The 452,851-nt window shown below is 67.5% G+C and carries 377 protein-coding genes, 7 tRNA genes, 1 other RNA gene, 60 pseudogenes and 2 other annotated features (2 of these 447 running past the window's edge); of the genes and pseudogenes, 224 read left to right on the top strand and 221 right to left on the bottom strand.

The annotated features are described in order from the left end of the window. The 3 genes from G4Q83_RS11030 to G4Q83_RS11020 all read right to left on the bottom strand — a co-directional run. Positions 1-310, bottom strand: the 5' end (the start) of a protein-coding gene (locus tag G4Q83_RS11030) for a hypothetical protein (RefSeq protein WP_128421451.1). The gene continues 362 nt to the left of window position 1, outside the view; only the first 310 of its 672 coding nucleotides appear in the window; the start codon lies at positions 308-310; its stop codon lies beyond the left edge, outside the window. 83 nt (positions 311-393) lie between these two features. Then, the gene (locus tag G4Q83_RS11025; RefSeq protein WP_128421450.1) at positions 394-741 is read right to left on the bottom strand and encodes a hypothetical protein; all 348 of its coding nucleotides are present in this window, start codon (positions 739-741) and stop codon (positions 394-396) included. A 134-nt stretch (positions 742-875) separates the two neighbouring features. Beyond that, complete coding sequence (locus G4Q83_RS11020) at positions 876-1,160, bottom strand: XRE family transcriptional regulator (RefSeq protein ID WP_128421449.1); 285 nt, start codon at positions 1,158-1,160, stop codon at positions 876-878. A gap of 261 nt (positions 1,161-1,421) precedes the next feature. Here G4Q83_RS11020 and G4Q83_RS11015 point away from each other — a divergent pair, with 261 nt between their 5' ends. The 14 genes and pseudogenes from G4Q83_RS11015 (at position 1,422) to G4Q83_RS10950 (ending at position 12,758) form a co-directional block, all read left to right on the top strand. Beyond that, positions 1,422-1,931 (top strand): YceD family protein, encoded by a 510-nt coding sequence (locus G4Q83_RS11015; protein WP_128421448.1) that lies wholly within the window; start codon positions 1,422-1,424, stop codon positions 1,929-1,931. 102 nt (positions 1,932-2,033) lie between these two features. After that, on the top strand, positions 2,034-2,228 hold the full coding sequence (gene rpmF, locus G4Q83_RS11010; protein ID WP_128421447.1) for a 50S ribosomal protein L32: 195 nt from the start codon (positions 2,034-2,036) through the stop codon (positions 2,226-2,228). Positions 2,229-2,325: 97 nt separating this feature from the next. Next, positions 2,326-3,309 (top strand): beta-ketoacyl-ACP synthase III, encoded by a 984-nt coding sequence (locus G4Q83_RS11005; protein WP_128421446.1) that lies wholly within the window; start codon positions 2,326-2,328, stop codon positions 3,307-3,309. 234 nt (positions 3,310-3,543) lie between these two features. Next, entirely contained in the window at positions 3,544-4,488 is a 945-nt protein-coding gene (fabD, locus tag G4Q83_RS11000) for an ACP S-malonyltransferase (protein WP_128421445.1), read from the top strand. A gap of 88 nt (positions 4,489-4,576) precedes the next feature. Then, positions 4,577-5,320, top strand: coding sequence for a 3-oxoacyl-ACP reductase FabG (fabG, locus tag G4Q83_RS10995; RefSeq protein WP_128421444.1), 744 nt, complete (start codon positions 4,577-4,579; stop codon positions 5,318-5,320). A 153-nt stretch (positions 5,321-5,473) separates the two neighbouring features. Continuing rightward, a complete protein-coding gene (gene acpP / locus G4Q83_RS10990) occupies positions 5,474-5,713 on the top strand; it encodes an acyl carrier protein (RefSeq protein ID WP_046981398.1) in 240 nt (79 codons plus the stop codon). Between the two features lie 129 nt (positions 5,714-5,842). Further along, positions 5,843-7,078: a beta-ketoacyl-ACP synthase II gene (gene fabF, locus G4Q83_RS10985; RefSeq protein WP_185817399.1), complete on the top strand. Its 1,236-nt coding sequence runs from the start codon at positions 5,843-5,845 to the stop codon at positions 7,076-7,078. Between the two features lie 182 nt (positions 7,079-7,260). Further along, positions 7,261-8,610 (top strand): aminodeoxychorismate synthase component I, encoded by a 1,350-nt coding sequence (locus G4Q83_RS10980; RefSeq protein WP_128421443.1) that lies wholly within the window; start codon positions 7,261-7,263, stop codon positions 8,608-8,610. Positions 8,611-8,712: 102 nt separating this feature from the next. Continuing rightward, positions 8,713-9,747, top strand: coding sequence for an endolytic transglycosylase MltG (gene mltG / locus G4Q83_RS10975; RefSeq protein WP_185817398.1), 1,035 nt, complete (start codon positions 8,713-8,715; stop codon positions 9,745-9,747). Further along, positions 9,744-10,412, top strand: coding sequence for a dTMP kinase (tmk, locus tag G4Q83_RS10970; RefSeq protein WP_128421441.1), 669 nt, complete (start codon positions 9,744-9,746; stop codon positions 10,410-10,412). The genes mltG and tmk overlap by 4 nt, the downstream gene beginning before the upstream one ends. Beyond that, positions 10,409-11,368 carry a DNA polymerase III subunit delta' gene (locus G4Q83_RS10965; RefSeq protein ID WP_128421440.1) on the top strand — a complete coding sequence of 320 codons (960 nt, stop codon included), beginning with the start codon at positions 10,409-10,411 and terminating at the stop codon, positions 11,366-11,368. Before tmk ends, G4Q83_RS10965 begins: the two co-directional genes overlap by 4 nt. After that, positions 11,368-11,721, top strand: coding sequence for a PilZ domain-containing protein (locus tag G4Q83_RS10960; protein WP_128421452.1), 354 nt, complete (start codon positions 11,368-11,370; stop codon positions 11,719-11,721). Before G4Q83_RS10965 ends, G4Q83_RS10960 begins: the two co-directional genes overlap by 1 nt. A gap of 74 nt (positions 11,722-11,795) precedes the next feature. Next, positions 11,796-11,870 (top strand) — tRNA-Val (locus tag G4Q83_RS10955). A 137-nt stretch (positions 11,871-12,007) separates the two neighbouring features. Beyond that, positions 12,008-12,758, top strand: a pseudogene (locus tag G4Q83_RS10950) (IS5 family transposase). A 9-nt stretch (positions 12,759-12,767) separates the two neighbouring features. Here the strand turns inward: G4Q83_RS10950 and G4Q83_RS10945 are convergent. Then, the gene (locus tag G4Q83_RS10945) at positions 12,768-13,064 is read right to left on the bottom strand and encodes a DUF1244 domain-containing protein (protein ID WP_128421612.1); all 297 of its coding nucleotides are present in this window, start codon (positions 13,062-13,064) and stop codon (positions 12,768-12,770) included. A 50-nt stretch (positions 13,065-13,114) separates the two neighbouring features. Here G4Q83_RS10945 and folD point away from each other — a divergent pair, with 50 nt between their 5' ends. The 3 genes from folD to guaA all read left to right on the top strand — a co-directional run bounded on the left by folD (position 13,115) and on the right by guaA (position 17,364). Continuing rightward, complete coding sequence (gene folD, locus G4Q83_RS10940; RefSeq protein ID WP_128421611.1) at positions 13,115-14,026, top strand: bifunctional methylenetetrahydrofolate dehydrogenase/methenyltetrahydrofolate cyclohydrolase FolD; 912 nt, start codon at positions 13,115-13,117, stop codon at positions 14,024-14,026. Between the two features lie 161 nt (positions 14,027-14,187). After that, positions 14,188-15,645: an IMP dehydrogenase gene (gene guaB / locus G4Q83_RS10935; protein ID WP_128421610.1), complete on the top strand. Its 1,458-nt coding sequence runs from the start codon at positions 14,188-14,190 to the stop codon at positions 15,643-15,645. A 153-nt stretch (positions 15,646-15,798) separates the two neighbouring features. After that, positions 15,799-17,364, top strand: coding sequence for a glutamine-hydrolyzing GMP synthase (guaA, locus tag G4Q83_RS10930; protein WP_128421609.1), 1,566 nt, complete (start codon positions 15,799-15,801; stop codon positions 17,362-17,364). An 81-nt stretch (positions 17,365-17,445) separates the two neighbouring features. On the opposite strand, the gene G4Q83_RS10925 is transcribed toward guaA, so the two are convergent. Continuing rightward, the gene (locus tag G4Q83_RS10925) at positions 17,446-17,679 is read right to left on the bottom strand and encodes a hypothetical protein (RefSeq protein WP_128421608.1); all 234 of its coding nucleotides are present in this window, start codon (positions 17,677-17,679) and stop codon (positions 17,446-17,448) included. On the opposite strand from G4Q83_RS10925, the pseudogene G4Q83_RS10920 reads away from it, so the two are divergent. After that, positions 17,666-18,088, top strand: a pseudogene (locus G4Q83_RS10920) (tyrosine-type recombinase/integrase); the annotation flags it as partial. The gene G4Q83_RS10925 and the pseudogene G4Q83_RS10920 sit on opposite strands and share 14 nt — an antisense overlap. On the opposite strand, the pseudogene G4Q83_RS24615 reads toward G4Q83_RS10920, so the two are convergent. Together G4Q83_RS24615 and G4Q83_RS10905 are read right to left on the bottom strand one after the other, a co-directional pair. Next, positions 18,084-19,246, bottom strand: a pseudogene (locus G4Q83_RS24615) (IS630 family transposase). The pseudogenes G4Q83_RS10920 and G4Q83_RS24615 overlap by 5 nt on opposite strands. Before the next feature lie 76 nt (positions 19,247-19,322). After that, entirely contained in the window at positions 19,323-20,117 is a 795-nt protein-coding gene (locus tag G4Q83_RS10905) for a hypothetical protein (protein WP_128421607.1), read from the bottom strand. Between the two features lie 318 nt (positions 20,118-20,435). On the opposite strand from G4Q83_RS10905, the pseudogene G4Q83_RS10900 reads away from it, so the two are divergent. The 3 genes and pseudogenes from G4Q83_RS10900 to G4Q83_RS10890 all read left to right on the top strand — a co-directional run. Continuing rightward, a pseudogene (locus G4Q83_RS10900) lies at positions 20,436-21,035 on the top strand (TraB/TrbI/VirB10 family type IV secretion system protein); the annotation flags it as partial. Beyond that, positions 21,032-21,112: pseudogene (locus G4Q83_RS24610) on the top strand (DUF2274 domain-containing protein); the annotation flags it as partial. The pseudogenes G4Q83_RS10900 and G4Q83_RS24610, both read left to right, overlap by 4 nt. Positions 21,113-21,293: 181 nt before the next feature. Next, entirely contained in the window at positions 21,294-21,866 is a 573-nt protein-coding gene (locus G4Q83_RS10890; RefSeq protein WP_128421613.1) for a Maf family protein, read from the top strand. A gap of 57 nt (positions 21,867-21,923) precedes the next feature. On the opposite strand, the pseudogene G4Q83_RS23320 reads toward G4Q83_RS10890, so the two are convergent. Beyond that, positions 21,924-22,310: pseudogene (locus G4Q83_RS23320) on the bottom strand (glycosyltransferase); the annotation flags it as partial. A 55-nt stretch (positions 22,311-22,365) separates the two neighbouring features. Here G4Q83_RS23320 and G4Q83_RS24605 point away from each other — a divergent pair. From G4Q83_RS24605 to tkt, 6 genes and pseudogenes are all read left to right on the top strand, one after another. Beyond that, positions 22,366-22,635, top strand: a pseudogene (locus tag G4Q83_RS24605) (transposase); the annotation flags it as partial. Between the two features lie 47 nt (positions 22,636-22,682). After that, positions 22,683-23,360, top strand: coding sequence for an IS5 family transposase (locus G4Q83_RS10885; RefSeq protein WP_211288376.1), 678 nt, complete (start codon positions 22,683-22,685; stop codon positions 23,358-23,360). A 138-nt stretch (positions 23,361-23,498) separates the two neighbouring features. After that, the gene (locus G4Q83_RS23315; RefSeq protein WP_246432354.1) at positions 23,499-24,791 is read left to right on the top strand and encodes a DUF2235 domain-containing protein; all 1,293 of its coding nucleotides are present in this window, start codon (positions 23,499-23,501) and stop codon (positions 24,789-24,791) included. A 15-nt stretch (positions 24,792-24,806) separates the two neighbouring features. Next, entirely contained in the window at positions 24,807-25,424 is a 618-nt protein-coding gene (locus G4Q83_RS10875; RefSeq protein ID WP_128419280.1) for a hypothetical protein, read from the top strand. A 236-nt stretch (positions 25,425-25,660) separates the two neighbouring features. Further along, complete coding sequence (locus G4Q83_RS10870) at positions 25,661-27,019, top strand: dicarboxylate/amino acid:cation symporter (protein ID WP_128419279.1); 1,359 nt, start codon at positions 25,661-25,663, stop codon at positions 27,017-27,019. A 97-nt stretch (positions 27,020-27,116) separates the two neighbouring features. Next, the gene (gene tkt / locus G4Q83_RS10865; protein ID WP_128419278.1) at positions 27,117-29,117 is read left to right on the top strand and encodes a transketolase; all 2,001 of its coding nucleotides are present in this window, start codon (positions 27,117-27,119) and stop codon (positions 29,115-29,117) included. A gap of 166 nt (positions 29,118-29,283) precedes the next feature. Here the strand turns inward: tkt and G4Q83_RS10860 are convergent, their stop codons facing one another. From G4Q83_RS10860 to G4Q83_RS10850, 4 genes and pseudogenes are all read right to left on the bottom strand, one after another. Continuing rightward, positions 29,284-30,885, bottom strand: coding sequence for a DUF2894 domain-containing protein (locus G4Q83_RS10860; protein WP_211288262.1), 1,602 nt, complete (start codon positions 30,883-30,885; stop codon positions 29,284-29,286). Between the two features lie 10 nt (positions 30,886-30,895). Beyond that, the gene (locus tag G4Q83_RS10855; protein ID WP_128419277.1) at positions 30,896-31,645 is read right to left on the bottom strand and encodes a DUF3348 domain-containing protein; all 750 of its coding nucleotides are present in this window, start codon (positions 31,643-31,645) and stop codon (positions 30,896-30,898) included. Between the two features lie 177 nt (positions 31,646-31,822). Then, positions 31,823-32,020: pseudogene (locus tag G4Q83_RS23310) on the bottom strand (hypothetical protein); the annotation flags it as partial. Between the two features lie 15 nt (positions 32,021-32,035). Further along, positions 32,036-33,988, bottom strand: a complete 1,953-nt coding sequence (locus G4Q83_RS10850) for an acetyl-CoA hydrolase/transferase C-terminal domain-containing protein (protein WP_128419276.1) — start codon at positions 33,986-33,988, stop codon at positions 32,036-32,038. A gap of 82 nt (positions 33,989-34,070) precedes the next feature. On the opposite strand from G4Q83_RS10850, the gene G4Q83_RS10845 reads away from it, so the two are divergent. From G4Q83_RS10845 to G4Q83_RS10835, 3 genes and pseudogenes are all read left to right on the top strand, one after another. Further along, positions 34,071-34,451 (top strand): BlaI/MecI/CopY family transcriptional regulator, encoded by a 381-nt coding sequence (locus tag G4Q83_RS10845; RefSeq protein ID WP_128419275.1) that lies wholly within the window; start codon positions 34,071-34,073, stop codon positions 34,449-34,451. Continuing rightward, positions 34,448-35,968, top strand: coding sequence for a TonB family protein (locus G4Q83_RS10840; protein ID WP_128419274.1), 1,521 nt, complete (start codon positions 34,448-34,450; stop codon positions 35,966-35,968). The genes G4Q83_RS10845 and G4Q83_RS10840 overlap by 4 nt, the downstream gene beginning before the upstream one ends. Beyond that, positions 35,965-36,554 (top strand): annotated as a pseudogene (locus G4Q83_RS10835) (hypothetical protein). Before G4Q83_RS10840 ends, G4Q83_RS10835 begins: the two are co-directional and overlap by 4 nt. A gap of 79 nt (positions 36,555-36,633) precedes the next feature. Here G4Q83_RS10835 and G4Q83_RS10830 read toward each other — a convergent pair. The 4 genes from G4Q83_RS10830 to modA form a co-directional block, all read right to left on the bottom strand. Continuing rightward, on the bottom strand, positions 36,634-37,191 hold the full coding sequence (locus tag G4Q83_RS10830; protein WP_128419273.1) for a flavin reductase family protein: 558 nt from the start codon (positions 37,189-37,191) through the stop codon (positions 36,634-36,636). A 100-nt stretch (positions 37,192-37,291) separates the two neighbouring features. Continuing rightward, entirely contained in the window at positions 37,292-37,909 is a 618-nt protein-coding gene (locus G4Q83_RS10825; protein WP_128419272.1) for an ATP-binding cassette domain-containing protein, read from the bottom strand. A gap of 82 nt (positions 37,910-37,991) precedes the next feature. Beyond that, positions 37,992-38,687 (bottom strand): molybdate ABC transporter permease subunit, encoded by a 696-nt coding sequence (modB, locus tag G4Q83_RS10820; RefSeq protein WP_128419271.1) that lies wholly within the window; start codon positions 38,685-38,687, stop codon positions 37,992-37,994. Positions 38,688-38,697: 10 nt separating this feature from the next. Continuing rightward, the gene (modA, locus tag G4Q83_RS10815; RefSeq protein WP_246432383.1) at positions 38,698-39,438 is read right to left on the bottom strand and encodes a molybdate ABC transporter substrate-binding protein; all 741 of its coding nucleotides are present in this window, start codon (positions 39,436-39,438) and stop codon (positions 38,698-38,700) included. A gap of 70 nt (positions 39,439-39,508) precedes the next feature. Between modA and G4Q83_RS10810 the strand changes: the two genes are divergently transcribed. Continuing rightward, entirely contained in the window at positions 39,509-39,760 is a 252-nt protein-coding gene (locus G4Q83_RS10810; RefSeq protein WP_128419269.1) for a hypothetical protein, read from the top strand. A gap of 204 nt (positions 39,761-39,964) precedes the next feature. Continuing rightward, positions 39,965-41,479, top strand: a pseudogene (locus tag G4Q83_RS10805) (MASE1 domain-containing protein). Here the strand turns inward: G4Q83_RS10805 and G4Q83_RS10800 are convergent. Further along, a complete protein-coding gene (locus tag G4Q83_RS10800) occupies positions 41,463-41,897 on the bottom strand; it encodes a hypothetical protein (RefSeq protein ID WP_128419268.1) in 435 nt (144 codons plus the stop codon). The pseudogene G4Q83_RS10805 and the gene G4Q83_RS10800 overlap by 17 nt on opposite strands. 178 nt (positions 41,898-42,075) lie before the next feature. Here G4Q83_RS10800 and G4Q83_RS10795 point away from each other — a divergent pair, with 178 nt between their 5' ends. Together G4Q83_RS10795 and G4Q83_RS10790 are read left to right on the top strand one after the other, a co-directional pair. Beyond that, positions 42,076-42,669, top strand: a complete 594-nt coding sequence (locus G4Q83_RS10795) for a hypothetical protein (RefSeq protein WP_185817397.1) — start codon at positions 42,076-42,078, stop codon at positions 42,667-42,669. A gap of 59 nt (positions 42,670-42,728) precedes the next feature. Then, positions 42,729-43,733, top strand: a complete 1,005-nt coding sequence (locus G4Q83_RS10790) for a class I fructose-bisphosphate aldolase (RefSeq protein WP_128419267.1) — start codon at positions 42,729-42,731, stop codon at positions 43,731-43,733. Between the two features lie 126 nt (positions 43,734-43,859). Here the strand turns inward: G4Q83_RS10790 and G4Q83_RS10785 are convergent. From G4Q83_RS10785 to cobA, 3 genes and pseudogenes are all read right to left on the bottom strand, one after another. After that, positions 43,860-44,455: pseudogene (locus tag G4Q83_RS10785) on the bottom strand (O-acetyl-ADP-ribose deacetylase). Positions 44,456-44,675: 220 nt separating this feature from the next. Next, positions 44,676-45,635: a cysteine synthase A gene (cysK, locus tag G4Q83_RS10780; RefSeq protein WP_128419266.1), complete on the bottom strand. Its 960-nt coding sequence runs from the start codon at positions 45,633-45,635 to the stop codon at positions 44,676-44,678. A 30-nt stretch (positions 45,636-45,665) separates the two neighbouring features. Beyond that, positions 45,666-46,844: a uroporphyrinogen-III C-methyltransferase gene (cobA, locus tag G4Q83_RS10775; RefSeq protein ID WP_128419265.1), complete on the bottom strand. Its 1,179-nt coding sequence runs from the start codon at positions 46,842-46,844 to the stop codon at positions 45,666-45,668. Positions 46,845-47,012: 168 nt separating this feature from the next. On the opposite strand from cobA, the gene G4Q83_RS10770 reads away from it, so the two are divergent. From G4Q83_RS10770 to G4Q83_RS24595, 4 genes and pseudogenes are all read left to right on the top strand, one after another. Then, entirely contained in the window at positions 47,013-47,996 is a 984-nt protein-coding gene (locus tag G4Q83_RS10770) for a LysR family transcriptional regulator (protein WP_128419264.1), read from the top strand. Between the two features lie 350 nt (positions 47,997-48,346). Then, positions 48,347-49,342: a hypothetical protein gene (locus tag G4Q83_RS10765; protein WP_128419263.1), complete on the top strand. Its 996-nt coding sequence runs from the start codon at positions 48,347-48,349 to the stop codon at positions 49,340-49,342. Then, a pseudogene (locus G4Q83_RS24600) lies at positions 49,339-49,566 on the top strand (HAMP domain-containing protein); the annotation flags it as partial. The gene G4Q83_RS10765 and the pseudogene G4Q83_RS24600, both read left to right, overlap by 4 nt. Before the next feature lie 316 nt (positions 49,567-49,882). After that, positions 49,883-50,512: a methyl-accepting chemotaxis protein gene (locus G4Q83_RS24595; protein ID WP_425480283.1), complete on the top strand. Its 630-nt coding sequence runs from the start codon at positions 49,883-49,885 to the stop codon at positions 50,510-50,512. 50 nt (positions 50,513-50,562) lie between these two features. Here the strand turns inward: G4Q83_RS24595 and G4Q83_RS24095 are convergent, their stop codons facing one another. Further along, positions 50,563-50,694: a hypothetical protein gene (locus G4Q83_RS24095; RefSeq protein WP_281402001.1), complete on the bottom strand. Its 132-nt coding sequence runs from the start codon at positions 50,692-50,694 to the stop codon at positions 50,563-50,565. A 207-nt stretch (positions 50,695-50,901) separates the two neighbouring features. Here G4Q83_RS24095 and G4Q83_RS10750 point away from each other — a divergent pair, with 207 nt between their 5' ends. The 3 genes from G4Q83_RS10750 to G4Q83_RS10740 all read left to right on the top strand — a co-directional run bounded on the left by G4Q83_RS10750 (position 50,902) and on the right by G4Q83_RS10740 (position 54,894). After that, positions 50,902-51,309 carry a DUF2946 family protein gene (locus G4Q83_RS10750; RefSeq protein WP_185817396.1) on the top strand — a complete coding sequence of 136 codons (408 nt, stop codon included), beginning with the start codon at positions 50,902-50,904 and terminating at the stop codon, positions 51,307-51,309. A 94-nt stretch (positions 51,310-51,403) separates the two neighbouring features. Beyond that, positions 51,404-53,437 carry a TonB-dependent receptor gene (locus G4Q83_RS10745; RefSeq protein ID WP_425480284.1) on the top strand — a complete coding sequence of 678 codons (2,034 nt, stop codon included), beginning with the start codon at positions 51,404-51,406 and terminating at the stop codon, positions 53,435-53,437. Next, on the top strand, positions 53,437-54,894 hold the full coding sequence (locus tag G4Q83_RS10740) for a PepSY-associated TM helix domain-containing protein (RefSeq protein WP_128419261.1): 1,458 nt from the start codon (positions 53,437-53,439) through the stop codon (positions 54,892-54,894). The genes G4Q83_RS10745 and G4Q83_RS10740 overlap by 1 nt, the downstream gene beginning before the upstream one ends. 462 nt (positions 54,895-55,356) lie before the next feature. Here the strand turns inward: G4Q83_RS10740 and G4Q83_RS10735 are convergent, their stop codons facing one another. From G4Q83_RS10735 to G4Q83_RS10725, 3 genes are all read right to left on the bottom strand, one after another. Beyond that, positions 55,357-56,097: a phosphoadenylyl-sulfate reductase gene (locus G4Q83_RS10735; RefSeq protein WP_128419260.1), complete on the bottom strand. Its 741-nt coding sequence runs from the start codon at positions 56,095-56,097 to the stop codon at positions 55,357-55,359. Beyond that, on the bottom strand, positions 56,094-57,818 hold the full coding sequence (cysI, locus tag G4Q83_RS10730; RefSeq protein ID WP_128419259.1) for an assimilatory sulfite reductase (NADPH) hemoprotein subunit: 1,725 nt from the start codon (positions 57,816-57,818) through the stop codon (positions 56,094-56,096). Before cysI ends, G4Q83_RS10735 begins: the two co-directional genes overlap by 4 nt. Positions 57,819-57,932: 114 nt before the next feature. Next, a complete protein-coding gene (locus G4Q83_RS10725; RefSeq protein ID WP_128419258.1) occupies positions 57,933-59,804 on the bottom strand; it encodes an assimilatory sulfite reductase (NADPH) flavoprotein subunit in 1,872 nt (623 codons plus the stop codon). A gap of 202 nt (positions 59,805-60,006) precedes the next feature. Here G4Q83_RS10725 and cysD point away from each other — a divergent pair, with 202 nt between their 5' ends. From cysD to G4Q83_RS10710, 3 genes are all read left to right on the top strand, one after another. Beyond that, on the top strand, positions 60,007-60,921 hold the full coding sequence (gene cysD / locus G4Q83_RS10720) for a sulfate adenylyltransferase subunit CysD (RefSeq protein ID WP_128419257.1): 915 nt from the start codon (positions 60,007-60,009) through the stop codon (positions 60,919-60,921). Continuing rightward, entirely contained in the window at positions 60,921-62,948 is a 2,028-nt protein-coding gene (gene cysN / locus G4Q83_RS10715; RefSeq protein ID WP_128419256.1) for a sulfate adenylyltransferase subunit CysN, read from the top strand. Before cysD ends, cysN begins: the two co-directional genes overlap by 1 nt. Before the next feature lie 934 nt (positions 62,949-63,882). Further along, on the top strand, positions 63,883-64,728 hold the full coding sequence (locus tag G4Q83_RS10710) for a C1 family peptidase (RefSeq protein ID WP_128419255.1): 846 nt from the start codon (positions 63,883-63,885) through the stop codon (positions 64,726-64,728). 142 nt (positions 64,729-64,870) lie between these two features. Here the strand turns inward: G4Q83_RS10710 and G4Q83_RS10705 are convergent, their stop codons facing one another. Both G4Q83_RS10705 and G4Q83_RS10700 read right to left on the bottom strand, forming a co-directional pair. After that, positions 64,871-65,989, bottom strand: a complete 1,119-nt coding sequence (locus tag G4Q83_RS10705) for a glycosyltransferase family 4 protein (RefSeq protein ID WP_128419254.1) — start codon at positions 65,987-65,989, stop codon at positions 64,871-64,873. Next, positions 65,986-66,732 carry a polysaccharide deacetylase family protein gene (locus G4Q83_RS10700; protein WP_128419253.1) on the bottom strand — a complete coding sequence of 249 codons (747 nt, stop codon included), beginning with the start codon at positions 66,730-66,732 and terminating at the stop codon, positions 65,986-65,988. The genes G4Q83_RS10705 and G4Q83_RS10700 overlap by 4 nt, the downstream gene beginning before the upstream one ends. 167 nt (positions 66,733-66,899) lie before the next feature. On the opposite strand from G4Q83_RS10700, the gene G4Q83_RS10695 reads away from it, so the two are divergent. Further along, positions 66,900-67,457: a GNAT family N-acetyltransferase gene (locus tag G4Q83_RS10695; RefSeq protein WP_128419252.1), complete on the top strand. Its 558-nt coding sequence runs from the start codon at positions 66,900-66,902 to the stop codon at positions 67,455-67,457. Positions 67,458-67,507: 50 nt separating this feature from the next. Here the strand turns inward: G4Q83_RS10695 and G4Q83_RS10690 are convergent, their stop codons facing one another. Beyond that, on the bottom strand, positions 67,508-68,512 hold the full coding sequence (locus G4Q83_RS10690; RefSeq protein WP_246432353.1) for a hypothetical protein: 1,005 nt from the start codon (positions 68,510-68,512) through the stop codon (positions 67,508-67,510). 605 nt (positions 68,513-69,117) lie between these two features. Between G4Q83_RS10690 and G4Q83_RS10685 the strand changes: the two genes are divergently transcribed. Further along, positions 69,118-69,954, top strand: a complete 837-nt coding sequence (locus G4Q83_RS10685) for a TrmH family RNA methyltransferase (protein ID WP_128419250.1) — start codon at positions 69,118-69,120, stop codon at positions 69,952-69,954. 133 nt (positions 69,955-70,087) lie between these two features. On the opposite strand, the pseudogene G4Q83_RS10680 reads toward G4Q83_RS10685, so the two are convergent. From G4Q83_RS10680 to G4Q83_RS10660, 5 genes and pseudogenes are all read right to left on the bottom strand, one after another. Then, positions 70,088-71,126: pseudogene (locus G4Q83_RS10680) on the bottom strand (LacI family DNA-binding transcriptional regulator). A 66-nt stretch (positions 71,127-71,192) separates the two neighbouring features. Continuing rightward, positions 71,193-72,605: a M28 family peptidase gene (locus tag G4Q83_RS10675; protein ID WP_128419249.1), complete on the bottom strand. Its 1,413-nt coding sequence runs from the start codon at positions 72,603-72,605 to the stop codon at positions 71,193-71,195. Positions 72,606-72,769: 164 nt separating this feature from the next. After that, on the bottom strand, positions 72,770-73,174 hold the full coding sequence (gene mscL / locus G4Q83_RS10670; protein ID WP_128419248.1) for a large-conductance mechanosensitive channel protein MscL: 405 nt from the start codon (positions 73,172-73,174) through the stop codon (positions 72,770-72,772). Between the two features lie 158 nt (positions 73,175-73,332). Then, complete coding sequence (locus G4Q83_RS10665) at positions 73,333-74,043, bottom strand: fumarylacetoacetate hydrolase family protein (RefSeq protein WP_128419247.1); 711 nt, start codon at positions 74,041-74,043, stop codon at positions 73,333-73,335. 106 nt (positions 74,044-74,149) lie between these two features. Next, positions 74,150-74,425, bottom strand: coding sequence for a hypothetical protein (locus tag G4Q83_RS10660; RefSeq protein ID WP_128419246.1), 276 nt, complete (start codon positions 74,423-74,425; stop codon positions 74,150-74,152). A gap of 176 nt (positions 74,426-74,601) precedes the next feature. Between G4Q83_RS10660 and G4Q83_RS10655 the strand changes: the two genes are divergently transcribed. Then, positions 74,602-74,940, top strand: coding sequence for a Rieske (2Fe-2S) protein (locus G4Q83_RS10655; protein WP_128419245.1), 339 nt, complete (start codon positions 74,602-74,604; stop codon positions 74,938-74,940). Between the two features lie 172 nt (positions 74,941-75,112). On the opposite strand, the gene G4Q83_RS10650 is transcribed toward G4Q83_RS10655, so the two are convergent. From G4Q83_RS10650 to thiS, 4 genes are all read right to left on the bottom strand, one after another. Continuing rightward, positions 75,113-76,981 carry an SLC13 family permease gene (locus G4Q83_RS10650; protein WP_128419244.1) on the bottom strand — a complete coding sequence of 623 codons (1,869 nt, stop codon included), beginning with the start codon at positions 76,979-76,981 and terminating at the stop codon, positions 75,113-75,115. A gap of 66 nt (positions 76,982-77,047) precedes the next feature. Next, the gene (gene trmB, locus G4Q83_RS10645) at positions 77,048-77,833 is read right to left on the bottom strand and encodes a tRNA (guanosine(46)-N7)-methyltransferase TrmB (protein WP_128419243.1); all 786 of its coding nucleotides are present in this window, start codon (positions 77,831-77,833) and stop codon (positions 77,048-77,050) included. A 10-nt stretch (positions 77,834-77,843) separates the two neighbouring features. Next, complete coding sequence (locus G4Q83_RS10640) at positions 77,844-78,638, bottom strand: thiazole synthase (protein WP_128419242.1); 795 nt, start codon at positions 78,636-78,638, stop codon at positions 77,844-77,846. A 66-nt stretch (positions 78,639-78,704) separates the two neighbouring features. Continuing rightward, the gene (gene thiS, locus G4Q83_RS10635; protein ID WP_128419241.1) at positions 78,705-78,905 is read right to left on the bottom strand and encodes a sulfur carrier protein ThiS; all 201 of its coding nucleotides are present in this window, start codon (positions 78,903-78,905) and stop codon (positions 78,705-78,707) included. Positions 78,906-79,070: 165 nt separating this feature from the next. Here thiS and G4Q83_RS10630 point away from each other — a divergent pair, with 165 nt between their 5' ends. Further along, positions 79,071-80,891 (top strand): autotransporter outer membrane beta-barrel domain-containing protein, encoded by a 1,821-nt coding sequence (locus G4Q83_RS10630; protein WP_128419240.1) that lies wholly within the window; start codon positions 79,071-79,073, stop codon positions 80,889-80,891. A 137-nt stretch (positions 80,892-81,028) separates the two neighbouring features. On the opposite strand, the gene G4Q83_RS24090 is transcribed toward G4Q83_RS10630, so the two are convergent. Further along, positions 81,029-81,157 carry a hypothetical protein gene (locus tag G4Q83_RS24090; protein ID WP_281402000.1) on the bottom strand — a complete coding sequence of 43 codons (129 nt, stop codon included), beginning with the start codon at positions 81,155-81,157 and terminating at the stop codon, positions 81,029-81,031. Here G4Q83_RS24090 and G4Q83_RS10625 point away from each other — a divergent pair. The 4 genes and pseudogenes from G4Q83_RS10625 to G4Q83_RS10610 all read left to right on the top strand — a co-directional run bounded on the left by G4Q83_RS10625 (position 81,143) and on the right by G4Q83_RS10610 (position 82,967). Continuing rightward, positions 81,143-81,216, top strand: a tRNA-Gly gene (locus tag G4Q83_RS10625). The two genes, G4Q83_RS24090 and G4Q83_RS10625, sit on opposite strands and share 15 nt — an antisense overlap. 139 nt (positions 81,217-81,355) lie before the next feature. Continuing rightward, a pseudogene (locus G4Q83_RS10620) lies at positions 81,356-81,605 on the top strand (helix-turn-helix domain-containing protein); the annotation flags it as partial. A gap of 80 nt (positions 81,606-81,685) precedes the next feature. Further along, positions 81,686-82,444, top strand: coding sequence for a hypothetical protein (locus G4Q83_RS10615; RefSeq protein ID WP_246432352.1), 759 nt, complete (start codon positions 81,686-81,688; stop codon positions 82,442-82,444). Between the two features lie 31 nt (positions 82,445-82,475). Next, entirely contained in the window at positions 82,476-82,967 is a 492-nt protein-coding gene (locus G4Q83_RS10610) for a hypothetical protein (protein WP_128419239.1), read from the top strand. Between the two features lie 98 nt (positions 82,968-83,065). Here G4Q83_RS10610 and G4Q83_RS10605 read toward each other — a convergent pair whose 3' ends face one another. The 4 genes from G4Q83_RS10605 to G4Q83_RS23300 form a co-directional block, all read right to left on the bottom strand. Beyond that, positions 83,066-83,305, bottom strand: a complete 240-nt coding sequence (locus G4Q83_RS10605) for a hypothetical protein (RefSeq protein WP_128419238.1) — start codon at positions 83,303-83,305, stop codon at positions 83,066-83,068. A gap of 58 nt (positions 83,306-83,363) precedes the next feature. Continuing rightward, positions 83,364-83,783, bottom strand: coding sequence for a type II toxin-antitoxin system VapC family toxin (locus G4Q83_RS10600; RefSeq protein WP_128419237.1), 420 nt, complete (start codon positions 83,781-83,783; stop codon positions 83,364-83,366). Beyond that, positions 83,780-84,031, bottom strand: coding sequence for a type II toxin-antitoxin system Phd/YefM family antitoxin (locus G4Q83_RS10595; RefSeq protein ID WP_128419236.1), 252 nt, complete (start codon positions 84,029-84,031; stop codon positions 83,780-83,782). The genes G4Q83_RS10600 and G4Q83_RS10595 overlap by 4 nt, the downstream gene beginning before the upstream one ends. A gap of 161 nt (positions 84,032-84,192) precedes the next feature. Then, a complete protein-coding gene (locus G4Q83_RS23300) occupies positions 84,193-84,702 on the bottom strand; it encodes a site-specific integrase (protein ID WP_246432351.1) in 510 nt (169 codons plus the stop codon). Positions 84,703-84,818: 116 nt separating this feature from the next. On the opposite strand from G4Q83_RS23300, the pseudogene G4Q83_RS24590 reads away from it, so the two are divergent. Next, positions 84,819-85,088: pseudogene (locus tag G4Q83_RS24590) on the top strand (transposase); the annotation flags it as partial. Positions 85,089-85,135: 47 nt separating this feature from the next. Then, positions 85,136-85,813 (top strand): IS5 family transposase, encoded by a 678-nt coding sequence (locus G4Q83_RS10585; RefSeq protein ID WP_211288376.1) that lies wholly within the window; start codon positions 85,136-85,138, stop codon positions 85,811-85,813. Positions 85,814-85,990: 177 nt separating this feature from the next. On the opposite strand, the pseudogene G4Q83_RS10580 reads toward G4Q83_RS10585, so the two are convergent. From G4Q83_RS10580 to uvrB, 3 genes and pseudogenes are all read right to left on the bottom strand, one after another. Beyond that, positions 85,991-86,233 (bottom strand): annotated as a pseudogene (locus G4Q83_RS10580) (DDE-type integrase/transposase/recombinase); the annotation flags it as partial. Positions 86,234-86,740: 507 nt separating this feature from the next. Next, positions 86,741-86,815 (bottom strand) — tRNA-Val (locus tag G4Q83_RS10575). 85 nt (positions 86,816-86,900) lie between these two features. After that, positions 86,901-88,922: an excinuclease ABC subunit UvrB gene (uvrB, locus tag G4Q83_RS10570; protein WP_128421863.1), complete on the bottom strand. Its 2,022-nt coding sequence runs from the start codon at positions 88,920-88,922 to the stop codon at positions 86,901-86,903. A gap of 147 nt (positions 88,923-89,069) precedes the next feature. Here uvrB and G4Q83_RS10565 point away from each other — a divergent pair, with 147 nt between their 5' ends. Both G4Q83_RS10565 and G4Q83_RS10560 read left to right on the top strand, forming a co-directional pair. Next, positions 89,070-89,606 carry a GspH/FimT family pseudopilin gene (locus tag G4Q83_RS10565; protein WP_128421864.1) on the top strand — a complete coding sequence of 179 codons (537 nt, stop codon included), beginning with the start codon at positions 89,070-89,072 and terminating at the stop codon, positions 89,604-89,606. A gap of 197 nt (positions 89,607-89,803) precedes the next feature. After that, positions 89,804-90,840, top strand: a pseudogene (locus G4Q83_RS10560) (IS5 family transposase). Here G4Q83_RS10560 and G4Q83_RS10555 read toward each other — a convergent pair. Continuing rightward, a pseudogene (locus G4Q83_RS10555) lies at positions 90,796-91,946 on the bottom strand (IS3 family transposase). The pseudogenes G4Q83_RS10560 and G4Q83_RS10555 sit on opposite strands and share 45 nt — an antisense overlap. Before the next feature lie 37 nt (positions 91,947-91,983). On the opposite strand from G4Q83_RS10555, the gene G4Q83_RS10550 reads away from it, so the two are divergent. Next, positions 91,984-92,268, top strand: coding sequence for a transposase (locus G4Q83_RS10550; RefSeq protein WP_185817395.1), 285 nt, complete (start codon positions 91,984-91,986; stop codon positions 92,266-92,268). A gap of 51 nt (positions 92,269-92,319) precedes the next feature. Here the strand turns inward: G4Q83_RS10550 and G4Q83_RS10545 are convergent, their stop codons facing one another. The 7 genes from G4Q83_RS10545 to G4Q83_RS23295 form a co-directional block, all read right to left on the bottom strand. Beyond that, entirely contained in the window at positions 92,320-92,715 is a 396-nt protein-coding gene (locus G4Q83_RS10545) for a hypothetical protein (RefSeq protein WP_128421683.1), read from the bottom strand. Between the two features lie 581 nt (positions 92,716-93,296). Continuing rightward, entirely contained in the window at positions 93,297-93,620 is a 324-nt protein-coding gene (fdxA, locus tag G4Q83_RS10540; RefSeq protein WP_128421682.1) for a ferredoxin FdxA, read from the bottom strand. Positions 93,621-93,736: 116 nt separating this feature from the next. Beyond that, positions 93,737-94,636 (bottom strand): 2-dehydro-3-deoxygalactonokinase, encoded by a 900-nt coding sequence (locus G4Q83_RS10535; protein ID WP_128421681.1) that lies wholly within the window; start codon positions 94,634-94,636, stop codon positions 93,737-93,739. Further along, positions 94,633-95,556, bottom strand: coding sequence for an SMP-30/gluconolactonase/LRE family protein (locus G4Q83_RS10530; protein ID WP_128421680.1), 924 nt, complete (start codon positions 95,554-95,556; stop codon positions 94,633-94,635). The genes G4Q83_RS10535 and G4Q83_RS10530 overlap by 4 nt, the downstream gene beginning before the upstream one ends. 4 nt (positions 95,557-95,560) lie before the next feature. Beyond that, complete coding sequence (dgoD, locus tag G4Q83_RS10525) at positions 95,561-96,712, bottom strand: galactonate dehydratase (RefSeq protein ID WP_128421679.1); 1,152 nt, start codon at positions 96,710-96,712, stop codon at positions 95,561-95,563. Beyond that, positions 96,709-97,329, bottom strand: a complete 621-nt coding sequence (locus G4Q83_RS10520; RefSeq protein ID WP_128421678.1) for a 2-dehydro-3-deoxy-6-phosphogalactonate aldolase — start codon at positions 97,327-97,329, stop codon at positions 96,709-96,711. The genes dgoD and G4Q83_RS10520 overlap by 4 nt, the downstream gene beginning before the upstream one ends. A 107-nt stretch (positions 97,330-97,436) precedes the next feature. Beyond that, positions 97,437-98,027: a hypothetical protein gene (locus G4Q83_RS23295; RefSeq protein ID WP_246432350.1), complete on the bottom strand. Its 591-nt coding sequence runs from the start codon at positions 98,025-98,027 to the stop codon at positions 97,437-97,439. A 44-nt stretch (positions 98,028-98,071) separates the two neighbouring features. Here G4Q83_RS23295 and G4Q83_RS23290 point away from each other — a divergent pair, with 44 nt between their 5' ends. Further along, positions 98,072-98,509 carry a LysR substrate-binding domain-containing protein gene (locus tag G4Q83_RS23290; protein WP_246432349.1) on the top strand — a complete coding sequence of 146 codons (438 nt, stop codon included), beginning with the start codon at positions 98,072-98,074 and terminating at the stop codon, positions 98,507-98,509. Positions 98,510-98,821: 312 nt separating this feature from the next. After that, positions 98,822-99,077 (top strand): annotated as a pseudogene (locus G4Q83_RS10510) (hypothetical protein); the annotation flags it as partial. Positions 99,078-99,332: 255 nt separating this feature from the next. Here the strand turns inward: G4Q83_RS10510 and G4Q83_RS10505 are convergent. Together G4Q83_RS10505 and G4Q83_RS24585 are read right to left on the bottom strand one after the other, a co-directional pair. Next, complete coding sequence (locus tag G4Q83_RS10505; protein WP_128421684.1) at positions 99,333-99,503, bottom strand: CsbD family protein; 171 nt, start codon at positions 99,501-99,503, stop codon at positions 99,333-99,335. Between the two features lie 180 nt (positions 99,504-99,683). Continuing rightward, a pseudogene (locus G4Q83_RS24585) lies at positions 99,684-100,303 on the bottom strand (transposase family protein); the annotation flags it as partial. Further along, positions 99,918-100,034 (bottom strand) — a sequence feature (AL1L pseudoknot). (Overlaps the previous pseudogene by 117 nt.) 555 nt (positions 100,304-100,858) lie before the next feature. On the opposite strand from G4Q83_RS24585, the gene G4Q83_RS10495 reads away from it, so the two are divergent. Continuing rightward, positions 100,859-101,470, top strand: a complete 612-nt coding sequence (locus tag G4Q83_RS10495) for a superoxide dismutase (RefSeq protein WP_128419765.1) — start codon at positions 100,859-100,861, stop codon at positions 101,468-101,470. Between the two features lie 61 nt (positions 101,471-101,531). Here the strand turns inward: G4Q83_RS10495 and G4Q83_RS10490 are convergent. The 9 genes and pseudogenes from G4Q83_RS10490 to purB form a co-directional block, all read right to left on the bottom strand. Beyond that, a pseudogene (locus G4Q83_RS10490) lies at positions 101,532-102,145 on the bottom strand (IS3 family transposase); the annotation flags it as partial. A gap of 47 nt (positions 102,146-102,192) precedes the next feature. Continuing rightward, positions 102,193-102,465 (bottom strand): annotated as a pseudogene (locus G4Q83_RS24580) (class I SAM-dependent methyltransferase); the annotation flags it as partial. A gap of 215 nt (positions 102,466-102,680) precedes the next feature. Continuing rightward, on the bottom strand, positions 102,681-103,274 hold the full coding sequence (locus G4Q83_RS10480) for an LOG family protein (protein ID WP_128419766.1): 594 nt from the start codon (positions 103,272-103,274) through the stop codon (positions 102,681-102,683). Positions 103,275-103,439: 165 nt separating this feature from the next. Continuing rightward, positions 103,440-104,879, bottom strand: a complete 1,440-nt coding sequence (gene lpdA, locus G4Q83_RS10475; protein ID WP_128419767.1) for a dihydrolipoyl dehydrogenase — start codon at positions 104,877-104,879, stop codon at positions 103,440-103,442. Positions 104,880-105,015: 136 nt separating this feature from the next. Next, positions 105,016-106,215: a dihydrolipoyllysine-residue succinyltransferase gene (gene sucB, locus G4Q83_RS10470; protein WP_128419768.1), complete on the bottom strand. Its 1,200-nt coding sequence runs from the start codon at positions 106,213-106,215 to the stop codon at positions 105,016-105,018. A 46-nt stretch (positions 106,216-106,261) separates the two neighbouring features. Continuing rightward, positions 106,262-109,087 carry a 2-oxoglutarate dehydrogenase E1 component gene (locus tag G4Q83_RS10465; protein WP_128419769.1) on the bottom strand — a complete coding sequence of 942 codons (2,826 nt, stop codon included), beginning with the start codon at positions 109,085-109,087 and terminating at the stop codon, positions 106,262-106,264. Between the two features lie 179 nt (positions 109,088-109,266). Then, positions 109,267-110,160, bottom strand: a complete 894-nt coding sequence (locus G4Q83_RS10460; protein ID WP_128419770.1) for a GNAT family N-acetyltransferase — start codon at positions 110,158-110,160, stop codon at positions 109,267-109,269. A 10-nt stretch (positions 110,161-110,170) separates the two neighbouring features. After that, positions 110,171-111,427 (bottom strand): ribosomal protein uL16 3-hydroxylase, encoded by a 1,257-nt coding sequence (locus tag G4Q83_RS10455; protein WP_128419771.1) that lies wholly within the window; start codon positions 111,425-111,427, stop codon positions 110,171-110,173. Between the two features lie 101 nt (positions 111,428-111,528). Further along, positions 111,529-112,896: an adenylosuccinate lyase gene (purB, locus tag G4Q83_RS10450; protein WP_128419772.1), complete on the bottom strand. Its 1,368-nt coding sequence runs from the start codon at positions 112,894-112,896 to the stop codon at positions 111,529-111,531. Between the two features lie 328 nt (positions 112,897-113,224). Between purB and G4Q83_RS10445 the strand changes: the two genes are divergently transcribed. Next, the gene (locus G4Q83_RS10445) at positions 113,225-114,628 is read left to right on the top strand and encodes a class II fumarate hydratase (protein ID WP_128419773.1); all 1,404 of its coding nucleotides are present in this window, start codon (positions 113,225-113,227) and stop codon (positions 114,626-114,628) included. 136 nt (positions 114,629-114,764) lie between these two features. On the opposite strand, the gene G4Q83_RS10440 is transcribed toward G4Q83_RS10445, so the two are convergent. The 7 genes from G4Q83_RS10440 to G4Q83_RS10410 are packed head-to-tail and all read right to left on the bottom strand — an operon-like array spanning position 114,765 to position 119,173. Next, complete coding sequence (locus G4Q83_RS10440) at positions 114,765-115,205, bottom strand: hypothetical protein (protein WP_128419774.1); 441 nt, start codon at positions 115,203-115,205, stop codon at positions 114,765-114,767. A gap of 53 nt (positions 115,206-115,258) precedes the next feature. Then, positions 115,259-115,822, bottom strand: coding sequence for a DUF2884 family protein (locus G4Q83_RS10435; RefSeq protein ID WP_128419775.1), 564 nt, complete (start codon positions 115,820-115,822; stop codon positions 115,259-115,261). A gap of 40 nt (positions 115,823-115,862) precedes the next feature. Further along, complete coding sequence (locus G4Q83_RS10430) at positions 115,863-116,693, bottom strand: GIN domain-containing protein (RefSeq protein ID WP_185817427.1); 831 nt, start codon at positions 116,691-116,693, stop codon at positions 115,863-115,865. A 53-nt stretch (positions 116,694-116,746) separates the two neighbouring features. Beyond that, positions 116,747-117,733, bottom strand: a complete 987-nt coding sequence (locus G4Q83_RS10425; RefSeq protein WP_128419777.1) for an ABC transporter permease — start codon at positions 117,731-117,733, stop codon at positions 116,747-116,749. Further along, complete coding sequence (locus G4Q83_RS10420) at positions 117,730-118,611, bottom strand: ABC transporter ATP-binding protein (RefSeq protein ID WP_128419778.1); 882 nt, start codon at positions 118,609-118,611, stop codon at positions 117,730-117,732. Before G4Q83_RS10420 ends, G4Q83_RS10425 begins: the two co-directional genes overlap by 4 nt. Further along, positions 118,608-118,970: a GntR family transcriptional regulator gene (locus G4Q83_RS10415; protein WP_128419779.1), complete on the bottom strand. Its 363-nt coding sequence runs from the start codon at positions 118,968-118,970 to the stop codon at positions 118,608-118,610. Before G4Q83_RS10415 ends, G4Q83_RS10420 begins: the two co-directional genes overlap by 4 nt. A 2-nt stretch (positions 118,971-118,972) precedes the next feature. After that, positions 118,973-119,173 (bottom strand): hypothetical protein, encoded by a 201-nt coding sequence (locus G4Q83_RS10410; protein WP_128419780.1) that lies wholly within the window; start codon positions 119,171-119,173, stop codon positions 118,973-118,975. 130 nt (positions 119,174-119,303) lie between these two features. Here G4Q83_RS10410 and G4Q83_RS10405 point away from each other — a divergent pair, with 130 nt between their 5' ends. The 7 genes from G4Q83_RS10405 to G4Q83_RS10375 all read left to right on the top strand — a co-directional run bounded on the left by G4Q83_RS10405 (position 119,304) and on the right by G4Q83_RS10375 (position 126,315). Next, positions 119,304-119,870 carry a glutathione peroxidase gene (locus tag G4Q83_RS10405; RefSeq protein ID WP_128419781.1) on the top strand — a complete coding sequence of 189 codons (567 nt, stop codon included), beginning with the start codon at positions 119,304-119,306 and terminating at the stop codon, positions 119,868-119,870. A gap of 90 nt (positions 119,871-119,960) precedes the next feature. Next, on the top strand, positions 119,961-120,917 hold the full coding sequence (locus G4Q83_RS10400; RefSeq protein ID WP_128419782.1) for an FKBP-type peptidyl-prolyl cis-trans isomerase: 957 nt from the start codon (positions 119,961-119,963) through the stop codon (positions 120,915-120,917). An 18-nt stretch (positions 120,918-120,935) separates the two neighbouring features. Beyond that, positions 120,936-122,282 carry a UDP-glucose dehydrogenase family protein gene (locus tag G4Q83_RS10395; RefSeq protein ID WP_128419783.1) on the top strand — a complete coding sequence of 449 codons (1,347 nt, stop codon included), beginning with the start codon at positions 120,936-120,938 and terminating at the stop codon, positions 122,280-122,282. Continuing rightward, positions 122,272-122,508 (top strand): SlyX family protein, encoded by a 237-nt coding sequence (locus tag G4Q83_RS10390; RefSeq protein ID WP_246432348.1) that lies wholly within the window; start codon positions 122,272-122,274, stop codon positions 122,506-122,508. Before G4Q83_RS10395 ends, G4Q83_RS10390 begins: the two co-directional genes overlap by 11 nt. 27 nt (positions 122,509-122,535) lie before the next feature. Continuing rightward, complete coding sequence (locus G4Q83_RS10385) at positions 122,536-123,312, top strand: DUF2058 domain-containing protein (RefSeq protein WP_128419785.1); 777 nt, start codon at positions 122,536-122,538, stop codon at positions 123,310-123,312. A 2-nt stretch (positions 123,313-123,314) separates the two neighbouring features. Further along, entirely contained in the window at positions 123,315-125,471 is a 2,157-nt protein-coding gene (locus G4Q83_RS10380; RefSeq protein ID WP_128419786.1) for an acyltransferase family protein, read from the top strand. Positions 125,472-125,505: 34 nt separating this feature from the next. Continuing rightward, positions 125,506-126,315 carry a transporter gene (locus G4Q83_RS10375; protein WP_128419787.1) on the top strand — a complete coding sequence of 270 codons (810 nt, stop codon included), beginning with the start codon at positions 125,506-125,508 and terminating at the stop codon, positions 126,313-126,315. Positions 126,316-126,592: 277 nt separating this feature from the next. On the opposite strand, the gene G4Q83_RS10370 is transcribed toward G4Q83_RS10375, so the two are convergent. The 4 genes from G4Q83_RS10370 to G4Q83_RS10355 form a co-directional block, all read right to left on the bottom strand. Beyond that, entirely contained in the window at positions 126,593-127,486 is an 894-nt protein-coding gene (locus G4Q83_RS10370) for an NAD-dependent epimerase/dehydratase family protein (protein ID WP_128419788.1), read from the bottom strand. 100 nt (positions 127,487-127,586) lie between these two features. Beyond that, a complete protein-coding gene (metH, locus tag G4Q83_RS10365; protein WP_128419789.1) occupies positions 127,587-130,364 on the bottom strand; it encodes a methionine synthase in 2,778 nt (925 codons plus the stop codon). 110 nt (positions 130,365-130,474) lie between these two features. Beyond that, positions 130,475-131,623 (bottom strand): homocysteine S-methyltransferase family protein, encoded by a 1,149-nt coding sequence (locus tag G4Q83_RS10360; protein WP_128419790.1) that lies wholly within the window; start codon positions 131,621-131,623, stop codon positions 130,475-130,477. Next, entirely contained in the window at positions 131,620-132,618 is a 999-nt protein-coding gene (locus tag G4Q83_RS10355) for an ArsR/SmtB family transcription factor (protein ID WP_128419791.1), read from the bottom strand. The genes G4Q83_RS10360 and G4Q83_RS10355 overlap by 4 nt, the downstream gene beginning before the upstream one ends. 94 nt (positions 132,619-132,712) lie before the next feature. Here G4Q83_RS10355 and G4Q83_RS10350 point away from each other — a divergent pair, with 94 nt between their 5' ends. Next, on the top strand, positions 132,713-133,894 hold the full coding sequence (locus G4Q83_RS10350) for an acyl-CoA dehydrogenase family protein (protein WP_185817394.1): 1,182 nt from the start codon (positions 132,713-132,715) through the stop codon (positions 133,892-133,894). Positions 133,895-134,041: 147 nt separating this feature from the next. On the opposite strand, the gene G4Q83_RS10345 is transcribed toward G4Q83_RS10350, so the two are convergent. The 3 genes and pseudogenes from G4Q83_RS10345 to G4Q83_RS10335 all read right to left on the bottom strand — a co-directional run. Then, positions 134,042-137,215, bottom strand: a complete 3,174-nt coding sequence (locus G4Q83_RS10345; RefSeq protein ID WP_128419792.1) for a multidrug efflux RND transporter permease subunit — start codon at positions 137,213-137,215, stop codon at positions 134,042-134,044. Between the two features lie 12 nt (positions 137,216-137,227). After that, positions 137,228-138,517 (bottom strand): efflux RND transporter periplasmic adaptor subunit, encoded by a 1,290-nt coding sequence (locus G4Q83_RS10340; RefSeq protein ID WP_128419793.1) that lies wholly within the window; start codon positions 138,515-138,517, stop codon positions 137,228-137,230. Beyond that, a pseudogene (locus G4Q83_RS10335) lies at positions 138,514-138,792 on the bottom strand (TetR/AcrR family transcriptional regulator C-terminal domain-containing protein); the annotation flags it as partial. The gene G4Q83_RS10340 and the pseudogene G4Q83_RS10335, both read right to left, overlap by 4 nt. Before the next feature lie 348 nt (positions 138,793-139,140). Here G4Q83_RS10335 and G4Q83_RS10330 point away from each other — a divergent pair. Next, on the top strand, positions 139,141-144,246 hold the full coding sequence (locus G4Q83_RS10330) for an NAD-glutamate dehydrogenase (RefSeq protein ID WP_128419795.1): 5,106 nt from the start codon (positions 139,141-139,143) through the stop codon (positions 144,244-144,246). Between the two features lie 119 nt (positions 144,247-144,365). Here the strand turns inward: G4Q83_RS10330 and G4Q83_RS10325 are convergent, their stop codons facing one another. Beyond that, a complete protein-coding gene (locus G4Q83_RS10325) occupies positions 144,366-144,539 on the bottom strand; it encodes a hypothetical protein (RefSeq protein WP_158254994.1) in 174 nt (57 codons plus the stop codon). A 39-nt stretch (positions 144,540-144,578) separates the two neighbouring features. Here G4Q83_RS10325 and G4Q83_RS10320 point away from each other — a divergent pair, with 39 nt between their 5' ends. Next, positions 144,579-145,943: an aspartate aminotransferase family protein gene (locus G4Q83_RS10320; protein ID WP_128419796.1), complete on the top strand. Its 1,365-nt coding sequence runs from the start codon at positions 144,579-144,581 to the stop codon at positions 145,941-145,943. Positions 145,944-145,964: 21 nt separating this feature from the next. Here the strand turns inward: G4Q83_RS10320 and G4Q83_RS10315 are convergent. Continuing rightward, a protein-coding gene (locus G4Q83_RS10315; RefSeq protein WP_246432165.1) for an IS5 family transposase occupies positions 145,965-146,728 on the bottom strand; the annotation gives its coding sequence in 2 pieces (ribosomal slippage) (positions 145,965-146,413 and positions 146,413-146,728; 765 coding nt in all). Positions 146,729-146,857: 129 nt separating this feature from the next. Here G4Q83_RS10315 and G4Q83_RS10310 point away from each other — a divergent pair. From G4Q83_RS10310 to G4Q83_RS10275, 8 genes are all read left to right on the top strand, one after another. Further along, entirely contained in the window at positions 146,858-147,982 is a 1,125-nt protein-coding gene (locus G4Q83_RS10310; protein WP_128421011.1) for a polyamine ABC transporter substrate-binding protein, read from the top strand. A 560-nt stretch (positions 147,983-148,542) separates the two neighbouring features. Then, complete coding sequence (locus G4Q83_RS10305) at positions 148,543-149,745, top strand: HlyD family secretion protein (protein WP_128421010.1); 1,203 nt, start codon at positions 148,543-148,545, stop codon at positions 149,743-149,745. Beyond that, a complete protein-coding gene (locus tag G4Q83_RS10300) occupies positions 149,742-151,325 on the top strand; it encodes a DHA2 family efflux MFS transporter permease subunit (protein WP_128421009.1) in 1,584 nt (527 codons plus the stop codon). The genes G4Q83_RS10305 and G4Q83_RS10300 overlap by 4 nt, the downstream gene beginning before the upstream one ends. Positions 151,326-151,332: 7 nt before the next feature. Then, the gene (locus tag G4Q83_RS10295; protein ID WP_128421008.1) at positions 151,333-152,817 is read left to right on the top strand and encodes an efflux transporter outer membrane subunit; all 1,485 of its coding nucleotides are present in this window, start codon (positions 151,333-151,335) and stop codon (positions 152,815-152,817) included. A 151-nt stretch (positions 152,818-152,968) separates the two neighbouring features. After that, on the top strand, positions 152,969-154,093 hold the full coding sequence (locus G4Q83_RS10290; protein WP_185817425.1) for an ABC transporter ATP-binding protein: 1,125 nt from the start codon (positions 152,969-152,971) through the stop codon (positions 154,091-154,093). Continuing rightward, positions 154,090-155,052 carry an ABC transporter permease subunit gene (locus G4Q83_RS10285; RefSeq protein WP_128421006.1) on the top strand — a complete coding sequence of 321 codons (963 nt, stop codon included), beginning with the start codon at positions 154,090-154,092 and terminating at the stop codon, positions 155,050-155,052. Before G4Q83_RS10290 ends, G4Q83_RS10285 begins: the two co-directional genes overlap by 4 nt. Then, entirely contained in the window at positions 155,049-155,903 is an 855-nt protein-coding gene (locus tag G4Q83_RS10280; protein ID WP_128421005.1) for an ABC transporter permease subunit, read from the top strand. Before G4Q83_RS10285 ends, G4Q83_RS10280 begins: the two co-directional genes overlap by 4 nt. 156 nt (positions 155,904-156,059) lie before the next feature. Then, the gene (locus tag G4Q83_RS10275) at positions 156,060-157,424 is read left to right on the top strand and encodes an NAD-dependent succinate-semialdehyde dehydrogenase (RefSeq protein ID WP_128421004.1); all 1,365 of its coding nucleotides are present in this window, start codon (positions 156,060-156,062) and stop codon (positions 157,422-157,424) included. Positions 157,425-157,561: 137 nt separating this feature from the next. Here the strand turns inward: G4Q83_RS10275 and G4Q83_RS10270 are convergent, their stop codons facing one another. The 8 genes from G4Q83_RS10270 to G4Q83_RS10235 all read right to left on the bottom strand — a co-directional run bounded on the left by G4Q83_RS10270 (position 157,562) and on the right by G4Q83_RS10235 (position 163,743). Next, positions 157,562-158,554: a magnesium and cobalt transport protein CorA gene (locus tag G4Q83_RS10270; protein WP_128421003.1), complete on the bottom strand. Its 993-nt coding sequence runs from the start codon at positions 158,552-158,554 to the stop codon at positions 157,562-157,564. A 25-nt stretch (positions 158,555-158,579) separates the two neighbouring features. Then, on the bottom strand, positions 158,580-159,860 hold the full coding sequence (locus tag G4Q83_RS10265) for a lipoprotein N-acyltransferase Lnb domain-containing protein (protein ID WP_246432380.1): 1,281 nt from the start codon (positions 159,858-159,860) through the stop codon (positions 158,580-158,582). Positions 159,861-159,880: 20 nt separating this feature from the next. Then, entirely contained in the window at positions 159,881-160,762 is an 882-nt protein-coding gene (locus G4Q83_RS10260; RefSeq protein ID WP_128421002.1) for a CorC family transporter, read from the bottom strand. A gap of 100 nt (positions 160,763-160,862) precedes the next feature. Continuing rightward, positions 160,863-161,435: a hypothetical protein gene (locus G4Q83_RS10255; RefSeq protein WP_128421001.1), complete on the bottom strand. Its 573-nt coding sequence runs from the start codon at positions 161,433-161,435 to the stop codon at positions 160,863-160,865. A 147-nt stretch (positions 161,436-161,582) separates the two neighbouring features. Further along, the gene (gene ybeY, locus G4Q83_RS10250; RefSeq protein WP_128421000.1) at positions 161,583-162,068 is read right to left on the bottom strand and encodes an rRNA maturation RNase YbeY; all 486 of its coding nucleotides are present in this window, start codon (positions 162,066-162,068) and stop codon (positions 161,583-161,585) included. After that, positions 162,065-162,337 (bottom strand): hypothetical protein, encoded by a 273-nt coding sequence (locus tag G4Q83_RS10245; protein WP_128420999.1) that lies wholly within the window; start codon positions 162,335-162,337, stop codon positions 162,065-162,067. Before G4Q83_RS10245 ends, ybeY begins: the two co-directional genes overlap by 4 nt. Before the next feature lie 76 nt (positions 162,338-162,413). Beyond that, positions 162,414-162,641, bottom strand: a complete 228-nt coding sequence (locus G4Q83_RS10240; RefSeq protein WP_128420998.1) for a hypothetical protein — start codon at positions 162,639-162,641, stop codon at positions 162,414-162,416. Between the two features lie 115 nt (positions 162,642-162,756). Further along, positions 162,757-163,743, bottom strand: a complete 987-nt coding sequence (locus tag G4Q83_RS10235) for a PhoH family protein (RefSeq protein WP_128420997.1) — start codon at positions 163,741-163,743, stop codon at positions 162,757-162,759. Positions 163,744-164,201: 458 nt separating this feature from the next. Here G4Q83_RS10235 and G4Q83_RS10230 point away from each other — a divergent pair, with 458 nt between their 5' ends. Then, the gene (locus G4Q83_RS10230) at positions 164,202-164,663 is read left to right on the top strand and encodes a helix-turn-helix domain-containing protein (RefSeq protein WP_246432347.1); all 462 of its coding nucleotides are present in this window, start codon (positions 164,202-164,204) and stop codon (positions 164,661-164,663) included. Here G4Q83_RS10230 and miaB read toward each other — a convergent pair. Both miaB and G4Q83_RS24575 read right to left on the bottom strand, forming a co-directional pair. Continuing rightward, positions 164,584-166,029: a tRNA (N6-isopentenyl adenosine(37)-C2)-methylthiotransferase MiaB gene (miaB, locus tag G4Q83_RS10225; protein WP_128420996.1), complete on the bottom strand. Its 1,446-nt coding sequence runs from the start codon at positions 166,027-166,029 to the stop codon at positions 164,584-164,586. The genes G4Q83_RS10230 and miaB overlap by 80 nt on opposite strands. Positions 166,030-166,100: 71 nt before the next feature. Next, a complete protein-coding gene (locus G4Q83_RS24575; RefSeq protein WP_386273354.1) occupies positions 166,101-166,481 on the bottom strand; it encodes a glutathione S-transferase family protein in 381 nt (126 codons plus the stop codon). A gap of 28 nt (positions 166,482-166,509) precedes the next feature. Between G4Q83_RS24575 and G4Q83_RS10215 the strand changes: the two genes are divergently transcribed. After that, positions 166,510-167,373, top strand: coding sequence for a hypothetical protein (locus G4Q83_RS10215; RefSeq protein WP_128420995.1), 864 nt, complete (start codon positions 166,510-166,512; stop codon positions 167,371-167,373). Positions 167,374-167,379: 6 nt separating this feature from the next. On the opposite strand, the gene G4Q83_RS10210 is transcribed toward G4Q83_RS10215, so the two are convergent. Both G4Q83_RS10210 and G4Q83_RS10205 read right to left on the bottom strand, forming a co-directional pair. Continuing rightward, positions 167,380-168,143, bottom strand: a protein-coding gene (locus tag G4Q83_RS10210; RefSeq protein ID WP_246432346.1) for an IS5 family transposase whose coding sequence is annotated in 2 segments (ribosomal slippage) — positions 167,380-167,828 and positions 167,828-168,143 — 765 coding nt in all. Because the reading frame shifts where the segments join, the coding sequence is not laid out codon by codon here. A 104-nt stretch (positions 168,144-168,247) separates the two neighbouring features. After that, positions 168,248-168,869: pseudogene (locus G4Q83_RS10205) on the bottom strand (glutathione S-transferase family protein). A 76-nt stretch (positions 168,870-168,945) separates the two neighbouring features. Between G4Q83_RS10205 and G4Q83_RS24570 the strand changes: the two are divergent. The 7 genes and pseudogenes from G4Q83_RS24570 to G4Q83_RS10170 all read left to right on the top strand — a co-directional run bounded on the left by G4Q83_RS24570 (position 168,946) and on the right by G4Q83_RS10170 (position 175,046). After that, positions 168,946-169,914, top strand: a pseudogene (locus G4Q83_RS24570) (helix-turn-helix transcriptional regulator). Between the two features lie 103 nt (positions 169,915-170,017). Further along, on the top strand, positions 170,018-170,971 hold the full coding sequence (locus G4Q83_RS10195) for a lytic transglycosylase domain-containing protein (RefSeq protein ID WP_128420839.1): 954 nt from the start codon (positions 170,018-170,020) through the stop codon (positions 170,969-170,971). 138 nt (positions 170,972-171,109) lie between these two features. Continuing rightward, complete coding sequence (petA, locus tag G4Q83_RS10190; RefSeq protein ID WP_128420838.1) at positions 171,110-171,733, top strand: ubiquinol-cytochrome c reductase iron-sulfur subunit; 624 nt, start codon at positions 171,110-171,112, stop codon at positions 171,731-171,733. Positions 171,734-171,736: 3 nt separating this feature from the next. After that, a complete protein-coding gene (locus G4Q83_RS10185; RefSeq protein ID WP_128420837.1) occupies positions 171,737-172,999 on the top strand; it encodes a cytochrome b in 1,263 nt (420 codons plus the stop codon). After that, on the top strand, positions 172,992-173,738 hold the full coding sequence (locus G4Q83_RS10180) for a cytochrome c1 (protein ID WP_170069177.1): 747 nt from the start codon (positions 172,992-172,994) through the stop codon (positions 173,736-173,738). Before G4Q83_RS10185 ends, G4Q83_RS10180 begins: the two co-directional genes overlap by 8 nt. 170 nt (positions 173,739-173,908) lie before the next feature. Then, a complete protein-coding gene (locus tag G4Q83_RS10175) occupies positions 173,909-174,544 on the top strand; it encodes a glutathione S-transferase N-terminal domain-containing protein (protein ID WP_128420836.1) in 636 nt (211 codons plus the stop codon). Positions 174,545-174,614: 70 nt separating this feature from the next. Then, positions 174,615-175,046 carry a ClpXP protease specificity-enhancing factor gene (locus G4Q83_RS10170; protein WP_128420835.1) on the top strand — a complete coding sequence of 144 codons (432 nt, stop codon included), beginning with the start codon at positions 174,615-174,617 and terminating at the stop codon, positions 175,044-175,046. Positions 175,047-175,182: 136 nt separating this feature from the next. On the opposite strand, the gene G4Q83_RS10165 is transcribed toward G4Q83_RS10170, so the two are convergent. From G4Q83_RS10165 to G4Q83_RS10150, 4 genes are all read right to left on the bottom strand, one after another. Next, positions 175,183-175,527 (bottom strand): DUF3301 domain-containing protein, encoded by a 345-nt coding sequence (locus G4Q83_RS10165; protein WP_128420834.1) that lies wholly within the window; start codon positions 175,525-175,527, stop codon positions 175,183-175,185. 196 nt (positions 175,528-175,723) lie between these two features. Beyond that, positions 175,724-176,779, bottom strand: a complete 1,056-nt coding sequence (locus tag G4Q83_RS10160) for a DUF2272 domain-containing protein (protein WP_128420833.1) — start codon at positions 176,777-176,779, stop codon at positions 175,724-175,726. A 63-nt stretch (positions 176,780-176,842) separates the two neighbouring features. Further along, positions 176,843-177,721 carry a carboxylating nicotinate-nucleotide diphosphorylase gene (nadC, locus tag G4Q83_RS10155; protein ID WP_128420832.1) on the bottom strand — a complete coding sequence of 293 codons (879 nt, stop codon included), beginning with the start codon at positions 177,719-177,721 and terminating at the stop codon, positions 176,843-176,845. After that, positions 177,718-177,987, bottom strand: a complete 270-nt coding sequence (locus tag G4Q83_RS10150) for a Trm112 family protein (protein WP_128420831.1) — start codon at positions 177,985-177,987, stop codon at positions 177,718-177,720. The genes nadC and G4Q83_RS10150 overlap by 4 nt, the downstream gene beginning before the upstream one ends. Positions 177,988-178,045: 58 nt before the next feature. On the opposite strand from G4Q83_RS10150, the gene purE reads away from it, so the two are divergent. Together purE and G4Q83_RS10140 are read left to right on the top strand one after the other, a co-directional pair. After that, the gene (purE, locus tag G4Q83_RS10145; RefSeq protein WP_128420830.1) at positions 178,046-178,549 is read left to right on the top strand and encodes a 5-(carboxyamino)imidazole ribonucleotide mutase; all 504 of its coding nucleotides are present in this window, start codon (positions 178,046-178,048) and stop codon (positions 178,547-178,549) included. Beyond that, positions 178,546-179,697 carry a 5-(carboxyamino)imidazole ribonucleotide synthase gene (locus G4Q83_RS10140; RefSeq protein ID WP_128420829.1) on the top strand — a complete coding sequence of 384 codons (1,152 nt, stop codon included), beginning with the start codon at positions 178,546-178,548 and terminating at the stop codon, positions 179,695-179,697. Before purE ends, G4Q83_RS10140 begins: the two co-directional genes overlap by 4 nt. Positions 179,698-179,787: 90 nt before the next feature. On the opposite strand, the gene G4Q83_RS10135 is transcribed toward G4Q83_RS10140, so the two are convergent. Next, positions 179,788-180,366, bottom strand: a complete 579-nt coding sequence (locus G4Q83_RS10135; RefSeq protein WP_128420828.1) for a Fe-Mn family superoxide dismutase — start codon at positions 180,364-180,366, stop codon at positions 179,788-179,790. 129 nt (positions 180,367-180,495) lie between these two features. On the opposite strand from G4Q83_RS10135, the gene grxD reads away from it, so the two are divergent. The 5 genes from grxD to ppnN all read left to right on the top strand — a co-directional run bounded on the left by grxD (position 180,496) and on the right by ppnN (position 187,142). Continuing rightward, positions 180,496-180,816, top strand: a complete 321-nt coding sequence (gene grxD, locus G4Q83_RS10130) for a Grx4 family monothiol glutaredoxin (protein ID WP_128420827.1) — start codon at positions 180,496-180,498, stop codon at positions 180,814-180,816. Further along, complete coding sequence (locus G4Q83_RS10125) at positions 180,813-181,553, top strand: SDR family NAD(P)-dependent oxidoreductase (RefSeq protein WP_128420826.1); 741 nt, start codon at positions 180,813-180,815, stop codon at positions 181,551-181,553. Before grxD ends, G4Q83_RS10125 begins: the two co-directional genes overlap by 4 nt. Then, positions 181,550-182,149, top strand: coding sequence for a YhgN family NAAT transporter (locus tag G4Q83_RS10120; protein WP_128420825.1), 600 nt, complete (start codon positions 181,550-181,552; stop codon positions 182,147-182,149). The genes G4Q83_RS10125 and G4Q83_RS10120 overlap by 4 nt, the downstream gene beginning before the upstream one ends. A gap of 319 nt (positions 182,150-182,468) precedes the next feature. Further along, a complete protein-coding gene (locus G4Q83_RS10115) occupies positions 182,469-185,642 on the top strand; it encodes a TonB-dependent receptor (RefSeq protein ID WP_128420824.1) in 3,174 nt (1,057 codons plus the stop codon). Between the two features lie 111 nt (positions 185,643-185,753). Then, the gene (gene ppnN, locus G4Q83_RS10110) at positions 185,754-187,142 is read left to right on the top strand and encodes a nucleotide 5'-monophosphate nucleosidase PpnN (protein ID WP_128420823.1); all 1,389 of its coding nucleotides are present in this window, start codon (positions 185,754-185,756) and stop codon (positions 187,140-187,142) included. On the opposite strand, the gene G4Q83_RS10105 is transcribed toward ppnN, so the two are convergent. Continuing rightward, positions 187,132-188,163, bottom strand: coding sequence for a sensor histidine kinase (locus G4Q83_RS10105; protein WP_128420822.1), 1,032 nt, complete (start codon positions 188,161-188,163; stop codon positions 187,132-187,134). The genes ppnN and G4Q83_RS10105 overlap by 11 nt on opposite strands. A 222-nt stretch (positions 188,164-188,385) precedes the next feature. Here G4Q83_RS10105 and G4Q83_RS10100 point away from each other — a divergent pair, with 222 nt between their 5' ends. From G4Q83_RS10100 to G4Q83_RS10060, 9 genes and pseudogenes are all read left to right on the top strand, one after another. After that, positions 188,386-188,886, top strand: coding sequence for a GspH/FimT family pseudopilin (locus G4Q83_RS10100; RefSeq protein ID WP_246432379.1), 501 nt, complete (start codon positions 188,386-188,388; stop codon positions 188,884-188,886). 14 nt (positions 188,887-188,900) lie between these two features. Further along, the gene (gene pilV, locus G4Q83_RS10095; protein ID WP_128420820.1) at positions 188,901-189,362 is read left to right on the top strand and encodes a type IV pilus modification protein PilV; all 462 of its coding nucleotides are present in this window, start codon (positions 188,901-188,903) and stop codon (positions 189,360-189,362) included. Further along, positions 189,359-190,312: a PilW family protein gene (locus G4Q83_RS10090; protein ID WP_484621042.1), complete on the top strand. Its 954-nt coding sequence runs from the start codon at positions 189,359-189,361 to the stop codon at positions 190,310-190,312. Before pilV ends, G4Q83_RS10090 begins: the two co-directional genes overlap by 4 nt. Positions 190,313-190,314: 2 nt before the next feature. Continuing rightward, positions 190,315-190,884: a pilus assembly PilX family protein gene (locus G4Q83_RS10085; RefSeq protein WP_128420819.1), complete on the top strand. Its 570-nt coding sequence runs from the start codon at positions 190,315-190,317 to the stop codon at positions 190,882-190,884. A gap of 9 nt (positions 190,885-190,893) precedes the next feature. Then, positions 190,894-191,514, top strand: a pseudogene (locus G4Q83_RS10080) (hypothetical protein); the annotation flags it as partial. A gap of 69 nt (positions 191,515-191,583) precedes the next feature. Further along, on the top strand, positions 191,584-192,567 hold the full coding sequence (locus G4Q83_RS10075; RefSeq protein WP_185817191.1) for an IS5 family transposase: 984 nt from the start codon (positions 191,584-191,586) through the stop codon (positions 192,565-192,567). A 155-nt stretch (positions 192,568-192,722) separates the two neighbouring features. After that, a complete protein-coding gene (locus tag G4Q83_RS10070; protein WP_246432343.1) occupies positions 192,723-195,824 on the top strand; it encodes a pilus assembly protein in 3,102 nt (1,033 codons plus the stop codon). Further along, on the top strand, positions 195,824-196,249 hold the full coding sequence (locus G4Q83_RS10065; protein ID WP_128421869.1) for a type IV pilin protein: 426 nt from the start codon (positions 195,824-195,826) through the stop codon (positions 196,247-196,249). The genes G4Q83_RS10070 and G4Q83_RS10065 overlap by 1 nt, the downstream gene beginning before the upstream one ends. Before the next feature lie 97 nt (positions 196,250-196,346). Next, positions 196,347-196,423, top strand: a tRNA-Asn gene (locus G4Q83_RS10060). A 48-nt stretch (positions 196,424-196,471) separates the two neighbouring features. Here G4Q83_RS10060 and G4Q83_RS10055 read toward each other — a convergent pair. From G4Q83_RS10055 to G4Q83_RS10035, 5 genes and pseudogenes are all read right to left on the bottom strand, one after another. Continuing rightward, positions 196,472-196,822: a site-specific integrase gene (locus G4Q83_RS10055; protein WP_185817393.1), complete on the bottom strand. Its 351-nt coding sequence runs from the start codon at positions 196,820-196,822 to the stop codon at positions 196,472-196,474. A gap of 16 nt (positions 196,823-196,838) precedes the next feature. Next, a pseudogene (locus tag G4Q83_RS10050) lies at positions 196,839-197,308 on the bottom strand (IS3 family transposase); the annotation flags it as partial. After that, positions 196,912-197,027: a sequence feature (AL1L pseudoknot), on the bottom strand. (Overlaps the previous pseudogene by 116 nt.) 47 nt (positions 197,309-197,355) lie before the next feature. Then, positions 197,356-198,026: pseudogene (locus G4Q83_RS10045) on the bottom strand (IS5 family transposase). A gap of 61 nt (positions 198,027-198,087) precedes the next feature. Then, positions 198,088-198,570, bottom strand: a complete 483-nt coding sequence (locus tag G4Q83_RS10040) for a hypothetical protein (protein ID WP_246432342.1) — start codon at positions 198,568-198,570, stop codon at positions 198,088-198,090. 658 nt (positions 198,571-199,228) lie between these two features. Continuing rightward, positions 199,229-199,760: pseudogene (locus G4Q83_RS10035) on the bottom strand (IS5 family transposase); the annotation flags it as partial. Between the two features lie 211 nt (positions 199,761-199,971). Between G4Q83_RS10035 and G4Q83_RS10030 the strand changes: the two are divergent. Both G4Q83_RS10030 and G4Q83_RS10025 read left to right on the top strand, forming a co-directional pair. Further along, positions 199,972-201,122, top strand: a pseudogene (locus G4Q83_RS10030) (IS3 family transposase). A 26-nt stretch (positions 201,123-201,148) separates the two neighbouring features. Further along, a pseudogene (locus tag G4Q83_RS10025) lies at positions 201,149-201,349 on the top strand (transposase); the annotation flags it as partial. A gap of 674 nt (positions 201,350-202,023) precedes the next feature. Here G4Q83_RS10025 and G4Q83_RS10020 read toward each other — a convergent pair. Continuing rightward, a complete protein-coding gene (locus tag G4Q83_RS10020) occupies positions 202,024-202,554 on the bottom strand; it encodes a hypothetical protein (protein ID WP_128418662.1) in 531 nt (176 codons plus the stop codon). A 17-nt stretch (positions 202,555-202,571) separates the two neighbouring features. Beyond that, the gene (dapA, locus tag G4Q83_RS10015) at positions 202,572-203,480 is read right to left on the bottom strand and encodes a 4-hydroxy-tetrahydrodipicolinate synthase (RefSeq protein ID WP_128418663.1); all 909 of its coding nucleotides are present in this window, start codon (positions 203,478-203,480) and stop codon (positions 202,572-202,574) included. 149 nt (positions 203,481-203,629) lie between these two features. Here dapA and G4Q83_RS10010 point away from each other — a divergent pair, with 149 nt between their 5' ends. The 13 genes and pseudogenes from G4Q83_RS10010 (at position 203,630) to G4Q83_RS09950 (ending at position 213,275) form a co-directional block, all read left to right on the top strand. Then, on the top strand, positions 203,630-204,205 hold the full coding sequence (locus tag G4Q83_RS10010) for a glycine cleavage system transcriptional repressor (RefSeq protein WP_128418731.1): 576 nt from the start codon (positions 203,630-203,632) through the stop codon (positions 204,203-204,205). A gap of 62 nt (positions 204,206-204,267) precedes the next feature. Beyond that, entirely contained in the window at positions 204,268-204,747 is a 480-nt protein-coding gene (locus G4Q83_RS10005) for a peroxiredoxin (protein WP_128418664.1), read from the top strand. 84 nt (positions 204,748-204,831) lie between these two features. Then, positions 204,832-206,232 (top strand): PhoH family protein, encoded by a 1,401-nt coding sequence (locus G4Q83_RS10000; protein ID WP_128418665.1) that lies wholly within the window; start codon positions 204,832-204,834, stop codon positions 206,230-206,232. Then, positions 206,229-206,720 (top strand): hypothetical protein, encoded by a 492-nt coding sequence (locus G4Q83_RS09995; protein WP_128418666.1) that lies wholly within the window; start codon positions 206,229-206,231, stop codon positions 206,718-206,720. Before G4Q83_RS10000 ends, G4Q83_RS09995 begins: the two co-directional genes overlap by 4 nt. Before the next feature lie 69 nt (positions 206,721-206,789). Further along, positions 206,790-207,458 carry a YoaK family protein gene (locus G4Q83_RS09990; protein ID WP_128418667.1) on the top strand — a complete coding sequence of 223 codons (669 nt, stop codon included), beginning with the start codon at positions 206,790-206,792 and terminating at the stop codon, positions 207,456-207,458. Between the two features lie 43 nt (positions 207,459-207,501). Then, entirely contained in the window at positions 207,502-208,311 is an 810-nt protein-coding gene (gene thiD / locus G4Q83_RS09985; RefSeq protein WP_128418668.1) for a bifunctional hydroxymethylpyrimidine kinase/phosphomethylpyrimidine kinase, read from the top strand. Next, positions 208,308-209,145, top strand: a pseudogene (locus tag G4Q83_RS09980) (alpha/beta hydrolase family protein). Before thiD ends, G4Q83_RS09980 begins: the two are co-directional and overlap by 4 nt. A gap of 62 nt (positions 209,146-209,207) precedes the next feature. After that, positions 209,208-209,284: transfer RNA gene (locus G4Q83_RS09975), tRNA-Arg, on the top strand. Positions 209,285-209,448: 164 nt separating this feature from the next. Beyond that, positions 209,449-209,525: transfer RNA gene (locus G4Q83_RS09970), tRNA-Arg, on the top strand. A gap of 310 nt (positions 209,526-209,835) precedes the next feature. Further along, positions 209,836-211,974, top strand: a complete 2,139-nt coding sequence (glgX, locus tag G4Q83_RS09965; RefSeq protein ID WP_128418669.1) for a glycogen debranching protein GlgX — start codon at positions 209,836-209,838, stop codon at positions 211,972-211,974. A 170-nt stretch (positions 211,975-212,144) separates the two neighbouring features. Then, positions 212,145-212,387: pseudogene (locus tag G4Q83_RS09960) on the top strand (transposase); the annotation flags it as partial. 59 nt (positions 212,388-212,446) lie between these two features. Beyond that, a pseudogene (locus G4Q83_RS09955) lies at positions 212,447-212,808 on the top strand (transposase); the annotation flags it as partial. Between the two features lie 323 nt (positions 212,809-213,131). After that, complete coding sequence (locus G4Q83_RS09950) at positions 213,132-213,275, top strand: DUF2274 domain-containing protein (protein WP_221893117.1); 144 nt, start codon at positions 213,132-213,134, stop codon at positions 213,273-213,275. Here G4Q83_RS09950 and G4Q83_RS09945 read toward each other — a convergent pair. Beyond that, positions 213,250-214,149 (bottom strand): LysR substrate-binding domain-containing protein, encoded by a 900-nt coding sequence (locus tag G4Q83_RS09945; RefSeq protein WP_128418670.1) that lies wholly within the window; start codon positions 214,147-214,149, stop codon positions 213,250-213,252. The genes G4Q83_RS09950 and G4Q83_RS09945 overlap by 26 nt on opposite strands. 103 nt (positions 214,150-214,252) lie before the next feature. On the opposite strand from G4Q83_RS09945, the gene G4Q83_RS09940 reads away from it, so the two are divergent. From G4Q83_RS09940 to hflX, 6 genes are all read left to right on the top strand, one after another. Next, positions 214,253-215,140: an alpha/beta fold hydrolase gene (locus G4Q83_RS09940; protein WP_128418671.1), complete on the top strand. Its 888-nt coding sequence runs from the start codon at positions 214,253-214,255 to the stop codon at positions 215,138-215,140. Positions 215,141-215,472: 332 nt separating this feature from the next. Continuing rightward, positions 215,473-216,015, top strand: a complete 543-nt coding sequence (locus G4Q83_RS09935; RefSeq protein WP_158254953.1) for a transposase — start codon at positions 215,473-215,475, stop codon at positions 216,013-216,015. Positions 216,016-216,310: 295 nt separating this feature from the next. Further along, on the top strand, positions 216,311-217,210 hold the full coding sequence (gene folP, locus G4Q83_RS09930; RefSeq protein ID WP_128418673.1) for a dihydropteroate synthase: 900 nt from the start codon (positions 216,311-216,313) through the stop codon (positions 217,208-217,210). After that, entirely contained in the window at positions 217,210-218,160 is a 951-nt protein-coding gene (gene miaA, locus G4Q83_RS09925; RefSeq protein ID WP_128418674.1) for a tRNA (adenosine(37)-N6)-dimethylallyltransferase MiaA, read from the top strand. The genes folP and miaA overlap by 1 nt, the downstream gene beginning before the upstream one ends. A gap of 119 nt (positions 218,161-218,279) precedes the next feature. Continuing rightward, entirely contained in the window at positions 218,280-218,555 is a 276-nt protein-coding gene (gene hfq / locus G4Q83_RS09920) for an RNA chaperone Hfq (RefSeq protein WP_128418675.1), read from the top strand. A 26-nt stretch (positions 218,556-218,581) separates the two neighbouring features. Then, complete coding sequence (gene hflX / locus G4Q83_RS09915) at positions 218,582-219,907, top strand: ribosome rescue GTPase HflX (RefSeq protein WP_128418676.1); 1,326 nt, start codon at positions 218,582-218,584, stop codon at positions 219,905-219,907. A gap of 80 nt (positions 219,908-219,987) precedes the next feature. Here the strand turns inward: hflX and G4Q83_RS09910 are convergent, their stop codons facing one another. Beyond that, positions 219,988-220,281 carry a hypothetical protein gene (locus G4Q83_RS09910; protein WP_128418677.1) on the bottom strand — a complete coding sequence of 98 codons (294 nt, stop codon included), beginning with the start codon at positions 220,279-220,281 and terminating at the stop codon, positions 219,988-219,990. A 285-nt stretch (positions 220,282-220,566) separates the two neighbouring features. On the opposite strand from G4Q83_RS09910, the gene prpF reads away from it, so the two are divergent. After that, on the top strand, positions 220,567-221,775 hold the full coding sequence (gene prpF / locus G4Q83_RS09905) for a 2-methylaconitate cis-trans isomerase PrpF (RefSeq protein ID WP_185817392.1): 1,209 nt from the start codon (positions 220,567-220,569) through the stop codon (positions 221,773-221,775). A gap of 36 nt (positions 221,776-221,811) precedes the next feature. Here the strand turns inward: prpF and G4Q83_RS24565 are convergent. Further along, a pseudogene (locus tag G4Q83_RS24565) lies at positions 221,812-222,822 on the bottom strand (IS30 family transposase). A gap of 91 nt (positions 222,823-222,913) precedes the next feature. Between G4Q83_RS24565 and G4Q83_RS09895 the strand changes: the two are divergent. The 7 genes and pseudogenes from G4Q83_RS09895 (at position 222,914) to rplS (ending at position 228,148) form a co-directional block, all read left to right on the top strand. After that, a pseudogene (locus tag G4Q83_RS09895) lies at positions 222,914-223,712 on the top strand (IS5 family transposase). Between the two features lie 230 nt (positions 223,713-223,942). Continuing rightward, positions 223,943-225,013, top strand: a complete 1,071-nt coding sequence (locus G4Q83_RS09890; RefSeq protein ID WP_128421717.1) for an NAD(P)H-dependent flavin oxidoreductase — start codon at positions 223,943-223,945, stop codon at positions 225,011-225,013. Next, entirely contained in the window at positions 225,010-225,810 is an 801-nt protein-coding gene (locus G4Q83_RS09885; protein WP_128421716.1) for an aminotransferase class IV family protein, read from the top strand. Before G4Q83_RS09890 ends, G4Q83_RS09885 begins: the two co-directional genes overlap by 4 nt. A 96-nt stretch (positions 225,811-225,906) precedes the next feature. Next, positions 225,907-226,167, top strand: a complete 261-nt coding sequence (rpsP, locus tag G4Q83_RS09880; protein ID WP_128421715.1) for a 30S ribosomal protein S16 — start codon at positions 225,907-225,909, stop codon at positions 226,165-226,167. Between the two features lie 46 nt (positions 226,168-226,213). Then, positions 226,214-226,726: a ribosome maturation factor RimM gene (gene rimM, locus G4Q83_RS09875; protein ID WP_128421714.1), complete on the top strand. Its 513-nt coding sequence runs from the start codon at positions 226,214-226,216 to the stop codon at positions 226,724-226,726. Between the two features lie 76 nt (positions 226,727-226,802). Beyond that, on the top strand, positions 226,803-227,585 hold the full coding sequence (trmD, locus tag G4Q83_RS09870) for a tRNA (guanosine(37)-N1)-methyltransferase TrmD (RefSeq protein WP_128421713.1): 783 nt from the start codon (positions 226,803-226,805) through the stop codon (positions 227,583-227,585). A 146-nt stretch (positions 227,586-227,731) separates the two neighbouring features. Continuing rightward, the gene (rplS, locus tag G4Q83_RS09865) at positions 227,732-228,148 is read left to right on the top strand and encodes a 50S ribosomal protein L19 (protein WP_128421712.1); all 417 of its coding nucleotides are present in this window, start codon (positions 227,732-227,734) and stop codon (positions 228,146-228,148) included. Positions 228,149-228,426: 278 nt separating this feature from the next. On the opposite strand, the gene G4Q83_RS09860 is transcribed toward rplS, so the two are convergent. After that, the gene (locus G4Q83_RS09860) at positions 228,427-229,887 is read right to left on the bottom strand and encodes an MATE family efflux transporter (protein WP_128421711.1); all 1,461 of its coding nucleotides are present in this window, start codon (positions 229,885-229,887) and stop codon (positions 228,427-228,429) included. Positions 229,888-230,206: 319 nt separating this feature from the next. Here G4Q83_RS09860 and G4Q83_RS09855 point away from each other — a divergent pair, with 319 nt between their 5' ends. Next, a complete protein-coding gene (locus G4Q83_RS09855) occupies positions 230,207-230,614 on the top strand; it encodes an RNA-binding S4 domain-containing protein (protein ID WP_128421710.1) in 408 nt (135 codons plus the stop codon). A 163-nt stretch (positions 230,615-230,777) separates the two neighbouring features. Next, positions 230,778-231,575, top strand: a complete 798-nt coding sequence (locus G4Q83_RS09850; RefSeq protein ID WP_185817391.1) for an IS30 family transposase — start codon at positions 230,778-230,780, stop codon at positions 231,573-231,575. 183 nt (positions 231,576-231,758) lie between these two features. Here G4Q83_RS09850 and katG read toward each other — a convergent pair whose 3' ends face one another. Further along, a complete protein-coding gene (gene katG, locus G4Q83_RS09845; RefSeq protein ID WP_128421698.1) occupies positions 231,759-234,005 on the bottom strand; it encodes a catalase/peroxidase HPI in 2,247 nt (748 codons plus the stop codon). A 431-nt stretch (positions 234,006-234,436) separates the two neighbouring features. On the opposite strand from katG, the pseudogene G4Q83_RS09840 reads away from it, so the two are divergent. Both G4Q83_RS09840 and G4Q83_RS09835 read left to right on the top strand, forming a co-directional pair. Then, a pseudogene (locus G4Q83_RS09840) lies at positions 234,437-235,142 on the top strand (helix-turn-helix transcriptional regulator). Between the two features lie 57 nt (positions 235,143-235,199). Further along, positions 235,200-235,853: pseudogene (locus G4Q83_RS09835) on the top strand (glutathione S-transferase family protein). A gap of 52 nt (positions 235,854-235,905) precedes the next feature. Here the strand turns inward: G4Q83_RS09835 and mutS are convergent. From mutS to G4Q83_RS09805, 6 genes and pseudogenes are all read right to left on the bottom strand, one after another. Then, entirely contained in the window at positions 235,906-238,503 is a 2,598-nt protein-coding gene (gene mutS / locus G4Q83_RS09830) for a DNA mismatch repair protein MutS (protein WP_386273373.1), read from the bottom strand. Positions 238,504-239,274: 771 nt separating this feature from the next. Further along, positions 239,275-240,029, bottom strand: a protein-coding gene (locus tag G4Q83_RS09825) for an IS5 family transposase (protein WP_425509766.1) whose coding sequence is annotated in 2 segments (ribosomal slippage) — positions 239,275-239,723 and positions 239,723-240,029 — 756 coding nt in all. Because the reading frame shifts where the segments join, the coding sequence is not laid out codon by codon here. Continuing rightward, positions 239,998-241,148, bottom strand: a pseudogene (locus G4Q83_RS09820) (IS3 family transposase). Before G4Q83_RS09820 ends, G4Q83_RS09825 begins: the two are co-directional and overlap by 32 nt. Then, a complete protein-coding gene (locus G4Q83_RS09815) occupies positions 241,120-242,730 on the bottom strand; it encodes a hypothetical protein (RefSeq protein ID WP_246432340.1) in 1,611 nt (536 codons plus the stop codon). Before G4Q83_RS09815 ends, G4Q83_RS09820 begins: the two are co-directional and overlap by 29 nt. A gap of 63 nt (positions 242,731-242,793) precedes the next feature. After that, the gene (locus G4Q83_RS23265) at positions 242,794-243,474 is read right to left on the bottom strand and encodes a hypothetical protein (RefSeq protein ID WP_246432339.1); all 681 of its coding nucleotides are present in this window, start codon (positions 243,472-243,474) and stop codon (positions 242,794-242,796) included. A 545-nt stretch (positions 243,475-244,019) separates the two neighbouring features. Beyond that, positions 244,020-244,433, bottom strand: coding sequence for a hypothetical protein (locus tag G4Q83_RS09805; protein WP_128421904.1), 414 nt, complete (start codon positions 244,431-244,433; stop codon positions 244,020-244,022). A gap of 308 nt (positions 244,434-244,741) precedes the next feature. On the opposite strand from G4Q83_RS09805, the gene G4Q83_RS09800 reads away from it, so the two are divergent. Continuing rightward, on the top strand, positions 244,742-245,725 hold the full coding sequence (locus G4Q83_RS09800; RefSeq protein ID WP_185817191.1) for an IS5 family transposase: 984 nt from the start codon (positions 244,742-244,744) through the stop codon (positions 245,723-245,725). A 1,116-nt stretch (positions 245,726-246,841) separates the two neighbouring features. Here G4Q83_RS09800 and G4Q83_RS09795 read toward each other — a convergent pair. Next, a complete protein-coding gene (locus G4Q83_RS09795) occupies positions 246,842-247,630 on the bottom strand; it encodes a TIR domain-containing protein (RefSeq protein ID WP_128421963.1) in 789 nt (262 codons plus the stop codon). A 200-nt stretch (positions 247,631-247,830) separates the two neighbouring features. Between G4Q83_RS09795 and G4Q83_RS09790 the strand changes: the two genes are divergently transcribed. Further along, positions 247,831-248,814, top strand: coding sequence for an IS5 family transposase (locus tag G4Q83_RS09790; RefSeq protein ID WP_185817191.1), 984 nt, complete (start codon positions 247,831-247,833; stop codon positions 248,812-248,814). Between the two features lie 114 nt (positions 248,815-248,928). On the opposite strand, the gene G4Q83_RS09785 is transcribed toward G4Q83_RS09790, so the two are convergent. The 10 genes and pseudogenes from G4Q83_RS09785 to aptA all read right to left on the bottom strand — a co-directional run bounded on the left by G4Q83_RS09785 (position 248,929) and on the right by aptA (position 261,833). After that, a complete protein-coding gene (locus tag G4Q83_RS09785; RefSeq protein ID WP_128422005.1) occupies positions 248,929-249,624 on the bottom strand; it encodes an AbiTii domain-containing protein in 696 nt (231 codons plus the stop codon). Positions 249,625-249,753: 129 nt separating this feature from the next. Then, positions 249,754-250,737 carry an IS5 family transposase gene (locus tag G4Q83_RS09780; RefSeq protein ID WP_185817191.1) on the bottom strand — a complete coding sequence of 328 codons (984 nt, stop codon included), beginning with the start codon at positions 250,735-250,737 and terminating at the stop codon, positions 249,754-249,756. Between the two features lie 53 nt (positions 250,738-250,790). Continuing rightward, positions 250,791-250,982: an AbiTii domain-containing protein gene (locus tag G4Q83_RS24560; RefSeq protein ID WP_425509771.1), complete on the bottom strand. Its 192-nt coding sequence runs from the start codon at positions 250,980-250,982 to the stop codon at positions 250,791-250,793. 105 nt (positions 250,983-251,087) lie between these two features. Then, positions 251,088-252,329, bottom strand: coding sequence for a tyrosine-type recombinase/integrase (locus G4Q83_RS09770; RefSeq protein WP_128419542.1), 1,242 nt, complete (start codon positions 252,327-252,329; stop codon positions 251,088-251,090). Positions 252,330-252,491: 162 nt separating this feature from the next. Next, positions 252,492-252,843, bottom strand: a transfer-messenger RNA (tmRNA) gene (gene ssrA, locus G4Q83_RS09765). Positions 252,844-252,922: 79 nt separating this feature from the next. Further along, on the bottom strand, positions 252,923-253,306 hold the full coding sequence (locus G4Q83_RS09760) for a site-specific integrase (RefSeq protein WP_246432338.1): 384 nt from the start codon (positions 253,304-253,306) through the stop codon (positions 252,923-252,925). Positions 253,307-253,465: 159 nt separating this feature from the next. Beyond that, positions 253,466-257,563: pseudogene (locus G4Q83_RS09755) on the bottom strand (CHASE domain-containing hybrid sensor histidine kinase/response regulator). Positions 257,564-257,736: 173 nt separating this feature from the next. Then, complete coding sequence (locus G4Q83_RS09750; RefSeq protein ID WP_386273382.1) at positions 257,737-259,038, bottom strand: DUF445 domain-containing protein; 1,302 nt, start codon at positions 259,036-259,038, stop codon at positions 257,737-257,739. Positions 259,039-259,063: 25 nt separating this feature from the next. Further along, positions 259,064-260,368 (bottom strand): alanine dehydrogenase, encoded by a 1,305-nt coding sequence (gene ald / locus G4Q83_RS09745; RefSeq protein WP_246432337.1) that lies wholly within the window; start codon positions 260,366-260,368, stop codon positions 259,064-259,066. Positions 260,369-260,444: 76 nt separating this feature from the next. Next, entirely contained in the window at positions 260,445-261,833 is a 1,389-nt protein-coding gene (gene aptA / locus G4Q83_RS09740) for an omega-aminotransferase AptA (protein WP_425480291.1), read from the bottom strand. 246 nt (positions 261,834-262,079) lie between these two features. Here aptA and G4Q83_RS09735 point away from each other — a divergent pair, with 246 nt between their 5' ends. Then, positions 262,080-262,628 carry a cupin domain-containing protein gene (locus G4Q83_RS09735; protein ID WP_128419544.1) on the top strand — a complete coding sequence of 183 codons (549 nt, stop codon included), beginning with the start codon at positions 262,080-262,082 and terminating at the stop codon, positions 262,626-262,628. A gap of 100 nt (positions 262,629-262,728) precedes the next feature. Further along, on the top strand, positions 262,729-264,228 hold the full coding sequence (locus G4Q83_RS09730) for an aldehyde dehydrogenase (RefSeq protein ID WP_128419545.1): 1,500 nt from the start codon (positions 262,729-262,731) through the stop codon (positions 264,226-264,228). On the opposite strand, the gene G4Q83_RS23260 is transcribed toward G4Q83_RS09730, so the two are convergent. The 4 genes from G4Q83_RS23260 to G4Q83_RS09715 all read right to left on the bottom strand — a co-directional run bounded on the left by G4Q83_RS23260 (position 264,225) and on the right by G4Q83_RS09715 (position 266,275). Then, the gene (locus tag G4Q83_RS23260; protein ID WP_246432336.1) at positions 264,225-265,064 is read right to left on the bottom strand and encodes a DUF1203 domain-containing protein; all 840 of its coding nucleotides are present in this window, start codon (positions 265,062-265,064) and stop codon (positions 264,225-264,227) included. The genes G4Q83_RS09730 and G4Q83_RS23260 overlap by 4 nt on opposite strands. A gap of 222 nt (positions 265,065-265,286) precedes the next feature. Beyond that, complete coding sequence (locus G4Q83_RS24085; RefSeq protein WP_281401999.1) at positions 265,287-265,415, bottom strand: hypothetical protein; 129 nt, start codon at positions 265,413-265,415, stop codon at positions 265,287-265,289. Further along, positions 265,394-265,876 carry a hypothetical protein gene (locus G4Q83_RS09720; RefSeq protein ID WP_246432335.1) on the bottom strand — a complete coding sequence of 161 codons (483 nt, stop codon included), beginning with the start codon at positions 265,874-265,876 and terminating at the stop codon, positions 265,394-265,396. Before G4Q83_RS09720 ends, G4Q83_RS24085 begins: the two co-directional genes overlap by 22 nt. A gap of 174 nt (positions 265,877-266,050) precedes the next feature. Further along, positions 266,051-266,275 (bottom strand): hypothetical protein, encoded by a 225-nt coding sequence (locus G4Q83_RS09715; RefSeq protein ID WP_185817389.1) that lies wholly within the window; start codon positions 266,273-266,275, stop codon positions 266,051-266,053. 258 nt (positions 266,276-266,533) lie between these two features. Between G4Q83_RS09715 and G4Q83_RS09710 the strand changes: the two genes are divergently transcribed. The 5 genes from G4Q83_RS09710 to G4Q83_RS09690 all read left to right on the top strand — a co-directional run bounded on the left by G4Q83_RS09710 (position 266,534) and on the right by G4Q83_RS09690 (position 273,005). Next, entirely contained in the window at positions 266,534-268,210 is a 1,677-nt protein-coding gene (locus G4Q83_RS09710) for an OFA family MFS transporter (RefSeq protein WP_128419547.1), read from the top strand. 17 nt (positions 268,211-268,227) lie between these two features. Continuing rightward, entirely contained in the window at positions 268,228-269,067 is an 840-nt protein-coding gene (fdhD, locus tag G4Q83_RS09705) for a formate dehydrogenase accessory sulfurtransferase FdhD (RefSeq protein ID WP_128419548.1), read from the top strand. Further along, positions 269,064-271,412 (top strand): FdhF/YdeP family oxidoreductase, encoded by a 2,349-nt coding sequence (locus G4Q83_RS09700; RefSeq protein WP_128419549.1) that lies wholly within the window; start codon positions 269,064-269,066, stop codon positions 271,410-271,412. Before fdhD ends, G4Q83_RS09700 begins: the two co-directional genes overlap by 4 nt. After that, positions 271,402-271,650, top strand: coding sequence for a hypothetical protein (locus G4Q83_RS09695; protein WP_128419550.1), 249 nt, complete (start codon positions 271,402-271,404; stop codon positions 271,648-271,650). Before G4Q83_RS09700 ends, G4Q83_RS09695 begins: the two co-directional genes overlap by 11 nt. 74 nt (positions 271,651-271,724) lie before the next feature. Further along, positions 271,725-273,005 (top strand): MFS transporter, encoded by a 1,281-nt coding sequence (locus G4Q83_RS09690; protein ID WP_128419551.1) that lies wholly within the window; start codon positions 271,725-271,727, stop codon positions 273,003-273,005. Positions 273,006-273,351: 346 nt separating this feature from the next. Here the strand turns inward: G4Q83_RS09690 and G4Q83_RS09680 are convergent, their stop codons facing one another. Together G4Q83_RS09680 and G4Q83_RS09675 are read right to left on the bottom strand one after the other, a co-directional pair. After that, positions 273,352-274,659: an NAD(P)/FAD-dependent oxidoreductase gene (locus tag G4Q83_RS09680; protein WP_128419552.1), complete on the bottom strand. Its 1,308-nt coding sequence runs from the start codon at positions 274,657-274,659 to the stop codon at positions 273,352-273,354. 91 nt (positions 274,660-274,750) lie between these two features. Beyond that, positions 274,751-276,130, bottom strand: coding sequence for a glutamine synthetase family protein (locus G4Q83_RS09675; protein WP_128419553.1), 1,380 nt, complete (start codon positions 276,128-276,130; stop codon positions 274,751-274,753). Positions 276,131-276,397: 267 nt separating this feature from the next. On the opposite strand from G4Q83_RS09675, the gene G4Q83_RS09670 reads away from it, so the two are divergent. After that, entirely contained in the window at positions 276,398-277,153 is a 756-nt protein-coding gene (locus G4Q83_RS09670) for a gamma-glutamyl-gamma-aminobutyrate hydrolase family protein (RefSeq protein ID WP_128419554.1), read from the top strand. A 13-nt stretch (positions 277,154-277,166) separates the two neighbouring features. After that, the gene (locus tag G4Q83_RS09665; protein ID WP_128419555.1) at positions 277,167-278,549 is read left to right on the top strand and encodes a glutamine synthetase family protein; all 1,383 of its coding nucleotides are present in this window, start codon (positions 277,167-277,169) and stop codon (positions 278,547-278,549) included. Positions 278,550-279,080: 531 nt separating this feature from the next. On the opposite strand, the gene G4Q83_RS09660 is transcribed toward G4Q83_RS09665, so the two are convergent. Beyond that, a complete protein-coding gene (locus G4Q83_RS09660) occupies positions 279,081-281,234 on the bottom strand; it encodes a TonB-dependent receptor (RefSeq protein ID WP_128419556.1) in 2,154 nt (717 codons plus the stop codon). Positions 281,235-281,373: 139 nt separating this feature from the next. On the opposite strand from G4Q83_RS09660, the gene G4Q83_RS09655 reads away from it, so the two are divergent. Further along, positions 281,374-282,057, top strand: coding sequence for a response regulator transcription factor (locus G4Q83_RS09655; RefSeq protein ID WP_246432334.1), 684 nt, complete (start codon positions 281,374-281,376; stop codon positions 282,055-282,057). Further along, entirely contained in the window at positions 282,044-283,336 is a 1,293-nt protein-coding gene (locus tag G4Q83_RS09650) for a sensor histidine kinase (protein WP_146095429.1), read from the top strand. Before G4Q83_RS09655 ends, G4Q83_RS09650 begins: the two co-directional genes overlap by 14 nt. Here G4Q83_RS09650 and G4Q83_RS09645 read toward each other — a convergent pair. From G4Q83_RS09645 to G4Q83_RS09630, 4 genes are all read right to left on the bottom strand, one after another. Continuing rightward, positions 283,269-284,864 (bottom strand): ArnT family glycosyltransferase, encoded by a 1,596-nt coding sequence (locus tag G4Q83_RS09645; RefSeq protein ID WP_128419559.1) that lies wholly within the window; start codon positions 284,862-284,864, stop codon positions 283,269-283,271. The genes G4Q83_RS09650 and G4Q83_RS09645 overlap by 68 nt on opposite strands. Positions 284,865-285,716: 852 nt before the next feature. Further along, positions 285,717-288,785 (bottom strand): efflux RND transporter permease subunit, encoded by a 3,069-nt coding sequence (locus G4Q83_RS09640; RefSeq protein ID WP_128419560.1) that lies wholly within the window; start codon positions 288,783-288,785, stop codon positions 285,717-285,719. Beyond that, a complete protein-coding gene (locus G4Q83_RS09635) occupies positions 288,782-289,843 on the bottom strand; it encodes an efflux RND transporter periplasmic adaptor subunit (protein ID WP_128419561.1) in 1,062 nt (353 codons plus the stop codon). Before G4Q83_RS09635 ends, G4Q83_RS09640 begins: the two co-directional genes overlap by 4 nt. Beyond that, a complete protein-coding gene (locus G4Q83_RS09630; RefSeq protein WP_128419562.1) occupies positions 289,840-291,213 on the bottom strand; it encodes a TolC family protein in 1,374 nt (457 codons plus the stop codon). Before G4Q83_RS09630 ends, G4Q83_RS09635 begins: the two co-directional genes overlap by 4 nt. A 113-nt stretch (positions 291,214-291,326) precedes the next feature. Between G4Q83_RS09630 and G4Q83_RS09625 the strand changes: the two genes are divergently transcribed. Genes G4Q83_RS09625 through G4Q83_RS09615 form a run of 3 tightly spaced genes read left to right on the top strand, consistent with a single transcriptional unit; the run spans position 291,327 to position 293,836 of the window. Next, positions 291,327-292,007: a winged helix-turn-helix domain-containing protein gene (locus G4Q83_RS09625; protein WP_128419563.1), complete on the top strand. Its 681-nt coding sequence runs from the start codon at positions 291,327-291,329 to the stop codon at positions 292,005-292,007. Continuing rightward, complete coding sequence (locus G4Q83_RS09620; protein ID WP_128419564.1) at positions 292,004-293,374, top strand: sensor histidine kinase; 1,371 nt, start codon at positions 292,004-292,006, stop codon at positions 293,372-293,374. The genes G4Q83_RS09625 and G4Q83_RS09620 overlap by 4 nt, the downstream gene beginning before the upstream one ends. Positions 293,375-293,401: 27 nt before the next feature. Continuing rightward, the gene (locus tag G4Q83_RS09615) at positions 293,402-293,836 is read left to right on the top strand and encodes an EamA family transporter (protein WP_128419565.1); all 435 of its coding nucleotides are present in this window, start codon (positions 293,402-293,404) and stop codon (positions 293,834-293,836) included. 620 nt (positions 293,837-294,456) lie between these two features. On the opposite strand, the pseudogene G4Q83_RS09610 reads toward G4Q83_RS09615, so the two are convergent. The 7 genes and pseudogenes from G4Q83_RS09610 to amaB all read right to left on the bottom strand — a co-directional run. Beyond that, positions 294,457-294,803: pseudogene (locus G4Q83_RS09610) on the bottom strand (EamA family transporter); the annotation flags it as partial. After that, entirely contained in the window at positions 294,800-295,840 is a 1,041-nt protein-coding gene (murB, locus tag G4Q83_RS09605) for a UDP-N-acetylmuramate dehydrogenase (protein WP_128419567.1), read from the bottom strand. The gene murB and the pseudogene G4Q83_RS09610, both read right to left, overlap by 4 nt. Further along, the gene (locus G4Q83_RS09600; RefSeq protein ID WP_128419568.1) at positions 295,837-296,892 is read right to left on the bottom strand and encodes a quinone-dependent dihydroorotate dehydrogenase; all 1,056 of its coding nucleotides are present in this window, start codon (positions 296,890-296,892) and stop codon (positions 295,837-295,839) included. Before G4Q83_RS09600 ends, murB begins: the two co-directional genes overlap by 4 nt. A gap of 9 nt (positions 296,893-296,901) precedes the next feature. Then, positions 296,902-297,669: a class I SAM-dependent methyltransferase gene (locus tag G4Q83_RS09595; protein WP_128419569.1), complete on the bottom strand. Its 768-nt coding sequence runs from the start codon at positions 297,667-297,669 to the stop codon at positions 296,902-296,904. A gap of 4 nt (positions 297,670-297,673) precedes the next feature. Then, positions 297,674-297,955, bottom strand: a complete 282-nt coding sequence (locus G4Q83_RS09590) for a DUF4190 domain-containing protein (RefSeq protein WP_128419570.1) — start codon at positions 297,953-297,955, stop codon at positions 297,674-297,676. Between the two features lie 97 nt (positions 297,956-298,052). Beyond that, a complete protein-coding gene (locus G4Q83_RS09585; RefSeq protein ID WP_128419571.1) occupies positions 298,053-298,793 on the bottom strand; it encodes a metallophosphoesterase family protein in 741 nt (246 codons plus the stop codon). A gap of 3 nt (positions 298,794-298,796) precedes the next feature. After that, positions 298,797-300,329 carry an L-piperidine-6-carboxylate dehydrogenase gene (amaB, locus tag G4Q83_RS09580; RefSeq protein WP_128419572.1) on the bottom strand — a complete coding sequence of 511 codons (1,533 nt, stop codon included), beginning with the start codon at positions 300,327-300,329 and terminating at the stop codon, positions 298,797-298,799. A 211-nt stretch (positions 300,330-300,540) separates the two neighbouring features. Here amaB and G4Q83_RS09575 point away from each other — a divergent pair. Further along, positions 300,541-301,561, top strand: a pseudogene (locus G4Q83_RS09575) (IS3 family transposase); the annotation flags it as partial. 114 nt (positions 301,562-301,675) lie between these two features. On the opposite strand, the gene G4Q83_RS09570 reads toward G4Q83_RS09575, so the two are convergent. Further along, on the bottom strand, positions 301,676-302,659 hold the full coding sequence (locus G4Q83_RS09570) for an IS5 family transposase (RefSeq protein ID WP_185817191.1): 984 nt from the start codon (positions 302,657-302,659) through the stop codon (positions 301,676-301,678). Positions 302,660-302,724: 65 nt separating this feature from the next. On the opposite strand from G4Q83_RS09570, the pseudogene G4Q83_RS09565 reads away from it, so the two are divergent. Then, positions 302,725-302,862: pseudogene (locus G4Q83_RS09565) on the top strand (IS3 family transposase); the annotation flags it as partial. A gap of 6 nt (positions 302,863-302,868) precedes the next feature. Here G4Q83_RS09565 and G4Q83_RS09560 read toward each other — a convergent pair. Continuing rightward, positions 302,869-302,973 (bottom strand): annotated as a pseudogene (locus G4Q83_RS09560) (IS5/IS1182 family transposase); the annotation flags it as partial. A gap of 186 nt (positions 302,974-303,159) precedes the next feature. On the opposite strand from G4Q83_RS09560, the gene G4Q83_RS09555 reads away from it, so the two are divergent. Further along, positions 303,160-303,236: transfer RNA gene (locus G4Q83_RS09555), tRNA-Arg, on the top strand. Between the two features lie 211 nt (positions 303,237-303,447). Here G4Q83_RS09555 and G4Q83_RS09550 read toward each other — a convergent pair. Further along, the gene (locus tag G4Q83_RS09550; protein WP_185817191.1) at positions 303,448-304,431 is read right to left on the bottom strand and encodes an IS5 family transposase; all 984 of its coding nucleotides are present in this window, start codon (positions 304,429-304,431) and stop codon (positions 303,448-303,450) included. Positions 304,432-304,564: 133 nt separating this feature from the next. Between G4Q83_RS09550 and G4Q83_RS09545 the strand changes: the two genes are divergently transcribed. After that, positions 304,565-305,363 (top strand): IS5 family transposase gene (locus tag G4Q83_RS09545; protein WP_185817388.1). Its coding sequence is split into 2 segments (ribosomal slippage): positions 304,565-304,836 and positions 304,835-305,363, totalling 801 coding nucleotides; the frame shifts between segments, so codons are not numbered across the junction. Between the two features lie 75 nt (positions 305,364-305,438). Further along, positions 305,439-306,422, top strand: coding sequence for an IS5 family transposase (locus G4Q83_RS09540; protein ID WP_185817191.1), 984 nt, complete (start codon positions 305,439-305,441; stop codon positions 306,420-306,422). 352 nt (positions 306,423-306,774) lie between these two features. Here G4Q83_RS09540 and G4Q83_RS22560 read toward each other — a convergent pair whose 3' ends face one another. Further along, the gene (locus G4Q83_RS22560; RefSeq protein WP_128421307.1) at positions 306,775-307,053 is read right to left on the bottom strand and encodes a hypothetical protein; all 279 of its coding nucleotides are present in this window, start codon (positions 307,051-307,053) and stop codon (positions 306,775-306,777) included. 65 nt (positions 307,054-307,118) lie between these two features. On the opposite strand from G4Q83_RS22560, the gene G4Q83_RS09535 reads away from it, so the two are divergent. From G4Q83_RS09535 to G4Q83_RS09520, 5 genes are all read left to right on the top strand, one after another. Beyond that, complete coding sequence (locus G4Q83_RS09535) at positions 307,119-307,361, top strand: DcrB/PsbP domain-containing protein (protein ID WP_128421306.1); 243 nt, start codon at positions 307,119-307,121, stop codon at positions 307,359-307,361. 261 nt (positions 307,362-307,622) lie between these two features. Then, a complete protein-coding gene (locus tag G4Q83_RS09530) occupies positions 307,623-307,802 on the top strand; it encodes a hypothetical protein (RefSeq protein WP_128421305.1) in 180 nt (59 codons plus the stop codon). A gap of 149 nt (positions 307,803-307,951) precedes the next feature. Further along, positions 307,952-308,086, top strand: coding sequence for a hypothetical protein (locus tag G4Q83_RS24080; RefSeq protein WP_281401998.1), 135 nt, complete (start codon positions 307,952-307,954; stop codon positions 308,084-308,086). 89 nt (positions 308,087-308,175) lie between these two features. Next, positions 308,176-310,683 (top strand): bifunctional aspartate kinase/homoserine dehydrogenase I, encoded by a 2,508-nt coding sequence (gene thrA / locus G4Q83_RS09525; protein ID WP_128421304.1) that lies wholly within the window; start codon positions 308,176-308,178, stop codon positions 310,681-310,683. After that, positions 310,680-311,648 carry a homoserine kinase gene (locus G4Q83_RS09520; RefSeq protein WP_425480318.1) on the top strand — a complete coding sequence of 323 codons (969 nt, stop codon included), beginning with the start codon at positions 310,680-310,682 and terminating at the stop codon, positions 311,646-311,648. The genes thrA and G4Q83_RS09520 overlap by 4 nt, the downstream gene beginning before the upstream one ends. A gap of 87 nt (positions 311,649-311,735) precedes the next feature. Here G4Q83_RS09520 and G4Q83_RS09515 read toward each other — a convergent pair. Continuing rightward, a pseudogene (locus G4Q83_RS09515) lies at positions 311,736-311,918 on the bottom strand (IS5/IS1182 family transposase); the annotation flags it as partial. A 437-nt stretch (positions 311,919-312,355) separates the two neighbouring features. Here G4Q83_RS09515 and ligA point away from each other — a divergent pair. The 7 genes from ligA to G4Q83_RS09480 all read left to right on the top strand — a co-directional run bounded on the left by ligA (position 312,356) and on the right by G4Q83_RS09480 (position 322,687). Beyond that, complete coding sequence (ligA, locus tag G4Q83_RS09510; RefSeq protein ID WP_128421303.1) at positions 312,356-314,872, top strand: NAD-dependent DNA ligase LigA; 2,517 nt, start codon at positions 312,356-312,358, stop codon at positions 314,870-314,872. Between the two features lie 43 nt (positions 314,873-314,915). Then, the gene (epmA, locus tag G4Q83_RS09505; protein WP_128421302.1) at positions 314,916-315,872 is read left to right on the top strand and encodes an EF-P lysine aminoacylase EpmA; all 957 of its coding nucleotides are present in this window, start codon (positions 314,916-314,918) and stop codon (positions 315,870-315,872) included. Positions 315,873-316,004: 132 nt separating this feature from the next. Continuing rightward, positions 316,005-316,712, top strand: a complete 708-nt coding sequence (locus tag G4Q83_RS09500; protein ID WP_128421301.1) for a DUF3011 domain-containing protein — start codon at positions 316,005-316,007, stop codon at positions 316,710-316,712. An 89-nt stretch (positions 316,713-316,801) separates the two neighbouring features. Then, positions 316,802-317,866: an S-methyl-5-thioribose-1-phosphate isomerase gene (mtnA, locus tag G4Q83_RS09495; protein WP_128421300.1), complete on the top strand. Its 1,065-nt coding sequence runs from the start codon at positions 316,802-316,804 to the stop codon at positions 317,864-317,866. Positions 317,867-318,077: 211 nt separating this feature from the next. Continuing rightward, entirely contained in the window at positions 318,078-320,894 is a 2,817-nt protein-coding gene (gene gyrA, locus G4Q83_RS09490) for a DNA gyrase subunit A (protein ID WP_128421299.1), read from the top strand. A 202-nt stretch (positions 320,895-321,096) separates the two neighbouring features. Beyond that, a complete protein-coding gene (locus tag G4Q83_RS09485) occupies positions 321,097-321,537 on the top strand; it encodes a helix-turn-helix domain-containing protein (protein WP_221893116.1) in 441 nt (146 codons plus the stop codon). Positions 321,538-321,581: 44 nt separating this feature from the next. Next, positions 321,582-322,687, top strand: a protein-coding gene (locus tag G4Q83_RS09480) for an IS3 family transposase (RefSeq protein ID WP_185817403.1) whose coding sequence is annotated in 2 segments (ribosomal slippage) — positions 321,582-321,840 and positions 321,840-322,687 — 1,107 coding nt in all. Because the reading frame shifts where the segments join, the coding sequence is not laid out codon by codon here. A gap of 32 nt (positions 322,688-322,719) precedes the next feature. On the opposite strand, the pseudogene G4Q83_RS09475 reads toward G4Q83_RS09480, so the two are convergent. Beyond that, a pseudogene (locus G4Q83_RS09475) lies at positions 322,720-322,887 on the bottom strand (transposase); the annotation flags it as partial. A gap of 242 nt (positions 322,888-323,129) precedes the next feature. Here G4Q83_RS09475 and G4Q83_RS09470 point away from each other — a divergent pair. Next, a complete protein-coding gene (locus tag G4Q83_RS09470; protein WP_128421926.1) occupies positions 323,130-325,382 on the top strand; it encodes an alpha-amylase family glycosyl hydrolase in 2,253 nt (750 codons plus the stop codon). On the opposite strand, the gene G4Q83_RS09465 is transcribed toward G4Q83_RS09470, so the two are convergent. Then, on the bottom strand, positions 325,360-326,166 hold the full coding sequence (locus tag G4Q83_RS09465) for an IS5 family transposase (RefSeq protein WP_185817193.1): 807 nt from the start codon (positions 326,164-326,166) through the stop codon (positions 325,360-325,362). The genes G4Q83_RS09470 and G4Q83_RS09465 overlap by 23 nt on opposite strands. A 105-nt stretch (positions 326,167-326,271) precedes the next feature. Between G4Q83_RS09465 and G4Q83_RS24555 the strand changes: the two are divergent. Next, a pseudogene (locus tag G4Q83_RS24555) lies at positions 326,272-326,370 on the top strand (hypothetical protein); the annotation flags it as partial. A 584-nt stretch (positions 326,371-326,954) separates the two neighbouring features. Here the strand turns inward: G4Q83_RS24555 and G4Q83_RS09455 are convergent. The 24 genes and pseudogenes from G4Q83_RS09455 to G4Q83_RS09340 all read right to left on the bottom strand — a co-directional run bounded on the left by G4Q83_RS09455 (position 326,955) and on the right by G4Q83_RS09340 (position 352,551). Beyond that, positions 326,955-327,753: pseudogene (locus G4Q83_RS09455) on the bottom strand (IS5 family transposase). 1,008 nt (positions 327,754-328,761) lie between these two features. Further along, positions 328,762-329,085 carry a hypothetical protein gene (locus G4Q83_RS09450; RefSeq protein WP_128421978.1) on the bottom strand — a complete coding sequence of 108 codons (324 nt, stop codon included), beginning with the start codon at positions 329,083-329,085 and terminating at the stop codon, positions 328,762-328,764. A gap of 321 nt (positions 329,086-329,406) precedes the next feature. Continuing rightward, positions 329,407-330,557 (bottom strand): annotated as a pseudogene (locus tag G4Q83_RS09445) (IS3 family transposase). A 114-nt stretch (positions 330,558-330,671) separates the two neighbouring features. Continuing rightward, positions 330,672-331,766, bottom strand: a complete 1,095-nt coding sequence (locus G4Q83_RS09440; RefSeq protein WP_185817387.1) for an IS30 family transposase — start codon at positions 331,764-331,766, stop codon at positions 330,672-330,674. A gap of 135 nt (positions 331,767-331,901) precedes the next feature. Then, on the bottom strand, positions 331,902-334,850 hold the full coding sequence (locus tag G4Q83_RS09435) for a ligand-binding sensor domain-containing diguanylate cyclase (RefSeq protein WP_425509765.1): 2,949 nt from the start codon (positions 334,848-334,850) through the stop codon (positions 331,902-331,904). A 70-nt stretch (positions 334,851-334,920) separates the two neighbouring features. Continuing rightward, positions 334,921-335,205: a hypothetical protein gene (locus G4Q83_RS09430; RefSeq protein WP_128420483.1), complete on the bottom strand. Its 285-nt coding sequence runs from the start codon at positions 335,203-335,205 to the stop codon at positions 334,921-334,923. A gap of 40 nt (positions 335,206-335,245) precedes the next feature. Continuing rightward, entirely contained in the window at positions 335,246-336,037 is a 792-nt protein-coding gene (gene fliR, locus G4Q83_RS09425) for a flagellar biosynthetic protein FliR (protein WP_128420484.1), read from the bottom strand. 508 nt (positions 336,038-336,545) lie between these two features. Beyond that, on the bottom strand, positions 336,546-336,815 hold the full coding sequence (locus G4Q83_RS09420) for a flagellar biosynthetic protein FliQ (RefSeq protein WP_128420485.1): 270 nt from the start codon (positions 336,813-336,815) through the stop codon (positions 336,546-336,548). Positions 336,816-336,819: 4 nt separating this feature from the next. Then, on the bottom strand, positions 336,820-337,641 hold the full coding sequence (gene fliP / locus G4Q83_RS09415; protein WP_128420486.1) for a flagellar type III secretion system pore protein FliP: 822 nt from the start codon (positions 337,639-337,641) through the stop codon (positions 336,820-336,822). A 2-nt stretch (positions 337,642-337,643) separates the two neighbouring features. After that, a complete protein-coding gene (gene fliO / locus G4Q83_RS09410; protein WP_128420487.1) occupies positions 337,644-338,060 on the bottom strand; it encodes a flagellar biosynthetic protein FliO in 417 nt (138 codons plus the stop codon). Further along, entirely contained in the window at positions 338,057-338,398 is a 342-nt protein-coding gene (gene fliN / locus G4Q83_RS09405; RefSeq protein ID WP_128420488.1) for a flagellar motor switch protein FliN, read from the bottom strand. The genes fliO and fliN overlap by 4 nt, the downstream gene beginning before the upstream one ends. Then, entirely contained in the window at positions 338,395-339,402 is a 1,008-nt protein-coding gene (fliM, locus tag G4Q83_RS09400) for a flagellar motor switch protein FliM (RefSeq protein ID WP_128420489.1), read from the bottom strand. Before fliM ends, fliN begins: the two co-directional genes overlap by 4 nt. A gap of 12 nt (positions 339,403-339,414) precedes the next feature. Continuing rightward, a pseudogene (locus G4Q83_RS09395) lies at positions 339,415-339,946 on the bottom strand (flagellar basal body-associated FliL family protein). Positions 339,947-340,168: 222 nt separating this feature from the next. Then, a complete protein-coding gene (locus tag G4Q83_RS09390) occupies positions 340,169-341,449 on the bottom strand; it encodes a flagellar hook-length control protein FliK (protein WP_128420491.1) in 1,281 nt (426 codons plus the stop codon). Beyond that, positions 341,446-341,913 (bottom strand): flagellar export protein FliJ, encoded by a 468-nt coding sequence (fliJ, locus tag G4Q83_RS09385; RefSeq protein WP_128420492.1) that lies wholly within the window; start codon positions 341,911-341,913, stop codon positions 341,446-341,448. Before fliJ ends, G4Q83_RS09390 begins: the two co-directional genes overlap by 4 nt. Before the next feature lie 3 nt (positions 341,914-341,916). Continuing rightward, complete coding sequence (locus G4Q83_RS09380; protein WP_128420493.1) at positions 341,917-343,293, bottom strand: FliI/YscN family ATPase; 1,377 nt, start codon at positions 343,291-343,293, stop codon at positions 341,917-341,919. Then, complete coding sequence (locus G4Q83_RS09375; RefSeq protein WP_128420494.1) at positions 343,290-343,907, bottom strand: FliH/SctL family protein; 618 nt, start codon at positions 343,905-343,907, stop codon at positions 343,290-343,292. Before G4Q83_RS09375 ends, G4Q83_RS09380 begins: the two co-directional genes overlap by 4 nt. Further along, complete coding sequence (fliG, locus tag G4Q83_RS09370; RefSeq protein WP_128420495.1) at positions 343,904-344,893, bottom strand: flagellar motor switch protein FliG; 990 nt, start codon at positions 344,891-344,893, stop codon at positions 343,904-343,906. The genes G4Q83_RS09375 and fliG overlap by 4 nt, the downstream gene beginning before the upstream one ends. A 10-nt stretch (positions 344,894-344,903) precedes the next feature. Then, positions 344,904-346,613, bottom strand: a complete 1,710-nt coding sequence (gene fliF / locus G4Q83_RS09365; protein ID WP_128420496.1) for a flagellar basal-body MS-ring/collar protein FliF — start codon at positions 346,611-346,613, stop codon at positions 344,904-344,906. 11 nt (positions 346,614-346,624) lie between these two features. After that, positions 346,625-346,987 carry a flagellar hook-basal body complex protein FliE gene (gene fliE / locus G4Q83_RS09360; RefSeq protein ID WP_128420497.1) on the bottom strand — a complete coding sequence of 121 codons (363 nt, stop codon included), beginning with the start codon at positions 346,985-346,987 and terminating at the stop codon, positions 346,625-346,627. Between the two features lie 237 nt (positions 346,988-347,224). Then, positions 347,225-350,746 carry a glycosyltransferase gene (locus G4Q83_RS09355; RefSeq protein WP_170069168.1) on the bottom strand — a complete coding sequence of 1,174 codons (3,522 nt, stop codon included), beginning with the start codon at positions 350,744-350,746 and terminating at the stop codon, positions 347,225-347,227. 254 nt (positions 350,747-351,000) lie between these two features. Beyond that, positions 351,001-351,630, bottom strand: a complete 630-nt coding sequence (locus G4Q83_RS09350; protein WP_146095443.1) for a DUF1028 domain-containing protein — start codon at positions 351,628-351,630, stop codon at positions 351,001-351,003. Then, a complete protein-coding gene (locus G4Q83_RS24550) occupies positions 351,528-351,851 on the bottom strand; it encodes a DUF1028 domain-containing protein (RefSeq protein WP_425509770.1) in 324 nt (107 codons plus the stop codon). The genes G4Q83_RS09350 and G4Q83_RS24550 overlap by 103 nt, the downstream gene beginning before the upstream one ends. 484 nt (positions 351,852-352,335) lie before the next feature. Next, positions 352,336-352,551, bottom strand: coding sequence for a hypothetical protein (locus G4Q83_RS09340; RefSeq protein ID WP_128420499.1), 216 nt, complete (start codon positions 352,549-352,551; stop codon positions 352,336-352,338). A 374-nt stretch (positions 352,552-352,925) separates the two neighbouring features. On the opposite strand from G4Q83_RS09340, the gene G4Q83_RS09335 reads away from it, so the two are divergent. Continuing rightward, positions 352,926-353,366 (top strand): hypothetical protein, encoded by a 441-nt coding sequence (locus tag G4Q83_RS09335; RefSeq protein WP_128420500.1) that lies wholly within the window; start codon positions 352,926-352,928, stop codon positions 353,364-353,366. Between the two features lie 328 nt (positions 353,367-353,694). Here G4Q83_RS09335 and G4Q83_RS09330 read toward each other — a convergent pair whose 3' ends face one another. The 19 genes and pseudogenes from G4Q83_RS09330 to fliD all read right to left on the bottom strand — a co-directional run bounded on the left by G4Q83_RS09330 (position 353,695) and on the right by fliD (position 370,186). After that, positions 353,695-355,104, bottom strand: a complete 1,410-nt coding sequence (locus tag G4Q83_RS09330) for an FkbM family methyltransferase (RefSeq protein ID WP_128420501.1) — start codon at positions 355,102-355,104, stop codon at positions 353,695-353,697. A gap of 105 nt (positions 355,105-355,209) precedes the next feature. Further along, positions 355,210-355,815, bottom strand: a pseudogene (locus tag G4Q83_RS09325) (UDP-3-O-(3-hydroxymyristoyl)glucosamine N-acyltransferase); the annotation flags it as partial. After that, positions 355,770-356,487 (bottom strand): annotated as a pseudogene (locus G4Q83_RS09320) (FkbM family methyltransferase); the annotation flags it as partial. The pseudogenes G4Q83_RS09325 and G4Q83_RS09320, both read right to left, overlap by 46 nt. After that, on the bottom strand, positions 356,484-357,107 hold the full coding sequence (locus G4Q83_RS09315) for an LbetaH domain-containing protein (RefSeq protein ID WP_128420502.1): 624 nt from the start codon (positions 357,105-357,107) through the stop codon (positions 356,484-356,486). The gene G4Q83_RS09315 and the pseudogene G4Q83_RS09320, both read right to left, overlap by 4 nt. Then, complete coding sequence (locus G4Q83_RS09310) at positions 357,097-358,242, bottom strand: aromatic ring-hydroxylating oxygenase subunit alpha (RefSeq protein ID WP_128420503.1); 1,146 nt, start codon at positions 358,240-358,242, stop codon at positions 357,097-357,099. Before G4Q83_RS09310 ends, G4Q83_RS09315 begins: the two co-directional genes overlap by 11 nt. Before the next feature lie 3 nt (positions 358,243-358,245). Beyond that, positions 358,246-358,899, bottom strand: a complete 654-nt coding sequence (locus G4Q83_RS09305; RefSeq protein WP_128420504.1) for a NeuD/PglB/VioB family sugar acetyltransferase — start codon at positions 358,897-358,899, stop codon at positions 358,246-358,248. After that, positions 358,896-359,630: an SDR family NAD(P)-dependent oxidoreductase gene (locus tag G4Q83_RS09300; RefSeq protein WP_128420505.1), complete on the bottom strand. Its 735-nt coding sequence runs from the start codon at positions 359,628-359,630 to the stop codon at positions 358,896-358,898. The genes G4Q83_RS09305 and G4Q83_RS09300 overlap by 4 nt, the downstream gene beginning before the upstream one ends. Further along, positions 359,627-360,391, bottom strand: coding sequence for an SDR family NAD(P)-dependent oxidoreductase (locus G4Q83_RS09295; RefSeq protein WP_128420506.1), 765 nt, complete (start codon positions 360,389-360,391; stop codon positions 359,627-359,629). Before G4Q83_RS09295 ends, G4Q83_RS09300 begins: the two co-directional genes overlap by 4 nt. Then, positions 360,388-361,428 (bottom strand): ketoacyl-ACP synthase III, encoded by a 1,041-nt coding sequence (locus G4Q83_RS09290; protein ID WP_128420507.1) that lies wholly within the window; start codon positions 361,426-361,428, stop codon positions 360,388-360,390. Before G4Q83_RS09290 ends, G4Q83_RS09295 begins: the two co-directional genes overlap by 4 nt. A 1-nt stretch (position 361,429) precedes the next feature. After that, on the bottom strand, positions 361,430-361,654 hold the full coding sequence (locus G4Q83_RS09285; protein WP_128420508.1) for an acyl carrier protein: 225 nt from the start codon (positions 361,652-361,654) through the stop codon (positions 361,430-361,432). Next, positions 361,651-362,829: a DegT/DnrJ/EryC1/StrS family aminotransferase gene (locus G4Q83_RS09280; protein WP_185817386.1), complete on the bottom strand. Its 1,179-nt coding sequence runs from the start codon at positions 362,827-362,829 to the stop codon at positions 361,651-361,653. The genes G4Q83_RS09285 and G4Q83_RS09280 overlap by 4 nt, the downstream gene beginning before the upstream one ends. A 289-nt stretch (positions 362,830-363,118) precedes the next feature. Further along, a complete protein-coding gene (locus tag G4Q83_RS09275) occupies positions 363,119-364,609 on the bottom strand; it encodes a sigma-54 dependent transcriptional regulator (protein WP_128421496.1) in 1,491 nt (496 codons plus the stop codon). Beyond that, positions 364,606-364,989: a response regulator gene (locus tag G4Q83_RS09270; RefSeq protein ID WP_010341669.1), complete on the bottom strand. Its 384-nt coding sequence runs from the start codon at positions 364,987-364,989 to the stop codon at positions 364,606-364,608. The genes G4Q83_RS09275 and G4Q83_RS09270 overlap by 4 nt, the downstream gene beginning before the upstream one ends. 13 nt (positions 364,990-365,002) lie before the next feature. Next, positions 365,003-366,400 (bottom strand): RNA polymerase factor sigma-54, encoded by a 1,398-nt coding sequence (gene rpoN / locus G4Q83_RS09265; protein WP_128421495.1) that lies wholly within the window; start codon positions 366,398-366,400, stop codon positions 365,003-365,005. 272 nt (positions 366,401-366,672) lie between these two features. Further along, the gene (locus G4Q83_RS09260; RefSeq protein WP_128421494.1) at positions 366,673-367,305 is read right to left on the bottom strand and encodes a response regulator; all 633 of its coding nucleotides are present in this window, start codon (positions 367,303-367,305) and stop codon (positions 366,673-366,675) included. Between the two features lie 69 nt (positions 367,306-367,374). Continuing rightward, positions 367,375-367,974, bottom strand: a complete 600-nt coding sequence (locus G4Q83_RS09255; protein ID WP_128421493.1) for a PilZ domain-containing protein — start codon at positions 367,972-367,974, stop codon at positions 367,375-367,377. Then, the gene (locus tag G4Q83_RS09250) at positions 367,971-368,267 is read right to left on the bottom strand and encodes a hypothetical protein (protein WP_128421492.1); all 297 of its coding nucleotides are present in this window, start codon (positions 368,265-368,267) and stop codon (positions 367,971-367,973) included. Before G4Q83_RS09250 ends, G4Q83_RS09255 begins: the two co-directional genes overlap by 4 nt. Then, complete coding sequence (fliS, locus tag G4Q83_RS09245) at positions 368,264-368,683, bottom strand: flagellar export chaperone FliS (RefSeq protein ID WP_128421491.1); 420 nt, start codon at positions 368,681-368,683, stop codon at positions 368,264-368,266. Before fliS ends, G4Q83_RS09250 begins: the two co-directional genes overlap by 4 nt. A 168-nt stretch (positions 368,684-368,851) precedes the next feature. Beyond that, on the bottom strand, positions 368,852-370,186 hold the full coding sequence (gene fliD, locus G4Q83_RS09240; protein ID WP_128421490.1) for a flagellar filament capping protein FliD: 1,335 nt from the start codon (positions 370,184-370,186) through the stop codon (positions 368,852-368,854). A gap of 336 nt (positions 370,187-370,522) precedes the next feature. Between fliD and G4Q83_RS09235 the strand changes: the two are divergent. The 3 genes and pseudogenes from G4Q83_RS09235 to G4Q83_RS09230 form a co-directional block, all read left to right on the top strand. After that, positions 370,523-370,687, top strand: a pseudogene (locus G4Q83_RS09235) (integrase core domain-containing protein); the annotation flags it as partial. A 45-nt stretch (positions 370,688-370,732) separates the two neighbouring features. Further along, positions 370,733-370,978: a hypothetical protein gene (locus G4Q83_RS24545; protein ID WP_425480332.1), complete on the top strand. Its 246-nt coding sequence runs from the start codon at positions 370,733-370,735 to the stop codon at positions 370,976-370,978. Next, positions 370,906-371,472 carry a DUF3363 domain-containing protein gene (locus G4Q83_RS09230; RefSeq protein ID WP_425480331.1) on the top strand — a complete coding sequence of 189 codons (567 nt, stop codon included), beginning with the start codon at positions 370,906-370,908 and terminating at the stop codon, positions 371,470-371,472. Before G4Q83_RS24545 ends, G4Q83_RS09230 begins: the two co-directional genes overlap by 73 nt. A gap of 13 nt (positions 371,473-371,485) precedes the next feature. Here the strand turns inward: G4Q83_RS09230 and G4Q83_RS09225 are convergent, their stop codons facing one another. The 4 genes from G4Q83_RS09225 to G4Q83_RS09210 all read right to left on the bottom strand — a co-directional run bounded on the left by G4Q83_RS09225 (position 371,486) and on the right by G4Q83_RS09210 (position 375,235). Beyond that, the gene (locus G4Q83_RS09225; protein WP_128421489.1) at positions 371,486-372,406 is read right to left on the bottom strand and encodes a LysR family transcriptional regulator; all 921 of its coding nucleotides are present in this window, start codon (positions 372,404-372,406) and stop codon (positions 371,486-371,488) included. A gap of 54 nt (positions 372,407-372,460) precedes the next feature. Beyond that, positions 372,461-372,676: an aldo/keto reductase gene (locus G4Q83_RS09220; RefSeq protein ID WP_211288341.1), complete on the bottom strand. Its 216-nt coding sequence runs from the start codon at positions 372,674-372,676 to the stop codon at positions 372,461-372,463. 212 nt (positions 372,677-372,888) lie between these two features. After that, a complete protein-coding gene (locus G4Q83_RS09215) occupies positions 372,889-373,872 on the bottom strand; it encodes an IS5 family transposase (RefSeq protein WP_185817191.1) in 984 nt (327 codons plus the stop codon). Between the two features lie 379 nt (positions 373,873-374,251). Then, a complete protein-coding gene (locus G4Q83_RS09210) occupies positions 374,252-375,235 on the bottom strand; it encodes an IS5 family transposase (RefSeq protein ID WP_185817191.1) in 984 nt (327 codons plus the stop codon). A 364-nt stretch (positions 375,236-375,599) separates the two neighbouring features. Between G4Q83_RS09210 and G4Q83_RS09205 the strand changes: the two genes are divergently transcribed. The 7 genes and pseudogenes from G4Q83_RS09205 to G4Q83_RS09175 form a co-directional block, all read left to right on the top strand. Continuing rightward, positions 375,600-376,070 carry a Cif family virulence factor gene (locus G4Q83_RS09205; protein ID WP_158255092.1) on the top strand — a complete coding sequence of 157 codons (471 nt, stop codon included), beginning with the start codon at positions 375,600-375,602 and terminating at the stop codon, positions 376,068-376,070. A 64-nt stretch (positions 376,071-376,134) separates the two neighbouring features. Then, on the top strand, positions 376,135-377,340 hold the full coding sequence (locus G4Q83_RS09200; RefSeq protein ID WP_128421946.1) for an aldehyde dehydrogenase family protein: 1,206 nt from the start codon (positions 376,135-376,137) through the stop codon (positions 377,338-377,340). A 39-nt stretch (positions 377,341-377,379) separates the two neighbouring features. Further along, on the top strand, positions 377,380-378,363 hold the full coding sequence (locus tag G4Q83_RS09195; protein ID WP_185817191.1) for an IS5 family transposase: 984 nt from the start codon (positions 377,380-377,382) through the stop codon (positions 378,361-378,363). A gap of 146 nt (positions 378,364-378,509) precedes the next feature. Next, positions 378,510-378,707 carry an aldehyde dehydrogenase family protein gene (locus G4Q83_RS09190; protein WP_211288369.1) on the top strand — a complete coding sequence of 66 codons (198 nt, stop codon included), beginning with the start codon at positions 378,510-378,512 and terminating at the stop codon, positions 378,705-378,707. A gap of 63 nt (positions 378,708-378,770) precedes the next feature. Beyond that, a complete protein-coding gene (locus G4Q83_RS09185) occupies positions 378,771-379,697 on the top strand; it encodes an aromatic alcohol reductase (protein WP_246432333.1) in 927 nt (308 codons plus the stop codon). A gap of 282 nt (positions 379,698-379,979) precedes the next feature. Beyond that, positions 379,980-380,411, top strand: a pseudogene (gene tnpA, locus G4Q83_RS09180) (IS200/IS605 family transposase). 128 nt (positions 380,412-380,539) lie between these two features. Then, positions 380,540-380,725 (top strand): annotated as a pseudogene (locus tag G4Q83_RS09175) (LysR family transcriptional regulator); the annotation flags it as partial. On the opposite strand, the gene G4Q83_RS09170 reads toward G4Q83_RS09175, so the two are convergent. From G4Q83_RS09170 to G4Q83_RS09155, 4 genes are all read right to left on the bottom strand, one after another. Further along, complete coding sequence (locus G4Q83_RS09170; protein WP_185817461.1) at positions 380,646-380,879, bottom strand: transposase family protein; 234 nt, start codon at positions 380,877-380,879, stop codon at positions 380,646-380,648. The pseudogene G4Q83_RS09175 and the gene G4Q83_RS09170 sit on opposite strands and share 80 nt — an antisense overlap. 285 nt (positions 380,880-381,164) lie before the next feature. Then, positions 381,165-381,536 carry a phasin family protein gene (locus G4Q83_RS09165; protein ID WP_128418625.1) on the bottom strand — a complete coding sequence of 124 codons (372 nt, stop codon included), beginning with the start codon at positions 381,534-381,536 and terminating at the stop codon, positions 381,165-381,167. Between the two features lie 206 nt (positions 381,537-381,742). Next, on the bottom strand, positions 381,743-382,105 hold the full coding sequence (gene queD / locus G4Q83_RS09160; RefSeq protein WP_128418626.1) for a 6-carboxytetrahydropterin synthase QueD: 363 nt from the start codon (positions 382,103-382,105) through the stop codon (positions 381,743-381,745). A gap of 264 nt (positions 382,106-382,369) precedes the next feature. Then, entirely contained in the window at positions 382,370-383,737 is a 1,368-nt protein-coding gene (locus G4Q83_RS09155) for a DEAD/DEAH box helicase (protein ID WP_128418627.1), read from the bottom strand. Positions 383,738-384,110: 373 nt separating this feature from the next. Between G4Q83_RS09155 and G4Q83_RS09150 the strand changes: the two genes are divergently transcribed. Both G4Q83_RS09150 and maiA read left to right on the top strand, forming a co-directional pair. After that, the gene (locus G4Q83_RS09150) at positions 384,111-385,100 is read left to right on the top strand and encodes a fumarylacetoacetate hydrolase family protein (protein WP_128418629.1); all 990 of its coding nucleotides are present in this window, start codon (positions 384,111-384,113) and stop codon (positions 385,098-385,100) included. Positions 385,101-385,192: 92 nt separating this feature from the next. Further along, entirely contained in the window at positions 385,193-385,852 is a 660-nt protein-coding gene (maiA, locus tag G4Q83_RS09145; protein WP_128418630.1) for a maleylacetoacetate isomerase, read from the top strand. Positions 385,853-385,960: 108 nt separating this feature from the next. Here the strand turns inward: maiA and G4Q83_RS09140 are convergent, their stop codons facing one another. Next, on the bottom strand, positions 385,961-387,109 hold the full coding sequence (locus G4Q83_RS09140) for a PilT/PilU family type 4a pilus ATPase (protein WP_128418631.1): 1,149 nt from the start codon (positions 387,107-387,109) through the stop codon (positions 385,961-385,963). A 98-nt stretch (positions 387,110-387,207) separates the two neighbouring features. Between G4Q83_RS09140 and G4Q83_RS09135 the strand changes: the two genes are divergently transcribed. The 13 genes from G4Q83_RS09135 (at position 387,208) to G4Q83_RS23245 (ending at position 399,858) form a co-directional block, all read left to right on the top strand. Next, on the top strand, positions 387,208-387,600 hold the full coding sequence (locus G4Q83_RS09135) for a DUF4398 domain-containing protein (protein WP_128418632.1): 393 nt from the start codon (positions 387,208-387,210) through the stop codon (positions 387,598-387,600). After that, positions 387,597-388,493 (top strand): OmpA family protein, encoded by an 897-nt coding sequence (locus G4Q83_RS09130; RefSeq protein ID WP_128418633.1) that lies wholly within the window; start codon positions 387,597-387,599, stop codon positions 388,491-388,493. Before G4Q83_RS09135 ends, G4Q83_RS09130 begins: the two co-directional genes overlap by 4 nt. 336 nt (positions 388,494-388,829) lie before the next feature. Continuing rightward, positions 388,830-389,054: an HP1242/YdcH family protein gene (locus G4Q83_RS09125; RefSeq protein WP_128418634.1), complete on the top strand. Its 225-nt coding sequence runs from the start codon at positions 388,830-388,832 to the stop codon at positions 389,052-389,054. Between the two features lie 200 nt (positions 389,055-389,254). Continuing rightward, entirely contained in the window at positions 389,255-390,625 is a 1,371-nt protein-coding gene (locus tag G4Q83_RS09120) for a pyridoxal-phosphate dependent enzyme (protein ID WP_128418730.1), read from the top strand. A gap of 81 nt (positions 390,626-390,706) precedes the next feature. After that, positions 390,707-391,903, top strand: a complete 1,197-nt coding sequence (locus G4Q83_RS09115; RefSeq protein ID WP_128418635.1) for a cystathionine gamma-synthase — start codon at positions 390,707-390,709, stop codon at positions 391,901-391,903. Continuing rightward, on the top strand, positions 391,900-392,739 hold the full coding sequence (locus G4Q83_RS09110) for an ABC transporter permease (protein ID WP_128418636.1): 840 nt from the start codon (positions 391,900-391,902) through the stop codon (positions 392,737-392,739). Before G4Q83_RS09115 ends, G4Q83_RS09110 begins: the two co-directional genes overlap by 4 nt. Beyond that, entirely contained in the window at positions 392,729-394,093 is a 1,365-nt protein-coding gene (locus G4Q83_RS09105) for an ABC transporter ATP-binding protein (protein WP_128418637.1), read from the top strand. The genes G4Q83_RS09110 and G4Q83_RS09105 overlap by 11 nt, the downstream gene beginning before the upstream one ends. Beyond that, positions 394,090-394,719 carry a CatB-related O-acetyltransferase gene (locus tag G4Q83_RS09100; RefSeq protein WP_128418638.1) on the top strand — a complete coding sequence of 210 codons (630 nt, stop codon included), beginning with the start codon at positions 394,090-394,092 and terminating at the stop codon, positions 394,717-394,719. The genes G4Q83_RS09105 and G4Q83_RS09100 overlap by 4 nt, the downstream gene beginning before the upstream one ends. After that, complete coding sequence (locus G4Q83_RS09095) at positions 394,716-395,807, top strand: class I SAM-dependent methyltransferase (RefSeq protein WP_128418639.1); 1,092 nt, start codon at positions 394,716-394,718, stop codon at positions 395,805-395,807. The genes G4Q83_RS09100 and G4Q83_RS09095 overlap by 4 nt, the downstream gene beginning before the upstream one ends. A gap of 169 nt (positions 395,808-395,976) precedes the next feature. Then, positions 395,977-397,290 (top strand): glycosyltransferase WbsX family protein, encoded by a 1,314-nt coding sequence (locus G4Q83_RS09090; protein WP_128418640.1) that lies wholly within the window; start codon positions 395,977-395,979, stop codon positions 397,288-397,290. Beyond that, positions 397,278-398,987, top strand: a complete 1,710-nt coding sequence (locus G4Q83_RS09085) for a rhamnan synthesis F family protein (protein WP_246432332.1) — start codon at positions 397,278-397,280, stop codon at positions 398,985-398,987. Before G4Q83_RS09090 ends, G4Q83_RS09085 begins: the two co-directional genes overlap by 13 nt. Positions 398,988-399,024: 37 nt before the next feature. Next, positions 399,025-399,567: a methyltransferase domain-containing protein gene (locus G4Q83_RS23250; RefSeq protein ID WP_246432331.1), complete on the top strand. Its 543-nt coding sequence runs from the start codon at positions 399,025-399,027 to the stop codon at positions 399,565-399,567. Between the two features lie 129 nt (positions 399,568-399,696). After that, on the top strand, positions 399,697-399,858 hold the full coding sequence (locus G4Q83_RS23245; protein WP_246432330.1) for a hypothetical protein: 162 nt from the start codon (positions 399,697-399,699) through the stop codon (positions 399,856-399,858). Between the two features lie 82 nt (positions 399,859-399,940). On the opposite strand, the gene G4Q83_RS09075 is transcribed toward G4Q83_RS23245, so the two are convergent. The 11 genes from G4Q83_RS09075 to G4Q83_RS09025 all read right to left on the bottom strand — a co-directional run bounded on the left by G4Q83_RS09075 (position 399,941) and on the right by G4Q83_RS09025 (position 413,324). Then, positions 399,941-401,668 (bottom strand): hypothetical protein, encoded by a 1,728-nt coding sequence (locus tag G4Q83_RS09075; protein WP_128418642.1) that lies wholly within the window; start codon positions 401,666-401,668, stop codon positions 399,941-399,943. A 184-nt stretch (positions 401,669-401,852) separates the two neighbouring features. Continuing rightward, a complete protein-coding gene (locus tag G4Q83_RS09070; protein WP_128418643.1) occupies positions 401,853-402,224 on the bottom strand; it encodes a GtrA family protein in 372 nt (123 codons plus the stop codon). Between the two features lie 29 nt (positions 402,225-402,253). Further along, entirely contained in the window at positions 402,254-403,561 is a 1,308-nt protein-coding gene (locus G4Q83_RS09065; RefSeq protein ID WP_128418644.1) for an NAD(P)/FAD-dependent oxidoreductase, read from the bottom strand. A 28-nt stretch (positions 403,562-403,589) separates the two neighbouring features. Continuing rightward, on the bottom strand, positions 403,590-404,534 hold the full coding sequence (locus tag G4Q83_RS09060) for an NAD-dependent epimerase/dehydratase family protein (RefSeq protein WP_128418645.1): 945 nt from the start codon (positions 404,532-404,534) through the stop codon (positions 403,590-403,592). A 332-nt stretch (positions 404,535-404,866) separates the two neighbouring features. Then, on the bottom strand, positions 404,867-407,059 hold the full coding sequence (locus G4Q83_RS09055) for a hypothetical protein (protein WP_343125121.1): 2,193 nt from the start codon (positions 407,057-407,059) through the stop codon (positions 404,867-404,869). 40 nt (positions 407,060-407,099) lie between these two features. Beyond that, positions 407,100-407,828: an SDR family oxidoreductase gene (locus G4Q83_RS09050; protein WP_128418646.1), complete on the bottom strand. Its 729-nt coding sequence runs from the start codon at positions 407,826-407,828 to the stop codon at positions 407,100-407,102. A 2-nt stretch (positions 407,829-407,830) separates the two neighbouring features. After that, complete coding sequence (locus G4Q83_RS09045) at positions 407,831-409,138, bottom strand: FAD-binding oxidoreductase (protein WP_128418647.1); 1,308 nt, start codon at positions 409,136-409,138, stop codon at positions 407,831-407,833. Then, positions 409,138-410,526, bottom strand: coding sequence for a UbiA family prenyltransferase (locus G4Q83_RS09040; RefSeq protein WP_128418648.1), 1,389 nt, complete (start codon positions 410,524-410,526; stop codon positions 409,138-409,140). Before G4Q83_RS09040 ends, G4Q83_RS09045 begins: the two co-directional genes overlap by 1 nt. Before the next feature lie 108 nt (positions 410,527-410,634). Then, entirely contained in the window at positions 410,635-411,621 is a 987-nt protein-coding gene (locus G4Q83_RS09035; RefSeq protein WP_128418649.1) for a lysylphosphatidylglycerol synthase transmembrane domain-containing protein, read from the bottom strand. 15 nt (positions 411,622-411,636) lie between these two features. Further along, positions 411,637-412,578: an electron transfer flavoprotein subunit alpha/FixB family protein gene (locus tag G4Q83_RS09030; RefSeq protein WP_128418650.1), complete on the bottom strand. Its 942-nt coding sequence runs from the start codon at positions 412,576-412,578 to the stop codon at positions 411,637-411,639. Further along, positions 412,578-413,324 (bottom strand): electron transfer flavoprotein subunit beta/FixA family protein, encoded by a 747-nt coding sequence (locus G4Q83_RS09025; RefSeq protein ID WP_128418651.1) that lies wholly within the window; start codon positions 413,322-413,324, stop codon positions 412,578-412,580. Before G4Q83_RS09025 ends, G4Q83_RS09030 begins: the two co-directional genes overlap by 1 nt. A gap of 236 nt (positions 413,325-413,560) precedes the next feature. On the opposite strand from G4Q83_RS09025, the gene rfbB reads away from it, so the two are divergent. The 5 genes and pseudogenes from rfbB to G4Q83_RS09000 form a co-directional block, all read left to right on the top strand. Then, positions 413,561-414,616, top strand: coding sequence for a dTDP-glucose 4,6-dehydratase (rfbB, locus tag G4Q83_RS09020; RefSeq protein WP_128418652.1), 1,056 nt, complete (start codon positions 413,561-413,563; stop codon positions 414,614-414,616). A gap of 72 nt (positions 414,617-414,688) precedes the next feature. Then, positions 414,689-415,576, top strand: coding sequence for a glucose-1-phosphate thymidylyltransferase RfbA (gene rfbA, locus G4Q83_RS09015; protein WP_128418653.1), 888 nt, complete (start codon positions 414,689-414,691; stop codon positions 415,574-415,576). Continuing rightward, positions 415,573-416,130, top strand: a complete 558-nt coding sequence (gene rfbC / locus G4Q83_RS09010; RefSeq protein WP_128418654.1) for a dTDP-4-dehydrorhamnose 3,5-epimerase — start codon at positions 415,573-415,575, stop codon at positions 416,128-416,130. Before rfbA ends, rfbC begins: the two co-directional genes overlap by 4 nt. Then, positions 416,127-417,023, top strand: coding sequence for a dTDP-4-dehydrorhamnose reductase (gene rfbD / locus G4Q83_RS09005; protein WP_128418655.1), 897 nt, complete (start codon positions 416,127-416,129; stop codon positions 417,021-417,023). Before rfbC ends, rfbD begins: the two co-directional genes overlap by 4 nt. Further along, positions 417,023-417,252 (top strand): annotated as a pseudogene (locus tag G4Q83_RS09000) (transposase); the annotation flags it as partial. The gene rfbD and the pseudogene G4Q83_RS09000, both read left to right, overlap by 1 nt. A 28-nt stretch (positions 417,253-417,280) precedes the next feature. Here the strand turns inward: G4Q83_RS09000 and G4Q83_RS08995 are convergent. Beyond that, positions 417,281-417,484 (bottom strand): annotated as a pseudogene (locus G4Q83_RS08995) (IS30 family transposase); the annotation flags it as partial. A gap of 450 nt (positions 417,485-417,934) precedes the next feature. Continuing rightward, entirely contained in the window at positions 417,935-419,170 is a 1,236-nt protein-coding gene (locus G4Q83_RS08985; protein WP_128418657.1) for a citrate synthase family protein, read from the bottom strand. Positions 419,171-419,287: 117 nt separating this feature from the next. On the opposite strand from G4Q83_RS08985, the gene prpB reads away from it, so the two are divergent. The 7 genes and pseudogenes from prpB to G4Q83_RS23240 all read left to right on the top strand — a co-directional run bounded on the left by prpB (position 419,288) and on the right by G4Q83_RS23240 (position 425,708). Next, positions 419,288-420,175, top strand: coding sequence for a methylisocitrate lyase (gene prpB / locus G4Q83_RS08980; RefSeq protein ID WP_128418658.1), 888 nt, complete (start codon positions 419,288-419,290; stop codon positions 420,173-420,175). 31 nt (positions 420,176-420,206) lie between these two features. Continuing rightward, the gene (locus G4Q83_RS08975) at positions 420,207-420,821 is read left to right on the top strand and encodes a DUF1003 domain-containing protein (protein WP_128418659.1); all 615 of its coding nucleotides are present in this window, start codon (positions 420,207-420,209) and stop codon (positions 420,819-420,821) included. 43 nt (positions 420,822-420,864) lie between these two features. Further along, the gene (prpC, locus tag G4Q83_RS08970; protein ID WP_128418660.1) at positions 420,865-422,031 is read left to right on the top strand and encodes a bifunctional 2-methylcitrate synthase/citrate synthase; all 1,167 of its coding nucleotides are present in this window, start codon (positions 420,865-420,867) and stop codon (positions 422,029-422,031) included. A 176-nt stretch (positions 422,032-422,207) separates the two neighbouring features. Beyond that, on the top strand, positions 422,208-424,823 hold the full coding sequence (acnD, locus tag G4Q83_RS08965) for a Fe/S-dependent 2-methylisocitrate dehydratase AcnD (RefSeq protein WP_128418661.1): 2,616 nt from the start codon (positions 422,208-422,210) through the stop codon (positions 424,821-424,823). Positions 424,824-424,888: 65 nt separating this feature from the next. Further along, a pseudogene (locus G4Q83_RS08960) lies at positions 424,889-425,067 on the top strand (SRPBCC domain-containing protein); the annotation flags it as partial. A 141-nt stretch (positions 425,068-425,208) separates the two neighbouring features. Continuing rightward, a pseudogene (locus G4Q83_RS08955) lies at positions 425,209-425,403 on the top strand (PrpF domain-containing protein); the annotation flags it as partial. Between the two features lie 2 nt (positions 425,404-425,405). Beyond that, entirely contained in the window at positions 425,406-425,708 is a 303-nt protein-coding gene (locus G4Q83_RS23240; protein WP_246432329.1) for a hypothetical protein, read from the top strand. Here G4Q83_RS23240 and G4Q83_RS08945 read toward each other — a convergent pair. Together G4Q83_RS08945 and G4Q83_RS08940 are read right to left on the bottom strand one after the other, a co-directional pair. Continuing rightward, positions 425,692-428,076, bottom strand: a complete 2,385-nt coding sequence (locus G4Q83_RS08945; protein WP_128418678.1) for a TonB-dependent receptor plug domain-containing protein — start codon at positions 428,074-428,076, stop codon at positions 425,692-425,694. The two genes, G4Q83_RS23240 and G4Q83_RS08945, sit on opposite strands and share 17 nt — an antisense overlap. Positions 428,077-428,301: 225 nt before the next feature. Then, a complete protein-coding gene (locus G4Q83_RS08940) occupies positions 428,302-430,692 on the bottom strand; it encodes a TonB-dependent receptor plug domain-containing protein (protein ID WP_128418679.1) in 2,391 nt (796 codons plus the stop codon). Positions 430,693-430,947: 255 nt separating this feature from the next. On the opposite strand from G4Q83_RS08940, the gene G4Q83_RS08935 reads away from it, so the two are divergent. The 3 genes and pseudogenes from G4Q83_RS08935 to G4Q83_RS08925 all read left to right on the top strand — a co-directional run. Continuing rightward, positions 430,948-432,804, top strand: coding sequence for an ABC-F family ATP-binding cassette domain-containing protein (locus G4Q83_RS08935; RefSeq protein WP_185817385.1), 1,857 nt, complete (start codon positions 430,948-430,950; stop codon positions 432,802-432,804). A gap of 120 nt (positions 432,805-432,924) precedes the next feature. Continuing rightward, positions 432,925-433,425: a YcxB family protein gene (locus G4Q83_RS08930; RefSeq protein ID WP_128418681.1), complete on the top strand. Its 501-nt coding sequence runs from the start codon at positions 432,925-432,927 to the stop codon at positions 433,423-433,425. 97 nt (positions 433,426-433,522) lie between these two features. Then, positions 433,523-434,240: pseudogene (locus tag G4Q83_RS08925) on the top strand (alpha/beta hydrolase); the annotation flags it as partial. Positions 434,241-434,280: 40 nt separating this feature from the next. Here the strand turns inward: G4Q83_RS08925 and G4Q83_RS08920 are convergent. Both G4Q83_RS08920 and G4Q83_RS08915 read right to left on the bottom strand, forming a co-directional pair. After that, positions 434,281-436,437: a phosphocholine-specific phospholipase C gene (locus G4Q83_RS08920; protein ID WP_128418682.1), complete on the bottom strand. Its 2,157-nt coding sequence runs from the start codon at positions 436,435-436,437 to the stop codon at positions 434,281-434,283. A gap of 84 nt (positions 436,438-436,521) precedes the next feature. Continuing rightward, the gene (locus G4Q83_RS08915; protein ID WP_128418683.1) at positions 436,522-438,903 is read right to left on the bottom strand and encodes a TonB-dependent receptor domain-containing protein; all 2,382 of its coding nucleotides are present in this window, start codon (positions 438,901-438,903) and stop codon (positions 436,522-436,524) included. Positions 438,904-439,237: 334 nt separating this feature from the next. Between G4Q83_RS08915 and G4Q83_RS08910 the strand changes: the two genes are divergently transcribed. After that, positions 439,238-439,579 (top strand): FmdB family zinc ribbon protein, encoded by a 342-nt coding sequence (locus G4Q83_RS08910; protein ID WP_128418684.1) that lies wholly within the window; start codon positions 439,238-439,240, stop codon positions 439,577-439,579. A gap of 68 nt (positions 439,580-439,647) precedes the next feature. Here the strand turns inward: G4Q83_RS08910 and G4Q83_RS08905 are convergent, their stop codons facing one another. Then, entirely contained in the window at positions 439,648-440,595 is a 948-nt protein-coding gene (locus G4Q83_RS08905; protein WP_128418685.1) for a DUF3011 domain-containing protein, read from the bottom strand. Positions 440,596-440,752: 157 nt separating this feature from the next. On the opposite strand from G4Q83_RS08905, the gene aspS reads away from it, so the two are divergent. The 10 genes from aspS to G4Q83_RS08855 all read left to right on the top strand — a co-directional run. After that, positions 440,753-442,510 carry an aspartate--tRNA ligase gene (gene aspS / locus G4Q83_RS08900; RefSeq protein ID WP_128418686.1) on the top strand — a complete coding sequence of 586 codons (1,758 nt, stop codon included), beginning with the start codon at positions 440,753-440,755 and terminating at the stop codon, positions 442,508-442,510. Between the two features lie 3 nt (positions 442,511-442,513). Beyond that, positions 442,514-443,032 carry a GNAT family N-acetyltransferase gene (locus G4Q83_RS08895; RefSeq protein WP_128418687.1) on the top strand — a complete coding sequence of 173 codons (519 nt, stop codon included), beginning with the start codon at positions 442,514-442,516 and terminating at the stop codon, positions 443,030-443,032. Positions 443,033-443,251: 219 nt separating this feature from the next. Then, the gene (locus G4Q83_RS08890) at positions 443,252-446,443 is read left to right on the top strand and encodes an efflux RND transporter permease subunit (protein ID WP_128418688.1); all 3,192 of its coding nucleotides are present in this window, start codon (positions 443,252-443,254) and stop codon (positions 446,441-446,443) included. Further along, positions 446,440-447,564 carry an efflux RND transporter periplasmic adaptor subunit gene (locus tag G4Q83_RS08885; protein ID WP_128418689.1) on the top strand — a complete coding sequence of 375 codons (1,125 nt, stop codon included), beginning with the start codon at positions 446,440-446,442 and terminating at the stop codon, positions 447,562-447,564. The genes G4Q83_RS08890 and G4Q83_RS08885 overlap by 4 nt, the downstream gene beginning before the upstream one ends. Before the next feature lie 223 nt (positions 447,565-447,787). Continuing rightward, positions 447,788-448,075, top strand: a complete 288-nt coding sequence (locus G4Q83_RS08880; protein ID WP_128418690.1) for an I78 family peptidase inhibitor — start codon at positions 447,788-447,790, stop codon at positions 448,073-448,075. 10 nt (positions 448,076-448,085) lie between these two features. Then, positions 448,086-448,733: an esterase/lipase family protein gene (locus tag G4Q83_RS08875; RefSeq protein WP_128418691.1), complete on the top strand. Its 648-nt coding sequence runs from the start codon at positions 448,086-448,088 to the stop codon at positions 448,731-448,733. Between the two features lie 81 nt (positions 448,734-448,814). Beyond that, positions 448,815-449,546, top strand: coding sequence for a YebC/PmpR family DNA-binding transcriptional regulator (locus G4Q83_RS08870; RefSeq protein WP_128418692.1), 732 nt, complete (start codon positions 448,815-448,817; stop codon positions 449,544-449,546). 163 nt (positions 449,547-449,709) lie between these two features. Next, complete coding sequence (ruvC, locus tag G4Q83_RS08865) at positions 449,710-450,222, top strand: crossover junction endodeoxyribonuclease RuvC (protein ID WP_128418732.1); 513 nt, start codon at positions 449,710-449,712, stop codon at positions 450,220-450,222. 163 nt (positions 450,223-450,385) lie between these two features. Continuing rightward, on the top strand, positions 450,386-450,970 hold the full coding sequence (ruvA, locus tag G4Q83_RS08860) for a Holliday junction branch migration protein RuvA (protein ID WP_128418693.1): 585 nt from the start codon (positions 450,386-450,388) through the stop codon (positions 450,968-450,970). Between the two features lie 52 nt (positions 450,971-451,022). After that, positions 451,023-452,851: the 5' portion of a potassium transporter Kup gene (locus tag G4Q83_RS08855; protein ID WP_128418694.1), read on the top strand. The gene runs 94 nt beyond the window's last position; only the first 1,829 of its 1,923 coding nucleotides appear in the window; its start codon is at positions 451,023-451,025; the stop codon falls past the right edge of the window.

The raw sequence follows: 452,851 nt of genomic DNA, 5'->3' as shown, positions 1-452,851 counted from the left end.
GGATGGGAACACGATCCAGGGTCGCCTTCTCGATGACTTCGCGCTCGAAGCCAAATTTTCCGCTGGTGACGAGTGCCAACCAGACCGCCAGCCGGCTGCCGATAACCAAGGCGAGATAACGCACGAACCCGTGGGCATCGTCATGTCCTGCCAGGCTGTAACCGTAAAAGGTTTCGTTGAAGACCACATCGGTCTCGGAGATCGCTACCCCGATTCTCCCATTAGCTGCAGGTGGGGACTGATGCACGATGACCAGCGGGCCAGCAAAAAATGTCAAATGCCCTGACACGATGCACCCGTTCTTGTGCAAAAGCCGGAAGTCCTTTCCCAGCTATGAGCACCGGCGTAAACGTCTCCGCATCGATTTCCGGCACTCCGATCAAGCGACGAGCATCAACCTCGCCGGCCACTGGCCACCTCCGGACGCCCATTGCCGAGCCTAGCCAATGTGGTGACCGGGGCGTGGTCGCCCATGTCCATCATGGCCTGCTGCGGGGAGTGCCGGTCCAGTGCAATGCGATAGACGTCCAGACGTCCGGGAGCGACCACGCCGAGATAGGGAGCGTCACCCCGCATGGCGAGTAAACGACGAATCTGGTGCAAGTGCTGTGCGTCTTGCAGGGCATCCTCAGCTACCAGGAACAGCAGTGGCGCACCTTGCCACTCATAGAACGCATCCACGGCGCCCAGCACGGAACCTTGAGGGCGTCGTGCCATCAGCAGCGTCGCGTAGGGCAGCAATGTGGGCGATCCCCATCTAACCGATGGAGCGCGGCCGGATCAGCACCGTAGCGCATCAACGACGCGACCATGTCAATCATGGGGCACCTTCAGGGGGATCTGATAAATTTTCTGGCAGGGGCGCTTCATGCGTGTCAAAAATCCATTGGCTGCTGTGGATCTCCCCCAAACCGCCCACTCTTGCCGTTGCCACGCGGCCTCTTGGGCGTGATCGCCACCTTTGACATGATCTGTCGGTAATCCCCGCCTCTTTCTGCCAGCCCTACAACCAATACAGCGATCAACGCGATATGCGTGGGCAGTTCGCCAAGACGGGCGTAATTGGAGAGTGAGTTGGGATTCATGCCCACCAGTCCGGCGAACGCTCTCACGCTCAAACCGATTTTTTGAAGTTCCACCAGGAAATCCGAGTAAGACATGCCATCCAAGCTGGGAACACATGACTGCATGTAGGGTAGCACATAAATATATGTATATTTGTACAATCGAAGGAAGGTCTACGCCTGTCGATGGTGCTCGGGCTCCAGCCTGGCGCTAGCGAGGATGCAGGAATGAATCAAACGATCGAAAAACGTCTCAGAAGGCCTTCCGGCCCGGCTACTTCGAAGCCCGTCTGAAGCTGCGGTCCCCACGGGAGCGGTTTGACAGCGTCCGCCACAGTCCTTAACATTCTGCAGCTTATGTCCGCGAACGTGCCCGAACTGTTGGATGCTTGGCGGATGGTTGCAGCGCGCAGGGTCTTCGAAGACCGCCTGCCGCTCTCGGCGATGACCCGTCTGCAAGGCAGCCTGGCCGATACCGAAGGCGAATGCCGCTACACGCTGGAATTCGGCCGCGACGCTGTACTGCAAGTGTCCTACGTCGAACTGAGGCTCGACACCGCGCTGCCGCTGATCTGCCAGCGCAGCCTGCAGCGCTTCCTGCTGCCGGTGTCGAGCGTGCAGCGGCTGGGGCTGATCCGCAGCGAGGCCGAGGAGGCCGCGCTGCCGCCGGACTACGAGGCCTTGCTGGTGCCGGACGACGGCCTGCTGCGGCCCGCCGATCTGGTCGAGGACGAGTTGGTGCTGGCGGTCCCGCTGGTGCCGGTGGCGCCCGGAAGCGAGGCGGTCGAACAGGACTGGCCGGCGACCGCGGAAGAGGTGAGCAAGGCCAGCCCGTTCGCGGCGTTGGCGGCGCTGAAGAAACAGTAGCGGGCGGCCCGCCGGCCCGCTGCCTGAGGTTGTTGCCGGACGTGCGCGTCCTGTGCGACGTAATGACGACAGATGTAAACGAACCGAGTTTGGAGCAATCCCATGGCTGTGCAGAAATCCCGTGTCACCCCGTCCCGCCGCGGCCAGCGCCGTTCGCACGACGCCCTCAGCGCCAAGCAGCTGTCGACCGATCCGACCAGCGGCGAGGTCCACCTGCGCCACCACATCACCGCCGACGGCTACTACCGCGGCAAGAAGGTGATCGCGACCAAGACCGCGCAGGTCGAAGAAGATTGATCCGTGCCCGTCCACCGCGCGGCGGCGGACGGAATCACCCATCTTCACAAGGCCGCACCGCACCGGGCGGCCTGCGTAACAGGCAACAGGAACCAGCATGAGCAAGCGGATCTATTCCAGGATCGCGGGCACCGGCAGCTATTTGCCTGAAAAAGTGTTGACCAACGACGATCTGTCGCACATGGTCGATACCAGCGACGAATGGATCCGCAGCCGCACCGGCATCCGCGAGCGGCACATCGCCGCCGCCGGCCAGACCGCCGGCGACCTGGGGTACGAAGCCGCGCTGAAGGCGATCGAGGCCGCCGGCATCGATGTCGCCGCGCTGGACATGATCGTGGTCGGCACCACCACCCCGGACCTGATCTTCCCGTCCACCGCCTGCCTGATCCAGGCGCGGCTGGGCGCGGTCGGCTGCGCCGCGCTGGACGTCAACGCGGCCTGTTCGGGCTTCGTCTACGCGCTCAGCGTGGCCGACAAGTTCATCCGCTGCGGCGATGCCAAGACCGTGCTGGTGATCGGCACCGAGACCCTCAGCCGCATCGTCGACTGGACCGAGCGCACTACCTGCGTGCTGTTCGGCGACGGCGCCGGCGCGGTGGTCCTGCGCGCCGACGAGGACACCGGCATCCTCAGCACCCACCTGCACGCCGACGGCAGCAAGAAGGAACTGCTGTGGAACCCGGTCGGCATTTCCACCGGGCTCGGCGATGGGACCGGCGACGCGTCCGACGGCGGCATCCAGATGAAGGGCAGCGAGGTGTTCAAGTACGCGGTCAGGGCGCTGGATGCGGTGGTCGACCAGACCCTGGACGCCAACGGCCTGGGCAAGCATGACCTGGACTGGCTGATCCCGCACCAGGCCAACCTGCGCATCATCGAAGCCACCGCCAAGCGCCTGGATCTGTCGATGGACCAGGTGGTGGTCACAGTGGACGTGCATGGCAACACCTCGTCGGCATCGGTGCCGATGGCGCTGGACGTGGCGGTGCGTTCCGGCCGCGTGCAGCGCGGCCAACTGCTGCTGCTGGAAGCCTTCGGCGGCGGCTTCACCTGGGGATCGGCGCTGCTGCGCTACTGAGCCCGGGAGTCCCGCGGCATGGCGCGCGCGGCGCGCGGCGCTGCACATCACCGAACGTTATACGCACCTGCCCGCAGCCGCTGGCGCGGATGGCCGCGGCCCGGTACGGCGGGCTGGACCGGTTGCGGCGGTTGCTGCAGCCGCCGTCGCTCGGCGCCGCACATACGCCCGGGTACAGACGCACGGACGGTTTCGCCCGTATCATCGCCGCTCGATTTTTGCAGGCGGATCCGCGTGACCAATCCCATACTCGCCTTCGTTTTCCCCGGCCAGGGTTCGCAATCGCTGGGCATGCTGGCCGAACTGTCCGAACTGCACCCGCAGCTGCGCGACAGCTTCGCCGAGGCCTCCGACGGTGCCGGCGTCGACCTGTGGGCGCTGAGCCAGGGCGGTCCCGAGGAGATGCTCAACCGTACCGAGTACACCCAGCCGGCGCTGCTGGCGGCGAGCGTGGCGCTGTGGCGGCTGTGGCTGGCGCAGGGCGGCGCGCGGCCGGCGCAGCTGGCCGGGCACAGCCTGGGCGAATACAGCGCGCTGGTCGCGGCCGGTGCGCTGTCGTTGCACGACGGTGCGCACCTGGTGCGCCTGCGCGGCCAGTTGATGCAGGGCACGGCCCCGGCCGGCGTCGGCGCGATGGCCGCGGTGATCGGCGCCGAGGACGCGCTGGTCGAGGAGGTCTGCGCACAGGCCGCCGGCAGCCAGGTGGTGGTCCCGGCCAACTACAACGCCCCCGGCCAGGTGGTGATCGGCGGCGACGCGGCCGCGGTCGACCGCGCACTGGCGCTGCTGGTCGAGCGCGGCGTGCGCAAGACGGTGAAGCTGGCGGTCAGCGTGCCCTCGCATACGCCGCTGATGCGCGAGGCGGCCAACCGCCTGGCCGAGGCGATGCATGGCCTGGCTTGGCATGCGCCGCAGCTGCCGGTGGTGCAGAACGTCGACGCCAAGGTGCACGACGGCGTCGAGGCGATCCGCCAGGCGCTGGTCGAGCAGCTGTACCTGCCGGTGCGCTGGACCGGCTGCGTGCAGGCGCTGGCCGCGCGCGGCGCCACCGGCGTGGTCGAATGCGGCCCGGGCAAGGTGCTGACCGGACTGGTCAAGCGCATCGACAAGTCGCTGGACGGGCACGCGCTGGCCACCCCGGCCGACTTCGCCGCCGCACTCGAAGCCTGGGCCGCCTGATCCCGCCGCCGCGCGCGGGCGGGTACGCCCGCGGCGGTCTTCTTTCCCCCGGCGCCTCGCGCGCCGTCCGTCCCCCAAGGAACAGCAGATGAGCAAGCCATTGCAGGGCGACGTCGCCCTCGTCACCGGCGCCAGCCGCGGCATCGGTGCGGCCATCGCCGACCAACTGGCCGCGCAGGGCGCCACCGTCATTGGCACCGCGACCTCCGCCTCCGGCGCGCAGGCGATCGGCGAGCGCCTGGCCGCCCACGGCGGCCACGGCCGCGCCCTGGACGTCACCGACGCGGCCGCGGTCGAGGCGCTGGTCGAGGCGATCGGCAAGGACTTCGGCGCGGTCTCGGTCCTGGTCAACAACGCCGGCATCACCCGCGACAACCTGCTGATGCGGATGAAGGAAGACGACTGGCAGGCGATCATCGACACCAACCTGACCAGCGTGTTCCGCACCTCCAAGGCGGTGCTGCGCGGCATGATGAAGGCGCGCAAGGGCCGCATCGTCAACATCGCCTCGGTGGTCGGGGTGACCGGCAATCCGGGCCAGGCCAACTATGCGGCCGCCAAGGCCGGCATCATCGCCTTCTCCAAGTCGATGGCCAAGGAAATCGGCTCGCGCGGCATCACCGTCAACGTGGTCGCGCCAGGCTTCATCGACACCGACATGACCAGGGCATTGCCCGAGGCGCAACGCGCCGCGCTGCTGGAGCAGATCGCGCTCGGCCAGCTCGGCCAGCCGGCCGACATCGCCAACGCGGTGGCGTTCCTGGCCGGTCCCGGGGCCGGCTACATCACCGGCGAGACCCTGCATGTGAACGGTGGGATGTACATGCCGTAAGCCTGTGGCGCAAGGATCGCGCCTAAGTGACTGATCGGCAGGCGGTTGTGCAGCGATGCAAGGGCCGAGCGGTTTCCACTACACTATCCAACGCGGCCATCGCAGTCCGATGGCGTTTCGAACCACCACTACTCCATCTGGAGCGATATCCCAATGAGCACCATCGAAGAACGCGTCAAGAAAATCGTCGTCGAACAACTCGGCGTCAAGGAAGAAGAAGTCACCAACAGCGCATCGTTCGTCGATGACCTCGGTGCCGACTCGCTGGACACCGTCGAGCTGGTGATGGCGCTGGAAGAAGAGTTCGAGTGCGAGATTCCGGACGAAGAAGCCGAGAAGATCACCTCGGTGCAGCAGGCCATCGACTACGTCAAGGCGCACGTCAAGAGCTGATGCTCCGTTCTCGATCGCGATCGGCGCCTGCGTGGGTCCGGTCCGCGTGACAATCCCATGGGGCCGCGCATGCGGCCCTGTGTTTTTACAGCGTCAACGCCGCGCGCACCGCGGCGAGGAGATTTCGCAATGAGCCGTCGCGTCGTCGTAACCGGCATGGGCCTGGTGTCGCCGTTGGGCAATGACCTGGCCAGCAGTTGGGAAGGAATCGTCAACGGACGTTCCGGCATCGGCCCGATCACCCAGATCGATGCGTCGCAGTTCACCACCAGGATCGCCGGCGAGATCAAGGATTTCGACCCGACCAAGTTCGTGTCCAGCAAGGACGCCAGGAAGATGGACTCGTTCATCCACTACGGCGTCGGCGCCTCGTTCATGGCGCTGGACGATTGCGGCCTGGAGATCGACGAGCGCAACGCCGACCGCATCGGCGCGATCCTCGGCTCCGGCATCGGCGGCCTGCTCGGCATCGAGGAGCAGACCATCAAGTTCCACGAGGGCGGCGCACGCAAGATCTCGCCGTTCTACGTTCCCTGCACCATCATCAACATGCTGCCGGGGCAGGTGAGCCTGCTGAAGGGCCTGAAGGGTCCGACCTTCTCGGCGGTCTCGGCCTGCGCCACCTCCAACCATTCGATCGGCACCGCGCTGCGCATGATCCAGCACGGCGATGCCAACGTGATGCTGGCCGGCGGCGCCGAGCGCGGCTCCTCGCCGACCTCGGTCGGCGGCTTCTGCTCGATGAAGGCGATGTCCACCCGCAACGACGATCCCGCCGCCGCCTCGCGGCCGTGGGACAAGGGCCGCGACGGCTTCGTGCTCGGCGACGGCGCCGGCGTGCTGGTGCTGGAAGAGTACGAACACGCCAAGGCGCGCGGCGCGCGTATCTATGCCGAACTGGTCGGCTTCGGCGCCAGCTCCGACGCGTTCCACATGACCGCTCCGAGCGAGGACGGCGAAGGCGCCGCGCGCAGCATGCTGGCGGCGATCAAGGACGCCAAGCTCAATCCCGAGCAGATCGACTACCTCAACGCGCACGGCACCTCCACGCCGCTGGGCGACCTGGCCGAGACCCTGGCGATGAAGCGCGCGCTGGGCGACCACGCCTACAAGACCATGGTCAGCTCGACCAAGTCGATGACCGGGCACCTGCTCGGCGCGGCCGGCGGCGCCGAGGCGATCTTCTCGGTGATGGCGCTGCACACCGGCATCATCCCGCCGACCATCAACCTGGAAGAGCCGAGCGAAGGCTGCGACCTGGACTACGTGCCGAACGTGGCGCGCGAAAAGAAGATCGACGTGGCGATGTCCAATGGGTTCGGCTTCGGCGGGACCAACGGCACGTTGGTGTTCAAGCGGCTTTGATAGTGCGGGACCGGGGGCGCCGGTCGGGACTCGGGGCTCGGGACTCGGGACGCGTAGAGCCTGGCCACCCTCTTCAATCTCGATCCGTTGTTTCTCCCGCACGGCGGCGCTGACGTTTCCGACGTTGCGCCGCTGCTGGCATGCGGCGCCGTATCACTTCCCATCCTCCCGCCGGATTCCCGATGCTGCGTACCGTTCCCCTGCCGGCCAATACCGATCTGCTGGCGCTGCACCGCCTGGCGCCGCAGCGCTATCCGTTGCTGCTGGAATCGGCTGCGTCGGGCACCGCACAGGGTCGTTGGGACCTGCTGCTGATCGCCGGCGGCGAGGGTCTGCGCCTGGACCACGATGGCGTCACCCGCGATTTGCGGGGTGCCACGGTCGCCGGCGATTTCCTGGCCGCGCTGGACGCGCAATGGCAGGCCGAACGCTGTGCGCGCGCCGGGCCGCGCTGGCCGTTCCGCGGCGGTTGGGCGCTGCTGCTGGATTACGAACTGGCGGCGCAGGTGGAACCGGTGCTGCAGTTGCCGCAGGGGCCGGCGGCGGCACCGACGGCGCTGGCGCTGCGTTGCCCGGCCGCGGTGCTGCGCGACCACGTCAGCGGCGAGTGCGTGGCGCTGGCCGAAACCGCGCATGCGGCGCTGCTGGACGCGTTGCGCGCCGACTTGCAGGCGGTGCCCGCCGCCGCGCCGCTGCCGGCCTGGACCGCGCCGCTGGCCATCGAGGAAGACCCGCCGCCGCGCTTCGTCGACGGCGTGCGCCGCATCCTCGACTATCTGCGCGCCGGCGACGTGTTCCAGGTCAACCTGTCGCGGCGCTGGTCGGCGCGCTTCGCCGCGGCCCTGGACCCGGCCGCGCTGTACGCGCAGCTGCGCCGGGCCAATCCGGCGCCGTTCGCCGGCCTGTTCGCCGGCCATGGTCGCGCCGTGGTCAGTTCCTCGCCGGAACGGCTGGTGTCGGTGCGCGGCGACGTGGTCCAGACCCGGCCGATCGCCGGCACCCGCCCGCGCGCGCCCGGCGACGACGAGGCCGCGCGCATCCGCGAGCTGGTCGGGCATCCGAAGGAGCGCGCCGAGCACGTGATGCTGATCGACCTGGAGCGCAACGACCTGGGCCGGGTGTGTGCGCCGGGCAGCGTCGAGGTCGATGAGCTGATGACGGTGGAGAGCTACGCCCACGTGCACCACATCGTCAGCAACGTGCGCGGACGGCTGCGCGCGGGCGTCAGCCCCGGCGAGGTGATCCGCGCCACCTTTCCTGGCGGCACCATCACCGGCTGTCCCAAGGTGCGCTGCATGCAGATCATCGCCGAGCTGGAGCAGGTGCCGCGCGGCGCCTACACCGGCGCGTTCGGCTGGCTCAACCGCGACGGCGACATGGACCTGAACATCCTGATCCGCACCGCCGAGGTGGAGGGCGCACAGGCGCATTTCCGCACCGGCGCCGGCATCGTGGCCGATTCGCAGCCTGAGCGCGAACTCGACGAGACCCAGGCCAAGGCGCGCGGCCTGCTGCGCGCGCTGGAACCGTGAGCGGCACGCTCGCGATACCGGCCGGTGCCGGCCGCGCGGTATCCTGCATCCCGTTGAATTCGCTTCGAGGTGGTCGTGGCTTGGGCTAAACGCGGGTGTCTGATGCTGGTGGCGGCGCTGCTGGCGCTTGCGCTGCTGGTCGCCGCCGCCGGCGCGTGGTGGTGGCAGGGCTACCAGGCCTTCGCCGACCAGCCGCTGCAGCCGTCCCAGCCCAGCGTGGAGGTGGCGCGCGGCGATTCGTTCACCGGCCTGCTGCACAAGCTGCGCGTGGCCGGGGTGGCGCAGGGCAGCGAGCTGCAATGGCAACTGCTGGCGCGCCAGCTCGACGCTGCCGGCAAGCTCAAGGTCGGCGAATACGCGCTGCAGCCGGCGCTGAGTCCGCGCGAGCTGCTGATCCGCATGCGCAAGGGCCAGGTGATCCACTACCGGTTCACCATCGTCGAGGGCTGGAACATCCGCCAGTTGCGTTCGGCGCTGAACGCGGCCACGCCGCTGCGCCACGTCACCACCGACCTTAGCGACAGTGAACTGATGGCCAGGCTTGGCCGGCCCGGGCAGCACCCGGAAGGCCGTTTCCTGCCGGAGACCTATCTGTACCAGCGCCAGGACAGCGACTTGGATCTGTTGCAGCGTGCGCATGCGGCGATGGACAAGGCGCTGGCCGAGGCCTGGGCCGCGCGTGCCACAGACCTGCCGCTGCAATCGCCGGAGCAGGCGCTGGTCCTGGCCTCGATCGTGGAGAAGGAAACCGGCCTGGCCGCCGAGCGGCCGCAGATCGCCGGCGTGTTCGTGCGCCGCCTGCAACAGGGCATGAAGCTGCAGACCGATCCGACCGTGATCTACGGCATCGGCAGCGCCTACGACGGCAACATCCGCAAGCGCGACCTGGAGACCGATACGCCGTACAACACCTACACCCGCAGCGGCCTGCCGCCGACCCCGATCGCCATGCCCGGCCGCGACGCGCTGCGCGCGGCGACCACCCCGGCGCCTGGCGACAGCCTGTACTTCGTCGCGGTTGGCGACGGCAGCGGCGCGCACGTGTTTTCCGCCAGCTACGCCGAGCACAGCGCGGCGGTGGCGCGCTACCTGCAGCGGCTGCGCCAGGCGCGCAACGGCGCGGCGGTGACGCCATGAGCGAGGCCGTGTTGCGCCACCATCGCTTCGTCAGCCTGGAAGGCGGCGAAGGCGTCGGCAAGACCACCGCGATCAACGCGATCGGCGACTGGCTGCAGGCGCAGGGCCACGACGTGCTGCTGACCCGCGAACCCGGCGGCACGCCGCTGGCCGAACGCATCCGCGAACTGCTGCTCAACAACGCGCCGTCGCTGCAGCCGGCCGAGCCGCTGGCCGCCGAGACCGAACTGCTGCTGGTGTTCGCCGCGCGCGCCCAGCACGTGCGCGAGGTGATCCGCCCGGCGCTGCAGCGCGGCGCCTACGTGGTCAGCGACCGCTTCACCGATTCCAGCTATGCCTACCAGGGCGAGGGCCGCGGCCTGGACCGCGCCTGGATCGCCGACCTGGAGCGGCGCGCGGTCGGCCTGCAGCCGGGCCTGACCCTGCTGCTGGACCTGGACGTGCGCATCGGCCGCGCCCGCACCAGCGGCCGCGACCTGTGGCCGGACCGGATCGAGAGCGAACAGGACGATTTCTTCCAGCGCGTGCGTGCCGGCTTCCGCCAGCGCGCCGCGCAGGATCCGCAGCGCTTTCGCACCATCGACGCCAGCCAGCCGCCGCAGGCGGTGGCCCACGACGTCGCCGCGGCGCTGGCGGCGTGGGTGCAGCAGGAGTGCACGCCATGAGCGAGCTGCCTTTCGCACCCTGGCAGCAGCGCGCCTACGCGCAGACCGTGGCCGCGCTCGACGCCGGCCGGCTCGGCCACGGCCTGCTGATCTGCGGCCCGGACGGCCTGGGCAAGCGCGCGGTGGCGCTGAAGCTGGCCGCGCACGTGCTCGGCCGGGGCGAGCCGGCCGCGAACCTGCGCAGCGCGCAGCTGATCGCCGCCGGCACCCATCCCGATCTGCAGTTGGTCTCGTTCATTCCCAACCGCACCGGCGACAAACTGCGCACCGAGATCGTCATCGAACAGGTGCGCGAGATCTCGCAGAAGCTGTCGTTGACCCCGCAGTACGGCATTGCCCAGGTGGTGGTGGTGGACCCGGCCGACGCGATCAACCGCGCCGCCTGCAACGCCTTGCTCAAGACCCTGGAGGAGCCGCAGCCCGGCCGCTACCTGTGGCTGATCAGCACGCAGCCGGCGCGGCTGCCGGCGACCATCCGCAGCCGCTGCCAGCGCCTGGAGTTCAAGCTGCCGCCCGCCGACGAGGCGATCGCCTGGCTGCTGGCACAGGACTTCCCGGAAAAGACCGCGCGCCAGGCGCTGGCCGCTGCGCGCGGCCACCCGGGGTTGGCCGCGCACTGGCTGCGCGAGGACGGCCTGAAGTTGCGCCGGCAGGTGGCCGCGGACCTGGAGCAGGTGGCTGCGGGCAAGCTGGGCACACTCGAGGCGGCGCAGCGCTGGAGCGGCGACGGCTTCGCCGAGCAGCGCCTGGGCCATGCCGCCGACCTGGCGCTGGCGCAGGCCTCGCAGGCCGGCTTGACCGACCCGGCGCGATTGCACAAGCTGGCCGCTTGGTTCGACACAGCCAACCGCACCCGCGACCTGCTGCGTACCACCGTCCGTGGCGACCTGGCCATCGCGGAACTGTTGCTGGCCTGGCGTGATGGCGGTCGTCCGGCCCGGAGAGAGGGACAATGATGAGTGCGATGAGCGGACGTCAGGGCATCCTGTCGCTGGTGGTGAAGGACAAGGCGGCGCTGTACAACGCGTACATGCCGTTCGTGAAGAACGGCGGCATCTTCGTGCCCACGCCCAAGCGCTATTTCCTGGGCGACGAAGTGTTCCTGCTGCTGACCCTGCCCGATTCCAGCGAGCGCCTGCCGGTGGCCGGCAAGGTGATCTGGGTCACCCCAATGGGCGCCCAGGGCAACCGCAGCGCCGGCATCGGCGTGCAACTGCCGGACAACAGCGAAGGCGAGACCATCCGCAACAAGATCGAGACCCAACTGGCCGGCACCCTCAATGCCGACAAGCCCACGCAGACAATGTAGTCAGGCGCGCGGAGGCGTCGCCGACGGGCGTTGACGGCAGCAGCAGCGCCCCTATAATGTCCGGCTCGCGACACGGGCGGTTAGCTCAGCGGTAGAGCATTGCCTTCACACGGCAAGGGTCGCAGGTTCGAACCCTGCACCGCCCACCATCTAAATAACCATTTAATTTCAATTGGTTATGATCGAAAAAAGCCACCTCATCCGGGTGGATTTTTTCGTTCCAGGTCGTGTCATCAATTGCGCTGAAGGGGGGATACCTGTCGCCCCCTTCCTGCCTCGCCCCGTCATGGCACGCCGCTACGCCCTGCGAGATGATCGATGGGATCGCATCCGCGATCTGCTCCCCGGCCGAGCCGGCCATCTCGGTGTGACCGCCAAGGACAACCGGCTGTTGGTCGAGGCCGTCCTCTACCGCTACCGGGCCGCTACTCCCTGGCCAGATCTGCCTGAGCGCGTTGGCGATTTGCGCGTGATCCACCTGCGCCATAGCCGCTGGAGCCGATCTGGCCTCTGGCAACGGGTGTTCCAGGTCTTGTCAGAGGATGCGGACAACGAGTACGCGATGATCGACAGCACCATTGTCCGGGCGCATCAGCACAGCGCCGGGGCAAAAGGGGGGCGCCGCAGGCCAGCGGACGCAGCCGCGGCGGACCGAGCAGCCAGATCCACGCCGTGGTCGATGCACTGGGCAATCCGCTGGCCTTTCATCTCACCGCGGGCCAGGCTTCGGATCTGGAAGGTGCAGATGCTTTGCCAGGATGGTCGGTCGGGGCCTTGCTCGCCGACCGAGCCTACGACGCCAGGGCTCGGATCATTGAGCCCATGCAGCGGCAGGGGACGCAGATCGCGATCCCCTCCCATCCCACGCGCAAAGTGCAGCGCGGCTGCGACCGGGCGATGTACAAGGATCGACTCCGAACGGGAACTTCTTTGCCAAACTCAAGCAGTACCGGGCCATTGCCACCCGCTACGACAAGACCGCCTGCAACTTCCTCGGAGCGATCTATTGGATCGCCTCAGCCATCCTGCTCAATTGACGACGGACCCTAGCCGTGCTGTCGCTGCACCTTGGCGAAGGCGGCCCGTTGCGCGGGCGTGGCCTCGGCCTGGAACTGCGCCTTCCAGTTGGCGAACGGCATGCCGTAGATCCGCTCGCGCGCCTGTTCCTTGCTCAGGGTCTGGCCTTCGCCGGCGGCGGCCTCACGGTACCAGTCGGCCAGGCAGTTGCGGCAGAAGCCGGCCAGGATCATCAGATCGATGTTCTGCACGTCGCTGCGCTCCTGGTTGAGATGCTGCAGCAGGCGACGGAACGCGGCCGCTTCGATGCGGGTGGTGTCGGTCATGGCGGAATCGGGGGACAATGGGGTCCCCAGACTCTACACCCGCTCGCCTGATGATCGCTTCCGCGCCCGTGTCCTCCGTTCCGGCCCGCATCCTCGACGGACGGCGCATCGCCGACGCGCTGCTCGACCAGCTGAAGGTGCGGGTCGATGCGCGGCTGGCGGCCGCGCAGCCGCGCCCGGGCCTGGCGGTGGTGCTGGTCGGCGCCGAGCCGGCGTCCACGGTGTACGTGCGCAACAAGCGCCGCGCGGCGGAAAAGGTCGGCATCGAAGCCTTCGATCACGACCTGCCGACCGGCACCGGCGAAGCGGAACTGCTGGCGCTGATCGACCGTCTCAATGCCGATCCCAAGGTCCACGGCATCCTGGTGCAGCTGCCGCTGCCAGGCATCCCCGATGCCAGCCGGCTGATCCACCGCATCGACCCGCGCAAGGACGTGGACGGCTTCCATCCGGAGAACGTCGGCCACCTGGCGCTGCGCGAATTCGGCCTGCGCCCGTGCACCCCGCGCGGCATCGTCACCCTGCTCGGGCATACAGACCAGCCGGTGCGCGGCCGCAACGCCACCATCGTGGGGGTCAGCAACCACGTCGGCCGGCCGATGGCGCTGGAACTGCTGATCGCCGGCTGCACGGTGAGCTGCTGCCACAAGTTCACCCCGGCCGAGGTGCTGCAGGCGCGGGTGCGCGACGCCGACATCCTGGTGGTGGCGGTGGGCCGGCCAGGGCTGATCCCCGGCGAATGGGTCAAGCCGGGCGCGGTGGTGATCGACGTCGGCATCAACCGCCTGGACGATGGCCGCCTGGTCGGCGACGTCGGCTTCGACGCGGCCGCGCAGCGCGCCAGCTGGATCACCCCGGTCCCGGGCGGGGTCGGGCCGATGACCGTGGCCACGCTGATGCAGAACACGATCGAGGCGGCTGATGGGGTCGGGACTCGGGACCAGGGACTCGGGACCCGGTAAAAGCGGAGCCTGAGTTGATGCATCGTCGGCCGACATTCATGGAGCTTCACCGATAGCGGCCCTTCGAGTCCCCGGTCCCGATTCCCGAGTCCCGGCTTCGCATAGCCTACGCACCCCGTTTCCGGTTAAAATGCCGCGCTTCCCCACATTCGGGTTCGCCGATGCTGCGCATCCAGGCTGAAGCTCTTACCTACGACGACGTTTCCCTCGTCCCCGCCCATTCGATCGTCCTGCCGAAGGACGTCAGCCTGGAAACCTGGCTGACCCGCGACCTGCGCCTGAAACTGCCGATCCTGTCGGCGGCGATGGACACGGTGACCGAGCACCGCCTCGCGGTGGCCATGGCCCAGCTCGGCGGCATCGGCATCATCCACAAGAACCTGACCCCGGCGCAGCAGGCGGCCGAAGTGGTCAAGGTCAAGAAGTTCGAAGCCGGCGTGATCACCGAGCCGTTCACCGTCGGCCCGGAAACCACCATCGGCGAAGTGCTGAAACTGACCCGCGCACGCAACATCTCCGGCGTGCCGGTGGTCGATGGCAGCGAGCTGGTCGGCATCGTCACCAGCCGCGACATGCGCTTCGAGAAGAAGCTCGACGATCCGGTCCGCCACATCATGACCAAGAAGGATCGGCTGATCACCGTGCGCGAAGGCGCCAGCGACGAGGAAGTGCTGCAACTGCTGCATCGCAACCGCATCGAGAAGATCCTGGTGGTCAACGACAGCTTCGAGCTGCGCGGGCTGATCACGGTCAAGGATATCCAGAAGAAGACCGACAACCCCAACGCCGCCAAGGACGCCTCCACGCGCCTGCTGGTCGGCGCGGCGGTCGGCGTCGGCGGCGACACTGAACAGCGCATCGAGTTGCTCGCCGCCGCGGGCGTGGACGTGGTCATCGTCGATACCGCGCACGGCCACTCGCAGGGCGTGATCGACCGCGTGGCCTGGGTCAAGAAGACCTATCCGCAGCTGCAGGTGATCGGCGGCAACATCGTCACCGGCGATGCCGCGCTGGCGCTGATGGATGCCGGCGCCGACGCGGTCAAGGTCGGCGTGGGCCCCGGCTCGATCTGCACCACGCGCGTGGTCGCCGGCGTCGGCGTGCCGCAGATCACCGCGGTGGACATGGTCGCCGAGGCGCTGCAGGACCGCATCCCCCTGATCGCCGATGGCGGCATCCGCTATTCCGGCGACATCGGCAAGGCGCTGGTCGCCGGTGCCTCCACGGTGATGGTCGGCGGCCTGTTCGCCGGCACCGAGGAAGCGCCGGGCGAGGTGGAACTGTTCCAGGGCCGCAGCTACAAGAGCTACCGCGGCATGGGCAGCCTGGGCGCGATGGAGAAGGGCAGCAAGGACCGTTACTTCCAGGACGCCTCCGACGCCGACAAGCTGGTGCCCGAAGGCATCGAAGGCCGCGTGCCGTACCGCGGCCCGCTCAGCGGCATCCTCCACCAGTTGATCGGCGGCCTGCGCGCCACGATGGGCTACGTGGGCTGCGCGACCATCGAGGACATGCGCACCAAGCCGAAGTTCGTCACCATCACCGGCGCCGGCCAGCGCGAGAGTCACGTCCACGACGTGCAGATCACCAAGGAACCGCCGAACTACCGGATGGGGTAAGTGCCGGGACTCGGGACTCGGGACTCGGGACTCGGCACAGCAGTTGGACGGCGACGGAGGAAGCGATTCCTCCTCGCCGTTTCTTCATCGTCAATCGCCACCGGATCGCGGGAGCCCGAGTCCCGAGTCCCGAGTCCCGAGTCCCGAGTCCCGATGTCAGACATCCACAGCGACAAGATCCTCATCCTCGATTTCGGCGCGCAGTACACGCAGCTGATCGCGCGCCGTATCCGCGAACTGGGGGTGTACTGCGAGATCTGGGCCTGGGACCACGACCCGGCCCAGATCGTCGGCTTCGGCGCCAAGGGCATCATCCTGTCCGGCGGTCCCGAGTCGACCACGCTGGCGGGCGCGCCGGCCGCGCCGCAGCAAGTGTTCGACAGCGGCCTGCCGGTGTTCGGCATCTGCTACGGCATGCAGACCCTGGCGGCGCAGTTGGGGGGCGCCACCGAAGCCGCCGACCAGCGCGAGTTCGGCCATGCCGAAGTGGACGTGGTCGCGCCCGACGCGCTGTTCTCCGGGCTCAGCGACCATCCCGGCGCAGCGCGCCTGAACGTGTGGATGAGCCATGGCGATCACGTCTCCAAGGTGCCGCCCGGCTTCACCGTCACCGCGGTGACCGACCGCATCCCGGTCGCGGCGATGGCCAACGAGGCCAAGCGCTGGTATGGCGTGCAGTTCCATCCGGAAGTCACCCACACGCTGCAAGGGCAGACCTTGCTGCGCCGCTTCGTGGTGGATGTCTGCGGCTGCCGGACGCTGTGGACCGCGGCCAACATCATCGACGATCAGATCGCGCGCGTGCGCGCGCAGGTGGGCGACGACGAAGTGGTCCTGGGCCTGTCCGGCGGCGTCGATTCGTCGGTGGTCGCCGCGCTGCTGCACAAGGCGATCGGCGACCGGCTGACCTGCGTGTTCGTCGATACCGGCCTGCTGCGCTGGCAGGAAGGCGACCAGGTGATGGCGATGTTCGCCGAGCACATGGGCGTCAGGGTGATCCGGGTCAACGCCGCCGATCGGTATTTCAGCGCGCTAGCCGGCGTGAGCGACCCGGAAGCCAAGCGCAAGATCATCGGCAACCTGTTCGTGGAGATCTTCGACGAGGAATCCACCAAGCTGGCCAACGCCAAGTGGCTGGCGCAGGGCACCATCTATCCCGACGTGATCGAGTCGGCCGGCAGCAAGACCGGCAAGGCGCATGTGATCAAGAGCCACCACAACGTCGGCGGCCTGCCTGAGCACATGAAGCTGGGCCTGGTCGAGCCGCTGCGCGAGCTGTTCAAGGACGAAGTGCGGCGCCTGGGCGTGGAGCTCGGCCTGCCGCGCAGCATGGTCTACCGCCACCCGTTCCCCGGTCCCGGCCTGGGCGTGCGCATCCTGGGCGAGGTGAAGCGCGACTACGCCGAACTGCTGGCCAGGGCCGATGCGATCTTCATCGACGAGTTGCGCAAGGCCGATCTGTACGACAGGACCAGCCAGGCGTTCGCGGTGTTCCTGCCGGTCAAGTCGGTGGGGGTGGTCGGCGATGCGCGCGCCTACGAGTGGGTGATTGCGTTGCGTGCGGTGGAGACCATCGACTTCATGACCGCGCACTGGGCGCACCTGCCTTACGATTTCCTCGGCACGGTGTCCAACCGCATCATCAACGAACTGCGCGGCGTCTCGCGCGTGGTCTACGACATCTCCGGCAAGCCGCCGGCGACGATCGAGTGGGAGTGAAATCAGGTCCTTCGGGGACTATCGCCAGGTATCGAAAAACTGACGTAACGCGTTGATTTAAAATGAAATACGTCACGACAGCTATCGGTAGCTATCGCCGGCCAGCAGAACGGGTTGACGGTAGAGCTGACGGTAAGAACCGGAGGTCTGATTAAGACCCTCCCGTTTACTATTGAGACCAAAGCGGTCTTTGACGGTAAAACGCTCCCCTGGAAAGCTTGTTTCATGCGGCTTTCCGGGCATCGACAGATCTCCTGGCCCCTGACGGTAAAAGCCGTCACGAACAGGAGGAAAAACCTCGATGCTGACCGACACGGCACTGCGCAACCTCAAACCTAAGTCCAAGATCTATAAGGCTTCTGACCGGGATGGAATGTACGTGACGGTATCGCCTGCCGGTACCGTCACCTTCCGCTACGACTACCGTCTCAACGGCCGCCGCGAGACGCTGACCATCGGCCGCTACGGGCCGGTCGGCATTTCGCTGGCCTTGGCGCGCGAAAAGCTGATCGACGCCAAGAAGGCCGTCGCTCAAGGCAAGTCCCCCGCACTGGAGAAGCAGCGTGACAAGCGCCGGCTGACGGCCGCCAAGACCTTCGGCGACGTAACCGAGAAGTGGTTGACGGGTGCCCGTATGGCCGACAGTACCAAGGCGATGCGCAAACACATCGTCGACCGGGACATCCTTCCGGTCTTCCAAAATCGCCAACTCAACGAAATCACTTGCGCACCAGCGTCAGCAGGATCATGCGCAGCGCCAACCGGATGGTCGGATAGGTGGCCACCGATTCCATCTGCCGAGAAACCAACCGGATCTCCAGCGGCGACAACGCGCGGTCCAGCGAACGCGCCAGTGCTCGGGTGTCGGCTGCGATGTAGGCCCGGCCGTTGTCGCTGACGAACTCCAGCTCCTGGCCTGCCGGCACTGCCTCCACCGTGCCGAAGCGACGCTCGACAGCTTCGATGAGCATCTGGCGCACCGGCTCGCCAGGCAGCCCCTTGCCTTCCCAGGCCCGCCAGGCCATGACTTCGCGGTCGCAGCAGTCCTTCGTGAAGGTGGCCGTCACGGTCTGGCCGGAGTCGCACTTGATTTCCAAGCCGTCGGAGCACCACCGCAAGTCACTGCGCGAGACCGCCACACGGCCCTCATGGGGGCGTGCGCACTGGCGTCGGCGTGGTGCCTTGGGCAGCAGCAGGCCGGCTCCTGCCATCACGCGATAGACGCGCTTGGCATTGACCCTGGGGCCACCGTGCGCAGCGCGCTGGCGATTGCGCGTGGCAGGCTGCCAAAGGTCAGCGGCAAGCCGGGCTGGGTGCGGTTGAGCGCCTGGATCTGGCTCTTCTCATCGACGCACAGCACCAGTGCACGGTCCGGCGGGGCCAGGTACAGCCCCGCCACATCACGCACCTTGTCCAGGAAATGCGGATCTGTGGAAAGCTTGAAGGTCTCTTGCAAATGCGGCTTGAGACCGAAGGCATGCCAGATGCGCTGCACCGTCGCTGGGGAAACACCGGTCTGCCGGCTCATCTGGCGCACGCTCCAATGCGTGGCGTTTGCTGGAGTGCTCTGGCGGACCTTGTCCACAATTTGCTGGACCTGCTCATCGTCCACGCTACGCGGACGTCCTGCGCGCGGGGCATCGGTCAGTCCGGCCAGTCGGTAAGCCTCGTAGCTCCGCCTCCACTTGGAGGCAGTCTGGATTGTGGTCTGCAAACGCTCGGCGATGACCCTGCCCGATTGGCCTTCGGCACACCCAAGCACGATCCGCATGCGGAGCTTCTCATCTTCCGGCACCTTGCGTACTCGCAGGCGCCCCTTCAGTTCCGCGCGCTCGGCATCGGTGATCTGCAGCTTCGTAACCGGGCGTCCTGTGCGAGCCATCGATATCGTCTCCTATACGGAAAACACTTCGACAGCCAAGTCGCTACATAGCTCATGTTATTTGTGAGACACCACACTAGGCAGGCAACTGCTCCTTTGCCGGGGGCGCCGTCGAACAGACCTCCTTGCTAACAGCCTGGGGCGGCTGGATTTGATTGGGCGCTGATGCCTGACTCTCGGATCGAGTGGGCTCGGCGTTGGCGATGGCGTGCTCAAGCAGTTCGATGACCTGGGCACGTCGCTCGCCGGTTGCACCCACGAAGAACGCGAGGAACTGGAAGGCCCCAACCATGGCTGCGACTTGCCAGATCCATGGCAAGGACGCGTTCTCGAGCAGCTTGCTGATACCCACGATGATCGCGAGTAGTCCTGGGAACAGCCCTAGTTTCCTGATGTCGCCAGATAGCAGCATCGCCCTGCCGTCGACTCTGCTCCAGCGATGCCGGTACTGAAGCAGGGCGTACTCCAGCATTGGTTTCGGAAAGCTTTTCAGCTCCTGAAGGTACGGTGCATCATGGAGCATGTCGGTCTGGAACTGCTTGAAGATCGTGCCCCAAGGGTTGCGTTTTTCCTCGATGAACATTCGCCCCATGTCATAGAAGAACATCGCGAAAAACCCGGCTGCGGGAATCACCGGCAGCAGTACCCAGCCGTATGAAAGTTGCACAGGCAGGATCCCGGGATAGCGCCGATCAATGGCGATGGCAACTACGGCCAGCGCCGTGTTGACGACGACGGCGATGATGAATCCGAGTTCTGTCCACTTCTTGGCACGACTGCCTTTGGGGACGTGACGAGGCCGGTCATCCGGACGGGTCATGCGTTCCAGGAGTTGGGATAGTTGCTTGAGCGATTCTTCGGGGAAAGCCATGGCTTGTGATCGAGTCGAAACGGCGTGCGAAGTCTAGACAGCCTCATGCCGATGGAGGATTGGCGACCTCCGTGTTTCTGGATGCAGTGCCGATTCTGTTTGCTTGGGAGCATCGCTTTCCACGAAAGTGCATGATGCCATCGCGCGCCCAAACGCTGCGTATCGCTGAAATGCACTTCCTTTGTGGTGAGCGTGTTGCTGGGCGTCCCCGGCCACCTGGAAGATGGCCGGTCGCGCTGTCGTGCTGCGCATCGAGCCCCGCTGCGCGGGTCTCGCCCCTGACGGGCTTCCATCGTTCCCTCGCTCCGCTCGGCTGTCTCGCAGTACCAGGTGATGGCCGGCACGGTGATCCCGGCGGCGCTGGTGACCGGCATCCAGTCCGATCTGCCGGGCGACGTGATTGCCACGGTGACCGAGCCGGTCTACGACACGGCCACGGGCAAGTACATGCTGATCCCGCAGGGCGCGCGCATCCTGGGCAAGTACAACAGCCAGGTGAGCTATGGCCAGAGCCGGGTGCAGATGGTGTGGCACCGGATCATCCTGCCGGATACGTCCTCGCTGACGCTGGACAACCTGGTGGGCACCCACCCCGCCGGCAATGCCGGGCTGGAGGACGGCGTCGACCGGCACTGGGGCCGCCTGCTGGCCGGCGCGGCGCTGACCACGTTGCTGGGCGTGGGCGCCGAGCTGGCCGCGCCCGAGAACCGCACCGACGGCAACCGCCTCGTGATCGCCGGGCGCGACAGCGCACAGGACAGCATCAACCAGATCGGTCAGGAGTTGACGCGCAGGAACATGAACGTGCAGCCGACGCTGACGGCGCGGCCTGGCCTGCCAGTGCGGGTGATCGTGAACCGCGATCTGGTGCTGATGCCCTACCAGCCGATGTTCTTCCACCGCGGAGCCATGCCATGAGCACGACCAAGAAACTGCGTCTGGGGCCGCAGCCCAGGACTGAGAGCGTCAAGTTGACGTTCACGTGCCCGGCCAGCCTGAAGGCCGACCTGGACCGTTACGCCGCGCTGCACGCGCAGACGTACGGCGAGGCCGTCGGATGCTGTGACGTTGATGCCGCACATGCTGGAGGCGTTCGTGGCTGGCCATGCTTGCCGGCCCGGCGGCGCGGCCGCAGACTGCCGGCCCCGGCCTGCGCGCCGCCCCGTCCGACCGCCGATGCCGCGCCTGATCCTGGCCTCCACCTCCGTCTATCGCCGCCAGCTGCTGCAGCGCCTGCGCCTGCCCTTCGACAGCGTCCGCCCGCAGGTCGAGGAGACGCCGCTGCCCAGCGAGGCGCCGTCGGCGCTGGCGCGGCGCCTGGCACTGGCCAAGGCCGCCGCGGTGGCGGCCAGCGCCGTGGACGCCTGGGTGATCGGCGCAGACCAGGTCGCCGAACTCCACGGCCGGCCGCTGGGCAAGCCCGGCCACGCCGAGGCCGCACAGGCGCAGCTGGCGGCGATGTCCGGGCGCAGCGTGCGCTTCCATACTGCGGCCTGCCTGCTGCGCGGCGAACGGGTACTGCAGACCTGCGACCTGACCGAGGTGCGCTTGCGCGACCTGCGCGCGGACGAGATCGCCCGCTACGTCGCCGCCGAGCAACCGCTGGACTGCGCCGGCAGCTTCAAGTGCGAGGGCCTGGGCATCAGCCTGTTCCGCGCGATCCACAGCCAGGATCCGACCGCCTTGGTCGGGCTGCCGTTGATCGCCCTGGCGGGCCTGCTGCGCGAGGCGGGGTTCCAGCTGCCCTGACCCCCCAACGCACCGGCCCACGTCATCGACAGCGACAGCCTCATCGAGATGCGCCTGCACCAGATACAACGGGCGTTGCTTGGCCTCGTCGTACAAGCGGCCCGGATATTCGCCGATCATGCCCAGCGCGGTCAGCTGCCCCCCTCCGAGCAGCAGGATGACCGCCATCATGGTCGGCCAGCCGGCCACTGAGTCGCCCCAGACGCAGACCTTGATCATGATCCAGCAAGCGAACAGCAGCGAACGCGCTGCAGTCATCAGCCCCACGTAGGTCGCCATCTGCAACGGCGCGGTGGAGAAGCCGGTGATGCCATCCAGCGCCAGATTCCACAGCTTCCAGAAAGTGAATTCGGTTCGCCCGGATCGCCGCAGGCCGCGATCGCAGGTCACCGCCACTTGCCGATATCCTATCCACCCGAACAGTCCCTTCATGAGGGCACCTCTAAAAACCCCCGATTCTTGGCATCATGATTTTATTGCCATCGAGGGGTAAGTGCCGATGATCAGTCTGTTTGCCGGAGCCGAGCGCGAAGCCAAGCGCGAGCAATTGAGCGATCCACTGGAGTTGCTGTGGCGGCACATCGACTTCGCCGCGATCGCAGCGGTGATCGATGGCCGACTTCGCCTGGGCACCGGCCGCAAGGGCGGCCGCCCGGCGTGGCCGACGGAGTTGATGATCCGGCTGCTGTTGCTGCAACAGTTGTACAACCTGTGCGAGGAGGCGCTGGAGTACCAGGTACTGGACCGTCGCAGCTTCCAGCGCTTCCTGGGACTGGAGCACAGTGGCAAGGTGCCCGATGCCAAGACGATCTGGGTGTGGCGCGATCGGCTCAAGAAGCAGGATCTGATCGGCGAGATCAGCGGGGCGGGTTCATTGCCCGGGGCGGACAGATCGTCGATGCGAGCATCGTCAGTGCGCCGATCCAGCGCAACACGCCGGAGGAGAACGCCCAGATCAAGCAGGGCCAGAAGCCGCAAGGCTGGAGCGATGCCAAGCGAGGGCAGAAAGATGTACAGGCGCGCTGGACGCGCAAGCATGGCAAGGCCCATTACGGCTACAAGCTGCACGCCAACACGGATCGGCGCAGGGGCTTCATCGGCCGGCACGAGGTGAGCGCGGCCAACGTGCACGACAGCCGGCACTTTGAGACGCTGCTCGATCCGGCCAACACCGGGCGTACGGTAGGGGCCGACAGCGCCTATGCCAACCGGGCCCGGGAAGCCGAGCTCAGGCGACAAGGCTACCGAGCGGACATCCAGCACAAGGGCCAGGCGGACCAGCCGCTCAGTCCGGTCCAGCAGCGTCGGAACCATCGCATCGCCAAGGACCGGGCGTTGGGCGAACACCCGTTTGCCCGGCTCACCCAGCAGGGCGGCAAATGCCGACGGACGATTGGCCTGGCGCGTGCCCAGGTGGTGATCGGCCTGAAGGTCGCCGCGCACAACCTGATGCGGCTGGCGCGGCTGCAGAGCCAGGGGATCGTGCCCGCGTGAGCGGAAACGGCGGCTGGCAGGCCGCAATCAGAGTTTGAAATGACAAGGGGGGGGCTTCGGGCGCCACCAGCCAGAGGATGCGGCGGTGCCCGTCGCCTCACCAAGCATCTCAAACGGCAAAAATCCAGGTTGTTCGAGGTGCCCTTCATTCGTCAAGCCAGGAAGTGGCATGACGAAAATCCCCACGCCGAAATCAGCCTCCTGTCCACCGGTTTCAGCCGCGGCGCGGTGACCGCGGCGATGTTCACCCGGATGGTCGATGAGCGCGGCATCCAGGATCCGGAAGGGATGCAGATCGACTACGGCCCGGCCGGCGAGGTGCGCCAGCTCACCGCGACCCGGCCGCCGCTGGCGCCGCCGGGGCGCACCGCGCAGGCGGTGGCGCTGCTGGACCCGGTCGCCACCGGCGACATGAACCTGCGCGACGTGCGCCTGCCGCCGTCGGTGGTGTCGGGCCTGCAGATCAGCGCGCGCGACGAGCGCCGCGACGCGTTCCCGGTCAAGGACATCCTGGACCCCGGCCGCTCGCGCGACGGGCGCTTCCTCAATCTGGTCAATCCAGGGGCGCATTCGGACATCGGCGGCTCCTACCGGCTCGACGGGCTGGCGGTGCGCAATGGCAATCTGCTGTCCGCCTATGTCAACAGCCTCGGCGACACCCCGTTCGCACAGGCGCGCACGGTGCCGGGCGCGCCGGAGATGAACGTGATCCACCGCTCCGAGCAGCACCAGGCGTTCTACACCACGGCGCTGGCCAGCGTGCTCGGCCAGCGCGTGCACGTGAAGGAACTGGCCGGCACGGCATGGAGCCTGAACCGTACCGATGCCGAGGCCTTGGACGGGGGGCTGCGCGCGCGCTACGAGGTGCGTCCGGTGGCGCTGCCGGCCGAGCGCATCGATCCGTCGCCACCGGCGTTCCTGCGGCAGCGCCCGCAGGCGCCGGAGCAGGCGCCGTCCATCGACAGCTGGACGCCGTTGTTCCTCAATGCCCCCGCGGCCTCGTTGCAGCGCCATTCCGATGCGCCGGATGCAGCGCCGGTGGCGCCGGCCCGGGATGGGGACATGCAGCCGGCGCAGTGGAACGCCGCGTCGCTGGCGGCCGCCGACGCGGCCATGCGCAGTGGGGGCGATGCCGGGCTGGCCGTGCGACGGCCGGCCGCGGAGGCGATCACGCCCGCCAGCCCGGCGCAACGGCCCAACCCCTACGAACAGGACGACCTGGGGCAGCGGCTCGATGCGTTCTTCGCGGCGGCCGAGCGCGGCGACGAGGCGGCGTTGGATCGCTTGGCCGAGCAACACGCGCAGACCGCCGGATTCCAGGAGTGGGACCAATGGGGGCAGGAGAGTTTCCGCCAGTGGGAGCTGGACCAGGAGCGCCAGCTGGCGCAGCAGACGCAGCAGACGCAGCACAGTCGCGGATTCAGCATCTGATCGCCGGGGCAGACCATGCACGATCTCCATCCCGACGCGGTGCGCGAGTTGCAAGACGCCATCGCCTACCTGAAAAAGACCACGGGCCAGATCCTCACCTACCAGCAATACCAACGAAAGCAGTTCGAGTCGCAGTGGCAGCGGCTCGATCAGCACATCGCGGCGCTCGACCAGTCGGCGCGATCGATGGCGGGCAGCGCCGGCCGGATCGTCAGCGATGCGTCGCAAGGCATCAGGGAGCAGGCGAAGGCGTCGATCTCCCAAGGGGCCGGTGAAGCGTTCGGGCATCTGCGCGGTGCGATGGATGCGGCCACGCACGCGTTGAGGGCGTCGGTCGCGGCGGTTGCGGATGAACGCACCCAACTGGCGCGCGACAGGAAGACGTTCGTCTGGAGTGGACTTGCCTGCCTTGGAATCGGCGCCGTTCTGGCGGCGTTCGGCGTGGGCGCCTACAGCTGGGCCAGTCTGAAGGAGGTGGGGCAGGCCGAACGCAGGCTTGCGCATCTGCGAGCGCTCGACGGCGTGGAGGCGGCGCCTTGCGGCGATGGCTACTGCGCCAGCGTCGATCTGAAAGCCAAGGTCAGTCAGGGTGGGAAGACCTATTACAGGATCAAGCCGCGGCACGCCGACTAGGGCATTTTCGACTCTGGCATTTTCAGCCAGCGGAGCGTCGTGGGAGCGCCTTCAGTCGCGAATGGCTCTACCTGTAAAGCTCGTCGCGACTGAAGTCGCTCCCACAAGTGGCATCACTTGGATCGAAAGTGCTCTAGCGTCGTGGAGGATGCAACGGCGTGGACGTGGCGTGCCGGGGGGCTGGCGGTCCAGCCAGGCTTTGTTAAGCTCGTGCGACATTCCCCACGGCGCACACCATGACCGACACCCCCGTGAAGGCCAAGTCCGGCATGCCCCTGCACTGGAAGATGGCGATCGGCTTCGTCCTGGGGCTGGTGCTGGGCCTGGTCGTGCACCTGGGCGTGGGCGGCGACGCGGCCTGGGTGCAGGCGCTGACCAAGTACCTGACCACGCCGTTCTCCAAGCTGTTCCTCAACCTGATCTTCATGCTGATCGTGCCGCTGCTGTTCTCGGCGCTGGTGATGGGCGTTTCCGAGATGGGCGACATCCGCACGCTGGGCCGGATCGGCTGGAAGACGCTGGGCTACACGGTGGCGCTGTCCGGCATCGCGGTGCTGCTCGGCCTGGTGCTGGTCAACGTGCTCGAGCCGGGCGTCGGCGTGGACCGCGCGCTGGCGCAGCAGCTGTTGCAGCAGAACGTGGAGCGCACCGCCGAGATCGTCGACCAGAGCAGGAACCAGCCGCGCGGCATCGACATGCTGCTGTCGATCGTGCCCGACAACGTGATCGCCGCCGCTTCCAGCAACGGCGCGATCCTGTCGCTGATGTTCTTCGCGGTGATGTTCGGCGTGGGCATGGTGCTCAGCGACGACGCCAAGGTGGCGACGCTGCGGCGCGGTATCGAGGGCGTCTTCGAGATCTCGATGACCCTGATCGGGCTGGTGATCCGCCTGGCGCCGTACGCGGTGGCCTGCTTCATGTTCAACCTGGCGGCGCTGTTCGGCTTCGACCTGCTGGTCCGGCTGGGCGCCTACGTGGGCGTGGTGGTACTGGCGCTGGGGCTGCACATGGTGGTGAGCTACGGGTTGGCGGTGCGCCTGACCGGGCGCTCGCCGCTGGCGTTCTTCCGCGCCGCCCGCGAAGCGACGGTGATGGCGTTCTCCACCGCCTCCAGCAATGCGACTCTGCCCACCGCGCTGCGCGTGGCCGACGAAATGGGCCTGCCGAACCGGGTCTCGCGCTTCGTGCTGACCGTCGGCGCCACCGCCAACCAGAACGGCACCGCGCTGTTCGAGGGCGTCACCGTGATCTTCCTCGCCCAGTTCTTCGGCGTGGAGCTGAGCATCGCACAGCAATGCATGGTGATGCTGGTGTGCATCCTCGGCGGAATCGGCACCGCCGGCGTGCCGTCCGGCTCGCTGCCGGTGGTGGCGCTGATCTGCGCGATGGTGGGGGTGGACCCGGTCGGCATCGGCATGATCCTGGGCGTCAACCATTTCCTGGACATGTGCCGCACCGCGCTGAACGTGACCGGCGACCTGGTGTTGGCCACGCTGGTGGCGAAGGGAGAGGACGGTGTTCGGGACTCGGGACTCGGGACACGTGAAGCGCTGCCCGTGACCGTTGAGGTATCTGCGCAACGCGATAGGCGATAGGGATGCGTGACCACTAGCCTCGCGCGCGTCCCGTGCTCCCCACGCTGTGGGACAATGGCGGACCCGACGCCCCGCGCCCGCTTCCAACAGAATCCTCATGACGACGCCTACCCGCCGCCAGCTCGCCAACGCGATCCGTTTCCTCGCCGCCGATGCGGTCGAGGTCGCCAATTCCGGCCATCCCGGCATGCCGATGGGCATGGCCGATATCGCCGAAGTGCTGTGGAACGATTTCCTCCGCCACAATCCGAACGATCCGAAGTGGTTCAACCGCGACCGCTTCGTGCTCTCCAACGGCCACGGCTCGATGCTGCAGTACGCGCTGCTGCACCTGTCCGGCTACGACCTGCCGCTGGAGGAGCTTAAGCGTTTCCGCCAGCTGCACAGCAAGACCGCCGGCCATCCCGAGCGCAGCGAGACCCCGGGCGTGGAGACCACTACCGGCCCGCTCGGCCAGGGCTTCGCCAATGCGGTCGGCTTCGCGCTGGCCGAGAAGCTGCTGGCGCAGCGCTACAACCGGCCCGAGCACCAGATCGTCGACCACCGCACCTGGGTGTTCATGGGCGACGGCTGCATGATGGAAGGCATCTCGCACGAGGCGGCCTCGCTGGCCGGCACCTGGGGCCTGGACAAGCTGGTCGCGTTCTGGGACAACAACCATATCTCCATCGATGGCAACACCGCCGGCTGGTTCAGCGACGATACCCCGGCGCGCTTCGAGGCCTACGGCTGGCACGTGATCCGCGATGTCGACGGGCAGGATGCCGATGCCATCAAGGCGGCGATCGAGGCGGCGATCGGCCAGAGCGCCAAGCCGACCCTGATCTGTTGCCGCACCACGATCGGCTTCGGCGCGCCAACCAAGGCCGGCAAGGAATCCGCGCATGGCGCGGCGCTGGGCAAGGAAGAATTGGCCGGCGCGCGCAAGGCGCTGGACTGGCCGTACGCTGCGTTCGAGATCCCGCAGGCGATCTACGACGGCTGGCGCGCCGGTGGCGCCGGCACGCTGCGCCAGGCCGAGTGGGAACAGGCGTTCGACAAGTACGCCAGGCAGTACCCGGCCGAGGCCGCCGAGCTGACCCGCCGCTCGCACGGCGAACTGCCGGAAGACTTCATCGCCCAGGCCGATGCCTACATCGCCAAGCAGGCAGGCCAGGCGCAGACCATCGCCTCGCGCAAGGCCTCGCAGATGGCGATCGAGGCGTTCGCGCCGCTGCTGCCGGAACTGGTCGGCGGGTCGGCCGACCTGGCGCATTCCAATCTGACCCTGTGGAAGGCCAGCAAGTCGGTCGCCAGCGACGACCCGAACGCCAACTACGTGTACTACGGCGTGCGCGAGTTCGGCATGACCGCGATCGCCAACGGCCTGGCGCTGCACGGCGGCTTCATCCCGTTCGACGCCACCTTCCTGGTGTTCAGCGACTACGCGCGCAACGGCGTGCGCATGAGCGCGCTGAACCCGGCGCACGCGATCCACGTCTACACCCACGATTCGATCGGCCTGGGCGAGGACGGCCCGACCCACCAGCCGGTGGAGCACCTGGCCTCGCTGCGCTACATCCCCAACAACGACGTCTGGCGCCCATGCGACACGGTGGAGACGGCGGTGAGCTGGAAGGCCGCGATCACCCGCCAGGACGGCCCGAGCTGCCTGGTGTTCAGCCGCCAGAACCTGCCGTTCCAGGCGCGCAGCGACGCGCAGATCAAGCAGATCGAACGCGGCGGCTACGTGCTGGCCGATGCCCAGGGCGGTGCGCCGGACCTGATCCTGATCGGCACCGGTTCGGAGGTCGGCCTGGCGGTGGAGGCAAAGAAGGCGCTGGACGCCGCCGGCCTGAAGACCCGCGTGGTGTCGATGCCGTCGACCACGGTGTTCGACCGCCAGGACGCGGCCTACCGCGAGTCGGTGCTGCCGAACGCGGTGCGCAGGCGCGTGGCGGTGGAGGCCGGCGTCACCGGCTTCTGGCGCAAGTACGTGGGCCTGGACGGTGCCGTGGTCGGCATCGACACGTTCGGCGCCTCGGCGCCGGCCGACGCGCTGTACAAGTACTTCCAGATCACCGCCGAGCACGTGGTCGCGGCGGCCAAGGCGCTGTAACCTGCGGTATCCCGCGGGAACGGAAAAGGCCGGCGCAAGCCGGCCTTTTCTTGTGCGTGCTCGTTCTATTGCGCAGGAGCGTTTCGATCAACGATGCCAGGTGCGTTGTCGCCCGGATTAAGCCATGCGCCAGGCACGCGTTGCGGCCAGCGGCGTGACCGCGCGCTCAACCGCGCTTGCGCGGCTTGCGGCGCGTCGGCTTCTTGCCGATGCTGGCGCTGGGGGTGTGCTGTGCCGCCAGCACGCCGTCGTCGTGCATCTGCTGCAGCCACGACAACGTGTCCACGTAGGCAAGGAACTGTTGCAGATAGCCTGGCGACAATCCGCGCATCAGCGCGAGCGAGCGATGCACCAGCACGCCGGAGTTCAGCGGCCCGGCGCCGGCCGGGGCCTGCTGCAGCGATTGCCGCAGCCGGCTTTCGCCGTGCAACTCGGCCCAGAGCCTGCGCGCCTCATCGAGCGCGGGCAGCTGCGGAAACGGCGGCGCGGCGGCATCCGTGCTGGCATCCAGGCGCATCGCGATCGCGTCCAGGGCCTGCGCGTTGCGCGCCGCCAACCGGTCGTTGATCGCTTCCTGGCGCGACAGCGCATCGTGCCAGGCTTGTTTGGCGCCATCGGCGGTGGCGTCCAGGCGCGCCGACACGGCGTCCAGCAGGCCGCCCGAGCGCGTCTCGAAGCGGTCTCCGAAGCCTTGCAGCGCGCTGCGCAGGTCCTGGACCAGCGTCTGGTTGGTAGTTCGCTGCCCGGTCAGCGCAACGTCCCAGGCTTGCGTGACGCGCGCAGTGGCGGTCTCGAAGCCGCTGTTCAGCCCGTCCAGCTGCTGTTGCACGGCCTGGCCGACGCGCTCGTGCAGCGTGGCGGTGTCACGCGCCAGGCCGTCCAGCGTGGCCTGCACCAGCGGCTGCAGCGCGGCGCCGAGTGCACGCGCGTTTTCGGCCACGCCGGCCTGCAGCGATTGCTCCACCGCGCCGGCCAGGCGCGTGTAGGCGGTCTCGGTCCTGGCGTGGAAGGCGTCCTGGTTGCTTGTCAGGCGTTCGCCGCTGGCGGCGCCTTGCTGTTCGATGCTCGCCGCCAGCGTCTGGAGCCGGTCGATCAGTGCCGGCATCCATTCGGTTTGCCGTTGCAGCAGCTTGAACGCTTCGCTGCGCTGGAATGCCTGTGAATGGATGTGCAGCGTGGTCGCGATGGCCAGGTCGAGCAATTGCACCGCCTGCAGCCGCTCGTGCCGGCACAACGCGGCGAGCAGGCCGAGCATCGCCGAGCTGGCCACGCCGGCGATCGAGGTGCCGAACGCGAAGCCCAGGCCCTTGACCGGTGCGGCCAGCGAGTCGCGGATGGCCTGCAGGTCGGTCGCACTCTCCAGCGCCAGGCCGGTGCCGCGCAGGGTCGCCATCATGCCCAGAAAGGTACCCAGCATGCCAAGCAGGACCAGCAGGCCGACCAGGGACGGGGTCAGTCCCGGCGCCGGCAGGGCGACGCGCTCGCCCTCGATGCGCAGGCGCACCGCGTTGCGCAGGCTCGGATCCAGGCGTTCGAGCCAGCGGCCCAGCTGCGACTGCGCCGTGCCGGCGTCGGTCACGGCGTGCGCCAGGGTGGCGGTGGCCTGCCGGTAGCGGTATAGCTCCAACGCGCCGGCCACGTAGCAGGCGCCGATCAGCGACGCGAAGCCGGCTCCGAGCGGATTGGAGCCGAGGTAGCCCGCGCCGATCCAGCACACGGCGGCGAGGCCAGCCAGGAAGATGGCGGAATGGAAGATGGTCTTGGACATGATGTCCCAGTCAGCGGGTGCGAAGCGCTGCGAGCAGCCCTTCGATGGGGTGAAAGCGGACATCCAGTTCGGCGCGCAGGACGTTCTGCATGTCCTGGCGGAACACGTCCAGCCATGCGCCGGCGGGCGTCGCCTGGGGCGGTTGCGCCGGGTGCGCGTCGGCGGGCGGGCGCTGCGCGGCCTCGCGCAGCCGTTCGAAATGCTGCCCCAGCAGCGCCGGCACGGCGGCCAGTAGGGTCTGCTCGCGCGGGCTCAGGGTCAACTCCATGACCGCGTCCACCTCCGCCAGCCGTGCCATGTCGGCCGAGCAGTGCGTCAGCAGATCGCGCAGCTGGCCGCGCAAGCGGCCAGTGGCGGTCAGCATCGCCCGCTGCAGCGCCAGATAGCGTTCGCGCAACGGCGCGTAGTCGATCGCAGCGCTGCTGTCGGCATCGCGATCGGCGCGGCACAGCGTGGCCTGGCGCTGGCTGCCGGCATCGGCGGCGTCGGAGATGGCTTGCTCCAGCGCGTCGCGCGCCCGCGCGCAGGCGTCCGCGCCCGCATCGGCGCCCGTGTCCGCGCCGGGCGTCGCGGCATCGATGGCGGGCAGCCCGCCGTCCAGCGCCCTGGACAGGGCGACGGCGCGCGTCCAGTCGATCCATTGGCCGAGCCGGTCGGCCAGCGCAGCGCCGGACGCTGCGACGTCGGCCTCGCTCAGGCGTGCGAGGAGGCGAATGAACGCCGGGCCCGGGACAGGCGGCCGTGGAGGAGCGTTGGCCATGCTTCTGGTCAAAGCGCGCGATTTTACACGTCAATGGCCGGCGCGGCCGGGGCCGGCCCGCTGCCGTGCCGAAAACCGCCGCGCCGCCGCGGCGCGCTGCCGGTGCCGGCAATCGGCGCGGGGTCCTGCGCGCCGACCGGGACCCGGTGGTGCCACAGCCGGGGTCATGGCCCAGGGTCATGGCCGGGCCTGTGGTCTGGCTCGGCGCCCGCCCGCGCCGCAACGGCTGTTCGCCGCGCAGGATCGGGCGCGCAGGATCGGGTACGGATCGAGCGATCCGCCCTTCCACCACTGCCGTTCCGGACCCAGCCGGTGGATCTCGAAGTGCAGGTGCGGCGCGCCCGGATCGGCGTTGCCGGCGCTGCCGACATCGCCGTGTGCGCAGCCGGGTCAATCTGCCGCGGTCTGGCGCAGCGCATAGGCGAGCAGGCACGCTTGCACCCGTTCGCCGAGGCCGCGCGGCGCCTGCAATGCCATGCGCTGCAGGCACGCCGGGTCGGCGGCGGCACGCCACAGCAGCGCTCGCGCCACGGTCGCCAGTCTGGCGCCGGCGCCGGTGGTGTTGCGCTTCAACCAGGCCAGCGCGCGCAGCAGGCGCTGTTCGACCTCGGTGAAGTCGCTGCCCAGCGGATAGTCGGGCAGGGTGCCGTCGGCGCGGAACGGCGCCAGCGCCGCGCGCACCCGCTCCAGACGGTTGCGCTGCCATTGCGGCGGCGCGACGAAACCGGCGCCGAGCTTGCGCGCCTGCCTGGCCTGTTGCAGCAGCGCCGGCTGGAAGGCCGCGTCGGCCAGGCCGGCCATCGCCACCACGCAGTCCTCGTCGGTCATGCCGCGCAGGTCGGCGATGCCGTACTCGTCGAGGTAGATGTCGCGCAGATGGCGTGGGATCGTGGTGTGGCCGTAGTTCCAGCGCACGTTGGACTGCAGCGCGGCCGCCTCGCCGCGGGTGGCGCGGAACATCAGCACGCTGCGCGCATCGTCCAGCGCGTGCGCCATCGCCACGAAGTTGTACTGGCCGCCGACCCCGGACACCACGCGGCCGTCGTCCAGCGCATCGGACACCGCCGCGCCCAGCGCGGTGGCCATCATGCACGAGTTGAAGAAGCGCGCCTGGCGCCGCTGCCGCCGGCGCAAGGTCTCCGCGCCATAGAGCTGGTTGATCTCGCTGATGCGGCGCATGCCGATGGCGGCGCGCGCGTCCGCGTCCATGTCGCGCAGCCAGGCATAGAACTCGGGCGAGCCGAGGTAGAACGCGCCGTGCAGGTACTCGCCGTCGCGCTGCAGCCGCGCGTGGTCGCCAGCGTCGGCGGTCCCGTCGGCCACGCGCTGCATCAGGTCGGCGTCGTCGAGCACCTTGCGCCGGATCACGCCGCACTGGACCAACTGGCGGAAGCCTTCGTTGAGCATCTCGCTGCAGCCGAACAGGCCGATCGAGAACGGTGCGAGCCCGCCGCAGTCGCGCACCGCCGGGTGTGTTTCCAGCGCCGGATCCAGCGCCGCCAGCAGTTGCCGGTAGCGCGCGTTGTCGGTATGCCGCAGCACCAGCGCGTGGCACAGCGCATCGGCCAGCGCGCCGATGCCGATCTGCAGCGTGCCGCCGTCGCGCACCAGCGCGCTCGCGTACAGGCCGATCGCGTAGTCGGCGTCGGCCACCGGTTGCCGCGGCAGCCCGAACAGGCGCGGATACGGTCCCGGCGGGCTCACCACCACGTCGAAGAACGCCGGCGCCACCGCCGCGCAGCCGCCGATCCACGGCAACTGCGGATCGACCTCGGCGACCAGCAGCGGCCGCGGCAGGCCGCGCCGGCGCACCGCGTCCAGCGTGTCCTGGGTGATGTCGTTGTTGCACGAGAACGACAGCCGGGTGCCGCCGGGCTCGCGCGCCACCTTCTGCACGATCAGGTTCGGCGCGCGCTGCGCCACCGCGTCGGCGGCATGGGTGTAGTTGAGGCTGGTGTAGCCGCGCTGTGCCTGCGCCGATTGCAGCAGCGCGCCGGACTGCATGTAGAACTCCTCGACCTGGATGTGCGCCGGCAGCGCATCGCGCTGCAGCGCGTGGATGTACTTGAGTTTCGGGAAATCCTCGCCGAAGTGGCGCTGCACGAACGGGCGCAGGAAGCGGCCTTGCAGCCCGCCGCCGGGCGCCGGCGGGTTCAGCGACAGCGCGGTGTAGATCTGCATCGGCCGCGCCGGGTCGGCGGCGACCCGGTCGTACAGCGCATTGAGTAGCCGGTGCGGCTTGCCGATGCCGAGCGGGGCGCCCACGCGCAACGGGCCGGGAATGCGGTGCAGGATCAGGTCGGCAGCAGCGTCGAGGTCGTCGAGGTGTTCGGTCATCGGCATAGCTTAGGCGAGCCGCCGCGGTTGCATGCTTCACAGAGATTCCATTTACTCGTGCAATCGAAAAATTACAGGCGTAAACGTCATGCCGATCAGCGATGCCGAAGCCGTGGTGATGGACGTGCTGTGGAACCGGCACCCGCTCAGTGCCGAGGAGGTGTTCGCCGCCCTGTCCGGGCATGGCGGCTGGGCCGAGCCCACGGTCAAGACCTTGCTCAACCGGCTGCTCAACAAGGGCGCGATCCGTGCCGACAGGCAGGGGCGGCGCTATCTGTACGCGCCGCTGCTCGAGCGCGGGCAGTGGGTGCGGCAACAGAGCGAAGGCCTGCTCGAACGCCTGTTCGGCGGCCGCGTCGCGCCGCTGGTGGCGCACTTCAGCGAACGCGGCAGGCTCAGCGATGCCGATATCGCCGAACTCAAACGACTGATCCAGAAACTGGACGATGAGCCAGGAACTGGGCGATGAGCGTTGAACCTTTCGCAGCGGGGGTGTGGGCCACGGCGCTGTCCGGCAGCGCGGCGATCGCGGCGGTGTTGCCGTTGCGCGCGCCGTTGCGGCGGCTGTTCGGGGCCGGCATCGCCTATGCGCTGTGGAGCGCGGTGCCCTTGGCGATGCTGGCCTGGCGATGTGCGCCCGGCGCGGTTGGCGCTGGCGATGCCGCAGGTCTGGTGGGTGTAGCGCAGGGGATGGATGGCGCAGCTGCTGCGATGTCGATGGCGGACGACCCTGTCGCGCTGTGGATGGCCGCGCTGTGGATGCTGGGCGCGGCGGCGATGGCCGCCACGTTGTGGCGGCAGCAGCGGCGCTACCGGCGCAGCCTGGGGCGGCTGTCGCAGGGCGCCGATGACGTGCTGTACGCGCAACATGCGCTGCACGGTCCGTTGGTGCTGGGCGCCTGGCGCCCGCGCGTGGTGGTGCCGATGGATTTCGCGCCGCGCTATCGGGCGGCGCAGTCGGAACTGGTGCTGGCCCGCGAGTGCATGCATATCGCTCGCGGCGACACCCGCTGCAACCTGCTGCTGGCGGCGTTGCGCTGCGTGCACTGGTTCGACCCGTTGCTGCACTGGGCCGCGGCGCGGTTTCGCTTCGACCAGGAACTGGCCTGCGATGCGGCGGTGCTGGCGCGGCATCCGGGTTCGCGTCGCAGCTACGCCGAGGCGATGCTGCAGACCCAGCTGGATGCGATCGCATTGCCGGTCGGCTGCCATTGGCAGGCCGGGCGGACCTTGCGGCACCGGATCGGCATGCTGCAGCGGCCGGCGGTGCGCGGTCGGCGGCGGCGTGCCGGCATCGTCCTGGCGACGACGACGGCCGTGTGCGGCGGGGTTGCGGCATGGCCGCTGCAGCCGTTGCAGGCGTCCGCGTTGGCGGGAAGCGACATCGCGCCTGCGTTGTCGACGGCGCAAGCGCGGAACACGGGTCCGCTTGCGGGGACTGCATCCGCGTTGGGCGTGGCGCCGGCCGGCGGCCAGAAGCGCCTGCCGATGGCGATCGCTGCGGCAGCCGGCGCTGCGTCCGCGTCCGCCAAGCGCGCAACCACGTCCGCCACATCGTTGTTCATGCCGCCGCCGGCCTATCCGCCCGATGCGTTGCGCGAGGGCGTCTCGGGAAAGCTGGCGCTGTTGGTCAGCGTGGACGAGGCCGGTACCGCCAGCGATGTGCAGTTGCTCGGGCATGGCAGCGGCAATGCGGCATTGGACCAGTCAGCGATCACGACCGCCAGGCAGTGGCGCTTCGTTCCGGCACGCGAGCATGGGCGGGCGGTTGCGTCGCGGCTGAAAATACCGGTCACCTTCGAATCCGGGATTGAGCCTGTGGACGCGCCGCCGGGGGGAGCCAAGGCATCGGACCATATCTGGTATCTGCTGGATGCGGAAACAGGCGATGCGCGCGAGCACACCTGCGATATCGTCCAGTCCAATGGCCAAGGCCCGTCCCGGAGCCTGTACTGCGGCATGCTCGTAAAGACGGCCGAGCGATGAGCATGGGGCGGCTCGGCCTTGCCTATCTGTGCCTGTGCTTGGCCAGTTGCACCAGCCAGCCGCTGCGCGAGCAGGCGCAGCGGCTGGACTCCGTAGACCAGCGCTTGCTCGCGCTGCGCGCCAGCGCGGCGCCCGGCGGAGCGATCGCGGCCTACACGATGCAGCCGCAGCAGGTGTTCCGCATGCCGCAGCCGCTGGACGCGGCCACCGGCAACTGCCGGCCGATTCGCCGCGGCGCACGCTGCCGCCGACTACCGTGTGCGTACGCGTGATCCTGTCGGTGCAAGGCGCCGTGCAGCGTAGCGAGCCATTGAACGATCGCCAGGAATGCAGCGCCGGCGCGCTGGCGGACAACGCCGATCTGTTGCAGGCGGTGCAGCGCGACATCGCGCGTTGGCGCTTCGTGCCTGCGGCGATCTGCACCTGCGCCGATCCGGCGCAGCGGCCGACGGCGGAGGGACGCTGCGACGATGCAGTGCCGGTGGAGGAAGTGCCAGTGACGCTGGCCCACGCGTTCACCTTCGAGGTCCGCGAGGGCAAGGCCAGCGCGCAGGCCGGGCGGATGGGCGGCCGCGGCGCGTGCTGAGCGCTGGGACGCTTTCCTCCCGGCTGTTGCACCGTTGTGGGAGAGGCTCGGGCTCTCCACCGCCGCACTGTCATGGCCGCTACAGCATCTCCGGCTCGAACAGGCGTCGCCGCGAGATTTCCGTGCCGGACAGCATGAACTTGCCGTCGCCGCGGTAGTGCAGGGTCCTGGGCAGTTTCGGCGAGGTGGCGACGTGCGCCTTGACCACTTCCCAGACGAACAGGTTATGCCTGGCGATCCGGCTGCCGTCGTGCAGGCGGCATTCGAAGCTCGCGTAGCACTCTGCGATCAGCGGCGCATCGACCTGCGTGCCGGCTGCCGCGGTCAGGCCGAAGTGGGCGAACTTGTCGAGCTGCGCGCCGCTGCTGTTGCCGATGCCCACCACTGTATCGACCAGGTCCGCGGTCGGCAGGTTGATCGTGCATTGCTTGCTGCGCCGGACCAGCTCGAAGCTGCGGTTGGCGCTGGAAATGCAGCAGGCGATCAGCGATGGCGAGAATTCCAGCACCATGTGCCAGCCCATGGTCATGATGTCGCGCTGGCCCTTCCACGCCGAACCGACCAACACCACCGGGCCCGGTTCCAGGAACCGGCGCACCTGGTCGAGCGGGAAATCGTGCTTGCGGTAGCGGCGCATGGGCGCATCCTCGCGGCGGTGGCGATGGCACAGTCTGGCCATCGGCGGTGAATGCGGCGTCGGCCTGCGCCACCGCCTCTTCCGATCGCGGCAACCGACCCTAGTCCAGCCGATGGATCGCATCGGCGATGCGTTCCACTTCCTCGGCCTGGTGGCTGACGTAGAGCATCGGCAGGCGCACTTCGTCGCGCACGCGCTGCAGGTACGGGATTAGTTCGCCGCGGCGCTGCGCGTCCAGCGCCGACAGCGGTTCGTCGAACAGCAGGATCGCCGGCTGCGCCAGCAATGCGCGGCCGATCGCCACGCGCTGCGCTTCGCCGCCGGACAGGTTGCCCGGGCGCCGCGGCAGCAGCGCGGCGATGCCGAGCAGCTCCACCACCGCATCGAAGCCGAAGCGCTGGATCTGCCCGCGGCCGTGGCGGCCGTAGCCGAGGTTGCGGCGCACGTCCATATGCGGGAACAGCCGCGCGTCCTGGAACACGTAGCCGATGCGGCGGCGGTGGGTCGGCACGTCGATGCCGGCATCGCTGTCGTAGAGCACGCGCTCATCGATGACGATGTGCCCGCCGCGCGGCCGCAGCACGCCGGCGATGGCGTTGAGCATGCTGGTCTTGCCGACCCCGGAGGGACCGACCAGCGCGACCACGCGTGCCTGTTCCTCGATCCGCAGGCGGCGCTGGAAGCGGCCGCGCTGCACCTCGATGTCGATGCTCAGCATCGGCGCGCGCCCCCGTGCGGCGAACGCGGCACGACGCGGGTTGGCGCCGCGGACCGCCGGTGCGCAGCGGCGAGCAGCCGGCTCATGCGTCCGCCTCCGGCCCGCGCTGGCGCCGCACCAGCCATTCGGACAGCAGCAGCGCGCCTAGCGAGATCGCCAAGGCCACCGCCGCCAGCCGCCAGATGCCCGATTCACCGCCGGGGACCTGCAGCAGGCCGTAGATCGCGGCCGACAGGGTCTGGGTTTCTCCCGGGATGTTCGACACGAAGGTGATGGTGGCGCCGAATTCGCCCAGCGCCTTGGCGAAGGCGAGCGCGGCGCCGGCGACCAGCCCCGGCCAGGCCAGCGGCAGGGTGATGGTGAAGAACACGCGCCACGGCGCGGCGCCGAGCGTGGCCGCGGCCGCCTCCAGGCGCCGGTCGGTGGATTCCAGGGCCAGGCGGATCGCGCGCACCATCAGCGGGAAGCCCATCACCGCGCTGGCCAGCGCCGCGCCGGTCCAGCGGAACGCGAACTGCACGCCCAGGTGCTCGCGCAGCCAGGCGCCGACCGCTCCCTGCGTGCCGAGCACGATCAGCAGCGCATAGCCGGTGACCACCGGCGGCATCACCAGCGGAAGATGCAGCAACGCATCCAGCAGCGACTTGCCGGGAAAGCGGCGCCGCGCCAGCAGCCAGCCGCAGGCCACGCCGAACGGCAGGCTGCCCAGCGCCGCGACCAGCGCGACCTTGACGCTGAGCGCGATCGCGGTGAGTTCCTGCGGGGTGAATGCGAACAACGCGACCGGCTCAGGGTGCCAGCGAAAAGCCGCGGCGCTGGAAGATCGCCTGTGCCGGCGCGGTGCGCAGCCAGCGCACGAAGTCGGCCGCGGCCGGGTGCTTGCTCGCGCGCAGCGTCGCCACCGGATACACGATCGGCGCATGGCTGTCGGTGGGGAACACCGCCACGACCCGCACCTTGGAGTCGGCCTTGGCGTCGGAGCCGTAGACGATGCCCAGCGGCGCTTCGCCGCGTGCGACCAGCATCAGCGCGGCGCGCACGCTTTCCGATTCGGCCAGCCGCGCCTGCACGCCGTCCCATTGCCCGAGCTTGCGCAACGCGGCGCGCGCGTACTTGCCGGCCGGCACGCTGTCGGTCTGGCCGACCGCGAGGCGGCCCTGCGCACCGAGCGCGGCGGCGATCGCGCCCGGCTTGCGCAGGTCCAGCTTGGCCGCGCTGGCCGCCGGCGCGACCAGCACCAGGGTGTTGCCGAGCAGGTTGCGGCGCTGCGCCGGATCGACCAGCCGGCGCTGTTGCAGGTAGTTCATCCATTCCAGGTCGGCGGAGAGGAACACGTCCGCCGGCGCGCCCTGTTCCACCTGTCGCGCCAGCGCCGAGCTGGCCGCGTACGACACCTGCACCGGGGTGCCGCTGGACTGCCGGTAGGCGGCGGCCGCCTCGTCCAGCGATTCCTTGAGGCTGGCGGCGGCGAACACGGTCAGCGGCGCGGAGGTGGATTGCGCCCACGCCGGCGGCATGGCCACGGCCATGGCGAGCGAACACAGGCACAGCATGCTGCGTAGCAGGCGGGACGACATGGCGAGGCTCCTGGAGCGTGTTATGAACTTCAAGCCGGTCCGGCTAGTGTATGCGATGGGATCTCGCCGCCCGTCCCCGACCGACGTTTCCGAGATGGCGATCGCCAGTGCGGATGGTGTCCTGGCGCTGGTGCGCGCAGATGCGAACTCACTGGTTCATGATGCACTGGCGCCGCTCGCAGAGTGGGGCTGGATGCTGGCCGTTCTGTTGCTCGTGGGCACTGGCGCATTCCTGCGCTTGACGTGGTTTGCCCCCGATTTCCCCATGCTGTAGTTCTACCCGCCGCTGGACAGAGAGTTGCGGGAGCGGGAGCGCAAGCTTTGCGATGGACTGTGACGCCACGCGCGATTTTTCTGGGTGCGGTTTGCAGGCGATTTTTGGAAAGGAGCATGGGCCGGACAGGCGGCCAAATGTCTACTCCCGTCGCGCACACGACTCGTAGAGTCGGTGGTTCTGACATGAGCCGCGGATGGTCGAATGGCCGCTGCAAAGCACATCGCCAAGGGAGCCTTGCTGAGCGCGGCCTACTGCGCCGCATTCCTCGTGGCTTGGCGCTGCTCCGTGGATCAATGGTACCTGCCGGCGGGACTGCGGGTGGCGGCGCTGTTGTTCCTGCCGTACCGGTTGTGGCCGTACCTGCTGCTAGGCGATGCAGCGGCCTTGTTGATGATCCGCGTGCCGATGGCGCAAGAACAAGGCGCCAGCCCGTTGTGGTCCTATCTGAGTTCATTGCTGCTGATGCCCTGCGTCGCGCTGATGGTGCATACCGCGCGACGCTACATGCCGCGGCTGCTGGACCAGTAGTACCTGCTGCTGCCTGTCTCGCTGGTGCTGGCGCTGTGGAGCACGCTGTGCAACCTGACGTTGAACGCCCTGTTCGAGGGCTACACCGCCCTGACGCCATTGGAGGCGTTGACGCGCTACTGGCTTGGCGATTACCTCGGCATGCTGATGTTCATCCTGCCGGCCGTCCTGTGGCTTCGGCGCGAGGATCGTGAGGCGGCGCCTCCCTGCCTGCTCCGGGACGGGATCCTGGGCATGAGCGCGGTCGCGGCCCTGTTCCTGGTGGCGGGCCTGAGCCACGACCGCCTCTCGCACCAACTGCTGATGTTCTTGATGATCCTTCCCTCGATCGCGCTGACGTTGCTGCACGGGTGGCGCGGCGCGGCGATCGGGATCGTCCTGGCCAACGTCGCCACCGGGATCATGCTGCCCGACGCGATGACGCTGGCCGCGCAACACGCCGATGCATTCCGGGTGCAGGTGCTGCTCGCCGCCGCTGCCGCGGGACTCTTCGTGTTCGGCTCGCGTCTGTCCACCGCCTTCGAGCGCGCGCGTCGCTTTGGCGATGCGCGCGAGGAGGCCCTGCAATTCGCGCAGGCGAGCTATCTGCAGGCCGAGCGCGTCCTGCGGCGGCGCGTGGTCGAGTACACCGACATCAATGTGCACGTCAACAAGTTGCGCAAGGACATCGTGGCCTACCTGCGATCCAAGGGCCAGCATGCCGCGGCGATGGAAATGACGCGCACCGGGCTGATCCAGGCGCAGCTGCTCGACGAACACGTGACTGCGCTGTATCCCTTGGGCATCGAGACACAGGGCCTCTACGACATCCTGCAGTCGCCTGCGTGCGGCAATCTGTGCAATACCGAATTCCGGTGTCGCCTCCACGGCGATCCCAAGCGCCTGTCGCTCGGCTTGCAGCTGGTGGCCTACCGCTGCGTGCTCAACGTGGTCGAGACGCTGCCGTCGGCGTGCAGGCACATGCTCGGTGCCAGGGTGTGGCGGGTGGGAGGCAAGCAGGGCATCGCCATCAAGGTGATCGCGGATGCATTCCTGCCGGATCCCGTGCGTCGTGGCAATCCCGATGCAGACTGGGAGCTGGCGGCCAGGCTCAAGACGCATGGCGGCACCTGCCGGCGCCGCCATGCATACAGCTTGAGTTTCCTCGTGTCCGAATCGGTCGGCGAAGGGATCAATGTGTCGCAGTGACGACCCAGGCGTCGCCGGCGGTGTTGGGCACAGCGCGTACCGTGAAGCGCGATGTCCGATACGCGACGGTGCCGTGTAGGCCGGCGTTCTTCGCCGGCAACACGACCCGCGCAACATCCTTGCCCATCGGCAGGACCCACAGAGTGTCCTTGATCTGGCCGACCCCGGCGCGAACCGTGCCCGTCAGGTCGTTGATCTGCAGATAGGTCACGCCATCGCGCTCGAACTCGTAGATGCGCCATGTGGGATCCAGCGCCAGGTTTTCGGCCTTGGGCGCACGCTCGCCCAGTCCGGTGACCGCCACCGCAGCGCCATGCCCACCATCCGGACAGCATGCCTGTGCGACATTGACGCCAGCCAGGAGAGCGCCGGCCGTCATGCCGGCGAACGTCAGCCGAGTTTTTGCCTTGATTTCCATGACGCGTCCTTTCCACTGGATGGGGAGTCTGTGCCTGCATTCCAGGCGCGACCAAGGTACGCGGTTTTGGCCGGGGAGTCGGTTGACAAACGCTCCCGGTTTCGCAGGCGCGACGCCGCGCAATCGCGGCACCAGGGGTTCTGCGCGCAGGGGATTGGCGCAGGGTGATGACCCGATATTGGCCGTGGTCGCGGTAGCGCTGCCCCTTCTTCTCGAAGTCGGCGCAGAGCCTGTCTTCGCCGCAGGGAACCAGATCGGCCCGTGCAACGCGGTCCAGGGACGCGATTCCGGCCCGGCGCTGTTCGGCCTGGGCCAGCGTCGCCCTGGCGCTGTAGTGCACGTTCCCCACGCCGCACAATCCCGTGACGGCCGCCGCCCGCATGGCAACGGATCCCATCCACATGCCGCGCATGGCCGTGGCTTCCAGGGAGTGCTGCGCTTGAGTACCTGCAGTGGCTGGGAGATCACGGCCATCACCGGGCCATGGCGGGTCTTTACCTTGGCCGATGTGTCCGATCCCAGCGACTGCATCGCCGTCGCCTGTTCCTTCGCTTCCTGCATGGCCTTCCTCCAAGTGCTCACTGATTGGCACGCTATTTCGGCCGAGAAGATCGTCACATCCTGCAGCCCGAAGGCCGGTCGCGAACGTCCGGGTTGGAACTGGACGCGATTCATTGCCATGATCCGACCTGTGCACGGGAACTTGCCGCCAAGGTGCAGCCTTGCCGCCGTTGCGCCGGCCGGATGGAAACGGTTGCAGGCATTCCCGTGAAGCAATGGCCGGCATTTGCCGCGATATACTGTCCGCTTTCCCCGTGCCATAGGAATTCCATGAGCATCGAACGGCTTGCCGAAACCGCCCAGGCGATGGTCGCCCCGGGCAAGGGCATCATCGCGATCGACGAATCCACCAGTACGATCGCCAAGCGCTTCGCCGGCGTCGGCATCGAGAATGTCGAGGAGAACCGGCGCGCCTATCGCGAACTGCTGCTGACCGCGCCGAAGCTGGGCGATCACATCTCCGGCGCGATCCTGTTCGACGAGACCATCCGCCAGAAGACCAAGGACGGTGTGCCGTTCCCGAAGTACATGGCCGAGCACGGCATCATTCCCGGGATCAAGGTCGACAAGGGCGCGCATGCGCTGGCCGGCATGCCCGGCGAGCTGATCACCGAAGGCCTGGACGGCCTGCGCGCGCGGCTGGAGGAGTACTACAAGCTCGGCGCGCGTTTCGCCAAGTGGCGTGCGGTGATCACCATTGGGGAGGACACCCCGTCGGGCGTGTGCATCGAGACCAACGCGCATGCGCTGGCGCGCTATGCGGCGCTGTGCCAGGAGCAGGGCCTGGTGCCGATGGTGGAGCCGGAAGTGCTGATGGACGGCGACCACGACATCGAGACCTGCTACGAGGTCACCGAGGCCACGCTGCGTTCGCTGTTCGGCGCGCTGTACGAGCAGAACGTGGTGCTGGAAGGCACCATCCTGAAGGCGTCGATGGTCATCGCCGGCAAGGACTGCGACGAGCAGGCCAGCGTCGAGGAAGTGGCCGAGTCCACCGTGATGTGCCTGAAGAGCACCGTGCCGGCGATCCTGCCTGGCATCGTGTTCCTGTCCGGCGGGCAGACCGACGAGCAGTCCACCGCGCATCTGAACGCGATGAACCGGCTGGGCAACCTGCCGTGGCCGTTGAGCTTCAGCTACGGCCGTGCGATGCAGCAGGCCGCGCTGAAGCTGTGGTCGCAGGACATGAAGGGCAATTTCGCCAAGGCGCAGCAGGTGGTCTTCGAGCGTGCCAGGGAAAATGGCCTGGCCGCGCTGGGCAAGTGGCAGGACTGAGTCCGGCCGCGCCGCAGCGAAGAACGCCGGCACCGCCGGCGTTCTTTCGTTGGGCCGTCGCGTTTCCCTGCGGGGAAGGTGGCGGACGCGACGGACGCGCACCGGTGCGGTAGGCGCGGCCGGTTGCTACGCTCGCCCGCTGCCGACAGCGGCGGGGCGGGTGCCCACCCCACCTGGGCCTGCGTCGCCTGCATCCACCAGACCTGCCGCAGCGCCTGCGTAGGCCTTGTACGCCGCGTCGCCGTACGCGACCAGAATCACCCGCTTGGGCACCGCATGCGCGCGCTGCCAGGCGGTGGTTTCGGCGACCGCGATGCGTGCCCCCCTGGTGCAGCGGGTAGCCGTAGACGCCGCAGCTGATTGCCGGGAACGCCACCGAGTGCAGGCCCATCTGTTCGGCCAGGCGCAGCGAGCGCCAGTAGCAATTGGCCAGCAGCGCCGGCTCGTCGTGGGCGCCGTCGCGCCATACCGGGCCGACCGCATGCAGCACATGGCGTGCCTTGAGCCGGTAGCCGGCGGTGGCGCGGACCTCGCCCACCGGGCAGCGCACGCCGGGCTTGGCCTCCGGCAACAGGCGGCATGCCTCGAGCAGCTGCGGGCCGGCGGCGCGATGGGATCGCCCCGTCCACGCCACCGCCGCCCAACAGCGATTCGTTGGCGGCGTTGACGATGGCGTCCACGTCCAGTTCGGTGATGTCGCCCTGCCAGATCTCGATCTTCATGAGGCGATCTTATGGCGTTCCAATGACGGAAACCCAGGCCGGCGTGGGGGGCATGTCGTTCAAAGTCCTCGTTGGGGATGATCATCCCCTGATCGAGGCGTCCACGGGAATTGGACCAGGACAGAAGCCCCCCGCGGTCGCCGCCGGCCATCCGAAAGGGATGGCAGCAGGCGGCTCCGGGTGGCCTGGGGCCATCCGCCGCGACGGGCGGCCTGCGCGGTTACGGCAGGCCGGCCAGCCAGTCGTCGTCGGAGCCTTCGTTGAGGTCGGCGAACAGCGGCGTGGAGAAGTAGCGCTCGCCGGTGTCCGGCAGCATCGCCAGGATCACCGCGCCGGGCGCGGCGGTCTGGGCCACGCGCAGCGCGGTGGCCACGGTGCCGCCGCCGGAGATGCCGGTGAAGATGCCTTCCTCGGCGGCGAGGCGGCGCGAGACGGCGATGGCGTCGGTGTCCTCCACGCTCAGCACGTCGTCGTAGACCTCGCGGTTGAGCACCTCGGGCACGAAGTCCGGGGTCCAGCCCTGGATCTTGTGCGGTTTCCACTCCTGGCCTTGCAGCAGCGCCGCGCCGGCCGGCTCGGTGGCGGTGATGCGCACGTCCGGGCGCGCCACGCGCAGCACGTCGCCGACGCCGGTGAGGGTGCCGCCGGTGCCCCAGCCGCTGACGAAATGGTCCAGCCGGCGGCCGGCGAAGTCGCGCAGGATCTCGGCGGCGGTGGTGCTGCGGTGGTAGGCCGGGTTGGCCGGGTTGGCGAACTGGCGGGCCAGGAACCAGCCATGCTGCCGGGCCAGTTCCTCGGCCTTGCGCACCATGCCGCTGCCGCGCTCGGCGGCCGGGGTCAGGATCACCTTGGCGCCGAACGCGCGCATCAGCTTGCGGCGCTCGATCGAGAACGTCTCCACCATCGTCGCCACGAACTTGTAGCCGCGCGCGGCGGCGACCATCGCCAGGGCCACGCCGGTGTTGCCGGAGGTCGCCTCGACGATGGTGTCGCCGGGCTTGAGCAGGCCCTTGGCCTCGGCGTCGAGCACGATCGCCAGCGCCAGGCGGTCCTTGACCGAGCCGCCGGGGTTGAACGCCTCGACCTTGACGTACAGGCTCACGTGCTCCGGCGGCAGGCGCTGCAGCTTGACGATCGGGGTGTGGCCGATGGTGTCGAGGATGGTGTCGTAGAGGGCCATGCGCAGGGTCTCCGGAAAGGGATGAGGGGGTCAGGCGGCGTTGGCCAGGGTAGGTGCCGCCGGCGTCGGGGAAGGTGAGGGCGGCGCGGCCAGCGGGGCGGCGCCGAACCAGTGCAGCGCGGTCGCCAGTGCGGCCACCTCGCCCAGGATCAGCAGCGCCGGCGAACGCACCTGGTGCGCGCGGGCAGTGTCGGGCAGGTCGGCCAGGGTGCCGACCACCACGCGCTGTTGCGGACGCGAGCCGTTCTCCACCAGCGCGAACGGGGTGCCGGCGGCGCGGCCGGCGTGCAGCAGGCGCTCGCGCACCGTGTCCAGCCCGGCCACGCCCATGTACACCGCCAGGGTCTGTCGCTCCTGTGCCAGCGCGGCCCAGTCCAGGGTGTCGCACGATTCCTTGCAGTGCGCGGTGGCCAGGCGCAGCGACTGCGCGTGGTCGCGATGGGTCAGCGGAATGCCGGCATAGGCCGCGCAGGCCAGCGCCGCGGTGATGCCGGGCACCACCGCGTAGGGCACGCCGTGCGTGCGCAGGCATTCCAGTTCCTCGCCACCGCGGCCGAACACGAACGGATCGCCGCCCTTCAGCCGCACCACGCGGCGGCCGCGACGCGCATGCTCGAGCATCAGCGCGTGGATCTGCTCCTGGCGCATGCTGTGGCCGCCGGCCGACTTGCCGACTGCGATCACCTCGGCGCCCTGCGGCAACAGACGCAGGATCGCCGCGCTGACCAGGCGGTCGTGCAGGACCACGTCGGCGCTGTGCAGCGCGCGCAGCGCATTGAGCGTCAGCAGCCCGGGATCGCCGGGACCGGCGCCGACCAGGGTCACCGTGCCGGGGCGCACCGCATGCGCCGCCGCCGCGGCGGGCTCGGCGATGCCGGCGCCGGCGTCGCCCGGCGCCGACTGCGCCAGCACCCGCCGCGCGGCGGCCGCCTGCAGCGCCTGCCGGTTCAGCGCCGGCTCGTCGCTGGCGGCGATCAGGTACCAGGCCGCATCCAGCCAGGCGGGCTGGAAGCGGCCGCGCAGCCACTGGACGCGGCCGGCGTCGGCCCAGGCCTGCAGCGCCGGGGTCAGCGTCGCCGCGCCCAGCTGCGGCGTGGCGCCGGCGGCGAGCAGCGCCTGCACCTGGTGCTCGGCGGCGGTACCGCCGCCGAGCACCAGCACGGGCCGGCCGCGCAGATCCGGGTACAACGCAATCGGGGCAGGACTCACGGCGGTGGCAACGCAGGAAGGCAGGGGAAGGGATGACGGTAGCGCCGGCTTATAGCCACCGGAAATGACTTCATGCGTCTGCCAGATAGCGTTCGATTATAAGGTGGAGGGCCCATTTCCACTAAAGTCGTGGCTGCTTCCGCCAGGCGGCGCCTCGCCCTCGCTCCGATGACGCTGACCCAACTCCGCTATCTCGTCGCCATCGCCGATGCCGATCTCAACATCACCCTGGCGGCGGCGCGCGTGCACGCCACCCAGCCGGGGCTGTCCAAGCAGATCAAGCAACTGGAGGACGAACTCGGCTTCCTGCTGTTCGTGCGCAAGGGCCGCAGCCTGGAGGCGGTGACCCCGGCCGGCCGCGAAGTGATCGAGCACGCCCGCACGGTGCTGGTCGAGGCCAACAACATCCGCACCTACGCCGCCAACCAGCGCCGCGAGAGCCAGGGCCAGCTGACCCTGACCACCACGCACACGCAGGCGCGCTTCGTGCTGCCGCCGGCGGTGGCGCAGATCAAACAGGCGTATCCGCAGGTCAGCGTGCACCTGCAGCAGGCGGCCGAGAGCACCGCGTTGGACCTGCTCAGCCAGGGCGATGCCGACATCGCCATCGTCAGCACTGCCGGCAGCGAGCCGGGCGCCGGCATCGCGGTGCCGCTGTATCGCTGGCGGCGGCTGGTGCTGGTGCCGCGTGGGCATGCGCTGGACCTGCCGAAGCGGGTGCCGGACATGGCCGCGCTGGCGGTGCAGCCGCTGATCAGCTACGAATCCTCGACCCGCTCCGGCTCCTCGCTGCAGCGCGCCTTCGGCCGGCTCGGGCTGGAGCCGAGCATCGCACTGACCGCGCTCGACGCCGACCTGATCAAGACCTACGTCCGCACCGGCCTCGGCGTCGGCCTGCTGGCGGAGATGGCGGTACACGCGGGCGATACCGACCTGCGCGCCTGGCCGGCGCCGCCGGACATCCCCGAATGCATCGCCTGGGCGGTGCTGCCGCGCGACCGCGTACTGCGCGACTACGCGCTGGAACTGGTGCACGTGCTGGCGCCGCAGATCGATACCCGCGACCTGCGCCGGGTCGTGGAAGGCAACCAGGAACCGGACTGGCCCACCCCGCCGAGCTGGGAAGAACTGACCCAGACCATCACCAGCTGAGTGGGCGGGTGTCGCCTGAGCAGTGCCTCGGCGCCACCGCGCGCACCGGATTGGATACCCGGGACACGCAGAGGCCGGCAGACCAGGGACAGGGCGCCGTACCGTCGCCGCCCGATCCGAGCGCGCTCCCACGCACGCCGCAGACCCGGCCGGTTCGGGACGGGCCGGCGGCGAGCGCGTGTCCACGGCCGAGTGCCGGACACCCGCCCGCCGGCAGCCGCCAGTGTCTTGCGGCGTGGACGATCGCGCGCGATACCGCCTGCACGCATTGGCGTGGCGCGCTGAGAGGGCCAGGCGCTGTCCGGGGATGGAGCGGCATGCGGTGATCGGCTAAAGGCGGTTTCGGAGCCTTGGCGGCGCTGCGTACCGATACCGACGATGCCCGCTACTTTCGCCAAGCGCAGTCCACCGGCGCCAAGGACACGTTCGATTTCGGCACCGATTCCAACCTCGGCTTGCAACTCAATGCCAAGGCCAACGACCGGTTGTCGGCGACGCTGCAGATCGTGAGCAAACGTCGCTCCAAGGTCGACGATTCGACCCGGGTCGAATGGGCGGAGGTGTATGGCATCGCCGGGGTCGATCTGTTCACCGGCGTGGATGTCAGCTATGCGCACGACCCGGGCGACGGCACGCTCAAGTTCTCGGCGCTGGCCAGTCGTACGGACTTCGCGCTCGATCTGAATGTCACAATTCCCGGCTTTATCTCCAAGGTCGACATGAAGCGCACGCGCGGTGCAAACCTGAGCTGGGAAAACGACTGGCTGAACCTGCGCGCGACGCGCATCGAGGGACATTCGGTGCTGCCGGCGATTGTCGGTGGCCAACAGATCAAGTACCCGTTCCAAGGTGTCAGCGCGATCGTCAACCGCAACAACCTGCTGCTGCAGGCCGAATACGCGACGCGTCGGGCGACAGGAGTGAACAATGCGACAGATAACGATGGCTGGTACGTGTTGGGCGGCTACCGCCTTGGCCAGTTCCAGCCGTTTGTCGGTTATTCGAAGCAGGATCCAACCCGCGCCGCGTCGCTCGTCAACGACCAGCGCCAGAGCACCAAGTCGCTGGGCGTTCGCTGGGATTTCCATCGCTCGTTGGCGCTGAAGGCGCAGTGGGACATCGGCGAGAGCAACCGCGTGCTGTCGGCGGTGGGGCGCGGCGATTTCACTCAGCGCGTCGAAGCCGACCTGCCAGGCGACCTGGCCGACCTCAAGCGCGGCGTCAACGACAGCGCCGCCAGCGTGCAGCGCACGATGGATGCGCTGGATGCAGTCATGGACGCGGCTGTCGGCGGGCGATTTCGCCGCACGCATGAGCCCGGACGTGCAAGGCGAATCGCGCGATGAGCCTGCTGCAGTGCTCGCTGGACGAACTCGAGCTCAGCCTGTCGGCCACCGCCGAGGGCGACTTCAGCCATCGCATCGATATGGCGTTGCCGGGCGACCTGGGCGCGCTCAAGCAGGCGGTCTACCAATCGCTGGATGCGCTCGAGCAGGCGTTCGGCGACATCAGCGCCACCACCGGCGCGCTGGCTCAGGGCGATCTCACCCGGCGTATGCGCGGCAACGACGCGGGCACGTTGCGCGAGCTGGCGCAGAGCCTCAACGCCTCGCTCGACAGCCTGTCGCGGGTGATCGCCGAGGTGGCCGAGACCGCCGCCGACGTCGGCCTGGGGGGTCAACGAGATCGCGGCCGGCAACGCCGATCTCTCGGTACGCACCGAACGCCAGGCAGCGGCGCTGGAGCAGCGTACGGCGAGCATCACCGGCCTGCTCGAATCGTCCCGGCAATCGGCCGAGAACAGTCGGCAGACCAGCGAGCTCACCCACAGCGCCTTGCTCAGTTGGCGCGATGGTGCCGAGGTGGTGGGCAAGGCCGGCCAGTCGATGACGCAGATCAACAGCTCGAGCAAGCAGATCGGCGACATCATCGGGCTGATCGACTCGGTGGCCTTCCAGACCAACCTGCTGGCCCTGAACGCGGCGGTGGAGGCGGCGCGTGCCGGAGACTACGGCCGCGGATTTGCGGTGGTTGCCGGAGAGGTGCGCAATTTGGCGCACCGCGACCTCGGCCAAGGACATTCGCAACCTGATCGGCGAATCCAACCAGCGCGTTGCCGAAGGCACCGGCCTGGTGGGTGCGACCGGCGACTGGCTCGATGCCATCAACAGGTTCAACGAGCGCGTCGCCGCGCTGTCGCAGGAAGCGGCGGCGGCGCAGGTCCAATCGGCGGGGTTGCAGGAGTTGAGCCGCGCGGTCACCGACCTGGAGGCGGTGAACCGGCAAAACAGCGCGTTGGTGGAATTCCAGCGATACCTTGCGCGAGCGCGCGCAGGTGCTGCAGAAGACGGTCTCGCGGTTTCGCTTGCAGGCCCCGCCGACGCTGCGCGCGGTGCTTGCGTAAGCCACGCCGCCCGGCGCCGGCGCGCGGCATCGCGCCGGGCCACAGCGTGGCGCCGCCGCGCGGCGTGTCCAGCCCTCTGTGTATCCGCCGGATCTGGCGCGACAGCGCGTGATCCACCTCGCCAGTACAGCGGCCGGGTGTTGCTGGACATGGCTACGCGGGCTACGGGCCGCTGGCCAAGGCGCGCGTGGCGTGTCCAGCCGCATAGCTGCGCAGTGCGTCCAGGCGCAGCGCTTCGTTGCGGGGCTTGGCGGCGCAGTGGTCGCGGCCGGCGGCGGGTTCGACAGGAGGCATGCGGCACGGCTCGGCGGCAACGAGCCGACCATCCTGAGGCAAGTTCGCGCCGTTTTGGGGCGCTGCGTTCGCGCTGGCGGCGGGCGGCAGGTAGGGCGCAGCCGCGGCCATGCGCGCGGTCGGTGCGCCGCCGCCGCCGGCTCCGCCGCTCACCGACATGGCACGCACCGCGTTGGCGGTGCGCAGGCGCTCGACTAGACTGCCGCGATGATCCGTCGCCGCCAGCCAATGCCGCTGTGGGAAGCGCTCGCCGTCCTGGCGATGGCGCTGATGCTGGCTGCGCCGCTGCTGAGCCGCTGGCAACAGGCACGCTCCGGCGATCGGGCCGCGGCGGCGGGTCCGCTGTGCAGCAGCCGCGGGTTGCAATCGCTCCCGCCGTTGCCGGTGGTACCGGTTCCGGTCCACCCGGGCACCCACGACGGCGCCGGCCTGCCACACGCGCCGGCCTGCGACTACTGCCTGCTGGCCGCGCGCCTGCTGCCCGTGCTGGCGCTGGTGCTGGTCGTGCTGCGCTGGTTGCGGCATCCCGCGCCGCGCGCTGCGCCGCGTCCGCCGGCGGCGCAGCGCGGAATGTGGCGTGCCCATGCGGCGCGCGGTCCGCCGTTGCGCTCCTGAAACACGAGTGGCTGTTCTTCGTGCCGTGGCGCTGCCGCGGCGCGTCTTCGTGTCGATGGAGCCTGCGATGACCCGTGCTTCCCTCATGCCGCGTATGGCGGCATGCTGCTGCGCCTGCCTGGCGCCCGCCGCCGCCGTGTCGGCGTATGCCGCCGCCGCCGCGCCGCCGCCGCCGGCCGGCGATCCCGCGCTGACCCTGGGCAAGGTCCAGGTCAGCGCCGATGCCCTGGCTGCGCCCACCGCGCGCAGCGTCTTGAGTTCCGTGGACGTCCTGGGCAGCGACCTGCTGCACGACCAGCACGTCGACCACAGCTGGGAGCTGCTGCTGCGCGCGCCCGGCGTGCAGGTCACCCAGTTCAAGATGGGCACCGATGCCGGTCGCTTCTCGTTCCGCGGCTTCAACGGCGAAGGCCGGGTCAATGCGGTCAAGCTGCTGATCGACGGCATTCCCAGCAACGACAACGCCGGCGGCATGCCGTACCTGGATGCGGTGTTTCCGCTGGACATCGCCGCCATCGAGATCGTGCGCGGCACCAATGATCCGCGCTACGGGTTGAATGCCATCGCCGGCAGCGTCGACGTACTGACCCGCAGCGGCGGCAACGACGGCCGCGTCAGCGTCGCCGCCGGCAGCTTCGGCACCCGCGAGGTGCAGGCCAGCCAGGGCATCGAACGCGGCGGCTGGAGCCAGAACTGGTTCGCCGCCTGGCGTGCCAGCGACGGCTACCGCGACCATGCCGACGCGTGCCAGCACGCCTTTGCCGGCAAGTGGTTCTATACCGCGCCGGACGCGCGCTGGCGCGCAGGGCTCAGCGCGCGCGACTACCGCAACGCGGCGCTGGAAGCGGGCTACCTGGATGGGGTCGGCGCGCAACGCGCGCCGCGCAGTTCGCCGGAGCATGCGCGCGACGATCGCAGCGTGCGTCGGACCGGACAGGTGGGCCTGCATCTGGACGCGCAGTTGGCGGACACCGTGCAGGGCAGCGTCAAGCTGTACTGGAATCGCTACCGGAACCAGCGTTGGGTGCGCTTCACCGCCGCCGGCGCGCAGCAGGAGCGCGACACCGACGAGACCCAGCGCGGCTTCCTGGCCAAGGCCAGCTGGCGTCCCGAGGTGGACTGGGCGAGGTCGTTCGCGCTGGAAGGCGGGGCCGACGCGCAATGGCAGGACAACGCTTGGCAACGCTATCGCACCGTGGCGCGCACGCGCACGGCCACCTTGCGCGATTGGGATTTCGACCTGGCCACGCGCGGCGCCTACGTGCAGGCGGTGATCCGTCCATTCGAGCGCTTGCAGCTGGTGCCGGCCTACCGCGTGGACTGGGTCGACGGCAGTTTCCGCGACCGGCTCGGCGGCGCGCGCTACCCGGTCTACGCCTACGGCGCGATCGAGCAGCCCAAGCTCAGCGCGCTGTTCGCGCTGACCGTGCAGACCAGCGCCTACGCCAACCTCGGCCGCACGTTCCAGATCGGCAGCGGCAACGACGCCTACCGCAGCCGGCCCGGCAACCTTGCCCCGTCGTACAACGACGGTTGGGAAGCCGGACTGAAGTTCGCCGACGGCAAGCGGCTGGAGGCGCGCATCGCCTATTGGGAACAGCGCGCCTCCGATGAGGTGGCGACTATTCTCGGGGTCGATGGCAGCGTCGGCGGCAGCGAGGTCGGCAACGTCGGCAAGACCTTGCGCCGCGGCTGGGACGCGCAGCTGAACCTGCGTGCGGACGAACGCTGGACGCTGTGGCTGGCGTATTCGCGGCAGCGTGCGGTCATCCTCACCCCCGACCCGGGCGCGCCTGCCACGCGCGGCAAGGAGATCGAGAACGTGCCGCACTCCCTGGCCACCGCCGGCATCGACTGGCAGGCCACGCCGCGGCTGAAGCTGTCGGCCTGGGGCAATGCGCAGGGCGACTACTACGTGGAGCGCAGCAACACGCTGGGCCGCTACGGCGGGTATGCGCTGGCCAACGTCGGCGCGACCTGGGCGTGGCGCGCGCAGCGCGAGCTGTCGCTGCAGCTGAAGAACCTGAGCGACCGCCACTACGTCTACGCCTGGTACGACAGCGGTTCGTCCGGCGACTCGCCGGGCGACGGCCGCGCGCTGTACGCCAGCCTCAGCTGGTGCTGGTGATGGCTACGCCGAACCCGAACGCGGCGGCGCCGGCGCGGTTCCACCGCGCGGTGTGGCGCTGGCATTTCTACGCCGGTCTGCTGGTATTGCCGCTGCTGGCCTGGCTGGCGCTGACCGGCGCGGCCTTCGTCTATCAGCAGCCGATCGACGGCTACTTCCATCGCGCGCTGAAAACGGTCGCGGTGCCGGCGCAGGCGCAGGCGGTCGCGCCGCAGCGGCTGGTCGCCGCGGCGCTGGCGGCGCAGCCGGGGCAGGCGCTGCGCTATGTCACGCCGGCGCGACGCGACGCATCGGTGGAGGTGACCGTGGGCACGGCCGGGGGCCGCCGCGTGTTGGTGTACGTGGATCCGTACCGGGCGCGGGTGCTGGGCAGCCTGCCCGAGCACGGCACGGTGGCGTGGACGATCCGCCGCCTGCACAGTCTGGCCCTGGTCGGGCCGTGGGCCAGCGCGCTGATCGAAGTGGCCGCCGGCTGGGCGATCCTGCTGGTGTTGACCGGGGTCTACCTGTGGTGGCCGCGCGGCCGCCGCGGTGGTGTCACCGCCGTGCGCGGACGGCCGCCGCAGCGCGTGTTCTGGCGCGACATGCATGCGCTGACCGGCAGCGTGGTCGGGGCGATGCTGCTGTTCCTGGCGCTGACCGGGATGCCGTGGTCGTGGTTCTGGGGCGAGCAGGTCAACCGCCTGGCCAACGGCCATCACTACGGCTATCCGGCCGGCCTGCGCGTGGACGTGCCGATGTCCACGCAGCGCTTGCGCGACGAAGAAGTGCCGGCCTGGTCGCTGCGCCAGGCGCGGCTGCCGCAGTCGCAGCTGCCGCAGGCTGCGTCGATGCCGATGCCGATGCCGATGCCGACTGTTGCGCCTTCCGCGGCAGGCGTGGCGGACAACGGCAACGACGTGCATGCCGCGCATGGCATGGCGATGGAGACGCCGCCGCCTTGGGGACCCGGCGCGATCGGCCTGGACGCGGCGGTGGCGCGGTTGCAGGCGCGCGGCATCGCCGCCGGCTACAGCGTGGCGCTGCCGCGCGGCGTGCGCGGCGTGTATACCGCGTCGGTGTATCCGCCGGACCTGGCGCAGCAGCGGGTGATCCACCTCGACCAGTACAGCGGCAAGGTGTTGCTGGACATGCGCTACGCCGACTACGGACCCATGGCGAAGGCATTGGAATGGGGCATCAACGTGCACCTGGGGCAGCAGTACGGCACGTTCAACCAGCTGCTGCTGATCGCCTCGTGCCTGTGTATCCTGCTGCTGTGCGTCAGCGCCGCGCTGATGTGGTGGAAGCGCCGGCCGGCCGGCGGATTGGGCGTGCCGCCGCTGCCCGCGGACCGGCGCACGCTGCGCGGCGTGCTGGCGCTGCTGGCGCTCGGCGGCATGCTGTTCCCGCTGGTCGGGGTGTCACTGCTGCTGATGCTGGCGCTGGACTGGTGGTGGGTGCTGCGGCGCGAGTGAGGTGGTGCGGCTGGCAGGCTTGGTTGGGCTTGCCGAGTGCGCTGCAGGAGCGGTGCGAGATGCTTGTTGGTGCACTGTGGGAGGGGCTTCAGCCCCGACGGGGTCCGAAGTCGGAAGGTTCATCGCTTCGTTCGTCGCGACTGAAGTCGCTCCCACAGTGGCTTGCGGCTAACTTGCTGGTTGCACTGTGGGAGGAACCTCAGCCCCGACGGTGTCCGAAGCCGGAAGGTTCATTGCTTCGCTCGTCGCGACTGAAGTCGTTCCTACAGAGGCTTGTGGCTAACTTGCTGCGTGCACTGTGGGAGGGACTTCAGTCCCGACGGTGTCCGAAGCCGGAAGGTTCATCGCTTCGTTCGTCGCGACTGAAGTCGCTCCTACAGGGGGGCGGTGCGAGGTGTCTGCTGGGGTGCAGTGTAGGAGGGGCTTCAGCCCCGACGCGGTCCGACGGTGGGGCGCCCCGCCTCAGACGTCCTCGTGGATCCCGCACTCGCGCTTGAGCCCGAAGAAGCGGGTGTCTTCCTCGCGCATGCCCGGCTCCCAGCGGCGGGTGGTGTGGAAGTCGCCGATCGACACGTAGCCTTCCTCCCACAACGGGTGGTAGGGCAGGCCGTGCTGCTGCATGTACTGCCACAGGTCGCGGTCGCTCCAGTCGGCGATCGGGTTGACCTTGTAGCGCTCGCCGCGCTTCTGCACGAACGGGGTCTGCGCGCGGCTGTCGGACTGGCTGCGGCGCAGGCCGGTGAACCAGGTGCCGACCTTCAGTTCGTCCAGCGCGCGGCGCATCGGCTCGACCTTGCGCAGGTTGTTGTACTGCTCGATGCCGACCATGCCCTGTTCCCACAGGCGGCCGTGGCGCGCTTCCATCCAGGCGCGGCTGACCAGCGGCCGGTACACCTTGAGGTTGAGCTTGAGCTTGTCGGTGAGCGCGTCGGCGAAGCGGTAGGTCTCGGCGAACAGGTAGCCGGTGTCGATCAGGATCACCGGGATGCCCGGCAGCGGCTGGGTCAGCAGATGCAGCGTCGCCGCCGATTGCGCGCCGAAGCTCGACGACAGCGCGGCTTCGGCCGGCCCGTGTTCCAGCGCCCAGGCCACGCGCTGCGGCGCGGTCATCGGCGCCAGCAACGCGTTGGCCGCGTCGAGGTCCAGCGCGGCGACCGGCGCGTTGGCGGAGTCGTGGTGGGCGGAGGCGGGCAGGGCGCTCATGCGTGCAGTTCCGAAGGAATGAGGTGGCGGTGGGTGGGATAGGCGGGCAGGTCGACCAGGCCGCTGCGGTGCAGGAAATCGCCGAAGCCTTCGTCGGCCCGGCGTTCGCCGGCGTAGCGCGCGAACAGCGGCTCCAGCGCGGCGAGGATGTCCGGCTCGGTGATGTTTTCCCGGTACAGCGTGTTCAGGCGTTGGCCGCGGTGATCGGCGCCGAGCATCAGGTTGTAGCGGCCGGGCGCCTTGCCGACCAGGGCGATCTCGGCCAGGTACGGCCGCGAGCAGCCGTTCGGGCAGCCGGAGATGCGCAGCAGGATCGGCGCCTCGCGCAGTCCGTGCCGGTCCAGCAGCGGCTCCAGTTTGCCGGCCAAGTCGGGCAGGTAGCGTTCGGCCTCGGCCATCGCCAGGCCGCAGGTCGGCAGCGCCACGCAGGCCATCGCCGCGCGCGCCAGCGCGGTGCGCGCCTGGTTGCCGGTGTCCAGCGCATGCGCGCGCACCAGGGTGTCGACGGCATCGCGCTGCGCGGCGGGAATGCCGGCGATGACCAGGTTCTGGTTCGAGGTCATGCGGAAGTGCGCGCCGTCGCCGTCGCGCTGCAGCAGCGCGGCGATCTCGCGCAGACCGCTGAGGTGGCGCGCGCCGGCGTCGTGGTCGGCGATGCGCCCGGCCGGCAGCGACAGGGTCAGGTGCGCGCGGCCGTCCTCGCCTTCGCTCCAGCCGTAGCGGTCGCCGTTGTGCTCGAACGCGAACGCGCGGGTCGGCTGCAGCGCGACGCCGGCGCGGCGCTGGATCTCGGCGACGACGGTGTCCAGGCCATGGTCGTCGATGGTGTACTTGAAGCGCGCGCGCTTGCGCACGCGGCGGTTGCCGAGATCGCGCTGGGTGGTGACCACCGCGGTGGCGACGTCGAGCAACTGGCTGCGTTCGATGAAGCCGATCACGTTGGCCACGCGCGGATAGGTCTCGGCGTCGCCGTGGCTGGCGCCCATGCCGCCGCCGATGCCGACGTTGTAGCCGGCCAGTGCGCCGTCGGCGCCGAGCACGCCGATGAAGCCCAGGTCGTTGGCGAACACGTCCACGTCGTTGACCGGCGGCAGCGCGAAACCGATCTTGAACTTGCGCGGCAGGTAGGTGTCGCCGTAGATCGGTTCCTGCTCCTGGCCGCTGCCGACCACCTGCTCCTCGTCCAGCCAGATCTCGTAGTAGGCCCGGGTATTGGGCAACAGGTGCTCGGACACGCGCGCGGCATCGGCGTACAGCGTGGCATGCGCGCGCGAGGCCAGCGGGTTGGCCGCGACCTGCACGTTGCGGTTGACGTCGCCGCAGGCGGCCAGGGTGTCGATCAGCGCGGCGTTGATCGCCTGCATCGTCGCCTTCAGCTCGCGCTTGATCACGCCATGGAACTGGAACGCCTGGCGCGTGGTGACGCGCAGCGAGTGGTTGCCGTAGGTGGTGGCGATGGCGTCGAGCTTGCGCCACTGCTCGGGCGTGATCACCCCGCCCGGGGTGCGCGTGCGGATCATGAACTGGTAGGCCGGCTCCAGTTTCTGCCGGCGGCGCTCGTCGCGCAGGTCGCGATCGTCCTGCTGATAGCTGCCGTGGTACTTGATCAGCGTCTGGTCGTCCTCGCGCAGCGCGCCGGTGACCGGATCGGCCAGGCTCTGCAGCAGCGACCCGCGCAGGCGGCGGCTTTCGGCCTTGATGTCTTCGACGGAATGGCTCATGGGCGGGACTGGGGACCGGGGACCGGGGACTCGAAGAACGGAAGTCGGTAACGCCTCAGCGCGCGATCCTGCGCTTTTCCGAGTCCCCGGTCCCCGGTCCCCAGTCCCGCCAGATCAATACACATCGCGCGCATAGCGCCCCTCCCGCTGCAGCGAGGCAAGGTAGGCGGCCGCGTCCTCGGCGCTGCGCCCGCCGTGCTCGGCCACGATCCGCTGCAGCGTGGCGTGCACGTCCTTGCCCATGCCGATCGCGCCGCACACGTACAGGTGCGCGCCATTGCGCAGCCAGTCGTAGACCTCGCGGCCGTGCTCGCGCAGGCGCTGCTGCACGTACACCTTGTCCGGCGCGTTGCCGTCGCGCAGCGGCCGCATGTCGCGTGAGAACGCCAGCTCCAGCCGCTGTAGTTCGCCGCTGCGCAACGCCTGCTGCCACTCGGCCTGGTACAGGAAATCCTGGTTGAAGTGGCGCGCGCCGAAGAACAGCCAGTTGCGGCCGCCGGCGCCGCTTTCGGCGCGTTCCTGGACGAAGCCGCGGAACGGCGCCACGCCGGTGCCGGGTCCGATCATGATGATGTCGCGGCTGGCGTCGGCCGGCACCCGGAAACGTTCGTTGGGTTCGATGTAGACCGGGACGCTGTCGCCTTCGGCCAGAGCCGCCAGATAGCCGCTGGCGGCGCCGCCATGGGCATGGCCGTGCGCCTGGTAGGCCAGCACGTCGACGCTGAGGTGGACTTCGTCGCCGACCCGCTTGCGGCTGGAGGCGATCGAGTACAGGCGCGGGGCCAGGGGCCGCAGCGCGTCCAGCAGCGCGCGGTGGTCCCAATCCGCCGGCCAGCGTCGCAGCACGTCGATCACCTGGTGATCGGCCAGCAACGCCGCCAGACCGGCGGTCTGGGTGGGATCGAGCAGCTGTTCCAGCGCCGGGGCGGCTGCGCGGCGGGCGACCGCGGCCAGGAACGGCCGCGCTGCCCGGGTCAGTTCGCGATGCGCGGCGAGCCACTCGTACAAGGGGAAAGTTTCCGCGCCGACGGTGACGACTGCGTGACCGTCCAGGTGCGTCGCCGCCAGCACCGCCTCGACCAGCACCGGCGGATTGCGGTGGCGGATGCCCAGCGCGTCGCCCGGTTCGTAGTGCAGGCCGCTGCCGGCCAGCGACAGCTCCAGGTGGCGTACGTCCTTGTCGGCGCTGCCGTATGCGGCATAGCGCGGACCCTTGAAGTCGCGGCCGCTGATGCGCTGGTTGGCCAGCACCTCGGCGGCGAACGGGCGCTCGTGGCTCCAGCTGGCGGTGGCGGCGCCGCGCAGCGGGGTCACTGTGGCGGACGGCGCGGCCGGACCCTTCAGCAACGCGCGCGCCAGCGCCAGCGCCTGCGTGCGCCACGGCGCCGCCACCGTGTCGATGTCCAGGTCGGCCTCGCCCAGCGCCAGCACCCGCTGCGCGCCGAGGTCGGCCAGGCGCGCATCGATGCGCTTGCCGATGCCGCAGAAGTCGGCGTAGCTGGAATCGCCCAGGCCGAGCACCGCGTACTTCAGCTCGGGCAGCCTGGGCGCGCGCCGGCCTTGCAGGAACTCGACCAGGCCGATCGCATCGTCCGGCGGATCGCCTTCGCCCTGGGTGCTGATGACCACGTACAGCAGGCGCTCGCTGGCCAGTTCGCGGGTCGGGTAGGCATCGGCGCGCAGCAGGCGCACGCCCAGCCCGGCGGCCTCGGCCGCGGCGGCCACCTGTTCGGCGGCGCGGCAGGCGTTGCCAGTCTGGCTGCCGTAGACCACGCTCAGCCGCGGCGGGCTGTGCTTGGCCGTGACGCCGCCCGGCAGCACTGCCAGCGACGGCGGCGCATGCCCTTGGCCCTGCGCCAGGCCGGCGGCATAGCCGGACAGCCACCACAGGCTGGCCGCATCCAGCCCCTCCACCGCCTTCGCCAGCAGCGCCTTGCGCTCGTCGGGCAAGGGGCTGGGCGGCAACACGGGCGAGGCGGCGGTCATGACCGGTCCAGGTGGGAGGAAGGGATGACCGATGTTAGGGATTGGTTGCGCGGTACAGAAAGGAGCAGGGGTTATCGGCTTATGCCCCCCACTTATTTCTGCGTCTGGCGGGTGCATCACACACTGCCGGCCCCACCGCCCCGAGCGCCGCAGTCGCTGCTACCCTCGGCACGGCCCCCAATCGAGTCTCGCGTTGTCCCCGATGCATTCTTCCGTCCTGTCCCACCTCGACCGGCTCGAGACCGAAAGCATCCACATCCTGCGCGAAGTGGCCGCCGAGTTCCGCAATCCGGTGCTGCTGTATTCGGTCGGCAAGGACAGCTCGGTGCTGCTGCACCTGCTGTTGAAGGCGTTCGCGCCGGCGCCGCCGCCGATCCCGCTGCTGCACGTGGACACGCGCTGGAAGTTCCGCGAGATGATCGCGTTTCGCGACCGCCGTGCCGCCGAGACCGGAGTGGACCTGCGCGTGCACATCAATCCCGACGGCATCGCCCAGGACATCGGCCCGTTCAGCCACGGCGCCACCGTGCACACCGACGTGATGAAGACCCAGGGCCTGAAGCAGGCGCTGGACCAGGGCAGGTTCGACGCGGCGATCGGCGGGGCGCGCCGCGACGAGGAGAAGGCGCGGGCCAAGGAGCGGGTGTTCTCGTTCCGCAACGACAAGCATCGCTGGGATCCGAAGAACCAGCGCCCGGAGCTGTGGAACCTCTACAACGCCCGCGTCCATGCCGGCGAGAGCGTGCGCGTGTTCCCGCTGTCCAACTGGACCGAACTGGACATCTGGCTGTACATCTACCGCGAATCGATTCCGGTGGTGCCGCTGTATTTCGCCGCCGCGCGGCCGGTGGTGGAGCGCGACGGCGCGCTGATCCTGGTCGACGACGCGCGGCTGCCGCTGCGCGAGGGCGAGGGCGAGGTGCCGCAGCTGCGGCAGGTACGCTTCCGCACCCTGGGCTGCTATCCGCTGACCGGGGCGGTCGAATCGCAGGCCGACACGCTGGAGAAGATCATCGCCGAAATGCTGCTGGCCACCTCCTCGGAGCGGCAGGGGCGGGTGATCGACCGGGATCCGGGGGCGTCGATGGAACAGAAGAAATTGGAGGGGTATTTCTGATGGGGATGAAAACGGGACCCGGGACCCGGGACTCGGGACTCGAAAAAGCACCGGAACTCGAGACCCCAGATTCGGCCGTTGGGCGACCGTCTGCGTCAGACGCGGCCCCGCAGTTCGCTGCCTCCTCCGGGTCCCGGGTCCCGGGTTCCGGGTCCCGCAGCGGCAGCGTCGCCGCCTACCTGCAGCAGCACGAACGAAAGCCGTTGCTGCGCTTCATCACCTGCGGCAGCGTCGACGACGGCAAGAGCACCCTGATCGGGCGCCTGCTGTACGACAGCAAGCGCCTGTTCGACGACCAGCTCGCCGCGCTCAGCGCCGACAGCCGGCGCCACGGCACCCGCGGCGCCGAGATCGACTACGCGCTGCTGCTCGACGGCCTGGCCGCCGAGCGCGAGCAGGGCATCACCATCGACGTGGCCTACCGCTACTTCGATACCGACCAGCGCAAGTTCATCGTCGCCGACTGCCCGGGCCACGAGCAGTACACCCGCAACATGGCCACCGGCGCCTCCACCGCCGACGTGGCGGTGGTGCTGGTCGATGCGCGCAAGGGCCTGTTGACCCAGACCCGCCGCCACAGCTACATCGTCTCGCTGCTCGGCATCCGCCACGTGGTGCTGGCGGTCAACAAGATGGATCTGGTCGGGTTCGACCAGGCCGCCTTCGATGCGATCGCCGCCAGCTACCGGACGCTGGCCGCGCAACTGGGCATCGCGCAGGTGCAGTGCATCCCGCTGTCGGCGCTGGACGGCGACAACCTGTCGCAGCGTTCGGCACGCACGCCCTGGTATGGCGGCCTGCCCCTGCTCGAATACCTGGAGCGCCTGGACCTGGCCGCGCGCGATGCCGACAGCGGCCTGCGCCTGCCGGTGCAATGGGTCAATCGCCCGCACCAGCAGTTCCGCGGCTACGCCGGCACGCTCGCGGCCGGCCAGGTGCGCCCGGGCGACGCGGTGGTGGTGCTGCCGTCGGCGCGCCGCTCCACCGTGGCGCGGGTGCTCGACGGCACTGGCGACGTGGCGCAGGCCGTGGCCGGGCAGGCGGTGACGCTGACCCTGGCCGACGAGATCGACATCAGCCGCGGCGACGTGATCGCCGCCGCCGGCGACCCGCCGGAAGTGGCCGACCAGTTCGCCGCGCACCTACTGTGGATGGACGCCGCCGCGCTGCTGCCGGGGCGCCCGTACTGGCTGAAGATCGGCACCCGCACGGTGTCGGCCAGCGTCAGCGAGATCAAGCACCGGGTCGACGTGAACACGCAGGAGCGGCTGGCCGCCAAGCGCCTGGAACTGAACGAGGTCGGCTACTGCAACCTGGCGCTGGACGAGGCGATCGCGTTCGCGCCGTACGCGCGCAACCGCGCGCTCGGCGGCTTCATCCTGATCGACCGGCAGAGCAACGCCACCGTCGCCGCCGGCACCCTCGATTTCGCGCTGCGCCGCGCCGGCAACGTGCACTGGCAGCGCCTGGACGTGGACCGCGCCGCGCGCGCGCGGATCAAGGGCCAGGCGCCGAAGGTACTGTGGTTCACCGGCCTGTCCGGCGCCGGCAAGTCCACCGTGGCCAACCTGGTGGAGAAGCGCCTGCATGCGCTGGGTTACCACACCTTCATCCTCGACGGCGACAACGTGCGCCACGGGCTCAACCGCGATCTCGGCTTCACCGACGAGGACCGGGTCGAGAACATCCGTCGCGTCGCCGAGGTGGCGCGCTTGATGACCGATGCCGGGCTGATCGTGCTGGTCAGCTTCATCTCGCCGTTCCGCGCCGAGCGGCGCATGGCGCGCGAGCGCTTCGCCGAGAGCGATTTCGTCGAGGTGTTCGTCGACGTGCCGCTGCACGTGGCCGAAGCGCGCGACGTCAAGGGGCTGTACGCCAAGGCGCGTGCCGGGCAGATCCCCAACTTCACCGGCATCGATTCGCCGTACGAGGCGCCGGAGCGGCCGGAGCTGCACCTGCGCGCCGACGGCGACAACGCCGAGACGCTGGCGGCGCAGGTGTTGGCCTTGCTTGGATTGCAGCACTGAGCGACGGCGCCGCGCCGGCCTTCGTCGCGCTGCCGCGCAGCGTGTCCATGCCGCCGATGGCGCAGTCCGAATGCGTCGGGTCGGGGGCGGGCGTGGGTTGAGCGCGCTGCTCGGCTTCATCCCGTCGCGCGTCGGTTGCGCGATGGCGCGTATGCGCCGCGCTGGAGCGGGGCAAGCCGGCAGGCATTGGTCGATGAAGGTGCTGCCCGGTCGTGGAGTGCGCGCTGTTGCGCTATCTCGGCGATCTCCCTGGCGTCGTTCGAATCACTCCTGGACGCTGGCGGCCGGCATCGTGCCGGCGGCGTCCGACGGGCGATGGCGCGCTTGACGCCTCGTGCAGACCCAAGCCGAAGAGCACGTTGGCGCTGGGCCATGGCGCGGCGCACGGCTGCGCCTGGCGCGACTTGCCGTCCTCGCGCCGGCGTGTCGCTTCAGGTGCGGCAATGGCGTGTTCGGGCTGGGCGTGGCGACAGGCGTGCGACATGGGGCGCGTCCGATGCAGGCGACGGGATCGCTCTGTCCTGCTCCCATCAAAAGACAGTTCGAAAACGTGTGTGACGGCGACTGCACATTCGCAATTTGTGCCGAATTGTTTCGTTTTTGATTGAATCAATACAATATAGAACATTCAGCTTGCTTCTACCCTATGCCGCATCGGTCATCCGAGCGCGGCACGCTCGAGCACGCACGCCTACGTCACGGCCGGCACTTCGTTCTTAACGTTTTATTGGCACTCCGCTTTGTTGTCGCACGCGCTACGCAATCCCCCACGCTGGACTCCATTGCGTCGTTTATTGGCGTTCCTGTCCGAATGTGCGAAAACGAAAGCCTGCAAACATTTCGGCCGGTGCCGGAAACCGCGTCGCGGTGGCCCGGATATGGCCGGGGGCACTGCGCATCCCTGCAAAAACCCCACAACACCAGGAGAGACGCCATGACCAAAAAGCTTCTGATCCTATCGGGCCTCATCGGCATCGCCGGCTTATCGGCCATGTCCCAGGCGCTGGCCGAGAGCATGGAACACGGCACTGGTGCGCTGCCGCCGAAGACGCGACAGGCGGTGGTCATGCCGCAGGCCACCACCCAGAGCAGTTCCCAGTCCACGCCGCCGGCCAGTTTCGATCTGAGCCAATGGGCCGTGGCGCCCGGCAATCAAGGCAACGTCAACTCGTGCGTGGGTTGGACCATTGGCCACGACATGGCCGGCTGGTATGCCAACTGGAGGAAAAAAAGCGTCGTGCTGTTCGCCCCGATGTATGTCTATTCGCAGATCAATCCGGGCAGGGACCAGGGCGTCGATGCGGGCGCCTATGCGGTGGACGCACTCAACCTCGCGATCGATCAAGGCATCGACACCGCGCAGGATTACAGCCAGGGCGACTTCGACTATATGGATCTGCCCACCAAGGCCGAGCGCAGCAACGCCGCACGCTACAAGTGGCAGTTGTTCAAGGAATACGAGGTGCTGTTCGCCAACGAGAATGGCGGCGGCGGCCCGGATCTGACCGCAGCGTTGAAGCTGGCGATATCGCAATACCGGCCGGTCGCCATTGGAATGGTGTTGCGCCCCGGCTTCAGGAACCTCTCCAGAAGCAACACGATCGATCGCGATACCACCGGCGCGCTCAGTGGCGGGCACGAGGTTCTCGCCGTCGGCTACAACAGCGACGGCCTGATCGTCGAGAATCATTGGGGCCCCAAATGGGGCAGCAACGGCTATGGCGTCGTCGCCTGGAATGTTGTCGAACACGACGTCCTGGAAGCGGTGATCGCCGACTGACGCAAGCCCCGACTGACGCAAGCCGCTGCCGGCGCACCGATGCAAGCGACGGCCGGCATGCAGCGCCGGCCGGTCCCTCAGGTCGCGCCGGGGCGGGCCGCCGGCGCTGGGCGGCCGCGCCTGGGCGGCGGGCCGACCCGGCTCAATGCGCGCCGGGTTGCGCCGGCGTCGGTCGCTGCGGCGCGCAGCGGGCTTGGAGCAACTGCACGAACTGCGCGGCGATCACCGCGCCGGCGAAGTGGCGCTGCACGAACTGGCGACCGGCCTGGCCCATGCGCTGGCGCCGCGGCGCATCGCACATGCGCAGGATCGCATCGCGCCAGGCGGCCACGTCGCCCGGCGGCAGCAGTTCGCCGCTGACGTCCGCATCCAGCGTCTCCACCGCACCGCCGATGCGGCTGGCCAGCACCGGCACTTCGCTGGCCTGCGCTTCCACCGAGACCCGGCCGAAGGTTTCCGGCGCCAGCGAGGGAAACGCCAGCATCGACATCGCATTGTAGTAAGGGGCGGTGTCGTTGACCCAGCCGACGAAGCGATGCCGATCGGCGTTGGCCCCGGCGGCGGCCTGCACCTGCAAGCGCGCCGCATCCGGTCCGTCGCCCAGCCACAGGCAATGCAGGGCCGGCTCGATCGCCATCGCCGCGGACACCGCTTCCAGCAGCGGGAAGATGCCCTTGCCGGCATGCAGGCGGCCGCTGTAGCCGAGCACGATCGCGTCCTCGGGCAGGCCCAGCTCGCTGCGGATCTCGCGGCCGCGCTGCGGGTCCGGGCGCAGGCTGTCCATGTTCACCGGGTTGTACAGCACCTGCACCAGCGCCTCGGGGGTGCCGCGTTGCAGGTAGGCCTGCCGCGCATAGCGCGACACGGCGAAGAAGCGCGATGCCAGGCGCGGGATCGCGTAGCCGGACAGCGCGCGCATCGCCGGCGTGCGGTGGCGGAACAGCGCCACGCGGATGCCGAGCGCGCGCCCGACCAGCAGCAGCGGCCAGTACTCCTTGCCGAAATTGCCGACCAGCCAATCCGGTTTGCGGCGGCGCGCCAGGCGCAGCAGCGGCGCATAGCCGGCCGGATCCAGCGCATTGCGGAAATGCCCGAAATGCACGTCGATGCCGCTGCGGCTCAGCGCGCCGGCGATCAGCCCGCCGCGGCAGGCGATCACCTCCACGCCGTGGCCGGCGCCGCTGAGGGCCTGCGCCAGTGCCACGAAGTGCGTGGCCGCGCCGGTGTTCTCGGGATTGGTGCCGACGAACAGGAAGTTCACGCGCGCCGATCCTCGTAGCCGGTCAGCGCGCGCAGCGCGAACTGCGGCAGCACATGGTGCCGCGCCACATGGATCCGCGGATAGCGCCAGGGATCGGAACCGACCACGGCGCGGCCGCGGCGGGTGCTGGTCGCGGCGACGTAGCCGGCGCCGCGCGTCGCCGCGGCGACGCGCTCGTCCATATCGCCGTACGGATAACAGAACTGGGTGACCGGCTCGCCGAGCAGGTCCTCCAGTTCGCGCTTGCAGCCGCCGGTCTCCTCGTCCAGCGCGGTGTCGCTGCAACTGGTCAGGCGCGGATGCGAGCGGGTATGCGCGCCGATCTCCATGCCGCCGGCGCGCCACTGGCGCAGCTCGGCCAGGGTCATCAGCGGCTTTTCGATGCCGAGTTTCTGCGCGTCCCAGGCGTTGTGGCGGCCGATGCAGCCGCTGACCACGTACACCGTGGCGGTGAACCCCAGCCGTTGCAGCACCGGCAGCGCCGCATGCAGGTTGTCGGCGTAGCCGTCGTCCAGCGTCACCACCGCGATCCGGCCCTGGCGCTCGCCGCGCAGGTAGGGCATGGCGTCGGACATGGAGACGCCGCGGTAACCCAGCCGGCGCAGCAGCCGCATCTGCCGCGCGAAGCGCGCCGGCGCGACGTACAGGCTGCGGTACACCTGCAACTGGCGCGGCGCCGGCGCGATGTTGTGGTACATGAAGATCGGGATGCGTGCCGCGGCGGTGGAACTCTCGGGGGACATCGTGACGGTTCGCTGGTAAGGGCTTCCATACTATCGCACCCGCCCCTTTCGGCTGCCTGTCGCGTCGCCCTCTCCGCCACCGCGCCCGCCTGTCGCCATGGCCGGTGCGGCGGCGGCCTGCGCGCTGCGCCGGTGATGCTGGGCACCCGCCTGCACGAGGGCGGGCGATGTCCGATGCCGCCGGCGCCACGGTGTGGCGCGACCTGCAACTGCACGCCGGCAGCATGCGACTGCGCCGCTGGCGTGATGGCGATCTCGATGCGTTGCTGCGTCATGCCGGCGACGCCCAGGCGGCGCGTGGGTTCAGCACCCGCTTCCCGCATCCCTGTCCCCGCGCCGACGGCGAGGCGTTCCTGGACGGGTGCGCGGTCGACCTACGCCACCCGGTGCTGGCGATCGAGATCGATGGCGAGGCCTGTGGCGGCATCGCGCTGCGCCCGGTGCCGGCCCCGGCGCGCCGCAGCGCCGAGCTCGGCGACTGCTTGGGGCGCGCGCACTGGGTCAAGGGCCATATGCCCCGCATTGTCGCCGCTTACCAGGACTGGGCGGTGCCGGTCCTGGGCCTGCGCCGGGTCGAAACATCGGTGCTGGACAGCAACCTGGCGTCGGCGCGGGTACTGCAGAAGAACGGTTTCGTGGAAGAGGGCATGCGCTGCAGCATGCCGGTACGGCCAGGACAGGTGTACGATCTGTGCCTGTTCGGCCGCCACTGGCCGGTGCCATGAACGCCGTGCCGCCGCCAGTGGTGTGGCGGCGGCACGGCAGGCAGGATCGCTCAGTAGGTGATGGTGGCCGAGGTGGCGGTGGTGTTCACCGAGTAGTTGCATTGCACGTCGAGCCTGGAACTGTCGGCGATCGACTGCCACGGCGGCGACTGCACCCGATTGAAATTGTAGTCGTACACCCCGATCCGGGCGAAGCTGATGCTGCCGTTGGGCGGGTACTGGTCGCAATTGGTCACCGAATACACCTCCAGCGCGCCTCCCACCACCAGGTTCAGATTGCCGGAGGAGGTGGTGCTGAGCCTGACGCTGCGGCCGCTGGTGAGGTTGCGGGTGTCGATGTTCCAGCTCGAGCAGGTGCGGCCGGGCGTGGAGCAGGTGGCGTAGGTGTCGCCCACGATCTGATCGCCGGCCTTGGCCGGGATGAAGTCGCTGTACCACACGGTGTCGTCCTTGCAGCAGTTCCAGCTGCTCAGATCCCAGGTGTTGTTGTTGCCGCGGTAGCCGAGCACCGGTTGCAGGATCACCGGGGTATCGCTCTGCAGCCCCGGGAAGAAGTACACCGTCTGTCCCGAGGCGCTGATCGGGTTCGGCGGTACCGTCCAGCTGGCCACGATGCGGCCGATCGGCGTGCCGGTGTTGTAGCCGGCGGCCTGCACCCAGTCGTGGGTGATCGGCGGCGGCAGCGCGCGCCGGGACTCGGTCGCTGCCAGCGCGGCGCCGCCGCGAACCTGGCGGCCAGCGAGGTCGCGGCCATCCGGCCGTGCCCGCGTGCCGTCGGGGGTGAAGTTGTCCTGCGTGCACACCTGCGCGCGTTCGCGCACGCCGTCGGCGCGCTGCAGGCTGCCGTCGTCGAGCACGCGCGCGCCGCGGCCGAGGTGCTGCACGCAGGCCGGCGGGAAGTAGCCGAACGGGGTCTGTACGTAGTCGCCGGGGACGCCCGCGGGCTTGTGCTCGGTGCGCAGGCTGGCGACCCGGGCGAGGCGGGCATCGGGGGAGTGCTCCTGCGCCAGCGCGGTGTCGGCGCCACCCAGGCCCAGCAGGGAGAGCAGCCACATCAGGGCAACGCGGGCATGGCGGGGTGCTGCCGATGGAGTGGTACGGGAGTCGGAGTTCATGGGAATCGTCTTGTCGTGAGAATGCGAGAGCGTTCTCGGGAAACCGCGTGGCCGCACCGCACCGCACCGCAGCGCGATGCAGGTGCAGGCCGGATCGTGGACGCCGGCTTCCCGTGTGCGAAGTGAGGTGGTGCGGCGGTCGGGCTGTCTCGATAGGAGCCTGTGTGGTGGCCGAAGGAGCGACGACGATGAATCATGTGCAGGCGTCGCGCTTGTAGGATTTCCGCATCGATCGGCGCGAATACGGCATGGTCCGCGGCGATGGTTGAACTGGTTGACGGTCACCATCGGAGCGGCGTTGGGTGTTGCGGGGTGCGCGGTAGACAAGTGCCGGCGTCGGCGCCGCGCGGGCGCGCGTATGCGGTGGCGCGGCACGCCGCTGCCACCTGCTGGCCCCGGATGAGCGAAAATCGGCGCACCGTGCCGACCCGGCATGCGGCCCAAGCGCTTTCAGGAGACCCCATGCGCGATGTCCTTCCTTTTCCGAGCGCTGCCGGCAGGCGGTGCGGTTGCGCCGCGCTCAGGCCGTTGCCGGGCGCGCCGCGATGACCTCGCCCTGGGACAACCGCCCGCGCGGCCCGCGGCCGCCGGTGCAGCCGGCCCGCGCCGCCGCGCCCCGCGCGGCCGACGCCAATCGCGGCGAGCTGCGCCTGTACGGCCTCAACGCGGTGCGCGCCATGCATGCGCGGCGGCCCGAGGCGCTGCGCAAGCTGTACCTGAGCGAGGCGCGGATTCCGGCGCTGCAGCCGCTGCTCAAGTGGTGCGTGGCGCATCGCGTCGGTTACCGGGTGGTGGACGAGGCCGATCTGAACAAGCTGGCCGCCAGCGCGCATCACGAGGGCGTGGTCGCCGACGTGCTGCGCGAGGAACCGCTGTCGCTGGCGGCATGGCGGCAGACGCTGGCGCCCGGTCCGGCGCTGGCGCTATGGCTGGACGGCGTCGGCAATCCGCACAATTTCGGCGCGATCCTGCGCTCCGCCGCGCATTTCGGCGCGGCCGCGGTGCTGCTGCCGGACAGCGCGACGCTGACCCTGTCCGGCGCGGCGGCGCGGGTGGCCGAGGGCGGTGCCGAGGCGCTGCCGCTGGTGCGGCTGCCGGCGACGGCGCAGGCGCTGGTGCAGTTGCGCGGCGCCGGTTTCGCGGTGGCGGCGACGCTGGTGGAGGGGGGCGAGGACGTGTTCGCCGCGGCGTTGCCGCCGCGCCTGGTCTACGTCATGGGCGCCGAGAGCCAAGGCATGGACCGGGCGTTCGCGCAGGCCTGCGAACTGCGGCTGTCGATTCCCGGCAGTGGCGCGGTGGAGAGCCTCAACGTCGCCGCGGCCACCGCGGTGCTGCTGGGCAGCTGGCGCAGCCGCCACCCGGCGCCGGGCGCGTCGCGATGAGGGCGCTGCGGTGCTGCCGACCGGTCGCGGCATCGCTCGCCGGCGGCATGCCGGCGCGTGCGGCCGTCCCGCCGGCGCATCCGACGGTGACCGGGGCCGCGCGCGCGCCCCGGTGCCGCGCCAGTCTGCGCGGCTAGGGCGGGGCCACGTTCCGCGCCGGCGGCGCGCTGGAGACGCGGCTGACCAGGGTGTAGCGCATGACCTGGTGGATGCCGCGGCTGGGCAGGCCGTCGCGGCGCTGGCCGATCTCGGCCAGCAGCAGGGTCGCTGCGGCGCGGCCCATCGCGGTGACCGGCTGGTGGATGGTGGTCAGTTCCGGCCAGATCGTGGTCGCCACCGGCGTGTCGTCGAAGCCGGTGATCGACAGATCCTCGGGCAGGCGCAGGCCGTGGGCGATGGCCATCGCCGCGGCGGCCATGTCGTCGTTGCTGCACAGGATCGCGGTCGGCCGTGGCGCGGCATGCAGCAGCGCGGTCGCGGCGAGCAGGCCGGAGCGGTAGGTGAACAGGCTTTCGGCCACGCGCGCGTGGGCGACCGCCAGGCCGGCCGCGGCCATGGTGTCGAAAAACGCGCGGCTGCGCAGCGCGCTCGGGGTGTGCTTGGGATCGCCGCGGATGAAGCCGATGTCGCGATGGCCGAGTTCGATCAGGTGCCGGGTGATCGCGCAGGCGGCCTGGTAGTCGTCGATGCGCACCGAGCTGACCCCTGTGCATCAGCGTGCCGGTGGCCACGGCGACGACCGGGATGCCGCGCGCGTCCAGTTCCTCGATGGTCTGCCGCCAGTCGCACAGCGGCGGCGGCAGAATCACCCCGTCCACGCCGGCGTCCAGCAGGCGTTGGGCGGCGGTGCGCCTGGCTGCCGATGTCGTCGCTCTTTTCCACCAGCACCTGGCTGCCGTCCAGGCTGCTCTGCTCGAGGATGTCGAGCATGAACTGGTTGAGATAGGCCGCGCTGGGATCGCTGTACAGCACGCCGATCGGTGCGCAGCGAGCGCCGGGCGGGGTTGGGGCGGTAGCCGAGCGCCTTGATCGAGGCCTCGACGCGCCCGCGCCGCGCCCACCCGCGGATGGCGGTTGATCACGCGCGAGGCAGTCATCGGCGACACGCCCGCATGCCGGGCCACATCCAGCAGCGTCACCGCGCTGCCTGCGCGACCTTGCCATTTTGCCATCGTGGGTTCTGGCGCTGCTGCGAAGAAGGAACGCCTGCACGCATCCCCGCGGCGCGCGCCCTCAGCCTACTCCCTGGGCGGTGGCACTGCCTTGGCCTGGCTGCCGAAGCCGCCGTCGGCCTCCGCGGCCAGGTAGGCGAACACCGCGTAGGCGGCGACGTTCTGTGCCAGCGCCTCGGGATCGATCTTGTCCAGGGTATCGTCGGCGGTGTGGTGCAGGTCGAAATAGTCGCTGCCGTCCTGCGCCAGCCAGCCCCAGGCGCCGCCCTTGGCCGCCAGTGGGCCCAGGTCCGGGCCGGGGCCGCCGCGGTCCGGCGCGTAGGCGATGCCGAGCGGCGCCAGCGCCGCGGCGATCTGTGCGGTCGCCTGGCGCGACGCGGCGGCGTCGCCGGAGCCGGTATTGAACGCATAGATGCGGCCGGCGCCGAAGTCGCTCTCGGCGGCGATCTGGTGCAGCGCCACGTCCTCGGCATGCGCCTGCGCGTAGGCCTTGCCGCCGTACAGGCCCTGCTCCTCGTTGGCGAAGGCGATCACGCGGATCGTGCGCTTGGGAGCGCGCTTGAGCTGGCCGATCAGGTGCCCGGCGGCCATGCCGATGCCGACGCCGGCAGCGTCGTCGATCGCGCCGGTGCCCAGGTCCCATGAATCCAGGTGGGCGCCGATCACCACCACTTCCCGGGGCTTTTCGCGCCCGGTGATCTCGCCGATCACGTTGTACGAGGCGGCCTGCCCATCCCAGCCGCAATCCAGCGCCAGGCGCAGGCGTACCGGGCCGCGTGCGACCAGACGCGCCAACTGGTTGGCATCGGGTACCGACAGTGCCGCCGCGGGCACCGGCGTCAGGCCGTCCTCGAAGCGGGTGATGCCGGTATGCGGCACCCGATGCGAATCGGTGCCGGCCGAGCGCATCACGAAGCCGGCCGCGCCCTTGCGGATCGCCTCCGACGGCCCCTTGCTGCGCACCGCACCGGCGTTGCCGTAGTCCTTGCCGTCGCGCGTCCTGGCCATCTGGTAGTCGACGAAGGCGATCTTGTCGCGCAGCGATCCGGCCGGCGCGGCCTGCAGCGCGGCCAGATCGGCGAAGCGCACCACCTCGGCCTCGACCGTGCCGGCCGGACTGCCGCCCAGCGCGGTGACGACCAGCGGCTGCGCGTTCGCGCCAAGCACCTGGGCATGCTCGCTGCGGCGTTCCCATTTCGGGAACGTCACCGGTTCGGTCCACACCTTGTCGAAGCCCAGCGCCTCGAACTTCGCCTTGGCCCAGGCGACCGCGCGCGCATCGGCCTCGCCGCCGGCGATGCGCGGGCCGATCTCGGTGGTCAGCGATTCGACCACCTTCCAGCCGGTGTCGTCGGCCAGGGCCTGCTCGCGCAGCGTGGCGGCGGTGGGCAACGCCGCCTGCGGGATGCGGGTGGCCTCGACCGCGCTGGCGGGCGAGGTGGCGAGCACGGCGGCGATGACGGCGGCAAGACGGCGCATGGAAGACTCCGCGACAGGGGACGCCCAGCATATTGGCGGGGCCCGCAAATGTCTGCGCTTTCCGCGGGACGCGGTCCGCAGGCGCGGCGGCGTCTGGCCGCTGCTGCCTGGTCGCGGCCGATGGCCCCAGGCCAGGCGGCTTTGCGCCCGCGAGCCGGTGCGGATCAGCGCTTCAGCGAATCGCGGATCTCGCGCAGCAGCACCACTTCCTCGCTCGGGGCCTTGGGCGCCGGCGGTTGCCTGCGCGCGATGCGGTTGATCGCCTTGACCAGCATGAAGATGGCGAAGGCCACGATCACGAACTGGATGATGGTATTGAGGAAATCGCCGATGCCGATCGCCACCGCCGGCACCTCCTTGCCCGCCGCGTCCACCGTCGCCGCCTTCAGCGTCCACGCCCAACGCGAGAAATCCACGCCGCCGGCGAGCACGCCGATCGGCGGCATCATGATCTTTTCCACCAGTGCGGTGACGATCTTGCCGAACGCAGCGCCGAGCACCACGCCCACCGCCAAGTCCAGCACATTGCCGCGCATGGCGAATTCCTTGAACTCGCGAACCATGCCCATCAGGAACTCCTCAATCGTTCGCGGACCTATCGCCGCCGCGCAAGAATAGCGCAGACGTATCGGCAGCGGATCGAGCCGCTGCAACCGGTGCGCGCCGCACAGCGGCATCGCCGTTGTCGGCCTGCGGTCCGCGCAACCTGCGGCCGCGCCGGCATCGCTCAGGCGCCGACGATCACGCCATGGCGCTCGGCGACGTTCTCCAGGCGCGCGCTGAAACGATCCCCGGGCCGCAGCGCGGCCACGCCGGCCGGCGTGCCCATGAACACCAAGTCGCCGGCACGCAGCGCGAACAGCTTGGACAGCGCGTGCAGGATCTCCGGCACGTTCCAGATCATCTGGTCGAGCAGCGATTGCTGGCGCACCTGCCCATTGACCTCCAGCGACAGGTTCAACGCCTCCAGCGCGCCGACTTCGCCGGCCGGGATCAGTTCGCTGATCGGCGCGGAATGGTCGAAGCCCTTGGCGATGTCCCACGGCAGGCCCTTGGCCTTGGCCGCGGCCTGCAGATCGCGGCGGGTCAGGTCCAGGCCGACGCCGTAGGCGAGCACCAGCGTGGTGGCCTCCGCGACGCGCAGCACGCCGGCCGGCGCATCCTGGCCGAGCGCCACCACCAGTTCCACTTCGTGGTGCAGGTCCTGGGTCGCGGGCGGGTAGGGGATGGCCTCGTTGCCGATCACCAGCGCATCGGCCGGCTTCATGAAGAACGTCGGCTGGCCGCGTTCGGCTTTCGAGGCGGGGGCGTTGGCGCCCATCTCGCGCGCATGGTCGGCGAAGTTGCGGCCCACGCAGTAGATGCGGCGTACCGGGAACAGGCCCTGCCCGCACACGGGCACGCGCGGAGCTTCGGTAGCGGCGAACAGGTCTTTCATGGCGCACGCATCCAAGAAGAGCAGGATGCAGGACTCCAACGCGTCGGGTTCAACCCAATTCCAGCAGGCGCGCGGGTATCGCTTTGGCCAATCCCCACTCCCGGCCCTACAGCGGCAACGCCGGCTTGCGCACCACGCGGTACTCGCCGTCGACCACATGCTGGCGCGAACTGGGCGGACGCTTGTTGCCACGCTGGCTCAGCAGCTTCACCGCGATGCCGCCGAGGATCATCGCCGCGCCGACGAAGACGCTGACGAACACCAGCCCGGCCAGGATCGCCAGGCCGAGCAGGCCGAACGCCAGCTTCACCAGCGGGTGACGCGGCTTGCGCGGCGCGAAGACGTGGCGAAAATGCTCGAAATTGAAGACGCGTGCATGCATGGCAAAAGTCTGTGTCAGTTGGAACCGGTGCCGCGCAGTATCGGCGCTGTTCCAACCGACAGAGTGAAAATTTCATTAATATTTGAATCGACGCTTTTCCGATCAATGCCTTGCATGTCGCCGCCGGCGCGGTACGGACATGCGACAATGACGGTCCTTTCCGCCTGCCGCCCTCCATGTCCGAGGTTTCCACCGTGTTGGCGCAGTTGGACCAGATCGAGCCCGGCGCGCTCGTCGAAGTCGAGGCGCAGGTGGGCGGCGTCGGCGAATCGCTGCTGCTGTACCGCGACGGCGACGCGGTGCGCGCCTGGTTGAACATATGCCCGCATGCCGGGCGCCGGCTCGACTGGGCGCCTGGGCAATTTCTGAAGAGCCGCGAAGGCCATGTAGTGTGCGCCGCGCATGGCGCCGCCTTCGAACTGCAGCAGGGCGGCTGTGTGTCCGGGCCGTGCCGCGGCGACACGCTGCGCGCAGTGCAGGTGATGGTGCGCGAGGGGCAGGTGCTGCTGGCCTGAGACCGCCTCTTCCAACGCGATGCGCTTCGTGCGCCGCCACCGGCGATGGTGCCTGGAGGGGGCAACGGCCGCGGTTGCATCCGAAGCCGGAAAAGTCCATCGCTGCGTTCGTCGCGACCGTTGGCCCGAGGCCACCTGGAGCCGCTCCGTACGACCGCCGGGAAAACCGGCGTCAGAACGCGCGCCACCAGTCCAGCGACATCAGGTTGACCATCAGCACCACCACCGCGGTATAGATCAGCGACAGCGGCGCGCCGACGCGCCACAGTTCGCGCGGCTGGTAGTTGGCCGGGCCGGTGATCATCGAGATCACCGGATTGGACGCGGTCATCAGGTTGTTCGACGCCGACAGCGCCACGATCAACGCGAACGCGGTGGGATTGCCGCCGGCGGCCAGCGCCAGGTTGACCGCGATCGGCACCATCACGATGGTCGCGCCGACGTGGCTGATCACCAGCGAGAACGCGGTGGTCAACAGCGCCAGCGCGATCTCCAGCGCCCAGACCGGCATGCCTTCGGGCAACCGCGCGATGGTGTGGCCGGCGACCCAGGCCGCTGCGCCGCTGCTGTCCATCGCCCAGCCCAGCGGGATCAGCCCGGCCATCATGAAGATGGTCTTCCAGTTGATCGAGGCGTAGGCCTCGTCCATGCGCAGTACGCCGGTCAGCAGCATGCCGGCCACGCCGGTCATCAGGGTCAGCGCCACCGGCAGCTTGGAGGTCAGCGCGATCAGGATGGTCAGGGCGAAGATGGTCATCGCGATCTTGAACTTGTGCGGGCGGTGCTCGCCCTTCGGATAGTCGGTGACCACCACGAAGTCGCGGCTTTCCGAGGCCTGGGCCAGGTCCTGCCAGATGCTGTGGAACACCAGCATGTCGCCGGCACGCAGGTGCACCTTGCGCACGTCCTCGCGGATCACCTGCTTGTCGCGGTTGATCGCCAGCAGGCTGATCCCGGCCTGCTTGCGCAGGCGCAGCTCGGCCGCGCTCTTGCCGATGAAGCGCGAGGTCGGCGGGATCACCGCCTCGGAGATGCCGGCGCGGCTGGGGTTGAACAGGTCGCCGAGGTTGCGCAGCCGCGAGGACAAGCGCAGGAACTGGTTCTGCGCAAAATCGGCCACCTGCTGCCGCGCGCCCATCACCCCGAGCACGCTGCCGACCCAGATGCGCATGTCCGCCGGCGGCGCCAGGCGGGTGTCGTTGCCGGTCTTCAGCGCCAGCAGCAGCGGCGCGTCGTGCACCGTCTCCGCTTCGCCCAGGGTCATGCCGACCAGCGGGCTGTCCGCGCTGACGATCAGTTCGAACACGTCGCCTTCGATGCCGTAGGTGCGCGCGAAATAGCTCTCGGTGCGTGCCGGGGTGACCCCGTCGTTGATCAGCTGCTCCTCTTCCATCAGCGTCCTGTCGCCACGCACGCGGAAGTAGACCAGCGACGCCAGCAGCAGCGCCACGCCGATCGGCAGCGGCGCGAACATGCGCAGCGGCTCGATCGTGGCCATGCCCGAGGGCAGGTTGTTGTTGGCCGACTGCAGCAGGTCGTTGAGCAGGATCAGCGGCGAGTTGCCGACCATGGTCAGCGCGCCGCCCATCACGATCGCCGCGGCGATCGGCAGCAGCAGGCGCTGCAGAGTCAGTCCGGTGCGCGCGGCCAGGCGCGAGGCCACCGGCAGGTACAGCGCCATCACCGACGGGTTCTGCATGAACGAGGAATTGAGCCCGGCGATGCCGGTGGTCAACAGCATCAGCCGCTCCTCCACGCCGTGCGCGCGGCGCAGCAGCCACGACGCCAGCCGGTTCAGCGCGCCGGTGCGCTCCAGCCCGGCGCCGAGGATGGTGGTGGCGATGATGCTCATCACCGCGTTGCCGGAGAAGCCGCTGAACAGTTCCTCCGGCGCGATCAGGCCGGTCACGCCGAGCACCACCAGCACCACCAGCGCGACCACGTCGGCGCGGATGCGCTCGAACACGAACATCGCCATCGTGAAGCCGACCAGCCCGAGGACCAGCTTCATGTCGGTGGTCAGCGTCAGCGCGATGTCCATGCGGGGCCGGGAATGGGGAATCGGGAATGGAGAATGGCAGAAGCGACGGTCTGACGCAGGCTGGCGCTATGCGGATGCTGGGGGCGGTTGCTGCTCCGATTCCCCATTCCCCACTCCCGATTCCCGGTCGTACAGCAAATCCCAAACGCCATGGCCCAGATTCTGGCCGCGGGTCTCGAAATGGGTCTGCGGGCGCCAGTCCGGGCGCGGCACGTGGCCGCGCGGGCCGGCGCGGTTGACCAGGCCTTCGGCGGCATCGAGCACGTCCCACATCTGCTCGGCGTAGTCGGCCCAGTCGGTGGCGGCATGCAGGCGGCCGCCGGCGCGCAGCTTGCGCACCAGCAGCGCGGCGAACGCCGGCTGCAGCAGGCGGCGCTTGTTGTGGCGCTTCTTGTGCCACGGGTCGGGGAAGTAGATGCGGACCTCGTCGAGCGCGCCGTCGGCGATCTCGTGTTCCAGCACTTCCACAGCGTCGTGGTGGTACAGGCGCACGTGCGCGCTGCCATCGGCGGCCAGCGCGTTCAACACGCGGCCCACGCCGGGCGCGTGCACCTCGATGCCGAGGTAGTCGCGCGCCGGGTCGTGGCGCGCGGCATGGCGCAGCGCCTCGCCGTTGCCGAAGCCGATCTCCAGCACCTTGGGCGCGGCACGGCCGAAGGCAGCGTCGAGATCGCGCGGCTGGCCGGCGTAGTCCAGGCCGAAGCGCGGCCACAGGTCGTCGAACGCGCGCTGCTGGGCGGGTGTGAAGCGGCCCTGGCGCAGCACGAAGCTGCGCACCTGGCGGCGACCGTCCTCGACGGTGAAGGGCTTGGCCGGGGTCTTGGCGCCGGCGCTGGAGAACGGATCGGTCATGCCTGCGGCCTTAGCCGATCAGCCCGTCGACCGGCGAAGAGGCGCTGGCGTAGCGCTTGCGCGGGATGCGCCCGGCCAGGAACGCTTCGCGCCCGGCCTCGACCGCCTTGCGCATCGCGCCGGCCATCAGCACCGGATCGCGCGCGCCGGCGATGGCGGTGTTCATCAGCACGCCGTCGCAGCCCAGTTCCATCGCGATCGCCGCGTCCGAGGCGGTGCCCACGCCGGCGTCGACGAGGATCGGCACCTTGGCGTTGTCGATGATCTCCAGCAGGTTGTAGCGGTTCTGGATGCCCAGGCCCGAGCCGATCGGCGCGGCCAGCGGCATCACCGCCACGCAGCCGATCTGTTCCAGGCGCTTGGCCAGGATCGGGTCGTCGCTGGTATAGACCATCACCTCGAAGCCGTCGGCGACCAGGATCTCGGCGGCCTTCAGGGTCTGCACCACGTCCGGGAACAGGGTGCGCTGGTCGCCCAGCACTTCCAGCTTGGTCAGGTTGTGGCCGTCGAGCAGTTCGCGCGCCAGACGGCATGTGCGCACCGCGTCCTCGGCGCTGTAGCAGCCGGCGGTATTGGGCAGGATGGTGTAGCGCTGCGGCGGCAGCACGTCGAGCAGGTTGGGCTCGCCCGGAGTCTGGCCGATGTTGGAGCGGCGGATGGCGACGGTGACGATCTGCGCGCCGGCGGCCTCGGTGGCCTGCCGGGTCTGTTCCAGATCCTGGAACTTGCCGGTGCCGGTGAGCAGGCGGGAACGGTAGGGCTTGCCGGCGATCACCAGCGCGTCGTGAGGGGAGGGAGCGTTCATCGCCGGATTATCGCCCATCGCCCCCTGCGTTGCCGAGACGGCGCCGCGTCGTGCGGCGCATGGGATTCAGCCGCCGCCCAGCGCATGCACGATCTCGACCCGGTCGCCGTCGTGCAGCGCGTGCGTGGCATGCATGCCGCGTGGCACGATCGCGCCGTTGACCTCGACCGCGACGCGGCGCTGTGCAAGCCCTTCCTCGAGCAACAGGCTGGCGACGGTGGTGTGGGGAGGCAGGGGACGGACCTGGCCGTTCAATTCGATGTTCATGGCATCATTATCGTGCAGTGCGTGCCGGCAGGCGCGCGGTTGATTGCGGCAGTGCAACGTGGGCGTGAAGGGCAGGGGTGGAATCATGTCTGCCATGCGGCCGCGTATGTTCTGGTCGTGCCCTGAGTCACTTTTCATTTCATTACATTGCCCGGGAGGGCTTCCATGACTTCGTCCATCCGTCCATTCCGTTCGTTCCTGGCCGCTGCGATCGTGCTCGCTGCCGCACCCGCGTTCGCGCAGCAAACCTATAGCCGCACCGTGTTCTTCGGCGACAGCCTGACCGACGCCGGCTACTACCGGCCGCTGCTGCCGGCCTCGGTGCGTGCGGTGACCGGCCAGTTCACGACCAATCCAGACTGGGTCTGGGCGCAGTACCTCGCCGACTACTACGGCACCAACGCCAGCGCCAACGGCAACGGCCAGATCGGCGACGACTACGCCGCCGGCAATGCCCGCGTCGGCGTGGCCAACGCCAGCGTGCTGGGCGTGGCGCCGTCGCTGGCGACGCAGGCCAGCAACTACCTGGCCGCCAACGGCGGCAAGGCCGACCCGAACGCGCTGTACAGCGTGTGGGGCGGCGCCAACGATCTGCTCGCCATCGCGGGCGGCGCGCCGGCGCAGAGCACCATCGCCAGTGCGGTGGCCTCGGAAGCGGGCATCGTCGCCAGCTTGCAGGGCGCCGGCGCGCGCTACGTCATGGTTACCACCATTCCCGATGTCGGCCTCACCCCGCGCTTCCGCGCCGGCGGCGCGGCGGCGATGGCGCAGGGCACCGCGCTGGCCAGCAGCTACAACAGCGCGCTGTTCTCCGGCCTCAAGAGCGCCGGGCTGCGGGTCATCCCGGTGGACAGCTTCCACCTGCTGCAGGAAGTGATTGCCAGCCCGTCCACCTACGGCTTCGGCAACGTCGCCGGCACCGCCTGTCAGCCGCAGATCACTGCGCAGTCGCTGACCTGCAACCCGACCAGCTACGTCAGCGCCAACGCCGCCGACACCTACGTGTTCGCCGATGGCATCCACCCCACCGGCCGCACCCACGAACTGCTGGCGCAGTACGCGCTGTCGATTCTGGAAGGCCCGCGTCTGCAGCAGGTGCTGGCACACTCGGCCGAGGTCACCGGCCGCTCCCGCGCCGATCAGGTTGCCTGGCACGTCGACGGCCGCCCGGACGCGGATGGCATGCGCTGGTGGGGCAACCTGCGCGGCGACATGCAGCGCTACCAGCACGGCGACCTGTACGACGGCCTGGCTCCGGCCGGCCTGTTTGGCGTGGACTGGTTGCGCGGCGAGTGGGTGTTCGGCGGCTTCGGCGGCTTCGGCCGGGTCGATGCCGATTTCGGCAACCGCGGCGGCGACTACACCCAGGACGACAGCACCCTGGGCGGCTTCGCCGGCTGGTACGGCGAACACGTCTGGGTCAACGCCCAGGTCAGCTATAGCTGGCTGAGCTACGACGTGAAGCGCAAGGTCAACCTGGGCCTGGCCACCATCGAGCACAACGGCTCGCCGGACGGCAGCAACCTGACCGCGGCGCTGCAGGGCGGCTACGAGTTCGGCGAGGGCGCGTTCAAGCACGGCCCGGTGGCCGCGGCGATCTGGCAGAAGGTCAAGCTCGACGGCTACACCGAGAGCAACCCGAACTCCAGCGCGCTGGGTTATTACGATCGTGACGTCGAGTCGCTGGTCGGCCGGGTCGGCTGGAAGGCCAGCCTCGACGCCGGCGCGGTGAAGCCGTACCTGCAGGCGACCTACGACCACGAGTTCAAGAAGGGCGAGGAAGCCACCGCGTGGCTGCAGACCATGTCCGAACTAGGCGCCTACGCGGTGCCGGGCCTGGCCATCGACCGCAACTATGCCTCAGTGGTGCTGGGTGCGCGGACCAAGCTGTGGGGCCTGGAGAGCAACGTCGGCATCGCCGCCGCCACCGGCCAGGATCGCGCGCACGACACCTCGCTGTTCGTGAACGTCGGCGGCAGCTTCTGAGTTTCTGAAGCGCATGTCCTGCCTGGCGCCCGGCCTGCGGCAAGGAGGGCGCCAGGCAGGGCGCCAGGCTTGCCGTGGGCCGCGCGTCCCCGTCGTCACAGCGAGGCGTTGCGGCGCCGGGAACGGACGTCGTGCGGTCAGGCAGCAGCGGCTGGCGCGGCGTACGCGCGCCCAAGCGGCACGCTGCGGTCGCGGATGTACGCGGCTTTCTTGCGCAACCGCCGGCCCACCGCATAGACTGCGTTGGCGACGCGGGTGTAGCTCAATGGTAGAGCTGTAGCTTCCCAAGCTACTGACGAGGGTTCGATTCCCTTCACCCGCTCCAATTGCCACAATAGGTTTTGCGCAGAATGGACCGCTCCGCAAAATCCAGTGCGCTCCGCAATTATCGCGGAGGCGTGGTCTTGGAGAAGGAAATCCTGGCATTCAAATCACGTGTTGCACTTGATTCTTGAGACCGCCCTGGGATCGCAACTGAGGTGGCTCGCACGCGCATCAACCGCTACGAACATGGGTCAACGAGTGCACCTGCGCACCGCCAAGCGCTTGGCCGATGCCTTGGGGGTGCCATTGGCGGCGTTTTGTGCTGAGATCGATGAGGTGGCCGAAGCCATCATGGCCCTGGCCAAGCTTCCCGTAGACGAACAACGCAGTGTGGCGGAAGAACTGGTAAGACGAGCCTGGTCGCAGGCGAAGCTTCTATTCCAATATTGACATTGAGTTAAGCGTGTCAAAAAATTTACGCTTGGGAAAGTTGCGCGCTATGTTGCAATGGATTTACCTAGAAGGTTGATATGAACAAGAAAGTATTGGGGTTTATTGTTTTAGTATTTGCGCTTGCTGCTATTGGTATTGTGTGGGCGCATCAGTCTCGTGATGGCAAAGTCGCTGCGCGAGTAACTTCGTCCGAAGAAAAACATTCTCAGGTTGATACGTCTGACCAGGGGGAAGTTGCATCTGAATCTGCTGCGAATCCTGCGTCCCAGACTCAATCTCTTTCTGTTAGGCATCCTTTTCCTGAGGTGCCCCGAACAAGAGACGGCATGAGCTTTGAAAATGATCCTGGATACGCTGAGAGTAAGGCAGAGCAGCGATGGCTTGATCGTCATGGCTTTCCAAATGAGAAGCAACTTGAAGCCTATATGGTTGCACCGGAAGCGCTCTTGAAGCAGGCGTCTGCAGCAGGTGACAAAGTAGCACAGACTATTTTGGATGCAAGATTGCTCCCCACGGATCCTCTGGCTCAGCAACGTTTGGTAGAAGCAGGTGCTGAAGGGGATCTCTTCGCGCTCAATATGCTTGCTTCTTATCAGGGCGGAAGCCCCAATGGTGATCCGGTTGCTGCTTATGCCGTTTCGCGTGTTGCTGAGATGCGAGGTGATGCGCGAGCTGCAATCACTAGGGATTTGATGATTTCTATGCCTCTCACCACCGATCAAAGAATGCTCGCTGAAGCTGAGGCATTGCGTCTCAACGAGACAATTAATCAAATGTATCGAGCCAAGCACGGCACGGCACCAGTGTTGGACAAACGGCCTATTGTCGGACAGTGATTGATTATTTTTTTAAGGGAGTGTCATTTAGATGATAATTGCAAGAAAGTTCGGAATTACAGCGTTTGCATTGGTAAGCCTTGCGGGCATTGCGTATGCCTGTTCTGAACTTCCAATGCCTCCAATTCCGCCAATCAAAGTAAGTTTGGGCGAGATTCCGAAATTTAAGAATTATGCCAATCCTGCGAATGCGGCATTCATGAAAAAACTTGATGGCGCTGCCTCAAAGCTACTTGGTGAAAGTAATTGGGTTAATAACTCTTACAAGGGCTATGTTTCCTACACCGTCAGTATGCTTATGTATACCGGCCGGGCTATGGTTTACATCGAAAAACCATGCGGTAAGAAGGCCGAGGAAATGGCGGAACAGATTCGCGAGCAAGCTTCACAGGGCGGCGGTGGTGGCGGTGGTGGCGTGAACAACGGCTCGGGTGGAGGCGTTCTGATTGGCGGTGGTTGCTACGGAAGTTGTGGTGGAAAAATTCCGGTTGTTGACGTAGGTCCGCCGGACCAAATCAGCTAGATCTGCAATTTAATTTGATTCTTTGCGCACCCCGCACTTGCTGCGGGGTGTTTTTTTTAAGGTTCTTCACCCAAATCCGGGGAAGGCAGCCTTGATCTTCAGGAAGAAGTAGGCGTCATCTCCTCGCGCAGACGGTTGGCTTCGTCCACCCGCACCCGATCGATCACCTTCCGGCCGTACTTGGCCACCACGTGGAACAGGTCATAGACCAGATCGGCGTTGAGTCTGCCCTGCTGAAATACCAAAGTCCACCTACCGCTGGCCGTAGCGTTGCCCATTCCTGCGACCGCTGCTGATCGGGCAGGTTGGCCCAAAAAGGCGAATTTTCCCTCGGCCATAGGGCATGCAAGCGACCCGAATACCCCAATTAATAATGGTTCGTATTTCAGCAGCCTGTTAGGGCACGGGCGGAATGTAAAGGATCGGATATCCGCTGTATTGCGCAATGGTCCCGTCGCATGTGAGCAAGATCAGCCCCTGATGTTGGGCTTGTGCGATTAATGCCCGGTCGAAAGGATCGTTATGGAGGGGAGGTAGCGTGCCAATTTCTAGAGCGTCATCGCAGTCGAGGCTGATCTCCTCATACCCGTGCGCGTTGAGCTGTTGACGCAACTGATGCGGGTCATGATCGAACAGCGGCGACTTCTTGGCAAATTTGATCACCAACTCCCAGATGGACATCGAGCTGAAATAGAGCGCGTTGATTTCGTCCTCAATGATTTGCCTTGCTTGAGGTGGCAGTTTCGAGTCCTTCTGGGGCGGGGTCTCTTCAGCGGCCGCCCAGATGAGCAGATGTGTGTCGAGGAGGTATTTCATTCTTCGTTGAACATTTTTTCGATGTCGTCATGGGCGATGGAATTGAACTCATCAAGGTTAGGAACGTGCTGATGCCCAATCATGAACCCGAGCCGCTTCTTCTTAGGAGAGATAGGGAGTTCTCCAAGCGGGACCACTTTGACCAACGGCTTGCCCGATTTGGCAATCACAAACGCTTCTCCCTTCGCGGCTTTGTCGACCAACTTAGACAGGTGCGTCTTGGCTTTGTGGATGTTGATAAACTCCATGATGGTTCCAATTGAACTTAGTTCAAATAAACTTAGTTCAAGTAGGGCGGTATGTCCAGTGCTTGAGCTGCCTGTAGCCCATGCGATAAATTAGCCGTTCATCAAGGTATCGTTTGAGGTATCGTTTTTTGATCCCCTGGGCTATCCGAAGACTATGCGGATCAATGAGTTAGGGTGGTTTGGATTCTGTCTCCTTCGCCCGCTCCAATTCCCACAATGGTTTGCGCAGAATGGACCGCTCCGCAAAATCCAGTGCGCTCCGCAATTATCGCGTCGGCGTGGTCTTGGCACCCTTGCGCTTGCGTATGTAAATCTCCGTCGTGGTCACGGATGCGTGCCCCAGCTGCGCTTGCGCTTGCCGGATGTCGCCGGCCGAATCGGGCCTTGTCTGTGCCCGCCTTGGCGCGCAGGTCTCGGAACTGGAAGTCGTCCTTTGCGATCCCAGCCGCCTTGCGGGCCTGGTCGAACCTGTAGCGCAGCGCCGCACGCCCGATCGCTAGCCCGTCCGCGTCCACGATCATGCGCTTACTTCGCAGAGTCAGTCCCCGCTTTCTCGCCGCGATCCGGTCCAGCAAATCCGCCAATTCGCCAGTGACTGACATCGCGAGTTCGGCGCCTGTCTTGGCCTGCCGCACCACCAATTCGTCCGCGCTCAGCTGCCGCTCGTCCATGACCTTCGGCGCACCGTGGGCAGCGCGCTGGCGGTTGGCCCTACGACAATAGGGCACCTCTAAAAACCCCCGATTCTTGGCATCATGATTTTATTGCCATCGAGGGGTAAGTGCCGATGATCAGTCTGTTTGCCGGAGCCGAGCGCGAAGCCAAGCGCGAGCAATTGAGCGATCCACTGGAGTTGCTGTGGCGGCACATCGACTTCGCCGCGATCGCAGCGGTGATCGATGGCCGACTTCGCCTGGGCACCGGCCGCAAGGGCGGCCGCCCGGCGTGGCCGACGGAGTTGATGATCCGGCTGCTGTTGCTGCAACAGTTGTACAACCTGTGCGAGGAGGCGCTGGAGTACCAGGTACTGGACCGTCGCAGCTTCCAGCGCTTCCTGGGACTGGAGCACAGTGGCAAGGTGCCCGATGCCAAGACGATCTGGGTGTGGCGCGATCGGCTCAAGAAGCAGGATCTGATCGGCGAGATCAGCGGGGCGGGTTCATTGCCCGGGGCGGACAGATCGTCGATGCGAGCATCGTCAGTGCGCCGATCCAGCGCAACACGCCGGAGGAGAACGCCCAGATCAAGCAGGGCCAGAAGCCGCAAGGCTGGAGCGATGCCAAGCGAGGGCAGAAAGATGTACAGGCGCGCTGGACGCGCAAGCATGGCAAGGCCCATTACGGCTACAAGCTGCACGCCAACACGGATCGGCGCAGGGGCTTCATCGGCCGGCACGAGGTGAGCGCGGCCAACGTGCACGACAGCCGGCACTTTGAGACGCTGCTCGATCCGGCCAACACCGGGCGTACGGTAGGGGCCGACAGCGCCTATGCCAACCGGGCCCGGGAAGCCGAGCTCAGGCGACAAGGCTACCGAGCGGACATCCAGCACAAGGGCCAGGCGGACCAGCCGCTCAGTCCGGTCCAGCAGCGTCGGAACCATCGCATCGCCAAGGACCGGGCGTTGGGCGAACACCCGTTTGCCCGGCTCACCCAGCAGGGCGGCAAATGCCGACGGACGATTGGCCTGGCGCGTGCCCAGGTGGTGATCGGCCTGAAGGTCGCCGCGCACAACCTGATGCGGCTGGCGCGGCTGCAGAGCCAGGGGATCGTGCCCGCGTGAGCGGAAACGGCGGCTGGCAGGCCGCAATCAGAGTTTGAAATGACAAGGGGGGGGCTTCGGGCGCCACCAGCCAGAGGATGCGGCGGTGCCCGTCGCCTCACCAAGCATCTCAAACGGCAAAAATCCAGGTTGTTCGAGGTGCCCTTAAAGGTGTTGCAACGACCAGTTGAATCTGCCCTGGCTGCCGCGGTCGGTATGCACGATCAGTCCGGCCTTGGGCTGGCGCAGAGCGATGGCCATCTGCAGCGCAGTGCACATCAGCTCGGCGGGCATGTTTGGCGCCATCGCCCAGCCCACGATCTTGCGCGAGTACAGGTCCAGCACGGCGGCCAGGTACAGCCAGCCACGGTCGGTACGGATGTAGGTGATGTCCGCCGTCCAGGCCCGATCCGGGGCGCTGGGGTTAAAGCGCCGGAGGAGACCCGCAAGACGTTGAACGCCGCCGAGGCGCAGCACAAGCGCTGCTGTCGAAACACCGCATCGACTCAGGAATCAGGGAGGGGGGGCGTGATGCTCACCCCAACACAAGGAAGGCCCGAGCGCGCCAACGCCCGAGCCTTCGAAGCCGAAACCACCCAATCCATCAAGACAACATGGCGGAAGCTGCGCACGCGGGCGAAGCTGCCAGCCTGGTTCGCGCCGAAGGTGTTGCGCCACACGGTCGCGTCGGAACTGGCAAGCGCGGCGTGCCGGGCTGGGAAGTGTCGGGGCTGGTCGGTCACACGCGAGGCGAGGCAGCGGCCACCACAGGCGGTTACGCGAAGTTCGATCCAGCCTACATGGGAAAGGCCCGCAAGGCGTTGGATGCCTGGATCGCCGACCTGGCGACAGACGTTCCGAAGCTGCGCGGGGTCAGTTCGGGGTCAGTCGCAAAACGCGCGGGGAAGTCGGAGTCACCAAAAACCAATACAAATCATAGGTTTAAGGTGGTGGGCGGTACAGGGTTCGAACCTGTGACCCCTACCATGTCAAGGTAGTGCTCTACCGCTGAGCTAACCGCCCGTCGCTGCTGCGGCGAATACCGCTGCAGGGGCGCGAATCCTAGCCCATCTTGCGGCCAAGGACAATACCTGCGGCAGCGGCGTTCCTAGCTGACCAGGCTGGCGTCGCGCAGCTTCTTGATCTGGTCGCGCACGCGCGCCGCGTCCTCGAACTCCAGGTCGCGCGCATGCTGGAACATCTTCTGCTCCAGCGCCTTGAGCCGGGCCGCGACCTGCGCCGGCTCCAGCATGCGGTAGTCGGCCGGCTCCTCCGCCACTCGGCGGCCCTTGCCCTTGCCGGACTTGGCCTCCGCGGCGCCGTCGGCGCGCGCGCCTTCCAGGATGTCGACGATCGGCCGCGCCACCGACTTCGGAGTGATGCCATGCTCGAGGTTGTATTCCACCTGTTTCTCGCGGCGACGCCCGGTCTCGTCGATCGCCGCCTGCATCGAGCGGGTCATCCTGTCCGCGTACAGGATCGCCTTGCCGCGCAGGTTGCGCGCGGCGCGGCCGATGGTCTGGATCAACGAGCCGGTCGAGCGCAGGAAGCCCTCCTTGTCCGCGTCCAGGATCGCCACCAGCGACACCTCGGGCATGTCGAGGCCTTCGCGCAACAGGTTGATGCCGACCAGCACATCGAACTTGCCCAGGCGCAGGTCGCGGATGATCTCCACGCGCTCGACCGTGTCGATGTCCGAGTGCAGGTAGCGCACCTTGACCCCGTGTTCACCCAGGTACTCGGTGAGGTTCTCGGCCATGCGCTTGGTGAGCGTGGTGACCAGCACGCGATCGCCGGCGGCCACGCGCAGGTTGATCTCCGACAGCAGGTCGTCGACCTGGGTACCGACCGGGCGGATCTCCACCTGCGGATCGATCAGCCCGGTCGGGCGCACCACCAGTTCGGTGATCTCGCCGGCCGATTCGCGCAACTCGTACGCGCCAGGCGTGGCCGACACGTAGATGCTGCGCGGCGATCGCGCCTCCCACTCCTCGAAGCGCAGCGGGCGATTGTCCAGCGCCGACGGCAGCCGGAAGCCAAACTCGACCAGGGTCTCCTTGCGCGATCGGTCGCCCTTGTACATGGCGCCGATCTGCGGGATGGTCACGTGCGACTCGTCGATGACCAGCAGCGCATCGGCCGGAAGGTAGTCGAACAGGGTCGGCGGCGGCTCGCCCGGCCCCTTGCCGGTGAGATGGCGCGAGTAGTTCTCGATGCCGTTGCAGAAGCCGACCTCGGCCATCATCTCCAGGTCGAACTGGGTGCGCTGCGCCAGCCGCTGCGCCTCCACCAGCTTGTTCTGCGCGTACAGCTGCTCCAGCCGCTCCTTGAGCTCGATCTTGATGGTGTCCACGGCGCTGAGCGTGCGCTCGCGGGTGGTCGCGTAGTGGGTCTTCGGGTAGACCGTGTAGCGCTGCAGCTTGCGCAGGGTCTCGCCGGTCAGCGGATCGAACAGGGTCAGGTGCTCGACGTCGCCGTCGAACAGCTCGATGCGCAATGCCTCGCTGTCCGACTCGGCGGGAAACACGTCGATGATCTCGCCGCGCACGCGGAACGTGCCGCGGTGCAATTCGTACTCGTTGCGGGTGTACTGCAGGTCGGTCAGATGGCGGATCAACTGGCGCTGCTCGACGTGCTCGCCGATCGACAGGATCAGGCGCAACGACAGGTAGTCCTCCGGCGCGCCCAGGCCGTAGATCGCCGACACCGTGGCCACCACCAGCGCGTCGCGGCGCGACAGCAGCGTCTTGGTCGCGGCCAGGCGCATCTGTTCGATGTGCTCGTTGATCGAACTGTCCTTCTCGATGAAGGTGTCCGACGATGGCACATAGGCCTCGGGCTGGTAGTAGTCGTAATAGCTGACGAAGTACTCGACCGCGTTGTTCGGGAAGAACGCCTTGAACTCGCCGTACAGCTGCGCCGCCAGGGTCTTGTTGGGCGCCATCACCAGGGTCGGCTTCTGAATCGCCTCGACCACATTGGCGATGGTGTAGGTCTTGCCCGAGCCGGTCACCCCGAGCAGGGTCTGCTTGGCCAACCCAGCCTCGAAACCGGCCACCAGCTTCTCGATCGCCTGCGGCTGGTCGCCGGCCGGCGAGTACGGCGAGACGAGTTGGAAACGGTCGGACATGGACATGCCTCGGGAGAGATTTGAGGATAACGAACGCCGGCTGACCCAACGCCGGGGAGATTCCTTACATGGGAACGGAGAACCCCCTCATTCAAGCCCTTGCTGTCGGAAACGAGACTGGAGATCTCTCATCCGGAGACGGCGCACATGCGGAACGCCGCAACGCAAGGCTACACGCTGCTGCAGGTAACGATCGTGATGGTGGTGATCTGTGTAACCACCGCGATCGGCCTGCCCGCCTTCCGCGAACTGCTGGTGAACCAACGCCTGGCGACCACCGCGCACCGGCTCAGCAGCCAGTTCGCCCTGGCCCGCAGCAGTGCGATCAGCTCCGGCGTTCCGGTCAGCGCCTGCCCGTCGCGCGGCGATGGCAACTGCCGCAGCGACAGCGACTGGAGCCAGGGCTGGATCGTCTTTCGCGACCCGCAGCGACGTGGCGAACCAAGTGAGGCGGCCAGCATCCTGACCCAGGAAACCGCCCCGGCCGCCAACTCGGTCGTGCTGCTGTCCAACCAGGGCAGGCGCGCCATCCGCTTTCTGCCCGACGGGCGCAGTTCCGGCAGCAACCTCACCGTGCGGATCTGCGAACGTGGCCGGCTGCGCGCGACCGTGGTGGTGAACAATGCCGGACGCGTGCGCTCGGCCAAGGTGAAGGGACAAGCCCTCTGCCGAAGGCCGGAGTGAACGACAAAGGCCGCCGGAACCGCAGGACGCAGCAAATTTTCCCGGCAATTTTCCCGGTGCAAGGAAAAACCTGATTCCCCATCATGTGGTGACCCATCGGCTTCTGCACAGGTCGTGCGATTAATGTAGCGGCCTATCAGGCTGCTGAAATACCAAGCTCTGCCGTAAACTCTTCAAATTCCCAATGGCCCACACCGATGCGCGGAAGTGATGTGTTCATGGAGCAGTTGTTCACGGTCAGGCGGCTGGAGTCGTTCGTGCCGGCCGACCATCCGTTGCGCTCGATCCGGGTGATGGTCGATGAAGCGTTGGTGCGGCTGGACGGACTGTTTGCCGGGATGTATGCCGACAGCTCACGGGGCGGCCGGCCGCGCATCGCTCCGGAGAAGCTGCTGCGTGCGATGCTGTTGCAGGTGTTCTACAGCATCCGCTCGGAGCGGCAGCTGATGGAGCAAGTGCAGTACAACCTGTTGTTGCGCTGGTCCATCGGGTTGTCGATGGACGATGCAGTGTGGGTGCCGACGGTATTCAGCAAGAACCGCGATCGGTTGATCGCCCATGATGCGGTGATTGCGCTGTTCAACGAGGTGGTGGAGCTTGCCGATGGCCGGGGCTGGCTGTCGGGTGAGCACTTCAGCGTGGACGGGACGTTGATCCAGGCCTGGGTCGGGCATAAGAGCTTCAGGCGCAAGGATGGCGATGATGGGGATGGCGACGATTTTCGAGGACAGTCTCGCAGCAATGACACGCACGTCTCCACGAGCGATCCCAATGCGCGCCTGTATCGCAAGAGCAACACGGCCAGTGAACTGCGTTACATCGGGCGCACCTTGAGCGACAACCGGCCTGGACTGATCACCAATGCGCGAGTGACGCGGGCCGATGGCTATGCCGAACGCGAAGCGGCCAAGACGATGATCGCCGATGCCCGGCAGGCGGCCGACCCGGGAGCGGTCGTGACCGTCGGTGGGGACAAGGGCTACGACGCGGCGGAGTTGATCGACGCTCTGCAAGCCTCCAGGTGCTGGCGCACGTGGCGCAGAACACCTCGGGACGGCGTTCTGCGGTGCCTGATACGGTGGCGGCCAGTGAGGGCTATGCGGTCTCCCAGCGCAAGCGCAAGTTGATTGAGCAGGGCTTTGGCTGGGCCAAGGTGTTGGGACTGGACCGGCCAGATTTCCGTAGACACTCAGTCGCCGCTCTGCGCGTAGCGCCTTTCAAACTCTACCGGTGACACGCCGCCAGCGGAACCATGCCGGCGGATCGGGTTGTAGAACATCTCGATATAGTCGAACACGTCCGATGCCGCCATGGCGCGTGTCGGGTAGATCCGACGCTTGATACGTTCCTTCTTCAAGACGCTGAAGAAGCTCTCGGCCACGGCGTTGTCATGGCAGTTCCCGCGTCGGCTCATGCTCGGCACCATCCGGTGCGCCTTCAGGAACGACTGCCAATCGCTGCTGGTGGACTGGCAGCCCTGGTCGGAGTGCACCATCACGCCAGGACCGGGCTTGCGCCGCCACGCCGCTGCCACCAGTGCCTGCAGCACCAGATCGCTGGTCATTGTCGAAGCGGTTGCCCAACCCACGATCTGGCGCCAATACAGCTCCATTACCGCTGCCAAGAACAGCCAGCCCTCGTAGGTGCGGAGATAGGTGATGTCCGTGACCCAGACCTTGTTCGGGGCCTGCGGAATGAAGTCCCGGTTGAGCACATTCGCCACCACGCCGACCGGACCTCCCCGCTAACGCGGCTTGCTGCCGTAGCCAACCTGCGCTCGCAAGCCTTCGGCCTTCATCAAGCGCCGCACCCGGTGACGGCTGCAACGCTCGCCGGCCTCACGCAGATCCAGGGTGAGCTTGCGATAGCCGTACACCGCGCCGCTGGCCAGCCAGTGGTGCTTGATCAGGCCCAGCAAGCGCTGGTCCTCGCGTTCGCGGACGCTGGTGCCGTTGCGCAGCCAGGCCTAGTAACCACTGCGATGCACGCCCAGCACCCGGCACATCGTCGCCAGACGAAACTCCCGGACGTGCGCACGCATGAACGCGTACTTCGCCCTTACCCCTTGGCAAAGTACGCGGCGGCTTTTTCTAGGATGTCGCGCTCCTCGGTTACCCGCCTCAGTTCGGCCTTGAGCCGGCGAATCTCCGCTGAGTCGGTCGACGCCGCTGCAGCGCCGGCTGCCAGCGCCATCTTCCTGGCGGCCTGCACCCACCCGTATAGCGTGTGCTTGGGAATCCCGATTCGGGAGGCCACATCCACCACCGTGAAGCCGCGTTCGATCACCTGCTTCACCGCCTCGGCCCGGAACTCATCCGTGTACTGCTTGCTGTTGCCCATAAACACCTCGGTCATTGCCATCAATTATGGCGTCCGGATGTCTACGAAAGGCTGGCCGGTCCAGTTGTGCGATAGCGGCTATACCGGAGAACCGTTCGCCGAAGGCGTACGAGAGATCCTGGGCAAGCAAGTCACGGTGCAGATCGCCAAACGCAGCGAACTGCACACCTTCAAGGTCATGCCCAAGCGCTGGATCGTCGAACGCAGCTTTGCGTGGCTGGGAAAGAACCGAAGGCTATGGAAGAACTGCGAGCGTAAGCTCAACACCAGCTTGCAGTTCATCCACCTGGCATGCCTGACACTACTACTCAAAAGATCGTGAACAGGTTCTTAGGAACGTCCGCTGCACTTGCGGATTCAATCCGCGTCAAGATTAGATGAGGTTCTGGCGTGCGGCAGTGACACGGATGATTTCAGCGCGGTTGTTGTACGGAAGGAAGTACTCATGTCCATTCGGGTTCTCTTTTTGCACTTTGAGCCTGGGCAGCTTGCCGTCGTAGCGCAAAATGGCTGCGCTGGATTTCGGTATCGCGCCTGGCCGCACGGTTGACAGCGTATTCAAGAAGATCTCATATTTGCTGATATTGCTCCCGATCGAATCTCTCTCTTTTTCTGAACGCGCCGTTCTGAGTGCAACGTGCGCAGCTTCGTTCTTGGCGGAAATGAGGCGTTCTGCAAATTGGTGGTATTTTTTTTCCTGCATCGCGAGATTGAAGGCCGCCCCGCTGCTGTGGGAAATTTCTGCTCTTATACGTGTTAATAGTTGCATGATTGGATTGTAGGCTTCCTTGGTGTTTGGTTACAACCTGATGCTCGCGCCGCTGCCAAGTATGTATTCCAGACTTGGGGTATTTTTTTGGTCGGACGAGGATGGGTCACGGCGTAGATCTGTCGCTGCATTACGCCGGTGGGTCTTCTTGAATCCATCGGTCGATGAATGAATATTTCCAATGTTCCGGGCGAGTGAAGATGGTGGCCGGCGTTGGTTGCTTCCATTCATTGATGCGCTGCTTATGGTGCCAAAGCTTCCAACGCTACCAATAGGCATCACAAACTCCTTCAACTGCGTGGGAAGTTGAGCAATATAAGTGAAGAGCGAGACGATCATCTATAAAAAAACGATCAAACGGCAGATGCCGCCATCTGTGCTTGCGCTGCCAGGTTCGTGTGGCGAGTTCGGTTTGGATACGCAACGCGCCCTGGTCTGCGCGTGCGATGGCGCGTCCCGCCGTCCCGGCGATGTCATACCGATGTTGGCCCCGGAGCCGGCCAGCCCCCACGCTGCGGGGTCGATCGGAAGCGGCGCGCCGAGATGCGAGAGGAAGTACAGCGCGCGGATCGCTGCCGCTGCTATTTCAGCAGCAGCGGCAGCTTGTCCGGCTTGCCGTCCCAGTCGGCGGCGTCGGGCAGCGGTTCCTGGCGGGTGGTCAGCACTGGCCAGGCCTTGGCCAGTTTCGCATTGAGCGCGACGAAGCCTTCCTGGCCGGCGGGCACATCGTCTTCGGGATAGATCGCATTGGCCGGGCACTCCGGTTCGCACAGGGTGCAGTCGATGCACTCGTCCGGATCGATCACCAGGAAATTGGGCCCGGCGTGGAAACAGTCCACGGGGCATACTTCCACGCAGTCGGTATATTTGCACTTGATGCAGTTTTCGGTGACGACAAAAGGCATGGCTCGATCCGGCGAGTAACCGTGCAATTCTAAAGCAGTCGGCGCCGGCGCGTGGCACCGCGCGCGGGGCGGGGCCTGGTCCGCTGCGCCGCTGTCGGCGGCCGGGCCACGGCTGGTCAGTCGCCGATGCCGCCGTGGCGCTGCGCGAGGCGGTACAGCCCGTGCGCGGCGAGATCCTCCGGGTGCGTGCGCACTGCGCTGCCCAGCGTGCGCAGTGCATGCGCGTAGCGATTCAGCAGTCCGCTGCCGCCGACCAGGTGTACGGTCGGCGACAGCGGCAGGCGCGCGCGCAGTTCGTGGCCGATCAACAGGCCGGACAGGTAGGACGGCGCGGCCGCCGCGCTCAGTCGCTCGAACAGACCGAGGCTGCGCACGCCGAACAGATGGTGCAGCAGGCCGCCGGGGTCGCCGCTGCGCTGCACCCCGGCATCGAAGCCGGCGGCATCGAAATCCGCGTCGCCGGCGACCATCAGCCGCGCCAGCAGGCTGTGCCGGCGCAGCAACGCGTACAACTCGCCGGTCAGCATCGTCGCCAGGGCGGCGATGCGGCCGTGCTCCAGCGCGACCCATTTGCTGTGGGTGCCGGGCAGGCAGACGCTGTGCCGGCCTGCGCCGTGCGGCTCCTGCGACAAGGTGTCGAGCAGGCCGATCAGCTGGGTCTCCTCGCCGCGCATCACGTCCGGCACCGCCTCGGCGCTACTGGCCACGCCGGGCACGAACCACAGCGTGCGGCCGGGCAGCGCCGGGTCCTGCAGCGGCTGCATGGCCGCGGCGAGCGCCCCGGCATCGGCCGGGCACGGCGCGTACGCCAGTTCGATCCAGCCGTTGCGGCTGCCGATCATGCCGCACAGCACCACATCGCCAGGCCAGCCCTCGACCAGCGCCGCCAGGGTCGCGGCGAAACGGCCCTGGCAGGCGCCGATGCCCTGGTCGCTGCGGCGTTGCTCGAGCACGCGGCCATCGGCAGTGAGCCGGTAGCCGCGCAGGCTGCTGGTCCCCCAGTCGACGGCGATCATGCGCTGGCGATGCGCCCTTCGGGCAGGCCGGCGATGCCGACCGCAGCGACGAACAGGCCGCCGGCCTGCGGGGTGCGCGCGAGTTCGGCGTCGGTGTGGTCCTGCCGCGACGTGCTCAGGTACAGCGTGCTGCCGTCGGTGCCGCCCAGCGCGGGGCAGGTGGGATGCTTGACCGGCAGCGCGACGCTGCGCTCGACGCTGCCGTCGGGCCGGTAGCGCACCACTCGCCAGGCGCGCCATTGCGCGTTCCACAGGTGGCCTTCGGCGTCGACGATGGCGCCGTCGGGCTCGGCGTCGGGGTGGTCCAGTTCCACGAACACGCGGCTGTTGCCAGTGTGCGCGCTGGCGGCGTCGTAGTCGCAGCACAGGATGCGCGGGCGCACCGAGTCGCAGTAGTACATGGTGCGGCCGTCGGCGCTGAAGCAGATCGCATTGGGGATCGCCACGCCGGGCAGCGGCAGGCGGCGCAGGCCGTGGCGTGCGGACCACTGGTAGAAGCTGCCGACCGGCGCCCGGTCGTCGCGCTCGCTCATGGTGCCGAACACGAAGTTGCCGTGGCGGTCGCTGCGGCCATCGTTGCTGCGAGTGTCGTCGCGCTCGGGCTCGAGGTCGGCCAGCTTGTGCAGCGCCAGGTCGCGCGCGTCGGCGGCGCCGGCGTCTGGATCGGCCGCGTACACGCCCTTGGCCAGGGCCAGCAGCAGGCGGCCGTCGTCGAACAGGCCCACGCAGCCGGGGCGGTCGGGCAGGCTCCAGTGGCGGCTGGCGCCGCTGGCCGGGTCGTGGCGCCACAGCCGGCGCGCACTGATGTCGACCCAGAACAGCACTTGGCGGCGTTCGCACCACACCAGGCCTTCGCCGTGGCTGCAGCGGCTGTCCACCGCCAGCGTGGCGGTGTGGGCGGGTGGCTGTGCAGCGGTCATGGGCTCACCATTCGGCGATGCTGCCGTCGGCATGGCGCCAGACCGGATTGTGCCAGTCGGGCGGGTTCTCGTTGGCACGGCGCAGGCGCTCCTCGTCGATCTCCACGCCGAGGCCGGGCCTGGGCAGCGCGGCGATGCTGCCGCCATCGTCGCAGGCGAAGTCTTCCTTGTTCAGCACGTAGTCGAGCAGGTCGGCGCCTTCGTTGTAGTGGATGCCGATGCTCTGTTCCTGCAGCACCGCGTTGTGCGAGACGAAATCCACCTGCAGGCAGGCCGCCAGCGCGACCGGGCCGAGCGGGCAGTGCGGTGCCAGGCCGACGTCGTAGGCGTCGGCCATGCTGGCGATCTTCAGGCACTCGGTGATGCCGCCGGCGTGCGACAGGTCCGGCTGCAGCAGCGACAGGCCGCCGGCCTGCAGCACCGGCTTGAAGTCAAAGCGCGAGAACATGCGCTCGCCGGCGGCCAGCGGGATCGGCGTGGAGGCGGCCAGGCGTGGATAGTATTCGGCCAGTTCCGGCAGCACCGGTTCCTCGACGAACAACGGCTTGAACGGCTCCAGCTCGCGCAGCAGCACGCGCGCCATCGGCGCGGCGACGCGGCCGTGGAAATCGATGCCGAAGTCGATGCTGGTGCCGAACGCCTCGCGGATCTGCGCGACCTTGGCCACCGCCGCGTCCACCGCGCGCGGCCCGTCGACCAGCTTCATCTCCTCGGTACCGTTGAACTTGAAGGTGTCGAAGCCGAGTTCGCGGTAGCCCCGCACCTGCGCGATGATGTCGGCAGGGCGGTCGCCGCCGACCCAGCGGTAGGTCTTCATGCGTTCGCGCACCAGCCCGCCGAGCAGTTCGTACACCGGCACGCCCAGCGCCTTGCCCTTGATGTCCCACAGCGCCTGATCGATGCCGGCGATGGCGCTCATCAGGATCGGCCCGCCGCGGTAGAAGCCGCTGCGGTACAGCAGCTGCCAGATGTCGTTGATCCGCGACGGGTCCTTGCCGATCAGATGGCCGCCCAGCTCGTGCACCGCGGCGTCGACGCTGCGCGCGCGGCCTTCGATGACCGGTTCGCCCCAGCCGGTGATGCCCTCGTCGGTTTCGACCTTCAGGAACAGCCAGCGCGGCGCGGCGTGGTAGGTGGTGAGGCGAACGATCTTCATGCGTGGTCCAAGTAGGCTTGGCGGAAGGCGGCGGCCTGTGCCTGGGTCTGCGCGAGCGCCTGGCCGGGCCGGTACAGTTCGCCGCCGATGCCGGCGCCGATCGCGCCGGCGGCCAGGTAGTCGCGCAGGGTGTCAGTACTGACGCCGCCGACCACGAACAGCGGCGTGGTCGCCGGCAGCACCGCGCGCAGCGCGCGCAGGTGGCCGGGGCCGTAGGTGGCGGCGGGGAACAGCTTGAGCATCTGCGCGCCGGCGTCGAGCGCGTCGAAGGCCTCGGTGGCGGTGGCGAAGCCGGCCGCCACCTGCAGGCCGCGCGCGACCGCGTGGCGGATCACCGGCGGACGCGTGTTGGGGGTGACGATGAAGCGCGCGCCGAGGTCGGCGAGGGTGTCGACCTCGGCGATCTTCAGCACCGTGCCGCCGCCGATCCAGCAGCGCTGGCCGAACGCCTGCGCGGCCGCGCCGATGCTCTCCGCCCAGCGCGGCGAGTTGAGCGGGATCTCGATCGCGTCGTAGCCGGCGTCGGCCAGCGCGCCGACATGCGCCAGCGCATGCTCGGGGGTGAGGCCGCGCAGGATCGCGATCAGGGGGAACTGGAACGGTGAGGCGGCGGACATCGGCGTACCTGGCAGCGAGGGCATGGAGCGGGGGCGTTCACCACCAGATCGCCGGCGCGGCCGTGCACCGGCGACCGGCCATTGCGTTGGCGACGAACCGGCGGGCGTCACCGGCCGTTACGTTGGCGGATCGTCCTGCGCATCTGCGCCGGCACGACACGCCGACGCCTCCACAAGGCGGGTGTGGCGGTGGGACGGCGTCGCGGCCGGAGCCGCGACTGGTCGATAGTCTGCGCGCGTGAGATTTGTTCGGCAAATGAAATTTTACCTAATATGCTATTCGGGTGGTGAACACGCATCTGCCTTCCAGGAGCCTGCCCGCCCATGACCGCTTCCGCCAATCCCTGATTCAACGCCTCGCGCCTGAAGACCCGGCATCTGCTGCTGGCGCAGCTGCACGAGCGCCGCTCGGTGCTGCGCGCGGCCGAGGCGGCCAGCATGACCCAGCCGGCGGCCTCCAAGCTGCTGGCGGAGATGGAGGATCTGCTCGGGGCAGGCTGTTCGACACGCACGCGCGTGGGGTGGAGCCGACCTGGTACGGACAGGAGCTGATCCGCCGCGCGCGATCGGCGATGTCGGAGATTGGTCGCGCGCAGGAAGGGATCGCGGCGCTGCGCGAGGGGCATGGGCCAGATCTCGATCGGCACCGTGGTCAACCCCGGCACCAACCTGTCGCCGCAGGCGATCGCCGAGGTCAAGCGCGCGTTCCCCGGCATTCCGGTGCGACTACAGCCGGCCGCTGGTGGCCAAGCTGCTGGATGGTCAGCTGAACATCGTGATTGGCCGCATCCTCGGCCTGCACGGCGGCGGCGAACTGGAGTTCGAACCGCTGGCCGACGAGCCGCATTCGGCGGTGGTGCGCGCTGGGCATCGGCTGTCGGCACGCGCCGACCTGCACCACGCCGACCTGCGCGCTACGGCTGGGCGCCGCCGCCGGTGGACAGTGTGCTGCGCGCGCCTGGACGCAATGTTCATGGAGCACGGCGCGCCGGCGGCCCTGCAGAGCATCATCGAGACCTTGTCGCTGCCGCTCATGACCAGCCTGCTGCGCGGCAGCGACCTGCTGGCGGCGCTGCCCGGTCGACGCGGTGGCGTCATACGTGCAGGCAAAGCTGCTGATCGTCCTGCCGATCGCGCTGGGGGTGCGGATGGAGTCGTTCGGCATCATCCGTCGCCGTGACTACCTGCTGCCGCCGAGCGCCGAACGCATCCTGCTGGCGCTGCGCAACGCGGCCAAGCGATTGTATCCGGAGCGTGCGCAGGGCTGAGGACGCGCTGCGCACGCCGGCGGCGAGTCGTGTGCGGTGGCCGCGCCAGCATCACGGCAACCGGCCTTGCTCCGCGCCGTCACAACCAGCAGGATGGCTCGCCCCGCGCGCGGCCGTAGCCCGTTTGTACATGCATGTCTCCTGGGGGAAGCCTCCTGCGCTACCGTGGCCCGGCCTCGCCGGCCGCAGCGCTTCGTGCTACCTGCGTTTTGCGCCGCTCGGCGATGGTGCTGAGCATCGGCCTGTTGCTGAGCGCGCAGGCGCTGGCGCAGGAGGCCGATGACGCCAGCAACGACCGGCACCGCGTTTGACACGATCCAGTCAAGGGCGTGTGCGGCAGCCTGATGGAGTCGCAGACGATCAAGCGTGACTCGGAGCAGATCGGTGGATTCGGTGAGTGCCGAGGACATCGGTGCGCTGCCCGATCGCAGTGTCGCCGACACCCAGCAGCGGGTCGGCGGCGTCACCATCGACCACTTCTCGGTCAGCCAGCGACGCACGGCGAGGCGGTATCGAGTTTCTACGGATACGGGGGCATGTTGTTCAAGGTCCTCATTGGGAATGAGCATTCCCTATCGAGGTGTCCACAAGAATCAGAGCAGGACAATAGCCCGCGAAAAGTCTCTGGCCGCCGCCAAGGCGACTGCGCCCAGTCGCCACATTCATGACCGGTACCGTTGCACCGACCAGATGCTCCCCAGCCCCTTGCGAGGTCAGGGAGCCGGGGATCGTTGCTCAGCTGCGGGCGTTGTCCCGCGCCTTGCCGACTTCGCTCTGTACCTTGCCGGCGCCCTTCTGTAATTTGCCTTCGGCTTGCTTCACCTTGTCGCCGGTGACTTTGCCGACGGCTTCCTTGACGGCGCCCTTGACCTGATTCTTGGCGCCTTCAGTGCGATTCTTATCCATCGTCGATTCCATAGAGTAAGTGACAGCCCTTGAGCGGGCACCGACACGCTGCGCGCGCAGCGGTATAGTTCGAGTGAAGATTCGGCGCGTTGGGTATTGAACCGCCCCGACTTTCTTGGAGGCCGTTTGGTTTGAGTCAGGCCGCCTTGGCCTGGCCGGCTTGCTGCCGAGGGTAAGCGCTTGGGCTTCCGCTGGCCGGACGTGCCCGATCGGCCCCAGCCGTGGTTTGCGGTTGAACCCGTGCACCCAGTCCAGCGTGGCCAGTTCCACCTGTTCGCGCTTGCGCCACGATCGGCGGTGGATCACCTCGGCCCAGACACGGCGGATCTGCGCCACCAGCGCCCAGCCGCGCCAGCAGCGATCCGGGCGAGCGCCGGGATCGGCCTCCCGGGCCGCATGGCTGTAGACCCTCGACCGAGCCATCTCCAACACCCGGCAGATCGGCTCGACTCAGTAGACGTTCCGGTGTTCGCCCACGAACCCGGTCATGGCGTGAAGCGGCGGTCCAGCTCCGCCTGGGCGAAAGACGCCGAGGCCGTGCGCAGGATCTCCTTGGCCCGGCGCCGCTCCCGATTCTCCCGCTCCAACGCCTTCATCCGCGCTCGCTCCTCCATCGTCAGGCCTGGGCGCAACCCTTGGTCGCGCTCGGCCCGACGCACCCACCAGCGCAACGTCTCGGCCGCGCACCCGATCTTCCCGGCAATCGACGCGAGCGCCGCCCACGGCGAACTGTGCTCGCCTTGATGCTCCAGCGCCAGCCCAACTGCGTCCGGGCAATACGTCACCGGCTGCTTGCTCATGACGCCATCCTCTCAACAGTTGGAGCCTCCTGGAATCCAGGGGTGGTTCATACTGCTGTTTAAGCGCTGGAAAGTTTGAGTGCCGATGTCATGCTGCGGTCAATACAGCCATGGCATATCAATCCTCTTCGCGCTGGGTATCGGTTCCCCGGGGGGGGGGGGGGGGGGGGGGACTACGCGATAGCGCTCGGCCTGAGTTGGACGGCAATCACGTGGCCAAGCGGATGAACGGGCGGCCTCGCCAGAGACTGGGGCGAGGTCACGCCAGCGGCGGCGAGGGAAGAAAGTCCTCGCCTTCAAATCACGTGTTGCACTTGATTCTTGAGACCGCCCCCCTCCCCGGGCGGGGCTTGCGCAGGCCGGTACGGCACGATTCACATTCGACTAACCGGGTGCGGGCGCATCGTAGCCGCCGATCTACTGGCGGCGGCCGGCACCGCCACCGCACGATGGGACGATGTTTCCCCCGCGACGGCTTGGTAAGGCGGCCGGTCGTCCCTACCATTCATCACGCAACGTCCGTCCTTCCGGCGGGCGAAAGTCCAGGAGAACCGCATGGCCTACACCCTCCCCAAGCTGCCCTACGCCTACGACGCGCTGGAACCGCACATCGATGCGCAGACGATGGAAATCCATCACACCAAGCATCACCAGACCTACATCAACAACGTCAACGCCGCGCTGGAAGGCAGCGAGTACGCCGATCTGCCGATCGAGGCGCTGCTGTCCAAGCTGAAGTCGCTGCCGGAGAACCTGCAGGGTCCGGTGCGCAACAACGGCGGCGGCCACGCCAACCACTCGCTGTTCTGGACGGTGATGGCGCCTAATGCCGACGGCGCCGCGGTCGGCGACGTCGCCAAGGCGATCGACAGCGAACTGGGCGGCTTCGACAAGTTCAAGGACGCCTTCACCAAGGCGGCGCTGACCCGCTTCGGCAGCGGCTGGGCGTGGCTGAGCGTCACCCCGGACAAGAAGATCCTGGTCGAGAGCACCGCCAACCAGGACAGTCCGCTGTTCGAGGGCAACACGCCGATCCTGGGCCTGGACGTGTGGGAGCACGCCTACTACCTCAAGTACCAGAACCGCCGTCCGGACTACATCGGCGCGTTCTTCAACGTGGTCGACTGGAACGAGGTCGAGCGCCGCTACCACGTCGCGATCGGCTGATCGCGGCGCATATCGCCATGATGGAAAGGCTGGGCTTGCCCGGCCTTTTTCTTGAAGGGTTCTACCCCGAAATCACGGCCGGTTGTGAAAGGGAGGAAAACGTTAGATCCTGCTGGATGCTCCTTCGCCGCCTCCTTGGGCTGTGGAATCGCTCGATGTATTCGAACACATCGGCCCTGGCTGCATCGAGTGTTTGGTACTTCATGCGATAGACGCGCTCGCGCTTGAGCTGGCCGAAGAAGCCCTCGCAGGCCGCGTTGTCACCGCCGTGGCCCACCGCACTCACCGAGCACACTAGCGCATTGGCCACCAAGTAATCCTGGTCGTGGCCGCTGCGGAACTGACTGCCACGATCCGAGCGCAGGATCACCGGCTCGCTGCCCTGGCGTTGCCAGACGGCCATCTGCACCGCGCCGATCATCCTTTGCCGATCCTGGCGATGAGGCATCGACCAGCCCACGACCAGATGGCTGAGCAAGTCGAGCACACTGCACAGGTACAACTTTCCTTCATCGGTCTTGATCTCGGGGATGTCGGTCACCCATTCGGTCTGTGGCTCCCGTGCGGTGAAATCCCGTTCCAGCCAGTTGCGCACACCCGCGCGGGGGGAAGCCCTGGTTGGCCTCGTCGGCCTCGTCGGCCTCGTCGCTTCGGACGCGGGCAGCCCTGTCGGCCAGTGCCATTGCATTCCCTTGCTGGAGCTGTGTAGCGCAAAGCGCAGGTCGCATGCGCGCGTAGGCAAGCTGCTCCTCGGAAGGGTCTACGCCATGCACCGAAGCCGGATGACGGCGCCCGATGAGCATTTCGGTGAAGGCGCCATTGCCACAGCCAACGTCCAGCCATCGCTGGCCTAACTGCGGGGCCAGCCAGTCAAGAAAAGTTTCATCAGCGCCGCGAAGGCGATGCCAGTTGCGAATCGCCCAGCCCAGCGGCCGCTCGCCCGATATCGGCGCAGTTTTACCAATACCGGCGTGCACGAACGTGCCCCGGCGCATGTGTCCCACCCAGCGCCCGATCAATGCGCAGACGGAACATCATCGGTGCCTGTCATCCCTCCCCGCCGCAACAAGCAGGCGGCACCGGCAATGCCTGGCGTGTCGCGACGTGCCGGACAGGCCGCCCACGACCCCCTTCACAAGCGGCCCTTCATCTGGACGGCTACCGCTCGATCCATCCTCGACAGCGTGGCGCTGGCCGATCGTGGAGCGCTTCAGCGCAGGGCGTTGCAGCGCTTCTCGTCGATCCACTTCGACGCTTGCGCCGGCGTGTAGGCGTGCATCCACGCCAGCATCGTGTCGGTGTCGTCGCCGTACCACAGGTCGGCGCGCTGGTCCGGGTGCAGGAAGCGCTCGGCGACCATGCGGTCGATCATGCCGATCAGCGGCGCGTAGAACTCTTCCACGTCCAGGAACGCGCACGGCTTGTTGCCGATGCCGAGCTGGCGCCAGGTCAGCATCTCGAAGATCTCTTCCATGGTGCCGAAACCGCCGGGCAAGGCGACGAAGCCGTCGGACAGGTCGAACATGCGCGACTTGCGCTCGTGCATCGAGCCGACGATCTCCAGCTCGGTGAGGCCGCGGTGCGCCACTTCCCAGTCGGCCAGTTGCTTGGGGATCACCCCGGTGACCTGGCCGCCGGCGGCGAGCACCGCATTGGCGACCGTGCCCATCAGCCCGACGTTGCCGCCGCCGTAGACCAGTCGCAGGCCCTGCCGGGCGATGCGCGTGCCCAGCGCGGTGGCGCGCTCGGCGTAGGCGGGTTTGTTGCCGGCATTGGAGCCGCAGTAGACGCAGATGCTTTTCATGGACATTGGGGAGTCAGAGAGGGGGATGCTTTGGGGACTCGGGACCAGGGACCAGGGACCAGGCTGCGATCAGGGTCTCGAAAAGAGAACGCCGGGCGATGCCCGGCGTTCGTCAGTGGGCAGGGCGCTGCACGAGTCCCAGGTCCTCGGTCCCGATTCCCGGCTTCAATTGGCTTTGTGGATCGCGCGCTTGCCGACCGCCATCGCGGCGTCGTGGATCGCCTCGGACAGGGTCGGGTGGGCGTGGCAGATGCGCGCCAGGTCGTCGGCCGAGCCGTTGAACTCCATCGCCAGCACACCTTCGTGGACCAGCTCGGAGACGCCGACGCCGACCAGATGCAGGCCGAGCACGCGGTCGGTCTCGGCATCGGCGATGACCTTGACGAAGCCGGCCGGCTCGCCCATCGCCACCGCACGGCCGATCGCCGCGAACGGGAACGAACCCGCCTTGTAGGCGACGCCCTCGGCCTTGAGCTGCTGCTCGGTCTTGCCGACCCAGGCGATCTCCGGCTCGGTGTAGATCACCCACGGGATGGTGTCGAAGTTGACGTGGCCCGGCAGGCCGGCGATCAGCTCGGCGACCGCGATGCCTTCCTCGAAGCCCTTGTGCGCCAGCATCGGCCCGCGTACGCAGTCGCCGATCGCCCAGACGCCGTCGACGCCGGTGTGGCAGTGCGCGTCGACCTCGATCTGGCCGCGCTCGGTGAGCCTGACGCCGGTGCCCTCGGCCAGCAGGTTACCGGTCGCGGCCTTGCGGCCCACGGCCACCAGCAGCTTGTCCACGGTCAGCGACTGCTCGCCGGACGCGTCGGCGTAGCTGACCACCACTTCCTGCTTCTTGCCCTTGCCGGTGACCTCGGTCCTGGAGACCTTGGCGCCCAGCCGGATGTCCAGGCCCTGCTTCTTGAATTCCTTGGCGGCGGTCTTGGCCACTTCGGCGTCGGCCAGGGCCAGGAAGTCCGGCAGCGCCTCGAGGATGGTGACCTCGGCGCCGAGGCGCTTCCACACGCTGCCCAGTTCCAGGCCGATGACACCGGCGCCGATCACCGCCAGGCGCTTGGGCACTTCGGTGAAGTCCAGCCCGCCGACGTTGTCGACGATGGTCTGGCCATCGAACTTGGCGAACGGCAGCTCGATCGAATCCGAGCCGGCGGCCAGGATCACGTTGCGGCCCTTGAGCTCGATCTCGCCGCCTTCGTGCTGGGCGACCTTGACCACGTTGCCCGGCTGCAGCTGCGCGAAGCCGTAGTACGCGGCGATCTTGTTCGCCTTGAACAGCATCGCGATGCCGCCGGTGAACTGCTTGACGATCTTGTCCTTGCGCCCGACCATCGCCGCGACGTCGATCTTGGCGTCCTTGAAGGTGATGCCGTGCTCGCCGAACAGGTGGCCCATGTTCCAGAACTGGCGCGAGGAATCCAGCAGCGCCTTGGACGGGATGCAGCCCACGCGCAGGCAAGTGCCGCCCAGGGCCGGCTTGCCGTCCTTGCCCAGCGCCGCATCGACGCAGGCGACCTTCATGCCCAGCTGGGCCGCGCGGATGGCGGCGTGGTAGCCGGCCGGGCCGGCGCCGATGACGACGACGTCGAAATGTTGTTCTGACATGTTGCGGGAGTCCTGTGCTTTTGCGGGACTCGGGACTCGGGACTCGGGACTCGCAAAGCCATCGCCTGCATGTCCCGAGTCCTGCTTGATCTGCATTGCCGGGCGCGGGTCCCGAGTCCCGCGTCCCGGCGCCGGATTACAGGCCGAACAGCATCCGGCCCGGGTTTTCCAGCTGGTTCTTGATGTCGACCAGGAACTGCACCGAGTCCTTGCCGTCGATGATGCGATGGTCGTAGGACAGCGCCAGGTACATCATCGGCGCGATCACGACCTGGCCGTTCTCGGCGATCGGACGCTCCTTGATCGCGTGCATGCCCAGGATCGCGCTCTGCGGCGGATTGATGATCGGGGTCGACAGCAGCGAACCGAAGGTGCCGCCGTTGGTCACGGTGAAGGTGCCGCCCTGCAGTTCCTCCAGGCTCAGCTTGCCGTCGCGCGCTTTCTTGGCGTAGTCGGCGATGCCCCGCTCGATGTCGGCGAACGAGTGCCGCTCGACGTTGCGCAGCACCGGCGTGACCAGGCCCTTCTCGGTCGAGACCGCAATCGAGATGTCGCTGTAGCCGTGATAGATGACGTCGTCGCCGTCGATCGAGGCGTTGACCAGCGGGAAGCGCTGCAGCGCGTTGGCCGCGGCCTTGACGAAGAAGCTCATGAAGCCGAGTTTGATGCCGTGGGCCTTCTGGAACTCGTCCTGCAGTTCCTTGCGCGCGGCCGAGACCTTGGCCAGGTTGACCTCGTTGAAGGTGGTCAGCATCGCGGTGGAGTTCTTCGACTGCATCAGGCGCTCGGCGATGCGCTTGCGCACGCGGGTCATCGGCACGCGCTCTTCCGGGCGCGCGCCCGCGGCCTTGCCGGCGCCGCCGTTCTTGGCGTAGTTGAGGAGGTCTTCCTTGGTCACCGCGCCGCGGCGGCCGGTGCCGTCGACCTGGGCCGGATCCACGCCTTCGGTGATGGCCGAGAAGCGCGCCCCCGGCGGCAGGCTGGAGAGGTTGCCGGCGGCCTTGGCCGCCTTGGGGGCTTCGGCGGCCAAGGCCTTCGGCGCCTCCGCCTTCGGCGCGGCGGCGACCTTGGTCTCGGCCGGGGCCGCGGCGGCCACCGCGCCTTCCTCGATGATCGCCAGCAGCTGCGAGCTGGTCACGGTGGCGCCGGCCTCGAACTTGATCTCCTTCAGCACGCCGTCGACCGGGGAGGGCACTTCCAGCACGACCTTGTCGGTCTCCAGGTCCACCAGGTTCTCGTCGCGCTTGACCGCGTCGCCGGCTTTCTTGTGCCAGCTGGCGATGGTGGCATCGGATACGGATTCGGGCAGTATCGGAACTTTGACTTCGGTGGCCATTGTAGGGGGCGTCCTAAGTGGTGTCTTTTTGGAATGTGAAGGATGTTTATTCAGCGACTTGGTCGTTGAACGGATTCAAGAGCGCGTCGGCGACCAGCTTCAACTGCTCTTCCACGTGCTCGGCGAAATGGCCGGCGGCGGGCGACGGCGAGCGCGGGCGGCCGGCGTAGTGCAGGCTCTGCGCGTCGGCCAGGCAGGCCTGCAGGTGGTGCTTGATCTGGTACCAGGCGCCCTGGTTCTGCGGTTCTTCCTGGCACCAGACCAGGTCGGTGGCGTTGCCGTAGCGCTTCAGTTCGGCGGCCAGCAGCTCGCGCGGGAACGGGTACAGCTGTTCCACGCGCAGGATGGCGACGTCGTCCTGGCCGCGCTTGGTCTGGTCCTCGAGCAGGTCGTAGTAGACCTTGCCCGAACAGGCCACCACGCGCTTGATCTGCTTCGGATCGGCCTTCGCATCCGGGATCAGGTGCTGGAACCCGCCGTCGGCCAGCTCTTCCAGGCTCGACACCGCCAGCTTGTGGCGCAGCAGCGACTTGGGCGTCATCACCACCAGCGGCTTGCGCGTGGTCATGCGCATCTGCCGGCGGATCATGTGGAAGCACTGCGCCGGGGTGGTCGGCACGCACACCAGCATGTTCTCCAGCGCGCACAGCTGCAGGAAACGCTCCAGACGCGCGGAGCTGTGCTCCGGGCCTTGGCCTTCATAGCCGTGCGGCAGGAACAGCGACAGGCCGCTGATGCGTCCCCACTTGGCTTCGCCGGCGGCGATGAACTGGTCGATCACCACCTGCGCGCCGTTGGCGAAGTCGCCGAACTGCGCTTCCCAGATGCACAGGGCATTGGGATCGGTGGTGGAGTAGCCGTATTCGAAGCCCATCACCGCTTCCTCGCTGAGCAGCGAGTCGATCACGGTGGCGTCTTCGGGGTTTTCGACCAGTTGGCGCAGCGGCAGGTAGTAGCTGTCGGTCTTCTGGTCGTGCAGGATCGCGTGGCGGTGGAAGAAGGTGCCGCGGCCGGCGTCCTGGCCGACCAGGCGCAGCTTGTGGCCCTCGCCGAGCACGGTGGCGTAGGCCAGGTTCTCGGCGAAGCCCCAGTCGCCCGGCAGGTCGCCGGCGGCCATCTTCACCCGGTCCTCGTAGATCTTGGCCACGCGCGGGTGCAGTTCCACGCCGGCGGGGATCGTGGTGATGATCTTGGCCAGCTGGTCCAGGGTCTTGCGCTTGACCGTGGTGTCGACCTTGTCGGCGAGCTTGCCGGACAGGTAGTTGCTCCAGTCGATGGCGAACTCGTCCGGCTTGCGGGTCGCCAGCTCGGTGGTGTATTCGCCCGAATCGAGCTTGTTGCGGTAGCTGTCGACCAGCGCCTGTGCCTGCCCGGACTGGATTACGCCCTCGCTTTCCAGCTGCGCGGCGTACAGTTCGCGGGTGGTCTTGTGCTTGCGGATGGTCTGGTACATCACCGGCTGCGTGGCCGCCGGCTCGTCGGCCTCGTTGTGGCCCCAGCGGCGGTAGCAGACCAGGTCGATGACCACGTCCTTCTTGAACTGCTGGCGGAAGTCGTAGGCCAGGTTGGCCACGAACGCCACCGCGTCCGGATCGTCGCCGTTCACGTGGAACACCGGCGCGCCGATCATCTTGGCCACGTCGGTGCAGTACAGCGTGGAGCGGGCGTCGTCGCGGGCGCTGGTGGTGAAGCCGATCTGGTTGTTGATGACGATGTGCACGGTGCCGCCGACCGCGAAGCCGCGCGCCTGCGACATCTGGAACAGTTCCATCACCACGCCCTGGCCGGCGAACGCGGCGTCGCCGTGGATCACCACCGGCAGCACCGTCTTGCGCGCGGCGTCGCCGTAGCGCTCCTGGCGCGAACGCACGCTGCCGACCACGACCGGGTCGACGATTTCCAGGTGCGAGGGGTTGAACGCCAGCGCCAGATGCACCGACTTGCCGTCGGCCACCGCCACGTCGGCGGAGAAGCCCATGTGGTACTTGACGTCGCCGGTGTGGGCGCGGTCGTCGTGGGCATGCTCGAACTTGCCTTCGAACTCGTCGAACAGCTTGCGCGGGTTCTTGCCCAGGGTGTTGACCAGCACGTTGAGGCGGCCGCGGTGGGCCATGCCGACCACGATGTCCTTGACCGCATCGGCGCCGGCGCGGCGCACCAGCACGTCCATCATTGGGATCAGCGCATCGCCGCCTTCCAGCGAGAAGCGCTTCTGGCCGACGTACTTGGTGTGCAGGTAGCGTTCCAGGCCTTCGGCGGCGGTGATCCGCTCCAGCGTGCGGCGGCGCCCGTCGCTGTCCTCGGCGATGTTCCCGCCCGCGTTCTCCAGCCGCTGGTAGATCCATTGGCGCTGTTCGAATTCGGAGATGTGCATGAACTCGCTGCCGATCGACCCGGTGTAGGTCGCCTTCAGGCGCGCCAGCAGGTCGCGCAGCTTCATCCGCGGCTGGCCGCCGAGGCCGCCGGTGCTGAACTCGCTGCCCAGGTCGCTTTCCGACAGGCTGTGGAAGGGCAGGCCCAGGTCCGGCGGGTTCACCGGCGGGGTCAGGCCCAGCGGGTCCAGGCGCGCGCCGAGGTGGCCGCGCGAGCGGTAGGCGGTGATCAGGCGCCCGACATGGCGCTCGCGCTCGTCGCCGCCGGGGCTGGTGCCGCTGTTGGCGGCCTGGCGCGCCGCGCCGGCGATGTGGGCGATGACCGCCGAGTGGGGAACATCACCGGCATCGCGGCCCTGGAAGCCGTCGAAGTAGGCTTTCCACTTGGGGTCGATGCTGTCGGGAGAGACCAGGTACTGCTCGTACAGGTCTTCGATATAGGCGGCATTGCCGCCGGCGAGTTGCGATGACTGCGCAAACTGCTTCAGGAGATTGTCCACGATGGTGGGGTCGGGTCGCTTTGTGGGTTGGCTTGCGGTGGGAACCGGTGGGCGCGTGGCCTGCGCGGGCGTAATCAAGCGAAAAAATTATACCCCCATGCGCCAGCCGGGGTGTGCATTTCGGATACGCAGGGGGCTACGACGGGTTCATTCGCTGCGCCGCCGCCCGCCGCGCGGCGTCACCGGCCCAGTGCGCGCAGCTCGGTGCAGTCGCGCGAGCGCTCCCAGACCCGCGCGAACGCGTCGCGCAGCTGGCGCGCGCGGCCGCCGCCGAGCAAGTCGGTCTCGCCGTCGTAACGGTGACCCAGCGCACGGAAATAGTAGCCGCCGGCGTCGTTGACCAGATAGGCGGCGGCATAGCCCTGGTCGACCGGATCGACCACCTGCCGGAACCGGACCACGCTGGGCAGGCGCTGCGCCAGCCCCAGCAGCGGCGCAGCGGCGCGCTGCGGGGCGGCCGCGTCATGCAGCAGCACGCGCAGCTGCTTGTCGTGCGCGGCCACCGCGAAGCGGCGCAACTGCGCGAGCAGCGGCGCACGGTCCAGTAGGCCCGGATCCAGCGCGCGGCTGTAGATCAGCAATTCGCGCCGCGCCTGCGACACCACCACGGCACCGGCGGCGATCGCCGCCGCCGCATCCTCCACTGCCGCGGCGGCGCCGAGCAGGCGCTGCATCGGTTGCGGAGCGCCGTCGGCGACGCGCGCGCCGACCGGCAGGAAGCCGTGCCGCGCGTAGAAATCGAGCGCGGCCGGCGGCGCATCCAGGCCCAGCCGCAGCCAACGCCGGCGCCGTGCCTCTTCCAGCAGCGCGGCCAGCAGCGCGCTGCCGACACCGCGGCCGCGCCAGGCCGGCAGCACCGCCATGCAGCCGATCCGCTGCGCGGGGCTCAACCGCGCGCTGCCGAGCGGCTGGCCGTCCTCGGCAAGCGCCAGCACGTGGTAGCTCAGCGCATCCAATGCGGCCTCGGCAGGCGCTTGCGGCGCCGGCATGCCGGCCCGCTCGCGCAGCGCCCGCAACTGGGCCGCCTGGCGGGCCGGGTCGAGCGGTTCGATGTGGAAACCGGGGGCCTGCATGGCGGGCGGCTCAATCCTGTGCGTCGGCATCCTCGTCGCGGTCGTCGGCGGCGTCCAGCGGCTGGTAGAAACCGGCCTCGACCAGTTGCAGCAAGGTCTCGCGGCCGGCCGCCGACAGCGCCGCGTAGCCCCTGCCGTCGATGCTGTCGGCCGCGGCCAGGCGTCGCGCGTCCTTGCGTGGCAGGGCGAACTCCAGGCCGCTGCAGAACAGGGTGGCGCCGCGCGTGGCTTGGCGCCAGGCCGGCCGCGCCCAGGGATGGCGTTGCAGCACCAGGCCCTGCTCGAGCGCCGCGGCCACGTCCGCGGCGGCCGGCGGGTCGGCCGGCGGCAGGATCTCGCCGGCGGCGCGATAAGTGGTGATGAAGCGGCCGAACCAGGCGCCGAGGCGGTCGGGGTCGTTCATGCGCAGCGCGTTCAGCGCCTCGACCACGCGGCCCATCGCCGCCGCGTCGATCTCGTACGGATCGGCCGGGACCTGCAGGTCCTCGTCGTGGTAGCGCAGCGCCTGGTCGGCGCCGTCGATCAAGCTGTCCAGATAGTCGCCGATCAGCTCGGCCGAGGACGGCGCGCGCGTGCCCACCGAGAAGGTCAGGCAGGCGTCCTCGGCGATGCCGTGGTGCGGCACCAGCGGCGGCAGGTACAGCATGTCGCCCGGGCCGAGGACCCAGTCGTGGGTCGGGGTGAAGCGGCGCAGCAGCTTCAGCTCGACGTCGTCGCGGAAGTCGGTCGATGGCGCCTCGCGCTCCAGCGCCACACTAGCGTCGATCTGCCAGCGGCGGTGGCCGTGCGCCTGCAGCAGGAACACGTCGTAGTGGTCCACGTGCGCGCCGACCGAGCCGCCGGGCGCGGCGAAGCTGACCATCACGTCGTCGACCCGCCAGCGCGGCAGGAAGCGGAACTGTTCGAGCAGGGTGCGGATGTCCGGATCCCACTTGTCCACGTCCTGCACCAGCAGGGTCCAGTCGTGGTCGGGCATGCCGGGGAATTCGCTTTCCTCGAACGGCCCGCTGCGCACGCTCCAGCGGTCGCCGGCGCGGTCGTGCACGATCAGCCGCGACAGCGCGGCCTCCTCGCAGGCCAGTCCGGCCAGGTCGCCCGGTTCGATCGGCGAGACGAAGCCGGGGAAGGCGCCGCGGATCAGCAGCGGCCGCTTGTGCCAGTAGTCGCGCAGGAAAATGGCGGCCGGCATGCCCAGCAGATGCCGGCGCGTAGCGGTGATCTCGAAGGGCGGCGCGGCGGCGCGGGAGCGAGGGGTCTTGTCGATCATTGTGCGAAGCGGCACCGCAGGCCGCGCTTGCAGGAGTGGGGTTGGGGGAGCATCGTCCGCGCAGGGGGCGCTGCCGGGCATCGGCACAGATCAAGCATGGCTCAGATGGCGTGCGCCAGGCGCTCGGCCAGGCCGGTGTAGCCGCCCGGGGTCAGCGCGCGCAGGCGCTGCTTGGCGTCCTCGGGCAGCGCGAGGGTCTCCAGGAACGCCTGCATCGAGGCGGCGGTGATGCCCTGGCCGCGGGTCAGCGCCTTCAACTGCTCGTACGGGTTGGGCAGGCCATGGCGGCGCATCACCGTCTGCACCGCCTCGGCCAGCACTTCCCAGGCTGCGTCGAGGTCGGCGTCCAGGCGCTCGGGGTTGACGGTGAGCTTGCCCAGGCCCTTGGCCAGCGAGTCCAGCGCCACCTGGGTGTGGCCGAACGCGGTGCCGAGCGCGCGCAGCACGGTCGAGTCGGTCAGGTCGCGCTGCCAGCGGCTGATCGGCAGCTTGGCGCTGAAGTGCTCGAACAGGGCATTGGCGATGCCGAGGTTGCCTTCGGCGTTCTCGAAGTCGATCGGATTGACCTTGTGCGGCATGGTCGAGGAGCCGACTTCGCCTTCCTTGAGTTTCTGCTTGAAGTAGCCCAGTGCGATGTAGCCCCAGATGTCGCGGGACAGGTCGATCAGGACGGTGTTGGCGCGGCGCGCGGCGTCGCCGAGCTCGGCGATGTTGTCGTGCGGTTCGATCTGGGTGGTGTAGGAGTTGAACGCCAGGCCCAGCCCCTCGACGAAGCGCTGTGCGAACGCCGGCCAGTCCACGTCCGGGTAGCTGGCGACGTGGGCGTTGTAGTTGCCGACCGCGCCGTTGATCTTGCCGGTCAGCTCCACCGCAGCGAGCTGGCGGCGCTGGCGCTCCAGGCGCGCGACCACGTTGGCGATCTCCTTGCCCAGGGTGGTCGGCGAGGCGGTCTGGCCGTGGGTGCGCGAGAGCATCGGCTGCGCGGCCTGGGCGTGGGCGAGGACGCGCAGGCTGGCGGCGACCCCGTCCAGGGCCGGCAGCAGCACCTCGCGGCGCGCCTGCTCCAGCAGCAAGCCGTAGCTGAGGTTGTTGATGTCCTCGCTGGTGCAGGCGAAGTGCACGAACTCCAGCGCAGGGCCGAGGTCGGCATCGTCCTTGAGCCGTTCCTTGATGAAATACTCCACCGCCTTGACGTCGTGGTTGGTGGTGCGCTCGATCGCCTTGACCCGGGCCGCGTGCTCGACCGAGAACCCGTCGGCGAGCTCGCGCAGCCTGGCCGCGGCCGTGGCCGAGAACGCCGGCAGCTCGACGATGCCCGGCTCGGCCGCCAGCGCCAGCAGCCACTCGATCTCGACCCTGACGCGGGCCCTGATCAGGCCGTATTCGGAGAAGATCGGGCGCAGCGCATCCACCTTGGAGGCGTAGCGGCCGTCGAGCGGGGACAGGGCGAGCAGGGCGGAATCCGACATGGGCGACAGGGCGGGAGGGGCGAAGGGGCGGCCATTCTACGCCCGCGTCCCGCCCGGCGCCCGCGGCGGGCGCGTCCGCGTCGTCGCCAGGGCCGGTGCCGTGTGCCGATCGAGCTCGGTACGCCAATCGAGCTCGCCCGCGGCCGCGCGCCACCGTCGGCGCGCAGGGCGTGGAGCCGTCGCTAACACCCGTCAGTCCACACTGGGCGCGTCACGGCTGCGGCTGGCCGATAATTGGCCGCGCCAGCCGTCGTCGCCAGCCTGCCGCTCCCCGATCCGCCCCATGGGCGGTGGAGAGCTCCTTTCAATCCAGTTGTGGAGATTGCGTATGAGCGACACCTTTCGGACCGAGCACGACAGCATGGGCGAACTGCAGGTCCCCGCCGATGCATTGTGGGGTGCACAGACCCAGCGTGCGGTGCAGAACTTCCCGATCTCGGGGCAGCCGATGCCGCGTGGCTTCATCCGCGCGCTGGGCCTGATCAAGGCCGCGGCCGCCGGCGTCAACGCCGAGCTGGATCTGCTGCCCAAGGCCATCGCCAAGGCGGTGCATGCCGCAGCGCTGGAGGTGGCCGGCGGCACGCACGATGCGCAGTTCCCGATCGACGTGTACCAGACCGGATCGGGCACCTCGTCCAACATGAACGCCAACGAGGTGATCGCCACGCTGGCCTCGCGTGCCGGCAAGGGCGCAGCGGTGCATCCGAACGACCACGTCAACCTCGGCCAGAGCTCCAACGACGTGGTGCCGACCGCGATCCGCGTCTCTGCCCAACTGGCCGCGCAGGAACAGCTGCTGCCGGCGCTGAAGCATCTGCGCAAGGTCATCGACAAGCGCGCCAAGCGCCTGGACAAGGTGGTCAAGACCGGGCGCACGCACCTGATGGACGCGATGCCGCTGACCTTCGGCCAGGAGTTCGGCGCATGGTCGGCGCAACTGTTCTCGGCGCAGGAGCGCTTGCGCGACACTCTCAAGCGCCTGCGCCGACTGCCGCTGGGCGGCACCGCGATCGGCACCGGAATCAATGCCGATCCGCGCTTCGGCGGCAAGGTGGCCAAGGCCCTGTCCACGCTGACCGGCTGCACGTTCGACAGCGCGGACAACAAGTTCGAAGGACTGGCGGCGCAGGATGATGCGGTGGAACTGTCCGGACAGCTCAATACGCTGGCGGTGGCGCTGATCAAGATCGCCAACGACCTGCGCTGGATGAACGCCGGACCGCTGGCGGGCCTGGGCGAGATCGAGCTGCCGGCGTTGCAGCCGGGCAGCTCGATCATGCCGGGCAAGGTCAACCCGGTCATACCCGAGGCCACGGTGATGGTATGCGCGCAGGTCATCGGCCACCACACCGCGATCACCGTGGCCGGGCAGACCGGCAACTTCCAGTTGAACGTGACCCTGCCGCTGATCGCGGCCAATCTGCTGGATTCGATCAACCTGCTGGCCAACGTGTCGCGCTTGCTGGCCGATTCGGCGATCGCCGGGTTGAAGGTGTGCCAGGAGCGGGTGCGCGAGGCGCTGGACCGCAATCCGATCCTGGTCACCGCGCTGAACCCGATCATCGGCTACGAGAAGGCGGCGGCGATCGCCAAGCGCGCCTACAAGGAGAATCGCCCGGTGCTGGAGATCGCGCTGGAGGACAGCGGCCTTGGCGAGGCCGAGCTGCGGAAGCTGCTCGACCCGGCGGCGCTGACCAAGGGCGGGATCCACGCCGGCGTGGGCGGCGGCTGAAACGCCAGGCCGTCCGGCACGGCGCAGGCCGCGCCCTGCAGGGCGAGCGGAGCGCAAGTGCGTGTAGCGGCTGCAGCCGCTCCTGCAGGGAGCGCGGCCGGGTGCGCTGCTGCGACTGGATCGGAGATCGCCGCGTTCAGCGCCGCTCCGCCTGCAGGTTGCCGAAGCTCTCCTGGTACGGCCGCAGCGGCGCGATGTCGCGCAGTACCGCGCGCTGCAGGGCGCTGATCTCCGGTGTGCTCGCAAAGCCCACCGAACGCATGGTCGGGTCTGGCGGCGCGGTTTCCAGCGTGCGCTGGCGCTGCATCTGCAGGTGCATGAACAACTGTTGCAGTTGGGTGCGCTGCGCCTGCGGCAGCGGCAGTTCGATGTCGTCGATGCGCAGGCGGCCGTCGGGGCCGATCGCGGCGTTGGCGGCCGGCGCGCGGCGCAGCATCACGGCCATGCTGTCCACCGAGATGCGCGGCTTGCCGCGCTCGGCGTGCGAAGACGTGGCCGTGCCGTCGCGCGCGCCGCACGCCGCCAGCAGCAGGCACAGTGCTATCACGGAAAACCAGGCGGCTAGCGTCTTCTTCATCGGTCGATTCGGAGCAGGAAAGTTCCGGCCATTTTAGGCCGGGTCCGGCGCAATTACTTGACCGATGTGTCGCAGTCGCTGATGTCGCTGGCGTCGAGGCTGGCATAGGGACGGAACGTCGGCAGCTGCTGCGCCAGCGTGTCCTGCGCCTGGCGCAACGCCGCCACCTGCTCGCAGATCTTCAGCGCTTCCTGCTTGAGCTTCTCGGCCTGCGCTTCGATGTTCTCGCCGACGTGGTCGGTGTTGCCGCTGATGACCCCGGCCAGCGCGTCGCCGGCCGCTTTCACCCCGAGCGCGGCGCCTTGCTTGCCGACCTCCTGGCCCTGCGTACCGATCGCGCCGAGTTGCTCGCGGTAGGCCACCAGCAGGGCGTGCTGCTCGGCGCTGACCGCGATCTGCTTGCCGTCGATCAGCAGGTCGCCGGTGCGGGTGATGGTCGCCGGCGGCTGGCCGGAGACCGTCAGGGTGATGTCGCCGTTGTCCAAGCTCAGGCTGTGCTTGCCGCCACTGTCCGCGCTGCCGGTCTTGTCGGCCTGCGGGGTGGAGGGCTGGCAGGCGGCCAGGGCCGACAGCGCAGTCAGGGCGATGCCGGCCAGCGCCAGGGAACGATGTTGCATGGGTGTGTCCTCGGTCGAAGCGAGAAGGGAGGGCCGTGGGTCAGCGCGGCTTGGGCACATCGACGCTGCCGCGCACGCCGCTGTGGTGGACGTCGCCGCTGCCGGCCCGTTGCACGGTGAGTTTGCCGCCGACGTCGCTGACGTCCAGATCGCCGGAGCCGATCGATTGCACGGCCACGCTGCCGCTCACGTCGCGTAGCTGCGCATCGCCGGAGCCGATGCTGTCGATCTGCACCCCGCCGCGCACGCCGTGTACGGTCAGGTCGCCGGAGCCGACGGTGCCGATCTTGACCTCGCCGCCGATCTGGCTCGCCTTGAGGTCGCCCGAACCCAGGGTCGGCAGGTTGAGACCGCCGATGTCGCGCAGTTGGATGTCGCCCGAGCCCAGCGTGGCGCTGACCAAGCCGCGCACGCCATGCGCATGCAGGTCGCCGGAACCGACCGCGGCGTCGAGCGAGGCCACGCCGCCGATGTCGGCGTCGCCGGAGCCCAGCCGCAGTTGCAGCGGCAGGGAGCTGGGCACGCTGCCGGCGATGTCCAGGTAGGCGTAGCGGTTGCCCAGGCTGATGCCGCGCAGCGTGCCTTCGTGCTGCAGGGTCACGGTCAGCGTGTCGCCGTCGCGGCGCTGGCGCAGGGTCAGCTGCTTCGGCGTGTCCGCGTCCGAGGCGCAGGCGCGGCCGCGCAGTTCGAACGCACCGCCGCTGGCGCCGGCGCCGGCGAGTTTGAGAGTGTTCTGCTGCGCGTCGAACACCACTTTCTTGACGCCTGCCAGGTCCAGTTTCAGGTTGCGCGGCTCGGAAAACTTGCAATCGTCGGCCAGGGCCAGGGCCGGTACCAGCAGCAGCGCACACAGCGCGAAGGTCTTGCGCATCATCGGAAACTCCTTGCGGGAAAGAGGGAATCGGGACGGGGTGGCGGTACGGGTCAGGCGTCGTCGCGCCAGCGGCGCAGGCAGATCGCCGCGACGATGAAGGCCACGCCGACCGCCGCACCGATCCAGATGTCGGCGCTCTGGAAGATGCGCCAGGCGTCGCTGAGCTGGATCGCGTTGGCCAGATCCTGCGGGCCGTTGATCTGCACCGGCGGCGCGCTTTCGCTGAGCACCGGCAGCCAGGTGCCTGGCAGCACGCTCAGCAGGCCGCGGTAGACCACCGTGTACCAGATCAGATTGTGGTTCACGTGCAGCATCGGCAGGATGCCCATCATGCTCGCCATCACGCAGCCCAGGATCGGGATCAGCACCGCCCACAGGAACGGCTTGGTGCGCGCCCAGGCCGAGCAGAACATCAGCCAGCCGATGGTCGGCAGCGACCACATCACGTAGATCGGCAGGTTGGACAGCACGCCGCCGATGATGCGCAGCGGATGCGAGTGGGTGAACACCGCGCTGCTCTGGGTGATGCCGTTGACCGACATGGTCAGTGCGGTGACCACCCACAGGGCGATGCCGATCAGCAGGCCGATGCCGACCGCCACGATCGGCGCCAGCAGCAGCGCCCAGGCCGCCTTGGACAGCACCGTGCTCAGGTCCGACAGCGGCAGCGACTTCCAGAACAGCACGCTGCGGTCGCGGCGGTCGTCGTACAGCGAACCCAGGGCGTAGAAGAACACCACGAAGCCGAGCACGATGCAGGCCAGGACCACGCCGGCCAGCATGGCGCCGTCGCCCACGGCGCCGATGATCTCGTTCACCTTTTGCGGGCCGCCGTCCCAGTTGATGTCGATGCTGTTGGTATCGTTGCCGCGACCGGCCACGGTGCCGATCAGCGCCAGCAGCGCGTACAGCACGGTGATCACGCCGCCGGCGATGACCGGCGCCCACAGGAAGCCACCGCGGTGTTCCCAGAACTCGCGCTTGAGCAGCCACTTGAAGGTGGACAGCGAAGCGATGGACTTGGCGGGCGCGTTCATGCGTAGGTCCCCTTCATGACGGCGACGAACAGATCGGCCAGGCCGGGGGTGCGGGTTTCGCCGAGGGCCGCCAGTTGCGCCTGCGGCGCACCGTCGTACAGGAACACGGTCTTGCCGAACGGCAGGGCGCGCGCGTCGATCGGTTGCAGCGCGCGCGCCGCGTCGACGCGCTCGGCCGGCACCAGCAGTTCGGTGTAGCGCGTGGCCATGTGCTCCATGTCGGCGCTGAGCACGATGCGGCCGTCGCGGATGAACAGCACGTCGGTGAGGATGTGCTCGATCTCCTCGACTTGGTGGGTGGTGATGACGATGGTCTTCTGTTCGTCGAAGTAGTCTTCCAGCAGGCGCTGGTAGAACTCCTTGCGGTACAGGATGTCCAGGCCCAGGGTGGGTTCGTCGAGCACCAGCAGGCGCGCGTCGATGGCCATCACCAGGGCCAGGTGCAACTGCACGATCATGCCCTTGGACATTTCGCGCACGCGCAGCCTGGGGGTGAGCTTGGTGTTGGCCAGGAAGCGCTCGCACTTGGCGCGGTCGAAGCGCGGATGCACGCCGGCGACGAAGTCGATCGCCTCGCGCACCCGCATCCAGCGCGGCAGCACCGCCACGTCGGCGATGAAGCACACCTCGTTCATCAGTGCGTCGCGCTGCTTGCGCGGGTCCATGCCGAGCACGCGCAGTTGGCCCTCGACCGCGGTCAGGCCGACCACCGCTTTCAGCGCGGTGGTCTTGCCGGCGCCGTTGGGGCCGATCAGGCCGACGATGCGGCCCGGCGCGATCGCGAACGAGGCGTCGGCCAATGCCGGCTTGTTGGAGTAGGTCTTGCGCAACGCATGCGCGGAGACGACGGATTCGGATGCAGCGGCAACGGCAGTCATGGTGTTTTCCCCGGTGGCAACAAGTCTTCCAGTGTCAGGCCCAGGCGCTGGATCCGTTCCAGCACCAGCGGCCACTCTTCGTTGAGGAAGCGCTCGCGCTCGCTGCCGCGCAGCTTCTTGGCCGCTTCCTCGGTCATGAACATGCCCAGCCCGCGGCGCTTCTCGACCAGGGCCTCGTCGGCCAGTTCCTGGTAGGCGCGCGAGACGGTGATCGGGTTGAGTTGGTATTCGGCGGCGACCTGGCGCACCGAGGGCAGCGCGTCGCCGGGCTTGATGATCCCGTCCAGCATCATCGCGATCACGCGCTCCTTCAGCTGGCGGTAGATCGGAGCGCCATCGCTCCATTGGATATCGCTCATGGTCAGCTCCGTGGGCGCAGCGTGTGCGCGAAGGAGAAATAGGGCATCGACAGCGATGCGCGCATCCGCCGCACCGGCGCGGGCGCGGCACGACTGTCTTCCTGCGGCTGGCTGGCGCCATAATCGGGCGACCGTCCCGGGCTGCGCTGGGCGCCGACGATGACCAGGGCCGGAAAGCTGCGCTGCATGCGTTGGAGGTTCATCGTGTCCCTGCTCTGGGTGAATGGTGTTGTATATAACTATAACACCGTCACACGTCATGTCAACACGACGACCGACCCAACGCATGGCTTATGCGCCGCTGCTCTCCATTCCTTCCTTCCGGGACCCCCGATGAAACTCCCTAAACGTTTGTTACTGCTGACACTTTTGGCCGCCGCGGGCACCGTCGGCAGCGCCTTGGCGGCCTCGTTGCTGGATCTGGACTACCGCCCGCTGGCCGGCAAGGACAAGGTGAACCTGAACAAGACCTACGGCGGCAAGGTGCTGCTGGTGGTCAACACCGCCAGCAAGTGCGGCTACACCCCGCAGTACGACGGGCTGGAGCAGCTGCAGCAGCGCTACGCCGCGCAAGGGTTCAGCGTGCTCGGTTTCCCGTCCAACGACTTCAAGGGACAGGAGCCCGGATCGGAGAAGCAGATCCAGGAATTCTGCACGTTGACCTACGGGGTCAAGTTCCCGATGTTCGAGAAGGTGCATGTGCTCGGCGCCGAGGCGACGCCGCTGTATCGGCAGCTGACCCAAGCCACGGGCGTGGCGCCGGGCTGGAATTTCCACAAGTATCTGGTCGCGCGCGACGGGCGCGTGGTCGCGCAGTTCCCCAGCAAGGTCGCGCCCGACGATCCGATCCTGCGCGCGGCCATCGAACGCGAACTGAAAGCGCAGCCCGCATCACATTGAATCCGGGTCAACATCTCCGCCGCGCATGCGACAATGCAACTTCTGCGCCATCGCGGCGCCTCCAGTTCACTATCAGGGAAAGTCAAGCGAATGAAGATCGGAATGCGCGGCGCCGCAGCGTCGCTGTTGATGGGGATGGCCATGGTGGCCGGCAGTGCGTTCGCGCAGGCACCGGCGGCACCGGCCACGGCCAAGCCGGCGGCGCTGGGCACCGAGAAGCAGAAGGTCAGCTACGCGATCGGCATGGACGTGGCGCGTTCGTTCGAGCCCATCGCCCAGGACATCGATCTGGACGCCATGCAGCGCGCGATCGAGAACGCGTTCAAGGGCGGCAAGCCGCTGCTGTCCGACGAGCAGGCGCAGGCCACCGACACCGCATTGCGCACCCAGTTGGCCGCGCGCAGCGGCCAGCCGCCGCCGGGCGCGGCGCCGGGCAGCCGGCCGCCGGCGGTGTCCAAGCAGAACGTGGGCCTGATGCTCGGCGATCGCGCGGTCGGTCCGTCGCTGGCGCGGATCCAGAACGACATCGACCTGCCCACGCTGCTGGGTGCGGTGCGGACCGTGTTCGCCAAGGGCGAGACCGCGATGACCCAGGAGCAGGCGACCGCCACGCTGCAGGCCTTCAGCGCGTCCAAGCAGGCCGCCGCGGCCACCGACAACCGCGAGAAGGGCAACGCCTTCCTGGCCCAGAACAAGACCCAGAAGGGCGTGGTCACCACGCCGTCGGGCCTGCAGTACCTGGTGCTGCGCCAGGGCAGCGGCGAGCGCCCGATGCCGACCAGCAAGGTGCGGGTGAATTACGAGGGCAAGCTGCTCAGCGGCGAAGTGTTCGACAGCTCGTACAAGACCGGCCAGCCAGCCGAGTTCTCGCTCAACCAGGTGGTCCCGGGCTGGAGCGAGGGCGTGGCGCTGATGCCGGTCGGCTCCAAGTACCGTTTCTGGATTCCGTCGAACCTGGGCTACGGCCCGCAGGGGACGCCGGGCGGCCCGATCGGCCCGGATGCCATGCTGACCTTCGACGTGGAACTGTTGGGCATCCTCCAATAACCGAAAGAAAGAGGTTACATGCGCGTCGCGATATTCGGTACCGGCTATGTCGGGCTCGTCACCGGAACCTGTCTGGCCGAGGTAGGCCATCACGTGGTGTGCGTGGACATCGACCAAGCCAAAGTGGATGCGCTCAACAACGGCGTGGTGCCGATCTACGAGCCTGGCCTCTCGCCGATGGTCAAGGCCAATCACGCCGCACGCAGGCTGTTCTTCACCACCGATGCGGCCAGCGCCATCGCGCAGGGAGACATCGTGTTCATCGCCGTCGGCACGCCGCCGGACGAGGACGGTAGCGCCGATCTGCAATACGTGCTGGCGGTGGCCCGCACCATCGGCCGGCACATCCACGGCCCGACCGTGGTGGTCAACAAGTCGACGGTGCCGGTCGGCACCGCCGACAAGGTGCGCGCGGCGATCGCCGCCGAACTGGAGGCGCGCGGCGAAACGATCGAGTTCGACGTAGTGTCCAATCCGGAGTTCCTGAAGGAAGGCGACGCGGTCGCCGACTGCATGCGTCCGGACCGCATCGTGATCGGCAGCAGCAAGCCGGGCACCGCCGCGCGCCTGCGCCGCCTGTACGCGCCGTTCAACCGCAACCATGACCGCATCGTGGAGATGGACGTGCGTTCGGCCGAGTTGACCAAGTACGCCGCCAACGCGATGCTGGCGACCAAGATCAGTTTCATGAACGAGATCGCCAACATCGCCGAGCGGGTCGGCGCCGACGTGGAGAAGGTGCGCCAGGGCATCGGCTCGGATCCGCGCATCGGCTGGCACTTCATCTATCCGGGCGCCGGGTACGGCGGCTCATGCTTTTCCAAGGACGTGCAGGCGCTGGCGCGCACCGCGCAGCAGTACGGCCACGCGCCGAAGCTGCTGGATGCGGTGGAAGTGGTCAACGAGGCGCAGAAGGGCCACCTGTACGAACTGATCCAGCGCCACTACGGACAGGAGCAGAGCCTGGCCGGCAAGACCTTCGCGGTGTGGGGCCTGGCGTTCAAGCCCAATACCGACGACATGCGCGCGGCCTCCAGTCGCCGCCTGCTGGCGCAGCTGTGGGACGCCGGGGCCAAGGTGCGCGCCTACGATCCAGAGGCGACCGAGGAAGCCAAGCGCATCTTCGGCGAACGCGAGGACCTGAGTTTCTGCGAGGACGCCTTCGCCGCGCTGGAAGGCGCCGACGCACTGGTCGTGGTCACCGAGTGGAAGCAGTTCCGCAGCCCCGATTTCACCCGGATGAAGGAACTGCTCGGCGACGCGGTGGTGTTCGACGGCCGCAATCTCTACGATCCGCCGGACATCGAGACCTTCGGCCTGGCTTACTATGGCATCGGCCGCGGGCGTTCGATCAGTGAAGCATGACGGCTCCACCCAGGATCGATTGCTGGAGAACCGGTTGATCGAGCTGGAGACGCGCCTGTCCTTCCAGGAACAGGCGCTGTCCGAGGTGAGCGATGCGTTGGCCGAGGCGCGTGCCGAAAGCCGACGCAACGCGGTGCTGCTGCGCCACCTGCTCGAAGACCTGGGCAAGGTGCGCAGCACGCTGTATGCCGATGCCGCCGACGAACCACCCCCTCCGCATTATTGATATAGAACCGATTCCGATCCTGCCACGATGAGCGATACCCTCCGCGACCAGCTGCTGGGCCTGGGCTTCAAGCCCGTGCCGAAACCCGAACGCCCAGAGCGCAACGCCACGCCCGCGCAGCCGTCGCGAGGGCGGCCCGGCCAGCATCCGGCGCATGGCCACAAGCCGTCAGGCGCGCGTGGCGAACGTCCGCACGTCGCCGGCAAGCCCGGCGGCGCGCGCGCGCATGACGGCGCCGGCCGTCCGCGTGGCGACGGCGCCGCGCGTCCGCATGCGGCGGGTGACGGCCGCGGCCGTCCGCAGGGTGCGGGCCGGCCGCAGGGCGCGCCTGGCCAGCCGCCGGCACGGCCGCATTCTGCACGGCCGCCGCGTTCGCGCGAGGACATCGATCTGGCCAAGGCCTATGCGATCCGTGCGCAGCGCGAGAAGGACGAGCGCATCGAGGCCGAGCGGCTGAAGCAGGAGCAGGCGCGGCTGCGCCGCGAAGCGCGGGCCAAGCTCGACGAACTGCTCAAGGACCAGGCGCTGAACCACGCCGAGTCCGACATCGCCCGGCATTTCCCGTATGGCGGCAAGATCAAGCGCATCTACGTGACCGCCGGCCAGCTCAAGGCGCTCAACGCCGGCGAGCTGGGCGTGCTGCAGCAGAACGGCCGCTACCTGCTGGTCACGGCGGCCCTGCTGGATCAGGCCGAGGCGATCTTCCCGGCATCGGTGGCGTTGCGGGTGGACCCCAACGCCACGGCCGAAGAAGATCCCTACGCCGATCCGAAGTACCAGATCCCCGACGACCTGGTCTGGTAGGCATGGCTGTCCCAGGGACGGGGAACGCAGGGACCGATCGCCTGCACACGCCGCCGCACGCGCATGCGCGCGGCTATCTGCCGCATGTCGATGGGCTGCGCGCGCTCGCGGTGCTGGCGGTCATCGCCTATCACCTGGATCCGGCCTGGCTGCCGGGCGGCTTCACCGGCGTCGACGTGTTCTTCGTGATCTCCGGCTTCGTGGTCAGCGCCTCGCTGCAGCGCTTGCCGGCCGCCGGCAGCTGGGGCGTGTTCGCGCAGTTCTACGCGCGGCGCCTGCGCCGTATCGCGCCGGCGCTGGTGGCGTGCCTGCTGGCGACCGCACTGGCCAGCGGCCTGTTCATTCCCGACTCCTGGCTGAGCGAGACCAGCGCCAAGACCGGGCGCATGGCCTTCGTCGGCCTCAGCAACTGGGTGCTGGCCGCCAGCGACAACGATTACTTCTCGCCGAAGGCCGAGTTCAATCCGTACACGCATACCTGGTCGCTGGGCGTGGAGGAGCAGTTCTACCTGCTGTTCCCGCTACTGTTCCTGGCCTGGAACCGCGGCGGCCGTGGCCGCATCTGGTCCACGCTGCTGGTGGCGCTCGCCTCGGCCGCATCGCTGGCCTACGCGCTGCTGCGCAGCCGCGGCGGCGGCGAGGCCGGCGATGCGTTCTACCTGACCAGCGCGCGCTTCTGGCAGCTGGGCAGCGGCGTGCTGCTGTACCAGGGCCTGGCGCTGAGCGGCCGCTTCGAGCGCGGCGCGGTGGCGTCGCGCGCGACCTGGCACTGGCGCTCGCCGCTGCTGGCGTTGGCGTTGGCCGCGGTCGGCTACGGGCTGTGGCGCGCGCGGCCGGGCCAGTCGCCGTGGCCCGACGGCCTGTGGCCGGTGCTGGGCACGCTGGGCCTGCTGGCGCTGTTGCACGGCGCGCCCGCCGGCTGGATCAAGCGGGCGTTGTCGCAGCGCGCGGTGGTGGCGATCGGCCGCGTCTCCTATTCGCTGTACCTGTGGCATTGGCCGGTGTTCGTGCTGTTCCGTTGGACCGTGGGCCTGGAGTCGGCGCTGGCCAAGGCGCTGGCGCTGCTGCTGGTGGCGGCGCTGGCGATCGCCTCGTACCGCTGGGTGGAACTGCCATGGCGCAGCGGCCGCATCGGCAAGACGCGCACGCCGGCGCGGACCATCGCCGCCGGGCTGGGCCTGATCCTGCTTGCCGCCGGGGTGCATGCGGTGCTGCTGGACACGCAGCGCTACTACTCGCTGAGCACGGTGAGCCGGCATCCGCTGGAGTGGTACGCCTATGCCAAGGGCATGCGCAAGGAGTTCCCGCGCTGCACGCTGAAGACCGGACGGGCGGACCTGCAGGTCGGCAGCGCCAAGCTGTTCGAGCGCGGCGACTGCGACCTGCGCGACGGCGGCCTGGAGACGCCGCGCACGCCGACCCAACTGTTCGTCGCCGGCGATTCGCATGCGCTGGCCTACAACGAATTGCTGCGCCGGTTCGCGCTGCAGAGCGGTGTCGCGGTGCGCCTGTACGGCGTCGGCGGCTGCCCCATCGTCGGCCTGCAGGCCTGGCAGGCGACGCACGCCGGGTGCCAGGCCTACGAGCGCAGCACCCTGGCCGATGTCGCCGCGCATGCGCGCGACGGCGATGTGCTGTTCCTGCCGGCGCTGCGCTTGCTGCGCCTGGCCGAGCAGACGCAGCTGTTCGACGAGGCGGCGGTGATGGCCGAGCAGGACGGTGCGCAGGCGCAGGCGGTGCGCGCTGCCGGCGAGGAGGCGGCGGTCGCGCTGCTGCAGCCGCTGGCGCAGCGCGGCGTGCGCATCGTGTTCGAAGCGCCGAAGCCGTTGCTGCGCGCGCCGCCGTATCGCTGTTCCGATTGGTTCAATCGCGGCAATGCGATCTGCGCGCGCGGCACGCAGATCCCGCGCGACACGATGCAGCGCTACCGCGCGCCGGTGCTGCAGCGCCTGCAGCGCATCGCCGCGCGGCTGCCGCACGCATCGGTGTGGGATCCGTTGCCGGCGCTGTGCGAGCCCACGCGTTGCGCTGGCCTGCGCGACGGGCGTCCGCTGTTCTTCGATGCCGATCACCTCAGCGGCTACGGCAACCGGGTGCTGTTGCCGAGCTTCACTGCGCACGTCAAGGCGGTGCAGGCAGAATCGAGCGCGACGCCGTGACCTGCGGCGTCGCCCAATCTCCCGGAGGCGGCCCATGACCACCCGTATTCCCGCTGGCGCGCTGCGCGCGAACGTCCGCCTTCATCGCGCGCCCCTGCGTTGCGCGCTGCTCTTGCTCGGCGGCCTGGGTCCGGCCGGAGCCGCCTGCGCCGACGACGCGCCGACGTTCGACCGCCCCGGCATCGGCTTCGCGTCGCAGACCCTGCCGGCCGGCGGCGTCGCCTGGGAGCAGGCGCTGTCGGACGTGACCTACGACCGCAGCGGCGGCGTGCGCAGCACCGAATACGTGGCCGACAGCCGCCTGCGGATCGGCCTGAGCGCGCAGGCGGAACTGCAATTGGCCATCGACAGCCAGGTCTGGCAGCGCGTGCGCGGCACCGGTGAGGATTTCCGCGGGCATGGCGGCGGCGATGCCCGCGTCGGCCTGAAATGGGCGCTGCCGAGCAACAGCGACGCGTTTTCCTGGGCCGTGCTCGGCACCGCCGCGGTGCCGGTGGGACGTGCGCCGTACGGCGACGACGGGCACCGCTACGATCTCGGCGTCAGCGCCGGCTGGGACCTGGAGGGCGGGCGCAACGTCGCGCTGTACGCCAACCTCAGCGACAGCGACGACGGCCACGGCTGGACCGTGTCGCCGAGCTATACCTTCTATGCGCAGGGCGACCTCAGCGCCTATGCCGAAGCCGGCATCGGCGGCGGCGAGGACGAGATGTGCGCGCTCGGCACCGGGCTGACCTGGTTGATCGCCGAGCGCGTGCAGCTGGACCTGTCGGTGCTGCGCGGCTTGTCCGCGCCGAGCTCGGACTGGCAGGGCGGCCTCGGCGTGTCGGTGCTGTTGCGCTGAGCGGCCGTAAGCCCCTCTCCCCCGGGAGAGGGGTTGGGGTGAGGGTCCGGCGCGCAGCGACTCGCGGAATTTGGATGCACGGGGCTGCGCCCGTACCCTCATCCGCCCTGCGGGGCACCTTTCCCCCAAAAGGGGGCCATGGTCCTGACGGGAGAAGGAACAGCCGCGAGCCCCTCTCCCCTCGGGAGAAGGGTTGGGGTTGGGGTTGGGGTGAGGGTCCGGCGCGAAGCGCCTCGCGGAGTTTGGAGCACCAGACTACGCCCGTGCCGCCGCGCGCTCACTCGCGCGCAGGCTCGCCGTCGCCGGGCGGCAGGACCTCCGGGACGTGCCGGTCGTACTGCGCCAGCACCTCCTCGAAGCCGTGGCGTGGTCGCCAGTCCAGTGCCTGCAGTGCCTGCTGCGCCGAGTAGACGCGGTCGATTCGCGTCGGCAGCGGCCAGCCGCGCTGCCGGAACGCGTCGACCAGCCGCGGCGCGCGCTGCCGCAGCAGCGCCTGCGGGTCGAGGTGCAGCGCCTGGCAATCCTCGCGCAGGAACGGCGTGGCGCCGGAGACGACGAAGGTCGCCGCGGCCGGGCCGGCATGGAGCAGCGCCGCGGCGTGCGCGTCGGCGACGTCGCGCGCGTCGATGCCGCGGTGCAGGCGGAACACCGCCATCAGATTGGCCGGCTCGGGGAAGCAGCGCGACATGCGCAGGATGCGCACGCTCGGCCCGCCCTGGGCGGCCGCCTCGCGCAGCAGCGCCTCGGCTTCCAGCTTGGTGTGGTGGTAGATGGTCTGCGGCTGCGGCGGCAGGTCTTCGTCGACCCAGGCCGCGGTGTCGGCGGGGCTGGCGGCGCTGCCGTACAGCGCGGTGGTGCTGGTGAAGACGATGCGGCCGACGCCGGCCGCGCTCGCCGCATCGAGCACGCGGCGGGTGCCGTCGACGTTGACCTGGCGGAATCTGGCCGCGCCGACGTGCGGCACGTGCGGCGCATGCAGCGCCGCGGTGTGCACCACCGCGTCCGCGCCCTGCAGCGCGCGCGCCAGCAGCGCGCCGTCGGCCAGGTCGCCGACCCAGGCGGCGGTGGAGGAGGGCGCGCTGTCGAAGCCGTCGACGCGGTGCTGCCGCGACAGGCGGATGTGGATCGCGCGGCCGATGCGGCCGCTGCTGCCGGTGACCACGATCTTCATGGGGACCGTTCCGATGGCCTGGAGGCGTTGTGCATGGACTGCATTGCGCTGGCTGCGCGCGGGCGGCCGGAACCGATGCGTTGCGCGGGCCGGCCGCGGCTCACTCCGGGTCGTAGTCCAGGTTCGAGGCCAGCCAGCGCTCGGCCTGCAGCAGCGGCACGCCCTTGCGCCGCGCGTAGTCGGCGACCTGTTCCTTGCTCAGGCGCCCGACCACGAAGTACTGGCTCTGCGGATGGCTGAAGTAGTAGCCGGACACCGCCGCGGTCGGCAGCATCGCGAAGCTCTCGGTCAGCGCCATGCCGGCGTTGCGCTCGGCCTCGAGCAGCGCGAACAGGGTCTTCTTCTCGCTGTGCTCGGGGCAGGCCGGATAGCCGGGGGCAGGGCGGATGCCGCGGTACTTCTCGGCGATCAGGGCGTCGTTGTCCAGCGCCTCGTCGTCGGCGTAGCCCCAGAATTGGCGGCGCACGCGCTGGTGCAGGCGTTCGGCCAGAGCCTCGGCCAGGCGATCGGCCAGTGCCTTGAGCAGGATCGCGTTGTAGTCGTCGTGCGCCGCTTCGAATCGCGCCACGTGCGGCTCGATGCCGATGCCGGCGGTGACCGCGAACGCGCCGATCCAGTCCTGCCTGCCGCTGTCCTTGGGCGCGATGAAATCGGCCAGGCAGAAATCGGGACGCTCGATGGGTTTGTCGACCTGCTGGCGCAGGAAGTGCAGGAGGTGCCGGGACTCGGGACTCGGGACTCGGGACTCGGCAGAGCTATCCGTTGAAGTGCTGCCGGTCGAAATAGGTGTTTCCGGGTCCCGTGTCCCGAGTCCCGTGTCCCGCCCCAACACCACCTCCACGTCGTCTCCGACCGCATTCGCCGGCCATAACCCGAACACGGCCTTGGCGGTCAGCCACTTCTCGCCGACGATGCGCTTGAGCATCGCCCGCGCGTCGCGGTACAGGTCGCTGGCCTGCTGCCCGACCACCACGTCGCTGAGGATCGCCGGGAACTTGCCGGCCAGTTCCCAGGCCTGGAAGAACGGGGTCCAGTCGATCAGGTCGATCAGTTCCGGCAGCGGGTAGTCGTCGAACACGTGCAGGCCCGGCTGGCGCGGCGCCGGTGGGGTGTAGGCGTCCCAGCCGCCGTCGAAGCGCTGCGCGCGCGCCTTCTCCAGCGACACCAGGCGCTTGGCGTCGCCGCGGTTCTTGTGGCGCTGGCGGATCTCGGCGTAGTCGGTGTCGTTGGCGGCGACGAAGGCGGCGCGCAGGTCCTTGGAGATCAGCGACTGCGCCACGCCGACCGCGCGCGAGGCGTCCTTGACCCACACCGTCGGCGCCGCGTAGTGCGGGTCGATCTTCAGCGCGGTGTGTGCGCGCGAGGTGGTGGCGCCGCCGATCAGCAGCGGCATCGAGAACCCCTGCCGCTGCATCTCGCGGGCGACGTGGCTCATCTCCTCCAGCGACGGGGTGATCAGCCCGGACAGGCCGATGATGTCGGCGTTCTCGGCGCGCGCGCGGTCGAGGATGGTCTGGGTCGGCACCATCACCCCCAGGTCGATCACCTCGAAGTTGTTGCAGGCCAGGACCACGCCGACGATGTTCTTGCCGATGTCGTGCACGTCGCCCTTGACCGTGGCCATGACGATCTTGCCGTTGGACTTGCCGGTGTCGCCGCTGCGCAGCTTCTCCGCCTCGATGTACGGCAGCAGGTAGGCCACCGCCTTCTTCATCACCCGCGCCGACTTGACCACCTGCGGCAGGAACATCTTGCCGGCGCCGAACAGGTCGCCGACCACGTTCATGCCGTCCATCAGCGGGCCTTCGATCACGTCCAGCGGGCGCGTGGACTGCTGCCGCGCTTCCTCGGTATCGAGTTCCACGTAGGCGTCCACGCCGTGCACCAGCGCATGCGCCAGCCGCGCGCGCACCGGCTTGTCGCGCCAGCTCAGGTCCTCGACGCTGCTCTGGCCTTTCTTGCCCTTGTAGCGCTCGGCGATCTCCAGCAGGCGCTCGGTGCCGTCGCGGCGGCGGTTGAGGATCACGTCCTCCACGCGCTCGCGCAGGTCCGGGTCCAGGTCGTCGTAGATCGGCATGCCGCCGGCGTTGACGATGCCCATGTCCATGCCCGCGGCGATGGCGTGGTACAGGAACACCGAGTGGATCGCCTGGCGCACGGTCTCGTTGCCGCGGAACGAGAACGACACGTTGGACACGCCGCCGGACACGTGGCAGTGCGGCAGGGTCTGGCGGATGATGCGGGTGGCCTCGATGAAGTCCACCGCGTAGTTGTCGTGCTCCTCGATGCCGGTGGCCACGGCGAAGATGTTGGGGTCGAAGAGGATGTCTTCCGGCGGGAAGCCGACCTGCTCGGTCAGGATCCGGTAGGCGCGGCCGCAGATCTCCACCTTGCGCGCGCAGGTGTCGGCCTGGCCCTGCTCGTCGAACGCCATCACCACCGCGGCGGCGCCGTAGCGCAGCACCTTGCGCGCGTGCTCGACGAACACCGCTTCGCCTTCCTTCAGCGAGATCGAGTTGACCACGCTCTTGCCCTGTAGGCACTTCAGCCCGGCCTCGATCACGCTCCACTTGGAGGAGTCGACCATGATCGGGATGCGCGCGATGTCCGGCTCGGACATGATCAGGTTGAGAAAGCGGGTCATCGCCTTCTCCGAATCGATCAGGCCCTCGTCCATGTTGACGTCGAGGATCTGCGCGCCGCTGGCGACCTGCTGGCGCGCCACGTCCACCGCTTCCTCGTAGCGCTCCTCCTTGACCAGCTTGCGGAACTGCGCGCTGCCGGTGACGTTGGTGCGCTCGCCGACGTTGACGAACAGCAGGTCCGGGGTCAGCAGCAACGGCTCCAGGCCGGACAGGCGGGTAATGCGGGCGGACATGGGCTCAGCCTTGCAGGATCGTGGCGGTGGACGCGCGTGCGCCGGCGGCCGGTGCGGCGCAGGCGGCGCGCCCCGCGAATGCGTGAAGCGGCAGCGGATGCAGCCTCATCTCAGGCCGCCTGTGCCTGCGCTGCCAGCGGCGTGCGCGGACGCAGCCCGCGCACCGCCTCGGCGATCGCCTGGATGTGCGCCGGGGTGGTGCCGCAACAGCCGCCGACCAGGTTCAGCAGTCCGGATTCGGCGAATTCCTTCAGCGTCGCCGCCATTTCCTCGGGGGTTTCGTCGTACTCGCCGAAGGCGTTGGGCAGGCCGGCATTGGGATGCGCGCTGACGTAGCCGTCGGCGATCCGCGCCAGCGTCTCCACGTGCGGGCGCAGGTCGTTGGCGCCGAGCGCGCAGTTCAGCCCCACCGACAGCGGCCGGCCGTGCGCCACCGAGGCGTAGAACGCTTCGGCGGTCTGTCCGGACAGGGTGCGCCCGGAAGCGTCGGTGATGGTGCCGGAGATCATCACCGGCAGCCGCCCGCCGCGCGCGTCGAACACTTCCTCGATCGCGTACAGCGCCGCCTTGGCGTTGAGCGTGTCGAAGATGGTCTCCACCATCAGCGTGTCGGCGCCGCCATCGATCAGGCCCTCGACCGCTTCGCGGTAGGTGCCGCGCAGTTCGTCGAAGCTGGTGTTGCGGAAGCCGGGATCGTTGACGTCGGGGCTGATCGAGGCGGTGCGGCTGGTCGGGCCGAGCACGCCGATGACGAAGCGCGGCTTGTCCGGGGTGAGCGTCTCGACCGCATCGCAGCAATCGCGCGCCACGCGTGCGCCGGCTTTGTTGAGCTCGTAGACCAGGTGCTCCAGGTGGTAGTCGGCCTGGCTGATCGAGGTGGCGTTGAAGGTGTTGGTCTCGAGCAGGTCGGCGCCGGCATCGAGGTAGGCGCGGTGGATGCCGGCGATCACTTCCGGCCGCGACAGCAGCAGCAGGTCGTTGTTGCCCTTCAGGTCGTGGCCCTGCGGCGCGTGGTCGCAGCCCGGGCCGTGCACGTGCCCGGCCTGCGCGCCGTCGTAGCCGGCGGCGAAGCGCTCGCCGCGGTAGTCGGCCTCCTGCAGATCGTGGCGCTGGATCATGGTGCCCATCGCGCCATCGATGATCAGGATGCGCTCGGTCAAGGCCTGCAGGAGTTGCTGCGTGCGCTGGGGGTGCAGCCAGGGTGGGCCCGGGACTCGGGACTCGGGACTGGGGACTCGGTCGAGAGCGGATGTACTCATGGCCTTGCTCCCGCTTCGGCTCTGGCGTTTCCGGGTCCCGGGTCCCGCGTCCCGCGTCCCGACGCCTCCGGCTTGGCCGCGATCAACGACACCACCTCGAAATGCGGCGGGCGCTTCTCGCGGGTCACGGTCTCCAGGCTGGACACCTCCAGCCCGGCCTTGTGCACGAACTTGCGCAGTTCCTTGGACGCGAAGCCCAGGTTGACGTGGCCGTAGGCGTGCACCGCGGCCTTGTGTTCATGGCGGGCGAGGCTGCACAGCAGCAGGCGCCCGCCGGGGCGCAGCACTCGCGCCGATTCGGCCACCGCCTGCGCCGGCTTGGCCGCGTAGGTCAGCGCATGCATCATCACCACCAGGTCGAAGCTGGCCGCGGCGAACGGCAGCGCGTGCATGTCGCCCTCGCGCACTTCCACGTTGCCCAGCCGGCGCAGGCGCTCGCTGGCCGCGGCCACCACCCGCGCGCTGGTGTCGATGCACACGTAGCGGCGCGCATGCGGGGCGACCAGTTCGGCCAGCACGCCGTCGCCGGAGGCGATGTCGAGCACGTCGCCGGTCTCCAGCAGCGGCAGCGCGGTGCGCGCCAGCGCTTCCCAGGTGCGCCCGGGCGAGTAGTGGCGCTCCATGTCGCCGGCCACCGAGTCGGCCCAGTTCTGGTCGGCGGCGCGGTTGGCCAGCACCGCGGCCACGCGCTCGGCGTCCTGGCGCAGCAGCGGGTCGTCGCTGCCGGTGCTCAGCGCCAGCCACAACGCGCGCTGCGCCGGGTCCAGCTGCGCCTCGTCGAAGCGGTAGTAGGCCGACACGCCGGCGCGGCGGTCGCGCACCAGCCCGGCCTCCTTCAGCTTGGCCAGGTGGGTGGAGACGCGCGGTTGCGCCAGCCGGGTGATCGCCGACAGCTCGGCCACGGTCAGCTCTTCCTGCTCCAGCAGCGCCAGCAGGCGCACGCGGGTCGCATCGGCGAACACCTTGAGCCGGGTCGACCAGTCTTCCAGATCCATAATATCTTCCTATCGCGATATAGAGATATTCTGGTGCCGCGGACGGACCGCGGTCAAGTCGTGCGCACGCCTGCGTATGGTTTGGGCCGCTACAATGGCGCACCAGATAGCCCGGGAGGGGTTCTACGTGGATTTCAGCTTTACTGAAGAGCAATTGATGATCCAGGACGTGGCGCGACGCATCGCCCAGGAACGGATCGCGCCGAGCGCCGAGCACCACGACCGCACCGGCGAGTTCCCGCTGGAGAACATCCGCCTGCTCGGCGAGAACGGGCTGATGGGCATCGAGGTGCCGGAGGAATACGGCGGGGCGGGCATGGACCCGATCGCCTACGTGCTGGCGATGGTCGAGATCGCCGCCGGCGACGCCGCCCATTCCACCATCGTCTCGGTCAACAACTCGCTGTTCTGCGTCGGCATCCTGAAGCACGGCAACGAGGCGCAGAAGCAGACCTACGTGCGCGCGATCGCCGGCGGCAGCCATATCGGCGCGTTCGCGCTGACCGAGCCGCAGTCCGGCTCCGACGCCACCGCGATGCGTTGCCGGGCGGTGCGCCAGGACGACGGCAGCTTCGTGATCAACGGCAAGAAGAGCTGGATCACCTCCGGCCCGGTCGCCAAGTACATCGTGCTGTTCGCGGTCACCGATCCGGAGCAGGGCGCGCGCGGCATCACCGCGTTCGTCGTCGACACCGACAAGCCCGGCTTCCACCGCGGCAAGACCGAGCCCAAGCTCGGCATCCGCGCCTCGGCCACCTGCGAGATCGAGTTCCAGGACTACGTGGCGACCCCGGACCAGGTCCTGGGCAAGCCGGGCGAGGGCTTCAAGATCGCGATGAGCGTGCTCGATGCCGGCCGCATCGGCATCGCCTCGCAATCCATCGGCATCGCCCGCGCCGCCTACCAGGCCACCTTGGACTACGTGAAGGAGCGCAAGGCATTCGATTCGCCGATCGGCGCGTTCCAGATGACCCAGGCCAAGATCGCCGACATGAAGTGCAAGCTCGACGCGTCGCTGCTGCTGACGCTGCGCGCGGCGTGGGTCAAGGGGCAGGGCCAGCGCTTCACCACCGAAGCCTCGGTGGCCAAGCTGACCGCCTCCGAGGCGGCGATGTGGATCACCCACCAGGCGGTGCAGATCCACGGCGGCATGGGCTATTCGAAGGAAATGCCGCTGGAGCGCTACTTCCGCGATGCCAAGATCACCGAGATCTACGAGGGCACGTCTGAAATCCAGCGTCTGGTGATCGCCCGCAACGAGACTGGGTTGCGTTGAGGCGCGGGACTCGGGACCTGAGTCATAACGCTGAGCTGCAACGAGCGGTTCTAGACTTGAGAGAAGCGAAAAAGCGGCCTTCCCGGCCGCTTTTTCGCTTTATAGCTCTTAGGCTTTTCGAGTCCCAGGTCCCGAGTCCCGAACTCCTCACCGATCCGGCTGGTTCCGGTTCTGTCCTTCCTGCTGCAGCGCCGCGTATTCCTTCGACGGCTCGTCCAGCTTGTCGCCGAGCATGCGCCGCACCACCACGAAGAACAGCGGGATGAACAGCACGCCGAGCACGGTGGCGAACACCATGCCGCCGATCACGCCGGTGCCGATCGAGTGGCGCGCGTTGGCGCCGGCGCCGGTGGAGATCGCCATTGGCAGCACGCCGAGGATGAACGCGAACGAGGTCATCAGGATCGGGCGGAAGCGCAGGTGCGCCGCCTCGGTGGCGGCCTCGCGCAGGGTCTTGCCCGCCGCGCGCTGCTCCACCGCGAACTCCACGATCAGGATCGCGTTCTTCGCCGCCAGGCCGATCACCGTGATCAGGCCGATCTTGAAGTAGATGTCGTTGGGCAGGCCGCGCAGCAGCGAGAAGGCGATCGCGCCGAGCACGCCGATCGGCACCACCAGCAGCACCGAGACCGGGATCGACCAGCTCTCGTACAGCGCCGCCAGGCACAGGAACACGACCACGATCGACAGCGCCAGCAGCAGCGTGGCGGTGTTGCCGGCGATGATCTCCTGGTAGGACATGCCGCTCCAGTCGAAGCCGAAGCCCGGCGGCAGGTCGTTGTTGACGATGTCCTCCATCGCGCTCATCGCCTGGCCGGAACTGCCGCCTGCGGCCGGGTTGCCGACCACGTTGACCGCCGAGTAGCCGTTGTAGCGGCTCAGCGACGGCGAGCTGTAGACCCAGTCCGACTTCACCACCGTGCTCAGCGGGATCATCTGCGGCAGGCCGTTGCTGTCGGTGGCGCTGCTGCTGGCCACGTAGAAGTTGCGCAGCGACTCCGGGCCGGTACGGTACGGTGCGTCGGCCTGCAGGTTGACGCGCTTGATGCGGCCCTCGTAGAAGAAGTCGTTGACGTACACCGGCGCCAGCATCATCTGGATCGATTGGTAGATGTCGCTGACCGACAGGCCCATCGATTGCGCCTGCACGCGGTCCACGCTCAGCTGCAACTGCGGCGCGTTCTCCAGGTCGTTGGGGCGAACCCCGGCCAGCGCGTCCTGGCGCGCGGCGGCTTTGCCCAGCAGGATGTTGCGCGCCTGCAACAGCGCTTCCTCGCCGGCGCCGGTACGGTCCTGCAGCCACATGTCGAAGCCGCCGAACTGGCCCAGGCCCTGCACCGTGGGCAGGTTGACCACGAAGATCTGCGCGCCCTTGATGCCGTAGAACATTCCGTTCAGTTGCTGGATCAGGTCCCCGGCGGTGATGTCGCGATCGGCCCATGGCTTGAGGCGGATGAAGCCCATGCCCACGTTCTCGCCGCGGCCCAGGAAGCTGAAGCCGGCCACCTGCAGCATGCCTTCCACGGCCTTCTGTTGCTCGAGCACGCCGCGCATCTGCGTGAACACCTCGTTGGTGCGGCCCACCGTGGCGCCCGGCGGCAGCTGCACGATCGCCAGCGCGAAGCCCTGGTCCTCCTCCGGCAGGAAGCTGCCCGGCATGCGCATGAACAGGAAGCCGCATAGCACCACCAGCAACGCGAACACCGCCATCCAGCGCGGCGCGCGGCCGATGGTGCCGCCGACCGCGCCGACGTAGCGGTGCGCGAGCCTGTCGTAGTACTTGTTGAAGGTGCGGTAGACCCAGTTCGGGTTGTCGTTGTGGGTGGCCTTCAGGAACGCCGCGCACAGCGCCGGGGTGAAGCTCAGCGCCAGGAACGCCGAGAACGCCATCGCCATGGCGATGGTGATCGCGAACTGCTTGTAGATCGCGCCGGCCGCGCCGGGCTGCATCGCCGAGGGGATGAACACCGCCGCCAGCACCACGGTGATCGCCACCACCGCGCCGGTGATCTGGGTCATCGCCTTCTGCGTGGCCGGCTTCGGCGCCAGGTGCTCCTCGGACATGATGCGTTCGACGTTCTCGATCACCACGATCGCGTCGTCGACCACGATGCCGATCGCCAGCACCATCGCGAACAGGGTCAGCTGGTTGATGGAGAAGCCGATCACCCACATGCCCAGGAAGGTGCCCAGCAGCGCCACCGGGATCACCAGGGTGGGGATGATGGTGGCGCGGAAGTTCTGCAGGAACACCAGCATCACCAGGAACACCAGCACGATCGCCTCGACCAGGGTCTTGACCACTTCCTCGATCGAGATCCTGACGAAGGTGGTGCTCTCGTACGGGGTGAACCAGCTCACGCCCTGCGGGAAGCTGGGCTGGAGTTCGTCCATCTTGGCCTTGACCGCCTCGGACACGCTGAGCGCGTTGGCGCCCGGCAGCAGCTGGATCGCGAACGCGCCGGTGGGCTTGCCGTTGTATTGGGTGTCGAAGCCGAAGCTGGTCGGACCGAACGCCACCCGCGCCACGTCCTTCAGGCGCACCACGGTGCCGTTGCCGTCCGCGCGCAGGATGATGTTCTCGAACTGCTCGGGCGAGCTGAAGCGGCCTTCGGCCGAGACCGTGGCGGTGAACGATTGCCCGGTCGGGGCCGGATCCGAACCGATCGAGCCGGCCGCGAACTGCACATTCTGCGCGCCGATGGCGTTGTACACGTCCGCCGCGGACATGTGGTAGCCCTGCAGCTTCTCCGGGTTGAGCCAGATGTCCATCGCGTATTCGGCGCCGAACTGCTGGGTGCTGCCGACGCCGGGCACGCGCGAGATCTGCTCCAGCACGCGCGAGCCGACGATGTCGTTGAGCGCGTCGCGGTCGACCGAGGGGTTCTCCGAGCGCAGCGCGAGCACGGCCAGGAAGCCGGCGTTGGCCTTGGCCACCACCACGCCCTGCGCGGTCACTTCCGAGGGCAGGCGCGGCGTCGCCAGCGACACCTTGTTCTGCACCTGCACCTGCGCGATGTCGGCGTTGGTGCCGGTCTCGAAGGTCAGGGTGATGGTCGCGGTGCCGCTGGAGGACGACGACGAGCTGAAGTACAGCAGGTGGTCGATGCCGGTCAATTGCTGCTCGATCACCTGGGTGACCGCGCGCTCGGTGGTGCTGGCGCTGGCGCCGGGGTAGGTCGCGGTGACGGTGACCTGCGGCGGCGCGATCGAGGGATAGGACTCGACGCCGAGGTTGAGGATGGCGATCACGCCGCTGAGCGAGATCAGGATCGCCACCACCCAGGCGAAGACCGGGTGTTCGATGAAGAACTTAGGCATGGCGGGGGTCCGTTACTGCTGCTTGGGCTTGGAATCGGCCGCGGCGGCCGGCGTGGCGCCGTCCGCTGCGGCCTGTGCTTGGCCGGTGGCCTGCTGGGCCTGCGGCGCGGCGGCCTGGCCCTGGCCCTGCGCTACGGCGCCGCCCTGGGGCTGGTTCGGGTCCTGGCCGGGGGCGTCCGGCGTCCACGGGGTGGCCTTGGCCGGGGCGCCTTCCTTGGCCTTCTGCAGGCCGCTGACAATGACCTGGTCGCCGGCCTGCAGGCCGGAGCCGACGATCCACTGGTTCGCCTGCTGGCCGACCGTCGCCACGTCCTTGCGCGCCACCTTGCCGTCCTTGCCGACCACCAGCGCATAAGCGCCCTTGGCGTCGCGCTGGATCGCCTGCTGCGGAATCAGGTAGGCGTTGTTGCGCTGGCCGAGATTGGCGGCGAAGCTGACGAAGGCGCCCGGCAGCAGCACGCGGTCCGGGTTCGGCAGCAGCGCGCGCAGGGTCACCGAGCCGGTGGCCGGGTCGACCGCGGTGTCGGAGAAGTCCAGGGTGCCGGACTGGGCGTAGGTGCTGCCGTCGCCGAGCTTGACCTGGACGGTCGATTTGCCTTCGGCGTTCAGCGCTACGCTGCCCTGTGCCTGCGCCTGGCGCAGCTGCGCCAGTTCGTCCGAACTCATCGAGAAGTTCACGTACAGCGGGTCGAGCTGGTCGATCGTGGTCAGCAGGGTGGTGTCGCCCTGGCCGACCAGCGCGCCTTCGGTGACCTGCTGCTTGCCGGCGCGGCCGGCGATCGGCGCGGCGACGGCGGCGTAGCCCAGGTTGATGCGCGCGGTCTCCACCGCGGCGCGCGCCTGCTGCATCGCCGCCGCCGAGGTGCGCTCGGTGGCCTCGGCGGTGTCCAGGTCCGACTTGGACACGTAGGCCTGCGGCGCCAGGCTGCGCGCGCGGCCGGCGGCGATCTTGGCGTTGGCATAGGTCGCTTCGGCCGAGGCTAGCTGGCCCTGCGCCGAGGCCAGCGCGGCGCGCAGTGGCGCCGGATCGATCCGGAACAGCGGTTGGCCTTCCTTGACGTCGGTGCCCTCGGTGTACAGCCGCTTCTCCAGCACCCCGGCCACGCGTGCGCGCACGTCGGCGCTGCGGTACGCGGACAGGCGCCCGACCAGTTCGCGCTGCAGCGGCAGCGACTGCGGCTTGGCGTCCAGCACGCCCACTTCCGGTGGCGGCATGGCCTGCTGTTCCTCTTTTTTCTTGCAGGACGCGAGCGCCACCACGACGGCGCAGGCCAGGGCGAGAGAACGCAACGGGGAGGTCATCGGGCGGTGCTCCGGTCTGGTTTTGAAAACGAAAGGGAAGGGCGCGCGGCAAACGCGCGCAGGAAACCGACGACGGCGAATTCGGCCCAGGCGCGCTGCGCGGCGGCGCCGCTGCGGTGGGCGGTATGCAAGCGCTGGCGCTCGAAATCCATCCCGACGATCATGCTCAACAGCAGTTCGCCCATGAAGTGCGGATCGTCATGGCGCAGTCGGCCGGCGGCCACGGCCAGCTGCAGGCGTTCGCCCAGGCGCTGCATCGGCGTCTGCGCGCTGTCCATGCCGTCCTCGGCCAGCAGTTCGCGCACGGCGGCGTACACCACGCGCTGATCGCGCGCCTGGCGCAGGCAGGCGGGGGCCGGAGAGGTGCTCATGAATGTGGACTATACCGTCCAGTTTAGAATTGGAACAGCCTTGACAGCAGCGCGCCGATCGCGACACACGTGCCGCCGGCGACGCTCTGCCGGGAATGGTGAAGGCGTCGTGACGATGGCGCCCGCGCGATGTCGCCCGTTGTGGTGCGTCGTGCCACTCCCCATCCCGGTTTGCGCCATGCAGCAAGGGAGTTGAACGCGCCACCGGTACAATTCCGGCTTTCCCAACGAGCATCGTTGTTGCTTCCCGTTATGAAACCCAAACAAGGCGCTTCCCGTTCCAGCACGTCCTCGGCCGGATCCTCCCGCAAGTCCGCGTCCAAGCCCGCCGCCAAGGCTGCTCCCGCCTCGTGCCGGCCGTCCGCGACCCCTGCGCTCAAGCAGGTCGCGGGCAAGCGCGGCGCGGCGCGCACGGCCGCCAATGCGCGGGTGATCGACGCCGAGCCGGCCGCCGCCGCTGGCGGCTTCAGCCTGGAGCCGGTGTACGCGGCGCTGCGCAAGCACTACCCGGCCGCGCGGCAGGCCCAGGCGCAGGCGTTCGTCGAGGCGTTCTACAAGCGCATGGAGGAGGACGAGTTCCCCCACCACAGCGCGCAGGAGTGGGCGGTGCTGGCGGCGTCGATGCTGGAGTTCGCGCGCAAGCGCAAGCCGGGCACGGTCAACGTGCGGGTATTCAATCCGAGCCTGAAGCAGGACGGCTGGGAGTCCTCGCGCACGGTGCTGCAGATCGTCAACGACGACATGCCGTTCCTGGTGGATTCGGTGAGCATGGCGCTGTCGGAGCTGGGCATCGGCGTGCACGTGCTCGGCCATCCGGTGCTGCGCATGGGCCGCGACAAGAGCGGCACGCTGGAGACGGTCGGCGAAGGCAAGCCGGAGTCGCTGATGTTGCTGGAGATCGATCGGCAGCCGCCGGAGGACATGCCGCGCGTGGATGCGGCGATCCAGCGCATCCTCGGCGAGGTGCGCAACATCGTGCGCGACTGGAGCGGCATGCGCGAGAAGATGCTGACCCTGGCCGACGACCTGACCACGCGGCGCCTGCCGGTGGACGACAAGGGCCGGCGCGAGGCACAGGAGTTCGTGCGCTGGGCCGCGGCCGATCACTTCACCTTCTTCGGCTACCGCGAGTACCGGGTGGAGAAGCACGGCGGCGAAGACGTGCTGGCGCCGCTGGAGGACACCGGCCTGGGCCTGCTGCGCGGCCGCGACAAGTCCCCGGCGCGCCCGGTGCGCACGCTGGCCGCGCACGGCCTCAGCGAGTCCGGCATCAAGGAAGCGCTGATCCTGACCAAGACCAATGCGCGCTCGCGGGTGCACCGCAGCGGCTACATGGACTACATCGGCGTGCTGGAGTTCGACGCCAGGGGCCGCATCGTCGCCGAGCAGCGCTTCCTCGGCCTGTTCACCTCCAGCGCCTACAACCGTCGGCCGTGGGAGATCCCGCTGGTGCGCGAGCGCCACGACTACGTGATGCGCAAGTCCGGGCTGACCCCGAGCAGCCACAGCGGCAAGGCGCTGCGCCACATCCTGGAGACGCTGCCGCGCGAGGAGCTGTTCCAGTCCAACGAGGAAGAGCTGTACCGCACCGCGATGGGCATCCTCGGCCTGCAGGAGCGGGTGCGCAGCCGCCTGTTCCTGCGCCGCGACAAATACGGCCGCTTCATCTCCGCGCTGGTCTATCTGCCGCGCGAGCGCTTCAACACCGACGTGCGCCTGCGCATCGAGGCGCTGCTGAAGGAGGCGCTGCACGGCGAATATATCGACTCCAGCGTGGTGCTGGGCGAATCGCCGCTGGCGCAACTGCACCTGATCGTGCGGCCCAAGCCCGGCGAGGCGCTGGAATTGGACACCACCGAACTGGAATCGCGCCTGGCGCACCTGCTGCGCAACTGGCAGGACGACCTGCGCGAGGCGCTGGTGGCCAGCCGCGGCGAGCGCGACGGCCTGCGCCTGGCGGCCAGCTACGGCCGCGCGCTGCCGGCCGGCTACCTCGAGGAATCGACCGCGCAGATCGCCGCGCGCGACGTCGAGCGCCTGGCCGCGTTGCGCGGTCCCGAGGACTTGCACCTGAGCCTGCAGTCGCTGCGCCGCGACGGCGCCGACAGCCTGCGCCTGAAGCTGTACCGCCAGCGCGACGACCTGCCGCTGTCGGACGTGCTGCCGATGATGGAGAACCTGGGCCTGCGGGTGATCTCCGAGCGCCCGTACCGGCTTACCGTGGACGGCACGCTGCTGTACATCCAGGACTTCGAAGTGGAGCCGCTGGCCGGCAGCATCGACGTCGCCCGCGCCGACGCGCCGCTGTGCGAGGCGTTCGTGCGCATCTGGCGCGGCGATGCCGAGAACGACGGCTTCAACCGCCTGATCGTCGGCGCCGGGCTGGGCTGGCGCCAGGTGGCGATCCTGCGCGGCTACTGCAAGTACCTGCTGCAGACCGGCGTGCCGTTCTCGCAGGCCTACGTGGAAGAGACCTGCAGCCGCTATCCGCTGCTGGCGCGGCTGCTGGTGGAACTGTTCGAGGCGCGCTTCGATCCGGCCACCGGCAGCGAGAGCAAGGCGCAGATCGCCGACGGCCAGGCCGCCTTGTCGGCGCAGCTGACCCTGCTGGCGGCCGGCGACGAGGGCGCGCTGAAGGCGCTGCAGCCGGTGATCGACGCGCGCCGCGGCGACCGCGCCGCACAGCTGGAGGCGGCCGGCGCCGCGCTGCTGAAGCTGTTCGACCAGGTCGCCAGCCTCGACGAGGACCGCATCCTGCGCAGCTTCAAGGGCGTGATCCAGGCGACCCTGCGCACCAGCTACTACCAGACCGGCAAGGACGGCCAGCCGGGCCACTGCATCGGCTTCAAGCTCGACTCGGCCAAGGTGCCGGAGCTGCCCAAGCCGCGCCCCTACCGCGAGATCTTCGTGTACGGCCCGCGCGTGGAAGGCGTGCACCTGCGCTTCGGCGCGGTGGCGCGCGGCGGCCTGCGCTGGTCCGACCGGCGCGAGGATTTCCGCACCGAAGTGCTGGGCCTGGTCAAGGCGCAGATGGTCAAGAACACGGTGATCGTGCCGGTCGGCGCCAAGGGCGGCTTCTTCTGCAAGCGCGCGCCGGTCGGCGGCGACCGCGACGCGGTGCTGGCCGAAGGCATCGCCTGCTACAAGCTGTTCATCCAGGGCCTGCTCGACATCACCGACAACATCGTCGGCGGCAGGATCGTGGCGCCGCCGCAGGTGGTGCGCCACGACCAGGACGATCCGTACCTGGTGGTCGCCGCCGACAAGGGCACCGCCACGTTCTCCGACATCGCCAACGGGCTGGCGCTCGACCACGGCTTCTGGCTCGGCGACGCGTTCGCCTCCGGCGGCTCGGTCGGCTACGACCACAAGGGCATGGGCATCACCGCGCGCGGCGCCTGGGAATCGGTCAAGCGCCACTTCCGCGCGCTGGGCCGCGACTGCCAGCGCGAGGACTTCAGCGTGGTCGGCATCGGCGACATGTCCGGCGACGTGTTCGGCAACGGCATGCTGCTGTCCAGGCACATCCGCCTGCTGGCCGCGTTCGACCACCGCCACATCTTCCTGGATCCGAGTCCGGACGCGGCCGCCTCGTTCGCCGAGCGCGAGCGCCTGTTCAAGCTGCCGCGCTCCAGCTGGGCCGACTACGACGCCAAGCTGATCAGCGCCGGCGGCGGCATCTATCCGCGCACGTTGAAGTCGATCGAGATCAGCGCGCCGGTGCGCGAGGCGCTGGGCCTGGAGGCGGGGGTCAAGCAGCTCTCGCCGAACGCGCTGATGAACGCGATCCTCAAGGCGCCGGTGGACCTGTTCTGGAACGGCGGCATCGGCACCTACGTCAAGGCGGCGAGCGAGAGCCATGGCGACGTCGGCGACCGCGCCAACAACGGCCTGCGCGTCAACGGCGGCGAGCTGCGCTGCAGGATCGTCGGCGAAGGCGGCAACCTGGGCCTGACCCAGCTCGGCCGCATCGAGGCCGCGCAGGCCGGGCTGCTGCTCAACACCGACTTCATCGACAACTCGGCCGGCGTGGACACCTCCGACCACGAGGTCAACATCAAGATCCTGCTCAACGACGTGGTGCAGGCCAAGAAGCTGACCGTGGCTGCACGCAACACGCTGCTGGCGTCGATGACCGACGAGGTCGCCGAACTGGTGCTGTGGGACAACATCCGCCAGAACCAGGCGCTGAGCCTGATGGAGCGGATGAGCGTCAAGCGCCTGGGCTCCAAGCAGCACTTCATCCGCACCCTGGAAGCGCAGGGACTGCTCGATCGGCAGATCGAATACCTGCCCTCGGACGCGGAGATCTCCGCGCGCAAGGCGCGCGGCCAGGGCCTGACCCGGCCGGAACTGGCGGTGCTGCTGTCCTACGCCAAGCTGGTCGCGTTCCAGCAGTTGCTGGAATCGGACATCCCCGAAGACCCGTACCTGTCCAAGGAACTGCAGCGCTACTTCCCGCAGCCGCTGCAGAAGAAGTACGCCGATGCGATGGAGCGGCACCGGCTCAAGCGCGAGATCATCGCCACCGCGGTGACCAACACCACCGTCAACCGCATGGGCGCGACCTTCCTGATGCGTATGCAGGAAGACACCGGGCGCAGCATCGGCGAGGTCGCCAAGGCGTACACCATCGGCCGCGAGACGCTGGACGCACGCGCGCTGTGGACGCAGATCGACGCGCTGGACGGGCAGGTGCCCGAGTCGGTGCAGATCGATGCGCTGGAAGTGATATGGAAACTGCAGCGCGCGTTCGTGCGCTGGCTGCTGTTCCGTCCCGGCCCGATGCCGGGCATCACCGCGGCGGTGGAACGCTACCACGAACCGTTCAACGACATCCGCGTCGCTTCCGGCGTGCTGCCGGACGTGCAGCGCCCGCTGTATGAGGCGCTGGTGCAGGAATGGCAGGACAAGGGCCTGCCGGCGGCGCTGGCGCAGCAGCTGTCGGAGCTGCGCTTCCTGGAGCCGGCGTTCGACATCATCGAGATGGCGCGCACCCGCAAGCTCAAGCCGGTGGAGGTGTCGAAGGTGCACTTCCGCCTCGGCGAGGCCTTGCAGCTGCCGTGGATCTTCGAGCAGATCGATGCGCTGGAGGTCAACGGCCGCTGGCATGCGGTGGCTCGCGGCGTGCTGCGCGACGAGCTGGCCAAGCACCACAGCGCGTTGGCCGGGCAGGCCCTGGCGCTGCCGGGCGCCAATGCCGAGGCCAAGGTGCAGCAGTGGTTGCAGCGCGACGACGGCAGCCTGCGCTTCACCTTGAACATGCTCCAGGAACTGTCGGTGCAGAATTCGCTGGACTACCCGACGGTGTCGGTGGCGGTGCAGCGGCTTGGGCAGCTTGCGGCGCACGGCTTGTGACCCAAAAGTTGGCTGCGCGCATTTTTGGCGCCGCCCGGCCGGCTGGCCTATCTGCCTTCCCGACCTTAACAAAGGTGGGGACAGGCGCCGATGATATTGGGTAGCAAGTTCCCAGGCTGCTATTCGGCATACGCGTGGTCAATGCAGCAATGGCCGAAGGGATCGCCGCCATGCAGCCATGCCATTCTTGTTCTTGACTTCGGTAAGTCAAAAGCAATTGCAACAGCCAAAGCCAAAGCCAAAGCCAAAGCCAAAGCCAAAGCGACAGCAAGAGCAGCGATGACAACGGCCATAGCGACAGCGATAGGCACAGCAACGCGCATGGAGTGGACATGGATCGGAGACAGACGCGGGCACTGCAGGACCTGGATGCGGCGCATCACCTGCACCCGTTCAACGACAACGCCGCACTGGCCCAGAAAGGTACGCGCATCCTCACCCGCGGCGACGGCGCCTACGTCTGGGATGCCGACGGCAACCAGCTGCTCGACGCCTTCGCCGGGCTGTGGTGCGTCAACGTCGGCTACGGGCGCAAGGAACTCGGCCAGGCCGCCGCGCGGCAGATGGAACGGCTGGCGTACTACAACAGTTTCTTCCAGTGCACCACCGAACCCACCATCCGCCTGGCCGCCAAACTCGCCGAACTGACCCCCGGCGACCTCGACCATGCCTTCTTCACCAACTCCGGCTCCGAGGCCAACGACACCATCCTGCGCCTGGTGCGGCACTTCTGGGCGGTGCAGGACCAGCCGCAGAAAACCATCTTCATCGGCCGCCACGACGGCTACCACGGCACCACCATGGCCGGCGCCAGCCTCGGCGGCATGCAGGGCATGCACCGCCAGGGCGGGCTGCCGATCCCCGACATCCACCATATCGCTCCGCCCTACGGCTTCGGCGACGGCGGCGACCTGGACCCGGAGGAGTACGGCCTGCTGGCCGCGCGCCGGCTCGAGGACAAGATCCTGGAATTGGGGCCGCAGCGCGTGGCCGCGTTCATCGGCGAGCCGATCATGGGCGCGATCGGCGTCTATATCCCGCCGCGCAGCTACTGGCCGGAGATCGAGCGCATCTGCCGCCGCTACGACGTGCTGCTGGTCGCCGACGAGGTGATCTGCGGCTTCGGCCGCACCGGCCAATGGTTCGGCGCGCAGCACTTCGGCTTCCAGCCGGACGTGATGACCATCGCCAAGGGCGTCACCTCCGGCTACATCCCGCTCGGCGCGGCCATGTTCGGCAAGCGCGTGGCCGCGGTGCTGAAGGAGCAGGGCGGGGAGCTGGCGCACGGTTGCACCTATTCGGGGCATCCGGTGTGCGCGGCGGTGGCGCTGGAGAACCTGCGCCTGCTGCAGGACGGGGGCATCGTCGAACGCGCGCGCGGCGAGATCGCGCCGTACCTGGCGCAGCGCTGGACCGAACTGGGCGAGCACCGGCTGGTCGGGCAGGCGCGGATCGTCGGCATGATCGGCGCGCTGGAACTGGTGCCGGACAAGCCGCGCCGGCAGTATTTCCCCGACCGCGGCAAGGTCGGCGCGCTGTGCCGCGACCATGCGCTGCGCCGCGGCCTGATCCTGCGCGCGACCAACGATGCGATGCTGCTGTCGCCGCCGCTGATCCTCAGCCGCGCCCAGGTCGACGAGCTGTTCGACAAGGCCTGGCGGGCGCTGGAGGACACCGCGCAGGCGCTGGGCAAATAGGCCGGCGCTGGTTAGGGCCTGTTAACACATCCGAAGCCCATCAACGACCAGGACGAAGCTGAGGAATCCAAGGAACATGGCATCCAGCTTCTCGAAGCGCGAGAAAATCCGGCGGTAGCCTTTCAGGCGACGGAACAGTCTCTCCACTTCGTTGCGCCGCTTGTACATCTCCCGGTTGTATTCCCAAGGCTCGACCCGATTGGATTTCGGCGGGACCACCGGCACGAAGCCAAGATCGAGCGCCAACTGGCGGGTTTGGTTGCCTTCGTAGGCACGGTCCATCAACAAATGAATCGGCCGCTCCACTGGCCCCAGGTGTTCAAGCAACGTGCGGCCTGCAGGTGCGTCATGCACGTTACCAGGCGTCAATCCAAAGGTGATGGCTGTTCGAGCATCTGCGGCAACCATATGAATCTTGGTGTTCCATCCACCGCGGGACTTGCCGACGGCCTGCGGACCGTTTTTTTTAATGCGCCCGTGCCATCGGGATGCACCTTGATGCTGGTGGAGTCCAGCGAGATTGCTTCGATTTTGATGCGCACGATCTGGGACTTCTGCAATTGGGCCAACATCCGGTCCAGCACACCCGCCTTGGCCCAGCGGTTCATGCGTGTGTACACCGTGTGCCAGTTGCCAAAGCGCTTGGGCAGGCCGCGCCATTTGCAGCCATGCTCGGCAACGTAAAGGATGGCGTTGACCACTTGCAGGTTGGTCATGCTGACATTGCCGCGCTGTGCCGGCAGGCAGTGTTCGATTAGGGAAAATTGTGCTGGCGTGATCTCCATGCCCGATAGTTTAAACGCTCGGGCCATTAGTGTTAACAGGCCATAGTCTGAATGGGTCGTCTCGAGTCGGCCGCGCGATGCCGCGGCGTGTATCTTCCGATCTTCCCCATGGACCTGCGGAGACCTGCAATGAAGCTGCGACTGCTCCCCCTTTCCCTTTCCGCGGTGTTGCTCGCCTCCTGTGGCGGCTCCGGCGGCGGCGAGGGCGGCAAGCCCGCGGCGGGCGAGGACCAGGTCCTCAACGTCTACAACTATTCGGACTACATCGCCGAGAACACCGTGCCCGCGTTCGAGAAGGCCAGCGGGGTCAAGGTCACCTACGACGTGTTCGACAGCGACGAGATGGTCGAGACCAAGTTGCTGGCCGGCGGCAGCGGCTACGACGTGGTGGTGCCGACGCTGAACTTCTTCGGCCGGCAGATCCAGGCCGGCGTGTTCCTGCCGCTGGACAAGCGCAAGATCCCGAACCTGGCCAACCTGGATCCGGAGATCATGCAGCGCATCGCGCAGCAGGATCCGGGCAACAAGTACGGCGTGCCGTACATGGTCGGCACCACCGGCATCGGCTACAACGTGGACAAGGTCAAGGCCGCGTTCGGCAGCACCGACATCGCCAACAGCTGGGACCTGGTGTTCAAGCCGGAGAACATCGCCAAGCTCAAGGACTGCGGCGTCACCATCCTCGACACGCCATCGGACCTGATCCCGATCGCGCTGCACTACCAGGGCGAAGATCCGCACACCACCGACAGCGCCAAGATCGAGAAGGCTGCGGCGCTGATCAAGAGCATCCGCCCGTACGTGCAGAACTTCCACTCCTCGCAGTACGTGACCTCGCTGGCCAACGGCAGCACCTGCCTGGCGGTGGGCTGGTCCGGCGACATCATCCAGGCGCGCGACCGCGCCGAGGAGGCCAAGAACGGCGTAAAAGTGGCTTATTCGATCCCCAAGGAGGGCGCGCCGCAGTGGTTCGACATGCTGGCGATCCCGAAGGACGCCAAGCATCCGGAGAACGCCTACACGTTCATCAACTACCTGTTGACCCCGGACGTGGCCGCGGCCAATTCCAACTTCATCCACTACGCCAATCCGGTGCCGAAGGCCACGCCGCTGGTGGATGCGGCGATCCGCAACGATCCGACCCTCTATCCACCGCCGGAGGTGGCGGCGAAGATGTTCACCTATTCGATCAACCCGCCCGAGGTGGACAAGCTGTACACCCGCCTGTGGACGGAGATCAAGACCGGCCGCTGAGCCGGTCGCGTCCGTGGTCCATTGTGCGGCGCGGCGGCGCGGCGCCTGCACGCAGTACGACCGCGCCGCGCGCGGTCGCCAAGGGGGAGGACCACCGGCGCGCGCGCCTGGCCCGGCGTCGGCAGGTGCAAGTCAGGTTGTGCGCGCTGGCGGTGATGCCGCCGCAGGTGGACCGCCAGTACACGCGGTTGTGGGCCGTACTGAAGAGCGGGCGCTGAGCGGCGTGCAGCAGCTGATTTCCTCTGCCCGCGGAGAGAGGGGGGAAGGATACGGCGGCGCGGGAGGCTTGGACCGCACGCGGCGCCTGATGCGCCGTGGCGCACGCCGTCGGCGGCCGCCGTGAAGGCGGAAGAGAGGGGCGCCGCCTGCGACGCGCCGCCGCGCAGGCGCCTGAACGTTCCGGCACGCCGCGCTCGCATAATCTGGACCCGCCAGTACAAATACTTATAGAGTCGCCGTACGCTTCCGTCTGGTGAATGCGCGCCAGGCAGCGCGTTCCTGTCCCTGCACCGTCAGGCGCACAGGCGACGATGGTCCTCCACCCCCCAGGAACCTGCGACTTGAGCATCCACGACCCAGATCCCGCGCAGACGCAACGGCAGGCGACTTCGGACGATGCGCGGGCCGCGCCGGCCCAGGACGACGGCAAGCAAGCCGACAAGCCGTCGCCGCTGAAGAATCCCAAGGTGAAATGGACGTTGCTGCTGATCGGCCTGGTCGTGCTGATCGCCCTGGCGGCGTGGCTGATCCATTACCTGACCACCGGCCGCTACCTGCAGGAAACCAACAACGCCTATCTGCAGGCCGATTCGGTGGCGGTGGCGCCGCGGGTCAACGGCTACGTGACCGCGGTGTACGTCGGCGACAACCAGACGGTCAAGGCCGGGCAGCCGCTGCTGCAGATCGACGAGCGCACCTACCGCGCCACCCAGCAGCAGGCGCAGGCGGTGGTCGCCGTGCGCCAGGCCGACATCGCCGCCGCCGAGGCCGGGCTGCAGGCGCAGCGCGCCACGCTGCTGCAGGCGCGCACCCAGGTCACCGCGGCCGCGGCCAGCCTGCGCTTCGCCCAGGGCGAGGCCAAGCGCTTCGCGCCGCTGGCCGCGTCCGGCGCCGACACCCACGAGCACTACGAGAGCATCGTCCACGACCGCGACCGCGCGCAGGCCCAGTCCGACGCGGCCAAGGCCCAGGTCGTGGCCGCCGAAAGCCAGGTGCAGGGCGCCAGCGCGCAGCTGGACCAGGCCCTTGCCGGGCTGCAGCAGGCGCAGGCCGACGCCGACCAGGCCGCGGTGGCGATGGAGGACACGCGGCTGACCGCGCGCATCGGCGGCCGCATCGGCGACAAGACCGTGCAGGTCGGCCAGTTCGTCGCCGCCGGCACGCGGCTGATGAGCGTGGTGCCGGTGGATGCGCTGTACCTGAGCGCCAACTTCAAGGAAACCCAGGTCGGGCTGATGCGGCCCGGGCAGCCGGCGCGGATCGAGGTCGATGCGCTGTCGGGTGTCGAGCTGGACGGCGTGGTCGAGAGCATCGCGCCGGGCACCGGCTCGCAGTTCGCGCTGCTGCCGCCGGAGAACGCCACCGGCAACTTCACCAAGGTGGTGCAGCGGGTGCCGGTGCGGATCCGCCTGCAGGCCGGCGCGGAGGCGCGCAAGGTGCTGGTGCCGGGCATGTCGGTGACGGTCACGGTGGACACGCGCGCGGCCAAGGACCTCAAGGACCGCGTGCAGCAGGAAAGCAAGCAGGGCGAGGGCCGGCCGTGAGCGAGGCCGCCGCTGCCCCGGCGGCGGGCGCCGGCGCACAGCGCAAGGCCGACGCCGGCGCGTGGCTGGCGGTCGCCGCCGGCACCATCGGCTCGTTCATGGCGACGCTGGACATCTCCATCGTCAACGCGGCCTTGCCGACGATCCAGGGCGAGGTCGGCGCCAGCGGCACCGAGGGCACCTGGATATCCACCGCCTACCTGGTGGCCGAGATCGTGATGATCCCGCTGACCGGTTGGTTCGTGCGCACCCTGGGGCTGCGCAATTTCCTGCTGATCTGCGCGCTGCTGTTCACCTTCTTTTCGGTGGTGTGCGGGCTGTCCAACAGCCTGCCCATGATGATCCTCGGCCGCGTCGGCCAGGGTTTCGCCGGCGGCGCGCTGATTCCCACCGCGCTGACCATCGTCGCCACGCGGCTGCCGCCGGCGCAGCAGACCATGGGCACCGCGCTGTTCGGCATGACCGTGATCCTGGGGCCGGTGATCGGGCCGCTGCTCGGCGGCTGGCTCACCGAGAACGTCAGCTGGCACTACGCGTTCTTCATCAACGTGCCGATCTGCGCCGGGCTGGTGGCGCTGCTGCTGCTCGGCCTGCCGCACGAGCGGATGAACCTGCGCGGGCTGCTCGACGCCGACTGGCTCGGCATCTTCGGCCTGGCCGCCGGGCTCGGCGCGCTGACCGTGGTGCTGGAGGAAGGACAGCGCGAGCGCTGGTTCGAGTCCTCGGAGATCGTGCTGCTGAGCCTGCTCTCGGCGCTGGGCTTCGTCGCCCTGGTCGCCTCGCAGTTCGTCAGCCGGCAACCGGTGATCCGCCTGTCGATCCTGCTGCGGCGCAGTTTCGGCGCGGTGTTCGTGATGGTGATGGCGGTGGGCATGATCCTGTTCGGGGTCATGTACATGATCCCGCAGTTCCTGGCCACCATCGCCGGCTACAACACCGAGCAGTCCGGCTACGTGGTGCTGCTGGCCGGCGTGCCGACGGTGCTGCTGATGCCGCTGATGCCGAAGCTGCTGGCGAGCGTGGACGTGCGCATCCTGGTGATCGTCGGGCTCAGCTGTTTCGCCGTCGCCTGCTTCGTCAACATGGACCTCAGCGCCGATTCGGTCGGCATGCATTTCGTCATCGGCCAGTTGCTGCAGGGCTGTGGCCTGGCGCTGGCGATGATGTCGCTGAACCAGGCGGCGATCTCCTCGGTGCCGCCGGATCTGGCCGGCGACGCGTCCGGGCTGTTCAACGCCGCGCGCAACATGGGCGGCTCGATCGGGCTGGCGCTGATCTCCACCTTCCAGGAGCGGCGCATGGTGTTCCACACGCAGATGATCGGCAGCGGCACCAGCGCCAATTCGGCGCTGGCGCAAGACTACCTGCACGGCCTGGCCGCGCAACTGCAGTCGGCGACCGGCGCCGGCGCGGCGCTGCAGTCGGTGGCGCAGCTGGCGCGGATGGTGCAGCAGCAGGCGCTGGTGATGACCTACAACGACTTGTTCTGGGTCTTCGGGATGATCGTGGTGTGCACGATCCCGTTGGCGTTCCTGCTCAAACCGCTGCCCAAGGGCGGCGCTCCGCTCGCGATGCATTGAGGATTCCATGGCCCAGCGCTTTTCCCGTGTGCTCGTCCCCGTCGCGCTGCCGCTGCTGCTGTCGGCCTGCGTGCTCGGCCCGAACTACGTGAAGCCGCCGCCGGTGGCCGAGGCGGCGCAGGCGCAGCCGCAGCTGCATCGCGCCGACGCGGTCGCCGCGGCGGCCGGGGTGGTGCCGGCCGCGCCGCCGCAGCGCTGGTGGGAGGCGTTGCAGGACCCGCAGTTGAACACGTTGGTCGAACAGGCGCTGCAGAACAGCCCGAACCTGCGCGCGGCACAGGCCAGGCTGCGCGCCTCGCGCGCGCTGGTGCAGCAGCGCCATGCCGAGCAGCTGCCCAGCGTCGGCGCCAATGCCGCCTATCTCAACGCCAGGGCGCCGGATGCGCTGGTCGACGGCCTGGGCAGCGTCGCCGCCGGCAGCGGCCAGCCGTTGTCCATCGACCCGCATGCGCAGCTGTACAGCGTCGGCTTCGATGCCAGCTGGGAGCTGGATTTCTTCGGCCGCCGCCGCCGCGCCAGCGAAGGCGCGCTGGCCGATGCGCAGGCCGACGAGGCTGAACTGGCCGATACTCAGGTCCAGCTCGCCGCCGAAGTGGGTCAGGCCTACCTGGGCTATCGCGCTACCCGCGCGCGCATCGTCATCGCCCAGCGCAACCTGGAGGCGGCGCGGCAGACCCTGCAATTGACCCGGCAGCGCCGCGAGCGCGGCGCCGATGCCGACCTGCAGGTGGAGCGCGCCCAGGCGCAGCTGCAGCAGCAGGAGGCGGTGTTGCCGGACCTGCAGGCGCAGGCGAAGGAGGCGCTGGACCAGCTGGCGCTGATGATCGGCCGCGAGCCGGGCGCGCTCGACGCCGCGCTGGCCGCGGACCGGCCGCTGCCGACGCTGCCGGCGGTGGTGCCGGTGGACGATGCGGGGGCGCTGATCCGCCGCCGCCCCGACGTGCGCCGCGCCGAGCGCCAGCTGGCGTCCTCGTCGGCGCAGATCGGGCAGGCGCTGAGCGCGTATTTCCCGCAGGTCGCCTTGCTCGGCAACATCGGCATGGCCGCGACCTCGCCGGGCGCCCTCGGCCGCGATGCGATCAACAGCGTGGTGGCGCCGTTCCTGCGCTGGTCGATCTTCGATTTCGGCGCGACCCGGGCCAAGGTCGCGCAGGCCCGCGCCGGCAACCAGACGCGCCTGGCCGCCTACGAAGGCACCGTGCTGGCGGCGCTGCAGGACGCCAACAACGCGCTGGCGCGGTTCGGCGCGGCCCGCCAGCAGGCGCTGGCCGCGGCCAAGGCCGAAACCTCGGCGGACCGGTCCGTGGCGTTGCTGCAGCAGCGCTACGCGGCCGGCGCGGCGTCGCTGATCGATGCGCTGGACGTGCAGCGCCAGCAGGCCTCGGCGCAGGACAGCGCGGTGCAGGCGCGGACCCAGGTGCTGCTGCGTTACGTGGCGCTGCAGAAGAGCCTGGGCCTGGGCTGGGCGCCGCCGCAAACGCCGCCGCGATGAACGCCCGCGCCGCGGTATCGCCGATCCGGCGGCCGCGGCTACACTGGGGTCGGCCGCGCACGTCCCGTCAGCATCGGCGAACCTGCGCGACGGCGTCTTCCACGGGGAGCACCAGATGGCGTTGAGCGAAGCCAGACCCGATCTTCCGCCGATGGCGATCGCGGCCGCGGCCGCGGCGCCGGCCAAGGGCAGCGGCTACTTGTCCATCGCCGGCCTGCGCAAGGAGTTCGACGGTTTCGTCGCACTCGACGACGTCGACCTGGACATCCGCAAGGGCGAGATCTTCGCGCTGCTCGGCGGCTCGGGCAGCGGCAAGTCCACGCTGCTGCGCTGCCTGGGCGGGTTCGAGCAATCCAGCCGCGGCCGCATCGTGCTCGACGGCCAGCCGCTGGACGGCCTGCCGCCGTACGAGCGCCCGCTCAACATGATGTTCCAGTCCTACGCGCTGTTCCCGCACATGTCGGTGGAGCAGAACATCGCCTTCGGGCTGAAGCAGGACGGCCTGTCGCGCGCGGCCATCGCCACGCGCGTGGGCGAGATGCTGGCGCTGGTGCAACTGGGCAGGCTCGGCAAGCGCAAGCCGCACCAGCTCTCCGGCGGCCAGCAGCAGCGCGTGGCGCTGGCGCGTTCGCTGGCCAAGGGGCCGAAGCTGTTGTTGCTGGACGAGCCGATGGGCGCGCTGGACAAGAAGCTGCGTTCGCAGATGCAGCTGGAGCTGGTCAACATCATCGAGACCTCGGGGGTGACCTGCGTGATGGTCACCCACGACCAGGAGGAGGCGATGACCATGGCCACCCGCATCGCGCTGATGGATGGCGGCCGGATCCAGCAGGTCGGCACCCCGGACGAGATCTACGAGCAGCCGGCCAACCGTTTCGCCGCCGAGTTCATCGGCTCGGTCAACCTGATCGATGCGGTCATCGACGAGGATCTGCCGGACTACGTGACCCTGCGCGCCGGCGCCTTCGCCGACAGCATCTACGTCGGCCACGGCATCACCGGCATCACCGGGCAGCCGGTGTCGTTCGCGTTGCGCCCGGAGAAGCTCGGCATCGGCAAGGACGCGCCGGCGCAGGCGCACAACAAGGCGCAGGGCACGATCGAGGACATCGCCTACTTCGGCAGCCATTCGGTCTACCACGTGCGCCTGCCCAGCGGCTTCAAGCTGATGGCCAACTTCGCCAACCAGCAGCGCTGGGCCAGCGACAACCTGACCTGGGGCGACGCGGTGTGGGTGTGGTGGGGCGAGAACGACGGCGTGGTGCTGACCGCATGAGCGCGCCCAACGCTGCCAGCGTGCCCGCCGCGCAGGCGCTGCCGCCGCGGCGCACGCTGCTGCAGCGCCTGCGGCGCCTGCCCGGCGCGCGCTGGGCGGTGATCGCCGCGCCGTACCTGTGGCTGCTGCTGTTCTTCGCGATCCCGTTCCTGATCGTGCTGCGCATCTCCTTCGCCGAGCAGGCGATCAGCAGCCCGCCGTACAGCGCGCTGGTGAACTACCGGGACGGCGTGCTGACGCTGACGTTCACCCTGCAGAACTACCTGGCGCTGGTGCGCGACAACCAGTACATCGAGGCCTACTGGGGTTCGATCAAGATCGCCGGGATCTCCACCCTGCTGACCCTGCTGATCGGCTATCCGATGGCCTACGTGATCGCGCGGCTGTCGCCGTCGGCGCGCAACATCGCGATGATGCTGGTGGTGCTGCCGTCGTGGACCTCGTTCCTGATCCGCGTCTACGCCTGGATCGGCATCCTCGACAGCAACGGCGTGCTCAACCGCGCGCTGCTGGCGCTGGGCCTGATCGAGCAGCCGCTGCGCATCCTGTACACGCCCATCGCCGCCTACATCGGCATCGTCTACTGCTACCTGCCGTTCATGGTGCTGCCGCTGTACGCGACCCTGGTCAAGGACCACCGCCTGCTCGAGGCCGCCTACGACCTCGGCGCGCGGCCGTGGAAGGCGTTCGCGACCATCACCTTGCCGATGTCGCGCCCGGGCATCGTCGCCGGCTGCATGCTGGTGATGATCCCGGCGGTGGGCGAGTTCGTGATCCCGGAAATGCTCGGCGGGCCGGACACGCTGATGATCGGCCGGGTGCTGTGGGGCGAGTTCTTCAACAACCGCGACTGGCCGGCGGCCTCGGCGGTGGCGATCGCGATGCTGGCGCTGCTGATGCTGCCGATCCTGTTCTTCAACCGCTACCAACAGCGCCAGCTGGAAGGCGGCCGGGCGTGAGCGGCGCGGGCGCGCTGCGCGGCGGGCGGGTGCTGCGCTGGACGGTGCTGGGCGGCGGCTTCGCCTTCCTGTACCTGCCGATCCTGCTGCTGATGGTGTATTCGTTCAATGCGTCGAAGCTGGCCACGGTGTGGGCCGGGTTCTCGACCAAGTGGTACGGCGAACTGCTGCGCGACCGGCAGATCCTGCAGGCGGCCTGGATCAGCCTGAAGGTGGCGTTCTGGACCGCCACCGCGTCGATGGTGATCGGCACGCTGGCCGCGCTGGTGATGACCCGCTTGCGCCGCTTCCCCAGCAAGAACCTGTTCGGCGCGCTGGTGACCGCGCCGCTGGTGATGCCGGAGGTGATCATCGGCCTGTCGATCATGATGATGCTGGTGTCGATGGGCGGGCTGATCGGCATCCCGCCCAAGGGCGTCGCCGCGATCTGGGCCGCGCACGTCACCTTCACCCTGTCCTTCGTCACCGTGGTGGTGTCCTCGCGCCTGCAGGAGCTGGACCGCTCGCTGGAGGAGGCGGCGATGGACCTGGGCGCGAACCGGCTCAAGGTGTTCTTCCTGATCACCTTGCCGATCATCGTCCCGGCGCTGGTGTCCGGCTGGCTGCTGGCCTTCACCCTGTCGCTGGACGACGTGGTGATCGCCAACTTCGTGGCCGGGCCCGATTCGACCACGCTGCCGATGACCGTGTTCTCCTCGGTGCGGATGGGCTTGAAGCCGAAGATCAACGCGCTGGCCACGCTGATGGTGCTGGCGGTGTCGATCGCCGCCTTCGTCGGCTGGTGGCTGATGGCGCGCAGCGAGAAGCGGCGCCAGCGCGATATCCAGTTGGCGCTGCAGCAGGGTGGCTGACGGCTCTTCGCCTCAGGTATTTTGAGGCCACCCGGAGTCGCTGCCACAACAAGTCGCTCCGCAGAATGCTGCGGTCCATCGCGACCGCCGCGTCCCGACGCCGCCGCAACCTTCGCGGCGCTAGGCTGAGCGGACTTTTTCCAGGAATCCGCCGCGATGCCTTACGACACCGTCAATCCCGCCACCGGCCAGGTCGAATACCGTCTCGCACTGATGGATGCCGCCGTCGTCGAGCAGCGCCTGGCCGCGTCCGCGCAGGCGTTTCCCGCCTGGGCGGCGACGCCGCTGGAGCAGCGCGGCGCGTTGCTGCGCCAGGTCGGCGCGCAGTTGCGCGCGCGCCGCGGGGACATCCAGCGGGTGATGACCGCGGAGATGGGCAAGCTGCGCAAGGAGGCGCTGGCCGAGATCGACAAGTGCGCCGATGCCTGCGACTACTACGCCGAACACGCCGCCGACTACCTGCGCGAACTGCCGATCGCCACCGACGCGCAGCGCAGCTACGTGCGCTACGAGCCGCTGGGCTGCGTGCTGGCGGTGATGCCGTGGAACTTCCCGATCTGGCAGGTGTTCCGGTTCCTGGCGCCGGCGCTGATGGCCGGCAACGTGACCCTGCTCAAGCACGCCAGCAACGTGCCGCGCTGCGCCGACGCGATCCACGCCGCGCTCGCCGCCGCCGGCGTACCTACCGGCGTGTTCGACGTGCTGCACATCGACAACGACCAGGCCGCCGAGGTGCTGCGCGATGCGCGTATCGCCGCGGTGACCCTGACCGGCAGCGAGCGCGCCGGCCGCTCGATCGCCGCCAACGCCGGCGGTCAGCTGAAGAAGTGCGTGATGGAGCTGGGCGGCAGCGACGCCTTCGTGGTGCTGGACGACGCCGACCTGGAGCTGACCGTGGCCGCGGCGGTGAAGTCGCGCTTCGACAACGCCGGGCAGACCTGCATCGCGGCCAAGCGCTTCGTGGTGGTGGAGGCGATCGCCGACGACTTCGTGCGCCGATTCGTCGCCGCCGCGGCCGAGCGCCGGCTCGGCGATCCGCAGGACGAAGCGACCACGCTGGCGCCGCTGGCGCGGCAGGACCTGCGCGACGAACTGCACAAGCAGGTGCAGGCCAGCCTCGCCAAGGGCGCGGTGGCCTTGCTCGGCGGCGCACCCGACACCGAGACCCATGCCGGCTATCCGGCCTCGATCCTGGACAAGGTGGTGCCGGGCATGCCGGCCTACGACGAGGAACTGTTCGGCCCGGTCGCCGCGATCCTGCGCGTGGCCGACGAGGCGGAGGCGGTCCGCGTGGCCAACGACACCAGCTTCGGCCTGGGCGGCAGCGTGTGGAGCGCCGACCGCGCCCGCGGCGAGCGCGTCGCCCGCCAGCTGCAGTGCGGCGCGGCCTTCGTCAACGCCATCGTCAAGAGCGACGTGCGCCTGCCGTTCGGCGGCATCAAGCGCTCAGGCTTCGGCCGCGAACTGGCCGAGCATGGGATTCATGAGTTCATGAACATCAAGTCGGTGTATGTGGGGTGAGGCCGGGACTCGGGACCCTGGACCCTGGACCCGGAACGGCAGAGTCGAAGGCACACCAGGCTTCAGCAGAACGTTGCCGTCGCGCGCGCAGGTTTTGTTACCGGCGATGCGCCTTTTCCGGGTCCCGGGTCGCGGCCTCACAACCACCGCGCCCGCTTGAACGCCACATACAGCCCCAGGCACACCGCGGCCACGCCGCCGACCATCAGCGGGTAGGCCCAGGGCCATTCCAGTTCCGGCATCTGCTTGAAGTTCATGCCGTACCAGCTGGTGATCAGGGTCGGGGCGGCCAGCAGCGCGGCCCAGGCGCCCAGGCGCTTGACCGTCTCGCCCTGGGCCAGGGTCACCAGCGACAGGTTCACGCTCAGCGCGGTGCCCAGCATCTCGCGCAAGGTGTCGATCGCCTCGTTGGTGCGCACCGCGTGGTCGAGCACGTCGCGCACGTACAGCCGCACTTCGTCGGGGATCAGCGGGCCGGGGGTGCGCTTGAGGTGGGCCAGCACGTCCTGCAGCGGCGCCACGCCCAGGCGCATCTGGTTGAGCTCGCGCTTGAGTTCGTACAGGCGGATCGCGGTGTCGCGGCGGTAGGCCTCGGCGAAGATGTCCTTCTCCAGGCGCTCCAGGCTGTGCCGGAATTCGTCCAGGATCGGCTGGTAGTTGTCGACGATGTAGTCCAGCACCGCGTACAGCGCGTAGGACGGGCCGAGCTGCATCAGCGCCGCCTCGCGCTCCAGGCGTTCGCGCACCGGCGCGTACGGCAGCGAGGCGCCGTGGCGCACGGTCAGCAGGAAACGCGCGCCGAGGAAGGCGTGGGTCTCGCCGTAGACGATGCGCTCGTCGATCACCTGCGCGGTGTGCACCGCCAGGAACAGTGAATTACCGTAGGCCTCGACCTTGGGCCGCTGGTGCGCCTTGCGCGTGTCCTCGATCGCCAGGTCGTGCAGCTGGAACTCTTCCTGCAGCTGCTGCAGCACGTCGTCGGCCGGTTCGTACATGCCGACCCAGACGAAGCCGTCGTCGCCGGCCAGCACGTCGCTGATCTGCGCCAGGGCGATGTCGCGGCGGCGGCCGTGGCCGTCGTAGTGCACGCAGTTGATGACGCAGGCGGGATTTTCGGGAACGCAGGCCATGGGCGGGAATCGTGCGCGGGCGGGATCAGCGCTGCAAGCGGCGCCGCGTGAACGCCCAGGCCAGCGCCGCATGCACCGGCAGCAGCAGGGCGATCCATTGCAGGTTGAACTGCGGCTGCAGCATCGACAGCCAATGGATCAGCAATGCCGCGCCGGCCAGGGCCACCACCGACCACAGCAGCACGCCGAACCAGCGTCCGGGCCGGCGCCCGCACAGTTCGGCGATGGCGCCGCCGACCAGCAGCAGGCACAGCGGGTCGAGCAGCAGCAGGTTGCGGTTGGCCCAGGCCGCGCGGTGGTCGCTGAAGCCCCACAGGTACAGCAGCACGCCGCCGCCGAGTGCGCACAGCAGCCAGAACGGCAGTGCCAGCGCGGCCAGCGCGCGTGGCCGTCGCGTCAGCGCGAGCACGGCGGCGGCGACCAGCAGCCCGGCCAGCAGCCACGGCCACCAGTGCCGCGCCTGCTCCGTCGGCTCCGGCGGCAGCCGCTGCGGCAGCAACGGCTGGCGTGCCTGTACCAGCGGGCGTCCGGCGCGGTTGCGCACCTCGCCCAGGCTCTCGGCCAGGCGCATCGGCACGAACGCCTCTTCCCAGCGCGACAACGGTTTGTCGGCGAACGGGCCCAGGCCCAGGTCGAAGCCCAGCCACATCCACGGCGCCGGCGAGGCCAGGCGCACCGATTCGCTGCGGTAGGTGTTGCCGCGCGAGCGCCCGGACAGTTGCGCGTGCAGCGCGCCGTCCAGCGCCCGGTCCAGCGCGTCGCGGACCATGGTGGCGCAGTTGGCGGTGTAGTAGTCGTAGCGGTAGCGCGCGTTCTCCGGCCGCGCGCGCCAGGCCAGCGCCTGTTGCAGCGCGCGCGCCTGCGCCGGTTCCATGTCCAGCCACTGGATGTCCACGCCGCGGCCGGCGTCGCGGTACTGCGCCAGGTCGTCCTGCAAGGACAGGGCGACCAGGTAGTACATCATGTCGCCGGCGGCGAAGCGGCTGACGAAGTCCGGCTCGCTGGGGTCGAAGAAGCCGAAGTTGTACGAGGTGGCCTGGCCGCTGCGCGGATCCACCACCACGATCGCATCGTGGCCGAAGCGCTCGAAGAACACCTCGCCCGGCTGCATCGTGGCCACGCCGATCCGCGGCGCCGGCGCCGACGCGTCGTCGCTGGACGGGCCGGCAACGGGCGCTGCGGTGGAGGCGGGCGCCAGCGCGGGCGGCGCGGCCGGGTCCGCACTGCCGGCCCGCGCGAACGCCAGCGCCGCGCAGCAGCCCAGCAGCGCGCCCAGCAGCCGCTGCGGCCAGCCGCGCGCCGGCATCGGCGACGGCGGGCGAGCGGTCAAGCGTCTTCCTGCGGGTCGTGCGGTAGGATGGTGACGTGAAAAGCCTGCACCCGGCGCGCGTCGGCGCGCGCCACGCGGAACGCGAACCGCCCCAGGGTCAGTTCCTCGCCGGTTTCCGGCAGGTGGCCGATGGCCTCGGTGACCAGGCCGCCGACGGTGTCGTAGTCGTCGTCGGAGAAATCGGCGCCGAAGCGTTCGTTGAAATCCTCGATCGGGGTCAGCGCGTCGACCACGTACTGGCCGTCGGCCTGCGCGGCGATCAGCGAGGCTTCGTCCTCGGCGTCGTCGTGCTCGTCGTCGATCTCGCCGACGATCTGTTCCAGCACGTCCTCGATGGTCACCAGGCCGGCGACGCCGCCGTACTCGTCGACCACGATCGCCATGTGGTTGCGCGAGAGCCGGAACTCCTTGAGCAATACGTTGAGCTTCTTCGACTCGGGAATCAGCACCGCCGGGCGCAGCAGTTCGCGCACCGTGCCGGGGCCGTGGTCGGCGACCACGCCGCGCAGCAGGTCCTTGGCCAGCAGGATGCCGAGGATGTCGTCCTTGTTCTCGCCATGCACCGGGAAGCGCGAGTGGCCGGATTCGACCACCTGCTTCATCAGGTCGAGGAAACGCGATTCCACCGGCAGCGACACCATCTGCGAGCGCGAGATCATCACGTCGCCGACGGTGAGTTCGGACACCGACAGTGCGCCTTCCATCATGCGCAGGGTGTCGGCGGCGATCAGCCCGTCGTGCCGGGCGTCGCGCAGCACCTCGACCAGGTCGTCGCGGGTGTGCGGGTCGCCGGAGAAGACCGAGCTGAGACGTTCCAGCCAGCCGCGGCGTTTTTCGTGGGTTTCCGAAGGGGTGCTACTAGCGTCGTCTTCTGACATGCTCTGTGGATACGGCACCCGGCCTGCCGGGCGGTGGCGGCAAGTCTAGCAGGGCCGCCGCGACGGCACGGCGACGCCGCGGGCGGCTGCCGACACGGGTTCAGCCGCCGCCGGCGGGCGTGTGCAGCGGGTCCGGCGCCGGTGCGGCGTCGGGATCCTCCGGCAGGTCCAGGCTGTAGCTGCAGCCGGCCAGGGTCTTGCCCGGATGCGACTTCACCGTGGATAGGCTGAGGATGATCGATTCGATCATCGGCTCGCCGGTCTTGGGGTCGGTCACGTCGCGGCTGACCACCTCGCGGCCGAACATCGCCTTCTCCGGCGTGTCCACCGCCGCTTCCAGCCGCAACTGCCTGGCCAGCGGCCGCGGATCGGGCAGGTCCAGCACCGCCATCACGCTGGCGCCGGCCACCGCGATACGCGTGGTGCTATGGCCGAACGCCTGGATCGGGCGCACCAGCGCGTACTCGCTCATGAACAGGTTGGACTGCGGCAACGGCCGCCAGCCCTGCGCCACCGCCTTCAGCGGATCGGCCAGCAGCGGCCCCAGCGCGGCGAAGTCGGCCACGCGCTGGCGGCATTCGAGCAGCGCCGGCAGATCGATGGCCGGCGCTGGCGCGGCGGACACGGGCGGCGCGGACGCGAGCGCGAGCAGAAGGAGCGATGGACGGATCAACGTGCAGGACCTCGGGCCGGAGAGCGGGGTGGCGGCCGCGCGGCAACGGTAACGCGGACGCCGGCGCTTGACCAGCCACCGTCCCGCATTGGACGGCGTCGGCCACGCGCTGGCCAGGCAGAGCGGGCACAGTGCGTCCGTCAGGCGTCAGCGTTCCCCGGCGTAGGGGTCGTCCACCCCCAGGTCGGCCAGGATCTCGCGCTCCAGCTGTTCCATCGCATCGGCTTCCTTGTCGTCCTCGTGGTCCCAGCCGAGCAGGTGCAGCACGCCGTGCACAGTCAGGTGCGCATAGTGGGCGTTGAGCGGCTTGTCCTGTTCGGCCGCCTCGCGCGCCACCACCGGCGCGCAGATCACCAGGTCGCCGAGCAACGGCAGCTTGATCCCCTTGGGCAGGCCCTCGGGCAACTCGGCCGGGAAGCTGAGCACGTTGGTGGCGTAGTCTTTGCCGCGGTAGTGGTGGTTCAGTGCGCGGCCTTCCTTGGCGTCGACCAGGCGGATCGCCAGGTCGGCTTCGCGGATGCGGCCGTTCAGCGCCGCAGCCACCCATTTGCGGAAGCTCGCCGCCGCCGGCAGCCCGGCACGGGGCAGGGCGTAGCTGACGCCGACGTCGAGGTGGACCGGGCCTTTGGTCATGGCGATACCGGCAATTCAGTTCGGACAGGAGGCGACAGTATCGCGCTTGCGAAGTCGCCAATGCGTACGAAGCCCGCGCCGGCCAGCTTGGCGGCCGGGTCGTGGTTACGGCGGGTGAGCGCGCAATCGCCCACCGCTTTCGGCGCGATCGGGTAACTGGTGTCCACGTAGGCGCGCGACGGGGCGGACGCTTGCTTCGGCTTGGCGGACACCGCGCCCGTTGCCATCGACAGCAGACCGGCGCACAACGGCGAGCAGCTACGGAACACGGCAGCTCCTGGGCGGAACGTGGCGGCAGTGTAGGCCATGCCGCCCCGGAATTGAGCGCTCGCACGCCGGCGACCCTCAGGCGTCGGCGGCGGACGGCGGGATCGGGTGACGCACTCGATGAGCATCGGCAACGGCGGTCCGCCGGCAGCGGTGCGATAGGAGGCGCTGCGCCCGCCCTGCGGCAATCCAGGCCAGCCGCTGCGCATCGTCTTCGGGCGCGGCGCCGCGTTCCGGCTCGACGGCCGGCAGGCGGATGGTCGCCTGCTCGACCACCGCCGCCAGGCACGGTGGCGCCATGCTCATGGGGCCGCGGCCCGTTGCTGTGTGGTGGGAATGTGCACCGAGGGCCGGGCCAGGGCGAGGCCGCTGCAGGCTGCGCCGAGCAAGACGGCCAGGGCGAAGCCCGCCCGGCGCAGCGTCACGGCGCCGGCCCGGTCGACTTGTCGGCGATGTCGCGCTTTTCGTAGGCGGTGACGATGCGCGCCACCAGCGGGTGCCGCACCACGTCGCGCGCCTCGAAGAAGGTGAAGCTGACGCCCTCGACCTCGTGCAGCACCTCGATCGCGTCGCGCAGGCCGGACTTGACGTGCTTGGGCAGGTCGATCTGGGTGAGGTCGCCGGTGACCACGGCGGTGGAGCCGAAGCCCAGCCGGGTCAGGAACATCTTCATCTGCTCGATGGTGGTGTTCTGCGCCTCGTCCAGGATCACATAGGCGTCGTTGAGGGTGCGTCCGCGCATGTAGGCCAGCGGCGCGATCTCGATGACGTTCTTCTCCAGCAGCTTGACCACCTTTTCCACGCCCAGCATCTCGTAGAGCGCGTCGTACAGCGGGCGCAGGTAGGGGTCGACCTTCTGGCTGAGGTCGCCGGGCAGGAAGCCCAGCTTCTCGCCGGCCTCCACCGCTGGGCGCACCAGGATCAGGCGCTGCACCCGCGATTCGTTCAGCGCCTCCACCGCGCTGGCCACGGCCAGGAAGGTCTTGCCGGTGCCGGCCGGGCCGATGCCGAAGTTGATGTCGTGGGTGGCGATCGAATGCAGGTACCTGGCCTGGTTGGCGCCGCGCCCGCGCACGGTGCCGCGCTTGACCTTGATCGCGACCTCCTGCGGGGCGTAGGCGCGTTCTGCCACGTGCGCGACGTTGGCGTCGTTCAGGCGCAGGTGGATGGCGTGGCTGTCGAAGACGGTGCCGGCGGCCTCGTCGTAGAGCGCGCGCAGCAGGGTTTCGGCGGCGGCGGCGGCGCTGGCCGGGCCGGTGACGCGGAACACGTTGCCGCGGTTGGCGATCTCCACGCCGAGCTTGAGTTCGATCTGGCGCAGGTGCGCGTCGAACGGACCGGCCAGGTTGGCCAGCCGCTCGGTGTCGGCGGGATCGAGGGTGAAGTCGCGTTGCGCGGGGACGGTCATGGCAGGCGCACGCCGCGGAGCCGCGGCGTCGGAAGTAGGGAAGTAAAGGGTAGCGCGCGCCGGCTTGTCCGGCCAGCGACGCGGCCGGCCGCACACTTGTCCACAGCCGCTGTAGAGCGCGGCCGTGGCAGGCTGTGGACACGCCGCCGCAGCCCTTGCGCGGCGGGCGTCTGCAGGCGTCTGGCGAAAAATCCGCACCGGCTCCTCAGGCGGCGGCGTCAGGCAGGCGGTGCGTGGTCGCGCATCCACGCGTGCGCGACCACGCGCGGCGGCGAGGTCGCCCACGACCAGCACCAGGCGGTGGTCGTGGTCGCTGGACTGGTCATCGTCGTGCCGGTCGTGAAAGCCGGCGCGTCAGGTCGCGGCGGTGCGCACGTTTCGTCTAGAATCGAGGCACGACCGAGCCCGCCCTGTCGTCCCGCGTCGCCTTCCTGCTGGGAGACGCGGCCCGCGGGCGCATGGTGGCCGCGCTGATGAGCGGCCAGGTGCGCACCGCCAGCGAACTGGCGCTGGACGGCGCGGTCGCACCGTCCACGGCGAGCCGGCACCTGGCGCAGCTGCGGGAGGCCGGCTTGGTCCGGGTGGCGCGGCAGGGGCGCCACCGCTATTTCCACCTGGCGGGCGCCGAGGTCGCGCTCAAGTCGCTGATGGGGCTGGCGCCGCCGTCGCCGGCCGGCCCGGCCGATCCGGCGCTGCGCCGGGCACGCAGGCCGCTGCGCCGGCCGCGCCTGGACTGGAGCGAGCGCTGCGGCCATGTCGCCGGCGCGCTGGTGGCAGCATTCCGAACTCGCGCGCGCTCGCCATCGGCGCGCGCGGCGAGCGCTTGCTCACCGAACTGGACTAGCGCGCCGCCGCCGGCGCGTCGGCTGTCGCGTCCAGCTGCACGCGGCCGCGCAGCGAGTTGCTCAGCGCCTCGGTGATCAGCACGTCGACGAACTGGCCGACCAGGCGCGGCGGCCCGGGGAAGTTCACCGAGCGCATGTTCTCGGTCTTGCCGGTGAGCTCGGCCGGGTTCTTCTTCGACGGGCCTTCGACTAGGACCGTCCGCACGCTGCCGACCATGGCGCGCGAGAGCTGCAGCGAATGCGCGTTGATGTGCGCTTGCAGCCGCGCCAGCCGTGCATGCTTGACCGCCTCGGGGGTGTCGTCTTCCAGGTCGGCGGCGGGCGTGCCGGGGCGGCGCGAGTAGATGAAGGAGAAGCTCTGGTCGAAGCCCACGTCCTCGATCAGTTTCATGGTCTTGTCGAAGTCGGCGTCGGTCTCGCCGGGAAAGCCGACGATGAAGTCCGAACTGATCGAGATGTCCGGGCGCACCGCGCGCAGCCTGCGGATCTTCTGCTTGAACTCCAGCGCGGTGTAGCCGCGCTTCATCGCGCTGAGGATGCGGTCGCTGCCGGCCTGCACCGGCAGGTGCAGGTAGTCGGCCAGCTGCGGCACGTCGCGGTAGGCGTCCACCAGCGAATCGCTGAACTCCAGCGGATGCGAGGTGGTGAAGCGGATGCGGCCGACACCCTCGATCTGGGCGATGGCGCGGATCAGCAGGCCGAGGTCGGCGTACTGCACGTCCTCGCCCTCGCCGTAGGGGCCGCGGTAGGCGTTGACGTTCTGCCCGAGCAGGTTGATCTCGCGCACGCCTTGCGCGGCGAGCTGCGCCACCTCGACCAGCACATCCTCGAACGGCCGGCTGACCTCCTCGCCGCGGGTGTAGGGCACCACGCAGAACGAGCAGTACTTGGAGCAGCCCTCCATGATCGACACGAACGCCGACGGGCCTTCGGCGCGCGGCTCCGGCAGGCGGTCGAACTTCTCGACCTCGGGGAAGCTGATGTCCACCTGCGACTTGCCCGAGGCGCGCCGCGCGCGGATCAGTTCCGGCAGCCGGTGCAGGGTCTGCGGACCGAACACCAGGTCCACGTACGGCGCGCGCTTGACGATCGCCGCGCCCTCCTGCGACGCCACGCAGCCGCCGACCCCGATGATCACCGGCGTGCCGCCGGCCTTGAGCCTGTTCTCCTTGAGCGCGCGCCAGCGGCCGAGCTGGCTGAACACCTTCTCTTGCGCCTTCTCGCGGATCGAGCAGGTGTTGACCAGCACCACGTCGGCTTCTTCGGGGTTGTCGGTCAGCTCCAGGCCCTCGGCGGCGGCGAGCACGTCGGCCATCTTGGCCGAGTCGTACTCGTTCATCTGGCAACCGTGGGTCTTGATGTACAGCTTGCCGCGCACCGCGGGCGTGGTCACGGCTGGCGCGCGCGCGGAGGGCAGGGGATGCAGGACGGTCCCGGTCATGGTGCTGAATCCAGGTGGGTGGGAAAGGAAGCCGGCTAGTCTACCTGGGCAGGTCGCGCCGCGCAGGCGGCTCAGGCCGTGGCGGCCGCGTCGATCGCCTGCACGTGTTGCACCACCGGCCGCGCCGCCATGCGTGCGAGGTAGGCGCGGGTCGGCGCCGGCGGGTCCATCAGGCCGAAGCCGACCATCCAGCCCAGCGCGCTGCCCCGCAGCGCATCGGCAATCCAATGTGAATTGAGTTGCTTTGTTTGTAAGCATGCCGGCTGCAGTATCAATGCGCGATTGTCTACGAAATTTCTTCTATTCCATGCTGGATCTTCAATTGATTTTGTCTTGAGATCATAGAGTGTGGCGCTGTGGTGTATGGGCCGTGCTAGGTAGGTAAAGGCGAGACGTTTGACAGTACTGCTGTGACGCTTGGGGGCTATGGGCGGAATCTTCGTATCATTCAAATGGAAAAGGTCAGGGGGAGTTGGAACTATGAAGAAATATTGCGCAGTCGCATTCATCATGTTTTTATGTATCGGTAACGTCGAGGCAAAGGTTGGGAGATGTGATACTTGCACCCAAGATTGGGAGTTTCAGCAGGCTGCTCAGGTCTTGGGTATGGGTACGCATTTTATCTACAATCTTGATCGCAATATACTTCAGCAATGGAGACTGCCGCAGAGTCCCAGTAATACGCAGCCACTTTCCTCTTTCCGCGAAGGATTTGGTGTGCAGTCTGCTGGGCAGTCGCCTACAAAATTGACGCCTCCAGCGGCAGCGGTTAAAGAATTGGATATGGCGCATCGAGTTTACAATGCGGGCGGTGGGCTAAAGCCTATCATAAACGTTCCAGTATTGAAGCTCAATCTCAATCCAAGTGTTTCTGATAAAGCTGCTTATGAATTTGTTCGCGATTACAACATGCGTGCAATGGTGGAGTCGGCGGCTGGTCGTGCCCAAGTAATATCAGATGTAACGTCGACGAATCTACTCACGGCGATTGCTGATTTGAAAAATGTCGGCGTTAGCTATCTTGGTTTGAAGGATGCAGTAAATCTTATTTTCAGGATTGTTTTTAAGGATGGTAGCTGTGTGATGATTCAGATCGACTTGGACAGCGCCAATGGGCATTATGAGGTAGGGAGTGCGCGGACCCAAGGTGGTCAGCTGATTCCTTCTGGCATCCAGGAAGTCAGTGGCGAATGGACGAATTATGGTGGCGATGACCTGACACGTATGGCCGATCAAATGCGGATATTAGGAGCCAGGATTGTTCACAATGGACCGCAGTCTGGAAAGATACGACAGATTACCTGTGCTGGTTCGGTTTGTAATGTCGTGATTGTTTTATACTAGGGCCTGTTAACACATCCGAAGCCCATCAACGACCAGGACGAAGCTGAGGAATCCAAGGAACATGGCATCCAGCTTCTCGAAGCGCGAGAAAATCCGGCGGTAGCCTTTCAGGCGACGGAACAGTCTCTCCACTTCGTTGCGCCGCTTGTACATCTCCCGGTTGTATTCCCAAGGCTCGACCCGATTGGATTTCGGCGGGACCACCGGCACGAAGCCAAGATCGAGCGCCAACTGGCGGGTTTGGTTGCCTTCGTAGGCACGGTCCATCAACAAATGAATCGGCCGCTCCACTGGCGCCAGGTGTTCAAGCAACGTGCGGCCTGCAGGTGCGTCATGCACGTTACCAGGCGTCAATCCAAAGGTGATGGCTGTTCGAGCATCTGCGGCAACCATATGAATCTTGGTGTTCCATCCACCGCGGGACTTGCCGACGGCCTGCGGACCGTTTTTTTTAATGCGCCCGTGCCATCGGGATGCACCTTGATGCTGGTGGAGTCCAGCGAGATTGCTTCGATTTTGATGCGCACGATCTGGGACTTCTGCAATTGGGCCAACATCCGGTCCAGCACACCCGCCTTGGCCCAGCGGTTCATGCGTGTGTACACCGTGTGCCAGTTGCCAAAGCGCTTGGGCAGGCCGCGCCATTTGCAGCCATGCTCGGCAACGTAAAGGATGGCGTTGACCACTTGCAGGTTGGTCATGCTGACATTGCCGCGCTGTGCCGGCAGGCAGTGTTCGATTAGGGAAGATTGTGCTGGCGTGATCTCCATGCCCGATAGTTTAAACGCTCGGGCCATTAGTGTTAACAGGCCCTAGATACGGCGCCAATCGTCCGCTGCGAGGGTGCGCCGTCCACGGCCGGCGCCCCATGGGTTCAGCCGCTTCCGGCATCTCTCCTCTGCGCGCGCTGCACCGCCGGCCGCGCCGCCATGCGTGCGAGGTAGGCGCGGGTCGACGCCGGCGGGTCGAGCAAGCCGAAGCCGACCATCCAGCCCAGCGCGCTGCCCCACAGGTACGTCGGCCGCGGTGCAGTGCGCGCCGAGCAGGTAGTCGCCGCGCGCCAGCTGGTCGTCGACCACGCCCATCACCGTGTCGCAGTCCGCGTATGGCGACATCGCCCGCGGCGGCGCCTCGCGCTTGAGCGCGCGGTCGATCAGCGCCGGCTCGAACGCCGAGCCATAGAACGCCAGCCAGCGCAGGTACGGGCCGCGGCGCGGATCGCCGATCGGCGGGGCCAGGCCGGCTTCGGGGTAGAGGTCGGCCAGGTACTGGTAGATCGCCACCTGCTCGGTGACCACCGCGGCGGCGTGGACGATCGCCGGCACCTTGCCCATCGGGTTGATCGCCGGGTAGGCCGGGGCCAGCTGCGCGCCGCTGGCGAAGTCGATGCGGTCCAGCGCGTAGTCCGCGCCCAGTTCCTCGAGCAGGATCAAGACGCCCTTGGAGCGGGATCTGGGATTGTGGTACAGCGTGACATGGCGGTCGGTGATGGACATGGCGGGCACTCCGGGGTGGTCGAGCGTGCATGCTAGGCGGTATTGCGGACGGATCCTGTCCGCAATACCGTGCGCCATGGCCTCTTCCGCCTCCCGCACCCTGCGCCTGATCGGCCTGCTGCAGACCCGCCGGGTCTGGGCCGGTGCCGAGCTGGCGCAGCGCCTGGGCGTGGACCGGCGCAGCCTGCGCCGCGACATCGAGCGCCTGCGTGCGCTGGGCTATGCGGTGCAGGCCTCGTCCGGCGTCGGCGGCGGCTACCGGTTGGCGGCCGGCGCGCAGATGCTGCCGCTGCTGTTCGAGGACGAAGAGGCGGTGACCGTCGCGGTGGCGCTGCACGCGGCCGCCGCCAGCATGGGCGGCCTGGAGGACACCGCGCTGCGGGTGCTGGCCAAGCTCGATCCGTTGCTGCCGGCGCGGGTGCGGCAGCGTGCCGGGGCGCTGCAGGCGGTCACCGTGTCGCTGGGCCAGGACCTGAGGCTGGCCGACACCCGGCTGCTGATCGGCATCGCCAGCGCCTGCCGCGACCGGCGCCTGCTCGGCTTCGGCTACCGCGATTACGCCGGGCGCGACAGCCGGCGCCTGGTCGAGCCGCTGCGCCTGGTCAACTACGGCCGGCGCTGGTACCTGTTGGGATGGGATCGCGATCGCGCCGACTGGCGCACGTTCCGGGTCTAGCGCATGGGGCTGCCGCTGCAGCCGGGCGAGACCATCGCGCTGCGCCTGCCGCCGTGCGATCCGGCGGCGATGGTGCGCGCGGCGATCCAGCACAGTCCGCAGCCGCTGCAATTCGGACTGAGCGCGCGGCTTTGCGGCAGCGTCGCCGAACTGGGGACGCGCATCCCGTCCTGGTGCGGCGTGCTGGAGGCCGAGGAGGACGGCTATTGCAGGCTGTCGATGCTCGCCGAAACGCTGCCGTGGCTGGCGGCGCAGTTGCTGACCCTGGGCGTGCCGTTCGCGTCGCTGCAGGCCGACCCGGCGGTGACGGGCGGACTGCGCGCCGCGCTGGGCGCGCTGCTGGCGCAGTTGCCGGCCTCGGCCGAGTGAGCCGGGGCGCGGCGCCGCGGGACTGGCGACGAAACGGGCGGCCGATCCCGCCGCCGCCGCCGCGCACTTGGCAAGCGCCGGCGAAGTTGGGACACTCGCCGCCATGAAGGGGATGGTGGGGTTTCTGGGGCTGGCAATCGCCACGCTGTCGGCATCGCCGGCCGGCGCCGGCACCCTGTACAAATGCATCGGCGGCGACGGCGTGCCCAGCTACGGCAGCAAGCGCGTGGCTGGCGCCAGTTGCAGCGTGGTCGGTCGCTATGTCCCGGCCCGCCGCACCCCGCGCGCCGCGCCGGCGCTCGCCACGGCCTCCGCCGAACGCGCGCCCAGCCGCGCCGTCATCGTCGCGGCCACAGCGGAGTCCGGCGCCCCCGCCACCATCATCAGCAGGCCGCCCGCGGCCCCGGCGCCGGTCGCCGCCAGCGTGGCGCCGAAGACTGCTCCCGCGCCCGCCAGCACGGCTGCCGCGCCGCGGCGGGTGGTCAGCGGCCAGGTCTACTCCTACATGAAGGACGGCGTGCGCCACTACACCAGCGCGCGGCCGACCCAGGTCGCCAGCCTCGGCACGGTGCGCACCATCCACTACAGCTTCATCGAGACCTGCTACGCCTGCGCCAACCCCGGGCTGAACTTCGGCGCGGTGCGCCTGAACACCACCGCCTATCAGGGCGAGATCGCCGCCGCCGCGCGCGAGTACGGCGTCGACGAAGCGGTGGTGCGTGCGATCATCCATGCCGAATCGGCGTACAACCCGATGGCGCTGAGCCGCGCCGGCGCGCAGGGACTGATGCAGCTGATGCCGCCCACCGCGCGCCGCTTCGGGGTCGGCGATTCGTTCGATGCGTCGCAGAACATCCGCGGCGGCGTGCAGTACCTGGCCTGGCTGCTGAAGCGCTTCAACGGCAACCTGACCTTGGCCGCCGCCGGCTACAACGCCGGCGAGGGCGCGGTAGACAAACACGGCGGAGTGCCGCCTTATAGCGAGACGCAGCGCTACGTGCAGCGCGTCGGCGTGCTCGCCGACCGCTATCGCGGCGTGCTGGCGACGGCGCATTGAGGCATTCTCGTTGCCGTCGCGCCGATGCATTGTCTACGCGTTAAGGGTTCCGCTACACTGCAAGTGGATTTTATGCGGCTCGACCCCCGCCGAGTCGCTGGCAGCCTCACGCTACCCAATCAAAAATCGGAGTGCCGGATGGCCAACGATGGGGTCAACGATTCTGTTAATGCGGGACGCCGCTGCTTTCTCACTGCCACCACGGCGGTGGTGGGCGCGGTGGGTGCGGGTTTCGTCGCGGTTCCTTTCATCAAGTCCTGGAACCCCAGCGCCAAGGCCAAGCTGGCCGGCGCGCCGGTCACCGCCGACATCAGCGCGTTGCAGGAAGGCCAGCGCCTGATCCTGGAGTGGCGCGGTCAGCCGATCTGGATCGTCAAGCGCTCCAAGGCGATCCTGGATGCGCTGCCGACGCTGGACGGGCGGCTCAAGGACCCCAAGTCCGAGGTCGCCGACCAGCAGCCGGCCTACATCAAGGGCGAGGGCCGCTCGATCAAGCCGGACATCTCGGTGCTGGTCGGGTTGTGCACGCATCTGGGCTGCTCGCCGGAGATGGTCGCCGAGATCCGCCCCGAACCCTACGATGCGCAATGGAAGGGCGGCTATTTCTGCCCTTGCCACAAATCGCGCTTCGACATGGCCGGGCGCGTGTTCCAGGGCGTGCCCGCGCCGATCAACCTGCTGGTGCCCCCGCATCACTACCAGGACGACAACACGCTGATCATCGGCGTCGATCCGAGTTCGTCCGCGAAGGGGGCCGCGTAAGCCATGGCCGACAATCTCCTGACCCGCACCGCGGGCAACGTGTTCGACTGGGTCAACGTGCGCGCGCCGGGGCTGATGCCGTTCTACCGCAAGCACGTCAGCGAGTACTACGCGCCGAAGAACTTCAACCTCTGGTACTACTTCGGTTCGCTGGCGATGGTGGTGCTGGTCAACCAGATCGTCACCGGCATCTTCCTGACGATGCACTACAAGACCAGCGCGGCCGAGGCGTTCAACTCGGTCGAGTACATCATGCGCGACGTCGAGTGGGGCTGGCTGATCCGCTACATGCACTCCACCGGCGCCTCGCTGTTCTTCATCGTGGTGTACCTGCACATGTTCCGCGGCCTGCTCTACGGCAGCTACAAGAAGCCGCGCGAGCTGGTGTGGATCCTCGGCATGCTGATCTACCTGGTGCTGATGGCCGAGGCGTTCATGGGCTACGTGCTGCCCTGGGGGCAGATGTCGTTCTGGGGCGCCAAGGTGATCATCTCGCTGTTCGGCGCGATCCCGGTGATCGGCAACGGCCTGACCGAGTGGATCATGGGCGATTACCTGCCCTCCGACGCCACCCTCAACCGCTTCTTCGCGCTGCATGTGATCGCGCTGCCGCTGGTGCTGTTGCTGCTGGTGGTGCTGCACCTGGGCGCGCTGCACGAGGTCGGTTCCAACAACCCCGACGGCGTGGAGATCAAGAAGGGTCCCAAGGGCAACCGCTGGGATCCGAACAAGCCCGCCGACGGTATTCCGTTCCATCCGTACTACACGGTCAAGGACCTGGTCGGGGTCGGCTTCCTGCTGCTGATCGGCGCCTTCATCATCTTCTTCGTGCCGGCCTTCGGCGGCCTGTTCCTGGAGCACGACAACTTCACCGAGGCCAACCGCCTAGTGACGCCCGAACACATCAAGCCGGTGTGGTACTACACCCCGTACTACGCGATGCTGCGGGTGGTGCCGAACAAGCTCGGCGGCGTGCTGGTGATGTTCTCGGCGATCGCGATCCTGTTCCTGGTGCCGTGGCTGGACCGCGCCAAGGTCAAGTCGATCCGCTACCGCGGCTGGATCTCCAGGGTGATGCTGGGCGTGCTGGCGGTGTGCTTCGTGTGGCTGGGCGTGATCGGTTCCGGCCCTGGCACCGAGGCCAGCGAGACCTACATCGGACGCGTGCTGACCGTGCTGTATTTCGGATTCTTCCTGACCATGCCGATCTGGACCACGCTGGACCGGACCAAGCCGGTGCCGGAGCGGGTGACCACCCATGACTAAGCGCCCGATCGCCATCCTGGCCTGCTTCGCCTGCGCTCTGCTGTTGTCGGCCGCCGCGCTGGCCGCCGAGGGCGGCGCCACCCAGCAGGCCGGCAACGATCTCGGCGACCGCGCCTCGTTGCAGCGCGGCGCCAAGCTGTTCATGAACTACTGCTCCGGCTGCCATTCGCTGAAGTACCTGCGTTACTCGCGCATGGCCGAGGACCTCGGCCTGAGCGAGGACCAGGTGATGCACAACCTCAACTTCACCGGCGCCAAGGTCGGCGAGCACATCGAGGCGGCGATGCCGCACGACGCGGCGAGCAAATGGTTCGGCAAGGCCCCGCCGGACCTGAGCCTGATCGCGCGCGTGCGCGGTACCGACTGGATCTACACCTACCTCAAGTCGTTCTACCTGGACCAGTCGCGCCCGCTGGGCTGGAACAATCAGCTGTTCGCCAATGCCTCGATGCCCAATCCGCTGTGGGAACTGCAGGGCCTGCAGCAGCCGGTCTACGGCAAGGCCGAGCAGGCCGGCGTGGACAAGCCGGTGGAGCGGCTGCAGCTGGCCTCGCCCGGCAAGGAGACGCCGGCGCAGTTCGACCAGACGGTCCGCGACATCAGCAATTTCCTCGAATACGCCGGCGAACCGGCGGCGCTGAAGCGGCAGAGCCTGGGCGTGTGGGTGGTGCTGTTCCTGGCCCTGCTGACCTTCCTGGCCTATCTGCTGAAGAAGGAATACTGGAAGGACGTGCACTGAGCGGCGGCCGCGCCGCCGCCGCGCCGGCTGCATCGTTGCTGACCCGATCCCCTGTTCATCCTATTGGCTTTTGCGAGCGAGGGTTGCACACTCTGGGGCCGTGATGACCGCCAGCAAGGTGTTGGCGGCATCGATGCGGCCGGCGGATTCCGGTCTTCGGAGAGCCTTGAATGGCGGTGAGTTTGCGCATGCGAAATACTTTGACGTTGTTTTCCTCCACGGATGATGTCCTGTGCCACCGTGTGCGCCTGGTGCTTGCGGCCAAGGGCGTGACCTACGATTTCGTGGCGGTGGATCCGCAGAATCCGCCGGAAGACCTGATCGACCTCAATCCCTACCATTCGGTGCCGACCCTGGTGGAGCGCGAACTGGTGCTGTATGCCGCCTCCGTGGTCAGCGAATACCTGGACGAGCGCTATCCGCATCCGCCGCTGATGCCGGTCGATCCGCTGTCGCGCGCGCGCCTGCGCCTGGCCATGCTGCGCATCGAGCACGACTGGGTGCCGCAGGTGCAGGCGATCCAGCTCGGCAACAAGGCCCAGGCCGAGGCCGGGCGCAAGCGACTCAAGGAACTGCTGACCGCCTCGGTGCCGCTGTTCAAGGCCAGCAAGTTCTTCCTCAATCCGGAAATGAGCCTGGCCGATTGCGCGATGGCGCCGATCGTCTGGCGCCTGCAGGCGCTGGACATTCCGTTGCCCAAGGACGGCAAGGCGATCGAGGACTACGGCAACCGCATCTTCCGCAATCCCGGATTCATCCGCAGCTTGACGGATCAGGAAAAGAAACTGCGCGAGTTGCCGGCCTGATGTTCCGGCCGCGCGCGGCGCATCCGGTTTTCCCCGAGTTGCGCCGGCTGCCGGCGCGTAGAATTGGCGCATGACCGACGATATCTCCCGCATGACCAGCCATCGCCCGTACCTGTTGCGGGCGCTGGTGGAGTGGATCAACGACAACGGCATGACGCCGCACATCCTGGTGGATGCCGGCCTGCCCAACGTGCAGGTGCCGCCGAGCGCGGTCAAGGACGGCCGGGTGGTGCTCAACATCGCCGAGCGCGCGGTGGTGCGCCTGCAGATCGACAATGACGGCGTCAGCTTCACCGCGCGCTTCGGCGGTGTCAGCTATCCGGTGCAGGTGCCGATGGCCGCGGTATTGGCGGTCTATGCGCGCGAGACCGGTCAGGGCATGGCGCTGCCCGACGACATCCACGGCCCCGGCGAGCCGCCGGGCGACGATACGCCGCCGCGCCCCGGCGGTTCGGACGAAGGCGCCGGTGGCAAGCGTCCGCACCTGCGCGTGGTGAAGTAAAGCCGGCGCTTGCGTCCGCGCCGGCAGCGCGAATGCAGCGGCAGCCGGAGCCGCCACCGCAGGAGCGGCGCAGGCCGGTCCGCCAAGCGCGCGCCGCGCCGCAACGCGGCGCCCTGGGCGAATCCGGGGCGACGCCTCACTCGCGCCGCGCGCGGCTTTCGTGCAGTGCCGTCACCGTGGTCACCGACGGCCCGGCAAAGGCGATCAGTTGGTCGCCGAGCAGCACCAGGCGGCCGCTGTGGCGATCCACGCCATCGTAGGAATAATCGAAGCGGTAGGTTCGCTCGACGCCCAGCCAGCCGCTGGGCAGGCGCCGCAGGCGCAACCCGGTGCCGTGCACGCTCTGGTCCAGCCACTGCACATCGGCGGCCTGGCAGGCATTGCGGCCGAGGATCTCGGCGCGTTCGGCGGCGGCGCGCGATGCGTTCCAGAACGCGAACACCGCGGCGCCGGCAATCATCAGCAGGATCAGGCTGGGCATGGCGCCACTGTAGCGAGGCGCCGGGGGCGGCGGCAATGCGGGAATCGGGAATCGGGATCGGTCATGGGACTCGATTCTGCGCGGCTGCCAGGGAGCGACTGCAGTCGCGACGGGCCTTGTCGAGAGCGCCGTGTCGCGGCCGATGCCGAGGTCGCCCAGCCGAGTTCGCCATCACCGGGGTTTTGTAGGAGGGACTTCAGTCCCGACGCTCTTGCATTAGCGCGGGCGACGGTTCCGTCGTTGGCGGCACGGGCGTCGCCGGTACAGGGGCCGGCACGCGGGCGGGCGTTGCCGTCGGCGCCGGATCCGCTGAGGGCAGCGTGCCCGGCAGCGCCGGCGGCTGCAACTGCGCCTGCGGTTGCAACTGCAGCAGCGCCGCCCAGTCCTGGCGGTTGAAGTCGCACAGTTCCTCGCGGCCCGGCGTGCACTCCAGGCCGGCGCCGTCGTCGCCGGCCTGGTCCTGCGCCAGCGGCGCCTTCAACTGCAGCCGGCCGGCGCGGTCCAGCGGCAGCTTGCGCATCGTCACCGCGTTGAGCACGTTGCCGCCGATCAGGTACAGGGTGCGGTCGCCGCCGACGTTGGCCGCGACCACGATGTCGCAATGCGATTCCCACGGCAGCGCGCCGCCGCGCGCCAGCGCCTCGCGCAGGCCGGCCGCGCCCAGCGGCTGCTTGCGCCCGCGCAGGAAGCACAACAGGTCGCCCGGCGCCGGCTTGTCCTGCCGCGGATCGGCATAGCGGTACGGCACCCCCTCGGCGCCGGCCTGGTAGGCGGCGCGGATATAGTCGATGTGTCGTACCGAACTGTGGAAGCCGCTCACCCCGGCGTGCACCATCACGTAGGACACGAACGCGGCCGACCACGGGTTGTCGACGATGAAGGCGCGGCAGTCCGTTTGCCGGTAGCGCGAGCCGTCCAGCGCCTGGCAGCTGGCGGCGCCGTCGCTGCCGCCCATCGCGCCCAGCGTGCCGCTGTCGCGCCAGTAGGCGGCCACGCGCTGCCAGGCCTCGATGCCGTGATCGGCGAGATAGCCGCGCTCGGCCTCGGTCACGCGCAGGCCGGCGAGCCGGCCGCCGGTATCGATGAATGGCCGCCACCACAGCCGGTGCTCGTTGCAGGCGGTGCGCACGATGGCCACCGCGGCCGGGATCAGGCCGAAGCGCGGCGGCAGGTCGCACACTTCCGCGGCGGCTGCGCGGCCGGCGGGTAACAGGGCGGTGGCACACAACAGCGCGAACCAGGGGCGGCGCATCGGCGAACTCGGTAGGAGAGGGGGGGCGCAGCGTCGCAAAGCGGCGTGGCCGCGGCCGTGAAGTCAGTGCGGTGGCGGCCCCAGCTTCAGCGACAGGTCCACCGCCTGCACGTGCTTGGTCAGCGCGCCGATGGAGATGCAGTCCACGCCGTCGGCGGCGACTGCGCGCACGCTGTGCAGATCGACGCCGCCGGAGACCTCCAGTGGGATCGCGCCATGGAACGGCGCGGCCGCGGCGATCGCCACCGCCTCGCGGCGCTGCGCCGCGTCGAAGTCGTCGATCAGGATGCGCTCGCAGCCGACCGCCAGCGCCTCGCGCAATTGCACCAGCGTTTCCACCTCGACCACCAGCGGCAGTCCTGGCCACTGCACGCGCGCGGCATGCACTGCCGCGCTCAGCGAGCCGGCGGCGTGGATGTGGTTTTCCTTCAGCATCACCGTGTCGTACAGGCCGACGCGGTGGTTGCCGCCGCCGCCGCAGCGCACCGCGTATTTCTGCGCCAGGCGCAGGCCGGGCAGGGTCTTGCGTGTGTCGAGGATGTGCGCGCCGGTGCCGGCGACGGCGGCCACGTAGGCGGCGGTGGCGGTGGCGGTCGCGGACAGGGTCTGCAGGAAGTTCAGCGACGCGCGCTCGGCGCTGACCAGCGCGCGGCTGCGCCCATGCAACAGCGCCAGCACGGTGCCGGCGGTCACGCGCTGGCCCTCGGCGATGCGCCAGTCGATCTGGACCTGCGGGTCGAGCGCGCGGTGGCAGGCGTCGAACCAGGGCCGGCCGGCGATCACCGCGTCCTGCTTGCACAGCAGGTAGGCGCTGTCGGCGCGGTCCGGCAGCAGCGCGGCGGTGACGTCGCCGTTGCCGATGTCCTCGGCCAGCGCGCGCGCCACGTCGGCGTCGATCAGGTCCTGCGCTGGCGCCTGCGGCAGCGCCGCGGCGCCGCTCATCTGGCCGGGAAGTCGGCGAGCTGGGCGGTGCCGATCGCTTCTTCGACCAGCAGCACCGGGATGCCGTCGTCGACGCGGAACACCTGCTTGCGGTCGCGGGTGACCAGCGCCTCGCGCAGCGCTTGCGCTTGCGGGCTGCCGTCGGCGCGCTGCACGCCGCCGTCGGCGATGGCGCGGTTCAGCGCCTCCAGGCCGCGCGCATCCAGCAGGGCCAGCGGTTGGCGGGTATCGGGCGAGCACAGCAGGTCGAGCAGTTTGCGGTCCATCCGGTCTTCGTCTTGCGTGGAAGGCGGCTAGAATACGTCTTTAAGGCAGGGGACGGCCATGGCCTCCAAGCAAACCGCGCCGCTCGTCGGCATCGTGATGGGCTCCCGCTCCGACTGGGAGACCATGCAGCATGCGGCGCAGAAACTCGATGCGCTGGGCGTGCCCTATGAAGTGAAGGTGGTGTCGGCGCACCGCACCCCGGACGTGCTGTTCGCCTACGCCGAGGCGGCGGCCGCGCGTGGCCTGCGCGCGATCGTGGCCGGCGCCGGCGGCGCCGCGCACTTGCCGGGCATGCTCGCGGCCAAGACCGCGGTGCCGGTGCTCGGCGTGCCGGTGCAGTCCAAGGCGCTCAATGGCATGGACTCGCTGCTGTCGATCGTGCAGATGCCGGCCGGCATCCCGGTGGCCACGTTCGCGATCGGCAATGCCGGTGCGGCCAACGCCGCGCTGTTCGCCGCGGCGATGCTCGCCGCCGGGGATGCCGGCATCGCCGCCGCCCTGGGCGATTTCCGCCAGCGCCAGACCGACGAGGTGACGGCCAAGGACGACCCGCGCCAATGACCACCACCGTCGGGATTCTGGGCGGCGGCCAGCTGGCGCGCATGCTGGCCGTGGCCGGCGCGCCGCTGGGCCTGCGCTTCGTGATGCTGGATACGGTGGCCGACGCCTGCGCCGGCCAGGTCGCGCCGCTGCAGGTCGGCGACTACCACGACGAGGTGGCACTGGCCGCGTTCGCGGCGAAAGTCGACGTGGCCACCTTCGATTTCGAGAACGTGCCGGCGGCCAGCGCCGAATGGCTGGCGCGGCAGGTGCCGGTGTTCCCGAACCCGCAGGCGCTGGCGGTGGCGCAGGACCGCCTGGCCGAGAAGATCCTGTTCCGCGAGCTGAGCATTCCAGTGCCCGATTTCGCCGCGGTCGACAACCGCCGGCAACTGGACGCGGCGCTGGCGCGGGTCGGCACCCCGTGCATCCTCAAGACCCGGCGCCTGGGCTACGACGGCAAGGGCCAGTTCCGGATCGCGTCCGCGGCCGACGCCGACGCGGCGTGGGCCGCGTTGGGCGCGCAGGCGCCGGGCGTGGGCCTGATCGTGGAAGCCTTCGTGCCGTTCCAGCGCGAGATCAGCGTGGTGGCGGTGCGCGGCCGCGACGGCGAGTTCCGCACCTGGCCGCCGACCGAGAACTGGCACGTGCAGGGCGTGCTGTCGGCCAGCCTGGCGCCGGCGCAGGCCGACGCCGCGCTGGCGCAGGCCGCCATCGTCCATGCGCGGGCGCTGGCCGAGCGTTTGCAGTACGTAGGCGTGTTCGCGCTGGAGCTGTTCTGCCGCGACGGCGAACTGCTGGCCAACGAGATGGCGCCGCGGGTGCACAACTCCGGCCATTGGACCATCGAAGGCGCGGAGACCTCACAGTTCGAGAACCATCTGCGCGCGGTGCTGGGCCTGCCGCTGGGATCCACGCGCATGCGCGGCCATGTCTGCATGCTCAACTGGATCGGGCGGCTGCCCGACGCCGCGCCGGTGCTGGCGCAGGCCGGCGGCCACTGGCACGACTACGGCAAGCAGCCGCGCGAAGGCCGCAAGGTCGGCCACGCCACGTTGCGCGAGGACACGCCCGCCGCGCTGGCGCAGGCGCTGCAGGTGGCCGGTGCGCAGTTGCGGCGCGATGCCCAGGTCGCACCGGTGATCGCGGCGCTGCAGGCGCTGCGCTGAGCCGCCGCCGCGGCGTTTACACCGGGCCCGGGTGCCATTGCGGCTGCGCGGCAACCGGCTCCGGCCAATCCCCAATCCCCAATCCCCGCCTCAGCGCATGTTCGCCGCCACGAACTCCCAGTTCACCAGCTTCCAGAACGCCTCCAGGTAGCGCGTGCGGTCGCCGCGGTAGTCGATGTAATAGGCATGTTCCCACAGGTCGCAGGCCAGCAGCGGGAGATCCTCCCCGGTCAGCGGCGAGCCGGCGTTGCCGGTAGCGACCAGGGCCAGCGTGGCGTCCGGGCGCTGCACCAGCCAGATCCAGCCGGACCCGAACACGGCCAGCGCCATGCGTTGGAAATCGGCCTGGAAGCGGGCGAAGTCGCCGAAGCGCTTGGCGATGCGCTCGCCGAGCGCGCCGCCCGGTTCGCCGCCGCCGCGCGGGCGCAGTCCGCGCCAGTAGAACGCGTGGTTCCAGACCTCGGCGGCGTGCTGGAACAGACGGCCCTGGGCGCGGCGCACCAGGTCCTGTAGCGGCAGTTCGGCCAATTCGCCGCCGGCGAGTTGCGCGTTGAGCCGTGCGACCAGGTCGCGCTGGTGCCGGCCGTGGTGGTGGTCCAGGGTCTCGGCGGACAGGTGCGGCGCCAGCGCCGCGCGGTCGTACGGCAGGGGGGCGAGTTCGATGGCCATGCGGTTCCTCGGAAGCGGTTTCGGGTGCGCGTCTCGGTAGCGCCGCGCGCAGGGCTTACACTATGCGGCTACGCGAAAGCCTAGCCGACCGCCGAGGTCCGTTCTTTCGCCCCAGCAGGAGAGAACCCCATGCAGGTGATGGAGCGCATCCAGGCCGACGTCGAACGCCACCCCATCGTGCTGTTCATGAAGGGCACGCCGCAGTATCCGATGTGCGGCTTTTCCAGCCGCGCACTGCACGCCTTGCTGGCCGCCGGCGCCGACCGGCTGCATACCGTCAACGTACTCGACGAGCCCGAGGTCCGCGCCAATCTGCCGCGCCACTCGAACTGGCCGACCTTCCCGCAGTTGTTCATCCACGGCGAACTGATCGGCGGCTGCGACATCACCATGGAACTGTTCGAATCCGGCGAGTTGCAGCGCATCGTGGCCGAGGCCTACCAGCCGTGACAGCCGCAGCGGCAACGCACGCGGGCGTGCTGGCGCAGCGCGTGGTGCTGGTGAGCGGCGCCGCCGGCGGGCTGGGCAGCGCCGCGGCGCTGGCCTGCGCCCAGGCCGGCGCCACGGTGCTGCTGCTCGGACACAAGCCGGCGCGGCTGAACCGGGTCTACGACGCGATCGCCGCAAGCGGCGCGCAGCCGCTGCTGTATCCGCTGGACCTGCTCGGCGCCACGCCGCAGGACTACGCGACGCTGGCCGAACGGGTGCACGCCGAACTCGGACGGCTGGACGGGCTGCTGCACTGTGCCGCCGATTTCGCCGGCCTGACTCCGCTCGAGCATGCCGACCCGGCGCAGTTCGCGCGCGCCATCCACGTCAACCTGACCGCAGCGGCCTGGCTGACCCAGGGCTGCCTGCCGCTGCTGAAGCAGGCGCCGGACGCGGCGATCGTGTTTGCGCTCGACGACCCGGCGCGCGTCGGCCAGGCCTATTGGGGCGGCTACGGTGCGGCCCAGCATGGCCGCCGCGGCCTGCTGGCGACCCTGCACGGCGAACTGGCCGCGTCGGCGGTACGCGTGGCCGGGCTGCAACCCGGGCCGATGCGCACCGCGCTGCGCGCCCGCGCCTACACCCATCAGGAAGACCTCGACGCGCGCGATCCGGCACGCTATGCCGCCGCCTGCGTGGAACTGCTCTCGCCCGCCGGCGCCGCGCACCGCGGCGCGATCTGGAATCCTCTGGCATGACCATCCTGTCGGCGGCGCTGCTGCTGTTCTTGATCCTCGATCCGCTGGGCAACATCCCGGTGTTCCTCAGCGTGCTCAAGCCGCTGCCGGCCAAGCGCCAGCGCGTGGTGCTGGCGCGCGAACTGCTGATCGCGCTGGGCGTGCTGATGGCGTTCCTGTGGGGCGGCAAGTACGCGCTGGACGTGATGCACCTGCGCCAGGAATCGGTGGCGATCGCCGGCGGCATCGTGCTGTTCCTGATCGGCATCCGCATGATCTTCCCGCGACCGGAAGGGCTGATGGGCGAGATTCCCGACGGCGAACCGTTCATCGTGCCGCTGGCGATCCCACTGGTGGCCGGGCCCTCGGGCATGGCTGCGGTGATGCTGATGGGCAGCAACGAGCCCACGCGCCTGGGCGAATGGAGCCTGGCGCTGATCCTGGCCTGGCTCGGCACCTCGGCGCTGCTGTTCTCCGGCACTCTGCTGTACAAGCTGCTGGGCATGCGCGTGCTGACCGCGGTCGAACGGCTGATGGGCATGCTGCTGGTCGCGATCTCGGTGCAGATGTTCCTGGACGGGATCAGCGTCTACCTGAAATTGCCGGTCCCCGGTTGAGCCGCCGCGTCGGCGTGGCCGGCGATGCGCGAGGTGGGCCTGGAAACCGTACGCGCCCTGCATTCGCACCGATCCGGAAAGGCGGCCGCTATCGCCGAGAACTGCGACATGGATCGCCCTATGTTCGTTGGAGCATGGCTGTCACTTTTCGGCAACGAAGCGCCTCTATGATGTTAATCTCTCGTTAACTCTTGCGGGGGCCAGCAAGAGCCAACGGACGTCATTCCGCTGCCGTGCGCTCGCTGGCACGGTTGGCATATGCGCATTTCGTCAACTTCCCATTGAGTCCATCGCCATGATCCAATCCAGCCGTCTCCGGATGTCCAAGCTCGCCCTTGGCCTCCTCGCCGCACTCTCCGCCGCGCCAGTGTTCGCGCAGAGCACCTCCGCCGGCGTCGCCGGCGTGGTGGTGGGAGCCGGCGGCCAGCCGGTCCCGAACGCGGAAGTGACGATCACCCATGTCGAATCCGGCACCGTCGGCCGCGCCGTCACCGATGCCAGCGGCCGATACAACGCGCGCGGTCTGCGCGTCGGCGGTCCGTACACCATCGTCATCAGCGGTTCCGGCGGCACCACGACCCGCGAAGGGGTCTACCTCAACCTGGACAAGGTGAACGAAGTCGACGCCACGCTGGGCGCCGACGTTTCCACTCTCGGCACCGTGCAGGCGATCGCCGGCAGCGGCGGCTCGGCGGTGTTCAGCGCCAACAAGATGGGCACCGGCACCAACGTGACCCGCGAGGACATCGAATCGCTGCCCTCGATCAACCGCAATCTGCAGGATTACGTGCGCCTGGATCCACGCGTGTCGCAGACCGACAAGTCGCGCAACGAGATCTCGGTGGGCGGGCAGAATCCGCGCTACAACGCCATCCGCGTCGACGGCATCAGCACCAACGACGCCTTCGGCCTGGAATCCAACAGCCTGCCGACGCCGCGCCAGCCGTTCTCCATGGACGTGATCGACGAAATCTCGGTCGACGTCGCCAACTACGACGTCAGCATCAGCGGCGGCACCGGCGGCGTGATCAATGCGGTCACCAAGTCCGGCACCAACGCGTTCCACGGTTCGGTCTACGGCACCTACCGCGACAACGACTGGTCCGGCAAGAACCGCAATGATGTGCGTCCCAAGCTGTTCGACAGCGAGAGCACCTACGGCCTGACTTTGGGCGGCCCGCTCGTCAAGGACACGCTGTTCTTCTTCGTCAACTACGAGAAGTACGAGGGCAAGGGCCTGTTCACCGGTGCTTCGGACTTCGGCCCGATCGGTTCGGGCGCCAGCAACATCGTCAACATCACCCAGGCCCAGGTCGACCAAGTCGTCGCTATCTCCAGGAACGTCTACGGCTTCGATCCAGGCACGCTGGCGCTGCCGGCATTGAACTCCGACTCGGAAGAAAAGGGCGTCAAGCTGGACTGGAACATCAGCGACAAGCACCGCGCCTCGCTGCGCTACGGCAAGTCCGAGCAGAGCACCGCCAACTTGAACGGCTTCAGTTCCTCGGGGCTGGCGCTGAACTCCTACCACTACGTGCGCGACTTCGATCTGGAAACCTACAGCGGCCAGCTGTTCAGCGACTGGACCGAGGCGTTCTCGACCGAAGCCAAGGTGTCATACCGCGACTACTCGGCGGTGCGCAACCCGGCGTCGCGGTTGCCGGCGGTCGCCGTGCGTGTCGGCAACAGCTTCGTCAATTTCGGCACCGAGCAGAGCACCCAGGCCAACGCGTTGCGCACCAAGACCTGGAATGGGTTCTTCGCCGGCAACCTGTTCCTGGACGCGCACACGCTGAAGTTCGGCTTCGACTACGAAGACAACGACATCAACAACCTGTTCGCGCAGCGCGTGTTCGGTTCCTACACCTTCAATTCGATCGATGACTACCGCAACAACCGTCCCAGCGCCTACCGCTATTCCGATCCCAATTCCGGCAGCATCGACGACATCGCCGCGAAGTGGGGCATCCGCAACCTCGGCCTGTTCGTGCAGGACACCTGGGCGGTCGACAACAACCTGACCCTGACCTTCGGCGTGCGCTACGACGAGCCGATGGTGAAGGACAGCCCGCAGTTCAACGCGGCCGCCTCGGCGGCGTTCGGCGTGCGCAACGACGCCACCATCGACGGCAACGGCCTGTTCGAGCCGCGCTTCGGCTTCAACTACACCTTCGACGCCGAGCGCCCGACCCAACTGCGCGGCGGCGTGGGCCTGTTCCAGGGCGCCGCGGCCTCGGTGTGGCTGTCCAACCCGTATTCCAACACCGGCCTGGCCTACACCGACTACAACTTCCCCAGCGCCGCGGCGGTCGCCACCGGCGGCATCCGCTTCACCCCCGATGTAAACAATCAGCCGGTGGGTCGGGTCGGCGCCAGCCAATCGGTGGATTTCGTCGACAAGGACCTGGGCCAGCCGTCGGTGTGGAAGGCCAACCTGGCGTTCGACACCGAACTGCCGTGGTACGGCATCGTCGGCTCGATCGAGACCGTGGTCACCTCGGTGGAGGAGGCGATCTACTACCAGCAGCTGAATCTGGGCGCGGCGACGGCGCTCGGCCAGGACGGCCGCGCCATCTACTGGAACGCCCCCGGCCGCAACCCGGCCAGTTGGAACGTCAACGGCGCGCAGCCCAGTGGAGTGTCGGTGGAGGCCCGCGCCAACCGCCTGCGCGCCTACAACGACGCGATCATCGCCCGTTCCACCAGCAAGGGCGGCAGCCAGAGCATGACCGTCGGCCTGAACAAGCCGTTCAACGACAGCGACTGGTCGTGGGGGCTGTACTACACCTACACTAACGCCGACGAGGTCAGCCCGCTGACCAATTCGACCTCCAGCTCGCAGTTGGGCAACGCCGCGGTGTTCCAGGCCAACGAGCAGGTCAATGCGACCTCTTCCTACGAGATCAAGAACAGTTTCCTGGCGACGCTGCAGTGGAAGCACGCGTTCTTCGGCGACTACAGCACCAAGGTCGGCCTGGTCTACCAGGGCCGCAGCGGCCGGCCCTACAGCTACGTGTTCGACAACGACGCCAACGGCGACGGTCGCCTGAACGACCTGCTGTACATCCCGGCCGGCCCGGGCGACGTGAAGTTCGGCTCGGCGGCGGAGGAGGCCGCGTTCTGGAAGTACGTCGAAGGCAACGAGTACCTGAAGGCGCACCGCGGCCAGGTGGCCGAGCGCAACGCCGCGCGCGACCCGTGGGTCGACCAGTTCGATCTGCACATCGAGCAGGAGCTGCCCGGCTTCTTCGCCGGCAACAAGGCCTCGCTGTGGGTCGATGTGATGAACGTCGGCAACCTGCTCAACAAGAAATGGGGCCAGGTGGAAGAAGTGGCGTTCCCGGGGATGCGCGGCATCGCCGAGTACGGTGGCATCGATCCTGCCACTGGCAAGTACGTGTACCGCTTCAATACGCCCGACAGCCTGAGCGTATACGACGATAAGGGCATCTCGCGCTGGTCGCTGCAGGTCGGCTTCCGTTATCAGTTCTGATTCCGGCGCAACCGCAGCGACACGGGAAAGCGGCCGCGGCGACCCGGCCGTTTTCTTTTGCATGGGCTGACGCTAAAGTCTCCGGCCGACGACAACGCCAAGAATCCGGATATGACGATCAGCAATACGGCAGCGCGGGCGCTGCCGGCGGTGGATGCGTGGATCTACCCGCGCGGCAGCCTGGACATCCTCTCGCCCGCGGAAGTGGCGCGTCTGCGCGATGCCTCCAGCGGCGGCCTGCACGAGCTGCTGCGGCGCTGCGCACTGGCGGTGCTGACCAGCGGCAGCGCGTCCGACGACCCGCGCGCCGCGCGCGATCTGTACCCCGACTTCGACATCCAGGTCGTCCAGCGCGACCGCGGCGTGCGTATCGATCTGCGCAACGCGCCGGCGATGGCGTTCGTCGACGGCGCGCTCATCCACGGCGTGGCCGAACTGCTGTTCGCCGTGGTACGCGACCTGGCCTACATGGCCATCGAGCTGGGGCCGGATTCGGCCGCCGACCTGGAATCCAGCGCAGGCATCACCAATGCCGTGTTCGGGCAGTTGCGCAACGCTCGCATCCTGCAGCCGACCGATCCCGGGCTCGTGGTGTGCTGGGGCGGCCATTCGATCTCGCGCGACGAATATCTGTACACCAAGCAGGTCGGCTACGAGCTGGGCCTGCGCGGGCTGGACATCTGCACCGGCTGCGGCCCGGGCGCGATGAAGGGGCCGATGAAGGGCGCCACCATCGCCCACGCCAAGCAGCGCAAACACGACAACCGCTATATCGGCGTCACCGAGCCCGGCATCATCGCCGCCGAGTCGCCGAATCCGATCGTCAACCACCTGATCATCATGCCGGACATCGAGAAGCGCCTGGAGGCCTTCGTCCGCATCGGCCACGGCATCGTCGTGTTCCCCGGCGGGGTCGGCACCGCCGAGGAGATCCTGTACCTGCTCGGCATCCTGCTGCGCGAGGAGAACCGCGGCCTGCCGTTCCCGCTGATCCTCACCGGCCCGACCGTCGCCGCTCCGTACTTCGCGCAGATCGACCGCTTCCTGCGTCTGACCCTGGGCGAGGCGGCGACCTCGCGCTATGAGATCGTCGTCGGCGACCCGGTCGCGGTGGCCCGCAAGATGGCCGACGGCATCCAGCAGGTACGCGCGCATCGCAAGGAGCACAAGGACGCGTTCTACTTCAACTGGTCGGTGGACATTCCGCTGGAGTACCAGCGCCCGTTCGCGCCCACCCACGAAGCGATGGCGGCGCTCGACCTGCACCACGGACGCCCACCGCACGCGCTGGCCGCGGATCTGCGCCGCGCCTTCTCCGGCATCGTCGCCGGCAACGTCAAGGAGGATGGCATGCGCCGCATCGAGCAGTACGGCCCATTCGAGATTCATGGCGACGCGGACATGATGCAGGCCCTGGACGCCTTGCTGCGCGCATTCGTCGAGCAGCGCCGGATGAAGATCTCCGGCGAGTACCGGCCGTGCTATCGGGTCATGGCTTGAGGTCGATGCTGATCCTCGCCACGAAGGCATCGTTCTCCTGGCCGGTGGTCAGCAGGGCGCCCTGCATGCTCTCCAGGCGCGTTCGCAAAGCCGACAATCCCAGCCCGTGTCCGCGATTCAAGTGAGGAGCGGAACCGGCAAGGGACAATGGGCTGCTGACGACGATCCGCAGCTGATGGCGGACTTCGGTGATGGCGATGCCGATCTCGCCGCCATCGGGCGAACATTCGATGCCGTGGTGTACTGCATTCTCCACCAGGGGTTGCAACGAGAGGCGTAGGATCCTGGCCGGAGGCAGAGGCGACGGCAGTTCCCAACGCACGCGCAGGCGCGGTCCGAAGCGAATGGCCTCGATGTCCAGGTAGCGTTTGGCCAGATCGATTTCGTTGCCGAGGCTGACCAGGTCGGGCGTGGCCAGCGCGGCGCGGAACAGATCGGCCAGATCCATCAGCATCTGCTCGACTTGCTGCGGTTGGCGTTGCACCAGCATGACGGCGGTGTTGAGTGTATTGAACAGGAAGTGCGGTTGCACGCGTGCGGTGAGCGCGTCGATCTCCGCCTGCTTGGCGCGCTCGACCAACTGCTTGATGCGGATGTGGTTGTTCAGCGCGGCCATGCCGAGCAGGCCGATCAGCAGCGCGATGCCGGACAGTTGCAGCGAAAGCGTCAGCCATGTCGTGGTCGATAGCTGCCAATAGCCACCGAATGCGGACAGGATGACGCCGCTGATCAGCCAGGTCAGCAACTGCATCAGGCCTAGTGTGGCGGCGGTGGTCAGCAGGATGCTGCGTCCGGCCAATGCGCGGCGCAGCATCAGTAGGCTGGCCAAGGTCAGCAGCGCCACCCATTGGATGCCGAGCGACGCCAGCCCGAAGTAGACCCAGCGGTCTCCCGTCGAACCCTGGCTCGGTGTCAGCGCCAAGATGGCGGCGATGCACTCGCCTGCCATGACGATCCAGATGAGAGTGGACGGTCGTTTGAGCGCTTGCAACTGGTCGTTCGAGTAGGCGGGGTAGGGCATCGAAGGCGAAAAAAGGGAGGGGCATGCGCATCATGCCCGCAGCTGCTCCGCGCCGCACGCTCCGTCCGGCCCCCGATTCCCGCCATCCGTCGGCCGGCGCTGGCAGCGCGCCGACCGCCCGGTTAGCGTTCGTCCAAGGAAAACTGGGGAAACGGTATGTGCGTTGCTGAGCGGCGGGGCCTCGCCAGATCGAGGCTGCGCGGATTCACTTTGGTAGAACTGATGGTCACGGTGGCTGTGCTGGCGATCGTCATGGCGCTGGCGCTCCCCAGCTTCGCCACGCTCATCCGCAGCAGCCGGCTGACCAGCACCGCCAATGAACTGGTCGCCAGCTTGCAAGCGACGCGTTCGGAGGCGATCCGTTTGAACGGAGGGGTCAGCCTGTGCCGCAGCGACGATGGCAACGCCTGCGCCAGTGGCGGCAATTGGAACCGTGTGCTGACGGTGGCGCGCGACGGTACCGTGCTGCGGGTCAGTACGCTGCGCACCGGCCTGTCGGTTTCCAGCGCGGTGCTGGATGCGCTGGACGACAAGCTCACCTTCGGCGCCGATGGCATCGCCCGCGACAGCAGTGGTGCGCCGCTTACGATGGATATCACCGTTTGCATGCCGGTGACCAGCCCGTCCGACAACGTGCGCACCGTTTCCATGACGGGAGGCAGCCGGGTTTCCACCAAACCTGAGTCCAGCGGCGGAAAATGTTCGACTCAGCCCGCTCCTTGAAAAGCAGACACGCTATGAGAAAATTCCAAGACCGCAGGAAAATGGCCGGCGTCACCCTCATCGAAGTGATGATTTCCGTGCTGATACTCGGAGTCGGAATGCTGGGCGTCGCCGCGATGCAGACCACGGCGCTGCGCAACAATCAAAGCGCAATGCAGCGCAGCCAGCTGATCATGCAGACCTATACCATTCTGGACGCGATGCGCGCTAATCGCGATGTCGCGCTGGTCGGCGGCTACAACACCCCGGGCCTGATGTGCGCAGCGCCCCAGGGCGATTCCCTGGTCAATCGGGACCAGGCCGAGTGGATCAATGGCTTGAAAAAAGCGCTCGGGGATGCGGACACCGCATGCGGTTCCATCGGCTGCAAGGTTGGCGAATGCACGGTCCTCGTGCAGTGGGACGACAGCCGTGCCAAGGACTTGGCCGGAGTGGCCGGCCAGACGCAGACCATTCGAACGGTGACGCAACTGTGAAAACGCCTTCTCTGCATCAAACGCCATCGCGGCAGGCCGGCTTCAACCTGGTCGAGTTGATGATCTCGATGCTGCTCGGTCTGCTCGTGGTGGGCGCGGCGATCGGTATCTTCCTGTCCAATCGCAAAACGTATACGACGACCGAGGGTCTCAGTCGGGTCCAAGAATCGGCACGTATCGCCTTCGAAATGATGGCGCGCGACATCCGCGAGGCCGGCGGCAATTCCTGCGACTCCGGGCTGCCGGTTGTCAACGTGTTGTCCAATCCGACGGCTGACTGGTGGAGGAACTGGGCGCAGCCGTTGCGGGGATTCGACAATGGCAGTTTGGGCGGCAATTCCAAAGCCGGCACGGACGCGGTCCAGATCCTGTCGGCCGGCACTGGCGGCGCCACCGTCATCGCGCACGACGCCGCGGCCCAGACCTTGACCCTCAGCGCCGCCTCGCCCGATCTGCATGCCAATGCGGTCATGCTGCTGTGCGATCGGCAGCAGCTTGCAGTACTGCAGGCCAATGGCGTCTCCGGGACCAGCGTGACATATGCGAGCGGCGCCTTGAACGCATGCAATCGACTGGGGCGTTTGCCGGGAGCCTGTGTTGCCGGTTCCAACAACTACACTTACGAGATGAATTCGCTACTGACCGAGTTGCGCGCGGTGCAATGGTACGTGGCGGACAACGCGCGCGGTACATCGCTCTACCAGACCGTGCTCGGGCCGGGCGGCGTAGCCACCCACGAGATCGCAGAAGGCGTCTCCAATCTGAAGTTCGAGTATTTGCAGGCCAAAAAAAACACCTATGAAAAAGCCGGCACCATCTCGGATTGGTCCAACGTGGTCGCGGTCAAGATCATCATGACCGTCAATTCAGGCAGCTCCATGGGTAGCAACAACGCACCGCTGTCGCGCGATATCGCGACGATCGTGAGCATCAGGAACAGGAATTCGTGAGCATGAGCCCGTCCATCCATCGGCAATCCGGTATCTCTCTCGTCATCGTACTGCTTCTGTTGCTGGTCATGACCCTGCTGGGGCTCGCCGTATTGCGGAGCACGCTGCTGGAAGAGCGCATGTCGTCCAACATGTACGACCGCAGCCTGGCGTTCCAGGCCGCGGAGGGCGCGCTTCGCAACGCCGAGAAGGTCATCAAGGATGCGGCCGGCAAAGGCGCAACCGTGGGCTTCAACTGCTCGTCCGGTACCACGGTCTGCCCTGCAGTGCCTGCCAATACGTATACCGGCAACGTGAGCGGATGCAATCTGGGCGCGCAGGAATGCTGGATCGACTCCACCGTCGTCCAGGAGGCGCAGTCCGGTCCTGCGCAATACTACATCCAGTACCTGGGCCAGCGTACGAGCGAAGATCAACTGGGCTTGGGATCGAGCGTCAACCAGAACCAATATGGCGGCACTGGCGGCACCTCCCTCGAACATTACTACCGCGTCATCGCGCGTAGCGCCAATCCCACCACGGCCAGTGGCCGTGCGATCGTCGTCCTGCAAACCAACGTCACCGTCAAATAAGGATCTTCCATGACCAGTCGAGCACAGTATGCAGCGCGCAGGGACGCATTCCTCGCGGTGGCGGCCGGTCTGCTGATCGGGGCCATCGGCGGTGCGGGGGCGGAAGTCGACGTTTCGCAGTCCCCGTTGTACGTGGGAAGCGCAGTGCCGGGCAATCTGGCGCTGGTGCCCTCGGTCGAGTATCCCACCGTCATCAGCAAGGCAAATCTGTCGGACACGTATTCGGCGACCTCCAGGTTCGTCGGCTATTTCGATTCGAAGAAATGCTACAAGTACTACTATAGCAATAAAGAGTCGGATCGTCATTTCTATCCGGTCAGTAAACTGGGAGATGAGCCGCAGAACTATTCGTGCGCCGGGACGCCGGGATCGTGGTCCGGCAATTTCCTCAACTGGGCGGCCACGCAAACCATCGATCCATTCCGTTCGGCATTGACCGGTGGCTACCGCGTAAGTGACACCGCCACCGAGACGATTCTCGAGAAGGCAATTGCGGACCGCGACAGCACTCAGAATTTTCCGCGGCGCACAATCACCAACAGTGCGGCGCTCATCGCTGGCGCCATGCCGTCGACCTGGGGGAATCTGAATATCCGCATCGACGGACTCGGCAACAAGATGCAATTCAGCTTTAGGGATGGTCTGAACAACTCCCTCTGATCCTGCGACAATCGTACAAAGCCCAACAGGACAACGACGATGCAATTGTCTTTCGGCGACGCGGAGTACAACGGCAAGCGCAAGCAGACGCGGCGCGAAAGGTTGCTGGCCGAGATGGATCAGGTGGTGCCGTGGAAAGACCTGCTGGCGCTGATCGCGCCGCACTATCCGAAGTCGGGCCATCCGGGCCGTCAGCCGTACCCGCTGGAGACAATGCTGCGCATCCACTTTCTGCAGCAGTGGTACGCACTGAGCGACCCGGGCGCGGAAGAAGCCTTGTACGACACGGCGTCGATGCGCCGTTTCGCCAGGATCGGCGGGTTGGATGAGGTGCCGGACGAGACCACGATCCTCAACTTCCGCCGGTTGCTGGAGACGCACGATCTGGCGCGCACGCTGTTCAACCGGGTCAACGCGCACCTATCGCGCAAGGGCCAGAGCCTGCGCGGCGGCACCATCGTGGACGCCACGATCATTGCCGCGCCCAGCTCGACCAAGAACAAGAACGGCGAGCGCGACCCGGAAATGCACCAGACCAAGAAGGGCAATCAGTACTACTTCGGGATGAAAGCGCACATCGGCGTGGACGATGAGTCCGGGCTGGTGCACCACTTGGAATGCACGGCGGCCAACGCCGCAGATATCACCCAGGCGCACAAGCTGCTGCACGGCAAGGAAGACACGGTATGCGGCGACAGCGGCTACACCGGGCTGGCCAAGCGCGAGGAGATGGCGAGCAAGCGCAAGCTGCGCTATCTGATCGCGGAGAAGCCCTCGAAGCTGAAGCAGATCAAGAGCAAGCGCGAATTGAAGTGGGCACAGCGCTGGGAGCACGCCAAGGCCAGCCTGAGGGCGAAGGTGGAGCATCCGTTCCGGGTGATCAAGCGCCAGTTTGGCTACGTCAAGGTGCGCTATCGCGGCCTGGCGAAGAACACGGCGCAAGTGCTGACGCTGTTTGCGCTGTCGAACCTGTGGCTGAAGCGAAAGCAGTTGCTGCCTGTCGTGGGGAGGGTGTGCCTGTAATCCGGGAAATACCCCGGAAATGCGCCGGAAACGGCGAAAAACCGAGGGTCTGAGCGCCGTGGGCGTGGTCGATATGGCTTGCCTCATCCTCCGACCGCGTTGATCAGACTATCCTTAGCACTCCCGCGGATTGGGACGCTGTCAAGAATAATGCGGTGGCCTACGATCCTGCGGTTCATCGCCTGAACAACAGCTACCTCAATCCGAACGGGACCACGTGTACTACCTTCGGCAACAGGGGGTGTGTCCGCGATACCACCCTTACCTTCGAAGTCTCGGTCCGCGTCAAGGTGTGCGTTGTCGGCTTTTTGGAGGACAACTGTGTCGCCTATTCGAGCACCAATTATAAACCGGAGGGCCTGATCCAGGAATACTCGACGCGCATGCGCTACAGCATCTTCGGATACAAGAACGTCGATATACAGCAGGGCCCGGGCTCCGATTCAGGTATTCTGCGTGCCAGGCAGAAGTTCGTCGGTCCCTTCAGTCACAATCCGGATCAGGGCAAGCTTGCCAATGCGGCGCGCGAATGGGATCCGCAGACCGGCGTCATTTACCAAAATCCCGATCCTGCCGATGCCGATGCCACAACGTTGGCGGTCGGCAGCAGCAATTCGATCAAAAACAGCGGCGTCATCAATTACCTCAACAAGTTCGGCCAGCTCGGCACGGGCAAGAACGTCAAGACATTCGACGACGTGAGTGAGCTCTATTACGCTGCCGTCCGCTATTTCAAACATCAGGGCAACATCGCCTCTTATTCTTCCCTCAGTGGGGATTCGCTCAGCAAGTACCAGCAGGCCGACGGCTTTCCTGTCATCACCGACTGGAACGATCCGATCGCCTATCGGTGCCAGGTCAACGTCATCCTCGGCATCGGCGATACCAACACCCACTTCGACAAGAACCTGCCTGGCAATACCCGCAACTTGGGCGGAGAACCGGTACAGCCCGCGGAGGTGAGCGCCGACAAGACGGTGAATGTCATCAGCAGAATGACACAGATCTGGCGCAAGGAAGGATTGAACGAGGCCGATGCCGCAGCTAGGGCGTCTGTTGATTCATTCAACGGCAACGGCAATTCGGCCTATATCGCCGCGCTTGCCTACGATGCGCATACCCAGGACCTGCGTCCCGATACCGCAAGCGACGGCTTGCCCGGCAAGCAGACGCTGTCCACCCATTGGGTCGACGTGGTGGAATATGGCGACTACAAGTCGCCAAGCACCAACCAGTACTGGCTTGCTGCCAAATACGGCGGTTTCCGGGCGCCGGAGGGTTACAATGCTGATACCAATCTCGACCCTCTGTCGGATCCCGCATGGTGGGATGGCAAGTCCTATGTCAACAACGATACCTCGTACAAGCAGCCGGATAATTACTATGTCGCCGCCGACGCGGAAAAGATGGTGACCAGCTTGCGCAGGGCATTCGAGCGCATCCTGGATGATAAGAAGGGTTCAGCCTCCTCGCTGGCCAGCAACACCACCACGCTCCAGTCCGGTGCCCGAACCTATCAGGCGATATTCTACAGCGGCACCTGGCGCGGCGATCTGATCGCCTACGATGTCGACCCGAAGACGGGGGTGGCCACCTCGGCATGGAGCGCCAGCGACAAGATTCCGGCATGGAATACTCGCGTCATCAAATTCGCCGGCAGCGCTACCGCGCTCAAGGACTTTGCGTATGGCAATTTGAACGGCACTCCTTTGTCCTCCGCCAGCCAGCAACAGATCGACTACCTGCGCGGCGATCGATCGAATGAAGCAGTCAATAATGAAGTGGCCGGTAAAGGCAAGCTGCGCGCACGAACAGGCGTATTGGGCGACATCGTTAATTCGCAGCCGGTTTATGTGGGTGTGCCGAGTACACGCCTCTACTCCACCGCCACGTTCACAGGCGCGAAAGCTTATGCGTCGTTCGCTGCCGCCAATGCGACGCGTGCGCCGATGCTGTACGTCGGTGCCAACGACGGCATGCTGCATGGCTTCGACGCCATATCCGGCGCAGAGAAGTTTGCTTTCGTGCCTAGGGCGGCGATGACCGGTCTTCTGGATTACACCAACCCCGATTACGACCACCGCTACTACGTCGATGGAGAACTCACCGTGTCCGACGTCTACGATGCGGCCACGGCGAGCTGGCGTTCGGTTCTGGTCGGTACCATGGGACGCGGCGGCAAAGGCATGTTCGCCTTGGATGTCACCAACCCGGGCAACATCTCCCTATTGTGGGACAAGACCTCTACGGACCTTGGCGCCCTCGGCAACAACCTCGGCAAGCCGATCATCGGGCAACTCGGCAATGGCCAGTGGTACGTGATGGTGGGCAACGGTCCCAACAGCAGCGGGGATTCGGCCGATCTCGTGCTGGTCAATCTCCTGACCGGCGTCTCTAGCAGCATTGCGACCGGCGCGACGGGCGACAATGGTCTATCTTCGGTACTTGCCTGGTCCTCCAACAACGACTACATCGTCGATCGAATCTATGCCGGTGATTTGCGCGGAAACTTGTGGCGTTTCGACATGACTGGCGCGACGGGCAAGGCCACGCGGTTGTTCGCCGCGCAGTTCGGGGCGAAAGCCCAGCCGATCACTGCCGCCCCTGCCGCGGCCAAGGATCCGTCGACGGGCTTGACCTGGCTGTTTTTTGGCACCGGTAAGTATCTGTCCGATGGGGATATCTCCAACAAGGACGTACAGACCTGGTATGGTTTGATCGACCGTGGCCGCAGCATCGCTTCGGACCGCTCTTCGCTGAACAAGGTCGATATTGTGGAGCAGGGCGTCGTGAACGGGCGTACCGTGCGCGTGATCGAGGACCAGCCTAGCCCTGGCGCCGATGGATGGTACATGGACTTGGTGCCTCCCCCAGGAACCGCACAAGGAGAGCGCATGGTCGTGTCCAACTTCTTCCAGGGAACCGCGTTGATCGGCACGACGCGGATACCGGATTCGGGCGATGTCTGCAAACCTGGCGGCAACGGTTTCGTGATGGCCATCAATCCATTCACGGGTGGGCGCATGCCGCAATCGTTCTTCGACCTGGACGGCAGCGGTGGCTCGAGTACCGGCGATACCTTGCAAGGCAAGACCGTCTCGGGCATTGCACTGGACAGCAGCCCCAATAACCCTATCTTCATCGGCAACCAGATGCAGACCGGCATGGATAACGCCGGTACCGTCGGCATCGGCACCAATAGCAGCGCGCTCAACATGAAGCGCGTGTCCTGGCGTGAACTCCTGAGGAATGATTGATGCGTCCCCTTCTCGGCTCTCCCTCTCGGCAGCATGGCTTCACCCTCATCGAAATCATGATCGTGGTGCTGATCGTGGGTGTCCTGGCAGCGATTGCCTTCGCCAGTTACGAATCCTACGTCGTGAAGTCCAGGCGCGCCGCTGCGGCTGTCTGCCTGCAGCAGGGAGCACAGTTGATGGAGCGCTACTACACCACCGCCAAGATGAGCTATGTCGGTGCAACGGAGCCCACATGCGACCCGACGTTATCGCAGTTCTACAAGATCGGATTCAATGATGTGCCGCCGACCCAGAACGCTTTCAGGCTCAGCGCCATCCCTCTGGGGCGGCAGAAGGTGAAGGACACCAAATGCGGCACCCTGGGCCTGGATCAAAAAGGCGCGCGGACGACATCGACGGGGGCACTGGAGACCGAATGCTGGTGAGATCGAGCAAGGAGCTCGCGCCGATTACTACTGGTGGAGCAATCCCGTGTGCTTGCTCTTGCCATGGATCGGGGGCTTCTATATAATTCGCCTCCCCGCCCGAATAGCTCAGCCGGTTAGAGCACTTGACTGTTAATCAGGGGGTCGTTGGTTCGAGTCCAACTTCGGGCGCCATGCACTGCAAGGGGGCCGCGAACGATCGCGGCCCTTTGCTTTTGTCTGCTATTCGGGGGCTTGTCCACTATCTGACTGCTGTACCGTCTTGGGCTTGCGGCGATAGTGCCGCCGCGTGACGGCCGGATTGGAGTGGGTGAGCAGGTCCTGCGCTTCGCTTTCGCTGGTCGCGTCCGATCCAGCCTTAGCGCGGAAGTCATGCAGGCGCACGTCCCTGAGACCGGCCTTCTCGCGGGTCACGCGCCACAAGGCGCGGACCCCGCTGGTGGTGTAGGGGCCGACGCCGCGACGCGGGCTGGGGCCGCGTGGGTGGCTCTCGAACAGCCACTCGCGACCGAACCGGCACCACAGCCTCTTCGCCTCCTCCACGACCTCCCGTAGCTCATCGGTCCACCCCACGATCGTGACACGGGCCCGCTTTCCGGCCTTGCTTGGTCGGTAGCGGATGCCTTCGTCGGAAATGTCCGGCAGGGCTGTAGACCGTCGACCGAGCCATCTCCAGCACCCGGCAGATCGGCTCGACTGCGTCGGCGGCGCGATGCGCCGCAACCAACCCCGTCATGGCGTGAAGCGGCGGTCCAGCTCCGCCTGGGCGAAGGACGCCGAGGCCTTGCGCAGAATCTCCTTGGCCTGGCGCCGCTCCCGATTCTCCCGCTCCAGCGCCTTCATCCGCGCTCGCTCCTCCGTCGTCAGGCCTGGGCGCAACCCTTGGTCGCGCTCGGCCCGGCGCACCCACCAGCGCAACGTCTCGGCCGCGCACCCGATCTTCCCGGCAATCGACGCGAGCGCCGCCCACGGCGAACTGTGCTCGCCTCGATGCTCCAGCACCATCCCAACTGCCCGCTCCCGCACGTCCGGGCAATACGTCACTGGCTGCTTGCTCATGACGCCATCCTCTCAACAGTTGGAGCCTCCTGGAATCCAGGGGCGGTTCAGTACTGCTTGAGTTTGGCAAAGAAGTTCTCGATCAAGTGTCGATCCCTGTACAGCACCCGGTCGTAGTCACGTTGCACGTTGCGTGTTGGGTGGGAGGGGATGACGATCTGGGTCCCCTGTCGCTGCATCGGCTCGATGACGCGCGCGCTGGCGTCGTAGGCTCGGTCAGCGAGCAAGGCGCCCACCGACAAGGGCGGCAACAAGGCATCTGCACCTTCCAGATCCGACGCCTGGCCTGCGGTCAGATGAAACGCCAGCGGATTGCCCAGTGCATCGACCACCGCGTGGATCTTGCTGCTCAGTCCGCCGCGGCTGCGTCCGATGGCTTGCCGCTCCCCCTTATTGCCCCGGCGCTGTGCTGATGCGCCCGGACGATGGTGCTGTCGATCATTGCGTACTCGTTGTCCGCGTCTTTCGACAAGGCCTGGAACACCTGGTGCCAGACGCCGGACCGGCTCCAGCGGCTATGTCGCAGGTGGATCACGCGAAAATCGCCGAAGCGCTCAGGCAGATCGCGCCAGGGGATGCCGGCTCGGTAGCGGTACAGCACGGCTTCGACGAACAGCCGGTTGTCTTTGGCAGTCACGCCGACATGGCCGGCTCGGCCGGGAAGCAGATCGCGGATGCGATCCCACTGATCGTCTCGCAGGGCGTAGCGACGTGCCATTGCAGGGCCGGAGAGTAAAGGGGCGACAAGCATCCACTATTCTAGCAATTGATGACAGATCCTAGTGCGGGATGGACACCGCCGCCTTGCGCTTGTCGACCACGATGGTCTCGATGTACTCGCCGTTTTCGCCGTAGATGACCACGATGCGGGTCGTGGCATCGTCGTACACGACCTGTGCGCTGCAGGGACACTTGGCCGCCGCGGTGACCATCCCCATGGGTTGCTGCTTTTCGTCGCTGACGACTGCCATAGTCGTCTCGGCAGCGCGACCGATCGGCAGGGTGGTCTGCACACCAGGTGTGACGATGGTGACAGACAGTACCTCGTCCTTCAGCGAGTTGATCTGCACGTAGTCCAGGCCGTCCTTGCTGAACTTGTAGACCTTGAACTTAGACGACAGGCTGGTGTTTTTTACGCCGGCGGGCACGCTCTCGCCCAGGCCGGGGATCACGTCAGCAGGATTCAACTTGTTGACGGCGACAGCGGCGCCAGTTGTGAGGGCCAGCAGGACGGCCGGGACAAGCAACTTCAAAATCCGCATAGGTAACACTCCTTGTTTGGTCGCATGCAGAAGCTAGACCTGGGCCTGCTGTCATACAATACGTCGGTGGCCTGTAAACGGCATCTGTCTACCATTTCAACCAAGCTGCGCCGCTACGTGTCAGCAAGCCGGCCCGGCGCTGCTCAGGCGCCACGCGGGTTGAGCGGCCGCCTTGGCCCCGCGTCCGGCGATGCCAGCGTGCCGCGGCGGCGCCGAAGTAGCACCCCGGCAACTGCAGCCGCCAACACAGGCCACCTACGAGCCGCCCCACGGGGCGGCTTTTCGTGGTCGCCTGCTGGGCGGTCGGACCGAGCGCGCCCGGCAGGCGCGAGCAGGCTGCGATGGGCGACGGCCACCGCCCAGGGCCTAGGCCCCGGACCACGGTCGGCATGCGTCAGCTCTTGGCGTGCGTAGTCGTCGCCCGCCACGCCTGCGGTCTTCATGCGCCTGTTTTTCTGCACCCTGCGCCCCTCGAGCGGGCGCGCCGCTGCTGGCGTTCAGGGCGGTTCCAGTGGGTTGACGGCCCCTGCGGATCCCTGCGCGGGTGGCCCCCTTCCAGCGCCTCCTACGGGGCCATGGCGGCCGCCGGCCTGACAGCCAGATTTTCAGATGACCATCGGAAAGAGGCAACCAGGTAATTCCGGGGGCGGATGCCGCATCAAGTCGTTGATTTTAGAGCCTGTTGACACATCCGAAGCCCATCAACGACCAGGACGAAGCTGAGGAATCGGAGGAACATGACATCCAGCTTCTCGAAGCGTGAAAAAATCCAGCGGTCGTCTTTCAAGTGACGCAACAGCCCCTCCACTTCGTTGCGCCGCTTGTACATTTCCCGGTTGTACTCCAAAGGATCGACCCGATTGGACTTCGGCCAGACCACCGGCACGAAGCCAAGATCAAGCGCCAACTGGCGGGTTTCATTGCCTTCGTAAGCACGGTCCAACAGTACATGGATCGGCCGCTCCACTGGCCCCAGGTGTTCAAGCAATGTGCGGCCTGCCGGTGCCTCATGCGCGTTAGCGGGCGTCAATCCGAACGTGATGGCTGTTTGAGCATCTGCGGCAACCATATGAATCTTGGCGTTCCATCCACCGCGCGACTTGCCAATGGACTGCGGGCCGTTTTTTTAATGTACCAGTGCCATCGGGATGCATCTTGATGCTGGTGGAGTCCAGCGAGACCGCTTCGATTTATTAGTGTTAACAGGTCCTAAACCAACCTGAGAGTTCCCCCGGCTCTGCCGGGGAGGCAGTAGAAGTTTGACGTATCCGGGAGTCCATCCCGGAGACTCCGCAACGTGAGCGGCCAAGCACACGAGACGGAGAAACCGAGATGGATTGGACCGGCCAGCCTTTCGTAGACATCCGGACGGCATAATTGATGGCAATGACCGAGGTGTTTATGGGCAACAGCAAGCAGTACACGGATGAGTTCCGGGCCGAGGCGGTGAAGCAGGTGATCGAACGCGGCTTCACGGTGGTGGATGTGGCCTCCCGAATCGGGATTCCCAAGCACACGCTATACGGGTGGGTGCAGGCCGCCAGGAAGATGGCGCCGGCAGCCGGCGCTGCAGCGGCGTCGACCGACTCAGCGGAGATTCGCCGGCTCAAGGCCGAACTGAGGCGGGTAACCGAGGAGCGCGACATCCTAAAAAAAGCCGCCGCGTACTTTGCCAAGGGGTAAGGGCGAAGTACGCGTTCATGCGTGCGCACGTCCGGGAGTTTCGTCTGGCGACGATGTGCCGGATGCTGGGCGTGCATCGCAGTGGTTACTAGGCCTGGCTGCGCAACGGCACCAGCGTCCGCGAACGCGAGGACCAGCGCTTGCTGGGCCTGATCAAGCACCACTGGCTGGCCAGCGGCGCGGTGTACGGCTATCGCAAGCTCACCCTGGATCTGCGTGAGGCCGGCGAGCGTTGCAGCCGTCACCGGGTGCGGCGCTTGATGAAGGCCGAAGGCTTGCGAGCGCAGGTTGGCTACGGCAGCAAGCCGCGTTAGCGGGGAGGTCCGGTCGGCGTGGTGGCGAATGTGCTCAACCGGGACTTCATTCCGCAGGCCCCGAACAAGGTCTGGGTCACGGACATCACCTATATCCGCACCTACGAGGGCTGGCTGTTCTTGGCAGCGGTAATGGAGCTGTATTGGCGCCAGATCGTGGGTTGGGCAACCGCTTCGACAATGACCAGCGATCTGGTGCTGCAGGCACTGGTGGCAGCGGCGTGGCGGCGCAAGCCCGGTCCTGGCGTGATGGTGCACTCCGACCAGGGCTGCCAGTTCACCAGCAGCGATTGGCAGTCGTTCCTGAAGGCGCACCGGATGGTGCCGAGCATGAGCCGACGCGGGAACTGCCATGACAACGCCGTGGCCGAGAGCTTCTTCAGCGTCTTGAAGAAGGAACGTATCAAGCGTCGGATCTACCCGACACGCGCCATGGCGGCATCGGACGTGTTCGACTATATCGAGATGTTCTACAACCCGATCCGCCGGCATGGTTCCGCTGGCGGCGTGTCACCGGTAGAGTTTGAAAGGCGCTACGCGCAGAGCGGCGACTGAGTGTCTACGGAAATCTGGCCGGTCCAGTGGGCTATATCAAGGGCAAGAGCGCCATCCACCTAGCGCGGGTGCATGGGGAGCGGAAGCGGAACTTTGTAGGGCAGAGCTTCTGGGCGCGAGGTTACTTCGTTACGAGGGTAGGTCGGGATGAAGGGTTGATCGGGGCATACATCCAGAACCAAGAGGCGGAAGATCGGCGCTTGGACCAATTGCAGTTGCTGAGGTAGTCGGCCACCTTCAGGTGGCCCTAACAAGGGAGGCGCGTAGCGCTCCCGCAGCCGCTTTGAGCGGCTCACATCTCTAAAGCCCCCGGCTTTGCCGGGGGATATTTACTAAAAAACAAGGTTACCCGCCGGGGTAATCTGAGGTAATCTGCCAAGTTGTAAAAAGTAATGTAATTGATTTAAAAGGACTCTTTTATCGGCATCGGTCAGGCAACTGGGACAAGTTTGCTCCGGCTCGTGACGGCGATGGGCATCGGTGTTAGCCGTAGCGAGGTGGTCCCGGCTCGGCCTGCCTGACCACTACCGCCTCGGCGCTGGGAACATGCCGAACCCCCAGCGTGCGCAGGCTGGCCATCCCCGTGTTCTCATGCGCGTCACTGCCGGTAAGGCGCTTGAACTGCCGACCAATCTCCTCCAGCGTCGCCGTCGGATCCGAGGGTTCTGCTCCCAACTGAGGATGAGGCGCACGGCCGGCCGGGCTTAGGTTATGGTCGTCGGGACCGCCAATGGAGCCGGCCTCGACCAACGGGATCTGTATGGTCCAGTTGGTTGCCTGGGTGGGATATCCAGTCGGACACCGGGGAGGTGAACGGCGACGAGCGGGGCGTCGGTTGGCTGGTATTGGAATTGACGCCGGCACCCGCCGGATTTGCGGATCGGCCCCCATTCGCACCGGCTCAATAGCCGAGCTTGGCCTTCAGCATCGCGATCAGCTTGACCGGCGCATCGCCGGTGGCCGGCAGGCCGCGTGGATCGACCGTCGACACGTATACCCCAGCATCCACCGCGACCACGCGGACCAGGAAGTTGCTGCCTGCATAGGCCACGTCGTAGGAGCCGAGCACCTGCGCGCGGCTGGCGATGGTGACGCCTTCGATGGCGCCGAGCGCGTCGCCGACCTGGCCGAACACATGGTCGCGCGCGCCCGGCACCACGAAGCCGCTGTTCGACGCCACCGGTGCCTGGCCCGGGGCGGCGGCAGCGGGGCGCTGCGTGGCCGAGGCCAGCGCCGGCACCTTCATCGCCCCCGAGGTATCCGGCGCGGTCAGGTCCGGGGGCACCTCCAACGGACGCATCTCGGGCGCCAACGCGTAATCGCCGCGCGGCTTGCCCTTGTGGAACCAGCTGCAACCGCTGGTGGCCGCGACCATGGTGGTCGCCAGGACGGCGGCCGACAGCACGCGGGCGTATGGAAGGGAAGCACGCATCGATGAATCTCCTGGGGTCAGGCCGCGAGCGTTTCGCGGCTGGATAGTTCTTCCAACGCGGCTGCGTCGGCGGCGAGACGGTCGGCGCTGGCCTGGTGCGCCGCGGACAGCGGCAGCAGCGGCAACCGCAGGCCCTGGCCGATGCCGGCGCGCTGCAGCAGCGCCTTGACCGGGATCGGGTTGGATTCGACGCCGCAGAACGCGTGGAACGGCTGCAGGCGCATGTCCCAGACCTGCGCCTGCTCGGTCCGGCGCGCGCGCGCCAAATCGCACAGGCGCCGGTAGGCCGCCGGTAAGGCATTGGAGGCAACCGAGATCAACCCGTCGAACCCGCTCAGCATGGCCTGCGCGGCGCTGCCGTCGTCGCCGCTGAGCACGGCGAAGCGGTCGCTGCGCAGCGCCAGCAGCGCGGCGATGCGCAGCGGATCGCTAATGGCTTCCTTGATCCCGACGATGTTGGGATGCTGCGCCAGCTGCGCCACTGTGTCCGGCAGCAGGTCGCAGCCGGTGCGGCCGGGCACGTTGTACAACACCACCGGCAGGCCGCCATGCTCGGCCACTTGCAGGTAGTGCGCGAGCAGGCCGGCCTGGGTCGGGCGCACGTACGGCGGCGTCACCACCAGCGCGTAATGCGCCCCGTTGGCGGCGGCGCGGCGGGTCAACGCGACTGTCTTGGCGGTGCCGGACAGGCCGCTGCCGGCCAGCAGCGGCACGCGTCCGCCGATGGTCTGCGCCGCGTCGCGCAGCAGCAGATCGTATTCGGCGTCCTGCAGCGTGGCCGCCTCTCCAGTCGATCCCGCCACCACCACCCCCTGCACGCCGCCGGCCAGCTGCCGTTCGAGCAGTCGCTGCCAGGCGTCGAGGTCGGGGTCGCCATTGCCCTGGAAGGGCGTGGCCAGGGCGGTGATGATGCCGGAGAGGGACAAGATGCCGGATGCTCGCTGGTGAATAGAGGGTGCCGCGTGCGGCCCGCACGGACGGGTTGGTCCCGCATGTTACTTGCGGCCCGAAAGCGCGGGCAAGTATGCTGCACACTGCACCGAGCGACCGCCCGGACGCCGTTCAGCCTTACGCAATGCCGGAAGCCCCTTTGACAGACAATACGCCCCGGCCCGCGCCGACCGAAAACCATCTCCTGATCAACGCCTATACGACGCATCCGGAGTCGCCGTTGCTGCCGGTGACGCGTCGCATCGCCGACAGCGGCTGCAACCTGGTCGACGCACGCCTGACTACGGTCGGCCGTGACGTGTCGGTGACCGCGCTGGCGACCGGCTCGTGGGACTCGGTCGCCAAGCTCGAGGCCATGCTGACCCGGCTCGACCGCGAGGAAGGCATCAAGCTGGTGTGGTATCGCACCGGCGCCAAGCAGGCGCAATCGAACCTGCTGCCCTACATCGTGGAGGTCATCGCCGCCGACAAGCCGGGCATCCTGTTCCAGTTGGCGGATTTCTTCGACCGCCAGGGCATCACCATCGAGAACCTGCAGAGCACGCGCTACCGGGCGATGCAGACCGGCGCGGAGATGTTCTCGGCGCAGGTGACGATCGGGGTGCCGGCGAATATGCACATCGCCGCGCTGCGCGACGATTTCCTCGAGTTCTGCGACCACCTGAACCTGGACGCGATCATGGACCCGATGAAGTTCTGAAGCCACGCTGGACATCGACGCATTCGAACGCAGATGATGGCGATGCAAGCGGAGGACAGGCAATGAAGGACGGCGACACCCTGGACCGCACCACGCTGGCATTGCCGCTGGCGTTGTCCGGCGGCGCCAGCGCCACGCTTGGCGATTACGCCGGCCGCTGGCTGGTGCTGTATTTCTATCCGAAGGACGGCACGCCCGGCTGTACCACCGAGGGCATCGACTTCAACATGCTGCTGCCGCAGTTCGAGCAGGCCAACGCCGCCGTGCTCGGCGTCTCGCGCGATTCGCTGAAGTCGCACGACAACTTCTGCGCCAAGCAGGGCTTCCGCTTCCCGCTGGTCAGCGATGCCGACGAGGCCCTGTGCCGCGCGTTCGACGTGATCAAGGAAAAGAACATGTACGGCCGCCAGGCGCTCGGCATCGAGCGCAGCACCTTCCTGATCGCGCCCTCGGGCCGGCTGCTGCGCAGCTGGCGCAAGGTCAAGGTTCCCGGCCACGCCCAGGCCGTGTTCGACGCGCTGCAGGCCGCCGCCCGGCAGTGATCATTCGCGCTTCACGCACGCCTCATCACCCTGCCCCGCGCAGGCGGTGACGGTTGGCGCCTGTCCCATTTCCAGGAATCCACGATGACCCGAGGCAAGCGTATCTACGTGCTGGATACCAACGTGCTGATGCACGACCCCACCGCGCTGTTCAAGTTCGAGGAACACGACGTGTTCCTGCCGATGCAGGTGATCGAGGAACTGGACAACGCCAAGAAGGGTATGTCCGAGGTCAGCCGCAACGCGCGCCAGGTCAGCCGTTTCCTCAACGAGCTGATCGAAGGCGCCGGCGCCGAGCAGATCGCGTCGGGCATCCCGCTCAGCCATCCGCAGGGCCTCCAGCTCAAGAGCAGCGGCAGCATCGGCCGCCTGTACTTCCAGACCCGCCCGGTCGAGCCGGGGCGCAGCTTCGGCACCGTGGCGCCGGACAACAAGATCCTGGCCGCGGTGCTGGCGCTGCGCGAGGACGGCCCGGACACGCCGGTGATCCTGGTGTCCAAGGACATCAACCTGCGGATCAAGGCGGCGATCAGCGGCCTGGCCGCCGAGGACTACGAGAACGACCGCGCGCTCGACGATTTCAGCCTGCTGTACACCGGCGCGATCGAGCTGCCGGAGGATTTCTGGCAGAAGCACAACCAGGACCTGCGCAGCTGGAGCGACAAGGGCCGCACCAGCTACGAGATCGCCCTGGCCGGGGACGAAGACTGGTACCCGAACCAGTACCTGTACCTGCCCGGCGACGACGAGGTGGAACTGCGCGTAGTCAAGGTCGGCGGCGAGCGCAAGGCGACGCTGGCGCTGGTCGACGACTTCCGCAGCGGCCAGCATGCGGTGTGGGGCATTGCCGCGCGCAACCGCGAGCAGAACTTCGCGCTCAACGCGCTGATGGACCCGGAGATCGACTTCGTCACCCTGCTCGGCACCGCCGGCACCGGCAAGACGTTGCTGGCGCTGGCGGCGGGACTTGCGCAGACGATGGACCAGCAGCGCTACCGCGAGATCATCATGACCCGCGCCACGGTCAGCGTGGGCGAGGACATCGGCTTCCTGCCCGGCACCGAGGAAGAGAAGATGACGCCGTGGATGGGCGCGCTGACCGACAACCTGGAAGTGCTCACCCACAACCAGGAAGGCGGCGCGTGGGGCCGCGCGGCGACCAACGACCTGCTCGCCAGCCGGATCAAGATCCGCTCGATGAACTTCATGCGCGGGCGCACCTTCCTGTCGCGCTACCTGATCCTGGACGAAGCGCAGAACCTGACCCCGAAGCAGATGAAGACGCTGATCACCCGTGCCGGCCCCGGCACCAAGATCGTGTGCCTGGGCAACGTCGAACAGATCGACACGCCCTACCTGACCGAGACCACCTCGGGCCTGACCTACGCGGTCGACCGCTTCAAGGCCTGGCCGCACAGTGCGCACATCACTCTGCGCCGCGGCGAGCGCTCGCGGCTGGCCGACTACGCCTCGGAGGTGCTGTGAACGCCGCCGGCGCACGCCTCGGCGGCGCGGCGCTGGCGCTGGCCCTGCTCGGTGCGTGCGCCACCACGCGCGGGCCGGCCAGCGTGCCGACCGCGATCAAGGCCGGGCAGTCGTGGGTCGTCACCCGCAACAGCACCGCCGCGCAGGTGCTCGACACTTGTTCGCGCGACAGCCCGGCGCGCCACGACGGCGTGGTCGGCGGCTACTGGGTGCCGACCGTGGAGCAGGTCGCGCAGCTGGAGACGCGGCTGGCGCAATTGCAGCCCACGATCGCCGATCCGGCCGGCGACGACCGCCAGTACGTCGGCATCCTCTACCGCGGCAAGCAGGCGATCTACGTCAACGCGTTTAAGCCGCACGACGGCAGCGATCTGGACCCCAGCGTCGATGCGGTGCGCGTGTGCGGCGGCGGCAGCGGCTTCTGGGGGGCGGTGTTCGATCCGGCCAGCGGCACGTTCTCCGAGATCGCCGTCAACGGCGCGAAGTAGGCCGCAACGCATGCGCCGGCCGCCTCCGTCCAGCCCGTCGTGCGACGCACGCCGGCGCCGCGCCGGCGCATGAACGTCGAGCTGCCGCGCTGGGCCTGGGCGTTCGCCGGCGCGCTGGCCTGCGTCGCCGGCATGGTCAACGTAGTCGGCTATCTCGGCTTCGAGCACCAGGCGGTGACCCACCTGACCGGTACCACCACCCTGCTCGGCGCGGCGCTGGCCGATGGCGACATGCGCGCGATCGGCAACCTGGTCGGCGTGGTGCTGGCCTTCCTCGGCGGCGCCGTGCTCAGCGGCATCGTGGTGCAGGACAGCCGCCTGCGCCTGGGCCGCCGCTACGGCGTGGCGCTGGCGCTGGAGGCGTTGTTGCTGCTGGCGGCGATGCAGGCGTTCAATCAGCAACAACTCCTCGGCGCGCTGTTCGCCGCCACCGCCTGCGGCCTGCAGAACGCGATGACCACCACCTACAGCGGCGCGGTGGTGCGCACCACCCACCTGACCGGCATGTTCACCGACCTGGGCATCGGCCTGGGCCAGGCGCTGCGCGGCTTGCCGCTACCGCGGCGGCGCATCCGTCTCAGCCTGCTGATCATCACCGGCTTCCTGCTCGGCGGCGTGCTCGGCGCCTGGGCCTACCGCCGCGTCGGCTTCGATGCGCTGCTCGCGCCAGCGCTGCTGACCGGGCTGGTCGGCAGCGGTTATGCGTTGCAGGCCCACTACCGACGCCGCGAGCGCTGAGCGGGTGGTCGCCAAGCCGCGGCCGGCGCTGCACAATCGGCGCATGAGCGAACCCAGCATCGTCTCCGCGCTGAGCATCGCCGGCACCGACTCGGGCGGCGGCGCCGGCATCCAGGCCGACCTGAAGACCTTCGCCGCCCACCGCGTGCACGGCCTGTCGGCGATCGCCGCGCTGACCGCGCAGCACACCCGCGGGGTCAGCGCCGTGCACGTGCCGCCGCTGCCGTTCCTGCGCGCGCAGATCGACGCTTGCTTCGTCGATTTCGACATCGCCGCGGTCAAGCTCGGCATGCTGGCCAATGCCGCGGTGATCCATCTGGTCGCCGACGCGCTGGAGGAATACCGGCCGCCGTTCGTGGTGCTGGACCCAGTGATGGTCGCGACCAGCGGCGCCAGGCTGCTCGAGGACGATGCGCTGGATGCACTGCGCCGCCGCCTGCTGCCGCTGGCGACCCTGGTCACGCCGAACACGCAGGAAGCGCAGTTGCTGCTGGGGCGCACGATCGAGAGCGCCGACGATGCCGAGCACGCCACCGCCGCGTTGCTCGAGGCCGGCGCGCAGGCGGTGTTGCTCAAGGGCGGCCACCTGGCCGAAGGCCACCGGGTGATCGACCGCTACGACGACGGGGTCAGCCGCAGCGAATTCAGCCACGCACGGTTGGAACTGCAGGCGCACGGCACCGGCTGTACCCTCGCCGCGGCGATCGCCGCGCAGCTGTGCCAGGGCCTGGCGTTGCCGGTGGCCTGCGAAGCGGCGATCGACTACGTCGCCCGCGCGCTGCAAGGCGGCTACCACCCCGGCCGCGGCGACGTGGTGGTGCTGGACCATTTCGGCGCCGCACGCCACGCATGAGCATGCCGTTGGCATCGGACGACGCGCTGCAGGCCGGCGTTGGGGACGGCCATAGCTGGACCGTGCTGACGCGCGTCCCCGCGGCGCCGCGCCAGTCGCTGCTGTGGCTGCCCGCGCTTGGCGTGGCCGCACGCCACTACCTGCCGTTGGCCGAGGCGCTGGCCGCACAGGGCATGGCTGTGTTCCTTCACGAATGGCGCGGCAACGGCAGCAGCACGCTGCGCGCGTCGCGCATGCAGGACTGGGGCTATCGGCACCTGCTGTGCGAAGACCTGCCGGCCAGCCATGCGAGGCTCGCGCAGCACGGCGCGTTGCCGCTGGCCATCGGCGGCCAAAGCCTCGGCGGGCAGGTGGCCTGCTGCCACGCCGCGCTGCATCCGCAAGCCTTCGCGCGGCTGTGGCTGGTCGCGAGCGGCACCGCGTACTGGCGCTGCTTCGCCGCGCCGCGGCGCTATCTGCTGCCGCTGGCGTACCGCCTGCTGCCGTGACTGGCGCAGCGCCAGGGCGTGCTGCACGGACGCCGCCTCGACTTCGGCGGCACCGAGGCGCGCGGCCTGATCGCGGACTGGTCGCGGGTGGGCCTGGGCAATCGCTAGCCGCGGCAGACCTGGAAGCGCTGCTGGCGCAGGTCGCCGCGCAGGTGCATGGCGCGGTGTTGCAGGACGACTGGCTGGCGCCGGAAACCTCGTTGCGCGCCCTGCTGCACAAGCTGGCGCCGCGCACGCTCCAGGTATGCTCGCTGGATGCGGTGCAATTGGGCACCGCTGCCGACCATTTCTCTGGAGGAAGCGGCCGGCGGCGGTGGCGCAGGCCCTGCTCGGCGCTGCAGAGTGAATTTTCCGCGAAGAGCATTGACGGGTCACGGGGGACTCGGTAATAATTCCGCCCCTGACGACGCGCCCGTAGCTCAGTTGGATAGAGTACCTGGCTACGAACCAGGCGGTCGGGAGTTCGAATCTCTCCGGGCGCACCAGTCAGATGAAAAACGACAAACTCGGGTTTGTCTTTTTTTTTTTTGCACGTCCGCCGGGGCTCGGGCGCCATGCGCCCGCGCCGCTGCGCGCGATCGGCAGCGGCATCGCGCACACCGGTGTAGACGAATCGGCGGAACTCGGGAATAATCGCGCGCCTGACCACGCGCCCGTAGCTCAGTTGGATAGAGTACCTGGCTACGAACCAGGCGGTCGGGAGTTCGAATCTCTCCGGGCGCACCAATCAGATGGAAAACGACAAGTCCACGCTTGTCGTCTTTTGCCTTGCGGTTCGCCGCATGCGCGCTGCGCGAACGCGGCGCCTACCTGCAGGTGATCCGCGGTGCAGGCGGTCGACGGGCCGCAGTTGCGCTTGTCCGATGCGCAGGACACCGAGCTCCTGCTGTTCGACCTGCCGCGTTGAGCCGCGCGGCGCCAGGCACGCGCCTCCTCACACCCCACTCGGCATACCATGACGCGCCGTGCACGGCCGCCGGGGCGATGCTTGCGTTTCTTTCCCCACGCCGGCATGCCGGCCAAGAGCACTCGACCGATGCGACACCCTGCCAGCGCCGTCTACGCCACGCCCTCGCGCATCCGCCAAGGGCGGCCCTTCCCCCGTGGCGCAGTCTTCGACGGCCAGGGCACCAACTTCGCCCTGTTCTCCGCGCACGCCACGCGCGTGGAACTGTGCCTGTTCGACGAGGCCGGCACCGAAACCCGGCTGGATCTGCCCGAGTACACCAACGAGATATGGCACGGCTACCTGCCCGACGTGAAGCCCGGCCAGCGCTACGGCTATCGCGTGCACGGCCCGTATGCGCCGAGCGAGGGCCATCGCTTCAACTACAACAAGCTGCTGCTCGACCCCTATGCCCGGGAAATCGACGGAGACCTGGTCTGGGCCGACGAACTGTACGGCTACACCGTGGGCCACCCGGATGGCGACCTGAGCTTCGACGAGCGCGACAGCGCGCCGTTCATGCCCAAGTGCGTGGTCGTCGAGGACACCTACGACTGGGAAGACGACGCCCGGCTGCAGCGGCCCTGGAGCGAAACGCTGGTGTACGAGACGCACGTGCGCGGCTACACCATGCGCCATCCGCAGGTGCCGCAGGCGCTGCGCGGGACCTGCGCCGGCCTGGCCCAGGAGCCGGTGCTGCGCTACATCAAGGAGCTCGGCGTCAGCGCGGTCGAGCTGCTGCCGGTGCACGCCTACCTGGACGACCAGCACCTGCTCGACAAGGGCCTGCGCAACTACTGGGGCTACAACACGCTCGGCTTCTTCGCGATCAAGACCCGCTACCTGGCGAGCGGCCATCGCGACGAATTCCGCGACATGGTCAAGGCGATGCACCGCCAGGGCCTGGAAATCATCCTCGACGTGGTCTACAACCACACCGCCGAAGGCAGCGAGCTCGGCCCCACCCTGTCGTTCCGCGGCATCGACAACGTCAGCTACTACCGCCTCGCCGACGACAAGCGCTACTACATCAACGACACCGGCACCGGCAACACCCTGAACCTGAGCAACTCGCGGGTGATCCAGTTCGTCAACGATTCGCTGCGCTACTGGGCCGGCGAAATGCATGTGGACGGCTTCCGCTTCGACCTGGCCACCATCCTCGGCCGTGAACCCACCGGCTTCGACCAGCGCGGCGGCTTCCTCGACGCCTGCAACCAGGATCCGCTGTTGTCGGAGGTGAAACTGATCGCCGAACCGTGGGACTGCGGCCCCGGCGGCTACCAAGTCGGCCATTTCCCGCCGGGCTGGTCGGAGTGGAACGACAAGTTCCGCGACAACGCGCGCGCGTTCTGGAAAGGCGAGCAGGGCACGCTGGCCGAATTCGCGACCCGCTTCACCGGCTCGGCGGACCTGTTCGACCGTCGCGGCCGCCGGCCGTGGGCCTCGGTCAACTTCGTCACCGCGCACGACGGCTTCACCCTGCGCGACCTGGTCAGCTACAACGAAAAGCATAACGAAGCCAACGGCGAGGACAACCGCGACGGTTCGTCCAACGACGGCTCCTGCAACTATGGTGAGGAAGGCACCACGGACAACCCGCAGACGCTGCAGCTGCGCGAGCGGCAGACCAAGAATCTGCTGGCCACGCTGCTGCTGGCGCAAGGCACGCCGATGCTGCTCGCCGGCGACGAGCGCGCACAGACCCAGGGCGGCAACAACAATACCTACTGCCAGGACAACGAGATCACCTGGATCGACTGGGACAACGATCCGAGCGAAGGCCGGCTGACCGCCTTCGTCAAAGCGCTGAGCGCGCTGCGCAGGCGCTATCCGATCCTGACCCGCGGGCGCTTCCTCAACGGCCAGTACAACGAGGACGCTGGCGTACGCGACCTCACCTGGTTAAATCCCGGGGGTACCGAGATGGAAGACACGCACTGGACCGACGCCGGCGCGCGCTCGGTCGGCCTGCTGCTGGAAGGCAAGGCGCAGACCTCCGGGGTCAGGGAATTGGCCAACGACGACACCTTGCTCCTCGTCATCAACGCCTACCACGAAGGCGTCACCTTCACCCTGCCTCCGTCCGAGGAGCAAGTGCAGTGGAAGCTGGTGCTGTCCACCGACGAGGCACTGCAGGCCGACAGCATGCCTGCCGGCGCCAGCGATTTCCTCGCCCCGCCGCGCAGCGTCAGTGTGTTCGAATGTCAGACGCCAGCGGCGAACTGAGCTTGCTCCTGAGACGTCCCCACATTTCTTCCCAGCGGGTCAATCACTTGCTGCATGAGCGCGTGGAAGAAGGTGCGCGCATGGCGCAATCTTCAAGGTGACTAAGAACCTGCCCGTAAATAGTGAACTATTGCTCTGAGCCGCCCAGCACGCGGCGAGGCAGCGAAAGTATGGCAACCGGTAAACGCGTGGACGCGTGGGTGGTAACGGATGACCTCTGGGCTCGGGCCGAACCGTTGATTCCCGTACGCGAGCGCCCAGCGACGACGGAGTACCGGCGCCGAGCTGGCGCTGGGCGACCGCCCAAGCCAGCTCGGCTGGTGTTTGAAGCGGTGGTGTATGTCCTGCGCACCGGATGCCAGTGGAAGGCTTTGCCCAAGGAGCGCTTCGGCAGCGCCAGCGCGATCCACAAGCACTGAGTCTGAACCGCCCCGGGATACTTGGAGGCTCCAACTGTTGAGAGGATGGCGTCATGAGCAAGCAGGCAGTGACGTATTGCCCGCACGTGCGGGAGCGGGCAGTTGGGCTGGTGCTGGAGCATCAAGGCGAGCACAGTTCGCCGTGGGCGGCGCTCGCGTCGATTGCCGGGAAGATCGGGTGCACGGCCGAGACGTTGCGCTGGTGGGTGCGCCGGGCCGAGCGCGACCAAGGGTTGCGCCCAGGCCTGACGACGGAGGAGCGAGCGCGGATGAAGGCGTTGGAGCGGGAGAATCGGGAGCGGCGCCGGGCCAAGGAGATCCTGCGCAAGGCGTCGGCGTCCTTCGCCCAGGCGGGGCTGGACCGCCGCTTCACGCCATGACGGGGTTGGTTGCGGCGCATCCGGGCATGGCTGGGACACGTCTCGCTCGATACGACCACTATCTATGCCGAGGTTGACCTTGAAATGAAGGCCAAAGCGCTGGCCAGCGTCGATATCGCTGGGTTGCCACCCGCGCCTCGGCCACGAAAGCCACCGGCTGTCATGGACTTCCTGAGACAGACGTAGGGCACTGGGGGCCGGAATTTATGTGCGCTGCGCGGGTGCCTCCGCATTCTATCTATGAAGGCATCAACGCATGCGCTGCGGACACATCTCTTTGGCCGCAACATAACGGTCAGAATGTTGTCGGCAACGTTTCGACCGCTACGCCGAGCTACACGCGCAGGCGTATGGCGAAGTGGTCAATGCCGTGACGCTGATCCCGCACATGCTCGAGGCGTTCATGGCGGGGGATCGGGGTTTTCGTCGCAGCGCTGCGGCTTCTGCGCGATCCACGAAAGCAGCCTCAACGCCGATCAGTCCCGCAGCCCGCGCGGAGTGAACCGGCTCTGCCCGGCGCGTCGGGCTACCTCGATCAGTGCCGCGCCGGCCGGGTTGTCCTTGCCGGCGAAAGCGTAGAAGCGCGCCGCCGGCAGTTCGGGCAGGCCATCTTCGCGGCCCAGCACGCGCAAGCCTTCGCTGCGCTGACTGTCGGCGATGACCGTAATGGCGAAGCCCGCGCGTGCCGCCGACAGGCAGCCGGCCATGCTGCTGCTCTCGAAGACGATGCGCCAGGTGCGATCCGTCTGGCCCAGCGCCGTGACCGCCGATTCCCGATAGACGCACGGCTCGGGAAAGACCGCCAGCGGCAGCGGTTCTTCCGCCGGCAGCGGCTGATCGGCTGCAAACGCCCACACCAGCGGTTCCTCCCACAACAAGGTGCCGCCGCCTTCGACCCGGCTGCATTGCTTGCCGAGCACCAGATCCAGGCGGCCACTTTCCTGCTGGCGCAGCAGGTCCGCGGTGATGCCAACCTTCAATTCCACCGTGGCTTCCGGATGCCACTGGCGAAAGCGTTGCAGCACCTGCGGCAGCCAGGCTCCGGCAAAGTCTTCCGAGGCGCCGATGCGCAGGCGCCCGCGCAGCGGGGAGCCCCGCAGCTTGGCGCGGGCCTCGCGCTCCAGATCGAGGATGTTGCGACCGTAGGCGTACAGGGTGTCGCCCGCCTGGGTCAGCTCCAGCCGGCGCGTGGTGCGCGCCAGCAGGCTGGCACCGGCGATCTGTTCCAGCCGCCGCATGTGCCCGCTGACGGCAGAAGGCGTCAGCGCCAGCCGTTCGGCGGCGGTGGCGAAGCTGCCGCTGTCCACGATTTCGAGGAAGGTGCGCAGCAGCACCGTTTCCAGCGGCGGGCCGTCGGCGATGGGAGATAGGTTCATCCAGTCATTCAACACAAAAAATCATCAATGATGAATGATTATTCTCCAATCGAATGGAGTCGTCCAGCTACGCTGGCCCATCTTCACGACGGGAGACAAGCCCATGCAGCACTATCAAGTTGCCACAACCGAACGGCTCGACATCGCCTATCTCAAATGGAATCCGCAGGGAGCGCGAACCGCCATCCTGCTGCACGGCTGGCCGGACAGCCCCGAATGCTGGAAGGCCGTGGCTCCCATGCTGGCCGATGCCGGCTACCGCGTGCTGGCGCCGGCGCTGCGTGGCTTCGCGCCGACGCGCTTGCGCGATGCCGCCACGCCGCGCAGCGGCCAGTTGTCCGCCCTGGGCCGTGACCTGCTGGATTTCATCGACGTGCTCGGCCTGGCGCAGCCCGCGCTGATCGGCCACGACTGGGGCGCACGCGCGGCCGCCAATGCCTGCGGCCTGCGCGACGGCGTGGCCTCGCACTTGGTCATGCTGTCGGTGGGCTATGGCACCAACGATCCGAACCAGCCGCTGGCGCTGCCACAGGCGCGCAACTACTGGTATCACTGGTACATGGCCACGCCGCGCGGCGCGCGCGTGGTGCAGGACGAGCGCGAGGCGTTCGCCCGGATGATGTGGGACACCTGGGCCCCGGCAGGCTGGTACGAACAGGCCGACTTCGACGAGGCGGCGCGGGCTTTCCAGGGTGAGGACTGGGCCGAGATCGTGCTGCACTCCTACCGTCACCGCTGGGGCTTCGCCGACGGCGATCCGGCCTATGCCGAGGATGAAGCGCGCTTGCATCCGGCGCCGGTGCTGTCGGTGTCGACGCTGGTGCTGCACGGCGGTGCCGACACCTGCAATCACCCTGACAGTTCCAAGGGGCGGAAGGCGTTCTTCAGTGGTCGGTACGAGCGGCAGGTGCTCGATGGCATCGGTCACTTCCCGCAGCGCGAAACGCCGCAGGCAGTCGCCGAGGCGATTCTGCGGTTCTGCCTGAAGTAAGCGGCATGCCTTACGAGCGTGCAGCCCGATGCTGTGCGTTCGCTGTTCTGGATAGGGCACGAAGCAGTAGGCTATGATGATCGAACAAGCCTGCCGTCCTTTGGCAATCGTCATCGCTACAGCGCGACTCGGCTCGCGATGGACCAGTTCGCGATCCACAAGGGCCACCGTTCGCCACCGTGGTGGTGGAGGTGGAGCGCAAACGGGTGCTGTGGGTGGGCCGGGGCCGTTCCCGGGCCGAGGGGCGGCCCTTCTTCGACAACTCGGGCCTGAGCGCTGTGCATGCATCACGGCGGTGGCGATGAACATGAACAGCGCCTTCGATCTGTGAAGTGCGCCAGCACTGCCCGAACGCCCGGGTGGTCTACGACCTGTTCCACGTCGTGGCCAAGTATGGCCGGGAGGTCATCCGCCGGGTGCGGGTGGATGCGGCCAATCAGTGGCGCCACGACAAGCCGGCGCGCAAGGCGGTCAAGCGTGCGCATTGGCTGCTGTTGCGCAACCGGCGCCATCTGGCCGAGCACGAGCAGGTCGAGGTGCTGCAAGCCGATCAGTCGCTGATGACGGCCGAGGTGATGAAGAAACAACTCAAGGCGCTATGGAACGCGCCCACCGCCTGGGCCTGGCGCCGGGCGCGGAATCGGTGGCTGCGCCATGCGCAAGAAAGCCAGATCCCGGCGCTGATGCACTTCGCCAAGTGCTTGCGCCCTTACTGGCGCGGCATCCTCAGCCGGGTGCGCTGGCCCATGCGCACCGGCCTGCTCGAGGGCATCAACAACCGGATCAAGGTCATCAAGCGCATCGCTTACGGCTACCGCGATGACGCCTACTTCTTCCTCAAGATCCGCGCCGCCTTCCCCGGAGTTGGGAGATGAACCTGTTTTGTTGCCGCTGCGGTTGTGCCACCGCTGCAAGGCGGTGGGCCGTATCGGCGAAGGCAATGCTCCGATCCCGGGCGCATGCCGCCGCCGGATCATCGCGCGCATGCCGACTGCGCGACAATGGCGGTCCATTGCCACGGCCCGCTGCCATGCCATCTCCCGCCTGTTCCTCGCTGCCGCCGATTGCGAACGCGGCCGCCACCATGACACGCCGCGTCGCCACGCGGATCGCGCCGCGCCGCGCGCGCCGCCTGTCCGTGTACTGCGGCAACCCTCAGGAGTACCGCTGATGTTCGAGACCTCACCGAGCCTGGACTGCAACGGACGCCGCCTGCTGCTGGATCGTCCGCGGGTGATGGGCATCGTCAACGTCACTCCCGATTCGTTCTCCGACGGCGGCGCGCATGCGACGGTGGAGGCGGCCGTGGCGCACGGCCTGCGCCTGGCCGAGGAGGGCGCCGACCTGCTCGACATCGGTGGCGAATCGACCCGCCCCGGCGCCACCCCGGTGCCGGTGGAGGAGGAACTGCGCCGGGTCGTGCCGGTGATCGAGCGGCTGGCGGCGCAGACCGCGCTGCCGCTGAGCGTAGACACGTTCAAGCCGGAGGTGATGCGTGCGGCGGTCGCCGCCGGCGCCGGCATGATCAACGACATCCAGGCCTTGCGCCGCCCCGGTGCGCTGGACGCGGCAGCGGAGTTGCGCGTGCCGGTGGTGCTGATGCACATGCCCGACGATTCCTATGCCGCGGGCAGCACGCCGCACTATGACGATGTGGTCGGCACCGTGCACCGGTTCCTGGCCGAGCGCATCTTCGCCGCGGAGATGGCCGGCATCGACAAGCGCCGCCTGCTGGTCGACCCGGGCTTCGGGTTCGGGAAGGGCACCGCCGACAACCTGAAGTTGCTGGCGCAGCTGTCGCGCCTGGCCGAACTCGGCGTGCCGGTACTGGCCGGGCTGTCGCGCAAGCGCAGTATCGGCGCGCTGACCGGGCGCACCGCGCCGGCACAGCGCGTCGCCGGCTCGGTGGCGGCGCACCTGCTGGCGGCGCAGCGCGGCGCGTTGCTGCTGCGCGTGCACGATGTCGCCGCCACGGTGGACGCGTTGACGGTCTGGCAGGCGCTGGCGGCGGTGCCGCTGCCACGCAGCGGCGCCGCACCCGCCGCGATCCGCTGGCCGGACGAGGATTGATGGCGGCCGATCGACGCCCGCGCGCGATCGCGCTGATGGGGCCGACCGCCTCGGGCAAGACCGCCGCGGCGATCGCCCTGGCCGAGCGCTATGGCGGCGAGATCGTCAGCGTCGATTCGGCGCTGGTGTACCGCGGATTGAGCATCGGCGCGGCCAAGCCTGATGCCGCGCAGCTGGCGCGCGTGCCGCATCACCTGCTGGACCTGCGCGATCCCTGGCAGACCTATTCGGCCGCCGAATTCGCGGCGGACGCGCGCGTCGCGCTTGCGTCGATCGTCGCCCGCGGCCGCCTGCCGATCCTGGCCGGGGGCACCGGGTTGTATTTCCAGGCGTTGCTGGAAGGCCTGGCGTCGATGCCACCTGCCGATCCGCAACTGCGCGCGGCGCTGGCCGCACGCGCGCAGGCCGAAGGCTGGGCGGCGCTGCATGTGCAACTGCAGCAGGTCGACCCGCTGGCCGCGCGCCGGATCCGGCCCGGCGACGCGCAGCGCATCCAGCGCGCGCTGGAGGTGTTCCAGCTCAGCGGCCGTCCGATCAGCGCGTGGCAGGCGCAGCCCGGGCCGCCGCGGCTGCCGCTGCGGGTGTTGAAGCTGGCGCTGGCGCCCGCCGAGCGCGCGCTGCTGCATCGGCGCATCGAGCTGCGCTTGGACGCGATGCTGGCGCAGGGCCTGCTCGACGAGGTGCGCGCGCTGCGCGCGCTGCCGCCGCTGCGCCAGGCGGCGCGGCCGCTGGACCTGCCGGCGGTGCGCGCGGTCGGCTACCGCCAGGCCTGGGAACACCTGGACGGCGCCAGCGATGCGACGACGTTCCGCGACCGCGCGATCTTCGCCACCCGCCAATTGGCCAAGCGCCAGTTGACCTGGCTGCGCGGTGAACTGGACGCGCGCTGGTTCGACCCGGGAGTGGACGGCGCGCGGCTGGATGCAGCGGTGGCGGACTTTCTCGGCTGATTTGGCTACACGCCGCGCTGTGCTTGTGCCCGCGTTTGTGTAACATCGGCGGTCCGGGACACGGCAGGGGAGCTGCAGTGCCGCCCCGGGCACATAAAAACTATAAGCGGGAGTGAAGCATGTCCAAGGGGCAATCCTTGCAGGATCCTTTCCTGAACGCGCTGCGTCGCGAACGGGTGCCGGTGTCGGTGTACCTGGTCAACGGCATCAAGCTGCAGGGTACCATCGAGTCGTTCGACCAGTTCGTGGTGCTGTTGCGCAACACCGTGAGCCAGATGGTCTACAAACACGCCATTTCCACCGTGGTGCCGGTGCGCAACGTGCGCGTCGGACCGGGCGGCGGCTATGTGCAGCAGAACGAGGGTGGTGGTGCGGGCGATGACGAAGCCGAGTAGGACGCAGGTGCAGACCGGGGCCGCGGGTGTTTGATCGTTCCCGACGCGGCGAGCATGCATTGCTGATCCAGCCGTATGCAGCGGGGCCGTTGCAAGACGAGGTGCTGGAGGAGTTCGCCGATCTGGCGCGCTCTGCCGGCGCCAGCATCGCCGCCACGCTGACCGCGCGCATCGACAAGCCCAGTCCGTCGACGCTGATCGGCAGCGGCAAGCTGGAAGAGGTCAAGGCCGCGGCCGACGCCAGCGGCGCCGACCTGATCCTGGTCAACCATGCGCTCAGCCCGGGCCAGGAGCGCAACCTGGAGAAGTACCTGGAGCGGCGGGTGATCGACCGCACCGGGCTGATCTTGGACATCTTCGCGCAGCGCGCGCGCAGCCACGAGGGCAAGCTGCAGGTCGAGCTGGCGCAGCTGCGCCACATGGCCACCCGGCTGGTGCGCGGCTGGACCCACCTGGAACGCCAGCGCGGCGGTTCGATCGGCCTGCGCGGCCCTGGCGAAACCCAGCTGGAGACCGACCGCCGGCTGCTGCAGAAGCGGGTCGAACAGTTGCAGAAGCGGCTGGAGAAGGTCGAGGTGCAGCACACCCAGATGCGCCGTGCGCGGGTGCGCAGCGAACTGCCGCGGATCGCGGTGGTGGGCTATACCAATGCCGGCAAGTCGACCTTGTTCAACGCGCTGACCGGCGCCGACGCCTACGCCGCCGACCAGCTGTTCGCGACGCTGGACCCGACCGTGCGCCGCATCGCGCTGCCCGGCGGCCATGCAATGCTGGCCGATACCGTCGGCTTCGTGCGCAACCTGCCGCATGAGCTGGTCGCCGCATTCCGTTCGACCCTGTCCGAGGCGCGCGAGGCCGACCTGCTGCTGCACGTGGTCGATGCCGCCGATCCGCTGCGCGAGGAGCGCATCGCCCAGGTCGACGAGGTGCTGCACGCGGTCGGCGCCGGCGATCTGCCGCAGCTGCTGGTGTTCAACAAGATCGACCGCATCGAGGGCGCCGAGGTGCGCCACGACGCGCAGGACGGCGTGCCCGACCAGGCGCGTCGCGAGCGGGTCTGGATCTCGGCACGGGACGCGCGCGGACTGGACCTGCTGCAGAGGGTGCTCGGCCAGCGCCTGGGCCTGCAGCATGTGCAGGGCAGCCTGCGCCTGCCACCCAGCGCCGGGCGCCTGCGCTCGAAATTGCACCAGTTGCAGGTGATCCGCGGCGAGCACGCCGACGAGGACGGCTGGCTGCTGCAGGTGGATATCCCGATCACCGAGGCCGAACGCCTGGCCGCCGGCGCGGACGGCGCGCCGATCCGTGCGCTGCTGCCGCCGCGCCAGGAAGAAGCCTGGCGGCAACAGTAACAATCCCCGGCAACGGTATGGGCAATTCCTGCTCATTATTTTCAGCTGACATGGTGTTGCCTTGCGATTGAAGCACTCACTCACTTCTGCGCACGTGGCAGCGCTTGGCGGTACTGGCGTTTGTCGCCTTGTCGCTTGCCGTTTGGATATGTGTTGACGCAGATGAGTTCACCGCACACGATGGCATCGGAGGCTGTGCATGCCTGCAAGATAACGTTGGCCTGCTCGAAGCGGGTGTACTGTTCTTTCGCAGCCGGGCGTACGCCACCGCTGCCGTATCCAAGGGCAACGCTGGATGCATGATGTGGGGAATCAGGAACGACTATGCCAAGCGCTTCAGTCAGGCCGCTTGACCGAAGCTTCTTGGCGTCCATTTTCAGGGGGCAAGTTCATAGTGGGCGTTCTCCGGCGGATGTGGCCGCGAACGACTGGGGCGTCTTGTTCAAGCATCTGTACTGGGCCGCAACGAATGCCACGGGATGCATACCACCGGATGCTTGACCCGCGCCTGCAACGGCTGCCGTCGATTGCCCAGAGGGAATGTCATCTCTGCGGGTGCATTGTCGCCCGCGTTTACCTATGCGGGTGATGAAACACGGCGTAAGCTTCCCGACCATCCGACCGGCACGTCCACCGATTTCGTCCCGAGGCGCACATCCATGGCCCATCTCCCCCAGCTCCGCATTCCCGCCACCTACATGCGCGGCGGCACGTCCAAGGGCGTGTTCTTCCGCCTGCAGGATCTGCCGGCCGCCGCGCAGTTGCCCGGCGCGGCGCGCGATGCGCTGCTGCTGCGGGTGATCGGCAGTCCCGATCCCTACGCCAAGCAGATCGACGGCATGGGCGGGGCGACGTCCAGCACCAGCAAGACGGTGATCGTGGCGCCGAGCGCGCGCGCGGACCACGACGTGGACTACCTGTTCGGGCAGGTGGCGATCGAGCGCGCGTTCGTGGACTGGAGCGGCAACTGCGGCAACCTGTCGGCGGCGGTGGGGCCGTTCGCGATCGGCGCCGGCCTGGTCGACGCCGCGCGCGTCCCGCGCGACGGCATCGCCACGGTGCGGATCTGGCAGATCAACATCGGCAAGACCATCCTGGCGCAGGTGCCGATCGTGGCCGGTGCGGTGCAGGAGAGCGGCGACTTCGAACTGGACGGGGTGACCTTCCCCGCGGCCGAGATCCAGCTCCGATTCCTCGATCCGGCCGCGGACGAAGACGGCGCGGACGCGGCGATGTTTCCCACCGGCAACTTGGTCGATACGCTCGAGGTGCCGGGCGTCGGGACGTTCGAGGCCACCCTCATCAACGCCGGCATCCCGACCATCTTCCTCGACGCGCAGGCGCTGGGCTACCGCGGCACTGAACTGCAGGACGCGATCAACGGCGATGCGCAGGCGCTGGCCCGGTTCGAGACGATCCGCGCGCACGGCGCGCTGCGCATGGGCCTGATCGCCACGCTGGAACAGGCGGCGACGCGCCAGCACACGCCCAAGGTGGCTTTCGTTGCGCCGCCGGCCGACTACGTGGCTTCCAGCGGCAAGCCGGTCGCCGCCGCCGACATCGACCTGCTGGTGCGGGCGATGTCGATGGGCAAGCTGCACCACGCGATGATGGGCACCGCCGCGGTGGCGATCGGCGCCGCCGCGGCGATTCCCGGCACGCTGGTGAACCGCGCCGCCGGCGGCGACGAGCGCCAGGCGGTGCGCTTCGGCCATCCCTCCGGCACCCTGCGGGTCGGTGCCGAGGTGCGGCAGGTGGGCGGGCAGTGGACTGTCGCCAAGGCAATCATGAGCCGCAGCGCGCGGGTGCTGATGGAGGGCTGGGTGCGGGTGCCGGACCAGAGCTGGGCAGACAGCAGAGCCAGCTAGACAACGCCGGGCGCGTCGCTGAGAGGGGGGGCGGTCTCAAGAATCAAGTGCAACATGTGATTTGAATGCCAGGATGTCCTTCTCCAAGGCCGCCGCCGGGGTCGCCCAGGCCAATGGCTGGCGCGGCCGTGCGTTCGTTCGCTTGGCCACGCGATTGAGGTACTCCTGACGGGCCTGCGACAGGTCCACCCCGTAGGGCAGGAACTGGCGCAGCAAGCCGTTGGTGTTCTCGTTGCTGCCGCGCTGCCACGGCGCATGCGGATCGGCGAACCGGACCTGGCTGTTCAACCGCTGCATCCGTTCCTCGTAGCAGGTCCGTTCCGCGGTCGTCGGTCGGGCTCTCACCCAGGAAGGCCGGCCGCTGCTTCATCTGCCGGGGAAACCCCTCGACCGCCGCCTGCGCCGTGCCACCGTCCATCCTGCACAGCACCACCAAGCGGGTCTTGCGTTCCACCAGTGCGCCCACGCATGAACGGTTGAACGCGCCTTCGATCAGGGCGCCCTCCCCATGCCCCGGCGCCAGGCGCTGCTTCACCGGGTCCGGGCCATGCACGATGCGCAGCTCCTCCGGCGCCCACGAGCGCACCGCCGCTGTCGTGCGCCTGCCACCTGGTGTGGGCTGGCCCCCTCTCCATGCATGGATCAGCGCCTTGTTCAGACCCCCCCCCGCTGCGTGTCGATCGCCGCAGCGATCCTCTCGTGGCTGACCCGCTGGCTGGAAGCGTCCGGATGCCTGTCCCGCCGTGCGGCCGCGATCTGCTGTGGCGACCAGCGCTCGTACACCAGGCGCTCATCGACGCACGGGAACAACGACGAACCTTCCAGGGGCCGGCGAGGGCGCACGCAGCGCGAGCGGCGCGAGCGATAGGCCGCCGCCGCCGCGTGCGCACAGGACACCGGCCCTTGCAGACCACCGACCTGGCGGCTCGGCGTCGATGCACGGCATCCCCACCGGCGACCGATCTTGCGCAAGCGCGTTCCTCGATCGCGCTCCACCTGCAGCACCGCGCGTTCCTCAACACGCAGATGACTGGACTGTTTGCCCAGCGCAACCTCCTGCGCTCTGTGAGGTGTTGCACTGGGAACTTGAGTCTTAGAACCTGTTCACGATCTTTCCCGGGTAGTGCAAACTCTGCGGATGCGCACAAAGACGTATCCGAGTGCCATGAGCCGGGAGCGGTTCGAGCAGATCCGCCCCATTCTGGAGCAGGCGCGCAAGCGTACCAAGCCACGGACCGTGGATCTGTAGGACGTGTGGTGCGCGGTGCTGTACCTGCTGCGCACCGGCTGTCAGTGGCCAGCGCTGCCCAGCGACTTCCCGAAGTGGCGCACCGTGCACTGCTACTTTGCCAAGTGGAGCGAACCAGACGATGAAGGAGTGAGCCTGCTGGAGCGGGCGCTCAAGAAATCAGGTTGGCGCGGCCCGCCAGGGACAGGGGCGCAACGCTTGCAGCACGTTCTTGATCGTGGACGCACAGAGCGTGAAGAACACGGACACGGCCGGCCAGAAGGGTTATGACGCGGGCAAGAAGGTCTCGGGGATCAAGCGTCGCATCGCCGTCGATACCCAAGGCCTGCTGCATGCGGTCGCGGTGACGACGGCGGAAGTGACCGACCGCAAAGGCGCGCTTCAATCCCTGGATCGTTGCAAGCCGAACCTGGGACACGTGCAAAGCCTGTTGTGCGATAGCGTCTATACCGCAGAACCATTCGCCGAAGGCGTACGAGAGATCCTGGGCAAGCAAGTCACGGTGCAGATCGCCGAACGCAGCGAACTGCACATCTTCAAGGTCATGCCCAAGCGCTGGAGCGTCGAACGCAGCTTTGCGTGGCTGGAAAAGAACCGAAGGCTATGGAAGAACTGCGAGCGCAAGCTCAACACCAGCTTGCAGTTCATCCACCTGGCATTCCTGACACTACTACTCAAAAGATCCTGAACAGGTTCTAAGGCGCCTCTCTCCCGTAAAGGGTTGGGGGCGCGGGCCGAAGCACTTCGCGATGCATGAGAAGGGCGATGAGCGGGCAGGGCGAGCCATCTCGCCATCCAATCCGACGCAGCTTCCACCCCGCGCATGCCTGCGCCTGGGGCGCCGCGCCGCCACTGCGCAGGACTGGCGATATCATCGCTGCGTCATTCGCCACGCCGCCACCGCGGCATCCGCACGCCATGAACGATTCGCTGCACCACCGCCTGATCGCGTTCTGCGCGCGCTTTGGCCTGCGCGCGCCGATCCTCTTGGCGCCGATGGCCGGCGCCTGCCCGGTGCCGTTGTCGGCGGCGGTCGCACAGGCCGGTGGCATGGGCGCGATGGGCGCAGTGCTGTCGTCTGCGGCGGACATTGTCGGCTGGATGCGGGCGTTCCGGCGCAGCAGCGCCGGGCCGGCGCAGATCAATCTGTGGGTGCCCGATCCGCTGCCGCTGCGCGACGCCGCCGCCGAAGCCGCCACCGGCTCGTTCCTCGCGCAATGGGGGCCTTCGGTCGAGGCCGCCGCCGGCGATGCCGGCCCGGCCGATTTCGACGCACAATGCATCGCGCTGCTGGACGCGCGCCCGGCGGTGGCGTCCTCGATCATGGGCCTGTTCCCGTCGGCTTTCGTCGCGCAACTCAAGCAGGCCGGCATCGCCTGGTTCGCTTGCGCCACCACGCTGGACGAGGCATTGGCGGCGCAGGCCGCCGGTGCCGACGCGGTGGTCGCGCAGGGAGCGGAGGCCGGCGGCCACCGCGGCGCGTTCGATGCGTCGCGCGCCGAGCAGCAACTGAGCGGACTGTTCGCGCTGCTGCCGCGCCTGGCCGACTGCCTGGACGTGCCGGTGATCGCCGCCGGCGGCATCGGCGATGGCCGCGGCATCGCCGCGGCGCTGGCCTTGGGCGCCAGCGCGGTGCAGATCGGTACCGCGTTCCTGCGTACGCCGGAGGCCGCGCTGGCGCCGGCCTGGGCCGAGGCGCTGGCGCGCACGGAGCCGGAGCAGACCGCATTGACCCGCGCCTTTTCCGGTCGCCTCGGGCGTGCGCTGGCCACCGACTACGTGCGCGCCGCGGCCGAACCCGCGGCGGCGCCGCCGCAGCCGTATCCGGTGCAACGCGGGTTGACCGCGCCGATGCGCCAGGCCGCGGTTCGCGACGACCGGCTCGCGGCGATGCAGGCCTGGGCTGGGCAGTCGGCCTGGATGGCGCCGGCGCAGCCGGCGGCGAGGCTGCTCGACACCTGGTGGGATCAGGCGCAGGCGCTGCTGTGAACGCGCAACTGTTCTGCAACGGGCGCCCGGCGGGCACGGACGCGCTGGCCGCGCCGGCGCTGGTCAACTATGGCCACTTCAGCACGATGCAGGTGCGCGCCGGCGCGGTGCGCGGCTTCGACCTGCACCTGCAGCGGCTCGACGACGCCACGCGCACGCTGTTCGGCAGCCGACTGTCGGCAGCGCGGGTCCGCGCCGAGTTGCGCGCGGCGCTGGCTGTGTTTGGCAGCGGCGATGCTTCCCTGCGCGCCAGCGTGTTCGCACGCGACTTCGATTTCCGCCGCGCCGATGCGGCCTGCACGCCGGAACTGCTGGTGTCGCTGGCCGCGCCCGCACCGCCGGATGCCACGCCGCTGCGGGTGCGCAGCGTGGCGTTCGCGCGCGAGCTGCCGCAGATCAAGCACGCCGGCACCTTCGCCCTGTTCCACCAGCGCCGGCTGGCGCTGCAGGCCGGCTTCGACGATGCGCTGTTCGTCGATGCGCAGGGTCTGGTCGCCGAGGGTTCGGTCTGGAACCTGGGCGCGTGGGACGGGCAGGGAGTGGTATGGCCGCAGGCGCCGGCCTTGCGCGGCACCCAGGAGCGGTTGCTGCAGGCGGGTCTGGCCGCGCTGGGCGTGGCCCAGCAGGTGCGGCCGCTGCAGGTGCGCGAACTGGCCGGGTTCGCCGCGGTCTTCGCCTGCAATGCGCGCGGCCAGCAGGCCATCGCCGCGGTGGACGGGCAGGCGCTGGGGCCGGCCACGGCGCTGTTGCGGATACTGAACGAAGCCGTCGAGACCCAGCCCTGGCAAGCGATCTGACGGAGCCGGGGACGACTTGGCAGCGTTCCGGGCGCCCGCTATAATCACCGGCTCACCGCGCCATCCTGGCGACTGGGCAACACCGGAAAACCCACCATGGTCAAGATCCGCCTTACCCGCGGCGGCGCCAAGAAGCGCCCCTTCTACCACATCATCGTCACCGACGTGCGCAGCGCGCGCGACGGCCGCAACATCGAACGCCTGGGCTATTACAACCCGGTCGCGCAGGGTGCCGAGCCGCGTATCGTGCTGGACCTGCCGCGTGTGGACCATTGGGTCTCCAATGGTGCGCAGCTGACCGACAAGGTGCGCAACCTGTACAAGGAAGCGACCAAGGCCCAGGCCGTCGCGGCCTGATCCTGCGGGCCGCGCCACCGGTGCGGCCCATCGGTTTTTCGCATCCATGAAAGACGGCCAGCGCCGCATCCTGCTGGGCAGGATCCTGGGCGCCTTCGGTGTGCGTGGCGAGGCCAAGCTCGAGTCCTGGACCGAGCCGCGCCTGGCCATTTTTCGCTATCAGCCCTGGATCGTGCGCAAGCCCGACGGCAGCGAAAGCAGCCTGAACGGCGTGCGCGGCCGCGCGTCCAGCAAGCATCTGGTGGTCGCCTTGCCCGACGTCGCCGATCGCGATGCGGTCGAGGCCCTGCGCGGCACTGAGATCTACGTGGCACGCGACGCCCTGCCGCCGCCCAAGCCCGACGAATACTACTGGGTGGACCTGGAAGGCCTGGACGTGCGCACCGTCGACGGCGTGGCCCTGGGGCAGGTCTCGCATCTGTTTTCGACCGGCGCCAACGACGTGCTGGTGGTGCGCGGCGACCGCGAGCGGCTGTTGCCGTTCGTGCAGCCGGACTACGTCAAGTCGGTGGATTTCGACGCCAACCTGATCGTGGTCGACTGGGACCCGGAATTCTGAGGGCGGCGGCGACGTGCGCCGGCCCGGCGGCCGCCTAGGCTCTACGAGTCCCGAGTCCCGAGTCCCGAACCCGCCCATGCGCATCGACGTCATCAGCCTGTTCCCCGAGTTCGTCGCCCAGTGCGCCGCGTTCGGCGTGGTCGGCCGCGCGCAGGAGCGCGCACTGTTGGCGCTGCATGGCTGGAACCCGCGCGACTACGCCAGCGGTGGCTACCGCAAGGTGGACGACCGTCCGTTCGGTGGCGGCCCGGGCATGGTGATGATGATCGAGCCGCTCCAGGCCTGCCTGCAGGCAGTGCGCGAGGCCGACCCGCAGCCGGCGCCGGTGATCTACCTGAGCCCCCAGGGCAGGCCGCTGACCCAGGCCAAGGCCCGGCAACTGGCGGCGCTGCCGCGGCTGGTGCTGCTGTGCGGGCGCTACGAGGGCGTGGACGAACGCTTCGTCGCCGCGGCGGTGGACGAGGAGATCTCGATCGGCGACTACGTGCTGTCCGGCGGCGAACTGGCCGCGGCGGTGCTGGTCGACGCAGTGACCCGGCTGCAGGAGGGCGCGCTGAACGACGCCGAGTCCGCCGCCCAGGACAGCTTCGAAGGTCCGGATGGGTTGCTCGACTGCCCGCACTACACCCATCCGCGCGAACATGCGCTGGGCGAGGTGCCGGCCATCCTGCGTTCCGGCAACCATGCCGCGATCGCGCGCTGGCGGCGCATGCAGGCGCTGGGCCGGACCTGGCTGCGGCGCCCGGAGCTGCTGGACGAAGCCGCGCTGGGTGCGGCCGACCGGCGGCTGCTGGAGGAGTTCCGCCAGGGCCAGCAGGCCGGTCAGGCGCCGCTGCAGGAGAATCCCTTCAAGCCCTAGCCACGGCGGCACGACTGGGTTAGAATATCCGGCTTTCCGGTCGAGCCCTCTGTCGCTTGGCCCATCCTCGATGTCGCGTAATCACCTCGCGCAATCGCCATGCGGCGACTGCCGGACCACCTCACCAGACACAAGCGGTGCCCACCATGAGCAAGCTCAACAAGACCATCCTGGCCGACTTCGAAGCCGCCCAGATCCAGCGCAAGCTGCCGGAGTTCAACCAGGGCGACACCGTCGTCGTCAACGTCAAGGTGAAGGAAGGCAACCGCGAGCGCGTCCAGGCCTACGAAGGCGTGGTGATCGGCACCAAGAACGCCGGCCTGAACTCCTCGTTCACCGTGCGCAAGATCTCGCACGGCTTCGGCGTGGAGCGCGTGTTCCAGACCCACAGCGCCATCATCGACTCGGTCGAAGTGAAGCGCCGCGGCAAGGTCCGCGCCGGCAAGCTGTACTACCTGCGTGGCCTGGAAGGCAAGGCCGCCCGCATCAAGGAAGACCTGGCCGCCGCTGCGCAGGCCAAGGTCGCGCGCCAGGCCGCCGCGGCCGCCGCCAAGGCCGAGTAGTTCCCCCGCGACTCCGGTCGCTGTCGCGACGGCCGCCCTCGGGCGGCCGTTTGCGCTTGTGCGGCGATGTGCCTGCGATTTCGGGGTGGCCGCGCCTGTGCGCGATGTGCCGGGCTTGCGGTGGGCATGATGGCGTTGGGAGGCTTTTCGGTCGGGGCTGAAGCCCTTCCTGCCGGGAAATCAATGGCATTGCTGTCGGGGCTTCTTCCGTCCCGACCGCGTTCATGCCGCGCCCGGCCCTCCGCGGCCGCTCTGCCGAGTATCGGTGCGGAGACGGCTCAGCGCGCCGGATCCTGCGCGATCGCCACCTCGGCGACCGGCGCCGGCGGCTGCGCCGGCACTTCGGCGGGGTGGGCCATTTCCTCCGGGCGGGGCTGCGCCAGCATCTGCGCCTTGCGCCAGTCGCCCCAGCGGTAATAGGCCAGCGACAGCCCCATCGCGCAGGTCGCGCTGGTCGGGAAGCTCCACCACACCGCGTCGGCGCCGAACTGCGGCTGCAGCAGGTGCGCGAATGGCACGCGCACGCCCCACAGCGACAGCGCCAGGATCAGCAGCGGCGGGATCACCGCGCCGGTGGCGCGGACCACGCCGGAAAGCACGAAGGTCACGCCGAAGAACAGGAACGACCACACCGCGATGTGGTTGAGGTGGCGCGCGATCTCCAGCGCCGCGCTGTGCGGCGGCAGGAACAGCACCAGGGTCCAGCGGTCGAGCAGGATCAGCGGCGCGATCAGCGCGCCGGTCAGCAGGAAGTTGAACAGCACGCCCTGCCGCGCCGTGGCCGCGACCCGGTCCCAGCGCTGCGCGCCGACGTTCTGCGCGGCCATCGACGAGCACGCCGCGCCGATCGCCATCGCCGGCATCTGCAGGTAGGTCCACAGCTGCAGCGCGGCGCCGTAGGCGGCCGAGGCGTCGGTGCCGTAGCCGTTGACCATCGAGATCATCACGATCATCGCCAGCGAGATCAGCACCATCTGCAGGCCCATCGGCAGGCCCTTGACGATCAGCGCACGCAGGATCGGCAGGTCCAGGCGGAACAGCCGCGCATCCTGGCGGCCCAGCCACAGCACGTGGTGCATGTGCCGCAGGTACAGCAGCAGCCCGGCCAGGGCGATGCCCTGGGCGATCAGCGTGGCCCAGGCGGCGCCGGCGATGCCCAGGCGCGGGAACGGCCCCAGCCCGAACAGCAGCAGCGGGTTGAAGCCGATGTCCAGCAGCACCGACAGCAGCAGGAAGCGGAACGGGGTGCGCGAGTCGCCGGCGCCGCGCAGCGCCGCGGACAGGAACGCGAAGGCGTACAGCAAGGGCATCGCCAGGAAGATCACCCGCAGATAGGCCTCGGCCAGCGGCAGCGATGCGGCCGGCGTGCCCATCGCCGCCAGCAGGTGCCGTGCCAGCCACCAGCCGCCGGCCGCGATCAGCACCGAGACGCCGATGAAGAACGTCGCGCTGGTGCCCATCACCCGCCGCGCCTGGGCCAGGTCGCCGCGGCCCATCGCCTGACCGATCAGGATGGTGGCGGCCATGCCGATGCCGAACACCGAGCCGATCAGGAAGAACATGATGCTGTTGGCGTTGGCGGCGGCGGTCAGCGCCGCCTCGCCGAGGTAGCGGCCCACCCAGATCGCATTGACCGAGCCGTTCAGCGACTGCGCGATGTTGCCGGCCAGGATCGGCAGCGAGAACAGCAGCAACTGCCGGCCGATCGGGCCTTCGGTGAGAACGGGAGGCGTGGGCATCGCAGGCCTGGACGGACGGGAAGCCGGGCACACTAGCACCTGCCCGCACGGCCGGGGAAACGCTGCCCGGCGTGGCCGCGAGGGGGGGCTGGACCGGCGCCGTCGCCGGGACCGGCCGCGCGGCGCGGATGCGCCTTTTGGCGCAGGGTGTCGGCGCAACGCATGCAGGAACTTGCAATGCAGCCATCGCGCCGCAATCTGCAGTGGACCGGGGATGCAGCGCGCCGGCGCCGGTTGCGCCGCGATCGGCAGCAGTCGCTGCAGTGGTCCAGCGAGCGACGCGACGACCACCAGAGGAACGTGGATTTCGGCAGGCACGATGAATGAACCGCTAGCGCAACCGAGTGTGGTCAGGCTGGATGTCTGGCTGTGGGCCGCCCGTTTCTACAAGACCCGCAGCCTGGCCAAGCAGGCGGTGGACACCGGCAAGGTGGACGTGGCCGGGCAGCGGCCGAAATCCTCGCGCGCGATGCGCGTGGGCGAGTGCTTGCGCGTGGAGCGCGGCGAAGAGGTGTTCGAGATCCGGGTGCTGGCGCTCGGCGACAACCGCGGCCCGGCCAGCGTCGCGCAGACGCTGTACCAGGAAAGCGATTCCTCGCGCGAGCGGCGCGCGCAGCAACGCGCGCAACGCAGCGCCGAACGCAACGGCTACCAGGCCCCCGACGGCAAGCCGGACAAGCGCGCACGGCGCTTGATCCGCGCGCTGGGCGATCTGGACGCGCTGTAGGCGCTGGGCGCGGTTGCTTCCGAAGACGCCGCTCCGGTGGCCGTGGCCGCTCGGTCGCGATCACCGTGCGCGGCGCTTCCCCAGGCACCATGCCTCGGGACTGAAGGGTGGTCTCAACCGATCGATGCAACACCGTAGTCTGATCAGGACGGAGGTGGACATCATGAGCAGAACAGTCAGGGTTTGGCGCCATTTGTCGGCAGCGGACCGTGAACAGCTATGGACGCGCTGGCAGGCGGGCGAGCCGCCGAGTGTTATCGCCAAGGTGCTTGAGCGGGATGAAGCGTTGGTTCGGTACGTCCTTCGGCAGCGCGGTGGGTTTGCGCCGCGACCGTGCAAACGAGCGGCACGAGCACTCCAGCTGGCTGAGCGCGAGGAGATCTCGCGCGGCCTGTGCCAAGGCCGTTCCCTGCGCCAGATCGCTCAGGCCTTGGGCCGGGCGGTCTCGACCATCAGTCGGGAGATCGAGCGCAACGCAGGCTGTGAGATCTACCGCGCGACACACGCCGACGAGCGCGCCTGGTCGCAAGCCAAACGGCCCAAAGCCTGCCTGCTTGCCCGCTGCGGGGTGCTTCGCCGCCTGGTGGCCAGCAAGCTGGCCCGTCGCTGGGCGCCGCAGCAGATCAGCGGATGGCTTGTCCGCCGTTATCCAAACAACGACAGTATGCCGGTGTCGCACGAAACCATCTATCGAAGCCTGTTCGTTCAGAGTCGCGGGGTGCTCAAGAAGCAGCTCTTGGCCCAGTTGCGCACGCGTCGACTGGTGCGTTATCCGACCGCGCAGGGACGCCACGGGAAGAGCCGCAAGGGCGCCCGCAACCTGATGATAGATGCCCTGCCGATCAGCCAGCGTCCGGCCGAGGTGGACGACCGCGCGGTACCTGGGCACTGGGATTGTGCTGGCGTGATTTCCATGCCCGATAGTTTAAACGCTCGGGCCATTAGTGTTAACAGGCCCTAAATCAAGCTGTTGCATCGACCGGTTGAGACCGCCAAGTCCTTCCCACAAAAGGCCTCGTACTTCCGCTTCGCCGGAAATCCCTGGGGGAGCGACAATGGCTTCGGACGGCGTCGGGGCTGAAGTCCCTCCTACAATGCACGCCGCAAGTCCCTGTAGGAGCGGCTTCAGCCGCGACGAACGAATTCACGCCGCCAGGTCGAAGCGGTCCAGCTCCATCACCTTGCTCCACGCGGCGACGAAGTCGCGCACGAACTTCTCCTGCGCATCGGCGCTGGCATACACCTCGGCCAGCGCGCGCAGGATCGAGTTGGAACCGAACACCAGGTCCGCGCGCGTCGCGGTCCACTTCTGTTCGCCGGTGGCGCGGTCGCGGCCTGTGTACAGGTCCTTGGACTCCGAGGTCGCCTGCCACTCGATGCGCATGTCCAGTAGGTTGGCGAAGAAGTCGTTGCTCAGCGTGCCGGGACGCTCGGTGAACACGCCGTGCACCGATTGGCCGACATTGGCGCCCAGCACGCGCAGGCCGCCGACCAACACGGTCATCTCCGGCGCGGTCAGGGTCAGCAACTGCGCCTTGTCGATCAGCAGCGCTTCGGCCGGCACCGCGCAGCGGCGCTTGCTGTAGTTGCGGAAGCCATCGGCCACCGGCTCCAGCACCGCGAACGATTCGACGTCGGTCTGCTCCTGCGATGCGTCCATGCGCCCCGGTGCGAAAGGCACGGTCGGCGTCTGTCCGGCGTTGTGCGCCGCCTGCTCGACCGCGGCGGCGCCGCCGAGCACGATCAGGTCGGCCAGCGAGACCTTCTTGCCGCCGCGCTGGGCGCCATTGAACTGCGCCTGGATGCGCTCCAGCGTGGTCAGCACCTGCGCCAGCTGCTCGGGCTGGTTGGCGTCCCAGTTCTTCTGCGGGGCCAGGCGGATGCGCGCGCCGTTGGCGCCGCCGCGCTTGTCCGAGCCGCGGAAGGTGGACGCCGACGCCCATGCGGTCGAAACCAGTTGCGCGATGCTCAGGCCCGAATCGAGGAGGCTGCGCTTGAGCGCGGCGATGTCCTGCGCATCGACCAGGACGTGGTCCAGTGCGGGGATCGGGTCCTGCCAGAGCAGTTCTTCGGCCGGCACGTCGGCGCCGAGGTAGCGCGCACGCGGGCCCATGTCGCGGTGGGTGAGCTTGAACCAGGCGCGGGCGAAGGCATCGGCGAACTGCTCCGGGTGTTCGAGGAAGCGGTGCGAGATCGCGGCGTAGGCCGGGTCGACGCGCAGCGCCAGGTCGGTGGTGAGCATGGTCGGCAGGCGCTTCTTCGCCGGGTCATGCGCATCGGGGATCAGCGCCTCGGCATTCTTCGCCACCCACTGGTGCGCGCCGGCCGGACTTTTGCTCAGTTCCCACTCGAACTTGAACAGGTGTTGGAAGAAATCGTGGCTCCACTGCGCCGGGGTGGTGGTCCAGGTGACCTCCAGGCCGCTGGTGATGGTGTCGCCGCCCTTGCCGCTGCCGAAGCTGTTGTGCCAGCCCAGGCCCTGCGCCCCCAGGTCGCCGGCCTCCGGCTCGGCGCCGACGTGGTCGGCTGGGCCGGCGCCATGGGTCTTGCCGAAGGTGTGGCCGCCGGCGATCAGCGCCACCGTCTCCTCGTCGTTCATCGCCATGCGCGCGAAGGTGTCGCGGATGTCCTTGGCGGCCAGCAGCGGATCGGGATTGCCGTCCGGGCCTTCCGGATTGACGTAGATCAGGCCCATTTGCACCGCGGCCAGGGGATTCTCCAGGTCGCGGCTGTGCCGCACCTCGCTGTCGTCGTCCTTGACCAGGACGCCATGCGCTTCCTCCACGCCCGGCGAGCCGCGCGAGTAGCGCGCGTCGCCGCCGAGCCACTTGTTCTCGCGGCCCCAGTACACGTCCTGGTCCGGCTCCCAGGTGTCTGCGCGGCCGCCGGCGAAACCGAAGGTCTTGAAGCCCATCGATTCCAGCGCGACATTGCCGGTGAGGATCAGCAGGTCGGCCCAGGAGATGGCCTGGCCGTACTTCTGCTTGATCGGCCACAGCAGGCGCCGCGCCTTGTCCAGGCTGACGTTGTCCGGCCAGCTGTTGAGCGGGGCGAAGCGCTGCTGGCCGCGGCCGCCGCCGCCGCGGCCGTCGCCGATGCGGTAGGTGCCGGCGCTGTGCCAGGCCATGCGCACGAACAACGGGCCGTAATGGCCGAAATCGGCCGGCCACCAGTCCTGCGAATCGGTCATCAGCGCGTGCAGGTCCTGCTTCAGCGCCTGCAGGTCGAGTCCCTTGAACGCTTTGGCGTAGTCGAACGCTTCGCCCAGCGGATTGGATCTGGACGAATGCTGGCTGAGCAGGTCCACGCGCAACTGCTGCGGCCACCAGTCCTTGTTGGTGGTGCCGCTGCTGGCGGCGCTGTGGAACGGGCATTTCGATTCGCTGGTCATGGTTGGGCTACCTTGATGGAGGCTGGGTGGCTGCGTACCGTGGTCGTACGTGACGCGGGAATACTGCGCCGGGCACGTGTCTGCAAGACCTGTAAGCATGGCGCGCGGCGGTCGGAAGACACCATAGGCCGGGCCGTTGCGTTAGGGAATTCGAATGATCTTAACGAATCTATAGATGAATTCTATTGAAAATCGAAGCGGAGCGACGCCAGGAATGCGGTAGGCCGCGTCCGGGTCCCGCCCTGTTGCGCCGATCGATCCTGGCACTCTTCCTGACCACGTGCCCGCGGACTTGCATCCGGCGTTGCCGGCGCGGTCGCCGCGGCGAGACATTGGCCGGCCGCCACCGCCCGCCGAGCGCGGCGCAGCACGAAGGCGCGCCTGTGCCTCGGCAGCGATCGGAACACGGCAAAGCCCACTGTTCTGTGCCGATGGCCATCCGCGCGATCCGCCTGCTGCATCTGCTCCACGTCCTGCGCGGACGCCGCCGGCCGGTGCCCGGTGCCGAACTGGCCACGAGCCTGGGCGTCAGCCTGCGCACCCTGTACCGCGGCATCGCGACCCTGCGCGCGCAGGGCGCCGACATCCTCGGCGACCCCGGCGTCGGCTACGTACTGCGCCCCCGGCTTCCTGCTGCCGGCGCTGAATTTCAGCGAGGACGAACTGGAGGCGTTGACCTTGGGCGCGCGCTGGGTGGCGCGCCAGGCCGATCCGGAGCTGGCGCAGGCGGCGCAGCGCGCGATGGCGCGGATCGCGGTCACGCTGCCCGGCACCCTGCGCCTGTCGATCGAGACCAGCGGGCTGCTGGTGCCCGAGGCCAACGCCGTGCCGCCGTTGCCGCCGGCGCCGTGGCTGCCGGTCTTGCGCCGCGGTATCCGGCTCGAACACGTGCTGCGGATGGAGTATGCCGATGCCGGCGGCAACGCCTCGCAGCGCCGTATCTGGCCGTTCGCGATGGCCTTCCTCGGCGGCTACGGGATGATCGCGGCCTGGTGCGAGCTGCGCGGCGACTTCCGCCATTTCCGCGCCGAACGGGTGCTGGCGCTGGCCGACGACGGCGAGCGCCATCCTTCGCGCCGGCACCTGCTGATCAAGCGCTGGCGCGCCGCCACCGGCTATGGCGGCAGCGACTGCTGACAGCAGGTGTCAGCAGGGCGCGACCACACTGCAGGCTGTCCACCACGGAGTCTGCCCATGTCCACCGAGATCGTGCTCTACACCCACCCCATGTCGCGCGGTCGCCTCGCCCGCTGGATGCTGGAGAAAACCGGCGTGCCGTACGAGACGGTCGTGCTCGACTACGGCACCACGATGAAGGCGCCGGCCTATCTTGGCGATCAAGCCGATGGGCAAGGTGCCGGCGTTGCGCCACGGCGCCACGGTGGTCACCGAGAACGCGGCGATCTGCGCCTATCTGGCCGAGCTGGTGCCGGAGCGGCAACTGGCGCCGCCGCCGGGGTCGCCGGCACGTGCCGACTGCTATCGTTGGCTGTTCTTCCTGGCCGGCCCGCTGGAGTCGCTGTTGACCGCCAAGCAGGGCGGGGCGTTGGCGCCGGCGCGCAGTGCCGGCTACGGCAACGAGGACGATCTGCTGCACACGCTGGCGCTGGCGGTCGATGGCCGCGAGCATCTGGCCGGCGCCGCTTCAGCGCCGCCGACCTGTATGCGGCGGCGGTGCTGGGCTTCTACCTGCGCATCGGCCTGCTCGAACCGCGTCCGCCGTTCGTCGCCTTCGCGCAGCGCCATGGCGGCCGCCCCGCGCTGCTGCGCGCCAATGCCGTCGACGACGCCCTGGTCGCGGCGCATCCCAATCCGGACATGCCGCCCAGCGTGTCGGCGCCAGCCTGAGCGAGGCGGCGCCTGCCGTTCGCATGCGTGCGGTAGGTCGCGCGCTGCAGCGCTACAGCAGCGACTTGAGCCGGTACAGCGCTTCCAGCGCCTGCTTGGGCGTCAGCTCGTCCGGGTCCAGCGCCGCCAGCGCTTCCTGCGCGGCCGAGGGCGCGGCGGCGAACAGGCCGAACTGCTGCGGCGCGTCCAGCGCCTGCGGCGCCATCTGCGAGGCATGGCTTTCACCGCGCTGCTCCAGCTCCGCCAGCCGCCGCCGCGCCTGCGCCACGGTGCTCTTCGGCAGGCCGGCCAGCGCCGCCACCTGCAGGCCGAAACTGCGGTTGGCCGGACCGTCCTTGACCGCATGCATGAACACCAGCCGGTCGCCGTGCTCGACCGCGTCCAGGTGCACGTTGGCGATGCCGCTGGCGCCGCCTTCGACCGATTCGTCGGCCAGCGTGGTCAGTTCGAAATAGTGCGTGGCGAACAGGGTGTAGCAGCGGTTGTGGTGGGCCAGATGGCGCGCCACCGCGTCGGCCAGGGCCAGGCCGTCGTAGGTGGAGGTGCCGCGGCCGATCTCGTCCATCAGCACCAGCGACTGCGCGCTGGCGTGGTGCAGGATGTAGCTGGTCTCGGCCATCTCGACCATGAAGGTGGACTGGCCGCGCGCCAGGTCGTCGCCGGCGCCGATGCGGGTCAGGATGCGGTCGATCGGGCCGATCACCGCGCGCGCGGCCGGCACGTAGCTGCCGATGTGCGCCAGCAGCACGATCAATGCGTTCTGGCGCATGTAGGTGGACTTGCCGCCCATGTTCGGGCCGGTGATCACCAGCATGCGCCGGTCCGGATGCAGGTCCAGGTCGTTGGGTTCGAACGGCTGCTCGCGCACTGCTTCCACCACCGGGTGGCGGCCGCGTTCGATGCGCAGGCACGGCGCGCGCTCCAGTTCCGGCGGCGCCCAGTCCAGCGCCTGCGCGCGCTCGGCGAAGCCGGCCAGCACGTCCAGTTCGCTGAGCGCGGCGGCGGCGCGCTTGAGCGGCTCCAGGCGTTCGCCCAGCGTGTCCAGCAGCGCTTCGTACAGCAGCTTTTCGCGCGACAGCGCGCGCTCGCGCGCCGACAGCACCTTGTCCTCGAAGTTCTTCAGTTCCTCGGTGATGTAGCGCTCGGCGTTGGTCAGGGTCTGGCGCCGGCTGTAGTGCACCGGCGCCTTGTCGGCCTGGCCCTTGCTGATCTCGATGTAGTAGCCGTGCACGCGGTTGTAGCCGACCTTCAGCGTGGCGATGCCGCTGCTGGCGCGCTCGCGCGCTTCCAGGTCGATCAGGAACTGGTCGGCGTGGGTGCTGAGCCGGCGCAGCTCGTCCAGTTCGGCGTCGTAGTCGGCGGCGATGACGCCGCCGTCGCCGAGCTTGAGCGGCGGCTGCTCGGCGATCGCCGAGGCCAGCAGGTGCGCGATCTCGTCGTGCCGGCCCAGTTCGGCGGCCAGCGCCGCCAGCCGCGGCGAATCCAGCGGCGCCAGCACCGCGCGCACCGTCGGCAGCAGGCCCAGGCCGTCGCGCAGCGTGGAGAAATCGCGCGGGCGCGCCGAGCGCAGCGCCACCCGGGTGAGGATGCGCTCGATGTCGCCGAGCGCGCGGAACGCATCGCGCAGGTCGGCGTCGGCGCCGCGGTCGATCAGCGTGCCGACCGCGTGGTGGCGCTGCACCAGCACCTCGCGCAGGCGCAGCGGGCGGTGCAGCCAGCGCCGCAGCAGGCGTCCGCCCATCGGCGTGACCGTGCTGTCGAGCACGCCGAGCAGGGTGTTGCGCGTATCGCCGTCCACCCGGGTGTCCAGCTCTAGGTGGCGGCGGGTGGCCGCGTTCATCGCGATCGCCTCGGCGGCGGTCTCCGTCGCGATCGCGGTCAGGTGCGGCAGGCGCTGCTTCTGCGTTTCCTCCACATAGCCGAGCAGGGCGCCGGCGGCAGCCGTGGCGCGAGGCTTGTCGTCGATGCCGAAGCCACTCAGGTCGTGCAGCTGGAAGAAACTCAGCAACTGGCGGCGGCCGCTGTCGGCGTCGAACAGCCACGGCGCGCGGCGGCGCACGCCGCGCCGCTCGCGCAGAAACTCCGGCCACTGGTCCTCGTCGGGCACCAGCAGCTCGGCCGGCTCCAGGCGCGCCAGCTCGGCCTCCAGCGCGTCCTCGCTGTCGACCTCGTTGACCAGGAAGCGGCCGCCGGCCAGATCGGCCCAGGCCAGGCCGTAGCCGTGCTTGTTGCGTGCGATCGCCATCAGCACGGTGTCGCGGCGTTCGTCGAGCAATGCCTCGTCGGTGACCGTGCCCGGGGTGACCACGCGCACCACCTTGCGTTCGACCAGGCCCTTGGCCAGCGCCGGATCGCCGATCTGCTCGCAGATCGCCACCGACTCGCCTAGCGCCACCAGCCGCGCCAGATAGCCCTCGTAGGCATGCACCGGCACCCCGGCCATCGGGATCGGTGCGCCGCCCGAGCTGCCGCGCTGGGTCAGGGTGATGTCCAGCAAGCGTGCGGCCTTGCGCGCGTCATCGTAGAACAGCTCGTAGAAATCGCCCATGCGGAAGAACAGCAGCAGGTCCGGGTACTCGGACTTGGCGGCGAAGAACTGCTTCATGAGAGGCGTGTGCTCGGCACTGGCTTTGTTCGACGAGGATTTCATTTTGGAATCAGCGGTTTGCAAGAAACGTCCTTACGGGATGTGGCGGTCGATCCGCGTCACTGACGGCAAGTAACGGTGTTCTTTGTTGCGCCGCGGTTGCGGCGGTCACTCAAACGGAATCGAATCGATGTTGCGACGGACACACAGCGGATCGACCAGGGATACGGTGTTGCGACGGAGGCGGTTGCCACGCGTCGCCGAGGCACCAAGTTTAAGCTGAGCTACCGGCAAATCTGCGAACTGAGCGTGGCCAATGGCCCGGTCGAGGGGAAGCAGGGCAGGGCCGTCATCGCCTCACCGTCCCCAGCGGAGGTTGGAAAGCCCTATCGGGTGCTGGACGGCAACCAGGGAGCCCCGACTGGCTTGGGCTTTTACGCGGGCGCCACCCGCACCACGTATGAAATGGTTTGTCGGGGGCCATCCGGGGTTCGACGCTTCTTCTTTGGGCAACGTGGCCGACATGGCCCTGAGCAGGCCTACGAGCCGGCCCGGCAGAAGCTGGCAGTGGTTCGGGAGACGGGGGAGCACCCGTCTAGGCAGGAAGCCTGCAGCGAACACCTGATCGAGTTGAAGGGAATCACCCTGGCGGACTGCTTCGCCGCCTACATTGAAAACCTCGAAAAGCGGGTCCGCAACAAGAAGAGGCCAAGCCCACCAGCGTCCGGGCGGTCCAAGACCGCCTGGCGCGGTTTGCGCGCGCTGAGGTTTGGCTCGCAGACAAGACGATCGGCGGTCTCAACCGGTCGATGCAACAGCTTGATTTAGGGCCTGTTAACACATCCGAAGCCCATCAACGACCAGGACGAAGCTGAGGAATCCAAGGAACATGGCATCCAGCTTCTCGAAGCGCGAGAAAATCCGGCGGTAGCCTTTCAGGCGACGGAACAGTCTCTCCACTTCGTTGCGCTGCTTGTACATCTCCCGGTTGTATTCCCAAGGCCCGACCCGATTGGATTTCGGCGGGACCACCGGCACGAAGCCAAGATCGAGCGCCAACTGGCGGGTTTGGTTGCCTTCGTAGGCACGGTCCATCAACAAATGAATCGGCCGCTCCACTGGCCCCAGGTGTTCAAGCAACGTGCGGCCTGCAGGTGCGTCATGCACGTTACCAGGCGTCAATCCAAAGGTGATGGCTGTTCGAGCATCTGCGGCAACCATATGAATCTTGGTGTTCCATCCACCGCGGGACTTGCCGACGGCCTGCGGACCGTTTTTTTTAATGCGCCCGTGCCATCGGGATGCACCTTGATGCTGGTGGAGTCCAGCGAGATTGCTTCGATTTTGATGCGCACGATCTGGGACTTCTGCAATTGGGCCAACATCCGGTCCAGCACACCCGCCTTGGCCCAGCGGTTCATGCGTGTGTACACCGTGTGCCAGTTGCCAAAGCGCTTGGGCAGGCCGCGCCATTTGCAGCCATGCTCGGCAACGTAAAGGATGGCGTTGACCACTTGCAGGTTGGTCATGCTGGACCGGCCAGATTTCCGTAGACACTCAGTCGCCGCTCTGCGCGTAGCGCCTTTCAAACTCTACCGGTGACACGCCGCCAGCGGAACCATGCCGGCGGATCGGGTTGTAGAACATCTCGATATAGTCGAACACGTCCGATGCCGCCATGGCGCGTGTCGGGTAGATCCGACGCTTGATACGTTCCTTCTTCAAGACGCTGAAGAAGCTCTCGGCCACGGCGTTGTCATGGCAGTTCCCGCGTCGGCTCATGCTCGGCACCATCCGGTGCGCCTTCAGGAACGACTGCCAATCGCTGCTGGTGAACTGCCAGCCCTGGTCGGAGTGCACCATCACGCCAGGACCGGGCTTGCGCCGCCACGCCGCTGCCACCAGTGCCTGCAGCACCAGATCGCTGGTCATTGTCGAAGCGGTTGCCCAACCCACGATCTGGCGCCAATACAGCTCCATTACCGCTGCCAAGAACAGCCAGCCCTCGTAGGTGCGGATATAGGTGATGTCCGTGACCCAGACCTTGTTCGGGGCCTGCGGAATGAAGTCCCGGTTGAGCACATTCGCCACCACGCCGACCGGACCTCCCCGCTAACGCGGCTTGCTGCCGTAGCCAACCTGCGCTCGCAAGCCTTCGGCCTTCATCAAGCGCCGCACCCGGTGACGGCTGCAACGCTCGCCGGCCTCACGCAGATCCAGGGTGAGCTTGCGATAGCCGTACACCGCGCCGCTGGCCAGCCAGTGGTGCTTGATCAGGCCCAGCAAGCGCTGGTCCTCGCGTTCGCGGACGCTGGTGCCGTTGCGCAGCCAGGCCTAGTAACCACTGCGATGCACGCCCAGCACCCGGCACATCGTCGCCAGACGAAACTCCCGGACGTGCGCACGCATGAACGCGTACTTCGCCCTTACCCCTTGGCAAAGTACGCGGCGGCTTTTTCTAGGATGTCGCGCTCCTCGGTTACCCGCCTCAGTTCGGCCTTGAGCCGGCGAATCTCCGCTGAGTCGGTCGACGCCGCTGCAGCGCCGGCTGCCGGCGCCATCTTCCTGGCGGCCTGCACCCACCCGTATAGCGTGTGCTTGGGAATCCCGATTCGGGAGGCCACATCCACCACCGTGAAGCCGCGTTCGATCACCTGCTTCACCGCCTCGGCCCGGAACTCATCCGTGTACTGCTTGCTGTTGCCCATAAACACCTCGGTCATTGCCATCAATTATGGCGTCCGGATGTCTACGAAAGGCTGGCCGGTCCATCGCGTTGTCGATCTTCTCGCCGTACTTGACGTTGAAGGTTTGCGGGACAAAGGCGTCCTCGTCCAGTCGTAGGAAGGGTGGATTGCGCAGCCAGTCCGTGCCGGGTGCAAACAGGCGCTCGACCACGCGGGCTTCTTTGGAGGACAGCTTGCCATCTGCGCCGCGCTTTAGGAACGACCTCACCGCAACGGCGGAGCTGACGAAGTTGCGAACGCCTCCGTGTGCCACTGCCGGGCCTAGTTCTGCAAAGAGAGAGAACCCCACTTGATTCATTACGCGGGCGAAATTGTAGTTGCGCAGGAACCGCGCATAGCGCGCCCCGCTGCTGGCCGGATCAAGCTCGGTGCTGCGGCCAAACGCGGATTTGACGCCGATGTCCAACAGTCGGTCAATGTCCTTTACGTCGTCTCCGGCCTTGAGAGCATCCCGCTTCACCTGTGCAACGAATCGGTCGAGCTGGCCTGGGTTCTTGATGCCTGCTCTGGAAGACAGCGCAGACCACCCCGCGATCTCGCGCAGATAACGGGCCATGACCGAATCGACGTCGTTGTCGAACAGGTCGGCCATGGAGACTTCCACGGATTTTCCCGCTTCGTTGCGCAGCGTGGTCGAGTAGCTCTCGTCGAGGTCGATTCGCCTCTTTGCCCGATCCAGTCTGCCTTCGTTATCACCCTGCCGTTGCAGTGCCTGTAGAAGCTCCTGAGAGCGCGTGGGTGAGACACCGGCCTCTGCCAGCATGTTCCCAATCTCTTCCACCGCATCGCTTTCTAGGGGCCGTTGTAGGAGACCCGCGCCGTCGCCCTCAAAGTTCGCCTGAGCGCGCTTGAGATAGGAACGGGCTACCGCGCTCAGTAGTTCGTCGTCGATCTCGGTGGCTTGATCCCCCGCCGCCGCCCAAGCACGCCGCATGGCAGGCTTGATGAGGCCATCGATCACTGTGTCTTCGTGCAGGTCCAATTCGCCAAAGAGACGCCGGAAGCCCTTGCTGCTCCAATAGCGGGGCAGGTAATTAGCGTTCTTCGACAGGTCCGCAAAGCCGTCCAGCCCGCTCTCCTTGGCGAGCCTGAGCGCATCCTGCATCGTCTTGGCGACAGCCGCTGCGGCTGTCCTTGCCTCATTGGAGACATCAAGGGCACCACGGACAGCGCGGCCGACCTCCTCGTTGAACTTGGCACGTTCGGCAAAGTTCCACCATTGGGTGCCGGTCCGCTGCTTGTAGGCATCCCACGCAGCGTTGACGCCACCGCGCCATTCGGTCTCCATGACGGCCAGGTGGCGCTTGGAGAACTCACTGGCAGACTCCTGGACGGCGACGGATCGGTCGGTGTAACCGACACCATCGCGGAACAGTAAACGTCCCGCTTCGCGCACCATAGGCGACTTCGCGCTACCCATGCGAGCAGCGAGGTCGCGGCGCACGGCGGCAAAGTGCGGAGTGATGTGCGCGTTGAGCAAGGCCTTGTCGGTGAAGTCCTGCTCGAACGTCGTCTCATTGCGCAGCGGCAGCACGCCTGGCACGGGGTCGTTGACGGAGGTGCCCGCCACGCGAGCTGCGGACAGGGAGTCATCACCGAGTGCGAGTCACTTCACGGCGCTGGGGTCAACGTCGCCGTCGTAGAACGCCCCCCTCCGTGCCCCCAGCGCTCCCGCGAACGCGAAGGAAAGGGCTGCACCTTGGACAGTCTCGGCCAAGGTCTGCTCCGGGTCGTAGGTGGCGGTTGCCGCCGACATCAGGGCAGAGGTTCCCGCAGCCTGAATGCCGGAGCGAGCCATGTTGCCGATGCGGCCTGCTTTGGCGGCATAGCCGAGACCACCGGAGGCCAGGTCGATGCCCGCGGCGACCGGGTCGGTGAGGCCCAAGGCAATCTGGCCGCCCAAGGCGAACTGCGCGAGGTCCTCGTCGGCCATCTGGTTCTGGAACGCGATGCTCTCCAGGTAGCCCAGGTGTTCGTCGGAGGTCGCCTTGCCGAACAGCTCCCATTGCTCAGGACGGATGCCCATAGCTTCCCAGCGCTTGCGCGCGTCGGTGGGGATGCGGTAATCGGGGGTAGGCTCGAAGCCGAGCGAGGTGACGAAGCGGTCGATGAAGCCGATACCGCCCTTTACCTGCGCGGCACCGATACCATCCCACACCGTTGTCTGGTCCTTCCGGCGCTGCGCTTCCTCGCGGGCTGCTTTGTTCTCGCGGACGGCATCCACGACGGACTGTTGGCGCACAGGCGCGAGCTTGGTCTCGTCAGCGCCGGGAAGGTTCTCGAACATGCGGGGCATCTCCTTCAACAGGGTGAGGCACGGCAAAGCAACCGAGGCCAGAGGGCTCAGTTCGATAGCGTGCGATTGGGTAGTGGGGGCGGGTGCCGTAGTTCGCCCTGTTTGGGCGACGGCATATCAAGGACAAGATCGGCTCGGAGAAACGGAGCCGTTGCGATGCCGGAAGAGGCGGACGAGTGGGCCTAGGAGGACATAGGGTCAACCCAAGGATTCGTCAGGTGGAACTATAGCTATCCTTGTCGATGAATAACTATGAGTAGTTCTGAATAGAACTATATGTATATCTATAGTTACTAGGGTAGCAGCCCTGTCAAGGGGGTCTCGATCTCGTCTCGCGCCGGATCAGCGACCGGAGAGGGAGGGCAGCGGGACCGACAACACCAAGCGGTCAATCAGCTCGCCGTTACTCAGGCGTCGCCCTTCCTGCTGTTCAATCCATCGCTGCCACGCTTTGATATGGTCGAAGGCGGAGACAGCCAATGCAACGCGCCGATAGACCACTTTCGGTGGGTGACCTGCTGGGGCATGGGGCGACGTCATGCGTATGTCGCCACTGCCGCGCCAGGGCTGCGGACTGCGTCGAGAAGTGCTGCGAGAGCGGCCTTGGCCGTACTGGCGTCCGCCCATGGCGCATGAAGGCGCAGATTCTCCGGCAGCAGATTGAGGCGGTCACCGTCGTTGTAGCGCACTCGGTAACCCTTGGGGCGGCCAAGCAGCAGTCGGGCGAGGGGGGTGTGTCCCCCGCTGCCTGGAACGGTCACCATGGCGTACTCGTGCCCCTTCCCGTCACTGTTCAGGTACACGGCCCCCGTGAGGGCGTAGCGGGCACAGGCGTTGTCCCACAGCGTAGCCTCGGTTACCGCTGGGCTATCGCTTCCGCTGACTTGCAGGCGAACGAGGGCACGCCCGTCTTCATCCAAGAATCGCTCGGGTTGGTTGATCTTCTTCATGGTTAGGTTCCTATGCAGTCTAGTAAGCGCGCAGCGCTAGGCCGCCGAGGCCCGGACGCCCAGCACTGGAGATTGAGAGTGGGGAGGGGTAGTTGCCTTCCCTCGATGATGACGACTTAATCCGAGACGCTCTGTGGCGGTGCGCCAGCGTCCCCCGATGATGACTACTGAAATCGGACCGCCGATGCGCGGGGCTCGAGCCTTTGCCCAATGTTGATGGCGAAACCCAAAGCCGGGGACCTAGGGATGGTCTGAACAACTCCCTCTGATCCTGCGACAATCGTACAAAGCCCAACAGGACAACGACGATGCAATTGTCTTTCGGCGACGCGGAGTACAACGGCAAGCGCAAGCAGACGCGGCGCGAAAGGTTGCTGGCCGAGATGGATCAGGTGGTGCCGTGGAAAGACCTGCTGGCGCTGATCGCGCCGCACTATCCGAAGTCGGGCCATCCGGGCCGTCAGCCGTACCCGCTGGAGACAATGCTGCGCATCCACTTTCTGCAGCAGTGGTACGCACTGAGCGACCCGGGCGCGGAAGAAGCCTTGTACGACACGGCGTCGATGCGCCGTTTCGCCAGGATCGGCGGGTTGGATGAGGTGCCGGACGAGACCACGATCCTCAACTTCCGCCGGTTGCTGGAGACGCACGATCTGGCGCGCACGCTGTTCAACCGGGTCAACGCGCACCTATCGCGCAAGGGCCAGAGCCTGCGCGGCGGCACCATCGTGGACGCCACGATCATTGCCGCGCCCAGCTCGACCAAGAACAAGAACGGCGAGCGCGACCCGGAAATGCACCAGACCAAGAAGGGCAATCAGTACTACTTCGGGATGAAAGCGCACATCGGCGTGGACGATGAGTCCGGGCTGGTGCACCACTTGGAATGCACGGCGGCCAACGCCGCAGATATCACCCAGGCGCACAAGCTGCTGCACGGCAAGGAAGACACGGTATGCGGCGACAGCGGCTACACCGGGCTGGCCAAGCGCGAGGAGATGGCGAGCAAGCGCAAGCTGCGCTATCTGATCGCGGAGAAGCCCTCGAAGCTGAAGCAGATCAAGAGCAAGCGCGAATTGAAGTGGGCACAGCGCTGGGAGCACGCCAAGGCCAGCCTGAGGGCGAAGGTGGAGCATCCGTTCCGGGTGATCAAGCGCCAGTTTGGCTACGTCAAGGTGCGCTATCGCGGCCTGGCGAAGAACACGGCGCAAGTGCTGACGCTGTTTGCGCTGTCGAACCTGTGGCTGAAGCGAAAGCAGTTGCTGCCTGTCGTGGGGAGGGTGTGCCTGTAATCCGGGAAATACCCCGGAAATGCGCCGGAAACGGCGAAAAACCGAGGGTCTGAGCGCCGTGGGCGTGGTCGATATGGCTTGCCTCATCCTCCGACCGCGTTGATCAGACTATCCCTAGGTGGAGCGAGCGCCATTGTGGAAGACACGGCGGCAAGCCATGGGGACCGAGAGCGGTTAGAGGTCGTCCTGTCCCGCCCCTCTGACCCAATGCAACCCCAGCCTATAAGCGACGTGGGCACCCTCCGGGTGGCCTCGGTCTCCGCGATCAGCCCAAGGCAATAGTTTGACCGCTCGGGTGTGCGGTCCCTCCTGGATGGGCGATAGGAGGTAGGGGCCGCCCCGAGAGCGCGCGGCCGAATGTGGGGAGACCGGTCGATGTACTCCGCGCCTTTCACAGGTACAGGCGGGGCAAGACTAGACGAGGCAGGCCGCGAGTAGGAAGGCCGTGCCAAACATGCCTGCGGCGCAGGCAAAGGGCTTCCAGTGCGGAGTGGAATGTATCGTCGCACTCTCGGCGATCAGGGAAGCAATGAGCCTGTCAGCTAACTGTCGGGTGTGAGTATCCATCAGTAGTTCGCAGTGTTGCACGGCTCGGCGAAAGCGCACGCTGAGGCCATGACATCCCAATCGGGTACCGCCGAGTCTTCATCAATTACCGCCCGAGTAAACGCGTAACGTGTCGAGGGCGGTTACAGCATTCGGCACTGGATTCCCTGTAGCGAGATGAATCCCGCTTGTGGGAAGGTGCCGGCGTCCCTGTGGCAATAATGCTAGCACGGGGGATTGCTGCAAGTGGGGGTAGGTGGGCGATGCTTGAATCAAGGGGGCCGCATTTGGTCACCTTGCCATCCACTACCAAGGGTTACCGTATGTCGATTCTCTACAGCCTGTCGTTCCGTCTCCCGCTCACCCGTGCCCGCATCTCGCTACTTCCCGCCGTAGCTCATCAGCGGGGCATGTGGATAGAGCGTCAGTCGCAATGGTGCACTGTGGTGGGAATGGGCAAGGTGCTTATGTTCATCGAGCGCGGAGAGGGGCCTCTCCTACGCGTCACGCATTGAGTCGGATGGGAGAGTCCCGTGCTAGACGGTACTCTCCCCCTTCGAAATTAATGCGCTAGAAGGGGATGTCGTCTTGGAAATCATCCATTGGGGGCGGGAGCGGGCGCTGTGGGCGCTTAAGGGTGAAGTGCGATTGATTGTGCCTGATCCAGTCCCAGCCGGTGCTATTCAGGCCATAGCAAGCATATTCGTAACCGTTCTGATCGGATTCGAATACCTCGTCAATCAGGCCGATGCTCTTAAGTTTCCCTAGCGCCAGCATGGTCGCAATGTTGTTGAATCCGGCCTTTTCCATATCCTTGCGGATGCGGTGCACAGCTGCTTTCTCTTCAAGAGACGCGACCGTCCCAGCGATGGCCGCAAGAGTAGTTATCTCGTGGTGTTCGAGTCCCTCGACCTTCGGGATTTCGACCGCTGATGATATGGTCTCCATCCCTCGTTCTTTTGAGAGAATGGCGGTCACGCGGTCGATGATCTTCTTTTTCAGAGCCTCGAAGTCGCGCAGCGATCCAGTGCTGTATTTTATGATCGACCGGTGCTGAACGTCGAATGGGAACTTCGTCGGGCGCGTGTCAGAGCAGAGTAGGACGACTTCCTTGTTGGATGCGAGCGCATAGCCCAACTCAAACCAAACATTGGGGTTGTCGAGAGAAATGTCCGCAAGACATAGTCGCGCATCTCTTATGCCTGTCTCAATGTCCTGAATCGGGATCGTCACGCCTGGGTCGCGGTCGACTCTGTAGGCCTCTAAACCCGTTTCACTCAGGGCAGGCTGAAACACGTCTTCGAACCTGTTGTCAAAGATGCCGCCGTCGAATGGCTGAATTACAAAGCAACGATCCATGGAGCCCCCTGATTGCATGTAGAAAAAAACAGATAGGCAGACGAGGCAGCGCGTGTAAGTGGGAGGTGCTTGCGCCGAAGAACACTGCCGAGCTAGCTCCGCAATTCAGACCCAAGGTCCCAACGGTGGGGCCTAGGGATGGTCTGAACAACTCCCTCTGATCCTGCGACAATCGTACAAAGCCCAACAGGACAACGACGATGCAATTGTCTTTCGGCGACGCGGAGTACAACGGCAAGCGCAAGCAGACGCGGCGCGAAAGGTTGCTGGCCGAGATGGATCAGGTGGTGCCGTGGAAAGACCTGCTGGCGCTGATCGCGCCGCACTATCCGAAGTCGGGCCATCCGGGCCGTCAGCCGTACCCGCTGGAGACAATGCTGCGCATCCACTTTCTGCAGCAGTGGTACGCACTGAGCGACCCGGGCGCGGAAGAAGCCTTGTACGACACGGCGTCGATGCGCCGTTTCGCCAGGATCGGCGGGTTGGATGAGGTGCCGGACGAGACCACGATCCTCAACTTCCGCCGGTTGCTGGAGACGCACGATCTGGCGCGCACGCTGTTCAACCGGGTCAACGCGCACCTATCGCGCAAGGGCCAGAGCCTGCGCGGCGGCACCATCGTGGACGCCACGATCATTGCCGCGCCCAGCTCGACCAAGAACAAGAACGGCGAGCGCGACCCGGAAATGCACCAGACCAAGAAGGGCAATCAGTACTACTTCGGGATGAAAGCGCACATCGGCGTGGACGATGAGTCCGGGCTGGTGCACCACTTGGAATGCACGGCGGCCAACGCCGCAGATATCACCCAGGCGCACAAGCTGCTGCACGGCAAGGAAGACACGGTATGCGGCGACAGCGGCTACACCGGGCTGGCCAAGCGCGAGGAGATGGCGAGCAAGCGCAAGCTGCGCTATCTGATCGCGGAGAAGCCCTCGAAGCTGAAGCAGATCAAGAGCAAGCGCGAATTGAAGTGGGCACAGCGCTGGGAGCACGCCAAGGCCAGCCTGAGGGCGAAGGTGGAGCATCCGTTCCGGGTGATCAAGCGCCAGTTTGGCTACGTCAAGGTGCGCTATCGCGGCCTGGCGAAGAACACGGCGCAAGTGCTGACGCTGTTTGCGCTGTCGAACCTGTGGCTGAAGCGAAAGCAGTTGCTGCCTGTCGTGGGGAGGGTGTGCCTGTAATCCGGGAAATACCCCGGAAATGCGCCGGAAACGGCGAAAAACCGAGGGTCTGAGCGCCGTGGGCGTGGTCGATATGGCTTGCCTCATCCTCCGACCGCGTTGATCAGACTATCCCTAGCCTGGCGGAAAGTTCAAAATTGTCGCCAGTAGTGGTGCTGCCTGCACTGCGATGACACTGCCTGCGGCGTTCTCGAGTACCGATTTCATGCTTTTCGCGGTGGCTTTGATGATGTCCCACTTTGGCTTAGGGGATGACGCTTGGGCTTTTAGGGTCTGCACGTCCGCCCGTAGTTCTCCGGTCGGGTCGAGTATGCCGACGTCGTTCCTCAGCGCGTCTTCCAGCAGCCTGATCAATGCGCCAAGCGCGGGAGTGTCGTGCAGCCCTTGATTTTGCTGTGAACCCTCAGTATTGATTTGAATCTGAGAGCTCGTGAGGTTTTGGAAATTGTAGCTCTGCTGGCTCACGATCTGCTTTCCCGGCTCGTTGAATGACAGGCCTTCGCCCAGTACGCCTTTCGCTTCTAAGTCAAGCAGCCAGTCCAACACCCTCTGGCGGACGGCTTCTACGATGCCTGCGATTTGAGGCTTGGAGATGACTTGGAAGGGGCGCATACGAACGCCTACCGTGGACTGCATTAAGTCCAGAAGCATCGCTTCCTGCTCGGGCGGAAAGTCTGATGTAATCCTCCCGCTGCCCTCCATGAGATGCAAAAGCCCCGGTAGGGAATTGCCTACCCCCAGGTCGGCAATCGACTCTAGGCCTGGGGTGATCTGCCAAGGAATTGGCCCTCTGACGCGGTTGTGCACCATGACCTGAGCCTTTAGGGATAGTCTGATCAACGCGGTCGGAGGATGAGGCAAGCCATATCGACCACGCCCACGGCGCTCAGACCCTCGGTTTTTCGCCGTTTCCGGCGCATTTCCGGGGTATTTCCCGGATTACAGGCACACCCTCCCCACGACAGGCAGCAACTGCTTTCGCTTCAGCCACAGGTTCGACAGCGCAAACAGCGTCAGCACTTGCGCCGTGTTCTTCGCCAGGCCGCGATAGCGCACCTTGACGTAGCCAAACTGGCGCTTGATCACCCGGAACGGATGCTCCACCTTCGCCCTCAGGCTGGCCTTGGCGTGCTCCCAGCGCTGTGCCCACTTCAATTCGCGCTTGCTCTTGATCTGCTTCAGCTTCGAGGGCTTCTCCGCGATCAGATAGCGCAGCTTGCGCTTGCTCGCCATCTCCTCGCGCTTGGCCAGCCCGGTGTAGCCGCTGTCGCCGCATACCGTGTCTTCCTTGCCGTGCAGCAGCTTGTGCGCCTGGGTGATATCTGCGGCGTTGGCCGCCGTGCATTCCAAGTGGTGCACCAGCCCGGACTCATCGTCCACGCCGATGTGCGCTTTCATCCCGAAGTAGTACTGATTGCCCTTCTTGGTCTGGTGCATTTCCGGGTCGCGCTCGCCGTTCTTGTTCTTGGTCGAGCTGGGCGCGGCAATGATCGTGGCGTCCACGATGGTGCCGCCGCGCAGGCTCTGGCCCTTGCGCGATAGGTGCGCGTTGACCCGGTTGAACAGCGTGCGCGCCAGATCGTGCGTCTCCAGCAACCGGCGGAAGTTGAGGATCGTGGTCTCGTCCGGCACCTCATCCAACCCGCCGATCCTGGCGAAACGGCGCATCGACGCCGTGTCGTACAAGGCTTCTTCCGCGCCCGGGTCGCTCAGTGCGTACCACTGCTGCAGAAAGTGGATGCGCAGCATTGTCTCCAGCGGGTACGGCTGACGGCCCGGATGGCCCGACTTCGGATAGTGCGGCGCGATCAGCGCCAGCAGGTCTTTCCACGGCACCACCTGATCCATCTCGGCCAGCAACCTTTCGCGCCGCGTCTGCTTGCGCTTGCCGTTGTACTCCGCGTCGCCGAAAGACAATTGCATCGTCGTTGTCCTGTTGGGCTTTGTACGATTGTCGCAGGATCAGAGGGAGTTGTTCAGACCATCCTTAGGAGCCTATAGGGCGGAAGCTCGTCGCTCCCGTATCCTTTGAGCTCACATTCGATCCACTGAATCAGCTCTGGCGTACCAAGCCGCTTGCTGGCGACCAGCGCCCTCCGCAGTAGGGTATCGACGCTGACCGACCGATCGGTAGCTGCTTCTATGAGTTGGTAAACCAAGCTTGCCACAAGGCCCACGCGTCGATTGGATAATGCATCTTACTGTCAACAGGCGGTCCTCGCATCTGCACGGATGTAGGAGTGCTGAGATGAGGGGGGAGGGGCAGAGATCGATCAGGCCGCCCGTGAAGCAATCGGCACAACGACGTTTCCCTTGTCTGCTCCCAACACATCTAGATAGTCTGCCCATGCTTGCATCATCTTCCGGCGCTCTGGTAAGTGACTGGTACGGTTGTAGGCTCGCCCATTGGGGTCACGGACGGCATGTGCCAGTTGATGCTCGATTAGGTCTGGCCGCCAGCCCAGCACCTCATCTAACAGGGTGCGTGCAGTAGCGCGGAACCCATGGCCCGTCATGGTGTCCTTATCGAACCCCATGCGCCGCAGGGCAGCGGTGATGGCGTTCTCGCTCAAGGGGCGAAGAGCCGAGCGACCGCTGGTGAACACGTACTGGCGGTGTCCCGTTAAGGGTTGAAGCTCGCGCAGCAGCTCGACGGCCTGCGCTGACAGGGGAACCAAGTGAGGTTCCCGCATCTTCATCTTGTGAGCCGGGATATTCCATTCGGCCTTTTCGAGGTCGATCTCCGACCACTCGGCGTGCCTGAGTTCACCTGGGCGCACGAACACGAGCCCGGCGAGCCGCAGCGCGGCGCGAGTCGTGGCATCCCCTGTGTACGAACGGATAGCCCTAAGTAGCCCTCCGAGCTCTGCTGGATCGGTGATCGCGGCATGGTGTTTCTCAGCAGGAGCGGCAAGAGCGCCCCGCAGGTCCGCTACGGGATTGCGTTCCGCCCGTCCTGTCGCAATCGCATACCGCATGATCTGACCGCAGTTCTGCATGATGCGATGGGCAGACTCGACCGCTCCGCGCTCCTCCACTCGCCGGAGGACTCGCAGGAATTCCGGGGCGGAAATGTCCGCGATGGGGCGTGCGCCGATCCAGGGATAGACGTCGTTCGCCATCCAGGCAACGACCTTCACCCGGTATCCCTCTTTCCACGTCTGCTTGCCCAGCCATTCGCGGGCCACCACCTCGAAGCTGTTGGCGGCCTTTTCCACCCCGGCGACCTTTGCGGCCTTCCTGTGTTCGCCGGGGTCGATGCCTGCCGCCAGCAACCGGCGAGCGTCGGCTTGGCGGCCGCGTGCGTCGGCCAGCGAAACGTCGGGGTAGGTGCCCAAGCTGAGTGTGTTGCGCTTCCCGGTCACGGGTCGGCGGTAGTCCCATCGCCACCACCGCGAGCTGTCCGGATTGAGCTGGACGTACAGGCCGCCACCGTCTCGAAGCTTGATGGGCTTGGGGCCGGGTTTGGCCTTGCGGATGGCGGTATCGGTGAGCGGGGCAACGGTACGAGGCATGGCGGTAACTGATTTGACGGCAGGTCTGTTACCGCCATTCTTACCGCCTCCCGTATCCGGATTTCAAGAGGCTCGTCCAGACTGCACTGGACATAAAAAAGGCCGGGAGCCTTGTATTCCAAGGGATTCCCGGCCTTTCATGGTCCTTCTCAGACCTTCGTATGGTGGAGGTGGGCGGAATCGAACCGCCGTCCGAAGGCACTCCATCCCCGGCACTACATGCTTAGCTCATCGTTGGATCTCATCCCGGAACAGCACGATGTGCGAAGCGCATCCCAGGACCAGCTTGTTTCATTTAGCCAATGGCTGACAGGCAGCCACCACCGGCGATTCCGTGATAATGACCCTACGTCGCGAGCACGGACACAAGCGATTTCGGGGCTAGGCCTTAAGCGACCAGTGCGTAGTTGTCGTCGTTGGCAACTATAAGTTTGCGGCTGGATTTACGAGGAAAGCTGCCCCCTCGGCATGCGCCAAGCGATTTTGCAACCCCCGTCGAAACCAGTGCACCCCCGGTTTCTTCAAGCGTTCCAAGGCTCCCCGCCGGTGAACTGACCAAAAACTGACCGGGAGCCTGCTTTGCAAGTCGCATCCTACGCGACTTCCGATGAATCGTCACTTTCGGGCGTCCAGAGCGTGGCCACCTTGCTGCCGGCGTCCGGCACGATCGAGGGAATCCAACGCGCGTACTTCTTTGCGGTGATGGTCCAGTCCCGGTGCCCCATCTGCTTGGCGACCCACATGATGTTCTCGCCGGCGCTGAGCGCCTGGCCCGCGAAGGAGTGCCGCATCTGGTACCGGTCGCGGTACCGCCCGCCGGCGCGGCGCAGGACGCGCTGCCAGTCGCCGTCGCGCAGGCTCTGGTCCGAGCCCCACCGCGCGCCGGTGCGCGGATCGTGGAAGATGAACTCGCCGGCCAGGGCCGTGCGTGCGCGCTGGGCCTTCAGGACGGCGATCGCCAGCGCCAACAGCTCCACGACCCGCACGCCAGCCTCGGTCTTAGGTGCCTTCATCCTGCCCATCACCCACGCGCGCGTAGGCCGCCATGCGCCAGATATGGGTGCCGGTGTCCGTGTCGCTGTAGTGGAGTGGCCGGCCATGCCCCGCATCTGGATCGCGTGGCGGGGCGGCGGATGCTATCGGGTTGCATCGGCCTGCCAGCGCCTGACTCTAGCCTCCGCCTCGCGGAAGGAAAGATTCTCCACCAGTTGCCGCAGGTCCGCCGCCATCGCCGCGGGCAGCGACGGCGCCAGGCCGTGCAGCACCCCCTCGACGCGGTCGGGGTCGTCGCCGTCCAGGGCCTGCAGCCGTTGCTGCAACTGGTCCTGCAGCGGGACTGCGGAGGCGGTGTCGGCATCCTGGGCCGTGGCCGCCGGCACCGCGTCTGCCAGGTCCTCGGCCTGCGCCACGAAGCGCTGGATCGCCATGGCGGTGGCGGCCATGGCCGTGCCCAGGGCCGCGATCGCGGCGCCGGCCTGCGTCGGCGCCTCGCTCAGCCGTTCCTCCAGCGCCGCGCTGGCCGCGACCAGCACCGGCAGCGCCAGCGAACCGGCAGAGCCGCGCAGCTTGTGCACGTAGGAGATCGCCGGCGCCGGCTGGTCCGGGTCCAGCAGCGCCTGCAGCGTCGCCGCCGGATGGGGGTTCTCCTGCAACAGCTTGGGCAGGGAGCGCTGGTAGGGCGCCGGTTCGGTCCGCAGGCGCCGTGCCTGTGCGGCGTCGAGCAGTTCCGACTCTGCGCCGGGTCAGGCGTCGCCGGCCGCTGCCGGCGTCGGCGTGGGCGCCGGCTCGAGCGGCGCCGACCGCGGCGCGCGCAAGGGCAGGAACTGGCGGATGATCGCGATCAGCTGCTCGACCTGGAACGGCTTGGCGACGAAGCCGTTCATGCCGCTGGACAGCGCCAGTTCCTGCTGCTGGCGGTAGGCGTCGGCGGTCAGTGCGATCACCGGCAGGTCGGTCAGGCGCGGATCGGCTCGCAACTGGCGGGTGGCCTCGTAGCCGTCCAGGGTCGGCATCTGCACGTCCATCAGCACCAGTTGGAAGCCGCTGGGGTCGCGCTGCAGCCGCTGCAGCGCTTGCTCGCCGTCGTGCGCCAGTTCCACCAGGGCACCTTCGCCCTCGAGGATGCGCTGCGCGACCTCGCAGTTGATGTCGCTGTCGTCGACCACCAGCAGCCGGGCACCGGCCAGGCGCGGCGCGCCGTCGCCGCTGAGCAGGGGCGACGGGCCGTCGTCGCGGCGGCGCGCCAGCAAGGTGGCGATGGTGCGGTAAAGCGCCGAAGCGGTGACCGGCTTGGTGATCACCGCGTCCACGTCGCCGGGGGCCTGCTGCTCTTCCAGCAGGCGGCGCTCGTAGGCGGCGACCATGGCGATGATCGGCTGCCGCTGCGGCGCCGATTGCGCGCGGATGCGCTTGGCCACGCTCAGCCCGTCCAGGTCGGGCATGCGCCAGTCGAGCAGGATCGCGTCGAAGCCGTCGTGTTCCGGATTCGCCGCGGCGAGCGCCGCGGTGCCGCTGGCCACCGCTTCGACCTGCCAGCCGAGGCCGCGGGCGATGCTGGCCAGGTTGCTGCGCACCAGATCGTGGTCGTCGGCGATCAGCACCCGGCGCGGCTCCGGATGTTCCACCTCGGCGGCCGGCGCCGGCAGCACCGGGAAGCTGATCGCGAAATAGAAATCGCTGCCGCGGCCGGGGATGCTCTGCACCTCGAGCTGGCCGCCCATCAGTTCCACCAGGCGCCGGCTGATGGTCAGACCCAGGCCGCTGCCGCCATAGCGGCGGCTGGTGGAGGTGTCGGCCTGCAGGAACGGCGAGAAGATCAGGCTCTGCTTCTCGCGCGCGATGCCGATGCCGGTGTCGCGCACGGAGAAGAACAGCTTGGTCTTGCCGGGCTCGCCGCTGGGGAAGCCGCGCACCGACAGCGCCACTTCCCCCTGCTCGGTGAACTTGATGGCGTTGCCGACCAGGTTGATCAGCACCTGGTTCAGGCGCAGCGCGTCGCCCTTGAACCAGCGGCATCCGGCCGGCAACGGCTCGACGATCATCTCCACCGGCTTGGCGCTGATCGCCGAGGTCATCAGTGCGGCGATGTTCTCCAGCAGCTGGTTCAGGTCGAACGGTTCCGACTCCAGGTCGATGCGCCCGGACTCGATCTTGGAGAAGTCGAGGATGTCGTTGATGATCTCCAGCAGCCCGCGCGCCGCGTTGTCGATCTTCTGGATCGTGTCCTTGGCCGCCTGCGGCAGCTCGCTGTGCTGCAACAGGTACAGCATGCCCAGGATCGTGTTCATCGGCGTGCGGATCTCGTGGCTCACGTTGTCCAGGAAATCGCTCTTGGACTGGTTGGCGGTTTCCGCCGCGTCGATCGCCAGGCGCAGTTCGCGCTCGTGGCGCTTCCGCTCGGTCAGGTCGACCGCGATGCCGAGATAGCCGAGCCCCCGTTCGTCGTCGTCGCGCAGCGTGCTCAGGGTCAGCAGCACCGGGAACCGGCGGCCGTCCTTGCTGACGTAGGTCCATTCGCGGGTGTCGCTGCGTCCGAGCGTGGACAGCGCCGCCACCGACTCGAACGTCGGCGCCACCACCATGCCCGACTGCGCGGACATGCTCTCGGCGCGGCTGGCGAGCTGCACCGGGTCCAGGAACAGGCCGGTGGCCTTGCGCCCGATCATCTTGTGCGCGGGGTAGCCGAGCATGGTCTCGGCGGCGGGATTGAACAGCGTGATGGTGCCGTCCGGATCGGTGGCGACGATCGCGTAGCCGGCATTGGCCAGGATCGCGCGCTGCAGCGCCGAATAGGCGACCAGTTCGCCGGTGCGCTGCGCCACCTGCTGTTCCAGGGTGGCGTTGAGCTCCAGCACGCGCGCTTAGGCGCGCATCCGTTCGGAGACGTCGTGCAGCAGGTGCGAGTGGCCGACCACACGGCCATCGCTGTCCAGGATCGGCGAGACACTGGCCAGCACGCCGACGTGGTGACCATCGCGATGCCGCAGTCGCCGCACCTGCCCGCCGTCGGCGGGATCGCGCACCTGCGCGCCGAGCAGGTCCTGCAGCGGCTGGCCGATGGCCCGCGCCGACGGGTGGCCGAAGATGCGCTCGGCCGCCGGATTACAGTGGGTGATGCGGCCATCCGCGCTCTCGGCCACGATCGCTTCGTTGGAATTGCCGACCAGTGCGGCCAGTTGGGTCTGCTTGCGCAGGATCAGGTCGCGGCGATGGCGGCCGGTCAGGTACAGGTACAGCAGCGCGGCCAGCAGCAGGGAGATGCCGCCGACCAGCGCCGCGGCCAGCGGCGGCGAGGTCTGGTTGAGCGAGCGCAGGAACTCCGGCGTCGCCTGCGCGTCGAGCAGCCAGTGGCGGCCGTACACCGGCAGGCTGCGCATGGCGCGCAAGCCCGCGAGCGACGGCGGCGGGGCCGCCTCGTCGCCGTCGCGGTAGAACGGCCGCGCCCTGTTTTCGCTGTCGGCCAGGGTCAACTGCACGTTGCTGCTGTGGTCGGGGGAGGAGGCCAGCACCTCGGCGATGGTGAGCGGCGCGTAGGCCCAGCCGGTGGTGGCCTGCCAACGCTGCTGCGGGGTCTGCAGCGGCAGGTTCTCGTGGTATACCGGCAGCAGCAGCAGGAAGCCGCTGGTGCCGACGCCGGGGGTCTGCACCAGCCGCACTGGCGGGGTGATGGTGGGTTTGCCGGACATCGCCGCGGCGATCGCGGCGCGGCGCCGCGCCGGCTCCGAGCCGATGTCGAAGCCTTGCGCCGGGTTGTTGAGCCATAGCGGCTGGATGTACAGGATCACGAAGCGGTCGCCGGCATGCGGCTTCATCTGCTGGATCCGCAGCGACGGCGCGCCGTCGCTGCGCGCCTGCTGCAGGAACGCGGCCTCGTCGGCCGGCGCCACCCGCTGCACGTAGCCGAAGCCGCGCACGCCGGGGAACTCGCGCCGGTACTCGCGCGAATCGCTGTAGCGGTCGAAACGCTCGCGCGAGATGCGGTCGCCGCCCGCGGCGATCACTGCGCCGCGCGCGCCGCGCAATCCGAGCTCGTAGATGTCCAGGCGCTGCTGCAGATCGCGGGCGACGTGCGTGGTCAGCTGCTGGAAGCGGGCCCGGGCTTCCTGGCGGTTGTGCCGGTGCAGGCTGTCGGCGACCAGCGCCGCGGCCAGCATTCCCAGCAGCAGCACCACGACTGCGGCGATCACCGCCGCGCGGCCGGAACCGGTGGCGGCTGTCCAGCGCATCTTCGACATGAACCCCTTCTCTTTGCGAACGTTGCGATGCGCAGGCATCGGTGTCCTTCCGGTCCTTACGGGATGGCTTTCACCGTTGCAAGCGGCGGCCCGGCAGGCCGCGCGCCTCACGTGGGCACAAGCGCCATCGCTGCACCGGCTCCGCGTTGCGTTGCGGCGGCGATCCTAGACCTTCATTGAATCGGCGTGACGATTGCGTGCAGCGTCACCCCGATCAATCCGCCGACCAGGGTGCCGTTGAAGCGGATGTACTGCAGGTCGCGGCCGACACTCAATTCCAGTTGCTCGACCAGATGGCGCTCGTCCCAGCCTTTCACTGTCTGCGCGATGTGCTCGGTGACGCCGCTGCGCAGGCGCTGGGTCAGCTTCTCCGCGCCGCCGAGCAGGTGCTGGTTGAGCGCGGCGCGCAGCGCGCCGTCCTGGGACAGCGATTCCCCGAGCGCGCCCAGCGAACGCTGCAAGTGCTGCACCAGCACGCCGTCGCTGCGCGACAGGTCCTCGCGCAGGCTGGCGTGGACCTGGTCCCACAGGCCCTGCACGTAGTCCTGCACGCCGGGATGCTCGATCAGACGTTGCTTCATCGCCTGCAGCCTGTCGGCGGTGGCGGGATCGCTGCGCAGCCGTTGCACGTAGCCGCCGAGCCAGCGCTCGTAGTCCTGGCGCAGCGGATGCTGCGGCTGCGACAGCACGTCCTGCAGTTCGTCCAGCAACGCATGCGCCAGGCGCTCGGCGAGGGTGTCGGCGATGCCTTCCACCGGCTTGACCCATTCCACCGTGCCGACCAGCTTGGGCCATTCGCGGCGCGCGTACTTGACGATCATCGCCGACACGCGCTGTTTCACCGCCGCGTCGTCCAGGTGCCGGCCGAGCCGGGTCAGCGCTTCGTCGAGCAGCGCCTGGTGGCGGCCGTCGGCGGTGAGCAGGCCGAGGATCTCGCCGGCGGTCGCGGCCGCGTTCCATTCGTGCAGGCGCGCCACCACGAACCCGTGGATGCGGCGCCGCACCGCGGCCTCGTCGAGCAGGTCCAGTGCCTGCAGCGCCCAACCGCGCGCCAGTTCGGCAAGCTTGCCGGCCTGTGCCGGTTCGGCCAGCCACTGGCCCAGCCGCGCGGCGGGATCGAACGCACTGAGCTTGGACAGCAGCGTCACCGGTTCCAGGAAATGGTCGCGCACGAACACCGCCAGGCTGTCGGCGATGCGCGCCTTGCCGTGCGGAACGATCGCGGTATGCGGGATCGGCAATCCCAGCGGATGGCGGAACAGCGCCACCACCGCGAACCAGTCCGCCAGCGCGCCGACCGTGGCCGCCTCGCAGAACGCGCCGATCCAGGCCCAGGCGCCGTGCATGCCCATCACGTGGCTGAGCAGGAAGCCGGCCAGCATCGCCAGCAGCAGCAGCGCGGCCAGCAGCTTCATGCGCCGCAGCTGCGCGCGGCGCGGATCGGGCGGCATCGACGGATCCAGGGAAACGGTCATGCCGGCAAGTGTACGCAGCGGCGGGTTAGGCGGATTTCATCGCGCGGCGGGGATGGCGCGCATGCGCGGCGGGCAGTGGCGAGCGGCGCGTCCCCGACAGCGCGGCCGATGCACCGCTGCGGCGTGGCGGTCGCGCGCTTGGCCGCCTGCTTGAGTTCGTCCTTGCCGGCGATGGCCGTAGCCCGCTGTTGGTCCTCGGGCAGGCTGGGACCGCAGCGTCAGCCCAGCGCGTCCAGCGGCCGCACGTAATCCGCGCCCAGCGCCTGCGCCACCGCGCGGTGGGTGAGCCTGCCGGCGTGCACGTTGAGGCCGTTGCGCAGGTCCTGGTCGTCCGCAGCGCCTGCAGGCCGTGCCCGGCCAGCTGCAGCACGAATGGCAAGGTGGCGTTGGTCAAGGCGAAGGTGGAGGTGCGCGCCACGCCGCCGGGCATGTTGGCCACGCAGTAGTGGACGATGCCGTCGACCTCGTAGGTCGGCTGCTGGTGTGTGGTGGGACGGCTGGTCTCCAAGCAGCCGCCCTGGTCGATCGCCACGTCCACCAGCACCGAGCCAGGCCGCAGCAGCGCCAGCTGCGCGCGCGACACCAGCTTGGGCGCGGCGGCGCCGGGGATCAGCACCGCGCCGATCACCAGGTCGCTGTGCGGCAGGCACTGCTCGATTGCATCGCGGGTGGAATACAGCGTGGTCAGCTGGTGGCCGTACAGCTCGTCGAGATACTTGAGCCGTGCCAGCGACCGGTCCAGCACCGTCACCCGCGCGTGCAGGCCCATCGCCATGCGCGCGGCGTTGATGCCGACCACGCCGCCGCCGATCACCAGCACCTGCGCCGGCGCGACCCCGGGCACGCCGCCGAGCAGCACCCCGCAGCCGCCCTGCGCCTTCTCCAGCGCGTGCGCGCCGGCCTGGATCGCCATGCGCCCGGCCACTTCGCTCATCGGCGCCAGCAGCGGCAAGCCGCCGTGGCCGTCGCTGACGGTCTCGTAGGCGATCGCGGTGCAGCCGGAGCGCAGCAGCGCATTGGCCTGCGCCGGATCGGGCGCCAGGTGCAGGTAGGCGAACAGCAACTGCCCCGGGCGCAGCAGCGCGCACTCCTGCTGCTGCGGTTCCTTGACCTTGACGATCATGTCGGCCTGCGCGAACACGCTGGCCGCGTCGTCGGCCAGGCGCGCGCCGGCGCGTTCGTAGTCCGCGTCGGTCAGGCCGATAGCCTGGCCGCCGTCGCGCTGCACCAGCACCTGGTGACCGTGCAGCACCAGTTCGCGGACCCCGGCCGGGGTCAGCCCGATCCGGTACTCGTGGTTCTTGATCTCTTTCGGGACGCCGACCAGCATGAGCGGTTCTCCAGGCGAGCGGCGCGCGTGGGGAGCGCGGAGCGGGTTGGGTGGGCGAGTTGGAACAAGGCGGGGATCAGGGCGTGCTGCGGATCATGTCGGCCAGCACCGCGAAGATGCGGTCGATGTGTTCGCGCTCCACGATCAGCGGCGGCGACAGCGCGATGGTGTCGCCGGTGACGCGGATCAGCAGGCCGGCGTCGTGGAAGCAGCGCTCGAAGATCGCGTAGGCGCGCGCGCCGGGCGCATCCTTGCGCGGCGCCAGTTCGATCGCGCCGATCAGGCCGAAATTGCGGATGTCGACGACGTGCGGCAAGTCCTTCAGCACATGGATCGCCTGCTGCCAGTAGCCACCCAGTTCGATCGCCTGGTCGAACAGGTTCTCTTCGGCATAGGTGTCCAGCGTCGCCAGCGCCGCGGCGCAGGCCAGCGGATGGCCGGAGTAGGTGTAGCCGTGGAACAGGTCGATGGCGCCGGCCGGACCGTGGGCGAAGGCGTCGTGGATGGCATGCGAGACGAACACCGCGCCCATCGGCACGCAGCCGTTGGTCAGGCCCTTGGCGGTGGTGAGCAGGTCCGGGGTCACGCCGAAGCGCTGCGCGGCGAAGGCCTTGCCGACGCGGCCGTAGCCGGTGATCACCTCGTCGAAGATCAGCACGATGCCGTGCTTGTCGCACAGCTCGCGGATGCGCTGCAGATAGCCGAGCGGCGGCAGCACCACGCCGGCCGAGCCGGAGATCGGCTCGAGGATGACCGCGGCGATGGTCGAGGCGTCGTGCAGCGCGACCAGCCGCTCCAGATCCTCGGCCAGCTCCACGCCGTGCGCCGGCAGCCCCTGCGAGAACGCGTTGCGCTCGATGTCCAGGGTATGCCGCAGGTGGTCCACGCCCGGCAGCAGCGGGCCGAACCATTTGCGGTTGTTGGGCAGCCCGCCGACCGAGATGCCGCCGAAACCGACCCCGTGGTAGCCCTTCTCGCGGCCGATGAAGCGGGTGCGCTGGCCCTCGCCGCGGGCGCGGTGGTAGGCCAGGGCGATCTTCATCGCGGTGTCCACCGACTCGGAGCCGGAGTTGGTATAGAACACATGGTCCAGGCCGGGCGGGGCCAGTTCGACCAGGCGCTCGGCGAGCACGAACGGCAGCGGCGAGCCCATCTGGAAGGTCGGCGCGAAATCCAGCGTGGCGATCTGCCGGGACACCGCCTCGACGATGCGCGGCCGCGCGTGCCCGGCATTGCAGCACCACAGCCCGGCGGTGCCGTCGAGGATCCGGCGCCCGTCCACGCTGCGGTAGTACATGCCTTCGGCCGAGGCCAGCAGGCGCGGCCGCGCCTTGAACTGGCGGTTGGCGGTGAACGGCATCCAGAACGCGTCCATGCCGTCCGGCGCCTGCGTGGCCTGGGTGGCGTAGTGGTCGGCCAGCGCCTGGGAGGAGGGGGGCGGCTGAGGGCGCATCACGGGCTCCACGCGAGGGGGTGTTGAAAAAACTTTACACCAACCGCGCCTGCGGTTGCGGCGCCGGCGCGCGCGGCGGTGCCCGGGCAGCCGCCCGCACTGCAGGCCGGTTCGCCGCGCAGGAGTGGGCGAACAGCGTCGCGCCGCGTCCGTCGGGCGGGCACGCCGGCGGCCGCGCGCGGCGCATCGGCAAATTGACCGCCAGGACCGGGTGTGTAAAGTATCCGGCAACACCATCCAGGCTCTTCTCATCCCGCGATGGATATCGGCGCCCGCCTGCACCGGGTTCGCACCGCCCACGGGCTGAGCCAGCGCGAGCTGGCCAAGCGGGTGGGCGTGACCAACAGCACCATCTCGCTGATCGAGCAGAACAAGGTCAGCCCCTCGGTGAGTTCGCTGAAGAAGGTGCTGGACGGCATCCCGATCTCGCTCGCCGATTTCTTCACCCAGAACCTGCAGATCGGACCGGCCGATGCGCCGTTCTATGGCGCCGACGAACTGCCCGACATGGGCAGCGACGGCATCCACTACTACCTGGTCGGCGGCCATCGTCCGCAGCGGCAGATGTGCATCCTGCGCGAGGTGATGCCGCCTGGCAGCGACACCGGCACCGCGATGCTGGTGCACGAAGGCGAGGAAGGCGGGGTGGTGGTGGCCGGCGAGGTGGAGATCACCGTCGGTGCGCAGGTGCGCGTGCTGCGTGCCGGCGAGGGATACTATTTCGAAAGCCGGGTGCCGCACCGGTTCCGCAACGTCGGCAGCGACGCGGTGGTGATCGTCAGCGCCAATACCCCGGCCACGTTCTGAGCGCCGCCCGCGCCGCTGCGCGCGCTCCCGCCCCGCCGCGGCCGCACGACCCATAGAACGACCCGCAGATCCGTTCCTTCCTTCCGACCCGGAGCTTCCGATGACCGCACCCCGCACCCGCGATGCATGGCAGGCGATGGCCGACGCGCTGCGCCTGCGCACCCAGGCCTTCATCGACGGCCGCTACGTCGATGCGGCCAGCGGCAAGACCTTCGGCTGCATCAGCCCGATCGACGGCCGCCTGCTCGGCCAGGTCGCCGAGGGCGAGGCCGAGGACATCGACCGCGCGGTCGCCGCGGCGCGGCGCAGCTTCGATGCCGGGCACTGGTCGCAGGCCAAGCCGGCGCAGCGCAAGAAGACCCTGCTGAAGCTGGCGCAACTGGTCGAACGCCACGCCGACGAACTGGCGCTGCTGGAATCGCTGGACATGGGCAAGCCGGTGCGCGACGCGCGCAGCGTGGACGTGGCCGCCACGGTGCGCTGCCTGGCCTGGACCGGCGAGGCGCTGGACAAGCTCTACGGCGAAGTGGCGCCGACCGGGCAGGACGAACTGGGCCTGATCACGCGCGAGCCGCTGGGCGTGGTCGGCGCGATCGTGCCGTGGAATTTCCCGCTGCTGATGGCCGCGTGGAAGATCGCCCCGGCGCTGGCGGCGGGCAATTCGGTGGTGCTCAAGCCCTCGGAGAAATCGCCGCTGAGCGCGCTGCGCCTGGCCGAACTGGTGGCCGAGGCCGGCATTCCCGACGGCGTGTTCAACGTAGTGCCGGGGTTCGGCAAGGGCGCCGGCGAGCCGCTGGCCCTGCACATGGACGTGGACGGGCTGGTGTTCACCGGTTCCACCGCGGTCGGCAAGCGGCTGCTGCAATGCGCCGGGCTGTCGAACATGAAACGCGCCTACATGGAGTGCGGCGGCAAGAGCCCGAACCTGGTGTTCGCCGACGCGCCGGATCTGGAGCAGGCGGCGCAGGCCGCGGCCGGCGCGATCTTCTACAACCAGGGCGAGGTCTGCACCGCGGCGTCGCGGCTCTTGGTGGAACGCGCGATCAAAGACGACTTCGTGGCCCGCGTGGTCGCCGCCGGGCGCACCCTGCAGCCGCGGCATCCGTTCGACGACGACGCGGCGATGGGCGCGCTGGTGGACCAGGCGCAGACCCACCGCGTGCTCGACTACATCGCGCGCGGCAACGAGGAAGGCGCGCGGCTGCTGCTCGGCGGCAAGCGCGTGGAGGTGGTCGCCGGCGGCTGCTACGTGGAGCCGACCATCTTCGACGAGGTCGGCCACGAGCACACCATCGCCCGCGAGGAGATCTTCGGCCCGGTGCTGTCGGTGATCGCCTTCGACGACGAAGCGCATGCGCTGCGCATGGCCAACGACAGCGACTACGGTCTGGCCGCGGGCGTGTGGACCCGCGACATCGGCCGCGCGCACCGGGTGGCGCGCAAGCTGCGCGCCGGCAGCGTGTGGGTCAACTACTGGGACGGCGGCGACATGACCGCCCCGTTCGGCGGCTACAAGCAATCGGGCAACGGCCGCGACAAGTCGCTGCATGCGTTCGACAAGTACACCGAGATGAAGGCGACCTGGATCAATTTGGTTTAGTTCGGGACTGGGGACTGGGGACCGGGGGATGGTCGCGAGTGCGCTGCATCTTCGCTTTTCTGCAGGAGGGCTGAAGCCCCTCCTGCAGAAAAGCGGCATGGCTTAAATTGCAAAAAAGCTGCTTTTGTCTCCAAGAATTTGGCGATTTTTTCGTCAAATCGCTTGACAGCGATTTGCCCTTGGACGACACCCTGCCGTCCCGAGTCCCGAGTCCCGAGTCCCGAGTCCCGAGTCCCGAGTCCCGAGTCCCGAGTCCCGAGTCCCGAGTCCCGAGTCCCGAGTCCCGAGTCCCGAGTCCCGAGTCCCGAGTCCCGAGTCCCGAGTCCCGAGTCCCGAGTCCCGAGTCCCGAGTCCCGAGTCCCGAGTCCGACCCGCTCCACGCGGCAGGCGAAACAGCCCTGGCGCGCATGGTGCAGATGCAGGTAGCGCACTTGCGGATCGGCGAAGGCTTTCACGATCGCGGCTGCGATCGTTTCGCCGGCGTGCACGTCGGCGGCGATCAGCATGTCGGCGGCGTCGTAGCCGCGCAGCGAGAGCAGGCGCCGGCGGATCGCGGCGGGCACCTGGTCCGGCACCGTCGCCGCGGTCTGCGCATGGCGGCGCACGTAGATCGGCCCGGCGGCGCGGTAGGGCGTGTCCGCCGGCTGGTGCCGGTAGTGCAGCAGCAACAGTTCCTCGCCGGGTCGCGCGTCTTCCAGGCTGACCCGGCACGGGAAGCCCGGCGACTGGTCGGCATGGACGCGGCGCGCGCCGTGCGCGTGCAGTTGGGTGTCGTCGAGGTCGAACAGCGGCGCGAACGGCGCGGCGGACAGGCCGATGCAGCGGAAGCTGGACATGTGCGTTCCAGGAGAAGATCGAGGGCGTAGCATGAGTGCCGCCGCGGTCGCGCGCTGGCCGAATTCGGACACGGCAGGCGCCGGTCGAGGCGAGCGGCGCCGGCGGCACGCCGCCGCACGCGCGCGGTCTCGACCAGGCACCACGCCGGCTGCAGGCGACGCCGTCGCTGCGCCCGGCCGCTGTCGCCGGCGGGGCCGGGCACGCGTGCCGGCGGCGCGGACTCAGTCCGGCACGTAGGCGGCGAAGGCGACCGGATGCGCGGGATCGGCGGCGTCCACCTTGTCGGCGGTCTTCTGCAGCGCATCGGCGTCCGGCGCCGTGTCCGAATTCAGTTGCCAGCTCTGCCGCACCCGCTTGTGGAACAGCCAGGTCCTGCGTTCGGGCACGTAGCGGAAGGTGATGAAGTCGGGGTCCAGTGCTGGCCGCAGGAAACCCCGTTCTGCACGGTGAAGTAGCGGCCCTTGGCCGCGAACGGGTCGTCGCTGTCGGTGAACGGGTCGCACTGGCCGCCGTTGTCGCGCTTGAGCACCACGCAGTCGTTGCGCGCAGCCAGCCGGTAGCCGCCGTCGGCCTGCCGCACGAAGATCAGCAGCGGCCGCGCCGGCGCCGGCGCCCGCTCGGCCTCGCCGCGTTGCGGCCGCGCCACCAGGTGGTCGGCGCGGCCGTCCCCGTCCAGATCGGCGCGCAACTGCGCCAGCGGCAGATAGCCGGCGGGCAGCTGGCGCAGCACGTCGGCCGGCAGCTCGGCGGCGCGTGCGCCCTGGGTGGCGAGCAGTAGCAAGCCGGCGGCGATGCGGAGCGACAGGGGCATGGGAGCGTTGCGGATGCGGAAGGGCGCAAAACCTAACCGACGCGGCACGCGAACGGTGGCATTGCGCTGGTGGCGTGCCGGTGCGCATCGCCGTGGTTCTTTGCGGATTCGCCGGAGCGTCCTGGTCCAGCGCGCACGGCGTCGAAGCGTCGGCGCCGGATCCCCGCTCCCGGCTCACGACAGCCCGGCGAACGCTTCCGCCAGTCCCTGCACGCGCCCGCCATCGCGCGCGTCGTAGCCCTGCAGCACGTCGAGATCGTGCCGGGTGGCGAGCAGCAGCGGCTGTCCGAACAGGCGCCGCGGTCGCGCAACGTGTCCCAGGCATGGCGGTAGGACGGCTCCCTGGCGGCAGGCGGCGGCCAGCGGGCCGGTGTCGCGCCTCGCCAGCAGCCGTTCCACCCGCGGCGGCGGCAGGCGCTGTCCGTCCTCGGTGCGCAGTTCCCAATGCGGCTGGATGCCGCCTTGTACAGGCGGCTCGCCGCTCGCAGTTGGCTTTCCACAGCCGATCGTTCGACCATCCGGCACTCGGCGCCATCGCGTTTTCGTACTACGCTCGCTGCGCACCATCGCGTCGGCCAGGCCGTCGGCGACGCCATGGCATGAATGGGCATATGCGCTCCATCACAGAAAGACGCCGATACACGGGAGGGGAACCGAATGAGCGACTCGCACCGCGCGGCCAGCGCCGCGCACCACACCGGCTTGCTGTCGAAGCAACGCATCGTCGCCGGGCCGGGCTTCAACCGCTGGCTGGTGCCGCCGGCGGCGTTGGCGATCCATCTGTGCATCGGCATGGCCTACGGCTTCAGCGTGTTCTGGCTGCCCTTGTCCAAGGCGCTGGGGATCACGCAGTCGCTGGCGTGCCCGGCCGACATGGGGTTCGTCGCGCGCATGGTGTCGGCTACCTGCGACTGGAAGATCAGCGAACTGCAATGGATGTACACGCTGTTCTTCGTGCTGCTGGGCTGCTCGGCGGCGCTGTGGGGCGGCTGGCTGGAACGCGCCGGCCCGCGCAAGGCCGGCGTGGTCTCGGCGCTGTGCTGGTGCGGCGGGCTGGTGATCTCGGCGTTGGGCGTCCATCTGCACCAGATCTGGATGCTGTGGCTGGGCTCGGGGGTGATCGGCGGCATTGGCCTGGGCCTGGGCTACATTTCGCCGGTCTCTACCCTCATCAAGTGGTTTCCGGACCGCCGCGGCATGGCCACCGGCATGGCGATCATGGGGTTCGGCGGCGGCGCGATGATTGGCAGCCCGCTGGCCGACGCGCTGATGCGCCACTTCGCCGGCCCCGCGTCGGTGGGAGTGATGGAGACCTTCCTGGTGATGGCCGCGCTGTACTTCGTGTTCATGCTCGCCGGTGCGTTCGGCTACCGGATACCGCCCAGCGGCTGGAGCCCCGCCGGCTGGACCGCGCCGGCGGCCAGCGCCAATGCGATGATCACCTCCCACCACGTGCACGTGAAGAAGGTCTGGGGCATTCCCCAGTTCTGGCTGCTGTGGGGCGTGCTGTGCCTGAACGTGTCGGCCGGCATCGGCGTGATCGGCATGGCCTCGCCGATGCTGCAGGAAGTGTTCGGCGGGCGCCTGATCGGCGTGGACGCCGGCTTCGCCAGCCTGGACACTGCGCAACTGGCGGCCATCGCCGCCATCGCCGCCGGCTTCACCGGCCTGCTCAGCCTGTTCAACATCGGCGGGCGCTTTTTCTGGGCCAGCCTGTCCGACAAGCTCGGCCGCAAGCACACTTACACCGTGTTCTTCGTGCTCGGAATCGCCCTGTACGCGGCGGCGCCGTGGGCCGGCAAGGTCGGCGGCAGCGCGCTGTTCGTCGGCATCTTCTGCGTGATCCTGTCGATGTACGGCGGCGGCTTCGCCACCATCCCGGCCTATCTGGCCGACCTGTTCGGCACGCAGATGGTGGGGGCGATCCACGGCCGCCTGCTGACCGCCTGGGCCACCGCCGGCATCCTCGGCCCGGTGGTGGTCGGCTACATGCGCGAGTACCAGCTCGGCCTGGGCCTGCCGCCGTCACAGGTGTACAACACCACCATGTACATCCTGGCCGCCATGCTGGCGCTGGGCCTGATCTGCAACCTGCTGGTGCGGCCGGTGGCGGTCAGGCGCTTCATGACTGCGCAGGAGCTGGCCGCGGAGAAGCAACTGGCGCACGAGAAGGTCGGCAGCAACGGCCAAGGCGCGCTGGATGCGGCGCAACTGGCGCAGGTCGGCCATGGCGGCAACCCGTTGCTGGTGGCGTTGGCCTGGCTGGCGGTCGGGGTGCCGATGCTGTCGGGCATCTGGGTCACCTTGCAGAAGGCGTTCGTGCTGTTCCACTGATCCGGGAGGGCATCATCATGTACTCACGTGCGTCATCCCGGCCCGGCGCCGTCGCGCGCGGCGTGCGTCGCCATCGCAACGGGCGCACCGCCGTGACCCAGGACCTGGTGGCGGCCGAGGTGCCGGTGGCGTTGGCCTACAACGGCGAGCCGTTCGTGGTGATGATGGCCACCCCGGAAGACCTGCACGACTTCGCCCTGGGCTTCTCGCTCAGCGAGGGCATTGTCGCGGCGCCGGCGCAACTGCATATCGCTGGCGTCGACACGTTCTTGGAAGGGGTCTCGCTGCAGTTGCGGATCCCGCCCGTGCAGGCCGCGGCATTGCAGGGGCGGCGCCGCAACCTGCAAGGCCGCAGCGGCTGCGGGGTGTGCGGTAGCGAATCGATCGAGGCAGTGCTGCGCGCGCCGCGGCCGCTGCCTGCCGGCCCCGCGATCGCGCCGGCGGCGCTGGCCCGCGCGCTGCGTGCGCTGCGCGAGCGGCAGTCGCTCAACGCGCTCACCGGCGCCACTCATGCCGCGGGCTGGGCCGATGCCGACGGGCGCGTGCAGCTGGCGCGCGAGGACGTTGGCCGCCACAACGCGCTGGACAAGCTGATCGGCGCGCTGGCCACCGCCGGCCTGGACCCGGCCAGCGGCTTCGCCGTGATCACCAGCCGCGCCAGCTACGAGATGGCGATGAAGGCTGCGCAGGCCGGCATCCCGCTGCTGGCGGCCATTTCCGCTCCCACCGCGCTGGCGGTCGCGCTGGCCGACAGTGCCGGCCTGACCCTGATCGGTTTCGCCCGCGATCACGATTACGTCGTTTACAGCCATCCGCAACGCCTGCACCAGGCCGCGCACGCCGGAGCGCCCGCATGAGCAAGAAGACCATCCGACCCTATACGCAGCCGGCCGGTGGCTGGGGCGCGCTGCGCGCCGTGGCCACGCACCTGATGCAGCAGGACGTGGCGGTGCAGGGGTCCAAGACCCTGTTGCACGCCAACCAGCCGGACGGCTTCGACTGCCCTGGCTGCGCCTGGCCCGACCGCGACCACACCTCGACCTTCGAGTTCTGCGAGAACGGCGCCAAGGCGGTGGCTGCCGAGTCCACCGCGCGCCGCGCCACCCCGGCGCTGTTCGCGCAGTACAGCGTGGCGCAGCTGGCCAAGTACAGTGACTACTGGCTGGAAGGGCAGGGCCGGCTGACCCATCCGCTGCGCTACGACCGCGCCAGCGGCCACTACGTGCCGGTGGGCTGGGACGCGGCGTTCGCGCTGATCGCCACGCACCTCAACGGGCTGGCCTCGCCGGACGAGGCGATCTTCTACACCTCCGGGCGCACCAGCAACGAGGCCGCGTTCCTGTACCAGCTGTTCGTGCGCGCGTTCGGCACCAACAACTTCCCCGACTGCTCGAACATGTGCCACGAGCCGTCCGGCACCGCGTTGAAGTCGCAGATCGGAGTCGGCAAGGGCACCGTGTCGCTGCACGATTTCGAGCTGGCCGATGCGATCTTCATCTTCGGCCAGAACCCCGGCACCAACCATCCGCGCATGCTCGGCGAACTGCGCCAGGCGGCCAAGCGCGGCGCGGCGATCGTGTCGTTCAATCCGCTGCGCGAGCGCGGCCTGGAGAAGTTCGCCGATCCGCAGGACAAGCTGCAGATGCTGCACAACGGCGCGACGCGGATTTCGTCGGACTACTTCCAGCTCAAGATCGGCGGCGACCTGGCCGCGGTCAAGGGCATCATCAAGCACGTGCTGGAGCGCGATGCCGACGCGGCGCGGGAGGCGCGGCCGCGGCTGCTGGACCTGGACTTCATCACCCCGCACACCGCCAACTTCGACGCTTTCGCCGCGGACGTGATCGCCGAGCCGTGGGCCACCATCGTCGAGGAGTCGGGGCTGAGCGAGGCCGAACTGCGCCACGCCGGCGAGATCTACCTGAAATCGGAGCGATTGATCGCCTGCTGGGGCATGGGCATCACCCAGCACAAGCATTCGGTGGCGACGATCCACATGATCGCCAACCTGCTGCTGCTGCGCGGCCACCTGGGCCGTCCCGGCGCCGGCGCCTGCCCGGTGCGCGGCCACAGCAACGTGCAGGGCGACCGCACGATGATGATCTACGAGCAGCCGCCTGCCGCGTTCCTGGACCGCTTGAAGACGGTGTTCGGCTTCGAGCCGCCGCGCGCGCCCGGCTACGACACCGTCGGCGCGATCGAGGCCATGCTGGACGGGCGCGCCAAGACCTTCTTCGGCATGGGCGGCAACTTCGCCACCGCCACCCCCGACACCGAGGCCACGCACCGCGCCTTGCGCCGCTGCGACCTGACCGTGCACGTGACCACCAAGCTCAACCGCAGCCACCTGGTGCACGGCCGCGACGCGCTGATCCTGCCGTGCCTGGGCCGCACCGAGATCGACATCCAGGACGGCGGCCCGCAGAGCGTCAGCGTCGAGGACTCGATGAGCATGGTGCACCTGTCGGCGGGGATCAATCCGCCGGCCTCGGCGGAACTGCTGTCCGAGCCGATGATCGTGGCGCGGCTGGCCGAGGCCACCCTCGGCGCGCGCAGCGCGATCCGCTGGCGTTGGCTGGCGGCCGACTACGACCGCATCCGCGACTTGATCGCGCAGATGTTCGACGATTTCGCCGACTTCAATACACGCGTGCGCGTGCCCGGCGGCTTCCGCCTGTCCAACAGCGCGCGCGACCGGGTGTGGGCGACGCCGGAAGGCCGCGCGGTGTTCAAGGTGCACGCGGTGCCGACCGACAACCCAATCCACCGCGCGCGCCGCCAGCGCCCCGGGCAAGTAGTGTTCACCCTGGCCACCACGCGCTCGCACGACCAGTACAACACCACCATCTACGGCCTGGACGACCGCTACCGCGGCGTGTTCGGCGAGCGCCGGGTGCTGTTCATCAACGCCGCCGACATCGCCGACCTGGGCCTGCGGGCCGGCGCCTGGGTCGACCTGGAAAGCCTCGGCGCGGACGGCGTGCAGCGCCGGGCCAAGCGTTTCCTGCTGGTGGAATACAACATCCCGCGCGGCTGCCTGGCCGCCTACTACCCGGAGACCAACGGCCTGGTGCCGCTGTCCAGCTTCGCCGACGAGGCGCGCACGCCGACCTCCAAGTCGATCCCGGTGGTGGTGACGCCGCACCTGGCCGAGGCCGCCGACGCGGTGCCGCGCGACATCGGCGTGGCGCTTGTCCGCTGATCCGGCGCTGGTCCGGGCGCTGCTCGAGGCGCTGGCGCCGGAACCGGAAGGGATCGCGCTGGCGCGCCTGTGCAAGCGCCTCGGCGTGCGCATGAGCGTGCTGCTGCGCACCCTGGCGTGGCTGGGCCAGGCCAACCTGGACGGGCGTGCGGGACCGGGCTGGATCCGGATGCAGATGCGCGGCGAGCGCGAGGTGGCGGTGTTGACCGCCGCCGGTCGCGCGCAACTGGCGCGCTGAGCGCATTGCCACGCGGCGCTGCGGGGCCACGGCCGATCTGCCAGAATCGGCCGGTTTCCCGTCGATGCCGCCCCATGACCGCTGCCGCGCTTTCCATTCCGCCCGTCAATTCGCCGCGCCGCGTCCTGTTGGCCAGCCTGGTCGGCACCACCATCGAGTTCTTCGACTTCTACATCTACGCCACCGCCGCGGTGCTGGTGTTCCCGATCCTGTTCTTCCCGGCCGGCGACGCCGACGCGGCCAGACTGCAGTCGCTGGCGACCTTCGCCGTGGCCTTCGTCGCGCGGCCGCTGGGTTCGGCGCTGTTCGGCCATTTCGGCGACCGCATCGGGCGCAAGGCGACGCTGGTGGCGGCGCTGCTGACCATGGGCCTGTCCACGGTGTGCATCGGGCTGCTGCCCACCTACGCCAGCATCGGCATGTGGGCGCCGGCGCTGCTGGTGCTGTGCCGCTTCGGCCAGGGCCTGGGCCTGGGTGGGGAATGGGGCGGGGCGGTGCTGCTGGCGACCGAGAACGCGCCGCCCGGCAGGCGCGCCTGGTACGGCATGTTCCCGCAGCTGGGCGCGCCGCTGGGCTTCCTGCTGTCCTCCGGGATCTTCCTGCTGCTCGGTGCGGTGCTCGACGATACGCAGTTCATGCGCTGGGGCTGGCGCATTCCGTTCGTGGCCAGTGCGCTGCTGGTTGTGACCGGGCTGTGGGTGCGCCTGCGCATCCACGAGACCCCGGACTTCCAGCGCGCGCTGGATCGCGACGAGCGGGTGCGCCTGCCGATGTGGACGGTGCTGTCGCGGCATGCCGGGGCGATGCTGCTGGGCACGCTGGGGGCGTTCGCCACCTTCGTGCTGTTCTACCTGATGACCGTGTTCGCGCTGGGCTACGGCACCGCCACGCTGGGCTACAGCCGCGAACAGTTCCTGCTGCTGCAGATGGTCGGGATCCTGTTCTTCGCCGCAGGCATCCCGCTGTCGGCGCACTACGGCGACCGCCGCGGCACGCGCCTGGCGATGATCGTGGCCAGCGTCGCCATCGTCCTGTTCGGGCTGGGCTTCGCGCCGCTGTTCCAGGCCGGGCAGCCATGGCAGGTGCTGGCGTTCCTGTCGCTGGGGTTTTTCTTCATGGGCCTGACCTACGGCCCCTGCGGCACCTTGTTGGTCGAACTGTACCCGGTAGCGGTGCGCTACACCGGTGCCTCGCTGTCGTTCAACCTGGCCGGCATCGTCGGCGCGGCGCCGGCGCCGTACGTGGCCACGTGGCTGGCAAAGCACTACGGCCTGCCGTGGGTGGGCTATTACCTCAGCGCCGCGGCGCTGCTGACCCTGCTGGCGTTGTTGGCGATCCGCGCCCGGCGCGGCTGAGGCCCGCGCGCGGCCGCGCTCAGGCGGCGTGCTCGACCCGGCTGCGGCCGCCGGCCTTGGCCAGGTACAGGTGCTTGTCGGCCTCGGCCAGCAGCGGGTGTAGCGCATCGCGCCGCTCGTCGCTGGTGCACACGCCGTGCTGATGGTGATGCGCAGCGTCTGCTCGCCCGCCTGCGCCTTCAGCGCGTGGATGCGCTCTGGCGCAGGCTCTCGAAGTAGGGCTGGCCGCTCGCGCATCCAGGGCCGGCAATGGTTGCAGCATGCGAGCCGCAAGGCGCCCTTGTAGGGAGTAGACGCGCGCGGCCGGCAACGTTAGCCGGCGACGTCAGGCGCGCGCATGACGCTCTTACCACAGCGCGTCGCGCAGCTTGTACCAGGACATCGCCGCCGCCAGCAGCGGCATGCGCAGCAGGCGCCCGCCGGGAAACGGCGCGTGCGGGATGCGGGCGAACAGGTCCAAACGCTGCGCCTGCCCGGCGATGGCCGCGGCGATGGCGTCGCCGGCCAGGCCGGTGGCGGCCACGCCGTGGCCGCAAAAGCCCTGCGCGAAATAGACGTTCGGGGCCAGCCGGCCCCAGTGCGGAGCGCGGTTGCGGGTGATGTCGACGTAGCCGCCCCACACGTAGTCCAGCTCGACCGCGCGCAGCTGCGGGAACACCCGGCGCATGCGCCGGGTCATGACCCCGCGCAGGCCCGGCGGCGGCAGCGACGAATAGCTGGCGCGGCCGCCGAACAGCAGGCGGTGGTCGCGGCTGAGGCGAAAGTAGTCCAGCGCCCAGTTCACGTCGGCCACCGCCATGTCGTTGCCGATCAGTTCGCGCGCCAGTGCCGCGCCCAGCGGCGCGCTGGCGCCGATGTAGGTGCCGACCGGCATGATCCGCGACTCCAGCTCCGGCGCGATGCCGCGCAGCCAGGCGTTGCCGGCGAGGACCGCGAAGTCGGCCTGGACCTCGCCGTGGGCGCTGCGCAGGATCGGCCGCGCGCCGCGCACCAGCGCGGTCACCGGCGATTGCTCGTAGATGCGCACGCCGGCGGCCAGCGCCGCGCGCGCCAGCCCGCGCGCGTACTCGAGTGGATGCAGGTGGCCGCTGGCCGGATCGTACATCGCGCCCAGGTAGCGCTCGCTGCGTAGTTGCGTACGCAATTGGTCGCGGTCCCACCACTGCAGCGGATAGTCGTAGCGCTGCGCCATCTCGACGATGCCGGCCTGCAGCGCGCGCATCTGGCGTGGCTTGATCGCCACGTGCGCATGGCCGTCGCGCCAGTCGCAGGCGATGGCGTGGCGCTGGATGCGGTCGCGCAGCAACTGCATGCCGTCGCGCGAGAAGTCGAACAGCCGCCGCGCGTCGGCCTGGCCGAGCAGCGTTTCCAGCGTGTGCTGCTCACAGCCGTAGCCGACGATGGCCTGGCCGCCGTTGCGCCCGGACGCGCCCCAGCCGACGCGCTGCGCTTCCACGATCGCCACCTGGTAGCCGGCCTCGGCTAGCGCCAGCGCTGCGCTCAGCCCGGTATAGCCGGCGCCGAGAATGCACACGTCGGCCCGTACCCGCCCCTGCAACGGTGGTTGCGGTGGCAGCGGCGTGGCGCTGTCGGTGTACCAGGAAGAGCCGGGACTCGGGACTGGGGACCCGGGACTCGGGGAGGAGCGGGTCATGGCAGTGAGTTGCTGGAGAGGGGAAACATCAGGTCAGCCTCCGGATGCTTGGCGTTTGCTTTCTCGAGTCCCCAGTCCCGAGTCCCGCGCATCACACCGTGCGCAAGTACCAGCGGTAGTCCAGATCGCTCACCTGGGCGTGGAAATCCAGCATTTCGTGCCGCTTCTGCTGGCCGTAGACGTGGCGGAAGCGTGCGCCGAACCGGTCGGCGGCGAAGCCGCTGGCGAGGAATCCGGTGATCGCGCTGCGCCAGTCGGGATGGCGGATCTCGGTCTGCGCATAGGCGTTGCCCCGGATCGGCGGGCCGGGGTCGCAGCGGTGCTGCAGGCCGTGTTCGATGCCGGCCAGCACCGCTGCGGCGACCAGATAGGGATTGGCGTCGGCGCCGGCGATGCGATGCTCGATGCGGGTATTGGCCGGATCGCTGTGCGGCACCCGCATCGCCACGGTGCGGTTGTTGAAGCCCCAGCTGTCGTTGAGCGGCACGAACGCATTGGGCACGAAGCGGCGATAGCTGTTGGCGTGCGGTGCGAACAGCAGCAGGCAGTCGTCGGCACTGCGTTGCAGGCCGCCGATGGCGTGGCGCAGCGCCTCGGCCGGCGCCTGTGCGGTACCGGCGAAGACGTTGCCGCCGGCCTCGTCGAGCAGGCTCACGTGCAGGTGCAGGCCGCTGCCGGACTGTGCGGCGAACGGCTTGGCCATGAAGCTGGCGAGCAGCCCCTGCCGTTGCGCGACCGCCTTGATCGCGCGCTTGAGCATCAGCGCGTCGTCGCAGGCGGCCAGCGCGTCGCTGCGGTGCTTGAGGTTGATCTCGAACTGGCCGGGCGCGTATTCGGCGACCGCGGTATCGGCGGGGATGCCTTGCGCATGGCAGGCCTGCGCGACCGCGTCGGTGAAGCCGCGCTGGTCGTCCAGGTCCTGCATGGAGTAGACCTGAGTGCTGTCGCTGCGCAGCCCGCTGTGCGCCTGCAGCGGCGGCTGCGGCCGGCCGTCGGCGCCGGCGCGCGGATCGAACAGGTAGAACTCCAGCTCCACCGCGATCACCGGGGTCAGCCCACGTGCGCGCAGCCGCGCCACCGCCCGCGCCAGCACCTCGCGCGGGGCGAAGTCCAGCGGGTCGCCTGCCTCGTCGCGCATCGCCAGCAGCAGCTGCGCCGACGGCACCGGCGCCCACGGCACCGGCTGCAGCGTGCCGGGGACCGGGAAGCACAGCCGGTCCTCGTCGCCGATGGTGTAACCCAGCCCGGTCTCCTCGACCGTATTGCCGGTGATGTCGGTGGCGATCAGCGACATCGGCAGGCACACCCCGTCCCGATAGACCTTGTCCAGCGCATCGTCGGTGATGCGCTTGCCGCGCAGCAGGCCGTTGCTGTCCGGCAGCAGCAGGTCGATCTGTTCGCAGCCGGGGATGCGTTGCAAGGCCTGGGCGGCGTCAGGGGGCAGGAGCGGAGCGTCGTGGGTGCGGGTCATGGCGGCGGCCGGCGGGAGTGTGTCGAGCTTAGCAGAGCCACGCGCGCGTCAAGAATACTCAACAGGCCCGCACGCTCGGGACCGCGCACGGCGGCCGCCGCGGCCGCGCGCGCGCCGCGCCGATCCTTGCGTGCACTGGGATGCGGCGCCATGCCGGACGCCGGCGCGGTGGCCGGATGCGCTCGCCGGCGGTGGGGCGCGCTCGCATCGTGTTGTAAAAATAAAACGCCCGGGGTAAGTTGCGACCACGCCGCACGAGTTTTTCGCATGGCTGTGTCGCCTCTGGTCGGCTTGCCGACCGATCGTAAGCTCATCGGCCAGCATCCGTTCCTGGTGACTGGAGAAAAGTACCTGCGCGCGGCGGTCGATGGCGCCGGGGTGACGCCGGTGCTGCTGCCGTCGCTGCAACCGCCGGTCGATCCGCGCGACTGGCTGGCGCGTTTGGACGGCCTGTTGCTGACCGGGGCGCTCAGCAACATCGAACCGCATCACTACGGCGACGAACCGAGCTGGCCGGGCAACCCGCACGACCCGGCACGCGACGCCACCACGCTGGACCTGATCCCGCAGGCGATCTCGCTCGGCCTGCCGATCCTGGCGATCTGCCGCGGTTTCCAGGAGATCAACGTCGCCCTCGGCGGCACCCTGCACCAGAAGGTGCACGCGGTGCCAGGGCTGTCCGACCATCGCGAGGATGCCCAGGCGCCGCTGGAACTGCAGTACGCACCGGCGCACGAGGTGACGCTGAGCGAGGGCGGCTGGCTGGCGGAGATCGCCGGCCGCGGCCACGCACCGGTCAACTCGCTGCACGGGCAGGGTGTGGCCCGGCTCGGCGGCGACCTGATCGTCGAGGCGCTGGCGCCGGACGGGCTGATCGAGGCGTTCCGCGGCATCGGCCCCGGCTTCCTGCTCGGCGTACAGTGGCATCCGGAATGGTGCGTGCTCGACGACCGGTTGCATCTCGGCATCTTCCAGGCCTTCGGCGACGCCTGTCGCCACTACGCGGCGCGCCGCACGCACTGAACCGACACGTCCCATGGCCAGCCGACCGCGCTCCCGCAAGAACACCCCCGAGCAACAGGAAAGCTCGCTACGGCGCTGGCTGAAGGACCGCCACATCACCGAGGTGGAGTGCCTGGTGCCGGACATCACCGGCAACGCGCGCGGCAAGATCATCCCGGCGGCCAAGTTCTCCCACGACTACGGCACGCGCCTGCCCGAGGGCATCTTCGCCACCACCGTCACCGGCGACTATCCCGACGACTACTACGACCTGACCTCGCCCTCGGACTCGGACATGCAGCTGCGCCCGGATCCGGACACGGTGCGCATGGTGCCGTGGGCCACTGATCCCACCGCGCAGGTGATCCACGATTGCTACACCAAGGAAGGTCGGCCGCACGACCTGGCGCCGCGCAACGTGCTGCGCGGCGTGCTGCAGGCCTATGCGGCGATCGGCGTCAAGCCGGTGGTGGCGCCGGAGCTGGAGTTCTTCCTGGTGCAGAAGAACACCGATCCGGACTTCCCGCTGCTGCCGCCGGCCGGCCGCTCCGGGCGGCCGGAGACCGCGCGGCAGTCGTACTCGATCGACGCGGTCAACGAGTTCGACCCGATCTTGGACCTGATGTACGACTACTGCGATGCGATGGAACTGGACGTGGACACCCTGATCCACGAATCCGGCGCGGCGCAGCTGGAGGTCAATTTCACCCATGCCGACGCGCTGTCGCGCGCCGACCAGGTATTCCTGTTCAAGCGCACGATGCGCGAGGCGGCGATGCGCCATGGCGTCTACGCCACGTTCCTGGCCAAGCCGATGGAGAACGAGCCCGGCAGCGCCATGCACATCCACCAGAGCCTGGTCGACAAGCACGGCAAGAACGTGTTCAGCGGCCGCCGCGCTGGCGAGTACAGCCGCACCTTCGCGCACTATCTGGCGGGATTGCAGAAGTACGTGCCGATGGCGATGGCGTTCTTCGCGCCGAACGTCAATTCCTACCGCCGGCTGATGTTCGGCGAGGTGTCGCCGAGCAACGTGCTGTGGGGTTTCGACAACCGCACCTGCGGGCTGCGGGTGCCGATCGACACGATCGAGAACATGCGAGTGGAGAGCCGTTTCGCCGGTTCCGACGCCAATCCGTATCTGGCGATGGCGGCGACGCTGGCCTGTGGGCTGCTGGGCATGCGCGAGACGCTGGAGCCGACCCAGCCGACTACCGGCAGCGGCAAGGAGATGGGCTATCGGTTGCCGCGCTCGCTGGGCGAAGCGCTGGACGAACTGGAGCGCTGCGCGCCGCTGCAGGAGTTGCTGGGGCCGCGTTTCGTGCGCGCCTACATTTCGGTCAAGCGCAAAGAGTACGAGACGTTCTTCCGGGTGATCAGTTCGTGGGAGCGGGAGTTTTTGTTGTTGAACGTGTGAGCCGGCCATCGCTGGCGGTGGCAGTGGCGGATCGGGCAGGGTGCGGCGGGTCGCTGTCGCTGTCGCGTTTGCCGTTGTCGTCGCCTTGGCTATTAGGCGGTTTCAAGCACCAACAGCAACGCATGACCGACTGGGGATGGATCGGATGCCCCCCGTTTGTTGCCAAGCGAGCCGCGTGGAGCCGGATGGATCGCTGTGTAAATCGTCTCGCGGGCGGCGAGCAAGACAGGCTGCCCGGGGTGTTGGCGCTTGCGTGTGGCGGCAACGTGCATGGGCGACCAACCCTGCTCAAGCAACAGCCGCAGCTGAGACCGCAACGCGCCTCCCAGCGTCAACTTGCGTGGACGCCGCGCCTGCCTGCGTACGCGCCGGCTACGCACGCCAGCCCGATGTGCGTCGTAGCCGCCGGCAATGCGTGAGCGTCCCATCCGCCCCTTGGTCGCGCGCGGGCACGGATTGCGTCGCAACTGCGGTCTTCGGCATCTGCGCGAACGCCGCCCGGGCGGGATGGCCGCCCGGACAGCCTGGCCTTCAGTAGCGCCAGTCGACGCTCAGGCGCAACCCGCGCGGCGCGCCGGGCATGATGTTGTTGTTGCTGTGCGCCGATGCAGCGTAGGCCCGGTCGAACAGGTTCTCGACGTTCGCCTGTACCCTGAGATCGTCCGTCGGCTTGTAGAAGACCGCGGCGTCGAAGCGGGCGAAACCGGGCAGCGCCACGGCATTGTCGGAGGCCACATAGACCTTGTCCTGGCAGATGGCGCCCACGCCGATGCCCCAGTGGGGGGTGAAGTCGTACCGGTTCCACAACGAGAACGAGTGCTTGGGAACCTGGCCCAGCGCGTTGCCGTGCTGCGCGCCAGGGGTCTGGACCTTGCTGTCCTGATAGGCATAGCCGGCCATGATCTGCCAGGCGTCGGTGAGATTGCCGGACAGGCCCAGCTCGAGTCCGTCGGCGCGTTGCCCGTCGACCAGCAGGGATTGCGCCGGATTGTTGGGATCGGTGATCGCGACGTTGGTTCGGTCCAGCCGGTACAGCGCGGCAGCGAAGGCCAGGCGGTCGCTGATGTCCCACTTGTAGCCGATCTCCAGATTGGTGAACTTCTCCGGATCCAGGGCGCGGTTGGAGGGGGTCAGCGAGGCAAGCTGTTCGCCGGCGCGCGGGACGTAGGACACCGAGTAGCTGGCGTACACGGACATGTCTTCCTGCGGCTTGTAGATCACTCCCGCGCGCGGCGACAGCAGGTTGTCGCTGCTGGACACGCCGACGCCGTTGCGGTTGTTGCGCACATCGGCATCGAACAGGTCGTAGCGCAGGCCCGCCAGGATCTGCCAGTGCGGGGACAGCGTGAGCTGGTCCTGGACATAGACCGCGGCGTTCTTGGCGACGCTGCGGTTGTCCGCGTCCGACGCGCTCTGGCGGAACGCCACCGGACCGGTGTAGATCGTCTGCGGCAAGGTCACAAAGTCGCTGGTGGCGGTGGGACCCACATTGGTGAAATAGCCGGTCTCGCGGAAGTTCTCGGTCTCCTGGCGGCCGAGTTCCAGGCCGGTCAGCAGTTCGTGGCGTGCGCTTCCCGTATCGAAAGCCAGGGTCAGGTCGGTCTGGTTCAGAAAATTCTTGCGGCCGGTGAAGTTGTTGTAGGCGCTGATCGCCACCCGCTGCGTCGCCGCGGTGTAGGTCCCCGGGAACACGTTCTGGTAGAACTTGTCGTAGTCGGCCAGGCGGGTCTGGTTGACGAGCTTGGCGGCGTCGGAGAACTGGTGGGTGAGCAGCGCGCTGACGGCGTCGATGCGCGCCCAGGTCGGGCTCTGCTCGGGGCTTCCGAAGAACGTGGATGGGTCCGTGCGCAGGGCCGCCCCACGCGCCGGGAGCAGGGAAGGGACGCCGCGGTCGGTGATCCGGTCGTCTTCGAAGTGTTCGTAGCCAAAGGTCAGGCTCGTCGCGTCGCCCGGACGCAGCGCGACGGTGGGATTGACCGCCCAACGCTCGACGGTCACCCCGTCGCGGTAGCTGTCGGAGTTCTCGTACAGGCCGGTGATGCGGAATGCGCCCGTCTCGCTCCAGGCCTTGTCGTAGTCGGCGGTCAGGCGTCGGTTGTTCCAGGAGCCGAGGGTGAGGTTGACGCCGGCGACATTGGACCAGTCGGCCTGCTTGGTGACCCGGTTGATGAGGCCGCCGGACGCGCCGCGGCCGAAGACCATGCCGCTGGGACCCTTGAGAATCTCGACCCGCTCCACGTTGTACAGGTCGCGGTAGTACTGCACGTCGTCGCGCATCCCGTTGATGAAGAAATCCGCCGTGGTGGTGTTGCCGCGCAGGATGGGCGCGTCGCGATGGCCCTCGCCCTGCGCCATCTGCACGCCCGGAACGTAGCGGACCACGTCGGCCATGCTCTGCATGGCCTGATCGCGGATCAGGCCTTCGGTCACCACGGTGACGGACTGCGGCACATCGCGCAGCGGTGCATCGGTCTTGGTTGCGGAGGTGATGCGCGGTACTTGATAGTTGTCGCCCGTGCCGAGCACGTGGATGCGATCCAGCGTGGTGGCGCCGGACCTGGTGGCGCTGTGCTGGGCCGTCGCCAGCGGGCTGTGCAGCGCCAGCGCCAGCGGGGTGGCATACAGCGTGGCGCGGATCATGGCGGACAGCAGGGACGGGGCGGCGGGAGCCGGGGCAGCGGGCATCGTGGAACTCCGTAAGGTTGGGATTGGTCCAATACAAACGCGAACTATTCGTATTACGATGAGGGGCTCAATGTCAGATTCATGTCAGGTGGCAGTGGCGCCGGGCGCCAGATCGGGGGCCAGAGAGACCGGTGCGCGCGTGCTCTTCGTGGAGGACAACCAGGGGTTGCTGGCCAGTGTCTTCGCCTATCTCGAGGCGCGTGGCTTCGTCCTCGATGCCGCTCCCGATGGACCGTCCGGCCTGCAGCTGGCTGCGCAAGGCGATTACGACGTCATCGTCCTGGACTGGATGCTGCCGCGGATGGATGGCATCGAGGTCCTGCGCCATCTGCGCAACCATGGTTCCGATGCCTCCATCCTGCTGCTGACGGCCAGAGACCAGCTCGACAGCAAGCTGGCCGGTTTCAGGGCCGGCGCGGACGACTACCTGGCCAAGCCGTTCGCCATGGCCGAGCTGGAGGCGCGGCTTCTGGCGCTTTCTTTCCGCCGCTTCGGACGCAAGCAGGTCCTGCAGGTGAGCGATCTGCACTTCGATCTGCTGACCCAGACGATCACCCGCGGGGAGCGGCTCTTGCGGCTTTACAGCGGGTGCCGCGCGGTGCTGGAAGTGCTGATGCGCGAAAGTCCCAACGTGGTGTCGAGGGAGCGACTGGAGTTCGCGATCTGGGGCGATGACCGCCCGGACCGGGACATGCTCCGTTCCCACATGTACGAGCTCAGGAAACGGCTGGACCTGGACGAGGAGCCCAAGCTTCTGCACACCATCAACAAACAGGGCTACCGCCTGGCCCTGACGGACGCCGCCGAAGATGGCAAGGCATAGCCTGCGGCGCATCCTGGTCCTGGGAGTGGTTGCGTACGCGGCGGTCGTGTCGCTGGTGGTGGCCGGTCATGGCTACTGGGTCAACGAGCGCGCCGAGAGGAGCGTCTGGGAGTCGATGCTGCGTACCGAGATGGATTTCTTCGCACGGCGGCGTGCCGAAGACCCGGCATACGTGTGGCCGGAGACGGACATCCTGCGGCTCTACCAACCCGGCGCCGTCCCCGAGCCGTTCCGTCGCCTGGGACAGGGCGTGCATGACGAGATCCGAAGCGGAAACCGGCAATACGTGGCGATCGTGGGCGACAAGGGGACGAAGATGGACGGGGTCGTCCTGGTCCTGGACATCACCGACCAGGAAAAGGACGAGGTCTTCCTGGCCACGTCGTTGTTGCTGTCCGTTCTGTTGGTGGCGGCGCTGCTCGCGGTCCTGGTCTATTGGGGAGTGGGGCGGCTGTTGCGCCCGTTGACCTCCCTGGCCGCGGCCATCGCGGTCTTGCCCCCCGACGGACGCGGACCCGCGCTGCCGGTGGACCGGCGCGATCCCAGCGAGGTCGCCGTCGTGGCCGAGGCGTTGAACGACTACATGCTGCGGATCAAGGACTTCATCGCGCGCGAGCGCACCTTCATCAACCTGGCCAGCCATGAACTGCGCTCGCCCATCGCCGTGGTGCTGGGTTCGATGGAAGTGGCGCTCGCCCATCCGGACACCACACCGGCGCTGCGTCCGCATCTGCTGCGCACCGCGCAGACCTCGCGGGCGATGGAGGAGCTGGCGGACATGCTGCTGTCGCTGGCCCGCGATCCCGACCGCACCCTGCGCGAACTGCAGCCGGTGGACATCGCCGACGAGCTGCCACGAATCGTCGAAGACTATGCGGTCATCGCCAAGGGCAAGGAGCTCTCTCTGTCGCTGGAGATCGCGCCGGACCTGAACATCGCCGCGCCACTGCAGGTGGTGAGATCCCTGATCGGGAACCTGATCCGCAACGCCATCGAGAACAGCGATCGCGGCACCATCCGGATCTATGCCGAACCACCCTGTACGCTGATGGTCCAAGACTGCGGGCATGGCATGACGGACAGCGAAATGGCCCGGTTGCACGCAAGGATCGTACGCAGCGGATACACCAGCACGGCGGGAATCGGCCTGGCGTTGATATCACGCATCTGCGCGCATTTCGGCTGGCAGTTCGAGATGGGTTCTGCTCCGATCAGGGGGACGGTCGCGAAGATCCGGTTCGCGCCGACGATGCCGGTGAAGCGGGATAGTGCCCGATAGCCGTGTTCCCGGACCGTTCCGGCAGCGGCGCGGGCGGTTGGACGCCGAAGATGATCCGTTGCTGGAACGGCGTCCCCCATGCATGCGCCGTGTAGCCGTAGGCGGCGATGGATTGCGCGATGGCGGGATACATGGCTTGCTTGGTGACGAAGATGAGGCCCGGTTCGCGGCCCACTTCCTGCACTTCCTGCATGAGCGGCCCGTCGTACTCGGGATTGAAGCGCGCCTGTTTCTGCGGACGGCGCGAGACTTTCTCTATCTCCGCGCCTAGATGCAGGTGCAGTCCGTAGCGGGCCATGTCCTCCACGAACACCACTTCGCGGATGGGGCCGCGTACGCGCTCGCGGATGGCGTCGGCCCATACCGACGAATCCTTGTGGGTAGGCCACAGCGCGCCTGCGACCCGCGACGCGAGCAGCAGCGCAATCCACAGCGCAAGCCATTGCCACCTGGGCAAGCCGCGGCCCAGGTAGGCTCTCTGCCCGGCCACGGCGACTGCCAGCGGCACGAAGATGGGAAGCAGATAGAGGGGCAGACGCGATCTCGCCAAGCAGAAGACCGCGATCGGCACGAGGATCCAAAGGGCCAGCAGCAGCTGCCGGGGGTCCATCGCGTGCACGTTCGCCTTTTGCCAGGCGGCCGTGCGCAGCACGACGCGGCGCAGCCATCGCCAGAGCTCCATGCTCCACGGGAGCGTTCCCAGGATCAGGGTCGGCGCGTAGACCTTCAGCCAGCCATACCATTCGCCGTTCCGGCCAAAGCGATCGCTGGCGACCCGGTCCACCAGTTCGGCGCCCAGGAAGTACTGGAGCAGTCCGGGGTTCCGAAGCGACACGACGATGTACCAGGGCAGCGCGATGGCCAGGAACAGGCCGACTCCCAGCGCGTGCCAATGCCAGCGGATGCGCGGTCCGGGCGACAGCCGTGCCATGAGCGCGAACACCAGCAGCGGCACCAGGGCAGGGGGCCCCTTGGTCACGAAGCCCAGGCCCAGCGCCGCCCACATCAGCAGCAACCATCCGTGGCGATGCGCTTGCCCGCCGAAGCGGCGCTCCAGGTACGCGTACACCGCCAACGCTTGCAGCGCGGCCAGAAGAAAGTCGGTCGTGACCAGTTGCCCTGCCACGAACGGAACGATCATGGTTCCGTAAACGATGGCGGCGAGCGGCCCGGTACCCGGATGGATGCGCCGTGCGCAGGCGCCGGCCAGGATCATGCAGGCCAGGAACGACAGTGCGATGGGCAGCCGGGCCGCCCAGGGCGTATGGCCGAACGCCTCCACGCTGCTGGCGACCAGCCAGTACGTCAGTGGCGGCTTGGTCCAGTGGCCGACTTCCTCGCTACGCTTGGGGCTGATCCAGTCGCCGGTATCGAGCATCGTCAGCGCGACATTGGTATACCTGCCTTCATCCGGTTCCCAGATGCCGCGCAGGCCGAGGAACGCAAACGCCAGCAGGGTGCACAGACCCAGCGCGAGCAGGGGCGAGGAGGGGATGCCCAGGATGCGAGCAGGCAGTTTCGGCGTCATGCGGATCGCATGGTGAGGTGAGGTCCGGTCGAAAAACGCGTGTCAGGCGTCATGGCACAGGGAATGCATGCGATTGGCCATCAAGTTCGTCGGCAATCGGGATGCGCATAGGGTTGCATCGGCGAGGCGACAATGGAGCGGCGGTTGGCGCAGCGATGGGCGATGGGCCGGGCCGCGGCCCTGTGCCGACCGGCCAACGCGCAGGGGCCGGGATGCCAGGGACTGCGCTGCACCCTCGGCGTGCATCGGCGCGAGCGCAGGACCTCGGCTCCGTGGATAGTGAATCCAGGTTGGCAGCGGCGACGCCACGGGAACCAGCGCTGCGACATCTGGCAGGCTGCTGAAATACGAATTGCCAGGTACCGCTGGCCTTAGCCTTGTCGATACAGTGAACGACTGCTCCATGAACACGTCACTTCCGCGCATAGACTGGGCTCGTCAACTGATCAGGGTAAGTCTAGCGAGAATGAGGTTCTTCAGCAGCCTGCCAGGCGGATTGCGGGGCGCGGACCTTGGTCACGTCCAGCAGGTGTCTACGCGGTCCTGTGGAATTTTGTCGTTCGTTTCTGGCGCCGGCATCGCTAGCCCTCCCTCGTCTGCGGAAGCGCGCAAGTATCGGATTCAAATTGGACACGGGTATGTCAGGGCGCCGCAGCGGACCGGCGAGGTCCCGTGATCCCGATCCCAGCGTGGGTCGCCTGCAGTGCCCTCGGTTTGTCGGCACGGTCGCGTCCGAGCCGCCAGTGGCGATCGATGCGCTGGCGCGGACGCATCGCCGCGCCGCGCCGCGGCGTGCGGATCCGTTGCCGGCTGGCGACATCGGCGACCCGCTGCCGCTGCGCGGTTGCGCTGCTAGGCCGCATGGGCCGCCGGGTCCGGTTGCTGGCGGCCGAAGCCGAGCGGTACCGCGTTCAGCGCGACCGGCAGCACCACCAGCACCAACGGGTACTGCAAGGCCAGTCCGGCGATGATCGAGATGGCCAGGGGCTGCTGGATGCCCGCGCCCCGGCCCAGCGCGAACGCCAGCGGCAGCAGGGTGAGGACCGCGGCCAGCGTGGTCATGGTGATCGGCCGCAGGCGGTTGCGGGTGGCCTCCAACAGGGCCTGTCTCCTGGGCAGATGGCGTGCCAGGTCCTGGAACTCGCTGACCAGGAAAATCGCCATCTCGGTGGAGATGCCCATCACCATCGTCATGCCCATCAGCGCGGTGATGTTGAGTTCGACGCCAGTGATCCAGAGCGCGGTGAACACCGCCGTGGTCGAGAACAGGGAGGTGCCGACGATGACCAGCGCCGCCCACAGGTCCTCGTACAACACCAGCAGCAGGATCAGTTCGGCGACGAAGGCGGCGATGAACACCGCGATCAGGCCGGTGAACGCCTGCTGCTGCTGCGCGTAGAGCCCGCCCATCGCGTAGCGCACGCCGGGCGCCAGCACGCCCGGCCGGTCCAGCGCTTTCCGCACGTCCGCGGCGGCCGCGCCGATGCCGCGTCCCTCGATCCGCGCGGTGACGGCGATCATCGGCTGCAGGTCGTCCCGGCCGATCTCCGGCTCGCCGCTGACCGGCGTCAGGTCGGCGACGCGCTTGAGCGGAAACACGTGTCCGTCGGGCGCGCGCACCGGAAGGTCCTGCAGACCTTCGCGGGTCAGGCCGGTGGCCCCGGTGGCGCGCACGCGTACGTCGACCAGCTTGCTGGCGGTGGGCAACTGCGCGGCGATCACGCCGTTGATCGCCGTATTGACCGCGCTGCCGACCGCGGCCGGGGCGACCGATTCCATGCCTGCGCGCGCCGGGTCGACCTTCAGGTCGATGCCGTCGCCGGCCAGGTTGGCGCCGTCCTTGACCTCGACGATCCCGGGAATCCCGGCGATCAGCCGCGCGACCGTTTGCGCCTGCGGGATCAGCACGGTCTGGTCCTCGGCGTACAGCTTGACCTCGATCGGCTGCGGCACTGCGGTGAGGTCGCCGATCAGGTCCTCCATCAACTGGGCCAGTTCCACTTCCAGCCCGGGGATCCTGGCCGTCGCCTGCGCGCGCACCGCGCTCATCACCTCCTCGGTGCTGCGCGCATGGTCGGCGGTCAGATGCACAAAGTAGTCGCCATGGTGCGGCTCGCCCAGGCCGCCGCCCAGCCCGGTGCCGGTCCGGCGCGAAAAGGTCTCCACTTCCGGCTGCGCCTTGAGCAGCGCATCGAGTTGCAGCAGCTCGCGCTCGGTTTCCTGCAGGGACGTTCCCGGTGGCGAGCGGAAATCCATGACGAAGCCGCCTTCGTCGACCTTCGGCATGAAGCCGCTGGGCACCTGCATCCACGCCACGCTGCCGAGCACCAGCAGCGGAACCAGTATCCACAGCAGGCGCAGCGGTTTGGCCGAGGCCTTTTCCAGCAGTGCATCGTGGATCCGGTTCAGCCGTCCGCCGCGCTGTTCGGCCGGGTCCTTCCAGCGGCTGAAATCGATGAAGCGGCGGGCGAGCAGCGGCACGACCAGCGCGGCGAACAGGTACGACACGGTCAGCGACGAGGCCATGGTGATGGCCAGCGCGCGGGAGAACGCGCCGGTGACGCCGCCGAGGAAGCTCAGCGGGACGAACACGATCAGCGTGGCCAGGCTCGAGCCGGTCAGCGGGTGCAGGAACTCGCGGGCCGCGGGCAGGACCTGGCCGCGGCCGGAAGGCCCGTCCCCCCGCGCGCCGGCGCGCCGGGCGACGTGCTCGACGATCACGATCACGTCGTCGATCACCAGCCCCACCGCCGCGGCTATGCCGCCGAGGGTCATGATGTTGAAGGTCATCCCCAGCGCGCCCAGCAGCAGCGCCGATACCGCGATGACGGCCGGGACCACCACGACCGCGATCAGGACGATGCGCGCATTGCGCAGGAACAGGTACAGGATCAGCCCGGCCAGGACCAGGCCGATGGCGATCGCTTCGCGGACGCTGGCCTGCGCGTCGGCCACCAGCCGGCTCTGGTCGTACCAGTTGAGCAGCTTGACGTCGGTAGGCAACGGCGTGGCCGCCAGGCGCTGGCGGACGTCCTTGGCGATGGCCACGGCATTGCCGTCCGGCTGCGCGTACACGTTGAGCAGGACCGCGGGGTGGCCGTCCTCGGCCACGTGGATCCAGTTCGGCGCCGATCCTGGATGGACGCTGGCCACGTCCGCCAACCGCACCAGGCCATCGGGACCCGAGCGCACGACGATGTTCTGCAACTGCGCCAGCGACTGGGCGTCGCTGGCGGCGACGATCAGCGACAGCTTGCTGCGGTCCTGCAGGCGGCCGACCGCCTGGATCTGCGCCGACGCCGACACGGTGCTGACCAGATCGTCCAGGCTGAGGCCGTAATTGGCCAGCAGATGGGGATCGGCCTCGACCTGCATTTCCTCGATGTCGCCGCCCTGCACCTTGACCCGCGAGAGTCCGGGCACCGACGCCAGGCGCGGCGCGAGATCGAGCTGGGCCAGGTCGTGCAGCCGGCTCTGCGAGAGTGTGTCGGACGTCAGCGAGTAGGAGATGATCGGGAAGACCGTCGGGTCCATGCGCCGGACGTCGTAGCGGGTGCCGGCGGGCAGGGTCGGCAGCGCCTGGGCCAGCGCCGCGTCGACCAGCAGGGTCGAGGCGATCATGTCGCGTCCCCAGCCGAAATCGACCGAGATCTGCGACGAGCCGCGCGAGGAGGCCGAGCGCACCGCGCGCACGCCGGGAATGGAGCGGATCGCCTCTTCGGCAGGACGGGTGACCGACAGCACCGTCTGTGTGGCGGGCCGGTCGCCGGAGGCCAGATCGACCACCACGCGCGGGAACGCCACCTGCGGGAATAGGCCCAGCGGAAGCGTCATGGCCACGACCACCCCGGCGATGACCAGCGCCGCGGCCACCGCCAGGATCGACTTGGCGTGGCGATCGACCAGCGCGACGAAGCTCATCGTCCGCTCCCGCCTGGCGGCGCTTGCGCGGGCCTGGGCGAGGGCCGCACCTGCGCGCCGTCCGACAGCTGATAGGCGCCTGCAGAAACGACGGCCTGTTTCCCGTCGAGCTTGCCATCGACCAGCACATGCAGGGCCTGCGCCGGACCCAGGCGCGAGACGGCAACGCGTCTGGCGGTCATGCCCTTGACCTGGAAAAGGTATGTGCCCTGCGCATCGTCCAGCACCGCGGCCGCCGGCACGCTCCAGCCGGACACGGTGCCGGCGCCGATGTCGGCCCGATAGGCCATGCCCCTGATCGGCTCGCCGTCGACGCCGACCTCCACGTCGATCAGGCGGGTCCTGTCGTTCAGCACCTGGCCGATCCGGGTCACGCTGCCATGCATGGGCCGCCCGCCGGCCAGCGGCGTCAGCACGACGTTCTGGCCTGCGACCACGCGTGTCGCATCGGCGGGTTCGACACCGCACGCGACGGCCAGCCCCTGGCGCTGGGTGAGCGCCATCAGGGCGGCGCCGGCCGCGACGCGGTCGCCGCGCGCGACCGAAACTGTCTCCACCACGCCATCGAACGGGGCGGCGATGGCCTGGGTGACGCTGCGGCCGCCGGCATCGGCCGACGCCGCGTGCAGGGCGGCGGCGGCGTCGGACGCGGCCTTGTCGGCCTGGTTCTTCTGATCGCGGGTGGCCAGGTTGTCCGCAAGCAGGCGATCGATCCGCGCCTGTTCTTCGCGGGCCGCGGCCAGCGCGCTGCCGGCCTGGGTCAGGGCGCTCGCCGTGGACGAGGACAACTGGAACTCCAGCAGCGGCTGTCCCTTGCCGACCCGCTGCCCGGCGGCGACCATGACGCGGGTGACCAGGCCGTCCACCGCCCGGCTGATGGTGAAGCTGCCGCCCACGGACGCGATCGCCGTGCCATAGGCCTGGACGTTGTGCGTCATCGTGGTCTGCCGAGGCAGTTCGCTGTCGATCAGGACGCTGCTCTGCGGCATGGGCGGCGGCGGGCTGCCGCAGCCGGCTAGAAGGCACAGCGGCAGCGCCCAGGCGAGTCGAGTGTTCATGGCACGCTTCCGGTATCGGTGAAAGGGTCGCTCCCCTGCGGCAGGCGCATGGCCGGCATGCCGGCGCCGACCAGGGTGGCGATGGCCAGGTTCTGGGCCGCGGCGCTGGCTTCGAGCGCAAGCAACTCTTGCGCTTTGGTATTGCCGGTCGCGACCGACTGGACATACGCCTTGGCGTCGATGTCCTGGCGGCTCAGGGCACGCTCCAGCGCGGGTCGAAGCGGTGCCGCCTGCGCGACCAGGGCGGCCTTTTCGTCGCGCTGGCGCAGGGTCAGCGCCTGCTGCGCCAGCAGCGATTCCACCTCGCTCCTGGCGGCGATCAGGCGCGCCTCGAATTCGGCCCGCAGCTTGTCCCGGTTCGCCGCTTCCTGGCCGATGCCGGCCTGGTTGCGGTCGAATACCGGCAACTCCATCGACACGTCCGGTCCCAGCGTCTTGACGTTGCCGGTGTCGCGCCCGTAGCTGGCGCCGATCGACAGCATCGGAAACTGGGACAGCACCGCGGCGCGTACCTGCTGTTCCTGCGCCTGGTAGCCCAGTTGCAACGCGATCAGGTCGGGCCGGTGGCGCACCAGGTCGTGCAGGCGTGCCCTCACCGCCTGCGCATCGGCAGGGGCGACCGCCGCCGGCCGTGCGATGTCGAGGACCACGTCCGGCCCGAGACCCAGCAGGCCGTTCAAGTCCTGCTGCTTGACGAGCACAGTGGTTTCCAGCGTGGACACCTGCAGTTGCGCATCGGCCAGCGCGTTCGCGTCCAGCACCAGCATCGCCATGCTCAGATCCTGGCGGGCCAGCGCGGTGCGGTCGCGCGCGACTTCCTCGGACCACAGCCGTGCGCTTTCCCTGGCCAGGGCCAGCTGCCGCCGCGCAGCGGACAACTCGATCGCGGTCAGTTCGGCCTTGGTCGCCACCTGCCACTCCTGCCAGACGATGCCGGCATCGACCGAGCCGAGCGTGGCCTGCGCCGCGTCGCGCTTGGCCGACAGCGTGACCAGGGCCTTGACGTTCTGGCTGATGGCCGCGGCCAGCGCCGGCAGCGCGCCGGGGCCGCTGAGCACGCGCGCATAGCCGAGGTTCAGTACCGGATTGGGCAAGGTGCCCGCGGCCTGCAGCTGCGCCTCGGCAATGCCCCGCTGCAGCCGCGCCGCGACCAGGTCCGGGTTGTTGGCGATGGCCAGCCTGGCGATGTCCTGCAGGCCTGGTTGGGCGGGCAGGGCCTGGCGGTGGTCAAGCTCGCCGAGGCTGGCCTTCGCCGAGACGGACAGGTCCAGCGGCGCGGGCCGATAGCTCGCGCAACCGGCCAGGGCCAACATCGCGGCCGATGCCAGCACGTTGCGGACGCGCCTGGCGACAGGGGAGAGAGGAGTCATGGCGCCAATCTACCGCCGCGGCCTTCACGCGCCGGTTGGCGCAAGGTTGCGAATTCACAACTTGACGCATGCGGTGGCTAACATCTACAAGCTTGCGCGATGGACGGACGCCCGTGAGGATTCTGCTGGTCGAAGACGATGCCGAGACCGCCCGCTACGTGGCGGCAGGTCTGGTGCAGTCCGGGCACAATGTTTCGGTCGCTGCGGACGGCCGCGACGGCCTGTTCCAGGCCACCGGGCAGGACTGGGACCTGCTGCTGGTCGATCGCATGCTGCCGGGGCTGGACGGCCTGGCGCTGGTGCGGACCCTGCGGGCGGCCGGGATCGAGGTCCCGGTGCTGTTCCTGACCACCCTGGGAGGCATCGACGACCGGGTCAGCGGCCTCAACGCCGGTGCCGACGACTATCTGGTGAAACCCTTCGCCTTCTCCGAACTCGCTGCCCGCGTTGCCGCCCTGGGCCGGCGGCCGCGCAAGACCGCTGCCGACACCGTGCTGCGCACGGCGGATCTCGAGATGGACCTGTTGGCGCGGGTCGTGCGCCGGGGCGGGCGGGCGGTGGAACTGCAGCCCAGGGAGTTCCGGTTGCTGGAAGTCCTGCTCAGGCATGCCGGGGAGGTGGTCACCCGCACCATGCTGCTCGAGAAGGTGTGGGACCTGCACTTCGATCCGCAGACCAACGTGGTCGAGAGCCACATGAGCCGGCTGCGCGCCAAGCTCGACAGCGAGGGCGGCGAGCCGCTGATCCACACGGTGCGGGGAGCCGGCTATTCGCTGCGCGAGCCCGGCCCATGAAGCTGGCGAGACTGGTTCGGACCTCCAGCTTCCGGCTGACCCTCCTGTATGCCGCCATCACCGGCACCAGTTTCCTGGTGATGTTCGGCGTCATCATGTGGTCGACCAGCCGCTTCATGAAGCAACAGATCGATAGCGGCGTCGCCGCCGAACTGCGCGAGATCCATACGGCCGCCGCCGGGACCAGCGTCAAATCGCTGGCCCCCGTCATCGATTCCTCCATCAAGGAACTCAGCGGCTTCCACTATGTCCTGCAGGATGCCGATGGTGAACGCGTGGCAGGCAACTTGCCGCCGCTCTCGCCGCTGCCCGGGATCAGGGACCAGCCGGGGGGGGCGTCCGGGGAGCGCGCTCCGGCCGCCGAAGTCCGTGGCTTCGGCGAGGCCACCAGCGACGGCGGCTACCTCTTCGTGGGGACCAGCTCGCACCAGATCCATGAGCTCAGGGAGTCGGTCACCCGGTCCTTTCTGCTGGGCCTGTCGGTGGCGATGCTGCTGGTGCTGGCCGGGGGCGCGGTGATGAGCGCGGCCGTGCTGCGCAGGATCGAGGAGGTCAGCCAGACCAGCCGGGACATCGTCAATGGCGACCTCGGCCGACGCATCGCGCTGAACGGCAGCGGCGACGAGTTCGACCATCTCGCGGCGAGCCTGAACAGCATGCTGGACCGGATCACGGCGCTGATGGAGGACCTGAAACAGGTCTCCGTCGATGTCGCACACGACCTGCGCACGCCGCTCACGCGGCTGCGACAACGTTTGGAACTGGCGCAGGGCAGCGCGTCCGGCAGCGGCCGCCTGCAGTCCACGATCGGCGAAGCGCTGGTCGACATCGACGGCATCCTGCAGACGTTCTCCGCGCTGCTGCGCATCTCCCAGATCGAGAGCGGACACCGGCGCGCTAACTTCGGCCCGGTCGATGTCGCCGACATCATCGATACCGTCGTCGACCTCTATCAGCCGGTGATCGAGGACAAGTCGCAGCAACTGGTGGTCCGCCAGGACCGGGAACTTTCGCTACACGGCGACCGCGAGTTGCTGATTCAGATGCTCGTCAACCTGGTGGAGAACGCATCGCATCACAGTCCGGCCGGCGCCCGCATCGCGGTCGCCTCGCGGCGCCGTGCAGACGCGGTGGTGCTCACCGTCGCCGACGACGGCCCCGGGATACCGGCGGCGTATCGGGCCAAGGTGCTGCACCGGTTCTTCCGCCTGGACGTGAGCAGGTCCACGCCAGGCAACGGCCTGGGCCTGTGCCTGGTCGACGCCGTGTCCACCCTGCACGGCGCCGGCCTGACGTTGCAGGACAACCATCCCGGCCTCGAAGTGTCCATCGTTTTCCCCCTCGTTCACCGACCGGCACGCGCGTAGGCGCCGGAACCGACAGGAGCCGCACCCATGCACAACGCGTCGCAGTGGATCCTCTGGGCGGGCCTGTCCGCGCTGTTTGCGGCATTGACCGCGCTCTTCGCCAAGGTCGGCGTGAAGGGCGTCGATTCCGATCTGGCGATGGCGGTCAGGACGATCATCGTCGTCGCGGTGCTGTTGCCCCTGGTCATCGCGACCGGCAAGTGGTCCAATCCGCTGGCCCTGCCGGGGCGGACCCAGGTCTTCCTGGTCCTGTCGGCCCTGGCGACGGGGGCATCGTGGCTTTGCTATTTCCGCGCACTGCAGGTCGGCGAACTCGGCAAGGTCGCCGTGGTCGACAAGCTCAGCGTGGTCCTGGTGCTGGTCTTGGCTTTCGTGTTCCTGCACGAGAGGCCCTCGCTTCGCGAGTGGGGGGGCATCGGGCTGGTGGTGGCCGGGATCGCGTTGCTGGTCGCCAAGCGCTAGGGAGTCGATCGCCGGGTTGCGGGTTGCGCGCCACAGCCCACATCGGTAGGAGCGTGGACGCAGGCGTGTGCCACCGCCAGGCGACCTGAGCTGTGCGGGGGCGGTCCCTGGACCGCACCGGCCCGGCGCCACGCCGGTCGCGCGATGCGGCCGACCAGCGGCCCCCGTCCTCGGCGCCGGCGCGTTCCTCTCCTCGACCATGGCAGGCGATGCAAGGGCATCCTGGGTTCCCAGTACGCTGCTGGCCGCGGTCCTGGCCGCGCTCGCCGGACAAGTGCCTGCGCATCGCAGGCCACCGCCGGCGCGGTGGAGGCGCCGGCGCAGACGCTGGCGGGCGCACTGACCGATCTGGCGCACGCCTGCGGCCTGCGGATTCCGTTCGAGGACGGGCGGGTGCAGGGCAAGATGTCCAATGGCGTCAGCGGCCGCGGCGGCGAGATCGCCTTCGACGGGATCTACGGAATCGCGTCCGACGACCGCGTCAGGACCGAGTACGTCGAGCGCATCGAGATGGTGAAAGGGCCTGGCGCGCTGCTGTTGGGCATGTCGCCCAACGGCACGGTGGGCGGCGTCATCAATATCGCGCCCAAGCGCGCTCGACGACGCGGCCAATGCGACCACCATATACCAGCGACAGCCAGCCGAAAGGGCATCTGGGGGTAGTAGGACAGCGCGATCGCCTGCGACAGCGGCAGGTGGCCGATCGCCCAGAATCCGGCCAGCATCGACACCAGGCCGACCGCGGTGCGCAGCAGATAGCGCGACAACTGCGCGGTGCGCGGCAGCGGCTGGCCCGGGCGCACCAGCATCGGCAGCAGGAACAGCAGGCCGAACAGGTTGCGGAAGAAGGCGATCTCCACCGTGGACAGGTGCGCCGAGGCCAGCCTGATCGCGATCACCATCGCGCCGAACGACAGCGTGCTGGCCAGCATCAGGCGGCCGCGCGCAGCGAGACCGCCGGGATCACCAGTGCGCGCCGACGATGCGCGGTTCCGGCTCCAGGAGCACGCCGAAGCGCTCCAGTACCGAGGCCGAGATGCGCCGTGCCAGCGCCAGCAACTCGGCGCCGCTGGCCTGGCCGTGGTTGACCAGCACCAGCGCGTGCGCGGCCGAGACGCCGGCGTCGCCGTCGCGATGGCCTTTCCAGCCGCAGGCCTCGATCAGCCAGGCCGCCGACAGCTTGCGCTGGTTCTCGCCGTCGCCGGTGAACACCGGCAGCGCCGGATGGGCATGCTGCAGCACCTGCGCCTGTTCGGCCGGCAGCAGCGGGTTCTTGAAGAAGCTGCCGGCATTGCCGAGCACGTCCGGGTCGGGCAGCTTGCGGCGGCGGATGTTGATCACCGCCTGCGCCACGTCGGGCGCGCCCGGCGTGGCGATGCCGAGCGCGTCCAGTTCCTCGCCGATGCCGGCGTAGTCCAGGCGCAGCGCATGCAGCCGCGGCAGGTTGAACTCCACCGCGGCGATCAGATAGCGGTCGGGCTGGCGCTTGAACAGGCTGTCGCGGTAGCCGAACTCGCAGGCCGCCGCGTCCAGCCGCACGAAGTGCGCGTCGGCGCGGTCGTAGGCCTCGACCACGTGCACGAATTCGCCGACCTGCGCGCCATAGGCGCCGATGTTCTGGATCGGCGCGGCGCCGACCGTGCCCGGGATCAGCGCCAGGTTCTCCAGCCCCGACAGGCCCTGCGCCAACGACCACATCACCAGCTCGTGCCAGCCCACGCCGGCGCCGACGCGGACGATGGCGTAGTCGGCGCGATGCTCGAGCGTGTCGATGCTGCGGTTGGCGAAGGCCAGCACCACGCCGGGCGCGTCGCCGGCGAACAGCAGGTTGCTGCCGCCGCCCAGCGGCAGCAGCGCCGCGCCGGCCAGTTGCGGCGCCAGCAGCGCCTCGGGCAGCGCGTCGGGAGCGAAGATCTGCAGCAGCCAAGGCGCCTGCGCGGCGACATGGAACGTGTTGCGCGCCTGCAGCGGCGCTTGCGCGGTCAGCGACCAGGCGTTGCTCATACCGCGGCGACCGCGCCGCGGCTGGGCGCCTCGCGGCGCCGGCGCATCGCCTCGACGCAGTCGCCGATCAGCTCCGGGCCGCGGAACACCAGTCCGCTGTAGCACTGCACCAGCGCCGCACCGGCGGCCATCTTCGCCACCGCATCGGCCCCGGAGAGAATGCCGCCGACCCCGATCAGCGGGATCGCCTCGGGCAGGCGCGCGCGCAGGCGCCGCAGTACCAGAGTGGACTGGCCCAGCAACGGCGCGCCGGACAGGCCGCCCGCTTCGGCGCCCAGCGCGTTGTGCTCCAGGCCGGGGCGGGCGACGGTGGTGTTGGTGGCGATGACCCCGTCCACCTGCAGGTCCGACAGCACCCGCGCCGCCGCGTCGATGTCGCTGTCGCTCAGATCCGGCGCCACCTTGACCAGCATCGGCACGCGCTTGCCGTGGCGCGCGGCCAGCGTTTCCTGCGCCTCGCGCAGCTGCGACACCAGCTGCCGCAGCGCCTGTTCCTCCTGCAGCTCGCGCAGGCCGGCGGTGTTCGGCGAGGAAATGTTGACGGTCACGTAGTCGGCCAGCGCATAGACCTTTTCCAGGCAATGCAGGTAGTCCCACGCGGCGTCCTCGTTGGACGTGTCCTTGTTCTTGCCGATGTTGATGCCGAGCAGGCCATGGCGGCGGCGCGCGCGTTCGACGTTGCGCACCAGGGCATCCACGCCGAGGTTGTTGAAGCCCATGCGGTTGATCACCGCCTGTTCGCGCGGCAGGCGGAACAGGCGCGGCTTCGGATTGCCCTGCTGCGGCCGCGGGGTGATGGTGCCGATCTCGACGAAGCCGAAACCCAGCGCCAGCAGCGCGTCGATGTGCTCGCCGTTCTTGTCCAGGCCTGCGGCCAGCCCGACCGGATTGGGAAACTCCAGGCCGAACGCGCGCGTGGGCATCGGCGCGATCGCCTTGGCCAGCAGCGGATTGGCGCCGGTACGGTAGACCATCTCGATCGTGCGCAGGCCCAGCGCGTGGGCGCGCTCTGCGTCGAAGGCGAACAGCAACGGGCGGGCGAGGGAATACATGGGCACGGCTCAGTTCAAGGCGCCGGCGAAAGCACGGGTACGGTAGTGGACCTCGATCAGGCCATCGACCTGGTGGCGATCGAACAGCGCGCGCAGCGCGTCCAGCATCGGCGCGTGGCGCGGATGCCCGGCCAGCGGCGCATAGGACGAGGACAGCAGGCGCCCGCGCAGGCCGTCGTAGTCCAGCTTCTGCACGTTCGGGAACTGGGCCGTGCCGCGCAGCCCGGCGCCGAACCAGCGCTGCATGGTCGCATCGTCGTGGTAGCGCTCGGCCACCGCGCTGTAGTCGGTGCCGTAGTCGAGCAACAGTTGCTCGTAGCCGAGCAGGAACGGCGTGCCGTCGAGCAGCCGCGAGTTCCAGTACACCAGCGCCAGCGCACCAGGGCGCAGCACGCGCACCCACTCGCGGCGCACCGCGTCCAGGTCGAACCAGTGGAAGGCCTGCGCAGCGCTGATCAGGTCGATGCTGGCGGCGGGCAGGGTGGTGGCCTCGGCGCTGCCGTCGATCGCGGCGAAGCCGGGCATGCCGCGCAGCAACGTCTCGGCCGCCGCGCGCATCGCCGCGTTCGGTTCCACCGCCAGCACCGGATGCCCGGCCTGCAGGAACATGCGGGTGGAAATGCCGGTGCCGGCGCCGATGTCGGCGACCTGCGCGTGGCGCGCCACGCCGAGTTCCCCGTGCACCCAGTCCAGCAGCGCCGGCGGATAGTCGGGGCGGTAGCGGACGTAGTCGGCGACACGGTCGCTGAAGCGCTCGCGCGGAGCGGAGGCGGTCATCGGCTCAGGACCGGGTGCTGGCGAACCAGGCCAGCCCGCCGAAGAACAGCACGAAGGCCAGCACCGACAGGATCGCGAGGATCACCGCGGCCCAGCCCAGGATCAGACCGCCCACCGCCAGCCCGTCGCCCTGGAAGCGCTGCGGCTGGCGGCGGATCTCCGCGCGCGCCAGGTGCCCGGTGACGATCGCTCCGAGGCTGCCCAGCACCGGCATCAGGGTCCAGCCGAGGATGCCCGCAACCAGGCTGACCACGGCGAGCGAATTGGTTTCACGTACGACACTCATTGGGGATTCTCATGCGGTGAGGGCGGCATGCGCCTGGTGGGCCCGCTCGCGTGCGGGGTGGGTGAATTATCCCAGAACCGCACCCGCCGTGCGCCGCTCATCCGGGCAGGCACCCGTGGCGCAGCACATGCGCCCATTCCGAGCAGCCGTTGCGCTGCGCTTGCGCCGCGGCGCCGGCATGGTCGTAGTCGACGGCCAGCAGCTGTGCGTCCCAGCGGCCGTCGCTGTACTCCAGGAGCGCATAACGTGCTTGCGGCGTGCCGGTTTCGACACGGTACGGTTGCGGCTGCGCCTCGGCATAGGCGGGCAGGCCGATGCTCCCCGGATTGCACAGCAGCCGTCCGTCGTCCAGGCGCAGCGTGCGCGGCACGTGGCTGTGCCCGCACAGCACCAACGCCGCGGCCGGCGTAGCGCCGAGCCGTTCACGCACGCGCTGCGCATCGGCGGCCAACAAGCGCGTCCCGACCAGGTCGTCGAGCAGCCAGCCCAGGTCGTCGTGCGGGGTGCCGTGGCACAGCAGCGCCTGCGGCAGCGCCAGGGTCGGCGGCAACGCGTCCAGCCAGCGCCGCTGCGCCGGCGTCAGCCGCGCATGCGCGTAGGCGTCACTGGCGCCCATCGCCGCGGGCGCCAGCTCGCACAGCTGGCGCTCGTGGTTGCCGCGCACCGTGGGCAGCGCCAGCGGCATGAGCCGCGCGGCGGTTTCGCGCGGCCACAGCGGGCCGGAGACGATGTCGCCGAGGTTGACGATCCGCTCCACGCCGCGCCGCCCGATGTCCGCCAGCACCGCCTCCAGGGCGGGCAGGTTGCCGTGGATATCGGACAGGGCGGCCAGGCGCATCGCTTACAGGTCGAACTTGATGCCCTGCGCCAGCGGCAGCGAATCGGAGTAGTTGATCGTGTTGGTCTGCCGGCGCATGTACACCTTCCACGCGTCCGAACCGGATTCGCGGCCGCCGCCGGTGTCTTTCTCGCCGCCGAACGCACCGCCGATCTCGGCGCCGGAGGTGCCGATGTTGACGTTGGCGATGCCGCAGTCGCTGCCGGCCGCGGACAGGAACTTCTCCGCCGCCTTCAGGTTCTGGGTGAAAATCGACGAGGACAGGCCCTGCGGCACGCCGTTCTGCATGTCGATGGCCTCGTCCAGGGTGTCGTACTTCATCACGTACAGGATCGGCGCGAAGGTCTCGTGCTGCACCACCTCGTCGCCGTTGTGCAGGCCGGTGACGATCGCCGGCAGCACGAAGTTGCCGGGCCGGTCCAGCGCGGTGCCGCCGGTCTCGACGGTGCCGCCGGCGGCCTTGGCCTTCTCGATCGAGGCCAGGAACTGCTCGACCGCGCCGCGGCTGTTCAGCGGTCCCATCAGGTTGGCCGGGTCGGTGGGATCGCCGATCTTGCCTTCGACCTGCTGGTAGGCCTTGCGCAGCGTCGCCAGCACGGTGTCGTAGATCGAGGCGTGCACGATCAGCCGGCGCGTGGTGGTGCAGCGCTGGCCGGCGGTGCCGACCGCGCCGAACACGATGCCGGGGATCGCCAGCTTCAGGTCGGCGCTCTCGTCGAGGATGATCGCGTTGTTGCCGCCCAGCTCCAGCAGGCAGCGGCCCAGGCGCCGTGCGCATTTCTCGGCGACGTGGCGCCCGACCTGGGTCGATCCGGTGAAGCTGATCAGCGCGACGCGCTTGTCCTCGACCAGGGTCTCGGCCAGTTCGGTGCCGGCATCGTTGATCAGGAAGAAGATGTCGGGGAAGCCGGCATCGCGCAGCGCGTCGTTGCAGATCCGCATCGACGCGATCGCGGTCAGCGGGGTCTTGTTGGACGGCTTCCACAGGCAGATGTCGCCGCAGATCGCCGCCAGGAAGGCATTCCACGCCCACACCGCGACCGGGAAGTTGAACGCGCTGATGATCCCGACCAGGCCCAGCGGCTGGTACTGCTCGTACATGCGGTGGCCCGGACGTTCGGAGTGCAGCGTGTAGCCGTACAGCATGCGGCTCTGGCCGACCGCGAAATCGGCGATGTCGATCATCTCCTGCACTTCGCCGTCGCCTTCCGGTTTGCTCTTGCCCATTTCCAGCGCCACCAGCGAGCCCAGCGCGTCCTTGTACCGGCGCAGCGCATCGCCGCACAGCCGTACCGCCTCGCCGCGACGCGGCGCCGGGGTGGTGCGCCAGACCTTGAACGCGGCCTGGGCGCGGGCGACCACGGTCTCGTAGTCCTGCGCGGTGGTCGCCTGCACTTCGGCGATGATCTCGTTGCTGGAGGGGTTCAGCGGCTGCAGCACGCCGGCGCCGGTGGCCGCGGACCACTCGCCGTTGCCGAGGTAGGTGCCGGAATTGGACGCGGTCAGGCCGAGCGCCTTGAGCAGGTCAGCGGACATGGAATCTCCTGGAAATCGTTGCGACAGGGAAGGCGACCGCAGGCGGGAGACGCGGGACGCGACTAGCCGTCAATTTTAGCAGACCCGGCGGGTCCGGCCGCCGCCGCCGCGCACCTTGCCGGGCTTGGCAAGGGCGGCGATCGTGCGACGGGTTCTACCCCGTTATCACGGACACTGACGAGAAGGCCGATGCGGCCGATGAGGAGTGTTCATGTCGAAGCGAAGAAAGTTCAGTGTGGAGTTCAAGCGTGGTGCGCTTGAACAAGCTAGCCAGCCGGGCGTCAGTTGTGCACAGGTGGCTCGGGAGCTGGGTATCCGTGACAACCTGTTGACCCGCTGGAAGCGTGAGGCCACAAGCCGAGGCAACGGTGCCTTTGCTGGCGCGGGCACACCACGCGATGAGGAGCTGGTGCGTCTGAAGCGTGAACTGGCGCGGGTGAAGAAGGAACGGGATTTTTTGCGCGAAGCGGCGACGTTCTTTGCCAAGGGATCATCCTGAGGTATCAGGTGATCGAACGTTGCCGCCATGCGTTTCCGATCCGGCTGATGTGCCGTTGCCTGCGGGTGTCGGCCAGTGGTTATTACGGTTGGAGCCGGCGCTTGCCGAGTGCCCGCCAGCGCGAGAACGAGCGCCTATCATGCCGCATCCGTGAACTGCACGAGGATAGCCGGTGCACGCTAGGTGCTGGTCGAATGCACGAAGACCTGGCCGATGAAGGCCAGCGGGTCGGCTTGAACCGTGTGGCTCGGTTGATGGCCGTTGATGGCTTGCAAGGTTGGCCCGCCCGAAGCGTCGGGGGATGCGAGCCCGGCCGGCACTCACTCCGCCGGGCGTGCGCAACCGGCTGGAACGGGACTTCACCGCTCTGGAGCCGGATAGCAAATGGGTCACCGACATCACCGAGATCAAGACCGGGGAAGGCAAGCTCTATCTATGCGTTGTCTTGGACCTGTTCGACCATCGGGTGGTGGGCTGGTCCATGCATCATCGGCAAGATCGGCAGATGGTGATCCGGGCCGTGCAGACGGCTGTATGGCAGCGACAGGGCGACGAACCGGTGATCTTGCATTCGGATAGAGGCAGTCAGTTTCGAAGCGGTGACTATCAGACGTATTTGCTGACCAACACCCTGGTGTGCTCGATGAGCGCCGTGGGTCACTGCGCAGACAACGCCGCATGCGAGGGCTTCTTTGGCCTGCTCAAGCGCGAACGGATCTACCGCATGACCTATGGATAGTCTGATCAACGCGGTCGGAGGATGAGGCAAGCCATATCGACCACGCCCACGGCGCTCAGACCCTCGGTTTTTCGCCGTTTCCGGCGCATTTCCGGGGTATTTCCCGGATTACAGGCACACCCTCCCCACGACAGGCAGCAACTGCTTTCGCTTCAGCCACAGGTTCGACAGCGCAAACAGCGTCAGCACTTGCGCCGTGTTCTTCGCCAGGCCGCGATAGCGCACCTTGACGTAGCCAAACTGGCGCTTGATCACCCGGAACGGATGCTCCACCTTCGCCCTCAGGCTGGCCTTGGCGTGCTCCCAGCGCTGTGCCCACTTCAATTCGCGCTTGCTCTTGATCTGCTTCAGCTTCGAGGGCTTCTCCGCGATCAGATAGCGCAGCTTGCGCTTGCTCGCCATCTCCTCGCGCTTGGCCAGCCCGGTGTAGCCGCTGTCGCCGCATACCGTGTCTTCCTTGCCGTGCAGCAGCTTGTGCGCCTGGGTGATATCTGCGGCGTTGGCCGCCGTGCATTCCAAGTGGTGCACCAGCCCGGACTCATCGTCCACGCCGATGTGCGCTTTCATCCCGAAGTAGTACTGATTGCCCTTCTTGGTCTGGTGCATTTCCGGGTCGCGCTCGCCGTTCTTGTTCTTGGTCGAGCTGGGCGCGGCAATGATCGTGGCGTCCACGATGGTGCCGCCGCGCAGGCTCTGGCCCTTGCGCGATAGGTGCGCGTTGACCCGGTTGAACAGCGTGCGCGCCAGATCGTGCGTCTCCAGCAACCGGCGGAAGTTGAGGATCGTGGTCTCGTCCGGCACCTCATCCAACCCGCCGATCCTGGCGAAACGGCGCATCGACGCCGTGTCGTACAAGGCTTCTTCCGCGCCCGGGTCGCTCAGTGCGTACCACTGCTGCAGAAAGTGGATGCGCAGCATTGTCTCCAGCGGGTACGGCTGACGGCCCGGATGGCCCGACTTCGGATAGTGCGGCGCGATCAGCGCCAGCAGGTCTTTCCACGGCACCACCTGATCCATCTCGGCCAGCAACCTTTCGCGCCGCGTCTGCTTGCGCTTGCCGTTGTACTCCGCGTCGCCGAAAGACAATTGCATCGTCGTTGTCCTGTTGGGCTTTGTACGATTGTCGCAGGATCAGAGGGAGTTGTTCAGACCATCCCTATCCGACACTCGATGCGGCAAGAGCCGATGTGTTCCAATACATCGAGCGGCGCCACAACCCAAGGATGCGGCGAAGGATTGACAGAGAGGATTTGAAGTTTTCCACCCTTTCACGACCGGCCGTGATTTCGGGGTAGAACCCGATCCACGGTCCGTGGCTTGGTACGCTTGCGCGCCTGCTCCAGAATGGGGCGGATCTGCTCGAACCGCTCCCGGCTCATGTCACTCGGATACGTCTTTGTGCGCATCCGCAGAGTTTGCACTACCCGGGAAAGATCGTGAACAGGTTCTTAGCGTCACGCCCGCCACAGAGCTAACGGCCTGGGAGGCATTGATACCGCGCGGGAGCGTGCCATTGAAGGTCTTGGTGCGCCCCGGCTTGGCGGCCTTCTTTGCTTTGCTCACTTAGCGTCTCCCTGTATCCTTAGACAGATGGCCCCGTGGCACAATTGGATAGCGCGCGTCCCTCCTAAGGACGAGGTTGCTGGTTCGAACCCAGCCGGGGTCACCACTTTTTTGGCAAGCGGCGTGAGTAGGCCCGCCGTTACCACAGAATTGCCACAGTCGAGCCACACTTCAACGTAAAGCCTTTCCCTGCTTGGGTCTTAGGATAGTCTGATCAACGCGGTCGGAGGATGAGGCAAGCCATATCGACCACGCCCACGGCGCTCAGACCCTCGGTTTTTCGCCGTTTCCGGCGCATTTCCGGGGTATTTCCCGGATTACAGGCACACCCTCCCCACGACAGGCAGCAACTGCTTTCGCTTCAGCCACAGGTTCGACAGCGCAAACAGCGTCAGCACTTGCGCCGTGTTCTTCGCCAGGCCGCGATAGCGCACCTTGACGTAGCCAAACTGGCGCTTGATCACCCGGAACGGATGCTCCACCTTCGCCCTCAGGCTGGCCTTGGCGTGCTCCCAGCGCTGTGCCCACTTCAATTCGCGCTTGCTCTTGATCTGCTTCAGCTTCGAGGGCTTCTCCGCGATCAGATAGCGCAGCTTGCGCTTGCTCGCCATCTCCTCGCGCTTGGCCAGCCCGGTGTAGCCGCTGTCGCCGCATACCGTGTCTTCCTTGCCGTGCAGCAGCTTGTGCGCCTGGGTGATATCTGCGGCGTTGGCCGCCGTGCATTCCAAGTGGTGCACCAGCCCGGACTCATCGTCCACGCCGATGTGCGCTTTCATCCCGAAGTAGTACTGATTGCCCTTCTTGGTCTGGTGCATTTCCGGGTCGCGCTCGCCGTTCTTGTTCTTGGTCGAGCTGGGCGCGGCAATGATCGTGGCGTCCACGATGGTGCCGCCGCGCAGGCTCTGGCCCTTGCGCGATAGGTGCGCGTTGACCCGGTTGAACAGCGTGCGCGCCAGATCGTGCGTCTCCAGCAACCGGCGGAAGTTGAGGATCGTGGTCTCGTCCGGCACCTCATCCAACCCGCCGATCCTGGCGAAACGGCGCATCGACGCCGTGTCGTACAAGGCTTCTTCCGCGCCCGGGTCGCTCAGTGCGTACCACTGCTGCAGAAAGTGGATGCGCAGCATTGTCTCCAGCGGGTACGGCTGACGGCCCGGATGGCCCGACTTCGGATAGTGCGGCGCGATCAGCGCCAGCAGGTCTTTCCACGGCACCACCTGATCCATCTCGGCCAGCAACCTTTCGCGCCGCGTCTGCTTGCGCTTGCCGTTGTACTCCGCGTCGCCGAAAGACAATTGCATCGTCGTTGTCCTGTTGGGCTTTGTACGATTGTCGCAGGATCAGAGGGAGTTGTTCAGACCATCCTTAGTCTAGCGACATTGTCCCTCCTAAGAACCTGTTCACGATCTTTCCCGGGTAGTGCAAACTCTGCGGATGCGCACAAAGACGTATCCGAGTGACATGAGCCGGGAGCGGTTCGAGCAGATCCGCCCCATTCTGGAGCAGGCGCGCAAGCGTACCAAGCCACGGACCGTGGATCTGTACGACGTGTGGTGCGCGGTGCTGTACCTGCTGCACACCGGCTGTCAGTGGCCAGCGCTGCCCAGCGACTTCCCGAAGTGGCGCACCGTGCACTGCTACTTTGCCAAGTGGAGCGAACCAGACGATGAAGGAGTGAGCCTGCTGGAGCGGGCGCTCAAAAAATCAGGTTGGCGCGGCCCGCCAGAGACAGGGGCGCAACGCTTGCAGCACGTTCTTGATCGTGGACGCACAGAGCGTGAAGAACACGGACACGGCCGGCCAGAAGGGTTATGACGCGGGCAAGAAGGTCTCGGGGATCAAGCGTCGCATCGCCGTCGATACCCAAGGCCTGCCGCATGCGGTCGCGGTGACGAGGGCGGAAGTGACCGACCGCAAAGGCGCGCTCCAATCCCTGGATCGTTGCAAGCCGAACCTGGGACACGTGCAAAGCCTGTTGTGCGATAGCGGCTATACCGCAGAACCGTTCGCCGAAGGCGTACGAGAGATCCTGGGCAAGCAAGTCACGGTGCAGATCGCCAAACGCAGCGAACTGCACACCTTCAAGGTCATGCCCAAGCGCTGGAGCGTCGAACGCAGCTTTGCGTGGCTGGAAAAGAACCGAAGGCTATGGAAGAACTGCGAGCGCAAGCTCAACACCAGCTTGCAGTTCATCCACCTGGCATGCCTGACACTACTACTCAAAAGATCGTGAACAGGTTCTAAGGATGGTCTGAACAACTCCCTCTGATCCTGCGACAATCGTACAAAGCCCAACAGGACAACGACGATGCAATTGTCTTTCGGCGACGCGGAGTACAACGGCAAGCGCAAGCAGACGCGGCGCGAAAGGTTGCTGGCCGAGATGGATCAGGTGGTGCCGTGGAAAGACCTGCTGGCGCTGATCGCGCCGCACTATCCGAAGTCGGGCCATCCGGGCCGTCAGCCGTACCCGCTGGAGACAATGCTGCGCATCCACTTTCTGCAGCAGTGGTACGCACTGAGCGACCCGGGCGCGGAAGAAGCCTTGTACGACACGGCGTCGATGCGCCGTTTCGCCAGGATCGGCGGGTTGGATGAGGTGCCGGACGAGACCACGATCCTCAACTTCCGCCGGTTGCTGGAGACGCACGATCTGGCGCGCACGCTGTTCAACCGGGTCAACGCGCACCTATCGCGCAAGGGCCAGAGCCTGCGCGGCGGCACCATCGTGGACGCCACGATCATTGCCGCGCCCAGCTCGACCAAGAACAAGAACGGCGAGCGCGACCCGGAAATGCACCAGACCAAGAAGGGCAATCAGTACTACTTCGGGATGAAAGCGCACATCGGCGTGGACGATGAGTCCGGGCTGGTGCACCACTTGGAATGCACGGCGGCCAACGCCGCAGATATCACCCAGGCGCACAAGCTGCTGCACGGCAAGGAAGACACGGTATGCGGCGACAGCGGCTACACCGGGCTGGCCAAGCGCGAGGAGATGGCGAGCAAGCGCAAGCTGCGCTATCTGATCGCGGAGAAGCCCTCGAAGCTGAAGCAGATCAAGAGCAAGCGCGAATTGAAGTGGGCACAGCGCTGGGAGCACGCCAAGGCCAGCCTGAGGGCGAAGGTGGAGCATCCGTTCCGGGTGATCAAGCGCCAGTTTGGCTACGTCAAGGTGCGCTATCGCGGCCTGGCGAAGAACACGGCGCAAGTGCTGACGCTGTTTGCGCTGTCGAACCTGTGGCTGAAGCGAAAGCAGTTGCTGCCTGTCGTGGGGAGGGTGTGCCTGTAATCCGGGAAATACCCCGGAAATGCGCCGGAAACGGCGAAAAACCGAGGGTCTGAGCGCCGTGGGCGTGGTCGATATGGCTTGCCTCATCCTCCGACCGCGTTGATCAGACTATCCCTAAGGGACAGGTCGTGCGTTCGAATCGCGCCGGGGTCACCACTGCAAGTTGGTTTGCGCGCTCGGCGTGGCCGATGCCGTCGCGCGCTGGCGACGTGGGCAAGGACGCGTCCCGGGTTCCGGCATGCACCGCGTTGCGCATGCTGATTCGCCGTAGTCGCGCATGCTGGAAGCCGGATCGCCTGCCGTCGCCATCAACACCATCGGGTCGCTACGCGCCCGGCCCGCATAACGCCGTTTACACCTTACGCCGACGCTGCCTGAGCACCGCGTTGCGCAGGCTGTACCCGTCCGCTGATGCTGGAGAGGACGGCATCGCGACGCCGCGATGCGGATCCGCTGCGGCAACCCGGGACGCGCGGCGACGGGCCTGTCCCGTTGCAGGCTCCACCCAGGCACGGCTGCCGCCGGACAACGCCAGCGATGCATCCATCGCATGGCGCGCGGCACCACGTCGGCGCCGTTGGCCGGTTGCCCATGCAGTGGCGATGTCGGCGTCCTGGATTGCCTGCTTCATCTCATCCGGCCAGCCACGGCGGCCGCTCCCAGCAACCCAGTACGAATGCGAGGCAGGAGTCACTCATGCGTAGAACGTTGAAGTTTGTGTTGATCGGTTCGCTCCTGGCGGGTTTGGTCGCTTGCCAGCGCAATGGCGACAAGCCTGCCCAGGAACGGAACCCGACGACGCCATCCCCCGCGACCGATGCCAGCCAAGCCGACGGCGCTGCGGCACCGACGGGCACCACCAGCGGCGCCGCCGCCACGGGTGCGGCCACCGGCAGCGACGCAGCCCAGGGCACCACGCCTCCGGCCGATCCGCAGTAGCCCACCAGCGACCCGCAGCAACAGCCGCCGGCGGACAACCAGCAACACTGACCCACGACAGCGCTGACGGCGCACGGCACGCGGACCGCATGTCCGCGCGCCTTTGCACAGGCTTTTGCCGTGCTGTGCCTCGCCCCGCGAGCGAGGAGCCACAAGCACGCGAACCGTGCCCGGATCGCGCCACTGAACACATCGCAACCGCGCGCCGTTTTTGTCGTTCCCAACATGAGTCAGCACGAACGCTTGCCTACAGTGCGACGCATGAATCCCGTATTGGCCGCGCTCGGCATGATGCTCCTGACAGTGGTCGCGCTGATCGCGTCGGAACTGCCCGAAATCGTGGACAAGATCGTGGCTTGGATGCGCCATTGGGCGATGCCGCGCGAATCGACATGGCAGGCTGGCAGGCCCCACCACTTGCTCCGGCCGCGGCGCCGATGAGCGGGTCCTGCAATGCCGCTGGCGAAGGTTCTGTCGCGCCGGCGGCGGATAGTAACTTTTGCAACGGATCGCTCCGGGCGCGCCTGGCATGCCGCCACACGGCAGACAGTGCTTGACAGCACCCCGGCGCATGATGTCCTCTTGCGCCCATGCCCACCGTTTTCGCCTTCGCCGCCAGCTTCGTGCCGTCCACGCTGCGGCGTCCGGCCACGTGCTGCGCGGGCATGACCACCGGTATTACCACCCACACCATTAGCCCGGTGCGGCCCATCGTTTTCGCGTAACTGTCGAAACCCACGGCCCCGCACCCGGATCAGGATGCGGGGGAACCCGTCGGCCTGATGCGAGCGGGGCCTCCACTCCGAGGTCTCCCATGCCGTCTCCCGCAGTCGCTTCCGCTTCCCTCGCAGAATCCGCGCCCGCTGCGCGTACCGTCGTCCACAAGTTCGGCGGTACGTCGGTGGCCGACGCCGAACGCTATCGCCATGTCGCGCAGCTGCTGCTGGCACGCCCGGAGAACGTGCAGGTCACCGTGGTCTCGGCGATGAAGGGGGTTACCGACGCGCTGATCGAACTGGCCGAACTGGCCGCCAGCGAGAACAGCGACTGGCGCGAACGCTGGCACGAGACGCGCGCGCGGCACCGCGCCGCGGCGGTGTCGCTGCTTGGCGAGCACGCCGGCGCCACCGTGGAGTGGCTGGATGCGCGCTTCGAGCACCTGGCCGAGATCCTTGGCGCGCTGGCGGTGATCGGCGAACTTCCACGCGAGGTGCTGGACCGGGTACAGGGCCTGGGCGAGGTGTATTCGGCGCAACTGCTCGGCGAGCATCTGCGCGCCCTGGGCGTGGACTGCGCGGTGCTGGACGCGCGCGAGGTGCTGGCGGTGGATCGCGGCGAACTGGGCGTGGACGTGGACTGGGAGGCCAGCGCGCTGCGCCTGGCGGACTGGCGCGCGCAGCATCCGCAACAGCGCATCGTGGTCACCGGCTTCGTCGCCCGCGACCGCGCAGGGCGCATCACCACGCTCGGCCGCAACGGCAGCGACTACTCCGGCGCGATCTTTGCCGCCTTGTTCGATGCCGACGAACTGCATATCTGGACCGACGTGGACGGCGTGCTGTCGGCCGATCCGCGAGTGGTGCCCGAAGCGGTGCAGCTGGAGAGGCTGAGCTACGACGAGGCCTGCGAGCTGGCCTATTTCGGCGCCAAGGTGGTGCATCCGCAGACCATGTCGCCGGCGATCGAGCGCGGCCTGCCGATCATCATCCGCAACACCTTCCAGCCCGAGCATCCGGGCACCCGCATCACCGCCAGCAGCGCCAGCAGCGGCCCGATCAAGGGCCTGACCCTGAGCCCGGACCTGGCCGTGCTCAACCTCGAAGGCACCGGCCTGATCGGCGTGCCCGGCACCGCCGAGCGCGTGTTCGCCGCGTTGCGCGACGCGCGGGTGTCGGTGGTGATGATCTCGCAGGGCTCCTCGGAGCATTCGATCTGCTGCGTGGTGCGGCAGAACGAATGCGAGCGTGCGCGGGACGCGCTGCTGTCGGCGTTCGCGCACGAACTGGTGGTCGGCCAGGTGCAGCGGGTGCAGCTGACCACCGGCATCAGCGTGCTGGCCGCGGTCGGCGACGGCATGGCTGGACAGCCGGGCGTGGCCGCGCGCCTGTTCGAGTCGCTGGGCCGCGCCCAGGTCAACATCCTGGCGATCGCGCAGGGTTCGTCCGAACGCAACATCTCGGTGGCCATCGACAGCGCGCACGCGACCAAGGCGCTGCGCGCCGCGCATGCCGGATTCTGGCTGTCGCCGCAGACCTTCTCGGTCGGGGTGATCGGCCCTGGCAACGTCGGCGCGGCGCTGCTCGACCAGTTGCGCGCGGCGCAGCCGCAGCTGCTGGCCAAGGCCAACCTGGACCTGCGCCTGCGCGCGATCGCCTCGCGCAGCGCGATGCGCCTGGAACCCCGCGCGATCGGCGGCGACTGGCGGCAGGCCTTCGCCAGTGGCCAGCAGCCCACCGACCTGGACGCGTTCACCGCGCACCTGCTGTCGGCGCACCTGCCGCATGCGGTCATCATCGACTGCAGCGGCAGCGCCGACGTCGCCGACCGCTACGCCGACTGGCTGGCCGCCGGCATCCACGTGGTCACCCCGAACAAGCAGGCCGGCGCCGGGCCGCTGGCGCGCTTCCACGCGATCCGCGCCGCCGCCGAGAGCAGCGGCGCGCGCTTCCGCTACGAGGCCACGGTCGGCGCCGGCCTGCCGGTGATCACCACGCTGCGCGACCTGGTCGACACCGGCGACGCGGTCACCGCGATCGAGGGCATCTTCTCCGGCACCCTGGCCTGGCTGTTCAACAAGTACGACGGCAGCGTGCCGTTCTCGCAACTTGTCACCGACGCGCGCGGCATGGGCTATACCGAGCCGGACCCGCGCGACGACCTGTCCGGCACCGACGTGGCGCGCAAGCTGGTGATCCTGGCGCGCGAGGCCGGGCGCGAGCTGAGCCTGGAGGACGTGGCGGTGGAGAGCCTGGTGCCGGAAGCGCTGCGCCAGGCCAGCGTTGAGGATTTCATGGCGCACCTGCACGCAGTGGACGCGGCGTTCGCGCAGCGCCTGCAGGCGGCCAAGGCGCGCGGCTGCGTGCTGCGCTACGTGGCGCAGCTGGCGCCGGACCGCGCGCCCAGCGTCGGCCTGGTGGAACTGCCGGCAGAGCACGCCTTTGCCAACCTGCGCCTGACTGACAACGTGGTGCAGTTCACCACTCGCCGCTATTGCGACAACCCGCTGGTGGTGCAAGGCCCCGGCGCCGGTCCGGAAGTCACCGCCGCCGGCGTGTTCGCCGACCTGCTGCGGGTGGCGGCGGGCGAGGGCGCGCGGCTGTGAGTCAGGCGCAGACTTCGCTGGCGCCGCGCCCTGGCGCCGCCGCCGCGCCGCGCGAGGCGCGCGCGTTCGCGCCGGCGTCGGTGGCCAACGTGGCGGTGGGGTTCGACCTGCTCGGCTATGCGGTGGAGGGCGTCGGCGACACGGTGAGCGTGCGCCGCATCGACGCGCCGCTGGTACGCATCGCCGCGATCCGTGGCACCACCGTGGCGCTGCCGTTGCAGGCCGCATGCAACACTGCCGGCGCGGCGTTGATCGCGCTGCGCGAGGCGCTGGCGCTGCCGTTCGGGTTCGAGATCGAGATCGACAAGGGCATTCCGCTCAGTTCGGGCATGGGCGGTTCGGCCGCCTCGTGCGTGGCCGCGCTGGTGGCGGCCAACGCGCTGCTGGACGCGCCGTTGTCGCGCGAGCAGCTGTATCCGTATGCGCTGGAAGGCGAGGCGGTGGCCAGCGGCAGCCGCCACGGCGACAACCTCGGCCCGATGTTCCTGGGCGGGCTGGTGCTGGCGACCTTGCAGCGGATGGTGCCGGTGCCGGTGCCGGCGGCCTGGCACAGCCTGCTGGTGCATCCGGACGCGGTGCTGGAGACGCGCCGCGCGCGCGCGGCGCTGGCCGGTGATTACCGGCTCGGCGAGTTCGTGGCGCAGAGTTCCAACCTGGCGCTGGTGCTGGCCGGCTGTCATGCCGGCGATCAGGCGCTGGTGCGTGCAGGCTTGCGCGACGTGCTGATCGAGCCGCGGCGTGCGCCGCTGATCGTCGGCTTCGATGCGGCCAAGGCGGCGGCGCTGGAGGCGGGGGCGATGGGCGCGAGCATCTCCGGCGCCGGCCCCAGCATCTTCGCCTGGTTCCCGACCCGCACGGCGGCCGAGGCGGCGGCACCGGCGGTACGGGCGGCGTTCGCGGCCGCCGGCTTCGACAGCCAGAACTGGATCTCGGCGCTCAACTCGCCAGGCGCTAAGCTGCTTTAAGGAAGGTCTGAACAACAAGACCTGAGGCGGAGGAATGCAGCATCATGCCTACAATTCGGTTTCGGACCACCGGATGTCGCGCCGTTTCCGACGCATTGTCTCCAGCGGGTACGGCTGACGGCCCGGCTGGCCCGACTTCGGGCAGTGCGGCTCGATCGGCGCCCGCAGGCCATTCCACGGCACCGCCTGATCCATCTCAGCCAGGAACACCTCTCGCCGCGTCCGCTTGCCCTTGCCGTTGTACTCCGCGTCCCCGAAACCCAGTTGCATCGACATCGTCCTGACAGGTCGTCGATCGATTGTGGCAGATCAGGCCGCGTTGTTCAGACTCCTTGACTTTTGTTGTTGCTTTTCTGCCGTGCTCCCGTGAGGCACGGCATGCGGTCCGGTTGCTCGCATGGTTGGCTGACCATCCCGACGCCTGACCGGAATGGCTTCTTGGTGAGACTCGATGCACCAACGTCTCTGCCTGCGATCCGGACGCGACGCATTCGCACAACGGCGTCAAGAGAAGGTTGGGCTTGGGGCGAGAGGCCGTGCGGCGACCGCTGGTCCGAGGCTGACCGAAGCCGCCGCTACGGAAGTCGTGCGGCCGTCATTCGGATCGAAATCGCCCCGGCGACCGGTATACGGCGGCCATGCGCATTTCCCCTTGCCGGGCACGCAGTTACTATCGCCCCCTCTCCGTTACCGGGCCCCGGCCGCGCATGACCGCTACGTCCGATCTTCAGCAGCGCGTTACCGAGCTGCGCAAGCGCATCGAAGACGCCAACGACCGCTACTACGTTCACGACGATCCATCGATTCCCGATGCCGAGTACGACGCGCTGATGCGCGAGCTGGAGACGCTGGAAGCCGAACATCCGCAACTGGCGCGCGACGATTCGCCGACCCGCAGCGTCGGCGCACGGCCCGACGGCGGCTTCCCGGAAGTGCGCCACGCGATCCCGATGCTGTCGCTGGCCAATGCGTTCGAGACGCCGGGCGTGGCGGACGATGCCGACGACCGGATCCGCTTCGTCGAGGTCGCCGATTTCGAGCGGCGCATCGAGCGCGAGCTGGACCTGGCCGCGCCGGTGTTCTCGGTCGAGCCGAAGCTGGATGGTCTGGCGATCAGTCTGCGCTACGAGGACGGCGTGTTCGTACAGGGCGCCACCCGCGGCGACGGCAACACCGGCGAGGACGTCACCGCCAACCTGCGCCAGGTGCGTTCGGTGCCGCTGAAGCTGCGCGCCCTCGGCGCGCCGTTGCCCGCCGTGCTCGAGGTGCGTGGCGAGGTCTACATGCCGCGCGCGGCCTTCGCCGACTGGAACGCAAGGGCGCTGGAGCGCAACGAGAAGCTGCTCGCCAACCCGCGCAACGGCGCCGCCGGTTCGCTGCGCCAGCTCGATCCGGCGGTCACCCGGCGGCGGCCGCTGGCGTTCTTCGCCTACTCGATCGGCGAGGTGCGCGGCCTGGAGCTGCCTGAGACCCATTCGCAGACCCTGGAGCTGCTGCGGCGCTTCGGCTTCCCGGTGGCGCCCGACGTCGCGACGGCGACCGGTTTCGACGGTCTGATCGCGTATTTCCACCATATCGGCGCCAAGCGCGGCGCGCTGCCGTACGACATCGACGGCGTGGTCTACAAGCTCGACGACTACGACCAGCAGGCGGCGCTGGGCTTCGTCTCGCGCGCACCGCGCTGGGCGCTGGCGCACAAGTTCCCGGCGCAGGAACAGTCCACGGTGTTGCGCGCGATCGAAGTGCAGATCGGCCGCACCGGTGCGGTCACCCCGGTGGCGCGGCTGGAACCGGTACAGGTCGCCGGCGTCACCGTCACCAACGCGACCTTGCACAACGCCGACCAGATCGCGCGGCTGGATGCGCGCGAAGGCGACACAGTGATCGTGCGCCGCGCCGGCGACGTAATTCCGGAAGTGGTGCGGGTCATCGAGGAGCGCCGCCCAACCAGTACGGTGCCGTGGACGATGCCCGCCACGTGCCCGGTCTGCGGTTCGGAGTTGGTCAAGGAAGAGGACGCGGTGGCCTGGCGTTGCAGCGGCGGACTGGCGTGCGCGGCGCAGCGCAAGGAGGCCGTGCGCCATTTCGCCTCGCGCCGGGCCATGGACATCGAGGGTCTGGGCGATCGCCAGGCCGATGCCCTGGTCGAGTTCGGCTTCGTGCATTCGCTGGCCGATCTGTACGCGCTGAGCGTCGAAGACCTGGTGCGGATGAAGGCGGCGCTGGACGCGGCGACTGCCGCCGACCTGGCGCAGGCGTTGACCGACAGCAAGGGCGCGTTGGCGCTCGATGCGCCGGGCCAGGCGCTGCTGGCGCAGGAAGCGCCGGACTGGAAACGCGCCGAGTTCCTGCGCGCGCACCTGGCCGTGGATCTGAGCGGCAAGCTGGCGACGAAGTGGGCCGAAAACCTGGTCGCTGGCATCGATGCCAGCCGCACCACCACGCTGCCGCGTTTCCTGTTCGCGCTCGGCATCCCGCATCTGGGCGAGACCACCGCCAAGGCGCTCGCGCACTGGCTGGGGTCGCTGGACTTCGTGCGCAGCACGCCGGCGGTGCTGTTGCAGGCGCTGCCCGATATCGGCGGCGAGGTCGCGCGCTCGATCGCCACGTTCTTCGAGCAACCCGGCAATACCGCGGTGGTCGATGCACTGATCCGGGCGGACATGCGCTTCGCCGACGAAGGCCGGCCGCCGGCGGAACTGCGCGAGCGCCTCGACCTGGCGCACCTGCTGACCACGCTGCCGGTGGACAAGCTCGGCGGCAAGAGCGCGCAGCGGCTCGCCGCGACCTACGGCACGCTCGCTGCGCTGCTGCGCGCCAACGAAAGCGGCTGGACCGGCGCCGGGCTGTCGGCGGCGGGCGCGGCCAACCTGGCGGCCTATCTGGCCGACGAGGCAAGGGTGCAGGCCTTGCGCGAGGCCGATGCGGCGATGCGGCGACTGCTGGAGGCGGCGCCGGCGCAGGCCGAGCGCCGCGCCGCGCCGCTGGACGGGCAGACCGTGGTGCTGACCGGGACGTTGCAGCAGCTCAGCCGCGACGCGGCCAAGGCGCGGCTGGAGGCGCTGGGGGCGAAGGTCGCCGGCAGCGTGTCGAAGAAGACCACGTTCGTTGTCGCCGGCGCCGAGGCCGGCTCCAAGCTGGACAAGGCGCAGGAGCTGGGCGTGCCGGTGTGGGACGAAGCGCAGCTGCTGGCCCTGCTCGGCGCGCACGAGGGGCAGGGATGAGCCGCCGCATGCGCGCATCGCGCCAGCCGCGCGGATCGCGGCGATGAGCGCGGCGGACCTGGCCGCGCTGCGCCTACGCGCCGCGCTCAACGCGCGCATCCGTGCCTTCTTCGCCGCGCGCGACGTGCTCGAGGTGGAAACGCCGATGCTGTCGGCGGCCGGCAACACCGAACCCAACATCGACAGTTTCCAGACCCGCTTCAGCGGCCACGTCGATGCCGGCCCGGCGCTGCGCTGGCTGCGTACCTCGCCCGAGTATCCGCTGAAACGGCTGCTGGCCGCAGGCGTCGGCGACTGCTACGAACTGGGCCGGGTGTTCCGCAACGGCGAGGCCGGCGGCCGCCACAATCCCGAGTTCAGCATGCTCGAGTGGTACCGGGTCGGCTGGAACCACCTGCAACTGGTGGACGAGACCGTGGCGCTGGTGCGCGAGGCGCTGGCGCTGGTGGCGCGCAGCGCGACGCTGCACATCGTCACCTATCGGCAACTGTTCCTGGATACGCTGGACCTGGATCCGTTGCTGGCGCCGCTGGACGCGCTGCAGCGGCCACTGCGCGACATCCGCATCGACGCCGCCGGGCTGACCCGCGACGACTGGCTCGACCTGCTGATGACCCATTGCCTGCAATCGGCGTTCCCGGCCGATCGCATCACCGTGGTCCACGACTGGCCGGCCACGCAGTGCGCACTGGCGCGCATCCGCGACGAACAGCCGCCGGTGGCCGAGCGCTTCGAGCTGTATCTGGGCGGCTACGAACTGGCCAACGGCTACCACGAACTCAAGGACGCCGCCGAGCAGCGCCGCCGCTTCCTGCGCGACCACGCGCTGCGCGGCGCGCGCGGCGCCGAGCTGCCGCCGTTGGACGAGCGTCTGCTCCAGGCCTTGCCTGCGTTGCCCGATTGCGCCGGCGTCGCCGTCGGCGTGGACCGATTGCTGATGGCGCTGCGCGGTACCGCGCGGATCGCCGATGTGCTCGCCTACGATTTCGCGCGCGCCTGAATCGCGCGGCCTTCATGCAGCGTCTTCTTGCTTTGTCGACACCGATGATGGTTTGATCCGTGCGAGCATGCGGTCGGTACGCGCTGTAGCGGTCCGGGTTGTTCAGGTTCTACGCAGGGGGCAGGGCCAAGCATGAGGTGGTCAGACGGGCTCGGTGGCTGGTGTTGGCTGGGATTGGCGATATCCGCATGGCCGGCGACGCCGCTGGCGCAGGTGCCCGACGCGTATGCGGCCGCGGTGGTGCGCTGCGAATCGCGCGACATGGGCTGGGTGCATTGCCCGATGCGGACCGAGCAGGGCGTGGAACTGGTCCGGCAGCTGTCCGAGAACGACTGCATCCGCGGCAGCGAGTGGGGCTCGGACGGCACCGGCGTGTGGGTCACGCTGGGCTGCCGCGCCGAATTCCGTTCCAACCCGTCCGAGCCGGCGCGCAGCGCGATGCGCCGCGTGCTGCGCTGCGAATCCGACGGCCGGGTCGAGAGCTGTCCGGTGATCCTGCGTGGCGCGCCGGTGCGGCTGATGCGCCAGCTGTCCTCGGTGCCGTGCCGCGAAGAGCGCAGCTGGGGCGTGCGCCGCAACGAGATCTGGGTGTCGCGTGGCTGCCGCGGCGAATTCGAGATCGGCGCCAGCGACGGCTCCGGCTTCCCGGCCGGTTCGCTTCCGGTGCTGTGCGAATCCAAGGGCCGTTCGCGGCGCCGCTGCGGGGTCAGTGTCCAAAGCGCCGTCCAGCTGCGGCGGCAGCTGTCCGGCACCGCCTGCGTGCAGGACGACAGCTGGGGCTGGGACCGCGACGGCATCTGGGTCGACAAGGGCTGCCGCGCTGAGTTCAGTGTCAACTGAGCGCGCCGCCAGGCACTTGGTCAAGGCCGCCCTCCGCGAACCGGCCACTGTGGCCAATCCCCAAATCCTCTGCCGTTTACAATGGGCCGATGAACGCCGCCCTTGATATCGACTACGCCCGCTACGACCACATCCGCCCGATCCTGTGGACCGGCGACGCGCTGCAGTTGCTGGACCAGCGCAAGCTGCCGTTCGTGGTCGAGCACCTGCAGTGCACCGACAGCGACCAGGTCGCCGAGGCGATCCACACGCTGGCGGTGCGCGGCGCGCCGGCGATCGGCATCGCCGCCGGCTGGGGCGTGGTGCTGGCCGCGCGCGCGGTGCAGGCCGACGACGGCGCGCACGCGCTGGCCGAGCTGGAGCCGGCGCTGCAGCGGCTCAACGCGGCGCGCCCGACCGCGGTGAACCTGGCCTGGGCGCTGGCGCGCATGCGCAGGGCGCTGGCCGCGGCCGGCGCCGACTGGCGCGAGGCGACCGCGCGCCAGGCGCAGGCCATCGCCGAAGAGGACCTGGCCGCCAACCGCCGCATGGGCGCGCTCGGCGCCGGCCTGATCGCGCCGGGCAGCGGCGTGCTGACCCATTGCAACACCGGCTCGCTGGCCACCGCCGGCTTCGGCACCGCGCTGGGCGTGATCCGCGCCGGCATGGCCCAGGGCCGCATCGCCAAGGTGTTCGCCGGCGAGACCAGGCCGTGGCTGCAGGGCGCGCGGCTGACCGTGTGGGAACTGCAGCAGGACGGCATCGACGCGACCCTGATCGCCGATTCGGCCGCGGCGCACCTGATGAAGACCGGTGCGGTGCAATGGGTGATCGTCGGCGCCGACCGCATCTGCGCCAACGGTGACACCGCCAACAAGATCGGCACCTACCAGCTGGCGATCGCCGCGCGCCACCACGGAGTCGGGTTCATGGTGGTGGCGCCCTCGTCCACCGTGGACATGGACACCGCCGACGGCGCGCGGATCGAGATCGAGCAGCGCGATCCGGGCGAGCTGTTCGGGGTCGGCGGGGTGCGCACCGTGGCCGACGGCATCGCCGCCTGGAATCCGGTGTTCGACGTGAGCCCGGCCGGCCTGATCGATGCCATCGTCACCGAGCGCGGGGTGATCGAGCGCCCGGATCCCGAGCGCATGCGCGTCGCGTTCGGCGGTTGAACCTCGGCGACCGCGCAAGACGCCCAGCACGCTCCCGCGATCACGGGCAAGTGCTTGTTCGGGCCGGCAAAAACCGGGCATTCGCATGCCCGTCATGATAGAATCGGGCGGTTGGATCGACCGCTGCGTGCCGTAGGTTTTCGGTACCGGCCGGCCCGCTTGCCGCGGGCCGGCGTCCTGCTCGATCAGCCACCAGACTTACGGAACCCGAATGGCAGAATCCGCCAAGGAAATCATCCAGGTCAACCTGGAAGACGAGATGCGCAAGAGCTACCTCGATTACGCGATGAGCGTGATCGTGGGGCGTGCCCTCCCGGATGCGCGCGACGGCCTCAAGCCAGTGCATCGTCGCGTGTTGTTCGCGATGAACGAGCTGGGCGCGCACAGCAACAAGCCCTACTACAAGTCGGCGCGTATCGTCGGCGACGTGATCGGCAAGTACCATCCGCACGGCGACCAGTCGGTGTACGACACGCTAGTGCGCATGGCGCAGCCGTTCTCGCTGCGCTACCTGCTGGTGGACGGGCAGGGCAACTTCGGCTCGGTCGACGGCGACTCCGCGGCGGCGATGCGCTACACCGAGGCGCGCATGTCGCGGCTCACCCACGAGCTGATGGCCGACATCGACAAGGAAACCGTCGATTTCCAGCCCAATTACGATGAGAAGGAACTGGAGCCGACGGTCATGCCGACCCGGTTCCCGAACCTGCTGGTCAACGGTTCGGCCGGCATCGCGGTGGGCATGGCGACCAACATCCCGCCGCACAATCTTACGGAGACGATCAACGCCTGCATCGCGCTGATCGACAATCCGCAGATCGACGTCGACGGGCTGTTGGAATACATCCCCGGCCCGGATTTCCCCACTGCCGGCATCGTCAACGGCACCAGCGGCATCGTCGCCGGCTACCGCACCGGCCGCGGCCGCGTGCGCATGCGCGCCAAGGCCGAGATCGAGATCCAGGACAACGGCCGCGAGTCGATCGTGGTCAACGAGATCCCGTACCAGGTCAACAAGGCGCGTCTGATCGAGAAGATCGCCGAGCTGGTCAAGGAAAAGAAGCTCGAAGGCATCAGCGAACTGCGCGACGAGTCCGACAAGGACGGCATGCGCATCTACATCGAGATCAAGCGCGGCGAAGCTGCCGATGTGGTGCTGAACAACCTGTACCAGCAGACCCAGATGGAGTCGGTGTTCGGCATCAACATGGTGGCGCTGGTCGATGGCCGCCCGCAACTGCTGAACCTCAAGCAGATGCTGGAGGCATTCGTCCGCCACCGCCGCGAAGTGGTCACCCGCCGCACCATCTTCGAACTGCGCAAGGCGCGCGCGCGCGCGCACATCCTGGAAGGCCTGACCGTCGCGCTCGCCAACATCGACGAGATGATCGATCTGATCAAGACCTCGGCCAACCCGGCCGAGGCGCGCGAGCGCATGCTCGGCAGGCGCTGGGACGCGGGTCTGGTCGGCGCGCTGCTCGGCGCCGCCGGCGCCGAGGCCTCGCAGCCGGAAGACCTGCCGGCCGGGGTCGGCCTGCTCGCCGACGGCTACCAGCTGACCGAAATACAGGCCACGCAGATCCTGGAAATGCGCCTGCACCGCCTGACCGGGCTGGAGCAGGAGCGGTTGACCGAGGAATACAGGCAACTGCTGGAAGCGATCGCCGGGCTGATCCGGATCCTGGAAGGCCCCGACGTGCTGCTGCAGTTGATCCGCGAGGAACTGCTCAGCATCCGCGAGGAATACGGCGATGCGCGCCGCACCGAGATCCGCCACAGCGAGGAAGATCTCGACATCCTCGACCTGATCGCGCCGGAGGACGTGGTGGTGACGCTGTCGCATGCCGGCTATGCCAAGCGCCAGCCGATCAGCGCCTACCGTGCGCAGCGCCGCGGCGGCCGCGGCCGCAGCGCGGCAGCGACCAAGGAGGAGGATTTCATCGACCAGCTGTGGCTGGTCAACACCCACGACACGCTGCTGACCTTCACCAGCAGCGGCAAGGTGTTCTGGCTGCCGGTGTACCAGTTGCCGGAGGCCGGCCCGAACGCGCGCGGCCGCCCGATCATCAACTGGATCCCGCTGGAGAACGGCGAGCGGGTGCAGGCGGTGCTGCCGGTGCGCGACTATGCCGGCGACCGCTGCATATTTTTCGCCACCCGCAACGGCATGGTCAAGAAGACCCCGCTCAGCGAATTCGCGTTCCAGCGCAAGATCGGCAAGATCGCGATCAACCTCGACGAGGGCGACGCCTTGGTTGGCGTGGCGCTGACCGATGGCGAGCGCGACGTGCTGCTGTTCGCGTCCAACGGCAAGACCGTACGCTTCTCCGAGCGGCCCAGAGACGACGAGGCCGAGGATGGCGCTGCCGAGGAACGCGCCGGCGAGGACGACGGCGCCGACGAGGACGCCGCGCCGGCCGATGCCGACGAGAACGGCGATGACGCACGCAGCCCGCGCCGCAAGAGCCGTGGCGGGGTTAAGCCGACCGGCCGCAGCAGCCGCGGCGTGCGCGGCATCCGGCTGGCCAAGAACGAGTACGTGGTCAGCCTGATCGTGGCCGAACCGGCCGAGGGCCAGGACGAAGATGTCGAGGACGCCGAGGTGGAAGCCGACGCTGAGGTCGTGGTGCGCAACGGCGACGAGGCCGATGCCTACATCCTCACCGCCACCGAGAACGGCTACGGCAAGCGCACCCCGCTGACCGAGTACCCGCGCAAGGGCCGCGGCACGCAGGGCGTGATCGGCATCCAGACCAGCGGGCGCAACGGCAAGCTGGTCGGCGCGGTGCTGTTGAGCGCCAGGGACGAGGTGCTGCTGATCTCCGATGGCGGCACCCTGGTACGCACCCGCGCCTCGGAAATCTCCCGGGTCGGCCGCAACACCCAGGGCGTGACCCTGATCCGGCTGTCCAAGGGTGAGAAGTTGCAGGCAGTGGAGCGCCTGGATGGTTCGCTGATCGAGGAAGAGCCGGTGACAGGCGAGGACGCCGTCGTCGAGGCCGCTGGCGCATTGCCGCCGGAAAGCTGATCGCACTGCGCGATGGGCACGGGACGACGCCGGCGTACTGCCGGCGTCGTCTGGTCAGCGCACTCCAGTGTGATTTTCTTAAGTATTTGATTTTATTAGATAGTTATGCCCGCCAGTGCATACTAGTGTGGTGTCTCACAAATAACATGAGCTATGTAGCGACTTGGCTGTCGAAGTGTTTTCCGTATAGGAGACGATATCGATGGCTCGCACAGGACGCCCGGTTACGAAGCTGCAGATCACCGATGCCGAGCGCGCGGAACTGAAGGGGCGCCTGCGAGTACGCAAGGTGCCGGAAGATGAGAAGCTCCGCATGCGGATCGTGCTTGGGTGTGCCGAAGGCCAATCGGGCAGGGTCATCGCCGAGCGTTTGCAGACCACAATCCAGACTGCCTCCAAGTGGAGGCGGCGCTACGAGGCTTACCGACTGGCCGGACTGACCGATGCCCCGCGCGCAGGACGTCCGCGTAGCGTGGACGATGAGCAGGTCCAGCAGATTGTGGACAAGGTCCGCCAGAGCACTCCAGCAAACGCCACGCATTGGAGCGTGCGCCAGATGAGCCGGCAGACCGGTGTTGAGGGGGCCCCGAAGTGCGGGCGCTTACTGATGGATCAGGGGCGACGTCCCCCCGGTTTTGAGTAGCACGGCGATTTGGAGTCCAATCCCCAACGAGACGGAGATTGGACGTGAAGAAGCGCTTTTCCGAAGAGCAGATCATCGGCTTCCTGCGTGAGGCCGAAGCCGGCGTGGCGGTGAAGGACCTGTGCCGGCGGCACGGGTTCAGCGAGGCCTCCTACTACCTGTGGCGCAGCAAGTTCGGCGGCATGAGCGTGCCGGAGGCCAAGCGGCTCAAGGAGCTGGAGGCGGAGAACACGCGGCTGAAGAAGCTGCTGGCCGAGCAGCTGTTCGAGAACGACGTCATCAAGGACGCCCTGCGAAAAAAGTGGTGACCGCACCGGCGCGCAGGATGCTGGTGCGGCACCTGATGGAGCGCGGGCTCCCTGAGCGGCGGGCGCTGGCCGTGGTGCGGATGAGCGCCAGCGCGCTGCGCTACGTCCCACGTCCGGATCGCAACGTCGAGCTGCGCGAGCGGATCCTGGCGCTAGCGCAGCGGCACAAGCGCTACGGCGTCGGGATGATCTATCTGAAGCTGCGGCAGGAGCAGTGGCCGGTGAACTACAAGCGGGTGGAACGGCTGTATCAGGAGGCCAGGTTGCAGGTGCGCCGGCGCAAGCGGAAGAAGGTGCTGCTGGGCGAGCGCCAACCGTTGCTTCGGCCTGGAACCGCCAACCAGGTCTGGTCGATGGACTTCGTGTTCGACCGCACCGCCGAGGGCCGGGTGCTCAAGGCCCTGACCATCGTCGACGATGCCACGCACGAGGCGGTGGCGATCGAGGTGGAGCGGGCCATCTCCGGCCACGGCGTGGCCCGGGTGCTGGATCGGCTGGCGCTGACACGGGGTCTGCCGCAGGTGATCCGCACCGACAACGGCAAGGAGTTCTGCGGCAAGACGATGGTGACGTGGGCCCACGAGCGCGGTGTGCAGCTGCGCTTGATCCAGCCAGGCAAGCCGAACCAGAACGCCTACATCGAGAGCTTCAACGGCCGCCTGCGCGACGAATGCCTCAACGAGCACTGGTTCCCGAGGCTGCTGCACGCCCGCACCGAGATCGAGACCTGGCGACGGGAATATAACGAGGAGCGACCGAAGAAGATCTTGGGCGGCCTGACCCCGGCCGCCTATGCCCAACAGCTAGCGGCCAAAGCCGCTACGATGAAACCCGGACTCTAAAGAGCCCCGCTACTGAAAGCGGGGGGACGTCGCTCGGAGCGCTTGACCCAGTCCAGCAGCGTCTGAGGCGTGCAGCCTATCATCGGTGCAATCGATTCGACCGCAGCCCACGTCGATGAATGCTCGCCGCGTTGCTCCCGAACCAGGCGCACCGCACGCTCGCGGACTTCAGGGGAAAACTTGCTTGATTTCTTGTTCATGGCTCTATTCTCTCAAGAGTTCGAGCCTCCTCAAAAACAATTCGCGAAAAGTTGGCTAGCGCAAACGGTAATGGGCAGCGTGGTGGCTTCACTATTGATCTATTTTGGCGCGAGAATATTTACCCAAGCGTGATCCATGCCGCAAAAAAACACAAGATTTGCGACGGTGCGCCTTGCTATGATTCATGTGTGGGGTGAGGGAGCGCACGTCTGCTAAGTCAAGATTGTGACACAGCCTGCCTATGGACGTGCATCTGCGATGCATGAGCATTGCTCATGATTTTAAATGGGGAATTAGCATGGGGCAAAGCATTTTTAAGATAATTTTATCCATGATCTTTGCTTTTTTGTGTGTGCTATCAATTACCGTATCTGCTTCTATCAATGTACATCAGCTAGGTGCTCGCTATTCGGGCGATGCAGAGAGCATTACATTTCGAATCCGCTCATTGCGCGCCACTCACGTGCAAGTCTGGCTTTATCCGGCCGCGATCAATCAGCAAGCTGCATTGCATCGTGCCATGAAAAATGAAGGGGACGGGGTATGGGCGATAACGATCCCGATCAGTGAACTTAGGGCCGTCGGCATCGGTAGTGCTGTTTATTATGGCTACCGCGCCTGGGGTGAAAATTGGCCTTACCAAGCGGACTGGGCGCCCGATTCTTCAGTTGGATTTATTTCGGACGTAGACGCGCAAGGAAATCGTTTCAATCCCAATAAACTACTCCTCGATCCTTACACATTAGAAGTCAGCCATGATCCCGTGACAGCGGCCTATCCGCACAACGGCACCATTTACGGCTCCGGTCAATTCGATCGGTCTCGCGATTCCGGATTACTGGCCCCAAAAGGTATCGTGTTAGGCACGCTTGATGGCACCACAGGTAACAAGCCGACACGCCCCTTAAAAGACGATGTGATCTATGAGGTTCACCTGCGTGGCCTCACTGCAAACGATCCCTCAGTACCGGAAGAATATCGCGGCACTTATCGCGGGGCAGCACTTAAGGCTGATTATCTTGCCAGTTTGGGTGTGACTATGGTGGAGTTCCTGCCTATTCAAGAGGGCCCGAACGATCAAAACGAAATCGACCAACAGAACCAAAGCACATCGAACAGCAACTACTGGCTTTATTGGAATTTAAATTATTTTTCGCCCGATAGGCGTTATGCTCACGACAAGTCGCCAGGTGGACCTACTCGGGAATTCAAAGCGATGGTCAAGGCCTTTCATGACCGCAACATCAAGGTTGCCTTGGATATGGTTTACAACCACACTGGCGAGGGTGGAGCTTGGCGACAAAATGACGATAGTACCTACACCATACTCAGCTATAGAGGCCTGGACAACGCGGGCTACTATGAATTGACCGGCGATAAAAAGTCCTATGTGGACAATACTGAAACATGGGCCAATTTTAATACATACAGTCCACTTGCACAGGATCTGATTGTTGATTCACTGGCCTACTGGCGTAATGAACTTGGTGTAGATAGCTTCCGATTCGATCTCGCCTCTGTGCTAGGTAACACCTGTGCCGACAGTTGCTTCAACTTCGACAAGTCAGACAGTGCGACCGCCATCAATCGTATTACGCGCGAATTTGGAGTGCGCCCAGCTCTAGGTGGTCAGGGTACCGACTGGATTGCTGAGCCTTGGGCAATTGGTGGCAATTCTTACCAACTAGGGGGATTCCCACAGGCCTGGGCCGAATGGAATGGGCGATTTCGCGACGACATTCGCAAAGGCCAAAATCGGATCATCCAAGAACCTATAGAACTAAATTCCATCGCACTTCGTGTCTTAGGCTCCCCTGACGCCTACCAATCAAACGGGCGCGAACCATGGCACTCTATCAATTATATTGACGTACACGATGGCTTCACGCTTTTCGATATTTATCTTTGTAATCAGAAGGATAACAGTCAGGCTTGGCCCTATGGCCACTCGCCGGGTGGTAGCGATTTCAACCTGAGCTGGAATCAGGATGGAATAGCAGCAGACCAGCGTAAAGCCGCCAGGACCGCAATCACTTTGTTGAACTTGTCGGCCGGCGTTCCGATGTATGCTGGCGGTGACGAACGTCTGCGAACACTGCATTGCAATAATAACCCTTATAATCTCGATACGGTAGCCAATTGGCTCGATTGGTCTGCGGACGAGGATCAGCAAAAATTTCAGCAATTTATGGGTGATATGGCGCATTTCCGCGCGGCCCATGGCGCCTTGCGCCCTGCCACTTGGCTGTCGGAAAACGATTTGGACGGAAATGGATTTCCTCAAATTCAATGGCTCACGCCTTCTGCCGAAAGCGCAAGCTGGGACTACATGCACGACACCTCGCGCCAAGCAGTCGCTTGGCGCCTAGACGGCACAGAGTTGGGCGACCAAGCTTCCGCCATCTATGTGGCATACAATCTGTCTGATTCTACCGTCGATTTTTCTTTGCCGTCGCCTGGCCTAGAGCGTGTTATGAACTTTGAAGGATGGTAGCGGCGTTGCTGAGCATGAGCACGGTGAAGACGACGAAGTGCAAGCCAGCCAAGGTTTCCGGCAAGCGCTCATAGTCGCGTGCCAATCGTCGGAATCGGTTGACCCAGCCGAAGCTGCGTTCGACGACCCAGCGCCGAGGAAGCAAGACGAATCCTTTCTTGGCTTCGGGAAGTTTCACCACGTGCAGTTCGATTCCTTCTGCCTGCGCGGCTTGCGCCGGCTCCTGCCCGGTGTAGCCTTGATCCACGAACGCCAGTTTTACCGTATCGCCCGTGACATGTTGCACCTCTTGCGCCAGCGAGCGCACCTGAGCGCGTTCTTGCTCGTCGGCAGGTGTGACTTGCACTGCAAGCAAATATCCGAGCGTGTCCACCGCCATATGCACCTTGCTGCCCTTCTTGCGCTTATAGCCGTCGTAGCCTGCACGTGTGCCGCTCTCGCAGGTGGATTGCAGCGTCCGCCCGTCCAGGATGACAGCACTGGGTTGGCCATGTCTGCCTTGGGCAACACGCAGGATGGAACGCAGGTCGTTGACCATGGCTTCAAAGCAGCCCGCCTGCAGCCAGCGTTGTGTCTGTTGGTAGACCGCTTCCCATGGCGGGAAGTCCTTGGGCAAAAGGCGCCATGGCGCTCCAGCACGTGCCATCCAGCGCAGCGCATTGAACATTGCCCGCAGCTCGTACTTGCGCTGCGGAGCGTGCTCGGTCATCAGGCTCAGGTAAGGCGCTGCGAACGCCCACTCTTCGTCGGAAATGTCGGTCGGATATGGGCGTTTGCTCTGCATCCCGCTACGATAGCCGGATCGACTCAAAGTTCATAACACGCTCTAGGCAATGCTTGGTATCGCTTCACGGATACCTGTGAAGATGTACAGGGGCAGCCTTTTGCAGCGCCAACGGGAAGTGAGGTCAAAATTGGTGGCCAGCGCCAAAGATATGCTGTCTGCGGCAGAGGATTGCTTGTATTGCTGTCGAAATCTTCGCAGTGAGACGGTGTAACCGGAGTACTGAGCGCCAAGAGTGATCAAGAACTATTGAGACGCTTAGTCGTTCCTTCACCCGCAGGGATCAGAATCGGCGGTTCCAGACCGCCGGTTTTGCTTGGATTAAACAAAAATTTTGAATCATCCATAGTCTGCAAGTTTTTATGCGCGTATCCAGCATGATTCGAGACGTGGTGGAGAAACTGCATATCGATACTCTAGAGGTGCCGCCCAAACCGCGTTCGTCAGCCACGACTTCGCTGGATCGCCGCACCTAGATGTTGCGCACGGCAATGGAATTGCTGATCGCCACCGCGCTGGAAGGCCCGGATCTGGGGGAAATCATCCTCAATGCCGACCAGCGAGAAGCAGCAATGGCTGAGCGCCGACTTGGGTAAGCACTAGATCGCGCGCAAGGCAATGCTTCCGAGCTCCGCCAAGACCTCACGATTCAGCAGGCGCGCGCCGATGCACTTGAGGCCCAACTGGTCAAATTGAACGATCTACCGGCAGCACTCGAAGCGGCGTGGCAACACCATCTTGGACATGGTCAGCAAAGCCTCCGAAACCCGCACGCTCTAAGAACCTGTTCACGATCTTTTGAGTAGTAGTGTCAGGAATGCCAGGTGGATGAACTGCAAGCTGGTGTTGAGCTTGCGCTCGCAGTTCTTCCATAGCCTTCGGTTCTTTTCCAGCCACGCAAAGCTGCGTTCGACGCTCCAGCGCTTGGGCATGACCTTGAAGGTGTGCAGTTCGCTGCGTTTGGCGATCTGCACCGTGACTTGCTTGCCCAGGATCTCTCGTACGCCTTCGGCGAATGGTTCTGCGGTATAGCCGCTATCGCACAACAGGCTTTGCACGTGTCCCAGGTTCGGCTTGCAACGATCCAGGGATTGGAGCGCGCCTTTGCGGTCGGTCACTTCCGCCCTCGTCACCGCGACCGCATGCGGCAGGCCTTGGGTATCGACGGCGATGCGACGCTTGATCCCCGAGACCTTCTTGCCCGCGTCATAACCCTTCTGGCCGGCCGTGTCCGTGTTCTTCACGCTCTGTGCGTCCACGATCAAGAACGTGCTGCAAGCGTTGCGCCCCTGTCCCTGGCGGGCCGCGCCACCCTGATTTTTTGAGCGCCCGCTCCAGCAGGCTCACTCCTTCATCGTCTGGTTCGCTCCACTTGGCAAAGTAGCAGTGCACGGTGCGCCACTTCGGGAAGTCGCTGGGCAGCGCTGGCCACTGACAGCCGGTGCGCAGCAGGTACAGCACCGCGCACCACACGTCCTACAGATCCACGGTCCGTGGCTTGGTACGCTTGCGCGCCTGCTCCAGAATGGGGCGGATCTGCTCGAACCGCTCCCGGCTCATGGCACTCGGATACGTCTTTGTGCGCATCCGCAGAGTTTGCACTACCCGGGAAAGATCGTGAACAGGTTCTAAGCGCAGTCGCGGCAAAACGGCGACTACCTGATACCAAACAGGCGACTGTGTCGCGATGACTGGCGCAGAGAGCGCCGAGGCATTACTTAGGATCGTGTCCAGTAGGAAAGAAAAAATCCTTTAAAATCAAAGAGGGGCACGATCCAGGCAAAAAGGACACGAATTGATGCCCACGCCAACAACCACCACAAGCACGACCAATTTCGCATAATGTATCTCGCTTTGACTTAATCGACATTATTATTTCCCCTGTCGCGGTCGAGTATAAACACGGATTTTTGATACCGGCAAATCTTTCTGTTTTTGATGCTTAAAAAGCGGCTGGCATTGATGTTATGTCAACCGCTGTTTGACACCAGGGCGCGGGTCCAGACCGCTAGCAAAGGAGCGGCGCATCCATGCGCCATAGCCGCAGGGGCGAACCCCTGCACCCCATTTCGTGACGCGTCACTATTCGGCGTGGCTCAACGGTCCAGCGGCGGCCGTGCCGGCTCCGACGGCGCCAAAGGCGCCGTCGGAGCCGGCACGGCTTGACCGTCTCATCAGGTGAGCGATCGCCGCAAGGCGTGCCGAGCGTCCCGGCAAGGGGGTAGGGGATGCGCTCGCCGCCGACCCTGACAGCCTGCGGAGCTGACGACGGCGAGCGCGGTGGATCTCCGCAGGGTGAAGCCTTTCCTGACGCGTCACATAAATGATTTCGTGACGCGTCATTAAATGAAGATAGTGCGCCCTGGACTCGATGCCCATGGCCGCCACGGCGAGCGATCATAGAGAGCTTGCCGCGGTAAAGAGCAATCCAGCGCAGGATGCTTGAACGAGCATCCCAAGCAGCAATGCGATCCTCGACGGTAACTACACCCTGCTGACGCTCGGCCCAAACGGCATCGAATACGTCAAGGATTTCGTAACACCGAAGCAGGCAAGCGCGCAGGTATTCGGGATGCGACAGGTGGGATAGATCGTTCACTGGTCACCTCCGTCGACACCAAGTACCTGGTGACCACGTGCCCGCGCAGCACGCTGCATGGCGTCCGAAAACGCCTTGAGGAAGGCGTCATGGAACACCCCGGCATGGGCATAGCTAGCGCCGGTTTGGGGGTCGATGAAGGGGACGCCTGCAGGTGGAGTGACAGCTGCGAGACAGGCAGAGTAAGCAGGCCGGATAAAGCCCTTGAGGGCGAGCTGATGAGCGTAGGCGCATTGGTCGGGAGAGGAATAGCCGACGGGAACCCAACACCAATCGATCTGCTGAACAGAGGGACGCGGCAGCGTGAGGAGCTTAGCCATGGGGGCACCCCTCAGTAAGGGATGCAGACGCTGCAGGCGGACGGGTAGGATCAAGAATGGGTAAACGCCTCCCGGCGCCCCATTGTTGTGCCCTGTCCCAGCCCGAAGGTTCTTCAGTCGCTAGCGTCAGATTAGTGCGCGCCATCTGGCCAGGCGCTCCGCTATGACAGCTAGCGGACGGGGCCGAGCGTACATGAGCCAGCATGGAAGACGCAAGTGCCCCTGGCGCCTCAGGAGGCGCGCCACGCTGGGCGCGGCGCATCTGGCGGTAGGCCTCGGCCTGGCGGACGCACAGTGGACCGGCCAGATTTCCGTAGACACTCAGTCGCCGCTCTGCGCGTAGCGCCTTTCAAACTCTACCGGTGACACGCCGCCAGCGGAACCATGCCGGCGGATCGGGTTGTAGAACATCTCGATATAGTCGAACACGTCCGATGCCGCCATGGCGCGTGTCGGGTAGATCCGACGCTTGATACGTTCCTTCTTCAAGACGCTGAAGAAGCTCTCGGCCACGGCGTTGTCATGGCAGTTCCCGCGTCGGCTCATGCTCGGCACCATCCGGTGCGCCTTCAGGAACGACTGCCAATCGCTGCTGGTGGACTGCCAGCCCTGGTCGGAGTGCACCATCACGCCAGGACCGGGCTTGCGCCGCCACGCCGCTGCCACCAGTGCCTGCAGCACCAGATCGCTGGTCATTGTCGAAGCGGTTGCCCAACCCACGATCTGGCGCCAATACAGCTCCATTACCGCTGCCAAGAACAGCCAGCCCTCGTAGGTGCGGAGATAGGTGATGTCCGTGACCCAGACCTTGTTCGGGGCCTGCGGAATGAAGTCCCGGTTGAGCACATTCGCCACCACGCCGACCGGACCTCCCCGCTAACGCGGCTTGCTGCCGTAGCCAACCTGCGCTCGCAAGCCTTCGGCCTTCATCAAGCGCCGCACCCGGTGACGGCTGCAACGCTCGCCGGCCTCACGCAGATCCAGGGTGAGCTTGCGATAGCCGTACACCGCGCCGCTGGCCAGCCAGTGGTGCTTGATCAGGCCCAGCAAGCGCTGGTCCTCGCGTTCGCGGACGCTGGTGCCGTTGCGCAGCCAGGCCTAGTAACCACTGCGATGCACGCCCAGCACCCGGCACATCGTCGCCAGACGAAACTCCCGGACGTGCGCACGCATGAACGCGTACTTCGCCCTTACCCCTTGGCAAAGTACGCGGCGGCTTTTTTTAGGATGTCGCGCTCCTCGGTTACCCGCCTCAGTTCGGCTTTGAGCCGGCGAATCTCCGCTGAGTCGGTCGACGCCGCTGCAGCGCCGGCTGCCGGCGCCATCTTCCTGGCGGCCTGCACCCACCCGTATAGCGTGTGCTTGGGAATCCCGATTCGGGAGGCCACATCCACCACCGTGAAGCCGCGTTCGATCACCTGCTTCACCGCCTCGGCCCGGAACTCATCCGTGTACTGCTTGCTGTTGCCCATAAACACCTCGGTCATTGCCATCAATTATGGCGTCCGGATGTCTACGAAAGGCTGGCCGGTCCAGTGGCCCTAACAAGGGAGGCGCGTAGCGCTCCCGCAGCCGCTTTGAGCGGCTCACATCTCTAAAGCCCCCGGCTTTGCCGGGGGATATTTACTGTCCTGTCCTTTGGGGAAATACTGGCGGAGCAAGCCATTGGTGTTTTCGTTTGACCCGCGCTGCCACGGGCTATGCGGGTCGCAAAAAAAGACCTGCACGTCTGTCGCCAGGGTGAAGCGCTGGTGCTTGTGCATTTCGGCACCGCGATCCCAGGTCAGGGAACCTTTCAGCTGAGCAGGTAACCGCCGGATATGCTTGGCGACCGCGTCCACCACGGTGGCACTGTCGCGCGAAGGAAGCTTGATCAACATCACAAAGCGCGATTGCCGCTCCACGAGCGTGGCGATTTGCGTGTTCACCGTGCCCATCAGCAGGTCGCCTTCCCAGTGCCCAGGTACCGCGCGGTCGTCCACCTCGGCCGGACGCTGGCTGATCGGCAGGGCATCTATCATCAGGTTGCGGGCGCCCTTGCGGCTCTTCCCGTGGCGTCCCTGCGCGGTCGGATAACGCACCAGTCGACGCGTGCGCAACTGGGCCAAGAGCTGCTTCTTGAGCACCCCGCGACTCTGAACGAACAGGCTTCGATAGATGGTTCCGTGCGACACCGGCATACTGTCGTTGTTTGGATAACGGCGGACAAGCCATCCGCTGATCTGCTGCGGCGCCCAGCGACGGGCCAGCTTGCTGGCGACCAGGCGGCGAAGCACCCCGCAGCGGGCAAGCAGGCAGGCTTTGGGCCGTTTGGCTTGCGACCAGGCGCGCTCGTCGGCGTGTGTCGCGCGGTAGATCTCACAGCCTGCGTTGCGCTCGATCTCCCGACTGATGGTCGAGACCGCCCGGCCCAAGGCCTGAGCGATCTGGCGCAGGGAACGGCCTTGGCACAGGCCGCGCGAGATCTCCTCGCGCTCAGCCAGCTGGAGTGCTCGTGCCGCTCGTTTGCACGGTCGCGGCGCAAACCCACCGCGCTGCCGAAGGACGTACCGAACCAACGCTTCATCCCGCTCAAGCACCTTGGCGATAACACTCGGCGGCTCGCCCGCCTGCCAGCGCGTCCATAGCTGTTCACGGTCCGCTGCCGACAAATGGCGCCAAACCCTGACTGTTCTGCTCATGATGTCCACCTCCGTCCTGATCAGACTACGGTGTTGCATCGATCGGTTGAGACCACCCTTTCGATCCAAGTAATGCCACCCGGAGTCGTTCCCACACCACTCCGCTGGCTGAAAATATCAAGAGTCGAAAATGTTCTAGCGCTGCAGTTCGACCCGGTTGCGGCCCAGGCGCTTGGCCCGGTACAGGGCCTCGTCGGCACGCGTCAGCAACTGCTGCATGCGCTCGCCCGGTCGGTACCAGGCCACGCCGATCGAGGCGGTGACGGTCAGGGTCTGGTTATCGACTCGCAACGGTTGGTCGGCGATCGACGCGCGCAGGTGCTGCAGCCGTTCGTTGGAGGGGACCGGCAATCCCGGCAACACCCCCAGCAGTTCCTCGCCGCCGTAGCGGCCGATCAGGTCCGCGCCGCGCAGATTGGCGTTCAGGCGCCGCGCCACCTGCATCAACACCGCATCGCCGATCAGGTGGCCGTGCGCGTCGTTGATGCACTTGAAGTGGTCCAGGTCGATCATCGCCACCGCCAGCGACTGGCCCTCGGCCTGGCTGCGCTGCATCTGCGCGGCCAGCGCCTCGAGGATGCCGGCGCGGTTGAGCAGGCCGGTGAGGTCGTCGTGCGAGGCCTTCACCGCCAGCGCGGCGCGGGCAATCTCCAGTTCGCGTTTGTCGTGTTCCAGTTCCTGGGTGCGGCGCGCCACCAGGTCGGCCAGTTCGCGCTGGCGCTGGCGCAGGCGCCGCTCGCGCCAACGCAGCGCGGCGACCGCCAGGCCGCTGCCGAGCAGCACGTACAGGGCCAGCATCGGCTGGCTGCGCCACCATACCGGCGCCACCGAGAACGCGACCCGGGCCGGCGCCGAGGCGCTGCGCCGGTAGGCGTCCAGCAGCTGGATCTCGAACAGGTAGCGGCCCGGCGCCAGCGGCGGATGCTCGATCTCGAAGTTGGGCGTGTAGATCCAGCGCGCATGCGTGCCGCCGAAGCGGTAGCGGAACGAGATCCGGTTGCGGTCGTCGTACAGGTTGGGCGAGGCCACCTCGATGTGCAGCGGTTCCTCGCTCCAGGGCAGGCGTGCGCCGGCAGCGATCGGCTGGCCGCCGCGGCTGAATTCGCTCAGCGTCAGGCCTGGGGCGCGTGTCTGGAACAGGCGCTGCGGGGTCAGCACGTGGCTGACCCCCTTGCTGTTGCCGATCCATACCGAACCGTCGTCGTCCTCGAAGAACGCCGCCTCGGAGATGTCGTCCCACAGCAGGCCTTGCGACTGGGTCAGGCGCGACCAGCGGCGCCCGTCGTAGACGTCCACGCCCTGGCTGTGGCCGATCCAGATCCAGCCGTTGCGGGTGCGCCGCAACAGGTAGATCTGCAATTCGCGCAGCTGCGTCTGCGCGGTCGGCCGCAGGCGCAGGGTGTCGCCGTCGAGCCGGCCCTGCCACACGCCGGGGTTGTAGAGCGCGGCCCAGACCTGGCCGTCTTCCTGGATCAGCAGCTTGCTGACCCACGGCTGCGCCGGCTTGCCGTCCAGCAACAGCCGGATCGGGGTCCAGGTGGCGCCGCGCAGACGAAACACGCCCGCCGCGCCGGCCAGCCACAGGCTGCCGTCGCGGCGCTGCTGGATGTCCGAGTACTCGCTGGCCGGCAGTGCCCGCACCCGCTGCGGCGCATCGCCCGACTGCGGCCGCGCCAACAGGTACACGCCGTCCAAGGTCAGGATCCAGATCCGGCCCGCGGCATCCAGATACAGCCGCTTGGCGGTGCTGCTCAGGCGCGGGTAGGCGCGCAGCAGCCGGCCCTGGCGGTCGTGGTGGTGCAGTTCGCCCAGCGAACCGATGCTCCACAGCGACCCGTCGGCGGCGGTCTGCATGCCGACGATCTGCAGCCCGGCGTCGGCCAGCCAGGGCCGGAACGGCTGGCCTGCACCGCGCTGGCGATTGATGCCGCCCTCGTTGCCGATCAGCAGCGCGCTCTCGCCGGTGCGGTGGATGCTCCAGGTCGGCGCGGCGCTCATGCCCTGCGACGCGTCCCAGTTCTCGATCCAGCCGTAGCCGTTCCAGCGCACCAGGCCTTCGCCGTCCACGGCCATCCACAGGTCGCCCGCGTGGTCGAACAGCAGCGCGCCGATGCGGCCGTCGGGCAGGCCGTTGCCGCGGTCGAGGCTGCGCCAGCGGCCGTGCTCCCAGCGCATCAGGCCGGCATGGGTCTGCATCAGCACGCGGCCCTGCGGGTCCAGCAGGATCTGCGCCTGCACGATGACCTTGTCCAGGCCGACGCTGGGCGTGGTCCGGGCGATGAAGCGCTTGGCGCCGGCCGGCAGCTGCATCACGTGGTGGTCGCCGCGCAGCCACAGCGCGCCGTCGCGGTCGCGCACCACGCTGCGCCAGCGGTCCGGCGGCAGGCCCTGCGCCTGGCCGTAGAGCGTCACCGTCGCATCGGCGCCGACCCGGCACAGCTGCTTGCCGCAGCCGAGCCACAGGTTGTCGGCCTCGCCGTGCGCCATGCCGAGCTGGGCCAGTTGCGGCAGCCGCGCCAGGGTCGCCGGGTCGAACAGCGGGCGCAGCCGCCAGCGTCCGTCGGCGCGGGCAACCGCGCGCAGCGCCCGGGTCCCGTTGAGCAGCACCGTGCCCCAGCGCGGCGTGGCCAGGCGCAGGCCGTTCTTGCGCAACGGCCCGGTTTCCTCCGGCAGCAGCCGGCGCAGCTGCGCGCCGGTGCCGACGAAGACATTGTCGAAGGTGGCCACCCACAGCCGCCGCTCGGCGTCCTCGCTGGCGGCGCTGATGAAATTCCCGCGTTGCGCCTGCAGCGGAATCTGCTGGAACTGATGGCCGTTGAAGCGGTACAGCCCGCTCTCGGTGCACACCCACAGGCTGCCGTCGCGGGTCTGCAGCAGGCAGGTGGCGGCCAGGCCGAGCAGGCCCTGGTCGTGCGCATAGCGGCGCAACGGGATCGACTGCGCGTGCGCGACGGCGACCAGCACGGTCCCCAGGCCCAGCCACAGCAGCAGGGCGCAGCGCCGCTGCCATGCGCGCAGACGCACGTGCCTGCCGCGTTCGTCAGCCGGCGGACGGCGGCGGTGCGCGGACGGCGGCGCGGTCACGGGCGGGAACCGGCGGGGAGGCGGTCATGCTGTTGTGGTCGAGTTTCAGCGGACACCGGGATAGGGGATTTCAGGTGGTGGCTTTCTCGTAGTCGGCAGGCGATCGATCGCCGAGGGTGGAGTGCAGCCGGTGGGTATTGTAGAAGCCGATGATGGACTGGTGATGTCGGCGATGGCCGCATCGGGGTCGGCGCAGCGCCTTTCCGTCGCGGTCGGGCGGCGGGCGCCTGCGTCCGCTGCCGGCGTCGAGTACGTTCGCGCCCATTTCGCTGCCCACGGACGGGCGGCCGTCGCCGCGGCTGCGCAGGATCGCCCAGGTCGCCAGTGCCTGCGGCTCCTGCCGATGCTGGATCACGCATAGCCACCAACCAACGCCGCCCGCCGCGGCTGCGCCTTCAGGCGGTCACGTGCCGGGCGGCGTCGAAGGCGGCATCGAACAGGCGCTGCACCGGCGGCCCCATTTCGCCGACCAGCACCGCCAGCAGCGCCAGGCCCAGCACCACCGCCACCGGCAGGCCGATCTGGATCGGATTCAGCGCCGGCGCGGCCTTGGCCAGCGCGCCGAACGCCAGGTTCACCGCCAGCATCGCCACCATGACCGGCAGCGCCAGGGTCACCGCGCCGCGCATCATGCTCATGAAGAAATCCGGCGCCACCGACGCCATCGCCTGCGCGTCCGGCAGCGCGTTGCCGATCGGCAGCGCCTTGTAGCTGTCCACCAGCAACGCCACCACCGCCAGATGACCGTTGGCGGTGAAGAACAGCAGGCCGAAGGCCAGGTAGAACCATTGCCCGATCACCCCGGAGGTGACCCCGCGCAGCGGGTCGGCCATCTGCGCGAAACCCAGGCCGGTGCTCTGCGAGACCAGTTCGCCGGCCAGCGCGCCGGCTTCGAAGATCAGCCGCAGCATGAACCCCATGCTGGCGCCGACCGCCAGTTCGCGCGCTACGCTCAGCACCACCGCGGCGTCGAAACCGTCCCAGTCCGGCACCGGCGGCAGTAGCGGCGCCAGCGCCATCGCCAGCATCGCCGCCAGCATCACCCGCACCCGCGCCGGCACCGCGCGGGTGCCGACCAGCGGCATCACCATCAGCATCGCGCCGATGCGCAGCATGGTCCACAGCACCGCGCCGACCATCGCGAACGCGCGCGAGCCGTCGATCACCATCTGGGTGGCGGCGTCCATCAGCCCCACGCCCCGGTAAAGGCGCCGGCCTGGCGCGTGGTGTCGGCAACGCGCCGCACTCGACACCAAAGCCACCGCATCCCTGCCTGCATCCAGACGACGGTAGAACGCAGGCAGCCGCAATCGCAACTGCTGTTGCTGTGCTTTTGATGTGCCGGGTCCCCTGCGCAGCGGCGGAGCCGGCGGGAACAGCCCCCCGCAGGGGGGCGGCGCGCATGGACGTGCGCCGTTTTCGACCGGGGCAGGATGCCCCGTCCGAAAATCCCGTCGGCGGAGCGCACCCCCACAGCGGGCGCGGAGGCGGGGTGTGCTCGATCAGCCAGTCGGCTGCTGTGGAGCGGCTTCTTCGGGTTGCTTTGATCAGCCTTCGGCTGCTGTAAAGCGTGCTTTGCACAAGCAAAGAAGCGTGACTCGACGACGGGCGAAAGCCGTTGCCTTCCCGAAAAAAAGCAAGCCCCCGCGGGAACGAGGGTCGCAGCCTGCAAGGCACCAAAAGCAGCCATCGCCGCTACCCGATCAAATGCGGGATGCGCTGGAACAGCATGGTGGTGTACTCCACCAGGTGCGCCAGCAGCATGCTGCCGGTGGCGAACAGCATCGCGGTCAAGGCGATGACCTTGGCGACGAAGGCGATGGTCGGCTCGTTGAGCTGGGTGGCGGCCTGGAACACGCCGATCACCACGCCCACCACCAGCATTGACAGCAGCAGCGGGCCGGCCACCCACAGCACGGTGACCAGGCCGCCGCGCAATTCGGTCAGGGCCATTTCGGGACTCATCGGCTCAGACTCCGTTGAAGCTGGCGGCGAGGGTGCCGACGGTCAGCACCCAGCCGTCGACCAGCACGAACAGCAGGATCTTGAACGGCGCCGAGACCAGCATCGGCGACATCATCATCATGCCCATCGACATCAGCACGCTGGCCACCACCAGGTCGATGATCACGAACGGGATGAAGATCAGGAAACCGATCTCGAACGCGGTCTTCAGTTCCGAGGTCACGAACGAGGCCACCAGCACCGGGAACGGGATCGCATCGGGACTGCTGTAGGTGCCGTTGCCGGCCATGCCGGCGAAGGTCATCAGGTCGGTCTCGCGCACCTGCGCCAGCATGAACGCGCGCAACGGCTGGGTGGTCAGGCTCCACGCGGTCTGGAAGTCGAGCTGGCCGTTGAGGTAGGGGCTCATGCCCTGGCCCCAGGCCTTTTCCCACACCGGCATCATCACCAGCGCGGTCAGGAACAGCGCCAGGCCCATCAGCACCTGGTTGGACGGGGTCTGCCCGGTGCCCATTGCCTGGCGCAACAGCCCGAGCACGATGGTGATGCGGGTGAACGCGGTCAGCACCAGCAGCATCGATGGCAGCAGGGTGATGGCGGTCATCAGCAGCAGGGTCTGCAGCGGCAGGCTCACCGGCTGCGCACCGACCTTGCCCACATTCACCTGCGGCAGCGAAGGCAGGGTCGGGGCGGCGTTCTGCGCCGCCGGTGCCGCGGGCGCCGCCGGTGCGGCCTGGGCCCAACCCGGCGCCGGCAGCAGGCTCAGCGCCAGCAGGATCGGCAGCAGGCGCAGGCCGCGCGCATAACGGTTCCAACGAGGCAACATGATCATTTGTCCTTGCGCAGCTTCTGCGCCAGCAACTGGGCGAAATCGGGAAGGTGCTTGAGCTGTTTGAGGTTCGGCAGCGCCGGCGCCGGCGCCAGCGGCAGCGGCTCGGGCAAGCGATGCAAGGTGCGGACCCCGCCCGGCGACACCCCGAGCAGCAGCTGCTCGCCGTTGACCTCGACCACCACCACGCGCTCCTTGGCGCCGACCGCCAGGCTGGCCACCACGCGCAGGCCGTCGGCCGGGCGGAAGCCGCCGCCGGGCAGGCGCTTGAGCACCCAGGCCATGCCCAAAATCAGTCCCAGCACCAGCAGCAGGGCCAGCACCGCACCGAACAGGCCGGGCGGCGACGGCGCCGCGCTGCCGACGCCGGAGGCGGTCTTGGCCGCCTGGGCGGCGGCGGCGAGCAACAGGCTCACCGCAGTCTCCGGATGCGTTCGCTGGGGCTGACCACGTCGGTCAGGCGCACGCCGAAGCGGTCGTTGATCGTCACCACCTCGCCGTGCGCGATCAGGGTGCCGTTGACGTACACGTCCAGCGGCTCGCCGGCGCCGCGTTCCAGTTCCACCACCGAGCCCTGGTTGAGCTGCAGCAGGTTGCGGATCGGAATGCGGTTGCGGCCGACTTCCAGCGACAGCGTCACCGGCACGTCCAGGATCACGTCGAGGTTCAGTTCGTTGCTGTCGCTGCCCAGGTCCGCCTGCAGGCTGTCGAACTGGGCCGGGGCGGCGGCTTCGGGGATTTCGTTGTGGCTCATGACGCGTCTTCCTGAAAGGCGGGGCGGCGGCGCAGCGCGCCCGGAGGTTGGTTCGAAGTGATCTTCACCGCGTTCTGGCCGCGCGAGACGCCGAACTCGCCGGTGAACACCGGGATGTTCTCCACGCACAGCGGCACTTGCTTGGGCAGCTCGATCGGCAGGATGTCGCCGATCTTCAACCGGGTCAGCTCGCGCAGGCTCATCTGCTTGTGCGCCAGCACGCTGGAGATGGTGACCTCGACGGTGTTGAGCTGCTCGCGCAGCATGATGTTCCAGCTCTCGTCGCGGTCCACCCGGTCGCTCTGGATGCCGGCGTCGAGCAGTTCGCGGATCGGCTCCAGCATCGAGTACGGCAGGGTCACATGGATCTCGCCGCCGCCGCCTTCCAGTTCCACGTGGAAACGGCTGACCACCACGTATTCGCGCGGGGTGACGATGTTGGCGAAATGCGGGTTGACCTCGGAGTTGAGGTACTCGAACTCCACTTCCATCACCGGCGCCCAGGCTTCGTGCAGGTCGGCGAAGGTCTGCTTGAGCATCAGCTGGATCACGCGCATCTCGGTCGGGGTGAACTCGCGACCCTCGATGCGGGTGGGGTAGCGGCCGTCGCCGCCGAAGAAGTTGTCGACCACGGTGAACACCAGGGTCGGCTCGAACACGATCAGGCCGGTGCCGCGCAGCGGCTTGAACTTGATCAGGTTGAGGTTGCTCGGTACGTACAGCGAATGCATGTAGTCGTTGAACTTGACCAGGTCGATGCCGCGTACCGACAGGTCGGCCGAACGCCGGATCAGGTTGAACAGGCCGATGCGCCACAGCCGCGCGAAGCGCTCGTTGACCATCTCCAGGGTCGGCATGCGCCCGCGGATGATCCGGTCCTGGCTGGAGAAATCGTACTGGCGCGCTTCGCCCGGCGCCGGCGGCGGCGGCCCGGTGTCCACCGCACCGGCATCGACGCCGTGCAGCAGCGCATCGATCTCGTCTTGGGAAAGCAGGTCGGTCATCGCGGCGGCGCCTTACTGGGTCACGAAGCTGGTGAACAGCAGGTCTTCCACGCACTTCTTGCCGGTCTCGGCGGTCAACAGCTTCTGCGCGTCGGCCAGCGCCGCCGCCTGCAGCTTCTTGCGCCCTGCGATGTCGGCGATGTCCTGCGCCTGCACCTGCGAGAACAGCATCAGCAGGTGCGCGCGGATCGCCGGGGCGTTCTCGGTGATCAGCTTCAGCGCTTCCGGGTCGCGGGTCATCAGCTGCACTTCCATCTGCAGGTAATGCGGGCCATCGTTGGGGCTGCCGTTGAGGTTGACCACGAATGCCGGGTCCATTGCGAAGTACTGCGCCGGCTTGGGCAGCTCGGCGGTCTTGGCCGCGGCCTTGCCGTGGGTGGGGTCGGGCTTCTTCAGGAAGAACCACGCCCCGGCGCCGCCGCCGCCCAGCACCAGCACCGCCGCAGCGAGGACGATCAGCAGCTTGTTCTTCGACTTGCCACCCTCCGGGGCGTCCTTGGCGTCGGCGGGTTTCTTCGATTTGTCGGCGGCAGCTGCCACGGATTGGCTCCTTAAGGGGGACTCTGCCCCTATGGATGCAATCGGCGTGCCGAAACGGCGGGCGTGGCCTGCCGGAGATTTGACGGCGACGTTCGGCGCCGCCGGTGCAGGCTTCTTGAGGGAGGGAACTCAGTCCCGGCGGGCGTTTCCGGCGCGGCCCGCCGCGGGCGAAGCCCCTTCTGCAAGCAAGGGGTGGTGCCGGCGCGGCCGCGGCGGTGCGGCTGGATTACGCGTAGGCGTCGAGCAGGCCGCGCTGGCGCAAAACCATCGACGGAATCCCGACGCTGCCCAGCAGCTCGTCGCCGCTGGCATCGGCGCCGCCGGACCCGCTGCGTTGCGGCGCGTTCTGCGAGGCCTGCCGTTGCTGCTGGCCCACGTCGGCCTGGCCGAGTTGGAAGCCGTGCTGGCCGAGCATGTCGCGCAGCCGCGGCAGGCTGTTCTCCAGCGCCTGGCGCACCTCGGGCTGGGCGCTGCTGAAGCTGGCGTTGATCTGGTCGCCGCTCAGGTGCAGGCGCACCTCGACCGGGCCCAACTCGGCCGGGCTGAGCTTGATGTGCGCGTGGCCGATCTTCTGGTCGGCCAGCCAGCTCATGCGCGCGCCCAGCTCGTCGTCGAAGTTGTCGCCGCGAAGGTTCGGCGTGGGGGTCGGCGAACCGGTGAACGGCGCGGCGCCGTCCACGCTGCGCGACGGCGCGTGGATCCCGGTCGGCGCCATCAGGTTGGCCGGATCGGTGCCGGTGCTGGCGACCTCGCTGCCGCTGTCCGTGCTCTTGTCCGAGGCGGTCGCCAACGCCACCAGCGCGGCGACCGGGGCCGCGGCGGCGTCGCCGCCAGCGGCCGGGGCCGCCGCGCCGGCGACCTGCGCGAGCATGCCGCCGAAGCCGCCGGCGGCGCTGGCGCCGGCAGTGGCGCCGGCCGCGGTCGGCGCGGCGGCTGTCGCGGCGGCCGCGGGGTCGGCGCCGGTCGCGGCCAGGGTGTCGCCGCCGAGCAGCGCGGTCGCGCCTTGGGCGGCGGCGCCGGCGACGCCGATCGCCAACCCGGCCGTGCCCAGCGGACCGGCCTCCGCCGGCAATGCCGCGCCGAGCGCCGGCAACAGGCTCAGGCCGATGCCGGCCAGGCCCGCCGGCGGCCAGCCGGCGTCTTCCTCGGTGTCCTCGCCTTTCTTGGCGTCGCTCTTGCCGCCCTTGGTCGGCGCCTTGGCGTCCTCGCTGCTCTTGTCGGTGTCGCGCGCGGCCTTGGCGCCGGCCTCGGCGCTGCGCGCCGGCTCGCTGGCGGTGTCGTCCGCGGCCTCGGGCCGCTTCGCCGCGGCGTCCTTGTCGGTGGAATCCTGCTGCGACTTGGCGCTGGGCCGCGGCGCCGGCTTGGGCGCGGCGCGCGGGGTGCCGTCGTTGCCGAGCAGCTTGGCGAAGTCCTGGCCGCCGCCGCGGTCCTGGTCCTGGGTGTCGGCGCCGCTGCCGAGCTGGCTGCTGCGGGCGCTGCCGCCCAGCGCGGAAAGTGCGTTGCTCATCGGCTGTCCCCGTTCTCGTTGTCGCTGTCGGCCGCGGCCACCGCCAGGCGCACCCGGCGTGCGCCGAGGTCGTCCATCTCGCGCTGGCTGCGGCGGTCGTCGACCTTGCGTTCCTGGGCGCGGTAGCTGGCCGCCAGCTGTTCCAGCACCTGCTTGTCGCGGCTGGCCAGCAGCAAGCGGCTGCGTTCCATCTCCACCTTCTCGCGGTTGCGGTCCACGGTCTGGCACTGCTGCTGCACCGCGCTCTCCAGGCGGTCCAGGAATGCGCGCCGGTTGGCCAGTTGCGCCAGGCTGGTCGCGGCCATCTGGCTGTTGGCGTATTCCTCGGCGTAGCGGCGCAGTTCCTCCAGCCGCGACTCGTGGGTCTCCAGCGCGCGCTGGCGCTCGGCCAGGTCGCGGGCGACCTCGTCCTCGTGCTGCTGGGCGCGGCGGAGCAGGGGATCGATACGCTGTGATTGCATCATGGCTTAATTCTCACGTTCGACCAGCCGCTTCAGGGCGGCTTGGCTGTGGGGCAGATCTGCGGCCTTGGCGACGTCCTGTCCGAGGAATTCCATGATCTCCGGCCAGCGCTCCAGGGCTTCGTCCACGGCCGGATCGTTGCCGCGCTGGTAGGCGCCGATGGCGATCAGGTCGCGGTTGGACGCGTACGCCGAGACCAGCCGCTTCAGTGCGCGGATGCGCAGCCGCCACGGCTCGTCGGCGATGTCCTGGACCACGCGGCTGACCGAGGATTCCACGTCGATGGCCGGGTACAGGCCGCTGTCGGCGACGCGGCGCGACAGCAGGATGTGGCCGTCGAGGATGGCGCGGGCGGCGTCGGCGATCGGGTCCTGCGGGTCGTCGCCTTCGGTCAGCACGGTGTAGAAGGCGGTGATCGAGCCGCGGCCCTTGGCGCCGTTGCCGGCGCGCTCGACCAGCGCCGGCAGCTTGGCGAACACCGACGGCGGGTAGCCGCGAGTGGTCGGCGGCTCGCCGACCGACAGGCCGATCTCGCGCTGCGCCTGGGCGAAGCGGGTCAGCGAATCCATCAGCAGCAGCACGTTCAGGCCCTGGTCGCGGAACCATTCGGCGATCGCGGTGGCGCGGTAGGCGCCGTGCAGGCGCGCCAGCGGCGGGCGGTCGGCCGGCGCGGCCACGACCACCGCGCGGCGCAGGCCGTCCTCGCCCAGCGTGGTCTCGACGAAATCGCGCACTTCGCGGCCGCGTTCGCCGATCAGCCCGACCACGATCACGTCCGCGGCGGTGTAGCGGGTCATCATCCCGAGCAGGGTGGACTTGCCGACGCCGGAGCCGGCGAACAGGCCCACGCGCTGGCCGCGGCCGATCGGCAGCAGCGCGTTGATCGCGCGCACGCCCACATCCAGCGGCATGGTGATCGGTTCGCGCGCCAGCGGGTTGATCGACACGCCGGCCATGCCGACCGAGCCTTCGGCGCGGATCGGGCCCTTGCCGTCCAGCGGCACGCCGTCCGAATCGATGACCCGGCCGAGCAGGCCTTCGCCCACTTCCACGCCGCCACGGCGGCGCACCGGCACCACCCGCGCGTTGGGCAGCAGGCCGTGGGTTTCGGCGCTTGGCATCAGCGAGGTGCGCTCGCCGGAAAAACCGACCACCTCGGCGTCGACCCAGCCGCCGTCGACCTCGACCTTGCAGGTGGCGCCCATCGGCGCCTCGCAGCCGACCGCTTCCAGGGTCAGGCCGACCGCGCGGCGCAGGATGCCTTCGCGGATCAGGCCGCGGCCGGCGGCGGCGTCCAGGTCGAGCTGGCCCAGGCGCGCCGCCAGGCGCAGGTTGCGCGCGTCCAGCCAGTCGGCCGGATGAGTGCCGGACAGCGCGCTCACAGGCCCGCTCCGGACTTGCGCATGACCGTCTCCAGCGCCGCGCGCAGGCGCGCCTCGAGGGTGCCGTCGATGCGCACCGCCTCGGCATGCACGCGCAGGTCGCCGCGGCTCAGGGTCAGGTCCGGCACCAGCCAGGTGCCGTCGGCCATCGACGCCAGCAGCGGGGTCAGTGCGGCGATGTCGTCCGGGTGCAGGCGCACCTCGACCTCGCGGCGCGCGCCGCCGACCGCGTCCAGCGCCTCGCCGACCAACTCCGCCAGCAGTGCCGGATCGGCCTCGTAGGCGCGCCCGACCAGGCTGCCGGCGATGCGCACGGCCAGTTCGCCGAGCGCGCCGACCACTTCGTTCTCCAGCCGTGCCAGCGGCCGCGAGAAATTGTCCAGGATGCCTTCGATCTGCGCGGTCAGGCGGCGGATCTCGGCCTGGCCCTGGGCCAGGCCCTCGGCATGGCCGCGCTCCAAGCCCTCGTGCTGCGCGGCGGCCTCGATCGCCTGGATGTCCTCCAGGCTCGGCGGGCGCAGTACCGGCGCTTCCGGCAGGGGCTCGTCGAACTGCTCCGGCACCGGGGCCGGGTCGAGTTCGGGGGCGAACCAGCGCACCGCGTTGCCGCTCATACCATCGCCTCCGCACCGGCGCCGCCGAGGCTGATCACGCCTTCATCGGCCAGCCGCCGCACGATCGCCAGGATCTCCTTCTGCGCCGCTTCCACGTCGGCCAGGCGCACCGGGCCGCGCGCCTCCATGTCCTCGAGCAGGATCTCGGCGGCGCGCTGGGACATGTTCTTGGTGATCTTCTCGCGCACCTTGATGTCGGCGCCGCGCAGGGCCAGGCCGAGGCGGTCGCCGCTGACCTCGCGCAGCAGGGTCTGCAGCGCGCGGTCCTCCAGCTCGACCAGGTTGTCGAACACGAACATCAGATCCTGGATGCGGGTGCTGAGCTCGGCGTCGATCTTGCCGATCGCCGCCAGCACGCCCTGGTCCTGGCCGCTGTCCATGAAGTTGAGGATGTTGGCGGCGACCTTGACCCCGCCGACGTTGGACGACTTCAGGTTCTGGTTGCCGGAGAACTGCCGCTCCATGATCTCGTTGAGCTCGTTCAGCGCGTTCGGCGGGATGCCGTCCAGGGTGGCGATGCGCATCAGCACGTCGGCGCGGGTGCGTTCGGGCAGCAGCTTCAGCGCCTCGGCGGCCTGGTCGCTGTCCAGGTGCGCCATGACGATGGCGATGATCTGCGGATGTTCGTTGCGCACCAGGTCTGCCACCGCGCGCGGGTCCATCCACTTCAGCGTGTCCAGGCCGGTGGTGTTGCGGCCGAGCAGGATGCGATCGATCAGGTTGCCGGCCTTGTCCGCGCCCAGTGCCTGCACCAACACGTTGCGGATGTAGTCGTCGGCGCCCACGCCCAGCGAGGTCTTGCTGCCGAGCTCGGCGTTGAACTCGTCCATCACCTTCTCGACCTGGTCGCGCGAGATGCCGCTCATGGTGGCCATGGCGATGCCGATCTTCTGCACCTCCTTGGGGTCCATGTGCTTGAGCACTTCGGCCGCGTCGCTTTCGCCGAGCGACAGCAGCAGCACTGCGGCGCGCTGGGTGCCGTTCATTGCGGTTGCATCAGGCTTCACTGGCCACCCATCCCTTCACGACTTGCGCGACGCGCTTGGAATCTTGTTTGACCGCGTCGCGCGCCAGGCGCAGACGCTCCTCGTAGGCATCCGGCAGGGCGATCGCGGCGCGCTCGCGGCCGGCGATGCTGGCGGTATCGTCGGCCAACGACGGCAGCAGCGGGTCGCCGTCGTCCAGCATCGAGACATTGGCGCTGTGCGGTTCGGACTTGTCCCTGGCCTTGGCCGGCGCCGGCCCGGCGATCTGGCGCAGCGCCGGGCGCAGCACGCCGAACAGCAGGGCCAGCACCACCGCCGCGCCGAGCAGCAGGCGCAATCCGTTCATCATCCGCGGATCTTCCCACCAACCGGGCTTGTCCACCGCTTCCGGCGCCTGGCGCACGAACGGGGCGTTCATCACCGAGACGGTATCCCCGCGCGCCGCGTCGAAGCCGACCGCCTGCTTGACCAAGCCTTCGATGCGGGTCAGCTCGGCGGCGCTGAGCGCCTGCTCGACCATCTTGCCCTTGGCGCCCGGGCGCGGCACATGGTCGACCAGCACCGCCACCGACACGCGCTTGATCCGGCCCGGCGGCTGCCGGGTGTGCTGCAAGGTGCGGTCCAGCTCGTAGTTGCGGGTGGCGCTCTTGGAGGTCTCGGTCGGGGTCGCGGCGGCAGTCTGCTGGGTGGCGCCAGGCGTGGCGCCGGCAGCGCCTGCGGCAGGCGCCGGCTGCCCGGGCACGGCCGCGCCGGGCGGCGAATTGCTGGTCGCGCCGGGCACGCCTTGCGGGCCGGCCACGGCGGTGCTGCTGTCGCTGACCTGCTCGCTGCGCAGCTTCGGCGGCTCGCCGTTGTACAGCTCGCGGGCTTCCTCGGTGACCGAGAAATCCATGTCCACGCTGACTTCCGGGTTGACCCGGCCGGGGCCGGTCATCGGCTCCAGCAGCTCGCGGATGCGCTGGTTGTAGGCGCTTTCCTGGCGCCGCACCTGCTCGAACTGGGCCGCGTTCAGGGCCGCGTCGCTGTTGGGATCGGCGATGGTCAGCATGCGTCCGCTCTGGTCGACCACGGTGACCCGGTCCGGCGACAGGTCGGGGATGCTGGAGGCGACCATGTTGACGATCGCATCGACCTGGTTGCGCTCCAGGGTGGTGCCGCCGCGCAGTTCCAGCACCACCGAGGCGCTGGCCACGTCGCGCTGGCGGGTGAACGCGCTGGGCTTGGGAATGGCCAGGTGCACCCGCGCCTCGCGCACCGGGCGCAGGCTGGCGATGGTGCGCGCCAGTTCGGTCTCCAGCGCGTGCTGGTAGCGCGCGTTCTCGACGAACTGGCTGACGCCGAAGCCCGGGTCCTTTTCCATGACCTCGAAGCCCATGTTGCCGTTGTCGGTCAGGCCGGAGCCGGCCAGCTTCAGGCGCGCGTCGTAGAGCTTGTCTTCCGGCACGGTGATCGCGCCGGTGGCCGGGTCGAGCTTGAACGGGATCTGCGCGGTGCGCAGCAGGTCGGTGGCCTCGGCCGTGCCCTTTTCGTCCAGGCCGGTGTACAGGGGGGTGTAGGCGGGTTTCTGCGACCAGAAGAACACGAACAGGCCCGCGGCCACGGCCACTGCGATCATCGCCATCAGGCCGATGCGGCGGGTGATCTGCAGGCTCTGCAGGCGATCGAACCAGGCGCCCGCCTTTTCGCCGGTGAGGGTGTCTTTGCTGAGCGCAAGAGCCATCGTCGTCTACCTTACAGCGGCATGTTCATCACGTCCTGGTACGCCTGGACGAGTCGGTTGCGGACTTCCACGGTGGCGCGGAACGCCACCTGGGACTGTTGCGCGGCCAGCATCACCTTGGCCAGGCCGGCGTTGGGGTCGCCCATCTCGAAGGCCTTGGCCAGATCGCCGGCCTTCTGCTGGGTCTCGTTGACGCCGCTGATCGCGCTGCGCAGGGTGTCGCTGAAGCTCGGACCTTGCGTGCCCTGGGTCCCGGTCAGGCCCTCGATCGCATTGCTGCGCCCGGCGTCGGCCGCCTGCGCAGGCGCGGCCTGGCCGACCTGGCTCTGGTAGCTGCGGATCTGCGAGAGGATGGAACCGATGGAGTCGCTCATGCGGGGATGTCCAGGCCGGGGCGGCTACCGGAATGGATGCAAGCGGTGTGCCGAAACCGCGGTGCCCGTGCCCGCGCGCGGCGGGATCGGATGCCGGGGCGCGCCGTCTGCTGCAAGGGCCGCCTGCTGCGACGGCTTCCCGGCGCGGCGCGGCGGCCGGCTCCTGGCCGCAGGTGCCGGCCGATTGACGCGCGAGGCCCGGCGCCGGGCAGGGCGCCGCGGCCGCCGCGGCGCGGCTCAGTCCGGCAGCCAGGCCGCGCGCCAGGCCTGCAGGTTGGCGCCATGCAGCATCCAGTCGCGGCGTACCGCTGCGTGCAACGCGGCAGCGGCCGCCGCGCTGGCCTGGGCATCGGCCAGATGCATGCGGATCGCGTTGATCCAGTCGCGGAACCGGTTCTTGACCAGGGTCGCCGGCAGCCCGTCCTGGTACGGCGGCAAGTCGCTGGCCACCACCGGGTAGCCGCAGGCGCCGTATTCGAGCAGGCGCAGGTTGCTCTTGCAGCGGTTGAACAGGTTGTCTTCCAGCGGCGCCAGCGCCAGGTCCAGGCGCAGCGCGGCCAGGGCCTGCGGATAGCGCGCGAAGTCCACCCCCGGGTGCACTTCGGCCACGTGCGGGCGCAGCCGCGGCGGGCACATGCCCATGAACACCCAGTGCACCTCGCCTGCCAGCGCCTGCACCACGTCGGCGATCAGCTCCAGATCGCCGGTATGGCTGGCGCCGCCGGCCCAGCCGACCCGCGGCTTGCTGCCGGCGCAGGTCCTGGCCGGCGCGGCGAGGTCGCCCCACATGCGCGGATCGAGCCGGTTGCGCACCACGCGCAGGTCCGCATGCAGGCCGGCGAGCGCCTCGGCCAGGGCCGGGGTGGACACCACCACCCGGTCCACCAGCGAGGCGGCGCGGCGCAGCGAGCGCAGCACGTCCTTGGGCATCTGCTCGCGGTGCACGCTCTTCAGCGGCAGGTTGGGCAGGTAGTCGTCGAGCTCGTAGACCTTGAACGCCGCGGAGAAGCGGCGCATGCGTTCCATCTTCGCCAGTTCGGCCTCGCCGATCCGGCGCTGCACCACCACCGCATCGGCGGCGACGCGCTGCATTTCCACCGGGTCGAGCAGACGCGCGTAGTAGACGCCGTCGATCAACCCGGCCTCGGCCAGCGCCTGGAACGGCTGGATCACCCGGTAGTGGCCGCTGCCGAAGGCGTCGCCGGGATGGGCCAGGATCCGCGGCAGCGGTTTCCAGGACAGCGGCTGCCAGGAGAACTCGGATTCGCCCAGCTTGAAGCCGCCGGGCTGCTCCAGGCCCAGGCTCGGCGAATACGCCGGATCCTGCGCCATGACCGGCAGCCAGCGCTGCAGCAGGGCGTCGTCCGCGCTTTGCGGCCGCGGCGCCGCGGCGGGCTGCAGCAGCAGCGCCTCGGGCGTCCAGATCGTCCACTCGCCCAGCGCCGCGGCGCGCAGGCACAGGTCCACGTCGGCACCGCCCTCGGCGAAGCCGACCGCATCGAAGCCGGACAGTTGTTCGAACAGGGCGCGCCGCACCAGCATGCAGCGTTCGGACACGGCGCTGTAGCGGTGCGCCACCTGCAGCCGGCCCATGTAGCCGGCCTGCGCCATCGGCTCGCCGGCGAAGGCGTGGCCGGCGCCGGGCAGCAGCCCGGGCAACAGCCCGGCGTGGGTGATGCTGCCATCGGCGGACACGCCCTTGGCGCCGACGATGCCGACCTCCGGACGCTGCGCGTGGTTCATCAGTTCGTGCAGCCAGCGGCCCTGGATCACCGCGTTGTCGGCATCCAGGAACAGCAGGTAGTCGCCGTGCGCCTGGGTCGCGGCGAGGTTGCGCGCCTCGGCCTGGGCCACGCGCTGCTCCAGCGCGAACACGCGGATGCGGCCGTTGCCCAGTTCGGCCACCGCCTGCAGCCATTGCCCGACCGCCGCTGCGGTGCTGGCGTTGTCGACCAGCAGCAGTTCGTAGGCCGGGTAGGCGGTGTGCTCGAGCAGGCCGACCACCGCGCGCTGCAGCGCCGGCAGGTTGTCCTGGGCGATCACCACGATCGAGACCGGCGGCTGCAGGGCGTGGCCGTAGTCGATGCGGTGCAGCCCGCCGGGCAGGGCCGCGACCGTGGCGTCGGCATAGCCGCGCGCCTGCAGGTGGCTGGCGACCGCACGCTGGCGCGCGTCGGCGCCGGCGGCGTCGTCGATCGGCGCCGCGATCAGCAGCGGCTCGGGTAGATGCGCCAGGCTGGCGCCGGCATCGCGCTGGAACAGGCGCAGGATCAGTTCCAGTTCGAGCGCACCGTCGTGGTCGGGGTCGAAGCCGCCGAGCTCCTGCACCAGCGCGCGGTGGAAGATCCAGTGGCCGGCGGTCGCCAGCGGGTTGCCCAGCAACAGGTCCAGATCCGGATCCGGACGCAGCACCGGCGCCAGCGTCTGCCCGTCCAGCGCCAGCCATTCGTCGGCATACAGCGCGCTGCATTGCGGATGCTGCGCCAGTTCCAGCACCAGTCGCAGCAGGCCGCCTTGGCAGAAGCGGGTGCCGGCGGCGGCGCACAGGAACCAGTCGGCGTGCGCGAGCTGGGCCAGCGCGGCGTTGCGATCGGCCGCCTCCTCGCCGGGCGCCAGCGGCAGGTAGCGGACCCGCGGATCCGGCCACGCTGGGGCCGCCGCGGCGGCGAGCACGGCCACGCTCAGCGTGGCGAAGGCCGCCCCGTCCAGCAGCAGGCTGCGCAGGCTGGTCTCCAGCGCGGTCGCGTCGGCGTTGCGCGCATCCAGTAGCACCGCGATCCGCGCACCGCCGCCCAGGTCCGCCAGGCGCGCGTCGAGCAGGGCACGCTGGACCGGCGGCAGCTGCCGCCGCGCCTGCCAGTCGCGCAGCGCCAGCTGGGCGCGGCCGCGCGCATACGCGGCCTGGATCGCCTGCAGCAGATCGATCGGTTCGGCGCGGCCTCCGTCCAGCGGGGTCACATGGACCAGGCGCACGTCGCCGTCGCCGCGGTACCAGCCCATGGCGCGCACGCCGCGGCGGAAGTCGTCGTGGCCCTGGTCGCCGATCCCCGGCCGGTCGCGGCCGGCCTGGCTGAATTGGTCCTGCGTCACTCGAAAGCGGGTCAGCGGCCTGGCCAGCAGGGCCAGGTTGCCGCGGTGCAGCAGCTTGGCGTACAGGGCCAGGTCGCCGACCCAGTGGATCACTCGGCCATCGAGCATCATCAGTTGGTCGCCGATCTCCAGCAGGTCCTGGCGCCGGCACAGCACGCAGCTGGGCTCGCCGATGAAGTTGATGGTGTGGTCGGCCAGGAAGGACAGCAGCGTGGGGCCGTCGAGCACCACGTCGCCGGCGAACGGGAAGCTGGTGGCGGGGATGTCCGGCAGCGGCGCATCGTCGCTGTCGATGCGCTGCCGACGCGAAGAGGCCAGCGCCACGTCAGGGCCGGCCTGCATGGCCCGCACCAGCGCGGCGATGCAGTCCGGTTCCAGTACGTCGTCGTCGTGCAGGAATTTGACGTACTCGCCCTGCGCCAGGCCGATGCCCTTGATGGTGCTGCCGAGCTCGCCGAGGCGACTGGGGTTGCGTTGGTAGCGGATCGGGAAGCGCGCATCGACTCGCTTGCGTTCCACCGCCGCGGCGATCGTGCCATCGGGGTTGTCGTCGCAGATCACCAGTTCCAGCGCCGGATAGGTCTGGCCCAGCACGCTGTCGAGCGTCCGCTCGAAGTACCGGAACTTGTAGGCCGGCATGACGATGCTGACCAGGGCGTTGGAACTCATTGGGACGGATGATCTCTAAGAGGAAATAGGCGTCGGCCGCGGTGTCGGCCCCTGCACGTAGGGATGCCGGCGTTGTCGCCGCCAACCACCACGGATGCAACATGCGTGCCGCAGTCGCCTGCTCAGGTCCTTGCGATGCCGCCGCTCGGCGCCCGGGCGAGGATGCGGCCGCGGATCGGCGGGCCGGTTGCATGGGTCGCACCAGATACCGCTGCTGGCATCCGGTGCGACACGAGCGCCAGACCCGATGCAGTCTATTGGGAACGGGAGGGCGGGCTTTGCGGCGGGGCATCCGAAGGCAGGGCGGCATACAGCGGGTCTTGCCGTTCCAATTGCGCCCATGCCGGGTTCAGGTGCGCAAAGGCGGCAAGCGCTTGCCGCGCGCCGTTGCTGTGGCCCAATGCCATCTGCAGGCGCGCCGCGCGGCGCCAGATACAGTCCCAGTCGACACCGAGCCTGAGCGCCTCGCTCAGTGCGCCTTGCGCCTGTTCGGCGTTGCCCTGCCGCTGCGCGCGCCCGGTGCGGCCCATCGCGCTGTTGGCTTGGTTCAGATCGAGCAGATGGCGCAGTTCGGGCACCGGCTCGCTGGCGGCATCGATGCGCAGATTGATATCCTGGAATCCTCCCTGCGGCGTGCGCACCAGCAGGGCCGCGGACATCTTTCCGGTGCGCTGGCCGCCGACCCGCTCGCCGGCGGCGAGGGCGGCGACCAGGCGATCGGCGAGCGCGCCGTTGCCGCCGAGGAAGCCGTCGTGCATCGCGGCGACGACCGCTTCGCTGTTCAGGCCGTTGCCCTGAATCGCGTAGCCGTGCCCGGTGATCGACCCAGCCCAGGCCGAGGCCATGGCCTGCGCGCCGGTGAAGGCAGCGCCCTCGCCGCGCATCCCGACCACCCCCACTTGCAGGAACGAGGCACCCTATCCCTCGAACCCATCGTCGGTTCCGACCAGTGCGTCGACCACCGCTCGGCCGAGGCGTGTCGTTGCAGCAGGGCGATCCCCTTTGGCCCACAGGAGGGGTTGGTCTCGTACTGGGAGGCCACCGCGCCGACCTGTGCCTTGGCGTAGATGACCGTCGCGCCGACCGCGAGATTGTTGGTGGCCACCGCCGCCCGGCAGGTGCCGGACTGCGTGCAGGCCACGATGGAGAAGGTCGCGAACGCCGGGCCGGCGATGCCAGGGCCATCGCCGCGGCCAGCAGCCGAAGCGCAATGCGACGTACGGTGATGTTGGAACGCAGCATGCCGGGTTCTCGCTACTGGTGCGGTGGAGTGCCTACAAGGTGACCTGCGGTCGTTGCGGTACCCAACGGCTCGACACGGCGCCACTATGAAGAGGAAGCCGGCGTCGAGGAAGTGCCGGCCGTGGCTGAACGAGCGCCACGGCCGCTTGCGCTAGACCGGGGCGCGTTGCGACTCGCCGGCCGCACAGCGCGCGGCCGTGTCGCGCCAGCGCCGAGCGGACGCTGGTGCGGCGGTTGTCCCGATTCGCCAGTGATCAGCGCACCATCCCGGCGGTACGCGACCGGGATCCAGTCGGTGCGCAGGGTGCGGAAACTCGATGAACTCTCCCTGCGCCAAGCCAATGCGTCTAAATGGCTCTGCCGAGTTCACCCAGGCGGCTGGGTTGCGTTGTTAGCAGATCGGAAAGCACGCCGCGACGCACTTGCGCTTCATCTGGGTTGTCGCCGCGGATCACCAGTTTCAGCGCTGGATAGTCTGCGCCAGCACGCTGTCCAGCGTCCGCTCGAAGTACCGGAACTTGTAGGTCGGCATGACGATGCCGACCAGTGGCGTTGGAACTCATGGGTTGGCCGGGTTCAAGGTTAGGAACAAGACGGCACCTACGCGCTGGCACCTTGGATACTGCATCGGCAAACCGACTCGTTGACGCAAGGCTCATGCCGATAGGAACGCTGCCCATTATTCAACAGAACCATCCTTGCGTAAGGCGGGCGCCGTCTACGCCATTGCCAAAATCAGTGATGTACATTGCTTATCGAGAGATGTAGCGCTTCGTGGTGTATCTCCACTGGAAACGCCAGGTTATGATCACCACGCGCGACAAAATTGCTGAGTCGCGCGCACGAAGCCTGCGGTAATATCTTTTGTTACAGATAATGGAAATGGGTGGTAATGCACTGATGCGGTAGTCTCTCTTACTTTATAACTGGATTAGCCATGACTCTACGTAAAGCTTTGCTCTTCACTGCCCTCATGCTGTCCGCGGGCACCTCGCAGGCATGGACCATGGTCTATGCGACCGATGCCAACGGAAACGTTTCCGAAGGATCTTTGCAATCCCTTCGGGTAGCGGTGAATAACGGCGCAAGCGTGAAAGTGCTGGTAACCGGGGCCAATATTCACGTATGGGGCGTTCCATGCACATATACATCCGTGAAGCTCGATGCATCACAGGCGGTTGTTTGTGTCAGTAATCAAGGGCTAGGCATGGAAATTGCTATGGGCTCCAATTTTGGCGCAGTCAGTAACCTTGCCCAGTCCGTGCACTACGTTATAAATACATCCGGCCAATATGCCCAGGCCAATTTAAACATCGGCACGGGCCAGTTGGTTAGCCGTTCCGTCTTGATCCATGCCATGCAATGGTACGTCGAATAACCTGGACCAGGCCGTGGAGAAATCTTCTTCGGCGGATGAGATTGGATGTATTGACCGACTCCGTGCCATAGCTGATTAGAGTCATGGGCAAGGCGACATTTTGCGCACCTGACAGGTATTAGGCTGCCATGCAGGTATGCATGGCAGCTCCGCGCTACGGAAGGCGCTGCGAGAGCGGATTGACGGTTATCGACGGCATCCTGGAGCCAAGTCCATCCAGCCATTTTTCTGTTAACGCGCTCGTATATCTACGATTTCCATACACTCGCGCACCGAATATGCATTGAATGACGTTGCCAAGAGATCATTGTGCCTGAAGAAGATGTGCTTAGAAACAGTATAAAACCATCGCGTCAGGGCATAGCCGATTGTGTTGGCGGAAACCAAGCTTGTAATCTTTGTCCGTCTCCGCTACAAAATCCGTTAGCGTCAGTAGATCCTCAGGCTTGTGATAAAGTGAAATCGCCATTTTAGGCCGATTTTTTTCGATTGTTTGCCTTGCGCCATGCAACGCCTTGAGTTCGGAGCCTTCAATTTCAAGCTTGATGAATGTTGCTGTTCTTTCCGTAGCATCGTCAATGGTTGTGACGGGTACTGTTATCGCAACATTGTCTTCGTGTGATTTATCATATATATGGCCAATAATATTCGAATCCAGAAGGTGGGCAGACTGTGTTTGCGCAAACCCAGGAGTCTCGAAGTCGGGGACAATTTGCCCCGGGTTGAATCGCAAAGTCGTGTTGCTATTCCATAGCCCCTTCTCATGCAGCGTAATAGACGGCGCTAATGGCTTAAGATATTGGTCTTGGAGTGCATTAAGGCGTATGCGAATCAAGCTATTATTATGGCTGGAAGGTTCGAAAGAGTGAATTCGTTTGAACTGACCCTTACATGCTCGCAGGAAGCCTTCGATGGTGTCGCCATTGAAGGCACCGCCATCGACATATGTCTCATGATCGCTGAATTTAAAGAACTGACGGTTTGTAGAGTACGAGTTAAGTTTGAAACCTTCCGTGCCATGGCCGACGGCGCACGCTTCAAGGTAGAATGGATTCAAAGTTAATCGATAGAGCAGAATGCACAGCCATGTAATGCGCGAGTAATCGTCAATTAATTGATCGGTCACTCCGGCCAGGCGATCAACATTACTGATAACCGCACTGAAGAATTCATGGCCATACCAGAAAAAACGGCCGGTCTCACCACTATGGTCAACATTGCATGACTTTAGTAAATGCAGAAACTGCAAGGGCAGCAAAGTCCGTAAGTTCCACTGACTGGCGATTCTGGTGAAGTAATGAAAGCCCGTTGCGCCTGGAGCCAGTATGCAAGACACCACGTCCGTTCGGTTGGAGGCTAAGCTGACCCAAGTATCGGAGTTAACGACAGGTATTCCAAAAATATCGCTTTGTCGCTCATGCAGAAAGTCGTCGACAATAGCAATAACGTTGGCGGATTTGGAAAATACGCGAATTTCAGAGCGGCAAACCGATCCGCAAACAATAAATTTTTGAGTGGCCAGAAAATCTTCTGGTGCCCGGTCCAGCCATTCTGGGAAAAGTCCATTAGGTTGCACAAGGGAATCGTGCAATTCAAAAACATTTTTAATAAGTTTTTGCTGAGACAAGAATGGGTACATGGAAGGGCAACTCCTTTCAAGGCTGGTGTGTTGTTTTAACGCGGGCTGTTCGGCTATAGGATTGAGTCCTGCCGTGTATTTGGCGATTTTTCTTGCCACTCTAAGTCAATATCCGCGTATGCCTTGGGGCGAATTTAATAAAAGGCATTGATGGCGGAGATTTCGGCTCGTCTTTGGTAATTCACTCTTAATGGATTTCTGTCCATATACATGGATGGGTTCGTCGTAGCGGCTGTCGAATATGGTTCTGGCAGGAATATCACGGCCGTAAACTTGCGCCCAGCCCAATTCGCAGCCCCTGCCGATCTTGATGTCGCGCTGGAGTACTGCGCCGCTGTGCAGTGTGCAATTGCTGCCGAGTTCGACCTCTGCTCCTAATTGCGCGCCGTGTTCTATCCAACAGGATGGTTTAATTCGGCTTCCGTGCCCGATGTGAGTTCCAGACATTATCACAGTGTTGTAATCGATTTTGCACCCATGGCCGATGACTACGGCTGGACCTATGAAGGTGTTCATTCCGATGACCGCGCTGCTATCGACGACAGCGGCTGGGTGTATGAATGGATCCATATGCCAACTCCTTTCCATTGCCGCCTGCATCAACTCCATGCGTTTGAAATTACCGAACCGTTGGTCGAAAGCAACAAAAACGCCGTGATTGTTGGCAGCAACGGCATCGAGCGAGGAAAAATCGAAGCTATGGTCTTCGCCCAAGTGGATTTCCAATCGCTGCAGCTGCTGGTCCGGGAGCGCTTGTCGCCATGCATGGCCAGGCAGGCATCTACCCTTTCGATGCCTGCTTGCTCGCAGAGCTTGCGGGCCAAACCAGATTCTTCTGGGCTGTAGGAGAAATCGATGGCCAGTGCCTCGGAGTGGTGGGCCGCTTGTTCGACGAACTGGTGCAAACTCCAACGCGGTACGCCATGAACGGTGTCACCGTCGTTTGGCTTGTCATCCACGGCGGCGATCACATGGGTGGGGTGTTGGACGATCTTGGTGGGGGGGGGCATAGATTTTGCCAATGCCAGAGTGCGGTTGGATGGGAAAGAGAGGGCGTTGCTCAAAATGCGGGATCAGTGGATATACGGAAGGCGTAACGCTCAGCTATTCAACGTGCTCGGGTGCGCAGAGATTGTTGGCAAACGCACGGTCGCGTGGGCTACAAGAGAAATCGATAGCGACTGCATTGGGATACTGCCCCGCATTGGCAAGAAATTCTTGACTGCTCCAGCGCGGCGCGCCGTGGATGCTATCCAGATGGGTGCTTTGGTCATCAACTGCGGCAACTACATGACGTAGGTTAGCCACGACCCTGGGGCCATGCACCATGCCTGCGTAGGACTCGGGAGCAATGAGGAAAACAGGACGGTTGGCAATCGCGGGCAGGCGCGCAATGACATCGTCGAGTGCGGGGCGTTCTTGCTCCGCGATACGTAGAATGTATTGGCGAAGTTGTTCATTTCTTGAGTGCATGAAGATCATCTATCGTAGGTATGAATGGGGGTGTCGTAGCGGGTGTCGAAATAGGTCTTGGCAGGCACGTCCTCGTCGTAGACACGCGGCCAACCAAGTTCGCAGCTTCGGCCCACCTTGACGCCTGCGCGCACGATGGCGCCGGTAAGCAAGATGCTGTTGCCGCCGATTTCGACGCCAGTGCCAATTTGAACGCCATGCTCTATCCAGCATGAGGATTTGATGCGGCATGCCGGCCCAAGGTGCGCTCCGGAATGGATGACGGTGTTGTAGTCGATCCTGCAGCCGTGCCCGACGACAGCATTGGCACCCACGAACGCGTTGAGGCCGATGACCGTGTCCGCGCCGATGGCGGCGCTGGAGTGTATGAACGGCTCCAGCTTGAAGCCACGCTCCATTGCTGCCTGCATCAGTTCCATGCGCTTGAAGTTGCCGAAGCGTTCGTCGAAGGCGGCGAACATGGCTCCGTCGGATGGATTCAGCCCATCCAGCACACCCAGATCGAACGCGTGATCGGCATCCTGTGGCACGTCAATCCTGATGACCGTCTCGTCCTGACGCGCCTGCTTCCAGGCGTGAAAGGCCAGGTCGAGATATTCGCTGCCGCCGATGATCCACCTAAATTTCATGTTCGGTTTCCATCAGCATCGCGTACCAGCGTTCGACCAGGCGATTCATGGATTCGTAGTCACCCTGGGTGGGCAGTGGAGCATCTGTGTGCAATGCGGACTGCACCCGCTCCATGATTTCCACGTCTTCGCCCACCACCGTCTTGCTGCCGTGCATTTGTGCCAGTAACACCTGGCCGGAAAACCCATAAGACCGCTTCTTGCGTGCGCTGAACCAATAGATTTCCAAGTCGGTCCTATCCTGCGCGATGGGGATGTGGTGTTCCAGCGTGAAGGAATAGCCGCCGTTTGCGCTGGCAATATGCAAGTTCGGGAAAGCCAACCAGTTGAAGTAGGCGTCCTGCTTGCCCCAGCGTTCCACTTTATCGTGCCAGCCGAAGTGTCTAAGGTCGGGGATGGGTGCTTCAGCGCCGCCGAAGCTGAAGCGACGCATCTCGCGCCTCAAGGTCGCGGGCGATGTGTCTTGCAAGGTTTCCATGGACTCCTTGGCTTGTTTCTCGTTTACGTGGGGCACGAAGCTGACACTCTTGGCCAGGGTCTTAGGGTGGACGAAGCGCGGGTGATTGGCGTCCCGAAGGTTTTCGTAAGCGAGCTTCCAGTTGTACCGGCCATGCCATGTGGTCACCATGACCTCAGTGTCATAGGCGTTGGAACTACTTTCCAACAAGGCGATGAATTCTGGCGAAAACTGCTCCTCGATCGGCATCGGGTTGGGATCGAGGTTGACAAACAGCAGGTTGCCGATGGTGCGCAGTGAGAATTCGCGCAGCTTCAAGTTGTCCTTTTCACCATGCTCCATGCGATAGATAGAATCGCAGTCCGGGATGTTCTTTACCCGGCCTTGTTCGTCGTAACTCCAGGCGTGGTAGGGGCACACCAAAGGCCGGCAACCGATGGCACCGGTCTGGATCAGCGCACTGCGGTGGAGGCAAACGTTCTCGAACGCACGTATTTGGCCGTGGAAGTTCTGGATGACCAGGGGAATGCCCGCAATCTTGCGGGTGATGAAGCAGTTGTTTTCCCGCAGCAGTGTCTTGAGCCCTGCGAACAACCATAATTTACGGAAAAGCTTGCGCTGTTCGCGATCAAATATCTCTTGCGACAAGTAATACTTGGGGTGCATCCGGGAGCGCATGGTTCAGTCTGCTGGTATGTGCTTGTGGAAAACGATCTTGGCTGGATTGCCGAACACCGTGGCTCCGGGTGGCACATCCTTCAGCACGACCGCACCGGTGCCGATGACGGCGTGTTCACCCACCTTGACGCCGGGTACCAGGGTGGCGCGCGGATGCACGACTGCGAAGTCGCCTATCTGCACACCGCCGCCCATGAATACCTGTGCCCCGATATGAGCAAAATTGCCAATGCGAACGTCGTGTCCGATCACCGACCAAGTGAGCAGGTTGGCAAAATCCCCGATCCATACATCGGGGGCGACGTGAACCTGGTTGCCGAGGAAGCAGCCTGTGCCCAGATGCACACGGCGACTGAGGTGCGCCTCGGTACAGATCGGGATGAACGCTGCCCCCTTTGCAAGCAGCGGTTGAATGTATTTACGACGTTCCAGCGGGTCGCCTTGTGCGCAAACAAAGGCCTCTTCGCCGCGCGGAACGTACGTCAACGGGTCACCGACGATGGGCACGCCGGTATCGAAGCCATCCAGAATATGCTTCCGGCTGTCCAGGAACCCGGTGACCTTCCATTGCTTCCCGTGCGCGATATCGCCCTGCATTTGCTCCAGAACCTCGCGACCCCAGCCGCCCGCGCCGATGATGAGCACGGGATAGCTCACAGTACCGCCCCTCCGTCCATCACCAGGCTGGTCCCCGTTACCCAGCGACTGGCATCGGACAACAGAAAGATCGCGGCGTTCGCCACGTCATCCGGCGTACCCAATCCGAGCGGATGGCGTTTTCTCTGTGCTTCCAGATGGACTGCGTCCCAGATGGGCGTCGCTACTGCCGAAGGCGAAATTCCGTTGACACGGACTTTGCGTTTGGCCTGCTCCATGGACAGACAGCGGATGATGCCGAGCAGGGCTGACTTCATGGCCGAATAAGGACCTACCCCTGGCGTGCCGATATGTGCAGCAGTGGAAAGTATGAACACGATGGAACTTTGGGGCGCAAGGGCATTGGCCTGCAACATCCGCTGGGTGAGCATGACAGGTGCTAGGAAATTAACCGCATAAACATCGGTCATAAGCTTCTCGGCCAGCTGCCGGATGGGGCTCAGCCGCTGCCTGCCAGCGCAGTGCACCAGGCCATCCACACTGGATGCTCTCTGCACCAGGCGTTCACGGCCCTCGACTTCGGTCAGGTTGGCCAGCACTTGGACATGTCCTTGGCCTTTTAACAAGCTGTAGGTTTCTTGCAGGCGTTCTGCATCCCGCCCGGTGACGACCAGGCGTGCCCCGCGCCGGGAGCAGGAAACCGCGATTTGCCTGCCGATGCCCGATGATGCACCCGTCACCAGAATGGTTTTGCCTGTCAGTGAAAAGGCTTGTTGCGCCGCATTGCTCATGCGTAGATGTCCATAGGCGTAGAAAACCCGCCATCAAGAATGAAGTAGTTGCGCGTGATCCAGCGGCTGGCATCGGAAAGATAGAACACTGCTGCGTAAGCCACGTCTTCTGGCTCGCCCATGCCAAGTGGCGTCAATTCAAACAGGCTGTCCATATTGCCGCCGCTTCCCTGCAAGCCATCCAGCAAGGGAGTGCGCACATAACCCGGTGCGATGCAGTTGGCACGCATGCCTTGCTTGGCTACTTCCATACCCAGCGAGCGCATCATGCCAAGCAGGGCGCTCTTGCTGGCAGCATAGGCGCTGCTGGCCAGCGGACCTATGTGCGAGGCAATCGAGGCAATGAACAGCAGGGAGCCGCCCGGCGCGATCTGTTTTTTCGCCAGCAGGCCTCGAGTCAGCAGCATGGGGGCGTAGGTGTTGGCTGCAAATGTGGCATCCAGGTGCGCCTGGCCAATCATGCGAAAGGGGGCTAGCTTGGACATGCCGGCTGCATGCGCCAAACCGTCGATGACACCGCTGGCACCCACCACGCGGTCAATGCCTTCCTGTACAGCCAAATCCGCCACGATTTGCGTGTGGCCTTCGCCTTCCAGCTCATCGAATGTGGCTTGCAACCTCTCCGCGTTGCGCCCGGTGATGACGATCCGCGCTCCCATCTGCGAGCAAGTGATGGCAATTTGTCGACCAATACCCGATGAAGCGCCGGTCACGAGGACGCGCTTGCCTTCCAGGGAAAATGGATCGCGCTCGGTGTTCATGCTTCGATCAGCGCTGGGAAGACGGCGTTCTCGACGTCCACGATGGCCGTGCCCCAGGACAGGCCGATCCCGAAGCCGCAGAGCAGCACCCGTTTGGGGCCGCACTCCAGTTCCTTGTTGATGCGTGCGGTCATGGTCACCGGCAACGAGGCGCCGCTGGTGTTGCCGAAATCGCGCAGGGTCGAAGGCACTTTCTCCACCGGCAGGCCGAGCTTCTTGCGGATGGTCTCGTTGATCATCCGGTTGGCCTGGTGGAACACGAAGTAGTCGATCTCGTCCTTGGACACGCCGCTGTAGTCGAGCAGCTTCTGCACCGCCGGCGGCACCCGCTGGGTGGAGAAACTCAGCACCGCCACGCCGTCCAGCTGCAGGTCCACACCGCGGTGCCAGTAATCGTTCTCGTCGGCGCGGAACGGCATCAGGTGCTGGATGGCGACCGGCTCGCGCTGGCCGCCCACCGGCAGGATGATCGCCTTGTAGCCGCTGCCGTCGCTGTTGAGGTCGAAATACATCGGCGCGGCGTCGGCGCTGAATTCCAGCGCGGTGGCGGTTCCCGAATCGGAGAAGATCGGGTCCTCCAGGTTGGCGCTGCGGTCGCCCACCAGCAGCAGGCCCTTCTTGACCCCGCCGGCGGCGATCATCGAGCCCAGCAGGTTGATGCCGAACGGATAGGCCGAGCAGCCCAGGTTGACGTCGAAGGCGACCGTGGCATGCGACAGGCCCAGCCGGTCCTGCAGGATGATCGCGGTCGCCGGGATCGGGTAGTCCGGCGACTGGGTCACCACGATCAGCGCATCGACCTCCTCGCGCTGCCACTGCAGCCGTTCCAGCAAGGCCTGTGCGGCATCGAACGCCAGGTCCGAGAAGCACTGCCACTCCTGCGCCATGCGCCGGGTCTCGATGCCGATGTTGCGCACCAGCCGCTCGCGCTCGGAGCGGATCTGCGGCCGGCAATCGGTCAGGTTGGAGACGATGCGCCTGGGCACGCAGGTCGCCATGCCGGCAAAACGCACGTTGTGCAGTGTGGAGGTCGGCATGCTACGCCTCGGTCAACTGGTAGAGGTCGCCCACGGTGACGGCGGCGGCCAGGTGTTCGCCGGTGATGGTCTTGCCGTATTCCATGTCGAACATCACGATCACGCCCAATGCCGCCAGCGAATCCCATTCGGGCAGTTCGCGCAGCACCGTCTCCGGGGTCACCTCGACCGGATTCTGGAAGTCGGTGGCCGACAGGAAGTTCTCGATAAACGTTGCTTGGCTCATTCGTGCTCCACGGGGTGGGCGGGGGAGGGGGTGGTTACGGTGCGGCTGCGCGCGGGGGCGCAGGCCGATGCGCTGCCGGCATCGGCGATGAGGTTGGCGATGAGGTCCACGTCGGCAGGGCTCAGGCCCGGATAGATCGGCAGGCACAGCACCCGCTCGGCCATCTGGCGCGCGACCGGCAGCCCGGCGGGGGCCGCCGAGGGCAGGCCGCGGTACATCGGGAAATCGCTGATCAGCGGATAGAAGTAGCGGCGCACGAGCACATCGTGGCTGCGCATCAACTGATGCAGGCCGTCGCGGGTCGATGGGAAGTCGTCCTCGATCAGGATCGGGAACGAGGCGTAGTTGGCCAACGCCGGCGAGCGTGGCGCCAGGCAGCGCACGCCGCGCACCCGCGCCAGGCGCCGCCGGTAATCGCCGTCGATCTGGCGGCGTTGCGCCAGCGCACGGTCGATGTGGCTCAGCTGCAGCAGCCCGAATGCCGCGCTCACCTCGTTCATCTTGCCGTTGATGCCGGTGGCCACCACCGTGGTCTCGTCGACGAAGCCGAAGTTCTTCAGCCGGCTGATGCGCTGGTAGGTCTTTTCGTCCGGGCAGACGATGGCGCCGCCCTCGAACGTGTTGAACACCTTGGTGGCATGGAAGCTGAGCACGCTGAGGTCGCCGTGGCGCAGGATCGAGCCGCCTTCGTCCTTGACCCCGAAGGCGTGCGCGGCATCGTAGATGACCTTGAGGTTGTAGGTGTCGGCGACGCGTTCGATCGCGGCGGTGTCGCACGGCGTGCCGTAGCAGTGCACCGGCATGATAGCGGTGGTCTGCGGGGTGATCGCCGCCTCGATCCGCTGCGGGTCCAGGTTCAGCGTGACCGGATCGATGTCGACGAAGACCGGCTTGATCCCTTTCCATAGCAGCGCGTGCGCGGTGGCGACGAACGAATAGGGCGTGGTGATCACTTCGCCGGTGACGCGCAGGGCCTGCAGCGCGGTGAGCAGGGCGAGCGTGCCGTTGGTCAGCAAGGCCAGGTGTCCCACGCCCAGGTAGTCCGCCAGCGCCTTCTCCAGGGTCCGGTGCATGTCGCCGCCGTTGGTCAGGATGCGGCTGCTCCAGATCTTCTCCAGGTACGGCACGAACTCGTCCAGGGGGGGCAGCAGCGGACTGGTGACGGGAATGGGCATGGTGGCCTGCGCTGGGTACGTGTGGAGCATCCGCGACGCGGATCGTTCCGACGGGATTATGGTTCTGGAAGCAAGCGATATGCCAACAGGACGTGTCCACTTCATTCTGCGATGGTGGCGAGGAAGCGGACGCGCACCACGGTTCCGCGCCCCGCGACGCAGCCGCACCCCGCCGGCCGGACGCGGCGGCCGGGTCGCCACGCGATGCGATGGGCGAGTTCTGGCCGCGGTCGTTGCGTAGCGCAGCAAGTCCGCGGCGCCGCGGCGGCGCAGGCAGCGGCCGCGGCCGTCAGCCGGCCAGTTCGGTCTGGTCGCGGTCGATGCCGTACTTGCGCAGCTTCTCCACCAAGGTGGTGCGGCGCAGGCCCAGCAGCTGCGCCGCGTGCGCGACCACGCCCTGGGTGCGCTCCAGGGCTTCGTTGATCAGCGCCAGCTCGATGTTGGCCATGTGCCCACGCAGGTCCAGGCCGCTCTCCGGCAGCGTCGCCGCGGCCCGTGCGGCCGACTCGGGCGGATCGGAGAGCGCCTTGGGCGCGACGTGCAGGTCGACCAGGTTGGGCGCACGGCGCGGATCGGCCGCGGCGATCGGCGCCGGCGGCGCCGACACGTCGATCGAGGAGGCGAAGTCGCCGCGGTAGCGCGCCGGCAGGTCCTGCACCCGCACCAGGCCGCTGGGATGCAGCACCGCCAGGCGTTCGACCAGGTTGGTCAGTTCGCGCACGTTGCCCGGCCAGTCGTAGCCGCGCAACGCCTGCAGCGCCTCTTCGGAGAAGCGCACTTCGCCGCGCCCGGTGCGTGCCAGTTGCGCGGCGATGGTGTTGACCAGCGCCGGCAGGTCGTCGCTGCGCTCGCGCAGCGCCGGCATCTCGATCGGGAACACGTTGAGCCGGTAGAACAGATCCTCGCGGAACTGGTTGCCGGCGATGCGTTCTTCCAGGTTGCGGTGGGTGGCGGCGATCACACGCACGTTGCAACGGATGGTGACGTTGCCGCCGACGCGCTCGAAGCTGCGCTCCTGCAGCACGCGCAGCAGCTTGACCTGCATCGGCAGGCTCATGTCGCCGATCTCGTCGAGCAGCAGGGTGCCGCCCTCGGCCATCTCGAAGCGGCCCTTGCGCGCGTTCAACGCGCCGGTGAAGGAGCCCTTCTCGTGCCCGAACAGCTCGCTTTCCAGCAGGTCCGGCGGGATCGCGCCGCAGTTGATCGCCACGAACGGGCCGTCGCGGCGCGGCGACTGCTGGTGGATCGCGCGCGCGACCACTTCCTTGCCGGTGCCCGACTCGCCGAGCACCAGCACCGTCGTGTCGAACGCGGCGACCTGGTCGATCAGCCGCCGCAGCCGGGCGACCGCGGCGCTGTTGCCGGTCGGGCCGTTGTCCTGCACCGCCCCGGCCTGGTGTTCGGCGTCCAGGCGCTTGAGGCTGGCGCGGCGCAGCAGCGCTTCCAGCTGCGCATGCCGCAGCGGCGCTTCCAGTTGCCACACGTTGGCCTCGTGCAGGCCATGACGCCGCGCGAACGCCTGCGCCTCGCCGTCGAGCAGCAGCACCGGCGGCGGCAGCGCGCTGCGCGCGACCCAGCCGAAGAACGCGTCAGCCTGGGCCTGGTCGTCGAGCCCGCCGACCAGGATCGCCATCCATTCGCTCTGCCGGTGGCGGCCGGGATTGACGTCGGCCACGTCGGTCACCCAGCGCGGGTTGAGGTCCATGAACTCGAGCAGGCTGACCGTGCGTTCGGCGCGCATCGCGTCGTCGTCGATCACCAGGATCCGCGATTCGCTCATGCCGGGACTCCCTCTGTGCGCAAGCCCTCCAGGATCGGCATCACTTCCTGGATGTAGGACAGCTTGCTGACGAAATTGTCGGCGCCGGCGCGCATGGCGTGCTCGCGGTGCTCGGCATCGTCGAAATGGCTGGCGATCACGATGTACGGGGCCTGGTCCTGGGTCTTGATCAGGCGCGTGGCCTGCAGGCCGCCCATCTCCGGCATGGCCAGGTCCATCAGCACCACCTGCGGACGCAGCGACTCGGAACGCTCGATCGCCTCCAGGCCGTTGGCGGCGCTGCCGATCACCTCCATCCAGTCGAGCTTGCGGAAGTGGCGCATCGCGGCGTTGATGAAGCCTTCGTGGTCGTCGACCAGAAGCACGGACAGTTTGTTCATGTGCATTGTTTCCTTAGCCTGCGCGGGCCAGCAGCGGTTTGGTGCGGCGGCGTTCGCGGGCGGGGGCGATATCCAGTTGTTCACGGTACTTGGCCACGGTGCGCCTGGCCACGTTCACGCCCTGTCGCGACAGCAGCCCGGCGATCGCCTCGTCGGCCAGCGGCCGCCCCGAGGGCTCGGACTCGATCAGGCGCCGCACCATCGCGCGCACCGCCTGCCCCGAGACCGCGGCGCCGTCCAGACGCACGGCGAAAAAGTGCTTCAGTTCGAAGGTGCCGCGTGGGGTCTGCAGGTACTTGCCGGTGGTGATGCGCGAGACGGTGGACTCGTGCATGCCGATCGCGTCGGCCACCTCCTTCAGGGTCAGCGGCGCCATCGCCTCCTCGCCCTTGACCAGGAACACCGCCTGGCGCTCGACGATGGCGCGGGTGGTGCGCAGCAGGGTCTCGTAGCGCATCGACAGGCCGCGGGTCAGCCAGCGCGCTTCCTGCAGCATTTCGCGCAGCGGCGCCGCCGTCTCGCCGGCCTCGGCCAGGGCGCGCTCGTGCATCGGATTGACGGTGACGCGGTGGGTGGTGGCCGGGTTCAGCGCGACCCGCCAGGTGCCGTCGCTGTGCCAGGCGACCACGTCCGGGATCACATGGCCCAGGTTCTCCGGCAGCAGGCTGTCGCCGGGACGCGGCTGCAGCGACAGGATCAGCCGCACCGCCTCGCGCACGTCGTCGGTCTCGGCATCGAGCTGGCGGGCGAGCAGCGCGTAGTCGTGGCTGGCCAGCAGGTTCAGGTCGCCGTCGAGGATGCGCGCGGCCAGGTGGCGGCCGGCGACGCGGCCGGGCAGGGCGGCCAGCTGCACGCTCAGGCATTCGCGCAGGTCGCACGCGGCCAAGCCGGCGGGGTCGCCGTGCAGCAGCTGCTGGCGCACCGCTTCCACCTGTGCGGCGGAGCCGTCGAAGCGCGCGCAGGCGAGCAGGGTCAGCGTGTCCAGCGCGCCGTCCAGGTAGCCGGCATCGTCGCTGTGCTCCAGCCAGAACGCGGCCACTTCCAGTTCGCGTTCGTCCAGTTCCAGCGCCAGGCGCTGCAGCACGCGCAGCTGCGGATCGGTGGACTCGCCGGCAGCGATGCGCTGCATGCGGTCGTCTTCGCCTTCGCTCCAGCCGGCGGCGGGGATGTCCCACATCGAGGACTCGGGCAATTCGTCGAAGGCGGCGGTTTCCAGCGCGGTGTCGTGGTTGACGACCGGCTCGAGCACGCCTTCCGGCTCTTCCAGTTCCAGCAGCGGATTGGTTTCCAGCGCGCGCCGGATTTCCATTTCCAATTGCATCCCGTCCAGTTGCAGCAACCGGATCGATTGCAGCAATTGCGGGGTCAGGTGGAGTTGCTGGCCTAGCTGGGCGGAGACGGTCGGCTTCATGCGAACTTCCTCGGTTTGGCGCCAAGCCTCTGGCGCCCGTGGAATGCATAGTGCTTGCCACCTGACGGTAACAGAATCGGGAGGTTCCTGAGCGGGGTAGTCAAATTCCCGACGGCTTGTAGGAAAAATCCCTACATCGATGTAGGGGGCGCCGGTAGGTCGGCGCCGTAGCGCCAGCGCTGGCGGGCGTCGATGGTTTCACGGCGGCAACTGACCGGTTAAGGCAAGCGGCATGCCAGCGCGGGGCGTCGGGAACCCGTTGCGGCCTGCGCTCAGGTCAGTTCGTTCTGGTGGCGCGCGGCCAGCAGCACCAGGTCGTTGGCGCGGCGGCAGCCCAGCGACTCCATCATCCGCGCGCGGTGGGTCTCAACCGTCTTGACGCTGATCCCCAGGTCCGAGGCGATTTCCTTGTTGCTCTGGCCGCGTCCGATCTGGCGCAGGATCTCGCGCTGCCGCGGCGACAGCGCGGCGATGCCGACCGGGCGCTCGCGGCCGAGCATCGGCGCGATCATCTTCGAGGAGATCTGCGGGCTCAGGAACACCTGGTTGGCGCTGGCCGCGCGCAGCGCCAGTTCCAGCTCCAGCGGAGCGGCGTCCTTGACCACGAAGCCGGTGGCGCCGCGGTCCAGCGCATCGCGCACGTGCACCGGGTCGTCGTGCATCGACATCATCACCACCCGGGTCCGGGGCGAGGTCTGCAGCACGTCGGTCAACGCGTCCAGGCCGCTGCGCCCGGGCAGCGACAGGTCCATCAGCACCAGGTCGGGGCGGTGCAGGGTGACCAGGTCCACCGCCTGCTGCGCGTTGCTGGCCTCGGCGACCACGTCGATGTCGGCGAACGTCTGCAACAGCCGGCTGAGACCGGCGCGAACCAGTGTGTGATCGTCGACGATGATGACTCGCACGGTGGAAGGTCCCTCTCGCTAGTCCCGCACCTTAGCCGAGCGCGCCGCCGGCGCCAACCTCGCGCAGGCTCAGGGCGCGGGCGGGACCCGCCCGGCCGCGCGCCGGCTGTCGGCGATCTGGCGCCGGTGCAGGCGGAACAGGTGGCGTTCCAGGGCTTCTTCCAGGCCGGGCGGCAGTGTCTCGAATCGTAGCCAGAGATAGAAGCCGCTGCCGGCGACGGCTTCGGCCAGGACCTTGACCGGCAGTTCCAGGTGGTCGGGCAGCCAGTCCGAGGGCTGCAGGCGCAGCAGGCCGGCCGCGCCCGGGGCGGCACCCGAACGCGACCCCAGTTCCAGTCTCAGGCCGCGATGCGACCAACGCAGGGGACGTAGCGGCAGGGCATCCTCGTGTTGCCGGGTCAGGCGGCCCAGCAGCACCAGCATCAGGTCGAGCTTGGCGTCCATGCGCTGCAACTGCAGGGGCAGCTCGCCGCGTTCCTCGGTACCGTCTTCGCTGCGCAGGTCCTCGATCTGGGTCAGGCCGCGCAGCAGCGCTTCGCCTGCGCCGAAGCGGCCGCTGCCGTTGCCGAGCGTGAAGTCGGCCGGCAGTGCCAGTTCGCAGCTGAGCGTGTCGTGGAACAGCTCGGCTTCGGCAGGATGGTGCACGGCGCCGTCGGACGCGCCGCTCATCTGAGCGATCCGGCCTGCGAATAGGCGCGTGCGACATTGTTGGACTGGCGATTGGCGCGCAGCCAGTCGCCGGCTTCGTCGCGCGCCCGGCGCATCTGCGCGATCACGGATTTCTGCAGTTCCAGCAGCGAGCCCAGCCCGTGGCGCGACACGCCGGGCTGTTGCAGGTACTGGCGCAGGCGCTGCTCGTGCTCGGCGACCATGCGTCCGGCCAGCGCGTGGTCGTCACCTTGCAACACCTGCTGCAACCGCTGTAGGTCGGCGTGCAGCGATTCGATGCTGGTGGTGCTCATGGCATCGCGACCGCGGCGAGTTCGCGCTGCTGGGCGGGAATCGCGTTCCATGCCGCGTCGATCTCGCTGAGCAGTTCCAGCGACTCGACCAGCGCGCTTTCGTCGTTGTGCAGGTTGGCTTCGGTGAGCCGGTGCACCACATAGTCGTACAGCGCCGAGAGGTTGTTGGCGATTTCGCCGCCAGCCTCGTGGTCCAGCGAGCCGTTGAGGTGGCCGACGATGGCGCAGGCTTCGCCGATCGCCTTGCCCTTGCGCGCCTGGTCGCCCTGCGCCAGGCAGGCCTGGGCCCGGCGGATGCGCTGGCAGGCGCCGGCGAACAGCAGCGCGACCAGCTTGTGCGGATCGGCGTCGGTGATGCTGGTGGAAACGCTCATCTTGCGATATTGCTCGGCGTATTGGCGACTGGAACCGTACATGGAAAACTCCCTCGGGTGGCCTGGCGTCGCGCTGCCGCCCCGGACGGCGGGAGCGCCGCGGCGGCGGGCTTAAGTGCTGCCAGTCCGGAATGACTGTCGATGCTAGAGATATCGGCCGCCGCACGCTCGGACTTGAGCATCGGCAGCTTTTTCATTCCGGCGCCGCGGTCACGACGAGAACTGCTTGGAGAGGCTGTCGCTGATCGTCTGCATCTGCGCGACCAGCGTGTCCATCGCGGTGAACTTGGCGGTGTATTGGGTGGTCAGCGTCTGCATCCGCTTGTCCAGGTCGCTGAGCTGGTCGGTTAGGTCGGTGATGTGCTTGTTGAGCGCGGTCGTGCGCTGGGTGATGGTGCCGTTGGCGGCGTTGAGGTTGCTGTCCAGCAGGGTGTTCATGCCCTTGGTGAAACTGCCGTCGGTGCCGAACATGGCCTTGGCCGCGGCCGGGTCGCTGGCCATCGTGCTTTCGAACTTGGCGCTGTCCAGGCTCATCACCCCCTCTTTGGTGATGGTGATGCCGAGCGCCTTGAGTTCGCTGACGTTGTCGCCGACCTGCTTGCGCAGCGATTGCTGCAACCCGCGCACCATCGCGTCGCCGGTCAGCGCCGAACCCTTCTTGGCGGCGGCGTCGTAGGCGCTGGACGACTTCAGGACGGTGTTGGCGGCGTTGTAGGCGGTCACGAAGGCGGTGATGTTCGCCTTCATGCTGGTGTTGTCGTTGGCGATGTTCAGCGTGTACTTGCTGCCCTCGGCGGCCTTGGTCAGGTTCAGGGTGACGCCCGGTATCAAGTCGGCGACGGCGTTGCTGCTGGAGGTGCGCTCGAAACCGTCCACGCGCACGAGCGCGTCGGCGGCGGCAGTGGTCTGGGTCAGGCCGCCAGCACTGCCGTTGCCGTAGGTCAGCGCGCTCAGCCCGCCGTTGCCGCCGGAAGTGGTGATGGTCAGCGCGCCCTTGGTGCCGGAATCGACCGCGTTGAGCACCAGGTGATCGCCGTCATTGGCGCTGACCACGCTGGCGGTCACGCCACTGCCGCCGGCGGCCTTGTTGATCGCCGCGGCCACGTCGCCGAGCTTGCTGCCCGGGGCGATGGTGACGTCGAGTTTGCTGCTGCCATGGGCGATCGTCAGCGTGCCGTCGCCGACCACCGCACTGCTGGCGTAGGCGGCCGAGGTCAGCTTCTGCCGTTCGGCGAGCTTGACCACTTCCACGCTGTAGGTGCCGGCGGTGGCGCTGTCGGTGACGCTGGCGGTATAGCCGGCGCCGTCGGCGACGGTGGCCTTGACCTCGCTCTTGTCGGCGCTCTTGGCGATGGCGTTCATCGCCGTCTGCAGGTTGGACAGCGCGCCCTTGATCGTGCTCAACGCCGACAGTTTGGCGGTGGACGCGGTGCCGTCGGTGTTGATCCGGTTTTCCTGCGGTTTGCGTTCGGCGGCGACCAGCTTGGCGACAAAGGTCGGGATGTCCAGGCCGGAGCCGACTGCAAGCAGCGATGAACTAGCCATGGGGTGGCATCCTTACGATGGCTGGCACGGGGAGAGCCAGCGGTTGAGAGAGGTATCGGCGCGTGGTGGCGGTTCTTGAGCCCGCATTCGCTCCGGCGCCGTCCCGATGGCCATGCAAATCCTGTGCCTGGCAGCGCGCGCAAAAAAAGGGCCGGTGTCAAGCCTTTCGTGCAAATCACGCGAGGCTTGAAACCATATACGGGGCAATACCATATATGGGGCAATAGGTTAGCTCTGTTTAGTGCCGCTTGCAGGGGATACGGCGTTGTGGGCTGGGAGCCACATAAGAGCCTGGAGAAAGCAAGCCGGGGGGGCGCTGTGGCGGTGACGATTGCCAACCAGAACGCTTACGTCGAATCGTTCAACGGCCGACTACGCGACGAATGTCTCAACGAGCACTGGTTCCCAACCCTGCTGCATGCGCGCACTGAGATCGAACGCTGGCGACGCGGATACAACGAGGACCGACCCAAGGGCGCCTCTAAACCCGACCGCTACTCAGGGCGGGGGGACGTCACTGCCGAGGTACGGGCGGCCGACAAGAACATCGCCGCGCTGACGAGCGATGGCCTGTACCGCACCGACCATCACCTGGCGATCGAGCAAGGCCGAGCCACGTCCGGCCGCGACCCGCCGGAAGTCGTTGCGGCCCACGTTCGCCGGCGGAAGCCCTGCGCCGCGTCGGCATCGTGGAGCGCGTGGCCGAAGGGCTATGGAAGGTGCCTGACGACCTCGCCGAGCGTGGCCGCCAGTACGACGCGCAGCGGCTGGGCGGCGTGGCGGTGGAACTGAAATCGTATCTGCCCATCGAGCGGCAGGCCCGCGTGATCGGTGCGACCTGGCTGGATCAGCAGTTGATCGGTGGCGGCAAGGGGCTGGGCGACCAGGGCTTTGGAGGCGAGGCCAAGGACGCTTTGCAGCAGCGCGCCGACTTCCTGACCGAACAAGGGCTGGCCGAGCGGCGCGGGCAGCGCGTAATGCTCGCCCGAAACCTGTTGGGAACGCTACGCAACCGGGAGCTGGCGCAAGCCGCCAAGGACGTTGCCGCCGACACCGGACTGGAGCATCGGCCCGTGGCCGACGGGCAGCGCGTGGCCCGCATCTGCCGGCGCAGCATCATGCTCGCCAGCGGTCGCTACGCGATGCTCGATGACGGCCTGGGATTCAGCTTGGTGCCGTGGCGGCCGGTGATCGAACAGCGGCTAGGGCAGCAGCTCGCCGCGACGGTGCGCGGCGGCGGGGCATCATGGAAAATTGGGCGGCAGCGTAGCTCATCTATTGCTTAACCGCAGGTGTTATCTAAGGCTGAAATGTCCACTGAGGTTCCATCTCGCGGATCAGTTGTGCTATCCAATCCGTGAAAGCGCGAACCGTCGGGGAAAGATGGCGGTTTCTCGGGTACATGACCGACAGGGGGACGGTCGGAGCCTTGAGGTCGGGCAGCACCTGGCGTAGCTGGCCGCTGCGCAGGTAAGGAATCACCATGTAGCTGGCGGCTCGAATCAGACCCAGGCCTTCCAGTCCACTGGAGACATAGGCGTCCGTATCGTTGACGGTAATGCGCTCTTGAACGTGAGCCGCATGTTCCTCGCCGTCGATAACGAAGCTCCAATGCGTGTTTCGACTGTTTCGATTCGATAGAAAACCCACTGCCTGGTGGTTCTGCAGATCGCTCAACGACTTCGGCTCACCATATTCCTCGATATAGCTTGGCGAGGCGCAAGTAACCCACTCAAACCCGGCAATACGCCGAGCAATAAGAGTGGCGGAATCCTGCGGAACACCGGATCGGATCACACAATCGACACCCTCCTGAACGAGATCAATCGTTCGATCGCCCAACGTTAGCGTCAGTTCGACGTCGGGATAATCCGTCTGGAATTTCTTGACGGCGGGCAATACGAACATGCGAGCGAACGAAGATGTCATATCGACGCGCAGCTTGCCGCGAGGTCGCCCGTCACTGCCGGGGAACGAGGACTCGACGGCTTCTATTTCCGCCAGCAAACGGCGGCAATGGTCATAGTAAAGACTGCCATCGGGTGTCAGGCTGATATGCCTGGTTGTGCGTTGGAGGAGCCTGACGCCAAGATAAGTCTCCAATTCTTTGATGGCGCGTGTCACCGACGATGCAGGCATGGCTAGGCTATCGGCCGCCTTACTGAAATTATGCGCTTCGACGACACGTGCGAAAACCTGCATAGCCTGAAGTCGGTCCATTCCAACACACCTCTGTTCGGGCTTCGTCTTGCAAGCAAGACGAAGCGAAAGCGACTAAAACTCGGCAGTCTCCGGGTCTGGCCCCAAACGCCCCTCGGGGCGATCCAGTTGCGTCATACGAGCAAGGTCCAGATCCAGCAAGAAATCGAAAAGCTGAAAGTTCTCCTCGATACGTGATGGACGGGACGACTTCGAGATGACCGGAAGTTCGTTCTCCAGGTGCCATTGCAAGATGATCTGAGCAGGAAATTTACCGTATTTTTTCGCCATTTCCCGTACTAAGACGTCTCCAGTGGGGACGTCTTGCGGTCTTTCCGTAGCCCCAGCGGACTCCATGATTGCATGGCAATACCGGCTTGCTCGTTTAAGGATAGTCTGATCAACGCGGTCGGAGGATGAGGCAAGCCATATCGACCACGCCCACGGCGCTCAGACCCTCGGTTTTTCGCCGTTTCCGGCGCATTTCCGGGGTATTTCCCGGATTACAGGCACACCCTCCCCACGACAGGCAGCAACTGCTTTCGCTTCAGCCACAGGTTCGACAGCGCAAACAGCGTCAGCACTTGCGCCGTGTTCTTCGCCAGGCCGCGATAGCGCACCTTGACGTAGCCAAACTGGCGCTTGATCACCCGGAACGGATGCTCCACCTTCGCCCTCAGGCTGGCCTTGGCGTGCTCCCAGCGCTGTGCCCACTTCAATTCGCGCTTGCTCTTGATCTGCTTCAGCTTCGAGGGCTTCTCCGCGATCAGATAGCGCAGCTTGCGCTTGCTCGCCATCTCCTCGCGCTTGGCCAGCCCGGTGTAGCCGCTGTCGCCGCATACCGTGTCTTCCTTGCCGTGCAGCAGCTTGTGCGCCTGGGTGATATCTGCGGCGTTGGCCGCCGTGCATTCCAAGTGGTGCACCAGCCCGGACTCATCGTCCACGCCGATGTGCGCTTTCATCCCGAAGTAGTACTGATTGCCCTTCTTGGTCTGGTGCATTTCCGGGTCGCGCTCGCCGTTCTTGTTCTTGGTCGAGCTGGGCGCGGCAATGATCGTGGCGTCCACGATGGTGCCGCCGCGCAGGCTCTGGCCCTTGCGCGATAGGTGCGCGTTGACCCGGTTGAACAGCGTGCGCGCCAGATCGTGCGTCTCCAGCAACCGGCGGAAGTTGAGGATCGTGGTCTCGTCCGGCACCTCATCCAACCCGCCGATCCTGGCGAAACGGCGCATCGACGCCGTGTCGTACAAGGCTTCTTCCGCGCCCGGGTCGCTCAGTGCGTACCACTGCTGCAGAAAGTGGATGCGCAGCATTGTCTCCAGCGGGTACGGCTGACGGCCCGGATGGCCCGACTTCGGATAGTGCGGCGCGATCAGCGCCAGCAGGTCTTTCCACGGCACCACCTGATCCATCTCGGCCAGCAACCTTTCGCGCCGCGTCTGCTTGCGCTTGCCGTTGTACTCCGCGTCGCCGAAAGACAATTGCATCGTCGTTGTCCTGTTGGGCTTTGTACGATTGTCGCAGGATCAGAGGGAGTTGTTCAGACCATCCTTAAATGACGCAAGACGCGTTTTCCTTGTTGTGGTAAGCCTCGGCCGTCTCGATCAGCCGATAACCTGTACGCAAGGCATGGGCGACCAGGGAGGCGCTGGCTTCCGGGTCCACCTGCCATAGCCCATATCCTAACCCGGGGATGAGGGTGCCGTCATTCAATGTCTGAAGGGGAGTATTTATGGCCTTGAACCGCGCTAAGGATAGTCTGATCAACGCGGTCGGAGGATGAGGCAAGCCATATCGACCACGCCCACGGCGCTCAGACCCTCGGTTTTTCGCCGTTTCCGGCGCATTTCCGGGGTATTTCCCGGATTACAGGCACACCCTCCCCACGACAGGCAGCAACTGCTTTCGCTTCAGCCACAGGTTCGACAGCGCAAACAGCGTCAGCACTTGCGCCGTGTTCTTCGCCAGGCCGCGATAGCGCACCTTGACGTAGCCAAACTGGCGCTTGATCACCCGGAACGGATGCTCCACCTTCGCCCTCAGGCTGGCCTTGGCGTGCTCCCAGCGCTGTGCCCACTTCAATTCGCGCTTGCTCTTGATCTGCTTCAGCTTCGAGGGCTTCTCCGCGATCAGATAGCGCAGCTTGCGCTTGCTCGCCATCTCCTCGCGCTTGGCCAGCCCGGTGTAGCCGCTGTCGCCGCATACCGTGTCTTCCTTGCCGTGCAGCAGCTTGTGCGCCTGGGTGATATCTGCGGCGTTGGCCGCCGTGCATTCCAAGTGGTGCACCAGCCCGGACTCATCGTCCACGCCGATGTGCGCTTTCATCCCGAAGTAGTACTGATTGCCCTTCTTGGTCTGGTGCATTTCCGGGTCGCGCTCGCCGTTCTTGTTCTTGGTCGAGCTGGGCGCGGCAATGATCGTGGCGTCCACGATGGTGCCGCCGCGCAGGCTCTGGCCCTTGCGCGATAGGTGCGCGTTGACCCGGTTGAACAGCGTGCGCGCCAGATCGTGCGTCTCCAGCAACCGGCGGAAGTTGAGGATCGTGGTCTCGTCCGGCACCTCATCCAACCCGCCGATCCTGGCGAAACGGCGCATCGACGCCGTGTCGTACAAGGCTTCTTCCGCGCCCGGGTCGCTCAGTGCGTACCACTGCTGCAGAAAGTGGATGCGCAGCATTGTCTCCAGCGGGTACGGCTGACGGCCCGGATGGCCCGACTTCGGATAGTGCGGCGCGATCAGCGCCAGCAGGTCTTTCCACGGCACCACCTGATCCATCTCGGCCAGCAACCTTTCGCGCCGCGTCTGCTTGCGCTTGCCGTTGTACTCCGCGTCGCCGAAAGACAATTGCATCGTCGTTGTCCTGTTGGGCTTTGTACGATTGTCGCAGGATCAGAGGGAGTTGTTCAGACCATCCCTAAGAAGAGTGAAAAGACCAGCCCGCATGAACCCGTTGCTACGCAGAAATTATTCGCCATTCCAGAATACTCGGTCCGTAGTCTAGCTGACTATGCCTAACAAGGCGATGAAACATGCCAGCTTTCAGATCAATTATTCCATATTTGCTAATACAAAAAATCAACTTGGCGTCTGTATCAATCCGCTCTGCTGGCGGAGACTTGCGAATACGAACTTAGGACGCGCTTCGGTTGGCTTGGTGGGGATGAAGGCCACCAGCCAAAGGCGTCCTATCCTTCTCTTGCAAAGGAACAGTGACATGCACACGCAGACTCTCGCGACCGGAAGTGACTCCGAGGGAGATGACGTCCAGGCTTTGAACGCCCTGGCCCAGCAATGGGTAGAGGTTGGCTGGCACCATTTACCAGAAGAGCCTTTCGATTTCCGACGACGGCTCCAGCGGTTCTACGACTGGTCGCCCAACGGGACGCAATTCTTCGACGACTTCGACCCCGAGCGGCGCGTCAGTACCCAGGTCGCCCGCTATGCGGCAATCTGGGACGAGCGCATACCCTCGATGCAGTACCTCTCGAATGTCATCGTCGGCAGCCCCAGCACCCTGGTGTCCGGCGACCTTGCCGTCATGAGTGTGCAGTTCGTGACGTCTTATGCGACCAGCGAAGGCGTCAGCGGCAAGGCGCACACGCTGTCCAGCCTCGTCTGGCGGCGCACCTCAGAAGGCTGGCGGATCATCCGTGAGCACGGCAGCGGTCTCGCCACCCAAGAATGATCGACCGAACTTCCGCCGTTTTCCGGCAAAACCGGAAACATGTCTTATCCACTGGACCCTACCCATGAAATACGGATCAAAACTGACCATCGATGGCGTACTCGTCGATGGGGAACGGACGCTCGATGTGATCAATCCGGCTACCGGCCAAGTCTTCGCGACCGTGGCGTGCGCGTCGCGGCAACAAGCGGAGACGGCGATCCAGGCCGCGAAGAGAGCTCAGCCTGGTTGGGAAGCACTCGGCTGGGCTCCTAGAGCGGCCATGCTGGAAGCGATTGCAGACCGCGTGGAGGCCCGCAGTGAGGACTTCGTCGAAGCGATGGTCGCCGAACAGGGCAAGCCGCGCCTGGAGGCGGTCGACGAGACGACCTACTCGATCGCGTTCATCCGGCACTTCGCCCGGTTGGAGCTGCCGGACCAGATCATCCCGATGCCAACCAGTGGCAAGGTTGAACTGCGGCACCGAGCTCTGGGTGTGGTTGTGGGTATCAGCCCGTGGAACTTTCCGCTGTTGATCCCTGCCGCCAAGATCGCGCCGGCGCTGCTGGCCGGGAATACGGTGGTCATGAAGCCAGCACCCACCACGCCGATTCTCACGCTCATGCTCGGCGAGATCGCGGCGTCGATTCTTCCTCCTGGCGTCCTCAATGTCATCACGGACCAGAACGACTTGGGCGACCTACTCACTTCGCATCCCGACGTGGCCAAGGTGACCTTTACCGGATCTACGAGCACCGGACGCAAGATCATGGCGAGCGCTGCCGCCACCCTGAAACGCCTCACGCTAGAACTGGGTGGCAACGATGCGGCGATCGTCCTCGACGATGTCGACGTTCAGGAAACCGCGAAGCGCATCTTCGATGCCGCTTTCTTCAATAGCGGCCAGGCATGCCTTGCGATCAAGCGCGTGTACGTCGCCGATGCCATCTACGACGAGTTTTGCGAGTCGCTGGCCCAGCACGCGCGCGAGGCCATCGTGGGACCGGGGAACAATCCGGACACGCGTATCGGCCCACTACAGAATCGGCAGCAGTTCGAGAAGGCGAAGCACTATCTCGAAGTGGCGCGTAGGGACGGACGAATCATTGCGGGAGGCACCGTCCGAGAACAGGTCGGGTACTTCATCAATCCGACAGTTGTCGGTGACATCGACGACACCAGCGCGCTCGTGACCGAGGAGCAGTTCTCGCCGATCCTGCCTATCGTCCGGGTCAAGGATGGCGAGGACGCCCTCGGCCGTACTAAGGATGGTCTGAACAACTCCCTCTGATCCTGCGACAATCGTACAAAGCCCAACAGGACAACGACGATGCAATTGTCTTTCGGCGACGCGGAGTACAACGGCAAGCGCAAGCAGACGCGGCGCGAAAGGTTGCTGGCCGAGATGGATCAGGTGGTGCCGTGGAAAGACCTGCTGGCGCTGATCGCGCCGCACTATCCGAAGTCGGGCCATCCGGGCCGTCAGCCGTACCCGCTGGAGACAATGCTGCGCATCCACTTTCTGCAGCAGTGGTACGCACTGAGCGACCCGGGCGCGGAAGAAGCCTTGTACGACACGGCGTCGATGCGCCGTTTCGCCAGGATCGGCGGGTTGGATGAGGTGCCGGACGAGACCACGATCCTCAACTTCCGCCGGTTGCTGGAGACGCACGATCTGGCGCGCACGCTGTTCAACCGGGTCAACGCGCACCTATCGCGCAAGGGCCAGAGCCTGCGCGGCGGCACCATCGTGGACGCCACGATCATTGCCGCGCCCAGCTCGACCAAGAACAAGAACGGCGAGCGCGACCCGGAAATGCACCAGACCAAGAAGGGCAATCAGTACTACTTCGGGATGAAAGCGCACATCGGCGTGGACGATGAGTCCGGGCTGGTGCACCACTTGGAATGCACGGCGGCCAACGCCGCAGATATCACCCAGGCGCACAAGCTGCTGCACGGCAAGGAAGACACGGTATGCGGCGACAGCGGCTACACCGGGCTGGCCAAGCGCGAGGAGATGGCGAGCAAGCGCAAGCTGCGCTATCTGATCGCGGAGAAGCCCTCGAAGCTGAAGCAGATCAAGAGCAAGCGCGAATTGAAGTGGGCACAGCGCTGGGAGCACGCCAAGGCCAGCCTGAGGGCGAAGGTGGAGCATCCGTTCCGGGTGATCAAGCGCCAGTTTGGCTACGTCAAGGTGCGCTATCGCGGCCTGGCGAAGAACACGGCGCAAGTGCTGACGCTGTTTGCGCTGTCGAACCTGTGGCTGAAGCGAAAGCAGTTGCTGCCTGTCGTGGGGAGGGTGTGCCTGTAATCCGGGAAATACCCCGGAAATGCGCCGGAAACGGCGAAAAACCGAGGGTCTGAGCGCCGTGGGCGTGGTCGATATGGCTTGCCTCATCCTCCGACCGCGTTGATCAGACTATCCCTAACGCCAGCGACTTCGGCCTGGGAGGCTCTGTGTGGTCGGGCGATGCCGCCCGCGCGAGGGAGTTGGCAGGGCGCATGCAGTCGGGCACCGTCTGGGTGAATCAGCACCTGAATTTTGGCCCGGAGGCTCCCCTAGCGGGTGCGAAGCAGTCCGGCCTCGGGGTCGAGTGGACAGCGCTTGGCCTGGCCGAATTCTGCCAGATCAACGTCATCAACCAAGCTGCCTGACAGCTTTTGCGGAAGCTTCGCCGAGCTCACGCTCTGAACACATTCATAGAAAAGGATACCGAAGTGAACACAACCGAAGTGGATTTAAGCGACATCCTGGTGATGGGCGCCGGGCAACTGGGAATGGCGGTCGTACAGGCGCTTGCTCCGCGTCTGCGGTCGGCGAATGAGCGACTGACGGTGCTGGTTGCGCCACAAACCGTGGATAGTCCCTCTACACAGGACGCAGCGACCCTCGCCGCGCTGCGCGAGTTGGGTCTTGAAGTCCTCGGTCTGGATCTGGCGTCGGACGCGCAGACGCTGACCGACCTGTTCAAGCGCTTCAAGACGGTGGTGAACTGCACCGGCTTCGTGGCCGGACCGGGCACCCAGTTGAAGATCACCCGCGCGGTGTTCGCCGCAGGCGTCAAGCGGTACTTTCCATGGCAGTTCGGAGTCGATTACGACGTCGTGGGGCGCGGCAGCGGACAGCCTGTGTTCGATGAGCAGTACGAGGTCCGTGAACTGTTGCGCGGCCAGACCAGTACCGAATGGGTGATTGTCTCGACCGGCATGTTCACCAGCTTCCTGTTCGAGCCGGCGTTCGACGTCGTTGACCTCGAACGCCGGACGGTCCACGGGCTCGGCAGTTGGGGGACGAAGGTCACGGTCACGACGCCAGACGATATCGGAAAGCTCACCACCGACATCCTGCTTGCCGAACCGCGCATCGTCGATCAGGTCGTCTATATCGCGGGCGACACCATCTCCTATGGACAGCTCGCGCAAGTGGTCCAGCGAGTCACCGGTGTCCAGTTCGACAAGACGGAATGGACTCTCGACAAGCTGCGCGCCGATCTAGCCGCGGCCCCTGGTGACGTCATGTCCCGCTACCGCGCAGCGTTCGCTCAGGGGGATGGTATGTGGTGGGAGAAGTCGAACACCTACAACGCTCGTCATGGATTTGAGACGGTCGACGTCGAAGGATATCTGCGCGCTCGACTACGCTGATGGTTCAGGTGCATTACCGATGTCCAGCGAAGCAACGGCAATGTGCGTTGGATTCCAAGATCACCGGCGGCCTCATCTGTTGGTGGTGCACCAGACACTGCCTTTCAACGTCTTGCGGCGTGGCGCAGCACCGCCGATGGCAGTCACTGCGCATGATCACTAAACCAACCTGAGAGTTCCCCCGGCTCTGCCGGGGAGGCAGTAGAAGTTTGACGTATCCGGGAGTCCATCCCGGAGACTCCGCAACGTGAGCGGCCAAGCACACGAGACGGAGAAACCGAGATGGATGAGTTTGAGAGCTTAAGTCACACCAGGTGGGAGTGTCTGTACCACGTTGTGTTCATACCGAAGTGTCGCCGTAAGACACTGTATGTGGGTCTGAGGAAGCATCTAGGAGAGGTGTTCCGGCGATTGGCCGAGCAGAAGGAGAGCCGGGTCGAGGAGGGCCATCTGATGCCAGATCACGTCCATATGCTGTTGAAGATTCCGCCGAAGTAGGCGGTGTCGCAGGTGGTGGGCTATATCAAGGGCAAGAGCGCCATCCACCTAGCGCGGGTGTATGTGGAGCGGAAGCGGAACTTTGTAGGGCAGAGCTTCTGGGCGCGAGGTTACTTCGTTACGAGGGTAGGTCGGGATGAAGGGTTGATCGGGGCATACATCCAGAACCAAGAGGCGGAAGATCGGCGCTTGGACCAATTGCAGTTGCTGAGGTAGTCGGCCACCTTCAGGTGGCCCTAACAAGGGAGGCGCGTAGCGCTCCCGCAGCCGCTTTGAGCGGCTCACATCTCTAAAGCCCCCGGCTTTGCCGGGGGATATTTACTCGCATCAACCATAAGTGCCTTATGGAACTGCGACCCTTACGCTGCTTCCTCGCCGTAGCCGAAGAACTCCACTTTGCCCGTGCCGCCGAGCGACTACACATCGAGCAATCGCCGCTGTCACGCACCATCAAGGAACTGGAAGAAGACCTGTACGAACAATTGTTCGTCCGCACCAGCCGTAGCACGCGCCTGACACGGGCGGGCAAGCCAGGCGCAGACGCGGCACATGCAACTCCACCGGATCGCCGAATACCGGCAACTCGCCGATGCGCCGCATCGTGCGGTCATCAATCGCTGTCACCGTCTGCCCGCAGCCCATGCAGTGCCGTTGCGCACCCGGCGCCGGCTCCAGGTCGATCACCCCCCCCAACGCTGCTGCCCACGGGACGCATGCCGCCACTTGCGGACACCGCACCCCTCCCAGCCGCCCAGCCGGGATATACAATCCTGCTCGACCGCGGCCGGCCTTCCGTTGGTTGCCTAGACAACAGCAAGTCTGACCGGTCGGCCGTGCGCCTCTCCACTCAGTTGGGCGATGAACCATAAAAAAAGCCCGGTAGAGGGAGGGATCTACCGGGCCTGGGTTGCGCGGGGGGAGGGACCCGCGCTTGCCACTGGTCAGTCGCGCGGCTGCGCCGCAACGGACTTATCTGGTCTTGGCTTTCGGCGCGGTCTGGTCGCTGGTCGCCTCGAACTGGCGCTTGGCGAGTTGGCCGATGGCCTCGGACGTCTTCAGGCCCAGCCCAAATGCTTCTTGACCGGCCGTGGCCAGCCGCTCGAAGTTGTCGCGGGCGATCTGCAGGCCCTTCGGCCACAACGACTGCACACTGTCCAGGTCGCGCGCTTCGGTGAGTTCGCCGAGGAAACCGGTGGTCGCGGCCACGTTCTTCTCGAAGGTCTTCAACTGCACGCCGAATACGCTCTCGGCGCTTTCCAGCGCCAGGCGATTGGCGCGCGCGGCGGTGGCGGCGAAGTGCTCGGTGTAGGGACTGAACTTGTCGTTGAATTGAGCGGACATCAAGGCGACTCCAGAGGGGAGGCTGTATCGACTATTGCGATGCAATATACGCGGATTCTGCTGCAATGCAACAAATTTTTCTGAAGCTGCTCAGGTCTCGTTCAACTACCTTTACGATCAACGCGTTTGGCGCGCGCATACGTCTTGGCCAGGGCATGCCTGCGCCATCAGACAGGGCCGCTCGCGCGGGACGCAGGTGCCTGGCTTCAGGCGTCCGGGCCGCGATAGCGGCAGCCGGACATGCAGGTCTCGTGGATCACCACCTCGCTCAGCAGCGGCAATGCCGGCTTGAGCCGTTCCCAAATCCATACCGCCAGGCGTTCGCTGGTCGGGTTCTCCAGCCCATCGATGTCGTTGAGATAGTGGTGGTCGAGGCTGTCGTAGATAGGCCGGAACGCGGTCTTGATGTCGCCGAAGTCCATGACCCAGCCGGTCTCGGCGCCAGGCTCGCCGCTGACATGCAGTTCGATCCGGAACGAATGCCCATGCAGCCGCGCGCACTTGTGGCCGGGTGGGACGTTGGGCAGCCGGTGCGCCGCCTCCAGGGTGAAGACTTTGAAGATATCCATGCGCGGCATTGTACGGGTGCGCCGGAAATCGCGCGGACGAGGTCGGCATGTCGCGCAGCAAAGCCGGGCAAGCGCAGCGCACTTCGCCGAGCAGGCCCGTAGCAGCGATGTCGCCAGCGGTGCTGGCGGACTGTCGGCGAAGAGCGGCGGTGTAAACGGAAAAGGCGCGCATTGCGCGCTTTTTTTGCCTGGGCTCGTGGGTGCCCGGTCCTCGACCGGGCGCCCACGGCGCAGGGCGACCCACGCGCCGCGGATCGCGCCGGCTCAGCGCGTGGCGCTGGGCCGGCGGCTGCCGCCGTTGCCCTGGCGGCGTTCCTGGGCCTGGCGGCGTCCGCCGTTGGGCTGGCTGCCGCCCGGTTTCTTCGGGCCGGCATGCGCATGCGACGGCGCATCGCCGTGCGGGCGGCGCGCGTGGCTGCCCTTGCGCGGCGGACGCTGCCCGCCCGGACGCTCGTCGGCCGGATTGTTGTTGCCCCAGCGGATCGGTGTGACCGGCTCGAAGCCCGGCACGTCGCGGATGTCCATGTCGCGCTTGAGCATGCGTGCGATCGCGCGCAGCAGCTTGGCCTCGTCCTGCGCCACCAGCGACACCGCCTCGCCCTGCGAGCCGTTGCGGCCAGTGCGGCCGATGCGGTGCACGTAGTCCTCTGCGACCATCGGCAGGTCGTAGTTGATGACCTTCGGCAACTGGTCGATGTCGATGCCGCGCGCGGCGATGTCGGTCGCCACCAGCACCGTGATGCGGCCGGCCTTGAAATCGCTCAGCGCGCGCAGGCGCTGGCCCTGGCTCTTGTTGCCGTGGATCGCGGCGGCCTTCAGCCCGGACTTGTCCAGGAACATGGTCAGCTTGTCGGCGCCGTGCTTGGTGCGCGCGAACACCAGGGTCTGCTTGCGCGAATCGGCGGCCAGCAGGTGCAGCAGCAGTTCGCGCTTGCGCGTGCCGTCGACCGGGTGCACGCGGTGGGTGATGGTGTCGGCGACGGTGTTGCTCGGCGTGGCCTGGATTTCCTGCGGGTCGTGCATGAACTCGCGGGCCAGCTGCTTGATGCCTTCCTCGAAGGTGGCCGAGAACAGCAGGGTCTGCCGGTTCTGCTTGGGCAGCTTGGCCAGGATGCGCTTGATCGAGGGCAGGAAGCCCATGTCGAGCATGCGGTCGGCCTCGTCCAGCACCAGGATCTCGATGCCCGACAGGTCCACGCTGCGGCGCTCGAGGTGATCGAGCAGGCGGCCCGGGCAGGCGATCAGCAGGTCCACGCCGCGGCGCAGTGCGTCGAGCTGGTTGCCCATGCCGACGCCGCCGTAGATGGTGGTGCTGGGGATGCGCAGGTACTTGCTGTAGCCGCGCAGGCTGTCGTGCACCTGGGTGGCCAGCTCGCGGGTCGGGGTCAGGATCAGCGCGCGCGGCTTGCGCGGGCCGGGGCCGACCGGCTGCGGCGTGGTGCCCAGGTGCTGCAGCAGCGGCAGGCCGAACGCGGCGGTCTTGCCGGTGCCGGTCTGCGCGCCGGCCATCAGGTCGTGGCCCTGCAGCGCCAGCGGGATCGCCTGCAACTGGATCGGGGTGGGGGTTTCGTAGCCCTGCTCGGCCAATGCACGCAGCAGGAAGGGCGCCAGGCCCAGGGATTCGAACGACATCAGGAAAACTCCAGATAACGCGCCGTCGCCGGGACGTGCCCGGAATGCAGACGCAAGTAGGTGAGGCTCGGAGCGTTCCCGTGAACCGCGCTGCGAGAGGGTGGATCAACCCGAAGCACAAGGCTTGGGTTCGTCGGCACCACGAAAGGCGTCGGGCGGGGCGGGCGAGCGGATCGAACGATCCTGACCTCACCGGCGGTCCCTGAGGGAAACGGACGGCCGCATGCAGACCTTGCCAGTATACCCTGAATTGGCGCGCTGCACAAAAAAAAGCGGCGTGGCTCCCGCGCCGACGGCGCTTCTGTTGCAGTTGCAACCAAATAGCCGCTGTGGCCGTACAATCGCCCGATCGGTTCCCCGGCACTGGACGGACATGAAGCTAGGTTCCCTGAAGGAAGGCGGCCGCGACGGCAGCTTGATCGTCGTTTCCCGCGATCTGACCCGCGCGGTGCGCGCCACCGGCATCGCCGCGACCCTGCAGCGCGCGCTGGAGGACTGGAGCAATCTCGCGCCGCGCCTGAACGCGCTGTTCGAGTCGCTCAACGACGGCAGCGCCGACGGCCAGTTCGACCTGGACATCGCCGCGCTGGCCGCGCCGCTGCCGCGCGCCTACGAATTCCTCGACGGCAGCGCCTACCTGCCGCACGTGGAGCGGGTGCGGCGCGCGCGCGGCGCCGAGGTGCCGGACAGCTTCTACACCGATCCGCTGATGTACCAGGCGGTCAGCGCCGGCTTCTACGGCCCGCGCGATGCGGTCAAGGTGGTCAGCGAGGACCACGGCATCGACCTGGAGGCGGAGATCGTGGTGATCACCGACGATGTGCCGATGGCGGTCGGCGCCGAGCAGGCGGCCGCGCACATCCAATTGGTCGGACTGGTCAACGACGTGTCGCTGCGCAACCTGATCCCGGCCGAACTGGCCAAGGGCTTCGGCTTCGTGCAGTCCAAGCCGCGCTCGGCGCTGGCGCCGGTGTTCGTGACTCCCGGCGAGCTGGGCCAGGCCTGGCGCGGCAGCAAGCTGCACCTGCCGCTGCTGACCCATGTCAACGGCGCCTGGTTCGGTGCGCCGGAGGCCGGCGAGGACATGCAGTTCGACTTCGCGCAGCTGGTCGCGCACGCGGCCAGGACCCGGCCGCTGGCGGCGGGCACGGTGATCGGGTCGGGCACCATCGCCAACCAGGACACCGCGCGCGGCGCCTCCTGCTTCGCCGAGCTGCGCGTGGTCGAGACGCTGCGCGACGGCCAGCCGAGCACGCCGTACATGAAATTCGGCGACGTGGTGCGGATCGAGATGCGGGATCGTGACGGGATGAGCATCTTCGGCGCGATCGAGCAACGCATCGAACAGGCATCGTCGCCCTGAACCGTCCAGCGGCGGCGCGGAGGCGACCGGCGGCACCGGCCGCCTCCGCGTGCCCCGGTATCGTGACCATTCGGGTGCGGAGAGGACGGGGCGTGGAAGAGGCGTTGCATTTGTACACCTACTGGCGTTCCAGCGCGGCCTATCGCGTGCGCATCGGCCTGAATCTGAAGGGACTGGCCTACCAGGCGCTGCCGGTGCACCTGCTGCGCGACGGCGGCCAGCAGCATTCGCCGGAGTACGCGCGGCTCAATCCGCAGGAACTGGTGCCGATCCTGTGCCACGACGGCCAGCCGCTCCGCCAATCGCTGGCGATCCTGGAATACCTGGACGAACGCTGGCCTGAGCCGCCGCTGCTGCCCGACGCGGCGATCGACCGCGCGCGGGTGCGCGGGCTTGCGCAGCTGATCGCCTGCGACATCCATCCGCTCAACAATCTGCGCGTGGGCCGGTTCTTCGAGAGCGTATGGAACGTGCCGCAGTCCGAGCGCGAAGAGTGGATGCTGCACTGGCTCGTGCTGGGGTTCGATGCGCTGGAGCAACTGCTCGCCGAATCGCCCGATACCGGCACCTACTGCCACGGCGGGCAGCCTGGGCTGGCCGATTGCTGTTTGGTGCCGCAGGTGTTCAACGCGCGCCGCTTCGGGGTGGACATGCAGGCGTATCCGACCCTGACCCGGCTCGAGCGGGCCTGCCTGGCGCTGCCGGCGTTCGACGCGGCGCGCCCGGAGCGGCAGCCGGACGCGCAGGGCTGAGGTCGGGCGTCTTGCTCTTGTAGGAGCGGCTTCAGCCGCGACCTGATCTCAAGCAAAGCGTCGCGGCTGAAGCCGCTCCTGCAGGGGCGCCGGGAATGCGGCGCCGGCTCAACCGAAGCCGTGGGTGATCCGCGGCGAACTGGCGCCGCCGCTGTTGCCGGTGTCGTAGTCGGCGTAGGGGTCGTGTTCGCCGCTGGCGCCTTCGGACAGGCGGAACTTCAGGGCCAGGCCGTCGCGCGAGTCGGCCGCGCGCAGCGCTTGCTCCTGCTCGATCTGGCCCTGCTTGACCATCCGGAACAGGCACTGGTCGAAGGTCTCCATGCCTTCCTCCAGCGACTCTTCCATCGCCGCCTTGATCTCGTGCACCTGGCCGCGGCGCAGCAGGTCGCGGATCATCGGCGTGTTCAGCAGCACTTCGGTGGCCGGGCGGCGGCGCCCGTTGCTGTCCTTGACCAGGCGCTGCGAGATCACCGCGCGCAGGTTCAGCGCCAGGTTCATCAGCACGTTCTTGTGCGCGCTTTCCGGGAAGAAGTTGAGGATGCGCTCGATGGTCTGGTCGGCGTTGTTGGAGTGCAGCGTGGCCAGGCACAGGTGGCCGGTCTCGGCGAAGGCGATCGCCGCCTCCATCGTCGTCGCGTCCAGGATCTCGCCGATCAGGATCACGTCCGGCGCCTCGCGCATCGCGTTCTTCAGCGCGTTGTGGAAGGCGTGGGTGTCCAGGCCGACCTCACGCTGGTTGACGATCGACAACTTGTGCTTGTGCAGGTACTCGATCGGGTCCTCGATGGTGAGGATGTGCCCGGTGGTGGTGCTGTTGCGGTGGTCGATCATCGACGCCAACGAGGTGGACTTGCCGGAGCCGGTCGAGCCGACCACCAGGACCAGCCCGCGCGGGGTCATGATCACGTCCTTCAGCACCTGCGGCAGGTGCAGTTCCTCGATGCTGGGGATCTTGCTGCGGATCGCGCGGATCACCATGCCGACCTCGCCGCGCTGCTTGAACACGTTGACCCGGAAGCGCCCCGCGTCCTGCAGCGCGATGGCCATGTTCAGTTCCAGATCGCGCTCGAACTGCGGCACCTGACCTTCGTCCATCAGCGAATAGGCGATCTTCTTGACCATGCCCGGCGGCAGGCCGGTGGCGCCGAGCGGATACAGCTTGCCTTCGATCTTGATATAGACCGGTGCTCCCGTGGTCAGGAACATGTCCGAGGCGTTCTTTTCGGTCATCAGCTTCAGGAAGTAGCCGATATCCATGCGCAATGGTTCCCCAACGATCCGCAATCGCCCGTTGCAAGCGCGCCACAGGCTTCCGACAATGGCCGTGCTCGACGTCTCCGCCTACGGCCCCCTTTATGAAACCTAGCTTCGCACAAATCCGTTGCCCGCAGTACGTGATGGCGTGCGCATTGGCGCTGTTTGCCTCGCCCGCCGCGTTTGCACAGGTCGCCTCGCCGGAATTGCTGGCCGCGCAGCAGGCGGTGCAGCGCGCGATCCAGGCCGATGCCGACCAGTACGCGCCCGATCTGATCGCCAATGCCCGCCAGGGCCTGGAGCAGGCTCAGTTGGCGGCGCTGGACCGCCGCCAGCGCAAGGCCGCGCCGCAGCTGGCGCAGCGCGTGGCGGCCGATGCCGATCTGGCGCGGGCGCGCAGCGAGGAGGCGGTGGCGAACGCGCAACTGCAGCAGCGCAAGGCCGAGGTGGCCGAGCTGCAGCGCAGCCTGAACACCGGGGAGGGAAGTCCATGAGCCGCTGCCTGGGCAGGGCCGGCCTGCTGGCCGCGTTGCTGGCGCTGGTCGTGCCGGCGGCGGCGTCGGCTGCCGAGGATCCGCAACTGGCGGTGCTGAACCAGCGCCTGGTCGCGCTGCAGGCCGATCCGCTGAGCGCCGATGTGGCCGCCTACGAGCGCTTGCAGGCGCAGCAGGCGGTCGCCGCGTTGGCCGCGGCCAAGCGCAAGGAACAGGACGATGCGCGCTATCTCGCCGAGCGCCGGGTCGAGATCGCCGAGATCGCCGCGCGCGCCGCCCTGGCGCGGCGCCAGGTCGACCAACTGGACAAGACCCGCAGCGACCTGCTGGTCGAAGCCAGCCGGCGTGAAGCCGCACGTGCGCGCCAGGAAGCCGAGCGGCTGCGGGTGCAGGCGCAGATCCAGGCCGAGGAGGCCGAAAGCCTGCGTCAGGCGGCCGAGGCCGAACAGCTGGCGCGGCAGGACGCCGAGCAGGCCCTGACCAGCGTGGCCGGGCAGCAGACCGCCAAGCTCAGCGCCGCGCAGCAGAAGTCGGCCAAGCTGGCCCGCGAGGAGGCCGAACTGGTCGCCGGGGCCAAGCTGCCGGCGTCGCGCTTCGAGCCGCGCGGGGAGGTCTTCACCGTCGCCGGCGGTGCCTTCGCCGCGGGCAAGGCGGCGTTGTCGGCCGATGCCGCGGGGCAGGCCAAGGCGCTGGCGCAGTACCTGCAGATCGGCGCCAAGGGACGGGTGCGGATCGAGGCCTACGATGCCGATGCCGGCGTGGCGCAGAAACGCGCCGATGTGCTGCGCGACGCCCTGGTCGGCGGCGGCGTCGCCGCCGCACGGCTGCAGGCGGTCGGCAAGCAGGCGCCGGCGACCAAGGCCCGTGCCGCCCAGGTGGTGATCGCGCCCTGAGCGGCGCCGTGGCGAGCGTGCGCCGGTCACCGGTTTAACGCGGTTTTTCTCTGGGCCTGAGCCGCAAGCAACTGAATGCCGAAAAGCGGGCGGGCTTCTCTTGTCGGATCCGGCAGGGAGGCGTAGGGTCGGTATCCCAGGCGGCATCTCGTCGTCTGGTTCCACGGAGAGCCGGGCCGATGACGCAGTGGCACGCACCGCAGCGAGACGTTCCAGGAGCCACAGGCCCGGGCGTGGCGGTAGAGTGGCTGGCGGCCCGCGCGACCCCGCTCCCAGGCAACGCCCCGCGCCGTTCCGGCCGGGGCGTTCTTGTCTTCAGCTGAAGGAGGCTATTCCATGTTCGAAGGGCAACCGCAGACCGAAATCGACGCGCTGATCAAGTCCGATCCCGAGTTCAAGCAGCTCTACCAACGCCACAAGACCTTGGACAAGAAGTGCATGGACGCCGAACTCGGCGTGCTGCCGATCGACGATCTCACCCTGTCCCAGATGAAGCGGGAAAAGCTCGCGGCCAAGGAAAAACTGCAGCGGCTCTACGACGAGCAGCAAAAGCTTCACTGATCCATCCTCTCTCTCGACAAGTTCAATTGTCGCGGGCGGTGGCCGGCCTCCTCGTCGGCTTGCCACCGTCCGCGTCATCCCCCACCGAAGCCGCGAACGCGGCTTTTTCGTGCCTGAGCGCGCCTGTGTCTGACATTCCGGTGCAGACCGCGGATAATCGCCGGCCCAGCCGCAGCGACGGCGCGATGCTCCCGGACTCGATGGCCATTCACTCCTCCGTACTCGACCTGATCGGCAACACCCCCATCGTCAAGGCCAGCAAGCTCGACGCGGGGGTATGCGAGCTGTACCTGAAGCTGGAGAGCGCCAACCCCGGTGGCTCGATCAAGGACCGCATCGGCCTGTCGATGATCGAGGCCGCCGAGCGCCGCGGCGAACTCGCGCCCGGCGCGGTGCTGGTCGAGGGCACCGCCGGCAATACCGGCATCGGCCTGGCCCTGGTCGCCCAGCAAAAGGGCTACAAGCTGATCCTGGTGGTGCCGGACAAGATGAGCCGGGAGAAGATCTTCAACCTCAAGGCGATGGGCGCCGAGGTGGTGCTGACCCGCTCGGACGTGGCCAAGGGCCATCCCGAGTACTACCAGGACCTGGCCGCGCGCATCGCCGCTGAAACCCCCGGGGCGTACTTCATCAACCAGTTCGGCAACTCCGACAACCCGGCCGCGCACGAGTTCGGCACCGGCCCGGAGATCCTGCGGCAGATGGATGGGCGCCTGGACGCGATCGTGTTCGGCTGCGGCAGCTCCGGCACCATGACTGGCCTGTCGTGCGCCTTCGCCGCCGCCTCGCCGCACACCGAACTGGTGCTGGCCGACCCGGTCGGCTCGATCCTGACCGAGTACATCGAGCAGGGCACGGTCAGCAAGAAGTCGGGCAGCTGGCTGGTGGAGGGCATCGGCGAGGACTTCCTGCCCGACATCTCCGATTTCTCGCGGGTCAAGAAGGCCTATTCGATCAGCGACGCGGAGAGTTTCCACACCGCGCGCGAACTGCTTGCCAAGGAGGGCATCCTCGGCGGCTCCTCGACCGGCACCCTGCTGGCCGCCGCGCTCAAATACTGCCGCGCGCAGACCGAGCCCAAGCGGGTGCTGGTGTTCGTCTGCGACACCGGCAACAAGTACCTGTCGAAGATGTACAACGACTACTGGATGCTGGACAACGGCTTCCTGGAGCGCCCGCAGCACGGCGACCTGCGCGACCTGATCCTGCGCCCGTACAGCCAGCGCGACACTGTGGTGGTAGACCCGCGCGACCTGCTGACCACCGCCTACCAGCGCATGAAGCTGTACGACGTGTCGCAGCTGCCGGTGATGGATGGCGACCAACTGGTCGGCATCGTCGACGAAAGCGACGTCTTGTTGCACGTCTATGGCGACGAAGCGCGGTTCCGCGACCCGGTTTCCACGGCCATGGTCAGCAAGCTCGACCGGCTGGACGTGAAATCGCCGATCGAAGCGCTGCTGCCGGTGTTCGACCGCGGCCAGGTCGCCATCGTCATGAACGAGGGCGCGTTTGTGGGCCTGATCACCCGCATCGACCTGCTCAACTACCTGCGCCGGCGCGTGCAGTGACGCGCCCGCGCGAACGGCCCCGCCGCATGGGGCCGTTCAGACCTCGCTGCTAGAATCACGCCCCTTCTCCGGGAACCCCTCATGACGGACAACGCGTCCAACCCCAATGGCGACGGCCCTGTGCTGTCGCTGGCGACTCTGGCGATTCACGGCGGCCAGCATCCGGACCCGTCCACGGGCGCGGTGATGCCGCCGATTTATGCGACCTCCACCTACGCCCAGTCCAGCCCCGGCGAACACCAGGGCTTCGAGTACTCGCGCACCCACAATCCCACGCGCTTCGCCTATGAGCGTTGCGTCGCCGCGCTGGAAGGCGGCACCCGCGGCTTCGCCTTCGCCTCGGGCATGGCCGCCACCTCCACGGTGATGGAGCTGCTGGACAGCGGCAGCCACGTGGTGGCGATGGACGACCTGTACGGCGGCAGCTACCGCCTGTTCGAGCGCGTGCGCAAGCGCACCGCCGCACTGGAGTTCAGCTTCGTCGACCTGACCGATCCGGCCGCATTCGAAGCCGCGATCGGGCCCAGGACCAGGATGGTGTGGATCGAGACGCCCACCAACCCGATGCTGAAGATCGTCGACATCGCCGCGATCGCGGCGATCGCGCGCAAGCACGGCCTGCTGGCGGTGGTGGACAACACCTTCGCCTCGCCGATGCTGCAGCGCCCGCTGGAACTGGGCGCGGACATCGTCGTGCATTCGGCCACCAAGTACCTCAACGGCCACTCCGACATGGTCGGCGGCATCGCCGTGGTCGGCGCCAACCCCGAACTGGCCGAGCAGCTGGCGTTCCTGCAGAACTCGGTGGGCGGCGTGCAGGGCCCATTCGACAGCTTCCTGGCGCTGCGCGGGCTCAAGACCCTGCCGCTGCGGATGCGCGCGCACTGCGCCAACGCGCTGCAGCTCGCGCAGTGGCTGGACACCCACCCGGCGATCGACAAGGTGATCTACCCCGGTCTGGCCTCGCACCCGCAGCACGCGTTGGCGCAGCGGCAGATGTTCGGCTTCGGCGGCATCGTCTCGATCGTGCTCAAGGGCGGTTTCGAGGCGGCCAAGCGCTTCTGCGAACGCACCGAGCTGTTCACCCTGGCCGAATCGCTGGGCGGCGTGGAGAGCCTGGTCAACCATCCTGCGGTGATGACCCATGCCTCGGTGCCGGTGGAACGGCGCGCCCAGCTCGGCATCAGCGATGCGCTGGTGCGGTTGAGCGTGGGGGTCGAGGATGTGGGGGATTTGCAGGTGGATCTGCAGCGCGCGCTCGTTGATACTTCCGTATGAACCAGATGATCTCGTCCTCCATCGCTGTCTCGGGTTCGCCGATGGCCATGATGCGCAGCTTCATCAGCAATCGCGTGCTCATCTATCAATTGGCAAAACGAGAGGTCATCAGCCGCTATCGCGGTTCGTTAATGGGCCTGGCCTGGTCGTTCTTCAATCCTCTGCTGATGCTGGCCGTCTACACGTTCGTGTTCTCTGTGGTCTTCAATGCGCGCTGGGGCGTGGGGACAGCGAACAAGGGTGATTTCGCCATCATTCTGTTCGTCGGTATTCTGGTGCACGGCATCTTCGCCGAATGCGTAAATCGTGCCCCCAGTTTGATCGTCGGCAACGCAAGCTACGTCAAGCGCGTCGTTTTTCCGTTGGAGACGTTGCCGTGGGTGGCAATGGGGGCTGCGCTGTTCCATGCGCTGGTGTCGCTCGCGGTATTGCTGCTCGCGCAGTTGCTCATTCGCGGGGTCCTGCCGGTAACGGTCGTGTACCTCCCGCTGGTGCTGCTCCCGCTGGTGCTACTCACGATGGGCCTGGCCTGGCTGCTGTCGGCACTGGGTGTGTTCGTGCGCGACATCGGGCAAATGACCGGCATCCTGACCACGATCCTGCTGTTCTTGGCGCCGGTCTTCTACCCGGTCTCGTCGCTGCCCGAGGGCATCCGCAAGTGGATCTATCTCAATCCGCTCACCTTCATCATCGAAGAATCGCGCGACGTACTGATCTGGGATAAGACGCCCGATTTCATCGGGCTGGGCAAATACACCGTCTTTGCCGCGTTCGTCGCTTGGTTCGGCTACGTGTGTTTCCAGAAGATGCGCCGAGGGTTTGCCGATGTCATCTGAGCAATCTGTCCAAGACCAGGCGGAGCTTGCGATCCGCGTATCGGATGTCACCAAGTGTTTCCAGGTTTATTCGCAGCCGCAGGATCGCCTAAAGCAGGCGATCCTGCCCCGCCTTTCCCGTTTCCTGGGCAAGCCTGGCAATAGGCACTACCGTGAATTCTGGGCGCTGAAGGGCGTCAACTTCGAAGTGCGCCGTGGCGACACCGTGGGCATCATCGGGCGCAATGGCTCGGGCAAGTCCACCTTGTTGCAGATCATCTGCGGCACCTTGCAGCCGACCACCGGCGAAGTCGCCGTGCGTGGCCGCGTCGCGGCGCTGCTGGAACTGGGAGCGGGCTTCAATCCCGAATTCACCGGCCGCGAGAACGTGTACATGAGTGCCTCGATCCTTGGCCTGTCGTACGAGGAAATCGATCGAAAGTACGAGGACATCGTGGCATTCGCCGACATCGGCGACTTTCTCGAACAACCGGTCAAGACCTACTCCAGCGGCATGTATGTGCGGCTGGCGTTCGCGGTGATCGCCCACGTCGACGCCGACATCCTGGTGATCGACGAGGCCCTGGCGGTGGGCGATGCCATCTTCGTGCAGAAGTGCATGCGCTTCCTGCGCAAGTTCCGCGAGAACGGCACACTTTTGTTCGTCAGCCATGACACCTCCTCTGTACTGAATTTCTGCCAGAGCGCGGTATGGCTTGACCGTGGCGAGATGCGGATGCACGGCACCGCGCAAGACACCTGTAACGCCTACATCGAATACTGCTCCCAGGAAGTCTATGGCGACACGATCAAGCTGCAGTCGCGGCAGGCAGGCAAGGCCGAGCCGAAGACGCCGTCGCCGGGACGCATAGAAAAGGGCATGAAGGTCGAACTCTTCGACAACGTGGCCAACTCCGGTGGCTGGCAGTCCGGTGTCGCGAGTATCGATTCGGTGATGCTGTGCAACGACCGGGGCGAGCCCTTTACCTCCTTCGCCGGTGGCGAGGAGGTGGTACTGAAGATCCGGGCCACCGCCCACCAACCGCTGCAGAGTCCCTTGATCGGATTCTTCGTCAAGGACCGGCTCGGCCAGTCGTTGTTCGGCGAACACACTTACACTTACGTGCAGCCGCCCATGCAGGTGGAGGCCGATACCGGGTTGGAAGCGTCATTCCGCTTCACCTTGCCGCTTTTGCCTAACGGCGAATACTCCATGACGGTTTCCATCGCCGATGGCGACCCGTATGCCAATACGCAGCATGCGTGGTTGCATGATGCGGTGCTGATCCGGGTTGCCTCGCCCCGTTTGCGCTACGGCCTGGTCGGCATCCCCTTCGACGAGGTGAAGATGGAGCGCACGAGTTCCAGGCCATGAGCGATGCATATCTTTCAGCGGCAGTGACCGAGCAGGGGGGATTCATCCCGCCATTGGTGACGAACGATCCGCGCATCTCGGTTGGTCGCTTCACCTATGGCAATCCGCAGTTCAAAGTGTGGAGCGACGGCGAACGGATCGATATCGGCGCGTTCTGTTCGATCGCCGACGATGTGCTCATCTTCGGAGGTGGCGAACATCGGCTGGACTGGGTCACCACCTATCCGCTGAGGATCGCACTGAACTCTCCGGGTGCCGGTCAGGATGGACATCCACACACGAAGGGACCCACGCTCATCGGTAACGACGTCTGGATCGGACATGGCGCCATCGTGGTGTCCGGTGTCACTGTGGGCGATGGTGCGTGCATCGGGGCTGGTGCGGTGGTCAGCAAGAATGTGCCGCCCTACGCCATTGTCGCCGGCAATCCCGCGCGGGTGGTGCGCATGCGCTTCGACGAGCAGATCATCGCACGGTTGTTGGAGATTCGCTGGTGGCAGTGGCCGATCGAGAAGATCCGCGCGTTCGAGTCTGTTCTGTGCGCTGACGATATCGGCGCGTTTATCGCTGCGGCGTCGCATTGCGGTGATTCCACTTTCCCTTTTGCTGGCCAGGCCGTTCCATGATCGACTTCACATTGTCCCCCAGCATGTTGATCGCTCCGCGGTCGGTGCCCTTCAGCGCATGGCTGGGGCATATCCCATTTGCATCGTGGCTGGTGGAGCAGCTTCGTCCGCAGTCCATCGTGGAGCTGGGGACGCATCGCGGCGCATCATTCCTGGCCTTCTGCCAGGCCGTGCAGGAGCAGGAGCTGACTTCGCGCGTGTTCGCGGTGGACAGCTGGGAAGGTGACGAGCATGCGGGCTTCTACGGCGAAGATATCTACAACGAGTTGCGCGACTATCAGCAGCGCAATTACGCCAGTATTTCCGAAATGCTGCGGATGCGCTTCAACGAGGCGTTGGAGTACTTCACCGACGGTTCAATCGACTTGCTGCATATCGATGGCCTGCACACCTATGAAGCAGTTCGGGAAGATTTCGAGAGCTGGCTGCCGAAGCTCTCCAGTCGTGGCGTTGTGCTGTTCCATGACACCTGCGTGCGCGAGCGCGGTTTTGGTGTCTGGCAGTATTGGGCCGAAATCAGCCAGCAATATCCGGCATTCGAGCTCACCCACACGCATGGGCTCGGTGTGCTGCTGGTTGGCAAGGAACGCAGTCCTGCTCTATCGGCACTGGCCGATGTCGCCGCCGCTGGCGGGCTTGCACTGATCAACCGCTTGTTCGATGTGCTCGGTCGCAATGTCAAGAACCTTGAGGAACTTGAGCGCGTCTACGCCGGTCTTGCAGATGCGCGCGGCGAGGTCGTTCGTGTTAGCCAGCAGGAGCAGGCGCAACAACAGCACGCCCAGCAGGTGGAACAGCAGGTCCAGCAGTTGCAGCAGCAGGTTCAGCAGTTGCAGCAGCAGGCTCAGCAGATGGAGCTGCAGGTCCAGCAGAAGCAGGGATACGTCGAGCAATTGGAGCGGCAGGTCCAGCAACTGTCACAGGGCTCCGTATTGTCTGCAGAGCTGCGGCGTGCCATCGTCGAGGAACAGGCGCAGGCGCTGAGCGAAGTAATGTCTGCTGTAGTACCGCGATTGGAGGGCAATGTGCAGAAATTGGATCAGCTGCTGCGGCCGCGGCCTTGGTGGCGCCGTCTGACGGGGCATTGAGCACATCGGTTGCAAGGCTTGCTTGCGATGTGCTCGCTACCTGATGTGTACGAGATTCTGTAACGTCTGGCTACATGAAATTAGTAAGCTGGCAGCGGGAGGAATTCTCTGCTTCCAGTCTAGCAAATGTCCCGGCAATCGGGATCTGTCCGAATTTTTTGGGGTGAAAATGTCGACCGTGAAGCCAATTGCCTTTTATCTGCCGCAGTATCATCCGGTCGCGGAAAACTCGGACTGGTGGGGGCCGGGTTTTACCGAGTGGACCAATGTGGCGAAGGGTCGGCCGAACTTCGTTGGCCATTATCAGCCGCACATTCCCCGCGAGCTCGGATTCTATGATCTGCGTCTGGTCGACAATATGCGCGCGCAGGCCGAACTCGCCGCGTTGTACGGCATCCACGGCTTCTGCTTCTATTATTATTGGTTCGATGGGCGCCGCATCCTTGAGTTGCCGATCGACAATTATCTGAAGAGCGACATCGAGTTCCCTTTCTGCATCTGCTGGGCGAACGAGAACTGGACGCGAACCTGGGACGGCATGGAAAAGGATGTCCTGCTAGAGCAGAAGCACGGTGACGATGAAGACCGTCGTTTCCTCGAGGACATCCTGCCGCTGCTGAGCGACCGCCGGGCGATCCGGGTGGATGGCAAGCCAATGTTGCTCGTCTATCGTGCAGACCTGTTCCCGAACTCGAGGCAGACGGCCGAGCGCTGGCGCGATGTCGCCCGCCAGCATGGCATCGGCGAAATCCACTTGGTTGCCGTGCAGTTCTACGGGATCGTGGATCCGCGCGATTGGGGTTTCGATGCTGCCGTCGAATTCCCTCCCCACACCTTCCTCGGTTCGGAAAACCGGGTGACTCACCACGTCGACATGATCAACCCGGAATTCCGGGGCGGCCTGGCCGACTACCGCAAGGTCGTCGCGCAGTCCATCAGTCGCGAAAAGCCTGATTTCCGTTGGTACCGCGGTATCGTCCCTTCGTGGGACAACACCGCCCGGCGGCAGCATACTTCGCACATCCTGCTGGATTCCTCGCCGTCGATCTATCAGTACTGGCTGCGCATGCTGGTCAAGTACACGCGCCTTAACAACGCACCTGAAGACCAATTGATCTTCATCAACGCATGGAACGAATGGGGTGAAGGTTGCCACCTCGAGCCGGATCTGAAGCATGGCCTGGCCTATCTCGAGGCGACGCATGCCGCGGTGACAGGAGGGCGCTCCGATCCGGAGGATCTCCTCAACGATCCCACGCTCATTCGCGCGCTCGGTGGCGAACGTACCGCAGCGTTGCTGGATGACCGCGACCGCCTTATCAATGAGGTGGTCCTGCTGTCAGCGGAACTGCGCCGCGCCAGCCCCCTGGATGCGCCGATCATCAAGCCCTCCCGCGTCCGCTCCCTGATCGGAAGGGCGCTGAGGCCCTTCCCACGGCTGCATGCGTTCGCCGTGCAGGTCTATCAGGTATGGAATCGATGAAGGCCGCGCGTCGGGTTGCGGTCGTCGCCCACTTCGACGCCGAAGGCCTGCTGACCGAGTTCACTCGGCGCCTGCTCGACGAGCTGCTGTTGCATGCCGAGCGGATCGTGCTGGTGTCGACGCGGCTGGCGCCCGAACAGGCCATGGGTCTGGATGAGCGCATTATGGTGATCGTGCGCGAAAACGTCGGCTATGATTTCTACTCATTCCGTACCGGCATCTTCGCGGTCGAGGCGCTGTATTCCTACGACGAACTGATCATCGCCAATGACAGTGTGATCACGATTGATCGGGGCGGCATAGGCAAGGCGTTTGCGCAGATGCGTGGTGTCGAATGCGATGCTTGGGGAATGACCGAATCGTTGCAGGTAAGTCGCCATCTGCAGTCCTATTTTCTGGTGTTCCGCAAGAGCGCTTTTTTCAGTCATTATTTCGACAAGTTCTGGAGGAATGTCCGCGTACTTGACGATAAATGGGAAATAATTCTCTCCTACGAAGTCGGGCTGACCCAATGGCTGCTGTCTCATGGCGCGAAGATCGGAGTTGCGTTCCAGCCCGCGGCTGATGCAACGCGAACTATCGCGGCCAGGTTGAAACGTAAGTGTCTGCGCGATGGGATCAATGCTTTGATCGCCGCGCCGAGCAAGCAGGGCATATTGCATGCCAATCCCGCGCATTATCTCTGGGATGATCTGTATCGCAGTTTCGGTTTCATCAAAAGCGAAGTGCTGCGTGACGATCCTAATGGCGTGCTCGATGTGGAGTTGGCGCGTGTCATCACCGATGCCAGCGCACTTGCTATGGTCGAGCGTGAAATTGCGCGTATGCGCCAGACGCGTAAGAACACCATGCCAATCGTCACAGGAGAGAGCGATGTCCCTACCCTGGACGAACTGGAGCGTTACGGCGTTGGCGCGATCGATGTGGAAAATCTGGGCGCGCGCTTTGCGATCGTCTTGCACCTGTTCCATATCGATTTGATCGACTCGATTTATGCCTGCATGCGCAATGTGATCGTCGATCACGATGTTTTCGTGTCGGTCAAGTCGATTGCCGATCGCCGCGTCGCGGCTCGGTATTTCCAAGAACATAAGGTTCGGGCGTTCGTATTCGTCCATCCCAATATCGGACGGGATGTCGGTCCATTCATCAGTCTGCTCAATACCGGCCTGCTCGATCGCTACGACGCGGTCTGCAAGATCCATTCGAAGAAGAGCGTCTACCACGATGGCGGTGGCGAGTGGCGCGATGAACTGATGAAGTCTCTGCTAGGCTCGTCGCTAGATGTCCTGAGGATCCTTCGCGCCTTCACTGACAATCCGGCCTGCGGCATCGTCGGTCCGGAGTCGGCTTACCTCAGCAATGCACGATTCTGGGGGGGGAACGAGGAGCGCCTGCGAATCCTTGCCGCCGAGACGGGTATCGACGACGCGCGCATCCGTCTGGGCTTCTTCGCCGGCACGATGTTCTGGTTCCGACCGGCCGCGCTGGGTGCGCTTCGTGCGCGGAATATCGCATTGAGCGAGTTTGATCCGGAAGCGGGGCAGCGAGACGCTACTCTCGCACATGTGGTCGAGCGACTTTTTGTGCTCTGGGTCGAGCAGGCGGGCTACTTTGCCGGTACCACGCGTTCGCCACGGGTGGCGCTGCGCCATGACGATTACGATAAACAGGGGATTCTTGTTTTGCCTTCCTGAAGGTCGACAGACGAGGCAACGAAATGGATGATCAACAATGGTACGAGCGGATTCTTCGTTCCATAAACGACCCATCGCTTGGATTGCCGGGGTTTCCGTCGGTTACCAGCAGGAAGTATTTGTAGGCAAATCCAACGAAGAGGCGCTGGCTGAGGCCTTCACGTTCCCCAAGATCGTCAAGAAGAGGAGCTACCCGCTTCGCAGAAGTCTCCAGTGCTGGATTTCGACGTGGGTTGGGGGCGCATCATCCATTTTTCTCAATGACGTCGACGCTGCCTGCCTGCACGGTGTGGATGTCGACGAGGCCGTTCTGGATATGGCCAGATCCACCGGTGTCGCGGGTAACCTCAGCAGGATCGGTTCCAGTGCGCGCCTGCCTTACGACGATGGCTACTTCGACGTCATCTATTCCTTCTCGGTGTTCTCCCATCTTTTCGAGGTTTCGGCGAAGTTCGGGCTGTCCGAATTGATGCGCGTGCTTGCGCCTTGCGGCACGTTGGTCATGACCACCACGACCGATCATTTTCCTCGAGCTTTGCCAGGCGTGCTCACTCAAGGAAAGCGGCTGCAATCAGTATGAAGAAGATTACGCCCCGATGTTCGCCGATCCTGCGGAAGCTCGCCGCCGCTACAGCGCAGGCGGGCATGTATACGCGGCGGTGCTGGCAACGCTGACATCCTAGACGCCGCGAACTACGGATGGGCCGCCATGCCGTCTGCATTCGTCGAGCGGGAGATCGGTTCGCGGGCACGGTCCATTTCGTTCGTGGATGACCCCGGTCTTTTGCCGCAGGGATTTTTCACCATCCGCAAAAAGGCTTCACTTGTGCACAGGCTTGGGCGCAAGCTGCGTTCGTTGACGCCGGTTTGATCGAGAGGGACCTATGGTCCCTCGTGCACATGTATTGCAGAGTATGCAGCGCAGCGGCTGGACCTTGTGCAGTGGGATGCGTCTATGGCCGGAAATCGATGTTCGATGCGAGAGGGCAGAATTTACCGTCGGTGTAGAGCCACGCGCTTACCCTGCCATTTGCCTTGACGACGTAGCCCCGCCATCCTGTCGTGCTGGATGCGCCAGGTACGGCTTGCGCAACGTCAGGGCGATCTTCGCCTAGCACGCCATAGCCAACGGTTGCGTCGTCCTGCTCTGTGAACACGACCAGTTTGGCCTTGTCGTTTCCTGGGGCCAGCGCCCAGCCGTTGAGCAACCATGCGCCATCGATCGCCTTGACGTTGTCGAACGATCCCTTGCACGCGGTAGCATCCACACGGTCGCGTGAGAACTTGAGCGTGCCAATCGAGCGAACCCAGTCCTTGCCATACACCGTCAGACCCTCCTTGTCGGCATAATTCATCAGGGACACCACGATGTCCTGTCCGTTGCGGGGGTACATCCAGTCGATGTAGCTGCCGTCCCTGACACCCATCTTGACCCCCAGAACTGCGACGTCGCGGTAGAAGGGTTGCGGCGGCATGGTCAGCATGGCGCGTTGGCTCAATAGGCCAGCGGGTAGGGCGATAACCCCAAGGATTGCGGCAACGTTCCAGAACCGGGCCTTGCCGGCAATGTCCGCAAACAGCAGAAACGCGCTGACCCAGGCGATCAGTGCAGGCGTGGTGTAGCGGCTAGCGACAGCGGTGCCCAGGCCCAGATTGTAGCGGCCACTGCCGGCTAACAACGCCGCGACGGCGGCGAACGCGAACGCGGCGCCGATGTACAGCCGATAGCTGTTGAGTTCTCCGCGGCGCAGGATGAAAATGGTCATCGCAAACACCGTCAGCAGCAGTAGCGTTCCGACGATGAGTGGTGCATGCAGGCCGGCTCCGAGGAATGCCGCTGGCGAGCCCAGGAAGTTCAGTGCGTAATGGACGACTTCGACGGGGTGGTGCAGGACGCCATCCACGGGAGATGCGTGGTAGGGCGGACTTCGGTAGCCGCGGAAATACGCGGCCCAGGCGATTGCCATGCTTGCAATGGCCAGGACTCGATGCTTCCACCTCAGTCGGAGCATGAAGGACATCACGACGAGGACGGGGAATGCGATCAACCCATTGCTCATGCTGAGCATGGAGGTGAAAGCCAGCGCCAAGCCAAGCAGTTGAGGCGCGACAGGCCCGTCCGGCCGGGATCGGCTGTATGCCAGAAACGAGGCGATCGCAAAGAAATAGACGGCGATGAACTGGCTCTGGAAGCCCCAGGTAAGATTATCGTCCTGCATCCATAGGAAGCGCCCTGCGAGCACCACGCCTGCGATGACGGCCAGTGAGTGGCGCTGCGTGGCGAAGCGCACGTAACCGAAGATGAAAACGCCGGCTATCGCCAGATGCAATATTACATTTGCAGGAACAAGCAGATAGCCCTGACCCTTGAAGAAATGAAGATCCAGCCAGAACAGAGCGCGTGTCAGAACGATCCGGTGTTCGTTGTGCTGAGCCCACCAAGCGCTCGTATCGCCATGAGCGATTTTCTGCCAGAACCCGATCATGCCGTCCCATTCGTCCATGTAGAGCGTGGACGAGAAGTGCATGGCGACACCGACGATCGTGCTGATCAGGATGAGCAGCCCGCCGACGAGCCACCAGGCGGCAAGCAAGCCCCGCCAGTGCCCCAGGCTATGTTCGGGAAGCGGGGGCAGCGCTCTGGCAGGTACGAAGCGATCGTCGAGGCTGGTCTGGTTCACGGGACGTTGTTCCCTATTCGAAGTGACGTTCATGTACGCACCCTGAAAAACGAACGGCCAATGCCGCGCGAAGGAATCGAGGTGGTGGCAAAAGTGGGAGCCTGCGGCGGCGCGGCGACCTTACGCTGGAGGCTGGCGCGGCAAGTGCCATGGCCGTTTGCCGACAGCGACGGGCCGGACATGTTCATGCCCGGAAAGAAAAATGCTTGTGGCCAATGTAGCTCGTGATGACCGGAACGGCCACGCCGATGGCATGGGCGATCGTCTCGTTGTGGAAATCGACGCCTATGGTTGGCAACAGCCACCGCGCGAACAGCAGGCTGATCAGGATCGTCTGCACCACCGCGGCCAGATTGATCGCGATGAACCACATGACCTGGTGGTGGAGGCGGTTGCCGGCCTCGCTGAACACGAGCAGCTTGTTTAGGGTGAACGCAGTGACCATGCCGAGCAGGTACGCGATGACGATGGATGGCACGTAGCTCATCCAATGGCCCAGTGCGATGCGAGAGCCAAAGTTGACTGCCGCCGCAAATCCGCCGGCGGCAAGGAACATCACGAATTGACGGGATGGTAGGGACGCCTTCACTTGCTGTTGGTTCCTTGCGCGGCCAGCTTGGCGAGCGTGCTGCCCACCGCAATGCTCTCGTTGATCGAGCGGTCTTCGGGGTAGTAGTACGCCGTGTCGGCCATGTAGAAGCCCTCCAGCGGCGTCTTCATTGGCGGCAGCATGTCCTGGAATCCGGGTGGACAGATGGTCTGCGCGTACTCATAGCGGTGGCAATGTGTCGCGCGGATCCACTCGGGCTTGAACGCCGGGTTGATCATCGGCAGGTAGCGGATGACCTCATCGATGAGCTGCTGGTTGCTCCACTGCCACTTCGGATGGCTCTTGGGCATGTAGTACGGTGCGTATACGATGTGTTCGCCCGATCCCTTGCCTGGATTGAGATTGCTGTATTCGATCAGGCCCGGGATGGCAATGCGCTCATCGCTGATATTCATCCAGAAGTTCTCGCTCACCGGATGCGAAAGTTTCAGGATCACGCAAGCTACGGGGATGTTTTCGATCGCCCCGACCTGGTCGGCATAGGCTTTTGGCAAACCAGGCACCAGCCCAGGCACGTACTGGATCGGTGCAGTGGAGACCACGCCGTCGTAGGTATGCTGTGCCTCGGGAGTGCGGATGCCGGTCACCTTGCCCGCCATGGAAGTGACTTCTTCGATCGGGTGCCCGAGGAGGATGCTGCCGCCCAGGCGACGGACCTCTCCTGCCATACGGTCGAGCAGCACCGCCGAGCCACCTTCCAGGTAACCCATGCTTTCATTGAACAAGTTGCGCCGCGATAGCGCCACGCGCTTGATGCGCGTGCCGATCCATGACGCGGACAGGTCGTTCTGGTACTCGAAGAACTTTAGCGCGAATGCCTTTTCCCACATGACCTTGTAGGCCTTCGGCCCGATCCAGCGGGTGATCCAGTCGCGCGCGTTTTCCTTGTCCAGCGCGGTCCAGTCCTTGATGCCTTTGGTGTGCATCACGTGCAGGGCGTAGCGGATCTTGTCGACCAGTCCCAGGTGCGGGAAGCCGAGCAGCGCGAACGGAGTGCCCCACTTGTGCAACTTGCCTGCGTAGTAATAGCCCATCTTGGTGTCCGTCCAATGCAGACGGTCGGACAGCTGCATCTCGTCGAGCAGTTTGAACAGCGGGTAGTCGGTCTTGCAGATGAAGTGGTAGTAGCGCTCGATGCGCAGGCCGTCGAAATCGAAATCTGCCGACATGCCGCCGATGCGGTCGTCGCGCTCGTACACATCGACCGCATGGCCTTGCTTTAGCAGCTCCAGGGCTGCCATGAGACCCATGGGACCGCTGCCGATGATGGCAAATTTGCTCATTCCAATATTTTCCGTTTGTCCTGTCTGGTCAACGCTGCAGCACGATGTGGCTGTAGCGCGGGTCGGTATAGCTTTCGCGAATGGCCTCCTCGAACGGTGTCTGACGTACGCCAAATACGGCCTCGGTATCGACGCCCTTGAAGTCATCGCCAGCGCTGAGTGCCCTGAGCTGGTCGGCAGTAAACGGGGGCTTGCTGCTGAACAGCGAGTAGGTGCGCAGTAGGAGCGCGAAAAAGTCGATTGGGATATGCACGATAAGCGTACGCAGCTTCTTGACCCGTTTGATGGTGCGGATGATGTCCACATAGTCCACGCGGGTGTCGCCCACGATGTCGTACACAGCGCCATCCGGTTCGGTTTCGATGCACTTGGCGATGCAACGGCAGAAATCGCGTTCATACAGCGGTTGGCGCATGAAGCGGCCGTCGCCGGGAATCGGAAAAACCGGCGTGCGAGCCATGAAGCGCGATAGCCAGCCGAGGTGCTTGGGGTCGAACCAGCCGAACATCAGGGTTGGGCGAAGCACGCAATGCCGCTGGCCACTGGCCACGACCATCTCTTCCTGCTCGCGTTTGGTATTGGTGTAGTCGTCTTTGGCCGAAGAGTTCACCACTGACGAACTGATGTGCACCACGTATGGCACCTCTGCCGCCCTGCAGGCGGCCAGTACGTGCTCGGTGGCGGTCAAATTGTTGCGGACGAACAGGTCGGTGGTCTTGCCGGTGATCTGTGCATGTAGTTGGACCACCAGCCGGGCGCCTTCGAAAGCTCTAGCCCATTCACCCGGCGCCGCCAGGTCGGCAAGGACCGTCCGTACGTCCGGATGCAGCTTGCGCAGGATGTCGAGGTTGTGTTCATGCTTGTCGATGGCTACCAGTTGGGTATAGCCCTGCTGCTTCAGCTCGACAATGAGATTCTGTCCCACCAGGCCTGCGGCGCCGGTCAAGACGATCTTGTCATTCTTCTGTGCCATGAATGAACTCGAAAACGGATGATTGGGACGCTACGTCGGCGAAGCGTGCATGGTGACTCTTGCGTCGGTCGTTGTTTGATTGCGCAAGGAAGAAGCGGAGAGCCGCGATCCATTGCTTCGGACCAGCGACGACAACCCGGTTGACATGTTGCCGCAGGCCGGACCTTTCAGTAGTCACCGTGTTGGAGATCATACAGAAACTCGGTGTCGGGCCTCAGAATAGGCCGCCACTGCAGCGGTCCTGACGTTCCGGCGTGTCGCGCTTGCTTGCGCAGGATGTGGCGGCGGGGCCGAATGCCGAGGCAGGGGCACCCATATGTCCAATGCGGAATTCATGAGGCACTCGTGCCGACAGTGGCGTCCGTGCGCCGCCGACCCAGGCATCCAGAGGCGGTCAGCGTTGCCGCCGCCAGTCCGCCGCACAGTAGCACGCTGACCAGTACATAAACCGATTGCACTCCAGGGAGGAATTGCCGATCGAATACATATGCAGACAGGGTCACGGATATGTTTGCCATGCAGATTGCATGAAAGAGCACCTGATTGGTGCGCCATGCGGCGGCGAGGACGGCGAGCTGCAGGAGCAGCACAGACGCGTAGGCGCCGATATGTATGGTCGTCGCTCCCCCTTCGAAGATGAGGGTCACCCAGACAAGGGTCGTCGCGACGACGGACATCAGCGCTTGCAGCAGATGTTTGAATGCCGGATCGGATCGGTGTCGGCCACGCCAATACATCACCACCATGCAAGGGAGCAGCAATATCGGTGAGGCGAACCACATCGAGTGGAACAGATAGACGAAGTCGTCGTCGATAAAGCGGGAAAGGAATAGAGGATCCTGTTGTGCTATCACCTTCCACGCATCGTATGGTACCGATAGCGCGCCTTGGACGATCACCGCGAAGTTCTGCAGTCTGGTAGATAGCCAGAGTTCCGGAGTCAGTTGCGAATAAGCACTGACAATTGCATGCGTTGCACTCTCGTCACTGACAGCGATTTTACCAGCAAAATGCCATTTTATGAGCCGGTCGCCCGGTGGGTCGATAAATCGTTGATATGCAATCCAAGGCAGATAGAGGGCAGCTGCCACCGGTCCTGTTCGTAGTAGCATTGCAAGGCTTTGGCGTTGATACCAACACAAATGCAAGAGGGCAACGCCGACGATGAAAAACAGCGCGCCGCCATGCGCAAGCAGTGCCATCGCCGCAGCGACGCCCGCTTGCCACCAGCGTCTGGGTAGCCCGTCAGCCGGAAACAGTGCGATGTAGTAAATGAGTGAAAATGCCCCGGCCAGTAGCTTGGGCCAGACGAAAAGTGTATTGAACAGCATCAACGCAGAGATGCTGAGCACGAACAATGCTATCGCCTGCGCCCGCTTGTCCATGAAGCGTGAGAGCAGCGATGCCACCGGCAACAGCACCAATGCCTGAGCCCAGCTCGAGATGCCCTGATACACCAATGCGTGGGTCTTTGGCAGCAGCGGGTAAAGCATCAAATAGAGGCCTACCTGCAGCGGAGGGCGGTCGCTACTTAGCCAGTCGCCGATCATCGGGATATCTAGTCTGCCGTGCGCAAGCATGTCGCCGAACAGCATCGGCAGCCAGGCATCGATCGTCAGCCCCCGCCAGCGCAACGCTGGATCTCCATTGGGTTGCCCGTTCCAGTGAAAAGGGAACAATCCAATCCACAGTACAAGACACACGAGCATCAGGACGGGAAGCAGGGCGTACTGTAGATCGGCGACTTCCGACAGCCATGTGCGACGCCGACGCCCTATCATTAGTGCGAGTGGGAAGGGGAGGATAAGTAATAGCAGGCCCATCCCCCTGCCGAGTTTCGTAGAAAGCACATAGTTCAGGAAAATCAGAAACCACCCGCAGCCTCCGGCAAGTACACCCTGCAGCAGGCGATCCCGTGCGGGCTGGCCTGCAGGTAGGCACAACGAGACGGCGATCAGCCAGCAGTTGCCGAGTAACATAGCGACCAGCATTGGTAGCAGTCCGCTGGTCAAGGCAATGGCGGGGCCGCCCCTCGAATCGCCAAGGCCGGCCCAGCCGAATGGATTACGGGACTGGTCGTCGATACGTAGACGATATCCGTCTTGCGCGATGTCGCGCGGGACTGCCAGCATCGCGCGCTGCCAGTGCTCGCCCGGTTGCGTTGGAACCGTGAGAGGTGCGATTTTTCCGGTGCTGGTGACGGCGCTGATAATCACTCCGGCCGAACCCGGATAGCCCGAGAGCATGACTTCGATATGCTGTGTGCCAGGAGGATAGCGCTGCGATTCAATCTTGCCGGTCCAGGCATCGCCGCCTTGGCAAAAGGTGATTCGGCCCTTTATCTTGGCTTCCTGCACCAGAAACGGCGAACTGGCCGGGGCGCAGCCGCCATCGATGACCAAGGCGGGATCCGGATAGAGGTTACAGCCGCCCAAAATCAGCAGGCATGCAAAGAGAGCCACGTGCGTTGCACGTTGCCCGACGTGGACACTAAAAGCGTCGCGGGCGCTGTCAAGCCTACGCATGGCGTACCTCATGCCAAGCTCGACGTGTCGACCGGTCATGTCAGAGCTTGATCCTGCGGAAAACGAATTCGGGGATGGACTTGATGATGAACATGATCGCCCACCAGAAACCCGGCAGGTAGGCGACGGCGCGACGACGATCGACGGCGCGCACGATGCCCTTGGCGATCTGGTCGGGCTTCGCCCACAACGCACCCTTCTTGAAGGCGGCGGTCATCGGCGTATCGACGAAGCCCGGCTTGATCGTCAGCACGTTGATCCCGGCCGGACGCAGGCGCTGGCCGAGGCCGCTGAGGTAGGCGCTGACCGCAGCCTTGGCGCTGCCGTACAGGTAGTTGCTGGCGCGGCCGCGGTCGCCGGCGACCGAGGAGATCACCGCCAGCGTCGCACCGGCCGCCAGGCGCGGCGCCAGTGCGGCGCACAGCGCGATCGTGGAGGTGCCGTTGGTGGCGAACTCGCGCAGCGACAGCTCGACCGAGGCGTCGCACGCGGCCTGGTCGGGCAGGGTGCCATGGGCGATCAGGACCACGTCCACGCCGCCCAGGGCCGCCCATGCCGCGTCGAACGCTTCGCCGTGGCGCGCGCCGTCGTTGACGTCGAGCACGCCGACGCTGCTCCTGGCGCCGCGCACTGACAGGTCGGCCGCGATCGCGTCCAGGCGCGCGGCCTGGCGGCCGAGCAGATGGATCGCCGCGCCGCGTGCGGCGTAGCGTCGGGCAGTGGCTTCGGCGATGGCCGAGGTGGCACCGATGATGAGGACGCGTTGCATGTCTACTCCGTGACCCGGCGCCAGAAGCCGGAAGAAAAACGTGGATCGAGATAATCGGCGAATTCCTGCCAGCGGCCGTAGGCGCGCTGGAACGAGGTCGCGGCCATGCGCGCATCCTTGGCAGGGTACAGAGCGCCGCCGGCCGCGTCGACGATGCGGTCGAGCCGCTCGAGCAGCCGGAACACCTCCGGGCCGCTATTGGGGAAATCCAGCGCCAGGGTGGTGCCCGGGCGAGGAAACGACAGCATGCCGAGCGAGCGCGCGTTGCCGAATTCCTTCAGCACCGCCAGGAACGAGCCGCTGCCGCTGCGCGCGATCTCTGCCAGCAACGCGTCGATCCCGTCGCGCGAGGCGGCCGGCGGCAGCACGCATTGGTACTGCAGGAAACCGGCCGGGCCGTACATCCGATTCCAGTCGCGGATGCCGTCCAGCGGATAGAAGAACGGCAGCAAGTGGCTGACGAAGCGCTTGCGCCGCGCAGGCTGGCGCCAGAAATACAGCGCGTTGAACGGCCGCAGCGACAGTTGGTTGACCAGGGAGAACGGCGGCGTCAGCGGCATCGGCAGGCCCGCACCCGGGGGCTTGGGCCGCTCTTCCGGCAGGCCCGGGCAATGGTCGGCGCGGGTGAAGTGGCCGCGGCCGCGCGCGCGGCCGCTGGCCAGGCAGTCGATCCAGGCGACGCTGTATTCGTGGCTGTCGGCGGAAGCCGCGGACAAGGCGAAGAACTCGTCGAGCGAGCCGAAGCGGATGTTCTCCGTTTCCAGGGCGGCGCTCGCGACCCGGCGCAACTGGATCTGCGCCCAGGTGATCAGGCCGGTCAAGCCCAGGCCGCCGACGGTGGCGGCGAACCAGCCCTCGGCATCGTCGTCGGGCGTGCACACGCGGCGCGTGCCGTCGCTGCGCAGCAGTTCGAACGCACGCACATGGTGGCCGAAGCTGCCGGTGCGGTGGTGGTTCTTGCCGTGCACGTCGTTGGCGATGGCCCCGGCCACCGTCACGTAGCGCGTGCCCGGGGTGACCGGCAGGAACCAGCCCTGCGGCAAGGCCAGCTCGATGATCTCGGCCAGGGTGATCCCGGCTTCGCAATGCAGCAGGCCGGTCGCCGGATCGAATCCGATGAACCGGTCCAGGCTACGCGTCGCCAGCAAGGTGCCGTCCGGATTCAGGCAGCTGTCGCCATAGCTGCGGCCATTGCCGCGCGGCAGCGCATGGCCGTCGAACGCAGGCAGTTCCGCCGCGCGGTCGGTGATCGGCAGCAACACCTGCCTCGCCTTCGGATAGCGTCCCCAGGATTGCCCCGCGGCCGCCATCAGATGGCGCTCAGGGCGAACAGTCCGCACAGCACCGCCACCACCTGGCTGACCCGGTCGGTGGCGGCGAACACGATCGGGTCGTCGTGCATGTCGCCGCGGTGCGCGATCACCCACACCCGGCTCACCCAGTACAGCAGCACCGGGCAGACCAGCCACAGCACTTTCGGATGGCGGTACAGCTCCACGCTCTCGGGACTGTTGATGTACAGCGCCATCACCATCACCGCGATGTAGCCGGCGGCGGCGCCCATCGATTGCAGCAGCGACAGGTCCTCCACCGAATAGGCGCGCCCGCTGGCCTTGGTCTTGCCGCTGCTCAGCATCGCGTGCAGCTCGGTGTAGCGCTTGAGCAGGGCCAGCGACAGGAAAATGAACATCGAGAACGCCAGCAGCCAGAACGACAGCGCGATGTCGATCGCCATCGCGCCGCCGATGATGCGCACCGTGTACAGCGCGGCCAGCAGCACCACGTCGATCATCACGATCCGCTTCAGCCACAGCGAGTACGCCAGCGTCATCACGTAATAGGCCAGCAGCACCAGGGTGAATTCCAGGTTGCAGGCCAGCGACAGTGCGAGCCCGGCCACGGTCAGCGCCGGCGCGGCGAACAGGCCGTGCAGCAGGGGAAGGCGACCGGCGGCGAACGGACGCTTGCGCTTGCGCGGATGCTGCCGGTCCGGGGTGAGATCGAGTAAATCGTTCAGCACGTACACGCCGGACGCGCACAACCCGAACGCGACCAGCGCGATCGCCGCCTGCAGCACCGACTCCGGATCCAGGAAGCGGTGCGCGGTGAGCAAGGGGACGAACACCAGCAGGTTCTTCAGCCACTGGTGCAGCCGCAGCGCCTTGAGCCAGGCGCGGGCGCGCGGCGGCGCGGGCCAGTGCGCATGCACCGTGGTGCGCTGTGCGGCGGCCTCGCGCAGCGCGGTGCCATTGTTGACCACCCAGGCGCCGCCGGCCTTCTCCCACACATGCAGGTCCACGTTGCCGTTGCCGGCATAGTCGAAATTGCCGGCGCCGAACGCGTCGACCAGAACATTGGCCTTGTTGCGCCCGGAGAGATTGCGTTTGCCGTCGCTGGCGATCACCTGCTCGAACAGGCCCAGGTACTCGGCGATCGGCGTCACCAGCAGGGCGTCGGAGGCGGTGCACAGCACGCGTGGGCGTTGCGTCGTGGTGCGCAGCAGTTCCAGAACTTTCTCGTTGTACGGCAGGGTCTGGACCGGAAGGGAGACGCGCGAGGCCAGTTCGCGCTTCAGCGCCGCCTTGCCGCGCAGCAGCCACAGCGGCAGCAGGAACAGGTACAGCGGATTGCGCGCCAGCAGCCCCAGCACCGACTCGTAGAGGATGTCCGAGTTCAGCAGGGTGCCATCCAGATCCACGCACAGGGCGCGCCCCGAAACTGCCGGACGGTGGGGCGGAGGACTGGTAGGGGCGGGCATCCGATGGCCTGGCGGTGCATTGCGGGGGCCGCGATTATACCTATCCAATCAAGCGCCCTCTTCGCGCGGCAGGAACTCGGCCCGCAGCATCGCCAGCGCGCCGACCAGGATGGCGTACCACAGCGTGACCAGGCGCGCGGCCACCGCCACGGCGATCGCGTCGGCGGTGGCGATGCCGAGGCGGTCGAGCATCAGCACGATCGCCAGCTCGGTGGTGCCGACGCCGCCGGGGACGAAGGACAGCGCGCCGACCAGCATCGCCAGCGGGTAGATGCCGAACGCGACGATGGGGTCCAGGTCCAGCCCCATGCCCAGGCACAGGCCGACGAACACCGATGCCGTCAGTCCCCAGGCCATCAGCCCGGCGAACATGCTTTGCCCGAACTGGCGCAGGCCCAGGCAGCCGCGCAGTTCCAGCGCCGCGGCCAGCGCGAAATGCGCCGGGCGCTGCAGCCAGCGGCCAGGAATCCATCGCACCAGCGCAGTCAGTCGATCCAGCAACGGCGGCCAGGCCGCCGCGCCGAACAACAGCCCCACGAAGGCCAGGACCACCGCCGCCAGCGCGCCCAGCGTGGGAAATACCGGAGCGGCCAGCAGCGACAGCGCCAGGATCACCAGCAGGTCGCAGGCGCGCTCGAACACGAACACGGCGATGGTGCGCCGTGCCGGCACGCCCATGCGGGCGAAATAGCGGATACGCAGCAATTCGCCGGCCTTGCCGGGCGTCGCGGTCAGCGCGAAGCCTGCCAGGTAGCCGGCCAGCCCGGCCGCGGCCGGCACCGGATGGCCGTAGCGCTGCAGCAGCCAGCGCCAGCGCCAATACCGGAAAAGGTAGCTGGCGCTGACCGGCACGGTGGCCAGCGCCATCAGGTGGCCGACCTCGCCCAGGCGCGAGAACGTCCCGTTGCCGCGGTCCACCCAGAACAGCGCGGCCACATAGCCTGCGCACAGCAGCAGCACGAACCCGGCCAGGTGGTCCATGCGCCGCCGCGGCAGCGGCATGCCGTCGGTGCCCGAGGGCGGCAGCGGGGTCATCGGCACCGCCTCGCGTCAGCCCAGCGCCGCTTCCAGTTCCGGCAGCAGGGTGAACAGGTCGCCGACCAGGCCGATGTCGGCGATCTCGAAGATCGGCGACTCCGGATCCTTGTTGATCGCCACGATGGTGCCGGCGTCCTTGATCCCGGTCAGGTGCTGGATCGCGCCGGAGATGCCGATGGCCACGTACAGGTCCGGGGCGATGATCTTGCCGGTCTGCCCCACCTGCAGCTCGTTGGGCACGTAGCCGGCGTCCACCGCCGCGCGCGAGGCGCCCACGGCCGCGCCGAGCTTGTCGGCCAGGCTGTAGATGTGCCTGAAGTTCTCCGCCGAACCCACGCCGCGGCCGCCGGAGACCACGCGCTTGGCGCTCTGCAGGTCGGGACGGTCGGAGCTGCCCGCGGCCAGCCCGACGAAGCGGGTGTGGGTGGGCAGCGTCGCAGCGACCTCGACCGATTCGATCGCGGCGTTGCCGCCGTTGCCCGCTTCCGGCCACGACGCGCTGCGCACGGTGGCGACCACGGTCTGGTCGGCGGGCGCCTGCACGCTGATGATCGCGTTGCCGGCGTAGATCGGGCGCTTGAACGCGTAGTCGCCATCGACCGCCATCAGGTCGGAGATCTGGTTGACCCCGAGCAGCGCGGCGACCACCGGCATCAGGTCCTTGCCGAAGGTGGTGGAGGGGCCGAACACGTGGCTGTAGCCCTGCGCCAGCTGCGCGATCTGCGGTCCCAGCACCTGCGCGATGGCGTGTGCGTTGGCCGGGTCGGCGACACCGAGCACGCGGCTCACGCCGGCGATCTGCGCGGCCTGCGCGGCGACGGCGGCCGGGTCGGCGGCCAGCACCACGATGTCGATGGCCTCCGGCGACAGCGCCTGCGCGGCGCTGACGGTCTTGGCGGTAGCCGCGTTGAGCTGGCCGTTCAGGTGTTCGGCGACGACGAGGATCTTGCTCATTACACCAACCCCTTGCTCTTGAGTGCGGCCACCAGTTCGGCGGCGTCCTTGACCATCACCCCACGGCTGCGCTTGGGCGGCGGGGCGTAATGGGTGGTGACGAGGCTGTCGTTGGACTCCACGTCCAGGTCGGCGAACGCCAGGGTCTGCAATGGCTTGCTCTTGGCCTTCATGATGTCGGGCAGCTTGATGAAGCGCGGTTCGTTCAGGCGCAGGTCGGTGGTGACCACGGCCGGCAAGTCCACTTCCAGCGTCTCCAGCCCGGCATCGACTTCGCGGGTCACGGTGGCCTTGCCGTCGGCGACCACCAGCTTGCCGGCGAAGGTCGCCTGCGGGCGGCCCCACAGCGTGGCCAGCATCTGCCCAGTCTGGTTGGCGTCGTCGTCGATCGCCTGCTTGCCCAGGATCACCAGGTCCGGCTGTTCCTGCGCGACCAGCTTGAGCAGGGCGCGCGCGGCGGTCAGCGGCTGGATCGCGGCCTCGGCGACCACGTGGATGGCGCGGTTGGCGCCCATCGCCAGGCCGTTGCGCAGGTGCGCGGCGGCATCGGCGGGGGCCAGGCTGACCACCACCACCTCGCTGGCGATGCCGGCGTCTCGCAGGCGCAGCGCTTCTTCCAGGGCGATTTCGTCGAACGGATTGGGGGAAAGCTTGACGCCCTCGGTCACGACGCCGGAGCCGTCCGGCTTGACCTGGATGCGGACGTTGTAGTCCACCACGCGCTTGTAGGCGACGAGGATTTTCATCTTGTACGAGATCCTTCAGCAGTGCGGGAAGGCCCGGCCGCGGCGGCTGGCGCGGGGCAGTCGGTGGATTCTAACCGCCGGCGATGGACCATGCGATGGCGTATGGTGGCCATCGGGCGTCGCTCGCCAGCCTGAACACGCGGCGGCGGACGGAGGCGACCAGCCCCGGCAAAGCGTATATCCTGCGCGGTTTGAGCAGCGCAGCGCCTCGCAGCGCCCGATCAGGAGATGTCACAGTGGCTACTTGGCTTGTAACCGGCGGCGCCGGGTTCATCGGCGGCAATTTCGTGCTGGAAGCGGTGTCGCGCGGCGTCCGCGTGATCAACCTGGACGCGTTGACCTACGCCGGCAACCTGAACACGCTGGCGTCGCTGGAAGGCAATCCCGACCACGTGTTCGTGCAGGGCGATATCGGCGACCGCGACCTGATCGCCCAGCTGCTGCGCGCGCATCGGCCCGACGCCGTGCTCAATTTCGCCGCCGAGAGCCATGTCGATCGCTCGATCGACGGCCCGGCCGCCTTCGTGCAGACCAACGTGGTCGGCACCCTGGGCCTGCTGGAAGCGGTGCGCGACCACTGGAAGGCGCTGCCGGAAGGCCCGCGGGCGGCGTTCCGCTTCCTGCACGTGTCCACCGACGAGGTCTACGGCGCCCTGGGCGAGGACGGCAAGTTCTCCGAAACCACGCCGTACGCGCCCAACTCGCCGTACTCGGCGACCAAGGCCGCCTCCGACCATCTGGTGCGCGCGTTCCACCACACCTACGGCCTGCCGGTGCTGACCACCAACTGCTCCAACAACTACGGCCCGTACCATTTCCCGGAAAAGCTCATTCCGCTGGTGATCGCCAAGGCCCTGGCCGGCGAGCCGCTGCCGGTCTATGGCGACGGCAAGCAGGTGCGCGACTGGCTGTTCGTCGGCGACCACTGCGAGGCCATCCGCACCGTGCTCGCCAAGGGCGGGGTGGGCGAGACCTACAACGTCGGCGGCAATGCTGAGAAGCAGAACATCGAGGTGGTGCAGACGATCTGCGCGTTGCTCGATGCGCGCCGCCCGCGCGCGGACGGCAAGCCCCGCGCCAGCCAGATCACCCATGTCGCCGACCGCCCCGGCCACGACCGTCGCTACGCCATCGACGCCTCCAAGCTGAAGAACGCGTTGGGCTGGGAGCCGACGTACAGCTTCGAGCAGGGCATCGCCGCCACGGTGGACTGGTACCTGGCCAACCAGGCCTGGGTGCAGGGCGTGCTCGACGGCAGCTATCGCCTGGAACGCATCGGCACGGCGGCATAACGCGAGCCCCTGGCCAGAGGCCGTAGATCAGAGTCCGCGGATCCATGCGCGGGCATCCAAAGGAAGCACTTCATGACACAACGCAAGGGCATCATCCTGGCCGGTGGCTCCGGCACCCGGCTGTATCCGATCACCCAGGGCGTCAGCAAGCAGCTGCTGCCGGTGTACGACAAGCCGATGATCTACTACCCGCTCAGCGTGCTGATGCTGGCCGGCATCCGTGAGGTGCTGATCATCAACACCCCGCACGAGCAGGCTTTGTTCCGCGCGCTGCTGGGCGATGGCTCGCAGTGGGGCATGCGCCTGGAATACGCGGTGCAGCCGAGTCCGGACGGTCTGGCGCAGGCCTACCTGATCGGCCGCGAGTTCATCGACGGCAAGCCGAGCTGCCTGGTGCTGGGCGACAACATCTTTCATGGCCACGGCCTGACCGAGACCTTGCGCCGCGCCGACGCGCGACAGCAGGGCGCCACGGTGTTCGGCTACTGGGTCAACGATCCGGAACGCTACGGCGTGGCCGAGTTCGACCAGACCGGCAAGGTCATCGACATCGCCGAAAAGCCGGCCCAGCCGCGTTCCAACTATGCGGTCACCGGCCTGTACTTCTACGACGGCCAGGCCAGCGACCACGCGGCCGCATTGACGCCTTCGCCGCGCGGCGAACTGGAGATCACCGATCTCAACCGCCTTTACCTGGAGGCGGGCGACCTGCACCTGGAACCGCTGGGCCGCGGCTATGCCTGGCTGGACACCGGCACCCACCAGTCGCTGCATGAGGCCTCCAACTTCATCGAGACCATCCAGTCGCGGCAGGGGCTGCAGGTGTGCTGCCCGGAGGAGATCGCGTTCGGCCAGGGTTGGATCGATGCCGCACAGCTGGAGAAACTCGCCGCGCCGCTGTTGAAGAACGATTACGGCAAATATCTGCATGAACTGGCTGTCCGAGGAATCGTCCCGTGAAAGTCATTGAAACCAATCTGCCCGGCTGCGTGGCGATCGAGCCGGCGGTGTTCGGCGACGAACGCGGCGTGTTCTTCGAGACCTGGAACGCCGAGCGTTTCGGCGCCCACGGCCTGCCGACGAAATTCGTGCAGAGCAACGTGTCCACCTCGGTCAAGGGCGTGCTGCGCGGGCTGCATTACCAGTGGCCGCGGCCGCAGGGCAAGCTGGTCAGCGTGCTGGAAGGGGAGGTCTACGACGTGGCGGTGGACATCCGTCGCGGCTCGCCGCACTTCGGGCGCTGGGCGGCGGTGGTGCTGAGCGCGGAAAACAAGAGGCAGTTCTGGATCCCGGAGGGCTTCGCGCATGGTTTTGCGGTGCTGTCCGAGCGTGCGGTGTTCAGCTATCTGTGCACCGACGTGTACGTGAAGGAAGCCGACGCGGGCGTGCGTTGGGACGACGCGGCGATCGGCGTGGACTGGCCGATCAGCCAGCCGCTGCTGTCGGGCAAGGACGCGGTCGCACCGTTCCTGGCCGACATCGCCGAGGAGCGCCTGCCGCTGTACGTGCCATGAGGCTGCTGGTCTTCGGCGGCAACGGCCAGGTCGGCCACGAACTGCTGCGCGCGCTGCAGCCGCTGGGCGAGGTGGTCGCGACCACCCGCAGCGGTACGCTGGCCGACGGCAGCGCCTGCGAGCGGGCCGACTTCGACCAGCCGCAGGCATTGACGGCGCTGCTGGACCGGCTGCGTCCGGACCGGGTGGTCAACGCGGCCGCCTACACCGCGGTCGACCGCGCCGAGCAGGAGCGCGAGGCGGCATTCCGCGCCAATGCCCAGGCGCCGGGCGTGATCGCGCAGTGGTGCGCCGCGCACGCGGTGCCGCTGGTGCACTACTCGACCGACTACGTGTTCGACGGGCAGGGCACGGCGCCCTACGCGGTGGACGCGCCGACCTCGCCGCTGGGCGTGTACGGGCACAGCAAGCTGGCCGGCGAACAGGCGATCGCCGCCGCGGGCGGGCAGTTCCTGATCTTCCGCACCGCCTGGGTCTACGCCTCGCACGGCGGCAACTTCCTGCGCACGATGCTGCGCGTCGGCGCGCAGCGCGACGAGCTCAAGGTGGTGGCCGACCAGGTCGGCACGCCGACGCCGGCCGCGCTGATCGCCGACGTGACCGCGCAGGTGCTGGGCAGCGGCACCGCCGCGCGCGGCATCTGGCACCTGACCGCAGCGGGGCAGGCCAGCTGGCATGCGTTCGCCGAGGCCATCTTCGCCCAGGCCGCCGGCCTCGGGCTGATCGAGCGGGCGCCGCGCGTGCTGCCGATCCCGAGCGCCGAGTACGCGACGCCCGCCCGGCGCCCGGCCTATTCGCGGCTGGATACGTCCACGCTCCAACGCGACTTCGGCGTCGTCCTGCCGGAGTGGCGCGAGGGCCTGCGCCGCGTGCTCGGCGAACTCGCCGGCTGACCTGGATGCTGGCGTTGCATCTGTCGACCGCGACCAAGACCAACATGGCCGCGCTGGAGTCGATGCGCCATCCGGGTGTCAGCGACAAGACCGCCTGGCGGATGAAGCACAGCATTTGGCCGGTTTCGTGCAGAGCGACGATGCCTATCTCGGCGGCGAGCGTAACGGTGGCAAGCCCGGACGCGGATCGGAGAACGGACAGCCGTTCCTGATTGCGGTACAGACCAATGCACGTTCATTGCGCCCTGTGCCGGGTCTCAACGATCAAGTGCAACACGTGATTTGAACAGCAGGATTTCCTGAGCTGGCGTTGCCCCGTCGACGGTCTTGCGCGGCCGTCTGTTCATCGGCCTGGCCACGCGATTGAGATCGTCCTGGCTGGCTTGGGGCACATCCAGGCCCTTGGGAAGAAATTGGCGTAACAGGCCGTTGGTGTTCCCGTTGCTGCCGCGCCGCCATGGCGCATGAGTCATGCCCCGCCACGCCTGCGGCTGCGTGCCGTGCCGCCGCCGGTCGCGCCGCCCTCGACCAGCGCCTGCATGTGCTTGCGCGCCGCATTGCGAGGCGAAGCCGAAGCGAAGCGCGCGGCGATCTCGGCCAGACTCGGTGCAGTCGTGGACGTAGGCGAGGATGGCGGCGCGCTGCGGGTTGAGGCTGCGCATGGCGTACATTCGCATACTGTCGACACGGTGTTGGCGGCGGGCATGCCTGGTCCGGCCCGACCGACGCCGACCTGCTCGCTGCCGCAGGCATGGCAACGCGGCGATCCGGCGGCGGCATGTGCTTTCGACACTGCGCCGGATTCGGGATCGATTCCGCCGGAGAAGAGTAGGGGCGGGCCTGCATGTGTGTGTTGCGCGCATGCGAAGGCGCCACGTGCAGTGCGGTGCCTGCCGCGCAAGCCGCCGCGCTCAGGCCGCTACCGAACCGTCGGGCATGGTCCCGGCATAGCGAGCGCGCGGGCGGATCAGCTTGCCCAGTGCCTGTTGCTCCAGCGCATGCGCCAGCCAGCCGGACAACCGGGCGGCGGCGAACAGCACCAGCGCATGCGTGGCGGGCAGGTCGTGGATGAAGCAGATCGCCGCGAGCATGCCGTCGATGTTGGGCGGCTGCCCGCTGCATTCCCTGGCCGCGGCGATCACGGCCTCCACATGCCGCATCCGAGCGCTGCCGCGGCCACGTTCGCGCAGCAGGCGCAGCACCTCGGCCGCGCGCGGGTCGCCGTCCGGGTACAGCGCGTGGTGGAAGCCGGGCAGGTCGTCGCCGCGCTGCCAGCGTTCGCCGATGCAGGCGGCCGGGCTGGCGGCGTCCTGGGCGTCGCGCAACAGCGCGTGGGCGCGGGCGGTGGCGCCGCCATGGCGTGGGCCGGACAGCGCGGCCAGGCCGGCGCTGACGGTGGCGTGCAGCGGCGCGCCGGTGGAGGCGACCACGCGCGCGGCGAACGCCGAGACGTTGAGTTCGTGGTCGGCGCACAGCACCAGGGCGGCGCGCACCAGCTCGGCGACGTCGGCATCGCCCGGGCGCCAGCGGTCGGCGATCAGGCGATGCACCGGCCGGGTGTCCGGCTGGGTGCCGACCAGCAGGGCGGCGTTCTGCCGCAGCAGGGTGGCGGCGATCTCGCGGCGCACGTGCGGCGCGGCGTTGAGCGGCTGGCGCAGTTGCAGGGCCAGTAGCGGGATGCAGGCCATGGCGCGCTCCAGCGGCGGCAGCGTGGCGTCGCCGGCCAGCGGCGCCACGCGCGGCGGCCAGGGCGCTGCCGTGGCGGCGGCGAACGGATTCTCGTCCTGGCAGTCCCACAGCAGCCGCGCGATGTCCTCCAGGCCGGCGCCCTCGCGCACGGCGGCCACCGCCGAGCGCCCGCGGTAATAGGGGCCGTCGGGCCGGATCAGCGCGATGCGCGTCTCCAGCACCGGCAGGCCGCGGTCCAGGCTTTGCGCGGCGCCGCGCGCGGCACCGCGGCCGACGCGCTTGCGCTGGGCCAGCTGCTCCACCTCCGCGCGCAGGTAGGCGCGGCTGCGGTGGTCGGCGCCGGCGCGCGAGCCGAGCAGGCCGCGGCTCACGTAGGCATACAGCGTGGCGCTGCTGATGCCGAGCAGGGCGCAGGCCTCGGCGGCGGAGATCAGGTTGCGGTCGGCTGCGTCAGGCATGGAAGGGACAATAGGTTGATTCATTGAATCAAGATTGATTGCAATGGCCGATGGTGCCAGATTGGCCGCCATTGCGGAACGCCCCTGCGGGCTGCCGCCCTTCGCCAGGAGCCGCTCATGTCCCTCGTTTCCGCCGGTGCCCGTTTCCGCGCCGCGCTGGCCGCCGAATCGCCGCTGCAGGTGATCGGCGCGATCAACGCCAACCATGCGCTGCTGGCGCAACGCGCCGGCTACCGGGCGCTCTACCTGTCCGGCGGCGGCGTCGCCGCCGGTTCGCTGGGGTTGCCGGACCTGGGCATCAACACCCTGGACGACGTGCTGATCGACGTGCGCCGCATCACCGACGTGTGCGACCTGCCGCTGCTGGTGGACATCGACACCGGCTTCGGCCCGAGCGCGTTCAACATCGAGCGCAGCATCAAGTCGCTGATCAAGGCCGGCGCGGCCGCCTGCCATATCGAGGACCAGGTCGGGGCCAAGCGCTGCGGTCACCGGCCCGGCAAGGAGATCGTGAGCCAGGCTGAGATGGTCGATCGGGTCAAGGCGGCGGCCGATGCCAGGACCGATGCCGACTTCTTCCTGATCGCGCGCACCGACGCGATCCAGGTGGACGGCGTGGATGCGGCGATCGCGCGCGCCATCGCCTGCGTGGACGCCGGCGCCGACGGCATCTTCGCCGAGGCCGCCTACGACCTGGACACCTACCGCCGCTTCGTCGATGCGGTGCAGGTGCCGGTGCTGGCCAACATCACCGAATTCGGCAAGACCCCGCTGTTCACCCGCGACGAACTGGCCCGGGCCGGCGTGGCGATCCAGCTGTTCCCGCTGTCGGCGTTCCGCGCCGCCAACAAGGCCGCCGAGGCGGTGTACACGGCGATCCGCCGCGACGGTCACCAGCAGAACGTGGTGGACACGATGCAGACGCGCGAGGAGCTGTACGAGCGCATCGGCTACCATGCCTTCGAGCAGCGCCTGGACGCCTTGTTCGCCGGCAAGGGCGCATGATCCACGCCGGTTCCCTTGCCCGAGCGCGTCCATGAACACCCATGCCGACACCACCTCGCCGCGCGGCCGCATCGACCGCCGCCAGACCGCGCGGCACCTGCTGCAGACCGATCTGGAGAAGCTGCCCGATGCCGAGCGGCAGGTGGTGGAGCGCTTCATCGCCAAGCGCCATGTGGCGCGCGACATCGTCAAGCAGGCCGACCGCGACCGCTCGCTGGGCGAACGTATCGCCGACCGGGTGGCCGAGATCGGCGGCAGCTGGAGCTTCATCATCGGCTTCGGCCTGGTGCTGCTGGCGTGGATCGCGCTCAACAGCCTGGTGCTGGCGCACGCCTTCGATCCGTATCCCTACATCCTGCTCAACCTGTGCCTGTCGTGCCTGGCCGCCATCCAGGCGCCGGTGATCATGATGAGCCAGAACCGCCAGGCCGCGGTGGACCGCCTGCGCGCGCAGAACGACTACGAGGTCAACATCAAGTCCGAACTGGAGATCCTGCAGGTACACGAGAAGCTCAACCGGCTGCGCGAGCAGGACTGGATGACGCTGGTCGAGCTGCAGAACCGCCAGATCGCCATGCTGCAGCAATTGCTCGAGCGCACCGGCGGACTGCCGCCGGAACTGCCGCCGGACCCGCCGGCGCATTGACCATTTGCGCACATACGACCGCGAACACCGGGGAGATCCGCCGATGAACGACCGCACCGCCCCACACCCCGCCACGCCCTTCAAGCCGAAGAAATCGGTGGCCCTGTCCGGCACCGCCGCCGGCAACACCGCGCTGTGCACGGTGGGCCGCAGCGGCAACGACCTGCACTACCGCGGCTACGACATCCTGGACCTGGCGCGCAGCAGCCAGTTTGAGGAGATCGCCTACCTGCTGGTGCACGGCAAGCTGCCCAGCAACAGCGAGCTGCGCGGCTACAAGGCCAAGCTGCGCTCGCTGCGCGGGGTGCCGGCCGCGGTCAAGGCGGCGCTGGAACAGCTGCCGCCGTCGGCGCACCCGATGGACGTGATGCGTACCGGCGTGTCGGTGCTGGGCTGCGTGCAGCCGGAGAAGGACGACCACAACCATCCCGGCGCGCGCGACATCGCCGACAAGCTGATGGCCTCGCTGGGTTCGATGCTGCTGTACTGGTACCACTACAGCCACAACGGCCGGCGCATCGAGGGGGAGACCGACGACGATTCGATCGGCGGGCATTTCCTGCACCTGCTGCACGGCTTCAAACCGCATGAGGAATGGGTGCAGGCGATGCACACCAGCCTGATCCTGTACGCCGAGCACGAGTTCAACGCCTCCACCTTCGCCTGCCGGGTCATCGCCGGCACCGGCAGCGACATGTACAGCGCCATCGCCGGCGGCATCGGCGCGCTGCGCGGGCCCAAGCACGGCGGCGCCAACGAGGTCGCGTTTGAGGTGCAGAAGCGCTACGACACGCCCGACGAGGCCGAAGCCGACATCCGCGCGCGGGTCGAGCGCAAGGACGTGATCATCGGTTTCGGCCACCCGGTGTACACGGTCAGCGATCCGCGCAACCAGGTGATCAAGGACGTGGCGCGCGAGCTGTCCGACGCGCAGGGCAGCCGCAAGATGTACGACATCGCCGAGCGCCTGGAGGCGGTGATGTGGGAGATCAAGAAGATGTTCCCGAACCTGGACTGGTTCAGCGCGGTCAGCTACCACATGATGGGCGTGCCGACGGCGATGTTCACCCCGCTGTTCGTGATCGCGCGCACCGCCGGCTGGAGCGCGCACATCATCGAGCAGCGCATCGACGGCAAGATCATCCGCCCCAGCGCGCACTACACCGGGCCGGAAGACCAGGCGTTTGTGCCGATCGACCAGCGGAGCTGACGTTTCGGGACTCGGGACTCGGGACTCGGGACTCGAAAAGCATACCGCCGACGAAGCAGGCTGAGCGCATCCGCTGCGCTGGAGATGCTTGGCGCCGCTTTTCCGAGTCCCAGCCCCCAGTCCCGAATCCTGCCAAGCATCCCCGTCCGCTCTATTTCCCCACTTCGTAGCCAGCCATGAACAGCCACTACCGCACCGTCCTGCCAGGCACGTCGCTGGATTACTTCGACGCGCGCGCCGCGGTCGATGTCATCCGGCCCGGCGCCTATGCCACGCTGCCGTACACCTCGCGCGTGTTCGCCGAGAACCTGGTGCGGCGCTGCGATCCGGCGGCCTTGAACGCCTCGCTGACCCAGTTGATCGAACGTCGCCGCGACCTGGATTTCCCGTGGTTCCCGGCGCGCGTGGTGTGCCACGACATCCTCGGCCAGACCGCGCTGGTGGACCTGGCCGGGTTGCGCGATGCGATCGCCGACATGGGCGGCGATCCGGCCAAGGTCAATCCGGTGGTGCCGGTGCAGCTGATCGTCGACCACTCGCTGGCGGTGGAGTGCGGCGGCGCCGATCCGCAGGCGTTCGCGAAGAACCGCGCCATCGAGGATCGCCGCAACGAAGACCGTTTCCACTTCATCGACTGGACCAGGCAGGCGTTCCAGAACGTGGACGTGATCCCGCCGGGCAACGGCATCATGCACCAGATCAACCTGGAGAAGATGTCGCCGGTGGTCTACGTGCAGGACGGCGTCGCCTTCCCGGATACCTGCGTGGGCACCGACAGCCACACCCCGCACGTGGATGCGCTGGGCGTGATCGCCATCGGCGTCGGCGGGCTGGAAGCGGAGAACGTGATGCTCGGCCGCGCCTCGTGGATGCGCCTGCCGGACATCGTCGGCGTGGAGCTGACCGGCAGGCCGCAGCCGGGCATCACCGCCACCGACGTGGTGTTGGCGCTGACCGAGTTCCTGCGCGCGCAGAAGGTGGTCGGCGCCTATCTCGAATTTTTCGGCAGCGGCGCCGCCGCGCTGACCATCGGCGACCGCGCCACCATCTCCAACATGTGCCCGGAGTACGGCGCCACCGCGGCGATGTTCTACATCGACCGGCAGACCATCGACTACCTGCGCCTGACCGGGCGCCAGGACGCGCAGGTCGCGTTGGTGGAGCACTACGCCCGCACCGCCGGGCTGTGGGCCGATGCGCTGGCGAGCGCGCACTACGAGCGCGTACTGCGCTTCGACCTGTCCACCGTGGTGCGCAACATGGCCGGCCCGAGCAATCCGCACCGGCGGGTGGCGACCGCCGAACTGGCCGAGCACGGCATCGCCGATGCGTCCAAGCTCGATGCCGGCAAGGCCGAGCAGGCGCAGGGCCTGCTGCCCGACGGCGCGGTGATCATCGCCGCCATCACCAGCTGCACCAATACCTCCAATCCGCGCAACGTCATCGCCGCCGGCCTGCTGGCGCGCAACGCCAATGCGCGCGGGCTGCAACGCAAGCGGTGGGTCAAGACCTCGCTGGCGCCCGGCTCCAAGGCGGTGCAGCTGTACCTGGAAGAAGCCGGCCTGCTGACGGACCTTGAGAAACTGGGGTTCGGCATCGTCGCCTTCGCCTGCACCACCTGCAACGGCATGAGCGGCGCGCTGGACCCGGCGATCCAGCAGGAGATCATCGACCGCGACCTGTACGCCACCGCCGTGCTGTCGGGCAACCGCAACTTCGACGGCCGCATCCACCCCTATGCCAAGCAGGCCTTCCTGGCCTCGCCGCCGCTGGTGATCGCCTACGCCATCGCCGGTACCGTGCGCTTCGACATCGAGCAGGACGTGCTGGGCGTGGACGCCGCCGGCAACGCCGTGCGCCTGAAGGACATCTGGCCCAGCGACGCCGAGATCGACGCGGTGGTGAAGGCGGCGGTGAAGCCGGAGCAGTTCCGCCGCGTCTACAACCCGATGTTCAACGTGCGCGTGGCGCACGGCGCCCCGGTCAGCCCGTTGTACGACTGGCGCGAGCGCAGCACCTACATTCGCCGCCCGCCATACTGGGAAGGCGCATTGGCCGGCGCACGCACGCTGCGCGGCATGCGCGCGCTGGCCGTGCTCGGCGACAACATCACCACCGACCACCTGTCGCCGTCCAACGCGATCCTGGCCGACAGCGCGGCCGGCGAATACCTGATCCGGATGGGCGTGCCCGAAGAGGACTTCAATTCCTACGCCACCCACCGCGGCGACCACCTCACCGCGCAGCGCGCCACCTTCGCCAATCCGCAGCTGCTCAACGAGATGGCCGTGGTCGATGGCCAGGTCCAGCGCGGTTCGCTGACCCGGCTGGAGCCGGAAGGGCAGGTGCTGCGCATGTGGGAGGCGATCGAGACCTACATGGCGCGCAGGCAGCCGCTGCTGATCGTCGCCGGCGCCGACTACGGGCAGGGCTCCTCGCGCGACTGGGCGGCCAAGGGCGTGCGCCTGGCCGGGGTCCAGGCGATCGTGGCCGAGGGCTTCGAGCGCATCCACCGCACCAACCTGGTCGGCATGGGCGTGCTGCCGCTGGAATTCCTGCCCGGCACCACGCGCAAGACGTTGGGCATCGACGGCAGCGAGACCTTCGACGTGCTCGGCGCGCGCACGCCCGGCGCCACGCTGACCCTGGCCATTACCCGCAACGACGGCGCGCGCGTGGAGGTGCCGGTGACCTGCCGCCTGGACACCGCCGAGGAACTGGCGATCTACGAAGCCGGCGGCGTGCTGCAGCGCTTCGCGCAGGATTTCCTGGACATGTCGAAAATCGCCTGACCCGTTCGTCGGTGTCATCAGGCGCGTGCCATCCTGTGCGCGCCTTCACCGATGAGGACACCATCATGAGCAAGGGCAACACCGGTACCGTCCGCCTGCGCCGCGTCCTGCGCGCGCGGCCGAGCGCATCTACCGCGCGTTCCTGGAACCGGCGGCGCTGGCCAAATGGCTGCCGCCGCACGGCCACATCGCCACCGTGCATGCCTTGGATGCGCGCGTGGGCGGCAGCTTCAGGATCTCCTTCAGGAGTCGCTGACCCTGCTGACCCTGCTGGCGCTGCTGGTCGAGGCCGAGATCCCGGCCAACCCCTGAGCAGTTCCCTTCATCCGCGTCGACCGGAAACTCCCATGTCCTAGTTCCCCAGCTCCGCATTCCCGCCACCTACATGCGCGGCGGCACGTCCAAGGGCGTGTTCTTCCGCCTGCAGGATCTGCCGGCCGCCGCGCAGTTGCCCGGCGCGGCGCGCGATGCGCTGCTGCTGCGGGTGATCGGCAGTCCCGATCCCTACGCCAAGCAGATCGACGGCATGGGCGGGGCGACGTCCAGCACCAGGGCATCGCCGAGGCGGGCAAGATCGACCGCGTGCAGATGGCGGGCGAGAAGGTGTGGGTGTCCGGCACGACGCCCGGCTTGCGCGCCGCCACGGACGTGTCGCAGCAGGCGGCGCCGATGCACGACACGGTGCAGCAGGCGCAGGCGCTGGATCAGCAGCGCGAGCGGCAGGTGGCATGGAGGCGCAGCAGCGGATGCAGGAAGGTCCGGGGGGGCAGGGACGCGCAGCAGGCAGAGATCTGGCGCATGGCCGAGTGCGAGATCGCTGCGGAACCCTCTCCCGCGCACGGGAGAGGGCGGTGCCCTTACGTGGCGATCACCAGCGGTAGTTGATCCGCGCGTACACGTAGGCGCCGTTGAAGCCGTACGGCGAGTAGTTGCTGTACGGCAGCATGCCGTAGGTGGAATTGATCAGATTGGCGGTCTTGTCCGGGTACTGGTCGAGCAGGTTGTCCGCGCCCAGGCTCAGGATCCAGTTGTCGCTGGGCTTGAAGCTGGCCGAGGCGTCCACCACCCAGCTCGCGTCGTAGGTCTGGTCGCGGGCGGCGCTGGCCGAGTTGCGGACGGTGAAATCGCCGTAGCGCGTGGCGGCCAGGTTGAAGTCCCAGTGCTGCAGCTTCCAGCTGCCGCTGAGGATGAGCTTGTCCTTGGGGAAGCTGTCCTCCAGGCGGCCGATCTCGTCGCGGCCCAGGGTGGTCTGGGTCGAGCCGATGTCCACCAGCGCCTGCGGCTGTTCGACCGCGTGGGTGATCTCGGTCTTGCTGTAGCCGTAGCTGGCGGTGAGGTCCAGCGAACTGGCCGCGAAGGGGATCGTGTAGGTGCCGACCAGGTCCACGCCGCGGGTGCGGGTGTCGGCCGCGTTGCTGAAGTAGCGTACGCTGGTGACGTTGGAATAGCCCAGGCCGCGCAGCTGCGCCAGCACCGCGGCGTCGTTGAGGTTGGAGGACAGCAGGATGCGGTCGTCGATCTTGATCTGGTAGGCGTCCAGGGTCACGTACAGGCGCTCGACCGGCTGCAGCACCAGCCCCAGGCTGTAGGACAGCGAGGTCTCCGCCTTCAGTGGCGCGGCGCCCAGCGCCTGGGCCACGGCGCTGCCCACCGGGAAGGTGCCTGATTCGAAGAAGCTGCCGTTGATGTAGTTGCTGGTCACCGCCTGGTACTGCTGCTGCGCCAGCGACGGGGCGCGGAAACCGCTGGCCACGGTGCCGCGCAGCGCCACCTTGTCGGTGAAGGCGTAGCGCGCCGACAGCTTGCCCGAGCGCTTGCTGCCGAAGTCCGAGTAGTCCTCGTAGCGGCCGGTGAGGCCGGCGGAGAACGTGTCGGTGAAGTCGGCTTCCAGGCCGGCGTAGACGGCGTGGTTGTGGCGGTCCGAATGCACCGCGTTGGCCGGCGAGAAGCCGGCGAAGCCCTGCGCGCCGCCGGTGGCGCCGGTGTAGGAGGCCAGCTCGCCCGGCGACTGGTTCCACTTCTCCTGGCGGTACTCGGCGCCGAAGGACAGCGTCACCGGGTACGCCAGGCCCCATTCCAGCGGCTGGGTGAAGTCGGCGTTGACGATGTTCTGGGTGTACTCGAGCGCGCCGTCGTGGAAGCTGCTCGGGCTGTCGGTGCCCAGGCTGTAGTTGATGCTGTTGCGGGTGTTGAAGTCGATCTTGTTGTAGCCGTAGTTGTAGCTCACGTCCCAGCCGAAGCCGCCCTCGGTGGCGCCCTTGAGCCCGGCCACCAGCGAGCGGTCCTTGGAGTACTGGTCGATCTCCGGCACGTAGCCGTCGGGGTAGGTCTGCACCAGCAGCGCGCTCTGCCCGTTGTGGTTGCGGGAGCGGTAGAACGCGAACGAGGTGATGTCGCGATTGCTGGCGATGGCGGTGGCGTAGCCGGTGACGCGGTCGCCGAAGCGGAACTCGCCGTTGGCCGAGACCGCGGTCGCGTCGACCTGGGGATCGCCGTAGACGAAGGTGGTCTGGCCGATGCCCGGATAGTTGCCGGTGTTCGGTGCGGTGCCCTGGTAGGGGCCGGCGCGGTTGGTCTCGTCCTGCTGGCTGATCTGGCCGGCCACGTGCAGGCTGCCGCGGCCGTCGCCGAAGCCGACCCCGGCCTCGCCGGAGAGCTGCGACTTGGCGCCGTCGCCGGCCGAAGACTGGCCGTGATCGATCGCCAGGCTGCCGCCCTGGCTGGCGCCCTGGAGCACGATGTTGATCACCCCGGCGATGGCGTCGGAGCCGTACTGCGCCGAGGCGCCGTCGCGCAGCACTTCCACGCGTTCGATCGCCGCGATCGGGATCGCGTTGATGTCCACCGCCGAGGCGCCGCGGCCGATGCTGCCGTTGACGTTGATCTGCGCGGAGGTGTGGCGGCGCTTGCCGTTGACCAGCACCAGCACCTGGTCGGGCGACAGTCCGCGCAGCTGCGCCGGGCGGATGCCGCTGGTGCCGTCGGTCAGCGCCGGGCGCGGGAAGTTCAGCGAAGGCAACACGCGCGACAGCGCGGTGGCCAGTTCCGAGGTGCCGGTGGACTGCAGCGCTTCGGTGCTGATGATGTCGATCGGCGACGGCGACTCGGCCACGGTGCGATCGCTGACCCGGGTGCCGGTGACGATCACCGTGTCCAGGGTGCTGGGGGTGTCGGCGGCGGCCTGGGCCAGGACGGGAGGGGCAGCGAGGGCGGCGAGCACGGCGCTCGCCAGAAGCGACAACGGACGGTTCATGCAAACTCCAACAGGTGCCGGAACGACAGGCGGGGCGGCCGATGGCGCATGGGGCCAGGCGGGGTGCCCTGAGGGCGCCTTATTATTTTTTTTAACATGAGCGCGGTGTCGCAGGATGCTGCGGCATGTTCTTATGCTTTTCCGTTCTGATGAGTTGCCATCGCTGCCGGTCCGAGGTGGCCGTGGCCGCCTTCGCGAGCCCCGGCCCCGGCGCGGATCAGCGGCTCAGAAGCGGTAGTTCACCCGCCCGTACCAGTAGCGGCCGTTGAAGCCGAACGGGGACAGCGAGGAGTATTGCAGGCCATTGGGGCGGTCTTCGTAGATGTTGCTGGGGGCCGAGCGGGTCGGATACTGGTTGGTGACGTTGTCCGCGCCGACGCTGACAGTGAGGTCGCGCCAGGTGTAGCTGGTGGACAGGTTCAGCAGCCAGCGCGCGGCGAAGGCCTGGTCCTGGCTGCCGTCGGCGGCGTCGCCGCGCCGGGTGATCGCGCCATAGCGGGTGGCGTCGCCGTGCAGGGTCCAGTCGGCCAGGGTCCAGTCGCCGCTGAGCACGTACTTGGTGCGCGGCGTGGCGTCGGTGAGCAGACCCTGGCTGGCGCGGCGGAAGTTGGGGTCGGAGATTTCCCGGATCTCGGTCTTGTTGTAGTTGGCGCCCAGGCTCAGGTCGAGCGTGCCGGCCTGATCGAGATCGAGCAGGTAGTTGTTCACCCAGTCGATGCCGCGGGTGCGGGTGGTGGCGCCGTTGACGAAGAACTGCGCCGCGCCGACCTGGCCGATCGGTTCGGCCAGCGATAGCTGGTCCGAGTACAGGATCTGGTTCCAGATCCGGATCTGGTACAGGTCCAGGGTGGAACTGAAATCCGCGCCGGCCTGCCAGACCGCGCCCACGCTGTAGTTGCTGGATTTCTCCGGCGCCAGCGGCTTGGCGCCGAGGGCGATGGCCACCGGGTCGGAGGTGCGGTAGGTGCCGATCTGGGTCAGCGCGCCGTTCTGCAGCAGGGTCACCACCGAGGCGTAGTTCTGCTGCGCCAGCGAGGGCGCTCGGAAGCCGTTGGAGACGGTGCCGCGCACGGCGAAGGCGTCGTTGACCTGGTAGCGCGTGGACAGTTTGCCGGAACGGGTCGTGCCGGCGTCGCTGTAGTCCTCATAGCGTGCGGCCACCCCGCCGGAGAGGCGCTCGGTGAGGTCGGTTTCCAGGTCGGCGTAGACTGCCTTGCTGTGCCGCTTGAAGTCGCCGGCCACTGCGGGCGACAGTCCCGGGAACACCTGCGAGCCGCCTGGATATGGGCTGCTGGTGTCCGGATTGATCGTGGTCGGATCGAAGAAATACGAATCCGGCGAGCCGGCGGTGACGGCGTACTTGTCCTGGCGGTATTCGGCCCCGAAGGCGAGATCGACCGGATAGGCCAGGCCCCAGTCGAAGGACTTGCTGACATCCGCATTGAGCGCCCCCTGCCGGTTGCGGAAGCCGCCGGCGTTGAAGCGCGTGGGCGAGGCGCCGGTGGTCCGGTACAGATTGGTATTGATGGTGTCGATCAGGTTGAAGGTCACCTGGTTCTCGCCGTAGTCGGCGGAGAGATCCCAGTGCCATCCGCCGTCGGTAGCGCCTTTGACGCCGAGCACCGCAGCGCGGTCGTTGGACGGGGTGTAGATCTGCGGCAGGAAGCCGTTGGGATAGACCGCCTGCACGTTGCGGTCGCTGTTGTCCCAGGCCCGGTAGTAGCCGTTGGACACCACCTCGCGGCGGCTGAGGTTGGCGTAGCCGTACAGTTCGACCTGTGCGGTCAGCGCGTAGCCGAAGTTGAGCAGGCCCTGGTAGGTCGTGACCGCCGGGTCGCCGTAGCGCTGGTAGGGAATGCCGCCGGGATTGGCGGCGCCGGCGCGCGTGGTGGCCTTGTCGGTGTTCTCGGCGCGGTTGGTGTTCATCGCGTTCTGGTAGTTCCAGGACAGCCGTACCCAGCCGGGCGCCTGACCGTCGCCGGGCGCGCCGAAGGCCAGCCCGTAGGAGCCGTCCAGCCCGTTCTGCGCGCCATCGCCCTTGTCCATGATGCCGCCGTTGACCGAGACGCTGTCGTGGCCGGCGCCGTGCTTGAGCACGATGTTGATCACTCCGGCGATCGCGTCCGAGCCGTACTGCGCGGAGGCGCCGTCGCGCAGCACCTCGATGCGTGCGATTGCCGAGATCGGGATCGAGTTCAGGTCCGCCGGCGCCGAGCCGCGGCCGACCGACGGGTTGTAGTTGACCAGCGCGGTGGTGTGGTAGCGTTTGCCGTCGAGCAGTACCAGCACCGCGTCCGGCGACAGGCCGCGCAGGGTCGCCGGACGCAGCGCGTCGTTGCCGTCGTTGATGGCCGGGCGCGGAAAGTTCAGCGACGGCAGCAGCCTGCCCAGGGCGCTGCCCAGATCGCTGGCGCCGGTGGCCTGCAGCGACTCGGGGCGGATGATGTCGATCGGCGACTGCGATTCGGCCACCGTGCGGTCGGCGGTGCGGGTGCCGGTGACGATGACGTTGTCCAGGGTCTTCGGCGCTTGGTCCTGGGCCTGCTGGGCGGCGCCGGTGGCGGGGGCGAGGGCGATCAGGAGGGCGCTGCTCAGGGGAAGGGGGCGTTGCATCATTGGCCGGAGACTCCAGGGCTTGGGTATGGCGTGGGTCTGGGAAATTGCCGGGGACCGGCATGCTGCAGTGCAGCGACAACGCATTCGATTGAAATCTTTTTTTAACGTTGGTGTGTATACAAAAACGGTACTGGGTCGGATTTCCCCGGTGGCTGGCTCGGCGTCGACCGCCCCCCCCACCGCAAGGCCGGCGCAGGGTGGGCCATCCCGGGCGAAGCGGCTACACTGCCGCCCCGCTAGCCGAGTGCCCCTGCTGTGATTTCCCTTCGAAACTTCGCCATGCGCCGTGGCGAGCGGTTGCTGTTGTCCAATGTCGATCTGACCCTGCATGCCGGCTATCGGGTGGGCGTGGTCGGGCGCAACGGCACCGGCAAGTCGAGCCTGTTCGCGGCGATCCGCGGCGAGCTGGAGGCCGACAAGGGCGACGTGGAGTTGCCCGGCAAGCTGCGCACCGCCAGCGTCGCCCAGGAAACCCCGTCGCTGCCCGATCCGGCGCTGGACTTCGTGCTCGGCGGCGACACCGAGGTGGCCGCGGCGCTGCAGGCCGAGGCCGATGCGCTGGCCGCCGAGGACTGGGAGGCGGTCGCCGCGGCGCACGTGCGCCTGGAAGAGGTCGGCGGCTACGACGGCACCGCGCGCGCCGGCAAGCTGCTGCACGGCCTGGGCTTCCCGGCGGCGACGCATGCGCGCCCGGTCAAGGACTTCTCCGGCGGCTGGCGGGTGCGGCTGAACCTGGCGCGGGCGCTGATGATGCCCTCGGACCTGCTGCTGCTCGACGAGCCGACCAACCACCTGGACATGGACGCGGTGCTGTGGCTGGAGCAGTGGCTGCTGAAGTACCCGGGCACGCTGCTGCTGATCAGCCACGACCGCGAGTTCCTCGACAACGTCGCCACCCACACCCTGCACCTGCACGGCGGCGGCGCCAAGCTGTACGTCGGCGGCTACACCGATTTCGAGCGCCAGCGCACCGAGCAACTGCGCCAGCAGCAGATCGCGCACGAGAAGGAGCAGGCCGAGCGCGCCCACCTGCAGAGCTTCATCGACCGCTTCAAGGCCCAGGCCAGCAAGGCCAGCCAGGCGCAGAGCCGGATGAAGCGGCTGGCGAAGATGGCCGGCACCGAGGCGGTGCGCGCCGAGCGCGAGTTCCGCATCGCGTTCGCGCAGCCGAACCGGCTGCCGCATTCGCTGATCCGGCTCAACCATGCCGACTGCGGCTACGGCCGCGAGGTGATCCTGCGCCAGGCCGGCTTCGGCCTGGAGGCGGGCGACCGCATCGGCCTGCTCGGCCCCAACGGCGCCGGCAAGTCGACCCTGGTCAAGAGCCTGGTCGGCGAGCTCCCGTTGCTGAGCGGCGAACGCAGCGCGCATCCGGACCTGCGCATCGGCTACTTCGCTCAGCACACGGTGGAGTCGCTGCACGAAGGGCAGTCGCCGATCGACCATTTCCGCGAGAGCTCGCCGGACGCGTCGATCCAGGCGTTGCGCGACTTCCTCGGCAAGTGGAATTTCCCCGGCGACCGCGCCTTCGAGGTGGTGGACGGCTTCTCCGGCGGCGAGCGCGCGCGCCTGGCGCTGGCGCTGATCGCCTGGCAGCAGCCCAACGTGCTGCTGCTCGACGAGCCGACCAACCACCTGGACCTGGAGATGCGCGAGGCGCTGGCCGAGGCGCTGAGCGACTTCGAGGGCGCGATCGTGATGGTCTCGCACGACCGCCACCTGATCGGCCTGGTCTGCGACACGTTCTGGCGCGTGGCCGACGGCGTGGTCGAGCCGTTCGCCGGCGACCTGGACGAGTACGCGGCGTGGCTGCGCAGCCGCCCGGCCGCGCAGGGCACCAAGCAGAAGATGGCCGAGGCCGCGCCGACCCCGCCGCCGCCGGTCAAGCCGCTGCCGGCGAAGAAGCCGCCGAACCCGCACAAGCTGGCGGCCGCCGAGACGCGCGTCGGCGAGCTGGAGGCGGCGCTGGCCGAGCTCGACCGCCAACTCGCCGACCCCAGGCACTACCCCGACGCCGAGAAGATGGCGGTGCTGGGCCGCGACCGCGAAGCCGCCGCACAGCAGCTGGCGCAGGCCGAGCAGGCGTGGATGGAGTTGATCGAGGGCGCCTAGGGCGCTGCGCTCGCGTCGCGGGCGCACGCCGCCTTCGTTCCGGCGCCGCGTGCGCATGCCCGTTCATGCGCGCGCCAATAAGCTCGTGCCAACGGCAGCAGCGAACGGGACCGGCCGACCATGATCAGCGGCATCATCAGTCTGGACGACTATCTGGCCGCGCAGCACCTGCACCAGCGGCGCCCGCTGCGGCGTGCCTTGACGCTGATGGCGGCGCTGCTGCTTGTCGGGATGTCGCTTGCGGCGTTCGGCAGCGGCGACACCGTCCCCCTGATCGGCTTCGTTCTGAGCGGCGGCTGCCTGATCGGCCTGGCCCTGCTGTACGGGTGGAAACTGCCGCGCAAGCTGCGGCGCCTGCATGCGCAACAGGCGGCGCTGCGGCATGCCATCACCTATGCCTGGGACGACAACGGCCTGGAGGTCACCTGGTCGGGCGGGCAGGCGCGCCGTCCCTGGACCGATTTCATCCGTTATCGCGAGAGCCCGCAGGTGCTGCTGCTGTATCACAACGACATGCTGTTCGACATGGTGCCCACCCCCTGGTTCGCCGATGCCGCCCAACGCGAGACGTTCCGACGGCTGGCAGCGCGCGTGGGAAGCGACGACGCGCGCGCCGTGTAGCGCCGATAGCCGGGTGCCTGCGCGAATACCGATGAAGGATCGCGGCAGGTGCATGGCGTCCGTCTGAGGCACTGTCAGCGCGGATGGCCGGGCCATCGCCCGCTTGGCGCTTGCCGGCGGTGGATACCAGATCCTGGCCATGGATCTGGAAGGAACCGAGATCTGCGACTGGCTGACCGCACGCGGCATCACTTGCGTGCTGCTGAAATACCGCGTGCCGAACTCGGGGCCGACCTGGATCAACGGTCGCCGCTACTATCCGAAGGTACAGACCGCGCTGCAGGACGCGCAGCGCACGCTGGGCCTGGTGCGCCTGCATGCGGCGCAGTGGGGGATCGATCCGCACCAGGTCGGGGTGATCGGTTTTTCCGCGGGCGGGCACCTGGTGGCCGCGGCCAGCACGCATTTCGCCAAGCGCACGTATCCGGTGGTGGCCGCGGCCGACGCGGAGAGTTGCCGCCCGGATTTCGCCATCGCTGTCTATCCGGGCCACCTGTGGGCGCACGAGGACGAGGACGGCGCCACGCGCGATCCGACCCGCCTGGATCTGCGCCTTGACATCACCGTCAGCGCCACCACGCCGCCGACCTTACCTGCCGCAGGCCGAGGACGACGAGGTGGATGGGGTGACGCAGTCGCTTGCCTATTACGTCGCGCTGAAACAGGCCGGCGTGCCGACGGAAATGCATCTGTACGCGCAGGGCGGCCATGCCTTCGGTCTGCGCGCGGGCAAGCTGCCGGTCGCGCAGTGGCCGCACCTGGTGGAAACCTGGCTGGGGAGCATCGGCATGCTGGACGCGGCCGACGCGCGCTGAGGATCGCGGCGGCCGTCGCGCCAGGCGAACGCGGCAACGCTCAGCCGAGCGGGCCGAGCGCGCCCATCACGATCGGATCGTCCTGGTACAGCCGCGCCGGCCCGCCCATGGCCGGATCGCTGACCCCGTGCCTGCCGGTTTCCACGCGTCCGGCCAGGCGCTGGCGCGCGCCGTCCTGGACCAGCCACAGGTCGTACCAGCCGCCAGTCGGCGACGCGCTCCAACTGCGCCGTTGCTCGGTGCCGGGCGCCAGCAGCACGCTGTCGTGCGGTTGCGCCCGCGCATACGCGCCCGGCTGCAGTTCCACGCGCAACGCGCTGCTGCCGGGATTGCGCAGCAGCAGGCACAGCGCCTGCGGATCGTGCGCGTCCTGGGCGATCTCGGCGTACAGCGGCGGCGCGTCGAGGTCGCCGCGGTAGTGGCGGTGGAAGCCGTTGGGGCCGAGCAGCCACAGGTCGTAACTGCCGTCGTAGGTGGTCCAGGTGGCGTCCAGCGTCGCGCCGGCACCGACCGTGTAGCGCCGCGGGATCGCCGCCAGGTCGTAGCGGTCGTAGACGTGCAGTACCGCGGCCGCGCCGGCATTGGCCATGCGCAGCAGCACTTCGCCGCGCGCATCCACGTGCTGCAGCTGCACCGTCGGGCGGTACGGCAATGCCCGCGAGCGGCGTACGCCGAACGGCTGCTGCGGCGCCTGCACGGTGGCCGGCAGCGGCGGCAGCGCATGCTCGTGCAGCGCGGCCGCGCGCGCTGCGGCGGCGCCGACGTCCGGCAGGGAGGCGAAGAACGGGCGCGTATCGGCCTGGCGGAAATCGAAGGCATCCAGCAGGTCGCCGCAGACCGCGCGGCGCCACGGGGTCAGGCCGGCGGCGGCGACGCCGAAGCGGCGTTCCAGCAGGCGCAGCACCGAGGTGTGGTCGTAGACCTGCGAATCGATCCAGCCGCCGCGGCTCCACGGCGAGATCACGTACATCGGCACGCGTGGGCCCAGCCCATAGGGTCGGCCGCGCAACTCGGGCAGGTCGGCCTTTTCGTCGCCCGGCGCCGGGTGCAGGTGGTATTCGCCGTCGGTGCGCACCGTGGACGCGCCGGCCCAGCCGCCGGGCGCCGCCGGATCGGGCGAGGGCGGTGCAGGCGGCGGCACGTGGTCGAAGAAACCGTCGTTCTCGTCGAACATCAGCAGCAGCGCGGTGCGCGACCAGACCTTCGGGTCCGCGGTCAACGCATCCAGCACGCGCGCGGTGTAGGCCGCGCCCTGCGCGGGGCTGGACGGATCGGGATGCTCGCTGCCGGCGGCGTCGGCGATGATGAAGCTCACCGCCGGCAGCCGCGCGCCGAGCACGTCCTCGCGCAGTTGCGCCAGCGTGCGCGTGCCGACTCCGCGTTCGCGCAGTTGCGGATCGTGCCCGGGCGCGCCGCGCCAGGCGGCGCGGAACGGGGCGAAGCCGGCCAGCGGGTTGTCGGTGAAGTTGTCGGCCATGTCCTGGTAGATCTGCCAGGACACGCCGGCCTGCTGCAGCGCTTCCACGTAGCTGGGCCAGCGGTAGTCGTCCGCGTACCCGCCCAGTTCGGGAAAGTTGTCGTGCGAGTTGGCGATCGCCGGTCCGCCGGCGCGCGCCTGCGGATCGTTGTGCCCGGTCCACAGGAACACGCGGTTGGGATTGGTGCCGGCCTGGATCGCGCAGTGGTAGGCGTCGCACAGGGTGAAGGCCTCGGCCAGCGCGAACTGGAACGGCAGGTCGTCGCGTTCGAAGTGGGCCAGCGCGTGGTCGTGCTTGGCGGCGGCCCAGCGGCCCATGCGGCCATGGTCCCAGGCCTGCTGCGCATTGGGCCAGGTGTGCGGGGTGCCCTGCACGCGCATGCTGCGGAAGTCGCGCGCGGTGTGCAGCGGGAACGGCGTCAGCAGCCGGCTGCCGTCTTCGCTGGGTTGCAGCCAGACGCTGCGCGGAGCGCTGCCGGGCAACGGCGGCGCCGGGATCGGGAAGCGGTCGCCGAAGCCGCGTGCGCCGGCGAAGCTGCCGAAGTAATGGTCGAAGGCGCGGTTCTCCTGCATCAGGATCACCACGTGTTGCAGGTCCTGCAAGGTGCCGCTGCGCACGTCCGGGGCGATCGCGGCGGCGCGGGCGATGCTGGGCGGCAGCAGCGCGGCGGCGGCGGCGACGCCGGCCTGGAGCAGGCGGCGGCGGGGAAGATCGGTCATGGCGCGGGCACCGGCAGGACATGAGGAGAGGGCTCGCCGGCGGCGCCAGGCCGCCGGCGAGGACGCAGCATGGCTGCTGCGCGGCTACAGATCCAGGGTCAGGGTCAGCCCGACCGTGCGCGGCGCGGCGATGAAGGCGCTGTCGCTGCCGTCCACGCCCTGCAGGTAGCGCTTGTCGGTGAGATTGCTGACGTTGAGATCCAGCTTCATGCCCTGTAGCTGCGCCGATAGTTGCGACAGGCTCAGGCCCAGGTGCGCATCGAAGGTGGTGGCGCCGTCCAGGCTGCGCGTGTTGGAGGCATCCAGGTAGCGCTTGCCGAGGTAGCGCCCGGAGAGGCCGAACGCCCAGGCCTGGCCCTGCCAGTCGGCCGAGGCCACCAGGGTGTTGCGCGGTTGCCCGATCACCTGCGCGCCGGGCGTGATCTCCAGTGCCGTGTCGCGCGCGGCGTCGCCGCTGCCCAGGTAGGTCGCCTTGTTGAAGGTGTAGGCGCCGTTGACCCGCCAGCCGTTGCCCCAGCCATAGCCCAGCGCCGCTTCCACGCCGCGCGCATGCACGCCGCCGAAGTTCTCGTAGACGCCGTCGGTCTCGCCGAGGTAGTCGATGCCGTCGACGAAATTGGCCGGCACGTAGACGATGCGGTTGTCGAAGCGGATGTCGTACACGGTGACGCTGCCGGTCAGCGGCCAACGGCTGATGCGCAGGCCCAGCTCGATGTTGTCGGCGGTCTCCGGCTTGACCCGGCTCAGCGCCACTGGGTCGGTCTCGCCGAGCACGCCGGAAGGAATCGCGGCGAAGTTCTGCGAGTAGCCGGCGAAGGCTTCCAGGCCCTTCACCGGGGTGGTCCAGGTCAAGCCGGCGGAAAACAGCGGATCGGAATGCGAGTCCGATGCGACGTGTGCGCTGGCGCCGATGCGGCGGTCGCGGGTCTGGTCGACGAAGAACTGCTTGACGCCCATGCGCCAGGCGAAATTGCCGTAACGCATGACGTCTTCCACGTAGTGCATGCGCTCGTCGGTGTCGTAGCGGTCCTTGAACTGCACCCAGTACGGGGCATGGTCGAAGGCGATGTTGGTACCGACGTTGAGCAGCCGGTGCCAGTCGCGGGTGACGCTGCGCCGGTACTGCTCCAGCCACACGCCGGCGCGCGCGGTATTGTCGATCGCCCCCAGGGCGGTGCGCCATTGGGCATCGGCGGTGACGCCGGCGCGCTCGTTGGCGTAGTGGCTGTGGCGATAGGACTGCACCGGCAGCGAGCCGGCCGGATAGCAGGCCGGATCGAATTCGGCCGGCAGCGCCCCGTTGCCGCGGCAGCCGGGCCGCCGGGCCGCCGCCGCGCCGCTGGGAGTGACGAAGTAGATCTTGCCCAGATCGCTGCCGCCGGACACGGTGTGCCCGCCCAGGTATTCCGATTCCGGCGCGCCGCCGCCGTCGTTGGTCACGTCCACCAGGTAAGGCGGGATCCAGTCGCCGCGTCCGCGCATGCGGTGCGCGTAGCCGGCGAGCGTGGCCTTGACCCCGTTGCCGCCGTCGAACGCGCCGCGCAGGTAGCCGAAGCTGTTCTTGCGCAGCGCGCGCGAGCCGGAGCGGTAGTTCTGGTCCAGGTAGGGGATGCCGGTCAGGCGGCCGGTCAGCAGGTCGTGCTCGGGATCGCGCGCGAACTGCGCGGGGGTGACGCTGCTGTACTCGGATTCGTCGGCGTCGTCGTAGGACAGGTAGCCGCTGAGTTTCCACGCGCCCAGGTCGCTGTCGAACTTGCCGGCCAGGTGGTCGCGGGTGGTGTGGCCGCTGCCGTCGATCCAGTCGTCGTTGCTGCTGTGCGAGGCGCTGAGCCAGGCCTTGCTGGCGCCGATCAGGCCGCTGTCGTAGCGCGCGTAGTACTTGCGCGCGTCGTTGTCGCCGATGCCCGCCGCCGCGCGCACGCGCTGCGCGTCGAGCGGCGCGCTGGTCAGGTAGTTGAGCGTGCCGCCCAGCGCTTCGTTGGAGCGCGAGGCGATGTCGGCGGTGCCCTGGCTGACTTCGACCGTCTCCAGATCGAGCGGGTCGATGAAGCGGTTGGCCTTGGAGCCGCCGCCATAGGCCGAGCCGCCGTTGGGCAGGCCGTCGATGGTGGTGCCGATCTGCTGGGTGTCGCGGTTGCTGACGAAGCCGCGCATGCTGATCTGCGTGCCCCAGTCGGAGGAGCCGAACGCATCGGCCTCGGTCACGATCACCCCGGGCAACTCGTTGAGCACGTCGTTGACGCTGCCCATCGCGAACTGGCGGTCCAGCATCTCCTTGCTGACGCTGATCTTGGCATAGGTGGTGGCCTGGCCGACCACCTGGACCTGGTCCAGGGTGGAGATCTGCTCGCCAGCGTCGGCCGGAGCGGCGGCAGCGTTCGCCGCCTGGGCGTGGGCGACCATTGCCGACAGCAACAGGGCCAGCGTGGTCCGTCGCGGGACACGGGAACTTTTCGAAAAATTCATCAAAGGCGAACGCTTGCAGGTTGGGACCGTGATGGTGTCGACACATGGTTGCGCAGGTGTGACGGCTGGTTTGCGACTCTGCGCGCCTGCATCCGCGCCGAGGCTGTTCCTGCTTCCGTCGGGACCCCGGCCCCCTTTTTTCGGGGCCTGGTGGCCCACCGCGCCGGCTGCGTGTGCGGGCGCGGCCCGATCCACGTCGCCGGCCGGCGCTGCCGCCGCCGTCGCCATGGCTACGACAGGCGACGGCCTGACCCCCCGAGCCGGCCGCATCGCTTGAAAGCCTGCGCCCGGGCCTCATACTGGTCGTCCCCGTTCTTCCCGCGTTTTTGCCGCCATGCCGATCTATGCGTTCCAATGTGCCCAGTGCGGTCACAGCTTCGACCGCCTGCAGAAGCTGTCCGATCCCGATCCGCAGACCTGCCCGTCCTGCGGCGCGTCCGCGGTCAAGCGGCAGTTGACCGCGCCCTCGTTCCGCTTGTCCGGCAGTGGCTGGTACGAGACCGACTTCAAGAAGGACGGCGACAAGAAGCGCAATCTGACCGAGTCCGGCAGCAGCACCAGTGACGGCGAGGCCAAACCGGCCGCCGCGGCGTCCTCCACCGACAGCACGGCCAAGCCTGCGGCTCCCGCCGCGGCCGCCACGCCGGCGCCGGCGGCCAAGCCCGCGGCGACCTGAATCCTGCGTCCTCCAACGCGAACGGCCCGGAGTCGCCTCCGGGCCGTTCGCGTTTTCTGGTCAGGGAATCAGCGGGCGCCGAAGCGCGCCCGGCAGCCTTCCTTGACCCACACCGCATTGCCTTCGTAGCCCCAGTTGCGGCCTTCGACGCAGGCGGTGCCGGACAGCTGCTGGATCACCGCCGGGCGGCCCTGGCGCCGGTTCCAGGCGCAACGGCGCAGGCGCTTGTCCTGGCTGCTGCAGGTCACCGAGTAATTGCCGCCGGACGGCGGGCGGCCTGGACCCGGGCGGCCTGGACCGCCGCTGCGGCCTTCGGCGAACTCGCCGCGGCAGCCAGCGTCCACCCATACCGCGCCGTCGCGCTGGCCCCAACTGCGGCCCTCGATGCAGCGAGTGTCGGACAACTGCCGCACCAGCACCGCATTGCGCCAGCCGGTGTTGCAGACGCGCTGGCGCTTGTCCTGGCTCTCGCAACGGATGCTGCCGCCGGGACCGGCACCGTCGCCGCCAGCGCCCCAGCCGCCGCGGCCTTCGGCGAAGCGGCCGCGGCAGCCGCCGTCCACCCACACCACGCCGGGGCCGGAACCCCAGGTCTGGTCCTCGATGCACGGCGAATCCGACAGCGCGCCGACCAGCTGCGCGCGGCCGCGGAACGGGGTGGCGCACTGGCGGCGCTTGCGGTCGTTGCTGGAGCAGGCAATGGTCTGCGCGTTGAACCCCGGCTGCGGCCGCCACTGGCCGCTGCTGCCGCGCCGCGAGGTGGCGATGTCCTGCTGGATGCGGCCAAAGCCCCAGCCGCGGTCGATCTGGTCCAGGTAGAACTCCAATTGGTCGTCGGGGATCCGCCGGCCGCGCGACTGGTCGGCGTACTCGCGCTCGATCACCCGCACCCGGCTCGGCGCCGACAGTTGCCGCAGATCCTCGGGCGCGTAGGCGCGCGCGCGTTGCGCGGCCACCGGACCGCTGGCCAAGGCCAGTCCTGCCACCAACCACCAGCCGCTCAACCGCTTCAACATGCATTCCCTCCGATGCCCGTGGATGCGGCCGGACTATAGCCTCACGGAAACCTGGGCGGAGTGAGCCGGGTCGCGATTTGCCCGGACCGGCGCTGCGCTCCAGAATATCCTGCTTGCCGGCGCGTTCTGCGGCGGCGGCCCCACCTTGGAGTTTGCGATGCGTACCCACTACTGCGGCCTGGTCGACGAGACCCTGATCGGCCAAACCGTCACCCTGGCCGGCTGGACCGATGTCGCGCGCAATCTCGGCGGCGTCTGCTTCATCGACCTGCGCGACCACGAGGGCATCGTGCAGGTGACGGTGGAGCCGGAGTGCGCGGAGGTGTTCGCGGTCGCCGCCTCGCTGGGTTACGAGGACGTGCTGCAGGTCGAAGGCGTGGTGCGTGCGCGGCATGCGGTCAACGACAAGCTGCGCAGCGGCAAGGTCGAGGTGATCGCCACCCGCATCGGCGTGCTCAACAAGGCCGCGCCGCTGCCGTTCCACGCGCACGAGAACCCAGGCGAGGAAACCCGCCTGAAGTACCGCTACCTGGACCTGCGCCGGCCGCAAATGCAGCGCATGCAGCGCACCCGCATCAAGCTGGTGCAGGCGCTGCGCCGCTACCTGGACGCGCGCGGCTTCCAGGACATCGAGACCCCGATCCTGACCAAGGCCACCCCGGAAGGCGCGCGCGACTTCCTGGTGCCGGCGCGCATGCATCCGGGCGAGTTCTACGCACTGCCGCAGAGCCCGCAGCTGTTCAAGCAGATCCTGATGGTGGCCGGCTTCGACCGCTACTACCAGATCGCGCGCTGCTTCCGCGACGAGGCGTTGCGCGCCGACCGCCAACTCGAGTTCACCCAGTTGGACATGGAATTCGCCTTCGTGCGCGAGCGCGACGTGCAGGATGCGGTGGAACAGATGATCCGCCACATCTTCAAGGAAGTGGTGGACGTGGAGCTGGCCGCCGAATTCCCGCGCATGACCTGGGCCGAGGCGATGCGCCGCTTCGGTTCGGACAAGCCGGACCTGCGCATCGGCCTGGAACTGGTCGACGTGGCCGAACTGGTCGCGGGCAGTGAATTCAAGGCGTTCGCCGATGCCGCCGCCGATGCCGGCGGCCGCGTCGTCGCGCTGCGCATTCCCGGCGGCGCCGCGCTGTCGCGCAAGCAGATCGACGACTACGCCGCGCACGCGGCCAAGTACGGCGCCAAGGGCCTGGCCTACGTCAAGATCGCCGACAACGGCGAGGTCGCCTCGCCGATCGCCAAGTTCTTCGCGCCGGACGCGTTCGCCACGCTGCTGCGGCACGTCCGCGCCGGCAGCGGCGACATCGTGTTCTTCGGCGCCGGCGGCTACAACAAGGTCTCCGATTTCATGGGCGCGCTGCGGCTGAAGGCCGGCAAGGACTTCGGCCTGGTCGCCGACGGCTGGGCGCCGCTGTGGGTCACCGACTTCCCGATGTTCGAATGGGACGAGCAGGCGCAGCGCTACGTCGCCCTGCATCACCCCTTCACCGCACCGGCGGTGGACGACATCGCCGACCTGCGCGAGCACGCCAGGACCGCGGTGTCGCGCGGCTACGACATGGTGCTCAACGGCAACGAGATCGGCGGCGGCTCGATCCGTATCCACCGCCCGCAGATGCAGAGCGCGGTGTTCGAGCTGCTTGGCATCGGCGCCGAGGAGGCGCGCGCCAAGTTCGGTTTCCTGCTCGATGCGCTGAACTACGGCGCACCGCCGCACGGCGGCATCGCCTTCGGCATCGACCGTATCGCCGCGCTGATGGCCGGCACCGACTCGATCCGCGACGTGATCCCGTTCCCCAAGACCACCGGTGCGCAGGACCTGATGACCGATGCGCCGTCGCCGATCGCCGATGCGCAGCTGGCCGAGGTGCATGTGCAGGTGCGCGCCAAGCCGGTGCAGGGCTGAGCGATGGCATTGGCGATCCGCCAGGCCACGCCGGACCACGCCGCCACGCTGGCGGCGCTGGCCGCGGCCACCTTCACCGAGACCTTCGGCCAGCTGTATTCGCCGCAGGACCTGCATGGCTTTCTCGGTCAGACCTACACCGCGGCGCGGCAGCGCACCATCCTGCAGCACCCGGACTACGCGGTCTGGCTGCTGGAGGACGACGGCGTGGCGGTGGGCCATGCCGCGGCCGGCCCGTGCGGCCTGCCGCACGCCGAGGTGCGGCCCGGCGACGGCGAACTGAAGCGGCTGTACCTGCTGCGCTCGCACCAGAACAGCGGCTGGGGCAGCCGCCTGTTCGAGACCGCGCTGGCCTGGCTGGAACGCGACGGCCCGCGCACGCTGTGGATCGGGGTGTGGTCGCAGAACTTCGGCGCGCAGCGCTTCTACGCGCGCTACGGCTTCGAGAAGGTCGGCACCTACGAGTTCCCGGTCGGGCAGACCCGCGACCTGGAGTTCATCCTGCGGCGCCCGCCGCGCTGAGGGCCGCTCCGCCTCGCCGCGGATCTGCATCCTATCGGTGCGCGGCGGGGCGCCGCACCGGCGTTCGCGCCCGCGGCTGAACCGTGACGGGCGCCGGCGCGGACAGCGCAGTTGCGCGGCGCCGGCGCGGCTTGTGGCGATCCGCGTGCATCGCCCACCATGTATATGTATATCTGTTGCAGCGACCGCCGTCCTCGCCCCCGCACGGAGCCCGCCCGCATGTGGATCGTCCAGTACGCCTTGTTGCGCCGCTACACCATCGGCGTGCTCGCTCTGCTGATCCTGTTGTTCGGCCTGCAATCGGCGCGGCGCATGCCCACCGACATCCTGCCCGAGGTCGGCATCGCCTCGGTCAACCTGATCTGGACCTACGCCGGTCTGCCGGCGGCCGAGATGGCGGCCAAGCTGACCTCGTTCTCCGAGATCTCGGTGCTCAACAACGTCGACGACCTGAAGGAGGTGCGCTCGGAAAGCCTGAACGGCATCGGCATCGTGCGTGCCGACTTCCAGCCCGGGGTCAATCTGGAGCGCGCGCTGGCGCAGATGACCGCGGTCTCGCAGACCATCCTGCGGCGCATGCCGCCGGGGACGTCGCCGCCGCTGGTGGTGCGCAACAACGTCTCCAGCACGCCGGTGTTGCAACTGGTGCTGTCCTCGGACGCGATGAGCCCGGCGCAACTGTACGATTATGCGCGCCTGCAACTGCGCTCGCAGATCCAGTCGATCCCGGGCATCCGCATGAGCCTGCCGTACGGCGGCGCGGCGCGGCAGATCATGGTGGACCTGGACCCGCAGGCGCTGCAGATCTACGGCCTGATCCCGCAGGAGGTGGCCGCGGCGCTGGAGCGCGGCAGCCCGACGCTGCCGTCGGGCAACATCCGCGAAGGCGCGCGCGAAATGCAGATCTCGCTGGAGACCAGCCCGGAGAGCGCCGCCGGCTTCCTCGACCTGCCGGTCGCCAGCCGCGGCGGCAACGTGATCTACGTGCGCGACGTGGCCAACGTGCGCGACGGCGGCGCGCTGCAGACCAATATCGCGCGCATGGACGGCGCCGATGCGGTCTCGGTGGCGCTGATCAAGATGGGCGGCGCCTCGGCAGTGGAGATCGTGCGCCAGGTGCGCGAGCGGCTGCCGGAAATCGTCGCCTCGGCGCCGCCTGGCACGCGCATCGAGCCGATCTTCGACCAGTCCGTCTTCGTCGACAACGCGATCGGCTCGATCCGCCACGAGGCGCTGCTGGTCGGGCTGCTGGTGGCGGCGGTGGTGTTGGTGTTCGTCGGCTCGTGGCGCTCGAGCTTGATCGTGCTGTCGGCGATCCCGTTGGCGTTGCTGGCCTCGGTGACCGCGCTGTACCTGCTGGGCCATACCTTCAACGTGATGACCCTGGGCGGGCTGGCGCTGGCGATCGGCATCCTGGTCGACAACGCGGTGGTGGACGTGGAGAACACCAACCGCCACCTCGCCATGGGCAAGGACGTGCGCAGCGCGATCCTGGACAGCGCCGGCGAAGTGGTGTTCCCCGAGTTCGTCTCCACCGTGTCGATCTGCATCGTGCTCACCCCGATCCTGCTGATGACGGGGCTGTCGGCCTGGGTGTTCACGCCGCTGGCGCTGGCGGTGATCTTCGCGATGCTGGCCTCGTTCCTGCTCTCGCGCACGCTGATCCCGGTGCTGTGCTACCTGCTGCTGCCGGCCGACATCCGCAGCCGCGCGCGGCCGCGCTGGGCCGCCGAGCGCGCGCTGCTGGCCCTGCACCGGCGCGTGGACCGCGCCCTGGAACGGCTGCGCGAGCGCCACCATGCGCTGCTGTACCGGCTCGGCCATCGTGGCGGGATGCTGGCGCTGGCGGCGTTCGCGCTGCTGGCCCTGGGCCTGGGCGCGGCGGCGATGCTCGGGCGCGAGTACTTCCCGCAGGTCGATGCCGGGCAGTTGCGGCTGCAGGTGCGGCTGCCGTCGGGGACCCGGCTGGAGCAGACCGCGCAGCGGCTGGCGCAGGTCCAGCGCGAGATCCGCGACATCATTCCCGCCGCCGAGTTGCAGACCGTCTACGAGCAGATCGGCATCCCGGACGCGGTCAACCTGGCCTGGGTGGACAGCGCCGTGGTCGGTGCGTTCGAGGCCGAACTGATGCTGCAGCTGCGCACCCCGCACGCGCCCACCGCCGATTACTTGAAGGCGATCCGCGCGCGCATCGCCGAGCGCTACCCCGAGGTGCGCCTGTTCGAACGGCCGCCCGACGCCACCGGTCGCACCCTGGCCGGCGCGGCGGTGGGCGCGCTGGAGGTGCGCTTCAACGGGCGCGAGGCCGCCGGCAACCTGGCGCTGGCACGCGAACTGGTGCCGCGGCTGCGGCAGGTGCCCGGCGCGACCGACGTGATGGTGCGGCAGGTGCTGGATCTGCCCGAGTACCGCATCGCGATCGACCGCAGCCGCGCCGCCCAGCTCGGCATCAGCGCCCAGGACGCCAGCCGCGCGGTGCTCGCGGTGCTGGGGTCGTCGGGCACGGTGACCCCGGTGTACTGGGTGGAACAGGCCACCGCGACGTCCTATACGGTGCAGTTGCAGGTGCTGCCCGAGGACCTGGACGGCATCGAGGCGCTGCTCAATACGCCGCTGCGCATCGGCGCCGACGGCAACGTGCTGTTGCGCAACATCGCCAACGTGACCCCGCGCGCGGTGCCGGCCAGCGTCGGCCGGGTGATGATGGCGCCGACCGTGAGCGTGGTCGCCAACGTGCAAGGGCGCGACCTCGGTTCGGTGCACGCGGCGCTGACCGACATCACCGCGCAGATGCAGGCCCGGCTCAAGCCCGGCAACCGCATCGAGATCGTCGGCCAGGCCGGGGAAATGCACAGCGCCTACGGCGAACTCGGCTCGGGCCTGATGCTGGCGGCGGTGCTGGTGTTCCTGGTGCTGGTGGTCAACTTCCAGTCCTGGGTGCAGCCGCTGGTGGCGATGTCCGGGCTGCCGCTGGCGATCGCCGGTGCGGCGGTGGCGCTGTGCGTCACCGGCACCCCGCTCAGCGTGCCGGCGCTGATGGGGGGGATGATGGTCATCGGCGTGTCCACCGCCAACAGCGTGCTGGTGACCAGCTTTGCGCGCAACCTGATCGGGCAGGGCCACGATCCCGAGCAGGCCGCCTACGAGGCCGCGGCGGTGCGCCTGCGGCCGGTGCTGATGACTGCCAGCGCGATGGTGCTGGGCATCGTGCCGATGGCGCTGGGGCTGGGCGAGGGCGGCGAGCAGAACGCGCCGCTGGGTCGCGCGGTGATCGGCGGCCTGCTGTTCGGCACCCCGGCCACGCTGCTGCTGGTGCCGTCGATCCTGGCCGTGCTCGGCCGCCGCCACAACCGCCGCCACGCCGCGGCCGCCGATGGCCTTGCGGCCGGCAACGAAGGAGTCGTTCGATGACTGCCATGAAGATCGCACCGCGTCCGTTCCCGCACGTCGCCGGCGCGGTTGCGGCGCTCGCCTTGGCCTGCGCCGCGCTTGCCGGCTGCGACAAGCGGCGCTCGGCCGCGGCGCCCGCCGCAGTTCCCGAAGTGGCGACGGTGCAGGCCCGCGCGGCCGCTGCCGACGCTGTGCTGGCGCTGCCGGCGCGGGCGCAGGCCGGGCAGACCGCGCAGGTGTACGCGCGCGCCACCGGCCTGGTGGCCACGCGCCTGGTCGATCTCGGCGACCGCGTCCGCGCCGGTCAGGTGCTGGCCACCATCGCCGCGCCGGAAATCGATCAGGCGGTGCGCCAAGCGCAGGCCCAGGTGCTGCAGGCCGAGGCCGACCTGACCCTGGCGCGCGGCAACTACGAACGCGCCGCGGCGATGCTGCGCGGCCAGTTGATCTCGCGCCAGGACTACAGCAGCCGGCTGGGCGCGCGCGATGCGGCGCAGGCGGCACTGGACGTGGCGCGTGCGCAGCTGTCCAGCGCGCGCGCGCGGCAGGGCTTCGGCAGTGTGCGTGCGCCGTTCGACGGGGTGATCAGCGCGCGCAACATCGAGCAGGGCGACCGCGTGGTCGGCGATGCCGCCGCGGCCACGCTGCCGATGTTCCGGATCGATGCGCTGGACCCGCTGCGCATCGCCGTGGACGTGCCGCAGAGCGCCGCATTGCAGGTGCGCCCGGGCCTGCGCGCGCAGGTGACGTTCCCGGAACTGCCGGGCGAACGCTTCGATGCCGAGGTGATGCGCAGTGCGCAGCGCATTTCCGAGGATGCCGGCGGCATGCGGGTGGAACTGCGCCTTCCCAACCCCGGCAACCGGCTGCCTGCCGGCATGGTCGGGCAGGTGCGCCTGCAGGTGCCGCGCGCGGCGCCGGCGGCGCTGCTGCCGCTGGCGACGCTGGTGCAGGACGGCGCCGTGGCCAAGGTGGGCAAGGTCGGCAGGGACCAGCGGCTGCGCTATGTGGCGGTGGTGCTGGGCCGCAACCTGGGCAACGAGATCGAGGTGCTGGCCGGCGTGGCCGCCGGCGACAGGGTCGTGCTGGCGCCCAATGCGCTGCTCGCCGAGGGCGCGCGCGTGCGCGCGGCCGCGCGCTGAGGCGCCGCAGCGGTTGCTTGCCTGCCCGGCCCCGCGCGGCCCAGGCGCAGACGGCGGGCGTGCCCTGGCCGGGGGGCTGGCGCCGGCCGTGTGCAACCGGGCCTGCCGGTACCGGATCGGCGACGCCGGTGCGGGCGGCCGGCGCTCGGCCGCGGCCAGCTCGGCACGCGGTGCACGACGGCGCAATAGACTTGTACGCACTTCGAGCTGCGGGAGAAACCCGATGTCGCGAGCACAGGGATGCATCGCCGCGCTGCTGCCGCTGCTGGCCGCCTGCACGCCGCCGGCGTCGCTGCAGCCGGCCAGCGGCGGCCCGGACCTGCAGGGCGATGGCCGTTGCCTGGCCGCGCCGGTGGCTTGGGCGGTCGGCCAGCCCGCGACCGAGGCGACCATGGCGCGGGTCCGGGAGCAAAGCGGTGCCGGCCAGGCGGCGACTCGCGGCCTGCGTCCGGACCGGCTCAACGTGTTCCTGGACACGGCCAATGCCATCGTCCGGATCGACTGCGGCTGAGCCGGGACGCATGGCCGCTGCGCACCATGCCGTCGGCGCCGCACCGCTGGTGTTGCTGCTGCACGGCATCTGGAACGGCCGCGCCTGGCTCGGCCCACTGGCCTGGCGCTTGCGCCGCGACCGCTTCCGTGTCGCCACCTTCGGTTATTCGACCGTTTTCGGCGGGGCCGAGGCGGCGCTGCCGCGCCTGCTGCGCCGGATCGAACGGCTGGCGGCGCACGGGCCGGCGGCGCTGGTCGGGCACAGCCTGGGCGGGCTGATCGCGCTGGACGCCCTGCGCCAGGCGCTGCAGGCGCCGGTGACCCGTGTGGTCTGCCTGGGCATGCCGCTGGCCGGCAGCGCGGTGGCGCAGGCGCTGCTGCGGCGTGGTCTCGGCGCCGCTCTGGGACGCAGCGCGGGCTTGCTGCAGCGGGGTCTGGGACGCTGGGACGGTCCCGCCGAGGTCGGCATGGTGGCCGGCAGCGTCGCGTTCGGGCTGGGCAACCGCATCGCCGCGCTGGGGCCGCAATCGGACGGCACCGTGGCCCTGGCCGAGACCCGCCTGCCCGGCCTGCGCGACCATTGCATGGTGCGCGCCAGCCACGGCGGCCTGTTGTTCTCGCCGCTGGCCGCGCGCCAGGCCGCGGCGTTCCTGCGCCATGGCCGCTTCGCCGGTTGAGCGCTTGCGCCGCGGATGGAGGCGCAGCGGCGCAATCGAGTAAAATCCGCCGCTTGTCTTCACTGATGTCCGGAACGCCCCATGGGTAGAGGCCCCTCGATCGAAGCCCGCAAGAACGCATCCGATGCGAAGCGCGGCAAGATTTTCACCAAGATCATCCGCGAGATCGGCGTCGCCGCGCGCGCCGGCGGCGGCGACCCGTCCAACAACCCGCGCCTGCGCGTGGCGATGGACAAGGGCCTGGCCTCGAACATGTCCAAGGACGTGATCGAGCGCGCGATCAAGAAGGCCACCGGCGAACTGGAAGGGGTGGAATACGAGGAGATCCGCTACGAGGGCTATGCCCCGGGCGGGGTCGCGGTGATCGTCGATTGCCTGACCGACAACCGCGTGCGCACCGTGGCCGACGTGCGCCACGCGTTCAGCAAGTACGGCGGCAACCTGGGCACCGAAGGCTCGGTGGCGTTCATGTTCAAGCGCCTGGGCGTGCTCAGCTTCGCCGCCGGCGCCGACGAGGAGGCCGTCACCGAGGTGGCGATCGACGCCGGCGCCGACGACATCGTGGTCTATCAGGACGACGGCGCGATCGACGTGCTGACCTCGCCGGACGCGTTGCAGGCGGTCAAGGACGCGATGCAGGCGGCCGGCCTGGCTGCCGACCATGCCGAGATCAGCTTCCGCGCCGACAACGACATCGCGGTGGAAGGCGACACCGCGCTGCAGGTGCGCAAGCTGCTGGACATGCTGGAAGACCTGGACGACGTGCAGGCGGTCTATTCCAATGCCGATCAGTCCGCGTTGAGTGGCGGTTGACGTGGCGACTGCCGGGACTCGGGACGCGGGACTCGGGACTCGGAACGGCGAGCTGCCGGAGCCTGATGGATCACCGTCGCGGCCTGTCGTCTCCACTCGCGCTGGCCGTGCCGAAGGTCCTTCGAGTCCCGCGTCCCGCGTCCCGAGTCCGGGCAAGGTTCGCATCCTCGGCATCGACCCGGGTTCGCAGCGCACCGGCGTGGGCATCATCGACATCGACGGCAGCGGCCGCACCAGCCACGTGCACCACGCGCCGCTGGTGCTGCTCGGCGAAGGCGACTTCTCGCAGCGGCTCAAGCGCCTGCTGTACGGGCTGGACGCGCTGATCCAGGAGTACCGGCCGCAGGAAGTGGCGATCGAGCGGGTGTTCATGGGCAAGAGCGCCGACGCCGCGCTGAAGCTCGGCCACGCGCGCGGCGCGGCGATCTGCGCGGTGGTGCTGCGCGACTTGCCGGTGCACGAGTACGCGGCCAAGGAGATCAAGCTGGCCATCGTCGGCAAGGGCGCGGCCGAAAAGCAGCAGGTGCAACACATGGTCGGCCTGATGCTGAGCCTGACCGGGAAACTGCAGGCCGACGCCGCCGACGCGCTGGCGGTGGCCATCACCCATGCCCACGTGCGCGCGACCGCGCAGCGCCTGGGCGTCAGTACGCAACAGGCGTGGAGCAGGAAATGATGAAATATGTCGGGACTCGGGACTCGGGACTCGGGGCCCGGAACAGCGAGTTGTCGGCGCCTGGCAGATCGCCGGTACACCGCGTCGTATCCGCTCAAGCCGGCCGCGCCTCCAGCTTTTCGAGTCCCCAGTCCCGAGTCCGGAGTCCCGAAGGAGTGTCCCGATGATCGGCCGCCTGCGCGGCATCCTCGCCTACAAGCAGCCGCCGTGGCTGGTGATCGACGTGGGCGGGGTCGGCTACGAGCTGGAGGCGCCGATGAGCACCTTCTACGACCTGCCCGACGTCGGCCGCGACGTGATCCTGTTCACCCACTATGCGCAGAAGGAGGACAGCGTGTCGCTGTACGGTTTCCTGCGCGAGGGCGAGCGGCGCCTGTTCCGCGACGTGCAGCGGGTCACCGGCATCGGCGCCAAGATCGCGCTGGCGGTGCTGTCGGGCGTCAGCGTGGACGAGTTCGCGCGGCTGGTCACCACCGCCGACGTCGCCGCGCTGACCCGCATCCCCGGCATCGGCAAGAAGACCGCCGAGCGCATGGTGGTGGAGCTGCGCGATCGCGCCGCGGACTTCAGCGGCGGTGCGCCGGTCACCGGGCAGTTGGGGACCGACGCCATGTCCGAGGCCACCGTGGCGCTGCAGCAGCTCGGCTACAAGCCGGCCGAGGCGGCGAAGATGGCGCGCGACGCCGCCGCCGACGGCGACGAGGTCGCCACCGTGATCCGCAAGGCGCTGCAGGCCGCGCTGCGCTGATCCATGCCGTACCTCCTTTCTTCACGCGCTGCGGCGCTAACCTGATTCCGACATGTCCTTGCCCCCCTCCTCCGATGCCGTTCACGCGGGAAATTCCGGCCACGCCGCGCACCGCAAGACTGGCTTGGCCATGGTCCTGGGCGCCATCGGCGTGGTCTTCGGCGACATCGGCACCAGCCCGTTGTACACGCTGAAAGAAGCGTTTTCCCCGCACTACGGCCTGACCCCGGACCATGACACCGTGCTGGGCATCCTCTCGTTGGTGTTCTGGGCGTTGATGATCGTGGTCACGCTGAAGTACGTGGCGATCATCATGCGTGCCGACAACGATGGCGAGGGCGGCATCATGGCGTTGACCGCGCTGGCCCAGCGCGCCCTGCCGGGCGGCTCGCGCTCCGTCTACGTGGTTGGCATCCTCGGCATCTTCGGCGCCTCGCTGTTCTTCGGCGACGGGGTGATCACTCCGGCGATCTCGGTGCTGTCGGCGGTGGAGGGCCTGGAAGTGGCCGCTCCGCGGCTGCGCAGCTTCGTCGTGCCGATCACCGTGGTGGTGCTGGTGGTCCTGTTCGTGGCGCAGCGCTTCGGCACCGAACGGGTCGGCAAGGCTTTCGGTCCGATCACCGTGCTGTGGTTCCTGGCGCTGGGCGCGATCGGCGTCTACAACCTGACCAAGGCGCCGGAGGTGCTGCACGCGCTGAATCCCTGGTGGGGCGTGCGCTTTTTCGCCGAGCACAATTGGCATGCGGTGTTCGTGCTCGGCGCGGTGGTGCTGGCGGTCACCGGCGGCGAGGCGCTGTATGCGGACATGGGCCATTTCGGCGCCAAGGCGATCCGCTATTCCTGGAATTTCCTGGTGTTGCCGATGTTGACCCTGACCTATCTGGGGCAGGGCGCGCTGGTGCTGCGCGACCCGGCCGCGGTGCGCAATCCGTTCTACGAATCGGTTCCCGACTGGGGCCTGTATCCGATGATCGTGTTGGCCACCGCGGCCACGGTCATCGCGTCGCAGGCGGTGATCACCGGCGCGTACTCGGTGGCCAGTCAGGCGATCCAACTCGGCTACATCCCGCGCATGCATATCCGCCACACTTCGCATTCGACGATCGGCCAGATCTACATCCCCGGCGTCAACTGGATGCTGCTGGCGCTGGTGCTCATCGCGGTGCTGGGCTTCGGCGATTCCATGTCGCTGGCCACCGCCTATGGCGTGTCGGTGACCGGCACCATGCTGATCACCACGGTGTTGATGATCATCTACGCGCGCACCAACCCGCGCGTGCCGCGCCCGTTGCTGTGGATGATGGCGGCGGTGTTTCTGCTCGTGGATTGCGCGTTCTTCTACGCCAACATCATCAAGTTCATGGACGGGGCCTGGTTCCCGCTGTTGCTGGGCCTGATCCTGTTCACCCTGATGCGCACCTGGCGCCGCGGGCGCAAGCTGCTGCAAAGCGAGATCCGCAAGGACGGCATCAAGCTCGACAGCTTCCTGCCCGGGCTGATGCTGGCGCCGCCGGTGCGCGTACCGGGTACCGCCGTCTTCCTGACCGCCGACCCGCTGGTGGTGCCGCATGCGCTGATGCACAACCTCAAGCACAACAAGGTGCTGCACGAGCGCAACGTGTTCCTGACCGTGGAAACCCTGCCGGTGCCGTACGCGGTCGCCCGGCAGCGGTTGAAAATGGATGCCATCGGCGATGAGTTCTATCGGGTGTATGTGCGCTTCGGTTTCATGGAAACCCCCGACGTGCCGCTGGCGCTGATGCGCTCCTGCGACCAGGGCGGCACCTACTTCGACCCGATGGACACCACCTATTTCGCCAGCCGCGAGACCATCGTCGCCAGCGCCAACCGCGGCATGCCGATCTGGCGCGACAAGCTGTT

The organism is Xanthomonas theicola (genome assembly GCF_014236795.1).
GTDB lineage: Bacteria > Pseudomonadota > Gammaproteobacteria > Xanthomonadales > Xanthomonadaceae > Xanthomonas_A > Xanthomonas_A theicola.
The sequence above is the reverse complement of the archived record's forward strand: the minus strand, read 5'-3'. Positions and strand labels throughout refer to the sequence as shown.

Excerpts from the sequence above, each read along its gene's own strand:
- G4Q83_RS08890 (WP_128418688.1), top strand. The coding sequence starts at position 443,252 with ATGTGGATCGTCCAGTACGCCTTGTTGCGCCGCTACACCATCGGCGTG.
- thiS (WP_128419241.1), bottom strand. The coding sequence starts at position 78,905 with ATGAACATCGAATTGAACGGCCAGGTCCGTCCCCTGCCTCCCCACACC.
- G4Q83_RS09085 (WP_246432332.1), top strand. The coding sequence starts at position 397,278 with ATGGAATCGATGAAGGCCGCGCGTCGGGTTGCGGTCGTCGCCCACTTC.
- queD (WP_128418626.1), bottom strand. The coding sequence starts at position 382,105 with ATGGATATCTTCAAAGTCTTCACCCTGGAGGCGGCGCACCGGCTGCCC.
- G4Q83_RS09730 (WP_128419545.1), top strand. The coding sequence starts at position 262,729 with ATGACCGCACCCCGCACCCGCGATGCATGGCAGGCGATGGCCGACGCG.
- G4Q83_RS10745 (WP_425480284.1), top strand. The coding sequence starts at position 51,404 with ATGGCGGCATGCTGCTGCGCCTGCCTGGCGCCCGCCGCCGCCGTGTCG.
- G4Q83_RS11020 (WP_128421449.1), bottom strand. The coding sequence starts at position 1,160 with ATGTCTTACTCGGATTTCCTGGTGGAACTTCAAAAAATCGGTTTGAGC.
- guaA (WP_128421609.1), top strand. The coding sequence starts at position 15,799 with ATGTCAGACATCCACAGCGACAAGATCCTCATCCTCGATTTCGGCGCG.
- G4Q83_RS09945 (WP_128418670.1), bottom strand. The coding sequence starts at position 214,149 with ATGAACCTATCTCCCATCGCCGACGGCCCGCCGCTGGAAACGGTGCTG.
- uvrB (WP_128421863.1), bottom strand. The coding sequence starts at position 88,922 with ATGTCCGACCGTTTCCAACTCGTCTCGCCGTACTCGCCGGCCGGCGAC.
- G4Q83_RS10355 (WP_128419791.1), bottom strand. The coding sequence starts at position 132,618 with ATGGATCTGGAAGACTGGTCGACCCGGCTCAAGGTGTTCGCCGATGCG.
- nadC (WP_128420832.1), bottom strand. The coding sequence starts at position 177,721 with ATGAGCGGCGCCGCGGCGCTGCCGCAGGCGCCAGCGCAGGACCTGATC.
- G4Q83_RS10165 (WP_128420834.1), bottom strand. The coding sequence starts at position 175,527 with ATGCCCAGCCTGATCCTGCTGATGATTGCCGGCGCCGCGGTGTTCGCG.
- G4Q83_RS10295 (WP_128421008.1), top strand. The coding sequence starts at position 151,333 with ATGGCCCAGCGCTTTTCCCGTGTGCTCGTCCCCGTCGCGCTGCCGCTG.
- G4Q83_RS09465 (WP_185817193.1), bottom strand. The coding sequence starts at position 326,166 with ATGCAGAGCAAACGCCCATATCCGACCGACATTTCCGACGAAGAGTGG.
- G4Q83_RS09295 (WP_128420506.1), bottom strand. The coding sequence starts at position 360,391 with ATGAACACCGAGCGCGATCCATTTTCCCTGGAAGGCAAGCGCGTCCTC.
- G4Q83_RS10855 (WP_128419277.1), bottom strand. The coding sequence starts at position 31,645 with ATGGCCAACGCTCCTCCACGGCCGCCTGTCCCGGGCCCGGCGTTCATT.
- G4Q83_RS09440 (WP_185817387.1), bottom strand. The coding sequence starts at position 331,766 with ATGAGCAGAACAGTCAGGGTTTGGCGCCATTTGTCGGCAGCGGACCGT.
- G4Q83_RS09780 (WP_185817191.1), bottom strand. The coding sequence starts at position 250,737 with ATGCAATTGTCTTTCGGCGACGCGGAGTACAACGGCAAGCGCAAGCAG.
- G4Q83_RS10140 (WP_128420829.1), top strand. The coding sequence starts at position 178,546 with ATGACCACCACCGTCGGGATTCTGGGCGGCGGCCAGCTGGCGCGCATG.
- G4Q83_RS09315 (WP_128420502.1), bottom strand. The coding sequence starts at position 357,107 with ATGAAATTTAGGTGGATCATCGGCGGCAGCGAATATCTCGACCTGGCC.
- G4Q83_RS10325 (WP_158254994.1), bottom strand. The coding sequence starts at position 144,539 with ATGGCCGTTGTCATCGCTGCTCTTGCTGTCGCTTTGGCTTTGGCTTTG.
- fliE (WP_128420497.1), bottom strand. The coding sequence starts at position 346,987 with ATGAGCGACTCCATCGGTTCCATCCTCTCGCAGATCCGCAGCTACCAG.
- G4Q83_RS09940 (WP_128418671.1), top strand. The coding sequence starts at position 214,253 with ATGCAGCACTATCAAGTTGCCACAACCGAACGGCTCGACATCGCCTAT.
- G4Q83_RS08915 (WP_128418683.1), bottom strand. The coding sequence starts at position 438,903 with ATGAATTTTTCGAAAAGTTCCCGTGTCCCGCGACGGACCACGCTGGCC.
- G4Q83_RS09100 (WP_128418638.1), top strand. The coding sequence starts at position 394,090 with ATGAGCGATGCATATCTTTCAGCGGCAGTGACCGAGCAGGGGGGATTC.
- G4Q83_RS09735 (WP_128419544.1), top strand. The coding sequence starts at position 262,080 with ATGGATATCGGCGCCCGCCTGCACCGGGTTCGCACCGCCCACGGGCTG.
- G4Q83_RS09035 (WP_128418649.1), bottom strand. The coding sequence starts at position 411,621 with ATGACCCCGCTGCCGCCCTCGGGCACCGACGGCATGCCGCTGCCGCGG.
- ppnN (WP_128420823.1), top strand. The coding sequence starts at position 185,754 with ATGACGATCAGCAATACGGCAGCGCGGGCGCTGCCGGCGGTGGATGCG.
- G4Q83_RS10415 (WP_128419779.1), bottom strand. The coding sequence starts at position 118,970 with ATGAGCGATATCCAATGGAGCGATGGCGCTCCGATCTACCGCCAGCTG.
- G4Q83_RS09210 (WP_185817191.1), bottom strand. The coding sequence starts at position 375,235 with ATGCAATTGTCTTTCGGCGACGCGGAGTACAACGGCAAGCGCAAGCAG.
- G4Q83_RS10610 (WP_128419239.1), top strand. The coding sequence starts at position 82,476 with ATGATAATTGCAAGAAAGTTCGGAATTACAGCGTTTGCATTGGTAAGC.
- G4Q83_RS09205 (WP_158255092.1), top strand. The coding sequence starts at position 375,600 with ATGCACACGCAGACTCTCGCGACCGGAAGTGACTCCGAGGGAGATGAC.
- G4Q83_RS10010 (WP_128418731.1), top strand. The coding sequence starts at position 203,630 with ATGCCGGAAGCCCCTTTGACAGACAATACGCCCCGGCCCGCGCCGACC.
- G4Q83_RS09340 (WP_128420499.1), bottom strand. The coding sequence starts at position 352,551 with ATGAGTTCCAACGCCACTGGTCGGCATCGTCATGCCGACCTACAAGTT.
- G4Q83_RS09750 (WP_386273382.1), bottom strand. The coding sequence starts at position 259,038 with ATGACCGTTTCCCTGGATCCGTCGATGCCGCCCGATCCGCGCCGCGCG.
- G4Q83_RS09335 (WP_128420500.1), top strand. The coding sequence starts at position 352,926 with ATGACTCTACGTAAAGCTTTGCTCTTCACTGCCCTCATGCTGTCCGCG.
- mltG (WP_185817398.1), top strand. The coding sequence starts at position 8,713 with ATGCTGGTGGCGGCGCTGCTGGCGCTTGCGCTGCTGGTCGCCGCCGCC.
- G4Q83_RS09050 (WP_128418646.1), bottom strand. The coding sequence starts at position 407,828 with ATGCAACGCGTCCTCATCATCGGTGCCACCTCGGCCATCGCCGAAGCC.
- G4Q83_RS10230 (WP_246432347.1), top strand. The coding sequence starts at position 164,202 with ATGGTGGCCGCGCTGATGAGCGGCCAGGTGCGCACCGCCAGCGAACTG.
- G4Q83_RS09645 (WP_128419559.1), bottom strand. The coding sequence starts at position 284,864 with ATGACGCCGAAACTGCCTGCTCGCATCCTGGGCATCCCCTCCTCGCCC.
- G4Q83_RS10565 (WP_128421864.1), top strand. The coding sequence starts at position 89,070 with ATGCGGAACGCCGCAACGCAAGGCTACACGCTGCTGCAGGTAACGATC.
- G4Q83_RS10480 (WP_128419766.1), bottom strand. The coding sequence starts at position 103,274 with ATGAAAAGCATCTGCGTCTACTGCGGCTCCAATGCCGGCAACAAACCC.
- prpF (WP_185817392.1), top strand. The coding sequence starts at position 220,567 with ATGGCCCATCTCCCCCAGCTCCGCATTCCCGCCACCTACATGCGCGGC.
- G4Q83_RS09125 (WP_128418634.1), top strand. The coding sequence starts at position 388,830 with ATGTTCGAAGGGCAACCGCAGACCGAAATCGACGCGCTGATCAAGTCC.
- G4Q83_RS10860 (WP_211288262.1), bottom strand. The coding sequence starts at position 30,885 with ATGTCCAAGACCATCTTCCATTCCGCCATCTTCCTGGCTGGCCTCGCC.
- G4Q83_RS10455 (WP_128419771.1), bottom strand. The coding sequence starts at position 111,427 with ATGATCGACAAGACCCCTCGCTCCCGCGCCGCCGCGCCGCCCTTCGAG.
- folD (WP_128421611.1), top strand. The coding sequence starts at position 13,115 with ATGATCGCTTCCGCGCCCGTGTCCTCCGTTCCGGCCCGCATCCTCGAC.
- amaB (WP_128419572.1), bottom strand. The coding sequence starts at position 300,329 with ATGTCCGCTGACCTGCTCAAGGCGCTCGGCCTGACCGCGTCCAATTCC.
- G4Q83_RS09130 (WP_128418633.1), top strand. The coding sequence starts at position 387,597 with ATGAGCCGCTGCCTGGGCAGGGCCGGCCTGCTGGCCGCGTTGCTGGCG.
- G4Q83_RS09850 (WP_185817391.1), top strand. The coding sequence starts at position 230,778 with ATGAGCAGAACAGTCAGGGTTTGGCGCCATTTGTCGGCAGCGGACCGT.
- G4Q83_RS10320 (WP_128419796.1), top strand. The coding sequence starts at position 144,579 with ATGGATCGGAGACAGACGCGGGCACTGCAGGACCTGGATGCGGCGCAT.
- fliP (WP_128420486.1), bottom strand. The coding sequence starts at position 337,641 with ATGTTGCCTCGTTGGAACCGTTATGCGCGCGGCCTGCGCCTGCTGCCG.
- G4Q83_RS10405 (WP_128419781.1), top strand. The coding sequence starts at position 119,304 with ATGAAACTCCCTAAACGTTTGTTACTGCTGACACTTTTGGCCGCCGCG.
- G4Q83_RS09350 (WP_146095443.1), bottom strand. The coding sequence starts at position 351,630 with ATGCGCGGCGAGGGCGCTGCCTTCACCGGCGCGCAGGCCATGGCCTCG.
- G4Q83_RS10005 (WP_128418664.1), top strand. The coding sequence starts at position 204,268 with ATGAAGGACGGCGACACCCTGGACCGCACCACGCTGGCATTGCCGCTG.
- G4Q83_RS09500 (WP_128421301.1), top strand. The coding sequence starts at position 316,005 with ATGAGGTGGTCAGACGGGCTCGGTGGCTGGTGTTGGCTGGGATTGGCG.
- G4Q83_RS09250 (WP_128421492.1), bottom strand. The coding sequence starts at position 368,267 with ATGAGCACCACCAGCATCGAATCGCTGCACGCCGACCTACAGCGGTTG.
- G4Q83_RS23260 (WP_246432336.1), bottom strand. The coding sequence starts at position 265,064 with ATGTCCAGCTTCCGCTGCATCGGCCTGTCCGCCGCGCCGTTCGCGCCG.
- prpB (WP_128418658.1), top strand. The coding sequence starts at position 419,288 with ATGTCCCTCGTTTCCGCCGGTGCCCGTTTCCGCGCCGCGCTGGCCGCC.
- G4Q83_RS09485 (WP_221893116.1), top strand. The coding sequence starts at position 321,097 with ATGGCTCGCACAGGACGCCCGGTTACGAAGCTGCAGATCACCGATGCC.
- G4Q83_RS09620 (WP_128419564.1), top strand. The coding sequence starts at position 292,004 with ATGAAGCTGGCGAGACTGGTTCGGACCTCCAGCTTCCGGCTGACCCTC.
- G4Q83_RS10800 (WP_128419268.1), bottom strand. The coding sequence starts at position 41,897 with ATGGAAATCAAGGCAAAAACTCGGCTGACGTTCGCCGGCATGACGGCC.
- rfbA (WP_128418653.1), top strand. The coding sequence starts at position 414,689 with ATGACACAACGCAAGGGCATCATCCTGGCCGGTGGCTCCGGCACCCGG.
- G4Q83_RS08975 (WP_128418659.1), top strand. The coding sequence starts at position 420,207 with ATGAACACCCATGCCGACACCACCTCGCCGCGCGGCCGCATCGACCGC.
- fliG (WP_128420495.1), bottom strand. The coding sequence starts at position 344,893 with ATGAACGGCACCCAGCGCGCCGCAGTGCTGCTGCTGTCGCTCGGCGAA.
- G4Q83_RS10105 (WP_128420822.1), bottom strand. The coding sequence starts at position 188,163 with ATGCCCTACCCCGCCTACTCGAACGACCAGTTGCAAGCGCTCAAACGA.
- aspS (WP_128418686.1), top strand. The coding sequence starts at position 440,753 with ATGCGTACCCACTACTGCGGCCTGGTCGACGAGACCCTGATCGGCCAA.
- ligA (WP_128421303.1), top strand. The coding sequence starts at position 312,356 with ATGACCGCTACGTCCGATCTTCAGCAGCGCGTTACCGAGCTGCGCAAG.
- G4Q83_RS10440 (WP_128419774.1), bottom strand. The coding sequence starts at position 115,205 with ATGAAGAAGACGCTAGCCGCCTGGTTTTCCGTGATAGCACTGTGCCTG.
- G4Q83_RS10120 (WP_128420825.1), top strand. The coding sequence starts at position 181,550 with ATGACCATCCTGTCGGCGGCGCTGCTGCTGTTCTTGATCCTCGATCCG.
- G4Q83_RS10265 (WP_246432380.1), bottom strand. The coding sequence starts at position 159,860 with ATGCCGGCGCGCGGCTGGCCGCAGCGGCTGCTGGGCGCGCTGCTGGGC.
- G4Q83_RS10890 (WP_128421613.1), top strand. The coding sequence starts at position 21,294 with ATGCCGCGCCTGATCCTGGCCTCCACCTCCGTCTATCGCCGCCAGCTG.
- mutS (WP_386273373.1), bottom strand. The coding sequence starts at position 238,503 with ATGAAATCCTCGTCGAACAAAGCCAGTGCCGAGCACACGCCTCTCATG.
- G4Q83_RS09615 (WP_128419565.1), top strand. The coding sequence starts at position 293,402 with ATGCACAACGCGTCGCAGTGGATCCTCTGGGCGGGCCTGTCCGCGCTG.
- G4Q83_RS09275 (WP_128421496.1), bottom strand. The coding sequence starts at position 364,609 with ATGAGCGAATCGCGGATCCTGGTGATCGACGACGACGCGATGCGCGCC.
- G4Q83_RS09550 (WP_185817191.1), bottom strand. The coding sequence starts at position 304,431 with ATGCAATTGTCTTTCGGCGACGCGGAGTACAACGGCAAGCGCAAGCAG.
- G4Q83_RS09590 (WP_128419570.1), bottom strand. The coding sequence starts at position 297,955 with ATGAGTGTCGTACGTGAAACCAATTCGCTCGCCGTGGTCAGCCTGGTT.
- G4Q83_RS10150 (WP_128420831.1), bottom strand. The coding sequence starts at position 177,987 with ATGGACCGCAAACTGCTCGACCTGCTGTGCTCGCCCGATACCCGCCAA.
- G4Q83_RS09640 (WP_128419560.1), bottom strand. The coding sequence starts at position 288,785 with ATGAGCTTCGTCGCGCTGGTCGATCGCCACGCCAAGTCGATCCTGGCG.
- G4Q83_RS10185 (WP_128420837.1), top strand. The coding sequence starts at position 171,737 with ATGGCCGACAATCTCCTGACCCGCACCGCGGGCAACGTGTTCGACTGG.
- G4Q83_RS10690 (WP_246432353.1), bottom strand. The coding sequence starts at position 68,512 with ATGTGGCTGCTCTCCCTGCTGGGCCTGGGTGGCGCCGACACCGCGCTG.
- dgoD (WP_128421679.1), bottom strand. The coding sequence starts at position 96,712 with ATGAAGATCGTTCGCCTCACCACCTACCACGCCGCGCCGCGCTGGCTG.
- G4Q83_RS10845 (WP_128419275.1), top strand. The coding sequence starts at position 34,071 with ATGCCGATCAGCGATGCCGAAGCCGTGGTGATGGACGTGCTGTGGAAC.
- G4Q83_RS10375 (WP_128419787.1), top strand. The coding sequence starts at position 125,506 with ATGACCACCCGTATTCCCGCTGGCGCGCTGCGCGCGAACGTCCGCCTT.
- pilV (WP_128420820.1), top strand. The coding sequence starts at position 188,901 with ATGAGAAAATTCCAAGACCGCAGGAAAATGGCCGGCGTCACCCTCATC.
- G4Q83_RS10330 (WP_128419795.1), top strand. The coding sequence starts at position 139,141 with ATGAAACCCAAACAAGGCGCTTCCCGTTCCAGCACGTCCTCGGCCGGA.
- G4Q83_RS09650 (WP_146095429.1), top strand. The coding sequence starts at position 282,044 with ATGGCAAGGCATAGCCTGCGGCGCATCCTGGTCCTGGGAGTGGTTGCG.
- G4Q83_RS10960 (WP_128421452.1), top strand. The coding sequence starts at position 11,368 with ATGAGTGCGATGAGCGGACGTCAGGGCATCCTGTCGCTGGTGGTGAAG.
- G4Q83_RS08930 (WP_128418681.1), top strand. The coding sequence starts at position 432,925 with ATGATCAGCGGCATCATCAGTCTGGACGACTATCTGGCCGCGCAGCAC.
- acnD (WP_128418661.1), top strand. The coding sequence starts at position 422,208 with ATGAACAGCCACTACCGCACCGTCCTGCCAGGCACGTCGCTGGATTAC.
- G4Q83_RS09310 (WP_128420503.1), bottom strand. The coding sequence starts at position 358,242 with ATGCGCTCCCGGATGCACCCCAAGTATTACTTGTCGCAAGAGATATTT.
- G4Q83_RS10310 (WP_128421011.1), top strand. The coding sequence starts at position 146,858 with ATGAAGCTGCGACTGCTCCCCCTTTCCCTTTCCGCGGTGTTGCTCGCC.
- G4Q83_RS24080 (WP_281401998.1), top strand. The coding sequence starts at position 307,952 with ATGCCCACCGTTTTCGCCTTCGCCGCCAGCTTCGTGCCGTCCACGCTG.
- G4Q83_RS10420 (WP_128419778.1), bottom strand. The coding sequence starts at position 118,611 with ATGACTGCCGTTGCCGCTGCATCCGAATCCGTCGTCTCCGCGCATGCG.
- G4Q83_RS09790 (WP_185817191.1), top strand. The coding sequence starts at position 247,831 with ATGCAATTGTCTTTCGGCGACGCGGAGTACAACGGCAAGCGCAAGCAG.
- G4Q83_RS10615 (WP_246432352.1), top strand. The coding sequence starts at position 81,686 with ATGAACAAGAAAGTATTGGGGTTTATTGTTTTAGTATTTGCGCTTGCT.
- G4Q83_RS09535 (WP_128421306.1), top strand. The coding sequence starts at position 307,119 with ATGCGTAGAACGTTGAAGTTTGTGTTGATCGGTTCGCTCCTGGCGGGT.
- rpoN (WP_128421495.1), bottom strand. The coding sequence starts at position 366,400 with ATGAAGCCGACCGTCTCCGCCCAGCTAGGCCAGCAACTCCACCTGACC.
- G4Q83_RS10135 (WP_128420828.1), bottom strand. The coding sequence starts at position 180,366 with ATGGCCATCGAACTCGCCCCCCTGCCGTACGACCGCGCGGCGCTGGCG.
- G4Q83_RS09255 (WP_128421493.1), bottom strand. The coding sequence starts at position 367,974 with ATGAGCGGCGCGTCCGACGGCGCCGTGCACCATCCTGCCGAAGCCGAG.
- modA (WP_246432383.1), bottom strand. The coding sequence starts at position 39,438 with ATGGCCGTGGCCATGCCGCCGGCGTGGGCGCAATCCACCTCCGCGCCG.
- G4Q83_RS10495 (WP_128419765.1), top strand. The coding sequence starts at position 100,859 with ATGGCCTACACCCTCCCCAAGCTGCCCTACGCCTACGACGCGCTGGAA.
- G4Q83_RS10850 (WP_128419276.1), bottom strand. The coding sequence starts at position 33,988 with ATGCCGATGACCGAACACCTCGACGACCTCGACGCTGCTGCCGACCTG.
- G4Q83_RS10875 (WP_128419280.1), top strand. The coding sequence starts at position 24,807 with ATGCACGATCTCCATCCCGACGCGGTGCGCGAGTTGCAAGACGCCATC.
- G4Q83_RS10675 (WP_128419249.1), bottom strand. The coding sequence starts at position 72,605 with ATGCGCCGTCTTGCCGCCGTCATCGCCGCCGTGCTCGCCACCTCGCCC.
- G4Q83_RS10400 (WP_128419782.1), top strand. The coding sequence starts at position 119,961 with ATGAAGATCGGAATGCGCGGCGCCGCAGCGTCGCTGTTGATGGGGATG.
- G4Q83_RS10905 (WP_128421607.1), bottom strand. The coding sequence starts at position 20,117 with ATGGCTTTCCCCGAAGAATCGCTCAAGCAACTATCCCAACTCCTGGAA.
- G4Q83_RS09110 (WP_128418636.1), top strand. The coding sequence starts at position 391,900 with ATGAACCAGATGATCTCGTCCTCCATCGCTGTCTCGGGTTCGCCGATG.
- G4Q83_RS23250 (WP_246432331.1), top strand. The coding sequence starts at position 399,025 with ATGGTACGAGCGGATTCTTCGTTCCATAAACGACCCATCGCTTGGATT.
- G4Q83_RS10275 (WP_128421004.1), top strand. The coding sequence starts at position 156,060 with ATGCCTTACGACACCGTCAATCCCGCCACCGGCCAGGTCGAATACCGT.
- G4Q83_RS10175 (WP_128420836.1), top strand. The coding sequence starts at position 173,909 with ATGGCGGTGAGTTTGCGCATGCGAAATACTTTGACGTTGTTTTCCTCC.
- G4Q83_RS09300 (WP_128420505.1), bottom strand. The coding sequence starts at position 359,630 with ATGAGCAATGCGGCGCAACAAGCCTTTTCACTGACAGGCAAAACCATT.
- fliD (WP_128421490.1), bottom strand. The coding sequence starts at position 370,186 with ATGGCTAGTTCATCGCTGCTTGCAGTCGGCTCCGGCCTGGACATCCCG.
- G4Q83_RS09795 (WP_128421963.1), bottom strand. The coding sequence starts at position 247,630 with ATGGATCGTTGCTTTGTAATTCAGCCATTCGACGGCGGCATCTTTGAC.
- G4Q83_RS10160 (WP_128420833.1), bottom strand. The coding sequence starts at position 176,779 with ATGCGCCGCCCCTGGTTCGCGCTGTTGTGTGCCACCGCCCTGTTACCC.
- G4Q83_RS10235 (WP_128420997.1), bottom strand. The coding sequence starts at position 163,743 with ATGACCGTCCCCGCGCAACGCGACTTCACCCTCGATCCCGCCGACACC.
- G4Q83_RS22560 (WP_128421307.1), bottom strand. The coding sequence starts at position 307,053 with ATGAAGCAGGCAATCCAGGACGCCGACATCGCCACTGCATGGGCAACC.
- guaB (WP_128421610.1), top strand. The coding sequence starts at position 14,188 with ATGCTGCGCATCCAGGCTGAAGCTCTTACCTACGACGACGTTTCCCTC.
- G4Q83_RS09155 (WP_128418627.1), bottom strand. The coding sequence starts at position 383,737 with ATGTCGTTCGAATCCCTGGGCCTGGCGCCCTTCCTGCTGCGTGCATTG.
- G4Q83_RS10425 (WP_128419777.1), bottom strand. The coding sequence starts at position 117,733 with ATGAACGCGCCCGCCAAGTCCATCGCTTCGCTGTCCACCTTCAAGTGG.
- G4Q83_RS10980 (WP_128421443.1), top strand. The coding sequence starts at position 7,261 with ATGCTGCGTACCGTTCCCCTGCCGGCCAATACCGATCTGCTGGCGCTG.
- G4Q83_RS09105 (WP_128418637.1), top strand. The coding sequence starts at position 392,729 with ATGTCATCTGAGCAATCTGTCCAAGACCAGGCGGAGCTTGCGATCCGC.
- mscL (WP_128419248.1), bottom strand. The coding sequence starts at position 73,174 with ATGGGCATGGTTCGCGAGTTCAAGGAATTCGCCATGCGCGGCAATGTG.
- G4Q83_RS10665 (WP_128419247.1), bottom strand. The coding sequence starts at position 74,043 with ATGAAAGACCTGTTCGCCGCTACCGAAGCTCCGCGCGTGCCCGTGTGC.
- G4Q83_RS09270 (WP_010341669.1), bottom strand. The coding sequence starts at position 364,989 with ATGAACAAACTGTCCGTGCTTCTGGTCGACGACCACGAAGGCTTCATC.
- G4Q83_RS10430 (WP_185817427.1), bottom strand. The coding sequence starts at position 116,693 with ATGCGCAAGACCTTCGCGCTGTGTGCGCTGCTGCTGGTACCGGCCCTG.
- G4Q83_RS11005 (WP_128421446.1), top strand. The coding sequence starts at position 2,326 with ATGAGCAAGCGGATCTATTCCAGGATCGCGGGCACCGGCAGCTATTTG.
- G4Q83_RS09720 (WP_246432335.1), bottom strand. The coding sequence starts at position 265,876 with ATGCCCCTGTCGCTCCGCATCGCCGCCGGCTTGCTACTGCTCGCCACC.
- ruvA (WP_128418693.1), top strand. The coding sequence starts at position 450,386 with ATGATCGGCCGCCTGCGCGGCATCCTCGCCTACAAGCAGCCGCCGTGG.
- G4Q83_RS09600 (WP_128419568.1), bottom strand. The coding sequence starts at position 296,892 with ATGTATTCCCTCGCCCGCCCGTTGCTGTTCGCCTTCGACGCAGAGCGC.
- tmk (WP_128421441.1), top strand. The coding sequence starts at position 9,744 with ATGAGCGAGGCCGTGTTGCGCCACCATCGCTTCGTCAGCCTGGAAGGC.
- hfq (WP_128418675.1), top strand. The coding sequence starts at position 218,280 with ATGTCCAAGGGGCAATCCTTGCAGGATCCTTTCCTGAACGCGCTGCGT.
- fabG (WP_128421444.1), top strand. The coding sequence starts at position 4,577 with ATGAGCAAGCCATTGCAGGGCGACGTCGCCCTCGTCACCGGCGCCAGC.
- purE (WP_128420830.1), top strand. The coding sequence starts at position 178,046 with ATGGCCTCCAAGCAAACCGCGCCGCTCGTCGGCATCGTGATGGGCTCC.
- G4Q83_RS10395 (WP_128419783.1), top strand. The coding sequence starts at position 120,936 with ATGCGCGTCGCGATATTCGGTACCGGCTATGTCGGGCTCGTCACCGGA.
- G4Q83_RS10695 (WP_128419252.1), top strand. The coding sequence starts at position 66,900 with ATGTCCGATGCCGCCGGCGCCACGGTGTGGCGCGACCTGCAACTGCAC.
- G4Q83_RS09200 (WP_128421946.1), top strand. The coding sequence starts at position 376,135 with ATGAAATACGGATCAAAACTGACCATCGATGGCGTACTCGTCGATGGG.
- rimM (WP_128421714.1), top strand. The coding sequence starts at position 226,214 with ATGAAAGACGGCCAGCGCCGCATCCTGCTGGGCAGGATCCTGGGCGCC.
- G4Q83_RS09390 (WP_128420491.1), bottom strand. The coding sequence starts at position 341,449 with ATGAGCAACGCACTTTCCGCGCTGGGCGGCAGCGCCCGCAGCAGCCAG.
- G4Q83_RS10630 (WP_128419240.1), top strand. The coding sequence starts at position 79,071 with ATGACTTCGTCCATCCGTCCATTCCGTTCGTTCCTGGCCGCTGCGATC.
- G4Q83_RS10840 (WP_128419274.1), top strand. The coding sequence starts at position 34,448 with ATGAGCGTTGAACCTTTCGCAGCGGGGGTGTGGGCCACGGCGCTGTCC.
- G4Q83_RS10435 (WP_128419775.1), bottom strand. The coding sequence starts at position 115,822 with ATGCAACATCGTTCCCTGGCGCTGGCCGGCATCGCCCTGACTGCGCTG.
- G4Q83_RS10600 (WP_128419237.1), bottom strand. The coding sequence starts at position 83,783 with ATGAAATACCTCCTCGACACACATCTGCTCATCTGGGCGGCCGCTGAA.
- katG (WP_128421698.1), bottom strand. The coding sequence starts at position 234,005 with ATGACCAGCGAATCGAAATGCCCGTTCCACAGCGCCGCCAGCAGCGGC.
- G4Q83_RS23265 (WP_246432339.1), bottom strand. The coding sequence starts at position 243,474 with ATGTTCGAGAACCTTCCCGGCGCTGACGAGACCAAGCTCGCGCCTGTG.
- G4Q83_RS09045 (WP_128418647.1), bottom strand. The coding sequence starts at position 409,138 with ATGGCGGCCGCGGGGCAATCCTGGGGACGCTATCCGAAGGCGAGGCAG.
- G4Q83_RS09990 (WP_128418667.1), top strand. The coding sequence starts at position 206,790 with ATGAACGTCGAGCTGCCGCGCTGGGCCTGGGCGTTCGCCGGCGCGCTG.
- rplS (WP_128421712.1), top strand. The coding sequence starts at position 227,732 with ATGAGCAAGCTCAACAAGACCATCCTGGCCGACTTCGAAGCCGCCCAG.
- G4Q83_RS09570 (WP_185817191.1), bottom strand. The coding sequence starts at position 302,659 with ATGCAATTGTCTTTCGGCGACGCGGAGTACAACGGCAAGCGCAAGCAG.
- G4Q83_RS09025 (WP_128418651.1), bottom strand. The coding sequence starts at position 413,324 with ATGAAAATCCTCGTCGCCTACAAGCGCGTGGTGGACTACAACGTCCGC.
- G4Q83_RS10520 (WP_128421678.1), bottom strand. The coding sequence starts at position 97,329 with ATGTCCGCCGCCTCACCGTTCCAGTTCCCCCTGATCGCGATCCTGCGC.
- acpP (WP_046981398.1), top strand. The coding sequence starts at position 5,474 with ATGAGCACCATCGAAGAACGCGTCAAGAAAATCGTCGTCGAACAACTC.
- G4Q83_RS09675 (WP_128419553.1), bottom strand. The coding sequence starts at position 276,130 with ATGACCCGCACCCACGACGCTCCGCTCCTGCCCCCTGACGCCGCCCAG.
- G4Q83_RS09470 (WP_128421926.1), top strand. The coding sequence starts at position 323,130 with ATGGACGTGCATCTGCGATGCATGAGCATTGCTCATGATTTTAAATGG.
- G4Q83_RS10770 (WP_128419264.1), top strand. The coding sequence starts at position 47,013 with ATGACGCTGACCCAACTCCGCTATCTCGTCGCCATCGCCGATGCCGAT.
- G4Q83_RS10020 (WP_128418662.1), bottom strand. The coding sequence starts at position 202,554 with ATGCGTGCTTCCCTTCCATACGCCCGCGTGCTGTCGGCCGCCGTCCTG.
- epmA (WP_128421302.1), top strand. The coding sequence starts at position 314,916 with ATGAGCGCGGCGGACCTGGCCGCGCTGCGCCTACGCGCCGCGCTCAAC.
- G4Q83_RS08985 (WP_128418657.1), bottom strand. The coding sequence starts at position 419,170 with ATGCCTGACGCAGCCGACCGCAACCTGATCTCCGCCGCCGAGGCCTGC.
- mtnA (WP_128421300.1), top strand. The coding sequence starts at position 316,802 with ATGAACGCCGCCCTTGATATCGACTACGCCCGCTACGACCACATCCGC.
- G4Q83_RS09115 (WP_128418635.1), top strand. The coding sequence starts at position 390,707 with ATGACGGACAACGCGTCCAACCCCAATGGCGACGGCCCTGTGCTGTCG.
- G4Q83_RS10100 (WP_246432379.1), top strand. The coding sequence starts at position 188,386 with ATGGTCACGGTGGCTGTGCTGGCGATCGTCATGGCGCTGGCGCTCCCC.
- trmD (WP_128421713.1), top strand. The coding sequence starts at position 226,803 with ATGCGCATCGACGTCATCAGCCTGTTCCCCGAGTTCGTCGCCCAGTGC.
- cysI (WP_128419259.1), bottom strand. The coding sequence starts at position 57,818 with ATGAGCCATTCCGTCGAAGACATCAAGGCCGAAAGCCGCCGCCTGCGC.
- G4Q83_RS10085 (WP_128420819.1), top strand. The coding sequence starts at position 190,315 with ATGAGCCCGTCCATCCATCGGCAATCCGGTATCTCTCTCGTCATCGTA.
- G4Q83_RS10345 (WP_128419792.1), bottom strand. The coding sequence starts at position 137,215 with ATGCCTAAGTTCTTCATCGAACACCCGGTCTTCGCCTGGGTGGTGGCG.
- G4Q83_RS08880 (WP_128418690.1), top strand. The coding sequence starts at position 447,788 with ATGTCGCGAGCACAGGGATGCATCGCCGCGCTGCTGCCGCTGCTGGCC.
- G4Q83_RS09135 (WP_128418632.1), top strand. The coding sequence starts at position 387,208 with ATGAAACCTAGCTTCGCACAAATCCGTTGCCCGCAGTACGTGATGGCG.
- G4Q83_RS24095 (WP_281402001.1), bottom strand. The coding sequence starts at position 50,694 with ATGCCTCCTGTCGAACCCGCCGCCGGCCGCGACCACTGCGCCGCCAAG.
- G4Q83_RS09530 (WP_128421305.1), top strand. The coding sequence starts at position 307,623 with ATGAATCCCGTATTGGCCGCGCTCGGCATGATGCTCCTGACAGTGGTC.
- G4Q83_RS09375 (WP_128420494.1), bottom strand. The coding sequence starts at position 343,907 with ATGAGCGGCAACGCGGTGCGCTGGTTCGCCCCCGAACTCGACCCGGCC.
- G4Q83_RS09710 (WP_128419547.1), top strand. The coding sequence starts at position 266,534 with ATGAGCGACTCGCACCGCGCGGCCAGCGCCGCGCACCACACCGGCTTG.
- G4Q83_RS10710 (WP_128419255.1), top strand. The coding sequence starts at position 63,883 with ATGACCAAAAAGCTTCTGATCCTATCGGGCCTCATCGGCATCGCCGGC.
- tkt (WP_128419278.1), top strand. The coding sequence starts at position 27,117 with ATGACGACGCCTACCCGCCGCCAGCTCGCCAACGCGATCCGTTTCCTC.
- G4Q83_RS10170 (WP_128420835.1), top strand. The coding sequence starts at position 174,615 with ATGACCGACGATATCTCCCGCATGACCAGCCATCGCCCGTACCTGTTG.
- G4Q83_RS10545 (WP_128421683.1), bottom strand. The coding sequence starts at position 92,715 with ATGCAACTATTAACACGTATAAGAGCAGAAATTTCCCACAGCAGCGGG.
- glgX (WP_128418669.1), top strand. The coding sequence starts at position 209,836 with ATGCGACACCCTGCCAGCGCCGTCTACGCCACGCCCTCGCGCATCCGC.
- G4Q83_RS08910 (WP_128418684.1), top strand. The coding sequence starts at position 439,238 with ATGCCGATCTATGCGTTCCAATGTGCCCAGTGCGGTCACAGCTTCGAC.
- G4Q83_RS10810 (WP_128419269.1), top strand. The coding sequence starts at position 39,509 with ATGAACTTCAAGCCGGTCCGGCTAGTGTATGCGATGGGATCTCGCCGC.
- G4Q83_RS10945 (WP_128421612.1), bottom strand. The coding sequence starts at position 13,064 with ATGACCGACACCACCCGCATCGAAGCGGCCGCGTTCCGTCGCCTGCTG.
- G4Q83_RS10240 (WP_128420998.1), bottom strand. The coding sequence starts at position 162,641 with ATGAGCATGGCGCCACCGTGCCTGGCGGCGGTGGTCGAGCAGGCGACC.
- G4Q83_RS10530 (WP_128421680.1), bottom strand. The coding sequence starts at position 95,556 with ATGACCGCTGCACAGCCACCCGCCCACACCGCCACGCTGGCGGTGGAC.
- rpmF (WP_128421447.1), top strand. The coding sequence starts at position 2,034 with ATGGCTGTGCAGAAATCCCGTGTCACCCCGTCCCGCCGCGGCCAGCGC.
- G4Q83_RS09660 (WP_128419556.1), bottom strand. The coding sequence starts at position 281,234 with ATGCCCGCTGCCCCGGCTCCCGCCGCCCCGTCCCTGCTGTCCGCCATG.
- G4Q83_RS10340 (WP_128419793.1), bottom strand. The coding sequence starts at position 138,517 with ATGACCTCCCCGTTGCGTTCTCTCGCCCTGGCCTGCGCCGTCGTGGTG.
- G4Q83_RS09090 (WP_128418640.1), top strand. The coding sequence starts at position 395,977 with ATGTCGACCGTGAAGCCAATTGCCTTTTATCTGCCGCAGTATCATCCG.
- G4Q83_RS10830 (WP_128419273.1), bottom strand. The coding sequence starts at position 37,191 with ATGCGCCGCTACCGCAAGCACGATTTCCCGCTCGACCAGGTGCGCCGG.
- G4Q83_RS10075 (WP_185817191.1), top strand. The coding sequence starts at position 191,584 with ATGCAATTGTCTTTCGGCGACGCGGAGTACAACGGCAAGCGCAAGCAG.
- G4Q83_RS10410 (WP_128419780.1), bottom strand. The coding sequence starts at position 119,173 with ATGAACCTCCAACGCATGCAGCGCAGCTTTCCGGCCCTGGTCATCGTC.
- cysD (WP_128419257.1), top strand. The coding sequence starts at position 60,007 with ATGCATTCTTCCGTCCTGTCCCACCTCGACCGGCTCGAGACCGAAAGC.
- G4Q83_RS09635 (WP_128419561.1), bottom strand. The coding sequence starts at position 289,843 with ATGAACACTCGACTCGCCTGGGCGCTGCCGCTGTGCCTTCTAGCCGGC.
- G4Q83_RS09055 (WP_343125121.1), bottom strand. The coding sequence starts at position 407,059 with ATGCGTAGGCTTGACAGCGCCCGCGACGCTTTTAGTGTCCACGTCGGG.
- gyrA (WP_128421299.1), top strand. The coding sequence starts at position 318,078 with ATGGCAGAATCCGCCAAGGAAATCATCCAGGTCAACCTGGAAGACGAG.
- G4Q83_RS09785 (WP_128422005.1), bottom strand. The coding sequence starts at position 249,624 with ATGGTGCACAACCGCGTCAGAGGGCCAATTCCTTGGCAGATCACCCCA.
- G4Q83_RS09855 (WP_128421710.1), top strand. The coding sequence starts at position 230,207 with ATGAATGAACCGCTAGCGCAACCGAGTGTGGTCAGGCTGGATGTCTGG.
- G4Q83_RS09805 (WP_128421904.1), bottom strand. The coding sequence starts at position 244,433 with ATGAAGAAGATCAACCAACCCGAGCGATTCTTGGATGAAGACGGGCGT.
- lpdA (WP_128419767.1), bottom strand. The coding sequence starts at position 104,879 with ATGTCAGAACAACATTTCGACGTCGTCGTCATCGGCGCCGGCCCGGCC.
- G4Q83_RS10535 (WP_128421681.1), bottom strand. The coding sequence starts at position 94,636 with ATGATCGCCGTCGACTGGGGGACCAGCAGCCTGCGCGGCTACCGGCTC.
- G4Q83_RS10790 (WP_128419267.1), top strand. The coding sequence starts at position 42,729 with ATGAGCATCGAACGGCTTGCCGAAACCGCCCAGGCGATGGTCGCCCCG.
- G4Q83_RS10115 (WP_128420824.1), top strand. The coding sequence starts at position 182,469 with ATGTCCAAGCTCGCCCTTGGCCTCCTCGCCGCACTCTCCGCCGCGCCA.
- G4Q83_RS09770 (WP_128419542.1), bottom strand. The coding sequence starts at position 252,329 with ATGCCTCGTACCGTTGCCCCGCTCACCGATACCGCCATCCGCAAGGCC.
- G4Q83_RS09225 (WP_128421489.1), bottom strand. The coding sequence starts at position 372,406 with ATGGACCGACTTCAGGCTATGCAGGTTTTCGCACGTGTCGTCGAAGCG.
- sucB (WP_128419768.1), bottom strand. The coding sequence starts at position 106,215 with ATGGCCACCGAAGTCAAAGTTCCGATACTGCCCGAATCCGTATCCGAT.
- G4Q83_RS10825 (WP_128419272.1), bottom strand. The coding sequence starts at position 37,909 with ATGCTGAGCATCGACATCGAGGTGCAGCGCGGCCGCTTCCAGCGCCGC.
- rpsP (WP_128421715.1), top strand. The coding sequence starts at position 225,907 with ATGGTCAAGATCCGCCTTACCCGCGGCGGCGCCAAGAAGCGCCCCTTC.
- rfbD (WP_128418655.1), top strand. The coding sequence starts at position 416,127 with ATGAGGCTGCTGGTCTTCGGCGGCAACGGCCAGGTCGGCCACGAACTG.
- G4Q83_RS10360 (WP_128419790.1), bottom strand. The coding sequence starts at position 131,623 with ATGAGTACATCCGCTCTCGACCGAGTCCCCAGTCCCGAGTCCCGAGTC.
- G4Q83_RS10290 (WP_185817425.1), top strand. The coding sequence starts at position 152,969 with ATGGCGATCGCGGCCGCGGCCGCGGCGCCGGCCAAGGGCAGCGGCTAC.
- petA (WP_128420838.1), top strand. The coding sequence starts at position 171,110 with ATGGCCAACGATGGGGTCAACGATTCTGTTAATGCGGGACGCCGCTGC.
- G4Q83_RS10735 (WP_128419260.1), bottom strand. The coding sequence starts at position 56,097 with ATGAGCGCCCTGCCCGCCTCCGCCCACCACGACTCCGCCAACGCGCCG.
- G4Q83_RS10065 (WP_128421869.1), top strand. The coding sequence starts at position 195,824 with ATGCGTCCCCTTCTCGGCTCTCCCTCTCGGCAGCATGGCTTCACCCTC.
- grxD (WP_128420827.1), top strand. The coding sequence starts at position 180,496 with ATGCAGGTGATGGAGCGCATCCAGGCCGACGTCGAACGCCACCCCATC.
- miaA (WP_128418674.1), top strand. The coding sequence starts at position 217,210 with ATGGCGGCCGATCGACGCCCGCGCGCGATCGCGCTGATGGGGCCGACC.
- G4Q83_RS08895 (WP_128418687.1), top strand. The coding sequence starts at position 442,514 with ATGGCATTGGCGATCCGCCAGGCCACGCCGGACCACGCCGCCACGCTG.
- G4Q83_RS09690 (WP_128419551.1), top strand. The coding sequence starts at position 271,725 with ATGACCGCTGCCGCGCTTTCCATTCCGCCCGTCAATTCGCCGCGCCGC.
- fdxA (WP_128421682.1), bottom strand. The coding sequence starts at position 93,620 with ATGCCTTTTGTCGTCACCGAAAACTGCATCAAGTGCAAATATACCGAC.
- G4Q83_RS10870 (WP_128419279.1), top strand. The coding sequence starts at position 25,661 with ATGACCGACACCCCCGTGAAGGCCAAGTCCGGCATGCCCCTGCACTGG.
- purB (WP_128419772.1), bottom strand. The coding sequence starts at position 112,896 with ATGTCGGATTCCGCCCTGCTCGCCCTGTCCCCGCTCGACGGCCGCTAC.
- G4Q83_RS10460 (WP_128419770.1), bottom strand. The coding sequence starts at position 110,160 with ATGCAGGCCCCCGGTTTCCACATCGAACCGCTCGACCCGGCCCGCCAG.
- G4Q83_RS10285 (WP_128421006.1), top strand. The coding sequence starts at position 154,090 with ATGAGCGCGCCCAACGCTGCCAGCGTGCCCGCCGCGCAGGCGCTGCCG.
- G4Q83_RS09585 (WP_128419571.1), bottom strand. The coding sequence starts at position 298,793 with ATGCGCCTGGCCGCCCTGTCCGATATCCACGGCAACCTGCCCGCCCTG.
- G4Q83_RS10655 (WP_128419245.1), top strand. The coding sequence starts at position 74,602 with ATGTCCGAGGTTTCCACCGTGTTGGCGCAGTTGGACCAGATCGAGCCC.
- G4Q83_RS09065 (WP_128418644.1), bottom strand. The coding sequence starts at position 403,561 with ATGAGCAAATTTGCCATCATCGGCAGCGGTCCCATGGGTCTCATGGCA.
- G4Q83_RS09165 (WP_128418625.1), bottom strand. The coding sequence starts at position 381,536 with ATGTCCGCTCAATTCAACGACAAGTTCAGTCCCTACACCGAGCACTTC.
- G4Q83_RS09910 (WP_128418677.1), bottom strand. The coding sequence starts at position 220,281 with ATGGACGCCAAGAAGCTTCGGTCAAGCGGCCTGACTGAAGCGCTTGGC.
- G4Q83_RS08945 (WP_128418678.1), bottom strand. The coding sequence starts at position 428,076 with ATGAACCGTCCGTTGTCGCTTCTGGCGAGCGCCGTGCTCGCCGCCCTC.
- G4Q83_RS09070 (WP_128418643.1), bottom strand. The coding sequence starts at position 402,224 with ATGTTCCTTGCCGCCGGCGGATTTGCGGCGGCAGTCAACTTTGGCTCT.
- G4Q83_RS09150 (WP_128418629.1), top strand. The coding sequence starts at position 384,111 with ATGAAGCTAGGTTCCCTGAAGGAAGGCGGCCGCGACGGCAGCTTGATC.
- G4Q83_RS10215 (WP_128420995.1), top strand. The coding sequence starts at position 166,510 with ATGAAGAAATATTGCGCAGTCGCATTCATCATGTTTTTATGTATCGGT.
- fabF (WP_185817399.1), top strand. The coding sequence starts at position 5,843 with ATGAGCCGTCGCGTCGTCGTAACCGGCATGGGCCTGGTGTCGCCGTTG.
- G4Q83_RS10195 (WP_128420839.1), top strand. The coding sequence starts at position 170,018 with ATGAAGGGGATGGTGGGGTTTCTGGGGCTGGCAATCGCCACGCTGTCG.
- ybeY (WP_128421000.1), bottom strand. The coding sequence starts at position 162,068 with ATGACCAAAGGCCCGGTCCACCTCGACGTCGGCGTCAGCTACGCCCTG.
- G4Q83_RS24595 (WP_425480283.1), top strand. The coding sequence starts at position 49,883 with ATGACGCAGATCAACAGCTCGAGCAAGCAGATCGGCGACATCATCGGG.
- G4Q83_RS08875 (WP_128418691.1), top strand. The coding sequence starts at position 448,086 with ATGGCCGCTGCGCACCATGCCGTCGGCGCCGCACCGCTGGTGTTGCTG.
- murB (WP_128419567.1), bottom strand. The coding sequence starts at position 295,840 with ATGAGCAACGCCTGGTCGCTGACCGCGCAAGCGCCGCTGCAGGCGCGC.
- G4Q83_RS09860 (WP_128421711.1), bottom strand. The coding sequence starts at position 229,887 with ATGCCCACGCCTCCCGTTCTCACCGAAGGCCCGATCGGCCGGCAGTTG.
- G4Q83_RS09220 (WP_211288341.1), bottom strand. The coding sequence starts at position 372,676 with ATGGCGAAAAAATACGGTAAATTTCCTGCTCAGATCATCTTGCAATGG.
- G4Q83_RS10725 (WP_128419258.1), bottom strand. The coding sequence starts at position 59,804 with ATGACCGCCGCCTCGCCCGTGTTGCCGCCCAGCCCCTTGCCCGACGAG.
- G4Q83_RS10445 (WP_128419773.1), top strand. The coding sequence starts at position 113,225 with ATGAGCGACACCTTTCGGACCGAGCACGACAGCATGGGCGAACTGCAG.
- G4Q83_RS08870 (WP_128418692.1), top strand. The coding sequence starts at position 448,815 with ATGGGTAGAGGCCCCTCGATCGAAGCCCGCAAGAACGCATCCGATGCG.
- G4Q83_RS09540 (WP_185817191.1), top strand. The coding sequence starts at position 305,439 with ATGCAATTGTCTTTCGGCGACGCGGAGTACAACGGCAAGCGCAAGCAG.
- G4Q83_RS08885 (WP_128418689.1), top strand. The coding sequence starts at position 446,440 with ATGACTGCCATGAAGATCGCACCGCGTCCGTTCCCGCACGTCGCCGGC.
- fliN (WP_128420488.1), bottom strand. The coding sequence starts at position 338,398 with ATGAGCCACAACGAAATCCCCGAAGCCGCCGCCCCGGCCCAGTTCGAC.
- G4Q83_RS10260 (WP_128421002.1), bottom strand. The coding sequence starts at position 160,762 with ATGTCAGAAGACGACGCTAGTAGCACCCCTTCGGAAACCCACGAAAAA.
- G4Q83_RS10385 (WP_128419785.1), top strand. The coding sequence starts at position 122,536 with ATGAGCGATACCCTCCGCGACCAGCTGCTGGGCCTGGGCTTCAAGCCC.
- G4Q83_RS10740 (WP_128419261.1), top strand. The coding sequence starts at position 53,437 with ATGGCTACGCCGAACCCGAACGCGGCGGCGCCGGCGCGGTTCCACCGC.
- G4Q83_RS09800 (WP_185817191.1), top strand. The coding sequence starts at position 244,742 with ATGCAATTGTCTTTCGGCGACGCGGAGTACAACGGCAAGCGCAAGCAG.
- G4Q83_RS10650 (WP_128419244.1), bottom strand. The coding sequence starts at position 76,981 with ATGGACATCGCGCTGACGCTGACCACCGACATGAAGCTGGTCCTCGGG.
- G4Q83_RS10685 (WP_128419250.1), top strand. The coding sequence starts at position 69,118 with ATGACCTCGCCCTGGGACAACCGCCCGCGCGGCCCGCGGCCGCCGGTG.
- G4Q83_RS10370 (WP_128419788.1), bottom strand. The coding sequence starts at position 127,486 with ATGAAGATCGTGGTCACCGGCAGCAGCGGCCGCATCGGCCGCGCGATC.
- fliF (WP_128420496.1), bottom strand. The coding sequence starts at position 346,613 with ATGGCTCTTGCGCTCAGCAAAGACACCCTCACCGGCGAAAAGGCGGGC.
- G4Q83_RS10270 (WP_128421003.1), bottom strand. The coding sequence starts at position 158,554 with ATGGCCTGCGTTCCCGAAAATCCCGCCTGCGTCATCAACTGCGTGCAC.
- ald (WP_246432337.1), bottom strand. The coding sequence starts at position 260,368 with ATGCTGGTCGGCGTCCCGAAAGAGATCAAGAACCACGAGTACCGGATC.
- G4Q83_RS10595 (WP_128419236.1), bottom strand. The coding sequence starts at position 84,031 with ATGGAGTTTATCAACATCCACAAAGCCAAGACGCACCTGTCTAAGTTG.
- G4Q83_RS10750 (WP_185817396.1), top strand. The coding sequence starts at position 50,902 with ATGATCCGTCGCCGCCAGCCAATGCCGCTGTGGGAAGCGCTCGCCGTC.
- cysK (WP_128419266.1), bottom strand. The coding sequence starts at position 45,635 with ATGGCCCTCTACGACACCATCCTCGACACCATCGGCCACACCCCGATC.
- G4Q83_RS08920 (WP_128418682.1), bottom strand. The coding sequence starts at position 436,437 with ATGACCGATCTTCCCCGCCGCCGCCTGCTCCAGGCCGGCGTCGCCGCC.
- G4Q83_RS10350 (WP_185817394.1), top strand. The coding sequence starts at position 132,713 with ATGGCGCACCAGATAGCCCGGGAGGGGTTCTACGTGGATTTCAGCTTT.
- G4Q83_RS09215 (WP_185817191.1), bottom strand. The coding sequence starts at position 373,872 with ATGCAATTGTCTTTCGGCGACGCGGAGTACAACGGCAAGCGCAAGCAG.
- G4Q83_RS10380 (WP_128419786.1), top strand. The coding sequence starts at position 123,315 with ATGGCTGTCCCAGGGACGGGGAACGCAGGGACCGATCGCCTGCACACG.
- thrA (WP_128421304.1), top strand. The coding sequence starts at position 308,176 with ATGCCGTCTCCCGCAGTCGCTTCCGCTTCCCTCGCAGAATCCGCGCCC.
- G4Q83_RS23245 (WP_246432330.1), top strand. The coding sequence starts at position 399,697 with ATGCCGTCTGCATTCGTCGAGCGGGAGATCGGTTCGCGGGCACGGTCC.
- G4Q83_RS10700 (WP_128419253.1), bottom strand. The coding sequence starts at position 66,732 with ATGTCCCCCGAGAGTTCCACCGCCGCGGCACGCATCCCGATCTTCATG.
- G4Q83_RS10000 (WP_128418665.1), top strand. The coding sequence starts at position 204,832 with ATGACCCGAGGCAAGCGTATCTACGTGCTGGATACCAACGTGCTGATG.
- miaB (WP_128420996.1), bottom strand. The coding sequence starts at position 166,029 with ATGACCGGGACCGTCCTGCATCCCCTGCCCTCCGCGCGCGCGCCAGCC.
- G4Q83_RS09060 (WP_128418645.1), bottom strand. The coding sequence starts at position 404,534 with ATGGCACAGAAGAATGACAAGATCGTCTTGACCGGCGCCGCAGGCCTG.
- G4Q83_RS09285 (WP_128420508.1), bottom strand. The coding sequence starts at position 361,654 with ATGAGCCAAGCAACGTTTATCGAGAACTTCCTGTCGGCCACCGACTTC.
- G4Q83_RS10605 (WP_128419238.1), bottom strand. The coding sequence starts at position 83,305 with ATGGCCGAGGGAAAATTCGCCTTTTTGGGCCAACCTGCCCGATCAGCA.
- fdhD (WP_128419548.1), top strand. The coding sequence starts at position 268,228 with ATGTACTCACGTGCGTCATCCCGGCCCGGCGCCGTCGCGCGCGGCGTG.
- G4Q83_RS09450 (WP_128421978.1), bottom strand. The coding sequence starts at position 329,085 with ATGGCTAAGCTCCTCACGCTGCCGCGTCCCTCTGTTCAGCAGATCGAT.
- G4Q83_RS10180 (WP_170069177.1), top strand. The coding sequence starts at position 172,992 with ATGACTAAGCGCCCGATCGCCATCCTGGCCTGCTTCGCCTGCGCTCTG.
- G4Q83_RS09355 (WP_170069168.1), bottom strand. The coding sequence starts at position 350,746 with ATGAGTTCCAACGCCCTGGTCAGCATCGTCATGCCGGCCTACAAGTTC.
- G4Q83_RS10640 (WP_128419242.1), bottom strand. The coding sequence starts at position 78,638 with ATGAACGCTCCCTCCCCTCACGACGCGCTGGTGATCGCCGGCAAGCCC.
- G4Q83_RS09290 (WP_128420507.1), bottom strand. The coding sequence starts at position 361,428 with ATGCCGACCTCCACACTGCACAACGTGCGTTTTGCCGGCATGGCGACC.
- G4Q83_RS10965 (WP_128421440.1), top strand. The coding sequence starts at position 10,409 with ATGAGCGAGCTGCCTTTCGCACCCTGGCAGCAGCGCGCCTACGCGCAG.
- G4Q83_RS09665 (WP_128419555.1), top strand. The coding sequence starts at position 277,167 with ATGGCCAGCCGACCGCGCTCCCGCAAGAACACCCCCGAGCAACAGGAA.
- G4Q83_RS23300 (WP_246432351.1), bottom strand. The coding sequence starts at position 84,702 with ATGGACGAGCGGCAGCTGAGCGCGGACGAATTGGTGGTGCGGCAGGCC.
- G4Q83_RS10505 (WP_128421684.1), bottom strand. The coding sequence starts at position 99,503 with ATGGATAAGAATCGCACTGAAGGCGCCAAGAATCAGGTCAAGGGCGCC.
- folP (WP_128418673.1), top strand. The coding sequence starts at position 216,311 with ATGTTCGAGACCTCACCGAGCCTGGACTGCAACGGACGCCGCCTGCTG.
- prpC (WP_128418660.1), top strand. The coding sequence starts at position 420,865 with ATGAACGACCGCACCGCCCCACACCCCGCCACGCCCTTCAAGCCGAAG.
- G4Q83_RS09030 (WP_128418650.1), bottom strand. The coding sequence starts at position 412,578 with ATGAGCAAGATCCTCGTCGTCGCCGAACACCTGAACGGCCAGCTCAAC.
- G4Q83_RS09120 (WP_128418730.1), top strand. The coding sequence starts at position 389,255 with ATGGCCATTCACTCCTCCGTACTCGACCTGATCGGCAACACCCCCATC.
- G4Q83_RS10550 (WP_185817395.1), top strand. The coding sequence starts at position 91,984 with ATGTCTACGAAAGGCTGGCCGGTCCAGTTGTGCGATAGCGGCTATACC.
- G4Q83_RS09195 (WP_185817191.1), top strand. The coding sequence starts at position 377,380 with ATGCAATTGTCTTTCGGCGACGCGGAGTACAACGGCAAGCGCAAGCAG.
- G4Q83_RS09890 (WP_128421717.1), top strand. The coding sequence starts at position 223,943 with ATGAACGATTCGCTGCACCACCGCCTGATCGCGTTCTGCGCGCGCTTT.
- G4Q83_RS10660 (WP_128419246.1), bottom strand. The coding sequence starts at position 74,425 with ATGCATGCACGCGTCTTCAATTTCGAGCATTTTCGCCACGTCTTCGCG.
- fliS (WP_128421491.1), bottom strand. The coding sequence starts at position 368,683 with ATGTACGGTTCCAGTCGCCAATACGCCGAGCAATATCGCAAGATGAGC.
- G4Q83_RS09280 (WP_185817386.1), bottom strand. The coding sequence starts at position 362,829 with ATGCCCATTCCCGTCACCAGTCCGCTGCTGCCCCCCCTGGACGAGTTC.
- fliR (WP_128420484.1), bottom strand. The coding sequence starts at position 336,037 with ATGGACGCCGCCACCCAGATGGTGATCGACGGCTCGCGCGCGTTCGCG.
- G4Q83_RS09420 (WP_128420485.1), bottom strand. The coding sequence starts at position 336,815 with ATGAGTCCCGAAATGGCCCTGACCGAATTGCGCGGCGGCCTGGTCACC.
- G4Q83_RS09680 (WP_128419552.1), bottom strand. The coding sequence starts at position 274,659 with ATGACCCGCTCCTCCCCGAGTCCCGGGTCCCCAGTCCCGAGTCCCGGC.
- G4Q83_RS10040 (WP_246432342.1), bottom strand. The coding sequence starts at position 198,570 with ATGCGGATTTTGAAGTTGCTTGTCCCGGCCGTCCTGCTGGCCCTCACA.
- thiD (WP_128418668.1), top strand. The coding sequence starts at position 207,502 with ATGAGCGAACCCAGCATCGTCTCCGCGCTGAGCATCGCCGGCACCGAC.
- G4Q83_RS09670 (WP_128419554.1), top strand. The coding sequence starts at position 276,398 with ATGGCTGTGTCGCCTCTGGTCGGCTTGCCGACCGATCGTAAGCTCATC.
- G4Q83_RS08905 (WP_128418685.1), bottom strand. The coding sequence starts at position 440,595 with ATGTTGAAGCGGTTGAGCGGCTGGTGGTTGGTGGCAGGACTGGCCTTG.
- G4Q83_RS09140 (WP_128418631.1), bottom strand. The coding sequence starts at position 387,109 with ATGGATATCGGCTACTTCCTGAAGCTGATGACCGAAAAGAACGCCTCG.
- G4Q83_RS11015 (WP_128421448.1), top strand. The coding sequence starts at position 1,422 with ATGTCCGCGAACGTGCCCGAACTGTTGGATGCTTGGCGGATGGTTGCA.
- cysN (WP_128419256.1), top strand. The coding sequence starts at position 60,921 with ATGGGGATGAAAACGGGACCCGGGACCCGGGACTCGGGACTCGAAAAA.
- metH (WP_128419789.1), bottom strand. The coding sequence starts at position 130,364 with ATGTCCGCCCGCATTACCCGCCTGTCCGGCCTGGAGCCGTTGCTGCTG.
- G4Q83_RS09095 (WP_128418639.1), top strand. The coding sequence starts at position 394,716 with ATGATCGACTTCACATTGTCCCCCAGCATGTTGATCGCTCCGCGGTCG.
- G4Q83_RS09630 (WP_128419562.1), bottom strand. The coding sequence starts at position 291,213 with ATGACTCCTCTCTCCCCTGTCGCCAGGCGCGTCCGCAACGTGCTGGCA.
- trmB (WP_128419243.1), bottom strand. The coding sequence starts at position 77,833 with ATGACCGATCCGTTCTCCAGCGCCGGCGCCAAGACCCCGGCCAAGCCC.
- fliM (WP_128420489.1), bottom strand. The coding sequence starts at position 339,402 with ATGACCGACCTGCTTTCCCAAGACGAGATCGATGCGCTGCTGCACGGC.
- G4Q83_RS08940 (WP_128418679.1), bottom strand. The coding sequence starts at position 430,692 with ATGATGCAACGCCCCCTTCCCCTGAGCAGCGCCCTCCTGATCGCCCTC.
- G4Q83_RS09700 (WP_128419549.1), top strand. The coding sequence starts at position 269,064 with ATGAGCAAGAAGACCATCCGACCCTATACGCAGCCGGCCGGTGGCTGG.
- G4Q83_RS09595 (WP_128419569.1), bottom strand. The coding sequence starts at position 297,669 with ATGACCGCCTCCGCTCCGCGCGAGCGCTTCAGCGACCGTGTCGCCGAC.
- fliJ (WP_128420492.1), bottom strand. The coding sequence starts at position 341,913 with ATGATGCAATCACAGCGTATCGATCCCCTGCTCCGCCGCGCCCAGCAG.